At 37.8% G+C, this 461373-nt stretch carries 426 protein-coding genes, 25 tRNA genes, 9 rRNA genes, 11 pseudogenes and 9 riboswitches (2 of these 480 cut by a window edge); of the genes and pseudogenes, 376 read left to right on the top strand and 95 right to left on the bottom strand.

Going from position 1 to position 461373, the window contains the following annotated elements; all coding sequences use genetic code 11:
• The 5 genes from LO754_RS21730 to LO754_RS21710 all read left to right on the top strand — a co-directional run.
• On the top strand, nt 1-129 hold the final stretch of the coding sequence (locus tag LO754_RS21730; protein WP_025220749.1) for a DsbA family oxidoreductase. It extends 579 nt beyond the left edge of the window; the window shows 129 of its 708 coding nt (coding positions 580-708); its start codon lies off the left edge, out of view; its stop codon occupies nt 127-129.
• Between the two features lie 416 nt (nt 130-545).
• A complete protein-coding gene (locus LO754_RS21725; RefSeq protein WP_231785239.1) occupies nt 546-1400 on the top strand; it encodes a c-type cytochrome in 855 nt (284 codons plus the stop codon).
• Between the two features lie 377 nt (nt 1401-1777).
• A complete protein-coding gene (locus LO754_RS21720) occupies nt 1778-3763 on the top strand; it encodes an ABC1 kinase family protein (protein ID WP_024364579.1) in 1986 nt (661 codons plus the stop codon).
• 323 nt (nt 3764-4086) lie between these two features.
• Nucleotides 4087-5214 (top strand): C40 family peptidase, encoded by a 1128-nt coding sequence (locus LO754_RS21715; protein ID WP_029747435.1) that lies wholly within the window; start codon nt 4087-4089, stop codon nt 5212-5214.
• Nucleotides 5215-5486: 272 nt separating this feature from the next.
• On the top strand, nt 5487-9704 hold the full coding sequence (locus LO754_RS21710; protein WP_231785238.1) for an S-layer homology domain-containing protein: 4218 nt from the start codon (nt 5487-5489) through the stop codon (nt 9702-9704).
• Between the two features lie 160 nt (nt 9705-9864).
• Here LO754_RS21710 and ytvI read toward each other — a convergent pair whose 3' ends face one another.
• Entirely contained in the window at nt 9865-10923 is a 1059-nt protein-coding gene (ytvI, locus tag LO754_RS21705; protein WP_024364578.1) for a sporulation integral membrane protein YtvI, read from the bottom strand.
• A 94-nt stretch (nt 10924-11017) separates the two neighbouring features.
• Between ytvI and LO754_RS21700 the strand changes: the two genes are divergently transcribed.
• The 20 genes from LO754_RS21700 to LO754_RS21605 all read left to right on the top strand — a co-directional run bounded on the left by LO754_RS21700 (nt 11018) and on the right by LO754_RS21605 (nt 31818).
• A complete protein-coding gene (locus LO754_RS21700; RefSeq protein WP_024364577.1) occupies nt 11018-11566 on the top strand; it encodes a hypothetical protein in 549 nt (182 codons plus the stop codon).
• A 269-nt stretch (nt 11567-11835) separates the two neighbouring features.
• Nucleotides 11836-12381: a glutathione peroxidase gene (locus LO754_RS21695; protein WP_024364576.1), complete on the top strand. Its 546-nt coding sequence runs from the start codon at nt 11836-11838 to the stop codon at nt 12379-12381.
• A 154-nt stretch (nt 12382-12535) separates the two neighbouring features.
• Nucleotides 12536-12738, top strand: a riboswitch (cobalamin riboswitch).
• Between the two features lie 154 nt (nt 12739-12892).
• The gene (locus tag LO754_RS21690; protein ID WP_231785237.1) at nt 12893-13435 is read left to right on the top strand and encodes a hypothetical protein; all 543 of its coding nucleotides are present in this window, start codon (nt 12893-12895) and stop codon (nt 13433-13435) included.
• A gap of 1 nt (nt 13436) precedes the next feature.
• A complete protein-coding gene (locus LO754_RS21685; RefSeq protein ID WP_024364574.1) occupies nt 13437-14396 on the top strand; it encodes an ABC transporter substrate-binding protein in 960 nt (319 codons plus the stop codon).
• 566 nt (nt 14397-14962) lie between these two features.
• Nucleotides 14963-15730 (top strand): tyrosine-protein phosphatase, encoded by a 768-nt coding sequence (locus LO754_RS21680; RefSeq protein WP_024361399.1) that lies wholly within the window; start codon nt 14963-14965, stop codon nt 15728-15730.
• Between the two features lie 155 nt (nt 15731-15885).
• Nucleotides 15886-17253: an MATE family efflux transporter gene (locus LO754_RS21675; protein WP_231785236.1), complete on the top strand. Its 1368-nt coding sequence runs from the start codon at nt 15886-15888 to the stop codon at nt 17251-17253.
• Entirely contained in the window at nt 17253-18083 is an 831-nt protein-coding gene (locus LO754_RS21670; RefSeq protein ID WP_229387916.1) for a putative RNA methyltransferase, read from the top strand. The genes LO754_RS21675 and LO754_RS21670 overlap by 1 nt, the downstream gene beginning before the upstream one ends.
• A gap of 88 nt (nt 18084-18171) precedes the next feature.
• Entirely contained in the window at nt 18172-18780 is a 609-nt protein-coding gene (locus LO754_RS21665) for a lysophospholipid acyltransferase family protein (protein WP_024361396.1), read from the top strand.
• Between the two features lie 59 nt (nt 18781-18839).
• Nucleotides 18840-19304: a low molecular weight protein-tyrosine-phosphatase gene (locus LO754_RS21660; protein WP_108030812.1), complete on the top strand. Its 465-nt coding sequence runs from the start codon at nt 18840-18842 to the stop codon at nt 19302-19304.
• A gap of 220 nt (nt 19305-19524) precedes the next feature.
• The gene (locus LO754_RS21655; RefSeq protein ID WP_024361394.1) at nt 19525-20244 is read left to right on the top strand and encodes a YebC/PmpR family DNA-binding transcriptional regulator; all 720 of its coding nucleotides are present in this window, start codon (nt 19525-19527) and stop codon (nt 20242-20244) included.
• Between the two features lie 203 nt (nt 20245-20447).
• On the top strand, nt 20448-21743 hold the full coding sequence (locus LO754_RS21650; protein WP_435892044.1) for an arsenite/antimonite efflux transporter: 1296 nt from the start codon (nt 20448-20450) through the stop codon (nt 21741-21743).
• An 89-nt stretch (nt 21744-21832) separates the two neighbouring features.
• Nucleotides 21833-23584, top strand: a complete 1752-nt coding sequence (locus LO754_RS21645; protein WP_024361392.1) for a methyl-accepting chemotaxis protein — start codon at nt 21833-21835, stop codon at nt 23582-23584.
• A 215-nt stretch (nt 23585-23799) separates the two neighbouring features.
• Nucleotides 23800-25542 carry a methyl-accepting chemotaxis protein gene (locus LO754_RS21640; RefSeq protein ID WP_024361391.1) on the top strand — a complete coding sequence of 581 codons (1743 nt, stop codon included), beginning with the start codon at nt 23800-23802 and terminating at the stop codon, nt 25540-25542.
• A 371-nt stretch (nt 25543-25913) separates the two neighbouring features.
• Entirely contained in the window at nt 25914-26489 is a 576-nt protein-coding gene (locus LO754_RS21635) for a YdcF family protein (RefSeq protein WP_025220740.1), read from the top strand.
• 81 nt (nt 26490-26570) lie between these two features.
• Nucleotides 26571-28268: a M3 family oligoendopeptidase gene (locus LO754_RS21630; protein ID WP_231785235.1), complete on the top strand. Its 1698-nt coding sequence runs from the start codon at nt 26571-26573 to the stop codon at nt 28266-28268.
• A 340-nt stretch (nt 28269-28608) separates the two neighbouring features.
• Nucleotides 28609-29688: an AI-2E family transporter gene (locus LO754_RS21625; RefSeq protein WP_024361388.1), complete on the top strand. Its 1080-nt coding sequence runs from the start codon at nt 28609-28611 to the stop codon at nt 29686-29688.
• Nucleotides 29689-29702: 14 nt separating this feature from the next.
• Nucleotides 29703-30320, top strand: a complete 618-nt coding sequence (locus LO754_RS21620; RefSeq protein ID WP_024361387.1) for an NUDIX hydrolase — start codon at nt 29703-29705, stop codon at nt 30318-30320.
• A gap of 198 nt (nt 30321-30518) precedes the next feature.
• The gene (locus LO754_RS21615) at nt 30519-30983 is read left to right on the top strand and encodes a hypothetical protein (protein ID WP_025220739.1); all 465 of its coding nucleotides are present in this window, start codon (nt 30519-30521) and stop codon (nt 30981-30983) included.
• A 19-nt stretch (nt 30984-31002) separates the two neighbouring features.
• Nucleotides 31003-31194, top strand: a complete 192-nt coding sequence (locus LO754_RS21610; RefSeq protein ID WP_024361385.1) for a hypothetical protein — start codon at nt 31003-31005, stop codon at nt 31192-31194.
• 18 nt (nt 31195-31212) lie between these two features.
• Complete coding sequence (locus LO754_RS21605) at nt 31213-31818, top strand: alpha/beta hydrolase (protein ID WP_231785234.1); 606 nt, start codon at nt 31213-31215, stop codon at nt 31816-31818.
• Between the two features lie 55 nt (nt 31819-31873).
• Here LO754_RS21605 and LO754_RS21600 read toward each other — a convergent pair whose 3' ends face one another.
• The 3 genes from LO754_RS21600 to LO754_RS21590 form a co-directional block, all read right to left on the bottom strand.
• Entirely contained in the window at nt 31874-33982 is a 2109-nt protein-coding gene (locus LO754_RS21600) for an MMPL family transporter (RefSeq protein ID WP_231785233.1), read from the bottom strand.
• Between the two features lie 170 nt (nt 33983-34152).
• Nucleotides 34153-35169 carry an inorganic phosphate transporter gene (locus LO754_RS21595; protein ID WP_024361382.1) on the bottom strand — a complete coding sequence of 339 codons (1017 nt, stop codon included), beginning with the start codon at nt 35167-35169 and terminating at the stop codon, nt 34153-34155.
• Nucleotides 35170-35189: 20 nt separating this feature from the next.
• Nucleotides 35190-35714: a DUF47 family protein gene (locus LO754_RS21590; protein WP_231786369.1), complete on the bottom strand. Its 525-nt coding sequence runs from the start codon at nt 35712-35714 to the stop codon at nt 35190-35192.
• Between the two features lie 522 nt (nt 35715-36236).
• On the opposite strand from LO754_RS21590, the gene LO754_RS21585 reads away from it, so the two are divergent.
• A complete protein-coding gene (locus LO754_RS21585) occupies nt 36237-36923 on the top strand; it encodes an ABC transporter ATP-binding protein (protein WP_024361380.1) in 687 nt (228 codons plus the stop codon).
• 1 nt (nt 36924) lies between these two features.
• On the top strand, nt 36925-38244 hold the full coding sequence (locus tag LO754_RS21580) for an FtsX-like permease family protein (protein ID WP_231785232.1): 1320 nt from the start codon (nt 36925-36927) through the stop codon (nt 38242-38244).
• Between the two features lie 41 nt (nt 38245-38285).
• On the opposite strand, the pseudogene LO754_RS21575 reads toward LO754_RS21580, so the two are convergent.
• A pseudogene (locus LO754_RS21575) lies at nt 38286-39445 on the bottom strand (class I SAM-dependent methyltransferase).
• Between the two features lie 190 nt (nt 39446-39635).
• Here LO754_RS21575 and putP point away from each other — a divergent pair.
• The 12 genes from putP to LO754_RS21515 all read left to right on the top strand — a co-directional run bounded on the left by putP (nt 39636) and on the right by LO754_RS21515 (nt 53464).
• Entirely contained in the window at nt 39636-41123 is a 1488-nt protein-coding gene (gene putP / locus LO754_RS21570) for a sodium/proline symporter PutP (protein WP_231785231.1), read from the top strand.
• 272 nt (nt 41124-41395) lie between these two features.
• Entirely contained in the window at nt 41396-42682 is a 1287-nt protein-coding gene (gene hflX, locus LO754_RS21565) for a GTPase HflX (protein WP_024361376.1), read from the top strand.
• A 487-nt stretch (nt 42683-43169) separates the two neighbouring features.
• Complete coding sequence (locus LO754_RS21560) at nt 43170-44657, top strand: peptide MFS transporter (protein ID WP_024361375.1); 1488 nt, start codon at nt 43170-43172, stop codon at nt 44655-44657.
• A gap of 261 nt (nt 44658-44918) precedes the next feature.
• A complete protein-coding gene (locus LO754_RS21555; protein WP_024361374.1) occupies nt 44919-46046 on the top strand; it encodes a M20 peptidase aminoacylase family protein in 1128 nt (375 codons plus the stop codon).
• Nucleotides 46047-46061: 15 nt separating this feature from the next.
• Complete coding sequence (locus LO754_RS21550) at nt 46062-46886, top strand: GNAT family N-acetyltransferase (RefSeq protein ID WP_024361373.1); 825 nt, start codon at nt 46062-46064, stop codon at nt 46884-46886.
• A gap of 22 nt (nt 46887-46908) precedes the next feature.
• On the top strand, nt 46909-48018 hold the full coding sequence (gene menC / locus LO754_RS21545; RefSeq protein ID WP_024361372.1) for an o-succinylbenzoate synthase: 1110 nt from the start codon (nt 46909-46911) through the stop codon (nt 48016-48018).
• Between the two features lie 64 nt (nt 48019-48082).
• Complete coding sequence (locus LO754_RS21540) at nt 48083-49138, top strand: YkvI family membrane protein (RefSeq protein ID WP_024361371.1); 1056 nt, start codon at nt 48083-48085, stop codon at nt 49136-49138.
• A gap of 288 nt (nt 49139-49426) precedes the next feature.
• Nucleotides 49427-50377 (top strand): ABC transporter permease, encoded by a 951-nt coding sequence (locus LO754_RS21535; RefSeq protein ID WP_024361370.1) that lies wholly within the window; start codon nt 49427-49429, stop codon nt 50375-50377.
• Nucleotides 50370-51323 (top strand): iron chelate uptake ABC transporter family permease subunit, encoded by a 954-nt coding sequence (locus LO754_RS21530; protein WP_024361369.1) that lies wholly within the window; start codon nt 50370-50372, stop codon nt 51321-51323. The genes LO754_RS21535 and LO754_RS21530 overlap by 8 nt, the downstream gene beginning before the upstream one ends.
• Nucleotides 51320-52081, top strand: a complete 762-nt coding sequence (locus tag LO754_RS21525; RefSeq protein WP_024361368.1) for an iron ABC transporter ATP-binding protein — start codon at nt 51320-51322, stop codon at nt 52079-52081. Before LO754_RS21530 ends, LO754_RS21525 begins: the two co-directional genes overlap by 4 nt.
• Before the next feature lie 59 nt (nt 52082-52140).
• Nucleotides 52141-53148, top strand: a complete 1008-nt coding sequence (locus LO754_RS21520; RefSeq protein ID WP_231785230.1) for a siderophore ABC transporter substrate-binding protein — start codon at nt 52141-52143, stop codon at nt 53146-53148.
• Between the two features lies 1 nt (nt 53149).
• Nucleotides 53150-53464, top strand: coding sequence for an antibiotic biosynthesis monooxygenase family protein (locus LO754_RS21515; RefSeq protein WP_024361366.1), 315 nt, complete (start codon nt 53150-53152; stop codon nt 53462-53464).
• Nucleotides 53465-53619: 155 nt separating this feature from the next.
• Here the strand turns inward: LO754_RS21515 and LO754_RS21510 are convergent, their stop codons facing one another.
• Nucleotides 53620-54264, bottom strand: coding sequence for a hypothetical protein (locus LO754_RS21510; RefSeq protein WP_029747106.1), 645 nt, complete (start codon nt 54262-54264; stop codon nt 53620-53622).
• 366 nt (nt 54265-54630) lie between these two features.
• Here LO754_RS21510 and LO754_RS21505 point away from each other — a divergent pair, with 366 nt between their 5' ends.
• The 8 genes from LO754_RS21505 (at nt 54631) to zupT (ending at nt 61891) form a co-directional block, all read left to right on the top strand.
• On the top strand, nt 54631-55533 hold the full coding sequence (locus LO754_RS21505) for a polyprenyl synthetase family protein (RefSeq protein ID WP_024361364.1): 903 nt from the start codon (nt 54631-54633) through the stop codon (nt 55531-55533).
• 12 nt (nt 55534-55545) lie between these two features.
• The gene (gene comX, locus LO754_RS21500) at nt 55546-55704 is read left to right on the top strand and encodes a competence pheromone ComX (RefSeq protein ID WP_024361363.1); all 159 of its coding nucleotides are present in this window, start codon (nt 55546-55548) and stop codon (nt 55702-55704) included.
• Nucleotides 55705-55727: 23 nt separating this feature from the next.
• Complete coding sequence (locus tag LO754_RS21495; protein WP_231785229.1) at nt 55728-57995, top strand: ATP-binding protein; 2268 nt, start codon at nt 55728-55730, stop codon at nt 57993-57995.
• Nucleotides 57979-58593, top strand: a complete 615-nt coding sequence (locus tag LO754_RS21490; protein ID WP_229389892.1) for a response regulator — start codon at nt 57979-57981, stop codon at nt 58591-58593. The genes LO754_RS21495 and LO754_RS21490 overlap by 17 nt, the downstream gene beginning before the upstream one ends.
• Nucleotides 58594-59027: 434 nt before the next feature.
• Entirely contained in the window at nt 59028-59927 is a 900-nt protein-coding gene (locus LO754_RS21485; RefSeq protein WP_025220727.1) for a hypothetical protein, read from the top strand.
• A 37-nt stretch (nt 59928-59964) separates the two neighbouring features.
• Nucleotides 59965-60099: a hypothetical protein gene (locus LO754_RS23565; RefSeq protein WP_255313803.1), complete on the top strand. Its 135-nt coding sequence runs from the start codon at nt 59965-59967 to the stop codon at nt 60097-60099.
• Nucleotides 60100-60192: 93 nt separating this feature from the next.
• Entirely contained in the window at nt 60193-60807 is a 615-nt protein-coding gene (locus tag LO754_RS21480; RefSeq protein WP_024361359.1) for a phosphatase PAP2 family protein, read from the top strand.
• Nucleotides 60808-61081: 274 nt separating this feature from the next.
• A complete protein-coding gene (zupT, locus tag LO754_RS21475) occupies nt 61082-61891 on the top strand; it encodes a zinc transporter ZupT (protein WP_024361358.1) in 810 nt (269 codons plus the stop codon).
• A 49-nt stretch (nt 61892-61940) separates the two neighbouring features.
• Here zupT and LO754_RS21470 read toward each other — a convergent pair whose 3' ends face one another.
• Genes LO754_RS21470 through thrC form a run of 3 tightly spaced genes read right to left on the bottom strand, consistent with a single transcriptional unit; the run spans nt 61941 to nt 64601 of the window.
• On the bottom strand, nt 61941-62606 hold the full coding sequence (locus tag LO754_RS21470; protein ID WP_108030822.1) for a 2-hydroxy-3-keto-5-methylthiopentenyl-1-phosphate phosphatase: 666 nt from the start codon (nt 62604-62606) through the stop codon (nt 61941-61943).
• Nucleotides 62607-62658: 52 nt separating this feature from the next.
• On the bottom strand, nt 62659-63552 hold the full coding sequence (gene thrB / locus LO754_RS21465; protein WP_231785228.1) for a homoserine kinase: 894 nt from the start codon (nt 63550-63552) through the stop codon (nt 62659-62661).
• Nucleotides 63549-64601, bottom strand: coding sequence for a threonine synthase (thrC, locus tag LO754_RS21460; protein ID WP_024361355.1), 1053 nt, complete (start codon nt 64599-64601; stop codon nt 63549-63551). Before thrC ends, thrB begins: the two co-directional genes overlap by 4 nt.
• A 204-nt stretch (nt 64602-64805) precedes the next feature.
• Between thrC and LO754_RS21455 the strand changes: the two genes are divergently transcribed.
• Nucleotides 64806-66020: an MFS transporter gene (locus LO754_RS21455; RefSeq protein ID WP_305068874.1), complete on the top strand. Its 1215-nt coding sequence runs from the start codon at nt 64806-64808 to the stop codon at nt 66018-66020.
• A gap of 369 nt (nt 66021-66389) precedes the next feature.
• Nucleotides 66390-67256: a MurR/RpiR family transcriptional regulator gene (locus LO754_RS21450; RefSeq protein WP_024361353.1), complete on the top strand. Its 867-nt coding sequence runs from the start codon at nt 66390-66392 to the stop codon at nt 67254-67256.
• A 113-nt stretch (nt 67257-67369) separates the two neighbouring features.
• Here LO754_RS21450 and LO754_RS21445 read toward each other — a convergent pair whose 3' ends face one another.
• Nucleotides 67370-68173 (bottom strand): GNAT family N-acetyltransferase, encoded by an 804-nt coding sequence (locus LO754_RS21445; protein ID WP_024361352.1) that lies wholly within the window; start codon nt 68171-68173, stop codon nt 67370-67372.
• 330 nt (nt 68174-68503) lie between these two features.
• Between LO754_RS21445 and LO754_RS21440 the strand changes: the two genes are divergently transcribed.
• Nucleotides 68504-69430, top strand: a complete 927-nt coding sequence (locus tag LO754_RS21440; RefSeq protein WP_108030823.1) for a manganese-dependent inorganic pyrophosphatase — start codon at nt 68504-68506, stop codon at nt 69428-69430.
• A 149-nt stretch (nt 69431-69579) separates the two neighbouring features.
• Here LO754_RS21440 and LO754_RS21435 read toward each other — a convergent pair whose 3' ends face one another.
• Nucleotides 69580-70959 (bottom strand): FAD-dependent oxidoreductase, encoded by a 1380-nt coding sequence (locus LO754_RS21435; RefSeq protein WP_231785227.1) that lies wholly within the window; start codon nt 70957-70959, stop codon nt 69580-69582.
• 125 nt (nt 70960-71084) lie between these two features.
• Between LO754_RS21435 and LO754_RS21430 the strand changes: the two genes are divergently transcribed.
• From LO754_RS21430 to LO754_RS21420, 3 genes are all read left to right on the top strand, one after another.
• Nucleotides 71085-71792: a DsbA family oxidoreductase gene (locus LO754_RS21430; protein ID WP_231785226.1), complete on the top strand. Its 708-nt coding sequence runs from the start codon at nt 71085-71087 to the stop codon at nt 71790-71792.
• A 277-nt stretch (nt 71793-72069) separates the two neighbouring features.
• Nucleotides 72070-72696: an FMN-dependent NADH-azoreductase gene (locus tag LO754_RS21425; protein ID WP_231785225.1), complete on the top strand. Its 627-nt coding sequence runs from the start codon at nt 72070-72072 to the stop codon at nt 72694-72696.
• A 339-nt stretch (nt 72697-73035) separates the two neighbouring features.
• Nucleotides 73036-73242, top strand: a complete 207-nt coding sequence (locus LO754_RS21420) for a hypothetical protein (protein ID WP_024361347.1) — start codon at nt 73036-73038, stop codon at nt 73240-73242.
• Between the two features lie 193 nt (nt 73243-73435).
• Here LO754_RS21420 and LO754_RS21415 read toward each other — a convergent pair whose 3' ends face one another.
• Nucleotides 73436-73702, bottom strand: coding sequence for a DUF2500 domain-containing protein (locus LO754_RS21415; RefSeq protein WP_231785224.1), 267 nt, complete (start codon nt 73700-73702; stop codon nt 73436-73438).
• A 518-nt stretch (nt 73703-74220) separates the two neighbouring features.
• Here LO754_RS21415 and LO754_RS21410 point away from each other — a divergent pair.
• Nucleotides 74221-74913 carry a hypothetical protein gene (locus LO754_RS21410; RefSeq protein ID WP_231785223.1) on the top strand — a complete coding sequence of 231 codons (693 nt, stop codon included), beginning with the start codon at nt 74221-74223 and terminating at the stop codon, nt 74911-74913.
• Nucleotides 74914-75372: 459 nt separating this feature from the next.
• Here the strand turns inward: LO754_RS21410 and LO754_RS21405 are convergent, their stop codons facing one another.
• Nucleotides 75373-75501, bottom strand: a complete 129-nt coding sequence (locus LO754_RS21405; RefSeq protein ID WP_227665476.1) for a DUF5839 family protein — start codon at nt 75499-75501, stop codon at nt 75373-75375.
• Between the two features lie 667 nt (nt 75502-76168).
• Entirely contained in the window at nt 76169-77032 is an 864-nt protein-coding gene (locus LO754_RS21400) for a VOC family protein (RefSeq protein ID WP_231785222.1), read from the bottom strand.
• Between the two features lie 142 nt (nt 77033-77174).
• Here LO754_RS21400 and LO754_RS21395 point away from each other — a divergent pair, with 142 nt between their 5' ends.
• The 13 genes from LO754_RS21395 to LO754_RS21335 all read left to right on the top strand — a co-directional run bounded on the left by LO754_RS21395 (nt 77175) and on the right by LO754_RS21335 (nt 89382).
• A complete protein-coding gene (locus LO754_RS21395) occupies nt 77175-77480 on the top strand; it encodes a winged helix-turn-helix transcriptional regulator (protein ID WP_024361344.1) in 306 nt (101 codons plus the stop codon).
• 289 nt (nt 77481-77769) lie between these two features.
• Nucleotides 77770-78684: a UDP-N-acetylmuramate dehydrogenase gene (gene murB, locus LO754_RS21390; protein WP_024361343.1), complete on the top strand. Its 915-nt coding sequence runs from the start codon at nt 77770-77772 to the stop codon at nt 78682-78684.
• 55 nt (nt 78685-78739) lie between these two features.
• Nucleotides 78740-79495 (top strand): exodeoxyribonuclease III, encoded by a 756-nt coding sequence (locus LO754_RS21385; RefSeq protein ID WP_231785221.1) that lies wholly within the window; start codon nt 78740-78742, stop codon nt 79493-79495.
• 239 nt (nt 79496-79734) lie between these two features.
• The gene (locus LO754_RS21380) at nt 79735-82068 is read left to right on the top strand and encodes a penicillin acylase family protein (RefSeq protein WP_231786368.1); all 2334 of its coding nucleotides are present in this window, start codon (nt 79735-79737) and stop codon (nt 82066-82068) included.
• Nucleotides 82069-82256: 188 nt separating this feature from the next.
• Nucleotides 82257-82628, top strand: a complete 372-nt coding sequence (locus LO754_RS21375; RefSeq protein ID WP_024361340.1) for an ArsR/SmtB family transcription factor — start codon at nt 82257-82259, stop codon at nt 82626-82628.
• Nucleotides 82609-84732 carry a heavy metal translocating P-type ATPase gene (locus tag LO754_RS21370; protein ID WP_231785220.1) on the top strand — a complete coding sequence of 708 codons (2124 nt, stop codon included), beginning with the start codon at nt 82609-82611 and terminating at the stop codon, nt 84730-84732. The genes LO754_RS21375 and LO754_RS21370 overlap by 20 nt, the downstream gene beginning before the upstream one ends.
• Nucleotides 84733-84902: 170 nt before the next feature.
• On the top strand, nt 84903-85181 hold the full coding sequence (locus LO754_RS21365; protein WP_024361338.1) for a late competence development ComFB family protein: 279 nt from the start codon (nt 84903-84905) through the stop codon (nt 85179-85181).
• Nucleotides 85182-85321: 140 nt separating this feature from the next.
• The gene (gene mntR / locus LO754_RS21360; RefSeq protein WP_024361337.1) at nt 85322-85741 is read left to right on the top strand and encodes a transcriptional regulator MntR; all 420 of its coding nucleotides are present in this window, start codon (nt 85322-85324) and stop codon (nt 85739-85741) included.
• A gap of 140 nt (nt 85742-85881) precedes the next feature.
• The gene (locus tag LO754_RS21355; RefSeq protein ID WP_231785219.1) at nt 85882-86739 is read left to right on the top strand and encodes a CvfB family protein; all 858 of its coding nucleotides are present in this window, start codon (nt 85882-85884) and stop codon (nt 86737-86739) included.
• 137 nt (nt 86740-86876) lie between these two features.
• Nucleotides 86877-87806, top strand: coding sequence for a DUF1002 domain-containing protein (locus LO754_RS21350; protein WP_231785218.1), 930 nt, complete (start codon nt 86877-86879; stop codon nt 87804-87806).
• A gap of 132 nt (nt 87807-87938) precedes the next feature.
• Nucleotides 87939-88220, top strand: coding sequence for a GNAT family N-acetyltransferase (locus LO754_RS21345; RefSeq protein WP_025220714.1), 282 nt, complete (start codon nt 87939-87941; stop codon nt 88218-88220).
• A 328-nt stretch (nt 88221-88548) separates the two neighbouring features.
• The gene (locus LO754_RS21340; protein ID WP_024361333.1) at nt 88549-88998 is read left to right on the top strand and encodes a GNAT family N-acetyltransferase; all 450 of its coding nucleotides are present in this window, start codon (nt 88549-88551) and stop codon (nt 88996-88998) included.
• A gap of 69 nt (nt 88999-89067) precedes the next feature.
• Nucleotides 89068-89382 (top strand): hypothetical protein, encoded by a 315-nt coding sequence (locus tag LO754_RS21335; RefSeq protein ID WP_231785217.1) that lies wholly within the window; start codon nt 89068-89070, stop codon nt 89380-89382.
• A 240-nt stretch (nt 89383-89622) separates the two neighbouring features.
• Here the strand turns inward: LO754_RS21335 and LO754_RS21330 are convergent, their stop codons facing one another.
• The 3 genes from LO754_RS21330 to LO754_RS21320 all read right to left on the bottom strand — a co-directional run bounded on the left by LO754_RS21330 (nt 89623) and on the right by LO754_RS21320 (nt 93353).
• Nucleotides 89623-90774: an MFS transporter gene (locus LO754_RS21330; protein ID WP_231785216.1), complete on the bottom strand. Its 1152-nt coding sequence runs from the start codon at nt 90772-90774 to the stop codon at nt 89623-89625.
• Nucleotides 90775-90886: 112 nt separating this feature from the next.
• The gene (gene scpC, locus LO754_RS21325; protein ID WP_024361330.1) at nt 90887-92407 is read right to left on the bottom strand and encodes a succinyl-CoA:acetate CoA-transferase ScpC; all 1521 of its coding nucleotides are present in this window, start codon (nt 92405-92407) and stop codon (nt 90887-90889) included.
• Nucleotides 92408-92702: 295 nt separating this feature from the next.
• Nucleotides 92703-93353 carry a LytTR family DNA-binding domain-containing protein gene (locus tag LO754_RS21320; protein WP_024361329.1) on the bottom strand — a complete coding sequence of 217 codons (651 nt, stop codon included), beginning with the start codon at nt 93351-93353 and terminating at the stop codon, nt 92703-92705.
• A gap of 504 nt (nt 93354-93857) precedes the next feature.
• On the opposite strand from LO754_RS21320, the gene LO754_RS21315 reads away from it, so the two are divergent.
• From LO754_RS21315 to LO754_RS21300, 4 genes are all read left to right on the top strand, one after another.
• Entirely contained in the window at nt 93858-94652 is a 795-nt protein-coding gene (locus LO754_RS21315; protein WP_024361328.1) for a helix-turn-helix transcriptional regulator, read from the top strand.
• A 224-nt stretch (nt 94653-94876) separates the two neighbouring features.
• Complete coding sequence (gene yidC / locus LO754_RS21310) at nt 94877-95638, top strand: membrane protein insertase YidC (RefSeq protein ID WP_025220710.1); 762 nt, start codon at nt 94877-94879, stop codon at nt 95636-95638.
• 55 nt (nt 95639-95693) lie between these two features.
• Nucleotides 95694-95942, top strand: coding sequence for a hypothetical protein (locus tag LO754_RS21305; RefSeq protein WP_024361326.1), 249 nt, complete (start codon nt 95694-95696; stop codon nt 95940-95942).
• Between the two features lie 336 nt (nt 95943-96278).
• Nucleotides 96279-97046, top strand: coding sequence for a M15 family metallopeptidase (locus LO754_RS21300; protein ID WP_231785215.1), 768 nt, complete (start codon nt 96279-96281; stop codon nt 97044-97046).
• 331 nt (nt 97047-97377) lie between these two features.
• Here the strand turns inward: LO754_RS21300 and cls are convergent, their stop codons facing one another.
• The 3 genes from cls to LO754_RS21285 all read right to left on the bottom strand — a co-directional run bounded on the left by cls (nt 97378) and on the right by LO754_RS21285 (nt 101147).
• Nucleotides 97378-98835 carry a cardiolipin synthase gene (gene cls, locus LO754_RS21295; RefSeq protein WP_024361324.1) on the bottom strand — a complete coding sequence of 486 codons (1458 nt, stop codon included), beginning with the start codon at nt 98833-98835 and terminating at the stop codon, nt 97378-97380.
• A 259-nt stretch (nt 98836-99094) separates the two neighbouring features.
• Nucleotides 99095-99892 (bottom strand): YwqG family protein, encoded by a 798-nt coding sequence (locus LO754_RS21290; RefSeq protein ID WP_024361323.1) that lies wholly within the window; start codon nt 99890-99892, stop codon nt 99095-99097.
• A gap of 94 nt (nt 99893-99986) precedes the next feature.
• Complete coding sequence (locus LO754_RS21285) at nt 99987-101147, bottom strand: MFS transporter (protein ID WP_024361322.1); 1161 nt, start codon at nt 101145-101147, stop codon at nt 99987-99989.
• Between the two features lie 477 nt (nt 101148-101624).
• On the opposite strand from LO754_RS21285, the gene LO754_RS21280 reads away from it, so the two are divergent.
• Entirely contained in the window at nt 101625-101762 is a 138-nt protein-coding gene (locus LO754_RS21280) for an Lmo0850 family protein (protein WP_004232019.1), read from the top strand.
• Between the two features lie 79 nt (nt 101763-101841).
• Here the strand turns inward: LO754_RS21280 and LO754_RS21275 are convergent, their stop codons facing one another.
• The gene (locus tag LO754_RS21275) at nt 101842-103029 is read right to left on the bottom strand and encodes an FtsW/RodA/SpoVE family cell cycle protein (RefSeq protein WP_231785214.1); all 1188 of its coding nucleotides are present in this window, start codon (nt 103027-103029) and stop codon (nt 101842-101844) included.
• 171 nt (nt 103030-103200) lie between these two features.
• Between LO754_RS21275 and LO754_RS21270 the strand changes: the two genes are divergently transcribed.
• From LO754_RS21270 to LO754_RS21235, 8 genes and pseudogenes are all read left to right on the top strand, one after another.
• Nucleotides 103201-103953, top strand: coding sequence for a hypothetical protein (locus tag LO754_RS21270; RefSeq protein WP_029747104.1), 753 nt, complete (start codon nt 103201-103203; stop codon nt 103951-103953).
• Between the two features lie 202 nt (nt 103954-104155).
• A complete protein-coding gene (locus LO754_RS21265) occupies nt 104156-105235 on the top strand; it encodes a D-alanine--D-alanine ligase (protein ID WP_024361319.1) in 1080 nt (359 codons plus the stop codon).
• Nucleotides 105236-105246: 11 nt separating this feature from the next.
• Nucleotides 105247-106614, top strand: a complete 1368-nt coding sequence (locus LO754_RS21260) for a UDP-N-acetylmuramoyl-tripeptide--D-alanyl-D-alanine ligase (RefSeq protein WP_231785213.1) — start codon at nt 105247-105249, stop codon at nt 106612-106614.
• Between the two features lie 148 nt (nt 106615-106762).
• The gene (locus tag LO754_RS21255; protein WP_024361317.1) at nt 106763-107455 is read left to right on the top strand and encodes an alpha/beta hydrolase; all 693 of its coding nucleotides are present in this window, start codon (nt 106763-106765) and stop codon (nt 107453-107455) included.
• 346 nt (nt 107456-107801) lie between these two features.
• Nucleotides 107802-109346, top strand: a complete 1545-nt coding sequence (gene cshA / locus LO754_RS21250) for a degradosome RNA helicase CshA (protein WP_231785212.1) — start codon at nt 107802-107804, stop codon at nt 109344-109346.
• 289 nt (nt 109347-109635) lie between these two features.
• Nucleotides 109636-110110, top strand: a pseudogene (locus LO754_RS21245) (PH domain-containing protein).
• Nucleotides 110103-111575 carry a PH domain-containing protein gene (locus tag LO754_RS21240; protein WP_024361314.1) on the top strand — a complete coding sequence of 491 codons (1473 nt, stop codon included), beginning with the start codon at nt 110103-110105 and terminating at the stop codon, nt 111573-111575. Before LO754_RS21245 ends, LO754_RS21240 begins: the two are co-directional and overlap by 8 nt.
• Nucleotides 111576-111690: 115 nt before the next feature.
• Nucleotides 111691-112266, top strand: coding sequence for a GNAT family N-acetyltransferase (locus LO754_RS21235; protein WP_024361313.1), 576 nt, complete (start codon nt 111691-111693; stop codon nt 112264-112266).
• Between the two features lie 124 nt (nt 112267-112390).
• On the opposite strand, the gene LO754_RS21230 is transcribed toward LO754_RS21235, so the two are convergent.
• Complete coding sequence (locus LO754_RS21230; RefSeq protein ID WP_024361312.1) at nt 112391-113011, bottom strand: rhomboid family intramembrane serine protease; 621 nt, start codon at nt 113009-113011, stop codon at nt 112391-112393.
• A 64-nt stretch (nt 113012-113075) separates the two neighbouring features.
• Here LO754_RS21230 and acpS point away from each other — a divergent pair, with 64 nt between their 5' ends.
• From acpS to tsaD, 27 genes and pseudogenes are all read left to right on the top strand, one after another.
• Complete coding sequence (gene acpS / locus LO754_RS21225; protein ID WP_024361311.1) at nt 113076-113432, top strand: holo-ACP synthase; 357 nt, start codon at nt 113076-113078, stop codon at nt 113430-113432.
• Between the two features lie 88 nt (nt 113433-113520).
• Nucleotides 113521-114630 carry a LolA family protein gene (locus tag LO754_RS21220; protein ID WP_024361310.1) on the top strand — a complete coding sequence of 370 codons (1110 nt, stop codon included), beginning with the start codon at nt 113521-113523 and terminating at the stop codon, nt 114628-114630.
• Nucleotides 114631-114959: 329 nt separating this feature from the next.
• Nucleotides 114960-116081, top strand: coding sequence for an alanine racemase (gene alr / locus LO754_RS21215; RefSeq protein WP_024361309.1), 1122 nt, complete (start codon nt 114960-114962; stop codon nt 116079-116081).
• A gap of 466 nt (nt 116082-116547) precedes the next feature.
• On the top strand, nt 116548-116811 hold the full coding sequence (locus LO754_RS21210; protein ID WP_080653282.1) for a hypothetical protein: 264 nt from the start codon (nt 116548-116550) through the stop codon (nt 116809-116811).
• A gap of 4 nt (nt 116812-116815) precedes the next feature.
• A complete protein-coding gene (locus LO754_RS21205) occupies nt 116816-117166 on the top strand; it encodes a type II toxin-antitoxin system PemK/MazF family toxin (RefSeq protein WP_008177055.1) in 351 nt (116 codons plus the stop codon).
• A gap of 224 nt (nt 117167-117390) precedes the next feature.
• Nucleotides 117391-117735, top strand: coding sequence for an STAS domain-containing protein (locus LO754_RS21200; protein WP_231785211.1), 345 nt, complete (start codon nt 117391-117393; stop codon nt 117733-117735).
• Entirely contained in the window at nt 117722-118192 is a 471-nt protein-coding gene (rsbW, locus tag LO754_RS21195; RefSeq protein WP_231785210.1) for an anti-sigma B factor RsbW, read from the top strand. The genes LO754_RS21200 and rsbW overlap by 14 nt, the downstream gene beginning before the upstream one ends.
• Entirely contained in the window at nt 118170-118955 is a 786-nt protein-coding gene (gene sigB, locus LO754_RS21190; RefSeq protein WP_024361305.1) for an RNA polymerase sigma factor SigB, read from the top strand. The genes rsbW and sigB overlap by 23 nt, the downstream gene beginning before the upstream one ends.
• Before the next feature lie 152 nt (nt 118956-119107).
• Entirely contained in the window at nt 119108-121282 is a 2175-nt protein-coding gene (locus LO754_RS21185; RefSeq protein WP_305068873.1) for a Tex family protein, read from the top strand.
• A gap of 63 nt (nt 121283-121345) precedes the next feature.
• A pseudogene (locus LO754_RS21180) lies at nt 121346-121805 on the top strand (SprT family protein).
• Nucleotides 121806-121896: 91 nt separating this feature from the next.
• Nucleotides 121897-121973 (top strand) — tRNA-Asn (locus LO754_RS21175).
• 1 nt (nt 121974) lies between these two features.
• Nucleotides 121975-122046, top strand: a tRNA-Glu gene (locus LO754_RS21170).
• A 27-nt stretch (nt 122047-122073) separates the two neighbouring features.
• Nucleotides 122074-122149, top strand: a tRNA-Asp gene (locus LO754_RS21165).
• Nucleotides 122150-122154: 5 nt separating this feature from the next.
• Nucleotides 122155-122229 (top strand) — tRNA-Gln (locus tag LO754_RS21160).
• Nucleotides 122230-122244: 15 nt separating this feature from the next.
• A tRNA-Lys gene (locus tag LO754_RS21155) sits at nt 122245-122317 on the top strand.
• Nucleotides 122318-122387: 70 nt separating this feature from the next.
• Nucleotides 122388-122473: transfer RNA gene (locus tag LO754_RS21150), tRNA-Leu, on the top strand.
• 24 nt (nt 122474-122497) lie between these two features.
• Nucleotides 122498-122574: transfer RNA gene (locus LO754_RS21145), tRNA-Arg, on the top strand.
• 18 nt (nt 122575-122592) lie between these two features.
• Nucleotides 122593-122666, top strand: a tRNA-Gly gene (locus LO754_RS21140).
• 210 nt (nt 122667-122876) lie between these two features.
• A 16S ribosomal RNA gene (locus LO754_RS21135) occupies nt 122877-124418 on the top strand.
• Between the two features lie 304 nt (nt 124419-124722).
• Nucleotides 124723-127642 (top strand): 23S ribosomal RNA (locus LO754_RS21130).
• Between the two features lie 306 nt (nt 127643-127948).
• Nucleotides 127949-128064 (top strand): 5S ribosomal RNA (gene rrf, locus LO754_RS21125).
• The 16S, 23S and 5S rRNA genes sit together here with 9 tRNA genes alongside, the layout of an rRNA operon.
• A 137-nt stretch (nt 128065-128201) precedes the next feature.
• A tRNA-Asp gene (locus LO754_RS21120) sits at nt 128202-128277 on the top strand.
• A gap of 192 nt (nt 128278-128469) precedes the next feature.
• Nucleotides 128470-128799, top strand: coding sequence for a hypothetical protein (locus LO754_RS21115; RefSeq protein WP_024363923.1), 330 nt, complete (start codon nt 128470-128472; stop codon nt 128797-128799).
• A 112-nt stretch (nt 128800-128911) separates the two neighbouring features.
• On the top strand, nt 128912-129364 hold the full coding sequence (gene tsaE / locus LO754_RS21110; protein ID WP_231785209.1) for a tRNA (adenosine(37)-N6)-threonylcarbamoyltransferase complex ATPase subunit type 1 TsaE: 453 nt from the start codon (nt 128912-128914) through the stop codon (nt 129362-129364).
• The gene (gene tsaB / locus LO754_RS21105) at nt 129361-130071 is read left to right on the top strand and encodes a tRNA (adenosine(37)-N6)-threonylcarbamoyltransferase complex dimerization subunit type 1 TsaB (protein WP_024363925.1); all 711 of its coding nucleotides are present in this window, start codon (nt 129361-129363) and stop codon (nt 130069-130071) included. Before tsaE ends, tsaB begins: the two co-directional genes overlap by 4 nt.
• Nucleotides 130061-130513, top strand: coding sequence for a ribosomal protein S18-alanine N-acetyltransferase (gene rimI / locus LO754_RS21100; RefSeq protein WP_024363926.1), 453 nt, complete (start codon nt 130061-130063; stop codon nt 130511-130513). Before tsaB ends, rimI begins: the two co-directional genes overlap by 11 nt.
• Nucleotides 130513-131532, top strand: a complete 1020-nt coding sequence (gene tsaD / locus LO754_RS21095; protein ID WP_029747360.1) for a tRNA (adenosine(37)-N6)-threonylcarbamoyltransferase complex transferase subunit TsaD — start codon at nt 130513-130515, stop codon at nt 131530-131532. The genes rimI and tsaD overlap by 1 nt, the downstream gene beginning before the upstream one ends.
• Before the next feature lie 645 nt (nt 131533-132177).
• Here the strand turns inward: tsaD and LO754_RS21090 are convergent.
• Entirely contained in the window at nt 132178-134121 is a 1944-nt protein-coding gene (locus tag LO754_RS21090; protein WP_231785208.1) for an ABC transporter ATP-binding protein, read from the bottom strand.
• A 295-nt stretch (nt 134122-134416) separates the two neighbouring features.
• On the opposite strand from LO754_RS21090, the gene LO754_RS21085 reads away from it, so the two are divergent.
• From LO754_RS21085 to tatC, 3 genes are all read left to right on the top strand, one after another.
• The gene (locus LO754_RS21085) at nt 134417-135052 is read left to right on the top strand and encodes a redox-sensing transcriptional repressor Rex (RefSeq protein ID WP_024363929.1); all 636 of its coding nucleotides are present in this window, start codon (nt 134417-134419) and stop codon (nt 135050-135052) included.
• Nucleotides 135053-135168: 116 nt separating this feature from the next.
• Nucleotides 135169-135384: a twin-arginine translocase TatA/TatE family subunit gene (locus LO754_RS21080; protein ID WP_231785207.1), complete on the top strand. Its 216-nt coding sequence runs from the start codon at nt 135169-135171 to the stop codon at nt 135382-135384.
• A 20-nt stretch (nt 135385-135404) separates the two neighbouring features.
• Nucleotides 135405-136226, top strand: a complete 822-nt coding sequence (gene tatC, locus LO754_RS21075) for a twin-arginine translocase subunit TatC (protein WP_024363931.1) — start codon at nt 135405-135407, stop codon at nt 136224-136226.
• Between the two features lie 38 nt (nt 136227-136264).
• Here the strand turns inward: tatC and LO754_RS21070 are convergent, their stop codons facing one another.
• Nucleotides 136265-137029, bottom strand: a complete 765-nt coding sequence (locus LO754_RS21070; RefSeq protein ID WP_024363932.1) for a CPBP family intramembrane glutamic endopeptidase — start codon at nt 137027-137029, stop codon at nt 136265-136267.
• Between the two features lie 173 nt (nt 137030-137202).
• On the opposite strand from LO754_RS21070, the gene groES reads away from it, so the two are divergent.
• The 5 genes from groES (at nt 137203) to LO754_RS21045 (ending at nt 144379) form a co-directional block, all read left to right on the top strand.
• Nucleotides 137203-137487, top strand: coding sequence for a co-chaperone GroES (gene groES, locus LO754_RS21065; protein WP_024363933.1), 285 nt, complete (start codon nt 137203-137205; stop codon nt 137485-137487).
• Between the two features lie 56 nt (nt 137488-137543).
• The gene (gene groL, locus LO754_RS21060) at nt 137544-139178 is read left to right on the top strand and encodes a chaperonin GroEL (protein WP_231785206.1); all 1635 of its coding nucleotides are present in this window, start codon (nt 137544-137546) and stop codon (nt 139176-139178) included.
• A 269-nt stretch (nt 139179-139447) separates the two neighbouring features.
• Complete coding sequence (locus tag LO754_RS21055; RefSeq protein WP_024363935.1) at nt 139448-140134, top strand: response regulator transcription factor; 687 nt, start codon at nt 139448-139450, stop codon at nt 140132-140134.
• Nucleotides 140121-142172 carry a sensor histidine kinase gene (locus LO754_RS21050; protein ID WP_231785205.1) on the top strand — a complete coding sequence of 684 codons (2052 nt, stop codon included), beginning with the start codon at nt 140121-140123 and terminating at the stop codon, nt 142170-142172. Before LO754_RS21055 ends, LO754_RS21050 begins: the two co-directional genes overlap by 14 nt.
• A 728-nt stretch (nt 142173-142900) precedes the next feature.
• On the top strand, nt 142901-144379 hold the full coding sequence (locus tag LO754_RS21045) for an MDR family MFS transporter (RefSeq protein ID WP_024363937.1): 1479 nt from the start codon (nt 142901-142903) through the stop codon (nt 144377-144379).
• Nucleotides 144380-144556: 177 nt separating this feature from the next.
• Here LO754_RS21045 and LO754_RS21040 read toward each other — a convergent pair whose 3' ends face one another.
• The 4 genes from LO754_RS21040 to LO754_RS21025 form a co-directional block, all read right to left on the bottom strand.
• On the bottom strand, nt 144557-145312 hold the full coding sequence (locus tag LO754_RS21040) for a GNAT family N-acetyltransferase (RefSeq protein WP_231785204.1): 756 nt from the start codon (nt 145310-145312) through the stop codon (nt 144557-144559).
• Nucleotides 145313-145548: 236 nt separating this feature from the next.
• Nucleotides 145549-148725, bottom strand: coding sequence for a non-ribosomal peptide synthetase (locus LO754_RS21035; protein ID WP_231785203.1), 3177 nt, complete (start codon nt 148723-148725; stop codon nt 145549-145551).
• Between the two features lie 184 nt (nt 148726-148909).
• Entirely contained in the window at nt 148910-150658 is a 1749-nt protein-coding gene (locus LO754_RS21030) for a methyl-accepting chemotaxis protein (protein WP_024363940.1), read from the bottom strand.
• Nucleotides 150659-151161: 503 nt separating this feature from the next.
• Nucleotides 151162-151650, bottom strand: a complete 489-nt coding sequence (locus LO754_RS21025; protein WP_231785202.1) for a hypothetical protein — start codon at nt 151648-151650, stop codon at nt 151162-151164.
• Nucleotides 151651-151820: 170 nt separating this feature from the next.
• On the opposite strand from LO754_RS21025, the gene LO754_RS21020 reads away from it, so the two are divergent.
• The 14 genes from LO754_RS21020 to LO754_RS20955 all read left to right on the top strand — a co-directional run bounded on the left by LO754_RS21020 (nt 151821) and on the right by LO754_RS20955 (nt 165833).
• On the top strand, nt 151821-153158 hold the full coding sequence (locus LO754_RS21020) for an AAA family ATPase (RefSeq protein ID WP_231785201.1): 1338 nt from the start codon (nt 151821-151823) through the stop codon (nt 153156-153158).
• Nucleotides 153151-153885, top strand: coding sequence for a hypothetical protein (locus LO754_RS21015; protein ID WP_231785200.1), 735 nt, complete (start codon nt 153151-153153; stop codon nt 153883-153885). The genes LO754_RS21020 and LO754_RS21015 overlap by 8 nt, the downstream gene beginning before the upstream one ends.
• A gap of 328 nt (nt 153886-154213) precedes the next feature.
• Entirely contained in the window at nt 154214-154723 is a 510-nt protein-coding gene (locus LO754_RS21010; protein WP_231785199.1) for an RNA polymerase sigma factor, read from the top strand.
• Nucleotides 154723-155127 carry a hypothetical protein gene (locus tag LO754_RS21005; protein ID WP_024363945.1) on the top strand — a complete coding sequence of 135 codons (405 nt, stop codon included), beginning with the start codon at nt 154723-154725 and terminating at the stop codon, nt 155125-155127. Before LO754_RS21010 ends, LO754_RS21005 begins: the two co-directional genes overlap by 1 nt.
• 138 nt (nt 155128-155265) lie before the next feature.
• A complete protein-coding gene (locus LO754_RS21000; RefSeq protein WP_231785198.1) occupies nt 155266-155820 on the top strand; it encodes a hypothetical protein in 555 nt (184 codons plus the stop codon).
• Between the two features lie 191 nt (nt 155821-156011).
• Nucleotides 156012-157301: a glycoside hydrolase family 18 protein gene (locus LO754_RS20995; RefSeq protein ID WP_231786366.1), complete on the top strand. Its 1290-nt coding sequence runs from the start codon at nt 156012-156014 to the stop codon at nt 157299-157301.
• A 125-nt stretch (nt 157302-157426) separates the two neighbouring features.
• Complete coding sequence (locus tag LO754_RS20990) at nt 157427-159655, top strand: YcdB/YcdC domain-containing protein (protein WP_231785197.1); 2229 nt, start codon at nt 157427-157429, stop codon at nt 159653-159655.
• Nucleotides 159656-159788: 133 nt separating this feature from the next.
• A complete protein-coding gene (locus tag LO754_RS20985; RefSeq protein ID WP_024363949.1) occupies nt 159789-160256 on the top strand; it encodes a YusW family protein in 468 nt (155 codons plus the stop codon).
• A gap of 195 nt (nt 160257-160451) precedes the next feature.
• Complete coding sequence (locus LO754_RS20980; protein ID WP_024363950.1) at nt 160452-160886, top strand: MarR family winged helix-turn-helix transcriptional regulator; 435 nt, start codon at nt 160452-160454, stop codon at nt 160884-160886.
• A gap of 51 nt (nt 160887-160937) precedes the next feature.
• Complete coding sequence (locus LO754_RS20975; protein ID WP_231785196.1) at nt 160938-161921, top strand: ring-cleaving dioxygenase; 984 nt, start codon at nt 160938-160940, stop codon at nt 161919-161921.
• A 110-nt stretch (nt 161922-162031) separates the two neighbouring features.
• Nucleotides 162032-162649 (top strand): nitroreductase family protein, encoded by a 618-nt coding sequence (locus LO754_RS20970; RefSeq protein ID WP_024363952.1) that lies wholly within the window; start codon nt 162032-162034, stop codon nt 162647-162649.
• A gap of 63 nt (nt 162650-162712) precedes the next feature.
• Nucleotides 162713-163255 (top strand): NADPH-dependent FMN reductase, encoded by a 543-nt coding sequence (locus LO754_RS20965; RefSeq protein WP_024363953.1) that lies wholly within the window; start codon nt 162713-162715, stop codon nt 163253-163255.
• A gap of 514 nt (nt 163256-163769) precedes the next feature.
• On the top strand, nt 163770-165134 hold the full coding sequence (locus LO754_RS20960; RefSeq protein ID WP_029747361.1) for a sensor histidine kinase: 1365 nt from the start codon (nt 163770-163772) through the stop codon (nt 165132-165134).
• A gap of 6 nt (nt 165135-165140) precedes the next feature.
• On the top strand, nt 165141-165833 hold the full coding sequence (locus LO754_RS20955; RefSeq protein WP_024363954.1) for a response regulator transcription factor: 693 nt from the start codon (nt 165141-165143) through the stop codon (nt 165831-165833).
• Between the two features lie 95 nt (nt 165834-165928).
• On the opposite strand, the gene LO754_RS20950 is transcribed toward LO754_RS20955, so the two are convergent.
• Entirely contained in the window at nt 165929-166525 is a 597-nt protein-coding gene (locus tag LO754_RS20950; RefSeq protein WP_231785195.1) for a YdhK family protein, read from the bottom strand.
• A 152-nt stretch (nt 166526-166677) separates the two neighbouring features.
• A riboswitch (cobalamin riboswitch) is annotated at nt 166678-166871 on the top strand.
• A gap of 148 nt (nt 166872-167019) precedes the next feature.
• On the opposite strand from LO754_RS20950, the gene LO754_RS20945 reads away from it, so the two are divergent.
• From LO754_RS20945 to LO754_RS20925, 5 genes are all read left to right on the top strand, one after another.
• Complete coding sequence (locus tag LO754_RS20945) at nt 167020-168066, top strand: iron chelate uptake ABC transporter family permease subunit (protein ID WP_231785194.1); 1047 nt, start codon at nt 167020-167022, stop codon at nt 168064-168066.
• A gap of 5 nt (nt 168067-168071) precedes the next feature.
• Nucleotides 168072-168869, top strand: coding sequence for an ABC transporter ATP-binding protein (locus tag LO754_RS20940; RefSeq protein WP_231786365.1), 798 nt, complete (start codon nt 168072-168074; stop codon nt 168867-168869).
• Between the two features lie 86 nt (nt 168870-168955).
• Entirely contained in the window at nt 168956-169126 is a 171-nt protein-coding gene (locus tag LO754_RS20935) for a hypothetical protein (protein ID WP_172583029.1), read from the top strand.
• A 117-nt stretch (nt 169127-169243) separates the two neighbouring features.
• The gene (locus LO754_RS20930) at nt 169244-170365 is read left to right on the top strand and encodes an endonuclease Q family protein (protein ID WP_231786364.1); all 1122 of its coding nucleotides are present in this window, start codon (nt 169244-169246) and stop codon (nt 170363-170365) included.
• A 104-nt stretch (nt 170366-170469) separates the two neighbouring features.
• Complete coding sequence (locus tag LO754_RS20925; protein ID WP_231785193.1) at nt 170470-172089, top strand: S-layer homology domain-containing protein; 1620 nt, start codon at nt 170470-170472, stop codon at nt 172087-172089.
• A 259-nt stretch (nt 172090-172348) separates the two neighbouring features.
• Here LO754_RS20925 and LO754_RS20920 read toward each other — a convergent pair whose 3' ends face one another.
• Both LO754_RS20920 and LO754_RS20915 read right to left on the bottom strand, forming a co-directional pair.
• Entirely contained in the window at nt 172349-172636 is a 288-nt protein-coding gene (locus LO754_RS20920) for a DUF2653 family protein (RefSeq protein ID WP_231785192.1), read from the bottom strand.
• On the bottom strand, nt 172624-173100 hold the full coding sequence (locus tag LO754_RS20915; RefSeq protein WP_024363961.1) for a hypothetical protein: 477 nt from the start codon (nt 173098-173100) through the stop codon (nt 172624-172626). The genes LO754_RS20920 and LO754_RS20915 overlap by 13 nt, the downstream gene beginning before the upstream one ends.
• 185 nt (nt 173101-173285) lie before the next feature.
• On the opposite strand from LO754_RS20915, the gene LO754_RS20910 reads away from it, so the two are divergent.
• From LO754_RS20910 to LO754_RS20860, 11 genes are all read left to right on the top strand, one after another.
• A complete protein-coding gene (locus LO754_RS20910) occupies nt 173286-174299 on the top strand; it encodes a YdcF family protein (protein ID WP_024363962.1) in 1014 nt (337 codons plus the stop codon).
• Nucleotides 174300-174372: 73 nt separating this feature from the next.
• Entirely contained in the window at nt 174373-175659 is a 1287-nt protein-coding gene (locus tag LO754_RS20905; RefSeq protein WP_024363963.1) for an SEL1-like repeat protein, read from the top strand.
• 677 nt (nt 175660-176336) lie between these two features.
• Complete coding sequence (locus LO754_RS20900; RefSeq protein WP_231785191.1) at nt 176337-177626, top strand: globin-coupled sensor protein; 1290 nt, start codon at nt 176337-176339, stop codon at nt 177624-177626.
• A gap of 155 nt (nt 177627-177781) precedes the next feature.
• On the top strand, nt 177782-179176 hold the full coding sequence (gene hemG, locus LO754_RS20895) for a protoporphyrinogen oxidase (RefSeq protein ID WP_231785190.1): 1395 nt from the start codon (nt 177782-177784) through the stop codon (nt 179174-179176).
• Nucleotides 179177-179295: 119 nt separating this feature from the next.
• Nucleotides 179296-179395: riboswitch (SAM riboswitch) on the top strand.
• A gap of 89 nt (nt 179396-179484) precedes the next feature.
• Entirely contained in the window at nt 179485-181332 is a 1848-nt protein-coding gene (locus LO754_RS20890) for a bifunctional homocysteine S-methyltransferase/methylenetetrahydrofolate reductase (RefSeq protein WP_231785189.1), read from the top strand.
• A complete protein-coding gene (metH, locus tag LO754_RS20885) occupies nt 181325-184756 on the top strand; it encodes a methionine synthase (protein ID WP_025220675.1) in 3432 nt (1143 codons plus the stop codon). Before LO754_RS20890 ends, metH begins: the two co-directional genes overlap by 8 nt.
• A gap of 216 nt (nt 184757-184972) precedes the next feature.
• Entirely contained in the window at nt 184973-185473 is a 501-nt protein-coding gene (locus tag LO754_RS20880) for a GNAT family N-acetyltransferase (protein ID WP_025220674.1), read from the top strand.
• A gap of 193 nt (nt 185474-185666) precedes the next feature.
• Nucleotides 185667-186698, top strand: coding sequence for a Delta(5) desaturase DesA (desA, locus tag LO754_RS20875; RefSeq protein WP_024363969.1), 1032 nt, complete (start codon nt 185667-185669; stop codon nt 186696-186698).
• A gap of 147 nt (nt 186699-186845) precedes the next feature.
• Entirely contained in the window at nt 186846-187991 is a 1146-nt protein-coding gene (locus LO754_RS20870; protein ID WP_488209314.1) for a sensor histidine kinase, read from the top strand.
• A gap of 16 nt (nt 187992-188007) precedes the next feature.
• Entirely contained in the window at nt 188008-188613 is a 606-nt protein-coding gene (locus tag LO754_RS20865) for a response regulator transcription factor (RefSeq protein WP_103978022.1), read from the top strand.
• 85 nt (nt 188614-188698) lie between these two features.
• Nucleotides 188699-189415, top strand: coding sequence for a 3-ketoacyl-ACP reductase (locus tag LO754_RS20860; RefSeq protein ID WP_024363972.1), 717 nt, complete (start codon nt 188699-188701; stop codon nt 189413-189415).
• A 283-nt stretch (nt 189416-189698) separates the two neighbouring features.
• Here the strand turns inward: LO754_RS20860 and LO754_RS20855 are convergent, their stop codons facing one another.
• The 3 genes from LO754_RS20855 to LO754_RS20845 all read right to left on the bottom strand — a co-directional run bounded on the left by LO754_RS20855 (nt 189699) and on the right by LO754_RS20845 (nt 192229).
• A complete protein-coding gene (locus LO754_RS20855) occupies nt 189699-190673 on the bottom strand; it encodes a proline dehydrogenase family protein (protein ID WP_024363973.1) in 975 nt (324 codons plus the stop codon).
• A 75-nt stretch (nt 190674-190748) separates the two neighbouring features.
• Entirely contained in the window at nt 190749-191501 is a 753-nt protein-coding gene (locus tag LO754_RS20850) for an ABC transporter permease (RefSeq protein WP_024363974.1), read from the bottom strand.
• Nucleotides 191498-192229: an ABC transporter ATP-binding protein gene (locus LO754_RS20845; protein WP_231785187.1), complete on the bottom strand. Its 732-nt coding sequence runs from the start codon at nt 192227-192229 to the stop codon at nt 191498-191500. The genes LO754_RS20850 and LO754_RS20845 overlap by 4 nt, the downstream gene beginning before the upstream one ends.
• Nucleotides 192230-192348: 119 nt before the next feature.
• Here LO754_RS20845 and LO754_RS20840 point away from each other — a divergent pair, with 119 nt between their 5' ends.
• Entirely contained in the window at nt 192349-192849 is a 501-nt protein-coding gene (locus LO754_RS20840) for a methylated-DNA--[protein]-cysteine S-methyltransferase (protein WP_231785186.1), read from the top strand.
• Between the two features lie 93 nt (nt 192850-192942).
• On the opposite strand, the gene LO754_RS20835 is transcribed toward LO754_RS20840, so the two are convergent.
• Together LO754_RS20835 and LO754_RS20830 are read right to left on the bottom strand one after the other, a co-directional pair.
• Nucleotides 192943-194238 carry an ammonium transporter gene (locus LO754_RS20835; protein ID WP_024363977.1) on the bottom strand — a complete coding sequence of 432 codons (1296 nt, stop codon included), beginning with the start codon at nt 194236-194238 and terminating at the stop codon, nt 192943-192945.
• A 13-nt stretch (nt 194239-194251) separates the two neighbouring features.
• On the bottom strand, nt 194252-194593 hold the full coding sequence (locus LO754_RS20830) for a P-II family nitrogen regulator (RefSeq protein WP_231785185.1): 342 nt from the start codon (nt 194591-194593) through the stop codon (nt 194252-194254).
• 311 nt (nt 194594-194904) lie between these two features.
• On the opposite strand from LO754_RS20830, the gene LO754_RS20825 reads away from it, so the two are divergent.
• The 31 genes from LO754_RS20825 (at nt 194905) to purD (ending at nt 231264) form a co-directional block, all read left to right on the top strand.
• On the top strand, nt 194905-196374 hold the full coding sequence (locus LO754_RS20825) for a nicotinate phosphoribosyltransferase (protein WP_231785184.1): 1470 nt from the start codon (nt 194905-194907) through the stop codon (nt 196372-196374).
• A gap of 15 nt (nt 196375-196389) precedes the next feature.
• A complete protein-coding gene (gene nadE / locus LO754_RS20820; RefSeq protein ID WP_231785183.1) occupies nt 196390-197214 on the top strand; it encodes an NAD(+) synthase in 825 nt (274 codons plus the stop codon).
• Between the two features lie 155 nt (nt 197215-197369).
• Complete coding sequence (locus LO754_RS20815) at nt 197370-197690, top strand: hypothetical protein (RefSeq protein ID WP_024363981.1); 321 nt, start codon at nt 197370-197372, stop codon at nt 197688-197690.
• A 327-nt stretch (nt 197691-198017) separates the two neighbouring features.
• Nucleotides 198018-198662 (top strand): nitrous oxide reductase accessory protein NosL, encoded by a 645-nt coding sequence (locus LO754_RS20810; protein WP_231785182.1) that lies wholly within the window; start codon nt 198018-198020, stop codon nt 198660-198662.
• 60 nt (nt 198663-198722) lie between these two features.
• A complete protein-coding gene (locus LO754_RS20805; protein WP_231785181.1) occupies nt 198723-199991 on the top strand; it encodes a right-handed parallel beta-helix repeat-containing protein in 1269 nt (422 codons plus the stop codon).
• On the top strand, nt 199988-200440 hold the full coding sequence (locus LO754_RS20800) for a nitrous oxide reductase accessory protein NosL (protein ID WP_024363984.1): 453 nt from the start codon (nt 199988-199990) through the stop codon (nt 200438-200440). Before LO754_RS20805 ends, LO754_RS20800 begins: the two co-directional genes overlap by 4 nt.
• Entirely contained in the window at nt 200440-201249 is an 810-nt protein-coding gene (locus LO754_RS20795; RefSeq protein ID WP_227665474.1) for an ABC transporter permease, read from the top strand. The genes LO754_RS20800 and LO754_RS20795 overlap by 1 nt, the downstream gene beginning before the upstream one ends.
• Entirely contained in the window at nt 201249-201926 is a 678-nt protein-coding gene (locus LO754_RS20790) for an ABC transporter ATP-binding protein (RefSeq protein WP_231785180.1), read from the top strand. Before LO754_RS20795 ends, LO754_RS20790 begins: the two co-directional genes overlap by 1 nt.
• 217 nt (nt 201927-202143) lie before the next feature.
• Nucleotides 202144-203088: an AAA family ATPase gene (locus LO754_RS20785; protein ID WP_231785179.1), complete on the top strand. Its 945-nt coding sequence runs from the start codon at nt 202144-202146 to the stop codon at nt 203086-203088.
• Nucleotides 203085-204266, top strand: a complete 1182-nt coding sequence (locus LO754_RS20780) for a DUF58 domain-containing protein (RefSeq protein ID WP_231785178.1) — start codon at nt 203085-203087, stop codon at nt 204264-204266. Before LO754_RS20785 ends, LO754_RS20780 begins: the two co-directional genes overlap by 4 nt.
• Nucleotides 204263-206470 (top strand): transglutaminase TgpA family protein, encoded by a 2208-nt coding sequence (locus LO754_RS20775; RefSeq protein ID WP_024363989.1) that lies wholly within the window; start codon nt 204263-204265, stop codon nt 206468-206470. Before LO754_RS20780 ends, LO754_RS20775 begins: the two co-directional genes overlap by 4 nt.
• 35 nt (nt 206471-206505) lie before the next feature.
• Nucleotides 206506-206607, top strand: a riboswitch (purine riboswitch).
• Between the two features lie 154 nt (nt 206608-206761).
• Nucleotides 206762-208315, top strand: coding sequence for a glutamine-hydrolyzing GMP synthase (gene guaA / locus LO754_RS20770; RefSeq protein ID WP_024363990.1), 1554 nt, complete (start codon nt 206762-206764; stop codon nt 208313-208315).
• A gap of 193 nt (nt 208316-208508) precedes the next feature.
• Complete coding sequence (locus LO754_RS20765; protein WP_231785177.1) at nt 208509-209177, top strand: MOSC domain-containing protein; 669 nt, start codon at nt 208509-208511, stop codon at nt 209175-209177.
• Nucleotides 209178-209360: 183 nt separating this feature from the next.
• The gene (locus tag LO754_RS23825) at nt 209361-210026 is read left to right on the top strand and encodes a CPBP family glutamic-type intramembrane protease (protein ID WP_435892076.1); all 666 of its coding nucleotides are present in this window, start codon (nt 209361-209363) and stop codon (nt 210024-210026) included.
• A gap of 170 nt (nt 210027-210196) precedes the next feature.
• Nucleotides 210197-210298: riboswitch (purine riboswitch) on the top strand.
• A 130-nt stretch (nt 210299-210428) separates the two neighbouring features.
• Nucleotides 210429-211733, top strand: coding sequence for an NCS2 family permease (locus LO754_RS20760; protein WP_231785176.1), 1305 nt, complete (start codon nt 210429-210431; stop codon nt 211731-211733).
• Between the two features lie 410 nt (nt 211734-212143).
• Nucleotides 212144-213688 (top strand): 16S ribosomal RNA (locus tag LO754_RS20755).
• A gap of 365 nt (nt 213689-214053) precedes the next feature.
• Nucleotides 214054-216968: ribosomal RNA gene (locus LO754_RS20750) — 23S ribosomal RNA — on the top strand.
• A 66-nt stretch (nt 216969-217034) separates the two neighbouring features.
• Nucleotides 217035-217150: ribosomal RNA gene (gene rrf / locus LO754_RS20745) — 5S ribosomal RNA — on the top strand.
• 223 nt (nt 217151-217373) lie between these two features.
• A complete protein-coding gene (locus LO754_RS20740) occupies nt 217374-217568 on the top strand; it encodes an NETI motif-containing protein (RefSeq protein WP_024364453.1) in 195 nt (64 codons plus the stop codon).
• A 92-nt stretch (nt 217569-217660) separates the two neighbouring features.
• A riboswitch (purine riboswitch) is annotated at nt 217661-217759 on the top strand.
• A 212-nt stretch (nt 217760-217971) separates the two neighbouring features.
• Nucleotides 217972-218460: a 5-(carboxyamino)imidazole ribonucleotide mutase gene (gene purE / locus LO754_RS20735; RefSeq protein WP_024364454.1), complete on the top strand. Its 489-nt coding sequence runs from the start codon at nt 217972-217974 to the stop codon at nt 218458-218460.
• Entirely contained in the window at nt 218457-219581 is a 1125-nt protein-coding gene (gene purK, locus LO754_RS20730; RefSeq protein WP_024364455.1) for a 5-(carboxyamino)imidazole ribonucleotide synthase, read from the top strand. Before purE ends, purK begins: the two co-directional genes overlap by 4 nt.
• A gap of 13 nt (nt 219582-219594) precedes the next feature.
• Nucleotides 219595-220890 (top strand): adenylosuccinate lyase, encoded by a 1296-nt coding sequence (purB, locus tag LO754_RS20725; protein WP_231785175.1) that lies wholly within the window; start codon nt 219595-219597, stop codon nt 220888-220890.
• Nucleotides 220891-221018: 128 nt separating this feature from the next.
• On the top strand, nt 221019-221729 hold the full coding sequence (purC, locus tag LO754_RS20720) for a phosphoribosylaminoimidazolesuccinocarboxamide synthase (protein WP_024364457.1): 711 nt from the start codon (nt 221019-221021) through the stop codon (nt 221727-221729).
• A gap of 2 nt (nt 221730-221731) precedes the next feature.
• Nucleotides 221732-221980, top strand: a complete 249-nt coding sequence (purS, locus tag LO754_RS20715; protein ID WP_024364458.1) for a phosphoribosylformylglycinamidine synthase subunit PurS — start codon at nt 221732-221734, stop codon at nt 221978-221980.
• Between the two features lie 2 nt (nt 221981-221982).
• On the top strand, nt 221983-222666 hold the full coding sequence (gene purQ, locus LO754_RS20710; RefSeq protein WP_025220660.1) for a phosphoribosylformylglycinamidine synthase subunit PurQ: 684 nt from the start codon (nt 221983-221985) through the stop codon (nt 222664-222666).
• A complete protein-coding gene (purL, locus tag LO754_RS20705; RefSeq protein WP_231785174.1) occupies nt 222653-224887 on the top strand; it encodes a phosphoribosylformylglycinamidine synthase subunit PurL in 2235 nt (744 codons plus the stop codon). Before purQ ends, purL begins: the two co-directional genes overlap by 14 nt.
• Nucleotides 224863-226287, top strand: coding sequence for an amidophosphoribosyltransferase (gene purF / locus LO754_RS20700; RefSeq protein ID WP_024364461.1), 1425 nt, complete (start codon nt 224863-224865; stop codon nt 226285-226287). The genes purL and purF overlap by 25 nt, the downstream gene beginning before the upstream one ends.
• Before the next feature lie 188 nt (nt 226288-226475).
• Complete coding sequence (gene purM / locus LO754_RS20695; RefSeq protein ID WP_231785173.1) at nt 226476-227531, top strand: phosphoribosylformylglycinamidine cyclo-ligase; 1056 nt, start codon at nt 226476-226478, stop codon at nt 227529-227531.
• Complete coding sequence (purN, locus tag LO754_RS20690) at nt 227531-228100, top strand: phosphoribosylglycinamide formyltransferase (protein ID WP_024364463.1); 570 nt, start codon at nt 227531-227533, stop codon at nt 228098-228100. Before purM ends, purN begins: the two co-directional genes overlap by 1 nt.
• A 187-nt stretch (nt 228101-228287) precedes the next feature.
• Nucleotides 228288-229814: a bifunctional phosphoribosylaminoimidazolecarboxamide formyltransferase/IMP cyclohydrolase gene (gene purH / locus LO754_RS20685; protein WP_024364464.1), complete on the top strand. Its 1527-nt coding sequence runs from the start codon at nt 228288-228290 to the stop codon at nt 229812-229814.
• 193 nt (nt 229815-230007) lie between these two features.
• Nucleotides 230008-231264, top strand: coding sequence for a phosphoribosylamine--glycine ligase (gene purD / locus LO754_RS20680; protein ID WP_024364465.1), 1257 nt, complete (start codon nt 230008-230010; stop codon nt 231262-231264).
• 84 nt (nt 231265-231348) lie between these two features.
• Here the strand turns inward: purD and LO754_RS20675 are convergent, their stop codons facing one another.
• Nucleotides 231349-231792, bottom strand: a complete 444-nt coding sequence (locus tag LO754_RS20675; protein ID WP_025220655.1) for a YgaP-like transmembrane domain — start codon at nt 231790-231792, stop codon at nt 231349-231351.
• A gap of 311 nt (nt 231793-232103) precedes the next feature.
• Here LO754_RS20675 and LO754_RS20670 point away from each other — a divergent pair, with 311 nt between their 5' ends.
• From LO754_RS20670 to LO754_RS20590, 18 genes are all read left to right on the top strand, one after another.
• Nucleotides 232104-233825 (top strand): adenine deaminase C-terminal domain-containing protein, encoded by a 1722-nt coding sequence (locus LO754_RS20670; protein ID WP_229387820.1) that lies wholly within the window; start codon nt 232104-232106, stop codon nt 233823-233825.
• Nucleotides 233826-233911: 86 nt separating this feature from the next.
• Nucleotides 233912-234964 carry a DUF3048 domain-containing protein gene (locus tag LO754_RS20665; protein WP_231785172.1) on the top strand — a complete coding sequence of 351 codons (1053 nt, stop codon included), beginning with the start codon at nt 233912-233914 and terminating at the stop codon, nt 234962-234964.
• A 16-nt stretch (nt 234965-234980) separates the two neighbouring features.
• Nucleotides 234981-235301, top strand: coding sequence for a YerC/YecD family TrpR-related protein (locus tag LO754_RS20660; RefSeq protein ID WP_004225717.1), 321 nt, complete (start codon nt 234981-234983; stop codon nt 235299-235301).
• 109 nt (nt 235302-235410) lie between these two features.
• Nucleotides 235411-236100 (top strand): heptaprenylglyceryl phosphate synthase, encoded by a 690-nt coding sequence (gene pcrB / locus LO754_RS20655; RefSeq protein ID WP_024364469.1) that lies wholly within the window; start codon nt 235411-235413, stop codon nt 236098-236100.
• Between the two features lie 31 nt (nt 236101-236131).
• A complete protein-coding gene (pcrA, locus tag LO754_RS20650) occupies nt 236132-238384 on the top strand; it encodes a DNA helicase PcrA (protein ID WP_231785171.1) in 2253 nt (750 codons plus the stop codon).
• 14 nt (nt 238385-238398) lie between these two features.
• The gene (gene ligA / locus LO754_RS20645; protein WP_231785170.1) at nt 238399-240396 is read left to right on the top strand and encodes an NAD-dependent DNA ligase LigA; all 1998 of its coding nucleotides are present in this window, start codon (nt 238399-238401) and stop codon (nt 240394-240396) included.
• 131 nt (nt 240397-240527) lie between these two features.
• Nucleotides 240528-241664, top strand: coding sequence for a CamS family sex pheromone protein (locus tag LO754_RS20640; RefSeq protein WP_024364472.1), 1137 nt, complete (start codon nt 240528-240530; stop codon nt 241662-241664).
• 287 nt (nt 241665-241951) lie between these two features.
• The gene (gatC, locus tag LO754_RS20635) at nt 241952-242239 is read left to right on the top strand and encodes an Asp-tRNA(Asn)/Glu-tRNA(Gln) amidotransferase subunit GatC (protein WP_024364473.1); all 288 of its coding nucleotides are present in this window, start codon (nt 241952-241954) and stop codon (nt 242237-242239) included.
• Between the two features lie 24 nt (nt 242240-242263).
• Entirely contained in the window at nt 242264-243727 is a 1464-nt protein-coding gene (gatA, locus tag LO754_RS20630; RefSeq protein ID WP_024364474.1) for an Asp-tRNA(Asn)/Glu-tRNA(Gln) amidotransferase subunit GatA, read from the top strand.
• 1 nt (nt 243728) lies between these two features.
• Nucleotides 243729-245156 (top strand): Asp-tRNA(Asn)/Glu-tRNA(Gln) amidotransferase subunit GatB, encoded by a 1428-nt coding sequence (gene gatB / locus LO754_RS20625; protein ID WP_069509620.1) that lies wholly within the window; start codon nt 243729-243731, stop codon nt 245154-245156.
• Between the two features lie 167 nt (nt 245157-245323).
• Entirely contained in the window at nt 245324-245887 is a 564-nt protein-coding gene (locus tag LO754_RS20620) for a thioredoxin family protein (RefSeq protein ID WP_024364476.1), read from the top strand.
• A gap of 111 nt (nt 245888-245998) precedes the next feature.
• Nucleotides 245999-246913 carry a diacylglycerol kinase gene (locus tag LO754_RS20615; RefSeq protein ID WP_024364477.1) on the top strand — a complete coding sequence of 305 codons (915 nt, stop codon included), beginning with the start codon at nt 245999-246001 and terminating at the stop codon, nt 246911-246913.
• Nucleotides 246914-247088: 175 nt separating this feature from the next.
• The gene (gene tnpA / locus LO754_RS20610; protein WP_024364892.1) at nt 247089-247565 is read left to right on the top strand and encodes an IS200/IS605 family transposase; all 477 of its coding nucleotides are present in this window, start codon (nt 247089-247091) and stop codon (nt 247563-247565) included.
• A 419-nt stretch (nt 247566-247984) separates the two neighbouring features.
• Nucleotides 247985-249331, top strand: coding sequence for a cytochrome ubiquinol oxidase subunit I (locus LO754_RS20605; protein ID WP_024364478.1), 1347 nt, complete (start codon nt 247985-247987; stop codon nt 249329-249331).
• The gene (locus LO754_RS20600) at nt 249328-250353 is read left to right on the top strand and encodes a cytochrome d ubiquinol oxidase subunit II (RefSeq protein ID WP_231785169.1); all 1026 of its coding nucleotides are present in this window, start codon (nt 249328-249330) and stop codon (nt 250351-250353) included. The genes LO754_RS20605 and LO754_RS20600 overlap by 4 nt, the downstream gene beginning before the upstream one ends.
• A gap of 12 nt (nt 250354-250365) precedes the next feature.
• Nucleotides 250366-250488 (top strand): cytochrome bd oxidase small subunit CydS family protein, encoded by a 123-nt coding sequence (cydS, locus tag LO754_RS23560; protein WP_255313777.1) that lies wholly within the window; start codon nt 250366-250368, stop codon nt 250486-250488.
• A 107-nt stretch (nt 250489-250595) separates the two neighbouring features.
• Nucleotides 250596-251960: a 23S rRNA (uracil(1939)-C(5))-methyltransferase RlmD gene (gene rlmD / locus LO754_RS20595; RefSeq protein ID WP_231785168.1), complete on the top strand. Its 1365-nt coding sequence runs from the start codon at nt 250596-250598 to the stop codon at nt 251958-251960.
• A 628-nt stretch (nt 251961-252588) separates the two neighbouring features.
• Nucleotides 252589-253443 (top strand): malate synthase, encoded by an 855-nt coding sequence (locus tag LO754_RS20590; protein WP_231785167.1) that lies wholly within the window; start codon nt 252589-252591, stop codon nt 253441-253443.
• A gap of 205 nt (nt 253444-253648) precedes the next feature.
• Here LO754_RS20590 and LO754_RS20585 read toward each other — a convergent pair whose 3' ends face one another.
• On the bottom strand, nt 253649-254374 hold the full coding sequence (locus LO754_RS20585) for a FadR/GntR family transcriptional regulator (protein WP_108031135.1): 726 nt from the start codon (nt 254372-254374) through the stop codon (nt 253649-253651).
• Nucleotides 254375-254604: 230 nt separating this feature from the next.
• On the opposite strand from LO754_RS20585, the pseudogene LO754_RS20580 reads away from it, so the two are divergent.
• From LO754_RS20580 to LO754_RS20545, 8 genes and pseudogenes are all read left to right on the top strand, one after another.
• Nucleotides 254605-255993: pseudogene (locus tag LO754_RS20580) on the top strand (FAD-binding oxidoreductase).
• An 11-nt stretch (nt 255994-256004) separates the two neighbouring features.
• Nucleotides 256005-256988: a bile acid:sodium symporter family protein gene (locus LO754_RS20575; protein ID WP_108031134.1), complete on the top strand. Its 984-nt coding sequence runs from the start codon at nt 256005-256007 to the stop codon at nt 256986-256988.
• Nucleotides 256989-257360: 372 nt separating this feature from the next.
• Entirely contained in the window at nt 257361-259313 is a 1953-nt protein-coding gene (ltaS, locus tag LO754_RS20570; RefSeq protein WP_229387808.1) for a lipoteichoic acid synthase, read from the top strand.
• 321 nt (nt 259314-259634) lie between these two features.
• On the top strand, nt 259635-260588 hold the full coding sequence (locus LO754_RS20565; protein WP_029747424.1) for a tRNA dihydrouridine synthase: 954 nt from the start codon (nt 259635-259637) through the stop codon (nt 260586-260588).
• A gap of 182 nt (nt 260589-260770) precedes the next feature.
• Nucleotides 260771-260858, top strand: a riboswitch (cyclic di-GMP riboswitch).
• A 148-nt stretch (nt 260859-261006) separates the two neighbouring features.
• A complete protein-coding gene (locus tag LO754_RS20560; protein ID WP_024364486.1) occupies nt 261007-261381 on the top strand; it encodes a hypothetical protein in 375 nt (124 codons plus the stop codon).
• A 35-nt stretch (nt 261382-261416) separates the two neighbouring features.
• A complete protein-coding gene (locus tag LO754_RS20555) occupies nt 261417-262133 on the top strand; it encodes a hypothetical protein (protein ID WP_227665384.1) in 717 nt (238 codons plus the stop codon).
• 37 nt (nt 262134-262170) lie between these two features.
• Nucleotides 262171-263205: a methyl-accepting chemotaxis protein gene (locus tag LO754_RS20550; RefSeq protein ID WP_024364488.1), complete on the top strand. Its 1035-nt coding sequence runs from the start codon at nt 262171-262173 to the stop codon at nt 263203-263205.
• A gap of 94 nt (nt 263206-263299) precedes the next feature.
• Nucleotides 263300-264547 carry an MFS transporter gene (locus LO754_RS20545; RefSeq protein WP_231785166.1) on the top strand — a complete coding sequence of 416 codons (1248 nt, stop codon included), beginning with the start codon at nt 263300-263302 and terminating at the stop codon, nt 264545-264547.
• A gap of 402 nt (nt 264548-264949) precedes the next feature.
• Here LO754_RS20545 and LO754_RS20540 read toward each other — a convergent pair whose 3' ends face one another.
• Nucleotides 264950-265144, bottom strand: a complete 195-nt coding sequence (locus tag LO754_RS20540) for an alpha/beta-type small acid-soluble spore protein (RefSeq protein WP_029747426.1) — start codon at nt 265142-265144, stop codon at nt 264950-264952.
• 194 nt (nt 265145-265338) lie between these two features.
• Here LO754_RS20540 and LO754_RS20535 point away from each other — a divergent pair, with 194 nt between their 5' ends.
• The 6 genes from LO754_RS20535 (at nt 265339) to LO754_RS20510 (ending at nt 271558) form a co-directional block, all read left to right on the top strand.
• Nucleotides 265339-265836, top strand: coding sequence for a DUF1456 family protein (locus LO754_RS20535; RefSeq protein WP_231785165.1), 498 nt, complete (start codon nt 265339-265341; stop codon nt 265834-265836).
• A 233-nt stretch (nt 265837-266069) separates the two neighbouring features.
• Nucleotides 266070-266264 (top strand): hypothetical protein, encoded by a 195-nt coding sequence (locus LO754_RS20530; protein ID WP_024364491.1) that lies wholly within the window; start codon nt 266070-266072, stop codon nt 266262-266264.
• 225 nt (nt 266265-266489) lie between these two features.
• Nucleotides 266490-266575: riboswitch (cyclic di-GMP riboswitch) on the top strand.
• A gap of 107 nt (nt 266576-266682) precedes the next feature.
• Nucleotides 266683-268431, top strand: a complete 1749-nt coding sequence (locus tag LO754_RS20525; protein ID WP_229387804.1) for a methyl-accepting chemotaxis protein — start codon at nt 266683-266685, stop codon at nt 268429-268431.
• Nucleotides 268421-269173 (top strand): SDR family NAD(P)-dependent oxidoreductase, encoded by a 753-nt coding sequence (locus LO754_RS20520; protein WP_024364493.1) that lies wholly within the window; start codon nt 268421-268423, stop codon nt 269171-269173. Before LO754_RS20525 ends, LO754_RS20520 begins: the two co-directional genes overlap by 11 nt.
• Nucleotides 269174-269197: 24 nt before the next feature.
• Entirely contained in the window at nt 269198-270691 is a 1494-nt protein-coding gene (locus LO754_RS20515; protein ID WP_024364494.1) for a sodium:solute symporter family protein, read from the top strand.
• A 174-nt stretch (nt 270692-270865) separates the two neighbouring features.
• Entirely contained in the window at nt 270866-271558 is a 693-nt protein-coding gene (locus LO754_RS20510; RefSeq protein ID WP_231785164.1) for a hypothetical protein, read from the top strand.
• Nucleotides 271559-271630: 72 nt separating this feature from the next.
• Here LO754_RS20510 and LO754_RS20505 read toward each other — a convergent pair whose 3' ends face one another.
• Entirely contained in the window at nt 271631-273325 is a 1695-nt protein-coding gene (locus LO754_RS20505; protein ID WP_024364496.1) for a methyl-accepting chemotaxis protein, read from the bottom strand.
• Nucleotides 273326-273874: 549 nt separating this feature from the next.
• A complete protein-coding gene (locus tag LO754_RS20500; protein WP_435892043.1) occupies nt 273875-274870 on the bottom strand; it encodes a peptidoglycan DD-metalloendopeptidase family protein in 996 nt (331 codons plus the stop codon).
• A gap of 206 nt (nt 274871-275076) precedes the next feature.
• On the opposite strand from LO754_RS20500, the gene LO754_RS20495 reads away from it, so the two are divergent.
• The 3 genes and pseudogenes from LO754_RS20495 to LO754_RS20485 all read left to right on the top strand — a co-directional run bounded on the left by LO754_RS20495 (nt 275077) and on the right by LO754_RS20485 (nt 279747).
• Nucleotides 275077-276972, top strand: a complete 1896-nt coding sequence (locus tag LO754_RS20495; RefSeq protein WP_024364498.1) for a PrkA family serine protein kinase — start codon at nt 275077-275079, stop codon at nt 276970-276972.
• A gap of 158 nt (nt 276973-277130) precedes the next feature.
• Nucleotides 277131-278299 (top strand): annotated as a pseudogene (gene yhbH, locus LO754_RS20490) (sporulation protein YhbH).
• Between the two features lie 47 nt (nt 278300-278346).
• Nucleotides 278347-279747: a SpoVR family protein gene (locus tag LO754_RS20485; RefSeq protein WP_107896915.1), complete on the top strand. Its 1401-nt coding sequence runs from the start codon at nt 278347-278349 to the stop codon at nt 279745-279747.
• A 76-nt stretch (nt 279748-279823) separates the two neighbouring features.
• On the opposite strand, the gene LO754_RS20480 is transcribed toward LO754_RS20485, so the two are convergent.
• Nucleotides 279824-280270 (bottom strand): hypothetical protein, encoded by a 447-nt coding sequence (locus LO754_RS20480; protein ID WP_024364501.1) that lies wholly within the window; start codon nt 280268-280270, stop codon nt 279824-279826.
• A gap of 252 nt (nt 280271-280522) precedes the next feature.
• Here LO754_RS20480 and LO754_RS20475 point away from each other — a divergent pair.
• Nucleotides 280523-281405: pseudogene (locus LO754_RS20475) on the top strand (radical SAM/SPASM domain-containing protein).
• Between the two features lie 338 nt (nt 281406-281743).
• Here the strand turns inward: LO754_RS20475 and LO754_RS20470 are convergent.
• Nucleotides 281744-282133: a helix-turn-helix domain-containing protein gene (locus LO754_RS20470; RefSeq protein WP_024364503.1), complete on the bottom strand. Its 390-nt coding sequence runs from the start codon at nt 282131-282133 to the stop codon at nt 281744-281746.
• 212 nt (nt 282134-282345) lie between these two features.
• On the opposite strand from LO754_RS20470, the gene LO754_RS20465 reads away from it, so the two are divergent.
• Complete coding sequence (locus LO754_RS20465) at nt 282346-282981, top strand: restriction endonuclease subunit S domain-containing protein (protein WP_231785163.1); 636 nt, start codon at nt 282346-282348, stop codon at nt 282979-282981.
• An 82-nt stretch (nt 282982-283063) separates the two neighbouring features.
• On the opposite strand, the gene LO754_RS20460 is transcribed toward LO754_RS20465, so the two are convergent.
• Nucleotides 283064-284752, bottom strand: a complete 1689-nt coding sequence (locus tag LO754_RS20460; protein WP_407080992.1) for a ribonuclease J — start codon at nt 284750-284752, stop codon at nt 283064-283066.
• A 150-nt stretch (nt 284753-284902) separates the two neighbouring features.
• Here LO754_RS20460 and LO754_RS20455 point away from each other — a divergent pair, with 150 nt between their 5' ends.
• The 14 genes and pseudogenes from LO754_RS20455 to LO754_RS20380 all read left to right on the top strand — a co-directional run bounded on the left by LO754_RS20455 (nt 284903) and on the right by LO754_RS20380 (nt 299642).
• Nucleotides 284903-285127 (top strand): hypothetical protein, encoded by a 225-nt coding sequence (locus LO754_RS20455; RefSeq protein ID WP_229387790.1) that lies wholly within the window; start codon nt 284903-284905, stop codon nt 285125-285127.
• Between the two features lie 53 nt (nt 285128-285180).
• Entirely contained in the window at nt 285181-285390 is a 210-nt protein-coding gene (locus LO754_RS20450) for a hypothetical protein (protein WP_024364507.1), read from the top strand.
• A gap of 15 nt (nt 285391-285405) precedes the next feature.
• Entirely contained in the window at nt 285406-285606 is a 201-nt protein-coding gene (locus LO754_RS20445) for a hypothetical protein (protein ID WP_024364508.1), read from the top strand.
• 31 nt (nt 285607-285637) lie between these two features.
• A complete protein-coding gene (locus LO754_RS20440; RefSeq protein WP_080653392.1) occupies nt 285638-285874 on the top strand; it encodes a cysteine-rich CWC family protein in 237 nt (78 codons plus the stop codon).
• Between the two features lie 93 nt (nt 285875-285967).
• A complete protein-coding gene (locus LO754_RS20435; protein ID WP_024364510.1) occupies nt 285968-286540 on the top strand; it encodes a DUF305 domain-containing protein in 573 nt (190 codons plus the stop codon).
• A gap of 457 nt (nt 286541-286997) precedes the next feature.
• Nucleotides 286998-288494 (top strand): class I adenylate-forming enzyme family protein, encoded by a 1497-nt coding sequence (locus LO754_RS20430; RefSeq protein ID WP_081769928.1) that lies wholly within the window; start codon nt 286998-287000, stop codon nt 288492-288494.
• Nucleotides 288495-288697: 203 nt separating this feature from the next.
• Nucleotides 288698-289635, top strand: a pseudogene (locus LO754_RS20425) (C39 family peptidase).
• Nucleotides 289636-289722: 87 nt separating this feature from the next.
• A complete protein-coding gene (locus LO754_RS20410) occupies nt 289723-290952 on the top strand; it encodes an ATP-grasp domain-containing protein (RefSeq protein ID WP_231785161.1) in 1230 nt (409 codons plus the stop codon).
• Entirely contained in the window at nt 290949-291650 is a 702-nt protein-coding gene (gene cuyB / locus LO754_RS20405; protein ID WP_025220626.1) for a cysteate racemase, read from the top strand. Before LO754_RS20410 ends, cuyB begins: the two co-directional genes overlap by 4 nt.
• A 148-nt stretch (nt 291651-291798) precedes the next feature.
• Nucleotides 291799-292947 carry a DEAD/DEAH box helicase gene (locus LO754_RS20400; protein ID WP_231785160.1) on the top strand — a complete coding sequence of 383 codons (1149 nt, stop codon included), beginning with the start codon at nt 291799-291801 and terminating at the stop codon, nt 292945-292947.
• A gap of 1 nt (nt 292948) precedes the next feature.
• On the top strand, nt 292949-294178 hold the full coding sequence (locus LO754_RS20395; RefSeq protein ID WP_024364516.1) for an aminopeptidase: 1230 nt from the start codon (nt 292949-292951) through the stop codon (nt 294176-294178).
• Between the two features lie 32 nt (nt 294179-294210).
• A complete protein-coding gene (locus tag LO754_RS20390) occupies nt 294211-295143 on the top strand; it encodes an SGNH/GDSL hydrolase family protein (protein ID WP_231785159.1) in 933 nt (310 codons plus the stop codon).
• 264 nt (nt 295144-295407) lie between these two features.
• On the top strand, nt 295408-296565 hold the full coding sequence (locus LO754_RS20385) for an exonuclease SbcCD subunit D (RefSeq protein WP_024364518.1): 1158 nt from the start codon (nt 295408-295410) through the stop codon (nt 296563-296565).
• A complete protein-coding gene (locus LO754_RS20380) occupies nt 296562-299642 on the top strand; it encodes an AAA family ATPase (RefSeq protein ID WP_231785158.1) in 3081 nt (1026 codons plus the stop codon). The genes LO754_RS20385 and LO754_RS20380 overlap by 4 nt, the downstream gene beginning before the upstream one ends.
• Nucleotides 299643-299744: 102 nt before the next feature.
• Here LO754_RS20380 and LO754_RS23555 read toward each other — a convergent pair whose 3' ends face one another.
• Both LO754_RS23555 and LO754_RS20375 read right to left on the bottom strand, forming a co-directional pair.
• Nucleotides 299745-299867 (bottom strand): hypothetical protein, encoded by a 123-nt coding sequence (locus LO754_RS23555; RefSeq protein WP_255313776.1) that lies wholly within the window; start codon nt 299865-299867, stop codon nt 299745-299747.
• 28 nt (nt 299868-299895) lie between these two features.
• Nucleotides 299896-300228 (bottom strand): magnetosome magnetite crystal formation protein family, encoded by a 333-nt coding sequence (locus tag LO754_RS20375; RefSeq protein WP_029747430.1) that lies wholly within the window; start codon nt 300226-300228, stop codon nt 299896-299898.
• A gap of 126 nt (nt 300229-300354) precedes the next feature.
• Nucleotides 300355-300462: riboswitch (TPP riboswitch) on the top strand.
• Between the two features lie 125 nt (nt 300463-300587).
• Here LO754_RS20375 and thiT point away from each other — a divergent pair.
• Both thiT and map read left to right on the top strand, forming a co-directional pair.
• The gene (thiT, locus tag LO754_RS20370) at nt 300588-301148 is read left to right on the top strand and encodes an energy-coupled thiamine transporter ThiT (RefSeq protein WP_024364521.1); all 561 of its coding nucleotides are present in this window, start codon (nt 300588-300590) and stop codon (nt 301146-301148) included.
• Nucleotides 301149-301394: 246 nt separating this feature from the next.
• Entirely contained in the window at nt 301395-302150 is a 756-nt protein-coding gene (gene map, locus LO754_RS20365) for a type I methionyl aminopeptidase (RefSeq protein WP_024364522.1), read from the top strand.
• A 27-nt stretch (nt 302151-302177) separates the two neighbouring features.
• Here the strand turns inward: map and LO754_RS20360 are convergent, their stop codons facing one another.
• The gene (locus tag LO754_RS20360) at nt 302178-302891 is read right to left on the bottom strand and encodes a hypothetical protein (protein ID WP_024364523.1); all 714 of its coding nucleotides are present in this window, start codon (nt 302889-302891) and stop codon (nt 302178-302180) included.
• A 206-nt stretch (nt 302892-303097) separates the two neighbouring features.
• Between LO754_RS20360 and LO754_RS20355 the strand changes: the two genes are divergently transcribed.
• On the top strand, nt 303098-303925 hold the full coding sequence (locus LO754_RS20355) for a polyphosphate kinase 2 family protein (RefSeq protein ID WP_024364524.1): 828 nt from the start codon (nt 303098-303100) through the stop codon (nt 303923-303925).
• A gap of 113 nt (nt 303926-304038) precedes the next feature.
• Nucleotides 304039-304629 carry a GNAT family N-acetyltransferase gene (locus LO754_RS20350; protein WP_051147783.1) on the top strand — a complete coding sequence of 197 codons (591 nt, stop codon included), beginning with the start codon at nt 304039-304041 and terminating at the stop codon, nt 304627-304629.
• Nucleotides 304630-304931: 302 nt separating this feature from the next.
• Here LO754_RS20350 and LO754_RS20345 read toward each other — a convergent pair whose 3' ends face one another.
• The 4 genes from LO754_RS20345 to LO754_RS20335 all read right to left on the bottom strand — a co-directional run bounded on the left by LO754_RS20345 (nt 304932) and on the right by LO754_RS20335 (nt 308165).
• Nucleotides 304932-305681, bottom strand: coding sequence for a class I SAM-dependent methyltransferase (locus LO754_RS20345; RefSeq protein WP_024364526.1), 750 nt, complete (start codon nt 305679-305681; stop codon nt 304932-304934).
• 227 nt (nt 305682-305908) lie between these two features.
• Complete coding sequence (locus LO754_RS20340; protein WP_024364527.1) at nt 305909-306469, bottom strand: beta-class carbonic anhydrase; 561 nt, start codon at nt 306467-306469, stop codon at nt 305909-305911.
• A gap of 183 nt (nt 306470-306652) precedes the next feature.
• Nucleotides 306653-306787 carry a hypothetical protein gene (locus LO754_RS23550; protein WP_255313775.1) on the bottom strand — a complete coding sequence of 45 codons (135 nt, stop codon included), beginning with the start codon at nt 306785-306787 and terminating at the stop codon, nt 306653-306655.
• Between the two features lie 142 nt (nt 306788-306929).
• Nucleotides 306930-308165 (bottom strand): aminopeptidase, encoded by a 1236-nt coding sequence (locus LO754_RS20335; protein ID WP_231785157.1) that lies wholly within the window; start codon nt 308163-308165, stop codon nt 306930-306932.
• Between the two features lie 199 nt (nt 308166-308364).
• Between LO754_RS20335 and motA the strand changes: the two genes are divergently transcribed.
• Together motA and motB are read left to right on the top strand one after the other, a co-directional pair.
• A complete protein-coding gene (gene motA / locus LO754_RS20330) occupies nt 308365-309168 on the top strand; it encodes a flagellar motor stator protein MotA (RefSeq protein WP_024364529.1) in 804 nt (267 codons plus the stop codon).
• Nucleotides 309152-309928, top strand: a complete 777-nt coding sequence (gene motB, locus LO754_RS20325; RefSeq protein ID WP_024364530.1) for a flagellar motor protein MotB — start codon at nt 309152-309154, stop codon at nt 309926-309928. The genes motA and motB overlap by 17 nt, the downstream gene beginning before the upstream one ends.
• An 88-nt stretch (nt 309929-310016) precedes the next feature.
• On the opposite strand, the gene LO754_RS20320 is transcribed toward motB, so the two are convergent.
• The gene (locus LO754_RS20320) at nt 310017-310238 is read right to left on the bottom strand and encodes a DUF1128 domain-containing protein (protein ID WP_024364531.1); all 222 of its coding nucleotides are present in this window, start codon (nt 310236-310238) and stop codon (nt 310017-310019) included.
• A gap of 180 nt (nt 310239-310418) precedes the next feature.
• On the opposite strand from LO754_RS20320, the gene LO754_RS20315 reads away from it, so the two are divergent.
• On the top strand, nt 310419-310745 hold the full coding sequence (locus LO754_RS20315; protein WP_024364532.1) for a YtxH domain-containing protein: 327 nt from the start codon (nt 310419-310421) through the stop codon (nt 310743-310745).
• A 24-nt stretch (nt 310746-310769) separates the two neighbouring features.
• Nucleotides 310770-311693: a YihY/virulence factor BrkB family protein gene (locus LO754_RS20310; protein WP_024364533.1), complete on the top strand. Its 924-nt coding sequence runs from the start codon at nt 310770-310772 to the stop codon at nt 311691-311693.
• 348 nt (nt 311694-312041) lie between these two features.
• Here the strand turns inward: LO754_RS20310 and LO754_RS20305 are convergent, their stop codons facing one another.
• Nucleotides 312042-313946 carry a heavy metal translocating P-type ATPase gene (locus tag LO754_RS20305; protein ID WP_024364534.1) on the bottom strand — a complete coding sequence of 635 codons (1905 nt, stop codon included), beginning with the start codon at nt 313944-313946 and terminating at the stop codon, nt 312042-312044.
• Nucleotides 313947-314302: 356 nt separating this feature from the next.
• The gene (locus tag LO754_RS20300; protein ID WP_024364535.1) at nt 314303-315838 is read right to left on the bottom strand and encodes a fumarate hydratase; all 1536 of its coding nucleotides are present in this window, start codon (nt 315836-315838) and stop codon (nt 314303-314305) included.
• Between the two features lie 220 nt (nt 315839-316058).
• Between LO754_RS20300 and LO754_RS20295 the strand changes: the two genes are divergently transcribed.
• Entirely contained in the window at nt 316059-316859 is an 801-nt protein-coding gene (locus LO754_RS20295) for a YwqG family protein (RefSeq protein WP_231785156.1), read from the top strand.
• Nucleotides 316860-316903: 44 nt separating this feature from the next.
• Here the strand turns inward: LO754_RS20295 and LO754_RS20290 are convergent, their stop codons facing one another.
• On the bottom strand, nt 316904-317089 hold the full coding sequence (locus LO754_RS20290; protein WP_024364537.1) for an SE1561 family protein: 186 nt from the start codon (nt 317087-317089) through the stop codon (nt 316904-316906).
• 365 nt (nt 317090-317454) lie between these two features.
• Between LO754_RS20290 and LO754_RS20285 the strand changes: the two are divergent.
• Both LO754_RS20285 and LO754_RS20280 read left to right on the top strand, forming a co-directional pair.
• Nucleotides 317455-318631 (top strand): annotated as a pseudogene (locus LO754_RS20285) (MFS transporter).
• Nucleotides 318632-319062: 431 nt separating this feature from the next.
• On the top strand, nt 319063-319401 hold the full coding sequence (locus LO754_RS20280; RefSeq protein ID WP_231785155.1) for a hypothetical protein: 339 nt from the start codon (nt 319063-319065) through the stop codon (nt 319399-319401).
• Between the two features lie 567 nt (nt 319402-319968).
• On the opposite strand, the pseudogene LO754_RS20275 reads toward LO754_RS20280, so the two are convergent.
• The 5 genes and pseudogenes from LO754_RS20275 to LO754_RS20255 all read right to left on the bottom strand — a co-directional run bounded on the left by LO754_RS20275 (nt 319969) and on the right by LO754_RS20255 (nt 324858).
• Nucleotides 319969-320565 (bottom strand): annotated as a pseudogene (locus LO754_RS20275) (peroxiredoxin-like family protein).
• 187 nt (nt 320566-320752) lie between these two features.
• Nucleotides 320753-321439 (bottom strand): Crp/Fnr family transcriptional regulator, encoded by a 687-nt coding sequence (locus tag LO754_RS20270; RefSeq protein WP_024364542.1) that lies wholly within the window; start codon nt 321437-321439, stop codon nt 320753-320755.
• A 158-nt stretch (nt 321440-321597) separates the two neighbouring features.
• On the bottom strand, nt 321598-322986 hold the full coding sequence (rlmD, locus tag LO754_RS20265; RefSeq protein WP_231785154.1) for a 23S rRNA (uracil(1939)-C(5))-methyltransferase RlmD: 1389 nt from the start codon (nt 322984-322986) through the stop codon (nt 321598-321600).
• Between the two features lie 72 nt (nt 322987-323058).
• The gene (locus tag LO754_RS20260) at nt 323059-323877 is read right to left on the bottom strand and encodes a polysaccharide deacetylase family protein (protein WP_029747431.1); all 819 of its coding nucleotides are present in this window, start codon (nt 323875-323877) and stop codon (nt 323059-323061) included.
• 84 nt (nt 323878-323961) lie between these two features.
• Nucleotides 323962-324858 carry a TIGR01777 family oxidoreductase gene (locus LO754_RS20255; protein WP_024364544.1) on the bottom strand — a complete coding sequence of 299 codons (897 nt, stop codon included), beginning with the start codon at nt 324856-324858 and terminating at the stop codon, nt 323962-323964.
• 100 nt (nt 324859-324958) lie between these two features.
• Here LO754_RS20255 and recX point away from each other — a divergent pair, with 100 nt between their 5' ends.
• Genes recX through LO754_RS20240 form a run of 3 tightly spaced genes read left to right on the top strand, consistent with a single transcriptional unit; the run spans nt 324959 to nt 326355 of the window.
• A complete protein-coding gene (recX, locus tag LO754_RS20250) occupies nt 324959-325759 on the top strand; it encodes a recombination regulator RecX (RefSeq protein WP_231785153.1) in 801 nt (266 codons plus the stop codon).
• Entirely contained in the window at nt 325756-326085 is a 330-nt protein-coding gene (locus tag LO754_RS20245) for a YfhH family protein (RefSeq protein ID WP_024364546.1), read from the top strand. Before recX ends, LO754_RS20245 begins: the two co-directional genes overlap by 4 nt.
• The gene (locus tag LO754_RS20240) at nt 326086-326355 is read left to right on the top strand and encodes a YfhJ family protein (RefSeq protein ID WP_024364547.1); all 270 of its coding nucleotides are present in this window, start codon (nt 326086-326088) and stop codon (nt 326353-326355) included.
• An 80-nt stretch (nt 326356-326435) separates the two neighbouring features.
• Here the strand turns inward: LO754_RS20240 and LO754_RS20235 are convergent, their stop codons facing one another.
• The gene (locus LO754_RS20235) at nt 326436-327422 is read right to left on the bottom strand and encodes a metal-dependent hydrolase (RefSeq protein ID WP_024364548.1); all 987 of its coding nucleotides are present in this window, start codon (nt 327420-327422) and stop codon (nt 326436-326438) included.
• A gap of 234 nt (nt 327423-327656) precedes the next feature.
• Here LO754_RS20235 and mutY point away from each other — a divergent pair, with 234 nt between their 5' ends.
• From mutY to LO754_RS20145, 18 genes are all read left to right on the top strand, one after another.
• Nucleotides 327657-328688 (top strand): A/G-specific adenine glycosylase, encoded by a 1032-nt coding sequence (gene mutY, locus LO754_RS20230; protein ID WP_108031112.1) that lies wholly within the window; start codon nt 327657-327659, stop codon nt 328686-328688.
• A 79-nt stretch (nt 328689-328767) separates the two neighbouring features.
• Nucleotides 328768-328944 (top strand): gamma-type small acid-soluble spore protein, encoded by a 177-nt coding sequence (locus LO754_RS20225; RefSeq protein ID WP_080653394.1) that lies wholly within the window; start codon nt 328768-328770, stop codon nt 328942-328944.
• 296 nt (nt 328945-329240) lie between these two features.
• On the top strand, nt 329241-329792 hold the full coding sequence (gene ntdP, locus LO754_RS20220) for a nucleoside tri-diphosphate phosphatase (RefSeq protein WP_024364550.1): 552 nt from the start codon (nt 329241-329243) through the stop codon (nt 329790-329792).
• A 249-nt stretch (nt 329793-330041) separates the two neighbouring features.
• A complete protein-coding gene (locus LO754_RS20215; RefSeq protein WP_172583052.1) occupies nt 330042-331766 on the top strand; it encodes an ABC transporter ATP-binding protein in 1725 nt (574 codons plus the stop codon).
• 325 nt (nt 331767-332091) lie between these two features.
• Nucleotides 332092-333105 carry an ABC transporter ATP-binding protein gene (locus LO754_RS20210; RefSeq protein ID WP_231785152.1) on the top strand — a complete coding sequence of 338 codons (1014 nt, stop codon included), beginning with the start codon at nt 332092-332094 and terminating at the stop codon, nt 333103-333105.
• Nucleotides 333080-334060 (top strand): ABC transporter ATP-binding protein, encoded by a 981-nt coding sequence (locus LO754_RS20205; RefSeq protein ID WP_025220606.1) that lies wholly within the window; start codon nt 333080-333082, stop codon nt 334058-334060. Before LO754_RS20210 ends, LO754_RS20205 begins: the two co-directional genes overlap by 26 nt.
• Nucleotides 334061-334091: 31 nt before the next feature.
• Nucleotides 334092-335708 (top strand): ABC transporter substrate-binding protein, encoded by a 1617-nt coding sequence (locus tag LO754_RS20200; RefSeq protein ID WP_229387762.1) that lies wholly within the window; start codon nt 334092-334094, stop codon nt 335706-335708.
• A 246-nt stretch (nt 335709-335954) separates the two neighbouring features.
• The gene (locus tag LO754_RS20195) at nt 335955-336959 is read left to right on the top strand and encodes an ABC transporter permease (RefSeq protein ID WP_231785151.1); all 1005 of its coding nucleotides are present in this window, start codon (nt 335955-335957) and stop codon (nt 336957-336959) included.
• 15 nt (nt 336960-336974) lie between these two features.
• The gene (gene nikC / locus LO754_RS20190; RefSeq protein ID WP_231785150.1) at nt 336975-337868 is read left to right on the top strand and encodes a nickel transporter permease; all 894 of its coding nucleotides are present in this window, start codon (nt 336975-336977) and stop codon (nt 337866-337868) included.
• A gap of 369 nt (nt 337869-338237) precedes the next feature.
• Complete coding sequence (locus LO754_RS20185; protein WP_024364557.1) at nt 338238-338852, top strand: TerD family protein; 615 nt, start codon at nt 338238-338240, stop codon at nt 338850-338852.
• A gap of 31 nt (nt 338853-338883) precedes the next feature.
• A complete protein-coding gene (locus tag LO754_RS20180) occupies nt 338884-339465 on the top strand; it encodes a TerD family protein (RefSeq protein ID WP_024364558.1) in 582 nt (193 codons plus the stop codon).
• A 35-nt stretch (nt 339466-339500) separates the two neighbouring features.
• Nucleotides 339501-340076 carry a TerD family protein gene (locus tag LO754_RS20175; RefSeq protein ID WP_025220601.1) on the top strand — a complete coding sequence of 192 codons (576 nt, stop codon included), beginning with the start codon at nt 339501-339503 and terminating at the stop codon, nt 340074-340076.
• A gap of 145 nt (nt 340077-340221) precedes the next feature.
• Entirely contained in the window at nt 340222-341439 is a 1218-nt protein-coding gene (locus tag LO754_RS20170) for an HpcH/HpaI aldolase/citrate lyase family protein (protein ID WP_231785149.1), read from the top strand.
• A complete protein-coding gene (locus tag LO754_RS20165; protein ID WP_231785148.1) occupies nt 341396-342757 on the top strand; it encodes a phosphoribosyltransferase family protein in 1362 nt (453 codons plus the stop codon). The genes LO754_RS20170 and LO754_RS20165 overlap by 44 nt, the downstream gene beginning before the upstream one ends.
• Nucleotides 342757-343857, top strand: a complete 1101-nt coding sequence (locus LO754_RS20160) for a cysteine protease StiP family protein (protein WP_231785147.1) — start codon at nt 342757-342759, stop codon at nt 343855-343857. The genes LO754_RS20165 and LO754_RS20160 overlap by 1 nt, the downstream gene beginning before the upstream one ends.
• Before the next feature lie 12 nt (nt 343858-343869).
• Nucleotides 343870-344682, top strand: a complete 813-nt coding sequence (locus tag LO754_RS20155) for an HAD family hydrolase (protein ID WP_231785146.1) — start codon at nt 343870-343872, stop codon at nt 344680-344682.
• Between the two features lie 26 nt (nt 344683-344708).
• Nucleotides 344709-346340 carry a YceG family protein gene (locus tag LO754_RS20150; protein WP_231785145.1) on the top strand — a complete coding sequence of 544 codons (1632 nt, stop codon included), beginning with the start codon at nt 344709-344711 and terminating at the stop codon, nt 346338-346340.
• A 22-nt stretch (nt 346341-346362) separates the two neighbouring features.
• Complete coding sequence (locus LO754_RS20145; protein ID WP_108031106.1) at nt 346363-347391, top strand: toxic anion resistance protein; 1029 nt, start codon at nt 346363-346365, stop codon at nt 347389-347391.
• Nucleotides 347392-347509: 118 nt separating this feature from the next.
• Here the strand turns inward: LO754_RS20145 and LO754_RS20140 are convergent, their stop codons facing one another.
• Entirely contained in the window at nt 347510-348598 is a 1089-nt protein-coding gene (locus LO754_RS20140; RefSeq protein WP_025220594.1) for an FUSC family protein, read from the bottom strand.
• Between the two features lie 327 nt (nt 348599-348925).
• Complete coding sequence (locus LO754_RS20135; RefSeq protein ID WP_305068872.1) at nt 348926-350212, bottom strand: glutamate-1-semialdehyde 2,1-aminomutase; 1287 nt, start codon at nt 350210-350212, stop codon at nt 348926-348928.
• Between the two features lie 131 nt (nt 350213-350343).
• Between LO754_RS20135 and bcp the strand changes: the two genes are divergently transcribed.
• From bcp to LO754_RS20115, 4 genes are all read left to right on the top strand, one after another.
• Complete coding sequence (bcp, locus tag LO754_RS20130; protein ID WP_024364568.1) at nt 350344-350817, top strand: thioredoxin-dependent thiol peroxidase; 474 nt, start codon at nt 350344-350346, stop codon at nt 350815-350817.
• On the top strand, nt 350817-351761 hold the full coding sequence (locus LO754_RS20125; RefSeq protein ID WP_024364569.1) for a D-2-hydroxyacid dehydrogenase: 945 nt from the start codon (nt 350817-350819) through the stop codon (nt 351759-351761). Before bcp ends, LO754_RS20125 begins: the two co-directional genes overlap by 1 nt.
• A 115-nt stretch (nt 351762-351876) precedes the next feature.
• On the top strand, nt 351877-352320 hold the full coding sequence (gene perR / locus LO754_RS20120; protein ID WP_024364570.1) for a peroxide-responsive transcriptional repressor PerR: 444 nt from the start codon (nt 351877-351879) through the stop codon (nt 352318-352320).
• Nucleotides 352321-352551: 231 nt separating this feature from the next.
• Nucleotides 352552-352914, top strand: coding sequence for a hypothetical protein (locus tag LO754_RS20115; protein WP_024364571.1), 363 nt, complete (start codon nt 352552-352554; stop codon nt 352912-352914).
• Between the two features lie 58 nt (nt 352915-352972).
• On the opposite strand, the gene LO754_RS20110 is transcribed toward LO754_RS20115, so the two are convergent.
• Nucleotides 352973-353326: a YgzB family protein gene (locus LO754_RS20110; protein ID WP_024364572.1), complete on the bottom strand. Its 354-nt coding sequence runs from the start codon at nt 353324-353326 to the stop codon at nt 352973-352975.
• Nucleotides 353327-353476: 150 nt separating this feature from the next.
• On the opposite strand from LO754_RS20110, the gene LO754_RS20105 reads away from it, so the two are divergent.
• The 20 genes from LO754_RS20105 (at nt 353477) to LO754_RS20010 (ending at nt 361207) form a co-directional block, all read left to right on the top strand.
• Nucleotides 353477-354361, top strand: a complete 885-nt coding sequence (locus LO754_RS20105; protein ID WP_024364573.1) for a nucleotidyltransferase-like protein — start codon at nt 353477-353479, stop codon at nt 354359-354361.
• Nucleotides 354362-354711: 350 nt separating this feature from the next.
• Nucleotides 354712-356259: ribosomal RNA gene (locus tag LO754_RS20100) — 16S ribosomal RNA — on the top strand.
• 299 nt (nt 356260-356558) lie between these two features.
• A 23S ribosomal RNA gene (locus LO754_RS20095) occupies nt 356559-359476 on the top strand.
• Between the two features lie 115 nt (nt 359477-359591).
• Nucleotides 359592-359707: ribosomal RNA gene (gene rrf / locus LO754_RS20090) — 5S ribosomal RNA — on the top strand.
• 18 nt (nt 359708-359725) lie between these two features.
• A tRNA-Asn gene (locus LO754_RS20085) sits at nt 359726-359802 on the top strand.
• Nucleotides 359803-359807: 5 nt separating this feature from the next.
• Nucleotides 359808-359899, top strand: a tRNA-Ser gene (locus tag LO754_RS20080).
• Between the two features lie 24 nt (nt 359900-359923).
• Nucleotides 359924-359998, top strand: a tRNA-Glu gene (locus LO754_RS20075).
• Nucleotides 359999-360018: 20 nt separating this feature from the next.
• Nucleotides 360019-360094: transfer RNA gene (locus LO754_RS20070), tRNA-Val, on the top strand.
• A 28-nt stretch (nt 360095-360122) separates the two neighbouring features.
• A tRNA-Met gene (locus LO754_RS20065) sits at nt 360123-360197 on the top strand.
• A 5-nt stretch (nt 360198-360202) separates the two neighbouring features.
• Nucleotides 360203-360278 (top strand) — tRNA-Asp (locus LO754_RS20060).
• A gap of 19 nt (nt 360279-360297) precedes the next feature.
• Nucleotides 360298-360370, top strand: a tRNA-Phe gene (locus tag LO754_RS20055).
• A 12-nt stretch (nt 360371-360382) separates the two neighbouring features.
• Nucleotides 360383-360458, top strand: a tRNA-Thr gene (locus LO754_RS20050).
• A gap of 9 nt (nt 360459-360467) precedes the next feature.
• Nucleotides 360468-360551: transfer RNA gene (locus LO754_RS20045), tRNA-Tyr, on the top strand.
• A 10-nt stretch (nt 360552-360561) separates the two neighbouring features.
• Nucleotides 360562-360635, top strand: a tRNA-Trp gene (locus tag LO754_RS20040).
• A 12-nt stretch (nt 360636-360647) separates the two neighbouring features.
• Nucleotides 360648-360723, top strand: a tRNA-His gene (locus LO754_RS20035).
• Nucleotides 360724-360759: 36 nt separating this feature from the next.
• Nucleotides 360760-360835 (top strand) — tRNA-His (locus LO754_RS20030).
• 4 nt (nt 360836-360839) lie between these two features.
• Nucleotides 360840-360914 (top strand) — tRNA-Gln (locus tag LO754_RS20025).
• A gap of 5 nt (nt 360915-360919) precedes the next feature.
• A tRNA-Gly gene (locus LO754_RS20020) sits at nt 360920-360994 on the top strand.
• Between the two features lie 7 nt (nt 360995-361001).
• Nucleotides 361002-361075: transfer RNA gene (locus LO754_RS20015), tRNA-Cys, on the top strand.
• A gap of 51 nt (nt 361076-361126) precedes the next feature.
• Nucleotides 361127-361207, top strand: a tRNA-Leu gene (locus LO754_RS20010).
• Between the two features lie 149 nt (nt 361208-361356).
• Here the strand turns inward: LO754_RS20010 and LO754_RS20005 are convergent.
• Entirely contained in the window at nt 361357-362460 is a 1104-nt protein-coding gene (locus LO754_RS20005) for a tyrosine-type recombinase/integrase (RefSeq protein WP_231785144.1), read from the bottom strand.
• A 451-nt stretch (nt 362461-362911) separates the two neighbouring features.
• Nucleotides 362912-363295, bottom strand: coding sequence for a helix-turn-helix transcriptional regulator (locus tag LO754_RS20000; protein WP_231785143.1), 384 nt, complete (start codon nt 363293-363295; stop codon nt 362912-362914).
• A 142-nt stretch (nt 363296-363437) separates the two neighbouring features.
• On the opposite strand from LO754_RS20000, the gene LO754_RS19995 reads away from it, so the two are divergent.
• From LO754_RS19995 to LO754_RS19720, 56 genes are all read left to right on the top strand, one after another.
• Complete coding sequence (locus tag LO754_RS19995; RefSeq protein WP_231785142.1) at nt 363438-363605, top strand: hypothetical protein; 168 nt, start codon at nt 363438-363440, stop codon at nt 363603-363605.
• Nucleotides 363606-363625: 20 nt separating this feature from the next.
• Nucleotides 363626-363952, top strand: coding sequence for a DUF771 domain-containing protein (locus tag LO754_RS19990; RefSeq protein WP_231785141.1), 327 nt, complete (start codon nt 363626-363628; stop codon nt 363950-363952).
• A 281-nt stretch (nt 363953-364233) separates the two neighbouring features.
• The gene (locus LO754_RS19985) at nt 364234-364431 is read left to right on the top strand and encodes a hypothetical protein (RefSeq protein WP_231785140.1); all 198 of its coding nucleotides are present in this window, start codon (nt 364234-364236) and stop codon (nt 364429-364431) included.
• Nucleotides 364432-364451: 20 nt separating this feature from the next.
• The gene (locus tag LO754_RS19980; protein WP_231785139.1) at nt 364452-364811 is read left to right on the top strand and encodes a hypothetical protein; all 360 of its coding nucleotides are present in this window, start codon (nt 364452-364454) and stop codon (nt 364809-364811) included.
• 132 nt (nt 364812-364943) lie between these two features.
• The gene (locus tag LO754_RS19975; protein WP_231785138.1) at nt 364944-365099 is read left to right on the top strand and encodes a DUF6906 family protein; all 156 of its coding nucleotides are present in this window, start codon (nt 364944-364946) and stop codon (nt 365097-365099) included.
• Between the two features lie 287 nt (nt 365100-365386).
• Nucleotides 365387-366298, top strand: coding sequence for a rolling circle replication-associated protein (locus LO754_RS19970; RefSeq protein WP_231785137.1), 912 nt, complete (start codon nt 365387-365389; stop codon nt 366296-366298).
• Entirely contained in the window at nt 366295-367056 is a 762-nt protein-coding gene (locus LO754_RS19965) for a ParA family protein (RefSeq protein WP_231785136.1), read from the top strand. Before LO754_RS19970 ends, LO754_RS19965 begins: the two co-directional genes overlap by 4 nt.
• A gap of 35 nt (nt 367057-367091) precedes the next feature.
• A complete protein-coding gene (locus LO754_RS19960) occupies nt 367092-368063 on the top strand; it encodes a DUF3850 domain-containing protein (RefSeq protein ID WP_231785135.1) in 972 nt (323 codons plus the stop codon).
• A 27-nt stretch (nt 368064-368090) separates the two neighbouring features.
• On the top strand, nt 368091-368348 hold the full coding sequence (locus LO754_RS19955) for a hypothetical protein (protein WP_231785134.1): 258 nt from the start codon (nt 368091-368093) through the stop codon (nt 368346-368348).
• A gap of 31 nt (nt 368349-368379) precedes the next feature.
• A complete protein-coding gene (locus tag LO754_RS19950) occupies nt 368380-368919 on the top strand; it encodes a Holliday junction resolvase RecU (RefSeq protein WP_231785133.1) in 540 nt (179 codons plus the stop codon).
• Nucleotides 368919-369146 (top strand): hypothetical protein, encoded by a 228-nt coding sequence (locus LO754_RS19945; RefSeq protein WP_231785132.1) that lies wholly within the window; start codon nt 368919-368921, stop codon nt 369144-369146. Before LO754_RS19950 ends, LO754_RS19945 begins: the two co-directional genes overlap by 1 nt.
• The gene (locus LO754_RS19940; protein ID WP_231785131.1) at nt 369146-369460 is read left to right on the top strand and encodes a hypothetical protein; all 315 of its coding nucleotides are present in this window, start codon (nt 369146-369148) and stop codon (nt 369458-369460) included. The genes LO754_RS19945 and LO754_RS19940 overlap by 1 nt, the downstream gene beginning before the upstream one ends.
• Nucleotides 369461-369466: 6 nt before the next feature.
• A complete protein-coding gene (locus LO754_RS19935) occupies nt 369467-369757 on the top strand; it encodes a hypothetical protein (RefSeq protein WP_231785130.1) in 291 nt (96 codons plus the stop codon).
• A 39-nt stretch (nt 369758-369796) separates the two neighbouring features.
• Entirely contained in the window at nt 369797-369991 is a 195-nt protein-coding gene (locus tag LO754_RS19930) for a hypothetical protein (RefSeq protein WP_231785129.1), read from the top strand.
• Between the two features lie 12 nt (nt 369992-370003).
• The gene (locus LO754_RS19925) at nt 370004-370300 is read left to right on the top strand and encodes a hypothetical protein (protein WP_231785128.1); all 297 of its coding nucleotides are present in this window, start codon (nt 370004-370006) and stop codon (nt 370298-370300) included.
• A gap of 37 nt (nt 370301-370337) precedes the next feature.
• Nucleotides 370338-370586: a hypothetical protein gene (locus LO754_RS19920; RefSeq protein ID WP_231785127.1), complete on the top strand. Its 249-nt coding sequence runs from the start codon at nt 370338-370340 to the stop codon at nt 370584-370586.
• A 46-nt stretch (nt 370587-370632) separates the two neighbouring features.
• Nucleotides 370633-370917, top strand: coding sequence for a hypothetical protein (locus tag LO754_RS19915; RefSeq protein ID WP_231785126.1), 285 nt, complete (start codon nt 370633-370635; stop codon nt 370915-370917).
• 41 nt (nt 370918-370958) lie between these two features.
• The gene (locus LO754_RS23545; RefSeq protein ID WP_255702588.1) at nt 370959-371093 is read left to right on the top strand and encodes a hypothetical protein; all 135 of its coding nucleotides are present in this window, start codon (nt 370959-370961) and stop codon (nt 371091-371093) included.
• Between the two features lie 30 nt (nt 371094-371123).
• Nucleotides 371124-371321: a hypothetical protein gene (locus LO754_RS19910; protein ID WP_231785125.1), complete on the top strand. Its 198-nt coding sequence runs from the start codon at nt 371124-371126 to the stop codon at nt 371319-371321.
• 36 nt (nt 371322-371357) lie between these two features.
• A complete protein-coding gene (locus LO754_RS19905) occupies nt 371358-371828 on the top strand; it encodes a helix-turn-helix domain-containing protein (RefSeq protein ID WP_231785124.1) in 471 nt (156 codons plus the stop codon).
• 38 nt (nt 371829-371866) lie between these two features.
• Nucleotides 371867-372187, top strand: a complete 321-nt coding sequence (locus LO754_RS19900; protein WP_025220574.1) for a hypothetical protein — start codon at nt 371867-371869, stop codon at nt 372185-372187.
• An 88-nt stretch (nt 372188-372275) separates the two neighbouring features.
• A complete protein-coding gene (locus LO754_RS19895) occupies nt 372276-372557 on the top strand; it encodes a hypothetical protein (protein WP_231785123.1) in 282 nt (93 codons plus the stop codon).
• Between the two features lie 55 nt (nt 372558-372612).
• Nucleotides 372613-373197 carry a MazG nucleotide pyrophosphohydrolase domain-containing protein gene (locus LO754_RS19890; RefSeq protein ID WP_231785122.1) on the top strand — a complete coding sequence of 195 codons (585 nt, stop codon included), beginning with the start codon at nt 372613-372615 and terminating at the stop codon, nt 373195-373197.
• A 38-nt stretch (nt 373198-373235) separates the two neighbouring features.
• Entirely contained in the window at nt 373236-373625 is a 390-nt protein-coding gene (locus LO754_RS19885; RefSeq protein WP_231785121.1) for a hypothetical protein, read from the top strand.
• A 329-nt stretch (nt 373626-373954) separates the two neighbouring features.
• On the top strand, nt 373955-374164 hold the full coding sequence (locus LO754_RS19880; protein WP_231785120.1) for a hypothetical protein: 210 nt from the start codon (nt 373955-373957) through the stop codon (nt 374162-374164).
• Nucleotides 374165-374206: 42 nt separating this feature from the next.
• Nucleotides 374207-374533, top strand: a complete 327-nt coding sequence (locus LO754_RS19875) for a hypothetical protein (RefSeq protein ID WP_231785119.1) — start codon at nt 374207-374209, stop codon at nt 374531-374533.
• Between the two features lie 31 nt (nt 374534-374564).
• Complete coding sequence (locus LO754_RS19870; RefSeq protein ID WP_231785118.1) at nt 374565-375086, top strand: hypothetical protein; 522 nt, start codon at nt 374565-374567, stop codon at nt 375084-375086.
• A gap of 183 nt (nt 375087-375269) precedes the next feature.
• Complete coding sequence (locus LO754_RS19865; RefSeq protein WP_231785117.1) at nt 375270-375437, top strand: hypothetical protein; 168 nt, start codon at nt 375270-375272, stop codon at nt 375435-375437.
• Between the two features lie 51 nt (nt 375438-375488).
• Nucleotides 375489-375713, top strand: a complete 225-nt coding sequence (locus LO754_RS19860; RefSeq protein ID WP_231785116.1) for a hydrolase — start codon at nt 375489-375491, stop codon at nt 375711-375713.
• 17 nt (nt 375714-375730) lie between these two features.
• Nucleotides 375731-376387, top strand: a complete 657-nt coding sequence (locus tag LO754_RS19855; RefSeq protein ID WP_231785115.1) for a hypothetical protein — start codon at nt 375731-375733, stop codon at nt 376385-376387.
• Complete coding sequence (locus tag LO754_RS19850) at nt 376387-376680, top strand: HNH endonuclease (protein ID WP_231785114.1); 294 nt, start codon at nt 376387-376389, stop codon at nt 376678-376680. The genes LO754_RS19855 and LO754_RS19850 overlap by 1 nt, the downstream gene beginning before the upstream one ends.
• Nucleotides 376681-376756: 76 nt before the next feature.
• Nucleotides 376757-377110 carry a P27 family phage terminase small subunit gene (locus LO754_RS19845; protein ID WP_231785113.1) on the top strand — a complete coding sequence of 118 codons (354 nt, stop codon included), beginning with the start codon at nt 376757-376759 and terminating at the stop codon, nt 377108-377110.
• A gap of 22 nt (nt 377111-377132) precedes the next feature.
• Nucleotides 377133-378821 carry a terminase large subunit gene (locus tag LO754_RS19840; RefSeq protein ID WP_231786361.1) on the top strand — a complete coding sequence of 563 codons (1689 nt, stop codon included), beginning with the start codon at nt 377133-377135 and terminating at the stop codon, nt 378819-378821.
• Nucleotides 378822-378825: 4 nt separating this feature from the next.
• Nucleotides 378826-378996, top strand: a complete 171-nt coding sequence (locus tag LO754_RS19835; protein WP_231785112.1) for a hypothetical protein — start codon at nt 378826-378828, stop codon at nt 378994-378996.
• Nucleotides 378997-380193, top strand: a complete 1197-nt coding sequence (locus tag LO754_RS19830) for a phage portal protein (protein WP_231785111.1) — start codon at nt 378997-378999, stop codon at nt 380191-380193.
• Nucleotides 380186-380767, top strand: coding sequence for an HK97 family phage prohead protease (locus LO754_RS19825; RefSeq protein ID WP_025220560.1), 582 nt, complete (start codon nt 380186-380188; stop codon nt 380765-380767). The genes LO754_RS19830 and LO754_RS19825 overlap by 8 nt, the downstream gene beginning before the upstream one ends.
• Nucleotides 380764-382050 carry a phage major capsid protein gene (locus tag LO754_RS19820; RefSeq protein ID WP_231785110.1) on the top strand — a complete coding sequence of 429 codons (1287 nt, stop codon included), beginning with the start codon at nt 380764-380766 and terminating at the stop codon, nt 382048-382050. Before LO754_RS19825 ends, LO754_RS19820 begins: the two co-directional genes overlap by 4 nt.
• A gap of 19 nt (nt 382051-382069) precedes the next feature.
• A complete protein-coding gene (locus LO754_RS19815; protein WP_231785109.1) occupies nt 382070-382255 on the top strand; it encodes a hypothetical protein in 186 nt (61 codons plus the stop codon).
• Nucleotides 382255-382551 (top strand): hypothetical protein, encoded by a 297-nt coding sequence (locus LO754_RS19810; RefSeq protein WP_231786360.1) that lies wholly within the window; start codon nt 382255-382257, stop codon nt 382549-382551. Before LO754_RS19815 ends, LO754_RS19810 begins: the two co-directional genes overlap by 1 nt.
• A gap of 52 nt (nt 382552-382603) precedes the next feature.
• Nucleotides 382604-382882, top strand: a complete 279-nt coding sequence (locus LO754_RS19805; protein WP_231785108.1) for a hypothetical protein — start codon at nt 382604-382606, stop codon at nt 382880-382882.
• Nucleotides 382872-383237, top strand: a complete 366-nt coding sequence (locus LO754_RS19800) for an HK97 gp10 family phage protein (protein WP_231785107.1) — start codon at nt 382872-382874, stop codon at nt 383235-383237. The genes LO754_RS19805 and LO754_RS19800 overlap by 11 nt, the downstream gene beginning before the upstream one ends.
• Nucleotides 383234-383548: a hypothetical protein gene (locus tag LO754_RS19795; RefSeq protein WP_231785106.1), complete on the top strand. Its 315-nt coding sequence runs from the start codon at nt 383234-383236 to the stop codon at nt 383546-383548. Before LO754_RS19800 ends, LO754_RS19795 begins: the two co-directional genes overlap by 4 nt.
• Before the next feature lie 101 nt (nt 383549-383649).
• Nucleotides 383650-384258, top strand: coding sequence for a major tail protein (locus LO754_RS19790; protein WP_038510611.1), 609 nt, complete (start codon nt 383650-383652; stop codon nt 384256-384258).
• Nucleotides 384259-384272: 14 nt separating this feature from the next.
• A complete protein-coding gene (locus tag LO754_RS19785) occupies nt 384273-384626 on the top strand; it encodes a hypothetical protein (RefSeq protein WP_231785105.1) in 354 nt (117 codons plus the stop codon).
• Nucleotides 384627-384895: 269 nt separating this feature from the next.
• The gene (locus LO754_RS19775; RefSeq protein ID WP_231785104.1) at nt 384896-389395 is read left to right on the top strand and encodes a hypothetical protein; all 4500 of its coding nucleotides are present in this window, start codon (nt 384896-384898) and stop codon (nt 389393-389395) included.
• 14 nt (nt 389396-389409) lie between these two features.
• Nucleotides 389410-390285 carry a phage tail domain-containing protein gene (locus LO754_RS19770; RefSeq protein WP_231785103.1) on the top strand — a complete coding sequence of 292 codons (876 nt, stop codon included), beginning with the start codon at nt 389410-389412 and terminating at the stop codon, nt 390283-390285.
• Nucleotides 390286-390287: 2 nt separating this feature from the next.
• Entirely contained in the window at nt 390288-391385 is a 1098-nt protein-coding gene (locus LO754_RS19765) for a siphovirus ReqiPepy6 Gp37-like family protein (RefSeq protein ID WP_231785102.1), read from the top strand.
• A 2-nt stretch (nt 391386-391387) separates the two neighbouring features.
• Entirely contained in the window at nt 391388-391594 is a 207-nt protein-coding gene (locus LO754_RS19760) for a hypothetical protein (RefSeq protein WP_231785101.1), read from the top strand.
• Nucleotides 391587-392450, top strand: a complete 864-nt coding sequence (locus LO754_RS19755) for a hypothetical protein (protein ID WP_231785100.1) — start codon at nt 391587-391589, stop codon at nt 392448-392450. Before LO754_RS19760 ends, LO754_RS19755 begins: the two co-directional genes overlap by 8 nt.
• Complete coding sequence (locus tag LO754_RS19750) at nt 392450-393025, top strand: hypothetical protein (RefSeq protein ID WP_231785099.1); 576 nt, start codon at nt 392450-392452, stop codon at nt 393023-393025. Before LO754_RS19755 ends, LO754_RS19750 begins: the two co-directional genes overlap by 1 nt.
• 14 nt (nt 393026-393039) lie before the next feature.
• The gene (locus LO754_RS19745) at nt 393040-393270 is read left to right on the top strand and encodes a hypothetical protein (protein WP_231785098.1); all 231 of its coding nucleotides are present in this window, start codon (nt 393040-393042) and stop codon (nt 393268-393270) included.
• Between the two features lies 1 nt (nt 393271).
• The gene (locus LO754_RS19740; RefSeq protein WP_231785097.1) at nt 393272-393433 is read left to right on the top strand and encodes a hypothetical protein; all 162 of its coding nucleotides are present in this window, start codon (nt 393272-393274) and stop codon (nt 393431-393433) included.
• Between the two features lie 38 nt (nt 393434-393471).
• Nucleotides 393472-393657: a hypothetical protein gene (locus tag LO754_RS19735; protein ID WP_231785096.1), complete on the top strand. Its 186-nt coding sequence runs from the start codon at nt 393472-393474 to the stop codon at nt 393655-393657.
• Nucleotides 393658-393715: 58 nt separating this feature from the next.
• Nucleotides 393716-394003, top strand: coding sequence for a hypothetical protein (locus LO754_RS19730; protein ID WP_231785095.1), 288 nt, complete (start codon nt 393716-393718; stop codon nt 394001-394003).
• A complete protein-coding gene (locus LO754_RS19725) occupies nt 393993-394253 on the top strand; it encodes a phage holin (protein ID WP_231785094.1) in 261 nt (86 codons plus the stop codon). Before LO754_RS19730 ends, LO754_RS19725 begins: the two co-directional genes overlap by 11 nt.
• Nucleotides 394253-394993: an N-acetylmuramoyl-L-alanine amidase gene (locus tag LO754_RS19720; RefSeq protein WP_231785093.1), complete on the top strand. Its 741-nt coding sequence runs from the start codon at nt 394253-394255 to the stop codon at nt 394991-394993. Before LO754_RS19725 ends, LO754_RS19720 begins: the two co-directional genes overlap by 1 nt.
• Nucleotides 394994-395074: 81 nt before the next feature.
• Here the strand turns inward: LO754_RS19720 and LO754_RS19715 are convergent, their stop codons facing one another.
• The 3 genes from LO754_RS19715 to LO754_RS19705 form a co-directional block, all read right to left on the bottom strand.
• Nucleotides 395075-395707 (bottom strand): hypothetical protein, encoded by a 633-nt coding sequence (locus tag LO754_RS19715; RefSeq protein WP_231785092.1) that lies wholly within the window; start codon nt 395705-395707, stop codon nt 395075-395077.
• An 85-nt stretch (nt 395708-395792) separates the two neighbouring features.
• Nucleotides 395793-395960 (bottom strand): hypothetical protein, encoded by a 168-nt coding sequence (locus tag LO754_RS19710; protein ID WP_231785091.1) that lies wholly within the window; start codon nt 395958-395960, stop codon nt 395793-395795.
• Between the two features lie 750 nt (nt 395961-396710).
• A complete protein-coding gene (locus LO754_RS19705; RefSeq protein WP_024362347.1) occupies nt 396711-398006 on the bottom strand; it encodes a S8 family peptidase in 1296 nt (431 codons plus the stop codon).
• A 136-nt stretch (nt 398007-398142) separates the two neighbouring features.
• On the opposite strand from LO754_RS19705, the gene LO754_RS19700 reads away from it, so the two are divergent.
• Both LO754_RS19700 and LO754_RS19695 read left to right on the top strand, forming a co-directional pair.
• Nucleotides 398143-399363 (top strand): helix-turn-helix domain-containing protein, encoded by a 1221-nt coding sequence (locus LO754_RS19700; RefSeq protein ID WP_231785090.1) that lies wholly within the window; start codon nt 398143-398145, stop codon nt 399361-399363.
• A 920-nt stretch (nt 399364-400283) separates the two neighbouring features.
• Entirely contained in the window at nt 400284-401375 is a 1092-nt protein-coding gene (locus tag LO754_RS19695) for an S-layer homology domain-containing protein (RefSeq protein ID WP_231785089.1), read from the top strand.
• Between the two features lie 36 nt (nt 401376-401411).
• On the opposite strand, the gene LO754_RS19690 is transcribed toward LO754_RS19695, so the two are convergent.
• Nucleotides 401412-402155: an arylamine N-acetyltransferase gene (locus LO754_RS19690; protein WP_231785088.1), complete on the bottom strand. Its 744-nt coding sequence runs from the start codon at nt 402153-402155 to the stop codon at nt 401412-401414.
• A 196-nt stretch (nt 402156-402351) separates the two neighbouring features.
• On the opposite strand from LO754_RS19690, the gene nagB reads away from it, so the two are divergent.
• Nucleotides 402352-403065 carry a glucosamine-6-phosphate deaminase gene (nagB, locus tag LO754_RS19685; RefSeq protein WP_024362343.1) on the top strand — a complete coding sequence of 238 codons (714 nt, stop codon included), beginning with the start codon at nt 402352-402354 and terminating at the stop codon, nt 403063-403065.
• Between the two features lie 38 nt (nt 403066-403103).
• On the opposite strand, the gene LO754_RS19680 is transcribed toward nagB, so the two are convergent.
• On the bottom strand, nt 403104-403982 hold the full coding sequence (locus tag LO754_RS19680) for a DMT family transporter (RefSeq protein ID WP_231785087.1): 879 nt from the start codon (nt 403980-403982) through the stop codon (nt 403104-403106).
• A gap of 119 nt (nt 403983-404101) precedes the next feature.
• On the opposite strand from LO754_RS19680, the gene LO754_RS19675 reads away from it, so the two are divergent.
• Nucleotides 404102-405004: an LD-carboxypeptidase gene (locus LO754_RS19675; RefSeq protein ID WP_231785086.1), complete on the top strand. Its 903-nt coding sequence runs from the start codon at nt 404102-404104 to the stop codon at nt 405002-405004.
• Between the two features lie 134 nt (nt 405005-405138).
• Here the strand turns inward: LO754_RS19675 and LO754_RS19670 are convergent, their stop codons facing one another.
• The 3 genes from LO754_RS19670 to LO754_RS19660 form a co-directional block, all read right to left on the bottom strand.
• On the bottom strand, nt 405139-406713 hold the full coding sequence (locus LO754_RS19670; RefSeq protein WP_231785085.1) for a catalase: 1575 nt from the start codon (nt 406711-406713) through the stop codon (nt 405139-405141).
• Nucleotides 406714-406994: 281 nt separating this feature from the next.
• Nucleotides 406995-407504, bottom strand: coding sequence for a hypothetical protein (locus tag LO754_RS19665; RefSeq protein WP_024362339.1), 510 nt, complete (start codon nt 407502-407504; stop codon nt 406995-406997).
• A gap of 14 nt (nt 407505-407518) precedes the next feature.
• The gene (locus LO754_RS19660) at nt 407519-408208 is read right to left on the bottom strand and encodes a phenylalanine--tRNA ligase beta subunit-related protein (protein WP_231785084.1); all 690 of its coding nucleotides are present in this window, start codon (nt 408206-408208) and stop codon (nt 407519-407521) included.
• A 59-nt stretch (nt 408209-408267) separates the two neighbouring features.
• Between LO754_RS19660 and queG the strand changes: the two genes are divergently transcribed.
• Nucleotides 408268-409398, top strand: a complete 1131-nt coding sequence (queG, locus tag LO754_RS19655) for a tRNA epoxyqueuosine(34) reductase QueG (protein WP_024362337.1) — start codon at nt 408268-408270, stop codon at nt 409396-409398.
• Nucleotides 409399-409412: 14 nt separating this feature from the next.
• On the top strand, nt 409413-409886 hold the full coding sequence (gene trmL / locus LO754_RS19650; protein WP_231785083.1) for a tRNA (uridine(34)/cytosine(34)/5-carboxymethylaminomethyluridine(34)-2'-O)-methyltransferase TrmL: 474 nt from the start codon (nt 409413-409415) through the stop codon (nt 409884-409886).
• Between the two features lie 117 nt (nt 409887-410003).
• Here the strand turns inward: trmL and LO754_RS19645 are convergent, their stop codons facing one another.
• Both LO754_RS19645 and LO754_RS19640 read right to left on the bottom strand, forming a co-directional pair.
• Nucleotides 410004-411038 carry an LLM class flavin-dependent oxidoreductase gene (locus LO754_RS19645; RefSeq protein WP_025220534.1) on the bottom strand — a complete coding sequence of 345 codons (1035 nt, stop codon included), beginning with the start codon at nt 411036-411038 and terminating at the stop codon, nt 410004-410006.
• A gap of 12 nt (nt 411039-411050) precedes the next feature.
• On the bottom strand, nt 411051-411896 hold the full coding sequence (locus LO754_RS19640) for a VOC family protein (protein ID WP_231785082.1): 846 nt from the start codon (nt 411894-411896) through the stop codon (nt 411051-411053).
• Between the two features lie 426 nt (nt 411897-412322).
• Between LO754_RS19640 and LO754_RS19635 the strand changes: the two genes are divergently transcribed.
• From LO754_RS19635 to LO754_RS19630, 3 genes are all read left to right on the top strand, one after another.
• Nucleotides 412323-412493 carry a hypothetical protein gene (locus tag LO754_RS19635; protein WP_162832714.1) on the top strand — a complete coding sequence of 57 codons (171 nt, stop codon included), beginning with the start codon at nt 412323-412325 and terminating at the stop codon, nt 412491-412493.
• A gap of 79 nt (nt 412494-412572) precedes the next feature.
• On the top strand, nt 412573-412704 hold the full coding sequence (locus tag LO754_RS23540) for a hypothetical protein (RefSeq protein WP_255702587.1): 132 nt from the start codon (nt 412573-412575) through the stop codon (nt 412702-412704).
• A gap of 186 nt (nt 412705-412890) precedes the next feature.
• Nucleotides 412891-413721 (top strand): aldo/keto reductase, encoded by an 831-nt coding sequence (locus LO754_RS19630; protein ID WP_305068871.1) that lies wholly within the window; start codon nt 412891-412893, stop codon nt 413719-413721.
• A 49-nt stretch (nt 413722-413770) separates the two neighbouring features.
• Here LO754_RS19630 and LO754_RS19625 read toward each other — a convergent pair whose 3' ends face one another.
• The 3 genes from LO754_RS19625 to LO754_RS19615 all read right to left on the bottom strand — a co-directional run bounded on the left by LO754_RS19625 (nt 413771) and on the right by LO754_RS19615 (nt 417667).
• Nucleotides 413771-415945 carry a 5'-nucleotidase C-terminal domain-containing protein gene (locus LO754_RS19625; RefSeq protein ID WP_231785080.1) on the bottom strand — a complete coding sequence of 725 codons (2175 nt, stop codon included), beginning with the start codon at nt 415943-415945 and terminating at the stop codon, nt 413771-413773.
• A 256-nt stretch (nt 415946-416201) separates the two neighbouring features.
• Nucleotides 416202-417041, bottom strand: coding sequence for an RluA family pseudouridine synthase (locus LO754_RS19620; RefSeq protein WP_024362331.1), 840 nt, complete (start codon nt 417039-417041; stop codon nt 416202-416204).
• A gap of 203 nt (nt 417042-417244) precedes the next feature.
• On the bottom strand, nt 417245-417667 hold the full coding sequence (locus LO754_RS19615) for a disulfide oxidoreductase (protein WP_025220530.1): 423 nt from the start codon (nt 417665-417667) through the stop codon (nt 417245-417247).
• Between the two features lie 214 nt (nt 417668-417881).
• Here LO754_RS19615 and LO754_RS19610 point away from each other — a divergent pair, with 214 nt between their 5' ends.
• Nucleotides 417882-418997 (top strand): GAF domain-containing sensor histidine kinase, encoded by a 1116-nt coding sequence (locus LO754_RS19610; protein WP_024362329.1) that lies wholly within the window; start codon nt 417882-417884, stop codon nt 418995-418997.
• Between the two features lie 13 nt (nt 418998-419010).
• On the top strand, nt 419011-419658 hold the full coding sequence (locus tag LO754_RS19605) for a response regulator (protein WP_024362328.1): 648 nt from the start codon (nt 419011-419013) through the stop codon (nt 419656-419658).
• Between the two features lie 468 nt (nt 419659-420126).
• On the opposite strand, the gene LO754_RS19600 is transcribed toward LO754_RS19605, so the two are convergent.
• Entirely contained in the window at nt 420127-420885 is a 759-nt protein-coding gene (locus LO754_RS19600; protein ID WP_231785079.1) for a response regulator, read from the bottom strand.
• A 410-nt stretch (nt 420886-421295) separates the two neighbouring features.
• Between LO754_RS19600 and LO754_RS19595 the strand changes: the two genes are divergently transcribed.
• Both LO754_RS19595 and LO754_RS19590 read left to right on the top strand, forming a co-directional pair.
• Nucleotides 421296-422222, top strand: a complete 927-nt coding sequence (locus LO754_RS19595) for a helix-turn-helix transcriptional regulator (protein WP_024362326.1) — start codon at nt 421296-421298, stop codon at nt 422220-422222.
• Nucleotides 422223-422313: 91 nt separating this feature from the next.
• The gene (locus LO754_RS19590; RefSeq protein WP_231785078.1) at nt 422314-423060 is read left to right on the top strand and encodes an effector binding domain-containing protein; all 747 of its coding nucleotides are present in this window, start codon (nt 422314-422316) and stop codon (nt 423058-423060) included.
• Nucleotides 423061-423107: 47 nt separating this feature from the next.
• Here LO754_RS19590 and LO754_RS19585 read toward each other — a convergent pair whose 3' ends face one another.
• The 4 genes from LO754_RS19585 to LO754_RS19570 form a co-directional block, all read right to left on the bottom strand.
• The gene (locus LO754_RS19585; protein WP_024362324.1) at nt 423108-424016 is read right to left on the bottom strand and encodes a cation diffusion facilitator family transporter; all 909 of its coding nucleotides are present in this window, start codon (nt 424014-424016) and stop codon (nt 423108-423110) included.
• A gap of 74 nt (nt 424017-424090) precedes the next feature.
• Nucleotides 424091-425434 (bottom strand): hemolysin family protein, encoded by a 1344-nt coding sequence (locus tag LO754_RS19580; RefSeq protein ID WP_255313809.1) that lies wholly within the window; start codon nt 425432-425434, stop codon nt 424091-424093.
• A gap of 460 nt (nt 425435-425894) precedes the next feature.
• Nucleotides 425895-426305, bottom strand: a complete 411-nt coding sequence (locus tag LO754_RS19575; RefSeq protein WP_231785077.1) for a hypothetical protein — start codon at nt 426303-426305, stop codon at nt 425895-425897.
• 170 nt (nt 426306-426475) lie between these two features.
• Nucleotides 426476-426679 carry a YheE family protein gene (locus LO754_RS19570; protein WP_024362321.1) on the bottom strand — a complete coding sequence of 68 codons (204 nt, stop codon included), beginning with the start codon at nt 426677-426679 and terminating at the stop codon, nt 426476-426478.
• A gap of 221 nt (nt 426680-426900) precedes the next feature.
• Between LO754_RS19570 and LO754_RS19565 the strand changes: the two genes are divergently transcribed.
• The 3 genes from LO754_RS19565 to LO754_RS19555 all read left to right on the top strand — a co-directional run bounded on the left by LO754_RS19565 (nt 426901) and on the right by LO754_RS19555 (nt 429240).
• Nucleotides 426901-428043, top strand: coding sequence for a DUF445 family protein (locus tag LO754_RS19565; protein WP_231785076.1), 1143 nt, complete (start codon nt 426901-426903; stop codon nt 428041-428043).
• Between the two features lie 15 nt (nt 428044-428058).
• The gene (locus LO754_RS19560) at nt 428059-428403 is read left to right on the top strand and encodes a YlbF family regulator (RefSeq protein ID WP_024362319.1); all 345 of its coding nucleotides are present in this window, start codon (nt 428059-428061) and stop codon (nt 428401-428403) included.
• Nucleotides 428404-428577: 174 nt separating this feature from the next.
• Nucleotides 428578-429240 carry a ribonuclease H family protein gene (locus tag LO754_RS19555; RefSeq protein ID WP_231785075.1) on the top strand — a complete coding sequence of 221 codons (663 nt, stop codon included), beginning with the start codon at nt 428578-428580 and terminating at the stop codon, nt 429238-429240.
• A 147-nt stretch (nt 429241-429387) separates the two neighbouring features.
• On the opposite strand, the gene LO754_RS19550 is transcribed toward LO754_RS19555, so the two are convergent.
• Nucleotides 429388-429765, bottom strand: a complete 378-nt coding sequence (locus LO754_RS19550) for a hypothetical protein (RefSeq protein ID WP_229387698.1) — start codon at nt 429763-429765, stop codon at nt 429388-429390.
• Nucleotides 429766-429941: 176 nt separating this feature from the next.
• Between LO754_RS19550 and LO754_RS19545 the strand changes: the two genes are divergently transcribed.
• The 13 genes and pseudogenes from LO754_RS19545 (at nt 429942) to LO754_RS19485 (ending at nt 444306) form a co-directional block, all read left to right on the top strand.
• Nucleotides 429942-431447: a coproporphyrinogen III oxidase gene (locus tag LO754_RS19545; RefSeq protein ID WP_231785074.1), complete on the top strand. Its 1506-nt coding sequence runs from the start codon at nt 429942-429944 to the stop codon at nt 431445-431447.
• Between the two features lie 215 nt (nt 431448-431662).
• A complete protein-coding gene (locus LO754_RS19540) occupies nt 431663-432793 on the top strand; it encodes a glycerate kinase family protein (protein ID WP_231785073.1) in 1131 nt (376 codons plus the stop codon).
• Between the two features lie 141 nt (nt 432794-432934).
• Nucleotides 432935-433723, top strand: coding sequence for an HAD family hydrolase (locus LO754_RS19535; RefSeq protein ID WP_231785072.1), 789 nt, complete (start codon nt 432935-432937; stop codon nt 433721-433723).
• Between the two features lie 295 nt (nt 433724-434018).
• The gene (locus tag LO754_RS19530; RefSeq protein ID WP_231785071.1) at nt 434019-435803 is read left to right on the top strand and encodes a XylR N-terminal domain-containing protein; all 1785 of its coding nucleotides are present in this window, start codon (nt 434019-434021) and stop codon (nt 435801-435803) included.
• 170 nt (nt 435804-435973) lie between these two features.
• Nucleotides 435974-437512, top strand: coding sequence for a 4-hydroxyphenylacetate 3-hydroxylase N-terminal domain-containing protein (locus LO754_RS19525; RefSeq protein WP_024362312.1), 1539 nt, complete (start codon nt 435974-435976; stop codon nt 437510-437512).
• Nucleotides 437513-437532: 20 nt separating this feature from the next.
• Nucleotides 437533-438498, top strand: coding sequence for a catechol 2,3-dioxygenase (locus LO754_RS19520; protein ID WP_024362311.1), 966 nt, complete (start codon nt 437533-437535; stop codon nt 438496-438498).
• A gap of 105 nt (nt 438499-438603) precedes the next feature.
• Nucleotides 438604-439076: pseudogene (locus tag LO754_RS19515) on the top strand (flavin reductase family protein).
• 10 nt (nt 439077-439086) lie between these two features.
• On the top strand, nt 439087-439875 hold the full coding sequence (locus LO754_RS19510) for a fumarylacetoacetate hydrolase family protein (protein WP_231785070.1): 789 nt from the start codon (nt 439087-439089) through the stop codon (nt 439873-439875).
• Nucleotides 439876-439877: 2 nt separating this feature from the next.
• Nucleotides 439878-440762 (top strand): acetaldehyde dehydrogenase (acetylating), encoded by an 885-nt coding sequence (locus LO754_RS19505; RefSeq protein WP_231785069.1) that lies wholly within the window; start codon nt 439878-439880, stop codon nt 440760-440762.
• Nucleotides 440763-440777: 15 nt separating this feature from the next.
• Nucleotides 440778-441791: a 4-hydroxy-2-oxovalerate aldolase gene (gene dmpG / locus LO754_RS19500; protein ID WP_231786358.1), complete on the top strand. Its 1014-nt coding sequence runs from the start codon at nt 440778-440780 to the stop codon at nt 441789-441791.
• Between the two features lie 20 nt (nt 441792-441811).
• Entirely contained in the window at nt 441812-442603 is a 792-nt protein-coding gene (locus LO754_RS19495; RefSeq protein ID WP_231785068.1) for a fumarylacetoacetate hydrolase family protein, read from the top strand.
• A gap of 16 nt (nt 442604-442619) precedes the next feature.
• Nucleotides 442620-442817 carry a 2-hydroxymuconate tautomerase family protein gene (locus tag LO754_RS19490; protein ID WP_024362305.1) on the top strand — a complete coding sequence of 66 codons (198 nt, stop codon included), beginning with the start codon at nt 442620-442622 and terminating at the stop codon, nt 442815-442817.
• Nucleotides 442818-442830: 13 nt separating this feature from the next.
• Nucleotides 442831-444306 carry an aldehyde dehydrogenase gene (locus LO754_RS19485; protein ID WP_231785067.1) on the top strand — a complete coding sequence of 492 codons (1476 nt, stop codon included), beginning with the start codon at nt 442831-442833 and terminating at the stop codon, nt 444304-444306.
• A gap of 158 nt (nt 444307-444464) precedes the next feature.
• Here LO754_RS19485 and serA read toward each other — a convergent pair whose 3' ends face one another.
• Nucleotides 444465-446072 (bottom strand): phosphoglycerate dehydrogenase, encoded by a 1608-nt coding sequence (serA, locus tag LO754_RS19480; RefSeq protein WP_231785066.1) that lies wholly within the window; start codon nt 446070-446072, stop codon nt 444465-444467.
• An 807-nt stretch (nt 446073-446879) separates the two neighbouring features.
• Between serA and LO754_RS19475 the strand changes: the two are divergent.
• Nucleotides 446880-448539: pseudogene (locus LO754_RS19475) on the top strand (FAD-binding dehydrogenase).
• 75 nt (nt 448540-448614) lie between these two features.
• Here the strand turns inward: LO754_RS19475 and trhO are convergent.
• On the bottom strand, nt 448615-449577 hold the full coding sequence (gene trhO, locus LO754_RS19470) for an oxygen-dependent tRNA uridine(34) hydroxylase TrhO (RefSeq protein ID WP_231785065.1): 963 nt from the start codon (nt 449575-449577) through the stop codon (nt 448615-448617).
• A gap of 139 nt (nt 449578-449716) precedes the next feature.
• Here trhO and LO754_RS19465 point away from each other — a divergent pair, with 139 nt between their 5' ends.
• Entirely contained in the window at nt 449717-450499 is a 783-nt protein-coding gene (locus tag LO754_RS19465) for an enoyl-CoA hydratase (RefSeq protein WP_024362300.1), read from the top strand.
• A 251-nt stretch (nt 450500-450750) separates the two neighbouring features.
• Here the strand turns inward: LO754_RS19465 and LO754_RS19460 are convergent, their stop codons facing one another.
• Nucleotides 450751-450936 carry a YhzD family protein gene (locus LO754_RS19460; RefSeq protein ID WP_024362299.1) on the bottom strand — a complete coding sequence of 62 codons (186 nt, stop codon included), beginning with the start codon at nt 450934-450936 and terminating at the stop codon, nt 450751-450753.
• A gap of 289 nt (nt 450937-451225) precedes the next feature.
• Between LO754_RS19460 and LO754_RS19455 the strand changes: the two genes are divergently transcribed.
• From LO754_RS19455 to yhaM, 3 genes are read left to right on the top strand one after another with little or no spacing between them, the layout of a single operon-like run.
• On the top strand, nt 451226-452440 hold the full coding sequence (locus tag LO754_RS19455; RefSeq protein ID WP_231785064.1) for a DNA repair exonuclease: 1215 nt from the start codon (nt 451226-451228) through the stop codon (nt 452438-452440).
• Nucleotides 452441-452448: 8 nt separating this feature from the next.
• Nucleotides 452449-455337 carry an AAA family ATPase gene (locus LO754_RS19450; protein WP_231785063.1) on the top strand — a complete coding sequence of 963 codons (2889 nt, stop codon included), beginning with the start codon at nt 452449-452451 and terminating at the stop codon, nt 455335-455337.
• Nucleotides 455334-456272, top strand: coding sequence for a 3'-5' exoribonuclease YhaM (yhaM, locus tag LO754_RS19445; protein WP_231785062.1), 939 nt, complete (start codon nt 455334-455336; stop codon nt 456270-456272). Before LO754_RS19450 ends, yhaM begins: the two co-directional genes overlap by 4 nt.
• Nucleotides 456273-456338: 66 nt before the next feature.
• On the opposite strand, the gene LO754_RS19440 is transcribed toward yhaM, so the two are convergent.
• Nucleotides 456339-457295 carry a peptidylprolyl isomerase gene (locus tag LO754_RS19440; RefSeq protein WP_069514651.1) on the bottom strand — a complete coding sequence of 319 codons (957 nt, stop codon included), beginning with the start codon at nt 457293-457295 and terminating at the stop codon, nt 456339-456341.
• Nucleotides 457296-457438: 143 nt separating this feature from the next.
• Between LO754_RS19440 and LO754_RS19435 the strand changes: the two genes are divergently transcribed.
• Nucleotides 457439-457546, top strand: coding sequence for a YjcZ family sporulation protein (locus tag LO754_RS19435; RefSeq protein ID WP_080647610.1), 108 nt, complete (start codon nt 457439-457441; stop codon nt 457544-457546).
• A gap of 181 nt (nt 457547-457727) precedes the next feature.
• Here the strand turns inward: LO754_RS19435 and LO754_RS19430 are convergent, their stop codons facing one another.
• The 6 genes from LO754_RS19430 to LO754_RS19405 all read right to left on the bottom strand — a co-directional run bounded on the left by LO754_RS19430 (nt 457728) and on the right by LO754_RS19405 (nt 461100).
• A complete protein-coding gene (locus LO754_RS19430; RefSeq protein WP_010857338.1) occupies nt 457728-457913 on the bottom strand; it encodes a hypothetical protein in 186 nt (61 codons plus the stop codon).
• 70 nt (nt 457914-457983) lie between these two features.
• Nucleotides 457984-458529 (bottom strand): DUF3267 domain-containing protein, encoded by a 546-nt coding sequence (locus LO754_RS19425; protein WP_024362294.1) that lies wholly within the window; start codon nt 458527-458529, stop codon nt 457984-457986.
• A 121-nt stretch (nt 458530-458650) separates the two neighbouring features.
• On the bottom strand, nt 458651-459211 hold the full coding sequence (locus tag LO754_RS19420) for an HTH-type transcriptional regulator Hpr (RefSeq protein WP_029747195.1): 561 nt from the start codon (nt 459209-459211) through the stop codon (nt 458651-458653).
• 174 nt (nt 459212-459385) lie between these two features.
• The gene (locus tag LO754_RS19415; RefSeq protein WP_231785061.1) at nt 459386-459763 is read right to left on the bottom strand and encodes a YtxH domain-containing protein; all 378 of its coding nucleotides are present in this window, start codon (nt 459761-459763) and stop codon (nt 459386-459388) included.
• Between the two features lie 207 nt (nt 459764-459970).
• The gene (locus LO754_RS19410; RefSeq protein ID WP_024362291.1) at nt 459971-460507 is read right to left on the bottom strand and encodes a tryptophan transporter; all 537 of its coding nucleotides are present in this window, start codon (nt 460505-460507) and stop codon (nt 459971-459973) included.
• Nucleotides 460508-460686: 179 nt separating this feature from the next.
• Complete coding sequence (locus tag LO754_RS19405) at nt 460687-461100, bottom strand: HIT family protein (RefSeq protein ID WP_025220510.1); 414 nt, start codon at nt 461098-461100, stop codon at nt 460687-460689.
• Between the two features lie 104 nt (nt 461101-461204).
• Between LO754_RS19405 and LO754_RS19400 the strand changes: the two genes are divergently transcribed.
• On the top strand, nt 461205-461373 hold the 5' end (the start) of the coding sequence (locus LO754_RS19400; RefSeq protein ID WP_229387674.1) for an ABC transporter ATP-binding protein. 581 nt of this gene lie beyond the right edge of the window; 169 of the gene's 750 nt are visible here — the first part of the coding sequence; its start codon is at nt 461205-461207; its stop codon lies off the right edge, out of view.

Below are 461373 nucleotides of genomic sequence, written 5' to 3'. Positions count from 1 at the left end.
GGTGCTGAGCCGAATGAAGTATTCGTACGTACATTGCATCAAGCTGCGGAAATTGCTGGTATTAAACCTACTTTAAATATGGTTGGTAACGGTGATGCTTCTTGTGCGGATGGTGCATGTAAATTATAAGCATCATCATCATACGCTATTAAAAGAAAAAGTGTTAGATTGACTGAGGTCAATCTAACACTTTTTTGCTATGCCGAAGTTGTCCGCTACGGCGGCGCTTTCCGCTCAGCACAGTAAGCCACAACCCTCTGCTTGCGTTCTGAACAGGAGAGTCGCCTCTCCACTAGCGTTATTCCTACCGAACAATATGCTACAAAGCAAGCCGTTGGTTTTTTATTTAATCGTGTTAGCAGATAAAAGTGGAAACTACAAGGGTATTAAGCATTGTTTCTGTTGTTATAGTACAAATTTTTATGTATATTAATTCCATTTTTATCGGCTTTATGGTTCTAAAATTGCGAAGTGTGAGAAAAATCACATCCTGCCATATATTATCTTGCTAGAATAAAATTAACATACAAAGGGGGGTATTAGTGATGAAGAAAATGACAACTGGTATAGCAGGAACAATCTTAATAGCTGCTACTCTTTTTGTTGGAGCAGCCATTAGTGACAAAATATTAGGTGACGCCAATGGTGAGACGAACGAAGCGGCGGTTAAAACACAAATACCAACGACGGCAAATTCACAAAAAGTCGTTTACGCTCCGCCAAGTATCGAAGAAGTACCGGATGGACCGATGAAAGAAGCGATTTTATATGGTTATGAACTGGTAAGTAATACGCATGTTGCGGCAGATGAATACGTAGGAAATCAGCTATCTTGCACAAGCTGTCATGCAGGTGCAGGGTATGATGAACAAGCTTCTTCTCTAGTTGGTGTCACAGCTAACTATCCACAATATATTGCTCGTTCTGGAGGCATTGTAACGATTGAAGAGCGCATTAATGGTTGTATGGTGCGAAGTATGAACGGTAAAAAATTTGAAATGAATAGTGACGAGCTTGAAGCGATGGTAGCCTATTTTGCTTATATTTCACAAGGCGTGCCTGTTGGTGCAGAGCGTGAATGGGCTGGCACAAGTAATATGAAAAGCGTCCCTATTCCAGATGTAGCACATGGTGAAGAACTGTATGCGCAATCTTGTATTGCTTGTCACGCTGCTGATGGTTCTGGAACGGGTGCAACTACAGGTCCTGCATTATGGGGCGAAAATTCCTTTAATGATGGAGCGGGCATGGCACGTATGTCTAAAATGGCTGGCTACATTCAAAACAATATGCCAGTTGGAGCGGGTGGTACGTTATCAGATCAAGATGCTGCTGATTTAGCAGCTTACATTTTATCGCAAGATCGTCCAGAGTGGGCAACCACGATAAAGACTTACTAAAGGTGGTCGTCCTAACGACTTAATGAACAAAGAAAAACGCGAACAAGTGAAAAATGGCACAATTGATTGGGAGCAAGTGCTCTCTACGAACTAACAAGTGCCAGTCACTCAAACAATTTTGAAATTTAAAAATCCACGAAGACTTCTTTGGGAACACACGAGTTGTTGTGTCTTACAATGTACCCATGGAAAGCGGAGTGGATTTTTTCGCTGTAGGAGAGTACATACTAGATAAAAGGTGCTAATGGAATGACTTGAACTGATGAAGATATGTTTCTGTAAAACCTCTTGTTGTCGTTAGTGGCTAGTAAAGGAAAGTTCGTTCATGAATTTGTTATACTAGCAGTATTAGGAAAAACAGCGGGAGGTGGCACTTGTTGGTTTATTTGAAGTTACTAATTCAAATTATTTTTGTTGCAGGAATTATTTATTTTGTTAGCGGACGGTTAATAGGTTCTAATATAAATTTTGTACGCAGAGTGCTCTCTGTTGTTATTAGTGTTACGCTTACGTCCTTTGTATATTGGTATTCCTACTTACGCCATCGAGATTTTTTATCGGAAACGATGATGCAAACCGTTACGGAAGTAAGCACCCTTATTTGGATAGGTAGTATGCTCCTTATCTCCATGCTGCTCTACCTCGTTTTCGAACTTTTTGATCCGATTGGTATTAAAGGTGGAGAGCGCCGTCATGGGCAAAAATCAATTTTATTGAGATTGCGTAGCTACTGGCGTCAGCAGAAGCGATTACGTCAGGTGTTAAAAATTGCAGTGACGAATGGGATTGTCCAAACGATTAAATATGCGAGGCAACGAGAAAATGAAAAGGAGCTTGCCATTGCCTTAAGAACAACGTTAGAGCAATGCGGCGGGATTTTCGTCAAATTCGGGCAAGTACTATCTACGCGTAAAGAATTATTTTCTCCAATTATCATTGATGAGCTAGAACATCTACAGCAAAGTGTAAAACCTTTGCCGCATGAGCAGGTGACAAAGATTTTAGAAACTTCCTTGCCAAGGTCAGTAGATGATGTCTTTATTCACTTTCAAATGGAGCCATTAGCAGCAGCCTCTATTGGACAAGTACATAAGGCACGACTGAAAAATTACGAAGAAGTTGTGGTGAAGCTACTGCGTCCTGAGGTAAAGGGAATTATGCGTGATGACCTTGATATTTTAGAGGAATTTGCAAATTGGTTTTCCAACAAATCTACTTGGGCAGAGTCGTTAGGCTTTCGAGAATTAGCTGGTGGATTTGCTGATGGGTTAAGGGAAGAAATTCATTTAGATATCGAGGTACGTAATACACTACAGGTAACAAATGCTCTTGCTAAAAGCGATTATAAAGTGCGCATCCCTAAAATATATACAGAGTTTTGTGATGAAGACATTATTGTTATGGAATACGTTCGTGGTAAAAGTGTGGCGGAAGGGGCATCTGAATTTCGACGACTAAACATTGATCGTAGCCAATTTGCACGTACAATTTTGTATTCCTTTTTTGAACAAATGTTATTTTCAGGGATATTTCATGCCGATCCACATCCAGGGAACGTTTATATTGATGAGACCGATGGAGTCCCAATTCTGCTAGACTTCGGAGCGGTTGGACGTCTAGGTGCTACTCAGCAAGAAGGGTTAAAGCTATTTTTACTAGGTATTCAACAAAATGATTCAGGTATTTTATATGATGGCTTAATGCTACTCGTAGAAAATAAAGAACATGCGGAACGTGCTAGGGTGGAGCAGGCTATGGATCAAATCTTGCTGAAAATATCCTATGTTGATCGTATCCCTACCGAAGAACTAATTCATTCGTTATTTACAGTGGTACGGGATTTTGGTCTTGCGTTTTATCCTTCTGTTGGTTTGGCGCTTCGATCTTTAGTAACACTAGATGGAACATTGCGTGTAATTGATTCACAATTTGATATTTTTACAGAAGCGAAGGATTTTTCGGCATCTTATATGCGAGCTGCATTTTTAAGACCGTTTAAAGAACCTTTAGAAACAAAAGAGCGTATACAGGAAGAACTGTCCATGTTAATACCTACTTTACGAAAAATGCCAAGGCGTATCGATCAGCTAATTCAACGAGTAGAAAGTGGAAAAATTATATTGCATCATGATATTTTTTCAGATGACCACAATGCACGGTTCATTACTCAGCTATTTTCCCGTTTTGTCTTATTACTTGTCGGCATTACATTTGGAATCATTTCTGTTGCGTTGTTAGCCATTTCTCAATTTATACATGAGCCATATGCAGTGTATTTGAATACGGCTGCATATCTAGGGTTATTTCTATGTGCGATATTATTAGTACGGCTGTCCATTCAAGCTTTACGCTCAATGAAATAGTAGGTAGGGGATGATTCTCCTACCTTTTTTATATTACAAAAAGATTACAAAACACCAAGGTGAAATGGACTACTTGGAGATGAAAACGTCATTTTCTAGCTGTATATAAAGGTTTTGTAGAAAAATGTCGCGTTTTATACAATGTTACAATTATATTTCGAGTTTTACTTTACGATTAAAACGGTGAGAAATAGTATAAAAGTTACGGCATTAATGCTAAACTTTAAAAGGCTAATAAAAACATAAGAACTTAATTGAATCGTTCAAGTATTTACATAAGGAAATAAAGAGCGAAATTGATAGATGAAGGGAAATGAAGATTCATGGGTAAGCGCAATAAATGGCGTAAGTCGATGGTGCTAACATTAGCACTTGCAGGCGGCTTATTATTTAATACAGTACAACCGATTGAAGCACACGCTGAAGAAACGTCTCAGCAAATGATCGAGAAAAAAGCAAAAATCGATGCGGAAGTAAAAAAATTAGAGACAGAATTACAACAGCTACAACAAGAAATCGATGAAAAAGTGAAAGTATTTAACCAAGTACAAGCTGATATCAAAGAAGTAGATGCAGGTATTGCTGAAACTGAAAAACGTATTGAGCAACGTTCAGCTATTTTAAGTGAACGTATGGCGGCTTATCAAGCACAAGACAACACTGTAGGTGTCTATTTAAGCGTTGTGCTAGAAGCAAAGAGTTTTGCAGATTTAATGGACCGTGTCGTAGCGGTTAAAACATTAATGGATGCTGACCAAGAGCTAGTAAATCAACAAGAAGCAGACAAAGTGAAATTAGAACAACAAAAAGCAACATTAGATGAAAAACAAAAAGAGCTTCAAAAACAATTCCAAGAGCTTCAACAAAAGGAAAGCGAAATGGAAGTGAAAAAAGCTGAAAACCAAGCAAAATCACTTGCATTAAAGGCTCAAATTGCAACGAAACAAGAAGAAGAGCGTTTAGAAGCTGAACGTAAGGCTGCTGAAGAAGAAGCGGCTCGTTTACGTGCACTTCAATCAGCTACACCTGTTGTTCAAGTGAACAATAATGGTGGCAAACCACAGTCAATCGTCGTGGGGTCTGGTGCTGGTACAGCATCTTCAGGTGGTGCTATTTCAACTGCCAAGCAATTCCTAGGTCGTGCGTATGTTTGGGGTGGTAGTAACCCTACAACAGGCTTTGACTGTTCTGGTCTTGTACAATGGTCTTACAAGCAAGCTGGGGTATCATTACCTCGTACAGCATCACAACAATACTTAGCAACACAACGTATTTCAGCAAGTGAAGCTCGCGTTGGTGATTTAGTATTCTTTAGCTATGGTTCAGGCGTAGCACATGTTGGGATTTACCTTGGTAATAACACAATGATTGATGCGCAAAATAAAGGCGTAGTGATCGAATCACTTGATTGGTGGAACCAATATTTAGTAGGCTTCGGTCGTATTCAATAAGCTTATAAAAGTTAGACGAATGAAATAGCAAAAAAGTTAAATAAAAATATACAATAGCATCTATTATCGGATTATCACGATAATAGGTGCTATTTTTATTTGCAGTTAAGTCCTTTTAGTGATTTAAAATCGATTGATAATGAAAATAGTAATAGTTATTCCCTATAGAAATAATGCTAAAGTATCGTATTTGAGAGAAGTTTGAGAGTTACTATTGTTATGCTGATTACGGCATTCATTTTAGAAAAATAAAGAGGGAGAGGAGAAATAGAATGCAGAATAAGAAATTGATACATGTTGTTATTATTTTATTCATGCTACTTAGCTTGCTTCCAATAACACCAAAACAAGCAAAAGCAGCATCGTTAAAGCAAATATTTTTAGGACAACCACAAACGGTATTTTCGGGTACTCAGATTGCCTATGAAAGAAAAACAGTAGCTATTGGAAAAGATAGTGATGGTAAACTCCACATGGCAGGAATGTTGCGTACACAATCCCCTTTTACGATAAGTGATTTAAAAGGAGAACCGGTCTATCAATTACATACTGAAAGCCCGGAGATAAATGAATTTTATGGCACGGCACTGACTGATTTAGATGGTGATGGTAAACAAGATATTGTTTCAGCTGGACCAAATGGCGTTCAAGAAAGCCCTAATAATATTATTTTATGGAACCATGATAATCAAATATTAACGAAACAATCTACGTTTAATCTTTTTTCAAAAGCCTTTTATGGTACTAGTGTGCAAACGGGAGATGTCAATAATGATGGGAAAAATGATGTCATTTGGTTTACAACTGATAAAATATATGTCGGCATTAATAATAGTACACCAAATAATCCTTCATTCTCATTGATAGAGAATGTGGGTGTAGATAATCAATCGGGAGTTCAAAGTTGTTCTATGGGGGATTTTAATGGTGATCATAATTTAGACTATATTTGTTCGACAAATAATAAAAATCATAATGATTTATTTAAAATTGGACTAGGTAATGGCGATGGTACATTTCAGCTTGAAGCAGTACCTCAAAGATCGGATAGTATAGTCTCACTATATGTTGCTTCAGATGATTTAAATCAAGACGGAAAAGATGATTTTATATTAGCGAGAGGTAGTTTCCAATCGAATTCAATTGTAATATATGTAGGGCTTCGTAATAGTACGAATACAGGCTTTGATATAACGCTATTAAAACAAAGTGGATTTATCAATGGCTCAATAGCAATTGGTGATTTAAATAATGACGGCTACAAGGATTTTGCTCATACAACCAATGATGCAAATCAAACAAAATTAGATATTCACCTTAATAACGGGGCAGGTCAATTTAACAGTGCGCCTGATATTTCTAAAGATGGGGGACATATCAAGCAACTATTTATAGAAGATATGAATAATGATGGTGTTAATGATATTTTGACAGTTGGAACTAGTCAAGTTAGTTATTATCCAGTAAATCTATATAAAGAAGTTACTAATTTAGCGCTCGATCAAACGAATATAGCGCTTAAAGCAAATGCAACAAAACAGTTAACAGCTTTATTTACTCCTGCGGATGCAACATCTCAAGATGTAACGTGGGAATCTAGCGACTCCACGATTGCAGCAGTTGACCAAAATGGTTTGGTGACAGGGTTAGCAGAAGGTAGCGCTACCATTACGGTCACTTCAACAAAAGATGGCACAAAATTTGCAACATGTAATGTTTTAGTTGGCAATCCACCAACATTATCTAATTTAACTGTGAGTGAAGGAACACTAAGCCCTGCTTTTGCAGAAGACACAAATGACTATATCGTCCATGTAGATAATGCGGTAACTTCATTAAAGGTAACACCGACAGTGATGGATACTGCAGCTACAATAAAAGTACTAGATACAGATGTTACTAGTGAAAGTCCATCTGATGAGCTTTCACTTCAAGTTGGGAAAAATAGTATACCTGTCGTTGTGAAATCTATCGAGGGTATCGAAAATACGTATACTCTAACTGTAATCAGAAACGCAAGTAGCCCATTGGTTACAAGTGCTTCGACTACGGAACATAGCCAAACACAAAGCGGATTAGTTATTACATCAGAAGATGGAAATGCCGTTACACATCTAAAAATTAGTAATATTCAAGGTGGGGCATTATTCAAAAACGATGGTACAACAGTCATCCAAGATGGAGATTTTATTACCATTGCAGAAGGGAATAGTGGCTTAAAGTTCACGCCGACACAATATTTAAATTCAGTGGCAAATGATGTCTTTAGTTTTGATGTTGCTGCAGCACTTGATACAACAGATAGTGGCTTAAGTAATACGGCTCAAGCTACTATTACTGTGAGTGAAGTGAATGATGAACCAATCGCGACAGATGATACACTATCAGTGAAAGAAAATGCTAAAGCTAAAATCATCACGTTTGCTGAGCTGCTTGCTAATGATAAAGCAGGTCCAGAAAACGAAAACAATCAAAAGCTTAGCATGAAATCTGTTGATAATGCAGTAGGCGGAACGGTAACGATTGAAAATGATGAAATTAAGTTTGCCTTTGAAAAGGATTTTAAAGGTCAAGGGAGCTTTAACTATACAATTGTAGATGATGGTACAACTTCCGGATTAATTGATCCGAAAGAAGCAACAGGAAATGTCGTTTTTTCTGTACAAGAAAACCAAATACCTACTGTCAATGAACCGATTGCAAATCAACAAGGTATTGCAGGTGGCGATGTTATCTCCTTGGACTTGTCAAATACGTTTAAGGATTTAGATAATGATTCTTTGACATTATCCGCAACCTCAAATAAAGAAGCAATTGCAACAGTCTCAATCAAAGATAATAATTTAAAAATTAATCCATTATCAGCAGGCCAAGCTACTATTACTGTGACTGCTGAAGACGACTTTGGAGGCAAAGTTACAACTGATTTTGAAATAACGGTTGTACAACAATATACTGTTACCTTTGAAGTGAATGGCGGTAGTAAAGTGCAAGCGCAAAAAGTAAAAGTAGGAGCTGTCGCTACAAAACCAAGCGAAAATCCAACAAAAGCTGGATACACTTTTGGCGGTTGGTATATGGATCGTGAACTGACGAAGGTGTTTGATTTTACAAAAGGTATAGTAGGCAATACAACGGTCTATGCGAAGTGGGAAGTGATATCTAGTGGTGATGGTGGTTCTTCTAGTACTCCGTCAACGTCGGAACCTACTCCAAAGCCGACTCCTACAGAAGATGTAAAAGTACTTGTTAATGGTAAAGAAGAGGCCATTGGTAAAGCGACAAGCACACAGGTAGGAGATCAAAAAGTAATGACGGTAACGGTAGATTCTAAAAAGTTACAGGAAAAACTAGCGGCAGAAGGTAAAAAAGCAGTTGTGACTATTCCTGTAAACAAGGATGCTGATATCATTATTGGAGAATTAAATGCTCAAATGGTAAAAAATATGCAGAATGAGCAAGCATTAGTAGTTATTCAAACACCAACAGCTTCTTACACATTGCCAGCTTCACAAATCAATATAGATGCAATTTCTACAGAAATAGGAAAAGATATTTCACTTGAAGACATTAAAGTACAAATCGAAATTGCGAAGCCTACAAACGATATGGTGAAGTTTGTAGAAAATGTGGCACAACAAGGTAATTTCTCTTTAATGGTTGCACCTATTGAGTTTACTGTAAAAGCGGTAAGTACTATAAAAACGGTTGATATTACAAGCTTCAACGCTTATGTTCAACGAACAATAACGATACCAAAAGACGTGGAAGCAAGCAAAATTACAACGGCTATCGTCGTTAAACAAGACGGCACAGCACAACATGTACCGACAAAAGTGATACAAAAAGAAGGAAAGTACTATGCGGTTATTAATAGTTTAACAAATAGTACGTATGCTCTTGTTTGGAATCCTATTGAATTTACCGATGTGGCTAATCATTGGTCAAAAGAGGCTGTGAATAATCTTGGCTCTCGAATGATTATTAATGGAGTACGTGAGGGCATATTTGCACCTAATCAAGATATAACACGTGCACAATTTGCTGCTATTATAGTCCGTGCGCTCGGTTTAAAAACAGATGACCTTACTAGTCATTATGCAGATGTAACAACAGATGCATGGTATGCAAGCTATATCAATGCTGCAAGTGAATACAAGCTTATTCAAGGTTACAGCAATGGTCACTTTGGACCGAATGATAAAATTACACGTCAGCAAGCAATGACAATTTTAGCGCGTGCTTTGTTGTTAACCGATATAGATACAACGATTTCAGAGCAAGAAGCGGCAACTATTTTAGCAGCGTTTATAGATGAAGGACAAATTGCTGAATATGCTAAATCTCCTATTGCAGTTGCAGTAAAAACAGGTTTAGTAACAGGTAAGGCAAATAAAACAATCGCGCCAACTGCTAATATTTCGCGTGCAGAAGTAGCGGTAATAATCGAACGCTTCTTAAAGAAAGCAGAGCTTATTAATTCAAAGTAATAGACAATAATATAGGGCACTTCTATTTATCATGAATAGAATGTGCCCTGTGTTTATTTTTATTTGTCGTTGGATAGAGCCGTAAATCATAGCTTAGCGAGCTACTTACGTCTTGACGTCCACCATTTTTCAAGCAACTGTCCAATTTATTTCACATCTGCTAGATTTTAAAATTGATTTTAATAACCCCTGTTTCTTTTAATGCGAACAATAAGATGATAACAAATGGCCCTACAAGTAAGCCGATGATACCAAATAGTTGTAGACCGACAAACATCGCTATTAATGTTGGCAGAGGAGATAAACCAATATGTGCGCCCATTACTTTAGGCTCGACAGTTCGACGAATAATTAATAAAATAGCTGCAAGAACAAAGAGCTTAATGGCAATCGATGTATTCCCCATCAACAGGTGGTAAGTTCCCCAAGGCGCTAAAATAATAATGGAGCCGAGGAACGGGATAACATCAATAATCCAAATAATAAAAGTCATTGTTAGCGCAAATTTTGGTTGAATAAGGAGTAATCCAATAAATGTAACTCCGGCAATGATAAAGCTAACAAGAACTTGTGCCTTCATAAAACCGAAAAATGCATCTTTTAAACGATTCGTAATAATTTTTAATTTCTTTTCTGTTGATGGCTTTAAATATTTATAAGTTATCTGTTTTAATTTAGGTAAATCGAGCATAAATAAAAATAGAGCAATCATATAAACGAGAAGACTAATAAAGAGGCTTGGAATTTGTGAAAAGAAGGTCGTAACTTTGGTATAATTAAAGAAGTTTAAAAAAGATTCTTCAATTTTCTTAATAAAGTCGGTTGCCGTTTTTTGAAGTGAGGAACTCACTTCAGTAGGAAAGTCTTCTGTATATTTTGAAATATTCTCTTGCATATGCCCCCACATCTCAGATAGCTTAGAAATATAGTAAGGTGCTTGTTTGGAAATGGAAATTATTTGCGACATTAGTTGGGTAATAGTAAAGTAACAGATAATAGAAATAAAAATAACACTTACTATGTATATAAACGCAACAGCTATTTTCCGAGACATTTTCCATTTTCGTTTAAAAAACATGACAATGGGTTCCAATAAAAAAGCTGTAATACCCGCTAATAGTATGGGCACGGAAACTGGTATGATAAAATATGCAGCTACTAGTAGGCATATAATCGCTAGCGTTCGTATAATCAACTTTCGAGTTATAGATCTATTCATAAGCTCTCCTTTTTATCATTAATTTAAGTACAGTGTAACACAATAAAATTAAAATTTAAAAACGTTCTGAAAGTAATGAAGGTAGGGATAAATCATGGAAAAAGAGATTTTAGAGCTTTTTAGTAATTTAACAGAGCGTGACCGTGAAATTGAATACGAGTCTTATAGAAAATTGATGAAGATTGTGCAAGAACCAGTTGATTGGACATATGCAGTTTGGGAACAACTTGTTAAAGCCCTTACATATAATAATGGACATGCGCGTGCGCGTGCTGCACAGTTTTTATGTGCGTTAGCAGCAAAGAGTGATCCAGAAGAGCGTGTTCTTGATGATTTTCTAAAAATCTGGGCAGTGACGTATGATGAAAGTAAAGTAACAGCAAGACAGGCATTACAAGCAATCTGGCAAATTGGGCTTGCTGGACAGGTTCAAAGAGATTTAATTGTTTCTTATTTAGCGAAAAGGTTCCAAACTTGTATGGATGAAAAACAACCAACACTTATTCGTTATGATATAATTGTCTCTTTTAAGAAGTTATTTGATGCTACTAATGATCATAAACTATTGGATATTGCGATGAGATTAATTGAAGAAGAGCAAGATACTAAATGTAAAAAGAAATATAAAACAGCCATCCGTTAACATAGCGAGATGGCTATTTTTATGGCGAGCGAGTTATTTTGAAGAAAGAAAAGTTATTGTTATAATGAAAAAAACAGTATTTTTGATTCATATAAATATAGGTCTTATTTACTTATCTGGAATTTAGTATGCAATAGTTATTAAATTTCTAAAAGCGACAAAACCATTTGTTGAGGAATAAGCAACATAATTATTCACGCAATATACAGGGTGAGGGGTTATAGTTGGTCATTCTATATAAAAAATAGTAACTAGAAAGGGTCGAGATAATGGGTATTTATAATTATTTAGTAAAGAAGCCAAACGGTGAAATTTTATCAATGGAAACGTATCGTGGAAAGACGATGCTAATTGTCAACACAGCTAACCAATGTGATTTTACATATCAATTCGAAGATTTACAGAAAATGTATGATAAATATGGCGAGAATAATTTCGTTGTGCTTGGTTTCCCTTGTAATCAATTTGGAGAACAAAACCCAGAAGATGGAGCAAAGACGATTAAACTTTGTCAAATTAACTACGGGGTAACGTTCCCAATCTTTGAAATAGTTCAGGTAAATGGCGAAGGGACACATCCATTATTCAATTATTTAAAGCACGAAGTAGATTTTCGTGAATTCGGTAAAGCCAATATGCAGGAAAAGATGTTAGCGGAATCAATTATCCAAATCGCTCCTAGCTTTTTAGATGGGCGTAATATTCGCTGGAACTTTACGAAATTTTTAGTAGATAATCAAGGTAATATAGTGGAACGCTTCGAACCAACCGATTCCCAACTAGATATTGAGCAAGCAATTGAAAAAATTTTATAGCTAGCTCTTTTAGTCAGAATTATTAGGAAAGAATAACGAATAGCTGGTCACTATGTAGAAATAGTGCTAAGTACGGTGTGGATATATTCGATTATGCTTCAATCTCATAACTATTTTTTTAAATCCATATATGATAAACTGCTATTCAAGTGAATAATTCTTGCAGAATAATGGTGCTAATTTTAGCATAATCGGGAATTCGGTGTAAGACCGAAGCTGTTTCCGCAACTGTAAGTACAAAAATCATAATACATGCCACTGTCCAAAGACAACAGGATGGGAAGGCTTTATGAGCGCTACGAAATGAAGGTAGCTAATTGTACGAGCCAGGAGACCGACCGTTATTTAATGTATAAAAACTCTTCGGAAGCTAGGAGGATATACGGCAAATACATTAGCTGTCTTCGTTAGACAACACTATATATGCTATTTTCGTCGTTCCCTAGGGAGCGACGTTTTTTTATGCACATTTTAAGCAAAATCTGTTCATGAAAGAAAGAAGGGATTACAGATGAAAAAAGATGCGCGTTATTCTTGTTACCCGTTCATGTGTGAAAAAATATCTACAGTTGATTTTGAAATCCGTACAGATAGTTTAACAACGCATATCGGTGTAGCATTGGCTGCTGTAAAAGCCGAAGAAGTTGAAGTAGTCGGGGCAGATTTATTGACTATTTTGCCAATGGCATACCATGTCAATGGCTCGGTACGTGGCAAACTTGCGGTAACGGAAGAAGATTTGTCATGGCTCAGTGATCGGTATGATTTTTATGTAGGACATGTAAAGGAACAAATTCAAAATTTTGTTTTGCCACAAGGCACTGGGGCTGCAACTGCGCTTCACTTATGTCGGAGTGAGGCAAAAAAATCGTACCGTGTGCTACACAAAGTGTCAGAGGAAAGGGAAGTACCGGCCATTCTTTTCGATTACTTAGGATTACTAGCTAATGTATTTTTTGTTATGGCTGTTTACATGAATCAACAGGCTGGAATCGCTGAAATCCCGTTTATTAGCAAATCATATCCAATGAAGAAAAAGAAGGAGAATGAATAAAGTGAAAAAACTATTAAAATTCCAATGGCTTACTGTGTTAATGCTTGCGCTTGTATTGACAGGATGCGGCACAGCAGATAAAGCGAAAAATGACGATACATCTAAATCGGACCAACAAGTTGAGCAAAGTGGCTATAAAGTTAAGGATGATCGCGCTGTAGAAGTAGCATTTGATGCAGTACCGAAAACTGTTGTGTCATTACAACCAAGTAACACAGAAATTTTATTTGCACTAGGTGTTGGCGATAAAGTTGTCGGAGCTACAGAATATGATACGTACCCAGAAGAAGCAAAAAACATCGAACGTGTGTCAGATTCAGTGACATTTAATAGCGAACGAATTGTAGCCTTAAAGCCAGATGTTGTCATTGCGTACTCTACAGGAAATGAAGAGACACTAGATGCACTAAAAGGTCTTGAAGATGCAGGTGTAAAAGTATTTGTTATTCAATCAGCTGCATCATTTGAAGATGTTTATGGAGATATTCAACAACTTGCTGAAGTGATGGGTGTACAAGATAAAGGCGAGCAATTAAACAAAGAGATTAAAGCGAAAATTGCTGATGTTCAAGCAAAAGTAAAAAGTGTAGAAACACCAAAAAATGTTTACTTAGAAATTAGCCCAAAACCTGATATTTATACAACAGCAGCCGGTACTTTCCAACAGGAAATTTTAAATGCTGCAAATGTCAACAATGTATTTGGTGACCAAACAGGATGGGTAAAGGTTGCAGAGGAAGATGTTATTGCGAAAAATCCTCAAGTTATTTTAACAACTGTCAACTATGTAAAAGACCCAGTAGGGGAAATTCTAGGACGTGATGGATGGAATACGATTACAGCTATTCAAGATAAAGCAGTAAATGCTATTGATACAGATATTTCAAATCGTCCAGGACCTCGTATCGGGGAAGCTGTTGAGATGGTTGCAAAAGCTGTATATCCTGAGTTATTTAAATAAGGATAAACGGTAAAAACCTTTCATAATAGCTTAGGCAAAAGAGAAAAGAGGCTGGGACATAACCTTAAAATTCTAAATAGAGGTACATTGGTTTTGATAAATTTTTGCTAAGAAAATATATAGAACATATTTACTATTATTTCTTTTGCAATGAATAATAAATTAGAAGGGTTCCCTAGTTGTTGGTAGCGGAGGTGGTGACTCTAGCGGGAAAAGAACATTATGTTAGACGCAACAGACCCCGCGTAGCGAGGGTTGCGGCTTACGGTGTGCCCGCAGAAAGCACCGCCGAAGCGGACAATACCGGCGCAGCAAAAAAGTGTTAGATTGACTGTCATCAATCTAACACTTTTTCTCTTTTTTCCATTATTTGTTTTTGCTATGCCGTTGTTGCCTGCTGGCATTTCTTCCTTTGTAGAAAGTATTTGCCTTAGCGGACAATAGCGTTATTCATGTTTTAAAATAAATATAGTTGAATAAATAAGGCATTGGATAATTGGTATTATCTTTGTTTGTTCTATAAAATAGAAGTAGAAATGATTGCTAACATAAGGGAGGCGTAGTGGATGACACAGTTTGACATGAAAGTTATTCCGTTTGAGGCAGTCTTGAATTTCCGCGACATGGGTGGCTATAAGACTAGGGATGGTCGTATCGTAAAGAATGGCTTGCTATATCGTTCAGCTGCACTTGGTAAGATGACACAAGCGGATAAGGTGCGCTTTGAAACATTAGGGGTAAAAACAATTTTTGATTACCGAGATGAACACGAGGCACGAAATAACCCTAATCCAACATTCAAGGATGCAAAGTATATTCAAATTCCTGCAAAGGGAAATCATGCGTTTGAGATGCCAACAAATACTGGTGGTCACAATTTTTATAAAGTTGTAAGTCCTGAGATGTTTCGAGATTTTTATGCACAAATGCCATTTAACAATGTATCATTTAAAAAATTAATGGCAACAATCCAAAATCCAGATAATCTAGGTCTAGTTCATCATTGTGCAGTAGGCAAAGATCGAACAGGTATTGGAGGAGCTCTTATTTTGCTAGCATTAGATGTGCCAGAGGAAACCATTATGCAAGACTATTTAGAAACAAATATTTACTTACGCCCAATGGTAGAACGCATGGCACAGGCAATCCAAGATACTTTTAATGATCATGAATTACAGCAGTTTCACGCACTAATGTCAGCTCGCGAGGATTATTTGCAAGCCGCCTTTGATGCTATGGATAGTAAATACGGTTCAAAAAACGTATTTTTAGAGCAAGAATTTGGCTTAACAACAGAAAAACGACAGCAATTACAAGAATATTGCTTATGTTAATAAGACACCCTTTCACGCCATGCAGTGAGAGGGATTTTTTTGTAGCTATTCAATTATTTTTGTATTACCTATCCTATACAACAAGCCAATCTGTGATAAGATACAATAGATTTTTATGTAATGGATAGAGAGAAGTGAAGTAGTTGGGACATGCGATGAGAGAGAAACATTCGACCGACCAGTTTAGTTTATTTCATTTAACATGGCCGATCTTTTTGGAAGTTTTTTTATTTATGTTAATGGGATTAGCCGATACATTGATGTTAAGTGCTTTGTCGGATAATGCAGTTTCAGGTGTTGGTGCTGCCAATCAATATATTCATATTGCGATATTAATACTTGAAGTGGTGGGCAATGGTGCTGCAATTGTTGTATCGCAATATTTAGGTTCGAAACGCTATTTAGAGGCTACAAAAATTTCGGCATTAGCAGTTACGATGAACGTAATTGTTGGGCTTATTATGAGTATGATTTTTTTCTTCGGCTCAAGCCATTTAATGACGATGATGAATTTAAAGGGCGATGTTTTGCAATATGCGCAAAGCTATTTAGTCATTATAGGTAGTTTTATTTTTTTACAGGCTATTATTAATGCGTTAGCAGCCATTATTCGTGTCCATGGTTGGACGAAACAGACCATGTACGTTTCGCTTGGAATGAATGTTATTCATGTCCTCTTAAATTACGGATTAATCTTTGGAAATTTTGGACTGCCACAATTAGGTGTTAAGGGCGCTGCGATTTCCTCCATTATTAGCAGGGGACTAGCGGTACTTGTTTTTTCGTGGCTGTTGTATCAGGTGATGGAGATCCGTGTGAAGATAGAATACTATTTCACCTATTCAAAAGAATATGTCCGAAAAATTTTAAATATCGGTTTACCATCTGCTTTTGAGCAAGTGCTCTACCAATTTTGCCAAATTGTCTTCCTTTATTACGCAACCTATATAGGTGCTGAGACGCTTGCAGCAAGGCAATATGCCATGAATATTTCAATGTTTACATATTTATTTGCAGTTGCAATCGGTACAGGGACGGCGATTATTATAGGTCGATATGTGGGGGCAGGTAAAAAAGATGAGGCCTATAATCAATTATGGGTAAGCGTGCGCTCAGCTTTTATTTTCACGATACTTATGGTGAGTGTTGTTACAATTTTCCGTACGCAGTTCATGAGCCTATTTACAGATAATCCAGAGATTATCGCAATCGGCGGATCTGTTTTAGCATTAAGTATATTGTTAGAAACAGGTCGTACAATGAATATCGTCGTTATTAATTCATTACGTGCTTCAGGTGATGCAAGGTTTCCTGTTAAAATCGGATTTTTATCAATGGTATGTATGAGTTTGCCACTTGGCTACTTATTTGTATTTGTTTTAGATTGGGGATTAGTAGGAATTTGGTTAGCTATTTCAGCAGATGAATGGATGCGTGCTATTATCGTATACTTTAGGTGGAAAAGTAGAAAATGGGAGCGTTTTGCCATTGTTTCGCCAACAGAAAAAAGGAGGGAAATATAATGGGGGCCATTTCTAAACGAGCTGCAGGAGCGGCATTAATAAATGCAAATATTGAGCTATTTGCTTGTCCAATTTGTCAGGAGTCCATGCAAGTGTATGAGCAAGGGAGGTTGATATGTACAGCAAACCATTCTTTTGATATCGCCAAGCAAGGCTATGTCAATATGCTAACGCATGGAGCAACCTCTAAATATAGCAAGGATCTTTTTGAATCCCGTAAAAAGATAATTGATAGTGGGTTGTACGATCCTCTAGAGGAGAAAATAGCAGAATTAATAGGACAAGCAAAAACGGTGCTGGATACCGGCTGTGGAGAGGGTTCGCATTTAGCTCGCATACTGTCTGAAAGAGATAGTATCGGTGTAGGCATTGATATTGCAAAAGAGGGAATCCTTGCTGCTGCTCGCCATTACCCAGAGCAAATTTGGTGTGTAGGAGATTTAGCGAAAAGTCCCTTTGCTAAGCATAGCTTTGATGTCATATTAAATATTTTGTCCCCAGCAAATTATGAAGAATTTAAACGGCTACTTACAACTGGAGGGTGCGTTGTAAAAGTGGTTCCGCAAAGTGGTTATTTGCAACAATTACGAGCGCAGCTTTACGCTGATTCGACTAAAGAAACGTACTCCAATGAGCAAACGGTCGAACGCTTTCGTGAATGTTTTACAAAGGTTACAGTAGAACGCATTACTTATACGGTTCCACTTGCTGCAATGCTTGTACCAGCATTGCTTGAAATGACGCCAATGGGCTGGCATAAAGCACAGCAAACAGCAGTGGACGTCAGTGAAATAACGATTGATGTTGATATCTTAATCGGTCAGGTCTAAATTAGAGCGATTTGACTTGGACAATTGCGGTATACAGCACTTTTCGATTACAATAGTAATAACTATTGAATAAGGTAGGAATAAAACAGTGTATAAATTTACGGCAAATCTTGTCAAATTAATATTAAAATTAACAGGTTCAAAGGCTCGTGTATATGATGCGCATAACTTACCGAAGGAAGGTGGGTTTATTATTGCGTGTACACATACAGGCTATGTGGATATATTAAATTTAGGTGTTGCGGTCATGCCTCGTGAAATTCACTTTATGGCGAAAAAGCAATTGTTTGATATCAAAGGGCTAGGATGGCTTATTAATCATTTAAATGCCTTTCCTGTTGATCGTGATAATCCCGGGCCAAGTGTAATCAAAATTCCCTCACAGTTGCTGAAAGAGGGGAAAATTGTTGGGATTTTCCCATCAGGTACTCGTAATTCAGAAGGAACAGATTTAAAGCAGGGTGCTATCACGATAGCACAACTGTCCAAAACTCAAATCGTTCCAGCCGCTTACGTTGGAGCGCGAAATGCTGGCGATGTCTTTAAACGAGGAAAGGGTTATCTTATCTATGGAGAGCCGTTTTATGTGACAGGTAAAGGAAAAGAAGGTCGTGAGGAATTTACACACCATCTTGAACATGAGTTAATTGCGTTAACAGAAGAATTGAATAAACGCATTGCAGCAGATAAAAAATAATACAGGAAGCACTCAGAATCTCGTTGATTTTGGGTGCTTTGTCGTAGGAGGTATTTTTCATGATTCATGTACTTTTTGTTTGCCTAGGGAATATTTGTCGCTCGCCAATGGCTGAGGCAGTCATGCGAGATTTAATAGAAAAAGCACAGTTGACCGACAAAATTGACGTAGATTCCGCTGCAACAAGCTCATGGCATATCGGTGAGCCACCCCACCGTGGAACACAAGACAAGTTACGAGAATATGGTATAGCGACAAAGGGAATGCAAGGAAGACAGCTACAAAAACATGATTTTGATCAATTTGATTATATTGTAGGAATGGATGAAAATAATGTACGTAATATTTTTACGATGCTAGGTAATCCAGATTCACCGAAGATTTTTCGTTTTTTAGATTTAACGGACCATCAAATGGATGTACCTGATCCATACTATACAGGTGATTTTCAGGAAACTTATGATCTAGTATTAGAGGGCTGTCAGGCATTATTAGAAAAAATTAAGTTTGACAACAAGTTATAGGCACTAGCTTCACGGTTATTTTTGCCTTAAAATGGTAAATATTATGTAATTTCCCCATGTGAAAAGATTACCTTAAACATTGGCATATCTAGCTTTGAAGGCATCAATATGTTATTATTTGCAGAGTAAAGATACGAAAAGTATTTAAATACCATTTGCAGATGTGTAAATGTGCATCTATGATTTTTATAAACTTTATTTTTGAAAGAGAGTGGAAACAATGGGTCGTAAGTGGAACAATATTAAAGAAAAGAAGGCGTCAAAAGACCAAAGCACAAGTCGTGTTAATGCAAAATTCGGTCGCGAAATTTATGTAGCAGCAAAATCAGGCGAACCAGATCCTGAATCAAATCGCGCTCTTAAAGTTGTTCTTGAACGTGCTAAAACTTACAGTGTTCCTAAACATATTATTGAAAAAGCGATCGAAAAAGCAAAAGGTGGCGGTGACGAAAACTTCGACGAATTACGCTACGAAGGTTTTGGACCGGCTGGCACAATGCTAATCGTGGATGCTTTAACAAACAATGTGAACCGTACTGCATCTGATGTACGTGCAGCATTTGGTAAAAACAACGGTAACATGGGTGTAAGTGGTTCTGTTGCGTATATGTTTGATTCAACAGCAGTTATTGGTTTAGAAGGTAAGACAGCAGATGAAGTACTTGAAATTTTAATGGAAGCAGATGTCGATGCTCGTGATATTCTTGAAGAAGAAGATACTGTTATCGTTTATGCTGAGCCAGATCAATTCTTTGCTGCACAAGAAGCGCTGAAGGCGGCAGGTGTTCAAGAATTTACCGTTGCAGAGCTTTCAATGCTTCCTCAAACAGAAGTGACATTAACAGGTGACGATATAGCAAAATTTGAAAAACTAATTGATGCTTTAGAAGATTTAGATGATGTACAAAACGTTTACCATAACGCAGATTTAGGTGAATAGTTTTTATTATCAGTCAGGCCTGTAGCAAACCTTTGCTACTGGTTTTTACTTGCTCCCGCAAAAAGCCTTCCAACTCTAAAAGAGTTTCGTCGCATAAAGATTAAGAACCAGTGGATAACATAGTTTTTAGAAAATGCTTTTTGCGTAGGTTCGGAAAATGGGCACAGATAAGCAAATGTGGAAATTTATTAAGGAGGAGAATTGTGCAAACCTTATTAGCAATCGTTATTTTTTTAGTGACGTTATTTTTAGTCATTGTGCAACCACGTAAATTATCTATTGGCTGGTCTGCCTGTATTGGTGCAGCATTTGCCTTAATGCTGGGCGTTGTAACATGGCATGATGTTGTGGCGGTAACTGACATTGTGTGGAATGCTACATTATCATTTATAGGCATTATTATTATTTCTCTGATTTTGGATGAAATCGGATTTTTTGAATGGGCTGCATTACATATGGCACGACTTGCAAGAGGTAGTGGCATTCGTTTATTCATCTATATAGGTTGCTTAGGAGCGATTGTTTCAGCACTATTTGCGAACGATGGTGCAGCATTGATATTAACGCCAATCGTATTAGCGATGGTAAGAAAGTTAAACTTAACAGAGCAAAAGGTTTTTCCGTTTATTATTGCAAGTGGATTTATAGCAGATACAACATCATTACCACTGGTGATTAGTAATTTAACAAATATTGTATCAGCGGATTTTTTTGATATTGGCTTTATAGAATATGCGGTGCATATGGTAGTGCCGAATATCGTTTCTTTAATAGCTAGTATACTCGTGCTATATGTTTTTTTCAGAAAGGCTATTCCGAAGCAGTACTCGATGGAGGCGGTGGTTCAACCAACTATTGCCATTCGAGATAAAAAATTATTCCACATTTCTTGGTACGTTATAGCAATATTATTAATTGGGTTTTTATTTAGTGAATATTTTATTATTCCAGTGTCATTTATTTTATGTAGTGTTGCGATAATTTTTTTATGGTTGGCACAGAGAAGTAAAAATATTGATACGCAGAGGGTTATGAAAGGTGCTCCGTGGAGTATAGTGTTCTTTTCAATAGGAATGTACGTAGTCGTTTATGGTTTGAAAAATGTAGGGCTTACGGGGTTGTTAGCCGATGTGTTAGAACATGCCGTTCAGCAAGGCTTATTTGTAGCGACACTAACGATGGGATTTGTAGCAGCCATTTTGTCAGCCGTTATGAATAATTTGCCGACGGTGATGATAGATGCTTTAGCTATTGCTGAAACAAGTGCGACAGGAACAATCAAAGCAGGACTTATTTATGCTAATGTAATAGGCACAAACCTAGGGCCTAAAATAACACCGATTGGTTCCTTAGCTACATTGTTATGGCTTCATATATTGGCGCAAAAAGGCATTAAAATCAGTTGGGGTCAGTACTTTAAGATAGGTATTATCCTAACGATCCCGACACTGCTTGTTACATTACTCGCATTATGCGCTTGGCTAGCAATAATATTATAGTATTAAAGTCAAAATAGTTGAAAAAATAAATTTTTAGGTAATAATTAGTTATTATACTAGCAAAATGAAGAAGGAAAGTGTGCCAAAATATGAGCAGAGCAAATAAGTTAAGTAATAAAATTATTTTAATTTCATTAATGACATTAGTCGCTTTATTAATTGGTTTTATCGTCACGACGATTTACACAGCAAAATCATCTGTTAATAAAACAATGGGGTCACAGGCAGTAGCGGTAGCAGAAAACATTGCAAAACAGTTAAATGCGGATGATTATATTGAGCTTTCGAAAAAACCATCGGAGTCTAAACTTTACTGGGAGCTAAGAGAGCAATTAAACGATTTACGAGAAAAAAATGGCGTGCTTTATGCTTATACATTTGCGGTACCAACGGAAGATCAGAAAGTAAGATTTTTAGTTGATGGTATGCCTAAAGATGACCAAGAAAATGCAGGTGCTATCAATTCGGAATCATCTTCTACTTACTATAAGGATCTTGAAAAAGTAATGGCTACAGGTAGCTATTATTCCGCAATATTACATAGTAGTGACTTTGGAGATTATTTATCGGGTACGGTGCCATTAAAAGATGAATCCGGTACGATTGTTGCCTTTGTTGGTGTAGATATTGATGCAACACAAGTAAGTGGCGTAACGAATACGGTATTAACTTCAGTTTTACCAGCCCTTATTGCGATTATGTTCGTATTAACGGTGGTTGGAATGGTCATCATGTATCGTTATATTAACCGTTCATTAAAACCACTCAGTTCTTTAGGGGAAGCAGCTGAATACTTTGCACGTGGTGATATTGTTCAAGCAACGGAAGCAGTCGAGAAACTACAGTTTAAAGGTAAAAATGAAATTGCCGTTTTCGCCAATGCTTTTAAGGAATCGCTGATAAAATTAAAAGACACTTTCCAAACGATTCAACTTCGCACGGTTGCTTTACGAGAGGTTGTTGGCAAAATAGATGCTACTTCACAGCAGGTTGAAGCATCAAACTCAAAAATTGCAGACCGTATTATTGAAATTGCGGCAGGTAGTGAACAGCACCAGCAAAACAATAATGAGGTTTTGTTAACAATGAATGAAATGTCCATTGGCATCCAACGTTTAGCTGATACAACTTCTGAAATCGCTGAGTCTTCCAGTGCAATGACGGGATTAGTAGAGTCCAATGTAAACCATTCTCAAGAGGTTATTTCGCAAATCCAAAATGTTGAATCTTCTGTGTTGCGTACAGCAGGACATGTTGAAGAGATGGGCAATAAATTCCGTTCAATTGAAGATATGGTGCTAGTCATTACCAATATTGCCGATCAAACAAACCTACTTGCATTAAATGCTGCTATTGAAGCGGCGAGAGCTGGGGAAGCTGGAAAAGGCTTTGCAGTAGTAGCAGATGAAGTACGTAAGTTGGCTGAAATGTCTAAGACTTCTGCTGATGATATTCAAAAACATTTAGTAAGCTTTAAAGATATTACGGACCGTGCTCTTTCTGAAATGGCACAAAGTACGGAAGATGTGCAGGCGGGGAATGAAGCGGTGCAACAAATTGGTACAAGCCTTTCACAAATTTTACAATCGGTTGCAATGGTTAACAATAAAATTCAAGATGACTCTGCAGTAATCGAAGAAATGTCAGCCGGTTCAGAAGAAATCTTAGCGACGATAGAGCAAATGCAAAATATTGCGCAGCAAAGTGCCTTAGGTACGAAAGAAGTTGCAACTGCTTCAGATTTACAGGTGGCAATGGTTTCAGAATTAAATGAAGTAGTAGAAATTTTGGAACGCACATCTAAAGAGGTAATTGAAGCGATTAATACATTTAAATTATAAAGAATATCAAAAAACTATTTTTCTACGCATTGTATCCCTGTAGAAAGATAGTTTTTTTTCTGTGCGAAAAAATGTGTATATTAGCATATTTAAACGAAAAGGTGAGTATTCTACACATTTATTGTGAAATACATATTGTGTAAACTATAAAACCATTCCATAATATAGATTAATATTAATGCTTTAAATGAACGAAGTAAAAAGGGGTGTAAAGCATGAAATTTTTACGTTCAATACAGGGGAAATTAATTATCGTTTCAATGGCATTACTAATAGTGCCGAGCTTAATCATTGGTATAGTCAGTTATGGGAAAGCAAAGGATGGTATGGAAGGTTTAGGCGAACAAGTTATTCAAAATAGTGTTGAGTCTACTTTACAATTAATCGAACTTGCAAATGAAAGTGTAGAAAAAGGTGACATCCCTTTGGAGGTTGCGCAGGAAAGAGTACGAGAAGCGCTGCTTGGTCCAAAGGATAGTGAGGGAAAACGACCAATTAATTATCCTGGTAATCTAGGAGAGTATGGTTATATCTATGTTTTAGACGACAAAGGAACATTAACTACACATCCTACTCGCGAAGGGGATAACTTGTGGGATGATCAAGATAGCAGTGGAAAGTATTTTATTCGTGATGTAACCGAGCGAGCATTACAAGGCGGTGGCTTTACGGAATATGAGTTTACACTTCCAGGTCAGGACGTATTAGCGGATAAAATCATCTACTCTGCAAAAGATCCACATTGGGGATGGATTGTCGCATCTGGTACATATATGCAAGATTTTAATAAGGAAGCTAATTCATTGTTATTGGTTATTGGTCTAACATTATTGGGTGCCATTATTATTGGTACCGTCATTGTAATTTTTGTGTCTAGACATTTGGCTTTACCAGTTAAAAACTTATCGAAGCGTGTCCATGAAGTGGCACAAGGTAATTTAACCGTTGAAATTGAAAACCTACAACGATCAGATGAAATTGGTCAATTGAATACTGGTTTTAATGATATGGTAGATCAATTAAAGACACTAATTACAGATGTTGAGGAGGCCATTGTCGAAATTCAATCGACTTCGTCCAATTTAACAGCCGTTGCAGAGGAAACAAATGCTTACGGTGATGAAATTGTCAAAGCGATTAATGAGGTATCAAGAGGGGCAGTGAAACAAGCATCAGACGCAGAGGATACAAATCGTACAGCGATTGCATTTGCACAGCAAATTGTAGAGCTACATGATAAAAATGAATTAATGTTGGATGCTTCTCAAAAAATGAAGCAGTCCAATGAAGAAGGGCTTGTGAATTTAAACAGTTTGAAACACAAATCACAAGAATCTTCTGCGCTTATTAACAGTGTTCAAACAGTGTTCAATAGCTTAATTGTTAAAGTAAGAGAAATTGAAGGTATTGTGGGCACAATCAATGAAATTTCCGATCAAACGAATCTTCTTGCATTAAATGCATCGATTGAAGCGGCGCGTGCTGGTGAGCATGGCAAAGGCTTTGCTGTAGTAGCGGAGGAAGTACGTAAGCTAGCAGATCAAACATCTGTTGCAACAGATTTGGTACGCACGACGTTACGAGGTATTGAAAGTGAAACGAACTTAGTAAATGATGAGATGCAAAAAACAAATATCATTGTCCGTGAGCAAAATAATTCAGTTAGTATGATGGAATCTTCATTTAATGAGATAGAAGCGTCTGTCGGAGAGATTATAGTAAATATTGGAGAGATGACGGCGGGCGTAGAATATTTAAATAGCTCTAAGGAAGATATTATGCAATCGATTGAAAGTATCGCGCTGATTAGTGAGAAAAATGCAGCTTCCTCAGAAGAAGTCACAGCATCAGTTGACGAGCAACAGAGAGCTATTCAGCTTATTAGCGAATCATCTAATGATTTAACAGACGAAATTTCAGCATTACAGGAATCTATTCAACGTTTTACAATAAGATAACCATTTAGAGGCTGGGACATAACTAAAAAAATTAAAGAAACGAGGAAAGCTGTTCATAAATTTTTGCTATATGGAGAACTAGCTAACTTAGCTATTCTTGCTTTTGCAATAAATAAAAATTTAGTAGGGTTCACTAGTAGTTAGTAGCGGAGGCGGTGACTCCTGCGGGACGCACGCAGCGTAAGACGCTGGCATTCCGCGCGTTAGCTAGGGTTGCGGCTTACGTGTGCTGAGCGGAAAGCACGGCCTAAGCGGACAACGGCGCAGCAAAAAAGGTGTTAGATTGATGGCAGTCAATCTAACACCTTTTCTCTTTTGTACAAGCATCTTTTTTATAGGCAAGACGTTGTTAGTATAAAGGGGTGTTGCATATGAAAAGGTGGATAGTGGGAGGCATCATAATTGTTGTTTGTATAGGTAGTGCTCTTTATATATGGTTAGGACAAGAAATGAAACGAGGCACACAGCCAGTTGCAGATGGAACAGCACCATATGTTATCGTGCTTGGAGCAAAAGTAAAGCCAGGTGGTGTGTTATCACTATCTTTAAAAAGTAGATTGGAAGAGGCTGTAACCTATCTCAATCAATACCCGCATGTTAAGGTAATCGTCTCGGGTGGACAGGGAACAGATGAGGATAGAACAGAGGCATCAGCAATGTTTACCTACCTAGAAGACAATGGCATTGAAGCTGAACGAATTTTAATGGAAGAGCAATCCACATCGACATATGAAAACTTATTATTTTCAAAAGAATTACTACCAGCAGGGACAAAGCAAATTACGATTGTCTCGAATGATTTCCATTTACAACGAGCGAAGTATTTAGCGAATAAGCTTGATTTAGAGGCAGATGTCGTTGTTGCCAAAACCCCAAAATCTGTGGAAGCGAAGTTAACACTACGGGAAAGAGCTGCATTATTAAAAACATATATCATTGGTCATTAATGATATATTTACTTTCTTTCCATTATATATTTGGCATATAATAGAAATATAATGAGTAAACGACAGAAAGAGGGTACTTCTATGACAACGTTTAAAGATTATGTATACAGCCGTCCGAACGTGGAGGCGATGAAAGAGCAACAGTTAGCTTTAATCGAGCAATTTAAAGAAGCACAATCGGTTGAGGCACAAAGCGAACTAATTGAAAAATTAAATGAACTGAGTAATGAATATGCGACAATGGCAAACCTCGTCTACATTCGAGCATCGATTGATACCCACGATTCATTTTACCAAGAAGAACGTGATTATTTTGATGAAGTAGGCCCTGAGCTTGAAGAAATTACAACCGAATATTATAAAGCATTAGTCGCTTCACCATTCCGCGAGCAGTTAGAAGAAAAATGGGGGCAACAGTTATTTGATTTAGCATCCTATCAAATTAAAGGATTTTCACCTAAAGTCATTGATTTAATGCAAAAGGAGAACAAACTAGTATCAGAATATAATAAACTAGTTGCTTCAGCACAGATTGACTTTAACGGTGAAACATTAACGCTAGCACAGCTAGGACCTTATACAGAATCGACAGATCGAGCAATGCGTAAGGCTGCTACAGAAGCTCGTTTTGGCTTTTTTGCTGAGCATGAAGCGGAATTTGATCGCTTATATGATGAGCTAGTTAAAGTGCGTCATGAAATTGCTGTAAAATTAGGCTATAAAAATTATGTAGAGCTTGGCTATATCCGTATGAACCGAATTGATTATAATGCTGAAATGGTCAAGAAATTCCGTGACCAAGTACGTGATTTAATCGTGCCAGTTGCAACAAAACTATTTGAGCGTCAAGCAAAGCGAATTGGGATTTCAGACTTAAAATTTTATGATGAAGCTTTAAACTTCTTAACAGGTAATGCTACGCCAAAGGGTGATGCAAATTGGATAGTGGCAAACGGTAAAAAAATGTATGAAGAACTATCTCCTGAAACGGGTGAATTTTTCAACTTTATGATTGACCATGACCTAATGGATTTAGTTGCGAAAAAGGGGAAAGAAAGTGGCGGCTATTGTACGTTTATTGAAAATTATCATTCGCCGTTTATTTTCTCGAACTTTAACGGTACATCAGGTGATATTGATGTGTTAACACATGAGGCTGGACATGCCTTCCAAGTATTCTCAAGCCGTGATATTGGCATCCCAGAATATTTATGGCCAACATATGAATCATGCGAAATCCATTCAATGAGTATGGAGTTTTTCACATGGCCTTGGATGGAATTATTCTTCAAAGAAGACACCGAGAAATATAAATTTACACATTTAAGCAGTGGCTTATTATTTCTTCCTTACGGTGTTGCTGTTGATGAATTCCAACATGTTATTTACGAAAACCCAGAGATGACACCTGCTGAGCGTAAAGCTGCATGGAAAAAAATCGAGCAAACCTATTTACCACACCGTGACTATGATGGTAATAGCTATTTAGAGTCAGGTGGTATATGGCAACGTCAGGCACATATTTATGCAAGCCCGTTCTATTATATCGACTACACGTTAGCACAAATTTGTGCGTTCCAATTCTGGAAACGTTCACGTGAAGAGTTTGACGCAGCATGGAAGGATTATATCCATTTATGTGGCTTAGGCGGTTCCATGTCATTTACAAAGCTTGTGAAGGAAGCGGGCTTAATTTCTCCGTTTGAGGATGGCTGTGTAGAATCAGTAATCGGTGTGATTGAGGACTACTTAAATTCAGTGGATGATACAAAGTTGTAGATGTTAGATAGAAACTGTGCAGAGCTAATATAGTGGCTCTATAAGAAATTAGCAAGTGTTAGATTGATTGCAATCAATCTAACACTTTTTTGCTACGCCGTTATTGTCCGCGTCTTACGCTGTGTGCGTTCTCGCGGGAGTCACCTCCTTCGCTACCAACAACTAGTGAACCCTTCTAATTTTTTATTTATTGCAAAAGCAAGAATATGTTTTCTATAAAAATTGTCCAAGATAAGTTGTTTTTTTGCTTGTTATCTATGTAATCGATACTAGGATACTTGCGAAATGGTTAATATATAAGTAGTATTTTCAGTAACTGTGATAAAAGGAAGTGAAGAAAGTGACGAGGAAGGTATGGTTCCAGGTAGGTATAGGGATTTTACTAGTTTTACTAATACTTAAATATTTTATAGAGATTCATTGGATTTTCACACCGCTTGCTATGATTTTAAAAGCGATTTTTGTGCCGTTACTACTTGGGGGTGTGTTGTATTATGTGACCGAGCCAATTCAACGTTTTTTAGAAAAGCGTAGATGGCCAAGGTGGTCGAGTATTTTAACAATTGTCGTTGGACTGATTGCCATAGTGGTCGGTTTTGGTTGGATTATTGGTAATCCGATTGCTACCCAGCTTAATAATCTGGCAAAAAATGCACCGATGATTAGTTCAAGCATTCAAGAGGCCGCTGATTATGTATTCAAAAATAAAGATAATTTCCCACCACAATTAAAAGATTTTATTGATTATCTTGCTAATTCTGTACAGGACATTGCGGTGGTAGCAAGTAAATGGCTTGTATCATTTATCCAATCACTGGTGTCAGTTTCTTTACTAGCGATTTTAATTCCATTTTTCTTCATTTTTATGTTGAAGGACCATGAGAAATTTGCGCCTTCCATTTATAAATATTTTACTGGTGAGCGTCGTGAATGGATTAAAAAGACATTAAGTGAGATAGATGATGTATTACGTAGCTATATTCAAGGGCAACTACAAATCAGTTTTTTACTAGCACTTATTATGTATGTTGGGTATTTAATAATTGGCTTAGAGTATTCATTATTGCTTGTGATTTTTGCCTTCTTTATGAATATGATTCCGTTTATTGGACCGTGGATTGCTCTTGCACCAGCAGTTATTGTAGCCGTAATTCAAGATCCGATGCTTGTTGTGTGGGTAAGCGTCGTTACACTTATTGCACAGCAGATTGATAGTAACTTTATTACACCGAATGTTATGGGGAAATCGCTTGATATCCATCCGTTAACAGTTATTACGATTATTTTAGCAGCCGGTAATATAGCAGGCTTTATTGGGATTATTATTGCCGTACCATTCTATGCGGTACTAAAGGTAATTGTTTCGAATATTTATGATGAACGAAATGCGATAAAGAAAAAGGCTACGAAGTCAGTATAGGGGTCGAATAAAAAGTGGAACAAGAAATTGTTAAAGTTTTTAATGAGCAGCATGAACAAATTGGAACGGCAACACGAGCAGAAGTACATGAGAAGGGCTTGTGGCATGAGACATTTCACTGCTGGCTTGTCAACGAGAACTATATTTATTTCCAAATCCGTAGTGGGCAAAAGAAGGATTATCCAGGGCTGCTAGATATAACAGCAGCAGGGCATTTACTAGCAGTTGAGACAGTGGAAGCAGGCATCCGCGAAGTAAAAGAAGAATTAGGGTTAACAATTAATATTCAAGACATCGTCAAAATGGGGATGACATCTTGTAGCATCGTATCTGAAAATATGATAGATAATGAATTTTGTCATGTCTATTTGTACCCGTTTGAAGATAATTGGGATGCATTTGAGCTACAATATGAGGAAGTTTCGGGTGTTGTTCGAGCACAGCTTGATGAAGCGGAAGCATTCTTTTTAGGGAAAACTGGCACGCTAAATATTGAGGGGTATGAATATTTCCCTGATGGGCAACGAGCTCGACTCGTGCGTCCTGTCAGTACAGCACAATTTGTGCCGTATCGTGAGCTGTATGTGGCGGATGTTATTGGCTTTGCCAAAAGTGCAATGTACAATCGATAGTAAAGTCACCAGCCATGAATAACGATTAGAAAATGGTCATCGGTATGTATGGCATATAGCATGATGTATGCTTTACGCTCATAAAGATAACTTCGAAATGAATTGAAGTTATGTTTATGAGCATTTTATGTCTATCTGTTAATTTATGTAGAAAATAAGCTATACTTGTATTTACAATGAAAGAAAAGGAGCATATATATGCTAACATTTGAACAAAAACAAGCGATAATTGAATCGTTTTCCGAATTAACGAAAAAAGAAATTTCGATGAAACGAGTGAATTATCATTATATGGACAGTTTGTTTGAAAAGACGATTGTCGTAGAAAAATTGCACCCAAATGGCAATGGTTTTGTCTTTGTAGGAGATTTATTGCGCTACGAAAATGAAGCAAATGATAAAGGACTAGTCAATATTCGCGATTATGATGAGCACCAGTTGCGTGCCATTATTGAAGATGCCATTACTTATTTAGGTGAGGAACAAGAAGCGGAAGAACCTATTATTGAAACTTGGCGTAATCGTGAAGGCGATCAATTAGAGCTTGCGTTTGAGCAACGTTCTTGGAATGTTTATCATCGAGAAAATTTAGAAGAAGCCTTTGGCACATATGATGCTGCAAAAGAATACTTACTAGAAGAAGGCTTTCGTAAAAAGAACTAAGTAATATGGGGGAAACGACATGAGTGGTAAAAAATTGGTAGGTATTGTAATTGTTGTTTTAGTCATTGCATGTTTATTTTCAGTTTTTACGATTCAAAATTTTTATAAAAATAATCAAGAACAGCCAAATAGTGAGAATCGTGAAATAAATAAGTCAAAAAGTTTGAATTTAATATTACCACAGGCTACAATTATCTCGAATTCAAGATAATTGAAAGGTGATGGGTTTATGCAACATTTATTTCATAAAGGTACAGATGAAACCAAGCCAACCTTATTGTTATTACATGGTACAGGTGGGGATGAGCATTCTTTAATCAGTCTTGCAAAGGAAATTGATCCAACAGCCAATATTTTAAGTGTACGAGGTAATGTATTAGAAAACGGTATGCCTCGTTTTTTCCGTCGCTTAGCTGAAGGTGTTTTTGATATAGAAGATTTAATCTTCCGTACACAAGAATTACAAAGCTTTTTGGTAACAGCAGCAGAGGAGTATGGTTTTGATCGTACGCGCATTGTAGCGATTGGTTATTCAAATGGGGCAAACATTGCTGCAAGTTTATTATTCCACTTTGAAGATGCATTGGCAGGGGCAATTTTGCATCATCCAATGGTGCCAAGACGTGGCATCGAACTACCTGCGCTTTCTAATATTCCGGTATTTATAGCAGCAGGAACCAATGATCCGATGTGTACTGCACAAGAATCAGAAGATTTGGAGTCGCTGTTATCGAAAGCGGGTGCTCATGTAACGACAGCATGGTTTAACTACGGACATCAGCTCACAATGCCGGAAGTAGAAGCGGCAAGAGCGTGGTATCAACAAAATTTTTAAACGTAAAATCCGAGAACAATGTAACTATATGTTCTCGGATTTTTTGTGTGTATCATTACTTTTTCTTAGCAAATGGTAGCCACCAGTTCCAATCACCAAATAGCTTCATAAGGCTCGGTACCAGCATAAGGCGAATAATGGTCGCGTCAATCGCGATGGCAATCGCAATACCAACACCGATTTGCTTTACAGGCATGACATCAGTAAAAGCAAATGCCCCTGTAATAACAATCATAATAAGTGCAGCAGATGTAATGATACGGCTAGTAGATGTTAGCCCATCCACTGTTGCACGTGTATTATCTGCACCTTTTTGATATTCTTCCTGTATGCGAGAGATTAAAAATACTTCATAGTCCATACTTAAACCGAAGACAAGGCAAAATACGATAACTGGAATAATAAGGACGATTGTTCCAGCCTCTATTCCAAAATGCCCATATTGGAAAATATAAACCAGTATGCCGAACGCTGAAGATAACCCGATTATATTCATAATGATTGCCTTGAGAGGAATTAAAATGGAACGGAAGGCAAGCATTAAAATAAAGAACGTTGACACGATAATGATTGAAACCGCAAATATTATTTTACTAGCAATTTCATCAAAAATTTCTTGATTAAATTTCCCTTGTCCACCTAGTTTGAAGTCAACATTTAAATCCTTGTCCATCCACGTTCTGGCGAATTGTTGTGCAGCGGAGGACGAACCAGCTACATTTAATGTAATCGGAATAAATAGCTGTGTATCCTTTGAAAAGGTATTAATGATTGGTTTTAATTGTTCTGCCACTTGTGGCGTTTTCAAGGAAGCTGTTAATTCCTCTGGTGATTTCATTTGGGCTGCTGTATAAATCGTTGAGACTTCATCAACGAGCGGATCGTTAAGCAGTTTTTCTTGTATATCAAAAAGTAGCTTGCGTCCTTGCTCGTTCTCCCAGCCATCTTGGCGTTCAGCAAGTAAATACAAAACGGATGTATCACCAAGCCCAAACGTTTCATCCAATTTATCGTAAGCTGCTCGGGCATCGTATTTGGGTGGTAAAGAATCTACTTGAGGTATAGCAAGTTTAATATCCTTTAACGGAATCATCCCGATACCAAGTAACAATAAAGCAACAATAACAATGGATACAGGTCGCTTCATAACAAAGCCGGCAAAACTGTGCCAACGATTCGTGCCACCTGGCTTTACACGTAATATGCGCCATTTATTTAGGCGATCTCCTAACACCATCATTGTCGCAGGTAATAAAGTGAGACCTGAAAGCACGGCGAACAATACGACAATTGTGCCACCTAAGGCAATATTGCGGAAGATTTCTACATCAATGACAATCATGGCACCAAGACCAATCATGACACAAACAGCAGAAAAAATAATAGAACGACCGGCTGTTTGGATAGCAATTTGTATAGCTTCGGCAATGCTAGAATGGTTACGCTCTTCACGATAGCGATTAATAAATAGCAGAGCGAAATCAATACTAAGGGCAAGTCCAAGCATTGGTACAATATTTAACACAAAAATGGATAAATTAACGCTACCACTTAGTAACGTCAACAGCCCGAATGCTGTGACAACGGTAACAACTCCGATTAAAATTGGTAAAATCGCAGCTACAACAGTACCAAAAGCAAGTAATAGCACAACAATAGCGATTGGTAAACCAATTGCTTCAGCGGATGCTAAGTCCTTTTGGCTGGCTTCATTAATATCCTCCGAAATCACAGGGCCACCTGTCACACTGATACCTTCTTCTTCAACTAAAGCACGAACCTCTTTGACGATAGCAGGCAAATTATCAATGTTATTTTTAAAATGTACCATGGCATAGGAAATGCCATTCTTTTGTAAAGTAGAATCATCCAATGGTGACTGAATGGAATGGACTTCTTCAATGTCCTCTAGCTTTTGTAGAGTGTTTTCGATTTTTTGATTGCTTGTTTGATCAAAAACAACCATGATTGTTTCTGCAGGTAAGTCGAATGTTTTGGCTAGTTCATTTGTGACATAGGTATGATCAGCTTCAACAAAAAAGCCATCTCCATGCAGTTTGCTAGGAAGCTGTATAGCAAACACAGCCATTGTGATAAAAATAACAATCCAAATGGCAACGATAGCTTTCGCATGTGCAGTGATAAAAGCCGAAAAATTTTTCATAACGATAAAGCATCCCCCTTTTAAACTAGTGTAAAGGATGTGTCACTTTTTGTCGTGTGACAAAGTAGAAAATCCTGCTCGCAGTAAATGGCGTGAGAATTGTATGAGAATTGTGTGAGTGCCTGTCACCAAAAAACGGCACTTTCTGGGAGCAGAGAGTGCCGTGAATTCTAAAAGAATAAAGATAATATAAAGTATATAACGGATGCCATTACAGCTGATATTGGCATTGTAATAATCCAAGTGGTTACAATTTTTCGTGCCATTCCCCAGTTAACACCACGAACTCGTTGTGCTGAACCAACACCCATGATGGATGAAGAAATAACGTGTGTTGTGGATACTGGTAAGTGTACTAATGTCGCACCGAAAATAACAGTAGCAGAAGCTAAGTCAGCTGCAACGCCATTTACAGGACGGATTTTCATAATTTTACCGCCGACCGTTTTAATAATTTTATAGCCACCAATAGAAGTACCAAGACCCATAGCGGTTGCAGCCGCTGCTCGAATCCAAAAAGGAATTTCATCTCCGGTATGCAAGCCACCTGCAATTAACGCCATAGTCATAATACCCATTGCTTTTTGGGCATCATTTGTACCGTGCGTAAACGATTGGATAGCCGCTGTAAAAATTTGCATTGTCCGGAAGCCTTTATTCGTACGATATAAATTTAAGTTTTTAAACCATAGTTTAAACAGCGTCATCATAAGAAAGCCGGCACAAATTGCAATGAGTGGTGACAATACTAATGCCATAATGATTTTTGTAAAACCGCCATAATTAAGGACGCTAAAGCCTGCAGAAGCAACTGCTGCGCCGGCAATTGAACCGATTAATGTATGTGAAGAACTTGATGGGATACCAAAGTACCAAGTAAGTAGGTTCCATATAATAGCTGAAATTAATGCGGCTAATATAACGACAGAACCAGTTGTATCTCCTTCAAAAGCATTTAAAGAGAATGGATCGACAATATCTTTTGTTAGCGCTTTTGCGACACCCACGAAAGTAATAGCACCGATAAAGTTCATCGTCGCTGCCATAATAATGGCAACACGTGGGGGTAATGCTCTTGTGGAAACCGAAGTTGCGATAGCATTTGCTGTATCATGGAAACCATTAATAAAGTCAAATGTTAGGGCAAAGATGACGACCAATACGGTTAGTATAATGATTGTATTCATTGTATTTGACCCACTCCTAGTTACGCGTTACGCATGATAATTGTTTCCATTGTGTTGGCAACGTTTTGACAATAATCAGCGATATCCTCAAGTTGTTCATAAATATCTTTAAACTTAATGATGCGGATTGGATCTTTTTCATTTAAAAATAATTGCTTAATAGAAGTTCTTTGTACTTCGTCGCATTCACGCTCATAGTCTTTTATTAGAATGGCATGTGGGCGCATGCCAATAAGATTCTTTTTCTTTAACTCTTCAGTTGCTTTAACAATTTCGTCGGCACTTTTAGAAATATAGCCTAAGAAAATGCGCATTGATTCGTCAACTTCTGTTAAGGAGAACATTTCGAAGTGGGCGATACAATGCTCCGTACCATCTAACACATCGTCCATACGAATAGCGAATTCTAAAATATCTTCTCGTTCGATCGGTGTCATAAATGATTTGTTTAGCATTACGATTAGTTCATGAATGAGTTTATCGCCAGCTGTTTCGTAATTTTTCATTGTAATGCTAATCTCTTTTAAGTCAGCTACACTTGTTATACGAAAATCATTTGCGTAATGTACGGCCTATCTCATATTTTCAGCAATTTTATGCAATGCTACAAAGAAAGGGTCTTGTTTTTTTGAGTTAAGCATGTAAATAGAATCCTCCTGGATATAGATAAAATAAACGACCTTTAAACTTTACTATCATAACAAAATCTTACGTTTATCTACATAAAATTTATCTTTCCTACACGAAACTTTACAATCCTGTAATATACATTTTGTTCACAAATATTAAGTGTTAGGGTGTGTTTGTTTATATTAATACAGTATAAATGCCTATATAACAAAGAATTTATTAATTTTAAAAATCTGTTTAGTACAGAGGTACCTCTTTTGAAGACCTCATTTTCACAAGCGATTGATTTTGAATTGTAAAGGAATTGTAAAGATAGATATCTTAACATTTCTTAGTGTTCCCTATTTTCTTAAGAATATCTTCATTTTTATCCTTCGTTAATATTAAGAATTGTTTTCTACAATAGAGAAGTAAGAGAAAGGGGCGTCAAGTCAAAAATGATTCAAGTCGAGAACTTACAACATACATTTTTAATTGGGAAAAAGGGTAAGGAAAAACATGTACCTGTATTAAAGGGCGTAAATTTTGAAGTGAAAAAAGGAGAGATTGTCGCAATTGTGGGCAAGAGTGGCTCTGGAAAATCAACATTGCTACAAATTTTAGCCGGGTTTATGAAAGCTGAACAAGGCTCTATTCGTGTGAATGGGCAACAGACAGAGAAACTCACTGAAACAGAAAGTGCAGCGTTTCGTTTGCGCCAGTTCGGATTTATCTTTCAAAACTTTCAACTTATGCCGGGTTTAACTGCATTTGAAAATATAGAGTTACCTTTGAAATTACAAGGTGCAAGCAAAGCTATTCGTAAAGAAAAAGTGAAAAAATTAATGGACAAAGTCGGATTATCGGCAGTAGCCGACCATTACCCAAATGAATTATCAGGCGGTCAGCAACAACGTGTAAGTATTGCAAGAGCGTTGATTACCAATCCTCCTATTTTGCTAGCGGACGAGCCAACAGGGAGTCTAGACTCTGAAACAGAGCAGGATATTTTACTCCTTATTCAAAGTTTAAATCGTGAGCTAGGCTTAACATTTGTCATTATTACGCACGATGAAGAAGTGGCAACAATTGCTCATCGTCGTTTCCGTATGTATGACGGTGAGCTTGTGAAGGAGGATGAATAACATGATATGGAAAGACCAATTGGATTTTGTTATCCAACATATTAAGAAAAATAAATTACGCGTATTTATGACCGTGCTGGCTGCAACAATGGGTTGTGCATTTTTAATTGTCCTTGCATCCGTAGGGTTTGGGCTACAGGATTCAATTCGTAACGAGATACTATCAGATGAAAATATAACTAAAATTCAAGTATATGATGGCTCACAATTTACAGAGCAACAGAAAGATGAAATCAAGTCTATCGAGCATGTTAAAACAGTACTTGAAACGAGTACAGTTAATGCAAGTGCGCACTCATATTTTGAAGATCGTGATACAAATTCAAGTCTAGTTATAACGACTATGTCAGATTTTAAAAGTGTAACTGGGAAACTTGCAAAAGGGAAGTTCCCAACAAAGCCAAATGAGATTATTGTAGGATACCATTTTGCTCAAACATTATTAAATGATGCAGAACGAGATGTCATTAAAGAAAAAAACAAAAAGGCTGAAATAGAAGGCACATACTATGATGGTAGTGAAGAAGGATATAAAAAATCTTTAATTGGTAAAGAAATTGAATTATCTTTAGCTTCCAATTCCAATGGAGCTTCTGAAACTGAAAAGGTGAAATATACAATAGTTGGTGTGACAAAAAAACCTTCTTATGATTGGATGATTGACAATACAGTCTATGTGGATTCAGCGCAAAAAGCAGCGATAGGAAGTACCCTTGCAGCATTAGATAAAGTAGCAGTAGATGAAGTATTTAATACGGAATTCAATATTTATGCGGATAGTCTAGAAAATGTTAAGCCTATTTTAGAAAAGTTAAAAGACAAGGGCTATAGCGTGTTCTCTGTGACGGAGCAATTGGATCAAATGGATGTATTTTTCCTTGTGTTGAAAATTGGTTTAATTTTTGTTGGGACAATTGCAGTGTTAATCGCCTCTATTGGGATATTCAATACGATGACAATGGCGGTTACAGAGCGTACACGTGAAATTGGGGTATTGAAGGCAATTGGCGCTAGTCCAAAGTTGATTCAACGACTCTTTTTAATGGAAAGCACATTTATTGGTATTTTAGGTACCGTTATTGCAGTTATTATTTCATATGTCATTAGCTTTACAGCAAATGCAGTTTTACCGTTAATTTTAAAAGCGGCGACAGGTGAAGATGCTTTTAGTTCATCAGATATTACATTTTCACTTATCCCATGGCAACTTGTTATCATTGCGTCTGCCATCAGTATTGGTGTGGCGATGATTTCAGGCTACCGACCAGCTCGTAAAGCAACGAAGATAGATGTTATTCAAGCATTACGACAAGAGTTATAAAAAGAACCCGAGGCACATAATGCGCCTCGGGTTTTCATAATTTACAAATAAGATGTTAGTTCATTTGCTAAAAATGGCTTTGCATTCAACAGGGTTACAAAGGCATCATACTTAGCGCGTTGTTGTGCGCTCGGCTTTTTGCCAGTATAATAAGCGCGAATTAGAATGTTTTTTGGTGTGTTCTCCATATCAATAAATTCCAACAACTGTGCTTCATAACCAACAAGTGATAAAATCTCAGCGCGAATGGAATCAGTCGCGAGAGCTGCAAAACGTTCGCGGACAAGGCCGTGCTGTAACATGACATCGAGTGCCGGTGTATCAAGTTGACGGTTTAGCTCATGTTGACAACAAGGGACACTTAATATGACACTTGCGCCCCATTTCACTGCGCGTGATAATGCCATATCTGTTGCAACATCACACGCGTGTAGAGTTACGACCATGTCTACATTCGATTCATCGTTATAATCATTAATATCCCCAACTAAAAATTCAAGTTGCTCGTAGCCTAAATCTTGTGCAATACGAGAGCATTCCTCGATTACCTCTTTTTTTAAATCTAAGCCAGTAACGCGAATATCCAACCCTTTTTCAATTTTTAAGTAATGATACAAGGCAAACGTCAAATAGGATTTTCCTGAACCAAAATCTAAAATACGGACTTGGCGATTTTTTGGTAAATAGGCTAAGGCATCGTCGATAAATTCAATGAAGCGATTAATTTGCTTGAATTTATCGTATTTTTGTTTTTTACTTTTCCTTCTTCGCTTTGTACACCTAAACGAATTAAAAAAGGATAAGGCGTGGACTCATCAAGTAAATAGTTTTTCTTACGATTATGTGATAAGTTTACTTGCTTCGGAGTAGCGGCTTTATCTGATTTCCATAAAACTTTATTTTTTTTCGATAGTTGCACGTGTACTTTTTCTTCTTTAAAGTCGATATGTGCTTGACGGAAGTCAGCAAAGAATAGTTCAAGTTTAGGCGGGAAATCGGCTAATAGGACATTCTCATGTTTTAAAATACGCTCATATTGGTATTCAATTTGTATATGATAAGCTTCTTTCAACATGATGGGCTTTAGTTTTATACGCTTTATTTCATTAGATTTCATTCGTGGTTGACTAATTGTAGCTGCAACGAGTTGTTGTTGGGAAATTTGGTCTAGAAGCAGTGTTTTCATTTCTTCAAATGTCATTTGTTTCGCCTTCTTTGTTGTGTAATAGATGGCATTAGTGTAACACAATTTTCTTCACGTTGTTTTTCATTTCAAATAATCGGTAAATCGAATATTCAGAAAATGGATTTTTGTTTTTGAACATTTTACGGTATATTAATAGTGAAAAGTATTCTATGCTACAAAATAATGTTCAAAAGGAGGAATGCTTATGTCAGATAATACTTATCAGCTAATCGCTATTATCATTTATATGATTGTCATGCTCGGAATCGGGTGGTATGCATTCGTTAAAACTTCAAATTTAACAGATTATATGCTAGGCGGTCGATCCTTAGGGCTTGCTGTTACAGCGTTGAGTGCAGGTGCGGCAGATATGTCAGGTTGGCTTTTAATGGGGCTTCCGGGGGCAATTTATGCTTCAGGACTTGTTGAAGCATGGATCGCCATCGGGTTAACAATAGGAGCTTATTTGAATTGGATGTTTGTCGCACCAAGATTACGGGTTTATACGCAAGTTTCAAATGACTCAATTACAATACCGAGTTATTTAGATAATCGCTTACGTGATCATACAAGATTAATCAGAATTGCTTCAGGACTCATTATTCTATTGTTTTTCACATTCTATGTTTCCTCAGGTATGGTAGCTGGCGGTAAGTTTTTTGACAGCTCATTTGGCTACGAATATCATACAGGTTTATTGATTGTATCAGGTGTAGTTGTTGCTTATACATTGTTTGGTGGTTTTCTAGCGGTGAGTTATACGGACTTTTTACAAGGTCTTATTATGTTTTTAGCACTGATTACAGTACCTTTATTTGGGCTATTTTTAACGGGTGGTCTTAGTGAAACAGTAGAATCCATTAAAACGGTAAACCCAGAACATTTAAGTTTATTACCAGCATCAGCGACAGCTGCAGCGATTATTTCATCGCTTGCATGGGGGTTAGGATACTTTGGGCAACCACATATAATCGTGCGTTTTATGGCGATTAGTTCTGTAAAGGAAACGAAACAGGCTCGTCGCATCGGTATTGGTTGGATGATTTTAAGTCTTATTGGTGCCCTTGCAACTGCATTAGTAGGTGTAGCGTACTATCAACAAAATGCAGGGGAATTAAAAGACGCTGAAACGGTCTTTATTGTACTTGGTCAAATTTTATTCCATCCATTTATCGCGGGTATTATGTTGGCTGCTATTCTAGCTGCAATTATGAGTACCATTTCATCGCAATTAATTGTCACTTCTTCAGCTCTCGTTGAAGATATTTACAAGGCGTTATTTAATAAAACAGCAAACGATAAACATTATGTGTTTATTGGGCGTATGGCAGTTTTAGTAGTAGCCGTAATTGCAGCAATATTAGCTTGGAACCCTGAAAATTCCATTTTAAATTTAGTAGGGTTTGCTTGGGCTGGCTTCGGGGCTGCGTTCGGTCCAATTATTTTACTATCATTATATTGGAAGAAATTGACGAATTATGGAGCGCTCAGTGGAATGGTGACGGGTGCGGCAACAGCCTTTATATGGGGTAAAATAAAGCTGCTTTCAACTACTTTATACGAAATCGTGCCAGGATTCCTTGTTTGTTTAATAGTAGCCGTTGTTGTAAGTATGGTGACTTATAAGAGAAATGCAGAAATCGAGGAAGAATTCGATCGTACTGAAACATTGTTAAAAAAAGAGCGAGGATAAGTTGATAAGAGTAAGCTAAAGTTAGTTTACTTATTTCTAATTAAACATAGTTTATCTACATTAAAGCATGCGCCCAATTTTCTAGTCTAGGGCGCATTTGTTTTTTTATAATGAGCAGACTATTTTTGATGATTCGACGTTGAAGTATGTGTATAAATAACGCTGCGGTGGAAGGAATCTTTGCCGACTAAAAGACACAGTTTAGGGTATTATATGGTAAGATGAAGAAAATTTGTTGTAGCAACACCAAGGCGTTGGTGGGAGGATTGTGAATGGATAAATTGAAAGAAGTAGATGTATTGTTAGAAAAGGCCATATTAGTTGGTGTTAATTTACGTAATGATAAGCATTTTGAGTATTCGATGGAGGAGCTTACAAATTTAGCTGAAGCTTTAAATGTGGAAGTGGTAGGTATCGTCACGCAAAATTTAGAGCGAGTCACACCATCTCATTATGTCGGGACAGGTAAAATCGAAGAGATAAAAAGTTTTTATGAAGAAGCACAAGCTAATCTTGTGATTTTTAATGATGAATTATCACCTTCACAAATCCGTAATTTAGAGCGCGATTTAGAGACGAAAGTCATTGATCGGACGATGTTAATTTTAGATATTTTTGGACGCCGTGCCAAAACACGTGAAGCACAAATGCAAGTTGAGCTGGCGCAACTTCAATATATGCTTCCACGTTTAGTCGGTTTACATGCTTCCCTAAGCCGACAAGGTGGTGGTACTGGTGGCGGTTTTAAAAACCGTGGAGCAGGTGAGACCAAACTTGAGTTAGATCGACGAAAAATTGAAGATCAAATTTCTAAAATAAAAAAAGAACTCGAGCAAGTAAAGGAGCAACGAGAAACCCAACGAAAACAAAGAAGAAAAAATGCTGTACCTGTTGTATCCATTGTGGGCTATACGAATGCTGGTAAATCAACGATTATGAACCAGCTCCTTGCTAAAATTGGACAAGAGGATCATAAACAAGTATTTGAGAAGGATATGCTATTTGCTACACTCGAAACGTCTGTCCGTTATATTGAATTACACGATAAGAAATCTTTTTTATTAACAGATACAGTTGGCTTTGTTAGTAAGTTACCGCATCATCTAGTAAAAGCGTTTCGTTCTACATTAGAAGAAGCGCGGGATGCAGATTTATTGCTCCATGTTGTGGATGTTTCAAATGCAGAACATGGCTTTATGATGGATGTTACAAATGAAACGTTAAAGGCGGTTGGAGTGGAAGGAATCCCTACTATTTATGTATATAATAAAGCGGACTTAGCAAATGTGCCGTACCCTGTTATCAGTGGGGACAATATTTGGATTTCTGCTAAGCAAGGCAATGGTTTAGATGAACTTTTACAAATTATACGTCAGCATATTTTTTCCGATTATGTAACTTGTAAAATGCTTATTCCATATGAGCAAGGAAATATTGTTTCTTATTTAAATGAAAATGCGACGATTTATGAAACGGCATATGAAGAAGCGGGCACATTATTAAAGCTTGAAGTAAAAGAAGCCGATTATGCAAAATATCAACATTTTGTTGTTAAATAACATAGAGTTAAAATATAAGTAAGCCAACACGTAGCTAGAAAAGTTGCCTAGCTTATTTCTATGGAAATGACACATATAACAGAATAAAGCTTGTGCGTTCAGATAAGGTCGCCATGTACCTTGTGATAACTCACAGTAATTGGAAAAAATGGGCTTTGAAAAAATTACAATCAATGGTGACTCTCGCCATTGATTTTTTTATTTGCAATAAATAAATTATTTTCTGATTATATAGTATTTTAAAATATTATATTTATATTTTATTTTTTTGATAAAGCAAAAAGTGCGAAAACGTAGATATTTCAATATATTTAAGAAAATATCAACTAATCAATCTGAATATAGAGAAAACTGATAAATTTTCAACATTTTTTAAAACTCTTGATAAAGTGATAAAAACGCTTTAGTATGATGAAACATAGTTTTTTATCCTTACTAATGGGTAATAATATTTTTAAGGAATAATAAAATGGGAGAGGATATTGTTATGTCTACTAAAGATGAAATTGTAAAATCCGTCCCTCAAAATGGTTTTGTCGGACACCCTAAGGGGCTCTTTACATTATTTTTCACAGAATTTTGGGAACGTTTTTCATACTACGGGATGCGAGCGATTCTAATTTTCTTCATGTATTATGAATTAAATGAAGGTGGATTAGGTCTTGATCGCGGTACAGCGAACTCCATTATGGCCATATATGGTTCCCTTGTTTATATGTCGGGTATTATTGGTGGCTGGATAGCCGATCGACTTTTAGGTACACGTAAAACGATTTTTTATGGTGGCGTATTAATTATGATTGGTCACTTCCTGCTAGCATTCCCTGGCGGTGTGACAATGTTATTTGCGTCGATGGCGTTTATTGTTATCGGTACTGGTTTATTAAAACCGAATGTCTCAAGTATTGTAGGGGATATTTATGCTGAAACAGATAGTCGTCGTGATGCAGGATTCTCGATTTTCTATATGGGCATTAATATGGGTGCATTCATTGCGCCGTTTATTGTCGGAACAATTGGACAAAAGTATAGCTTCCATTTAGGCTTTAGTTTAGCAGCCGTTGGTATGTTAATTGGTTTAATTGTTTTTAAAGTAACAGAGAAAAAATATCTAGGATTAGCGGGCTTACAAGTAAATAACCCGTTAAAACCAGAAGAACGTAAAAAAGTCTTTACACAAATTGCTATTGTAGCGCTAGTTATTCTTGTCTTAGGTGGTATCGGCATTAAAACTGGTGTACTAACAATGAATGTCTTTAGTTTACTTATTACTATACTTGGTGTACTTATTCCAACAGCTTTCTTTATTTATATGTACCGCAGTGAGAAAACAACGAAAGATGAGAAATCTCGTCTTCTGGCATACATTCCGCTGTTTTTAGCGGCAGTTATGTTTTGGGCTATTCAAGAGCAAGGTGCAACAATCCTTGCGACGTATGCAGATGAGCGTACACAATTAAATCTTGGTGGCTTCCAGTTGGAATCATCTTGGTTCCAATCATTAAATCCTTTATTTGTTATTACATTATCACCACTATTTGCGATGTTATGGCTAAAATGGGGCGATAAGCAACCATCCACACCACGTAAATTTTCTTATTCACTATTTTTTGCAGGACTATCATTTTTAGTGATGATGATTCCAGCACATCTATCTGGTGGACAAGCTTTAGTTAGTCCGTTGTGGTTAGTATTATCATTCTTTTTAGTAGTAGTTGGGGAATTATTATTATCTCCTGTAGGTCTGTCTGCAACAACGAAATTAGCTCCACAAGCTTTTGCTGCACAAACAATGTCACTGTGGTTTTTAACTAGTGCTGCGGCTCAAGCAATTAACGCTCAACTTGTTAAGGTATATGAGGTTGTAAGTGAATTCACATATTTCGGATTTTTAGGATCATTGTCAATTCTTATTGGCATACTCTTATTAGTACTTTCACCGATTATTTCTAAAGCGATGCGAGGCATTAATTAGTTGAATATGCTGGGATAATAGAGAAAAGTGTTAGATTGACTGCCATCAATCTAGCACTTTTTTGTTATGGCGTTGTTGTCCGCTACGGTGGTGCTTTCCGCGGGCACATCGTTAGTTGTTACAAAACTAAAAGGCATTACTACGCATCTTTTTTGTCTTTTGTGTAGTCTATTAGCTAGAAGATAATTTAATTTTCTGTAGAATAGGACTATTTTTCGTTATAATAATCTTACTAGTAACAATTTTAAGGGGTTGGTTGTCATGAAAGAAGCATTGGATCGTTTGAGGCCAAGATTAATGGAGATTTTCACGTATTTACATGCACACCCAGAAATAAGCTGGAAAGAGGTAGAGACAACAAATTATATTGTTGATCTGTTGACGCGTGAAGGATTTTCCCCACAACGCTTTAAAAATTGTACAGGGCTTTATGTTGATATCGGCAAGGGAAATCCAAAAGTGGGCTTACGTACGGATATAGATGCATTATGGCAAGAAGTAGATGGTGAGTTTAGAGCGAATCATTCCTGTGGGCATGATGGTCATATGACAATGGCAATTGGTGCACTCTTACTTTTGAAAGAGCAATCTCAGTTATTAAAAGGAACAGTACGTGTTATTTTTCAGCCAGCTGAAGAAAAAGGAACGGGCGCACTAGCTGTTCTAAAAGAAGGTATTATTGATGATTTAGATTATTTATTTGGTGTCCATTTAAGACCTGTCCATGAGCTTGAAGATGGTACATACTGTGCAGCGTTGTATCACGGCGCATCCCGTTTACTTGAAGGGGAAATTATAGGTGAGGACGCCCATGCAGCAAGACCGCATCTTGGTGTTAATGCAATTGAAGTTGGGGCAACGATAATAGAGGATTTACGCACTATTCATACAGATCCAATGGTGCCTGTCTCTATTAAGATGACAAAATTTCAAGCTGGAGGAGATTCGGGCAATATTATTCCGGGAAGAGCTGCCTTTACAATTGATATCAGGGCACAACGTAACGATGTCATGGAGACACTCGCTTTAGGTGTCAAGCGTGTAATCGATTCTTCAAAAATATTGCATAAAGTGCAAATTGAATTACAGACAGTTGCTAATATTGTTGCTGCTGAGGTAGATACGACGGCTCAATATATTATGGAGCAAGCTATTGTAAAGGCTGCTGGCCTGTCTAATTTGCGTAAGCCTGTACATACCCCAGGAGGAGAGGATTTTCACCATTATGCGGTGCAACGTCCGCACTTAAAATCAACTATGCTTGGTCTAGGTTGCGGATTAACACCAGGGTTACATCATCCAAAAATGAAATTTAAACAGGCAAGACTTGTAACAGGAGTGGAAATTCTTACAAACGCTGTATTAGGAGCATTAAAACTAGAACCATAAAGGAGGCATCAGAACATGTTAAAAAACGTTGTTATTAAAAAAATGATGACACCTGCGGAGATTGCTGAGGTGCAATACTTAAATGCTGAAATTTGGGGGAGTCAAGCAATTCCATCGCATCAAATGTTAGCGGCTGTACAAAACGGTGGATTATTGCTTGGTGCTTTTCTTGAAAGTCGGCTAATTGGTTTTAATTACTGCTTTGTAGGCTATTTGGACGAAAAAATGTATTTACACTCACACATGATTGGTGTTGAAAAAACATATCGTGAACAAGGTGTAGGAGAACTATTGAAGCATGCTCAACAAGAGTATGCACGAGAGAATGGATTTCAACTAGTTCGTTGGTTAATTGATCCATTAGAAGCGCGCTTAGCAAATTTATCGTTTTTAAAGCTTAGTGCTTTTAGTGATCAGTATGAGGTAGATTATTACGGGCCACTACAAGACGATTTTAATGATGGACTACCTTCGGACAGGATTGCAGTCGAATGGTGGATTGAGCGCAATCATGCAGACGATAGTTTAGATGAGCTAGAAGAAGTGGCAGAACAAATAACATCGTGGACGTTGACAGTCGACGGATTGCCTGTGCTCGATAAAGAGGGTGAATTCGATAGTAAGCAACAATTTTATAAGGATGCTTATTTAGTACCAATCCCACAGCATCTGCAAAAGATGAAAATAGAGAGTCCTAAATTAGCAGAAGATTGGCGTTATAAGATGCGTACCATTTTAACAACCTTTTTTGAGCAAGAATATGCAATCGTTCGTGTGAAAAAGCATAAAGAATATGTTCATTTTTATCTGTTGGTCAGACGCTCTTTATTGGCTTTATAATGATGGATAAGGAGTGACGTTTGTGAGAATAGAAGAGATTACAATTAGACATTTAAAAATGCCAATGAAAGCACCGTTCACAACGAGCTTTGGTACTGTTGCTGAAAAAGAGCTATTGCTTTTAGAGGTGAAGGATGCAAGTGGCACGATTGGATGGGGTGAGACAGTTGCTTTTGTAGCACCGTGGTATACAGAGGAAACACTAAAAACGACGTGGCATATGTTAGAGGACTTTTTAATGCCCGCTTTGCTACATAAAGACATTGCACATCCGGATGAGGTTAGTGCCTTGTTCGCCACTATTCGGCGTAATGGTATGGCTAAAGCCTCGATTGAAGGTGCAGTGTGGGACATTTATGCTCAGCAAACAAAGCAATCTCTTGCACATGCATTAGGTGGAAGCAAGGACCTTATTGATGTAGGCATTAGTGTAGGTATTCAATCTAGTACGGATAAGCTATTAGAGCTAATAAAGGTCTATGAGGAAAAAGGCTATAAACGGGTAAAAGTAAAAATAAAACCGGGCTACGATGTCGAAGTCATTCGTGCTATTCGTGCTGCATTTCCTAATCTGCCTTTAATGGCGGATGCAAACTCAGCGTATACATTAAATGACATTGAAGTGTTACAACAGTTGGATGCATTTAATCTGCTAATGATTGAGCAACCACTTGCAGCAGACGATATTATCGACCATGCCAAGCTTCAAAAACAGTTGAAAACACCAATCTGCTTAGATGAAAGCATTACATCATTAGAGGATGCAAGGAAAGCAATTGAGCTAGGTAGCTGCGGTGTAATTAATATTAAAATTGGACGTGTAGGCGGCATAACAGAAGCCAAAAAAATACATGACTATTGCCAACAACATGCTATTCCTGTTTGGTGTGGGGGCATGTTAGAAGCGGGAATCGGACGAGCACATAATATCGCTTTAACAGCGCTTTCTAATTTTGTTCTACCGGGTGATACCGCAGGTTCTAGCCATTATTGGTACGAGGATATTGTAACACCCGAAATCGTAGTGGAAGATGGGCATATTCGTGTGCCACAGAGCATCGGAATTGGCTATCAGCCGAATTTAGAAATTATTGATAAATTAACAATTAGCAAAAAAGTCTATAAAGGGTAATAGGGCTTGGCTTATTTTCCATCATGATTGTTAGTATTGCATAAATAGTCGAGGAGAGAAGTGATTGAAAAAGAGCTTACAAATCGGCGGTGCTTATGTAGGAATTATCGTCGGTGCGGGGTTTGCATCAGGACAAGAAATCATTCAGTATTTCACGAGTTATGGCAATAAGGGGATTTTAGGTGCTCTTTTAGCGACACTATGGTTTGCCTTTGTGGGAATGTGTACAGCACAAATTAGTTCGAGGTTGCAGACAACGTCCCATAAGGATTTGATTTATCAAATTTCAGGTAATACGATTGGTTTTTTAATGGACTTTGTTCTATCGCTATTTTTGTTTGGTGTATCAGTTATTATGTTTGCTGGTGCTGGCGCTACGTTTGAGCAAATGTTTGGACTACCCGTATGGCTGGGGAGCATTTGTATGATTGCCCTCACCATGATGACAGTAATGATGAATGTAAAAAGCATTATTAATATTATTGCAATTGCAACGCCTTATTTATTAGCTGTTGTTACGATTATTGCAGTCTATTCAATAGCTACGATGGATTTATCGTTTGCGGAGCAAGCAACAATAGCAGAACAGCAATTACAAACATCCTCTAAAAGCTGGTGGGTAACGGCGTTGCTGTATATGTCTTTTAATATCGGCGTATGCTTCTCCCTCCTTACAGTGATGTGTGGCGCAATCCGTAATGAACGAATTGCAGGTATGGGTGGCATTATTGGGGGACTGTTGTTAGGCGCGCTCATTCTACTTATTCATTTTTCTCTTCTAGCTAAAATGAACGTTATTGTCGGGTTGGATATTCCAATGTTAGCATTGGCGAATGAAATTCATCCAATCGTAGGTTTATTAATGTCATTTTCATTATTAGGGATGATTTACAATACGGCGGTAGGGATGTTTTATTCGTTTACGGTACGATTTTTTAAACCAACAAAGCCTAGCTTTAAAGTTGCTGTAATTTTTATGGGTGGTTTAGGATTTTTGGCAAGCTTAGTGGGCTTTACGACACTTGTATCAAAATTATATGCAGTGATGGGCTATGTAGGATTTATTTTGGTGGGGTCTATTATTTTTGCGTGGTTACGAGGCATAAGACGAGTAGTGTAAATAAAAGGTAATTGAGAAGGATAAGCTATGCCATTCTCAATTACCTTTTTATTTTGGAAGAACTTGCGGGTTGGGGAGCGCGTTGAAATGCATCAAAAAATAAGTCGTTTAGCCAATATTATTGTTGAAAAATCAAAGTTTTCAAGTATTTCCAACTAAAACGAGAACAATTCTCAATAGTTGGTTGACTGATAATAGAAAGATGCTTATAATGAGAATCGTGAGTAATGATAATCATTTTCATCCGATAATTAATTACAAGCAAAAATGAATCTACCGGGGATTACAATGAAAATAAGATATCTTTTAACAGCAACTGTTGTGTTGTCTATTGTGTCGCTATTTATTGGTGTAGTAAATATTAAACCAAGTGACTTATTAGACTTCGGTTCAGAAGAAACTAGACTATTTATTATTAGTCGTGTACCAAGACTTGTAGCAATTTTGCTAGCAGGTGCAGGTATGAGTATTGCTGGTTTAATTATGCAAAGCTTAAGTAGGAATAAGTTCGTGTCACCAACTACAGCAGGAACTTTAGATGCTACGAAATTAGGTGTCCTAATTTCAATGATGTTTTTTACAAATGTCACGTACTTCCAAAAAATTTCCTTCGCTTTCATATTTGCTTTAGCCGGCACATTATTGTTTATGCAAATATTAAATCGAATAAAGTTTAAAGATGCGATTTTTATACCGCTTATTGGCTTAATGTTCGGAAATATTCTTTCGTCGATTACGACATTCTTTGCGTATAAGGCAGATATAATTCAAAACATTACTGCATGGTTACAAGGAGATTTCTCTTTAATAATGAAAGGTCGTTATGAGCTTTTATACATAAGTGTACCTGTTCTAATTTTAGCTTACATTTATGCGAATCGTTTCACAGTGGCTGGAATGGGTGAAGATTTTGCAAAAAATCTTGGTCTTTCCTATAAATTCGTTGTGAATTTAGGTCTAGTGTTAGTAGCACTCGTAACAACTACGGTGGTATTAACTGTTGGTATGATTCCTTTCCTTGGATTAATTATTCCAAATATCATATCGCTATTCAAAGGGGATAACCTTGCAAAGACATTACCACATACAGCATTACTCGGAATGTCATTCCTATTATTATGTGATATTTTAGGACGCGTCTTGATTTTCCCTTACGAAATTCCGATTAGTATGACGGTCGGCGTCATCGGAAGTGCCATCTTCCTATTTATGTTGTTTAGGGGGAGAGCATATGCGTAACCGTACCAAAATGTTGATATTACTAGGATTAGCAGTAATTGCTATGTTACTGTATGTCTTTTATGAACTAAATGGGAACTATCATTATGCGTTCCCTCGTCGCCTCATTAAAGTGGTGGCGATGGCATTAACGGGAATTGCCATTGCGTATTCCACAGTGGTATTCCAAACGATTACACATAATCGGATATTAACACCAAGTGTTATGGGACTTGATGCGTTATATATGATGGTGCAAACAATTATTTATTACTTCTTTGGCTCTATGTCCATATTCGTTATTAATGCGCAATATAATTTCATGTTAGCTGTTACAGCTATGGTAATTTTTGCACTTATTTTCTATCGGGTATTGTTCAAAGAAGGGAAACGACCGATTTACTTCCTACTGCTAGTCGGAATGATTGTCGGAACGTTTTTAGGAAGTGTCACAACATTCTTCCAAGTATTAATTGATCCTAATGAGTTCTTAAGTTTACAAAGTAAAATGTTCGCCAGCTTTAATAATGTGAATTCAGATTTAGTATGGTTAGCAGGTTTTGTGATTGTCGGAACTTTTATATACGGATGGCGCCATATGAGCCAACTCGATGTGATGTCCCTTGGTCGTGATACAGCGATAAACTTAGGAGTACCTTATGATAAGCTTGTACAGCGCATGCTTATTCTATCTTCTATATTAATTGCCGTTTCTACAGCTCTTGTTGGGCCTATAACATTCTTTGGCTTAATCGTAGCGAATTTATCGTATCAGTTTTTCAAGACGTACAAGCACTCTGTGTTAATCGCAGGCTCTTGTGTGATGAGTATTGTTGCTTTAGTCGGTGGACAGTGGATGGTCGAGCGTATTTTTAACTTCGATACAACACTTAGCGTCATTATAAACTTTGTAGGTGGTGTGTACTTCATCTACTTATTATTGAAGGAAAGTAGGTCAGCAGGATGATCCAAGTAAAAGAGATTTCTAAGTTTTTTGGGAAAAAGCCGGTCATTCAAGATGTTAGTGTAGACGTTGCACCAGGAAAAATTACGTCTTTTATCGGACCAAATGGTGCAGGTAAATCAACATTGCTTTCAATGGTAAGCCGTTTACTGAATGCAGACACTGGAGAAGTACTACTGGATAAATCGGATGTGCGTCGCTGGAAATCCGATGACTTTGCAAAGCGCGTATCGATTTTAAAGCAATCAAACTACATGAATGTACGTCTAACAATACGCGAACTTGTATCATTTGGTCGTTTTCCTTATTCAAAAGGGAACCTAAAACCAGAGGATGAGCAAAAAATAGATGAGGCAATACAATATATGAATTTAGACGATATTCAGCATAACTACTTGGATGAATTATCGGGTGGTCAGCGTCAACGGGCATTTATTGCAATGGTCATTGCGCAGGACACCGACTATATTCTATTAGATGAGCCACTTAACAATTTGGACATGAAGCATTCCGTGCAAATCATGAAAATATTGCGTAAGTTGGTCGATGAGTTAGGAAAAACAGTTGTCATTGTTTTACATGATATTAACTTTGCATCTGTCTATTCTGATCATATCGTCGCTTTAAAAAATGGACGTGTTGTAAAAGATGGTCCAACGAATGACATTATTAACTCAGATGCATTAAAGGAAATCTATGATATGGATATCCCTGTTCAAGAGCAGAATGGCTGTCGCATTTGTGTCTATTTTAACTCATAGTAATAATAGATAGTCCTACCTATCTAAAAATATAAAAACAATTAAAGGAGCATTTCACAATGAAAAATTGGAAATTACTTACTGTGCTAATGGCAATGATGATTTTAATATTAGCTGCTTGTAGTTCGAAAGAAGAATCAAAAGAAGACGATAAAGGTTCAACAGATAATAAACCTGCTGAAGAGCAAAATGAAGCTGCTTCTGCTTACCCAATCACAATCCCAGGTAGTACAATGGGCGAAAATACATTTGAAGAAGTAACACTTAAAGAACAACCAAAAAATATTGTTGTATTTGACTATGGTTTCCTTGATACGTTAGATGCTTTAGGCGTTGACGTTGCAGGTGTGCCACAACAATCAGTACCTAGTTATTTAAGCAAATATGCTGACACTACGTATGTAAACGTTGGTTCTTTAAAAGAGCCTGATTTTGAAGCAATTTCTTCTATGAGCCCAGACATTATTTTTATTTCTGGTCGTCAAGCGGCTGCTTACGAAGAATTATCTAAAATTGCACCAACTGTATTCGTTGGTGTAGATAACGCGAAATTCATGGAATCATTTAAAACAAACACTGAATTAGCTGGTAAAATTTTCGGTAAAGAGAAAGAAGCTGCTGATGCATTTGCTGCATATGAAGCGAAAGTAGAAGAGATCAAAGCAAAAACTGCTTCATCTGAAGACAAAGCTTTAATCGTTTTAGGTAGTGAAGGTTCATTATCTGCATATGGTCCTGGTTCACGTTTTGGTGTTATTCATGATGTATTTGGTGTAAAAGCTGTTGATGACACAATTAAAGTTGATACACATGGTGATAACGTAAGCTTTGAGTACGTACGTGAGAAAAACCCAGATATGTTATTCGTAGTTGACCGTGATGCGGCAGTTAACCCTGAAGGTGAGTCTGGTACAAAAGCTGCTATTGAAAATGAAATCGTTAGTGCTACTAACGCTGCTAAGAACGGTAAAATTTTCTATCTAAATCCAGAATATTGGTACCTATCAGGTGGCGGTTTATTATCAGAAACTGCAAAAGCTGACGATATTTTAAAGGCGTTTAACTAATATGTTTGTTCAAATTAAGCGTATGGTCGTTACAGAAGGCAATGCCAATAAGGTTGTAGAGCGTTTTGGAGCTAAAAAGGATGGTCCATCACTACTTGAACAGCAACCAGGTTTTATCGATAAGCAAGTCCTTGTAAAAAAAGTACGTCGTGGCGATGAAGAAGTGCTTATTATGGTTCGTTGGGAATCAGAAGAAGCATGGAAAAATTGGGAGAAGAGCCCTGAGCATATTGCTGGTCATAAAGCAAATGCAGGTAAGCCTAAACCTGACTTTATCATTGAAAGCGGACAAGATGTTTACTATGTAAAAGGTTAATAAGAATGGGAGGTGTCACAAGTAATTTGTGGCACCTCTTTTTGCTTTTTAAGATATAGCAATATATGTGAAGAAGTAGGGAAGAAAAGGATGGTAGGCAAGAGGGTGACTCTGTTTGTGTCACACCTCACCTCGCCATGAATGAAGGTTGTACTTTAATGTTTAATAGAAGTTTTATTCCAGCTATTGAAGGCTGAAGTAATATTAAAAGAAATACCGCTCTCATTAATGCATAATCCAGTAAAATTAGTCGGACAGTAATAATAAGCTTCACTTGCCTTAGTAACAGAATCGAAAGTCTTTGTAGAGGCAATATAATCTGTATTTGTAACATCAGTTGGTAAGTCTGCATTGTTAACGGTATTACTGCCGATGCTATGGTGATTAAGAGATTGTATTTGCTTCCCTCGGGCATACATAATGCTGCAATGAGGAGCTTTATAAATCATCGGGGTATGAAGATTCAAACCAGAAGTTAAAGGACTCACTAAAGACAATAATAATAAATCGTCATCGGACACTTTTACAATCTTATATTGCGCCATATAGGCATCCATTTTTTGCTGAAAAGTATCTTCAAAACCAGATGTATCACAAATGGAGTTAGATAGAGTAGATTTAAGTTTGTATGCTGCTAAAGTTTCTTGATAAGCTCGTTGCTCTGCTTGAATAATTAGTTGTTCAATAGATTGTTGTTCGTGTGAAGGCTTTTTAATAGTGATTTCTTCTGCCGCTACATAAATCGTGCAGGAAAAAGTTTCTGTAAGTATTAGTATAGTGTTATTTACTCCATTAGCCATTTCAATCACTCCTAATTTGGAGAATTTTAAAATTAACATAAGGCAAAAACTCCAGATTGTGTCACATATATTACAGATGAATTTTACCTACCTTAAGCGTAACATCTGTCAGGACGCCATTTCAATGGTCAGTTAACGCCAAAAAATGGCGGTCACTAGTATTATCCCGCCATTTTTTATACTACTTTTTAGCAAAAAACTGGCGTGCTATTTGAAAATACCGCCATTATTTGGCGGTATATATGTTTTTATTATCAGTGATAGGTAGAAAAGGTGAATACTAATTCATTTAACTCGTAAATGATAGAATTAATTACCAAAAATATATATAATATTGAATAATATAATTAAGGAGGAAGAGGGCTATTGAAGGATATAGATGGACGCATTAATGAATCTTTAGACATAATTATTGAAAATGATGCAATGCTTGGTGATGAATTAAAAACAATGCTTAAAAGCTTTAAAGAAGAAAAAGTAGTTACAGGCTATTCGTTTGGCAAACTATGTTTTTGGCATTATGAAGCATTTGTAGATTGTTTGAATGATGATATTTATAAAGTCGCTGCAGCTATTGAACTTCTAATATTGTCCTATGATATTATTGATGATTTACAGGATAAGGATTCTGATTATATTTGGAGCAAAACACCCGAACTTGCATTAAATGTTGCATTAGCCATGCTCGTTATGTCATCTAAGACTATACATAGCACTACTTTTGAACACAAAAATATGGCCCTTCGATTATTACAAGAATATGCTTTGCGAAGTATTAGTGGCCAGCAGTTAGATGTACTCAATGATTGTCGAGATGAGCAATCATATTTACAAATGATTGACCAAAAATCAGGTTCCCTAACAGCGATGAGTTGTGTTATTGGTGAAGTACTTGCCAAAGGAGAAATGACTGCTGAAATAGAAGAATACGGAAAATATATAGGTATTATTCAACAAATAAAAAATGATATTCAAGGTTTAAAAACATGGGGACCTAAGAATGATCTTATAAATAAAAAATATTCGTTACCAATTATTTATCTAATGTCACAAAATAATAGTGTTTCAAAATATGTGATAAACTATTATAATAAAGATATAGTTACATTTTTGGATAAAAATGCTATAGAAAATGAGCTGAAAAATGGTGGCGCAATACGCTATGCCATTACGATGAAGAACCTCTATAAGCTAAAAGCATTGAATAATCTCGAAAATGTTGCTATAAACAAAGTAGGTAAAGAATACCTAATAAAACTAATGAGATGAGGAGAGATTTTTATGATTAATGTAATTCAGTATCTAGAACAAAACCCTGCACTAGTATCACTGTTAAAAGAACAGAAAGTCGCATTAATTGGTTTTTCAGCAACTGAACAACAGGCTATACTTGACTCATTCGAAGAAGAACTATGCCTACAACAAACAATTTGGAACTAAATATAATTATACGAAAATGGTTTATGCTTGCTATAAGTGTTTACATTCTGCTAGGTTTCTACCTACTATATGTTACTTATAGCAAGCCTTATTTGGGTATAGATATAAAAGAAATAAATGGAAACTGGGTAGTGGAAAAATCATATGGACCATTATTGACTGGGCAAAGAATCTCTGCGAACGATATTATTTTAAACATAGATAATGTTCCAATTGACGCTATTCCTTATGTCAAAGATGATTTTGTTATTAGGGCAGCAAATATGTTAACTATTTTAAAGCCTGATGGTCAAATTATGGATGTTGAGGTAAGTAGTTTAGATTTTACTGACCACTTTTATTTTGTATTGGTAATCCCAGCGTGTTATTATTTTTTAACATTTTTTATTGTCCTTTATTTGTATTGTAAACAAAAAAACACCTCGCTATTAAGATTGCTTATTTTATTTATGCTATCGGTCTCTATAGCCTATCTTAGTAGCGGTGCATCTGGCAGTCTAAACAGTATAGGTATTATCGTCAATCGAGGGAGTATGCTATTATGTTTAGTATTGTTTTTACATTTTTTGAGAAATTATTTTATTTTTTTAAAGGCAAATTGGATACTTTCTAACAATATTAAATTATTTTATCTACTACCGATTATAGCCATGCTATTTGGCTACATTGGTATTATTTATTATGACTTGCATGATTTCCTTTCAAATATTGTTTTAACTGTTTTCTTAATTTTCCTTATTACTATACTTGGCATTTTATTGCTAAGCTATTTTAAATATAAATCACCTCAGTTGAAAATTTTGTTAAATGGCGTAATGATTCCTTTTCTTCCATTCTTGTTTCTTTATGCAATTCCACTTATATTATTTAATCGATATATTCTTTCCGCTGAAATCAGTGCTTTATTTTTATTGTTGATTCCATTTAGCTTTATTTTTACTCAACTAGCGGAACGATTATTTGATATTGAATATCACATTACAAGACTTCGGTACTATGTAATATTCTCTTTAATATTTACTTTGTGGTTTGCTTTTGGTTTGTATTGGATCGCTGGGAAATTTTTAACGATGACTGTGATATCAGGTATTTCATTGTTTACTTTTTTATCGTTGGTTGTTCTTTTCTACATAAAAGAGAAGGTCGATTATCGCAAGCGTAAAATATTGTTTTCTACTAAAGGTGATTATATACATCAGTTATATATTGCTGTAGATAGAATCGGCAAAACGATTAAATTAGATGAGCTTCTAGAAAGGTTTGCACAAGAGGTTTCACTGCACCTTGAGCTTGAGCATGTATTTGTATTAACCTATGACTATGACACAAATCAATTTACTTCAATGGTTGAGGGAAAGATTCCTATAAATCCTATGTTAATGGAAGATTTAAGATTAGGAGAAATACGGAAACTTGACAAAGTCTATCTAGCTTTCCTCCATCAAGATGCTCATTACAAAAGAGCCTTAGTATTGGGGCATAATAATTCAATTCATTTAAAAGAAGAAGAGCTACTATGGCTCGAGTTGCTCCTGTTATATGTAAATAATTTTATAGAAAATACAAAAATGGTGGAAGAACTGTTAGAGGAACTAAAGCATATGAAGCAAGCAGATGATGGTCAATTACCTTGGCTAAACAAACTACTGTGGTTAAGGTTTGAAGAGGAAAAATATCAATTAGCTCAAGAATTGCATGATACGAACTTACAAGAGCAACTCCATATTGCTCGAGAAATAGATGTCTTAATAAATGCAAAAGATACAGTAGAAATCCAACAAAAACTTGTAAAGATTCATCAACAAATGGTTACATCTTTACACGATTTAAGAGCTTATTGTGAAAATTTGAAACCCCCGCTATTAGACACACTAGGGCTAAATGCAGCCTTAGAAAAACTCATTCGAAAAGTAACAGAAAGAGCTAGTTTTTTGTTAATCTATACAATCGATCGCCTCTATCTAGAGGATGAGCGAATGAACTTAATGATTTACCGTCTATTTCAAGAATTACTCAACAATGCTATGAAACATTCCTATGCGACAACAGTTGAAATTCATCTTAAGGAAATGGACAATGGATTTGAAATCATTTATCAGGATGATGGGGTAGGCTGTAATGTAAATGATATTATAGTGGCAGAATCGATGGGGATTCGTGGTATGCAAGAGCGTGTAAAAGCCTTTAATGGACACTTTTACATGGATACCCATATTAATAAAGGGATGTCTATTAGAATTACAGTAAAAGAAGGAAGTGACACACTTGATAACGATGCTCATAGTGGATGATCACCCAATTGTGTTAGAGGGAACAAAAAATCTATTTAAAGAAAATGAAGATATTTTAGTGGATACAGAAAGTGATGCAACTTCTGTCATTCCAAAAATTAAAAACAAGCCATATGATATTTATCTTATTGATATCAATATGCCTTTAGAAAATGGCATTCATTTAGCTCGAAATATTAAAGCTCTTCAGGTGGATGCGTCGATTATCCTTTATACAGGGGATGATATTACGGATTATTATCCACTCATTTTGGAAAGAAAGATCGAGGGGATTTTAGCGAAGACAGCATCTAAAGAGCAAATATTACGGACGGTTCGAGCCATTGCCAATGGTGAAATTGTGTTACCAAAAAATTTCTTAGATTTTCTTGATAATCGCTTTAAACTGCAGGATGCAAAGCTCGATATACATTTAAATGAAAAAGAAAAGAAAATTTTAAGATTGATTGCTAAAGGGCATACAAATAAAGCAATAGCAATCGAGTTAAATATTCCTCAGCGAACAACTGAAAGATATTTAACACAGTTATTTTCCCTACTCAATGTAGATTCACGTACAGAAGCAGTAAACCTTGCAGAACGAATGAATTTACTCTAGTTTTAGAATGTGGTACAATATATAAAATTATTGTTATATTTTACTATAAAAGGGTATTTTAGGTGAATATCAAGAGGAATTGCCTATAATTAGAATAATTTTCTGTATTTATAATTCTAAATACCTATTATGTGTATTAAACACCGCCATTTTTTGGCGGTGTTTTTGTATTACCGCCAAATCACGCCAAAAAATCTAGCGAAGTCCGCCAAAAAAGTGGCGTAAACACAACATTGAAATGGTGGTATAAGTACTGGTACGCTTAACTTAATCGTGGTTAAGTTTATTTGCCATAGTGCGTAATAGTGTAAGTGTATGGTTCATTAATTAATAAATTACTAATTTGTTTATATAGTAGAAAGTGGATTTTTTTGTAATGTTACTAGCTAGACAGCATATTCAAGATAAAACTTTAATAAAGGTAGGCGTATAATTTGAAAGTAGAACTTGAAAATTTAATCTCTATAGATGAATCTAATAAAGATCAAGTCATTAAAGTTTATAATCGCTATGGTATTTTGGTAGGTGCGCCTGAAATCAGAAAAAGAAATTTGAAGGCATCTTTTAATCCTATTTTTACTTTAAATGAAGATGTGACGTATGAGCAGGTGGCAGCATTATATAAATCATTGGAACATGAATTAGGGATTGTCTCTATTGGAGAACGTTTTTACTTTGATTTTTCGGAGAGCGAATATGAACAAGCGCCATTATTTACTTTAAATTCTACGGGGAATTCCCCAGAGATGTTTGTAGATGATAAAGGGACTTTATTTTCTATCAGTACGTATTGTAAGCAGTGTGGTCTAATGGAAAAAGAGCAACTCTCACCATTAGTCATTGATACTTCGCAAATGAAAGATCGTCATTTAGTCCATGTAAGTGGGTACTGGGTAGCTTCCGAAGAATTAGTGGCACTAATGAAGCAAGCTAAAATTGAGGGCTATGAACTATTGGAAGTAATGCATAGCGGATCAGAAGTTGGAAAACAGCCTGCATATCAAATAATCCCAACACAGATAATGCCTGGATGTAGCGCTGAAAGAATTAAACTGTATTTTGCTACTGAACAACCACCTTGCAAATGTGGGTTAAGCGGTGTCATTAATGGTCCTGATATTTATGATCGTAACGATATAATAACTTTAAGTGGTGATGTATTTTATTCGTCTGAATGGAGTCATGATGGCAGATATCTGTACAGAAAAACACTATTTAGTAGAAAGTTCAGGGAGTTAATTATTAATAATCGTATTTCTAGAGAAGTTAGAGGAGAAAAAGATCAAAACTTTGGACCGAAAGATTGGTTATTTGACCCAGTATTATTAAAATAGTCTGAAGAATGAAATATCAGAGGGTTGGAGAGTGCTGATGTTGTTTAGAAAAATACTACCTATAATAGCTATTTTATTTATTGTTGCATTAGCACTTTCAAATTACTTCAATAAATCGGATGAAGCATCTATTCGACTAGCTCGTGATATTAAGTGTTTACTGATGCTATAAATGCCGAAATATATGAATATACTCCTCTATTTCACGTAATTATGGTATGATGTGAAAAAACAATTCGTGAATGTATTTTGAGGTGAAATTTTGATAAAAAAATGGGCATTTCCATTAGCAATAGTAACGCTAATCGCTTTTTTTATGTTGCGGTTAACATATCAGGGTGAGACAATTTTTAATTTTGATACAAAAGTGGCAGACATATTATTTGGTAATCCGTTTATCGAAGCTTTTCATTATATCGGTGAGCCGAGTTTTGTCATTACCGTTGCGCTTATATTAATGGTGTATTTAGCATGGAGGGTAAAAAATTACCGAGGCATGCTATTTGTTTTGTTAACATTTGCAGGAGGTAATGTACTGAATCAATTGCTAAAAAAATGGATTCAACGACCTCGACCAGAAATAGAAGATCAATTAACATCGTTTAGTTTTCCATCAGGACATGCTATGTCAGGCATTTTGTATTTGTTTACCGTTGCTTATTTGTTATCTGAAAATAACAGCAAAGCACGTCAAATACAGCTTTGGGTAGGGGCAATTGCACTGACAATACTTATTGGTCTATCACGTATAGCAGGTGCGCGCCATTTTGCTTCTGATGTACTAGCTGGCTGGTGCGTCGGTTACACATGGTTTATCATTTGTGTACTTTGGTATGAGCGACGTAAACGATTATATAAAAAGAATACTATAAAACAATAGTACTAATGTGAGCAGTACCCTTCAAAGGGTGCTGCTCTTTTTAGTAGTGCTAGTCGAATGACGTGCCTATGAGAAGTGAAGTGGATTTTTACGTAATAGAATAGCGTAATATGGCGTGTGCTTTTGCGGACAGTCCTTTATTGGGACTACTTCCTTTATATGAGAAAATTATTAAGTTTTTGTATAGAATATTTACCTAGTAAAAAAGAATTGCTTCTAGGAAACTTTTAAGCTAAGATGAGTACAATAAGAAAAAGAGAAAAGGAAGAAGGACTTGGAAGGATCAATATTATTCGCCTTAGGGTTAACCCTTTTTGCTGGACTTGCAACAGGAGTAGGGAGCTTAATAGCATTTTTTACATCACGCACAAATACAAAATTTTTATCGATAGCCCTTGGATTTTCCGCTGGTGTTATGATCTATGTATCACTTGTGGAAATATTCGTAAAAGCAAAAGATGCTTTAACGAATGCTTTAGGTACAACTAACGGTTATTGGTTGACGATAGCAGGTTTCTTTGGCGGAATGTTATTTATTGCATTGATTGATAAATTTATTCCAAAATCGACTAATCCCCATGAGGTTAAGCTTGTTGAAGATGTTAATGCCGTAAAACCACAGGTAGATGAAAACCATCTGATGAAGATGGGGGTTTTCACTGCTCTTGCCATTGGGATTCATAATTTCCCTGAAGGTATTGCGACGTTTATGTCCGCAATAAACGATCCGAATGTTGGTATTGCTATTGCAATTGCTGTAGCCATTCATAATATACCAGAGGGAATTGCTGTATCAGTACCTATTTTTTTTGCTACAGGCAATCGTAGAAAAGCGTTTAAACTATCTTTTTTATCAGGGTTAGCAGAGCCTGTTGGTGCGCTAGTAGCATATTTGCTATTAATGCCTTTTTTAACAGACGTCATGTTTGGGATTGTATTTGCCGGTGTTGCCGGAATTATGGTCTTTATATCATTAGATGAGCTACTCCCCGCTGCACAGCGCTACGATGAAACACATTTATCGATGTATGGATTAGTTGCAGGAATGGCTGTAATGGCTATTAGTCTAGTATTATTAGCATAATTAAATGAAAAAGGAATCTAGTCAATGGATATCGGCTAGATTCCTTTTTTTATACTTCTATTAATTTTTTTACTGTTTCCAAGCAATCATAAAAAGTGTTAAATGGCTCATAAGGAACTTGTAAATCTTTACAGTGGTCAAGTAACTGTTCTCTAGCTAATACTAAATCCGCTTGTTTAGCAGCTTCAAAATCAGAGATAGAGTCACCAATAACAATTTTGAAATGATCGGGCTGTGTCACTTTACGCATGACAGTTGGTTTACAGCAACCGCAACTTTGAGTTGTAAACTTTGCACATTGTGCATCGCAGCTATTTGGATAAACAATAGTAATCTGCTCTCCAGAAAAGTCAGCACTATTGCAATAAACCCCTGAAAATGGACCAAACTTTTCAAGCATTGGTTGTATGAAAAAATCGACCCCTCCGCTGACAATATAAAATGGAATATTGTGTTCCTGTGCATAATGAACGAATTCTCTAAAGCCTTCACGAATTACAGCGGTCTCCAGTAAATATTGAATGATGTCATCTTTTTGGTTAGTCGATAATAGTTCAAACATAGCTGTAATGCCGTCTTTAAAGCTTATTGTTTGGGCCATCATCGCCTTCGCAATTTTTTCAGATTGTTCAGGGACAAAATGCGTCATAAGTGAGACGATATTATCTGTTTCGGTTATAGTACCGTCAAAGTCGCAAAATATAATTGGTTTCAAGTTACAGCCTCCTTCAAGAAAAAACGCCTACTTTGAAGTAGACGTTGTAAATTTATATTACTTGTACACCATGCTCATCGGCTTTCGTTAGAATGATATGATGTTCTGGGAATTTTGCTTGCATTGTTGCAACAAAGCCTTCGGCAATAGCAGTAGGGATGATGGAAATTAGTGTTGGACCAGCTCCACTTAATGCTGTACCATAAGCACCATTTGCTTTTGCAGCTTCTTTAATCTCCGCATATTGTGGTATTAATGTTGAACGGAAAGGCTCATGGAACAAATCAGCTTCCATATAGTGACCAGCACGTTCAAAATCTCGAACCATTAACGATGCAGCTAGCATATTTGCATTTGCAGAAGCACGTACTGCATAAGCCCGATCAAATTGTTTTGGTAAGACCGAGCGTGACTCACTCGTTTTCAACTCCACATCAGGGACATAAACAACAAATGAAGCATTGATATCATTGACATGGAAAGTATCTACAATACCGTTTTCATCCATTGAAGATATAGTCAAGCCTCCAAGTACTGAGGCAGTAGCATTATCAGGATGCCCTTCAATCTGAGAAGATAGATTTAACTTGTCTTGCACAGTTAACTTCAAATCGCATAATTGGTTGGCTAGTTCAATACCTGCAACAATAACGGCTGCACTACTGCCCAAACCACGAGCTAAAGGAAGTTCGCTTGCCATTTCAACACGGCAAGTAGGTAAATTCTTCTTATACTGATCAGCGATTTTTTTGGCAATAATGTATAGTAAATGTTGCTCAAGCTCAAATTCACTAGGACCGTTGTCATCGAGATGTATAATCTCCCAACTATCCTGTAGGGAAACATCTAATTTCAAGTAAAGAGACAAGCCGAGTCCAATAGAATCAAAGCCAGAGTATAAATTGGCTGTGCTCCCAGGAACGGTGATTTGCCACTTTTTACTCATAGTACGCCCTCGATATATTTGCGGATTTCTTCTTCATCATTTTTTAGAGCAACAACGTCTACTGTTGAAACGTTCATTGCCGTGTCAGGATCTTTTAAGCCGTTACCAGTAAAGACTGTCACGACTTTTGAGCCTTTGACAATTTTACCGTTTTCAACAGATTTAATAACACCTGCTAATGATGCAGCTGAACCAGGCTCAACAAAAATGCCTTCCGTTCCTGCAATCAGCTTATAAGCTGCTAAAATTTCTTCGTCTGTTACAGAGTCAATAATGCCGCCAGACTCATCTCGTGCTGCTTCAGCATACTGCCAGCTAGCAGGGTTACCGATACGGATAGCTGTTGCAACTGTTTCTGGGTTAGCGATTGGTTCACCTTTTACAATTGCTGCGGCACCTTCTGCTTCAAAGCCGTACATTTTTGGTAAACCTGAAGCTTTGACATCATTATATTCTTTAAAGCCTTTCCAGTAAGCAGTAATATTTCCTGCGTTACCTACTGGAATGCATAAATAGTCTGGAGCAGATCCTAAAGCATCTACAATTTCAAAAGAAGCTGTTTTTTGCCCTTCAATGCGATATGGGTTAACTGAGTTAACAAGTGCTACAGGTGTTGTTTCACTCACTTGACGCACGATGTTTAATGCATCATCGAAATTACCATCAATTTCAATAATTTTTGCACCATACATTGTCGCTTGTGCTAATTTACCAAGGGCTACTTTCCCTTTAGGAATCACAACAATAGATTGGATACCTGCACGTGTTGCATAAGCTGCAGCAGCCGCTGAAGTATTGCCTGTTGAGGCACAAATAACACATTTACTACCGTCTTCAATAGCCTTGGCTACGGCAAATACCATACCACGATCTTTGAAAGAACCAGTTGGATTTGCACCTTCTATTTTACCATACAGCTCAATACCAAGCTGTTTAGAAAGATTAACTAAATGTATAAGAGGCGTATTGCCTTCGTTTAATGTTAGAGCAGGTGTATTTTCTGTTACGGGTAAAAATTGTTTATATTCTTCAATAAGGCCTTTCCACATAACGTAACGATCTCCTTTTGTTCTTATAGAAAGAACAGTTGTTTTTGTATAAGAGACATTTTAACGCAAATGACCATCTATTTTCAATAGCAATTAATAAATTGTCTAAACAATTCGGTCATTTGAATTTTACTTGTCACTTTCTTGAAACAACTGTATAGTAAACTCGTAATGTAAAGTCAAGTGTAAAGACAGGTGGTTAAGATGACAACAATTAAGCAAGAACAATCTATATCACGTAACAAGCTTTTGGGTGTAGCAGGTGTTGGCTGGCTCTTTGATGCAATGGACGTCGGTATTTTATCTTTCGTTATTACAGCGCTCGCGGTAGATTGGGATTTAACTAAAAGTCAGATGGGTTGGATTGGCAGTGTTAATTCTATAGGAATGGCAGTTGGCGCACTCATCTTTGGTATTTTTGCAGATAAAGTCGGTCGTAAGCAAGTGTTCATGTGGACGCTTATATTATTTTCTGTGGCAAGTGGTCTTTCGGCATTTACAACAACTTTAATCGCATTTATGGCATTACGCTTTTTAGTAGGGATGGGGCTCGGTGGAGAGCTACCGGTAGCATCTACTCTTGTTTCTGAAAGTGTGGAGGCAAAGGAACGTGGAAGAGTAGTGGTATTACTAGAGAGCTTTTGGGCAGCAGGCTGGCTTATTGCCGCACTGATTTCTTATTTTGTTATCCCGACATGGGGCTGGCGTGTCGCTTTGTTGTTAACAGCAATTCCAGCAGTGTACGCTATATACCTGCGTTGGCATTTACCCGATTCACCACAGTTTACTGCGAAGGCTGAATCTAAAAAACGTAGCATTTTTCTCAACATACGTGATGTATGGTCGAAAAAATATGCCCGTTCGACACTTATGCTATGGGTGCTATGGTTTACAGTAGTATTCTCGTATTACGGTATGTTTTTATGGTTACCGAGTGTAATGGTCGGAAAAGGTTTTGATATGATTACTAGCTTTAAGTATGTGTTGATTATGACTTTAGCTCAGCTTCCGGGTTACTTTACAGCGGCATGGTTTATTGAAAAATTTGGACGCAAATTTGTACTTGTTTCCTATTTAATTGGAACCGCTGTAAGTGCTTTCATTTTTGGTAATGCAGAAACAATGGCGGTGCTATTAACATCTGGGATGCTATTATCATTCTTTAATTTAGGCGCGTGGGGTGCACTCTATGCTTATACACCAGAACAGTACCCAGCCGTTATTCGTGGTACAGGTGCAGGAATGGCTGCCGCAGTTGGACGAATTGGCGGTATTTTTGGTCCATTATTGGTAGGATCATTACTAACAGCAGGCTATGATATCGGTTTTATTTTTGCAATTTTTTGTGGTGCTATCATTATAGGGGTTATTGGTGTCATATTTTTAGGCACAGAAACGAAACAAATGGAACTGGAATAGTAAACATAAGGAAAGTCTTGGGTTCAATTTGAATCCAAGACTTTTTTAAAATCTGCTTTATTAAATACATAAAAATTATGTTTTATTTATTTTTATGCACTTGTTTCTAAAATATGTTAAAATTTCAATTCGTAGATTACTTGTTATCCAACTACTAAGTTGATAAAGATACTTTGGATATGATAAATATAGAGATTTTATGTCATTTTATTATGAACTAGTGCGTTAGTGTGTTAATACATTAAAGATTTTTCTGAAAAGTCATTGTATTCAAATTGCAATCATGATACTGTATTTTTAATCGAATTTAGAGTCAGTAGGGAATAATCTCCATTCGTGATAATTTCTTTGAAAGAAAGGTTGTTAGGAATGAGTATAAATGAAAATATAAAGAAAAGATTTGTAAGACTGTCAAAAGGACAACGTAAAGTTGCGCAATTTGTTATGAGTAATCCAACGGTTGTTATTGCTAATGGGGCAGCTGAAGTAGGTAGACAGGCAAATGTTAGTGAATCAACCGTTATTCGTTTTTGTTATGCGATGGATTTGTCAGGTTATGTGGAGCTACAAGAAGAGATTAGAAGTTATTTAAACTCACAACATGAAAGTGTTCCTCTTCAACCAGCACATACGGCGAGCAAGCAAAGAACTTCAAGCTTTGCTAAAATCATGCAACGTGATATGCAAAACATACAAGATACAATACATCTTGTGAACGATAAGGTGCTTCAAAAAAGCTCTAAATGGATGCATGAAGCAGATACAGTTTATATTTTAGGTACAAGACAAGCAGCCTCTATTGCTAATTGGTTATCGTATACGTTGAAAACTTTACGACCAAATGTAAAGCAACTACGTACAGATTCAGATGATCTCGTTCAACAAATCAACAGCATGAGCGAACGTACTACGTTAATTGTTTTTTCATGTGATAAACATTCCAATGATGTGAAAACGATTGTTGAAATAGCGAAAATGAAAAAAGTGAAAATTATTGCTATTACCGGATCGGCGTTGTCACCAATAAGAGACTATGCAAGTGCCCTATTTGCATTAGGTTTAAAAAATCAATCCTCTTTAGATATGGTACCTGTTCTATTTTCATTTATGCATGCTCTTATTGAGGAAATGGTTAGTCATGATAAAGAGCGATACACTCAATATCAACAATCATATGAACAAGTAGAAAATAACTTATTATTTTTAGATGTAGCAAGAGAAAAGCAAGTATTTTAATCAAGTATAGCGTATAGATGGAGTAATAGGCTCATCTATACGTTTTTGGTTCTAAGGTCTAGAAAAGTAAAAAGATGTCCAACTAAAATATTAGACATCCTTGAAAAAACAATTTATAAAATTTTACTTAAACTATATTCAGCCTTGAATGTATCATTCAGTTTAATAGCATTAACGCGAGTTCCTTCGTGTTCAAAGCCTAGTTTTTTAAATAGCTGTAATGCGGCATCATTATGCTCCATAACGGATAATTCGAGGCGAGAGATATTTCTTTGGTTAGCCCAGTCTTCCACTGCCTTCATAAGTGCTGAGCCAATCCCTTTTCGTTGGTGTTCTTCTTTCACGGCCAAGTGGACTGAGGCAACATGTTTGGCTTTAGAGTGCTTATAACCATGAATTACTGCATAACCTGCAAACGTGCCATTTAAAATGCAAAGCAAAATTGTGCGGTTTTTTAATTGCTTCCAATAAGCTAGGTTTTTTCTAAGTTGTTGTACAGTTAGCTCTAACTCATTTTCAACATTATACAAAAATTCAGTTTGTTGAAGGATTTCTTCTTGTAAAAGAATAAATGCTCTAGCATCTGATGCTTCAATCGCTCGGATTATGTACGCAGAAGTATTTTCGTTATTTTCAGAAATATGATCCGTCGATATTTTCTCCTGTGTGCGAGAAAATGTGACACTTGTGCCTAATTTGACATCTATGACATAATAACCTGCATTTGTCCAAGATAAAAAATGCGTAAGAGGAGGCTTTGTTTTTTTCCACCAGCTCTTATTTAAATAAGCAGCATTGGGTAAGGCTTGTCCCATAATGTTTTCTAATGCGCTAAAGGATAAAGTAATTTCACTTTGCGAAGCCACGTCAAAATAGCTTGCCAAAGGAATATACTTTTTTTCCATCTTCTTTGTCATCACAATCCCCATTCCTGTAATTCCTAAAAATTTTGACTACATGATAATAGCATAAAATTATCGTTTCTTGTATAAAAATCACAACTATCTATCTATCTAAAATAAGGAAATTTATGTTTAACAAAGGAAATCAAAAAAATCCATGGTAAAAAATAGATAAACTATTAAATGGAGTGAAATACTTTTATTATAGTATAGTGTAGCGTTAATGAACAACAACATAGTTTTCAAAAAGAGCGTATGATGAAAGTTATACTTTATATCATGTTCTTTCATAAATTATGTTAAAATAAATGAAAATGTAGAAGTCATTTAGGAGGAAAAGTATTAATGAGCAACGTTTTAGTTTTCGGACATAAAAATCCTGATACAGATACAATTACATCTGCAATTGTATACGCATATTTAAAGCAACAAATAGGAGTAGAAGCTGAAGCAGTACGTCTGGGCGAATTAAATAATGAAACAAAATATGCACTAGACAAATTTGGCTTTGAGGCACCGCGTGTTATTTCTTCTGTAGTAGGGGAAGCGGAAAAGGTTATTCTTGTAGACCATAATGAATTCCAACAATCGGCTGATGGCATTGAGGAAGTACAAATTACAGAGGTAATTGATCACCATCGTATTGCAAACTTCCAAACAGCTGACCCATTGTATTACCGTGCTGAACCAGTTGGTTGTACAGCGACTATTTTAAATAAAATCTTTAAAGAAAATGATGTTGTAATACCAGCAAATATTGCAGGGTTAATGTTATCAGCTATTATTTCTGACACATTACTGTTCAAATCACCAACTTGTACACAACAGGATGTCAAGGCTGCGGAGGAACTTGCAAAAATCGCAGGTGTTGATGCTGCGGACTATGGACTAGCAATGTTAAAAGCAGGCGCTGACCTTTCAGATAAATCTTTAGAGGATCTTTTATCTTTAGATGCAAAAGAGTTCCAGTTTGGTGAATATAAATCTGTCGTTGCCCAAGTGAATGCTGTTGATATTAACGATGTGCTTGGACGACAAGAAGAATTAGAAATTCTTTTAAATAAAAATGTTGCTGACAATGGTTTAGATCTATTCTTCTTCGTTGTAACAGACATTTTAAACAATGATTCAACAGCTGTTGCAATTGGACAAGTAGCAGAAGCGGCAGCAAAAGCATTTGGTGCAGAGCTGACAAACAACCGTGTTGTTTTACCAGGTGTTGTATCTCGTAAAAAACAAATCGTTCCAGTATTAACGGATGCATTAAAATAAAATAGCGTATTGTCCAAACTCAAGAACGAGGTTGAGACAAATAGAAAAAGTGTTAGATTGAATGCCATCAATCTAACACTTTTTTGCTATGCCATTGATGTCTGCGTCTTGCGTTTTGTGCGTTCACGCTATCATCAACTAGTGCCTTATTAATCCAGTTTTAGTGGTTGAACTGCTGGACCTTCTAACACTTCTCCTTGGGCATTAAAACGGGAGCCATGACAGGGGCAATCCCATGTTTCATCCGCTTCATTCCACTTTGTTTTACAGCCTAAATGCGTACAAGTCGGAGCATTTCCATTTTTAATATAACCTGTGACCAGTTCCTTTGCCACGAAGCCTCCGACTTTCAGCATTTGCATAAACTGCGCACCAAATTTTGTACGTGCAGGCGAATAAAGCGTACTTGCATCGTTGTTCTTCGCAGTACCTGTAATAAGTGAAGACAGTAAATCCCCAGCGACGAATGAATTTGAAATCCCCCATTTGCGATATCCTGTTGCGATAAAGACATTTGGTAAGGACTGCGTAATTTTTCCGACATAAGGTACCATGTCGGGTGTTTCGATATCTTGAGCCGACCATCTATAAAGTGGCTCCTGCCCAAAGTGTACTTTCATTTCATTTTGAATAGCATCGTAAAAGGGCTTCGTATTGGTCGTTTCACCTGCGATATGATTAGCCCCACCGAGAAGTAAATAGTGCTCATCGTTTATAGTAGTCGTTCGAATAGAACGTGAAGGAAAATCAACTGATAGATACTGCCCTTGGTACGTTTCCGTTATTTTACTGGCAACCATATAAGATCGGTTATTTGAAAGCTTTAGGAGTTGTAATCCTTTGAAGGCTTCAATTGGGTAATGCGTGCACAAAACAAGCTTATTATATTGAACCGATATATTTTTTTCGGTATGTAAGTCATTTTGTGCTATCCGTAATTGCTGGACACGTGTGTTTGCATATAGTTTCGCGCCCATTGATAATGCCTCTTTTATAAGAAAGTTACTTACAATTACAGGGTTTATTTGAGCTTGCTGTGATACGCTAAGTGCCTTTGTAATAGGGAAAGGGAGCTCTGTTTCAGAAGTAATCTTTGCCTTTACATTTAATACTTTATAGGCATTCCACTCTTTTAATAATTGTGAGTAGCCTTCTTTTGTTTGACAATACAGGTATGAGTCAACTGGCCGAATGGACTCTTTAGGAAGGAATTGTAATGCTTTCTCTACAGCATGTTGATTTAAATGATAGTAGAGTCTAGCATCGTTTACAGAAAGCTTTTCGAGAAGATTTGCGTAGACTAAGCCATGCTGTGCAGTTAGTTTACCTGTTGAATGACCAGTCGTACCATGACTAAGCTTTGAATTGGCATCTAGTAGTACAACATCGACACCTGCTTTTGCTAATACATAAGCGGTATATAGTCCAGTCAATCCTCCTCCAATAATACAAACATCACATTTAGTCGAAGCTGTTAAAGATGGCAAGGAAACCGAGTCGGTTGTTGCAAGCCAAAGAGATTGTGTCATACATAACCCTCACAGTGTTTTTACGTTCAGTATGGAGATAGCTTTGAAAATTTATGCAATGAAGCATAAAAATTGCTCGAAGAGAGCATGTGTCGTTACAATGTAGCAAAAGGAGCGTGTTTTTTATGAAAATCGAAATTTGGTCAGATTATGTTTGTCCTTTTTGCTACATTGGCAAAAAACAATTGGAAAAGGCAATTCAGGATACAGGGTTTGAGGGCCTAGTGGAGCTTGTTTATAAAAGCTATCAACTTGACCCGACAACACCAGCGGATACGAATGAGTCTATCTACGAATCTTTGTCTCAGAAATATAGTATGACATTAGAAAAAGCGAAAGAAATGACACAAGGTGTGGCAGCTCGCGCAAAAGAAGTAGGCTTACATTATAATTTTGATCAGATGATGGCAGAAAACACATTAAAAGCACATCGACTTGTGAAATGGGCTGAACAACAGGGTGACGCTAGTGAATTAGTTGAAGCGCTGTTACATGGCTATTTTATCGATGGAAAGCGCATTAGTCATGATGAGGTATTAGTGGCAATCGCAGAACAAGTTGGTTTCAAGCGTGAGGATATTGAAAAGGTTCTTGCTAGTGATGAATTTAAAGGTGATGTGGAAGTAGATATACAGGAAGGGCTTCAGCTTGGTGTACGAGGTGTTCCATTCTTTGTGCTAAATCGTAAATACGGTATTTCAGGAGCACAACCGCAAGAGGTGTTTGAAAATACTTTGCGTAAAGTAGCGGAGGAAGAAGGCTTACAACCAGGGTTAAAGATGGAAGGCTCTGGAGATGCAGGCGTTTGTACAGATGATAGTTGTCAGATCTAACTTGCTTCTGTAACCTTTATAAATGTTGAATTGACACAACCAAGTTAAAGGGCTCCGGCTGATGTTCCAGATTTGAAAGAGGAGCGATTCGAGCAAGTTCGAAAAAAATTGGACGCAATTACGCCTAGGCGTAATTGCGTTTGTGCATTTTACTCACAATGATTCAGTCAAAAGTCTGAGGCTCCTAACGTTGACTTTTTATCGGAATTTTTTTATTATAAGGATATATCTTGAATTCGAGATATTAATTTAGGAAACTCAAGGGAGAAATTATATAATGAACGTATTAGTAGTAAAAGCTAACAACCGCCCAGACGGAATTTCAACAAAAATGTACGACACTTTCATGGAAAACGTACAAAATGTAAACGTAACAACATTCGATGTATTTGCTGAAGATATGCCATACTTCGGTCAAGATCTTTTCAATGCATTCGGTAAAGTTCAAAACGGTGAAGAATTATCTGACATTGAATCTCGTCTTTTAGCTGCAAAACAAAAAGCGATGGATGCACTAACTGCAGCAGATGTAGTTGTATTTGCTTTCCCATTATGGAACTTAACAATTCCAGCGACATTACAAACTTTCATTGACTATGTATATCAAGCTGGTTTCACGTTTAAATATGATGAAAACGGTCAATTAGTTAGCCTAATGACTGATAAAAAAGCTGTAATCTTAAATGCTCGTGGTGGTTACTATTCTGCACCAGAAGCACAACCTATGGAAATGTCTGTGAACTACATTAAAAATGTAGTAGGTGGCGTATTCGGTATGGAAATTATTGAAGAAGTTATTATTGAAGGTCATAATGCTTCACAAGATAAAGCAGAAGAGATTATTGCAAACAGTATAGAAGCAGTTAAAAAAGTAGCAAAATCTCTACAGACTGTAACTGCGTAAGTAATTTATTATAGTGGTTATTAAAAAATGCCAAAATGCTGATTGAAAAGCATTTTGGCATTTTCCTGTTAGTGAAGTGTTCTATTTTAAAACCTCGTATAAATACTTCTTGTCTTCGTTTGTTAAAGGCGGGTCCTCAGATTTAGCTTCAACATTTAAAAAAGATAGACTCAAGAATACTAAGAGTGTAAGAAAAGAACAAAATAAAGTTTTCTTACTTTAGTATATTTTTACATCCTTTTTTCGGTAATTTACTATAAGAATATCGAAAAAATGATATTTTATAAAGGTTTTCGTTGTAGAATTTAGTAGAAAACACTATTTGTAGGAGGTCTAATTATGGAATTACTTCTTGCTTTTTTTTTCTTCAATTCTATTTATTTAATGCCGATTTATGGAATGATATTTTGTTTGAGCCTTGTTAACCTTTTAAAGAAACTTAGTAAAGGTCAAACAAATATTTCGAAAGAACAAATTTTTTTAACAATCTCATTTATAATAATTATTTGGAGTATAAGTGGAGTAACGGCACTATCGTTATCTTAAAATAGTGGAACAACAGATTATGGACAGAAGGAAACAGGCGGTAGTCAATCCAAAAAGGGACTTCAGATGAAAACATACCAATCCTATCTGCTGGTGCTCCTTTCATAGCAATATTGACTATCTTGGTGATACAGAAGGCGGTTTCGGTAAATATTTTTAAAAAATAATGCTGCATATCAAAAGGAGAGCACGATTATTCATCGTAGCTCTCCCTTTTTTGGCGTTCAAATGCTTTGAAGCGAGTACCTTGGAACGGTAGTATGTCAAAGTCATGTTCAGCTAGCTGTCCATAGTTCCGACCATCGAGCTTTAACTCTAAACGTTCCCCACTTTGAACTTCAAATGTTACATAGTAGGAGGTGTGAGCACTAGTATTACCTGAACCGCCCCGTGTGTCTGTCCTTTTTGCAACAATTTTTGATGGTACTGTTAATTCAGGTGAATTATTATTTTTGCCCATTGTCTAATGGCGTTAAGTATAACGAAGGCAAATGTACCGAAGACCATGAAAAAAATTAAGGAAATAATTTAAGGAAAACGAATAGTGGTTGTCGTGTCATTGATGTGCAGCATGCTAATTTTGAAAGTATTCTAAGTAGTATTTACCGTCTAACTGCGTATGAAATGGCAACCTAAAAAGGACTTTAAACATCAAAGTAAACATCAGAATTTGGCTCAAAACGCTGTTATATCAACGTCGAATGTAGAGTTGTCTCACGCGCGATTAGAAGTGATTATGTATCAATTATTAGATGCAGCAATTTCAGCGAGCAGTCAATACATCAAAACGAATCGTCTAGCGTTGTAAAGTACAGATAAAGAAAGCGTATTTTGCAAAAGAACGATTATAGACCTCCTACAAATAGTGTTTTCTACTAATATTCTGTAACAAAATCTTTACAAAATATTATTACTTTTTTAATATTCTCATGTTACCTTATTAAAAAATAAGATGATTCAATAAAAAGGGAGGTAGTAATGATGAGAAAGATTTGGTCTTTAATTATTGCGACAACTTTGATATGCACTGTATTTGGATCACTTAATATTGCTAAAGCAGAAACAAATTTCATGGATAACAAAATTCCAGATAATGAAATTGAGTTTCTGACAGGAATCACTCTAGATGGTTATAACTATATTGAACTTTCGGAACCCGTAACAGAAAACTATGATGGAGTTTACGAAGTATTAATTGGATACTACATAGAAGAGAACTTAGATGGAATCAAAACACTCGACAATTATAGAGAATATGACACGTATTTAGTTTATGATCAGGGTATAACTCAAAGCTGGTCTTGGTTATCAAGACCATATTTTATTATGAGTATTGCAAGAGGCATGTCTTATAAAAGTTCAACAGAAGTATCAGCTACTATTTCAGGCACATTTAGTAGTGATATTCCGAGTAAGGCTTTACCAAAAGTTAAATCTTCTTTCGGTTTCAGTGCATCGGGCAGCAAAAAAATAACTGAAGAAATTGTTTTATCGGGTCCTGGCGCAGGTTATTCTAGTAGAGATTTTTACTATAAGCAAGGAAGACACATACATAGATTAAAAATTGTACAAGAACGCAGATCCAATTGGGATGGTGTGTTATGGACTAAAACATACTACGGTAGTGTAGGAAAACCAGCTATAAAATATTATTCAGTTGATAGAAAGTAGGTTCTTAAAGTGATTCAACAGATCGTTAAATGGTTTTTGCTTACTATACTAATAATTTCATCGATCAGTTTTATAATTATTCTTCAATCAAATTATATAGCGGCTGAATTAACCGCTCGTTCGATTCCAATAGCTATTGTAGTAGGTTTGTCTTCATTAGCTGTTGCTATCATGTTTCGAAAATAATATTTACTAGAGTGGCGACAAACTAATTTTCAAGTAGAAAATGAGTAAGGTCTGACACTCTTTTATATTCTTAAAAGCATTTCTTAATGTAAAACACCTCAAGAAACACGGATATTAAAGAGTTTTTAAAATGACCGTTCAATGGCTGTATATTTGATTCAAACCAAAGAAGTAGACAAAGTCAATTTTTTGGACTTTGTTTACATAAGAAATGAACCCCTATCAAAACAAAAAGAGAACGGCTTTTGCTACTCTCAATCTTTTTTTATTTACTTAATTTTTTACTGGCGCTTTTTCCAAAACCCCTATAATTCTTTTATATCGTTTTCCTGTGTCTTTTAATTCTTCCCGAAAAACTTCTGCTACTAAAAAGGGTAACTTTACTTTTCCAACAACAACAATATCACCAGGTTAAAAATTCACGTAAATGTTTAGGGGATATGCCACGTATATTTCTTTGGATATAATTTCAATGCCTCTGATATGAAATCCCGAAAGTGTATTATTCTCCATCTACATTCTCTCCAATCATCAACTTTTATTGATTTTCCTAACGCATGTGCTGATTATACGAACCATTTGACGATTACTTCTATTGATCACATGAAGGCAATCATATTTTGAGATACTTTTTTATACTTCATTCAACGATTAAAACCTTGTGTCATTGCTTTCAAACGCTTATCCAATGTTTCACCATCAAATACGTTTTGTACAAGCTAGCTTTCAGTTTTTGACGAATCATTATATAAAAAGCGCTACTCTTTTTTTTCGTGAAATGGGTGCATTTCACGTAGAAAAGTAATAGTATTATTAGTTAACTAATATATTATCAACTATTAGGAGAGTGAATAGTATGTTAGAGCTTACAAAAAACGGCAAATATTTCTGAGCTTATTGCAAGTAAAAAGTCGTTAAAAGAGCTTAGGAAACTTTTAAATACACGTGATACATCCATACGAGAAGTATTTAATTCATTAGGGTACTTCTATCGCAACATGACGCCAATTTTCCTAATCAAGATATGACTTTTAATGAAAATCTTTCGTTTTATTATAATTTGAAATCATTAACGAACGTAGAAAATCATTGCATCTTCATTGTTATCTACAACTACTAACTGTTCATTTTCAAATGTATAGGGGATTTGTTTGTCATTCAAATTAGCCAGTAGCTTCTGTAATTCATCTTGTGAAGAAAGAGATAATGTATAGCTAAGTAAACCCGTTGTTTTTTTTGCTGGTACGGGTGCACCGACACCTTGCCAGATGTTTACCGCGATATGATGGTGGTAACCTCCAGCAGACATGAATAGTGCGCTATCATGGAAGTTAGTCATAATATCAAAACCAAGTGCATCTATATAGAAGTAAGTTGTTGCGTCATTAATATTGCTCACATTTAAATGCATATGACCTAATACAGTTCCTTTAGGGAAACCTGTCCAAGGACGCTGATGGTCATATAATGCCATCACACCTTCTATATCAACAGCCTCTGTTCCGGTTATAAGTCCACCATGACCATCATTTAGCCATTCAGCACGAGGGCGATCATGATAGATTTCTATACCGTTACCTTCTGGATCATTTAAGTAAAATGCTTCTGAATAAATATGATCACCAGCCCCTGTTATAGGTATACCTGTATTCAACAAGTTGCCAATCACATAAGCTAAGTCTTCTCGAGAAGGAACTAAAATAGCAAAGTGGAATAGACCAGTCGTACGAGGTGGACGAATCTTCACCCCTTCCTCTGTTGACAATACTAAAATAGGTTTTGTATTGCCTGGAATAGAAAATGTCACTTGTGTTGGCGTGCTTTGAAGTACTTGAAGCCCTAGTTTTTTATAGAAATTAGTCATTGTCTCTAATGACTGTACAAGTAAATGTAAATGCTCTAACTCTAATTGTGCATCAATTTTATAGGTCATTGTCAATAAATCCTCCATTTTTAAGTTACTTTTTGTAATTAAATATAAAATAGTAAACATGTTACGTCAAGTAAATAAGTTACTTTAAATTTACTTTTGCTAAATTAATCGTTACAATAGAATACATAAGAGGTGAAAAAATATGAATGAGACAACTTTATGTCCTCGTTTAGCTAAGGCAATGGATTTAATCGGAAAACGCTGGACTGGGCTAATTTTATATCAATTATTAGACGGATCACAGCGCTTTAATGAGATTGAATCGGCATTGCCTGTAAGTGGTCGTTTATTATCTGAACGTTTAAAGGAACTTGAAAAAGAGGGGCTTGTTGAACGAAAAGTATATTCAGAGGTGCCTGTACGTGTAGAATATTCTTTAACAGAAAAAGGTCGAGCATTAGAAGGTGCTATTCGAAATATTGAGTCATGGGCAACTAACTGGCTATAGTAATGGCAAGATTATTTGCGAAGTTAATTTTTGTGCAGTGATATCAGTGTGAAAGTGTCATAAGATGAAGCCCCATCCTATGAAAGTCATATCTTTCGTAGATGATTTTATTGAAATAATCGGGTAGCTAGAAGGTTCTGGATATACTGATTTGTGCAGCGTATAACTAACTAGGACATGATGCTGCCCGAAAATGCGCAAAAAATACCCTTCATTTTACTTGTCAAATCGAGGTTCTAAATCCATACTAGTGTAGAGTAAGAAGGACGGTAGAAAGGAATTAGCTCTCATGACAAAAGAACAATGGGCTGTGGATTTAGCACAAAACATAAATCCAGCCAATATTAAGCTAGATGAATCATTACAGCAATATACAATGACAAAATTAGGTGGTAAAGCGGATGTTTTTGTTCTCCCTGAAACAGAGGAAGAAGCAATTGCAGTTATTCGCTATGCACATATAAATAATATTCCATTATTGATGTTAGGAAATGGATCCAACATGGTTGTCCGAGATGGAGGCATGCGTGGGATTGTTGTGACATTTTCACATTTAGATAAAATTCAAATTACCGGTGATCATGTTTATGCCCAAAGCGGCGCACTTATTAAGGACGTATCAAAGCTAGCAGCTGCTTCATCTCTAACAGGTTTTGAATTTGCTTGTGGCATCCCTGGCTCGATTGGTGGAGCGATGGCGATGAATGCAGGCGCTTATGGTGGCGAAATAAAGGATATTATTATTTCTTCTAAAGTACTAACTAAAGAGGGAGATATTTTAATACTATCAAAAGAAGAGCTTGAATTAGGTTACCGTCAAAGTAGCATTGCCAAAAAAGGTTATTATGTACTGTCTTCAGAGTTCCAACTAGCTCAAGGTGTACAGGAAGAAATTGATGCTAAGATTGCCGATTTAACGTTTCAGCGTGAATCAAAGCAACCATTAGAGTACCCTTCAGCAGGCAGTGTTTTTAAACGCCCGCCAGGACACTTTGCAGGCAAGCTTATTCAGGATAGCGGTCTACAAGGTAAAGGGGTCGGTGATGCAGAAGTGTCCACAAAACATGCCGGCTTCATTGTTAATAAAGGAAATGCTACAGCTTCTGACTATATCGCAACGATTGAAATGGTACAACGAGTGGTAAAAGAAAAGTTCGGTATTGATTTAGAAACAGAAGTGAAAATTGTCGGTGACGACTTATAAAAAAATGTCGCTCTTCGCTAATGGCGAAGGGCGTTTTTTTGAGGAGTGTGAACAAATGAAATTTATTTCGTGGAATGTTAATGGTATACGTGCTTGTTTAGGGAAAGGTTTTTTAGATTTTTTTAATAGTATGGATGCGGATTTTTTCTGTATTCAAGAAACAAAATGCCAAGCAGGGCAGGTTGCACTAGCACTCGAAGGATATGAGCAATATTGGAATTACGCGCAAAAGAAAGGCTATTCAGGTACAGCGATTTTTACAAAGCATACACCGCTTGCTGTGCACTACGGTGTGGGGGAGGATGAATCGCAGGATGAGGGGCGAATTATTACATTGGAGTATGACAACTTTTATGTAGTAAATGTTTATACACCAAATGCTCAACGCGATTTAGCAAGATTACCGCTGCGACTAGAATGGGAGGAACGATTAGCGCTGTATTTAAAAGAACTTGATGCCAAAAAGCCAATTATTTATGGCGGTGATTTAAATGTCGCCCATGCTGAGATTGATTTGAAAAATGCCAAATCGAATATGGGCAATTCAGGATTTACATATGAGGAACGTGCTAAAATGTCTGAGTTATTAGCAAGTGGCTTTGTTGATTCTTTCCGTTATAAGCATCCTGAAGTGACTGATCATTATACTTGGTGGTCTTATATGAATAAAGTCCGTGAACGAAATATCGGATGGCGCATTGACTATTTTATTGTATCAGCGCGTTTAAAGGACCAAATTGAAGTAGCTACTATGCATCCGCATATAATGGGTAGTGATCATTGCCCAATCGAGCTTCAACTAACTATTTAATTGTTTGTGTGCCTGACACCGTATGTCTACACCGTATGTCTAAAAAGACATACGGTTTTTTACTGTTGCCCAAAAGATTCCTTTGTAATCGTATGTAGAAAAAAGATGTGTAATACAGCAAAATTCGCTAAAAAATGAGGTTATTCAGATGGGAGGAAAGGATTTGATACGGCAAATAAAGAATATATTGCATAAGAGGGGGTTGTAAGGTGAGAAAGTTTAAGTGGAAAAAGTGGTTAATGATAATCGCTAGTGTGTTGGCAGTAGTCGCCATAACATCTTTCATTGTCTTTACGTGGTTTATGAATAAGTCAAAACCGATTATTGATGGAGAGCTCACTGTTAACATGCTTGATGAAGATGTGACGGTGACAAGGGATGACAAAGGAGTTCCACATATATTTGCCGAGACAGATGCAGATTTATATCGTGCTCAAGGCTATGTACAGGCACAGGATCGGCTGTTTCAAATGGATTTAGCACGTAGGCAGGCAAGTGGCCGCCTGTCAGAAATTATTGGTGAGGCAACGATTAATACAGATAAGCATTTCCGTACCTTTAGTTTACGAAATGCGGCTGAAAAATCATTGGCAGCGTATGATGCCGAAAGCAAGCAAGTGCTTGAATGGTTTGCAGAGGGAGTGAACACCTTTATTGAACAGGCAAAGAGCACGAATACGTTAAGTTATGAATTTGCGTTACTAGGTTACGAGCCAGAAGAATGGTCGGTTGTAGACTCTTTAACCATCGGAAAATATATGGCATACGATTTAGGGGGCAATTGGAATACACTCGCCTTCCGACATTGGGCTTTACAAAACTTCGATGAAGAAAAGGCGAAGGAGTTATTTATTACGTATCCTGAAAATGCTTCATCGATTATAGAAGCAAATAAAGAAAATCCTGTTTCAGTGGCAGGGCAATTTAATCCTGCATTATTGCCAAATGAATTTAATGGCAGTAATAACTGGGTTGTATCTGGCGATAAAACGAAATCAGGTAAGCCAATACTAGCGGATGATCCGCATTTGGGGTTAAGTACACCATCTATTTGGTATCAAATGCATTTACAATCGCCAGAGCAAAATGTAAGCGGTGTTATATTTGCAGGCATTCCAGGAATTATTTTAGGTCATAACGATGAAATTGCATGGGGTGTAACGAATGTAGGCTCTGATGTACAAGATTTATATATTGAAATGCCAAATCCAGATAATCCAACACAATTCCGTTATGACGGTGAGTGGGAACAAGCTGAGGTGCGCAAAGAACCGATAAAGGTAAAGGATGGCGAAACGGTAGATTTTGAAGTCCTTGTTACACGGCATGGCCCAATTATGACAGACCTAGTATTTAAAGAAACGGAGCCTTCTGCCCAGTTTTCAATGCAGTGGACAGCTCTACAACCAACCGCTGAATTACGAGCAGTGCTCGGTTTTAATAAGTCTTCCTCTTGGCATGAGTTTGAGCAAGCATTAGAAGATTTTAAAGCACCTGCTCAAAATTTTGTTTTTGCATCTAAGGATGGCACAATCGCTTATAAAGCTAATGGGCAAATTCCATTGAGAAAGCAAGGGGATGGACAATTACCTGTGCCGGGTGATTCAAGTGACTATGGTTGGGAAGGCTTTATTCCGTGGGATGAGTTACCGACTGTTGTCAATCCAGAGGAGGGCTTTATTGCTACTGCCAATAATGAGGTGATTGGTGAGGAATATCCGTATCATATTACGGATTTTTGGGCGCAGCCATATCGCTTTGAACGAATTAAGGAAGTGCTTGAGGCCAATGATTCATTAACGGTTAAAGATATGATGAACTTACAAATGGATCAACATAATTTATATGCTCGCGAATTTTTACCGAATTTATTAGCATCCATCAAAACGATGGATAAGGATAAAAAATATGCAGAGATCATGGCGTTATTAGAAGATTGGAATATGGTGGATGCAAAAGAGTTGGGAGCCCCGTTAGTCTTTCATACGTTAATGGTACAAATACAAGAGGTATTGTTTAAGGAACAGATGCCAGAGGATATGTATAACATGATGTACGGGAAATTCAATATTACGGATCAACTTCTGCGTAAAGCATACGCAGGTGAGAAAAGTATTTGGATAGAAGAGCAAGGTGGTGTTGATGCCACAGTCTTTGAGGCGTTTGAGCGTACTGTTGGAAAAATTGAGGGACAGTTCGGAAAAAATGTGTCGAAGTGGCAATGGGGTGACTTTCACCAATTAACGTTTGATCACACATTAGGTAGTGCTTCACCGATATTTGCCGCATACTTTAATGCGAAGAAGGTGCCAATTGGTGGCTCGAAGGTGACGGTGCAGGCTGCTGATAATGATTTAGCTGGCAACGTAAATCATGGAGCGTCGTGGCGTTTTGTTGCGGATGTCGGTAATTTGAACTCAGCTTTCCATATCGTCGGACCAGGTCAAAGCGGTCATGCGAAATCGGACTGGTATCAAGATCAGGTGATGGACTGGGCAAATGGAGATTATCACGAAACCTTTGTTAACAAGGAAGCGATTAAAGGTAAAACAGTAGTATTAAAGGCACAATAAAAACCCAGCGCAAGCTTTTCTTGCGCTGTTTTTTTGTGCCAGTCACCCAAACAATTCTAACAATTCAAAATATAATCAAATACTATTTTCGTGATAGTAATCATATACATTCAAATGCACATTTGAATATGATGGAATAATATGCTATATTTAAAACAATCAAACGAGTATTTGAATGAGGTGAGGAAATGGCAAAAGAGGTCTGTGAAGTGACGCATGTTAATGAGCAAGCGGTGACAAGGGTTCAACAGCAAATGCCTGATTTATCAGGTGTAGCGAAATTTTTAAAGGCATTATCTGATGAAACAAGACTTAAAATAGCGTATGCCTTAACTGTAGAGAATGAATTATGTGTTTGTGATGTGGCGACAATAATTGGGTCATCTGTAGCGACTGCATCACACCATTTACGTTATTTAAAAGATCATAGTTTAGCGAAATCGCATCGTAAGGGAAAGCAAATGTATTACGCTTTAGCTGACGAACACGTATACCAAATTGTAACGATTGCTTATGAACATGCGAAAGAAGGGATTACTAATGGCAGTAACACCGATTAAGCAAGAATACCGATTGCAAAACTTGTCCTGTGCTAGTTGTGCAGCTAAATTCGAAAAAAATGTAAAAGCGATACCTGACGTACAAGATGCACAAGTCAATTTTGGAGCTTCTAAAATCACGATTGTAGGAGCAGTTAGCGTCAATCAAATTGAAGAAGCAGGAGCATTTGACGGCATTAAAGTTTCACAATCTACGGCTAAAGCAAGTGAAGCAACAATTCCTTTTTATAAGAAGACCGAGAACATATTAGCTAGCGTATCCCTGCTATTCGTTATAGTTGGCTATCTATTATCTTCTGTTCGTGGCGAAGAAGACTTGTTTACGATTGCTATGTTTATCATTGCGATTATTGTTGGAGGCGTAAAGATATTTAAAGCAGGCTTACGCAATCTTGCACGATTTGAGTTTGATATGAAGACGCTTATGACTATAGCAATAATTGGTGCTGCGATTATTGGGGAGTGGGAAGAAGCGGCTGTTGTTGTCTTTTTATTTGCAGTTAGTGAAGCACTTGAAGCGTATTCAATGGATAAGGCACGGCAATCAATTCGTCAATTGATGGATATTGCTCCGCCAACTGCCACGATTAAACGAGCGCATGGCGAGCATTACCATGAGATGGAATTAGCAACGGACCAGATTGAAATTGGCGATATTTTAGTCGTGAAACCAGGTCAAAAAATCGCAATGGATGGTATTGTGCTCGCTGGGCTGTCAGCAGTCAATCAGGCTGCTATTACAGGAGAATCGATTCCAGTCAACAAATCAGTAGGTGACGAGGTATTTGCGGGAACGTTAAATGAAGAAGGTGCATTAGAAGTACGTGTAACGAAACGTGTAGAGGATACAACGATTGCGAAAATAATTCATTTAGTAGAAGAAGCGCAAGCTGAAAAGGCACCTTCGCAACAATTTGTCGATCGTTTTGCGAAATACTATACACCAATCATTATGCTTGTAGCGTTGCTTGTAGCGATTATGCCACCTTTATTTGTAGGGGATTGGCAACACTGGATTTACCAAGGATTAGCAGTGCTTGTGGTTGGTTGTCCTTGTGCGCTTGTTGTTTCTACTCCAGTAGCAATCGTAACCGCTATTGGGAATGCTGCAAGACAAGGCGTTCTAATAAAAGGTGGTATTCATTTAGAGCAACTAGGCCATATAGATGCTATTGCCTTTGATAAAACAGGTACCTTAACAAAGGGCACACCTGCCGTAACAGATATTTACACACCTACGGAAATGTTAGAGGAAGATGTATTACAACTGGTGGCTGCTGTTGAAAAACAATCGCAACATCCATTAGCTAAAGCTATTTTAAAGGCATTACATGACAAACAACTTCCAGAGCTTATACCTACAGATTTTCAATCCGTAACAGGTAAGGGTGCTTATGCAACAGTGAATGGTCAAAAGGTTTATGTCGGTAGTATGAATTGGATTACAACATTAGCTCCAGTTGATGAAATAATGAAAGAACAGGTTCAAAAACTGCAAAAACAGGGTAAGACCGTAGTAGCGGCTGTTCGAGATGGGCACTTTATTGGCATCATAGCAATTGCCGATCAATTACGTACTGAAAGTAAAGAAGTACTGCAAAAGTTAAGTGCTTTAAAGGTGAAACATACTGTGATGCTAACGGGTGATGCAAAATCAACTGCCGAAGCAATTGCCATTACTTTAAGTATGAGTGATGTGCGAGCAGGCTTACTGCCCGCCGAAAAATTATCTGCTATTAAAGACTTACGCACGCAGTACGGAGCAGTTGCGATGGTCGGGGATGGTGTTAATGATGCGCCAGCATTAGCTTCCGCCAATGTAGGTATCGCTATGGGTGGTGCGGGTACAGATGCTGCGTTAGAGACAGCTGATATTGCATTAATGGGCGATGATTTAACAAAACTACCTTATACAATGGCATTAAGCAGAAAAACATTACGAATTATTAAAGAAAATATTATTTTTGCACTAGCCTTAAAATTAATTGCCTTATTGCTCGTGATTCCAGGATGGTTAACATTATGGATTGCCATTTTTGCCGATATGGGCGCAACATTACTCGTTGTCTTTAATTCTTTAAGGCTTATAAAACAAAAGAAATAATAGGTATAATGACGTGATTGGTGTAATTTTGTAGGTAAATAATCGTTGCAATGTATATTTATAATTGTTGTATAGATGCTACTAGCGATTCTTGAAAAGGGCTAAATTTCACGCTATTATTAATTGTGTAAAAATGTAACAATACATTATAAATGAGGCGAAAGTTTTATATGTCAGAACCTATTTTAGTAAATGTTACAGAGGAAATTGTGCGTGGTTTAGTAAGTTTTCTACTGCGAGGACCAGAATACCAAACATTTTGTAAATGTCAAATCTGTGAATTTCAAACAGTGGCTTATGCATTAAATGCATTGCCTAGTAAGTATGTTACATCTAAGGAAGAGCGAGATGAAGCATTTAAAGCCATGAATACTCCTGAGAATATTGAACTGATTAACAGAGAAATTATTCGTGCATTACATGTGGTAAATAAGCATCCTCGACATTAGATAGAGCCCACTTCTACATTGAAGTAGGCTCTATTTATGTTTCAAGGAAGTGTTTATCTTGGTTATGTATTTTCAGTTAACTTTTAAGGCAAGCTTGTAGTAAACTAAAGAGTAAGAATAGGAAAGAGAGGGAATTAGATATGCCAACACCTAGTATGGAGGACCATATCGAACAAATATATTTATTGATTGCTAATAAAGGATATGCTCGTGTGTCTGACATTGCTGAAGCATTATCTGTTCTTCCTTCTTCTGTTACTAAGATGGTTCAAAAATTAGATAAAGATGGTTATTTAGTTTATGAAAAATATCGTGGGCTTACATTGACGCCAAGAGGAGAAAAACTTGGGAAACGTCTTGTGCAGCGACATGAACTGCTAGAGCAATTTTTGCGAATCATTGGCGTAGATGAAGAGCGTATTTACAATGATGTAGAAGGAATTGAGCATCATTTGAGTTGGAATTCAATTGATCGTATTGCAGATCTTGTGCAGGTAATGGAAGAAAATCCAGATATCGCAAAAAAACTAGAAGCATCTAGAACACAACACAATCTATAGAGGGAATAGCTTATTCATAAGGATGTAAGCAGCATTTTGAGACGATCTCTACGTTTCGTTGTGTGATACCCGCGCAAAGTGATGATTGTATGCGGAGCTTATATATTTGCGAAATTGATGGTAAAAGAAAGGAAGACATTATGAACGAATTAAAATCAGGTGAAGTTGTTACTTTAACTGTATTAGAGCAACAAGCATCGAAATGGGTCTTAACAAATGGGGTAGTTGAACTGCCATTAAATGCTTCAGAAGTTACAGAACCATTAGTTATTGGGGATCGTATTGAAGTATTTTTATTTGCGGATCGCCGTGGTGATTTAGCTGCCACGACTGCTATTCCGGCATTTGCCCAAGGCGAATACGGCTGGGCACGTGTTCTTCGTGTTGTAGAGCGCGAAGGTGCTTTTGTTGATATTGGTACTTCACGAGAAGTGCTGGTTAAAGCGGAGGACCTACCTGCGATAAAAGAAGTATGGCCAGAGCCAGGTGACCATTTATATATGACATTGCGAACAGATCGCAATGGAGATTTATTTGGTCGTTTAGTAACAGAAGAAAAGATTTCAGAGTTATACGAAGGTGCATTTGATGATATGCATAATAAAAATATTACTGCCCGTCCTTATCGTTTATTGCCAGTAGGATCATTTTTACTAGGTGTAGAAAAACCATATCGTATTTTCGTCCATGAATCAGAACGCTATGCAGAACCACGCCTTGGACAAGATGTTGAAGTACGTATTATTGATGTTAAAGAAGATGGCTCGATGAATGGCTCTTTATTACCTCGTAAACATGAACGTATCACAGGAGACGCACAGCGCATTTTAAGCTATTTACAGGATGTTGGTGGTAAAATGCCATTTAGCGATAAATCTTCGCCGGATGAAATTAAAGAAATGTTTAATATGAGTAAAGCGTCATTTAAACGTGCACTCGGTACACTTATGAAGGCTGGTAAAGTGAAACAACAAGATGGCTGGACAGAAGAAATTTAACTTGTAGCTTTTATAAATACTAAGGAAATGACGAGAGATAAGCAAAGAAACCTTCTCGTCATTTTTTCGTACTAATAACTGTATGATGACATACATTATACAGGCTAAATGATTTCTAGCGAAAGGGGTCACACAAATTGAAAAAAATATGGGGGAAAATGCTGGTAGCTACGATGCTAGTATTTGGTGTGCTGGCACCAACAACTGGATTTGCAGCAGACAATACCACACCTGACAATGCGACACCAAATGCAATAGATGAAAAACTAGGTGTACCAATTGTGGTGTATGGTGCAAACCTATCCGAAGCGGAAAAAGATTCTGTAAAAAAATCGTTAAAAGTAAATGAAAATCCTGAAGTTGAGGAAATAACAGTATCAGGGAATGACTTAGCTAAATACATTAAAGATAGTAATGCAAGCTCACGTATGTATTCTTCTGCCAAAATTACACGTAAAGATGCCGGTAAAGGATTAGTTATTGAAATCGTCACACCATCAAATATTACACAAGTAACGTCAGAGATGTATGCAAATGCAATGCTGACTGCGGGAATTGAGGATGCGACCGTGCAAGTAGCCGCTCCAAAGGCTGTAACAGGTCATTCTGCGCTTGTTGGTATTTATAAGGCCTATGAGGTAACAACGGGCAAAACGTTAGATATAGAGCGTACGGACGTTGCCAATGAAGAACTATCAGTTGCCACTACAATTGCTGATTCTGCAGGAGTTGATGATGCCAAGGTAGCGGAGTTACTAACAGAAATCAAAAAGCAAATTGCTGAATTAAAGCCAGCAACGCGTGAAGACGTGGAAAAAATCGTCCAAGAGCAGCTAGGTAAATTAGAGATTAATTTAAGTGAACAAGATCGTCAGTTACTAGTTGATTTGATGGACAAAATTAGTAAACTAGATATTGATTTTAGTAAATGGTCCGAGCAATTAGATGATATTAGTAATACAATACAAGAAAAATTTGGCTCGCTGATGGAAGATGAAGGCTTCTGGACGAGTGTGAAAAATTTCTTTGCAGATTTAAAAGATACAGTTTCAACATGGTTTAACTAATTGAAAAGCTCTCTGCCTCTTGATGGCAGCAGAGCTTTTTTAATCTGTCCGAACTGTTAAACGAAACGTCGTCTACTATTTTTGTAAAAATGCAAAAAGCTATGGTACTATGAAAAAAAGGAGTGGTGAGAAATGGAATTCCAATTACAAAAAGTAGCGGAAAACAAACTAGCTTTTGTTTATAAGCAAGATGGGGAACAGTTAGCGGAAATTACATGGAAACAAGAAGGTCAAGTAATGGTCATGGATCACACTTATGTATCAGATAAGCTCCGTGGGCAAGGCGTTGCCAAAAAATTATTAGATCGTGCAGCAGATTATGCCCGTGAAAATAATTACAAAATGGTGGCTGTTTGTTCATATGTAGTTGCAGCATTTGAAAAATCTGATGCTTATGACGATGTAAAACAATAAAAATAAAGCAATCTGCTAAATAGCCTAGAGCTACTATGCGGATTGCTTTTTAGGTTTTAAAATAGAACTTTTCCATCTTCGCCATTATAGAAAAACAATACTGTAAATAAGGAATGTTAAAAAGCCTGCGCCACCTACTAAAGAAGCCATGTCTACCCAATCATAAACTAAATCTAAATCTTTCATAAAGAACATCCTCCTATCGTTTGTACTATTTCATTAATTCCCTCATATTGTCAGTGCTAATCATAAAAAAGTACAAAATAATAAAGAAATACGTAAAAATATTCGAATTATGCGATAATATCGACTAGGAGAGTGATTGTGAATGTCTTGGAAAATACAGACGTACGATGAATTAACGACGGAAGAACTGTATAAAATAATTCAGCTAAGAGTAAATGTTTTTATTGTTGAACAACAAACCTGTTATGAGGATTTGGATAACCATGATCAAAACTCTATACATTTATCATATGTTGAAAATGGAAAATTATGCGCCTATGCTCGTATATTACCCCCAGGTGAAAAATTTACAATGGCATCTATTGGTCGCGTAATCACAAGTCAGGAAATGCGGGGTACTGGACTTGGTAAAGATATGATTCGCTTAGCACTAGAGATAATTGAAGACAGATGGTCAGGTTCAGAAGTATTTATTCAGGCACAGGAATATTTAAAAAAGTTTTATAGTTCTTTTGGCTTTCAACAAGTTTCTGCGTCGTATATTTACGATAGCCTGCCACATATAGATATGCTATACCAAGCGAAAAAATAATGTTTAGTCCTCTAAGAATAGGGAAAAGCTATAGTATAAGGACAGTTTCTATATTTTTAGGAGGGATTTATGATGGCAAAGAATAAAGGGACAGGTGTTGTGCTTGCGGGATTAGCAGGATTTGCAGCATCTTATTTAAGCAAAAAAGAGAACCGTGATAAAGCAATGGATATGTTTAACAGTATGAAAGCTAAGCTAGGATCTTTCATGAATACATCGAATGTGAATATGGATGATCGAGTTGCGGAGCGTATCACAGCCGAAGTAGCAACTGAAGCAGGTACAGCACCTACAAAGCTAGCTTCCAATGAAATGGTTTCTGAAGGTGGAGGACATACAGGCGTTCATTTCTACAATGAAGAAATACAAGAAAAAGAAAAGTAAGGTGCCAGGCACTCAAACAATTTTAAAGTAAAAAACCACGAAGATTCCAGCGAGAACGCACGCGAAGTAAGCCGCAACAAGCCGCGCGTTAGCGAGAGTTGCGGCTTACGGTGTGCCCGCCGGAAAGCGAAGTGGATTTTTACGCTTCAAAAGATAGCACAATGCAAAGTGCCAGTATTAGTTAGAAGAAATAGTCCTGCTACTATACGTTTTTAAAAAATAGGAAGTCCGATACTCTACTTAAAGTGATGTATAGGACTGCCTCTTTTTATGTGGCATAAGTGTTACACCAGCAAAGGTGATTAAGACAATGCCTGTAAAGATAAACCCGCTGACTACACCAAGTGATAACCATCCAAGCAATGAGGAGCCTAGTACTACTCCCAATGAGAAAAATGCATAAAAATAGCCGTATGCTTTCCCGCGGATTTCAACTGTCGTAGAATCAATTAATAGTGAATTCACAGATGGGAATAACAAACCGAAGCCAATACCGTAACAAACCATCGCTATATAAAGGAAAGTACTCGAATCAGCCTGACTAATCAGTATTTGACTGACACCCATTAAACCGATACCGAGGGATAATGTTTTTATCGGAGCTACTTTATCAAAAATACGATTTGTCGGCAATATAAAGACAAGGACAGCGACAATACCGAATGCACTCATTAATGTACCACTTAAGCGTGAGTCGAAGCCTAAAGTTTGGACTTTTAAAGGCAGTAAATAAGCAATCACACCTTGGGAAAACATTAAAAAGAATGCTCCTGAAAATGCCTTTAACGTACCTATATTATGGAAGAATACACTTATTGGGATATAAGTTTTAGAAGATGTTTTGTCCTTTTTGACATGATTAGCATGTAGTAAAAAGAAAGAAAGGATACCTAACAGTAGCATAAAACTTGCAGTGATATTAAAGACAAAAGGTACACTCGTACGACTTGCTAAAATACCACTAAATGCTGGGCAAACGATAGCCGCAATACCTACAAATGCACCTGAAATGGCACTACCTTTGCCCCGCTTTTCTTGATCGGTGGCATTAGCTAGAAATGTAAAGGCCGCAGGAACAATAAAGCCGGCAACCAATCCATGTATAAAACGAACGATGAGGAGGGCAAGCGGTGCATCTACTAAATTATATAATGTTAATGATAGGCCCGTTGTCAGCAGACCGACAATTAAAATAACAAAGGGTCCTTTACGATCGGTTAAAAAACCCGAAATAATATTCCCGAATGTATTAGAAAGAGAATACATACCAACTGCAAGTCCGGTTAAAAAGGCAGAGGCACCGAGTGATTCTGCATATGTACTCATAACAGGAAGCTGAGTAAATAGGTCAAAAAATGAAAAGAATATAATTAAATAGATAAATTTCTTCATAACTCCTCCGACTACTTATTACGACATAGTGGGTTTATTATACCATTTTCGACAAAAAAAGAACGCCTAATAAGTTTAAAACAACTTATTAGGCGTTCTAGAATTGCTACTATTAAGCTTTAGCAATTTCTTTTTTCATTGTTTTGTTTTTAGCAAGGTTTACGTGCCAAGAAAGAGCCTCTTCTAAAATATGAGGTGTTTGTTGGTTACCTGTTGCTTCTACAGCACGGTTGTAGTAATCCCATAATTGCTCTTTGTAATCAGGGTGTGCACAGTTCTCGATAATTAAAGGTACACGTTCTTTTGGTGCAAGACCACGTAAATCAGCAATACCTTGCTCAGTAACGATTACGTCAACATCGTGTTCTGTATGGTCTACGTGAGAAACCATTGGTACGATTGACGAAATTGCGCCACCTTTTGCATAAGATTTTGTTACAAAAATACCAAGACGAGCGTTACGAGCGAAGTCACCAGAACCGCCGATTCCGTTCATCATTTTTGTACCTGAAACGTGAGTAGAGTTTACGTTACCATAGATATCTAACTCAAGCGCAGTGTTGATTGAGATTAAGCCCAAACGACGGATAAGCTCTGGGTGGTTAGAAATTTCTTGTGGACGTAAGCATAATTTATCTGCATAGTGTTCCATGTTGCCGAATACACGTTTTTGTAGTTCTTCTGAAAGTGTGATAGAAGCTGCAGAAGCGAAATCTACTTTACCAGCATCAATTAAATTAAATACTGCATCTTGTAGTACTTCAGAGTAAACAAATAAGTGTTCGAATTCTGAATCAGCAAAACCGTCAAGTACAGCGTTGGCAACAGAACCTACACCAGATTGAATTGGTGCTAAAGTATTTGTTAAGCGACCAGCTTTGATTTCAGAACGGAAGAAATCAAGTAAAATGTTAGCCATTGTTTGAGTTTCTTCATCTGGAGGCACGATCATTGAAGGTGCATCTGGCTCTTCAGAAATAACAATTGCTTTAATTTTAGCAGGGTCTACTTTAATACCAATCTCACCAAGACGTTGGTTTGGTTTTGTCATTGGAATGACATCACGTTTACCTTGTTCACCAGGAACATAAATATCGTGGATACCGATTAATGATTCTGGGTGAGAAATATTTAATTCAATAATAATATTTTCAGCGTATTGAGCGAAGATTGGTGAGTTACCAACTGAAGTAGTTGGGATAATATAGCCATCTTCAGTAATTGCAGCTGCTTCAATAATTGCATATTTAATTGGTCCGATAATACCTTGACGAACTAACTCAGCGTTGTGAGAAAGGTGAGCATCAACGTACATTACGTTACCAGCGTTGATTTGATTACGAATACCAGCGTCAGCTTGGAATGGTCCGCGTTTACGGATAACGCCAGCTTCAGCTAAATACTTATCTACTTCTGGTCCTAAAGAAGCACCAGTATATACATCAATTTGGAATTTTTCGTTTTTAGCACGTTCCACTAATGCCATAGGAACAACTTTTGCATCCCCAGCACGAGTGAATCCGCTCATACCTACTACATCACCGTCAGAAAGAAGTGCTGCAGCTACATCAGCAGATACGACTTTGCTTTCAAGCTCCTTATTACCTAAGCGTTTTTGAATGATTGCATCCATTAAAAAATCCTCCCCTAAATTTGATGGAAACCGATAACAAAACTAGAAAAAACGTGTAAGAATTTTCTGTTTATTTAGTTGTAGTATGACTCCAACCATTTGATTAATACTATCACCAATTTGTCACAAAAACTTTATAAATAGCATTAAATTAAGTAAACAAAGGAAAATCGAGCGGAAGAACGCTTTTTCGACAGAGAAAACGTTTTAATCTAGCGCTATGTATTATCTAAGCGGTAAATCAAAAAAGTACAGCAAGCCCTCCTTAAGAGGATACTTGCTGTACTAGGGATACTTAGAAGCCTAAAGAACGACGGAAATAACTTGCGTAGCGTTGACTAACCGGAATACGCGTTCCGTCTTTCATAATTAATAAGAAAGTTGAATGTGAATCTGGTTGAATTTCATCAATATAATCGATGTTTACAATGTATGAACGGTGGCATCTAATAAATGAGTCTGGCGCTAAAAATAGCTCTAAATCACTTAAGTTTAAACGGTGATAACCTTCGCGCCCCATTGTTTTAACAAATGTTTTACGTAACTGTGTTTCAAGATAAATCACTTGATCATGTTTAATCGGATACCAACAGTCATCGATTTTAATCGTGATGTAGTTTGTTAAAAATGCTGATGGCTTTTGTGGGAAGATAGCGGTAATGGCACCTTTTGTTTCGCCTTCTTCCATTAAAGGAATACTCATGCCATAGTAAGCAACACCAAATACATCAGGTTCGATATAGGTGCTGATTTTTTGCCCATAGCTTAAAGCTTTGTGTGCAGCTGAGCCTTCTTTGATAGGGTCACCCGGCTTAATTTTTAGATCAACCTTTTTGCTCGGTTGGTAGTACAAGTATTCATTTGTATCAGAAATTGCGATTGAAGTATTCTCAGGGAAAAACTCCTTAATAATCTCCATGATTTCTTCTATTTGCTTTGGATCCACTATTAGCACCTCATTTTAACTTTTAAAAATAGTATTATCATCTATTTTACTACATATTCGTATAAATTATATAGAGAAGATTTCGGAATAAAATAGAGATATGTCGATTGCTACATTAAAAAGATGAAAATTGACTTACATAAAATTCAAGGTATTATAATTAATTACTAATTATTTTTAATATGTATATGGTAAAATTTAAATGTCTATTAATAAGTTTACAAGGTTTCTACGGTATTTATATGATAAATTAGAACTAGGACGATGTATAAAATGTGGTTGAAAGGAAATCGCAAAATATGGTAAAATTCACTGTAAAGTATATTTTTTTTAATACTGGTGTTTAAGTTAGGTTATTTTTAAGCTATATTCAATATATAATTGTGTAATAGGACTCAATTCATATGATAAATAAGTAAATACTTTTTTCTTATTTTGAATTTGTAATTTGATGTCAAATATTGTAATGTAATTCGTGCACTCTGAGGAAAGATGGGGAAGATTATGCAACTACATCAACATTCTATGTCAGAAACGATATCAAAAAGATACTTCCAAGAAATCGATAATATTAATCAATACATCGGTGTAGAAGAATTTTTTAATATTGAGTCAAAATTAATATTTGAAATTTACCATTTAGAATCTGCAAAGGCTAAAAAATCTTTGCATGAATTAATTGATATTCTTTCTATACGTTTTGGCAAGCAGGTCATTAAAATAGTGCGAGGTTATTTTTCCGTTTTGTCGTCGATTGTTGCTCGTAAATTGCTAGACAATCAAGTACCTTCGAAGAAAGCCTTTGCTTTTAATATTGCTTGTAATGATATGATTGAAAATCAGATGAAAGACGCAGAATTTTTGCAATTTGCTGATGATTTAATTGATTTCTTTGTGTATTTTATCGCAGATAGAAAGCAACCGACTTTCCGTCATCAGACAGTCAATAAAGTGATTATGTATATCAATGATGAGTTAGAGAACGATTTAACAGTGGAGAGTATCGCGAATAACTTCCATATTAGTACTAGTCACTTGTCGCGTATTTTCAGAGAACATGTGGGCATTACATTGGTAGAGTATTTAAATGTTCGTCGCGTAGAGGAATCCCAATATTACCTACGACATACGAATAAAAGTATTACATCCATTTCAGACCAATTCCATTTTTGTAATCAGAGCTACTTCACACGTATTTTTAAGAAATACACAGGGGTAACACCTAAACATTTCCGTGATGAGCTGCATCATGAATTTTACCGTTTTGAAATGAACGAGACGGAGATGCAAAACGCTTAATATTGTGGGACAATAAATGGCACTCAATGAATAAGAACCATACTGTAAGATGCGATTGTATTAGCGATGCTAAAGCGCGCATCTTTTTTATGTGAACAAACTACCATTATGTCACGCTTCCGTTAACGCCTAAGCGTATTTGATAAGTAGCGCTTGCTATTTGATAAAGGTAGTCTTAATAAGGTATACTTCACATTAGTTGAAAAATAATAGTAGGTGGAAAAATGAAAAATTTGAAGCTATTATCAATGCTTGGGCTTGTTGTTTTTGTATTAAGTGGCTGTAAAGCAGTTGAGAACAAAGAGGGCTTTTTCTATAGTGTTTTTGTAAAACCTATGGAATTTTTACTGGAGTTTTTCGGAAATGATATTTTTTCAGGTAGCTATGGTTTAGCAATCATCGCTATCACGGTTCTTATCCGTTTAGTCTTAATGCCGATTATGTTGAAAAACTATCGTCAGCAACAACTGATGAAAACGAAAATGGATGCCTTCAAACCTGAAATGGAAGCTGTTCAGAAAAAAATGAAGGAAGCAAAGACAAAAGAAGAACAAATGCAATATCAGCAAGAGATGATGGCATTGTACCAAAAACATGGTGTCAATCCTTTAAATATGGGTTGTTTACCAATGTTAATTCAAATGCCAATCATTATGGGTCTTTACTTCTCAATTTTATATTCTGCCGATGTGAAATCACATATGTTCTTATGGTTTAGCTTAGGTTCACCAGACATTGTGATGACAATAATTGCGGGGATTGTTTATTTGGTACAAGCACGAGTTTCTTTATGGACCGTACCAGAGCAACAAAAAAAGCAAATGAAGATGTTTATTTACATTTCGCCAATTATGATTGTCTTTATTTCTATGTCTTCTATGGCAGCACTACCGCTTTACTGGTCTGTCAGCGGTGCATTACTAATTCTTCAAACGTATATTGGTCGAAAATATTATTCGGAGCATCCCGAAAAAGCAGAATCATAAATGAATGAATGTCGAGGCGCGTTGTAGCCTCGATTTTTTTTAGGAGGAAAACAGCATGAATACAAAATGGGTATCTTCAATTTTAGTTGCAATATTTAGTATTGCGGCTATTGTATGCATTATTATCGGCAATTTTAATTTAGCGGTGCTAGCAATGACAATAATGTTTGCTTTGTCAAATGGCTTTAGAGCGAAGAGTTTTAAGGAGCAAGGATATGTTAAAGAGGCGAAATGGATGAAGTATATGGCAATCTTTTTCTCTATTGCTTCCATTGCGGTACTTATTATTATTTTTACAGAATAAGTGGAAATGCTACACTTAAAAATGTGAACAGTGATAAAATAAAACTATCAAAATATAGTGTATTAACTTGCTTTGGCAGTAGCCTTGCCTAATACGGAAAGTGCTATGTATGTACTGCAAACGATTAGGGCAAACCTTGCTGAAACAAGTTAAATACCTGGTGGTTGTCAAAGATGTAAAAGAACTGTCGAGCCGTTTTGAAAAAATCTTAAAGACATTCCGCCGAGGTGTAATTGATTAAAGGTCTTAGGGTTGCTCAAACTCCCATTGAAACGACCTGATTTTGAAATCTCGTTTTGTTTAGCAACCCTGTATCTACACAAAAGGGGCAAAGAAATGAAAAAAAATCGACTACCACTTATTATTGGCGCTATTATTTCAGCGGCACTGATCGTATCTATTTTTATAGTGATTTACTATAAGAATAATCAAGTCAATGTAGCGTCAGATGAAGAACAACCAGTAGCAGAACAAGGCAAAAAAGACAATCCTACAAAAGAGCAACCAAAAACACCCGAAGTAACTGAACCACAAGAGCAGCCAGACGAAAATGGCTATTACCCAAATCAAGCAATGCCGACAGAGCCTACTTATATTGATGGTATTTTACTGGCTAATAAAAAATATCCACTACCATCCACATTTGCACCAGGTGAAAATCCAGAGGCACGTCAAGCGTTAAATAAGATGTTAGCCCAAGCTAAACAACAGGGCTTTAACTTAGTCGCGTTTAGTGGATATCGTTCTTATGAATATCAAACAACATTATACAATAATTATGTTAAGCGCGATGGTCAAGCTGCAGCAGATCGCTATAGTGCACGCCCAGGTTTTTCCGAGCACCAAACAGGCCTATCGTTTGATATTGGGGAAGTCGGCAAAGAAGATTTATGGTTGACTGAGGAGTTTGGTGAAACACCTGCTGGGAAATGGCTATTTGAGCATGCTGCAGAATATGGTTTCATTTTACGATTCCCTCAAAATAAAGAACATTTAACAGGCTATATGTATGAATCTTGGCATTATCGATATGTTGGAATTGACATTGCTAAGAAAATGAAAGAACAGAATGTTACGTTAGAAGAGTATTTAGGGGCTGAATAAACAAAGAGCTTGGAGACAAAACTTCAAGCGATAACGTACGCAGCGTTACGGTGTGTAATGGGGAAGTAACCACTGTAGCGAACCATAGCAAAAAGTGGCTGGGACATAAGAGAAAAAGTGTTAGATTGAACCTAATCAATCTAACACTTTTTTGCTATGCTGTTGTCCGCTACGACGGTGCTTTCCGCTCAGCACAGTAAGCCGCAACCCTCTGCTTGCGCGCGTATGCCCGCGTCTTACATTATGTGCTGTTCTGAGCTGGAGTCACCGCCTTCGCTACCAACAACTAGTGAACACTTCTAATTTTTTAAATTGCAGAACGAATGGGTTGTTATAATATCGGTGTTAATAAGCGAGAAATAGATTCTTTAAACTTTATCATGCTGGAACGATTTTGATACATTTCCCAAGTTAATTCTGTGCTATCTAAAATGTCCTTTTCAAATAGCTCAGCTAATTGATGAGAAATTTTAGAATCGTAAATAAAGGCATTTACTTCGAAGTTTAAACTAAAACTTCGAACATCGATATTTGCAGTTCCTACTGTAGATGCTTCATCGTCAATAATAATAGCTTTAGCATGAATAAATCCTTTTTCATAAATATAAACCTTTGCTCCTGCACGTAATAATTGGCCCACGTAAGAGTATGTTGCCCAATAAACAAACATATGGTCCGGCTTGTTAGGAATCATAATACGTACGTCAATGCCTGATAAAGTAGCAATTTTTATGGCATCTAAAAAACTAATATCAGGAATAAAATAAGGCGTTTGAATATAAATATATCTCTTGGCCATATTAATCAGCTTTAAATAGCCGATTTTTATTTGTTCCCAATCAGAGTCCGGTCCACTGGAAACGATTTGTAAACCGACATCACCTTTTTTCGGGATAGCAGGGAAGTAACGGTCGGAATAACCCATCTTTTGCTGTGCACATGCTTGATTCCAATCTAATAAAAAGCGTGTTTGCAATGGGTGGACAGCGCTTCCTTCAATACGTAAATGTGTATCTCTCCAATAGCCAAATTTCTTTTGAAGTCCAAGGTATTCATCTCCTACATTAAAGCCCCCGATATACCCAATACGACCGTCAATTACTCCTATTTTGCGGTGATTTCTAAAGTTGAGGCGAGGGTTAAGCAGTGGGAATATGGAAGGGAAAAATACTTCTACTTCACCACCTGCTTCAAGAAGTTCCTTGAAATGTCTCCTTTTTACATTACGAGAGCCCATCTCATCATATAAGAGCCTTACTTTGACTCCTTGTTTTGCCTTTTTAATCATTGCGTCAATAAGACGAGTACCCAAATTATCTAAGCGGAAGATGTAATATTGAATATGGATATGATCTTTAGCTGCTTCGATGTCTTTTAATAGCTGTTCAAATTTGTCTGCACCATCGTCAAAAATAGCAAGGTGATTGTCTTGTGTTAATACCGCATTATTCGTTTTTAAATGCATATAAATCATTTCTTTATAATTTTCGGCATTTTCAATACGAAACTCAAACGTATTATCTCGAATGGTGTCTATTTGATAGCTAATCAGATTATCAATCCCAATATCTTTGCGCCCTTCCCAACGAAACAAATGTTTCCTGCGCAGTTGTCTGCCAAGTAGTAAATATAAAATAAATCCAGCTAATGGCAAGAAAAATAGGACAAGAATCCATGCCCATGTAGAACTAGCATCTTTACGCTCTAAAAATATAATTGTCATCGCAGATAAGATATTTACGAATAAAATTAAAGGTACTAGATATTCTACATCTGTAAAAATGCTCATTCCTGCACCCCTTTACTATATTTCACATTATATCTAGTATAGCTTACTTCACAGGTGGAAAGAAAGGACAGTAAGTGATTTGTTATCATCAAAAAAATTCCCCCCTAAAAAAAGTAGGGACAATGCCTTTGCGTTTTGCGACTTTGAGGGCATAGCTAGCAAACAGTAATCGAAATTAGGCAAGCCCCATCACAAAAAAATAGTGCTGGGGCTTGCTCATTTTGTATTCAGTTTCAAGGCAAGAGGTAAATCAGTTAGCTTATACATAATGTTCCCATTGAAATAGTATATCGCTAAAATCTTGTTGAAGAAGCTTATCACGATTGATAAAGAATTTCCCTACGCCACTATCCGCCCACATAATACCGAACTCATCATTGGAATCTATTTGTAGTAAAAGTACATCATACCGTTGTAGCAGATGAGATTCGTGCCGAATGTCTTCCTCTAAAAAATATGCGTATCCGCCTATTTTAGCGCCAGCTCCTAAAAAATGCTGTAAGTAGATTTCGTGCAAATTAACATCATGGTTTAGGGTACATATTAGACTCGGTAAATAGTGTACAGCTCGATAATCTAAAGCTGAGACAGGTTCCTGTGTAAAGTGGAATTGTAGCGATAACTCTTCTTTAATAGGAAACCAATCATCTGTGGTCACAGCAGGTTTTTCTTGTGTTGGCATTGCTGTTTTTGTTTCTAACGTTGGGTAAAATCGTACTTTATAGAACTGTTGAAAAATGTCTTCCTTATAATGTGCCGCATTGGCAAAAATATTAGATGAAATAAAAAATTGTAAAATACCTTGAGTAGGAAAATCTTGTATTGTTGGTATTTCTGCAAAATTTATTTGAGCTAATAAACGCATCGCTTCACCAGTAATGTCCTTTGGAACTGTTTGATAATAAGGTAAATAAGGTTCACCGGCGAATTTACTTTCTGTTATTGTAGTTGAACGTTTACATGGCGATATAGTGATTGCCGCCAGTAGCGAATCTTCAATTTCAGACCGTAATGGTTCAAGCTCTCTAGGAAGAGAAAAATTGATTGTTTTATTCATGCAGTATCCTCCGAGTTTACGCTTTCAAACATGGATGTCATATAAGTTTAACAAATACATCTGTTTCTATTAGTTACGACATATAGTACGAAAATTATTCAAGCCTTAAAGTTTTATTTGAAGCCTTATAAATAAAGATTAAAATAATCGAGATAATTGCGATAGCTGCAGCAATATAGTAGCCAAGATTAGATTGCATCGTAAATAACCATGTGAAAAATAGAGGCCCGAGAATACGCCCTAAATTATCCATAGAGTAGGAAAGACCTGCTGCTGTCCCATATTGGCCTCCAGATTCTTTGGAGGATAATGACACGACACATGTTCTTGCAAGGGCATTTCCGGCTGTAAAGATACAAAGTGCAAAACCTGCCATTAATAGATTGCCTGTTAAAGTAAATAAAAGCATACCGATTGCTGTAATGATTTGAGCTCCAATGAGCCAAGATGTTTCTGTGCCATTTTTAATGCGACGAACTACGCCACCTTGTATGGCTGCATCTACAAAGCCACTAAACATAAATAAATAACCGATTTGCAAAGGTGTTATTTGTATACGGTCAATTTGAAAAAGCTGGAATGTTGCTTCTACTCCTGCCAGCATAAAAGTCACTAAGAACGAGAACATAAATAAATAACGAACACGGTATTGAAGCATTTTGCCAACACCTTTTGGGACAATTGCTCTTTTTGTTACATCTTTTCGTTTTTCTGGTTCTTTTAAGACGAAAGTTGCATAAATAAATAATAGTGCGATTAAAGCTGCTGATGCGATAAATGGCAATTGCAAGCTATAATTACCTAACATGCCGCCAATTGCAGGACCGAAGATAAAACCTAGACCAATGGACATGCCCATGAAACCCATGTACTTATTACGATCTTCCTCGCTCGACATGTCACCAATAAAACCTGTTACAGCTGTATACAACGCACCTGAGAATAAGCCACCCACGATACGTGATACGTATAACATTGTTAAATGATCAATGAACATCGAAAAAATAATGAAACTGAGACTAAACCCTACCAATCCTGTTAAAATGAGTTGCTTACGACCGACTTTATCAGAAAGCTTTCCCCAAAGTGGTGCGGTAAAAAAACTTGCAAGAGAATACACTGTCAGTAAACCGCCTACATGGATGTTTTGCCAATCGTTTTGTACGATGACCTCTGGTAGGACAGGAATAATAATTCCAAAGCCTAGGTAGACGAGAAACTGTACTGACATTAAGAGTAAAATTGGTTTTATCATTTAATTTCCTGCTTTCTTACAATATTTCAGTATGTATATTCTACCTCTCTTGTTCTTGCTATTACAAGGGTGCGGTAGGAGAAGCATTTGAAACCAAGACAAGGATTGATTTAGTTTATGTTCAGTTATTATTTTGCGTAACCGTTCATCCACAATAGTTATTCCTTCTTTCACTCCCTCTTTTGGTAGAAGCTTGTTCCTGCTGGCTGGTCAAAAATAATGAAGAACAACGAATAGAATTGATTTGATGAGTTAATAATGTATTTATCAAATTCTATTCTATAGTGTATTTTGTTTGCCTAAAAAAGTGACATTTAAACATAATTTACATTGTAACAAAATTGAAAAATATTAAAGGCGAGTTAAATGGTATGATAGATACAGATAAACTCGTCTGACATCTAACACTTAGAAAAAATGAAACTTTTTTGGAAATAAAACGTTATATAAAATCGAGAAAAGATTGAGGTGGAATGTATGACGAAGGAAGTAGATTTGAAAAAGATTGTTTCGAATTTATCGAAGTTGGGTGTGACAGCTACTGTAACAAAGTCTCGACTTGAACTTTTAAAAGTGCTCACACCACCAACGCAAACTCCGCAAGTTCAAGCTTAACTCGTTTTACAAAAAAGAATGGATAGTTCTCTTTCGAAAGTAGAGAGGCTATCCATTCTTTTTTTATTATTTAAATTTCTTAATCCTCTTCATCGTACGTTGTAAACATGTAAGTACGATAATGGAAACGCATGCTAAAGACTAGCCCGATGGCCAAGGCATTGCCCATTAAAGAACTTCCCCCATAACTTATGAATGGAAGTGGAATACCTGTAATCGGTAGTAGCTGTATTGTCATACCAATGTTTTCGAATACATGGAACGTAATCATCGCGATAATACCTGCACAAACATAAGTTGAAAAAGGGTCTTTCAATAATAATGTTGTTTTAGTTAAATGATAGATTAACAAAAAGAAAATACAGATTACTATACTTGCACCGATAAAACCCCATTCCTCACCGATGACGGTGAAGATGAAGTCCGTATGATTTTCGGCTACGTATACTTCGCGCCCACGGAAGCCTTTACCGAAGATTTCACCAGACCCAATAGCGTTTAAGGAAGTAATCAAATGGTAACCATCACTCGATGAATAGGAGTATGGATCTAGCCAAGAGTAAATTCTGGCAAACTGGTACGCTTTAAATCCAAATGTTTTCTCTAAAAATTCCTGCATGTAAAGTGCCATCCACAGGAGGCTTCCCCCGACGACAGCACCACCTAAAAAAGTAGGTAATAAAATTTTCCAAGAGATACCTGCTACAATAACGAGTGCAGCAGTAATTGCAAAGAAAACAAGTGCTGAACCAAGGTCAGGCTGTTTCATAATAATACCAAGTGGTATAATCAACGTTAAAGCGATTTTACCTAGTAAAATGAAGTCAGACTTAATGGATCTTAAAGAGTAGACTTCATGATGCTTACTAATAAGGCGGGCAAGCGCTAAAATGTAAAAAGTTTTCATAAATTCGGAGGGCTGGATATTACCAAGTGGTGTATGGAACCAGCTTTTAGCACCATTCACAGGCTCACCAATTTGGCCTATACCTTCCGGCATGAAAATAAGCAAAACTAAAAGAGCAATTCCAGCTCCGTACATATACCAAGCCATTTTTTTATATTGATCAGGCTCGAAAAACATAATGACACCGATAATAAATGCACCAATTACATACCATCTTAGTTGCAAAGGTACGTAATTAATACCATATTGTCCGGAAGTTTGAGCGGATGCAATTGCTAATAAACTAATGACAAGAAAAGTGAAAAGTATAAAAGCGAGCGTCCAGTCAAAACGGTTCACGAAATTTCGTTTATTTTCCATAAAAGCCACCTAAAATAAAATAGTTTAAAATCTGCGCACAGACGCATGTCGAACATTAACATTATAACGCAAAAAACAATTTTACGCCTGAGTATATTGTTGTGACGACAAATAGCATAAAATGTTTCAAAAAATGATGTTTAGTTTTATAATAAAGTGAAGAATGGGGTGATGGATGTGGCTAAGAAATTAAAGTCAGCTGAAGATTTTATGTATCATATATATGTTCATATGAATGATGTCGATAAATTTGTTATATTTAGCGGGCTTAAATTCTCGCAATTCGTGGCTGCTTTAGATCCACTGCATCACTTACTTTTACTAAAGCATTCCTATGAAGACGGATCATTTAATATGCATACACAGTTTGATTATATAGCAGATGAGGAAGTTCCTCGTTTTGTAAAAAAAGCTACGGAGTCGAAAGAATTGTGTTGGGTAGATTTTATGGATGAAAAGAGGCTGGATCAGCTGACACCGATGGAACAGGGAGAACTGCTTTACATAAGTCATAAAAAAGAACCGATTACTTCGCCATTTTTTAATAAATTGCAAAATCGGTTTGTGTATTGTTCTTCGGATGTAGAGAAAATGACGAAAATTTATTTTCGCCATTTAAGTGATTCAGATTTGCTCGTCGCTAATGTGTTTAATACGTTAATACGTGAAAAAGAACGAAGCACAGGTTTTTGGCGCCGTAAAGTAAAATCGAGTATTCCTTCTCTTACGCCGGAATTTTTGCGTGCGTATCGCTCCTTTGCTAAAGAGGGCGCATTGTTGTCACTGTATCGCATTGAGAAGCCGAAAGCCGCATATGGTATAGAAATACGTAACCTGTCAGATTATTCCTTTCCAGATGAGGTCTGGGATGATTTAAATACAATTTTGAAAAACGAGCACGATGAATTGATTCATATTATTTAACTATATAGCAGGTATTTCACCAGCTATAAAGGAATGGAACTCAAGAAAGTGATAGTCAGTCATTTTACTTGGGTGACCAACTTTTGAATGAATAAGGCACTCAAATCTCACCGTCCAAATTACGGTGAGATTTTTATGTCATTTGTCAAGCCGTTTCGTGATAAACTAATAATACTCAAGAAGTATGTGGAGGGCACAAAAAATGAAAAAAAGAATCGGTTTATTATACGGCGGAAAGTCAGCGGAGCATGAGGTGTCATTGTCGACGGCGTGCGCAGTCACTGGAGCTTTGAATTTCGAGGAGTATGAGATATATCCGATTTACATTACACCAGATGGGGAATGGCGACGCGGTGAGCGTTTAGAAAAACCCGCAAATTCGATTGAAGAATTGCAATTTGGTGATGATGCCATTATTTTAGAAAATAATATTACAGCGTTTTTAATTGATAAAAACGGGGCAGCGGTCCAATTTGATGTTATTTTCCCTTTACTGCATGGAACAAACGGGGAAGATGGAACTGTACAGGGTTTACTGGAAGTGTTGAATCTTCCGTATGTCGGTAATGGTGTGTTGGCATCATCTGCAGGTATGGATAAAGTGATTATGAAACAGTTGTTTGAAATTGCGGGCTTACCACAAGTGCCATATACGTACTTCATTCGCAGTGAATGGACGAAAGAGCAAGATGCTATTTTAACGCGTTGTGAACAGAAATTGTCTTGGCCAATGTTTGTAAAGCCAGCAAATTTAGGCTCAAGTGTTGGTATTAGTAAAGCTTCGAACCGTGAGGAACTGATTCAAGCAATTGAGGTAGCATTGCAATTCGACCGTAAAATTGTGGTAGAGCAAGGTATTGTAGCACGTGAAATTGAATTAGCTGTACTGGGCAATGATTTTCCAGAAGTATCTGTACCAGGTGAAATTAAGCCTATGACGGAGTTCTATGATTATGATTCAAAATATAAGGATGGTTCAACAGCATTAATAATTCCTGCTGAACTACCTACAGAAGTTGTGACTAGTTTAAAAGAGCACGCAAAAAGTGCGTTTAAGATTTTAGATGGAAGTGGTTTAGTACGTGCTGATTTCTTTGTCACGGCAGATCATGCCATTTATATTAACGAAGTAAATACAATGCCAGGTTTTACACCTGTTAGTATGTATCCGCTTCTTTGGCAACATACAAACGTAAGTTATCCAGAGCTTATTAATCGACTGATTGCGCTAGCACTTGAGCGCTTTGAAGAAAAACAACAGCTTCACTATAAAAAAGACTGAGTGGGATTATTGTGAAAAAGACATTAAAGGAATTAGCAGCATGGTTAAATGATGAGGTGCCAGCTTTCGGAGATACGATTGTATCTGGTATATCGATTGATACAAGAACAATCTGCCAAGGGGATTTATTTGTGCCATTCCGTGGTGAACAGGCAAATGGTCATAAGTTTGTACAACAAGCTTTTGAAAAAGGAGCGGGTGCTTCGCTTTGGCAAAAAGATGAACCTAACCCGCCCAAAAATGTTCCGTTACTATTTGTGGATGATTCAGAGTTGGCGTTACAGCAAATGGCACGTGCTTATCGTAACGAGCATAAGGCGACCTTTATTGGTATTACAGGATCGAATGGTAAAACATCCACAAAGGATATTTTAGCGGGCACGCTAGCACCGTTTTTTAAAGTACAAAAAACAATTGGTAATTTTAATAATCAACTAGGCTTACCAATTACGATTTTACAGCTCCAAGAGGATACAGAAGTTGCTGTACTTGAAATGGGCATGAGTGGATTTGGGGAAATTGAGTTTTTAACAAAGTTAGCTCGTCCTCATATAACGGTAATTACCAATATCGGTGAGGCACATATGCAAGACCTAGGCTCGCGTGCCGGTATTGCAAAGGCGAAGTTTGAAATTATACAAGGTATGCAAGAGGATGGCGTACTCTTTTATGATGGTGATGAGCCATTATTAAATGAGCTTGTTGCAAAAGAACAAAATTTAAATGCACAGGCGTTTGGTTTAGAACCAGGCGATTTGTTATATGCTGATAATATTGAAGCAACTGCAAGTGGAAGTAGCTTTACAACACATGGTGCTATTGAAGGGGATTTCTTTATTTCTGTTCTTGGGAAGCATCAGGTGAAAAACACTTTAATTGCCATGCTTATCGCGCAAAAACTAGGTTTAACGGATGAGCAAATCCGTACATCTTTAAAAGACGTAACGTTAACAGATATGCGTATGCAGCAAATACAAGGAAATCAAGGTGCATTATTTATTAATGATGCTTACAATGCTGCACCTACGTCGGTAAAGGCGGCGATTCAGTTTATAGCCACTACAACTATTCGCCCTGAAAAGTGGCTTGTCTTAGGTGATATGCTGGAACTAGGGGATAATGAAAAAAGCTTCCATGAAGAGTTATCATTAGCAATTCATGAAGGTGAAATTGACTATGTGTGCTTGTACGGCTCGCGTATGGCTTTCTTGTATGAGGTGTTGAAAGAACGTTTCGACGCTGACCATTTATTATACGACAAGGATGATTTTGCGCCTATCATTGCAAAGCTTCAACAGGCAACAGAGAAATCCATTGTTTTATTAAAAGGCTCACGTGGGATGAAACTAGAAACAATTTTGCAATCATTTACTTCATGATTTGCGGTTGTTGACATAATGAATTGTTACTTGGGGTAAAAATCCGCTCTGGTTTACAGATGCGCTGATTTTTACCCTTTATTAAAAAAATTGGAAAGCATTTTGTATGCTATTGCTAGTAAAACAGCCACTTTTTGAGGTGAGGGTAATGACGATAGGGGTATTATGTATTCATGGATTTTCGGGTGGTGCTTATGAGGTAGAGCCGTTTACCGTTTATTTACAAGCCAATACAGATTGGCTAATCGAGACGCCTACCTTATCAGGGCATGGAGAAGAACTAAAGATGAAAGGCTTTACCGCACAGCATTGGTTAATGGATGCGGAGTTAGCTTTTCGAGCGCTATCGAAAAAAGTGGATGAAGTGATTGTCGTTGGTTTTTCTATGGGTGGCATTATTGCGTTATATTTAGCGAAACGTTATAAGGTGAAGAAGCTTGTACTGCTTAGTGCTGCAGCTAAATACATTAGCCCTAAGCAGCTTGTTAAAGATTTTAAAATGTTAGCAACTGAAGCGTATCATCGCAACCTTTCGAATAATGAGTTGTTTTTGAGATATCGTCATAAGTTCAACAACGTCCCCTTAGCAGCTACGATTGAATTCATGAAACTTGTCCAAAAGGTAGCGCCGTACTATCAGGACATTAAAATTCCAGTGTATATTGTACAAGGGAAATTAGACGGAATTGTGCCCTATCATACCGCTCAATTTTTGTTTGATCAGCTTGCTTCAACAAATAAAAAGTTGTATTTTTCTAACAATGGCAAACACCATATTTGTCATTGTGAAGATTGTTTTGATTGGTTTACGAAGGTTTTAGCGTTTTTAAAGGATAAGTAAATAGTCAGATTATTACGACTCATGCGTTATCGTTGCATACGTTTGATTCCCGTGATAGACTAGTGTAAGCAATGGATACATTTTGTGCGAAGACTCTTCATAATTTGGTTGAAGAGTACTTTTTTTTGAACATAACGGTTTTATTCTAAGTGAATAATTACGCAGAATCGAACCGCTCGGTAAAGACCGGGCTTTCCTTTTCATATAAGAGCTCTACTTGAAACATTTGTAGAGAGAATTTTTAAGTAACGGAAACGTTCCACAACACAGGCTCGAATTTGCCGACAACTTCATCTGAAAATGTAACCATTTGTCAACTTAAAAGGAAAAAAGGAGATTGAGAAGTTTGACAAATTTTTCAGAATTAAATATTAGTGAATCTACACTACGTTCAGTAAAACGTATGGGATTCGAAGAAGCAACACCAATCCAAGAGGGTACTATTCGTTTTGCCATTGAAGGTCGCGATGTATTAGGTCAAGCGCAAACTGGTACAGGTAAAACTGCCGCTTTTGGTATTCCACTTATCGAGAAAATCGATCCTAAAAACCCTAATATCCAAGCATTAGTAATTGCTCCAACTCGTGAATTAGCGATTCAAGTTTCAGAAGAACTATATAAAGTCGGTTACGACAAGCGTGTGAAATTATTATCAGTTTACGGTGGTCAAGAAATCGGACGTCAAATTCGTGCACTGAAAAATAAACCACAAATTATTGTTGGTACACCAGGTCGTATTTTAGACCATATTAATCGTCGTACTTTAAAACTAGAAGATGTTCAAACACTTGTACTGGACGAAGCAGATGAAATGTTAAACATGGGCTTCATCGATGATATAAATTCAATTTTAGAAAACGTACCTGCTGAGCGCCAAACATTATTATTCTCAGCAACAATGCCACCAGCAATCCGTAAAATCGCTGAGACATTTATGCGTGACCCTGAAATTGTAAAAATTAAAGCAAAAGAATTAACAGTGGATAACATTGATCAATACTTTGTGAAAGCTGCTGAGCGCGAAAAATTCGATGTTTTATCTCGTCTATTAAACGTTCACCAACCAGAATTAGCGATTATCTTTGGACGTACAAAACGCCGTGTTGATGAGCTAGCACAAGCTTTATCAATCCGAGGATATCTTGCTGAAGGAATTCATGGTGATTTAAGCCAAGCAAAACGTATTTCAGTTTTACGTCAATTTAAAGAAAATAAAATTGATATCCTTGTTGCAACAGATGTAGCAGCTCGTGGTCTAGATATTTCAGGCGTTACACACGTGTATAACTTTGATATTCCTCAAGATCCTGAGTCTTACGTTCACCGTATTGGTCGTACTGGCCTTGCCGGAAAATCAGGTCTTGCAGTAACATTTGTAACACCTCGTGAAATGGGCTATTTACGTATTGTTGAAGAAACAACGAAAAAACGTATGACACCACTTCGTCCGCCAACAAATGACGAAGCTTTAGTAGGTCAACAACGTTTAGCTATTGAGACACTTGAAGGTCTTATTGCTAATAATAACTTAGGTGATTATCGTACATTAGCTACAGAAGTACTTGAAAACCATGATGCAATCGATGTAGTAGCAGCTGCATTACGCTCATTAACAAAAGAGCCGGATGATACGCCTGTTACAATTACAGAAGAGCGTCCATTACCAATGCGCCGTGAGCGTTCTGGTGGTGGCGGTGGTGGCCGCGGAGGCGATCGTAATAGCCGTAACAGAAGCGGTGGTGGTCGTAGCTTTGGCGGTAACCGTCGTGAAGGTAGTGGTGGCGATCGTCGCAACAGTGGTGGCCGTCGTGAAGGTGGTCGCCGTGAGGGCGGAGCTCGTCGTGAAGGTGGACAAGGTCGTTCACGTGCACCACGTCGCCATGAAGACTAATTAACTTTCAAACCTTACAGTCAAATTGACTGTAAGGTTTTTTATATTTATAGTTAAATTAATTTATTCGAAATTTTTGGAAGGAAAAGTAAGTATGCGAGATTTCTAAACGGAACGTTGCGACGAAAGCGGCTTATTATAAGCATTAAACTATAGCGCCGTATAATAAAAAGGCGATATACTAGATGTTTAGATGGCGGTTAATTATGATGAAAAGGCTATGGATTTATTTGAAACAAATTAGTATTTGCGTACGTATACATAGGTAATGAAAAGAGGAGGAACAATTTTGAGAGCTGAACCAATTCATCAAATTTCCCGAAAAGGGTTAACAGTATGGCGATTATATGGTGTGTTACAAACATTGCTGTTGTTAGTCATTGCAGCATTGGTTTGTTATGGCACTTATTATTATGAATTCATTTATTTATTTTATCGCGATTGCTGTTGTTCTATTAAGTGCATTTTTTTCTGCGTATTTATTCCCGAAAATTCGATGGGAACGCTGGAGATACGAAGTGCGCGAACATGAAATTGAAGTCCAACATGGCTTGTTTGTTGTCAAACGCACATTAATACCAATGGTACGTGTGCAACATGTTGACACGACACAAGGCCCCATTTTAAAAAGATACAGCCTAGGTAATATTTCAATTTCTACAGCCGCCACGGTACATACAATTCCAGCACTGGTCATGGATGAAGCAGATGGACTTCGTGCGCGTATTTCGGAATTAGCAAGGGTGGCGGAAGATGATGTCTAACGAATTGTATCGTTTACACCCTGTATCGGCGATTATCTCTAGTGTCAAAGCACTAAAGAGTATGATCTTACCTGTAGCCATTATCATTATTAGTAATGGCTTTAACTTTTCCTTGAACTTCCGCAGTGAATATTTTTTTGAAACCGTATTACTGTTTGGCGTGTGGGGGGTAGGGGCAGTACTAGCGCTTGTCGGTGGTATTGTAAAGTGGCGTACCTTTGTTTACTGGTTTGAGGATGGTGAACTCAGAGTAAAGTACGGGTTATTCGTCAAAAAGAAGCGTTATATTCCATTTGAGCGCATTCAAAGTTTAAATTACCATGAAGGTATTTTTCATCGGATATTTGGCCTAGTCAAGGTGCAAGTTGAGACAGCAGGCAATAAAGGTGGCAAGCCAGAGGTAGAATTAACAGCTATTCAAAAAATAGCGGCTGATGTTATTGAAGAAGAAATGCGTCGAGCAAAAACACAAATCGCGCAACCACTTGGCGAGGAACTAGCACATGGACAAATAGAAGAAGTGATGGTGCCTGTTATTTATCGTATGTCGATGCGGGATTTACTTGTATTAGCAACGACTTCTGGTGGAATTGGCGTTGTCCTATCAGGTGTTGCAGCGGTCATCTCTCAGTTTTCGGATATTATCCCGTATGAAGAGGTCTTTCATGAAGTGGCAGATATTGTGAAGATTGGCGCATTCTTAGTTGCTTTAATGATCATGTTTGTGTTAATTATTGCGTGGCTACTATCGGTTGTTATAACACTTGTGAATTATTACGATTATACGGTTCGTATTGAAGATGAAAAGTTAATGATTACTAAAGGGTTACTGGAGAAGAAAAGAATTACATTACCATTAAATCGTATACAGGCAATCCGTATAGTTGAAAACCCTTTGCGTCAAATATTTGGTTTTGCTACGGTTGTAGTAGAAAGTGCAGGGGGAAATGGTGAAAAGGGTGGAGATAAGAAAATTGCATTGTTCCCACTGATTAAAAAACAACATTGTGTACAGACGCTAGAACAACTTTTCCCTGAAATGAATTGGCATCCTGAATTTATAAAGGCTCCGAAACGTGCACGTCCATTTTTTTATCGCATTGATTTCATTTGGCTCGTACCGATAATAGGGGCAAGCAGTTATTTCTTATATCCTTACGGGTTATTAGCATTCTTATTAATACCATTAATCATATTCCTTGGTATTTGGCAACATCGAACAGCAGGCTACATGATTGACGGCAAGCAATTGACAATGCAATATCGGATCTTTAGTCGCATTACATTGTTTATGGAGAAAAAACGTATACAATCTATGGAAAGTAGTCAAACGTATTTCCAAAAGCGTAAACAAGTCATGTCGATAAAAGCGACGGTAATGTCAGGAATGGCTGGTATGACAGGTAATGTACCTAGCCTAGAACAACAAGATGCTGAAACTATATTAACTTGGTATGAACATTAAATAGAAAATGATTAGCTAATCTTTGCATAAAAATGTAAAGATTAGCTTTTTTTATATACAAATCTAGAAAAAATGCGTTTATAATAGAATAAATTGACAAAAAGGGGTGGATTTGATGTTTCGATACAGCATAAATGAGCACACCTATTTAAAAATGTTAGATTTAAATGATGTAGAGGAGTTATTTGCGCTAACAGACCGTTCAAGAGAGACTTTACGTGAGTGGTTACCCTTTGTAGACAATGTCAAGACGGTCAAAGATACAGAACAATTTGTTCGAAATGCAATGCAACAATATGCTGACCATAATGGGATACAGGCTGGAATTTATTATGATGGTAAGCTAGCGGGGGTCATTGGTTATCATCAAGTGAATTGGCAACATAAGTGGACAAGTATTGGCTATTGGTTAGGGAATGAGTTTGTTGGCAATGGGCTTGTGACAAATTCGATGAGGGCATTTATTGATTTTGCTTTCGAATATCTAAAGTTAAATCGCATTGAAGTCCGCGTTGCAGTGGGGAATATACGTAGTCGGACAATTCCTAAAGTGCTAGGATTCAATGAAGAAGGGCGTTTAAGAGATGCTGAATGGCTATACGATCATTATGTAGATCAGGTTGTCTATGGGCTAACCGCAGTAGAATGGAAAAAAATAAAAATGGCGAAAGAGGCTACTGTTGTACTATAATTTCAACGATAGCATGTCAATGACCTTAGAAAAAATGGAATGTTAGGGATGTTAAGCTATAAAAAAGAGGAACAGCCCGCAGTGATTAACACCTCACTGATGGGGTAGCTCCTCTTTTTACAAGCTATTTTCCTGCCATTCTTTGTTTGCGCCAACTTAGAATTCTTGTAGGATGTAGGTAAATAAGTCCGAGTAGGAATCCAGTCACTAAGCCACCTAAATGGGCATAAACATTTACATTAGACTGTAAGAAAGTCATGATGACACTGATGACGATAATCGGCAAAATAAGCTTACGAAGCATTGGCATTGTACGACGCGTGTAGTAGACAAGTGCACCAAACGCACCGAAGATACCAAAAATTGCGCCGCTTGCGCCAAGGCTGGCATAACTACTGTCATTAAGCATAAAGGTTGCCATGTTCCCTACGATACCCGATAATAAATAAATCGTAATGAAGCGTGCTTTACCTGCAATTTTCTCAAGTTCTGGCCCAAATAAAAACAGGGAGAACATATTAAAGAGCACATGCATAAAGTTCGCATGTAAGAACATCGCAGAGAAAATCCGCCACCATTCACCGCTTTGTATAAGGAAATTGACTTGAATCCCATAGTTCCACAGCAGTTCTCCTATGACTGGAAGAAGTGTTAATACATAAAGAATAAGATTCACTGCTATTAGTGTTGAAACAACAGGATAATAACTTGTATATTGCTTAAAATTTTCTGTTCTACTAAACATAGCTCCACCTCAATTTACAATTATTATACATGGCTTTTTGGAAATAAGAAAAGGAGAAGTTCATATGATTAAAGGAATTGGTCTCGATATTGTAGAAACTGAGCGTATTGTGAAAGCAATGACACGCACAGATAAATTTATGGACCGCATTTTATCAGTTAACGAACGTGCACTATTTACAGCGCATTCTGAATCTCGCAAAATAGAATTTTTAGCAGGGCGATTTGCGGCAAAAGAGGCCTTTTCAAAAGCGCTAGGTACCGGAATAGGGAAAGATTGTGCGCTACAAGATGTTGAAATATTAAGAGGGGAAGCGGGTAACCCTGTTTTATATTTTAAAGGAGAGCTTGTAAAGGGCTTTGTTAGTATTACACATTCTAAGCAATATGCAGCCGCGCAAGTAATATTACTTATGGAATAAAATATATTGCCTTTTCATCAAATGACATAACTGACAAATATGGTTCATATATTGTCGTAGTGGATTTGAAAGAAGAAAGGGTGAAAGCGTGGGCAACCGTTTAGTTACTTGGCTCGTCTTAATTTGTGCGATATTACTTCTGTCGGCGTGTGGTACAGCCTCACAGGAAAAAGTGTTGAAGAAAGTTAATGGTAAGTGGTCAGAGACGAATGGTTATGAGTTAGACGCTAAGATGGAGATTAAATCAGGTGGAGAACCTAGAACATATGATGTTACCGTGTGGCATACTAAACCTGATTTCTATCGAGTGGAAGTAGTGGAAAGTGGGAAAGATGTATCGCAAATGATTGTGCGTAATGCTGATGGAGTTTTTGTGGTTACACCAACATTAAACAAAATGTACAAATTCCAAAGCGATTGGCCAAAGAAAAATAGTCAGGCGTATTTAATCGGAGCATTAGCAGAAGATTTAGCTGAAGATAAAAATTTAGTCATGAAAGAAGAGGACAAAGCATATATATTTGAAGCGGCTACTAGAAATAGTTATAAAAATAGTATGCCTCACCAAGTTATAACGGTAGATAAGAAAACGATGCTTCCTACATCTGTAGTGATTATGAATGATGTCAAAGAAGAGCAAATTCGTATTACATTTAATAATATTAAGCTAGGTGTACAACATGCTGCGAAAGAGTATGCTGTTGAACAATTTACTGAAACAGAAGATTCAAAAGGCGAACAAGCTGCACCTGCAAACAAAGATGCAAAAGATGATAAAGATGCAAAAGGTGAAACGGATGCTAAAGGTCAAGCAGATGCAAATGGTGAAAAAGAAGCAGTCGGTGCAGAGGTTGAATATCAAGAATTCCAAACGCATTATCCAGTTGTGAATTTTGAAAACACGAAAATGACAAATGAAAAAGCCATTAGTGATAGTGGTATGGAACGAGTTATTTTAACGTTTGAAGGGGATAAAGCGTTTACAGTTATGCAGCAACCAGTTATGAAAGAGTCCTCTATGTTACCAGTTACTTCGCCAGGTGATCCTGTTGACTTAGGATTTACAATTGGCGCGATTACAGATACGTCCATTAGCTGGGAAAAAGATGGCGTCGCATTCTTTGTAGCTTCTAGTAAATTAACACGTGAAGAAATGGTGGAAGTTGCGACTTCCATGACGATAAGTAGTATGAAGTAATTTTTCTAGCTACAGCTTTCTGAAAAGAGAGCTGTAGCTTATTAGGCAATAAAAGAACTTTTTATTTCTAGCAGTTTATGTATAGTAATGTGAAACAGTGGAGATTAATGATCTATAGAAGTATGTTGCATGTTCTACAAAAAGATAAGCTAGTTTTAATAGGAATAAAAAGGGAAAAATTAACATGCTGTCGAATTTATATAATGACATGCACAAGTAGATCATCAATGTATTATCCAAATGGCGGACAAGTAGTATGCTAGAATTTAATGTTATATGGAATTATTCCTATACATAACGGTTTAATAACTAAAAAAGAGGGTATTCTAATGGAGACACAGCAGTATTTTAGACCAACCAAAGCAATTGTAGATTTACAAGCAATCCAACAAAATATAAAAAATTTAAAAGATCTACTCCAACCAAATGTACAAATTATCGCAGTCGTAAAAGCTAATGCCTATGGACATGGGGATATTGCAGTTGCTAAAGCAGCTTTGGAAGCGGGTGCAACAATGCTTGCCGTGGCTACACCAGATGAAGCATTACATATTCGAGCACATTTCGAAGAACCAGACATACTAATATTAGGGGCCTCGCCAGTATCGTTTGCATCCTATGCAGCACAACAACGCATTACGCTTACGGTATTTTCAAGTGAATGGGTACAGCAAGTTGCAACAATGGTAGCAGGGGAAGAAAACCCTTTACAACTACATATTAAGGTAGATAGTGGAATGGGCAGAATTGGTATACGCACCGAAAGCGAATTGTTAGCGCTATACCATACCATCCATTCAACAGATAATGTAGAATTGGATGGCATTTTTACTCATTTTGCAACAGCTGATGAGGAAGACACAGCCTATTTCGATAGCCAAGTAGCGTTATTTGAAAAGCTCATTGCTATATTGCCTGACAAACCTAGACTAGTACATGCATCCAATACAGCAACGGCTTTGGTAAAGGATAATCGTTTACAATATGATGCTGTACGTTATGGTATTTCAATGTATGGTTTAGCACCATCATCTTATGTAGAGGGGATTTTACCATTTCCATTGAAGCCTGCCTTTTCACTTGAGAGTGAGCTTGTCCATGTCAAACAGTTAAAAGCAGGAGATTCAGTAGGTTACGGAGCAACATTCATTGCACAAACAGATATGTGGATTGGGACAATTCCAGTAGGTTATGCAGATGGGGTAATTCGTAAATTAGCAGGACAAGAGGTACTAATAGACGGACAAAGAATGCCTATAGTTGGACGAATTTGCATGGACCAATGTATGGTTGCGCTACCAAAAGCATATGCTATAGGTAAGGAAGTAACGCTCATTGGTCGTCAAGGGCAAGATGAGATTTCAATAGATGAATGGGCAACAAAGCTAGAAACGATTAATTATGAAGTACCATGCATTATTACAGCAAGAGTTCCTCGTATTTACATTTAACTTTGTTTAACCAAGTAGCCCTTCTCTTCATAAAATAAGAGTGAATAGTAATTATTCAATTTTGGTCAAGTTAAATAAGGAGTATGACAAATTTTAGAGGAGTCTTTTATGTAGGCTTATAAAATATGGGTGGAACGCGTAATTTATTACAAGTAGTTTTTTAATGAAAATAATTTTTCAATACATGTAGACAAATTGGGTTAGCGAATTTTTGTCGAAATTAATCTGTCAATGGGAAAGCCAATTCTGTTCGGATTAGTGGATTATGTATAGTGAAATTAAGTAACAAGGCACCAAGTCAATATGACGGATGGTACCAGCACATACTTTCGAAAACCTACAAAATTTTACAACTTGTCCTTCAAATTGTCAGATATTTTGTCATTTCATGTCTTTTCAACAATATCTTTCAATGGTAGAATGGGTAGTAATGAAAAAGTGTATGGTTCCGTTGGAGGTGCTTGCTGTGTACGAGAAAAAGTTAAGAGAAGCTACAATTGCTATTCAAGATAGACTGATTCTACAAACAAAGGAAGTAATTGAAGGTGAATCTTTTGTGCGTATTTTGTCGCGCAAAAATTTAATGCAGGAGCAACCAAATCAAATACGGGAAGCTATGATGAAAGGATATGTTGAGATGTCTCATATTAACCTGATGATTGCAAGTGAATGCTTGCACGCGGAATATGAAGCACAACATACAGTGGAGCGTCTCGTTAGCGGGGGATGACACTTTGAATGTAAAACGTGGTGACGTTTTTTTTGCAGATTTATCGCCGGTAGTTGGATCCGAACAAGGTGGCACTAGGCCGGTATTAATAATTCAAAATGATATTGGAAATCGATTTAGTCCGACTGTCATCATCGCGGCAATTACTGCACAGATTCAAAAAGCAAAATTACCGACACATGTTGAAATAAATGCTGAAAAGTACGGTTTTGAACGTGATTCGGTCATTTTGCTTGAGCAAGTGCGTACAATTGATAAGTCTAGATTGACTGATCGTATTACGCAGCTAGATCATGCAGTAATGGAAAAAGTGGATGGAGCATTGATGATTAGTTTGGGGCTTGTTAAATTTTGATATACATATGTGTATAGAGCATCAGGGATTTTATTTATCCTGATGTTTTTTTAATTTTTTTCATTACAAGCATTATTGCCTTTTAAGTTTGTAGAAAATTGTCGTTGGTTTTTTGTAACTCAAAAAAATAAAATTTATGCGAAGAAAAAAAGTTAATCATGTTTAACATCCGATAGATGCGGGTAAAGAAGAAAAGTCTAATAAATATGGTGGAGGTGGGCTGTATGGACATGGTAGTAAATTTTAAAAAAGATGGCACAAAATTATATGGTTATGTTGAAGGTGAAATTGATACATTTACAGCTTCTGGTCTGCGTGAGGAACTAGAGGCGGTTAAGATTACAGAAGGTATGGAGATTAAATTAGATTTATCGAAAGTGAATTATATGGATAGTACGGGTCTTGGTATTTTAGTAGCTTTTTATAAAAGAGCTTTACGTGAAGAAGGTAAAGTTAAAATTGTAGGCCTATATAAACGGTTACAAAGATTATTTGAAATTACTGGCTTAAGTGAACTGATGGATATTGAAACTGATAAGAAGGTGGAATTAAGTAATGAAGGAATTTGATTATATTGAGATAAGGGTTCCTGCAAAGCCGCAGTTTGTCAGTGTTATTCGTTTAACGGTTTCTGGATTAGCTAACCGCATAGGGTTTAGCTACGATGATATTGAAGATTTGAAAATTGCCGTTAGTGAAGCGGTGACAAATGTTGTGCACCATGCGTATAAAGATGTTGAAGAAGGCGAAATTGTCATAGGTTGTGCGCTCTATGAAAACAAGTTGGAAATGATGATTGCAGACTATGGGAATAGTTTTAACTTTGAAGAGATTAAAACGAAAATTGGGCCTAATCATCCGGGAGACAGTATTGCGGGGCTAAGAGAGGGCGGTTTAGGGCTTTATTTAATGGAAACTTTAATGGATGAGGTGATGATTAATAACGATGGTGGCGTAACTGTCTTCATGACAAAGTACGTCGCTAGGGAGCAGGTGGAAAAAAATGTCGAAAGAATCACTACATAAATCTTCTACTAAGGAAGATGTATTAAAGTGGATAGAATTGTACCAAGCAACAGAAGATGAAGAAGCTCAAACCAATTTGGTTATTCATTATCGTAATTTAGTAGAGTCCATTGCGCGAAAATATTCATATGGTAAATCTTATTACGATGATATTGTGCAAGTTGGAATGCTCGGGTTACTAGGTGCAATAAGACGTTTTGATGCTACATTTGGTCGCAGTTTTGAGGCCTTTGCAGTACCTACTATTATTGGGGAGATTAAACGATTCTTACGCGATAAAACGTGGGATGTTCATGTACCGAGACGAATTAAAGAAATTGGACCACGTATTAAAACGACTGTAGAATCGTTAACGATAGAGTTCCAACGTTCACCTTCCGTTAAAGAAATTGCAGAGCGTTTAGAGGTACCGGAGGAAGAAGTTTTAGAGGCAATGGAGATGAGCCGAAGCTACCAAGCACTGTCAATGGATCATTCAATAGAATCAGATAATGACGGAAGTACTGTCACGTTATCTGATATTATGGGTAAAGAAGATATAGGTTATGAAATGACCAACAGAAGAATGATTGTTGCAGATGCAATGGAAGTTTTGAATGAGCGAGAAAAACAAATTATTCAGCTTACTTATTTAGAGCAACTGAGCCAAAAAGAAGCGGGAGAACTATTAGGTATTTCTCAAATGCATGTTTCGAGAATTCAAAGAAAAGCAATTAAGAAATTACAGGAGGTCATTCTTGCAAGTGGAAGTGTGCCACTGTAATACCTTTCATTAGGGCGTTTATTACTAGAGGGTTTCATAATCCAATAGCAATAGCGCCTTTTATTTTTGGCTGTCCTTCTTGGTGGATGGACTATCTTTGGTTTTTTATTGAAGTGTAGTGGTAAAATGAAAAGAAAAAAGGTAGTGATAATGTGGAACAAAAACAAATGTACCAGCTTATTGCAAAGGATGTAGCAATTAAACCAAATCAAGCAGAGGCAGTAATAAAATTACTGGATGAAGGTAACACCGTCCCGTTTATTGCGCGCTATCGAAAAGAAGCTACTGGCTCTTTGGATGAGGTACAAATAAAAGCTGTAGAAGATCGTTATCATTACATACAGCAACTTGAACAACGTAAAGAAGAGGTTCTTCGTTTAATTCAAGAACAAGATAAGCTTACGCCAGAGCTGGAACAAGCCATCCAAGTGGCGACGGTATTACAACGTGTTGAAGATTTATATCGCCCATATAAGCAAAAACGACGTACGAAAGCGACTATCGCAAAGGAAAAAGGGTTGGAGCCTCTAGCTGATCTCCTGCTAGAGTATCGTAGTGAAGCGTTAGTCCAATTAGCTCAAGATTTTGTTGATATGGAGAATGTTGCAACAGTGGAAGATGCAATTGCTGGAGCACGTGACATTTTAGCAGAGCGCTTTGCTGATGATGCAAGTATACGGCAGAAAATCCGTACTTTTTCTTGGAAAGAGGGCATGCTGACTACCGCTTTAAAAAATGCGGAACTAGATGAAAAAAAGGTTTTTGAAATGTATTACGAATATGAAGAGCCTGTCAACCGCATTGTTCCTCATCGTATTTTAGCTGTCAATCGTGGGGAGAAGGAGGATGTCTTAAAGGTTGCTATCCAAGTACCGATAGATCGAGTACTGATGATTATGTGGAAAGAGTGGATACCAGCAACAGGTTTCTCACCTGCCATTGCAGAGGTGAAACTTGCAATAGAGGATTCCTATAAACGATTAATTCAACCATCGATTGAGAGAGAGTTACGTAATGAATTAACGGAAAAAGCAGAGGCGCAAGCGATTCATATTTTCTCGGAAAATCTCCGCAATCTTTTACTACAGCCACCGTTAAAAGGTAAGTATGTACTAGGGGTGGATCCTGCCTATCGTACGGGTTGTAAATTAGCTGTTGTTGATGAGACGGGTAAAATGCTAGAAGTTACGGCGATTTACCCACATCCGCCAAAGCCAGATGTAGCAAAATCAAAAGCAGTTGTGAAAGAGATTTTAGCGAAATATCCTATTACAATCATTGCGATTGGTAATGGGACAGCCTCGCGCGAAACTGAGCAATTTATTGCCGATGTTTTAAGTGAAGTGAATACAGATGTGGCCTATATTATTGTCAACGAAGCCGGTGCATCCGTATATTCAGCGTCGGAGGTTGCGCGTGCTGAGTTTCCTGATTTGCAAGTAGAGCAACGGAGCGCGGTGTCCATTGCACGACGTTTGCAGGACCCATTGTCGGAATTAGTAAAAATTGAGCCAAAGGCAGTAGGTGTTGGGCAATATCAGCATGATGTTTCTCAAAAGAAATTATCAGAGTCATTAACATTTATAGTAGAAACAGCGGTCAACCAAGTCGGTGTCGATGTCAATACAGCATCAGCCTCTTTATTGCAATATGTTTCAGGGTTATCGAAAACCGTTGCCGAAAACATTGTAAAAGTACGAGAAGAAAATGGGCAATTCACAACTCGTGCGCAACTGAAGAAAATTCCTCGCCTCGGTGCAAAAACGTATGAGCAAGCAATAGGGTTTTTACGTGTGCCTGAAGCGAAAAATCCATTCGATGCGACAGGTATTCACCCAGAAAGCTACAATATTGCAGAGCAAATTTTAGAAGCGGCTCACATAAATAAAAAAGAACTAGGAACACAAAAGGCAGAGGAAGCAATTGCAGCACTTAATGTTCAAGCGTTAAGCGAAAGTCTAGGGATTGGCGTTGTTACTGTTCAGGATATTGTAGATACTTTAATGAAACCAAGCCGTGACCCGCGTGATGCTTTCCCACAACCATTACTTAAAACGGATGTTTTAAAAATGGAAGATTTACAAGTAGGAATGGAATTACAAGGTACTGTACGGAATGTCGTCGATTTTGGTGCATTCGTTGATATTGGTGTAAAACAAGATGGGCTTGTGCATATTTCCAAGTTGCAAAAAAAACGTATTAAACATCCATTAGAGGTTGTGGCATTAGGTGATATTGTCACAGTATGGGTGGAACAAATAGAGGTAAACAAAGGCCTTATTTCATTAACGATGCTTCCTCCAGAAAAACAAATGGTTGAAGTGTAATAATTTCTTACCACACTGTCTATACTGCGCAGTGTGGTATTCTTATTGTTAGAGGTGATGAAATTGAACAATGAGGAACTGCAACAGCTTGTAAGTCGAATTTCATTAGAAAGTTTTCATAAACCCTTTATGCATCGTGCATACTTTAATCCAAGGCTGCGTACAACAGGTGGGCGTTATCTTTTGCAATCCCACCATATTGAAATCAATCCAAAGGCGTTTGAAATATATGGTGTTAGAGAGGTAGAGGGGATCATTCTTCATGAATTATGTCATTACCACTTGCACCTTGAAGGAAGGGGCTATCAACATCGTGATAAAGATTTTCGAGCGTTGTTAAAAAGTGAATGCCCCTCGATTTTGTTCAGCGTTGCAAATACCTAAATCTCGTAGCAAAAAACAGCGTCCTCACTATACATATGAATGTATACAATGTCACCAAAGGTATGTTAGAAAAATTAGATTCAATGTGAACAGATACTGTTGTGGCAAGTGTTCAGGGCAATTAATGATAGTTGAGTAAAAAAAATTTTAAAAAAGGGTTGACGTTTATTCAGCTAATCCCTATAATAGTAAAAGTCGACAAGATAAAGCCGACAACACAATATGATTATTCCGAAGTAGCTCAGTTGGTAGTAGCACCTGACTGTTAATCAGGTTGTCGCAGGTTCGAGTCCTGCCTTCGGAGCCATGGCCCCTTGGTCAAGCGGTTAAGACACCGCCCTTTCACGGCGGTAACACGGGTTCGAATCCCGTAGGGGTCATTTTCATAAATAGATAATTGTAACATTGGTCCCGTGGTGTAGCGGTTAACATGCCTGCCTGTCACGCAGGAGATCGCCGGTTCGATCCCGGTCGGGACCGCCACTTATTGGGGTATAGCCAAGCGGTAAGGCAACGGATTTTGATTCCGTCATGCCTAGGTTCGAATCCTAGTACCCCAGCCATTCATTTCTTAATATGAGCCATTAGCTCAGTTGGTAGAGCATCTGACTTTTAATCAGAGGGTCGAAGGTTCGAGTCCTTCATGGCTCATCTTTTTTAAGAAAAAGGTTGAAAATTCGAATTATCATTGTATAATAAGAAGGTTCCTATTTTTTTGAATGCGGTCGTGGCGGAACGGCAGACGCGCTAGGTTGAGGGCCTAGTGGGGGCAACCCCGTGGAGGTTCAAGTCCTCTCGGCCGCACCAAGTCAGTTCAGTTATTTAACACATGCGCCCGTAGCTCAATTGGATAGAGCGTCTGACTACGGATCAGAAGGTTGTGGGTTCGACTCCTGCCGGGCGCGCCATAATACATTTTAATAATTGCGGGTGTAGTTTAATGGTAAAACCTCAGCCTTCCAAGCTGATGTCGTGAGTTCGATTCTCATCACCCGCTCCAAAAATATTTAAAAAAATTGTTGACATCATTAACGTAAAATGTTAAGATGTAAAAGTCGCTGAAACAAACGGCAACAAAATGAACCTTGAAAACTGAACAAGCAAAACGTAATCAATATAGTTTTTACTAGCTAACTTTGTTAGTGAACGAAACAAAATTTTGGACATCAAAATTGATGCCAGCAAAACAATTTGAGCTAATCAAATTTCTTTTATGGAGAGTTTGATCCTGGCTCAGGACGAACGCTGGCGGCGTGCCTAATACATGCAAGTCGAGCGAACAGAGAAGGAGCTTGCTCCTTTGACGTTAGCGGCGGACGGGTGAGTAACACGTGGGCAACCTACCCTATAGTTTGGGATAACTCCGGGAAACCGGGGCTAATACCGAATAATCTTTTGTCCCTCATGGGACAATACTGAAAGACGGCATCTCGCTGTCGCTATAGGATACCGCGGCGCATTAGCTAGTTGGTGAGGTAACGGCTCACCAAGGCAACGATGCGTAGCCGACCTGAGAGGGGTCACCACACTGGGACTGAGACACCCAGACTCCTACGGGAGGCAGCAGTAGGGAATCTTCCACAATGGGCGAAAGCCTGATGGAGCAACGCCGCGTGAGTGAAGAAGGATTTCGGTTCGTAAAACTCTGTTGTAAGGGAAGAACAAGTACAGTAGTAACTGGCTGTACCTTGACGGTACCTTATTAGAAAGCCACGGCTAACTACGTGCCAGCAGCCGCGGTAATACGTAGGTGGCAAGCGTTGTCCGGAATTATTGGGCGTAAAGCGCGCGCAGGTGGTTTCTTAAGTCTGATGTGAAAGCCCACGGCTCAACCGTGGAGGGTCATTGGAAACTGGGAGACTTGAGTGCAGAAGAGGATAGTGGAATTCCAAGTGTAGCGGTGAAATGCGTAGAGATTTGGAGGAACACCAGTGGCGAAGGCGACTATCTGGTCTGTAACTGACACTGAGGCGCGAAAGCGTGGGGAGCAAACAGGATTAGATACCCTGGTAGTCCACGCCGTAAACGATGAGTGCTAAGTGTTAGGGGGTTTCCGCCCCTTAGTGCTGCAGCTAACGCATTAAGCACTCCGCCTGGGGAGTACGGTCGCAAGACTGAAACTCAAAGGAATTGACGGGGTACCGCACAAGCGGTGGAGCATGTGGTTTAATTCGAAGCAACGCGAAGAACCTTACCAGGTCTTGACATCCCGTTGACCACTGTAGAGATATGGTTTTCCCTTCGGGGACAACGGTGACAGGTGGTGCATGGTTGTCGTCAGCTCGTGTCGTGAGATGTTGGGTTAAGTCCCGCAACGAGCGCAACCCTTGATCTTAGTTGCCATCATTTAGTTGGGCACTCTAAGGTGACTGCCGGTGACAAACCGGAGGAAGGTGGGGATGACGTCAAATCATCATGCCCCTTATGACCTGGGCTACACACGTGCTACAATGGACGATACAAACGGTTGCCAACTCGCGAGAGGGAGCTAATCCGATAAAGTCGTTCTCAGTTCGGATTGTAGGCTGCAACTCGCCTACATGAAGCCGGAATCGCTAGTAATCGCGGATCAGCATGCCGCGGTGAATACGTTCCCGCCTTGTACACACCGCCCGTCACACCACGAGAGTTTGTAACACCCGAAGTCGGTGAGGTAACCTTTTGGAGCCAGCCGCCGAAGGTGGGATAGATGATTGGGGTGAAGTCGTAACAAGGTAGCCGTATCGGAAGGTGCGGCTGGATCACCTCCTTTCTAAGGATATTTTCGGAATACAAACCTTGGGTTTGTAAGATTACGTTTTGCGTTCAGTTTTGAAGGTTCATCATTACGATGAAATACTTCAAAACTTGTTCTTTGAAAACTGGATAAAACGACATTGAAATTGTAACAAACACATTTATTTTTTAAGTTTTTTATAGGCTTAATAACGAAATAGGGTTTCAAGACACAAGCAGTTCTAGGAAGCGAACGAGTGAATGAAGGAGCGTACTTACGTACGTGACTGATTGAACGAGAGAAGCTGACAACGAAATGCGCAGTTGATTGGAAGCCGATAGGTTAAGTTATTAAGGGCGCACGGCGAATGCCTTGGCACTAGGAGCCGAAGAAGGACGGCACTAACACCGATATGCTTCGGGGAGCTGTAAGTGAGCTTTGATCCGGAGATTTCCGAATGGGGGAACCCACTACGTTTAATCGCGTAGTATCTTGACGTGAATACATAGCGTCTTGAAGGCAGACCCAGGGAACTGAAACATCTAAGTACCTGGAGGAAGAGAAAGAAAAATCGATTCCCTGAGTAGCGGCGAGCGAAACGGGAAGAGCCCAAACCAAGAGGCTTGCCTCTTGGGGTTGTAGGACACTCTATACGGAGTTACAAAGGAATGAGTTAGATGAAGCGACTTGGAAAGGTCCGCCAGAGCAGGTAAAAGCCCTGTAGTCGAAAGTTCGTTCCCTCCAGAGTGGATCCTGAGTACGGCGGAACACGTGAAATTCCGTCGGAATCCGGGAGGACCATCTCCCAAGGCTAAATACTACCTAGTGACCGATAGTGAACCAGTACCGTGAGGGAAAGGTGAAAAGCACCCCGGAAGGGGAGTGAAAGAGATCCTGAAACCGTGTGCCTACAAGTAGTTAGAGCCCGTTAATGGGTGATAGCGTGCCTTTTGTAGAATGAACCGGCGAGTTACGATTACGTGCGAGGTTAAGCTTTAGAAGGCGGAGCCGCAGCGAAAGCGAGTCTGAATAGGGCGAATTAGTACGTGGTCGTAGACCCGAAACCAGGTGATCTACCCATGTCCAGGGTGAAGGTGAGGTAACACTTACTGGAGGCCGAACCCACGCACGTTGAAAAGTGCGGGGATGAGGTGTGGGTAGCGGAGAAATTCCAATCGAACTTGGAGATAGCTGGTTCTCTCCGAAATAGCTTTAGGGCTAGCCTCGTGATGAGAATACTGGAGGTAGAGCACTGTTTGGACTAGGTCATCCCGGTTTACCGAATTCAGACAAACTCCGAATGCCAGATATTTATACACGGGAGTCAGACTGCGAGTGATAAGATCCGTAGTCAAAAGGGAAACAGCCCAGACCACCAGCTAAGGTCCCAAAGTAATCGTTAAGTGGAAAAGGATGTGGCGTTGCACAGACAACCAGGATGTTGGCTTAGAAGCAGCCATCATTTAAAGAGTGCGTAATAGCTCACTGGTCGAGTGACGCTGCGCCGAAAATGTATCGGGGCTAAACGATTCACCGAAGCTGTGGATTGACATCTACGATGTCAGTGGTAGGAGAGCGTTCTAAGTGCGTTGAAGTCAGACCGGAAGGACTGGTGGAGCGCTTAGAAGTGAGAATGCCGGTATGAGTAGCGAAAGACGGGTGAGAATCCCGTCCACCGTATGACTAAGGTTTCCTGAGGAAGGCTCGTCCGCTCAGGGTTAGTCGGGACCTAAGCCGATACCGATAGGCGTAGGCGATGGACAACAGGTTGATATTCCTGTACCACCTCCTCACCGTTTGAGAAATGGGGGACGCAGTAGGATAGGGTAAGCGCGCCGTTGGTTGTGCGCGTCCAATCAGTAAGGCGTGTGTGTAGGCAAATCCGCACACTGTAACGTTGAGCTGTGATGGCGAGTCCGTATGGACGAAGTTCCTGATTTCACACTGCCAAGAAAAGCCTCTATCGAGGTGAGAGGTGCCCGTACCGCAAACCGACACAGGTAGTCGAGGAGAGAATCCTAAGGTGTGCGAGAGAACTCTCGTTAAGGAACTCGGCAAAATGACCCCGTAACTTCGGGAGAAGGGGTGCTCTTGAGCGTGCAAGCGCATGAGAGCCGCAGTGAATAGGCCAGGCGACTGTTTAGCAAAAACACAGGTCTCTGCAAAACCGTAAGGTGACGTATAGGGGCTGACGCCTGCCCGGTGCTGGAAGGTTAAGAGGAGTGGTTAGCGCAAGCGAAGCTGCGAATTGAAGCCCCAGTAAACGGCGGCCGTAACTATAACGGTCCTAAGGTAGCGAAATTCCTTGTCGGGTAAGTTCCGACCCGCACGAAAGGCGTAACGATCTGGGCACTGTCTCAACGAGAGACTCGGTGAAATTATAGTACCTGTGAAGATGCAGGTTACCCGCGACAGGACGGAAAGACCCCGTGGAGCTTTACTGTAGCCTGATATTGAATTTTGGTACAACTTGTACAGGATAGGTAGGAGCCAGAGATCTCGGAGCGCCAGCTTCGAAGGAGGCGTCGGTGGGATACTACCCTGGTTGTATTGAAATTCTAACCCATGCCCCTTAGCGGGGCAGGAGACAGTGTCAGGCGGACAGTTTGACTGGGGCGGTCGCCTCCTAAAAGGTAACGGAGGCGCCCAAAGGTTCCCTCAGAATGGTTGGAAATCATTCGTAGAGTGTAAAGGCACAAGGGAGCTTGACTGCGAGACCTACAAGTCGAGCAGGGTCGAAAGACGGGCTTAGTGATCCGGTGGTTCCGCATGGAAGAGTATCGCTCAACGGATAAAAGCTACCCCGGGGATAACAGGCTTATCTCCCCCAAGAGTCCACATCGACGGGGAGGTTTGGCACCTCGATGTCGGCTCATCGCATCCTGGGGCTGTAGTCGGTCCCAAGGGTTGGGCTGTTCGCCCATTAAAGCGGTACGCGAGCTGGGTTCAGAACGTCGTGAGACAGTTCGGTCCCTATCCGTCGTGGGCGTAGGAAATTTGAGAGGAGCTGTCCTTAGTACGAGAGGACCGGGATGGACACACCGCTGGTGTACCAGTTGTCTTGCCAAAGGCATCGCTGGGTAGCTATGTGTGGACGGGATAAGTGCTGAAAGCATCTAAGCATGAAGCCCCCTCAAGATGAGATTTCCCATTACGCAAGTAAGTAAGATCCCTCAAAGACGATGAGGTAGATAGGTTCGAGGTGGAAGTGTGGTGACACATGGAGCTGACGAATACTAATCGATCGAGGACTTAACCAAAAAGTTTGAAACATTCAATGCACCGTTTATCCAGTTTTGAAAGAACAACCTTTCATAAAAGGGTTTCAAGATACGAGTAGTTCGCGGAAGCGATTGAGAGAAGGAAGGAGCGTACGTCTGTACGTGACTGACTGAACGAATGAAGCTGACAAAGAAATACGATGTATATTGAAAGCCGTGAGAGCTTCAAGACACAAGTAGAACAAGGAAGCAAATGAGTGATTGAAGGAGCGTACCTTTGTACGTGACTGATTGAACGAGAGAAGCTGACGCAGTAATACGCCGTGTATTGGAGGTCGAATATAGTCTAGTGATGATGGCAAAGAGGTCACACCCGTTCCCATACCGAACACGGAAGTTAAGCTCTTTAGCGCCGATGGTAGTTGGGGGCTTCCCCCTGTGAGAGTAGGACGTCGCTAGGCAATTCAAACAGTTAGCCTTGTGCTGGCTGTTTTTTTATTGCCAGATTAGAGGTATTCTTTACTATTTTTTAATAAGTAAATAAAAATAGTATTGTAATTTTATATTTTTTGTGTTATATTTATAAATGTCTTAAAGAGGTCCCGTGGTGTAGCGGTTAACATGCCTGCCTGTCACGCAGGAGATCGCCGGTTCGATCCCGGTCGGGACCGCCATTTATATGAAATTACAGTTCTTATGATTTTTATTAATCATAAGGGCTTTTTTATTTGAGTGCGTATGAAATCGCCAATAAAACAATGGAATCGCCAATAGCTTCATGAAAATAGAGGATACTAAAAGATATGCACTAAATCGTTGTCCAGTGCATATGTATAGACAGTATGAGTTTTTGCAAGGACGGAGGTATGTCCATAGCTTTTCGTTTCGGTATCTATTGGTTAATCTTTATACTTAAGGTTGCTTGTGGAGTACCCATTATTGATATTGAGGAATCAAATTCATATCATTGGCAAAAAAATATGAATGAACATGAATTTGCGCAACTGAAACAAGGTATGACGTATATGGATGTAGTTAAAATTGCTGGTGGGGACGCTAGTGAGATGATTGAAAGTAATTATTATCGTTGGAATGATGAAATCCTTATGACACAAGCCTACATAATTCAATTTAAAGATGATAAATTAGTAAATAAAGAGGTTATTGCTGTAAAGGGATATTCAACAAGAGAGTAGACACGTCTTCAATCAGAAGGACGTGTTTATTTTTTTGAAATTCACTGGATGCTTTGAACATTTGCTTGTGTTTCGGTAAACTAGAAGTAATGAGCTAGGAGAGGACATAGAGATGATATTTGAAAAAATAATGAATTCACTAGAGGATACAGAACGCTTTGCCATTAAGTTAGCAAATTTACTGATGGCTCAAGATACAATTACATTAGAAGGGGATTTAGGGGCTGGGAAAACCACATTTACAAAGGCATTAGCAAAAGGGCTAGGAGTAACAAGAACGGTTAATAGCCCTACTTTTACTATTGTAAAACAATATGAGGGACGTTTACCTTTTAATCATTTAGATGTATATCGCTTGGCAGAAAGCGATGAGGACCTTGGCTGGGATGAGCTATTTTACGGTGATGCGGTATCTGTTGTTGAGTGGGCCCATCTAATTGAACAGGATTTACCAAAGGAACGTTTAGGAATTAAAATATATCGTATTGGTGAAAACGAAAGACGATTTGTGTTAATGCCTTATGGAAAGAGATACGAGGCACTATGTGAGGAGCTAATGAGATGATTTGGTTGGGAATTGAAACAGCTAATGCGCCACTTTCTGTTGCAGTTGTAAAGGACGGAAAAGTGATGGCCGAGGTTGTACAAAATATAAAATTAACGCATTCTGCAGGAGCCATGCCAGCAATTGAAACGATACTAGCAAATGTAGGTGTAAAGCCAAATGAACTAGATGCAATTGCTGTATCAGAAGGACCTGGATCTTATACAGGCGTGCGCATTGGTGTAACGCTTGCTAAAACATTAGCGTGGACGCTTCAAAAGCCATTAGTCGGTGTTTCAAGCTTAAAAGTTTTAGCAGCAAATGCAGCACTTTTTGATGGACTAATTTGTCCTATCTTTGATGCACGTCGGGGCAATGTATATACTGCTGTTTATAAAGGAACAAAACTGGATGTGGTTATAGAAGACTATCATGATCATATAGAGGCACTGTTAACACGTTTGGAAGCTTTAAACGCGCCTATACTATTTGTAGGGGCTGATGTCGATGTATTTTGGGATAAAATTGTTGAAGTTCTTGGAGTAAACGCGTGTCGTGCAGCTCTTCATGAGGACTTGCCACGAGCTAGTGCAGCCATTCTTTTAGCGAGCGCAGAAGAGCTACCGAGTATCGAGGCAGTTCACCATTTTACTCCGCAATATAAACGCATTGCTGAGGCTGAAGCGAATTGGTTAAAGGAGCAAAAGGAGAAGACACATGAGCAGTAATATCGTATATCGTAAAATGGTGTCAGAGGATGTTCCAGCGGTATATGCGATTGAGCTTGCTACATTTCCTACACCATGGACATTGGATTCTTTTTACTATGAGATGCATGAAAATCAATATGCACACTATGTTTTAGCAGTAGATGAAAACAATACTATAATTGGTTTTTGTGGCATGTGGATGGTTATAGATGCGGCGCAAATAACCAATGTGGCTGTTTTAGAGACGGCTCGTGGACAAGGAATCGGAGAAGGCTTAATGCGGGAAGCGATGCGTATTGCACGTGAGCATGGAATGGACGTGATGAGCCTAGAGGTACGTGAAACCAATACTGTGGCGCAAAACCTTTACCGCAAGCTAGCATTTCAAGATGGTGGCATACGCAAAGGATACTATACAGATAACGGGGAGGATGCCCTAGTCATGTGGGTGAATTTATAATGGAAAATCGAGTTATATTAGCAATTGAATCGAGCTGTGATGAAACAGCAGCCGCGATTATTCGTAATGGTTCTGAAATTGTTTCAAATGTGGTAGCTTCACAAATTGAAAGCCATAAGCGATTTGGTGGTGTTGTACCAGAAATTGCATCACGCCATCATGTCGAACAAATTACTATTGTTATTGAAGAGGCGCTAAAACAAGCGAATATGAAGCCCTCTGACTTAGATGCAGTAGCTGTTACAGAAGGACCTGGTCTTGTAGGAGCACTTTTAATTGGCATTAATGCTGCAAAGGCGTTTGCCTTTGCCAATAATATACCGATTTTAGGTGTGCATCATATTGCTGGACATATTTATGCTAACGCACTTGTTCAACCGATGGAATTTCCACTTCTAGCCCTTGTTGTGTCAGGGGGACATACAGAGCTTGTTTATATGAAAGAGCATGGTTCGTTTGAAGTGATTGGCGAAACACGAGATGATGCAGCAGGTGAAGCATACGACAAAGTTGCACGCGTGCTAGGCTTACCATATCCTGGAGGTCCTCGTATAGATCAGTTAGCACATGAAGGGCAAGAAGCCGTTGCTTTTCCTCGTGTATGGCTTGAAGAAGGCTCGTATGATTTTAGCTTTAGTGGCTTAAAATCGGCAGTTATTAACTATAAGCACAATATGGATCAACGTGGTGAAGAAATATCACCAACTGCAGTTGCAAAGGGCTTTCAGGAAAGTGTAGTGGAAGTTCTAACAGCTAAAACATTGCGTGCAGCGCGGGAGTATAATGTTAAACAAGTCATTGCAGCTGGTGGAGTAGCTGCGAATAAAGGACTGCGCACATCCCTTGAAACGGTTTTTGCAAAAGAGGGAATTCCATTTTTTGTACCGCCATTGAAATTGTGTACAGACAATGCAGCAATGATTGGAGCAGCCGCAACACCAATGTTTGAAGCTGGTATTCGTGGAAATATGATGATGAATGGTCGCCCAGGTATGGAATTAAAATCGTGGGTTGACTAAGAGATTGAAAAGAGGAGGCTCAAGTTATTCGGGCATCCTCTTTTTTTACGTATAAAATCTTGAATATTGTAAGAAAATATATACTTATAATAGAAAAAGAATAGTTGACAAATTTTTCAGAAAATTATCCACAGAACGTGTGAAAAAAACATGTGAAAAAACTGCGAACATTCGTACTTATGCACAAAATGTGGATAACTTGTGCATAAGTTGTGATTATTCTATATATAGTAGCGTATTTTACACAAAACTATGTGGATTAAATAATTTGAAATTGTGGACAGTGTGGAAAAGTCTGTTGATATGTTGATATTACTAGTTTTATAGTGTGAATAAAGTTGTGGGCATTTTTTGTCGAAAAATAGCACTTGACCAATATATATGAAAAATAAAGGCGAGTAAAGAAAAAAGCCATATGACAAGCATATGGCTAAAGGTGCCAGGTACTAAAACAATTCTGAAAATTATGAGGGGAAATCCACGACAGAACGTAAGACGAAGGCATTCCATGCGATAGCGAGGGTTGCGGCTTACGTGTGTGCCCGCGGAAAGCGAAGTGGATTTTTAAGATTTAGGAGCTTATATTATGCAAGGTATTTATGTTTAGTGCCAAGTACTTAAAAGATTATACAGTTGCTATACGATTTACAAAATAATATTTTCTAATTCTTCATTTAGCTCAAGCCATTCCATTTCAATGACTTCGTGCTGTTCTTTAACAGTAGCTAACTCATTTTGTAGTTGTATAATTTTCTCATGGTCTGTGAAAATTTCAGAATCGCAAAGTGCTTCTTCTAAACGAGCAATTTCTACTGAAGCCTTCTGCATGTTGACTTCTAGCTCTTCAATAGTTCTTCTAATTTGGCGTTCACGCTTTTTTGCCTCTTTATCAATTGTTGAAGTAGAGGTCTTTTCAGATGCTGTTGATTGTAGTTGTGACTGAGAAGCTGCTTTCATTTGAGCAATTTCGTAAAGCTCCTGTTTTTTCTCAAGATAATAATCATAATCACCTAAATACTCAAAAGAACCTTCTCCAGATAGCTCAACAACTTTGGTAGCAATTCGGTTAATGAAATAACGGTCATGTGATACGAAAAGGAGCGTTCCAGGATAATCAATTAGGGCATTTTCTAGCACCTCTTTACTATCCAAATCTAAATGGTTGGTAGGCTCATCGAGAATTAAGAAATTCGCTTTTTGCATCATTAACTTTGCCAATGCCAGTCGAGCTTTCTCACCACCAGATAAAGAGTTTACCGTTTTATCCACATCTTCGCCGCTGAATAAAAAGCGACCAAGTACAGTGCGAATATCTTTTTCATTCATTAATGGCCATTCATCCCATAGTTCCTTTAAAACGCTCTTGTTGCTAGATAGTTTCGCCTGTTCTTGATCGTAATAGCCAATTTGCACATTAGTACCATAGCGGATTTCCCCTGCAAGTGGGGACAAATCTTTTACTATGGTTTTTAATAATGTGGATTTGCCCACACCGTTTGGTCCGACTAATGCGATGCGGTCTTCACGAAAAGTTCGTAGTGTTATGCCGCTAGAAATTTGCTTGTCACCGTAGCCAACAGCTAAGGCATCAATAGAAAGTACATCATTTCCACTTTGCCGTTCAATTGTAAAACCGAAGCTAGCGGACTTTTCATCTCCTTCAGGGGAGTCCATCCATTCTGTGCGTTCAAGCATTTTGCGTCGGCTCTGTGCCATTTTGGTCGTCGAGGCACGGGCAATATTTTTTTGAATAAAATCCTCTAGCTTGGCTTTCTCATCTTGTTGGCGTTCAAACATTTTCATATCGCGCTCATAGTTTTTTGCTTTCTCATCTAAATAGGCACTATAGTTGCCTGTATATTTTGTGACGCGATGGCGAGATACTTCATAGACGATAGAAACAACTTGATCTAAGAAATAACGGTCATGGGAAACAATTAAAATAGCGCCTTCATAGCCTTTTAAATAATTCTCTAACCAAGATAGCGTTTCAATATCTAAATGGTTGGTAGGCTCATCGAGAATTAATAAATCGGGCTTGCTTAGTAGCAGCTTAGCAAGAGCTAGACGAGTTCGCTGGCCCCTTGACAAGGAGCTTATTGGTTTTTCATAATCCTCTGGGTAAAATTGCATTCCATGAAGAACAGAGCGTGTATCAGACTCGTACTGATAGCCACCTGCATCTTTAAAATCATGTTGTAATTGGTCATATTCGGACATTATCTTTGTATACATGTCAGAGTTATCGTAAACGGCTGGATTAGCCATTTGTTGTTCAAGGGAACGTAATGCTTTTTCTTGTGAAAGAAGCGGTTCGAAAATTGTCATCATTTCGTCCCAAATTGACAACGTAGAATTTAGTCCAGCATGTTGTTCCAAATAGCCGACTTGTACACCTTTTGGAATGATAATATCGCCAGCATCATATGACAATTGACCAGCAATGATTTTTAGTAAAGTGGATTTACCAGCACCGTTACGTCCTACTAATGCGACACGATCACGATGTTGAACTTCTAGTTTTACGCCACTTAAAATTTCATCGGCAATAAAGGATTTATATAGTTGATTGACTTGTAATACAATCATTCTTGACACCTCAATTCATTCTTAGTGTAAATGATGAGGGATTTGCTTGCAATGTCAGTGCTTTACTTATTCCAAGCTGTCATGTAAGATTGAAACGATTTCTCTTTAGTTAGTGGCGTAAAAAACGCCGTTAACTAAAGGGAAATCCACCAGTGGATGTCACAGATTACCGCATAAGCTTGGAAAATATCTGGACGCAATTACACAGTGATGTAATTGATTTGTATAAGCATGTTTCAAAAGAATATTCAAATGCACTTCTGTGGATTTGATGTGTTTATAAGGAGGAAAAAGTTTGAAACAAGAAGTGAAAATTCCACAAGCCACAACTAAAAGACTTCCTCTTTACTATCGATTTATCCAAAACTTTGCGCAAGAAGGAATGGAACGTATTTCATCGAAGGAATTGAGCGAAGCGATGAAAATCGACTCTGCAACGATTCGTCGTGATTTCTCTTATTTTGGTGCGCTTGGGAAAAAGGGATATGGCTACGATGTACAACATCTATTGACATTTTTTAGTCAAACACTAGATCAGCATGAAACAACAAAAGTAGCATTAATCGGTGTGGGGAACTTAGGTAATGCCTTTTTAAAGTATAATTTCCAGAAAAATCATAATACGCACATTGTGGTGGCATTTGATTCGAAGGCGCCTAAGGAAGGGAAAATGATCAGCAATATTCCTGTGTATCATCCCGATTTACTAGAAGAAAAGTATGCTGAATACGGGGCAGACCTAGCTATTTTAACAGTATCTTCACGCTCTGCTCAGAAGATGGCGGATCGCTTAGCTGCAATGGACGCAAAAGGTATTTTAAACTTTACACCAGAGCGAATTACTGTACCCGATTCTATGAAATTATTAACAATAGATTTATCAGTTGAATTGCAAGCGCTTATTTATTTAATAAGAAATAGCGATAAATAAGTGCATTCACAATTTTGTAAACAGTTACAATTGATGGCGTTCAAACTATCTAAATAAATTCGCCAAACCTAAAAATTTAAGTTAAAATGATATATATATAAGAGGAGGTGGCTGTAATGGTTGTGCACTTAAGTGCTATTACACCAGTTAGTATAGTTATTATCGGTGTGGTTGCAATTTTAATTTTCGGACCAAAGAAATTACCAGAGCTAGGTAAAGCTATGGGTTCTACACTTCGCGAATTTAAAAATGCAACAAAAGGTCTAGCTGATGACGATGATGATGCAAAAAAGAAAGTAATTGAACATAAAGAAAATGATAACGTTAAGTAAGTTAAGGATGTCAATTTAATATGAATCCAAGAGAATTAACTGTTACAGAGCATTTAGTAGAACTAAGGAAACGGCTCTTTATTTGTGCTGTTTTCTTTGTTATTGCACTTATTGTTGGCTTTTATCTAGCTGAACCAATTATTAAATATATTCAATATAGTAAAGAAGCAGAGCAACTAACTTTAAACGCGTTTAATGTGACCGATCCTCTTGTTATTTACCTACAAGTGACGGTTTTTGTAGCGTTCGTTTTAAGTTCACCATTGCTTCTTCATCAAATTTGGTTGTTTATCACACCAGGTTTACATGAGACAGAACGTAAGGCTACTTTAAAATATATTCCTTATTCGTTTATTCTATTTATAGCAGGTGCATCATTTTCTTATTTTGTGTTGTTCCCATATGTTATGCATTTTATGATGGGCTTATCTGCGGATTTAGAAATCAAACAAACAATAGGAATTAACGCATATTTTTCATTTTTGTTTCGCCTAGTTATGCCTTTCGGAATCGTTTTTCAGTTACCTGTTGTAACGTTATTTTTAGCACGTTTAGGTATATTAAATCCTGAATTAATGGTGAAGTTCAGAAAATATGCATATTTCGTGTTAGTTGTGATAGCGGTATTCCTTGCACCACCCGACTTTATTTCAAATGTTATTGTAGCAATTCCGCTATTTGTAATTTATGAGATTAGTATTATTATAGCGCGCAGGGGCTATCGTAAATTTTTACAAGCTGAAGCAATGCAGTTAGAGGAAGAACGGATAGCAGCAGAACGTGAGCAAGTGGAGCGTTTGTTGGCTGAGCAAAAACGACAAATAGAAGAAATGAATGACTAATTTAAAAAGCTGGATGTGATGATCACATCCAGCTTTTTTTATTGCATTTTTTGCAGTTCTTGTAAAAACTTTTGCAACGGTTCAGCGTTTAATTGGATAAGCGTTACAAAGCCATTTAGCATAATGTGCGCGATAATTGATGTCCATATCCGTTTTGTTTTGTGGTATAGGAAAGCAAAGATTAAACCACAAATGGTATACAACAGGATGTGTGAAAAATCAAAATGAATCAGTGCGAAGAAAATAGCACTAACAATGGCCGCCACCCAGAAATTCGTCGTTTGAACAAGTGAGCCGAAAATAACGCGACGGAAGACAAATTCCTCTAAAATGGGACCAAAGACAACAATCGCTAAAATGGCAATGGGTGCACCTTTAGCTATCGCTACGATATCAGCAGTGTTTTGTGAGCCACCCTCGATTCCAAAAACAGCCATTTCAATAGCCGCTCCAATCATTTGACCGAAGAATACAAGGAAGAAACCTAAAACGCCCCACATAATTGTAAGCGGGATAGACTCTTTTTTACCTTGATAGACATCCCAAAACGTTTTATCGCGAGTGGTTAAAATTAAACTTATAATCAATGCAATCGCAAAACTGAGTGCGATATACCAGCCTTGTGTGATAGGAGCTGCTTGTTCGTGAGATAAGCCTGTTGTATTCATCACGAATTGATGGAACGGTAAAAGCAACCATCTACCTGATACTTGCATGATAATGTAAACGATTAAAACGTAAAGAGCAGTTTTTTTATGCTGAACGCTTTTTAGAGAATTATTCACAGTCAAAATCCTTTCCATTCATAAGCTTCCTTTCTATTGTAGAGGAATATGGAAAGAAAACAAAATTTTTCGAAGTTCTCGCTTGCAAAAAAAGAATTGATTGATTATCATAATAAATGTATTAGCACTCGTTGATATAGAGTGCTAATAAACTTTCAACTAATATTTAAATTAATAGGAGGTTGTTTTACTTGTTAAGACCACTAGGAGATCGTATTGTCATCGAACTAATCGAGGTAGAAGAAAAATCTGCATTTGGGATTGTACTACCAGACTCTGCAAAAGAAAAACCGCAAGAAGGTAAAGTAGTAGCAGTTGGGACAGGTCGTGTTTTAGAAAACGGACAACGTGTAGAGCTTGACGTTAAAGTTGACGACCACATTATTTTCTCTAAATACGCAGGTACAGAAGTTAAATATGAAGGCAATGAATACTTAATCTTACGCGAAAGCGATATTCTTGCAATTATTGGATAATTATTATTATATGAATCAAGCTTAACGAATATTCCATTTCAGGAGGGTAAATTCAAATGGCAAAAGACATTAAATTCTCAGAAGAAGCTCGTTCATTAATGCTTCAAGGTGTAGATAAATTAGCAAACGCAGTGAAAGTGACATTAGGTCCTAAAGGTCGTAATGTCGTGTTAGAAAAAAAATTCGGCTCACCATTAATTACAAATGATGGTGTAACAATTGCAAAAGAAATTGAACTTGAAAATCCATACGAAAACATGGGTGCAAAATTAGTAGCAGAAGTTGCTTCTAAAACAAATGAAATTGCTGGTGATGGTACAACGACTGCAACAGTTCTTGCTCAAGCCATTATCCGTGAAGGTTTGAAAAACGTAACAGCTGGTGCAAACCCTGTTGGCATCCGTAAAGGGATTGACAAAGCGGTAGCAGCAGCGCTGACAGAATTACACAGCATTTCTCGTCCGGTAAGCAACAAAGAAGAGATTGCACAAGTTGCGGCAATTTCAGCGGCAGACGACGAAGTAGGCAAACTAATTGCAGAAGCAATGGAACGTGTTGGTAATGATGGTGTTATTACAATCGAAGAATCTAAAGGTTTCACAACGGAGTTAGATGTAGTGGAAGGTATGCAATTCGATCGTGGTTATGCATCACACTATATGGTAACAGATACAGATAAAATGGAAGCCGTTCTTGAGAACCCATACATTTTAATTACAGATAAGAAAATTACAAATATCCAAGAAGTTTTACCACTATTAGAACAAGTGGTACAACAAGGTCGTCCACTTTTAATGATCGCAGAAGACGTTGAAGGTGAAGCTCTTGCAACGCTTGTTGTAAACAAACTACGCGGTACATTCAACGCTGTAGCAGTAAAAGCGCCAGGTTTCGGTGACCGTCGTAAAGCAATGCTAGAAGATATTGCAATCTTAACAGGTGGTCAAGTAATTACAGAAGAATTAGGTTTAGACCTTAAAACAGCTGATATTACATCACTAGGCCTTGCAGCGAAAGTTGTTGTCACAAAAGACAACACAACAATCGTAGAAGGTGTTGGCGGCGCAGATGCAATCGAAAGTCGCGTAGGCCAAATCCGTGCACAACTTGCTGAAACAACTTCAGAGTTCGATAAAGAAAAATTACAAGAGCGCTTAGCGAAATTAGCTGGTGGTGTAGCAGTGATTAAAGTTGGTGCTGCAACAGAAACAGAACTAAAAGAGCGTAAACTTCGCATTGAAGATGCACTGAACTCAACACGTGCAGCAGTTGAAGAAGGTATTGTATCAGGTGGTGGTACTGCACTTCTAAACGTCTATGCAGCAGTTGAAAAAGCAGCTGACGCATTTGACGGCGATGTAGCAACTGGTGTAAAAATCGTACTTCGTGCGTTAGAAGAGCCAGTTCGTCAAATCGCAAACAATGCTGGTCTTGAAGGTTCTATCATTGTAGACCGTTTAAAACGCGAAGAAATCGGTGTTGGTTTCAACGCAGCAACAGGCGAATGGGTAAACATGATGGAAGCAGGCGTAGTAGACCCAGCAAAAGTAACACGTTCAGCACTACAAAACGCAGCTTCTGTAGCAGCTTTATTCTTAACAACAGAAGCGGTTGTAGCAGATATTCCAGAACCAGCAGCACCAGGCATGCCTGATATGGGCGGTATGGGTGGCATGGGCGGCATGATGTAATAAGCCGTCAGCCCCTTGCTAGAAGGGTTTGTAATAGGTGAAATGCTAGGATTTTAACGAAGCCTCTCATAAGTTCATGGAACTTGTGAGAGGCTTCTTTTTTTGTATGTCCATGAAAACAGTTCTGGACAATGATCGTACATAGGAAACAATAAGAAAATCTTAAGAATTGGTGCATGAGTTTGTTAAGATTTAGTTAGTATTATATTTTTATACGAATCCAATAGGAGTGATTACAGGAACCTAAAGAGATGGAGGATTGAATGTAGTTGAACATTTTGATTTGTGATGATGATAAAGAAATTGTAAGGGCAATAAGCGTTTATTTAGAAAATGAGGGATATAAAGTTTTTAAAGCGTACAATGGTGTGGAGGCAATTGATCTTATTCAAGAGCAAGTAATTCACCTAATTATTATGGATATTATGATGCCAAAAATGGATGGCATTACGGCGACCATGAAGATTCGGCAAGATAATATGATTCCATTAATTATGCTTTCTGCTAAGTCGGAGGATTATGATAAAATACTCGGATTAAATATTGGTGCAGATGATTATATGGCAAAGCCGTTTAATCCATTAGAACTGGTCGCTCGAGTGAAATCACAGTTAAGAAGGTATACGGCATTTGGCAGTCTGGAAGTAAGTAGCCATATTTTCCAAACGGGTGGTCTTATGATTGATGATGAAAAGAAAGTCATTACGGTTGATAAACAAGCTGTTCATTTGACCCCAGTACAGTATAAAATTTTAAAGCTACTTACAGCCAATACTGGAAGAGTATTTACCATTGAAGAGATTTATGAAAAGGTGTGGAATGAAAGCGCCGTTAACCCAGAAAATACGGTGGCAGTCCATATTCGGAAAATTCGAGAAAAAATTGAAATTAATCCGAAAGAGCCGAAGTATTTAAAAGTTGTGTGGGGAGTTGGGTATAAAGTTGAGAAATATTAGTCATGCACTGATTACAAAAGTGATTGTGTTTCTAATTGCTATCGCTTGTTTAACGGGTACAGCGAAGGCTATTATGGGCATGGAATTAAATGATGTTTATCTTAGTAATATCAATGAAGATAATTACTTTGAAAGTCAAGTATTCGCTGATGAAAGTTATAGTGTTATCAGCTCCTTAGCACAATTAATCGGACAATATAAAAGTGAAGAATATATTTTAAGTGGTAAGGCACTAACAAATGAAGACATAACTGCAATCGAAGAAGAACTATATAATAATTTTCAGTATTCATCCAAGTATAATCCGAATTTGACTGAATTGGAATATAGACGCATATATCAAGAAGAATATGCGGATGAATTGAACAGTAAAAAAGAAGAAAGCATGAGACAACAAGTACGGGTTTTTTATCGTTTACTCAACACTTTAGAAGCATCTGAAGGAATCGTCTATTATGCAAGTGACGGTAAACATATCTTCTCCAATAGTGAACTAAATAAAAAAGAACAATTTACATCATTTGGCGCATATATGCTAGTTGATGATTATCAACAGAAGCTGTATCCAAAAGAAGTAGGAAAAAGTAAGTATGTAGATTATGTTACACAAGAAGTGGAGCAGTTAAATCCACAAACAGACGTTATTTATGTGGCGTTTGAAGAATCTTTCTTACAGCAAAAAATGCAGGAATGGCAAAAAGATAAAGCGATTGCCAAACGTTTACTGAATGAGTTTATGTTCTATCTAGCAGGATTTATTGTATCTTTTGTTTATTTAATAATTGTTATTGGCAGAACGTCATTCAAAGATAAAGAACTGCATTTACATGTTATGGACAAATTATATAATGATTTAAATATTGTAATCGTCGTATGTTTAATCTCTATGTGGATGGCTATGATTATTGAAGTGTTACGCAAGATGAACTTGCTTCTGACGGTGCCTATTTTTATAATTGCTTTGTTACTAGTCTTATCACTCGTGAAGCATATTAAAAATCGAACATTATTGCAGCACACACTTATCTATCAAATTATTAAAAAATGTTTTATTGTGGTGAAAAACATATTTGATAATGGGAGTACAGCGGTAAAAATTGTGTTACTTGTTATCGGCTATCCTTTAATAGTAGTGGCTACATTTTTTATGTTTCCTATTACACTAGGCGTAGCAGCCTGGTTGGCAATGAAAAAGGTGAAATCGTTTAATCGCATTAAAGAGGGCGTAGAGCAGATTAAAAATGGTGACCTTCATCATCGAATTGAAGTAGATGGAAAAGGGGAGTTTAGCCAACTTGCCATGAATATTAATAGCATTACCGATGGTTTAAAAAAGTCGGTGGATAGTGAAATCAAGAGTGAGCGTTTAAAAACAGAGCTTATTACGAATGTTTCGCACGATATCAGAACGCCATTAACGTCTATTATTACGTATGTCGATTTATTAAGAATCGAAAAAGACCCGGAATTAATTGCTGAATATATTGATGTATTAGATCAAAAATCGAAAAGGCTCAAGCTTTTAACGGACGACTTGTTTGAAGCGGCTAAAGCGTCAAGTGGCAGTATGCCTGTTCAATTAGAACGAATTGATATCGTTTCGTTACTAAAACAAGGCATAGGAGAGATGGATGAGAAAATCGAAGCAGCATCCTTAGATTTTAAGTTAGCCCACCCAACAGAAAAAGTCTATGTGAAGGCTGATGGTAAACTTCTATGGCGCGCCATTGAAAACTTATTTTCGAATATTTTTAAATACGCACTGCCTGCATCTAGAGTATATATTGATGTTGAAGATTTAGGTAATGAACTACAAGTAACATTTAAAAATATTTCAGCGTATGAATTAAATATTTCAGTCGATGAGCTTATGGAACGTTTTACACGCGGAGATGAATCTAGATCGAGTCAAGGTAGTGGATTAGGGTTATCGATAGCTGAAAGCCTTATTCAAATCCAAGATGGAAAGTTCTTCGTTCAAGTAGATGGCGATTTATTTAAGGCGATGATTTACCTACCAAAATTTCAAAATGAATAAAATAGTGAAGGAATAGGATGCATAAAGTGTGTCCTATTCTTTTGCAGTTGTTGTCCAACGACTATTGAAATAATTTTTTCTTGTTCTTGAAATCTTTGACTTCTGCAAATAAGTTCGTTATAATTCGTGATGTATTATAAAATGCGTAAAGGAGGACTATTAAATATGACACTACGATTCCCAACTTTGAACCAATAATTGAATATGGTCAAAGGCTCTGTTTGTGTATGCAGAGTAAACGGAATTAGTCTGTCTTGTTTTAATATACCTCATTTCATATTTGTGAAAATACAATTCCATCATTTTATGAATCTTTCCCATATATCACACTTCGAAATATAGGAACGATTGTTTAATCGATGGAAAAATATGCAATGTTAGAAAGGCGACTTTGTTCAACCTTTCTTTTATTTTTGTCTAATTACACCTTTTTTGATGGTATCAAAAGTAGGTGTTTTATGCCCTCTGGCTAACTTCATAAAAATAGGACGGTTTTTTCCCTTTACTTTTGAGATCACAGGCAGATGTTTGTGATCTTTTTGTTTTCTATAGTGGGTATTATGAAAAGCTCTGACGCTAAACAAGGTGGTGAATTCCCCAATGGTATATGAACTAGGAAGGATTGGGTAGGATTTGTTTGGAATATACAAATTTTTAAGCATAGGTTACTTATCATAATGAAATCTATGAAGCATTTTTTAATATGACTATTCGTAAGGAGTAAATAAATGAATCAAAATCAAACGGTGAAATATGAATTCCTATCACAGGACCCCAATGTTAAAACATTACCCATCATGTTGTCGTTAATTATCGGTGCGTTCTTTGCTGTTTTAAACGAAACATTGTTAAACATTGCCTTAACTACATTAATGCATGAATTCCATATTACCTTGCCAACCGTTCAATGGATGGCAACAGGGTTTATGCTTGTCATGGGTATAGTCATTCCAGTCTCTGCATTGATGTTGCAGTGGTTTACAACAAGGCAATTATTTCTTGGTGTGATGGTCACGTTCACAATTGGAACGATTATTTGTGCTATTGCACCTAGTTTTCCAGTTTTATTAGTAGGGCGTTTAATACAAGCGATTGGAACAGGGTTGTTAATGCCCATTATATTTAATGTGTTTCTTTTGTTATATCCACCAGAAAAGCGCGGGAAAGTTATGGGTATTGTAGGTCTAACGTTTACGTTTGCACCGGCAATTGGACCAACTTTATCTGGGGTGATCGTAGAATATTTAGGTTGGCGCTATCTATTTATTATTGTTATTCCTTTTGCCATATTTTCAATTGTTTTTGCCTTTAAGTATTTAACAAATGTTTCGGAAGTTACAAAACCTAAAATTGATTTTCTATCATTGCTTTTTTCAACGATTGGGTTTGGAGCAATTATTTACGGGTTTAGTGCTGCTGGTGAAAAAGGTTTCCTTAGTTCTAGCGTTTATCTGACGATTATCATTGGAGTCATAGGTGTTGTCTTGTTCTCGTTAAGGCAATTTAAGCTGAAAGAGCCTGTTATGGATTTACGGGTATTCAAATATCCAATGTATACACACGCTGTATTTATGTTTGTCATTATTATTATGGCGATGTTTGCATCAGAAATTATATTACCTATATTTATGCAGGGACCATTAGCTTTGACGGCTGCAACAGCGGGGCTCGTATTACTACCAGGGAGTTTACTCAATGGGCTCATGTCGCCAATTATGGGGCAGATGTTCGATAAATTTGGACCACGTGTATTGATGATTCCAGCAACACTTGTTTTAAGTGGTACCGTATTTACTTTGAGCAGGTTAACGGCTGAAACATCGATTTGGATAATTGTAGTATGCTATATTTTATTAATGCTAAGTGTCTCGGCTATTATGATGCCAGCACAGACAAATGGTTTAAACCAACTGCCTAAATCTTTATATCCACATGGAACGGCAGTGATGACTACTTTACAGCCTGTTGTAGGCGCTATTGGTGTTGCTGTTTTTATTAGTATTATGAATGCCAAACAAAATCATTTTTTACAAAAGGCAACAAATCCGAGTGATCCGTCTACAATTAGCCAAGCAATGGTAGCTGGTGTGGAACTTGTTTATCTTATTGCCTTTATTATCACGATAGTAGCGATTATTTTAGCATTTACTGTTTATCGTGCGGTGCCTAAAGAAATAGTTGAAACACACTCTGAAACGAAATCTTAGCATAATATCGGTTGAATACTGCCCAATACTATAGTTAACGTTAAAAATAAAAGCTTCTCATCAGTTGCATCAACTTTTGAGAAGCTTTTTATTTACGCTAATTAAAGAAAAAACGGTAATCTAGCAATCGCTTTTCTAGTTTGTTGTGATGCTGAAGTATCGTTTAAAGACAGCTAGTTATTGACCTTCAACCTTTAAAACTTCATATTGGAAACCCCGATAAATGTAATGTTGTTTTTGATACATGTCTCTCGGTGTATCTTCACCATCTGCTACTAAAATAACGGTTTTTTGCTGAAAATTTTGCATTACATATTGCTGAAGTTGTGTACCTATTCCTTTCCGTTGATAAGCCTCTAGTACAAATAAATTATCAATTTCAACTGTCATATCTTCTTCAATTAGCTCTGTAGAACCAACTGCGATGCCTTCATAATAAGCAAGGAGTTGATGTTTCTTCGAATCGTGAAAACGGTGTTTGAGTAAAGCTTGTTTTTCAGTGGCAAAAGTTTCACCATATCTTAAATCTTCTTTGTACTGCAGTGTTAAAAATGCCTCTAAATTGTCGTCAGTCACAGGTCGAACTTCAACATGCTCATTTACCTTTGCAGGGAAATGGCTAGGTTCAATTGTATATAACTCTAAAAATCCAATATCATAGTTTTCATCCGTTAAATAACTGTGAATAGTGCTCGGAATTTTTTCGTTAGACGGGAAAATAAATTTTAAATGTCGCTGATTATGTTGTTGGTGATAGGAGCGTAGTAAATGCTCCATTTTCTTAAATGTCGTTAATGCAGGCATTGTTTTAAATAAAATAAAATTACTATCATAACGGCTCAGCATTTCTGGATAATGCACATGCCGATACATTTCGTCTTCATAAATGATATGGCCAATTTTTTCTATATGCTCAAAAGTAATATCGTTCATTGTAAATCTCCTTATTATGCATGACTTGAAAAAGGGTAACGATTGAAACTTTATTGCTATTAGTGTGAATACTATGGCACTTGATAGCAATGGAATTCTAAATGATGCACATCTTCGCTCCAAGGCGATAAGTAACTGACATCTAAAAAAGACAAAGGGCATCAAGAGAGTGACATCTTGATGCCTTTTGACGTACGCTTCAGCCAAGGAATAGCAGCGGAATGTTTATTAAATTCCTACATTATCGTACTTGTAACAGGCGTTGGCTCAGGGAAATAACCTAATTGAATGCCATAGCCAATCATTGTACGGATAAAGGCTGGATTAGGCTCTGCGCATGTAATATCCGTATGCTTTAAAAAGTCCTGTGTTTTATCACTATTCATTCTAAATGGTGAATCGCTTGGGCCATCACCGTCAAGCTGTGCAATGGCTAATGATAAATAATCTTGTAGTTCTTCTGGATGCTCCGAGTGTAATAGCCAATCTTCATATTCTTTCGCCGTAACAATTTCTAACGCATAGCCCATATCTTTGATAGCCTCAACAAAATCGAGATAAAGTAACGGTACCGGGTTACATAGATGGAATATGTGCCCATTTGATTTTGGCTGACGGGCTAGTGCTACAAGTGCTTGGCTTGCATAATTAATTGGCGTAAAATCGACATGCCAATGAGCTGACGGGGTTTTTCCTAAGTAAAGCATTGATTTTACCAGACGATAAAATGCATTATCATCTATATTGCGTTGGAATTTCCCTGTCTGTGAATGACATGTTAAATTGCCAACACGATAAATTGAGACAGGAATACTATCATTCACTGCATTTCTAACGAGATTTTCAGCATCTAACTTACTTTGGTTATAGACATTTGAAAGTGCAACATTGTAATCGAAATCACCAAGTGCTTGTTTGTCTCCCCATTGTGTTGCCGCAAGCTCCTCAGGGATACCTATTGTTGAAACATAATGGAAATGTACACCCATTTTACATTTAGCAAGCTCCAGCAAGTATCTAGTGCCTTGCACATTGACATCGTTAAAATGACTTGCTGCTCCGAAATGTCTTACATCTGCACCGCAATGAATTATAGCGTCGATTTTTTCAGTAAGAAGCGCGTGGTCTTTAGCAGATAAATCAAGTTTTGCCTTACTTAAATCGCCTTGGATGACCGTCACTCGTTTTTGCAGCATCGGGATAATAGCATGTCCAAAATAAAATAACATGCTATCTTTTAATTTTTCATCAGGCGTTGTCTGTGCACTTTGTCGAATTAAACAATAAACATGTGCGTTCGTATTCATTAAAAGCTCATATAACACATGACTACCTAAATAACCTGTTGCACCAGTTAACAGTACCGTTTTCATCGCTAAAGGTGTGACATTGTGAGCAGTAATAAGACGGCTTGGTTCCATTAAATCTTTCCGTACTAAATCAGTTTTTGGCTGGGATACCTCATTTGTTTCAGGTTGATAAGTACTAATATAATAATCTAATTCAGCAATCGTATGGTATTGGAAAAAGTCTTGAATTTTTAAAAATGGAATATGTTTTTTCACTTGTACTAAAATCTCAAGTATTTTTAAAGAATGTCCACCGATATGAAAGAAGTTATCGTGAATGCCGACACGTTCAACATCTAGCACTTGCTCCCAAGCACTGGCTAGTAGCTGCTGTATTGTATTTTCAGGCGCATCATAATGACTTGGTAGCGGTGTTGTTACCTCCAGGGCAGCTAATTGCTTTCGATCAATTTTGCCAGTAGGAGATAATGGCATTTCCTGCACTTCAAGTAAACGTTCAGGCACCATATAGTCTGGTAAAAGATCTGCTAAATAATGTCGAAGTGCTTCCTGTTCCACCTTCATACCACCGAATACCGTGTAATAGGCAAACAAGCTATTATTGCCATCGTCCTTTTTTTTGGCAAGGATTACAGCCTCTTGGATGTTAGGGTGATTACTTAACACCGTTTCAATTTCCCCAAGCTCAATGCGGAAACCGCGCACTTTGATTTGAGAATCTTTGCGTCCTACAAATTCAATTACGCCACTTGGCAATAAACGAGCTAAATCACCTGTTCGATACATCAACTTCCCAGATTTAGTGGACAAATGTGGGACAAACGCTTCAGCAGTTTTTTCAGGCTGATTTAAATAGCCAGCAGCTAGTCCTGCGCCAGCAATATAAAGTTCACCTGCTTCATTGGCAGGGCATAGCTGACCGTAGGTATTAATAATATACATCTCATAATTGGCAATCGGTCTGCCAATTGGAATACTAGCATGATGTTCGATAATTGTATCCGGTACTTTGTAATACGAGGATAGCACGGTACATTCTGTCGGTCCATATACATTGATGATTGCAGTAGTCGTGCCGAATTTTTCACGCCACTTTTGTATAACCGCAGGCATAAGGGCTTCCCCACCTACAGACAAATATTTAAGAGATGATAATTGATATTGGTAATCGCTGGAGAGATGCGTTGCAAGCTGCGTAAAGAATGCATTTGGAATAGTGGCTGTTGTCACTTTTTCCCTTGCAATCATCTCAGCGAATGCTTCAATCGATATGCGTTCCATACTTGTAAGCATATGTAATCGAGCGCCAGAAAAGAAAGCAGTAAATGTTTCCGTGACGGATGGATCAAAACTATAGGAGATAAATTGCGAAAAAACATCATTTTTACTTGCTTGGTAGATTCTTTGATTATCAGTAATTAAGTTAATCACAGATTCATGCTTTAGCATGACGCCTTTTGGCTTGCCTGTCGAGCCAGATGTATAAATAATATAGGCTAAATCGGCAGGGCTGAGATCAATGTAAACATTGTCTTTTGGGAATGTGATTTCCATGCGATTCAGTGTAAACACTGTACGACATTGAAAATCGTTATGTAATAAATTAGTAAGTAACGCTGTATGTTCTTCTTTTATTAATATGAATGGTGCTCCTGAATCATTTAAAAGGTATTGACAGCGTTCTTTTGGATAGCTCGGATCTATTGGAACGTAAATACCTCCTGCTTTTAGGACGCCAAGTAAACTGATAACAGTATCCTGACTACGTTCCATAACAATAGCTACTTTGTCGCCCTTTTGGAGACCATTGTCTAGTAACATATGAGCAACTTGATTGGAGCGTTCATTGAGCTGACGATAGGTGATCCGACCACCATTAAAAGACAGGGCAATTCTTTCTGCGAATCGTTCCGCTGATTGATAAAATACACTAGGGATTGTTTGATCTTTCGCATAAAAGGCTTTTGTTTGATTTAAAACTTGATATAATACTTTATCTTCCTCTGTTAACAGTTGTGTACAATTGGATGGTAACGTCTGTTGTTCTTGGGTGTTTGTTTGATAATGTGCTGTAAATAAATCAAGGTCTCGTTTTAATTTCAATCATAACAACTCCTATTTTTGAAAGTAGGGGATTGTTCCCCTTTAGTGCAATTAGAAGTAACTTTATTATTGATAGGATTAGACATTGCTATTTTTTCTTATTAAACAGCCTTGCCGATGTTTTTGCATCGACAAGGTTGTGGGATTACTTGCTCTTTGTTTATTTTCAGTGCTTTCATTACATCTATTTTACAATAAATGTATTTACAACAGTTAATAATTCACCTGATAAATCAGATAATACTTGTGCTTCTTCTGAAACTCTTTGCACGGTATTTAGCTGACTAGCGGATGTTTCGGCTACTGCTCTTGTATTGTCTCGAGAACTTACTGAGAAGTGTTCCATATCTTGAACAGCTGAAGTAACTTCTTCCATACCTGCTGCCATTTCTTCAATCGTTGCTGATAATTCTTGAATTTGCCCTGTAACATGGTGAATTGAAGTTAAAATTTGGCTAAATGATTTTTCGGAATCATTAATCATAATTAAGCCATTATCCACTTCTTCTACAGCATGTATCATGACCTTTACAGATTCATTTGTATCTTGTTGAATACGAGTAATGAGCGTAGAAATTTCTCTTGCCGAAGCTTCTGATTGTTCGGCTAGCTTCCGCACTTCATCGGCAACAACAGCAAAGCCACTTCCTGCTTCGCCTGCGCGAGCAGCTTCAATCGCAGCATTTAATGCAAGCAGATTTGTTTGGGAAGCGATACCTGTGATAATGCCGACGATTTCTTCGATTTTGCCGGAATGTTCACCAAGCATTTTTACAGATGATGCGGAATGATTAACTGCCTTACTAATAGCATTCATCTGGGCTACAGATTTGCTTGTTGAATCATTACCTTTTTCAGCTTCTTCCGATGCTAAAATAGAAGATTCAGAAATTTGATTGGATGTCATAGCAATGCGTTGAATACCAATACTCATTTCCTCAATTGTAATAGAACTTTCTTTAGCTTTTTGCACTTGTATATCAGCACCACTAGCAATTTCTTGCATTGACGAAGCTACATTATTGTATGAATCTGTTGCTTCTTGCATATTGCTTGATAAAACTTGTGCAGAGTTTGAAACACGTGAAGAAACATTTGTTGCACTTTTAATAACAGTTTTTAAGCTGTCAATCATAACATTGAAATTAGTTGTTAGTACGCCAATTTCATCATTTGAGTGAACAGGTAACGCTTCAAGCTCTAGGTTACCTTCCGCAACTTTTTTAGATTGTAAAGATAGCTGTTGGATAGGTGTTAGCTTCTTTCTTAATAGTGTATAAACCACGATAGAAGAACCAATTAGGAATAGTACAGTTATTAACAGAATCCATAATGCTTCTGATAATGCTTTAGCATTTACCATAGATACATCATAATCAATGGCGTAAGCAGCTACAACGGAACCATCTTTATCTAAAATCGGCGTAAGACCTGTTTTATAGCTTCCAAACTCATCTTTATAAATATCTGTAGCTGTTGCTTCTTTTGTTTCAAACACTTCTTTTATTCTTGCAAGAAAATCTGGGGAAAGTCCCATGGCAACCATGTCTTGGTTATACTCTGCACCTACTTCAAGTACGCTTGTGGAAAGAACCGGTGCGTTAATATTTTCACCATCTACTGTAATAAGAAAGAGATTGGTAATAATGTCTGATTCCTCGTTAATGGCATCCATTTCCTTCGTTAAATGTAGGACATCATTATTGTCAGCATTTGGGCTTTCTAGTACGGATTTTAATGTCTTTTGGTCTATTGTCTTAGACAAAATCATCCCTTTATCATAGAGCGATTGGTCCATATCTTTTAAATTACTGTTTTTCACTATATAATAGGCAAATCCCGTAGTAACTAGCCCAAATAATAGTAAAATACTAACCATGATGACGGTTAATTTCTTGCTAATCGACATTTGCTGTTTCTTATTTTTCTTCATATCTCTTCCTCCTAAAATTGTATACAAGACATATTTCAAGCGAAAAAGGGACTACTGATAATACGAAAGTCAAATGTAATGGGAATAGTACAATGTTACAATTGACTGTTATGATATTCAAATATATGGAATTACCTTATACTTTTTATCATTATTTCTTTGATTGTAAAATAATCCATTCATCCCCTAACATTAATCAACTATACTGCCAAAAAATACGATTCACAACCCAAAAATCCTCCTATTTAAAGTGTGAAATTTCGGTGAGCGAAATAATATATAGTGTTTTTATATCAATGTTTTCGGGTGGTTATGCACATAATTAACAGAAAATATAATAATAATAGTATATTTTGTTTCTGGGACTAGCTGCTAAAATAAAGTGTTTATTATTCTGGACAAATATTATAACCAACATAAGCGAAAAAATTGTTGGTGGTCATTGTTATGTAAAATTAAAGGCTTTCCATTTGTTCATTGCTGAACTGATGGAAAGCCCTTTTTTATCTTGGATTACCAAATATGCCAGGTAAAATATCAGAAATACCTGGAGGTGTCAAACGAGGGAATCCTGGTAATTGCCCGCCTGGAAATGGCTGCGGTGGATATGGACGTGGTGGATATGGTTGCGGCGGATGCGGATATGGTGGATACGGTTGCGGTGGGTACGGTTGTGGCGGATGTGGACGAGGAGGAGGATATGGTGGCGGGTAAGGGGATGGATAAGGAGGTGGATAAGGAGGTGGATAAGGTGGCGGATAAGGTGGCGGATATGAGCCAGGAGGCAAACCTGTCCCTGCTGCGGCAATTTGATTAACATCAACTGTAATAATTTGTCCAGAATCTAGCTGAATTTCTGCAGTTCTTCCGTCTTTTCCAAATGTTCGAATTAAAGTACCAGAATAAGTACCAGTAGGGAGTGTAACCCATATTTTCATTCCAGGTCGGAATTGCTGATTAAAATCTTCAGGGGCTAATCTTGGATAGACCAATAGAACACACCTTTCTTCATGTTTCTTTTCTAACATATGTCCCATATTATCTTTGTCATAGGCATATGGCATAAGACGAATTAGAAAGTATAGGCATTATCGCACTATTTGTTATAAAATATATCAATTTTAATTATAATAGGAAGAAATGACTGAAAAGGATGTTTGAAATGGCAATTATCAAAATGAAAAAAATAAAGATACAAAATTTAAGAAATGTACGCAATGGTGAGCTCACAATAGCGGTGAATTTTGCTTCGCTTATGACAGCGAATGTAGTGGGGGTATATGGGCAGAATGGTTCAGGGAAAACAACCATTGTCGATGCATTTAGTTTGTTGAAGACCATTATTTCTGGGTGGATTGCTGAAGTGAAATTGCCATCACAAGATAAACGATTAATTATGGCAGGGGAAAAAACTGCTAGTCTGGATTTTGAATTTCTAGTGGACAATCAATTCGGCACATTTTTTGTCAACTATTCCGTAACATTGCAAGAAGATGAAAAACGACTGTTCATAATTGCGGAACGCTTGACTTACAGGGAAGATGAAAAAGGAAAACGCTCAAAAGTGTTAGTAAGTGTTGCAGATGAGGATGTTCAAATTCGAAAAAGCTCTTTACGAGATATGAGTGAAAAGATCCGTATAAAGACGCTTGTTGTTCAACAATTAGCACGAAAACAATATATGTCTTTTGTCTTCCATAAGGATTTAAAGCCGTTGCTACAAGAAAAGCTATCAGATTTAGAAATGGAATTGCTTCATAATATAGCAGTCGACTTTAATCGGGACTTACATGTTATTAATAACCAAAATATTGCACCTTTATTTGAAGAGCGTATTATGCCTTTTAGTATTCATTTAGAAAAAACGCGGGGCTCGATTCCTTATGATTTGAAAGGACCAGCATTATTGCCAGAGAATGCTTTCAATGTGTTATGTGAAGTCATAGAGCAAAGCAACCAAGTACTATCGACCATTATTCCAGGGCTAACGATTAAAATTCACGTTATTACAGAGCAATTATTAGATAACGGTGAAAAAGGCATACGTTTTGAGTTTTTATCCAAACGGGGTGAGCGGGAATTACCGTTACGAACTGAATCGGAAGGAATATTGAAAATCATTGCTGTGCTTAGCGTTTTAATAGCTGTTTATAATAATCCGACTGCATGCGTCGTAATCGATGAATTAGATTCGGGTGTATTTGAATATTTGTTAGGTGAGTTGTTAACAGTGATTGATGAGGGCGGAAAAGGACAGCTTATTTTCACGTCCCATAATTTACGTGTGTTAGAGGTGCTTGCCATTAAAAATTTATGGTTTACAACAACAAATGAGGATGATCGATATATGCAGCTAAAGGGCATTAAAGAGGTCAATAATGCGCGAGATGTCTATTTGCGTGCGATACAGCTTGGCGGACAGGATGAGGAAGTGTATAAAGAAACGAAAACGTTCAAAATAAAACGTGCTTTTAGAAAAGCTGGTGTGCAACATGACTAGAAAAGTACTATTAGTTATTGTTGAAGGTCAAACGGAGCAAATCATTTTAGAAGATTTTTTGGATGAACATTTTTCTGATTCGACGATTCGCTTTGATGTACAGCGAGAGGATATTTTGACGAAGTGGGATGCAAAAAAGAGAATCCCCAACATTAAAAATAGTGTTAGCCGAGTCATTTATAACTATCTTGAAAAGTATAAGTTTTTAGCAAAAGATTTAACGGCGGTCATTCATATTACAGATGCAGATGGTTGTTTTATCGCCCCAGAGTTTGTCAAAATCAAATCAGATATGGAGCAAAATTTATTTTACACAGAGGATGCCATTTTAGTAAAAACAGAGAGGCGTAAAGAGCAAATCGAACAGCGTAATGAAATGAAAGCGAATAACGTAAAGATTTTGCTTGCCAATGACCATTTTAGTATTAATCGTTTAAAAGTACCGTATCAACTTTTTTATTTTGCTACAAATTTAGAGCATGTGTTATGGGATGAGCGCAATGAAGTTGCAACAGAAAAAGTGCAGAAAGCAGATGAATTTATGGACAATTTATCGGGCTCTATTAAAGAATATCTTGTGGAGTTTTTGCCCGTTGATGGAACACTAACTTATAGGGAAAAGATGAAAGAAAGCTGGGCGCACTTAACGAAGGGTTGTAACTCATTGCAACGAGGTACAAATGTGCCGTTATTATTTGACATGATTACGTCCAATGTAGGTGACTAATGGACAAAAAGGCTGGGACATAACTAAAGAAAATTAAGGAACAGAGGAAAGGTGTTCGTAAATTTTTGCTATTATGGGAACTTTGCTACTTGCAAAAAAATAGAAGTGTTTCACTAGTTGTTGGTAGCGGAGGTGGTGACTCCTGCGGAAAGCACCGCCGAAGCGGACAACAACGGCGTAGAGAAAAAGTGTTAGATTGATGGCAGTCAATCTAACACTTTTTCTCTTTTGTCCCACCCTTTTTCAATGAGCTAAAATTTTTATAAAATGTGTAACAAATATTGGATACTAACGACTTATTAAGGAATGTAGAAAGCGGGGTGAAGTATTGCATAAAAATCAATTACAGATTGAGCAACTATATGATGCCTATCATCGTGATGTCTACCATTTTGCGCTTTATTATACAAATAGCAAACAAGAAGCGGAAGATATTACGCAAGAAACTTTTTTAAAAGTACTTAAACAATTACATCACTTAAAGGATGGGGAGAAGGTAAAAACGTGGATTTTAACGATTGCACGGAATACAGCAGTAGATATACATAGAAAACAAAAGATTAAGCGTTTATTAACAGAGAAACTAACTAAACAGCCTATTTTAACAGAAGGCATAGAACCTCCTACTGTAGTTGAAAAAAACGAGCAATGGCAAATTGTACAGCAAGCATTAATGACATTAAAGTCACATGATCGAACAATCATTATATGTCGTATGTTAAAGGATTACACAATTCAAGAAACAGCAGCTATTCTTGGTATTTCAGAAGTGAAGGTACGCGTTGACTTTCATCGTGCAATGGCAAGACTTCGTAAAAAAGTAGGGAGGAGAAATTGATGGAAGATCGTGAGTTATTTGATACATTAAAAAATCGTCCCGATATTGAGCCAGAGCAAGCATTTTCAAGTAGCCTACGTCGAGAGTTAGAAAACAATCCAAAATTAAAAACAAAAAAATTAACTGTTGCACCACTTCTCACAATCCCTATGACAATAGCTATTTTTGTTTTTTTATGGATGATTACTACAGGTCAAACGTTAGAAATAAGAAGTGCGGCATCACCTATTATCAGTCAAGAGAAAACAATGGTGTTTACTGGAGGGTTGTTTGTATTACTCTCCCTAGTGTTATTTATTATTTTTGTGTTTAGCAAGGGTTATACAAAAGGGAAACTGGTCTTTATAACATTTGCCTTGTCATTGTGTGTATGGGTGGGGAACCTAGTATACGCTAATTGGTAGCGTGTAGCTGAACCGATTGTAGTACCGTCTCAACGTGATACTTATGTATCCACTGCTAGTAGATTTTTAGATAGAGACAGTGAAGTATTACTACCACTTTTCATTCGAGATATAGAACTTTGCGGGAGGGGAACGTTGATGAAAGATCCTTACAATAATTTATATAATGGGTTATGTTTTATTTTTTTAGACTTAAAATTTTTTGGACTACCTGACATTTTTCCTGATTTCTTTGGTTATATGTTTTTTGCTTATGGCATTCATTTATTGCCGTCAATTCGTAAATTGAAGTATTGGACGAGGAACTTTGCGATGGTTTTAACTGTATTGTCCTTTGTTGTGGAACTGGACCAATGGACGGGGACATTGCTGTTAGGACAAATCGGAGTACAGTTGCTGCAATTTTTATTGATACTTTTCATGTATTTTCTATTTCAACTGTTATTGCATATTCATGAAAATAAAGCTTTCGAGGCGAAAACATTTAGAACATATCAAATATATATGACGCTTATGCTATGTGGTTTTGTTATACACTCATTTGCTATTAACTTAGATGCCAATTTGCAAGAGGTGGCGCTTACTATAAGTATTCTACTACAGCTTATAGCTTTTATACTGTTCGTCTTTTATTGCCGTTCAGGTAGTAAATACTTTAAAAGCAAACAACAAAGTAATGTCCAATCATTTTAATAAATTGTTTGAGTGCCTGGCACTTCATGCTATTTACTTAATTGCTTGCCGGAAGAATTCAGAATTGTTTGAGTGCCTGGCACTAAATGGATTGCCCTACAAAGGTGCTTGCTTCTAGGTGACATGTTTTCTTGTTTTATATCATAAGCTTTATAGCTATGGTTTCATTACGTAAAAAGGAGGCAAATCGCATTCAAATACATGTTGTGCGGGCAGGGGAGTCCTTATATGGCATTGCACAGGCATATGGTACAACCGTTCAAAGTATAGTAGATGCCAACCAAATCCCAGATCCCAATCGATTAGTTGTTGGGCAAGCGCTCGTCATTCCAATCGTAGGGAGCTTTTATTATGTGCAGCCTGGGGACAGTTTATGGTCAATAGGGCAACGCTTCGGCATTAATTATTTAACGCTTGCTCAGGTCAATGGCATTCATCCAAACCAGATTTTATCAGTTGGTTTGCGTCTTTATATTCCGCCAGCACCGAAAACAAAAGCAGAGACTTTGGCATATTTAGAGCCAAGAGGAACAGCGGTAAGTGAGGCGCTATTAAGCCAAACTAGAGAAGCATCGCCATATTTAACGTATCTTGCGTTATTTAGCTATGAGGCGCAGAGGGATGGGACACTAAAGAAGCCACCAACAAATGGTGTGACTGAAATTGCAAATGATACAGGTGCATCTCTGGCTATGGTTGTATCTAACTTGGAGAACTTCCAATTTAGCGGAGAACTAGCAAGAGATATATTCCAAAGTACTGCTGTGCAAGATGTACTTTTTGACAATATTCTTAATGAAGCGAAGCGCGTAGGAAGCATCAAAGATATTCATTTTGATTTTGAGAACTTACCAGCCGATCAACGAGAAGCGTATAACAATTTTTTAAGACGAGCAGTGAAGCGGTTCCATGCCGAGGGATATACGGTGTCGACAGCACTAGCACCGAAAACAAGTGCTAATCAGCGAGGTCCTTGGATTGAGGCACATGATTACAAAGCGCATGGGGAGATTGTGGACTTTGTATTGCTGATGACCTATGAGTGGGGCTATTCTGCGGGTCCACCAATGGCTGTTTCACCTATTAGGGAAGTGGAGGCTGTTGTGAAGTATGCTGTATCGGAAATGCCAGCAAGTAAAATTTTGCTCGGGCAAAATCTATATGGCTACGATTGGACATTGCCGTTTGTACAAGGGGGTCCGTATGCAGAGGCTGTAAGTCCGCAGAGGGCTATTGAGATTGCGAAAAAATATAATGCAGCGATTCAGTATGATTGGAATGCACAAGCACCTTTCTTTGACTATTACGACGAGCAAGGAAGAGCGCATGTAGTCTGGTTTGAAGATGCGCGATCGATTCAAGCGAAATTCAATTTAATTAAGCAGTACAAGCTTAGGGGTATAGGCTATTGGAAATTAGGACTACCGTTCCCGCAAAATTGGCTATTGATAGGTTCGAATTTTGATGTGGTGAAAAAATGACAATGATAGGGATAAGGATATACCCAATCTATTGCTCACCTAATTGGAAATAATCTGTAAATACTATTCCCTAATTTGGTAATATATTATATAATTATGGTAAATTGTAATTTAGGAGGGATATTTTGGGTAAATTTAAAAAGTTAGGAATTATCTTAACGTCTACTGCATTTTCTGTCGGGGTTCTTTCTCCAATGGCACAAGCTTCTGCTAATGTTAAGGATGCTCCAGAGAGAATTGAGATTCAAGTAGCCTCTACTGAAACAAAAGTAACAAAAAGTACACTTATTAAAAAATTACGTGAGCTTTTCCCAGAAAAGTTCAATTTTTTAACAGAAAATGATTTCCATACTGGAAGTGGCCATTATTATAACGATGATAAAACTGTTCGTTATGAATTGAGCTTCCATAAAACGGTGAATGGAAAAGATATCTATGGTAGCATCACATTTAAGGGCGATAATTTAGAACTTGAACACTTCTATTACCAGCCAGCGAATGTTGCAGATGCGCTCTATCCTGCAAAATATTCAAAAGAAGATGCACAAAAAATTGCTCAGGATTTCTTAAAGAAATTCCCGAATACAGCAAATTATAAGTTGCAAGAAGATGAATATGATTATATTAATGATTATAACTTCACTCGTCCATTATCAGAACCAATTACTTATTCCTATACGTATGCACCAACACAAAACGGTGTAGCAATAAGTGACCATTTCATTTCTATCGGCGTGCTTGCTAATGGAGAAGTTGTACAAGTATATCGCAACTCAGATGTATCTTCTAAAGCAACGTTCGATAGTATAGAAAAGAAAAAGAGTGAGCAAGATGTGCTTGCACAAATTCGTGAGAACTTTGATGTTGAGCTACGTTATTATGTAGACTATAATTTCCAATCTGAAAAACGCAATGTCAAACTAGTGTATGTGCCAACATCAAGCTTCTCTGGTGTAAATGCATTAACTGGTCAATGGCAAACAGCGAATGGTTTCGTATCGCAAGCACCAAAAGCAAAAGGTGTTGAAAAGCTTTCTTCAGAACAACTTGCCCCAAGAAAAAGCGGTATGAAACTTGATGAAGTTGAGGAATTTGCAAAGTCCTTCTTAAAAGTGGACCCTGATAAGGCGAAGTTGCAAATTGAGCTGATTGATGAAAGAGAAAATGAAAACGGTGAAACACTCTACTCTGTAAACTATATGTATAATTATGATAGAGGTGGCACTGGTGCGTCACTTGAAATTAACAAGGCAACTGGTGAAATTACTCAATTCTATGATGTACGTAGAGATTTCATGGTAACAGATAAAAATGCAGAAACAATTACTAAAGATGCTGCGATGGCAAAAGCAATCGACTACTTAAAAGAGTGGGCTCCGTCTTATATTCATAACTATGCAAAACCTTTAGATGATTTTGCTTATGATAGTTATGGTAAGCAATATAGCTTCTCCTTCCCACGCGTAGTCAATGGAATTGCTGTTGTTGGTGATGAAATTTATGTAAGCATCGGATCAGACGGTTCATTGCGCTCACTATCAATTAACCAACAGAAAATTGATAACTGGCCGTCTGTAAGTAAGGCTGTACCAGCAGATAAAGTGAAGGAAACATTTAGTAATGCATTAAAGTTAAAACTGCAGTACGCGAAGCAGGACAAAGAGGATAATAACCACTATGATTTAGTGTATGCACCGACTTATGAAGGTAGCCTTTTCAATCAAATTGATGCAACAACTGGCAAATGGGTGAATAGTGTGGGCGATTCAAATAGTAAACCACAAATTTCGCACCCAACGGCTGGACAGGAACTAAATTACTTATTAGCTCAAAATGTGTTGGAAGTAAAAGATCCAGCAAGTTTTAATGCTGATACATCTGTGACAAAAGGTGAGGCATTGAAAATTATGCTTAAATCATTAACTTATGGATATTTCGGACCATATGGAAATGAAGATGAAGCGCCTCAATCCTTTAGTAATATTGATGCGAAACATCCGTTATACGGAGTGGTTGAGCAAGCTGTAAGAATTGGTGTATTACAACCTGCAAATGAATTTGCTGTTGATGCGAAATTGACTCGTCAGGAACTTGCAGAATGGTATATCCGTGTATTACGTTTAGAAAGTGCTGCTAAGCATAGCGATATTTACAAATTAAACTTCGCAGATGCAAGCACTATCGACCCAGCGTATACAGGATATGTTGCATTAGCAAGCGCAATGGGGTTAATTGATGCACAGCAAAATAACTTTAATGCAACTGCAGAAGTAAGTTATGCTGATTTAGCTGTGTCGACACTTCGCTTAGCTCGTGCTATTCATGAAAATAATGCTAGTCGTAATTTCTACTAGGACAATTTGAATGAATTCTTCCATCTGTTTAGGATGGAGGAAAAGGGTATCTCTTGACTTGAAGAGATACCTTTTTGCCGTTTAATTGGAGCAGTTTTAGGGAAGAATAAATGTAAGAAAAGGAGTGAAGATAATGCGAATTTATAAAAATTTATTAGTATTCTCATTAGCGACAGGTTTACTTTATGGCTGTAACAAAGATGAGGTAAAAGACGTACCTGCAAATGCTCCAACTGAGCAAAATACGAATCAACAAGCTGGTGAAAATGTCACTGACCAAGTGCCTTTTAACTTTTTGGAATTTGCATTGGATGTCGATTATTCGCCAACAGAATCTTATGAGATTGAATATGAAAATAAGAAGAACGGTTTAGAAGTTAAATTGAAAGATGACCGCAACAATGAAAGAATACAAGGTGATGAGGCGTATACGAAGGTTGAACCATTATTGAAGCAACTAACTTTTGATTCAACAACACCGAATGATGAAGTAATTGAGCAGGTTATTAAAGTATTTAATATTAAAGATGATTACCAATCCATTGAGGTAGAAGTGGAGTTTGCGGATGGAACAGAAAAAGAGTTTAAACGGTTGAAGTAGTAGCTGTGCCTTATACAGTAATATGTATAGGGCTTTTTCTACGATTTGCAACGCCTTTGTAGAAATCAATTTAAGTCCATTTTAAATGCCAGAGGAGGGTTTTAAGATAAAAGGATTGCTAGCAGGATTTTTTTATGATATTATTATCTCGAATTAAAGATATTTAATTTCGAGGTAAATAGGAGAGTGCATCTTATGAAGGAAGAAAATCGTTATTTAAAAGCTTTTACGATTATGTTCCGTGCTTATCAATCTGTCCAGGATGCAGCCAAAAAAGATTTGCTTCAATATGATTTAAACCAAACTGAATTTGGGGTACTAGATTTTTTATATCACAATGGCGAACAGCCTATTCAAGTAATTGGTAAGAAAATTTTAGTTGCAAGTAGTAGTATTACGTATGTTATTGATAAGCTGGAGCAAAAAGATTATGTTTGTCGACGAGCTTGTGCTAATGATCGTCGTGTTACGTATGCAGTGTTAACAGATGAGGGACAGGTTTTAATGGATAGAATTTTTCCGCTCCATGAACAGAAGATAAATGAAATTTTTCAAATATTGGACCAGCAGGAGTTGGAAATAATGAATATGGCTTTAAAAAAGGTCGGTCTTAATGCCATTAATAAATAAAAAATTTTACACATATATCTCGATTTCGAGATAAATAGGAGGCTTTTAATTATGATTCATTTAAAAGGGATTCACCATGTAACAGCGATCACAAGTAGTGCTGAAGAAAATTATAAATTTTTCACGTATGTACTCGGAATGCGTCTAGTAAAAAAAACAGTCAATCAGGACGATATACAAACATATCACCTATTTTTTGCAGATGATAAGGGTAGTGCAGGTACAGATATGACATTCTTTGACTTCCCGAACATACCAAAAGGTGTACATGGAACAAATGAGATTTCCAAAACATCATTTCGAGTACCAACGGATGCAGCATTAGTTTATTGGGTAAAGCGCTTTGATCGCTTAAATATCAAACATACAGGCATTAAAGAACAGTTTGGTAAGCAAACCGTATCGTTTGTTGATTTTGACGATCAACAGTATCAACTGATATCTGACGAAAACAATAAAGGTGTTGCCGCAGGTACACCTTGGAAAGATGGTCCAATCCCGCTTGAATATGCCATTACAGGATTAGGGACAATATTTGTACGTGTTGCGAATTTTACTTATTTTAAAGAAATGTTAGAAAAAGTAATGCTTTTCACAGAAATAGCAGCAGAAGGAGACTTCCATTTATTTGAGGTAGGAGAGGGAGGGAACGGTGCGCAAATCATTGTAGAATATAACACCATCTTACCTGTAGCTCGTCAAGGGTTTGGTACAGTGCACCATGCAGCATTCCGTGTAGCAGATCGAGCTGTTCTAGATGAATGGACAGAACGTTTAGAAAGCTTTGGCTTCAGTACGTCTGGTTACGTTAACCGTCACTTCTTTGAATCGCTCTATGCACGTGTAGCACCTCAAATTTTATTTGAATGGGCGACAGATGGACCTGGCTTTATGGGAGATGAACCTTATGAAACATTGGGAGAAAAATTATCATTACCACCTTTCCTAGAGCCTAAGCGCGCACAAATTGAAGAACTTGTTCGTCCAATTGATACTGTTAGAAGTACGATACCATTTGAGAAAGAATATGAATAATAACTTTCCCTTGTACAATATGCAAATTGGAAAGTAAATGCTAGTTAGGTCTTTGATTATGACTGTAGACAGTACTACCGAAGCAAAATGAATGACTGGAGGACGTCAGAATGGAGTTTACAAAGTTAATTGATAAACGTCGATCGGCAAATAATTTTATAGAGGGAATTACAATGACGGAGGAGGATATCCGTCCCATTTTAGAAGATGTTAAGCTTGCACCTTCAGCATTCAACTTGCAACACGCGGAATATATTGTTGTGTTAAATCAAGAATTAAAAGAAAAAGTACGTGAGGCTGCATATGGTCAATATAAAGTACATTCAGCGTCCGGTGTTATCCTAGTATTAGGAGATAAAGAAGCTTACAAGCAAACGGCTCATATTAGTCAAGGTATGGTTGATTTAGGTATGATTACAAACTGTGAGCTTGACAATCTTATAGACGATAATACAAAGTTTTACGAAGAACGTGGCGAAGTGTTTATGAAGGAAGATGCAATTCGTAATGCATCACTTTCGGCTATGCTCTTTATGTTAGCAGCTAAAAATCGTGGCTGGGATACATGTCCGATGATTGGCTTTGATCAACAACAAATGCGTGCACTATTCAATGTGCCAGCAACACATGAAATTGTACTAATGATGACAATCGGTAAGGAAAAGGAAAGTAGTAAGGGTTTAAGAGGGTATCGTAAACCTGTTGAAGAGTTTACTACCTATTATTAATGCAGTATAAAATATAAATGCTCAACCAATATTAAAAATAGTAACCACTTAGGAGGAAATATCGTGAAAGTAGTAGCAATCGTAGGTAGTATCCGTAAAGAATCTTATAATATGCAATTAGCAAAGTTTATGCAAAAACGTTATACAGAAAAGTTTGAACTAGAGGTATTAAGCTTACGAGATTTACCAATGTACGATCAAGATATTGAAAATGAAGCACCACAAACTGTCTTAGATTTCAAAGCAAAAGTAAAAGCGGCAGACGCGGTCCTATGGATAACACCAGAATATAACGGAACGGTGCCAGGGGTGATGGTAAACGCTATAGATTGGCTATCACGAGTGGATAAAGTAATGATTGGTAAACCATCCTTTATGATGGGAGCATCTATGGGGAACTTAGGAACGGTTAAAGCGCAATTACATTTACGTGATATTTTATTCTCACCTGGCATTAATTCACCATTGCTAAGTGGTAATGATGTTTATATTGGCGCTGTCCACACAAAATTTGATGCAGAAGGTAATTTAACAGATGAGGGGACTGTCAAATTCCTTGATTCAGTAATTGAAAACTTCTTAGATTGGGTTAAAAATTATATTTAATAAAAAAGAATGCGGCTGGGACAAAAGAGAAGAAGTGTTAGATTGACTGCCATCAATCTAACACTTTTTTGCTATGCCGTTGTTGCCCGCGTCTTACATTATGTGCTGTTCTGAGCTGGAGTCACCGCCTTCGCTACCAACAACTAGTGAACACTTCTAATTTTTTTAATTGCAAAAGCAAGAATAGCTAAGGTCTCCATATAGCAAAAAATTATGAACACCTTTCGTCTGTTTCTTAAATTTTTTTAGTTATGTCCCTGCCCCATTCTTTTTTTAGGGTTGTTGGCATTGTACGGGCTCTAAAGAGTCATGCTTTTCCAGCAGGAATCGAGGAAAACGTACCTCCTATATCTTTCTAATATAGGGCTCATTCTTATTTGCATTAAGTACTACATAGGGTGAAAAATCAATGAGCATGTAGTTTTTATTTTATACTATTTAATAGAAGTATCTTTCTTCTGCATAAAATCTTCACACTTACACGTTATCATTTTGAAATATAGGTGGTTACAGGATGAAAAAACTTTCACTAAAGCTTGGCATTATCTTTTTTATCACATTGTTTTGCATCGAAACATTTATGATGTTATTTTTGCATCTTTCTTTGACGAATTCGAGAGTTGATGAAGAACTAACAAACTTGCAGACAACGGGTAATTCGCATCGAAAGATATTGGAGCAAAATTTCGAAAAGGAAACGTTATCACATATAGTATTAATGGAATCCCGAGATAATACGGACGTTGTGATTGCAGATCGTGCTGGCAAAATTTTAGCTACTTCTTCGCCGCACCTTGATATAAAAGCATATTTACAGAGGCTTGGAGCAAGTGTACCTTATGATGGTCAGGTGCTAGAGAACAATTGGCAAGATGAAAAGTATATAGCGACCGTTAGTCCAATTCAAAAACAGCAAAAGACCATTGGCTATGTTTTTATGTTCCAAAATACAGATTCTATCCATGCCTTAATGGAGCGATTAAATAAACACTTCCTAATTGTTGGGCTTGTGTCGGGATTGGTGACCATTGTAGTGATTATTGTGTTATCTAGAAAGCTTGCTCGTCCATTAATTGAAATGAAAGAAGCAACATTAAAAATGAGTAAAGGGGACTTTACAGTAGCCCTTTCAACGAATGGTCAAGATGAATTAAGTGATCTTGCGAATGCTATTCAACTATTATCTAATGACTTAAATCATTTACGAGAGGAAAGAAAGGAATTTTTATCGAGTATTGCTCATGAGCTGCGAACACCGATTACATTTATAAAAGGTTATACAGATATTCTTTATAAACGAGATTTATCGGAACGAGATCGTCAAAAGTATTTACGTATTATTATTGAGGAAACGAATCGATTATCAAGGTTAATAAAAGACTTATTTGATTTAGCAAAAATGGATGAAAATGCATTTGTTATAAACAAAGAATGTCTTCATATGGATGACTTTGTGGCAAGTATTGAGGCAAAGTTAAGACCTGCTTTCCATGAAAAACAAATTGACCTTTTTGTGCAATGTGAAGCGGGACTAACTTTATTGGCTGATACAATAAGGTTGGAGCAAATTTTTTTGAATTTGTTAAATAATGCGCTGACTTATTGTTCCTCAGGAGATTCGACTTTCTTACAAGTGGAAAGAAACAATCATTTCGTATCAATTATTATAAAAGATACCGGAAAAGGAATTCCGCAGAAGGATTTACCTTATATTTTTGAACGTTTTTATAGGGTTGATAAATCTCGTACGCGTGCCAATGGCGGTTTAGGATTAGGACTTGCCATTGTAAAGGAGCTCGTTCATGCACATGGAGGGGAAATTACCGTTGTTAGTGAGGAAAACAAAGGGACTACTTTTAAATTATTGTTTAAGGAGTAGGAACAAATGAAAACATTATTATTAATTGACGATGAACCAAGGATGTTAGAGTTACTTACCCTTTATCTTGAACCTTCTTTTCATTGTATTGCTAGGTCGTCTGTAAGAGATGCTTTAGAATATTTAGAAGAACATCATATAGATTTAGTGCTGTTAGATATTATGATGCCTGATATGGATGGCTGGCAAGTATGTCAGGAAATAAGGAAGTTTTGGGACGTACCAGTTATTATGCTTACGGCAAAAGGGGAACAGGCTGATATTATAAAAGGGCTAAATCTTGGAGCTGACGACTATATTTTAAAGCCTTTCGATGAGGAAGAATTGTTAGCGCGTATACAGGCTGTTTTAAGAAGAACAAAGGCTGAAGAAATCGTTATTAATTTCGAAGGGCTACGCTTAAATAAAGAATCTTTTGAGTTATCTTTTCACCAAGAGATGATTTCTTTAACGCCAAAAGAATTTTTGATGTTAGCGTTATTTCTTGATTATCAAAATAAAGTTTTCTCTAGAGAGCATTTAATCAACACTGTATGGGGATATAATGTAGCAATTGAAGACCGAACGATTGATTCACATGTCCGCAATTTACGGGATAAGCTTCGAAAAAGTGGCTTTCCAGTGGATGATTATTTACAGACAGTGTGGGGAATCGGCTATAAATGGCATAAAAGCGGTGACAAAAAGGTTTTAGAATGAGGCTGGGACATAACTAAAAAAATTTAAGGAACAGAGAAAAGGTGTTAGATTGACTGCCATCAATCTAACACCTTTTCTCTTTTGTCCCAACCTCATTATTTTGTCGCTAGCTCGCTATCAGTCACCCATTTATGATTTTTCATTTCTTCACCAGTAGTTGTTAAAGCAAAATCGACCATATAGACAGTCGTTTGTACGGCATCATCAATGCGTACAGTCGCATTTTCCATGCCTGTCATATGGGTAGCATCAGTTTTTACTTCTGATCCTGGTGATAAAGGTGCTTCACCTGGGTCGATTAATTCCTCATGAATCACCCATTTATGATTTTCAATTGTCTTACCACCAGTAGTAGGCTCAAATGAAATAATGTATGCTGTCGTATCGTAAGCGCCGACAATTGTCGCTTCGGCTCCTGTCATTCCTGACATATGGCAATCTGTAAGAATAGCCTTACTGCCGACAGGGAACTTTGGATTTTCGGCTGTTTTTAAAGTGGCTGGAACTTCACCAGAGCTTGAATGATTCATCATGGAATGATCCATTTCATCCCCATGATCCATCTCTTCGCCGTGCTCTGTTTTGTCGCTTTGAGCAGATTCTGACTTCGCTGTATTATCAGCACAAGCTGAAAGTATTAGTAAAGCAATTGCTGCTACTAACATTAGGAGCCGATTTTTATTTAATACCATATGAATTTCCTCCTTCGATTTGGATGTGTCTTTAATGTAGCAAGTAAATGTGCAGAAATGATGGATTTAGTTTGAAATGAGGAAAGATAGATTCCTAAATGAAGGAAATAATAGACTACGATAATGATGTATGATAGAATCGTCATAATTTTAAAATTTCAGATACTAATGGTGTGACGCTTGTAAACACGAGCATCACTTAAAAGGGAAGTCGGTGTAAATCCGACGCTGTCCCGCAACTGTAACGAGGAGTTCTATGATAGTGTAGCCACTGTTTTTAAATGGGAAGGCAATCGTAGATACGATGAATCGAAGCCAGGAGACCTGCCAGTTAGTTCATACCTGTAATGCCCACGAGGATGCAAGCAATTACGGACAATTGATGGATATTTCTCCTAATTTGTTTAGCTAAGGGTATTTCTATGCATGTATGCGTAGAATGCCCTTTTTTATTGCTTCGTCTTTATCATGATTGATAAGGAGTTCATAACCAAATGAATAAAAAATTTATGTTATTTTCTTTGACCCTTTTTCTAGTGCTCATTACGTCTATGACAGTGGCCATTATGATTGGGTCTGTGTCAGTTACGCCGTTACATGTATGGAAGGTAATTCTTTCGAAAGTGCCATTATTCCCTCATGTTATAGAGGCGGATTGGAGTCGTTCGCAAGAGATTATTATATGGCAAATCCGTGTTCCTCGTGTGATCCTGGCGGCTGTTGTTGGTGCAGGCTTAGCGGTTGCTGGTGCTGCTGTTCAAGCACTAGTCCGTAATTCGATAGCCGATCCGTATATTTTAGGTATTTCTTCGGGAGCAACAGTGGGCGCAACGGCTGTCATTATTTTAGGGGCGTTTTCATTTTTAGGTATCTACGCCCTTTCAGTCTCTGCTTTTTTAGGCTCTTTTATGGCAATTGTCTTAGTATTTTTGTTGTCGCGTGTAGGAGGACGTATTTCGATTTTTCGCCTTTTACTAGCGGGGATGGCGGTGTCCTTTATCTTATCTGCCACTTCGAATTTTATGTTAATGATGTCTAAGGAAGAGGGCGGGATTAAAGCCGTTATGTATTGGATGTTAGGCAGTCTCGCAGGAGCAAAATGGAGTAATTTATTTATTCCAGTCATTGTCTTTTTTATCGTATTTGGGTTGTTGTGGCTATACTATCGAAATCTGAATTTATTACTACTTGGGGAAGAAGCAGCCGTCACGTTAGGGGTAAATCTTCAACAGTTTCGCATACAGCTAATAGTACTCGTATCTTTACTGACAGGTGTGCTCGTTGCAGTAAGTGGGTCCATCGGGTTTGTTGGTTTAATTATTCCGCATATCGTACGCTTGTTAGTTGGCTCTAATTATAAACATGTTATCCCCATAAGTGCATTGTTAGGGGGAATTTTTCTAGTTTGGGCTGATGCGTTAGCGCGTGTATTAATAGCCCCAGAAGAAATGCCGATTGGTATTATTACTGCTTTTTGTGGGGGACCATTTTTCATTTGGCTACTACGTCGAAACAATTATTCATTTGGTGAAGGGGATTAAAGGTGATGACATTAGAAGCAAAGGAAGTATCATTCTCCATTCATGATCAGTGCATATTAGAGAAAGTAAGCATTCAAATAAAAGCAAAGCAGTTTGTTGGGTTGATTGGCTCTAATGGTAGCGGAAAGTCTACACTATTAAAAAATATGTATCGTTTATTAAAGCCAGAAAGCGGTACAGTGTTATTAAATGAGCAAGATATATTTAAGCAATCAAGTAAAATCATCGCAAAGAAATTAGCAGTTGTCAGTCAAGAAACGCCTGTGTTGTTCGACTTTCAAGTAAAAGATTTAGTGAGTATGGGAAGAACACCACATAAAAAACTTTTTGAGATGGACAATAAGGAAGACTTTAATATTGTAAAAGAAGCCTTGTCTCAAACAGGTATTGCCCATTTAGAAACACGTAGTTTTAGTTCCCTTTCTGGAGGGGAAAAAAAGAGAGTGATGGTTGCGCGTGCACTTGCACAGCAAGCACAGATACTTATTTTAGATGAGCCGACAAATCATTTAGATATCCACCATCAATTACAACTAATGGATTTAATTCAAACACTGCATTTGACGGTTGTCGCCGCCTTACATGATTTAAATATGGCCGCGATGTACTGCGACTACATTTATGTTTTACAACAAGGTCGTATCGTTCAATATGGTACGCCAGAAGAAGTGTTAACACCTAAGCTGCTGGATGATGTTTTTGGAGTATGCGCCGACATTCAAACACATCCACTAACAGGCAAACCATATTTAACCTATTTAAGTGCCAGTCACTCAAACAATTTTCGAACAATTTCCACATAACACTGCTTAAAGAAATTATCCAATTGCCCTTTGTATAGTTGTGAGATATTCGGGGAACGTTATTTTTGAAAGGATGCGTGATGAATATGGAAGAAGTAAAATTTGCACAATTAGATCACACACAGCTTGAAAAAATTAATGAACTCGAAAAGAAAATTGGCGTTACATTGGTTGCATATGATTCAGCAGCAATGCCAAACCAAGGTTCAGGTTCGTACGAGACTGATAAAGGCGCTCATCAAAACCATCCATCCTAATGCTTGAAAATACCTTGCAGCAATGTAAGGTTTTTTCATTTTATAATAAAACAAAAGGAGATGTGTACATTGTTTCATGACTATTATGCAGATTTACATATTCATATTGGACGAACAATGAGTGGGCGCGCAGTGAAAATTACTGGGAGTAAAACGTTAACATTAGCACGGATTTTAGAGATGGCTAGTGCCAAAAAAGGGCTTGATATTATCGGCATTATTGATTGTCATTCACCAGAAGTCATTGCTGAAATGAATATAATGATACAACAAGGCAAACTAAAGGAGTTATCGCAAGGTGGACTCCGATTTCAAGAAACAACGCTTATTCCAGGTTCTGAAATCGAAATATATGATAGCTCCTGCCATGGACCAATTCATGTGCTAGCTTATTTCCCTACTATTCAAGTGATGGAGAATTTTTCGAATTGGATGAGCCAGTATATGAAAAACATCCATTTAAGTTCACAGCGTATTTATTGTGAAGGCCAAACTGTACAACAAAAAGTGCGGGAATTAGGGGGGCTTTTTATTCCAGCACATGTTTTTACGCCATTTAAAAGTTTATTTGGAAAAGGTGTTCATATAAGCTTAACAGAAGTATTCAATCCACAGCTTATAGATGCTATAGAGCTTGGTTTAAGTTCTGATTCCAATATGGTCAAAAACATAAAAGAACTTCAAGCCTATACATTTGTTACAAACTCTGATGCACATTCGCTTGGGAAAATGGCTCGTGAATATCAAAAACTAAAATTAATGGCGGCTAATTTTAGCGAATTAAAGATGGCGCTTCATGAACAGGATGGGCGGGCAGTAGTGGCGAATTATGGGTTAAATCCATTGCTCGGCAAATATTATCAAACTGTTTGTGCTAATTGTGGTAATCAGCTAAGTGCAGACGATACGCTTTGTACATCTTGTGCAAGCTCGAAAATTATTAAAGGTGTTGCGACACGTATTAAGGAACTATCAGAGCCGTATGTTGATGAACGTGAAAGACCACCTTACATCCATCAAGTACCACTTGATTTTATACCAGGTTTAGGTCCGAAAATGATGGAAAGATTATTACATGCATTTGGGACTGAAATGACGATTTTACACCGTATCACGACCGAGCAACTCGAGGAAATTGTGCCACAGAAAATAGCTACGATGATTGATTTAGCGAGAACGGGACAATTACATATTGAGGTTGGTGGTGGAGGTGTCTATGGAAAGGTACAGCATAAATAGAGCAGGAAAAGAATGCTAGCCAAAGTATTTACAATATAATGCACCCACTTTTATCCTTAATCTAGTAAACTAGTAATTAGTAGATGAGCAGGAGGAGTGGGTATATGCAATTTTCAAAAAAATTTCGTTTTTTAGCTGCTAGCATGCTAGCTTTACAATTAACAATACCTGTAGGTGCAAGTGCGGAAAAGAAAGAAGATCATATAGCGCCAAGCTGGGTTGTACAGGCTGATTACATAGCGCTAGGCGATTCATTAGCACATGGTATGAATGAAGTCGGAGCCATTGGCTTAGGCTATACAGATTTTGTAGCACAGGCATTACAACAAGAAGGTTTACTTACATCCTATAATAAAGGGTTTGCCTATTCGGGGTATACAACTAAAAATGTGTTAAAAGACTTACAAGATGATGTAGAAAAGCCAGTGACGGGGTTTGGTTATACAAATGATCGTGCAAAGCTTAGAGCTTCAATTCAAGAGGCAGAGCTGATTACGTTAACTGCTGGTGCTAATGATTTATTGCCAATTCTAAAACAATCGTCAACAACTGGTATTGATACAGCCGCCATTATAAAGGCATCTCAAGAAGCTATAAATAATATAGCGGCAATACTCAAGGAAATAAAGAAGTTAAATCCACAGGTACAAATTTACGTGATGGGCTATTATAATTCTTTCCCTTATTATAGCGAAGACTTGCAAACACAGTTTAAAATGCTTTTAGGTATCATGAATGCTTCTATTAAAACAACTGCTGAGAAAGCAGGTGCAATATTTGTGCCAACATATGACGTAGTGGCGAAAGATGTACCTAACTTTTTGCCAAATCCAGAAAACATTCATTTAAGTGAAGCAGGTTATTTAGCAGTAGCAAAGCAGGCATTTTTACCAGCTATTAAAGCAAGTTCACTATGGGATGCTTCTTCAGCAATCCAAGTCAATGTTAATAGTAGTACAGAGGCAAATGTAAAATGGCTAGCGGCAACTGATAATGAAGGGGTTACGAACTATCATGTGTATTTGAATAATACACTCTACTCTACAGTCGATGCCAATCAAACAGCTATAACGCTCGATAGTTTAGTAGATAATACTACTTATACTGTTGCCATAAAAGCGATAGATGCGGCAGGGAATGAAAGTGTACAAAGTCCAACTGCAACTTTTACAACAGGCAGTAAAGTGCAATTTTTAGATATAGAAAATCATTGGGCAAAGGAGTTCATTCAAAAAGCGGCTGCAAGAGGCATGATGAAGGGCTATGCTGATGGTACTTTTAGACCTGAACAAGATATTACACGCGCACAAGCAGCAGCGATGCTTGTTAGAAGCTTAGGTTTAACAACAACTAGCAAAGCGCCTTTCACAGATATAGCGAGCTACGATGCCGAAACACAGTCAGAAATTGCTGCTGCTTATGCACATGGTCTTGTGAAGGGGGCGGATGGCAAGTTTAATCCAAGCCAGCCTATTACGCGCGCGCAATTAGCATTAATGATAAATCGTGCTTATGAAAAACAGTTTAACCAAACATATGTTGTGAAAAATCAAACACCGTTTACCGATATAACTAGCTACAATGATGAAACGAAAAATGCCATCACAATGCTGTATGAGCTTGGTATTGTTGCAGGAAGTGAAGGAAGATTTTCTCCTGAAGCCCCAACAAAGAGAAGCCATGCTGCTAAAATATTAGTGAACTTTAGTGAACGTTTGAAATAAACCTTCTTTAGGAACTTCTTGAAAGCGAATCTGTCAGAGGTCATTACGGTTAAGCTAACTATTAAAAAGCCGTTCAATAAATCCACTAAGAAGATTTATTGAACGGCTATTTGTTTTAATAGTGAGTAGAGGTACTCTACTTCAATAAGTCAGGGATGAGTGTTAAATCAACGCTGAACTATGAGTGGTCTTTCAGTAGATGTCACAGACTAATGCTTAAATAATCTGGACAAACTCAACAGACCTAATGGATTTTAAACTATGATAGTTTGGCAATAATGCCTTCTTCATCATCTAAAATTAGCTCAATACCAGTTGAGAAAGGATCGCCGTGTAGGACGTCTTTAATCCATACACGTAATGCGCCAATCATAGCAGCGGTATTCAATACTTCGATTTTACCGTTTGTTTCGACTTCCGCGCCGAAGCCTGTCTCATCTTCGTACGTTAGCTCAACAAGTACGTCTTCAGGGCGAACATTTAGATGGTAAGCCTGTGAAAGACAAATTGCATTGATAATATCTTGCTCGTTAATTATTTGTGCCATTGTGTAGCTTCCTGTTCTTTACGCTTTTTGTCTTTAAACATATTGATAATTTTCACGACAAGCATCACAATTACAGCAATAGCAGCGATATTAATTAATAAACCTAAAATATTACCAAGCATACCTAAACTACTAAATAGACTACCGAATAGTAAACCTGCTAAACCACCTAGCATTAAGCCCTTCATAAGGCCGCCAGAGAAAAAGCCACCTTTTTTTGCAGTAGTTGAATCTGTTTTGTTTGTAGACGTAGTATTATTTTTATTTGTTGTAGCATTATTTTGGTCTTTAGAATTATCCTGAGATTTTTGGATATTTGAGCTATTGTTGTTGTTTGAGAAGCCTTTTTTACCTGACTTATATGATTTCGCTTCTGCAGTTGGTGTGTCTGATATTAATAGTGTTGCGCCAACTGATGCAAACATTAGTGTCGCTGCAAAAAGAGCAGCAAGAATTTTTTTCATTACTTACATTCCTCCAAAATAATTTTTTGTTTTATCATAAAATAGTTCTTAATAGTAATTTTACATGAACTATAGTGAAAAATAAAATATTCACTACCTGTAATTTAGGAAATTTGCAATATATGAACAAGTAGTGTCAGCATACTGCTGAATGGGAATAGAAAGGAAGGAAAGGAGTAAATGCAGTGCTTCCAACAATGACATTATTAATTTCAATATTTTTAATGCTGTATATTACAGAAAAAAGACGCTTTATTAACGCTGTCGTTTTAGGCTTAATAGGGTTGAATGTATTTGTAGGTATGACAACACGTTATGATTTATTTATTAACGAACAAGGTATTGTGTCCAAAATGGGTATCATGACGTTGTTCGGTATTATACCAGGTATCATGTTAATACTATCCATTGCGATGTTTTTCAATAGTAAAATCCTGCTTGAAAAAGAAGGGCGAAGATTTCGAAATGTATTACTAGCTGTGTTTGGCTTGGCTTTCTTTGCAATGATGATTGGCTATGTTTTCGTATTCTTTACGAATATTGAAAATCCTCTTTGGCATATTCTTTTCTTTTATGCGTTTTTGATTTTTGCTTATACAGTATTTTTATATACAAGTGTGATGGTCTACGCTATCATTTATCATTTTGCACCGATAACATATGAACCTGATTATATTCTTGTGCTGGGATCTGGCCTAATTGGTGATAAAGTTCCTCCTCTATTAGCAAGCCGTTTAGATGAGGCAGTCAAGCAATATAAAAAATATGGAGAGCGACCTTTTATTATCGTCTCGGGTGGGCAAGGGCGCGATGAACAAGTTTCAGAAGCGTTTGCGATGGAAACATATATGATAGATAAACATCAAATACCGAATCGGAAAATATTGATGGAAGATCGGTCGACAAATACAGAGCAAAATATGGCGTTCTCTAAAGCGATCATGGATGCGCACGCGCAAGGGAAAAAGTACCGTTCACTTTTTGTTACGAATAATTTTCATGTATTTCGAGCGAGTATTTATGCAAGAAGGGCAAAGCTTGATGCACAAGGTGTAGGCTCTAAAACGGCGTTATATTATATACCTAACGCTTTTACTCGTGAATTTATCGGTTTGTTAGAAATGTATAAATGGGGACATATAACGCTCTTTTTCGTCATTACGTTATTTGTAGGACTAATGTTAAGAGCATATGTGTAACCATTCTTGAACTGCCTTCCATATAATAATAGCAAGGCAGTTTTTTTACATAGTGTGCAAGGGGGGAAATGAAATGTACGGGCAATTTTTAGCAAAGCAAAATAAGGAGCGAACGGAGTCCTTACAACAATCAACAAATATACAGAATACATGGTTTGCACAAAACCTCACTTTACTCATATTGGATGAAGTACAACTGACAACCTTGCAAAAGATGCTCTATCAAGTTATTCAGGGATTGCTAAGAAAAAAACATCAGCGACACTTACAAATAGTACATCCTGAGCAAACACAAACAGTGCAAGACAATGTACTAACGCTGTTAGCAGAATATGATGATGTATTGCGTGAGGCAATCCCACTCCCGATATATATTTTAATATGGCAAATTACTTCCTTAGAGAAGTTAGCGTATACAACGGAGGTTGTTGATGATGTCCTCGATGTCCTGGAATGGTATTTTACACATCAGGACGAAACAGTTGCTGTTTTTGAAGAAGAAGATTTAGACCATGAAGAAATCATCGATTTATACAAAGCTGCGATTGAAGAACAAGATGCAGATGCCCAATTTGAACTTGGAGAATATTATAGTGCAAATGAGGATACATTTTTCCAACCGAAAAAGTCGATTAAGTGGTTTGAATTAGCGGCAAAACAAGATAATGCGAATGCCCAATATGCTCTTGGTAACTATTATTTTGAAGGAATTGGTGTAGAAGAGAGTTATGATCGTGCTTTTAAGTTATACGAAGCTGCAGCGCAACAAGGGCATGCAGATGCGGCAAATAATTTAGCGGATATGTATTTGAATGGTGAGAGTGTACCAGAAAATATGTCACTTGCTAAACATTGGTTCGAGATTGCTGCCGCACAAGGGGTGGCAGAGGCAATGTTTACATTAGGTCTTATGCATGAACAAGGGTTAGGTGTTGCAATAGATGAAGAGAAAGCATTTGCCTTTTATAAAAATTCGGCTGAGGCAGGCTATGTTGAAGCGCAATACAGACTAGGTGGGATTTATTTAGAAGGTCACTTAGGGCAAGCGCGGGATATAAATCGTGGTTTATATTGGTTTGAAAGAGCGGCTGAACAATATCATGTAGATGCATTTTATGATTTGGGCTTTATTTGGAGCAAGGGTTTAACGGGGATTCGTAATATTGAAAAAGGTATTCATTGGTTCAAGCAAGCCTCACTCCAAGGAGACCCTGAAGCAAAATTGCAGCTTGGTCATATTTATAACAAAGGTGAGGGAATACCACGTAATATTAAAGAAGCGAAAAAATGGTATGGGCTTGCGGCAGAAGCAGGTATAGAAGAAGCAACCGTTTTACTAGAAGAATTAGAAGAACTTTAAATTTGAAATTTTATGATATTGAAATTTACCCGTAACGGTTAGCTGTGAACTAGGCGTTGCGGTTTTTTATTGTGGTGGATGAGCAAATAGTGATCATACATCTATACATAGAAAAATGATATGAGAGAGAATTCGTTTTTACAGGAGTAGACTGTTAATAGAATGGTTATTTTATGCTATTTATTAACAAAATTTACAATGGTTAATTATATTCATTTTTAAATAAAAAAACAGGATAAAGGACTCTTAATAAATGGCCGAAGGGGAGATATTGAAATTACAGATACTTAATATTACATGTAGTGTTGCAGAGGGAATACGTAAATTCTAATAAATACTGTAGAAATAGCTACTGAAAAAAATTATGATAGCGTTTTATTGCAATTTAACAGTTGAAGACCATTTAGTTTACGTTTAAACTGTATGCTGTTTAATGGTAAAATATAGGATATAATAAATTGACAATTATATTAAAAATGTATAATGTATATGAGTGATTTTAATAATGAAAAATAATGAATTACTGCTTATTATGATGTTATTTTGTTATATTATTTTCTTGTAAATTTATTAATGGTTGTGGTATCTTTTCATAGATTTGTCAATATATTTGGGTAAACGGAAATGGGATTTTTGCTCAGCTTTTCAAAAGAACACGTAATGAAAGAGGGAAAAGTGTGATTTTTCAAAAACAGAAAAAGGCAATGACGTTAGATTTACAGCAATACTCGGTGACAATGGATGTTCCGAACTCTCGAACACTGGTTAAGCAAATTGAAATGCTAAATTTGACAAAAGAAGATTTACAATATTTAAAAGCTTTTAAACCATTTGTTGAGGACAACATAAATCACATCGTTGACCGGTTTTATGAAATGATTGGAACTGAGCATAGTTTAGTAGATATTATTAATAAACATAGTTCTGTGGATAAATTGAAGGTCACATTGCGTCGTCATATTATTGAAATGTTTAACGGTACAATTGATGAGGAATTTTATAAAAGACGAGTAAATATCGCCAAAGTGCATGTACATATCGGACTGAGAACACAATGGTATATTTGTGCTTTCCAAGATTTAACCATGTCATTTATTGATTTAGTTGAAGAACATGTAGTGCATCCGAAAGACCAATTGAATACAATACGAGCAATTTCTAAAATTTCTAATTTCGAGCAGCAACTTGTATTAGAAGCGTTCGAAAGTACAATTGAGCAACTGAAGGAAAACGTTGAACGTGAGAAAGAAGCAGTTGAGAAAAAAATTGTGGAATCGTCAGAAGGATTAGCGACCATTTCACAAGAAACAAATGCCTCCTTCCATCTATTAAATAATCAATCACATGAAATTAAGCAATTGGCAAAAAAATCGCTTCAGGTGAGTACGTTAGCAGAAAGTCAAGCAATAGAAGGTCGCGAATGCTTACAACATCAATCTCAAAATATGTGTAATATTATTCAGTCAGTGGATGATATTACGGATAATATTAAACAATTAACGGATATGTCGAAAGAAATGGAAGCGATTATGAATGTTGTAACGAACATTGCCAACCAAACAAATCTGCTTGCTTTAAATGCAGCTATTGAAGCAGCCCGCGCTGGAGAGGCGGGGAAAGGCTTTAGTGTTGTGGCAGAGGAAGTACGTAAATTATCTAGTCAGACGAAAGAATCTGTTACATCCGTTGCAAAATTATTAGAAAAAACGACAGAGCGAACGTCTAAACTGGCATATTCGCTTAGTAATATTCAGGCAGAGGTTGCTTCAGGTGAGGAGAACATGGCTCAAACTGAAGGACAGTTTAATAAAATTTTAGATGCAATGACAGAAGCTAAGTGTCAAAATGACCTTATGGAAAAAGAGGTTCAGGCCTTAGTTCAGGTCCTTCATGAGCTTGGGCTAGCATTTAATGAAGTAACAAATTCAGCTGACAAATTAGCAAATGTCGCACAAAACTTAAACTAGGTGAACTTTCGGTGTCAGGCACTCAAACAATTTCGAATTGTTTGAGTGCCTGACACTTTATAGTGTTGCTAAATTTGTAATGGGTTGAACGTTATTGTTTGTGAAAAAAGTTTATACTAATAAGGAGAGAAATAACGAATTAGGGGCGATACTTTATGAAAACAATAGTTGTATTAGGTGGCGGCATTACTGGTTTATGTACGATGCATTATTTACAACGCCAAGTATTGCAAAAAAACATAGATGTCAAACTAGTGCTTGTTGAGAAAAATCCCTACTTAGGTGGTAAGTTACATTCCGCTTATGAGCAAGGATTCATTATGGAAACGGGTGCTGACTCGATTGTGGCTCGTCATAAAGGGGTCATGGAGTTGGTGCAGGAGCTTAATTTCGAACAGGAGCTAGTGTACAACGAAACAGGGGTATCTTATATCTATACAAATGACGAATTACATGCGATCCCTGCTGATTCAACATTCGGTATTCCAATGAGTTTAGCGTCTCTTGAAGCGAGTACACTAGTATCAGAAGCAGGTAAACAACAGGCATTACAAGATTTAACAATGCCGAATAAAGGCTTTACTAAGGACAGCTCAATCGGTGAGTTTTTAACATATTACTTAGGGGAAGAACTTGTACAAAATCAAATTGCACCAGTATTAGCTGGGGTATATTCGGGTGACCTCCATCAACTGTCGATAGCATCTACCTTACCGTACATAATCGACTATAAAAATGAGTACGGTAGTATTATTAAAGGTTTTGAGGCAAATCGCGAACAATTTGTAAAAGCTTCCAACAAAAAGTTTATTTCGTTTAAACAGGGCTTATCATCACTTATCCATCGTCTTGAAGAAACGTTAACAAATGTAGAAATTATTAAAGGCGTAGCGACAACCAATGTAAAAAAACATGAAGAACATTATACAATTACATTAGCAGATGGAAGCATGTTTGAGGCTGAGCACGTAGTATTAGCACTGCCAAATGAAGCCGTACAAAGCTTATTACAGGACCCATCATTGGATCGCTATTTTAAAGAATTTACTACAGCCTCTGCCATCACCATTTACCTAGGCTTTGATGTACCAGACGCAGTGCTACCGGCAGATGGGACAGGCTTTATTGTGTCACATAACTCGAATGTACAATGCAATGCCGCAACATGGACAAGCCGAAAATGGAAACATACATCTGCTAATAGCAAATTGCTCGTGCGCCTCTTTTATAAGAGCATTAACCCTGCGTATGAAACATTACGTATGATGACAGATGAAGAATTGACAGCTGTAGCATTAGAAGATGTAAAGAAAAGTTTAGGCATTGATGAAAAACCAATGGTTGTAAATGTAGCCAAGTGGATCGATCAAATGCCAAAATACGATTTGGCACATCATGAGGCGTTGAAAGGCTTAACAGTGGAGCTTGCAGAACGGTATCCCAACTTATCGATAGCAGGTTGCTCATATTTCGGCGTAGGTATTGGTGCTTGTATTCAAAATGGTAAAAAAATAGGCGAAGCGCTTGCGGAAAAACTAGTATCACGGTGAAGTTAAAGCTAAAATAATATTTTTTTCGTGAGAAATCTTCTTTGTTAAGTGAAATAGTCTTGACTCTATCGCCTGTAAACGATATGATTCTTTTAATTATTTGAAAAATTCATACTATATTCTTATCAAGAGAAGCCGAGGGACTGGCCCTATGAAGCTTCAGCAACCAACTTATGTCAGGTGCTAAATCCAGAAGACCTTATTGGTCGAAGATGAGAAGGAACAACAATTGCGATTCGTTAAAGCCTTCTTTTTGTAAAAGAAGGCTTTTTATATTTTGGATACAAGGAAAGAGAGGGCTACGATTTATGGGATTGCTAGAAAAGTTAAAAACACATGTGCTTACTGCGGATGGAGCCATTGGTACAGTATTATATGGCTACGGCTTAGAGTACTGTCATGAGGAAATGAATGTACAAAGACCGGAGTTAATTGAAAAAATTCATAGAGAATATATAGCCGCTGGTGCAGATGTCATTCAGACCAATACTTACGGTGCAAATGCGATTAAATTAGCACGTTACGGCTTAGAATCACGAGTGCAACAATTTAATGAAGCGGCAATCACGATTGCAAAACGAGCGGCAGCTGATGGCGGGCAATTTGTTTTAGGGACAATTGGGGGCATCCGTGGCATCCGTAAAAGTGATGCTACATTAGAGGAAATATTATTGACTGTTGAAGAACAAGCAAATGTGTTACTTGCAGGCAATCCTGATGGTCTTTTACTTGAAACGTATTATGATTTTGAAGAGTTAAGTGCAACGTTAAATATGTTACGCGGCAAAACAGAGCTACCAATTATTGCACAAGTATCCATGCATGAGCCGGGTGTGTTGCAAAATGGAATGACGTTAAATCAAGCATTACATGAGTTACAAGCTCTTGGTGCAGATGTAGTAGGCGTCAATTGTCGTTTAGGTCCCCATCATACAATTCAAGCATTTGAAGGTGTGGAGCTTCCTGATAAAGCATTTATGTCAGCATATCCAAATGCGTCACTACTAGATTTAGAGGATGGGCGTGTCGTTTATGAGTCAGAAGCTGATTATTTTGGCCGAGCGGCAGTTGCATTGCGTGACCAAGGTGTTCGTTTAATCGGTGGATGTTGTGGTACGACACCTAAGCATATAGCAGCTGCGAAGAAATATTTAGAAGAGTTAACGCCGGTTGAAGCAAAGTATACGAAACCTGAAAAAGTAGAGATTGTGCGGGAAGCGGAACCTGCGACATATGAACCGCTACATGAAAAGGTGAAGCGCGAACGTTCGGTTATCGTAGAGTTAGACACTCCGAGACATCTAGAAATTGACGGTTTTATTCAAGGGGCAAAAAAATTATATGAAGCAGGTGCAGATGTCGTGATGATGGCTGATAATTCGCTTGCGTCTCCCCGCATTAGTAATGTCGCTATGGGTGCGTTATTAAAGGAGACACATGGTGTACGACCGTTGACGCATATTACGTGCCGTGACCGTAACTTAATTGGTCTACAGTCCCATTTAATGGGCTTAAATGCACTTGGCATTCATGATATTTTAGCGGTTACTGGAGATCCAACAAAGGTAGGAGACTTCCCAGGTGCCACAAGTGTTTATGATGTTTCATCCATGGAGCTTATTCAATTAATTAAACAGTTGAATGAGGGGATATCATTTTCCGGTAAGCCACTTCGTAAGAAAGCAAATTTTTCTGTTGCGGCAGCATTTAACCCCAATGTTCGTGTATTAGATCGTGCAGTAACACGCTTAGAGAAAAAGATTGAACATGGTGCGGATTATTTTATTTCTCAACCTGTTTATACAAAAGAAAAAATTGTGGAAATTTATGAAGCAACAAAGCATTTAGACGCCCCAATTTATATTGGGATTATGCCAGTAACGAGCTATAAGAGCGCCGAGTTTTTACATCATGAAGTACCAGGGATTAAATTATCAGACGATGCACTATCACGTATGAAGGCGTGTGGTGAAGATAAAGAACGTTCAACATTAGAAGGGATTGCAATTGCCAAAGAGTTAGTAGAAGTAGCGGCAGAATATTTTAATGGTATTTATTTAATTACACCGTTTTTACGCTATGATATGACGCTTGAATTAATGAAATTTATCGGACAATTGGATGAACAGAAAAAAGGAGTAAGTATAGATGGCTAAGCACTTGATTGAAGAGCAACTAGAGAAACGAATTTTAATTCTGGATGGCGCAATGGGTACAATGCTTCAAAATGAAAACTTATCAGCAGAAGATTTTGGTGGTGAGGAGCTTGATGGATGTAACGAGAATCTTGTATTAACTAGACCCGATGTGCTTGAAAAGGTTCATCGAAAATATTTAGAAGCTGGTGCGGATATCATTTGCACAAATACGTTTGGCGGTACACCTCTCGTATTAAATGAATATAATCTTGGGGCTAAGGCGGAAGAGATTAATAAACGTGCTGTGGAAATTGCACGCAAAGTAGTGGATGAATTTTCTACTTCAGAATGGCCACGTTTCGTTGCCGGAGCGATGGGCCCAACGACGAAAACATTATCAGTCACTGGCGGTATTACCTTTGATGAACTAGAAGAAAACTTTTATGTACAGGCAAAGGCTCTAATTGAAGCAGGTTCAGATGTACTGCTACTTGAAACGAGTCAAGATATGCTCAATGTAAAAGCGGGGACACTAGGGGTGTCACGTGCGTTTAAAGAGACGGGCAAAGAATTACCGGTGATGATATCCGGCACGATTGAACCGATGGGTACAACATTAGCAGGGCAAACAATCGATGCTTTTTACATATCAATCGAACATATTAAGCCGCTTTCAGTCGGTTTAAACTGTGCAACTGGTCCAGAATTTATGACCGACCATATTCGTTCACTAGCAGAGCTTTCTACTGGCTATATTAGCTGTTATCCGAATGCAGGTTTACCGGATGAGGAAGGTTGCTATCATGAATCACCCGAATCCCTATCACAAAAATTAAAAGGTTTTGCGGAAAAAGGCTGGCTGAATATTGTCGGTGGTTGTTGTGGGACAACACCAGCCCATATTGCAGCAATTAGAGAAGTACTGAAGGATGCAAAGCCACGTCAATTGCCTGAAGCTACACATGGTCATGTCGTATCGGGTATTGAACCTTTAGTGTACGATGATTCAATGCGTCCATTATTTATTGGGGAACGAACAAATGTTATTGGCTCTCGAAAATTTAAAAATTTAATTATTGATGGTAAATATGAGGAAGCGGCAGAAATTGCACGTGCGCAAGTGAAAAATGGTGCACATGTTATCGATATTTGTTTAGCGAACCCTGACCGAGATGAATTGGCGGATATGCGTGGATTTATGCAGGAAGTTGTGAAAAAGGTTAAGGTTCCACTGGTTATCGACTCCACAGATGAAAAAGTAATTGAGGAAGCATTGAAATTTTCTCAAGGGAAAGCCATCATTAACTCTATTAACCTAGAGGATGGAGAAGAGCGTTTTGACGCCGTAATGCCATTAGTGAAAAAATATGGTGCTTCTTTAGTTGTCGGTACGATTGATGAGCAGGGGATGGCAGTAGATCGTCATCGTAAATTAGAAATTGCTGAGCGTTCTTATCAATTATTAACGGAGAAATGGGGCTTGGCTCCTGAAGATATTATTTTTGACCCGTTAATGTTCCCGGTCGGTACTGGAGATGAACAATATATTGGATCAGCACTTGAAACAATTGAGGGCATACGTCTTATCAAAGAAAAAATGCCACGTACGTTAACGGTACTCGGTGTCAGTAATATTTCTTTCGGCTTACCACCAGTGGGTCGTGAAGTTCTGAACGCTGTTTATTTATATCACTGTACACAGGCGGGCTTGGATTACGCGATTGTAAATACAGAGAAATTAGAGCGTTATGCATCGATTCCTGAAGCGGAAATTAAGCTAGCAAATGATTTATTGTTTAATACAAATGATGAAACATTAGCGGTTTTCACTGATTTTTATCGTGATAAAAAGAAAGAGAAAACAGAAGCGGATATTCCGAAAACGGTGGAAGGGCGCTTAGCTTACTATATTTTAGAAGGAACAAAAGAGGGGCTTATTGAAGACTTAGATGCCGCTCGTGAAATTTTTGAGGCGCCGCTTGATATTATTAATGGGCCGCTGATGGAAGGGATGGCTGAGGTTGGTCGTTTATTCAACGATAATCAGCTTATCGTCGCAGAAGTATTACAATCAGCGGGGGTTATGAAGGCTGCTGTAGCACATCTTGAACAATTTATGGAAAAAAATGAGGACAGTTCTGGTAAAGGTAAAATGGTGCTCGCTACTGTAAAAGGTGATGTGCATGATATCGGTAAAAACCTAGTAGATATTATTTTAAGTAATAATGGCTACAAAGTCGTTGATTTAGGTATTAAAGTAACGCCAGCTCAGTTAATTGAAGCGATTCGTAAAGAGAAGCCTGATTTCATCGGACTATCTGGCTTACTCGTTAAATCTGCTCAGCAGATGGTGATCACTGCGCAAGACTTTAAGGCTGCTGGTATTGATGTGCCGATACTAGTAGGAGGGGCGGCGTTGTCTCGACGCTTTACTGAAACGAAAATTGCTAATGAATATGAAGGACCTGTCATTTACTCAAAAGATGCGATGCAAGGGCTAGAGCAAGTGAATCTGTTAATGGGTAGTGAGACGCGAGAAAACTTTTTAGCTGAAATAGCAGAGTCCCGCCAAAAACGATTAGAAGCAGATGAAAAACGTGCAGCACGACCTGCTAAAGAAATTACAGTGAAGCCTGTACGTACTGTGAAAGATGCACCGGTGTTCCTGCCAGCGGATGTTCGCCGTCATGTGAAAAAGGAGTACTCGGTGTCGCATCTATATCCATATGTCAATATGCGAACATTACTAGGGCATCACTTAGGGCTAAAAGGACAAGTTCAACAATTACTAGATGCAGGGGATACGCGAGCAACAGAATTAAAAGCATTGGTGGATGATTATTTACAAAGTGATATATTGAAACCTTCAGGCTTGTATCAATTCTTCCCAGCACAAGCTGATGGAGATGATGTCATCGTTTATGATCCTGCCGATAGTAAAACGGAAATTGAACGCTTTACATTCCCTCGCCAACAGGTGGAGCCATTTATGTGTTTAGCAGATTTCTTGAAAACAGTAGAAAGTGGAGAAATGGACTATATTGCATTGATGGTTGTCACAGCTGGTCAAGGTGTAATGGCGACAGCTCGTCAATTAAAAGAAGAAGGGAAGTTCCTTGAAAGTCATGCCCTTCAATCAACTGCTCTTGAGCTTGCTGAGGGCTTTGCGGAACGTATGCACCAAGAAATTCGTGATCAATGGGGCTTCCCAGACAATACAGATTTCACGATGCGAGACCGTTTTGCTGCGAAATATCAAGGGCAACGTTTCTCATTTGGCTATCCTGCATGCCCAAACTTGGAGGACCAAGAAAAATTATTTGGTTTGCTCAAGCCAGAAGATATAGGGGTTCATTTGACAGAAGGCTTTATGATGGAGCCAGAAGCTTCCGTATCAGCAATAGTTTTCGCGCATCCAGATGCGAGATATTTTAACGTGTAATTTTGCTAAAAATGCTTTATCTTTATGAAGAACACTTTAACGGTCAACGATTAAAGTACATGTGAGCGACGGATATTACTGATTGTGAACGGATGTTATCCAAACCTGTTCACAATCTGTGTTTCCTTTGTGGCTTGTCGAATGAACTATTGTGCAATACATACCCTGCTGTTATCGGTGGGGTTCTATTTCTTTTTAGGTGAGGACGTGAACTGGATGATTCGATTTATGGAAGAAAAAGATTTACCTGAGGTTTTAGCTATTTATAACGATGTTATTTTAACAAGTAAAGCTGTATATAGGTATGAAATACAATCGTTAGATGAGAAAAAGCAATGGTTTCTTGAGCACCAAGCAGCCGGTAACCCGTTGTTAGTTTTTGAGGAAGATGGAGTAGTGGCGGGTTTTGCAAATTACAGTCAGTTCCGCCCTTATCCAGGTTATAAGCATACGATGGAGCATTCGGTATACGTACACAAGGACCATTATCAGAAAGGCATTGCCAGTAAGTTAATGCATCAATTGATTGATATCGCAGAGAAACAGGGTGTGAAGACTTTAGTTGCCGGTATCGATGGCGAAAATATTGGCAGTATTAAGGCGCACGAGAAGCTAGGCTTTGAATATGCAGGAACAATTAAAAATGCGGGATACAAATTTGGAGAATGGTTGGATTTAGTATTTTATCAACTACATTTAACGGGACCTAAAAAGTAAAAAGGCAGCGCTAATAAAGTAACAACAGCATCGCTAACGTGTTGAAATAACCTTAGCGGAGAGCGGAATTTTAAAGCGCTGGCTTTTGAGTATGACAAATGTCATATGCTTTTTATGATGTTTGCGTCTGTTGCTCGCTATACTCTTGTTTTATGATGATATCATAAGCAAAAGGAAACGAGGGAAAAAAGGAATGGCAACAGATAAAGAAAAAACGAAAAAGTTGCGCCAAGATGTAGCACCATTTGCGAAATCAGACACAGGTAAAAGTGTTTTTCAAATGGTTAACACAATAGCGCCGTTGATCGTCCTATGGATTGCTGGTTATATGTTGGTTGATATTTCGCCATGGTTAACTGCAGGTTTAAGTGTTATTGCTGCTGGTTTTGTCGTAAGAACATTTATTATTTTCCATGATTGTACCCACGGTTCATTTTTCAAAAGCAAAAAGGCAAACGACTGGGTTGGCTTATTAACTGGGGTACTAACATCGTTCCCTTATGAAAAATGGAAACGTGAGCATACAATTCACCATGCAACAAGCTCGAACTTAGATAAGCGCGGTATTGGTGATATTGATATGATGACAGTAGAAGAATATTTACAATCTTCTAAAGGTCAACGATTATGGTATCGTTTTTATCGTAATCCACTTGTAATGTTCGGCTTAGGTCCTTTATATATGGTATTAGTTTTAAATCGTTTTAACCGAAAAGATGCGAAGCAAAAAGAGCGTATGAATACGCATTTAACAAATATTATTATTGCCGGCATTTGTGCAGGGCTCATTTACACTATGGGTTGGCAAGCATTTTTATTAGTGCAGGGTGTTACTTTATTTATCGCAGGTGCATTAGGAATTTGGTTATTCTATATCCAACATACGTACGAAGATTCTTATTTCGAGCATGACACTGATTGGGATTATGTGAAAGCAGCGGTAGAAGGTAGTTCATACTACAAATTACCGAAATTATTACAATGGATAACAGGTAATATCGGCTTCCACCATGTACACCATTTAGCTCCGCGTGTACCGAACTATAATCTTGAAAAAGCGCATAAAGAAACGCCACCATTACACACGGCTACTACAATTACGTTACGTACAAGCTTAGAATCGTTACGCTATAAATTATACGATGAAGAACTTGGCAAATTTGTCTCTTTTAAAGAAGTCAATGAAATCATAAAACGAAAAACGAAAGGCAGTATCGCTGCTTAGTCGTAAACAGCCATCTCTTCTTAGGAGGTGGCTGTTTTACATAGTAAGGATAGGCTCGTAGGCAAGCCACTGTATGGCAATGGACGGGCGCAAATATGCTTTTCTTGATATAATATAGGGAAAAGTAGGAAAGAGCGTGAGATTATGATGAGGAAACGGCATAGTATCATTCCGAATAGTCCTATGCTCAGCGTTTATTTATGGATTATTTTTTGTTTTCTCCCGTTTTTCTTTATATTTAGAAAATCATCGTATATTGAAATATCAATAGGCATTACTTTTTTAATGCTCTATTTTATTTTTTACCGATTTTCTGTGAACGCTAAAAACGGGCTTGTTTATATGTGGATTAGCTTTGAGATGGTCATTAATATTACGTTGACTATTTTGTTCGGCTATGTGTATTTATCGATTTTTACAGCCTTTTTCATTGGAAATATCCGTAGACCGGTTGGCTTTTACATAATGTATGGCATCCATATTGGTTTTACTGTGATATCTACAGGATTTGGTTTCTTTGTTGAGCTACATTTATTTTTATCACAGCTTCCATTTGTTGTTTTAACGATTTTGGCAGTGGTGCTTCTACCGTTAACAATTTATTCGAAAAACAAGCGTGAAAATTTAGAAGGGCAATTAGAAACTGCAAATGAACGTATTGCCGAATTAATTGTTTTTGAGGAACGGCAACGTATAGCAAGAGACTTACATGATACGCTCGGTCAAAAATTATCCATGATTGGCTTAAAAAGCGATTTAGCATCTAGACTTATTGCACGGGATCCTCAGCAAGCATTAATCGAGATAAAAGATATTCGTCAAACAGCTAGTATTGCTTTAAAAGAGGTTCGAGAATTAGTATCGGATATGCGGACAAATAAATTTGAAGATGAGCTTATGCGTATATCTCAAATTTTAAAAGCGGCAGAAATGGAATTTGTTTTTGAGGGGGATGTGGACTCCTTACGTGTCCCACCACTTGTAGAGAATGTGTTGTCCATGTGTTTGAAGGAAGCCGTAACGAATATTGTGAAACATAGCGGCGCAACCAAATGTGAAATAGCCTTCCACCAAAACTTTAAAGAAGTACATTTGATTGTTCGCGATAATGGACAAGGCATTACGAAAAAACAGGCATTGAAAACAGGTAACGGCTTAAAAGGGATGCGCGAACGATTAGAGTTTATTAATGGCACATTTAAAATAGAAAGTGAAAATGGCACTACTTTAACGGTATCGATTCCAGTGACCATTACACATCAAAAGGTTGCAGAAAATCTGAAGAACCTATAGAAAAGAGGGTTATGACATGATACGAATTGTAATCGCTGAAGATCAGGGGATGCTGTTAGGCGCACTTCGTTCCTTACTTAGTATGGAGGAAGATATGGAAGTTGTCGGTTTAGCCAAAAATGGTGAGGAAGCATTGGCGCTTGTAGCAGAGCACCAGCCGGATATTTGTATTATGGATATTGAAATGCCGGTGAAAACTGGGCTTGATGCGGCTGAAGAATTACATGGTTCTGACTGTAAAGTTATTATATTAACAACCTTTGCAAGACCTGGCTACTTTGAACGAGCAAGAAAAGCAGGTGTACGAGGTTACTTACTAAAGGACAGTCCTATCGAAGAATTGGTTAGTGCCATTCGAACAATTGTCGATGGCAAACGCATTTACGCACCCGAGCTGGTTGACTTTGTCTATGAGGATGATAGTGAGAATCCGTTAACTGAGCGCGAAAGTCAAGTGTTGACACTTGTGGCAGAAGGTAAAACGACGAAGGAAATTGCGGCTGAGTTATTTTTATCGGCAGGAACAGTACGTAACTATATTTCCACCATTTTAGAGAAGCTTCATGTGGGCAATCGGATTGAAGCGATTGCACGCTTTAAGGAAAAAGGATGGAATAAATAAGTCTTCTGAATGTACTTTTCAAGGATGAATAGGTATGCTAAACAACAGAGATTTTTCTATCACTACTTATAAGGGAGCAAGATATATGCAAACGATTACTGGTAAAACAGCTTTAATAACTGGTGCGGGTCGTGGTATTGGCCGTGCAACAGCCATCGCCTTTGCGAAAGAGGGCATTAATGTTGGGCTTGTGGGACGCACATTAGAAAATTTACAACAGGTTGCTGACTTATTAAAGGCGTATGATGTCAAGGTGGCATTAGCTACAGCGGATGTAGCTAATTTGCAATCAATCACAACAGCAGTAGAAAGTATTCGTGCTGAGTTAGGGCCTATCGATATTTTAGTAAATAATGCGGGTATTTCAAAATTCGGTAAGTTTTTAGAGCTTTCACCTGAAGATTGGACGAATATTGTAGATGTAAATGTCAAAGGTGTATATTACACAACACGTGCCGTCCTACCTGAAATGATTGAGCGTTCTTCCGGAGATATTATTAATATTTCATCTACCGCTGGTCAAAAGGGTGCTCCTATTACGAGTGCGTATAGTGCTTCGAAAGCGGCTGTTATTGGTATGAGTGAATCGCTGATGTTAGAAGTTCGCAAACATAACATTCGTGTTGTGACATTAACGCCAAGCACGGTTGCAACGGATATGGCAGTGGAATTACAATTAACTGATGGTAACCCAGAAAAGGTTATGCAAGCGGAAGATTTAGCAGACTTAATGGTCGCTCAATTAAAATTACATCCACGTGTTGTGTTAAAACATGCAGGTCTTTGGTCAACAAATCCTTAAAAAGTAGTTGCCCATCAGAAAAAGAGAAAAAGTGTTGGATTGATTACCATCAATTCAACACTTTTTTGCTATGCCGTTGATGTCCGCTACGGCGGACGCTTTCCGCGGGCACACACGTAAGCCGCAACCCTCGCTAACGCGCGGAATGCCCGCGTCTTACGCTGCGTGCGTTCCCGCAGGAGTCGCCACCTCCGCTACCATCAACTAGTATTATCTGCTAAGTTTTATTTAAGGCAAAAGAAATAGATATGTTCTTTTTCATAATAATTAGTAATAATTTAAATTACTTTTTACGCTTTGTTAAACGTCCAAGTACGAATGCACCAGCTGCTACTGCAAGAACGGTATTCGTTTTTTTCGTAAATACTTGTTTCGTAACAAGGTTAAGGTTTTGCGGACGTTCCGCTAAACGACGCATAAAGTAACCGTACCAATCTTCGCCGAATGGTACATAGACACAGAAGTTATAGCCTTCTTTCGCAAGCTCTTTTTGCATATCTGTGCGGAAGCCGTACAGCATTTGGAATTCAAATTTTTCGAGTGGAATATTATTGTCTGCAACAAAGCGTTTAACATGTGCAATCACGTTATGGTCATGTGTTGCAATCGATGTAAATTTGCCATGTAATAAATGATATTCAATTAATTCGATAAAGTTTAAATCGATATCTAACTTATCTTGGAAGGCTACATCAGCAGGCTCTTTATATGCACCCTTTACGATACGTAAGCGGTAGTTTTTAAATTTTTCAATATCGTCTTTTGCACGATAAAAGTATGATTGGATAACCGTTCCAACATTGTTAAATGTTTTTGATAGCTCTTCCACCATATCAAATGATGTTTGTAGACGACCGTAATTTTCCATATCAAAGTTAACAAAAATATCATAAGCTGCTGCTTTTTCTACGATCTCATATAGATTGTCATAGCAAAAATCAACATCAATGTCTAAACCTAATTGAGATGGCTTTAACGAAATATGCGCATCCACACCATTTTCATGAATGGCTTCAATGACAGCGAGGATTTGTTCCTTAGCTTTTGTCGCTTCTTCTTCATTCGCAACAAATTCCCCTAGATTATCAACCGTGCAAGAGATATTATGTGCGTTTAAATCTTTGATGCTTGCAATTGTTTCTTCTATATTAGTACCAGCTACCACACTTTGGGCACCTAACTTTAAGCCGTATTTTTTAGCAGCACTATTTAATAGTTGGTTTTCAGATAATTGGATGAAAAAATCGCGTAATAACATGGGTCATTCTCCTCACTGCATTTTTCTTACTAGTATAACATATTTATAGTAATTGTCATGATATCACGAAAACAATTATTCAACTTCCAACAATTGTAACCTTTCGTTAAAAAGCGCAGGATAGCTTAAAAAACCTATCATTATGCTCGATAATGTTGCGGTTGTTAAAAGGGCAAAAATAATTAACAATTGAAATTGTACGGCTTGTATAGGGTCTGCACCGCCAATAATTTGACCACTCATCATACCTGGTAATTGAACAAGCCCAATCGTTTTTTGACTTTCGATGGTAGGGATCATGCTCGCTTTAATCGCATTGATTAGTTGGCGATGAATTGCTTGTTTTGGTGTACCTCCTAGCGATAAAATGAGTTCAATTTCATTTTCGTGACTTGTAATTTCCGCAGTAAAGCGATTTAAAAATAAAATAGATAGTACCATGGAGTTGCCAATTAGCATTCCGCTAATAGGAATAATATACTGTGCAGTTGTAGGAACAATGTTGAAACCGAGTAAAACTCCTTGTGTGACAATTTCCACCATTACAAGCGTAAACACTATTTTCCACGTAATACCCTTAATACCTTTTCCTTTTTTTCGGGCATTTAAAGTGGCAGCCACAATCATCAATGCCACCATTAGAAAAATATATATAATACTCCCTTCATCAAAGACAAAATTTAAAATATAGCCGACTGCAAGCAATTGAATAATTGAGCGAATCGTTGCAATAATTGTGTCTTTTTCAAGCCCTAGCTTAAATGTCTTTGATAGTACTAGCGGGATTAAAACAAAAATCAATGTTAGCGAAAGTGAAGTATAAGTCATGCGTTTACCCCCTGTATAAATTCAGCGACTCTTGGGTTAGTAGGGGCTTTCAATAACGAGCTTTCACCTGTTTCAATCAGCTCTCCATCCATCATGACCCATGTGTTATGGCCGATCGTGAGCGCTTGCTGTAAATTGTGGGTAATCCAGATAATCGTAACATTATAGTTTTTATTTAATGATATGATAAGTGCTTCAATATCCTGTACAGATTGACGGTCCAATGCGGAAGTAATCTCATCTAACAATAATATAGAAGATTGATTAATGAGAGTACGTGCAATGGATACCTTTTGACGTTGTCCACCAGATAATTCATTAGTAGCGCGGTGTAAAAAGCTGGCATCGAGCCCGACATCTAGTAAATATTGAATGGCATCTTGTTGTGTGAGCTTTTTTCCTTGTAAAGCGAGTGGAAGAGCCAAATTGTCAAATACAGTTCCAGCAATCATAGGTGCTGCTTGAAGAGCAATTCCGACATGTTTTCTTAATGTAGTTGGTTCATAGGTAGTGATTGTTTGATTGTCAATGAATATAAGCCCGTCAGTTGGTGATAATAGTCCGTTACACATTTTTAATAAGGTCGTTTTACCAGCGCCAGATGGGCCAACGAGCGTTGTAATTTTGCCTTTAGGAAATGAACCGGTAATGGACTTTAAAATAGCCTTATCCTTTACTAAAAAGCTCACTTGTTGAAGATGGATAGCGGGCTCGTATATCGTAGTCATGTAGTTGAAACTCCTTTATGCTTATAGGTAAAATAACTGTAGCATGAAATATTTGTTAACTACAGTTATTTTACCTTTTTGCAGTATACTTCTAATCATCATGTGTAAGGAGAATTTTAATGACTATTTTATATGTAGATACACTAACATTCGCACAAGGCAAGATGTATATGATTGCGGCGAATGAAGGGCTTGTCTATCTTGGCACACCCAATACCGCATTTGATGAGGTGGAAAAGTGGGCTCAAAAGCACTTTAAAGGCTACAGTTTTGAAGAAAACAGTGAAAAGCTTAAGCCTTATGTTAAGCAATTCACAGCCTATTTTAATCGAGAGCTGACTGAATTTAATTTACCAATGCATGTGAAAGGAACAGCATTTCAACTAGCTGTCTGGGATGCACTCAAAGAACTTCCTTATGGAACAACCACAACATATGCTGCTATTGCAGAGCGAATAGGCAATCCAAAGGCTGTGAGGGCTGTTGGAAGTGCAATTGGTGCGAACCCGATATTAGCGATTATTCCGTGCCACCGTGTAATTGGGAAGAACGGTAAGCTAACAGGCTTTCGCAGTGGGTTAACGATGAAACAGTTCTTACTTGATTTAGAGAGAGAATAAATATAACAAAAAAGAAACTGCTAAAGATCCGCGCAAATTGATACGGATAGCTAACAGTTTCTAGTGCCTTTTAATGGATAACGTATCTAATTTTTAGACATGTTTTTCGGTCACGTTTGTTTGTGTTTTGCCGATGTGAGTTAAACGTTGAGCAAATGTTTCGCCTTGTATAGCGGAGCTTTTAAAAATCTCTTGGTATTCATAAGCAGGTGTACCATGTTCGATCACATCTAGACCTGTAATCTCTTCTTCTGCTGATACACGTAAAGGGACAAATGCTTTAATGATGTATAAGCCTGCTGTGACAGTAACGCTAACCCAAGCAATTGTAGCAATCACACCTATAGCCTGAATACCTAGTAAGCTAATGCCACCACCGTAGAACAGACCTTGACCACCAACATCAAATAGCCCAACTGCAAGTGTACCCCAAATACCACAAATACCGTGGACAGCAATTGCACCTACAGGATCATCTACTTTTAACTTCCATTCAATAAAACGGACACCTTCTACTAATAATGGTGCTGCGATTAAACCAATAATAAGTGAACCAACAATGCTGACGTTTGCGGCACCAGCTGTAATGCCTACTAGACCTGCTAATGCACCGTTGAGAGTTAGTGAGCCATCAATATGACCGTAGCGGAATTTAGTATAGAATGCAGTGGCAACAACGCCAGCTGCTGCTGCGAAAAATGTATTAGCAATTACTTTTGGAACAAGTGCAGGGTCTGCTGCTAACGTAGAGGCACCATTAAAGCCGAACCAACCGAACCAAAGTAAGAACACACCTAATGCGCCGATAGGAATACTATGACCAGTAATAACGTTAACACGTCCGTTTTCGTATTTACCTAGACGTGGTCCAACCATGATGGCTGCTATAAACGCAGCTACTGCACCAGTTAAATGGACAACAGTAGAACCAGCAAAATCGATAAAACCGAGGTCAGTTAACCAACCTTGACCGCTCCACACCCAATGACCTACTACAGGATAAACAAGTATTGTCATTAGTATGATAACACCGATATAAGCAAAAATATTTGTACGTTCTGCTACTGCACCCGATAAGATAGTCGCACCTGTGGCAGCAAACATTGTTTGGAAAATAAAGAAGGAGAGGTCATCTACACCGTTTAAAGCGAAACCACTTGTTCCGAAGAAGCCTCCTGCTGTGTCGCCGAACATAATGGCATATCCACATAGGAAATAAACAATCCCACCAAGCGAAATGGTTAAGAAATTTTTCATAATAATGTTAACTGCATTTTTAGAACGAGTAAAACCTGCCTCGACCATTGCAAAACCTGCGTGCATAAAGAATACTAAAATTGTCCCAAGCATAATCCAAACTAAATTTACAGATAATAGTACGTCATCCATAACTATCTCCCCCTTATTCTACAGCAATTGATCCGACTTCTTTAGTACGGATACGAATTGCCTGTTCTACTGGATAAATGAAAATTTTTCCGTCGCCAACTTTACCAGTTGCAGCATCGCGTAATAAAACTTCCACAATAGCATCAACTTTTTCATCATCGATGATCATTTCTAATTTCAATTTTGGTAAAAACTCAATTTCATAGGCATTGCCTCGAAACAAACCTGTATGACCTAATTGACGACCGCAGCCAGCGATTTCAGAAATACTTAAACCTGCAATGCCTACTTTTGCAAGTCCGTCTCGTACAGCCCCAAAAACTTCCGGACGAATAATGGCATCTATTTTTTTCACTCACAACAGCTCCTTGCGTAAATTTAATTTACATATTATAGCGAGTAGATAAATGGTGCAATGTTTTTTTTGATTAGCATGTTAGGTTATATTACATGGTATATTTCGTCTTTCGTAGTAGTTTACTAAAAAGCTATTTATAAAAGGAATGTAAGCGGTACTAAAATTTGTGTCAGAAATGTGAACAGTTCAAAATTTTCTGACTATATATGTTAGGAAACATAACATGGAAACAGAAAAGTGTAAAACGCAAGATTTTGGGTATATAGTGTATACTAGGACTAATTATGAAAGTGGAAGAAGGGATTCCTATGAGATCGAACTATGCTGACGATAGCTTAGCGCTACACACGGACTTGTATCAAATTAATATGGCAGAGTCTTATTGGGCTGATGGCATACATAATAGAAAAGCGATTTTTGAATTATATTTTAGAAAATTACCATTTGGAAATGGCTTTGCCGTATTTGCTGGACTGGAACGCATGCTTGAGTATTTGCGAGATTTTCGCTTTAGTGAGTCAGATATCGCGTATTTACGTGAAGAGGTTGGATATAAAGAAGACTTCATTGACTATTTAAAAAATATTCGCTTTACAGGCGATATGTATTCAATGGTGGAAGGGGAGCTCGTTTTTGCCAATGAGCCAATTGTACGTATTGAGGCACCTTTAGTTGAAGCACAACTAATCGAGACGGCTCTATTGAATATTGTCAATTATCAAACACTAATTGCCACTAAAGCAAGTCGTATTAAGCAAATCGTTAAAGATGAAATGGCAATGGAGTTTGGTACACGTCGAGCGCAAGAAATGGATGCGGCTATCTGGGGAACTCGTGCAGCCTTTATAGGAGGGTTTGCTTCAACTAGTAATGTGCGTGCAGGAAAACTATTTAACATTCCGGTAGCTGGTACTCATGCTCATGCACTTGTACAGGCTTATAAAAATGATTATGATGCATTCCACGCCTATGCGAAACGTCATCGCAACTGCGTATTTTTAGTGGACACCTATAACACGCTGAAATCTGGAGTGCCGAATGCGATAAAAGTGGCAAAAGAACTTGGCGATAAAATTAATTTCATTGGTATTCGTTTAGATAGTGGGGATATTGCTTTCTTGTCAAAAGAAGCACGTCGTATGTTAGATGAAGCAGGCTTCCATGATGCCAAAATTGTTGTCTCCAATGATTTAGATGAATATACAATTTTAAACTTGAAAGCTCAAGGTGCCCGCGTAGATATGTGGGGAATTGGTACAAAATTAATTACAGCTTACGATCAGCCAGCATTAGGGGCTGTCTATAAAATGGTCGCTATAGAAAATGAGGAAGGTCAGCTAGAGGATACGATTAAAATTTCTGCTAATGCTGAAAAAGTTTCAACTCCTGGCTTAAAAAGTGTTTATCGTATTATTGACCGTAAAAACGGTAAAGCAGAGGGTGATTACATTACGATGTATGACGAAGACCCTCAATCCGAAGAGCGAATAAAGATGTTCCACCCTGTGCATACATTCGTATCAAAATTTGTCACGAATTTTGAGGCGAAAAACTTGCATCAGCATGTGATTAATAAAGGGGACGTAATTTATGACAATCCAACGTTAGAAGAGATGCGTAATTATGCAGCTGACAATTTAGAACTGCTGTGGGATGAATATAAACGTGCCATGAATCCAGAGGAATATCCAGTCGATTTAAGCCAAAAATGCTGGGATAATAAAATGCGAAATATTGAAGAAGTACGAGAAATGGTCGATCGAATTGTAAAAGACTAAGGAGTGGAAGATGTTATGGCATTACAACAGCAAATTATTACCGAATTAAAAGTTTTGCCAACAATTGATGCACAGGAAGAAATTCGTAAATCCATTGATTTTTTGAAGGCATATGCACGAAAATATAGCTTTGTTAAAGGGTTTGTACTTGGTATATCAGGTGGTCAAGACTCTACTTTAACCGGTAAATTAGCTCAACTAGCAGTTAATGAGTTAAATGAGGAAGCAGGCGAGCAGAAGTATTCATTTTGGGCAGTGCGTTTACCATATGGTATTCAAAAGGATGAACAAGACTGTCAGGACGCTATTGATTTTATTAAGCCTACGACTACCTACACGGTCAATATTAAGGAAGCGGTTGATGCAAGTGTTCGTGCTCTAGCTGATGCTGGAGTTGTGCTTAGTGATTTTGTAAAAGGGAATGAAAAAGCACGGGAGCGCATGAAAGTACAATTCTCTATCGCTGCTATGAATAGTGCTGTTGTGTTAGGAACAGACCACGCTGCGGAGGCAATTACAGGTTTCTTTACAAAATATGGTGACGGCGGAGCCGATTTAATGCCTATTTTTCGTCTGAATAAGCGTCAGGGGAAACAATTATTAGCGGCACTTGATTGTCCAGCGCATCTGTATTTAAAAGTTCCGACTGCTGACTTAGAAGAACATCGTCCATCATTGCCTGATGAAGTGGCACTTGGAGTAACTTATGAGCAAATTGATGATTATTTAGAAGGGAAGCAAATTCCTGACGATGCTCGTGAACGATTAGAGCAACATTATTTACGCTCTCAACATAAACGCCATATGCCAATTACAATTTTTGATGATTTTTGGAAGTAATGCTTATGAGAATAGAGTTGTTCAAAAGTGATAGATACTTTTTGAATAATTCTATTCTTTTTTTATATATTTGGTTCTGTTTGCTTAATTTTTTGCATATAATGTCGATATAAATACCTATAAAGTAAGTAAAATGAAAAGGAGGGTAACTAATTATGAGGACTTCTAGAGTAAATGCGACGACAGGTAGCACTTTTCGTAATGAACAACAGTATTTACATGCTGGTGATATTAGTCATAACTTTAGCCACCATACACAGCAACAATTTAAAAAAAGTTTGCAAAAAAATAAAGAGAAAAAGCAATCAAGTAATAAGAGGCCTATGCAGCAACAACGCCATAATCAACTAGAATCTATTTTTGCGGAAAGCGGAGGCTCTGTTCAAATTCACAATGAACTAAATGAAACAGCTGGAAAATTGAGCCGTCTAAGTAAGCTAAAGAAGCGCCACAATAGTTACCGTACCTCTATATAGCAAAATCAAGTTCGAGAATATAGTTGTTGATTGTGGCGACTCTACTAAAGAACGCACAACCAATCGCTAGTAAAAGTCAGAGAATCAAAGACCCGCCCGTAGCGGACAACAACGGCAAGTGTTAGATTGATTGCAGTCAATCTAACACTTTTTCTCTTTTGTCCTCGCTTTTTTAATCGTTTTAGTTTGTACGAGAATACTTTGACTTCAAGACGTTCGCAAAGTAGTCATATAGATTTTTCCGAATCTTCACAGAGGTTTTCATCTTATTTCACATCTTATCTGTAAAATACTAGGTAGTAACAGAAAAGAATTGGGGGAGCAATAGTGAAAAAATTATGGTTACCAGTACTAGCTACGTTACTAATATTGACAGCGTGTGGTACTGAAAAGGCAGAAGTGAAGGAAGAAAAAGCGAATTCAGAAGTTGCATCGAAAGAGTCTGAAGTGAAAGATGAATCAGTGCAAGTTGCTTCTTTAGTAGATTCACGATTACAAGAACCACAAGAAGATACAGTTTGCGAAATGTGTAATATGAAGGTTTATATGAAAGACCATGAAATGGGTGTATTTTCTGCTCAAGCGATTAAAGCAGATGGTACAATTGCGTTTTATGATGACATTGGCTGTTTAGTCAATGCAGAGGTTGCGAATAACGAGAAAAATGATAAGTATGTACGTGATTATAATACAAAAGATTGGGCGAAGGTCGAAGATGTCACAATCGTTAAAACAGATTTAAAATCACCAATGAACTGGGGATATATCTATTTCATTAACAAAGCTGATGCAGATAAGTATTTAGCTGAAAATCCAAAAGCGCATGTAGAAGAATTACAAAAAATTAAAGACGATGCATTAGAGCGCCGTAAAAAGAAAATGCAAGAAAACGCTGAAAAGGAAGCTAATGGAGAATCAGATAAAATGAATATGGAAGAGATGAATCATGAAAGTGATGACCATAATCATTAATACAGAAGGGCTAGGGGAATTTCCTCTAGTCTTTTCTTACTGAACTTGGAGGTACTAAAGGTGAAAAAAATAGGATGTGTCTTATTGTTTTTGCTATGTATAAGTTCGACTGCCTATGCAAAATTTGATATACAGGAGGCAATCGACAGAGCGGAACCTGGTGCCGTCATCAACATTCCAGCAGGTTATTATAAAGGAAATTTGATCGTGACAAAAAACATTACATTGCGTGGAGAAAAAGGCACAGAGATTGCAGCCGTTGGGGAAAAACCAGCAATTCGTATTGAAGGTGCAGACGCAGTAATGATTGACAATATGACGCTATCGGGAAAAAAGGGAATTGTTGCTAGTGAGGTGGAAGGTCTTGCGCTACGACAATTGAAAATTAACGACGTGCATAGTGCTGTGCATATTCAACACGGCGAAAATGTACACATCCAACATGTTGAAATAGTTGGCACACAGGCGCATTATTCAAAAAAAGGTAATGGTATTGCTATTTATCAAAGCGAGAAGATAGTGGTTGAAGATAGTAATATTAAACATGTGCAAGATGGTATTTACGTAGAAGAGGTTGACGGCATTGTTGTGCAACGTAATACGGTAGAGAATAGCCGTTATGGTACGCATTTTATGTATACTGAAAATGCCAAGGCTCTAAACAATACGTATGCGAGCAATGTAACAGGATTGATGGTGATGATGACTAGCGGTATTACGATTAAGGACAATGTAGTCATCCATCATAACGATATGAATGGCAGCGGAGCATTGCTATATGATGTGCAGCGTGCAGACCTTGCTTTTAATACGATGAAGAACAATCGAACGGCCATTGCATTACAAAAAAGTGCAGAGGTTCAAATTATGCATAATAATTTTCAAATGAATCAAACGGCCATTGAAGGGACAAAGGTAGATGACCAAACAGTTGTGTACAATAATCAGTTTACTGGCAATATATTAACAGCTCGCTCCGATCAACAAGGCATTCAATTATCGAGTAATTATTATGATGATTATGTTGGAACGGATTTAAAAAATGATGGTACTGGCGATGTTCCATATGTCGCTGTATCTAGCTTTGGACAATGGATGGTCCGACAGCCAGTGTATCAATATTTTGTAGAGTCACCAAGCGTTGTTTTACTAACTTCCCTCGATCAGCAAATCAATAAAAGCGCGAGGACGGTGCTTGTTGATGAAACGCCGAAACTGATGAAAGACCAAAGTGTAAAAAAAGTAGATATGGATATAGCACAGTTTTTGCTAGGTCTATTTTTTATTTTAAGTAGTGTATGGCTATGGAAAAGAGGTTTGATGGAATGAAAAAGTGGATACTAATAATTTGCGTTAGTTGTTTACTGGCTGTAGGGTGTAGTGAAAAAACGTTTAAACCACGTGACATTGTCAATGAAACCGATGTTTGTAAAGTTTGTAACATGTCAATTGTGCATAACGAGTATGCCGGACAAATTGCCTTGAAAAATGGTGACTATGAAATGTTTGATGATATTGGGTGTTTAATTGAGTATATTGCGGCAAATGGAGACGAAGAAGTTGGCGCTGCATTCATTAAGGATGCAAAAGAGAATAAATGGATTGATGTTTCGAAGGCGACGTTTGTCTACAACAAAGATTATTGGACGCCGATGAATTATGGTGTACTTGCTTTCGAAACACAAGAAGCTGCGCAATCTTGGATGGCTACTGAAGGTAAGGGACAAGTGCTTACTTATGAGGATTTAAGCGATTTTAATTGGGGGATTCATCAGTGATGTACAGCATGCTCATCAAACTTGAATTGAAACAAATGTTGCGCAGTCGGTGGATGCAATTAGTTGGCTTACTCTTCACTTTTGTTTTTACATCGATTATTGTTATCCAGCAAATGGCACTGCCTGATGTAGAAGGTTTTACTCGTCAAACAGCTTCTTTTTTAAATGTCCTTTTGTTTTTATTGCCTCTATTTATTTTGACAATTGGCAGTATGAGCATTGCTGGTGATATAGAAACAGGGTGGTTTTCTTTATTAAAAACCTATCCGATGACGCGTAAACAATATATTTTTGGAAAGTATTTAGCTACTGTTATTGCCTTTTTATTAATCGTGATGGTAGCGTTTGGTGTTGTTTTAGCACTTGGCGGATTACTTGGTGGCGTACGTTTGCCGTTTATTTTTATAAGTCTGACATTATTATGCATTGCTATTTTTACTTCCTTAGCGTTAGCTATTGGGGCGGTAGCGAAAACGAGATTATTTGCGCTATCACTGTCGTTAGTTTTATGGTCATTTTTCTTATTGCTTCTGTCGTATGCCTTAATGGCAATTGGCACAGTAGTTGCAGGGCATATTTTACAAAAGCTAACGATTATTGTTATGCATATTAATCCTGTAGAATGGTTGCGCTTTGGTTACTTTATATTTACAAAACAGGCCAGCGTACTTGGTCCATCTTTTTATAATGTGACAGCATTTTATGCATCACCATTGGGCTATGTGGTATATGGATTGGTAACATGTTTGTGGGTAGCTTTACCGCTTGCCTTTACTGCAAGGAGACTAAAGAAGGGGGAGAAGCGGTAGTGTTACTAGAGGCGAATCATCTATTAAATGTCTATAAAAATAATAGGGGACTTAAAGATGTATCCTTTACTGTGCAGAAAGGGCGTATTTTAGCGTTAGCAGGTGGCAATGGAGCGGGGAAAAGTACGCTTATTCGCCTGTTAACTGGACAGGAGAAACCAATGTCAGGGGAGCTAAAATGGCAGGAGAGTCAAGCGATTCGTTATATGCCAGATGATGTAGATTTTCCCTCAATGTTAACGGCAGCAGAAGTATTGCAATTACTGTCCTCTTTGAAAAGAATAGCTAAAAAAGAGCAAGAGCAAGTATTGAAACGCGTTGGCTTGTGGGACGTTAGAAAGCAAAGGGTTCAACAGTTTTCGAAGGGAATGCGGCAACGGTTAAATCTTGCACAAAGTTTACTAGGTGCGGGGTCGCTCCTTATTTTAGATGAACCAACGAATGGACTTGACCCATTTTGGATTGCAGAGTTGAAAAAAATGATGCTTGAACAAAAGGAAATGGGCAATACAGTGATATTTTCTACACATTTACTAGGATTTGTAGAGGAAGTAGCAGACGATGTGTTAGTGTTACATGAAGGAAATATATTACTTTCAGGAGACTTAAATGCAATATTGAGGAATGAAAATGTTTCAACATTAGAGAGTTTATGGTTAAAAAAATTAAATCTGTAACATTTATGTAAATGACGTTATACTATTAGGTAGGTTTGTTTGATAAGAAACATCAAACAAACCTCTTTTTATAGAGGCAATAACATGTTTGTTAATTTATCATTTTAACTGGATAATGGCACATTAATTGTGTTACGAAACAGTTTTCGATATGCTTGAACTAAATTATCGTGCAATTCAAATAATTGGTTAGCGAAAATGGGAGGTTTTTTGTTTTATGAATTTACAAATCCAAATGGTATTAGAAAATATAGAGAAAGTAATGATAGGAAAGAGAGAGGTAGCGGAACTTAGCATTGTAGCCTTACTTGCAAGGGGGCACGTATTACTTGAGGATGTGCCAGGAGTTGGTAAGACTATGATGGTACGTGCGCTTGCTAAATCTTTCGATGCCCAATTCAAACGAATTCAATTTACTCCCGATTTACTGCCCTCCGACGTTGTAGGCGTTTCTATCTATAACCCAAAAACAATGGAATTTGAATTTCGTGCAGGACCGATTATGGGCGATGTAGTTTTGGCTGATGAAATTAATAGAACGTCACCGAAAACACAATCTACTTTACTTGAAGCGATGGAGGAAGCATCTGTTACAATTGATGGTAATACACTTATGATTAATCAGCCATTTTTCGTTATGGCGACGCAAAATCCTATCGAACACGAGGGTACCTATCCATTACCAGAGGCACAGCTTGATCGCTTTTTACTAAAAATAAAAATGGGTTATCCAACGAGAGGGCAAGAAGTAGAAATACTGCGTCGTGCTGAAAATGGCAAGTCTATTGAAAAAATTGAAGCTGTGCTTTCGGTGGCACAATTAATTGAATTACAGCAACTTGTGCAAGGCGTTTATGTGGAAGACTCCGTTAAAAACTATATGGTTGAACTGGCTTCTCAAACAAGAGAGAATAACTACGTTTATTTAGGGGTTAGTCCTCGTGCGACAATTGCTTTGATGAAGGCGTCTCAGGCATATGCATTTATGAAAGGGCGAAGCTATGTAATACCGGACGATGTCCAATATTTAGCGCCCTATGTCTTTAGCCACAGATTAGTGCTCAAGCCAGATGCGCGTTATGATGATGTAACAGCAGAAGAAATTATTGAACGTATTATTGCGAAAACGCCTGTGCCGACGAAGAGGTTAGCAGAGCAATGAAGAAATGGCGAGCCCTTTTTGAAAAAAGTAAACATTTTCTATTAGTGAGCTTTCTGATACTTATTACGTTTTGTTATGCTATGTTTCAAGGTGGATTTGTCAGCTGGTTTGTCTTTTTTACGGTAAGTCCATTTTTGTTGTACGCTTTTATCTTCCAACTTGTGAGGGAGGAGATATACAGTGTAGAGCGTAAAATTGACCCTTCTCATGTAGAAAGCGGACAATCAGTTCAAGTGACAATAAGTGTAGAAAGAAAAACGCGTTTTCCATTTGCGTATATGCTGATGGAAGAACTTGTTGGTAGCGAGATGCTAGTGCAGTCAAAGGTGCAAGAGAAAGACGCCATAAAATTTGTAGGTTTTAAAAAAACGTTTACATGGCGTTACACACTTGAAAGCTTGTCACGTGGTGAGCATCGTTATTTAGGTGCGCAAATCATCTTCCATGATTTTTTCGGATGGGCAAAGAAGCGCATTTTGGTAGAAAAAGAACAAATCGTTCTAGTTTATCCGAGAGTGCATGATATGAAATATGCTACATTACAAACAAAATTAGATGTTGGGTCCATGATGACCCCTTATTCAATTGTGAAGGACACATCAATGGCTATTGGTTTACGCGAATACGTACCAGGTGACCGCTTTTCGTGGATTCATTGGAAGTCATTTGCAAAAACACAAACACTTCAGTCAAAGGAATTTGAAGATCGTCAATCACAGGAATTGATGTTAATGCTCGATGTAGGTTCTTCTCCGTTATTTGAAGAGAAGGTGGAGTTGGTCGCTTCAATGCTTAGTGCGATTGTACGAGGGCGTGGGGATATTTCCTTTGTTTCAACAGGTGTAAAAACAAAAGTGTTTTCTTCTATCCAAGGTGAAAAGCAACTAGATCGAGTGATGCATCATTTAGCTTGTGTCAAACCTGTTGAAAATGCAAAATATCAATTGCGTGATACCCAAGTCCTTCAGCGTGTGGCAACGCTTCTATATGTTACGAGCGATATATCAGATGAATTACTACATACTTTAGGTAATACGGTGAAAAGTTGTATTTGTTTTGTAGTATCTCAAGAGACACAGGCACGTTCTGATGTAACAAAGCGTTATAAACATATTCAAGTCGTACATGTAAACCCAACAGATTATTACCACTTGTTCACGGAGGTGATGAAGCCGTGAAAAAATCACTAGAAAATTTTATTGAGCTAGCTTTCGCGTACGTCATTATTTTCTTTATATTACGTGAGTGGCTAACACCAGTTATGCAATTAACAAATACAGGTTTAAGTCAGTTGTTTCTAGTTTTTATCGGCTTAGCACTAGTGCTTTCTTTATTTAAAGTTCGACCGTTATTGTCCGGACTTATAAAGTTAGGTTATATTACATGGTTTGTGATATTTGTTTATAGCGAGAATCCGTTTTTTTCAGGACACACCATTCCGTTTTTAGTGAATGAAGTGACGTGGAACATGGTGAACATTTTTTCAGGGAATTTTGGACAAGTATCAGATGCATTTAGAACAGTATTGTTTTTAGCATTGATTTGGATGTTAATTTATTTAATTCACCATTGGATTACAGTGCATCATAATATTTTCTACTTCTTCGTATTAACCGTATTTTTCATCGCGACACTTGATACGTTTAGCGAATATAATGGAAAGCTCGCTATTATTAAAGTAATTGTGCTTGGTCTAATTATGACGGGTGTACTTTTTATTAAACGTTTAAGACTTCAGCTCGATGCACCGAGTGATATGCTTAGAAAGTGGAAAATTGTTTTACCAATGCTTATTTCGGTGGCACTTGTCAGTATGGTGGCATTCTATTTACCAAAAGCAGGACCGACATGGGCTGATCCAGTACCGTTTATCAAAAGCGTTACAGGGCAAGATGGTGTAGGAGATGGACAAAGAACAGTTGGTTATAGTGATGATGACAGTAAGTTAGGTGGGCCTTATAAAGGAGATAATACATTAATTTTTACGGCAACCTCACGTGATCGCCATTATTGGCGTATCGATACTAAAGATACGTATACATCGAAAGGCTGGGTGTTATCAGGTGAATATATGGGGGAAGCTGTTTTTGAAAACGATACCCCAATTTATACATCCTTGCAGGTTGGGCCACGAGAAAATGAACGGCAAATTCAAATGGATATGGCTGTCCCTATGCCATTTTTAATTCAAACATATGGCATGTTATCCGTTTCGGCAGAGGACCCTACCTTGTATATCCAAGATGGACAAACTGAAAAAATAGTAACAAAACAACCGAGTGGTGAATTGGTGACGACGGATAATGGTAGTAATAAATTACTGTCAAATTATACGATCACTTATAGTGAGCCAAACTATAGTTTGCAACAGCTTCAAATGTCTGAACCAGCTATGTTAGAAACATTAGATCCTTCTTATAATCGTTTTTTACAATTACCTGACACACTTCCGCAGCGTGTACAAGATTTAACGCTCGATATAACGCGTGATAAAGCCTCTGTATACGAAAAAATAAAGGCAGTGGAAGGCTATTTTTCAAAGGGAAACTATAGATACGATAAAAAAGCAGCAGCTATTCCTGCTGAAAAACAAGATTATGTAGATCAATTTTTATTCGATACAAAAGTAGGTTACTGTGATAACTTTTCTACATCCATGGTTGTTATGCTTCGTTCTATCGGCATTCCCGCTCGCTGGGTGAAAGGTTTTGCACCAGGTGATGCAGGGGCGTTATCAAATGGTCTGCGTGAATATAAAGTGACGAATGACAATGCCCACTCTTGGGTAGAGGCATATGTTCCAGGTACAGGGTGGATAGAGTTTGAACCGACAATTGGCTTTTCTGGTACAGTGAATATTGATTATGATTTACAGCAAAATCAACCTCAGCAAGAAGAAGTACTACAACCAGAAGAAAAACCAGCGCAACAGCAAAAGAAAGAGCAACCAACAGAGCAAACAGCTAACAATTCAGCTTTTAGCTTAGACCGTGTATGGGCTTGGGTAAAATCGTTAAAATATGTTTGGTTCACGCTAATGGCTTTACTCATTATTATTGGTGTGGCTTTATTTGTACAACGAAAAACATGGATTCCTAAAATGCAGGTGCGTGTCTATCGCAAAAAAGAAGCGGATTGGTCAAGTTTTGATGCTTCCTATCAAGCATTAACGAAACAGTTAGGGCGCATTGGTTTAAAACGAAAACATGACGAAACATTGCGAGCGTTTGCTGAGCGGGTAGATGCATCGTTAGAGACAGAAGAGATGCAAAAGTTAACGGCCGTATACGAGCAACATATTTATGGCAAGAATGCACAAGATGTTGACTTCGTTAAACTGCGGGAAAGTTGGGAATATTTAATCAATCGCACAATCGGTTGATTTTAATGGGTACAAAGAGTAAAATGAAAAAAATTATATATGATTAGGATGGCTTTCATATAAGTTCGAAAATAGGGTTCGGATGTTTCTACGAAATCACCGTAAATGATTTCTCTATGAAGGTGAATGTTTTGGCTAGGTGAGAAGTTTTATACATCACTTTTCTTTGTTACGCATTCCCCTTTATATATCAAGAGCTTATGGACGCGTAGGAAGTTTTTTTACTTTCATACGCGTTTTTCTTTGAACATATGAAAACGTCCTTTAAAAATAGAAGAAGAGGTGGAAATATTGTCAGCAAGCCCTTTATTAAAAGAGCAAGAAAAAATCGTCGTTCTAGACTTCGGTAGCCAATTTAACCAATTAATTACGCGTCGTATCCGTGAATTTGGTGTTTTCAGTGAATTACACCCACATACGATTACAGCAGATGAAATTAAAGACATGAATGCAGCAGGTATTATCTTTTCAGGTGGTCCTAACTCTGTTTATGATGACAATGCATTCCATGTAGATCCAGCTATTTTCGAATTAGGTTTACCAATCCTAGGTATTTGCTATGGTATGCAATTAATGGCGCATACGCAAGGCGGTAAAGTAGAAGGCGCTGAAACACGTGAATACGGTAAAGCGGAAGTTCAAGTAACGGCTGCTAATAAATTATTCGGTGATTTACCAACAGAACAAATCGTCTGGATGAGTCATGGCGACCACGTAACAGAAGTTCCTGCTGGCTTTGAAATCATTGCAACAAGTGCATCTTGTCCAATCGCTGCTATGGCAAACGCAGAACGTAAACTATATGCAGTACAATTCCACCCAGAAGTTCGTCACTCTGTATATGGTAATGATTTACTACGTCAATTCGTATTCGATATTTGTGGCGCTAAAGGCGATTGGTCAATGGCAAACTTTATCGAAATCGAAATTGCTAAAATTCGCGAAATCGTTGGCGATAAAAAAGTATTATGTGCACTTTCAGGTGGGGTAGACTCTTCTGTTGTTGCAGTACTTATTCATAAAGCAATCGGTGACCAATTGACTTGTATGTTCGTAGACCACAACCTAAACCGTAAAGGTGAAGTTGAACAGGTGATGAAAACTTTCACAGAAGATTTCGATATGAACCTAATTAAAATCGATGCACGTCAACGCTTCATGGACAAACTTGCGGGTGTATCTGATCCAGAGAAAAAACGTAAAATTATCGGTAACGAATTTATTTACGTATTCGATGAAGAAGCTTCAAAATTAGAAGGTATGGATTTCCTTGCACAAGGAACGTTATACACAGACATTATTGAATCTGGTACGTCGACTGCGCAAACAATCAAATCGCACCATAATGTAGGCGGTCTTCCAGAAGACATGCAGTTCAAATTAATTGAACCATTAAAAACATTATTCAAAGACGAAGTTCGTGCACTTGGCTTAGAACTTGGTCTAGATGAGAAAATTGTTTGGCGTCAACCATTCCCAGGTCCTGGTTTAGGTATTCGTGTACTTGGTGAAGTAACAGAAGAAAAACTTGAAATTGTTCGTGAATCTGATTTCATCTTACGTGAAGAAATCGCAAAAGCTGGTCTTGATCGTGACATTTGGCAATACTTCACGGTATTACCTGATATTCGTTCAGTAGGTGTAATGGGCGATGCTCGTACGTATGACTACGCAATCGGTATCCGTGCTGTAACGTCTATCGACGGTATGACTTCTGACTGGGCACGTATCCCTTGGGACGTACTAGAGAAAATCTCTGTACGTTTAGTAAACGAAGTAAAACACGTAAACCGCGTGCTGTATGATATTACATCGAAGCCACCAGCAACGATTGAGTGGGAATAATCACTAATAGCAAGAGTCCTAAATGCCCTGATAACACAGGGGTTTAGGGCTTTTTTTTGTTGCGTGGGGATGACGAGTGTAACATGAAGATAGACCATAAACCATTGTAGAATGGGTGAAATTGCTGGAAAAGTGTTGGATGTAGTAAACTAAGTTTATGAAATACGTTGGCTTTTAATTGAGGGGGATGAAAATGGAGAAAAGTATTGCGACGATTCACACATTAGCTGTTGGTATGCCAAAAGAATTGAACTATAGCAACGGGCGATCAATGATAACAGGAATTGAAAAACAAGAAGTACAAGAAGTTTATTTGGGAAAGAGTGGTTTTGAGGGAGATGATGTAGCAGATAAAAAACATCATGGTGGGCCTAATCGTGCTGTTTGTTTATATCCTGCAGAGCATTACATACAATGGGAGCAAGAACTAGGTAAAAAATTGCCGACTGCAACATTCGGTGAGAATTTAACGGTAACGAACATGTTGGAAGCGGATGTTTGTATAGGAGATACTTATAAAATTGGCAATGCTGTTATTCAAATTACGCAAGGGCGTATTCCGTGTAGCACGATTGATAGATATGCAAATGCAGATATATTGCTCAAACGTTTAATTGAAACGGGGTATACGGGCTACCTTGCACGTGTGCTAATCGAGGGAACAATCAGTGCAAATTCAACGATTGAATTGATTGAAAGACATCCTGCAGGTATATCTGTTTTATATTGCAACGAAGTCTATTATAAAAACAATGATGTAGGTGCGATGAAGAAAATTCAAGCGGTGGATGCGTTAGCGTTAGATTGGCAACAAAAGTTAGAAAAAAAGATTCAGTCATTGCAGAGTCGAGTAGGGAAGTAAAGCACAAAAGTATCAGAACCCCCTTTAGCTTTTAGGCTATAGGGGGGTTCTTATTTATGTAAGGAATTTCAATGGTTAGCTTACGATCAAATGAATTGCATCCTAAATAGCATGTTATTACAATAAAATCGTCTAAAACGATAATTGTTTGTGTAGTAATGAGTAGTGAAAAAATTGAAAGGAATGGAGATAATGTTACGAAAATATAAGTATAGTGTGATTTTATTTAGTTACATATCACTGGTGCTTGTATTGCCAAAGCTTTTTAATTCGCCCGCTAATCAGACTGAATTAAATACTTTCTTATTACTATTTTGTCTTGCGCATGGAATGGTTTGTATCATAGCCTTTATATCATTACGTAGCCAAGTAATTCTTGGTTTGAAAGATATTCGAAACAAACCTTTAAAATTTATTCAATTGTTTATTGTTGGATTGTTGTTACTATATCTAGGTGTAATGTTTATAGATCCACTAGTTGATTCTTTTGCTAACTCGTCAAATCAATCTAGCGTCAATCATGTTTTGCAGATAGCACAAGGTATAATGCTATTTGTCTTTTTGTTTCCAGTCGTTTTGCTAGGACCGGTGAATGAGGAGATAATATTTAGGGAAATCATCCTGAAAAAGTTAAAGACAAAGATAGGGGTTTATTTCTCGATTGGAATTTCAAGTTTCTTATTTGGCCTTTTACATGTACATAGTTTTTCAGAAATTGTTCAAGTGATACCTTACTTTTACTCTGGGCTCGTCTTTGGCGTCATTTATTACAAATCGAATTTTAATATCGTGTATTCAATAACCCTCCATATCTTTAACAATTGTATTGCGATGCTCTTTGCACTTTAGTGCTAACACTAAAAAAGAACGTATAGAAAAAGAGTTCTTTTTCTTTATTTTTCTATGTTTTTTCCAAAAACTGAACATTAATTCCGTATTTTATACGAACTTTCGTATTTTTTTTATAAGAAATGTTCGGAAATGGGGTTGAAATCTAAAAAACGAAATGATATATTACGATTGTAAATTAAATAAGTCGTCGTATAATGTCGGGGATAAGGCCCGTGAGTTTCTACCAAGTTACCGTAAATAACTTGACTACGATTTTAGTTTTATACGAATGTATAGTAACTAATTTATTTCACACATTATAAGTGCTGAAATGTATCGTAGACATGCGACTAGTAGAGTAGTCAGCGTGTCTTTTTTGTTTTCGGTATTGAAGACGACAATACGGAGGATCTTTAAAAAATGAAAAAATATTTCATGTTCGATGAATTAGGTACTAGTTATCGCCGCGAAATAATTGGTGGTATTACAACATTCCTTGCCATGGCTTATATTTTAGCAGTTAACCCAGGCATTCTGGAAAATGCAGGGATGGATAAAGGTGCTGTATTCGTAGCAACAGCATTAGCAGCAGCAGTCGGTTCTTTGATTATGGGTATTTTCGCTAAATTCCCAATCTCATTAGCTCCAGGTATGGGATTGAATGCATTCTTTGCTTTCACTGTAGTAGGAGCATATGGTATTCCTTGGCAAACTGGGTTAACAGGTGTGTTTTTCTCAGGGATTATTTTTATTATCCTTTCACTTACAGGTATTCGTGAAACAGTTATTAATGCAATTCCAGCACAACTTAAATATGCAGTATCAGCTGGTATTGGTTTATTTATTACATTCGTAGGGTTACAAGGAGCGGGTATCGTTGTAGATAGTCCAGCAACTTTAGTAACATTAGGTGCATTTACAGGTTCCACTCTTTTAGCAGTGTTTGGTATTATTATTTCTGTCATTCTTATCTTAAAATTCCGCAGCGTCGGTATTTTCTTAGGAATGGTTATTACAGCGGTCGTTGGTATGATGACAGGTGTCATTGCACCGCCTGTATCGGTTGTATCAGCAATTCCAAGTGTAGATTCAACTTTTATGGTTGCACTTGACCCAATTTTCCATGACTTTGGTTCTTTATTAAATGTTAAATTTTTAGTCGTAGTACTAACATTTTTATTCGTTGACTTTTTCGATACAGCAGGTACATTAATGGCTGTTGCTACTCAAGCTGGCCTATTAAAAGATGATAAATTACCACGCGCAAGCCGTGCGCTTATGGCGGATGCATTAGCTACAACAATTGGTTCTTTATTCGGAACTTCAACAACTACTGCATATGTAGAATCAACTTCAGGTGTAGCAGCAGGTGCTCGTTCAGGTTTTGCTGCAGTTGTTACAGCGGTGCTATTCATAATCGCGCTATTCTTCTCGCCATTACTTGCTGTTGTTACTTCAGCGGTAACAGCACCAGCACTTGTTATCGTAGGTGTGTTAATGGTTTCATCATTGCGTTTAATTGAATGGGATAAATTCGAAATTGCAGTTCCAGCGTTCTTCACAGTATTAATGATGCCACTTGGTTATTCAATTGCAACAGGGATTGCAATTGGTTTCGTATTCTATCCTGTAACAATGCTTTTAGCAGGTCGTAAAAAAGAAATTCACCCAATGATGTACGGATTGTTCTTTGTCTTCCTTGCATACTTTATCTGGGTTCGATAATGTAAAGACGAAAAAGCTCCTCTTTGTGAAAACGAAGAGGAGCTTTTTATTCGAAATTGTTTGAGAGCCTGACACTTAATATACTATAGAAGAAACTACTAGTTATTATTGACTGAATAGTTTTATTTCAATTAAACACTTGCAAACTATGTTACGAGATGTTATATTTAAACACGTTGTTACGAAACATGTGAACAACACACTGCAAGAAAATAATAGTTGACATCATATTGAATGTATGTTAAATTATAAAAAGTTACTTACTAGTAACTAACAAAATGAACCTTGAAAACTGAACAAGCAAAACGTAATCAATATAGTTTTTACTAGCTAACTTTGTTAGTGAACGAAACAAAATTTTGGACATCAAAATTGATGCCAGCAAAACAATTTGAGCTAATCAAATTTCTTTTATGGAGAGTTTGATCCTGGCTCAGGACGAACGCTGGCGGCGTGCCTAATACATGCAAGTCGAGCGAACAGAGAAGGAGCTTGCTCCTTTGACGTTAGCGGCGGACGGGTGAGTAACACGTGGGCAACCTACCCTATAGTTTGGGATAACTCCGGGAAACCGGGGCTAATACCGAATAATCTATTGTCCCTCATGGGACAATACTGAAAGACGGTTTCGGCTGTCGCTATAGGATGGCCGCGGCGCATTAGCTAGTTGGTGAGGTAACGGCTCACCAAGGCAACGATGCGTAGCCGACCTGAGAGGGTGATCTACCACACTGGGACTGAGACACTACCAGACTCCTACGGGAGGCAGCAGTAGGGAATCTTCCACAATGGGCGAAAGCCTGATGGAGCAACGCCGCGTGAGTGAAGAAGGATTTCGGTTCGTAAAACTCTGTTGTAAGGGAAGAACAAGTACAGTAGTAACTGGCTGTACCTTGACGGTACCTTATTAGAAAGCCACGGCTAACTACGTGCCAGCAGCCGCGGTAATACGTAGGTGGCAAGCGTTGTCCGGAATTATTGGGCGTAAAGCGCGCGCAGGTGGTTTCTTAAGTCTGATGTGAAAGCCCACGGCTCAACCGTGGAGGGTCATTGGAAACTGGGAGACTTGAGTGCAGAAGAGGATAGTGGAATTCCAAGTGTAGCGGTGAAATGCGTAGAGATTTGGAGGAACACCAGTGGCGAAGGCGACTATCTGGTCTGTAACTGACACTGAGGCGCGAAAGCGTGGGGAGCAAACAGGATTAGATACCCTGGTAGTCCACGCCGTAAACGATGAGTGCTAAGTGTTAGGGGTTTCCGCCCCTTAGTGCTGCAGCTAACGCATTAAGCACTCCGCCTGGGGAGTACGGTCGCAAGACTGAAACTCAAAGGAATTGACGGGTACCGCACAAGCGGTGGAGCATGTGGTTTAATTCGAAGCAACGCGAAGAACCTTACCAGGTCTTGACATCCCGTTGACCACTGTAGAGATATGGTTTTCCCTTCGGGGACAACGGTGACAGGTGGTGCATGGTTGTCGTCAGCTCGTGTCGTGAGATGTTGGGTTAAGTCCCGCAACGAGCGCAACCCTTGATTTTAGTTGCCATCATTTAGTTGGGCACTCTAAGGTGACTGCCGGTGACAAACCGGAGGAAGGTGGGGATGACGTCAAATCATCATGCCCCTTATGACCTGGGCTACACACGTGCTACAATGGACGATACAAACGGTTGCCAACTCGCGAGAGGGAGCTAATCCGATAAAGTCGTTCTCAGTTCGGATTGTAGGCTGCAACTCGCCTACATGAAGCCGGAATCGCTAGTAATCGCGGATCAGCATGCCGCGGTGAATACGTTCCCGGCCTTGTACACACCGCCCGTCACACCACGAGAGTTTGTAACACCCGAAGTCGGTGAGGTAACCTTTGGAGCCAGCCGCCGAAGGTGGGATAGATGATTGGGGTGAAGTCGTAACAAGGTAGCCGTATCGGAAGGTGCGGCTGGATCACCTCCTTTCTAAGGATATTTTCGGAATACAAACCTTGGGTTTGTAAGATTACGTTTTGCGTTCAGTTTTGAAGGTTCATCATTACGATGAAATACTTCAAAAGTGTGCTCCTGTCGCTACGCTTTCGTCGCAAATTTGCGAAGAAGTAGAAACAGGTAGTGAATTTGTTCTTTGAAAACTGGATAAAACGACATTGAAATTGTAACAAACACATTTATTTTTTTAAGTTTTTTATAGGCTTAATAACAAATGAAGGTTTCGAGATACGAGTAAGACAAAGAAGCGATTGAGTGAGAGAAGGAGCGTACCTCTGTACGTGACTGACCGAACGAATGAAGCTGACGCTGGATTACGATGTATATCGGAAGCTGCAGGTTAAGTTATTAAGGGCGCACGGCGAATGCCTTGGCACTAGGAGCCGAAGAAGGACGGCACTAACACCGATATGCTTCGGGGAGCTGTAAGTGAGCTTTGATCCGGAGATTTCCGAATGGGGGAACCCACTACGTTTAATCGCGTAGTATCTTGACGTGAATACATAGCGTCTTGAAGGCAGACCCAGGGAACTGAAACATCTAAGTACCTGGAGGAAGAGAAAGAAAAATCGATTCCCTGAGTAGCGGCGAGCGAAACGGGAAGAGCCCAAACCAAGAGGCTTGCCTCTTGGGGTTGTAGGACACTCTATACGGAGTTACAAAGGAATGAGTTAGATGAAGCGACTTGGAAAGGTCCGCCATAGCAGGTAAAAGCCCTGTAGTCGAAAGTTCATTCCCTCCAGAGTGGATCCTGAGTACGGCGGAACACGTGAAATTCCGTCGGAATCCGGGAGGACCATCTCCCAAGGCTAAATACTACCTAGTGACCGATAGTGAACCAGTACCGTGAGGGAAAGGTGAAAAGCACCCCGGAAGGGGAGTGAAAGAGATCCTGAAACCGTGTGCCTACAAGTAGTTAGAGCCCGTTAATGGGTGATAGCGTGCCTTTTGTAGAATGAACCGGCGAGTTACGATTACGTGCGAGGTTAAGCTTTAGAAGGCGGAGCCGCAGCGAAAGCGAGTCTGAATAGGGCGAATTAGTACGTGGTCGTAGACCCGAAACCAGGTGATCTACCCATGTCCAGGGTGAAGGTGAGGTAACACTTACTGGAGGCCGAACCCACGCACGTTGAAAAGTGCGGGGATGAGGTGTGGGTAGCGGAGAAATTCCAATCGAACTTGGAGATAGCTGGTTCTCTCCGAAATAGCTTTAGGGCTAGCCTCGTGATGAGAATACTGGAGGTAGAGCACTGTTTGGACTAGGGCCATCCCGGTTTACCGAATTCAGACAAACTCCGAATGCCAGATATTTATACACGGGAGTCAGACTGCGAGTGATAAGATCCGTAGTCAAAAGGGAAACAGCCCAGACCACCAGCTAAGGTCCCAAAGTAATCGTTAAGTGGAAAAGGATGTGGCGTTGCACAGACAACCAGGATGTTGGCTTAGAAGCAGCCATCATTTAAAGAGTGCGTAATAGCTCACTGGTCGAGTGACGCTGCGCCGAAAATGTATCGGGGCTAAACGATTCACCGAAGCTGTGGATTGACATCTACGATGTCAGTGGTAGGAGAGCGTTCTAAGTGCGTTGAAGTCAGACCGGAAGGACTGGTGGAGCGCTTAGAAGTGAGAATGCCGGTATGAGTAGCGAAAGACGGGTGAGAATCCCGTCCACCGTATGACTAAGGTTTCCTGAGGAAGGCTCGTCCGCTCAGGGTTAGTCGGGACCTAAGCCGAGGCCGATAGGCGTAGGCGATGGACAACAGGTTGATATTCCTGTACCACCTCCTCACCGTTTGAGAAATGGGGGACGCAGTAGGATAGGGTAAGCGCGCCGTTGGTTGTGCGCGTCCAAGCAGTAAGGCGTGTGTGTAGGCAAATCCGCACACTGTAACGTTGAGCTGTGATGGCGAGTCCGTATGGACGAAGTTCCTGATTTCACACTGCCAAGAAAAGCCTCTATCGAGGTGAGAGGTGCCCGTACCGCAAACCGACACAGGTAGTCGAGGAGAGAATCCTAAGGTGTGCGAGAGAACTCTCGTTAAGGAACTCGGCAAAATGACCCCGTAACTTCGGGAGAAGGGGTGCTCTTGAGCGTGCAAGCGCATGAGAGCCGCAGTGAATAGGCCCAGGCGACTGTTTAGCAAAAACACAGGTCTCTGCAAAACCGTAAGGTGACGTATAGGGGCTGACGCCTGCCCGGTGCTGGAAGGTTAAGAGGAGTGGTTAGCGCAAGCGAAGCTGCGAATTGAAGCCCCAGTAAACCGTAACTATAACGGTCCTAAGGTAGCGAAATTCCTTGTCGGGTAAGTTCCGACCCGCACGAAAGGCGTAACGATCTGGGCACTGTCTCAACGAGAGACTCGGTGAAATTATAGTACCTGTGAAGATGCAGGTTACCCGCGACAGGACGGAAAGACCCCGTGGAGCTTTACTGTAGCCTGATATTGAATTTTGGTACAACTTGTACAGGATAGGTAGGAGCCAGAGATCTCGGAGCGCCAGCTTCGAAGGAGGCGTCGGTGGGATACTACCCTGGTTGTATTGAAATTCTAACCCATGCCCCTTAGCGGGGCAGGAGACAGTGTCAGGCGGACAGTTTGACTGGGGCGGTCGCCTCCTAAAAGGTAACGGAGGCGCCCAAAGGTTCCCTCAGAATGGTTGGAAATCATTCGTAGAGTGTAAAGGCACAAGGGAGCTTGACTGCGAGACCTACAAGTCGAGCAGGGTCGAAAGACGGGCTTAGTGATCCGGTGGTTCCGCATGGAAGGCCATCGCTCAACGGATAAAAGCTACCCCGGGGATAACAGGCTTATCTCCCCAAGAGTCCACATCGACGGGGAGGTTTGGCACCTCGATGTCGGCTCATCGCATCCTGGGGCTGTAGTCGGTCCCAAGGGTTGGGCTGTTCGCCCATTAAAGCGGTACGCGAGCTGGGTTCAGAACGTCGTGAGACAGTTCGGTCCCTATCCGTCGTGGGCGTAGGAAATTTGAGAGGAGCTGTCCTTAGTACGAGAGGACCGGGATGGACACACCGCTGGTGTACCAGTTGTCTTGCCAAAGGCATCGCTGGGTAGCTATGTGTGGACGGGATAAGTGCTGAAAGCATCTAAGCATGAAGCCCCCTCAAGATGAGATTTCCCATTACGCAAGTAAGTAAGATCCCTCAAAGACGATGAGGTAGATAGGTTCGAGGTGGAAGTGTGGTGACACATGGAGCTGACGAATACTAATCGATCGAGGACTTAACCAAAAAGTTTGAAACATTCAATGAACCGTTTATCCAGTTTTGAAAGAACAATCTTTCAATTAAATACTGTCTAGTGATGATGGCAAAGAGGTCACACCCGTTCCCATACCGAACACGGAAGTTAAGCTCTTTAGCGCCGATGGTAGTTGGGGGCTTCCCCCTGTGAGAGTAGGACGTCGCTAGGCAAGTTTAAAAGCCAAGGATATATTCCTTGGCTTTTTTTGTTTTTTGCATAATGTTTTGTGTGAAGGTACAGGATATACGATTGAGAAGCTTGAAATAGGGATATAAAACGCTACTATGATTATGAATTGTTACAATTTCGTGCATTCTTGAAGTGCCATATCGGGTATAATGGATTACAAGTAAGGAAGAATAATCATGACATGGATTGGAAGGAAGAACAGTTTGGGCAAAAAGCAAATTTGGTATGAAGTAGAAGAAAATGAAACAATCGAACAATGTTTAGAGAGAATGCGTCAAGATGGATATATGGCGATGGGACGGAAGGAAGAGCCTATTTTTCATCTAGTAAATGGCGAACCAACGTATTTACGTCAAAAAATACAATTTAAAGCGATGTTATGTCAAGATTCTGACTAAATATGACTTAAAACCGAACGATATTTAGTGGTGAAAATAAAATGTTCGCATTTTTGCATTGACGATAGTGTTTTCACTTGTTAAAATGTGATAAGGAAAACAATTAAATCCCTCATATATGCTAGAGAATTGGCTCTAGTGTCTCTACCCGGCACCGTAAATGCTGGACTATGCGGGAAAGCAACTTTTGGCATGTTACGGGAAGGTGTGTGTACAGATGTCTAAATCTGCATATTCTTTTCATAATAAGTCCTCAAGTAAGCTGCTTTCACGTGTATGGTAGAGAGTAGCTTATTTGAGGATTTTCTTTGTTCAAAAAGTAAAGAAATGCAGTGACTATTGAATAATAGAGGCTTGCACAATAATCGATCATTTTTCTATCGTTTAAAAGGAGCGACAATTCATGAATCCGAAAATCGGTGTCATTATGGGTAGTTCAAGTGACTGGGAAACTATGAAACATGCGTGTGATATTTTAGATGAATTACAAGTACCGTACGAGAAAAAAGTAGTATCAGCACATCGTACGCCTGATTTAATGTTTGAGTACGCTGAAGCAGCACGTGGGCGAGGTATTCAAGTGATTATTGCAGGTGCTGGAGGTGCAGCACATTTACCAGGTATGGTAGCAGCTAAAACAACATTACCTGTTATTGGCGTGCCAGTACAATCTCGTGCACTTAATGGTCTTGATTCACTGTTATCAATTGTACAAATGCCAGGTGGTGTACCTGTAGCAACTGTGGCAATCGGAAAAGCAGGTGCAACAAATGCAGGCTTGCTTGCAGCGCAAATTTTGTCGACAACAGACATAGAGCTTGCTAATAAACTAGATGCTAGACGCGAGGCGACGAAGCAACAAGTATTGGAAAGCACAGGTGACTTAGTGTGACGAAAATTATTTATCCAGGACAAACGATAGGTATTATCGGAGGAGGACAGCTTGGCCGTATGATGGCACTTGCTGCAAAGGAAGCAGGATTTAAAATAGCTGTTCTTGAGCCGACAATGGATTCACCATGTGGACAGGTTGCAGATATCCGAATTGTGGCACCTTATGATGATGAAGCTGCATTAGAGGAACTTGCAGAAGTCAGTGACGTTATTACGTATGAGTTTGAAAATATCGATTACGATGGTTTAAAACGATTAACTCAAATGGCTTACGTACCACAAGGAGCTGAATTAGTACGCATTACACAAAACCGCGTGACTGAGAAGGAAGCAATTGTGAAAGCTGGCTGTCCAGTAGCTCCTTATATAGTAGCTAATACATACGAGGAATTGGTCGCGAGTATTGACAAGATCAGTTATCCGTGTATCGTAAAAACTGCAAGAGGTGGCTATGATGGCAAAGGGCAGCAGCTTCTAAATTCAGCAGCGGATTTACCATTAGCAGAAGGGCTTTTCGCTCATTCACAATGTATTGCTGAAGGGTTTGTACCTTTTGTGAAAGAAGTATCAGTTATTGTACAGCGAAACGGTGACGGAGAATTATATTGTCAGCCTGTTGGTGAAAATATTCATGTTCATCATATTTTACACGAAACAATTGTACCTGCTCGTATCGAAAAGATGACAGCACAGTCTGCTGAGCAAGAGGCTATAAAAATAGCTGATTACTTAAATTTAGTAGGGACGCTGGCGGTAGAAATGTTCGTTTTAGAAAACGGCGAAATTATTATTAATGAACTAGCACCGAGACCACATAATTCTGGTCACTATTCAATAGAGGCATGTAATATATCACAATTCCATCAGCATATCCGTGCTATTTGTGGTTGGCCATTGCGCAAACCGCAACTTTGGGCACCATCAATAATGGTGAATGTATTAGGGCAGCATGTTATGCCACTTAGTAACTCAATTGCAAAATATCCTGAATGGTCATTGCATCTTTATGGGAAAGCTGAAGCTAAGGTGAACCGTAAGATGGGCCACGTAACGATTATGACAAAAGATTTAGAAGCAACATTACAACAAATCGAAAGTTCTGGCATTTGGTCAGAATAGAAGGAGATACGCAATGATTGAACGTTACACAAGACCCGAGATGGGCGCAATTTGGACAGAACAAAATAAATACCAAGCTTGGTTAGAGGTTGAAATTTTAGCATGTGAAGCTTGGGCGGAGATTGGCGATATTCCAAAAGAAGATGTAGCTAAAATTCGTGAAAATGCTTCATTTGATGTAAATCGTATTTTAGAAATTGAGAAAGAAACGCGTCATGACGTAGTGGCATTTACACGTGCTGTATCTGAAACACTTGGCGAAGAGCGTAAATGGGTGCACTACGGTTTAACTTCAACAGACGTGGTTGACACAGCCCTTTCTTATTTGATTAAACAAGCGAATGATATTTTACGAAAAGATATTGTGAATTTTATTGATATTATTGCAGCAAAAGCGAAAGAGCATAAACATACAGTTATGATGGGTCGTACACATGGTGTACATGCTGAACCAACAACGTTCGGTTTAAAATTAGGCTTATGGTATGAAGAAATGAAACGTAACTTAGAACGCTTTGAAGCAGCTGCTCAAGTGATTGAAACAGGTAAAATGTCTGGTGCAGTTGGCACATATGCAAATATCGATCCACGCGTTGAACAATACGTATGTGACAAATTAGGGCTCGCAGCATCACCTATTTCTACACAAACATTACAGCGTGACCGCCATGCACAATATTTAGGCGCTCTTGCATTAATTGCAACATCAATTGAAAAATTCGCAACTGAAATTCGTGGATTGCAAAAATCAGAAACACGAGAAGTAGAGGAATCCTTTGCAAAAGGACAAAAAGGTTCATCTGCTATGCCGCATAAACGCAATCCAATCGGCTCTGAAAACATGGTTGGTATGTCACGTTTAATGCGTGGTTACATGGTAACAGCTTACGAAAACGTAGCATTATGGCATGAGCGTGATATTTCACATTCATCTGCGGAACGAGTTATTTTACCGGATGCAACGATTACACTGAACTATATGTTAAATCGCTTCGGTAACATCGTGAAAAATTTAACAGTATTCCCTGAAAACATGAAACGTAATATGGGTCGTACATTTGGACTGATTTACTCACAAAGAATTTTATTAGCACTAATCGATAAAGGGTTAGTACGTGAGGAAGCGTATGATACAGTTCAACCATTAGCGATGCAGGCGTGGGACGAGCAAGTGCAATTCCGTACGTTAGTTGATGCAAGTGAAAAAATCACTTCTTATTTAACGAAGGAAGAGTTAGATCATTGCTTTGATTACAACTACCACTTACAGCATGTAGATATGATTTTTGAACGTCTTGGACTTAACTAACAGTATTGAATCGATAGACAGTTAGTGCCACGACGGATGTTACGGGTTTTGAATCATACTTCAAGATTCAAAATCCATAACATCAATACGTCGAGGCGTATTTCATAATAATCTGGGGGAATGACGAAATGACGAAAGACCAACTTTTGTATGAAGGTAAAGCAAAAAAATTATATGCAACAGAAGATCCTACAATACTTTTAGTTGAATATAAGGATAGTGCAACAGCATTTAACGGTGAGAAAAAAGAGGAAATTGACGGGAAAGGCGTTTTAAATAATCGCATTACTTCATTAATTTTCGAAAAATTAAAAGCTAACGGAATTGCGTCACATTTCGTAAAACAATTGTCTGCTACAGAACAACTAGTGAAAAAGGTTGAAATCATTCCAATTGAAGTTGTTGTTCGTAACATAGCTGCAGGTAGCTTAGCAAAACGCCTTGGTTTAGAAGAAGGCACACCATTAAAACGCTCAATCGTAGAATTCTATTACAAGGATGATGCATTAGGCGATCCATTTATCACAACGGAGCATATTGATGTACTTGACCTTGCAACACCAGAAGAAGTAACAGCGATGTATGACGGTGCATTAGCTGTGAACAAAGTACTCCAACCAATTTTTGCTGATGTGGATGTCACGCTAATTGACTTTAAACTTGAATTTGGCCGTGATACGAACGGAGATGTATTATTGGCAGATGAAATCTCACCAGATACATGCAGACTTTGGGATACAAAAACAAAGCAAAAGTTGGACAAAGATGTCTTTCGTCGAGACCTTGGTAATTTAACTGAAGTATACACTATTATTCTTTCTAGACTCGGAGGCAAATAACAATGAAAAAAGTTAAAATTTACGTAACATTACGTGAGAGTATTCTAGATCCACAAGGTTCAGCAGTACAAGGTTCTTTAGCGAAAATGGGCTACGGTGAAGTAGAAGATTTACGTATCGGTAAATATCTTGAACTAACTGTCGGAGATTCTGCGCGCGATATTGATACTCTAGTAAAAGAAATGTGTGAAAAAGTTTTAACAAATGTAGTAATTGAGGACTACCGTTACGAAGTCGAGGAGGCTAACTAATCATGAAATTCGCAGTACTCGTATTCCCTGGGTCAAACTGTGACATCGATATGTATCATGCGATTAAAGACGAACTAGGTGAAGAAGTAGAATATGTATGGCACGCAGAAACAGATTTAAGTGGCTTTGACGGTATTCTAGTACCAGGCGGCTTCTCTTATGGTGACTATTTACGTTGTGGCGCTATGGCAAACCAATCCAATATTATGGCAGAAGTAAAAAAAGCAGCAGATGCGGGTAAGCCAGTCTTGGGTGTTTGTAACGGGTTCCAAATTCTAACAGAAGCAGGCTTATTACCAGGTGCTTTACTACGTAATAAAAACCTAAAATTCATGTGTCGTACAATACAGCTTAAAGTTGAAAACAACAATACATTATTCACAAATCAATATGAGCAAGGTCAAGTAATCAATATTCCAATCGCACACGGTGAAGGTAACTATTATTGTGACGAGGAAACATTACAAAAACTAAAAGATAACAATCAAATTGTGTTCACATACTCAGGAGAAAATCCAAACGGTTCTTTAGAAGATATCGCAGGGATTATTAACGAGCGCGGAAATGTATTAGGAATGATGCCTCACCCAGAACGAGCTGTCGATGCACTTGTGGGCGGAGCCGATGGTCTAGCAGTATTCAAATCAATTGTGAAGCAGTGGAGGGAAAATCATGTCAACAACTAAGTTTGAGCCAACAGCACAGCAAATTAAAGATGAAAAGCTATACGCTGGAATGGGGATGTCAGACGAAGAATTTGCAATGGTAGAAGGTATTCTAGGTCGCCTACCAAACTGGACAGAGACAGGTCTTTTCTCAGTAATGTGGTCTGAACACTGCTCATATAAAAATTCAAAACCAGTATTACGTAAATTCCCAACAAAAGGGACACAAGTATTACAAGGTCCTGGTGAAGGTGCAGGGATTGTAGATATTGGTGATGAGCAAGCCGTTGTATTTAAAATGGAATCACATAACCACCCTTCGGCAATCGAGCCGTATCAAGGTGCAGCAACAGGTGTTGGCGGTATTATTCGCGATGTATTCTCAATGGGTGCACGTCCAATTGCGATGCTAAACTCATTACGCTTCGGAGAGTTAAAATCAGCACGTGGTAAATATTTATTCGAAGAAGTAGTTGCTGGTATTGCTGGCTATGGTAACTGTATCGGGATTCCAACTGTTGGTGGCGAAATTCAATTCGACCCTTGCTACGAAGGTAATCCATTAGTAAATGCAATGTGTGTTGGGCTAATTGATCACAAGGATATTCAACGTGGTATTGCTGCGGGTGTAGGAAATACAGTGATGTACGTAGGAGCAAAAACAGGTCGTGATGGTATCCATGGAGCGACGTTTGCCTCTGAAGAATTAACAGAGGAATCAGAAAATCAACGTCCAGCTGTGCAAGTAGGTGACCCATTTATGGAAAAACTACTACTTGAAGCTTGTTTAGAAGTTGTAAAATCTGATGCGCTAGTTGGTATTCAAGATATGGGTGCTGCGGGTCTTACTTCATCTTCAGCAGAGATGGCTTCTAAAGCTGGATCTGGTGTAGAAATGAACCTAGATTTAGTACCACAACGTGAAACAGGTATGACTGCATATGAGATGATGTTATCTGAATCTCAAGAACGTATGTTATTAGTTGTGAAAAAAGGTCGCGAAGATGAAATTAAAGCGATTTTCGATAAATATGATTTAGATGCAGTAGCAATTGGTGTTGTAACAGATGATAAAATGTTGCGTTTACTGCACAAAGGTGAAGTTGTGGCAAATGTACCAGCAGATGCATTAGCAGAAGATGCGCCAGTTTATCATAAGCCATCTGCTGAGCCTGCATACTACGCACAGTTCCAAGCAATGGACAATGCAGAACCAGTTGTAACAGATTATAAAGAAACGTTAAACGCATTGTTACAAGCACCTACGATTGCTTCAAAAGAATGGGTTTACGATCAATACGATTATCAAGTTCGTACATCAACAGTTGTAGCACCTGGTTCAGATGCTGCAGTTATCCGTGTACGTGGCACAAATAAAGGTCTTGCGATGACTACAGACTGTAACTCTCGCTATATTTACCTTGATCCTGAAGTGGGCGGCGCGATTGCAGTAGCAGAAGCAGCGCGTAATATTGTCGCAACGGGTGGTACACCACTTGCTATTACAGACTGCTTAAACTTTGGTAATCCAGAGAAACCAGAAATTTTCTGGCAAATTGAAAAATCTGCCGATGGTATTTCAGCAGCATGTACTGCACTCAATGCACCAGTAATCGGTGGTAACGTTTCTTTATACAATGAACGTTCCGGCGAAGCCGTTTATCCAACACCAACAATCGGTATGGTAGGTCTAATCGAAGACTTAGCACATGTAACAACGCAAGATGTGAAAGCAGCTGGCGATGTAGTATTTGTTATCGGTGAAACGAATACTGAATTTGGTGGTTCAGAACTTCAAAAATTATTAAATAACGGTGTCATCTCAGGAAAAGCACCTGCTATTAACCTAGAAGTAGAAGCAGCTCGTCAACAAGCATTGTTGAAAGCAATTAAAGCTGGACTTGTACAATCTGCACATGACGTAGCAGAGGGTGGTCTTGCTGTAGCACTTGCAGAAACGACATTTGGTGCACAAGGCTTAGGCATTGATGTAACACTAACAGGCTCTGCAACAACGGCTTTATTCAGTGAAACACAATCCCGTTTCGTTGTAACAGTCAAAGAAGAAAATGCAACTGCATTTGTAGAAACTGTAAAAGATGCACAAAAAATCGGTGTCGTAACAAACGATGCGCTTGTTAAAATCAACGGTGACAACGGTGTGCTTGTAGAAGGTACAGTGGAGGAATTCCGTTCTAGTTGGAAAGGAGCAATCCCATGCTTGCTGAACTCAGAGGCTTAAACGAAGAATGTGGGGTGTTTGGTATTTGGGGTAACCCAAATCCAGCACACCTTAGTTATTACGGGCTTCATGCTCTTCAACACCGTGGACAAGAAGGTGCTGGTATCGTCGTTTCTGACGGTCTACACCTGCGCGCGGTGAAAGGCGAAGGATTAGTAAATGATGTTTTCAACGAAGAGAAATTAAAAGCAGTGGACGGAAAAGCGGCAATTGCCCATGTTCGTTATACGACTGCTGGCGGTGGCGGAATCGAAAATGTACAGCCATTACTATTTCATTCATCAACAGGTAGCCTTTCAATTGCTCATAACGGTAACTTAGTCAATGCGACACACTTAAAACAGTATTTAGAGCGTCAAGGTAGTATTTTCCACTCTAGCTCAGATACAGAAGTGTTAGCGCATCTTATTAAGAAAAGCTCGCATTCACCATTCCGAGCAAAGGTGAAAAATGCCCTTTCGTTATTAAAGGGAGCGTATTCATTCTTAATTATGACCAAAGATGAAATGCTTGTTGCACGTGATCCACATGGTCTACGTCCTCTATCTCTTGGAAAACTAGGAGACGGTTGGGTTGTTGCTTCTGAAACTTGTGCTTTTGATTTAATAGGAGCAGAGTTTATACGTTCTGTGGAACCAGGGGAATTATTAATAATAAACGATGAAGGTGTAAAATCAGATCGTTTTGCAGATATGGAAAATCGCGCAATGTGTGCGATGGAGTATGTATACTTAGCACGTCCTGATTCCGATATTGATGGCATTAATGTGCATATGGCACGTAAACGTATGGGGAAACAACTCGCACGTGAATGCGCACATATTGAAGCGGATGTCGTAACTGGTGTACCTGACTCAAGTATTTCAGCAGCAATTGGCTTTGCTGAAGAAAGCGGTATTCCATATGAGCTAGGGTTAATAAAAAATCGTTATGTTGGTCGTACATTTATTCAACCGACCCAAGAATTGCGTGAACGTGGTGTAAAAATGAAGCTGTCACCTGTTGTGCAAGTTGTCAAAGGGAAACGCGTTGTAATGGTGGATGATTCAATTGTTCGTGGTACAACATCACGCCGTATTGTCAAAATGCTAAAGGATGCAGGTGCAGCAGAGGTGCATGTTGTGATTTCTTCTCCACCAATGACGGATCCTTGTTATTACGGTATTGATACTTCAACACATGAAGAGTTGATTGCTTCGAGCCATAGTGTGGATGAAATAAGAGACGCAATTGGTGCTGATTCACTAACATTCCTTTCAGTTGAAGGCATGGTCGAAACGATTGCACGTCCATTTGAGGATGAAAATAAAGGTCTTTGCTTAGCATGTTTTACAAGCAAATACCCAACAGAAATTTTCCCAGATACAATCTTACCACACGAAAAAGAACTGTTACGCTAAGTGTATGTTAATCAATAAAGCCTTGTTGGAGTACCCACATTCAAACGATGTTGGGTATCCTCTAAAGGTGAAAATGACATTGAGTTAGGATTGATATTCCCAGCATGATGTTGAACATAATTTTGTACGATTCTCTATATGTAAAAGTTAGGGATTTGTGCTGAATTAATTTAAAGGAGGATCTCTGCATGTCAAAAGCATATGAACAAGCAGGTGTAAATATTGAAGCGGGCTACGAAGCTGTTAAACGAATGAAGTCTCACGTTGAACGTACGAATCGACTAGGTGTGATGGGTACATTTGGAGGCTTTGGTGGTATGTTTGACTTGTCAGAACTAAATCTTAAAGAACCTGTTTTAATTTCAGGGACAGATGGTGTTGGGACAAAATTAAAATTAGCTTTCATGGTAGACAAGCACGATACAATTGGCGTGGACTGTGTTGCTATGTGTGTAAACGATATTGTAGCGCAAGGTGCAGAACCACTTTACTTTTTAGATTACGTGGCACTTGGTAAAGCAGAACCAGCGAAAATTGAACAAATCGTCAAAGGTGTTGCAGATGGCTGTGTGCAATCTGGTGCTGCTTTAATCGGTGGTGAGACTGCGGAAATGCCAGGTCTTTATGAAGAAGATGAGTATGATTTAGCAGGATTTGCTGTAGGCGCTTGTGAAAAATCAGCAATCGTAACAGGTGAAAAAATTGTTGAAGGTGATGTGCTTATTGGATTAGCGTCAAGCGGCGTCCATTCGAACGGCTATTCATTAGTGCGTAAAATCGTGTTTGCTGACAACGGCTATGCAGTGGATGCAGTTGTTGAAGGCTTCGAAGACTTAGGCTCAATTGGTGAAGCACTGTTAGTCCCAACTAAATTATATGCAAAACCAGTTCTTGCAACATTAAAAGCGGCTGATGTGCATGGTTGTGCACATGTAACGGGTGGCGGTTTCTATGAGAACTTACCACGTATGATGCCAGAAGGCTTAGCAACAGAAATTGACCTAGGTTCTTGGCCGGTTCTTCGTATTTTCGAATTTTTAAAAGAAAAAGGTCAGCTTGAAGATAAAGATTTATATAATGTCTTCAATATGGGCATTGGTTTCGTATTGGCTGTACCAGCAGCAGAAGCAGATAAAGTTATTGCTACAGCAGAAGCGAATGGTGAAAAAGCATACAAAATCGGTCGCGTTGTGAAAGGCGAGGGCGTTGTATTTAACGGCTCACATGATGGGAGCTTAGTGTAATGATTGCACCAGTAAAAATTGCCGTCTTTGCTTCAGGGAGCGGCAGTAATTTCCAAGCGATTCAAGAAGCGATTGAACGTGGCGAACTACATGCTAAAGTGGAGCTTGTTGTGACAGATAAGCCTGCTGCATTTGTTGTGACGCGTGCAGAAAAATTTGGTATCCCCGTCCTAGCTTTAAATCCAAAAGAATTTGCATCGAAAGCAGACTACGAAACGGCGATTATTGAAGCCTTACGTGAATGTGGTGTGCAGTGGATTGTACTTGCAGGGTATATGCGTTTAATTAGCGAAGTATTATTGGCGGCATATCCACAGCGTATTGTGAATATCCACCCTTCACTGTTACCATCCTTCCCAGGCAAAGATGCTATTGGACAAGCAATTGCACATGGTGTGAAAGTGACGGGTGTTACGGTGCATTTTGTAGATGAAGGCATGGATACAGGGCCTATTATTGCACAAGCTGCAGTTGCTGTTATTGAAGGTGATCGTGAGGCAACTGAAATGGCCATTCATCAGCAAGAGCATGTGTTATATACAAAAGCATTACAACAATTATTAAAGTAATGGATTGGTAGGTAGTTAGGTTTGGCTCATTGTAACAGGAAACGCTAATTGTTCCTGTAAGATTCGCTCAAATCATGATGAACTCCGCTCAAGTAGAACGAGTCGTTCAATAAGCACCTAACGCCGCTAAATCAAGATGGATAGATAATTCGTGGCTTTACACGAGACAAATTAGGAGGATTTCGTTGTGACAAAACGTGCATTAATCAGTGTTTCCAATAAAGATGGTATTTTAGAATTTGCCAAAGAATTAGTGGCATTAGGTTATGAAATTTTATCAACTGGTGGTACAAAAAAAATGTTACAGGACAATAATGTCGCAGTAACAGCAGTGGATGAAGTAACAAAATTCCCAGAAATTTTAGATGGGCGTGTAAAAACTTTAAATCCAATGATCCACGGTGGACTATTAGGGAAATTCGATGATGCTTCTCATCAAGCGCAAATGAATGAGCATGGAATTGAACCAATTGAAATTGTTTGTGTTAATCTTTATCCGTTTGTTGAAACAATTTCAAAGCCTAATGTAACATGGGATGATGCCATCGAAAATATCGATATTGGTGGTCCAACAATGCTACGTTCAGCAGCTAAAAATCATCAATATGTAACAGTCATTGTAGATAGCAATGACTATGCAACTGTATTAGAAGAATTGAAAGCAACTGGTGCTACAACGATTGAAACACGTCGTAAGCTAGCAGCAAAGGTTTTCCGTCACACAGCAGCGTATGATTCTTATATTTCAAATCACTTAACAGAGGAAGCGTTCCCTGAAAGCCTAACGCTTACTTATGAATTAAAGCAAAACTTACGTTACGGTGAAAATCCTCATCAAAAAGCCGCGTTTTATCAAAAACGTCTTGGTTCGGATTTCTCATTAGCTTATGCTACGCAATTACACGGAAAAGAATTATCATACAATAACATTCAAGATGGTAATGCCGCACTTCAAATCGTGAAAGAATTTGAAATGCCTGCAGCAGTTGCTGTGAAGCATATGAATCCATGTGGTGTTGGTACAGGTGTAACGCTAGAAGAAGCTTTTGACAAAGCATATGCAGCCGATCCTACATCTATTTTCGGTGGAATTATTGCATTGAACATGGAAGTAGATGCGGCAACGGCAGAAAAGTTAAGCCATATTTTCTTAGAGATTATTATTGCGCCATCTTTCACGCAAGAAGCATTAGATATTCTTACACAAAAGAAAAATATTCGCTTATTAACAATTCCATTTGAGCAAGCTAAAAAAGATCAATTTAATGTTGTCTCTGTTGAAGGTGGCTTACTTGTACAAGAGCCAGACAGCTATGGCTTTGGTGATGCAGACATTAAAGTAGTGACAGATAGAGAGCCTACTGACAAAGAATGGGAAGCATTACAACTTGGCTGGGCTGTAGTTAAACATGTGAAATCAAATGCAATCGTTGTAACAGATTCTCAAATGACATTAGGTGTTGGCGCTGGTCAAATGAACCGTGTAGGTGCTGCGAAAATCGCTTTCGAACAAGCGGGTGATAAAGCAAAAGGTGCTGCTTTAGCATCTGACGCATTCTTCCCTATGAGTGATACAGTAGAAGCAGCTCATGCGGCAGGAATTACAGCCATTATTCAACCAGGTGGCTCTATTAAAGACCAAGATTCGATTGATAAAGCAAATGAGTACGGCATTGCAATGGTGTTTACAGGCGTACGTCACTTCAAGCATTAATCATCGCTATATAAAAATATACAATTAATAAAGGGTTTGTCCTAATAAGGAAAATAGTATACTGGGAGCGTTTCTAGTATACTATTTTTTCTATAAAAGCATATAAATGCTCTAACTCACATGAGGTTCGAAGGATTTACTTAGAGCAGCTTATTAGACAGCTCTTACTCTTAAAGAGGAGGATACACTAATTATGAACGTATTAGTTATAGGAAGTGGCGGTCGTGAGCATGCAATTGCCAAACAATTTAGCATTTCTCCGTCCGTAAAAAAAGTATTCGTAGCGCCAGGTAATGATGGGATGCGAGAAGATGTTGAAGTTGTTGCGATTGACACAATGGATTTTGCAGGACTTGCACAATTTGCTAAAGAAAACGAAGTAGATTTAACATTTGTTGGTCCAGAGCAACCACTTGCAGAAGGGATTGTCGATTTCTTTACGCAACGTGGTTTACGCGTATTTGGTCCAACGAAGGCAGCAGCGCAAATTGAAAGCAGTAAATCATATGCCAAAGATATTATGAATAAATATCATATTCCTACCGCTGCACATGCAACATTTACAGAATCAGAAAAAGCGATTGACTATATTAAAGCCCAAGGTGCACCAATTGTTATTAAGGCAGATGGCTTAGCGGCTGGTAAAGGTGTAGTAGTAGCTATGACAGAAGAAGAAGCGATTGATGCCGTACAGGATATGATCGGGAATCAGCGTTTCGGTGAGTCTTCATCTCGTGTAGTGATTGAAGAATTCCTTGATGGTGAAGAATTCTCCTTTATGTCTTTTGTACATAAAGGACAAATTTATCCAATGGTGATTGCACAAGACCATAAACGGGCTTATGACGGCGATAAAGGACCAAACACAGGTGGCATGGGTGCATATTCTCCTGTCCCACAAATATCGCAGGATGTAGTGGATGTCGCCTATCGAACAGTAGTTGAGCCGACTGTTAAAGGAATGGAAGCAGATGGGGTATCATTTACGGGTATTTTGTATGCGGGTCTAATTTTAACAAAAACGGGTCCTAAAGTAATCGAATTCAATGCGCGCTTTGGTGATCCAGAAACGCAGGTCGTCCTTCCACGCATGCAATCCGATTTCGGTGCCTTTATGAACGCATTAATGGAGGAAAAACCATTTGATTTGCAATGGTCAAATGAAGCGATGTTAGGCGTTGTTATTGCTGCTGAAGGATATCCTGGTGATGTGGAGAAAGGAAATGCGTTACCGAACTTAGAAACACTTTCAGCTTCACATGCAGTCTACCATGCAGGTACGAAGTTTGTAGATGGAAAATATGTAGGGAATGGTGGGCGTGTTTTACTTGTCGCGGCAAAAGCATCTACCTTACAAGAAGCACAAGAAAAAGTTTATGCTGGCATTGCCACAGTTGAATGGAACAACTTCTTCTATCGCAAAGATATTGGCTGGCGTACATTTAAATAACATTTACAAATATTTTTCATAGACTTTTCATTTCTCTAAAAAGTAAGGAGCCGTCTCAAATTTGTATTGAGACGGCTTCTTTGACTAAGAAGGATTTTGTGCTTTTGTTGTAGAATTTTTACTGTCCGAGGAATGTTGGTTTGAAGTGCTGGTGTCAGATGAGTTAGAAGCACTTGCAGTTATATCTGACGAATTACCAGTAATCGCAGAGGAGAAATCCTTCATTAGCTTACCAATCTGTTCAGAGGACATTGGATTTTGTTCAGAAGACATAGAATTTTGCCCACTGAACATACTTTGCATAGAGGTGTTCATGGCAGTTTCCACATTTGTGTTTAACATTGCCTTTGCAGGACAATATTTAAAAATACCCTCAGCCATTTTCATTGCCCCTAATGCGATCATCAGTCGACTTTTCAAACAGTTAGGATTTCTTGAAACTTTAGCGATACCAAATGCCGTCATACTTGTGCCAAGGGCAAAACGGCAAAAGGCATTTTTATCACTAAGATTTGCTTGTTGCATCATATCATTTCCTCCTTTAGTCATAGTGGAAAAAATAAAGCGGGGTGCACTTTGCTTTATGAAAGTGCTGTGTTACGATTGAAACAAGATGATTGCATAAAGCATTATTTTGCTTCATGTTGCAGATAATCTGAAATGAAGATGTACATGGCTCGGTTTTTGAAAGGCGTCAACTTGTGAGTCCTATTCAAAATGCGAACGCCAATACATCCATATGCACAATGAATGCAAAAGCGTTTATGCAGTAGTAGTATGTGAATTCAAATAGGAATTACACAATGAAATTTTACGCAAATTAGGAAGGAGCGATTTACATGGATCCAGTATGGAAAATTACGGAATTGCGTCAGCATTTAGCTGTTATAGATGGCAAAAAATCGCCTAATATTGTCTTAAAAAATGCACGTTATTTACATAGCATGCTGAAACAATGGGTGATAGGGAATATTTGGATTGCAGGAGACCGTATCGTGTATGCGGGAGAAAAAATGCCTCCAGTAATAGATGAAACAGAAATAGTGGATTGTTCGGATAAAACGATTGTACCTGGCTACATTGAACCACATGTTCATCCGTTCCAGTTGTATCATCCTCAATCCTTTGCTGATTTTTGTGGGCAACTTGGGACTACAGCTTTTATATCGGATAATTTAAGCTTCGTCTTATCTTTAGAAAACAAGAAAGCGTTTTCAATATTAGATGACTTAAAGAAATTACCGTTTTCGTTTTATTGGTGGACGCGCTTTGATTCACAAACAGAAATGGAGCAAGAGGAAGAAATTTTTTCAAACACTTCGATTTTAGAATGGTTAGAACGTGACGATGTATTGTTAGGTGGAGAGCTAACGGGCTGGCCTCGTTTACTGCATGGTGATGATTTAATGCTTTATCGCATGCAAATGGCGAAAGGATATGGTAAAAAGATTGAAGGTCATTTTCCAGGTGCATCAGAGCGCACTTTAGCGCGGATGAAATTACTTGGTGCAGATGGAGACCACGAAGCCATGACGGTGGAAGAAGTAGAACGTCGTATTATGCAAGGATTTGCCGTAACGCTTCGTCATTCTTCAATTCGTCCAGATTTACCAAATCTATTGAAAGGAATCGTAGAAAAACAACTACCGATATTCGACCATTTAATGATGACAACGGATGGCTCAACACCATCATTCCATCAGGATGGTGTGATGGATAAATGTATTCAAGTCGCATTAGATGCAGGGGTTTCACCAATCGATGCTTACCAAATGGCATCCTATAATGTTGCGCGTTATTACAATATGTCGAACTTACATGGTTTTATTGCGACGGGACGCTTTGCCTCACTAAATATTCTACAAGATGAATATCATCCAATACCGGAAAGTGTACTATCAAAAGGTGTTTGGTTAAAGCGTGATGGAGAACGGGTGCATCGTTTTGCTGACATAGATTATTCAGCAATTCCTTCTTTTGATTTGGACTTTTCGCTAACCTCTCATGATTTCCAATTTTCAATGCCATTTGGAATTGAATTAGTAAATGACGTTATAACGAAACCTTATAATTCATTGATTACACGAGAAGGGCAGCTTGCAAACCATGATGAAAGTTATTTAATGCTGATTAATCGAAGTGGTAACTGGCATGTTAATACGATGATTAAAGGTTTTGCCACAAACGTTCAAGGTTTTGCCTCCTCCTATTCAAATACTGGGGATATTTTGCTTATCGGCAAAAATAAAGACGATATGCAAAAGGCATTTGAAGAGATGAAGGCAATGCGTGGAGGCATTGTGCTTGTAGAAAAGGGAGAGGTCGTAGCATCTGTTCCGTTAACTATCGGTGGTATTCTGTATCAAGGGAATATGGAGGAACTGACAGTGAAGGAGCTTGATTTAAAACAAGCATTGGCAGAACGTGGCTATCGTTTAGGAGATGCCATTTATACTTTGCTATTTTTACAATCTACGCATTTGCCGTATATTCGAATAACACCAAAAGGGATTTTTGATGTCCTGAAGAATAAATTATTATTACCAGCAGTAATGCGGTAGTTAAAGTAGTACAATTTATATAGCGCCAGAGCACCAGCAAATAGACATTACATCAGAGCGGCATTGACTAAAGGAGAGTAATGCAAGTGTTAAAATCAAAAAAACTACTAGTTGGCTTAGCATTAAGCGCCTTGTTCATCGGTGGATGTTCAAAAGATGCATCTGAATCAGATGAGGAAGCAACGAAAGTAGATGACAAGCCAGCTATTGAAGAGCCTGCAAAGCAAGAGACATTTGTGGCACCGTTAACAGGAGAGAGTGTTGAAGAAGAAGTAACACAGCGTCCAATTATAGTGACCATTAATAATCATCCTGCCGCGCGCCCTCAATCAGGTTTGGCATCCGCAGATATTATTTATGAAATGCTAGCTGAAGGTGACGTTACGCGTTTACTAGCAGTCTATCAAAGTGATTTACCAGAAAACATTGGCTCAGTACGAAGTGCACGTTCATATTTTGTAGATATGGCAAAAGGTCTTGGGGCATTTTATGTCGCACATGGCTACAGCCCAGAGGCAAAAGCGATGCTTAGCAATAATGTTGTGGATAATATAAATGGTATGAATTACGATGGTACACTGTTTAAACGCTCGAATGATCGCGTAGCTCCACATAACTCTTATATTACCTCTGAAAATATATTAAAAGGTGCTGAAAAAGTAGGCGCTTCAATGAATTACAGTGAAAAAGTGCATCAGGCTTTTTATGAACCCGATGAACGTGGTAAAATAGGCGTTGAAACAAGTCAAGTTGACATTAACTATGGGAATAGTAATTATTTCCACAATACGTATGTGTACGATCATCAAACGAATCGTTATGGACGACAATCGGCAGGCGTGGAAACGAAAGATATGTTGACAGGCGAAGCATTAACATTTGCAAATGTGTTATTTTTTGAAATGAATCACCAAACAATTGATAATGTGGGTCGTCAAGATATTGATTTAACCTCTGGTGGAAATGCGTATGTATTGCAAAATGGTTATTTAAGAGAAGTAAAATGGGCTAATATCGATGGATTACCAATGGCTGTCGAAGAATCTGGTGACCTTGTAAAGCTAGTTCCAGGAAAGTCATGGGTTCATTTCGTACCAGCTTCACCAGGGTTACAAGCAATGGTGAAAACGCAGCCTTAAGAGGGAGGAAAACTGTATGCAAATCGAAAAAATTCGAGGGCATCAAACAGATCAGTTATTTAAAGCAGTACTAGAACTGAAGGACATTGAAGAATGCTATAAATTTTTTGATGATTTATGTACGATTAGTGAAATTCAATCACTAGCACAACGCTTTGAGGTAGCACATTTATTACGTTTAAAGAAAACCTATGAATCCATTAAAAAGGAGACAGGGGCAAGTACCGCAACAATTTCTCGTGTACGTCGCTGCTTTGATTATGGTAACGATACATATGATGAAATGTTAGGTCGTTTGTATCCAGATGAAAAGCCGTTTCAAGCACCAAAAGAATAGTAGGTAAGAGGCTGGGTAGAGTTTCTGCTCAGTCTTTTATATTTTTTTGTAGAGAGCCATAAGCTATACTTGTAAACGAATAGATAGAAAATGATAGGTGGTAAAATAGATGGATTATTTAGAGTGGAGACATGTGTTCAAGTTAGACCCAGCAAAGGACATATCGGATGAAGCACTAGAAAAAATTTGTGAATCTGGAACGGATGTTATTTTGGTCGGCGGCACAGATGGCGTAACATTAGATGGCGTATTAGATTTGCTTGTCCGTGTGCGTCGCTTTGAAGTACCAATAGCGCTGGAAATTTCAACAATTGATGCAGTAACGCCTGGCTATGACTATTATTTTATTCCAACGGTGTTAAATAGTGATGACCCGAAATGGATTAAAAATTTACACCATGAGGCTATTAAAGAATATGGTGATATTATGGTTTGGGATGAGTTAGTAGCTGAAGGGTATTGTATTTTAAATCCAAATTGTAAAGTTGCAGAAGTAACACAAGCGAATACCGATTTATCGACGGATGATGTAGTGGCCTATGCACGAATGGCAGAAAACTTCTTTAAACTGCCTGTATTTTATTTAGAATATAGTGGAGAATATGGCGATATTGCAATAGTACGTGCGGTGAAAAATGAATTGCAAAATACAAAGCTCTTTTACGGTGGTGGCATAACTTCTTCTAAGCAAGCTGCTGAAATGGCACAAGTTGCTGATACTGTAGTTGTGGGAAATATTATATATGAGGATTTAAAAGCTGCACTTTCGACTGTTAAGGCTGTAAAAAATGCGATATAATTAAGAACAAATGTTTGTAAGGCGGTGCGAAATGGAGCATTTAACAAAAAACTTATTAGTAGGTATGAACCCCGAACAGGAAAAAGCAGTAAAAACAACTGAAGGGACATTGCTAATTATGGCAGGCGCTGGTTCGGGCAAAACGAGAGTACTAACACATCGTATTGCGTACTTAATCATAGAAAAAGAAGTATACCCATCAAAGATTTTAGCGATTACGTTCACGAATAAGGCTGCTCGTGAAATGAGAGAGCGGATAGATGGCATTCTCGGAAATGGAACGGGCGACAGCATGTGGGTATCAACATTTCACTCGATGTGCGTACGCATTTTGCGCCGTAATATCGAGCAACTAGGTATTTCACGCAACTTCTCGATTTTAGATTCGACAGATCAGCTATCAGTTATTAAAAATGTTTTAAAAGATGAAAATATTGACCCTAAGCGTTTTGAACCACGTGCTATTTTAAATGCGATTAGTTCAGCAAAAAATGAATGCATAACTGCAGATGAATATGCATCGCAAATCAATGAACATAATCCGTATGAAAAAACGGTTGCCCTTGTTTATAAAGGCTATGAAAAAAGATTACGACGCAATCAGTCACTAGATTTTGATGATTTAATCATGACAACGATTACCTTATTTAAACGAGTACCTGAAGTATTAGAATACTATCAAAATAAATTTCAATATATTCATGTTGACGAATATCAAGATACTAATAAATCGCAATATTTATTAGTGCAATTACTTGCGAAAAAATTTAAAAATATTTGTGTCGTAGGGGATTCCGACCAATCCATTTATCGTTGGCGAGGCGCTGATATTGGCAATATTTTATCGTTCGAAAAAGATTATCCAAATGCTAAGGTCATTATGTTAGAGCAAAATTATCGCTCTACAAAGCGCATCCTCCAAGCGGCAAATGACGTCATTCAAAATAATACAAGCCGTTATCCGAAAGAGCTGCGCACAGAAAATGCACATGGTGAAAAAATTGCTTTATATAAGGCATATAATGAGCAGGAAGAAGCGCAGTTTGTCGTGCAAACAATCCAACAGCTTATGGAGAAGGAAAATCGTTCATTTGATGATTTCGCCATCTTATACCGTACAAATGCACAGTCTCGTGTGATGGAAGAAGTGCTTGTGAAGTCCAATATGGCGTATCAAATTGTGGGTGGTACAAAATTCTATGACCGTAAAGAAATAAAGGATTTATTGGCGTATTTACGTCTAATCGCCAACAATGACGATGATTTATCGCTTGCGCGTATTATCAACGAACCGAAGCGTAGTATTGGTGCTACCTCATTTGAAAAAATGGCACGCTATGCAATTGATCAGGATCGCTCCATTTTTGATGCGATGAATGATCTAATCTTTATGGGACTAACAGGAAAAGCTGCTGCTTCAGCAGAACATTTTTATGCAATGATTAAAGGTTTTACAGAAATGCAAAATTACTTATCTGTGACGGAAATCGTGGAACAAGTAATTGAGAAATCAGGCTATCGTGCGATGTTACAAAACGAAAAGTCTATTGAAGCGGAAAGTCGTTTAGAAAATATTGAGGAATTTTTATCTGTAACAAAAGCGTTTGAAGAACGCAGTGAAGATAAGAGCTTAATTGCCTTCTTGACGGACTTAGCTCTTATTGCCGATATCGATGCGCTTGACAAGGAAGATGCATCAAAAGGCAATATTATTTTAATGACGATGCATGCTGCAAAAGGATTAGAATTCCCTGTCGTTTTCATTATTGGCATGGAAGAAAATATTTTCCCTCACTCTCGTTCTTTAGACGACAACGATGAAATGGAAGAGGAACGACGACTGGCATATGTTGGCATTACACGGGCAGAGGAACGGTTGTATTTAACATGTGCACAATCGCGTACAATTTTTGGTCGTTCAAGCTTTAACAATGCTTCCCGTTTCTTACGTGAAATTTCAGAGGACATTTTAGAGTCAATTTCCAAAGGTGGTTCAAAACCTGAAGTACCATTTGCATCAAGTAATCGCTCGTCTAGTGGGTATTCAAAACGCACACTTGGCGCGCACCAGCATACACAACCAGCAACTGCACGCCTGCAAGCAACTGGAGGCGACCAATTCGGTTGGAAGGCTGGGGATAAAGCGATTCATAAAAAATGGGGAACAGGTATGGTTGTTAGCGTAAAAGGTGAAGGTGATAGTACAGAACTTGATATCGCATTTCCACAACCAATCGGTATTAAGCGACTATTGGCGCAATTTGCACCTATTGAAAAAGCGTAAGCGGAGGAACTTAAATGAATGAAATTGAACAGCGCATAGCGGAGTTAAATAAATTATTGCATGAATATGGGCATGCGTATTACGTGCTAGATAACCCTCTAGTTGCAGATAGTGTATATGACCAACTATTACATGAACTCATTGCATTAGAAGAGGCAAATCCTTCACTTATTTATCCTGATTCACCAACACAACGTGTAGGCGGTGCAATCGTAGAAGGATTTAAGAAAGTGACGCATGATTATCCGATGCTAAGTCTGTCAAACGCATTTAATGAAGCGGACTTACAAGAGTTTGACCGTAAAATTCGTCAAGCAATCGGCGATCACTTTTCTTATGTTTGCGAATTAAAAATAGATGGTCTTGCTATTTCATTAAAATATGAGAATGGTGTTTTTGTACAAGGAGCTACACGCGGTGATGGCGTTGTAGGAGAAGATATAACAGCGAATTTAAAAACGATTCGTGCTGTGCCACTGCGCTTAAAAGAACCAATTACGATTGAAGTACGTGGCGAAGCCTATATGCCTAAAAAATCATTTGAAAAATTGAATGCCCAGCGAGCAGAAAATGGCGAAGAATTATTTGCAAATCCTCGCAATGCCGCTGCAGGTTCATTGCGTCAATTAGATCCTAAAATTGCCGCAAGTCGTCAATTATCAACCTTTATCTATGCAATTGGTGGAGATGGTGAGGCATACGGAATTGATGGACATGGCGAAATGCTAGATTATTTAGAAGGAATCGGCTTCCCTTCAAATAAGGAGCGTCAACGTTGCGCGTCCATTGAGGAAGTAGTGTCCTTTATTGAATATTGGACAGAAAACAGACCGAATTTAGCCTATGAAATTGATGGTATTGTTATCAAAGTCGACCGTTTTGCACAGCAGGATGAACTCGGCTATACGGCAAAAAGTCCAAGATGGGCAATTGCTTACAAATTCCCCGCTGAAGAAGTTGTCACAACATTACTTGATATTGATTTAACAGTAGGGCGCACTGGCGTTGTCACACCAACTGCGATTTTAGCACCGGTACTGGTAGCTGGAACTACAGTGCAACGCGCCTCTCTACACAATGAAGATTTAATTCGCGAGAAGGATATTCGCATTGGAGATACCGTCATTATCCGAAAAGCTGGTGATATTATTCCTCAAGTAGTCGGGGTATTATTAGAGCAACGTCCAGAAGATTCAACTCCTTACGAAATGCCGCCAAATTGCCCGGTATGTGATAGTGAGCTGATTCGAATTGAGGGGGAGGTTGCCTTACGCTGTGTGAATCCAGCTTGTTTTGCCCAAATTGCAGAGAGCATCAAGTACTTTGTCTCCCGTAACGCCATGAATATTGATGGGCTTGGAGAGAAGGTTGTCGAGCAACTGTTGCGCGCTGATTTAATTCATGATGTATCCGATTTATATCAGTTAACAGTGGAGCAATTAGTAGAGTTGGAACGAATGGGTGAGAAATCAGCTACCAACCTAGTGAAAGCTATTCAAGCATCTAAGGACAATTCGATGGAACGTCTATTGATTGGGTTAGGAATACGACATGTTGGAGAGAAGGCAGCGAAAATCGTGTCAGAGGAATTTGAGACGATGGAGGCGGTGATGGCTGCATCTGAAGAACAACTTGTTGCGATTCATGAAATTGGCGATAAAATGGCCTCGTCGCTCGTTGAGTATTTTGCTAATGAAGATGCCCGTGCTGTTATTAAACGACTTGCTGAAGCGGGTGTCAATATGACATATAAAGGCAAAAAGGTGGAAGTAATCGTAGGAGCCAATCCATTTGCAGGGAAAACAATCGTATTAACTGGTAAACTTGAGCAATTGACACGGAACGATGCAAAGGCGAAAATAGAAGAGTTAGGTGGAATTGTCACAGGCAGTGTTAGTAAGAAAACAGACCTTGTTATTGCTGGTTCGGATGCAGGTTCCAAACTAACGAAAGCACAACAACTAGGCATTGAAATTTGGAACGAAGATGACCTAATTGAGCAACTGACTTAACATCATTTAAAGTAAAGTTTCATAACGCAAGGAAACAGTAAAGCATGAAGAATATTTGCGCCCGAAAATTAGTGGCTTCAAATATAATTTGTCCAAGACGAATCTGATTTTAGTAAAGGGGTACTAACATAATGAAGTCATTTCGACTCATTCCAGCAATTGTAGCTGCTGCAATGCTAGTCGGCTGTGTGCCTTCGAATAAGAAGGAGACAGAGCTTACACAGGAAACGCAACAGGAAAAAGCGGAAACAACGATTATTCCTAGTCTACAGATTGATGAATCTTTTTATAAAACACTCATTCCATATAAAGAAAGTGCAAGCCGTGGATTAGTTGTTTCGAATATTTACACGAAGTATGATATGAAGGAAGTTGAAACAGGGTTAATGCGTCTTTCTCAAAATGAGTTTGACACAGAAAATTATTACTTCCAAGAAGGGCAATATTTAGCTGAAAGCACAGTAAGCTCCTGGTTAGCGCGTAGTTCACAAACGGAGGATGGTTTAAATCCTCCGACAACAGACGCTATGACGCCAGAAGAACGTGCAACAAAAGCACCTGTTTATTTAGCCCATATTGTCGAGCAAAACTACTTAAAGAAAACGGATGATAACAAAGTAAAACTAGGTGGTATTTCAATCGGGCTTGCTTTGAATTCTATTTATTATTATCAGAAAGAACAATATGGGGAGTATTACGAGGAGCCTATTCCGGAGTCTGCTCTTATTGAACAAGGCAAAAAGATGGCGGCTGAAATCGTTTCCCGTATGCGTACACGTGATGAACTAAAAGATGTACCAATTGTCGTTGGGCTATTTAAACAGCGAGCGCGCAATGAAATAATTCCAGGTACGTATTTTACTTATGGTGTTGCCAAAGAAGGGCAAAATGATATTGGCGATTGGCAGGCGCTAGATGAAGAATATGTGATGTTCCCTACAGATGACACACATGATGCTTATCGAGATGTAAGTAATAATTTTAAAAACTTCAAACAAGATGTTGATAAATATTTTTCTAACTATACGAGTGTCATCGGCACTGGCTTCTATCAAAATAAAAAAATACAAAAGCTCTCAATTGAAATTCCAATCCAATTTTTCGGCACGGCTGAAATTATTGGTTTCACACAATATTTGACGGGCGTCCTTATCAATCAATTTGATAATATTAATGTCGAAGTGAGCATTACATCGGTTAATGGTCCAGAAGCTTTAATTATGAAAGAAGCGAATGATAAAGACCCATATGTACACGTGTATGAGTAAACAATAGTCAGCCTTGTGCTGGCTATTTTTTAATGAAATGAGAACAAGGCATAGTATGCGAATAAGCCTCAAAGTACGGAAATCCGCTATGGATGATGTTGTCCATTTCAACAATAGCAGACATCATAAGACAACACTTTGTCATAGTAGTGAAAGTTTCTATATTTTTGGTGAAAGTTGTGATTTTTAGTAGGAAAAATGTTATGATAATGGGCATGGTTAACTTTATTCAACCCTATTGTTATCGATAAAAACAATGAATTGGATAGTATTCGGAGGTGTGAACAATGGCAAAATTAACAAAAGAAGAGGTTAAGCACGTTGCGAATTTAGCACGTCTTGCAATTACAGAAGAAGAAGCGGAAAAATTTGCTGAGCAACTTGGGAAAATTACTGACTTTGCAGAGCAGTTAAACGAGTTAGATACTACAAATGTTGAACCAACAACACACGTTTTACCATTAGTAAACGTAATGCGTGAAGACGTGGCAACTAAAGGTTTAGACCGCGATGTAATGATGTTAAATGTAAAAGAACAAGAAGATGGTCAAGTAAAAGTACCAGCTATCATGTAATACTAAAACATAGGAGGATTCCTCATGACGTTATTTGAACGTTCAGCAAAGGAGCTACAAGCTGATATTAAAGCTGGTAAGCTAACAATCGCTGACTTAACAAAAGAAGCATATGAACGAGTGGCAAAGCTTGACGGCGATGTACAAGCTTTCCTTGCTTCAAACGAAGAAAAAGCAACTGCACAAGCAGCTGAAATGGACAAAGTACCATTTGAAAAACGTGGACCACTTTTTGGTCTTCCTATTGGCGTGAAAGACAATATCGTAACAGAAGGCTTAGAAACAACATGTGCTTCTAAAATTCTTGAAGGATTTATGCCAATATACGATGCAACTGTTGTAAATAAGCTACGCGAAGCTGGCATGATTACAATCGGAAAATTAAACATGGATGAGTTTGCAATGGGTTCTTCAAATGAAAACTCATACTATAAAACAACAAAAAATCCATGGAACTTGAACCACGTACCAGGTGGCTCATCAGGTGCATCTGCAGCAGCAGTAGCAGCAGGAGAAGTGCCATTTTCACTTGGTTCAGATACAGGTGGCTCAATCCGCCAACCTGCAGCATATTGCGGTGTCGTAGGGATGAAACCTACATATGGTCGTGTATCTCGTTTTGGACTTGTAGCATTTGCTTCTTCGTTAGACCAAATCGGACCAATTACACGTAATGTTGAAGACAATGCGCTTCTATTAGAAGCTATTTCAGGCTTAGACCCTAACGATTCAACTTCAGCAAATGTAGAAGTACCAAACTTCGCAGCAGCACTAACTGGCGATGTGAAAGGCTTACGTATTGCTGTACCAAAAGAATTTTTAGGTGAAGGTGTTGGCGAAGCAGCACGTCAATCCGTACTGGATGCATTAGAAGTACTAAAAGGCTTAGGTGCAACAGTAGAAGAAGTATCACTTCCTCATTCTAAATATGCACTTGCAGCTTACTATATCCTATCTTCTTCTGAAGCTTCATCAAACCTTTCTCGTTTCGATGGGATCCGTTACGGCTTCCGTGCTGAAAACGTGACGAATTTAATGGACCTTTACAAAGAAACACGTGCGCAAGGCTTTGGTGATGAAGTAAAACGTCGTATCATGCTAGGAACATATTCTCTTAGCGCAGGTACTTATGACGCTTACTACAAAAAAGCGCAACAAGCACGTACACTTATCAAAGCAGACTACGACAAAGTATTCGAAGACTTTGATGTAATCATTGGACCTACTGCACCAACACCAGCATTTAAAATTGGTGAAAATGTAGATGATCCGATGACGATGTATGCTAACGATATTTTAACAATTCCTATGAACTTAGCAGGTGTGCCAGCCATTTCAATTCCATGTGGTTTTGAAAATGGTTTACCATTAGGCTTGCAAATTATCGGTAAATACTTCGATGAAGCAACAATTTACCGAGTAGCGCATGCGTTCGAGCAAGCTACTGCGTTCCATAAAGAAGTTCCTCAAATTTGGGAGGGAAAATAACATGAACTTTGAAACAGTCATTGGTTTAGAAGTACACGTTGAGTTAAAAACAAACTCAAAAATCTTCTCGCCAGCGCCAGCTCACTTCGGTGCTGAACCAAATACAAACACAACAGTAATCGACCTAGGCTACCCTGGTGTCCTACCTGTCTTAAATAAAAACGTTGTAGATTTCGCAATGCGTGCAGCACTTGCATTAAACATGGAAATCGAACAAGAAACAAAATTTGACCGTAAAAACTACTTCTATCCAGATAATCCGAAAGCTTATCAAATTTCACAATTCGATAAGCCAATCGGTAAAAACGGTTGGATTGATATTGAAGTAGATGGTTATACAAAACGTATCGGTATTACACGTCTTCATATGGAAGAAGATGCTGGTAAACTAACGCATGCTGGTGACCACTCACTTGTGGACTTTAACCGTCAAGGGACGCCACTTGTAGAAATCGTGTCTGAGCCAGATATTCGCACAGCAAATGAAGCGTATGCCTACCTTGAAAAATTAAAATCCATTATCCAATATACAGATGTTTCAGACTGTAAAATGGAAGAAGGTTCACTGCGCTGTGATGCCAACATTTCGATTCGCCCATATGGTCAAGAGGAATTCGGTACAAAAACAGAGCTTAAAAACCTGAACTCATTCAACTACGTACGTCGTGGGATTGAGCACGAAGAGTTACGCCAAGCGGACGTATTACTTTCAGGTGGCGTGATTGATCAAGAAACGCGTCGCTTTGATGAAAAAACAGGTAAAACAATTTTAATGCGCGTGAAAGAAGGAACAGATGATTATCGTTACTTCCCAGAGCCTGACTTGGTGCGTCTGTCAATCGACGATGAATGGTTAGAGCGCGTTAAATCAGAAATTCCTGAACTGCCAGATGCTCGTAAAAAACGCTATGTTGAAGAATTAGGCTTAACACCTTATGACGCGGGCGTGCTTGTTATTTCTAAAGAAATTTCGGATTTCTTTGAAGCGATGGTAGCTGATGGTGCAGATGCAAAACTTTCAGCTAACTGGTTAATGGGCGATGTTTCAGCTTATTTAAATGCTGAACAAAAAGATTTAAAAGATACAGCATTAACACCAGAAAACCTTGCTGGTATGGTGAAGTTAATTACGGACGGTACAATTTCTTCTAAAATCGGTAAAAAAGTATTTGCTGAATTAGTAGAAAATGGTGGTTCAGCTAATGACATCGTAAAAGCAAAAGGTTTAGTTCAAATTTCAGATGAGAGTGCCTTATTAGCAATTGTTACAGAAGTATTAGATAACAATGCACAATCAATCGAGGACTTTAAAAATGGTAAGGATCGTGCAATTGGCTTCTTAGTCGGTCAAATTATGAAAGCGACAAAAGGACAAGCGAACCCACCAATGGTTAATAAATTATTACAACAAGAAATTGCTAAACGCTAATTTTTTGCTATTACAACGAGTCAAGAAAGTGTCTTCACTTTCTTGGCTTTTTAAATGTAAAGACTGTACATACTAACAAAAAGTAGCACTTAATAGTTGTCTAAAAAGAGTATTCATAGCAAAATATAGAATAGAAACAATCACATCACTTAAAAAGGGGATAGTATATGAAAACTGAGCAACAATATTTTGAAGAAGCCATTTCAATTCAACAATATATGGATCAGATGACGACGCTAAAAGAAGATAGCTTTCTAATTTATGATGGTTTTGAAGTGCCAACAAACGATGGTTTTGTAACGTTACTGAAGGACAAGCAACCTAAAATTTTAACCATTACAGAAGATTGGTGCGGCGATGCAATGCTAAATAATCCAATTATTCGCCGTGTTGCTGAAGCAGCTGGATTAGATATGCGTACAGTTTTCCGTGATGCAGATACAGATTTAATCGACCGTTATTTAACAAATGGTGGACGCGCGATTCCAATGTATATTTTATTAAATGAGTCGGGACAAGTGATAGGTAAATGGGGACCACGTGCGCCAGAGTTACAGGATATTGTTGTGAACAAAAGAGCGACGTTGCCAGATAAAGAAGACCCGAATTTTGAGGAAGCACAAAAATCGCTTTACGCTGAAATTCGTGAAGACAATATTACCAACAAAACAAATTGGACTTATGTATATGAAGATTTCAGAAAACATGTAACAGCAGCATTACAAAAATAAAACACTTTGTTAGCGCCAGAGGTGTTTGCACTGGCGTAGTAATAGTAGTGCAACATTTCAACGAAAAATTCGTTGAAAGTATTAGAATCTTATGAAGCAGGAAGGTATGTTATGAAACGAGCAAGAATCATTTATAATCCTACATCTGGGCGAGAAGTGTTTAAAAAGCATCTACCAGAAGTATTGGAGAAACTAGAGGTAGCAGGCTATGAGACATCTTGTCACGCAACAACTTGTGAAGGTGATGCAATAGAGGCAGCAAAAAATGCAGTAGAACGTGGATTTGATATTATCATAGCAGTTGGTGGCGATGGGACGTTAAATGAAGTTGTTTCTGGTGTAGGCCAATTCGAAAAACGTCCGAAAATTGGTCTAATTCCTATGGGGACAACGAACGATTTTGCACGTGCTGTCCATATACCACGAAATATTGATGAAGCCGTTGATATTATTATTAAAGGCGATACCTTACCAGTTGATGTTGGATTGTTAAATGGAGAACGCTATTTCATCAATATTGCTGCTGGAGGACGTATTACTGAGCTAACGTACGAAGTACCTAGCAAAATGAAAACAATGCTTGGACAGCTTGCCTACTATTTAAAAGCAGTTGAAATGATTCCATCTATTAAGGCATCACATATGCGTATTGAATATGATGGTGAAGTATTCGATGGCGATGCCATGATGTTTTTATGTGGCTTAACGAATTCAGTAGGAGGCTTTGAAAAGCTTGCACCAGATGCGAGCATAAACGATGGCTACTTCACATTAATAGTATTAAAAAAAGTAAGCTTGCCAGAATTTATTCAACTTGCAGCAATGGCTTTACGAGGCGAGCATTTAAAGGATGATCGCGTTATTTATAAAAAAGCAAGTGTCGTAAAAGTAACGACGGATAGTGAAGTTCATTTAAATCTAGATGGTGAATATGGTGGAGATGCGCCTGCGACTTTTGAAAACTTAAAACGCCATATTGAAATTTTTGTACCAATTGAAGATATTCGTGAGGAAGACCGTATTTAGATTAACAAAAAGCGTAAATTTTATTTTATAAATTTACGCTTTTTTTATTGTATTTTTTGAAAACCCCTTGCTATGCGAGGGGTTCTAAAGAGCTTCTAGCTATGGACAAGAAAAATCCCCAGCCGTACAATAAATTCAGGTCTGGTCAACCGACTTCGTACGAAAGGGGATCCAAATGGATAATAAAAGTTTAGCACACACAACATGGAATTGTAAGTATCACATCGTCTTTGCGCCAAAATATAGAAGGCAGATTATTTATGGACAAATTAAAGTAGATGTAGGTAGAATTCTTCGCCAGTTATGTGAAAGAAAAGGAGTAGAAATTATAGAAGCAACAGCCTGTCCTGATCATATTCATATGTTGGTAAGTATTCCACCAAAATTAAGTGTTTCATCGTTTGTGGGTTATTTGAAAGGGAAAAGTAGTTTAATGATATTCGACCGACATGCGAACCTGAAATACAAATATGGAAACAGGAAGTTTTGGTGTCGCGGATATTATGTAGATACAGTAGGAAGAAACAGAAAAATCATTCAGGAATATATAAAAAATCAATTACAAGAGGATATTCTTGAGGATCAAATGAGCATGAAAGAATTCATTGATCCATTTACAGGAGAAGAAATAAAAGCAAAAAAGCGAAAATGATAAAACCACTTTAGTGGTAGCGTGAAAACGGAGTGCGGTTGGCGGACCTTTCAGTGTGTCTTTAGACATGGTACTAGTACCCCAGCGTTTCACGCGTAGAGCAAACCACCAGTTAGACTGGTGGTTCTGATTTTATTTCCATATAATGAAGGGTTGTGAACGAATTAAGAAAAATGTTTGGCAAATGTGCGTATATTACTTGAACAAAATTTGAAACCTTTATAATAGTAGAAATATCGGACCATTATAAAGGTTTTTTCGTTGGAATAGTGGAAAATATGGGTATGGGAAAGGGAAAGGAAGTGGTGCAGTTGTATAAGTCACAGGAAAAAAAGCTTATTTGGTTAAGTTTTGGTGTTGCAATTATCATGCTACTTTCCATACTTGGAAGAATATTTGGAAGTTAGGAGGGCAATGAGATGATTAATGAATCAGCAGTCTTTTGGAGTCGTGCGTTAACGGAGCTTACGTTATCATTCCACATCATTTATGCAACGATTGGTGTCGGTGTGCCGTTAATGATCATGATTGCACAATGGACTGGATATAAAAAGAATGATGAACATTATATTTTGATGGCGCGACGTTGGGCACGGGGTTTCGTCATTACCGTTGCTGTAGGAGTCGTAACAGGAACAGCTATTGGATTGCAATTATCGTTACTATGGCCGAATTTTATGCAACTTGCAGGGCAAACGATAGCATTACCGCTCTTTATGGAAACCTTTGCATTTTTCTTTGAAGCCATTTTCTTAGGAATTTATTTATATACATGGGATCGCTTTGATAGCCAGAAAAAGCATATGTTACTCCTAATACCTGTTGCAGTTGGTGCATCCATGTCAGCTGTCTTTATCACAATGGTAAATGCCTTTATGAACGCACCTCAAGGCTTTGATATTGTGGACGGACAGCTTGTAAATATTCAACCATTTCTAGCAATGTTTAACCCGGCTATGCCAACAAAAGTTGCGCATGTTCTCGTTACAGCCTATATGACATCAGCATTCGTCTTGGCAGCCATTGCAGGTTACCGTATGCTCAAAGGCTCAGATCATGTTTACCATAAAAAGTCTCTATTTTTACTGATGAAAATCGGTTTAGTTTCATCAATTGCAGCAGCAATTATAGGCGATTTCTCAGGTAAATACTTAGCGGAATACCAACCAGAAAAATTAGCAGCGGCTGAATGGCATTTTGAAACAACAGATAAAGCTTCATTGGTTTTATTCGGTGTATTGGATGGCGAGGAAGTTAAGTATGCCATCAAGGTTCCTTATGCTTTAAGTATACTAGCACGCAATAATCCAAATGCAGAAGTTATTGGTTTAGATCAATATGCGGAGGAAGACAGACCACCACTTTATATACACTATCTTTTTAATATTATGGTCTTTATCGGCATGTTTATGGTATTAGTGTCTTTCCTTTACGTAGTAGGGAAACCACGAGGTTGGCGCTTTATTCATGCACGATGGTTTAGATGGATTATTGTAGCAGGTGCTCCACTGTCAATTATTGCGATTGAAGCCGGTTGGTGGCTTGCGGAAGTTGGACGTCAACCGTGGATATTATACGGTATTATGCGCACACCAGAAGGCGCTACAACGAGCGATCATGTAGATTTAATGATGCTGTTATTCACAGGTGTGTATACTGTACTTGGAATAGGAAGTACAGTCGTATTAGTTCGTATGTTTAAAAAGAATCCGATTGAACGTGAAATTGAAGATCGGCATACAGAAAAGGGCGGTGACATCATATGACATTAGAAGTGCTAGGAATTTCAGTTTTATGGATATTCCTTTTCGGTTATGTGATGGTGGCATCTATTGATTTTGGGGCAGGATTTTTCAATGCTTACAGTTTACTTATTGGAAAAAATCATGTCATAACTAATATTATTAAGCGTTATTTATCGCCTGTATGGGAAGTAACAAATGTCTTTTTAGTATTTTTCTTTGTAGGGATTGTAGGATTCTTTCCACAAACCGCCTTCTATTATGGAACGATTTTGCTTGTCCCAGTCAGCATTTCTTTAGTGTTGTTGGCAATTCGAGGGTCGTATTATGCATTTGAGGCGTACGGGGCACGCGGACATATTGGATACACGCTGACATATGGCGTATCAGGTTTATTGATTCCAGCTTCGCTCTCTGTTGTCTTTGCTATTGCAGGTGGCGGTTATGTAGACATTGTGGAAGGGCAACCTGTATTGAATTATTGGACATTATATACAAGTACATTTGCTTGGAGTATTGTCGTATTAAGTATAGCGGCTGTTCTTTATATATCTGCAGTATTTTTAACGTGGTATGCACATAAAGCAACTGATGTAGAGGCTACAAATTTAATGCGAAAATACGCCCTTATTTGGGCAGCACCTTTAATGATTAGTGCACTTGGTATTATGTATGAGATGAAATCCATTAACCCTGAAAGCTATCAGCATATGGTTAATTTATGGTGGATGTTTGCTATTTCTGCCGTATTATTTATCATTACAGTGATATTACTATGGATGCGAAAAAATTACGGTCTTGCAGTAGGATTATTAATCGCTCAGTTCGCGGTAGCATTTTTCGCCTATGGCATCGCACAATATCCATATTTACTGTATCCGTATTTAACAATTTACGATAGCTTCACAAGCACGCAAATGGTCATTGCATTAGTCATCGTCTTTATTTTGGGATTATGCTTACTTCTGCCTTCGCTTTATTTATTGTTGAAATTATTCCTATTCAACAAAAATTACGTGACAGGAAAAGAAGACCATCATGCATAGGGGGATATAGGTATGGAAAAAATCGAAATATTTTATGCGCCGTTTATAGTCGTCATTATTAGTATCATCATTATGTTTTGGTGGGCACCAAAGGATGATTATGTAAGAAAAAATAAGAAAGAGAGTCGCGAATAGCGGCTCTTTTTTAGCAAAATTAGCACAACCTGATAAATTCAAGCCTTGTTCTTTTTTCCTCCGCTATCACATGCTACAATAAGGAGATTGAAATGGAGGATGTACGAATGTCAGCACCCGTAAAAAAGAATGACCAACTTACAGTTTATATAGAAGATTTAACACATGATGGCAATGGTGTCGCAAAAGTCGAAGGCTATCCATTATTTATCCAAGGGGCTTTACCGAATGAAACAGCAGAAGTCCATGTTTTAAAAACATTAAAAAATTATGGCTTTGCAAAAGTCTTGGATATTTTAAAGCCTTCACCTGATCGAGTAGAAGCACCTTGTGATTATTTCAAGCAATGTGGGGGCTGTCAGTTACAGCACTTATCGTATGAAGGTCAGTTAAAGTGGAAGGAAAATATGGTGCGTAATGTTATGCAACGTCTAGGCAAAATCGACGCACCCGTTTTACCAGTGAAAGGGATGGAGGAACCATGGCAATATCGTAATAAGGCCAAAATTCCATTTTCCACAAATGACGCTGGTCAAGTGATTGCTGGTTTTTACAAAACAAAATCCCATACCATTGTCGATATGGATCGCTGTCTCATTCAAACGGGCGAGGCAGATGCAATTCTTTCTGGTCTAAAAAAAGAATTAACAGCTATCGGCATGCAACCATATAATGAGGCATCACATGAAGGCATGCTACGTCACGTCGTAATCCGTACAGCACGTGCAACAGGTGAGGTCATGGTTGTACTTGTGACGAAAAAGAAAAAATTCCCGCAAAAAGATGCCGCTGTAGCGAGCATACTAAAGCTAGTACCAAATGTTACATCCATTATGCAAAACATCAATAGCGATAAAACAAACGTTATTTTTGGTGATGAAACGATTAACCTTTGGGGCAAAGACGTCATTATTGACGCTATCGGCGATGTCCGCTTTGAAATTTCAGCACGTTCTTTCTATCAGGTAAATCCACAGCAAACCGAAGTGCTTTACAAGCAAGCGCTTGACTATGCTGATTTACAAGGACATGAACGTGTCATTGATGCCTATTGCGGCATCGGTACCATCTCTTTATTCCTAGCACAAAAAGCAAAAGCGGTGATGGGTGTTGAAATTGTACCCCAAGCTATTGAAGATGCAAAACGCAATGCAGAGCTAAACGGCTTTACCAATACGTACTTCGAGGCAGGCCCAGCAGAGGAAGTCATTCCACGCTGGTATAAGGAAGGCAAGGAAGCGGATGTCCTAGTTGTCGACCCACCACGTAAAGGATGCGACGAAGCCCTTTTACAAACGATTTTAGAGCAGCGTCCTAAACGCGTAGTATACGTATCATGTAACCCAGCCACACTCGCACGCGACCTACGCATCTTGGAAGATGGCGGATACAAAACACAAGAAATACAACCAGTTGATATGTTCCCGCACTCTACACATTGTGAGGCTGTTGCGTGGTTGGCGTTAGTTTAATATACAAGGGACACATATATTATTGATTGATTCGAAAAATTTAACAGCATTCCTATAAAACTTGAAAAAGTAGATATTTTCAATACAGACCTTGATTTTGCAAATAACTTTTGCGAAATTGGGGTCTTTTTTATATGGAACTTAATTGGGAAATGTGAATGTTCAGCCTATAGGATTAGTACATAGATTTCCTCCCATTCTTTCTAGGAAAGGAACTACTTATATGATTTATTTTATGAAGATTTCCTATGCTTAACACCGGAAATCAGTTGCATTTTATAGGGGCTTTTCAGAAGCTTTGTGACTTTTTATAAGGCTCTAATTTCATGAGGATTTAGAGAATAATTTTTAATTTTACCTCATAATAAAATATGTTGTCAACAATAAGTTTGTGATTTTTATAAAAAATGTTATAATAGTCTTATAATTGTTTTTTTAAATCGTATTTCGAATTCCGCTGATCTTTTTTGCAGATAGAATTTGGATACGTTTTTTTAATATCCCTTATTAAGACGAAGAAAAAAATTAAAACAGTTATGTGGGCTTTTTGAGGTAGGTAGTTGAATTAAATAATTAATTGACTATCTAATAGTAACCGAGGTTTTATTCCATAAGGAGGACTAGAATAATGAATCTAATTAATAAAAAAGTTACACATAAGCGTTTTGGCATGGGTAGTATCGTTAAACATAATGAGTCCATTATTGAAATACATTTTGCAACAGAAAATAAAATGTTTGTTTTTCCTGATGTATTTGGAAAGTACTTAAAATTACATGATAAAAGTGATGCTCAGTTAATTGAAAAAATAATACAAAAAAAGGAAATTGAACGTAAGGAAGAAGAAATGAGGAAGGAAGAAGAAGAAAAACTGCAACGAAGAAACCAAAAACTTCGCTTAGAACACGAAAAACTGATGAAACATCATAAACTGCATCCAGAATCTCAAATGGTTTTTAAATGTGACACAGAAGAACAGACTAGTTCTTTGTTAGAGTGGAAGGTTTTTTCAGGCGCTATAAAAAGTGGTAATAACAAAGGAAAGCCAAACAAACCTAACCGCATGCACCAAAATAGCGCTGTCCTATTAACAGCATTAGATTCCGGCATGTCAGAAAAAGACAGACGTATTTTAGGTGTTTATATGGTGAATGAAGATTTTATCGGTAAGCTGTGTGAAGATGGGAATATTCCGGCTCATTCAAAATACAGACTCCAACTTACAGAACAGGAATCGAATCAGCTACTTTTTTGGAAATATTATATAGATAAAAAATACCCTAACAAAATGACATGGAATACAGGTAAATACCGTTATTTTGATAATTTATGGATGGCTCAAATTTTACTTGATATCGTTTCATTGAAAAGTGAACCAACAGAACGAGAACTTGCACAACAATTTTTAAAACATTTTTGTAAAATGAATCAGATAACAGCTCATGATTTACCAAAGCCGAATGGGGCATTATTGCGTATTTAGACGTTATCCCAAAGATAATAAGAATGACAGGGAACTGACATGTTTTTATACAATCTTTTATCAAAAACGAATTCTTATTAATGGGATTCGTTTTTTTTTGTATGAAATATAAATAAGATCTACTGATTTATGTATTTTTAGTTTTTGTCAAAAAAGCCAAGGATTTAATATCAATCCGTGGCTTTTTTTATTGAGTAGATGCAGTTTATTTATGTTGTTCGCCAATATGATTGAAAAGGGAGGCGGTCAATTCTCTTCGGATTTGCTTAATATGCTTTTCCATTAGTTGTTTGGCTTGCGTGGCATCACCGGCTGCGATGGCCAAGTAAATTTCTTTATGTTCATCTATAGTTTCTTGCGTACGGTCTAAGTCTTTCAAGCGCTGTGTTCGGGTCACACGGATTGTATCTTGCATATGTTCGCTAAGGGTTTGAAATAATTGTGAGAAGATTGAATTATGAGCAGCGAGAACGATATTAATATGGAAGCTTAAATCAGCTTGAATGCCTAGTTCCACGTCATTTTTTACTTGATTCATCATTTCCAATGCTTGCCCAATTCGTTCTAAGTCTTCAGAAGTGGCTCGTTGTGAAGCTAAAAAGGCACATTCTACTTCAAGTGTTTGGCGAAGCTCTAGCATTTCATAAATAAGTTTTTTTTCTGTTTTTAAAATGGTAGAGGAAAGCTCTTGTCCTAATGAATGGCATTCAGGTGATTTCAGAAAACTGCCACTGCCTTGTTTAATGTCTATAATTCCTTTTATTTCAAGCTTTCGCAGTGCCTCTCTAACCGATGTTCGACTTACATTAAAGCGACTCGCTAATTCTCTTTCCGTCGGTAGTTTTTCTCCAGGCTGTAATTCTCCATTTAAAAAATATTCCTGTATTTGATCTACAATAACTTGATAAGCTTTTTTCTTTGGTTGCAGCATTTCCTATGTCCTTCCCCTCAATTACATAGTAAAAGTATAAACGCTTTAATCATACAGAATTCCCACCTCGTTAGCAATGAAAGAAAATTATTAATTATTGATATTTTCTGAATATTAAGTATAATAAAAATGGTTGGACCAATTATAATATTTATGAAGATTGGTATAACCTATTCATTTATCATTCATGATTTTGGGAAAATGGGAGAAAAAAAGGGGAGAATAAAATGATGGCAAGTGTAACAAATGAACAATTGGTGAGCGCGCTACAAGGTGTTCTGTCAGAAAGCCAAGTAACGATCAATCAAACAATTTTAGAACAACATAGTAGTGATGAATCTTATCATCAAGCTAGTTTGCCGGATATCGTTGTGTTTCCAACAACAACTGAACAAGTGAGTCACATACTAACTATTGCAAATCAATATAAAGTTCCAATTGTCCCATTTGGCAGAGGAACAAGCTTGGAAGGACATGTAATTCCTTATGAACAAGGGATTACCATTGATTTTTCAGACATGAACAACATAGTAGAAGTGAGGGAGAAGGACTTTCTCGTAAAAGTTCAACCAGGGGTAACGCGTTCGCAGTTAAATAAAGAGTTAAAAAAATACGGTTTGTTTTTTTCAGTGGACCCTGGGGCAGATGCAACACTAGGTGGAATGGCCGCGACAAATGCGAGTGGCACAACGTCTGTTAAATATGGAGTAATGCGCGATCAAGTTCGAGATTTAGAAGTTGTGCTGTCAGATGGTACGGTTATTCATACCGGTAATTTAGCGGAAAAATCTTCATCTGGCTTTCATTTGAACGGTCTTTTTGTAGGGTCTGAAGGAACGCTCGGTTGCTTTACGGAATTGACGCTAAAAGTTTATGGACTTCCTGAATATGTAATGGCTGCTCGAGCATCTTTCAAAACAGTCAATGATGCAGTCGAAGCAGTCGTTAGTATTTTACAGGCCTGAATTCCAATCGCAAGAGTCGAACTGGTTGATGAACCTTCTATGAAACAAGTGAACTTGCATAGTAAAACAGCTTATGAGGAGCAACCAACGTTATTTTTAGAGTTTCATGGAAATGAAGATGGTTTAAAGCAAGACGTTGATTTTATGAAAGAAATTGTAGCAGAGCATAATTGTCAAAATATAGTTTTTGAGACTGACAATGCAGCGCGAAATCAGCTATGGGAAGCTCGCCATAATTTAGCTTACGCCTATGTCCATGGACATCCAGGAAAAAAACTGATGGTGACAGATGTTTGTTTGCCGATTTCTGAGTTAGCAGGGGCTATTGAACATGCGAGAAAAACACTGAATATGTTTGCCCTTACAGGGGGGATTGTTGGACATGTCGGTGATGGCAATTTCCATGTTCTTTTAATGATTGATATGCAGGATGCTAATGACATAGCAAAGGCGGATGAATTTAATGAATTAATTGTTATGTATGCGCTTGAACGAGGGGGAACTTGTACAGGAGAGCATGGTGTCGGTATAGGGAAACAGAAATACCAAGAGAAAGAACATGGGAAAGCACTGCTTGTGATGGAAAAGATTAAACAAGCGCTTGATCCGGATGCACTGTTGAATCCAAATAAAATATTAAAAATAAAGAAATAGGGAGTGGGAATATGAAAATATTAGAAGCGATTAGTACGATAGCTGGAAAATACTTTGCGCTATGGGTCATCTGCATAGCTGTTATTGCTTTTATCATTCCCGACCCATTTTTACTATTTGGGGGCTATATTACAATATTGCTCGGCATCGTTATGTTTGGTATGGGACTAACGTTGAAAGCGGTTGATTTCAAATTAATTTTAACGAATCCAGTGCCCGTTATTATTGGTGTTTGTGCTCAATATCTTATTATGCCGCTGACTGCTTTTTCCATTGCCTATATCATGAACTTACCCGCAGAATTAGCGGCAGGGCTTGTTCTTCTCGGTTCAGTTCCAGGGGGTACTGCTTCGAACGTCATGGTGTATTTAGCGAAGGGCAATGTCCCATTATCCATTACGATGACTTCCTTTTCAACGTTATTAGCGCCAATTGCCACACCATTCATACTTCTATTACTTGCAGGTAAATGGATGCCGGTCGATCCAATGGCAATGTTTACTTCTATTATTCAAGTGATTATTTTGCCGATTATTTTGGGGATTGTTATTCGGAAATTTGCCCCACAGATTGTAGAAAAGAGCATTAACGTCATTCCTCTTATCTCAGTAGTGGCTATTATCATTATTGTCTCTGCAGTTGTTGCTGGCAATGTTGATAGCATAGCATCGGCAGGATTTATTATTTTTACGGCAGTAATGCTTCATAATGCATTTGGACTGCTGCTTGGCTATTTAACCGCGCTACTATTAGGACTTGATGAAAGTAATCGGAGAGCGATTTCCATTGAAGTGGGGATGCAAAACTCTGGTCTTGGGGTAGCATTAGCCACTGCCCATTTTGGTCCGTTAGCTGCCTTACCGAGTGTTCTTGGTGCTGTGTGGCATAATATTTCCGGTCCAATTCTTGCTACTTATTGGTCGAAAAAAACGGAAAACATTGAACATCAGCTTAGTGAAAAAATACAAGAAAGCAACGTCGAAACACAAGTATAAGAGATGGTAGACGTTATCAATATAATAAGACAAGAACGAATTCCAATTTTGCTGGAATTCGTTCTTCTTTTTGCTCGTTATAGGTATGTTACGATCGATTTCTTTTAGGATAAATCTTTTCACAAATAAATGTATTGTCAAAGGTTAGTAAAACTAATGTTTGTAGGATGTTTTTATGGCAAGCATAGCAGCAGTAGTGAGAAACGAAACTTATTCTCTTGCAATATCGTCTACAACTTGACAGAAGTGCGAAAACGGGAGTATTATACATTAGCTACCGAAAAAAAGCTATAGTGAAGTAATAATTTTCCGAAATTTATACGAACAATCTAACATTAGATTTCTATTAATAAGTAATAGGTAGGTGCAGAAATGAAAAGTCTAATAAGTAAAAAAAGTGACTTATTAAACAGTTTTTTAGGGATATATATAGTAGCTGTAGTCATGTTATGGATGAAAACATACATCACGCAAACAGCACAATTTGATTTAGGTGTAGAAGGAGCACTTCAACATTTCCTTTTACTCTTAAATCCACTAGGTTCAGCAATGCTATTTTTAGGGATTGCTTTTTTAATTAGAGGAAAGAAAAGATATACATTACTGCTTGTTATTTACACGCTGATGTCAATTCTTTTATATGCTAATGTAGTGTATTACAGATTTTTTAGTGATTTTATTACATTACCGACCATTTTCCAAACGCAAAACTTTGGCGATTTAGGTGGTAGTATTCTTTCATTATTAAAACCTTATGATATTTTGTTCTTTGTGGATGTCGTTGTCATGTTTTATTTACGATTCTCAAGCAAAGTTCCAAAAGAAACAAAATCATTTGGATATAAAAAAGCAATGACGATTATTGCTTTTGCATTAATCGTATCAGTTGTCAATTTAGGATTAGCTGAGGCTAGTCGCCCTCAACTATTAACGCGAGGGTTTGATAGAAACTATATTGTGAAATATTTAGGTATGTATAACTATACGATTTATGACTCAGTAGAAACGATGAAAGCTTCCTCACAAAGAGCGTTGGCTGATAGTAGTGATATTACCGAAGTAATTAACTATACAAAATCGAACTACGCTAATCCGAATGCAAAATATTTTGGTGCAGCAAAAGGAATGAACGTAATTTATTTACACTTAGAATCATTCCAAAACTTCCTAATCGACTATAAATTAAACGGTCAAGAAGTTACACCATTTTTAAATTCATTAGCAAAAGATAATCATACATTGTATTTCGATAATTTCTTCCATCAAACAGGTCAAGGTAAAACGTCTGATGCAGAATTTATGTTAGAAAACTCTTTATTCGGATTACCACAAGGTTCTGCCTATATTACAAAAGCACAAAATACGTATCAAGCAGCACCAAGTATTTTAAAAGATTATGGTTATACATCGGCTGTCTTCCACGGTAACAACGGAAGCTTCTGGAACCGAAATGTTATATATAAATCATTTGGATTTGATAAGTTTTATGATGCAAGTTATTATGACACAGCCTCTTCAGATAACATGGCTGAATATGGTTTGTTAGATAAACCGTTCTTTGAACAATCGCAAAGCTTTTTAAATTCTTTACCACAACCGTTTTATACTAAATTAATTACGGTAGGGAACCATTATCCATATAAAATGAATCAAGACTTAGTAACAATCGATAAAGCGAATACAGGCGATGCAAGTGTAGATAATTATTTCCAAACAGCACGCTATGCCGACGAAGCAATTGAACAAATGTTTAATCAACTAAAAGAATCAGGTTTATATGATAATTCAATGATTGTTCTTTATGGTGACCATTATGGTATTTCAGACAATCATAATGCAGCAATGGAACAAGTTTTGGGGAAAGAAATTACACCATATGAAAGTGCTAATTTACAACGTGTCCCATTATTTATTCATGTTCCAGGTATGCAAGGTGGTATCAACCATACGTATGGTGGTCAAACAGACTTGCTTCCAACACTTTTACATTTACTAGGAATTGATACGCAAAACTTTATTCAATTCGGTTCAGACTTATTATCAGATGAGCATAATGAAATTGTGCCATTTAGAAATGGCGATTTTGTGAGTCCAGAGATTTATTCAATTAATGAAAAATTTTATGATAATAAAACTGGATTACTACTAGATGATAGTCAACTAGAGGCAGCACAAGCTATTAAAAAAGAAGTAGATTTTAAATTAGGCTTATCTGACAAAGTAGTGAATGGTGATTTACTGCGATTTTATAAACCAACAGGTTATACGCCAGTAGATCCTTCAAAGTACAATTACAACAAAGATGACAGTATAGAAGCTAAATAATAATTAGTAGGCAGTTCAAGATGATGAGTTTGATATCACGAAGTTTATGATATTGTACCGTTAGCTAGGACTGCCTTTTCGCTTTTTAACACGAGCTGCTAGTGCATAGTATTTCCTGATTTTAGAAGTTAGAAATCTAATTAAAGTAGGAACTGTATGAAGATAAATAACAAAAGCTAGGTTATACTATAATAATGACTTTATTGCTGAAACTAGCATTACGGTGTTAAGGACGATTCGTTTTTAGAAGTAGAAGCAATGAAGTTTTAGGGGATAAGTGAATAACCGAATATCCTATAATGAGAGGGTTTGAAGTAAAATATGACGAATAATTTTTGGCGGGATTTACCGCGACCATTTTTTGTACTTGCTCCAATGGAAGATGTGACGGATGTTGTGTTTCGTCATGTCGTAAGTAAAGCAGGTAGACCAGATGTATTTTTTACCGAGTTTACAAATTCAGATAGCTATTGTCATCCAGAGGGTCAGAAAAGTGTGCGAGGACGTTTGCTTTTTACTGAAGATGAACAGCCTATGGTTGCTCATATATGGGGAGATAATCCTGAATATTTTAGACAAATGAGTATTGGTATGGCGGAGCTTGGTTTTAAAGGTGTTGATATTAATATGGGCTGTCCTGTACCGAATGTGGCTTCACGAGGCAAGGGAAGCGGTCTTATTTTACGTCCTGATGTTGCTGCGGAACTTATTCAAGCAGCGAAAGCGGGTGGACTGCCTGTCAGTGTGAAAACAAGACTTGGCTTCACAGAAGTGGATGAGTGGCAGGAATGGCTTACACATATTTTAAAACAAGATATCGCCAACTTATCAATCCATCTGCGTACGAGAAAAGAAATGAGCCAAGTAGAAGCACACTGGGAGCTAATTCCGGAAATTAAAAAATTACGAGATCAAATTGCGCCAAATACGCTATTAACAATCAATGGAGACATCCCTGACCGTGCAACAGGTATGAAGCTAGTTGAACAATATGGTGTGGATGGCGTGATGATTGGACGAGGTATTTTTAAAAACCCATTTGCTTTTGAAAAAGAGCCAAAGGAACATAGTAGTAAAGAATATCTTGATCTTTTAAGATTACAGCTTGATCTTCAAGATCAATATGCTGAGGAGCTACCACGCTCAGTTACTGCGCTGCATCGCTTTTTCAAAATCTATGTTAAAGGATTCCGCGGGGCAAGTGAATTAAGAAATCAGTTAATGAATACAAAGACAACGGATGAAGTACGCGAATTGCTCAATCAATTTGAATAGGTGCCAGTCACTCAAACAATTCTAAATTGTTTGAGTGACTGGCACGTACTACATTCTTACTACGTAGTATCTTAATATTACTTATATTTACCTAATATTCTTTAGATAATACTACTAGTGTCGACAAAAATTGACATGTAATTTATAATGTAAAATTGTAATAATGTTAGTATTATTTTAAGAAAATGAAAAGGCAAACTTACTGAAAGGTAAGGACGCAAAGCTACGAGTCTAAAATCCTATTGGGATTATGATAGTCGGGTTGCCAAAATAATAAACGATTATTTGGCTATCCTTAATTTTTATAATAAGGGTAGTTTTTATTTTCCTAAAAGGAGACAAATTAAAGAACTATAGCGTTAATAAAGTCTTGTTAGTATAGGATAGTAAAAAAACTATATGAAAAAGGAGATTAAAAATGTTAGTCGTTGATAAACCGAAATATAATATGGCGATTTATGAAGCAAAAAAAGAAGTACACGTTCAAGTTCATGGGTTTATTAAAACAGAGCTTGTAGAGGAATATATAAAAGATTTGGAAGAGACTGTGGCGAAAGTACCAAAAAAATCCTATACCTTTGTAGTTGATGCAACGTATCAATCACCTGTTCCATCTAAAGTTTCAGCGGAACTAGGGCAAACATTAATGTTTTACGCATCACTTGGCTTCAAAGATATCTATATTGTCAATCCAGCCTCTAAAATTGCCTATGTGCAAGTGAGAAATGCTTTAGAGGGAGTGAATTTCCCAGGAACAGTAGTTGACAATGTATCACAATTAGCAACACGATAGTTTTTAAATCACTAGAAGCATATTTGGAGGAATTTATGATGCCAACATTACAAGATGTATATACATATGAAATCATTACAAAAGACCAACCAGACTTAATTGAAAAAGCGGCAACATGTTTAGCAAAAACATTTGTTGGAGTAGATGTAGCCGGTAAATGGGTGCAAGAACCGATAATCGGGTACTCCTTAAAATTACCTTATGATGATTTCTACCAATTCACGAAAGAATACATTGAAGACAATGTGCATCAAGGATACTGTGTTGTTGCGCTCGATGCAGAGCGTAATGTAGTAGGCGCTTTAGTTGGAGATACAAACGCACTGGAAATACATGAAGGTCCTATTTTTAGTGGCACGTTTTCTGATATGAATATAGTGATGGATGTATTAGAGGATATCGATGTTCGTTTCTTAAATGACTATAAACAACGTTATGGAAAAGAAATGGAAGATAATGAAGTGCTGCATTTATTTTTATTAGGTGTCATCGCTGAGCACAATCGCCATGAAATTGTACAAACGTTAGGTGATATTTTAGTTCAAAAAGCATCTGAAGAAGGGTTAAGACTGGTGTTAGCTGAAGCAACAAATCCGAAGTCAATGAGCTTGTTACAGAAGTATCATGGATTTGAAAAGTATGTAAATGTTGAAGGGGATTTCATTGTTCATAAATACGAAAGCAATGAGCATTTAAACGATATCCCAGCGACTGTAGCTGATGGAATTTATATTATTGTAAAAGAGTTATAAAACATCATAGGTAGAGAGAATAGGAGATTTTTATATCATGGATGCTATTATGCTAGTGATTATAGTATTTTTATTATGCACGTCCTTGTATTTTGCTTACCGATATTTTTCGCTTAAACGTCAGGCTGATAGTCAGAGTGAAGTGACAAACGGGGCAGAGGAATTATCTGCAAGTCAATTAAAAGAGCAATTTCATCTATACGAAAAAAATATAAATGAAAAAGGTCAAAATCTTGTTGAACATGGAGAGTATGCAGCGGAGAAGGCTGATATCGTTAGAGCAGCCATTGATGAGGTAGGAAAAGGGTTAAAAAAACAATTAGTAGCTACTGAGGAAAGTTCAACTTCGATTGAAGACATCACAGTGGCTATCGAAGAACTGTCTATAAGATCAAACCAAATTTCAGAACAATCGAATACGACGTTAGAATTGACGCAAGAAGGTAACGAAAAGCTCAAAGATTCGATGGTGAAAATGGAGCAATTTGATCAAACGATTAATACAACTTTTGATGCAATCAATATTCTTGGAGAAAAATCACATGAGATTGGCAAGATTGTCAAAGTAATTACAGGGATTTCAGAGCAAATCAATTTATTAGCATTGAACGCAGCTATTGAAGCAGCTCGTGCAGGTGAACATGGAAAAGGGTTTGCTGTCGTTGCGGATGAAGTTCGTAAATTAGCAGAACAATCGCAACAGTCCGCTGCTGAAGTATCGAATATCGTAAAAAATATTCAAGAAGAGACGGATCGAGTGGTTACATCCATGAAGCAAGGAACGGAAGAGTTTGCACAAACGAATACTACCATTTTAGAAATTGGTACGATGTTCGAAAGAATTGTAGAAACGACAAAAATTATTGCTGAAAATAATGCCAATTCATCTGCAAGTACAGAAGAATTATCTTCAAGCTCTCAGCAAATCATGGTGGCAATGAGAGACATTTCGTTCATCTCACGTGAATCTGTGGAAATGTTTGAGGAGCTAGTTGAAATTAGCGATGACGAATTAAGTACAATGGATAAATTAGTGCAAGAAGCAGGCAACCTTGTCAGCTTAAAAATATAGAGAAATCGGTGCCAGACACTAAAACAATTCAAAATGTTTTAGTGTCTGGCACTCTTTCATATATTCTAGTAAAAGCTAATAGGGGTAGATATCCATGGACAAACAAAATAGCAAATACAGATGGGTAGTATTTGTTGTTGTATTGTTTACTTATTTGTTAATGGCAAGTCAACGCACAGCGCCAGGATTAATTACAGACCAATTAATGAGCGATTTTCAGGTCACGGCAGCAACGATTGGCTTATTAACAAGTATCCAATTTTTTGTATATACAAGCTTACAAGTACCAATGGGGATTTTGGCTGATCGTTACGGCCTAAATGCTTTTTTAATTTTAGGGGCGACACTTACAGGGATCGGTACAATCATTTATAGTCTTAGTACACATGCACCTATGCTATTTTTTTCGAGAATACTGACTGGAGTAGGGGATGCAACAATTTGGGTTAATATGGTGCTTATTTTGGCACAATGGTTTCATCGCAAGGAGTTTGTACGTTTAATTGGTCTGGCAGGTATGACTGGAAGTCTAGGGTTTTTATTGGCGACAGTCCCCTTCTCCACGTGGATTGATTTACTAGGTTGGAGGATGGCTTTTTGTAGCGCAGGACTACTATTAACCCTGTGTACTCTAGTCCTTTATTTTGTACTTGTAAAAAAGCCTAAAACACGCTTTATCAACGAGCAAATTTTTGTAACCGATGAAGAACAACGTGATAAAACATCCGTATTACTGAAAAGAATATTTACCAATCCCCAAGCATGGGCTCTATTTTTTTGTCATTTTGGTGTAGTAGGAGGTTATGTAGGATTTATCAGTTCCTGGGCTGTACCATACGGAATGAGTTTATATGAAATGACACGTTCGGATGCAAGCCAATTGATTATGGTTGGTCTTATTGGGGCACTAATCGGAGCTCCTCTAACTAGTTGGCTGGCTAGCAGGCTAGATACGATTAAAAGGCCTTATATTGTCGTGCATAGTATTGTTTTACTTAGTTGGTTTACGTTTCTTATATGCAATGGACATCCAGCTTTTTTCTTGCTGTTGGTACTATTTTTTATCATCGGCTTTGGGTATGGAGCAAGTGCATTAACATTTGCGGCTGTACGGCAATCATTCCCTTTACACGAAGCTGGTGTAGTTTCGGGATTTGCCAATACAGGAGGCTTTTTAAGTGCCGTTTTGTTGCCCATTATTTTTGGTTATTTATTAGATCATTTTCAATCTGTTTCAGGTTATGTAGATGATGGCTACTACTATGGTTTTATAGTGCCAGTTCTTTTCTCTATCATTGGTTTGTTTGGTGTGCTGTATTTTAAGGAAAAGCGTAGTATCTAAAGGTGTGGAATTGAAAATGAGAGCCACAATCTAAAAATAAAAGTTTATAAATTGTGTTTATCGGAAAAAATGAAATTACTGTGAATGAATAGAAAGCTCTAGTTGTTAAATTTATTATACTAATAGAGCAGTTTAGTTGAAGAAATAGAAGTAGAAGGGTATTTTAAATAGGTAAACTAAAGTGGAAATATAGCGGTACTATATTGGTAAATTTTTTGTTCCACTTTATGTATGGAAGGAGTATTAGTGTTTTGGGAATAACAAGTATGGTCGGATACGTAATTATAGGTGCATTACTTATTCTTTTATTAGTATTCATCTTCGTCATGATAAAAGGGGCAAGAAAGTAAGTGCCAGGTACTAAAACAATTCTGAATTGTTTTAGTGCCTGGCACCTTTTATTTATTTTTGTCTTTTTTCAGCCATTTCTACAAGTCGTTTCGTGATTTCTCCACCTACGGAACCGTTCGCGCGAGAAGAAGCATCTGGCCCAAGTTGTACGCCGAATTCTTGTGCGATTTCATATTTCATTTGATTAACAGCTTCTTGTACACCAGGAACTTGAAGTTTATTGGAACTTCGATTTTTATTAGCCATTTTTCTCACCTCCTTGTGCTATTAGAATGGTCGGCAGTTTGATTTTCATACATTTAAAAACAAGGAAATGTGCAATCTACATACTATAGGCGAGGAATAATTGCAAAGCTAGCTAAAAATACAATTTACTCTGTTATAATAAAGCCTGGCTCTTATAAATTCAGATTTTGCAAGGAAATCAAGGAGGTTTTGCTATGACGAATAATGATATTTTGATTCGTTTACGATATGCACTAGATATTAAAAATACGGATATGGTAGAAATTTTTAAGCTTGGTGGCATGAAATACACTAAAGAGGATGTATTAAACATGCTTATCAAAATTAAAGAAGATGAAGAAGATATCCCAGAGAATTACATTAAATGTAATAACAAAATGGTAGAGGCATTTTTAAATGGTTTAATTACTTTTAAACGTGGCCCTCAACAATCAAAACAAGGTCAACAGGAAGGGACACCACCGGTTACAGGGAAAGAAAGCCCAAATAATATGCTTTTGAAAAAAGTGAAAATTGCAATGGCTTTAACAACGGAAGATATGCTTGATATTTTATATGAAGGTGGCGTAACAGTATCGAAAGGTGAGTTAGGTGCGATTTTAAGAAATCCTAGTCATCGTAATTACAAAGAATGTGGCGATCGCTTTGTGAGAAACTTTTTAAAAGGTTTAACATATAAATATAGAGATTAAGTATTAAATTGTTAAAGCGAATTGTGGTCGGATGCTTACCTACAGTAAGCGTCCCGCCTTTGTTTGTATTGGATGAAGTACATAATAACAATAAAAGCAATAAAAAATAAATTGTAAAATCACCATTATTTTCTTTGAACAGTTGATAAATGTGACGGAATTTTGTACAATGAAATTGACACAAAGTTGTCACAAAGGGAAAAGAAATGTTCATGAATAGAGGGGTGCTTTTTATGATATTTTTTGATTTTATTTTAATTGCTATTTCTTGCATTAGTATTCCATTAATAGTTGCTGTTATGTTAGACATTTTTTATGCAGAACGTAAAAAAGTTCGTTTTTCATTACGCCGTACTTCTGTATGGTATATGTGCGTTTTTGCATTATCCTTTATTCCAGCTGTCTTACTCGTAACACAACTTGCATAATTGAATAAACATTTAGGGGTAAGTGTTTATCAGAAATTTAAGCAGCAATAACGTATGTTTACGTTGTCGCTGCTTATTTTTTGTCAGGACTTTTTACAATAAAGAAGAATATTTTTACATAGTAATTATTTCATTGTTTGTACATAAGTAGTAAAATAAGAGCATGGACTAAATAGTAATTTTGGAAGCTGTATTGATTATTTTTTACTATTATGTTAATTTGAGGAGAAATAAGGGCAAATCTACTGAAAGGTAGAGACGCAAAGCTACAGGTCTAAGGCAGATAACGCTATGATGGCTGGGTTGCAAAAGATTAGTAGTTATTGGGATTTATTATTTTTTTATCTTTAATAACCTATTTCTTTTGAAATAGGTTATTTTTTTTTGACCTATAAAATATAAAGAGGAGGAATTATCTATGCAATTTTTAAAAAATGTTTCATTGAAAAACAAATTATTACTTACAGTTTCAATTATTGTTTTAATGTTGATTTCTATCGTTACAACGCAAAGTATTAGTGAGCTTAACAAAAGAATGAATGTAGATTTGGAACAAGAGTTAAAAAGTGTTGGTATATTGACAGCTATGAATCTCGATAGTGATCAGATAAAACATTTATTAACTGAAAAAGGGGAAAGTAATCCCGATTTTAAAAATCTCCAAAAACAGCTAGATATGATTCAGGAAGAACAGGGGATAATGAGCTGGAGTTATATTTGGGATATGAAAGATAAAGGTGTTAATCCGATAGGGTATACATCCAACTTGAATGAGGTTTATGAAGCTGGTGAGATTTTCGAAGATTTAGCAGATGAACATGTAGCAACAGCTAAGCGTGCAATTGACAGTAATCAGTCTGAAGTGACGAACGTATTCGAAGATCAATTTGGTGCTTGGAGAACAGTATTTACCCCTATTAAAGATGATAATGGCAAAATGATCGCCTTATTAGGTATTGATTATTCCGCAGATTACATAAATACAATCATTAAAACAAGTATGACAAAACAAATTGCAATTGCAGTTGTTGGTTTGATTATTTTACTAATTTTACTTTACATAATTATCGATCGACTATTAAAACCTCTTAAGAAAGTAGTCGATGTTGCAAATCAAGTGGCAAATGGTGAATTGCAACAAGTTGAATTAGAAATTACAAAAGATGAAATAGGGAACTTATCGCAATCTATTCAAACGATGGTTACCAATTTGCAACATATTATTTTAAATATTAGAAATACATCTAATCATGTTTCTTCTGCTGCAAGTCAGTTAACTGTCAATGCAGGAGAGTCGTTTAACAGTTCTACCGATATTGCAAAGGATATGAAACGTATAAATGAGAATGCGGAAGCATCTATGGTGATGACAGAAGAAACTGCTGCAGCTATGGAAGAAACAGCAACAGGTATTCAACAAATAGCTGACTCAGCAAATACTGCTGCCGAATCATCTATAGCAGCATCTCTTGCTTCTGAACGTGGAGATAAAGTCGTGCAACAAGTTATATCCCAAATGGAGCTAATTAATGGTTCAGTAGAACAAATTGGCAAAACCATTAATGGCTTACATGTTAATACGAATAAAATTAGCGATATTGTGAGTCTTATTACAGCAATTGCGGATCAAACTAACTTACTTGCTTTAAATGCAGCTATTGAAGCAGCAAGAGCAGGAGAACATGGTAAAGGTTTTGCAGTGGTAGCAGATGAAGTGAGAAGGTTGGCAGAGCAATCCTCGCAATCAGCAACAGAAATATACAATCTAATTAGTACGATTCAATCCGATTCAAATGCTTCCATTGTCGTGATGGAAAAAGGAAAAGCAGATGTAAAAGCAGGTATGGAATATACAGATGAAGTAGGGGAAATCTTTAAAGAAATTCTTACATCATCGGAAGAAGTCGCTAGTCAAATTCGTGAAATTTCAGCAGCCTCTCAGCAAATTTCTGCTTCGTCAGAGGAAGTTGCAGCGTCTGTCAATAACATTAAACAATCAGCGGAGCTTTCATCAGAGTTTTCATCTAATGTGTCAAAAGCGACACAGGAGCAATTAACGACGATGCAAGAAGTGAAAGAGGCTTCTTCTTCTTTAGGAATAACAGCACAAGAATTACAAGCACTTGTAGCAAAATTCAAATTGGAGAATGATGAAAATGGAAAATAATTTAGCACAAAAAAATGTTCTGATTACTGGTTCTAGTAAGGGCATCGGAAAAGCAATTGCACTTGCATTCGCAAAACAAGGTGCCAATGTATTGATTAACTATATTGGTGACGATCATGAAGCAGAAGAAGTGCGAGCACAGGCTGAAAAGCTAGGTGTACGAGCTTATAAATACCGTGCTGATGTATCAGACTCTCATCAAGTACAGGACATGTTCCGATACATGGATAGTCATCTCGGGCAGATTGATATTCTTGTAAATAATGCAGGATTTGCACAAGCTTCTAGCGTGCTAGATTTAACAGACGAACAATGGGACAGAATGATTAAAGTACATCTTTATGGATGTTTTTATAATTGCCGAGAAGCAGCGAAACGAATGAAAGAACGAAACAAAGGCAAGATTATTAATATTTCTTCAGATATTGGTAGTCTAGGTTGTGAAGAGTTTACGCATTACTCAGCTGCAAAAGGCGGCATTAATGCATTTACGAAAGCTTTGGCAAGAGAATTAGCGCCCAACATCTTAGTAAACGCTGTAGCTCCTAGTGGGACACTCACAGATATCCTACAAGAATTTGGAGAGAACTATATTGAAGAGGAATCTGCAAAGTATCCATTAAAACGCTTGGCACAACCTGAGGAAATCGCAAAAAGTGTACTTTTTTTAGCCTCTGACAACGCTGATTTCTATACAGGTCAGATTTTAACGCCTAATGGTGGAGTAGTGATGAACGGATAATGTAAGAACTAAGGAGCAATAAAAATGTTGAATATTTTAATCTTTAGCGTGTACTTAATTTTTATTTATTATATTGGTTATAAGGGGTATAAACGCGTTAATACGGCAGAAGATTTAATCGTAGCCGGATGGAGCATGCCTCTCTCAGTTGTGACGGGAAGTTTAATTGCGGCTTTATTAGCCGCTCCGTTCTTTTTTGCAGCTGTCGGTTCTGGTTATACGAGTGGCGGCTTTGAGGGATCAGCGACGATGGGTGGTTTAGGGACCTGTATGATTCTTGGTGCGCTTATATGGACCAAACCGCTTAGAAGATTAAAAGGATGGACATTAGCAGACTACTATGGCTTAAGATATGGTAGTAAAAAGTTAGGAGCTTACACAGGGATTGTAATGGCTATCGCCTTTGGAATCTTTAATGCAGCAGCTTTAACGGTTGGTGGAACGTATATTATCCAGCAATTGCTACAAATAGATTTTGTTCCAGCAGCATTATTATTTGTATCGTTAACAGCACTGTATTCTGTAATTGGCGGTTTATGGGCTGTAGCCTACACAGAAATCGTACAAGGTGCGCTAGCAGTAGCTGGTATTTTAGGTATTACCATTTTTGTGTTTATTTATTATCCTGATGTGACGTTTAATCCGGAGTGGTGGAATATAAGTGAATTGTTTAATAAGGCAGGAGCTGAATTTTGGACGTTATATCTTGTATTAGCGCTTGGTGATATCCCTGCTGTTGACTTAGGTCAAAGGGTAGCCGCCGCGAAAAGTCCAAAAGTAGCACAACGCAGTATGATTATAGCTGGTATCGTTATTATAGCGATTAGTTGGATTCCTGGCATGTTAGGTGAAGCCTTTAAAACAATTTATCCTAATAGCACAAATCCAGAAACGTTAATGCTAGCCTTTGCACAAGGATACTTTCCTCCTCTTTTAGCTGCAATCTTTTTAACAGCAATGGCAGCGATGGGAATGTCGACTGTTGCCGCATGTTATGTTGCAACTTCTGGTATTATCACAAAGAATATTTATTTAGACTTTATTAATCGTAATCCTAATCCTAAAAATTTATTGAGATTTTCAAGACTTGTGATTTTAAGCAGTGCAGTATTAGGCTTAATCTTGGCTGTTAGCTTTCAAAAAGTAATTGATTTAGCTTACTTAGCTTGGGACGTAATATTCGTGACGATTTTTTGGCCAATTGTCTTAGGTCCATTTTGGAAGCGGGTCAGTACGCCAGCTGTCTGGGCAAGTATATCGGTCGGGCTGATCTATTATATAATCACAACACTAACTTTTGTACCTAGTTTATCCATACAGTCTGAAGGCTTTATAGGTTTAATAAACGAATTATGGCAGGCACCTGTTTTCTCTGGAGTAGTCATTTCAGGTATAACGATAGTGATTGTCAGTTTGCTTGTGCCACCTTCACAACATGTGCTAGATATGCATAAAATTGAAAAAGATAAAACATTAGATAATGTAGGCAGTAAGGACGAGCTAGTGAAACAACAATAAGCTCTGTGTTAGCTTAAAAAGACTTGTTCAACAACACGAAACACTTGAGGATACCAGTGTTTCGTGTTTTTTTATTATCCAAAAATGAAGCATGAAAAGAGAGATAGCTGAATAAGATTTCTACTATAGAGATGTATTTTCCCTATCTATTATTTTGTTGAAAGTGGGATAATAATGAAAACAATCTTTCTAGTATTGTTAGGTACGATATATTTGTTTTTAGCAATGGCAATGGATGCTGAATTCATAAAAAAATTGTACTTTTTAATTGGCATAACCTTAGTCATCATTGGCGTAATACGTTTTATTAAATGGAAATATCATACTTTTAGAATAATGGCGGAGCGTAAAAGTGCAAGTGAAGAAGAGTTAAAGAATATCCCTCATACCCATGGCATCATTGCAAGTGATGCTTTACATGCATTATTACTGAATGAGCAATCCAAAACACTTATACTGGCAGTTAAAGAAGATTGGGAAGCAGAAGTAGTAAAGAAAGAAGTCCGTTTTAATGAAATTTATGAGGTAGCGATTGTAGAGGACGGTCATATTGTGGCAAGAACTAGTAATGGTTTGTTTAGTGACTCTTTACTAGCGGGGGACCATCATGTTTTAGTAGAAGAAGCGGAGATTGAGGAAGAAGCATGTGAGGAACAGGAAGTGTTCCACTTAGCTTTAAAAATGGTGGTAGACAATCTAAGCGAACCAATTATAGAGTATATCTTTTTAGAACAAGAGGATGGCATTTCAATAGAAGATGATACGTATATCGAAGCAATGGCGTTGTGTGAACAATGGTATCAAAAGGTCAGTATTATTATCAAGCACTATGAATTAGAGCGAGTACCTATCCGACATTGGCAATAATCCTATACTAGATGTCATCTAGCCTAATAAAAAAAGCTATCACGAAGACATTCGGATAGCTTTTTCCTTGTATTAAAGTGTGAATTTTTGTAGTTGTGTGTTTAGCTCTTCAGCCATTTCAGCTAATTGATTGGCACTCTTTGAAATTTCATCCATTGTTGCAGCTGTTTCTTCAACAGTGGCCGTTGTTTGCTCAACACCAGCAGCGGATTCTTGTGAAATAGAAGCCATTTCATCAATCGAGCCATTAATCGCTTCGGAATGTTGGGAAATTTTTGTTAAGTTATTTGAAATCACATTAATATTGTTATTCATATCCTCGATCGCTTGAGAAATTTGATCGAATGTATGATTCGTTTGATTTAATTGTGCTGTTCCTTTTTTTACTTCTTCATAACCAGATTGAAGGGAATTTGTGACATTGCCTGTTTCGCTTTGAATGCGATGAACGATTGTTGAAATATCTGTCACAGAGAATTGTACTTGTTCTGCCAGCTTACGCACTTCATCGGCAACTACTGCAAAGCCTTTGCCATGTTCTCCTGCACGTGCCGCTTCGATGGCAGCATTTAAAGCAAGCAAATTCGTTTGGTTAGAAATTTCATCGATTACAGAAACCAATTTTGAAATTTCAGCAGACTGTTCGTTTAAACCTTCTACCTTTTTTACGGAATCTAACACAATGTCATTAATAGTTGCCATTTGTTGTGTAGATTGAACCATTAATGTTTTCCCTGTGTTTGTTAAATCATGTACTTGCCCCGAATGCTCTTTCAACTCAATGCCTTCTTGCGTTGTTTCATAAATATGGCGTTGGAACGTTGTCATAGTTTCAGCTAAATCGCTAGCTGTAGAGGCTTGTGTTTCTGTTCCAGTCGCAAGCTCTTGCATGGTATAGGAAATTTGTTCCGTACCTGTCTGAACTTCATTAGAAGATTGCGCTAATTCCTCACTGCTTGCAGCTACTGTTTCAGATACATTATGAATAGAGCTAATCGTATCTTTTAATTTTTCATTCAGGTCATTGGCAGAAAGCATTAAGTGACCAATCTCATCTTGACGGGTAACGGAAAACTTTTCATTGCGTAAATTCCCATCAGCTAATTCCCTCATATGATGGGAAACTACAGAGATCGGTTTAGAAATTCTACTTGCCGTAAAAATAGCGATAAGAATTCCTATAACTGATAAGATAATACTTACAATGACCCCAACGGTATTATTGCTTGAACTAGTTGATACGACATCGTTGCCGACCTTCGTAATGGCTTCGGCGCGTTTATCAGCTACTTCTTCATAGCCTGTGCGCACTTCAGTTACAAGATGATTGATAGCTGTTAAATTTTCTAACGCTAATTGTTTATCACCTTGCTTATATACTTCAAATACTTCACTATTTACTCGGTTGCTCCATTCACGAGCCATTTCTACGAGTTTTTCCCGTTCGGGCGTATTTTCATACTTTTCGACGATAAGGTTATTATCTTCAGCAATTTTACGGTATTCATTAAACGTCTCTATGTATTTTTCATCACCGGATACAACATAACTTAAGGCGGCAGATAATCGGACGCTCGTAGACATTGCTAGATTTTTACTTGCAGTTAACACAATTAAATCTTCTTCAACGAGGACTTTAGCCTGTTTCTCCATGTTTGTATTAGAAAAATAAGTATACGTAGTAAAACAAGCAAATAATACTAATAACATAATAAATGTACTTAATAAACGTGCTTTAATTGTTTTAAATTGAAATAAACGATTCATTTTTTCCATCCTTTAGCTTTTTCTTTAAAACTTATCCTACTCTATTTATTCTATTACTAATTGAAAAGAAAAGTAGAATTTTTTTGTTGAAAATACTAAAAAAGGTTTTTTGGCATAATTTAATTCATATTTTTCAAATATTTTTGTCTGTTTGCTAAAGGTGTGTATCTAATTACCTATTGTCATGGTGTTTTTAGAAAAAATAAATTTGACAATACTATACAATTTTTCGTAATTTCTATAGAGGATATCAAAAAACTGCAAGAGGCTGGGATAAAAGAGAAAAAGTGTTAGATGAACCTAATCAATCTAACACTTTTTTGCTATGCCGTTGTTGCCCGCTACGGCGGTGCTTTCCGCTCAGCACCGTAAGCCGCAACCCGCGTCTTACATTGTGTGCTGTTCTGAGCAGGATTCACCGCCTCCGCTACCAACAACTAGTGAATTTAATTTATTGTAAAAGCAAGAATAGCTATTGTCCCAGCCTCTTGCCTTGTCTTAAGAGGTATCCATCTAATTTCGCTGTGAATGGAGCAGTTGCCTAGTTCTTTACTGCTTATCTTTTTTTGCTTGACGTTCCCATTGTAATAAAGATGGATATGGATCAAATGCCCATTCTGTTCGACCATTAAATTTGTAAATGCCGTAATGAAGATGTGGAGGGAATTTTCCAGATGTGCCTTCTTTTCCATAACCCGAGCTGCCTACATAACCGAGTACTTGCCCTGGTTCTACAACATCTCCAACCTTTATGTCCTTATGATAGCTCCCAAGATGGGCATAATAGTGATAAGAATTATGGTTATCGCGAATGCCAATTCGCCAACCTCCGAATTGATTCCAGCCTTTGACTTCGACTACACCATAGGAAGTGGACAGTACAGGTGTCCCGTAGCCAGCAAAAATGTCAGTTCCCTCGTGGATTCGTCTGCCTCCCCAACCTCTATTATCACCCCAAGTACCTCTATAGCTGTAATCGGAGCGTGTTGGAATCGGGAATGTATGGGCATCCAGCTCAGTCGTTTTAAAATGTCTATACAAAGTGGAAATCGTGACGATTTGATTAACGGCTTCTTCACTTCTGTAGTATTCCCATAAAGCAAGTTTAAAGTCTTCATCTGTAGAACCAAATTGACTTATATAACTGGCCATAGAGAAGATCACATCTACATCATCTGAAGGGCTTGCAATACCATCACCGTTGCCATCCAGTCCCATTCCACCAAAATAACTGATTGTTTCAGGTATCGTATCTTCCTTGACAGGATTTAATGCACCTGACCAATATTCATCAGAAAATTGAATGGCGATGAAGCCATCTCGTTTCGGGATATCTTTACGAACGGATTGAAGATTGCGCTCATATTGATCGATAGCCGCTAAAAAGTGCCATGGAATTAGTAATTCATCGAATTGTACGTAATAGGACATACGTTGCTGTAAAATTTCTTCATTACTCGGTCCTTCATTTGCCAGTGTAACCGTTGGGGGAAAATAACTCCACAGCAGCATACATGCCAGAAGGAAAATTAAATAACGATTCAAAATTGGACCTCCTTTCTACAGATTAGAATAACCGAAATTTTATATTTCATAAGTCCACTTTAAATGCAGTAAATCCCTTTTATGTAGCGAGAAAAAAACTTGAACAATAAGAAGAAACTAATTCAATGAAAAAGTAATGGGTATCATAATGTATCTAACTTCATACTATGTTATAAATCAAGCCCTGAAAGAATGGAGGGAAGGCTATCAATATTTTAGATAAAGTGAAGAGCTATCGCGAAGAAGAAAATCGACTGAAGTGGGAAGGTACATTTGCAGATTATTTACGCATCATAAAGGAAAGACCTGAAGTTGCTCAAACAGCCCATTCTCGCGTCTACAATATGATTAAAAGCGCAGGTGTAGAGGAACGCGATGGGCAAAAGATGTATCAATTTTTCGGAAAAGAAATTTTTGGGCTTGAATCAGCAATTGAAAGACTGGTGGAGGAATATTTCCATCCGGCAGCAAGAAGATTAGATGTTAGAAAACGGATTTTATTATTGATGGGGCCTGTAAGTGGAGGAAAGTCAACGATCGTAACATTGTTAAAGCGAGGACTTGAACAATTCTCGCGCACGGAAGAGGGAGCAGTTTATGCAATTAAGGGATGTCCAATGCATGAGGACCCTCTGCATTTAATTCCACATCATTTACGTAATGACTTTTTTGAAGAGTATGGAATACGAATTGAGGGCAGCTTATCGCCTTTAAATACGATGCGTCTTGAAAAAGAATACGAAGGACGTATTGAAAATGTCATTATTGAGCGTATCACTTTTTCTGAAGACAAACGTGTGGGCATAGGAACCTTCACACCTTCTGACCCAAAATCTCAAGATATTGCAGATTTAACGGGGAGCATTGATTTCTCGACTATTGGCGTATTTGGCTCAGAGTCGGACCCTCGTGCTTATCGCTTTGATGGAGAGTTAAATAAGGCGAACCGAGGAATGATGGAATTCCAAGAAATGTTGAAATTAGACGAAAAGTTTTTATGGAATCTGTTGTCACTGACGCAGGAAGGGAATTTTAAGGCAGGAAGATTCGCTTTAATAAGTGCCGATGAATTAATTGTTGCCCATACAAATGAAACGGAATATCGTTCCTTTATTTCGAACAAAAAGAACGAAGCGTTACATTCCCGTATTATTGTTATGCCAATTCCATATAACCTAAAAGTGAGCGAGGAAGAACACATTTATGAAAAAATGATTAATGAAAGTGATATGGCTCATGTTCATATTGCACCACATGCATTGAAGGCCGCAGCAATCTTTTCGGTCCTAACAAGGCTAGAAGTTCCGAAAAAACAAGGTGTGGATCTTATTAAAAAAATGCGCTTGTACGACGGAGAAAATGTGGAGGGATTTAATTCCGTTGACTTAGAGGAACTGAAAAAAGAGTTTCCTAACGAAGGCATGAACGGTATTGATCCACGGTATATTATTAACCGTATTTCATCAGCAATCATTCGCAAAGAAATACCATCTATTAATGCATTGGATGTGTTGCGAGCACTGAAAGATGGTCTTGATCAGCATGCTTCTATATCTCAAGAAGATCGAGAAAAATATATGAACTATATTGCTGTTGCAAGAAGAGAGTACGATGAAATTGCGAAAAATGAAGTGCAAAAAGCGTTTGTCTACTCGTACGAAGAATCTGCCAAAACATTAATGAATAATTATCTCGATAATGTAGAGGCATTTTGTAATAAAAACAAAATATTTGATCGCTTAACTGGCGAAGAAATGAATCCAGATGAAAAACTAATGCGTTCCATTGAAGAGCAAATTGGCATTTCTGAAAATGCGAAAAAAGCGTTCCGTGAGGAAATATTAATTCGCATTTCAGCTTACGCAAGAAATGGCAAGCGTTTTGACTATAATTCTCATGAGAGATTACGAGAAGCAATCCAAAAGAAACTGTTTGCTGATTTGAAAGACATCGTGAAAATTACAACGTCTTCCAAAATGCCTGATGAGTCACAACTGAAGAAAATCAATGAAGTTGTAGCAAGGCTTGTTGATGAGCATGGCTATAACACAACATCGGCGAATGAATTATTACAATATGTAGGTAGTTTGTTAAACCGTTAACCAATGCCAGTGACAATTATGCAGGGGCGTAATGAATCGTCGGAATAGGAGTGTCCCATTTTTTAGGGCACTCCTTTTATTTCTCTAAAAAAGTTTAAGAAAGCTGACTGCTAGCATAGGATAGAAAAAGCGAATTTGATAGATGGGTGAGGATAAAAATGACTGAAAACGAAAATAAGCGATTTGTCATCTCTCAGGAAAATTGGTCCCTCCATCGTAAAGGGCACCAAGACCAACAACGTCATATGGAAAAAGTTAAAGATGCGATAAAAAACAATTTACCCGATTTAGTAAGTGAGGAAAGTATTGTTATGTCAAATGGCCAAGAGGTTATCAAAATACCTATACGCTCCCTCGATGAATATAAAATTCGATATAACTATGATAATTCAAAGCATGTCGGTCAAGGACAAGGTGATAGTAGTGTGGGGGATGTTGTCGCACGCGACGGTAGCAAGAGCAATCAAGGCAATGGCAATGGAAAAGAAGCTGGTGACAAGCCTGGTCAAGATTATTATGAAGCAGAAGTCAGCATGGAAGAAGTTCAAAATGTGTTGTTTAAAGAGCTAGAACTCCCTAATTTACAGCAAAAGAAAAAGCAGATATTAAAACCGAAAAAATCGAATTCAATGATATAAGGAAAAAAGGGCTTATGGGCAATGTTGATAAGAAGCGTACCATTTTAAATGCTATCAAACGCAATGCCATGGAAGGGAATGCTCAAATTACGCCCATTCATAACGATGATTTACGCTTTAAAACATGGGATGAAGTAGAGAGGCCTAAATCGAAGGCAGTTGTGCTTGCAATGATGGATACAAGTGGTTCCATGGGCACTTTTGAAAAATATTGTGCAAGAAGCTTTTTCTTTTGGATGACGAGATTTTTACGTTCGAAATATGAGACAGTGGAAATTGAATTTATTGCACATCATACAGAGGCAAAAGTGGTGACAGAAGAAGAATTTTTCACAAAGGGAGAAAGTGGCGGAACGATTTGTTCATCTGCGTATATAAAAGCGTTAGAGTTAATACGCGATAAATATAACCCAAGCCGTTACAATATTTACCCAGTTCATTTTTCGGATGGCGAGAACATTTCGATGGACAATGAGAAATGTTTAAAACTAGTGAGTGAATTGATGGAAGTATCGAGTATGTTTGGCTATGGAGAAGTAAATCAGCATAATCGTTTCTCGACGCTAATGTATACGTATAAAAAAATTGATGATCCAAAATTTAGGTATCATATTTTAAAGAAAAAAGGCGATGTCTACGATGCCTTAAAAAGCTTTTTCCAAAAAACTGAATTGCAAAATGAAAATTAAATTGGAAGGTGTTAAGCCATTCATTTCCGAAAGGAGGAGGCTGAAAAATGGAGAAGGAGCTTCACCGTGCGATTGATGAAATAACAGAGATTGCAACAGGATTTGGTTTAGATTTTTTCCCGATGCGTTATGAAATATGTCCTGCAGATATTATTTATACATTTGGCGCATATGGTATGCCTACTCGTTTTTCCCACTGGAGCTTTGGAAAGCAATTTCATAAGATGAAGCTGCAATATGATTTGGGATTAAGTCAAATTTATGAGCTCGTTATTAACTCCAATCCCTGCTATGCATTTTTACTTGATACGAATTCACTTACACAAAATAAGCTAATTATTGCGCATGTATTAGCACACTGTGACTTCTTTAAAAACAATGTGCGATTTTCAAATACAAGACGCGATATGGTTGAGAGTATGACAGCGACAGCAGAACGTATTGCCAGTTATGAAAGAGAATATGGCAAAGAAGAGGTGGAACAGTTTTTAGATGCAATTTTAGCCATTCAAGAACATATCGACCCTTCCTTATTAAGGCCAAAGCTGTCATCCGAAGATGAGGAACAAGATGAAGAAGACGTGATTACTTCCAAATCACCGTACGATGATCTTTGGAATTTAGATACGAAAGAAAAAGAGCAGAGACCTGTACGTAGAAAAATTAAACAGTTTCCATTAAAACCGGAAAAAGATTTATTACTGTTTATTGAGGAGCATAGTCGGGAGCTTGAGGACTGGCAGCGAGATATTTTAACGATGATGCGTGAGGAAATGCTATATTTTTGGCCGCAATTAGAAACCAAAATAATGAACGAAGGATGGGCTTCTTATTGGCATCAACGCATTATGCGTGAACTGAATTTAACAACAGTGGAGACAATTGAATATGCCAAATTAAACGCAGGTGTTGTGCAACCATCAAAAACATCGATTAATCCTTATTATTTAGGTTTGAAAATATTTGAGGATATTGAAAAACGCTATAATAACCCAAGTGAAGAGATGCGCAGATTAGGCGTTCTACCGAACACGGGGCGTGAAAAGATGTTTGAGGTGCGAGAAATTGAATCGGATATTTCCTTTATTCGCAACTATTTAACAAAGGATTTAGCAAAGCAAGAGGATTTGTATTTGTTTCAAAAAAAGGGCAATGAATATCGTATAACAGATAAAGATCATGAAATGGTGCGGGACCAGCTTGTATCGATGCGCGTCAATGGAGGATTCCCATATATCGTTGTGAAAAATGGCGATTACCTACGAAATGGTGAATTATATTTGGTTCATGGTTATGAAGGAATGGAACTAGATCCACATTATTTAGAAAATGTCTTGCCGTATATTTATCAATTGTGGGGGCGTCCTGTGCATTTAGAGACGTATGTTGATGGAAAGCCCATGCTTTATTCGTATGATGGTACAAAAAATTATAAGCGTTCTGTTTAAAGCAAAGCTTCTATCAGGTAGGATGAAACAACCTACAGATAGAAGTTTTACTTTTTTAGGCAATGAATTTGAATTTTTATTCATTGTGGTCGCTGTTAGATGGTTCTTCTTCAGGTACTGTATCTAGTAGTCCTTCTTCAACATCTTGAGACTGACTAGCGTGCGAATGGATATCACTATCGATAACTAAACTATCCCGTACCTTGATACCTTGTTGTCCACCAGCCTCATCGTTATCATCTCCAGCAATTCCACTTCTGCCATTACCATCCGCAAATTGAGAATTAAGATTTCTTGTTTGACTGTGATTTAGCGCGTTTTGTCCACCTTGGTTGGCATTTGTTCCAACATCTTTATTAATTTGACCGCCACCTTCAGCCCTTTGTTCAAAGTGGTTTTCGGTATTGCCAATATTAAATGTAATATTTATTGTGATGTTATTTTTCGCTTGTTTATTAGAACTTTCTCTTTCAGGTTCCTCCGAGTGATTCGAATGTTTTGGAGAATTATAAAAACCTGTCATAGTTTCCACTCCTTTCTTTTAAGTATTATTATTAAAGTATTAAATTATTAAAAGTTTACTTGTACGTGTAGCCTTATATTGACAGAGAATATGAAGAAAATTATTTGTTGCCATGTGTGAAAGTAGTAAAAAGTCATGATAGAAACATTACATTTAGAGTATCCAACATGAATTTCTGCGCGCTATCACGAAAATTTGTTAAAATGAATAAGATTATATGAATATCTATGGAACTGGAACGGTGAATAAACGTTGAAAACATTTAAAAAGGTTTATATAGAAATAACAAGTGTTTGTAATTTAGCTTGTAGTTTCTGCCCGCCAACTGAGCGTGCTAAGGGACTTATTAAAGTTGAACAATTTAATAAAATATTGGATGAAATACGCCCACATACGAAATACATTTACTTGCATGTAAAGGGTGAACCACTTTTACATCCACGTATTCATCAGCTTTTGGATGCGGCTCATGACAAGGGCTTTAAGGTCAATATTACAACGAATGGTACGCTGATTAAAAAAAATCGCGAAAAGCTATTAGGTAAGCCTGCATTACGCCAAATCAATTTTTCATTACACAGCTTTGATGGGCATGAGGGTTCTGAAAATCGTGAAAAATATTTAGGGGATATTTTAGAATTTGTGCGTGAAGCAAGCAAATTTAATACGATTATTTCGTATCGTTTGTGGAATTTACAACAGGATCATGTTACAGATTTTAGCAAGAAGAAACCGTGAGACGCTTGAAATTATAGAAAATGAATATAATCTCGATTTTCGAATCGAAGAAAAAGTACAGCCTGGTAAGGGTGTAAAAATTGCGAATAATATTTATTTAAATCAAGACCATGAATTTAGATGGTCAAGTCTACTTGCTCCAGAGGATGAAGGGAAAGGCTTTTGCCATGCGTTACGCAGCCAAGCGGCTATTCTTGTAGATGGCACTGTTGTTCCTTGCTGTCTTGATGGAGAAGGTGTTATTAACTTAGGCAATGTTCATGAGCAATCCTTTAGTGAAATTGTAGAAGGTGAGCGTGCCAATAATATAGTAGAAGGCTTTTCAAGACGAGAAGCGGTCGAAGAGCTATGTAGAAAATGTGGCTATCGACAGAAGTTTGGGATGGAAGGAGAATAGGGGAGGGATTAGAGTACTGTGACCGTTGCTGTCCGCTACTGACGGTAGTTTTCCGCGGGCACGACTTGAGCTAATTTTTGCTGCTCGTGCTGTTCATGCTGGAGTGTCGCGCCTTCCAATCCACTTCGCTTTCCGCGGGCACGACGTAAGCCGCAACCCTCGCTAACGCGCGGAATGCCAGCGTCTTACGTTCTGTGCGTTCCCGCAGGAGTCTACGTGGATTTTTACTTAGTAAAATTGTGTGAGTGACTGGCACCCTATATGCTCCCGCACGTAGCGGAAATCAATCAACACTTTAAATCTTGGCAACCCGCGTTTACAGTCAAACAGCTCTAATGTTATTCAACATTAGAGCTGTTTTTCTTTGTTTGCGCATCGATGGTATTTAGAAAATCTCTTGTGATGCGTACTACATATTTTACTTCGTCTAAATTGCGCTCTCTTAATAATGAGCGATGAATGTCGAGCATAAGATTTTTCTCTTCAATATCAGTAACACCCGATAATCGTTGGAAATTAAAGAGTTCTTCAGGTGCAATATCTAACGCCTTCATAAGCATTTCCAATGTACTTAACGTAATATTAGATTGCCCATGCTCAATATTTGAAATGCGACCTTTACTAAAACCTAACTTCCCCGTTCTCTCTGCAACTTCTTCTTGACTAAGCCCTTTGGAAACTCTAATGATACGGAGTTGTTCACCTACTAGCTTTAAAAAGTCTGACATATCATTCACCTCTATGTAAAAAGCTAGTGAAAAACAATGAGAATGCATATACCATTAAAATTATACAATGTAGATAATATTACATTAAAATGGTACAATAATCACTATATGAATGCTAAGTGAGAAAATATCTACCATTTGATTCACTGAAATCAGGATTTAACAATTATTTATGTGAGGATGGCATATTGTGAAGAATGGAGGATCTAAACGTGTTGAAGCGTTATAGACTAGATGAAATAGCTCTTATTGTTGCTAGTTTAACAACACCTCATATTCCAAATTTCTCAAAAGTAGATCAACCACTTATTACCGCAGAAAATTTAAAATGGTTGTCTCTTGGCGAAGATATTCGTCGATTCTCTCAATTGGATAGTGCGATAAATCAATGGAAATGGGCGAAGGTTCCCGCAAAAACAATTGTATTTGAAAAAAATAGCCTAGATGGTGCTAACAAGCATATATTTCAATGTGAAAGTGTTGCGTATATAGCACATGACGTAGTCGCGATTATTCCAAATGAGTCCATTATTTTAAGCGATTATTTATACTATTTTTTTAGTTGGTATCAACCAAATACAGACTGGAGACAGTTGCATCATATTCTAATAGATATACCTTCACTTGACATGCAAACGAGCATTGTCAAACTATTAAAAACAAGTCAACAACTATTGAAAAATAAAAAATCCTTACTAACTGCTGTAGAGGAGTTACCACTGCATATACGTAATATTGCGCAGCAAACAGAACAACATACTAGACAGTTAAATTACGGCTTTGACCAACTTCAAATGTATTATAATTGCACACTGCATAAAATTTTTACTGGAGAGCTATTTCGGTGAAACAATAAATCCTGATTGGCAAATAAAATACAAAGTCGGTGTAATCATTAAAGGAGTGAAGCTTACACCGACTTTTAAATAGTTAAATTTCAATAATAATAGGCAAAATCATTGGTTTACGTTTCGTTTGTGAAAAAAGATATTGGCCGACAGCCTTTTTAATTTCTCGTTTTAAAACAAACAGTTGCTGCTTGCTTTCCTCTTGTAATTCACTAATGGTTGCTTTTACGAGGACATTTACTTTGAGGAGAAGATCCTCTGATTCTTTCGCATAAACAAATCCCCGTGAAATGGTATCAGGTTCTAAAATAATCGACCCATCTGCTTTACTAAGCGTTAATACGATAACGAGCATCCCATCCTCTGATAGTTGTTTACGGTCACGTAATACAATTCCTTCAACTTCTCCAATACCAATGCCATCTACATACGTATCGCCAGATGGAATTTTTCGCGTTTGCCTCGCTTTAGCATTTTCAATATCGACAACGTCTCCGTTTTTGATAATAAAGGTATGCCCTCTTTTGACACCAACAGATTCTGCTAGCAAACGGTGTTGGTGTAACATGCGAAATTCACCATGAATCGGAATAAAAAACTTCGGTTTCATTAATGTCAGCATTAGTTTTAAATCTTCTTGATAACCATGTCCAGAAACATGCATGCCAGTGTTACTGGATGAACCATAAATCACCTTAGCCCCAAGCTGAAATAAATTATCGACAATTCGAGAAACACCTTTTTCATTTCCTGGTATGGGAGAGGCGGCTAAAATAACAGTATCCTCTGGTAAAATCTTTACTTCTCGATGGTTGCCACTAGCTAAACGGGCAAGAGCTGCTAATGGTTCCCCTTGACTACCTGTACATAAAACAACGACGTCTTCTGGTGGGAGGTACTTTACTTCACGGGCATCTATTAACAAATCTTCCGGGATTGTTAAATATCCACGCTCTAAAGCGACATCTACAACATTTACCATGCTGCGACCTAATAGTGCTAGTTTACGATTCGTTACGATTGTGGCATCTACAATTTGTTGAATACGATTCACATTGGAGGCAAAGGTAGAAATAATAACTTTGCGTTCAGCATGTAGAAAGGCTTCTTCAATATGATGACCTACCAGTTTTTCTGATGGTGTTAAGCCCGGTCTTTCAGCATTGGTACTTTCAGAAATCAATACTAGTACACCTTGTGTACCAACCTCAGCCATCTTATGAATATCTGCAAATTGATTATTTACAGGTGTTAAATCAAACTTGAAATCACCCGTGTGTACAACATTTCCTTCGGGAGTTTGAAAAACGATTCCTAGACAGTCAGGTATACTATGATTTGTTCTGAAAAAACTAACGTCAATCTGACCGAAATGTAAAGCTGAATCAGAACCAATCTCAATTAATTCCGTCTCTCTTAAAAGTTTATGTTCTTTTAGTTTTAGTTCAATTAAGCCTAATGTAAAGCGAGTACCATAAATAGGAACATTTATTTTTTTTAAGAGGTATGGAATGCCACCTATATGATCTTCGTGTCCATGAGTAACAATCAATCCTTTTATTTTTTCTTTATGCTCCTGTAAATAAGTGATATCTGGAATGATTAAATCAATACCAAGTAGGCTTTCATCCGGAAACTTCGCACCGCAATCGACAATTAACAAATCGTCAGCGTATTGTATAACATACATGTTTTTACCGATTTCGTTGATGCCACCGAGAGCAAAAATAGATAATGCATTTTTTGTTACAGTCAATGTGATTACCTCCATATAAACGTATTACGATAATTTTTAGTATTGCTTAAGTCTCCAATCTTATACTTTTGTAGGTATTCAAACTCGTCAGTAAAAGCTGACAGACAGAGGATGACGCATTCGAGATTGGATATGATAAGTGCATGAATGAAGGAGTTGTTTATAATGAAAGAATTTAAAATAACCTATTTCTTTGATGAGCTGCATTATGTAAGACGATTTATCCATATAGAGTCACAGGAAAAAGCGCAACAATTGGTTGAAAGTGAGCGCGATCAATATATTACCTTTACGGATAGCAGAGGGATTTATCATGAATTGCATACAAGGGATGTTCGGGTCATTCAAATTTCCGAATATCATCGTGTAGATAAAACAGTCAAAATGTAGAACACATAATCTTTGCATGTTTACACACATTAATGGAAAAGGAGTGAGAAAACATGGACAAAGAAAATGTGCCACATGAGAAGAGAATATTTATGAATTTATCAAGTAAGGACAAGCCAGATATGGTTGATTCGGATACAATTAGCATTTTTGACTTGCATGAAGATATGCAAACGGTTGATATTATCCCAATTGAAGAACTCAATAAAAGAGTAAAGAGAGAGGGAGACGAACTGATTGAAATGCAGCCTGATGAATTATAGGAAGGATGGGTTTACTTGCATAATATAAATGAAGAACAGCTTACGGTGTCCGGTACAAATATTAGTGATGTAAAACGTAAAAATGCTCAAGCGGGTTTATCTTATAACGAAGTAAAAGAGAGATTAGCTAAAAACGGTGGGTTTGGTACTGCCATATATAGTGATACAAACAGTGAAGAAGTAAAGGCGGAAATAAATCAATCTATGCGTAAGTAATGATAATAAAGGGAGTGCGAACAAAAAATGTATGTCGCACTCCTTTTCTTGTACAGTACAATGGAATGGAAAGGAGTGTGTTGAAGTGCAATATGAAGAACAGCGTTGCCCAATATGTGGGAAAGAAAATCATTGTGGAGTAGTAGAAGGTCAAAAGACATGCTGGTGTATGACGGAAAAATTCCCAGAAGGTATCATAAAGGCAATCTCTGAGGAACCTAAAAAGTGCATTTGTCAAAATTGTTTACATACATATAAAGAGATATAGATAATCCTTGGCATTATTACCGATTTTGGTGGTACAAATGTCTATCACACAACAACCTATTTGGCATACATTACTCTGAAAGGAGTGTGTCTAATGACCAAACCAATTCCACTTAGTAATGTAACACAGGCATATTTAGAGGAAAACAAAAGAATAATCAACAAGATGATGCAAGGGATGACGTATGTCACGATAACATGTAGCATATCCGAAAACTTCATCAAACAAATTATTCCATATCAAGTAGCCGCTATTAAAATGTCCGAAAATGTTTTGCAATATACAACGAATATCCCCGTTCAAAATTTCGCATTAGAAGTGATCAAAACGCATACTGAAATAGTAGATAGTTTAGAAGCAATACAAAACAGATGCTGTATCGTCCAAAATTCAGAATATGAATTATATGAATATATGTGTACATTTAAAGATATTGCTGAAACAATGTTCCAAGCATTATGCTCACCACCAACTTCTAATAGCATCAATGTAAATTATCTACAAGATATGATTGTTCACCATCAAGCAGGTGTACGACTCGCCCAAAATGTTTTAAGATTCTGCATATGCCAAGAGTTAATACCAATACTTCAATGCATGATTCAAACACTATGTTGTCAAATTGATGAAATGCAAAAATTACTTGATGGGCTACAAGATTGTTAAAAATTAAAACGCTAAAATTGTTCGCAATTTTAGCGTTTTAAAATATTATAAATTTCTAAAATAAACTAGAAAAGAAATTTTTCGCAGTATTGGCAATTGGCTTCGATATAATCAATAGCTTTAGTTATAGCCGCTATTCCACTAGTGAAAACTTCCATTACTAGTCAACTGCAAATAGATTCCTTTTTGATTTAATTTCAGTAGACGTTTTTCGCAAAGCAATGAAAGCACTTGTTGTTTCTATCTAGTTCTAAACAAACGAAAAAATAATACGTCGAAGAATATTCTGTGACATCACTTACATATTTTGAATGTGTAGAAAATTGCTTCAACGTTACCAGCTTGTTAAAATAGTTTATGTAATCTAAATTTTCTGAATTTTGTTAGTATAATTTTCTTTTATTACTTGTAAGGGAATGGACAAGATTAGTAACGAAAAATAATGAGGGGGTTTATGATGACGATGTTTATGACGGATATTTTACAACATTATGCTACACAGCAACCAGATGCTATTGCGACAATTTATGCCCAACAAAAAGTAACGTATAGTGAGTTTTATAAGCATACAGAAAGATTTGCTGCGTATTTGCAACAACAGGGCTTTGAAAAAGACGATGTCATTGCATTATATACACTTAATTCTGATTTATTTTTAATTGCTTACATGGGTATTCAGTTAGCCGGTTTTGTTGTAATGCCTATTAATACGAAGTTAGCAGCACGGGAAGTAGACTTTATTGTCAAACACTCTGAAGCAAAAGGGCTTATTTATGATGAGCGCATAGCCGAAGTATTAGCAGATGTTAGCTATTCATTTCAACATATAATCGGTTTAAAGGAAATGAAAGAGGTTATCGAAAACTGTCAGGGACAAAGAACAATTACCCCATTACATGCGAATGATACGGCAGTTGTTATGTATACGTCCGGTACGACAGGCAAGCCGAAAGGTGTCATGCTAACGCATCAAAATATAGCATCGACGGCGGCTATTTGGTCAGCATCAATGACTATGACAGCTCAAGATAGGATGTTTATTTGTACGCCATTGTTTCATTGTGCGGGACTGCATGTATTTGCGATGCCGATGTTTTATAAAGGTGGAACCGTAATGATAGAGGAAAGCTTTTCACCTATAAATACATTAGAGCAACTTGCTAAAACGCAGGCGACAATATTCTTTGGTGTCCCTTCCATGTATACAATCCTATTAAATACACCTGCATTTAAGAATCATAGCTTTAACGATTTACGTCTATTATGTTATGGGGCGGCTCCGATGCCATATGAACTTGTCAAGCAAGTGAAAGAGGCATTACCGAATGTAAACGTGCAAAATTTATATGGACAAACTGAAAATTCACCGGCTGCTACATCACTGTTAGACGCTGATGCATTAACGAAAATCGGTTCAGTCGGCAAACCGTTAGCACAGACAGAAGTTCGTGTAGTAGATAGTTTGGGAGAAACTGTACCAGCAGGCGAGGTTGGAGAAATTTGCGTGAGAGGGCCACAGGTGATGAAAGGGTATTTACGCAATGAGGAAGAAACGGCTCGAACAATTCGAGATGGCTGGCTCTATTCAGGTGATTTAGGAAGGTTCGATGAAGAAGGTTACTTATATATAGTGGATCGTAAAAAAGATATGATTATTCGTGGTGGGGAAAATATTTATCCAATTGAAATTGAAGAAGTTTTATATCAACTGCCAGAAATTTTAGAAGCAGCAGTTGTCGGTTTACCACATGAAGTATACGGTGAAGTACCAAAAGCCTTTGTTGTATTAAAGGAAGGAAAGGTGTTAGAGGAGGCTACGATTTTAGCGTATTGTCAAACACAGCTTGCCAAATATAAAGTACCTTTTGACATTGAATTTTTAGCGCAGCTTCCGCGCAATGCATCGGGAAAGGTGTTAAAACATACACTACGACCTAAAATAGCAACTACTTAAAGTAGCAGTAAGTGCACTAGTTTTGTCTAATCATTGAAAAGTAGCAGGATAAAATATGAACACCTACTAAATTAGCGTATAATGAGACTACGACAAATAGTAAAAATAGTATAGAAGATTGACTAATTCTTCGAAAGATAGGAGCGGAATTTGTCTTGTGGAGGGATTATAAACGTCTTTTAATCGTAGGGATTTTGATTATCATGCTACTTTCTGGTTGTAATCAATTTACAAAGCAGAGTCGACCTAAAAATGAATTAACAGTTTTGACGGTAGAATTTAATAGTGGTGCACCGATTCCTAATTTATATATAAAACTGACAGATGTGGAGTCTGGTAAGAAAATCGAAGAAGCGATGGGCTCTGATGAGGGAGAAGCAACTTTTACAAACCTTGTAGAAGGTAAGGAATATACGATTACTGCAACAACGCTCAATAACGTTGGTGACAATGATGGCTATACGACAATCGAAAAATTCACGTATGACGTGACCAAGCCCTATTACCGATTGCCAGCACATTCATCTAGAGCAGAACAGGAGCTAGCAGTTCCAGTCATTATGCAAAAGCCAGAACTTCCCCAAGGTTGTGAAATTACCTCACTAACAGCTGTTTTAAATTATTATGGTATGGATGTGACCAAGCTTGAAATGGCTGATACCTATTTGCCTAAACAGAATATTTATACAGCAGGTGGCCAGCGATATGGGCCTAATCCAGCTGTTGCCTACGCAGGAAATCCGCGTGATAAGGTCAATGGTATGTATGTCTTTGCTGCACCAATTGTGAAAGCGGCAGAAGCGGCGATTGCAGATAAGCAATCCAACTTGCGGGTAACGAATATGAGTGGTGCATCACAAAGTGATATTTTAGAGCTTGTTGAGGAGGGGTACCGGTTGTTGTATGGGTAACGCTTGATTTATCGACACCTAAAACAACTGGCAATAAAGGATGGGTTTATGAAGGAGAAACGTTGAAACGTGATGCGTACATAAATTTACATGCTGTCGTATTAACCGGTTATTCAAATAAACAAGTTGTCGTAATGGATCCATTGCAGGGCAATGTTTCATACAATGTAGATGAATTTTTTAAGAGCTATCAGGAGCTAAATATGCAAGCGGTAGCGGTTCATAAATAATGTTTTGAGGAGTGCTATAGAGCGCAGCTTGGATTGCACAAAAGTATGTTACACTAATAAATAAAAAGCTAAAGTGAGTTGAGTAGCATGGCCATTGAGCACACTTTTTTACCAGTTTTATTAGGCGATGAAATGAATGCTTACGGCATGGCACGAGCATTTTACGAGTCCTATGGCGTTAAACCACTTGCATTAAATCATACGAATATGGAAAAAATTCACCAAAGTGATTTATTAACTTTTCGTGAAGTACCAAGATTACATATTGAAGAGCGCTTTGTTGTTGCTTTACAAGCCATTGCAGAAGAATTTTCCGAAAAGAAGTTATTGCTTTTAGCCTGTGATGAGTTTTACGTAAAGAAAATCGTGCAGCATAAAGAGGAGCTATGTGATGATTATGTAATTCCCTATGTCGATGCACCGCTTGCCAATCAATTATTAACACGAGAAAGCATGTATCAGTTGTGCGAACAGTATGGTTTCCATTATCCTGATATGCATGTATGTACGGTAAATGATTACGAGGAATTGAAGACACTTGATTATCCAGTTGTCATTAAGCCAATGAATATGACGAAATACGCAAGTTGTATTTTTCCTGGTAAGAAAAAGGTATATATTGCACAAAATGAAGAAGAAAAAGATGCTATTTTCCAAGCAATCTATAAGGAGTCAGCATATCGCGATGACTTAATGGTTCAGCAATATATTCCAGGCGAAGATGCTAATATGCGTGTTGTGAATGCTTATGTTGGACAAGATCACAAAGTCAAGCTACTATCTGTAGGGAACCCCATTTTAGAAGAGCATTCACCAGATGGTATTGGGCGTTATGTCGCCATTATGACCACTTACGACAAAGAACTAATGGAGTGTGTGAAAACATTTCTAGAGGCGCTAAAATTTCAAGGCTTTGCTACATTCGATATGAAATTTGATGAACGTGATGGGTTGTACAAATTGTTAAGTATAGAATTACATAATGAACTATCGAATTATTATGTGACAGCAAGCGGCTATAATTTAATGCAGTATGTAGCGGATGATTTTATTCGAGGGAGTAAACAACAGCTTACATATGTGCAGAACAAGCACCTCTGGACGATTGTGCCAAATGGTGTATTATTTAAATACGTATTAAATGAAAAGCTTGTGATGGAAGCAAAGAGTTTAATTCGCCAAGGTTTAGCAACGGATTCTATTTTTAATTATAAAGATATGAATGCGAAACGTTGGTTAAATGTAACGCTTGAAAACTTAAGCTTTTTTCGCAAATATAAGAAATATTTTAACAACAAAGGTCTGTCTAACTCATGAAAAAACAAACTCTAGGTATAATTGGTGGCGTTGGTCCACTTGCAACAATGTTTATTGGCGAAATGATTGTAAGACGTACAAAGGCAACAAAAGATCAGGAGCATGTCCATACTATTATTGACAATGATACAAATATTCCAGATCGAACGGCTTTTATTTTGGATAATACAAAGGAAAACCCTGTTCCAGTATTAGTTGAGGATGCAAAAAAACTAGCTTCTGTTGGAGCGAATTTAATTGCGATTCCGTGTAATACGGCGCATACCTTTTATGATGAATTAGCGCAAGGCTCTCCAGTTCCTGTGTTGCATATGATTCGTGAAACGGCGAAACGTGCGCATGATTTAGGGGCAAAGCGCGTTGGTATTTTAGCGACAACCGGTACGTTAACTTCAGGTATGTATCAAAGCGCTTTAGAGGAATATGGTATTACACCAGTTATACCAGATAATCCTATGAAAGAAAAAGTGATGTCAATCATTTACGATTATGTGAAAGCTGGCAAAGATGTAACAAAAGAAGATTGGCTGCCTATCGAAGAGGCAATGTTGGCTTTAAATTGTGATCGTATCGTACTAGGATGTACAGAGTTATCTATCGTCAATCGAGATTTAAAATTATGTGATAAATATATAGATTCATTAATCGTTTTAGCGGAATGTGCTATTGTAGCATGTGGTTATGAATTAGTGGATTAACATGTGGCTCACCTGTTGAAAAAGGGTGAGCCTTTTCCATACAGGTCTTACATCAAAATAACGCGAACAATCTATTTAGCAGGAAAATGCTTGTGCACAGTTAGTGTGTTAAACTAGTGTCAAGCAGGATAATAAGGTGGGAATTAACATGTCAGTAATTAATTTATTAAAAGAAGAATTGCAAGCAAAATGGAACTTTGAAGAAGCAATGAAAATTCAAGAAGAAATGATTCCAGCAATGCTTGAAGGCAAAGATATTGTAGCAGAATCACCGACAGGATCAGGTAAGACATTGGCCTATATGTTGCCATTACTAAATAAAGTAAATGGGGCGAAAAAGCAAACACAGGGACTGATTGTTGCGCCGTCTCAAGAATTAGCAATGCAAATTGTCGAGGTTATCCGTGAATGGATTGCAGGTACTGATATTACAGTACAACAACTAATTGGTGGAGCAAACTCTGCAAGACAAATCGAGAAGTTAAAGAAGAAACCGACAATCGTAGTTGGTACACCAGGTCGCCTAAACGAATTAGTGCGTTCAGGGAAATTAAAGTTAAAAGAAATTGAAACAGTTATTTTAGATGAATGTGATCAGCTATTGAGCCGCGAGTATCGCGTTGTCGTAAAATCATTTATCGAAGGTGCGGCTTACGGGCGCCAAGTAGTTGTGGTTTCTGCGACAATTACGGAGGAAATTGAATTAGTCGCTAGCCGCATGATGTTTGAACCTTTACGTTTCAAAATTAAACCTGAAGATATGGTGAAGGTTGGCAAAGTTGTCCATTCATTTGTGAAAGTAGAAGAACGTGATAAAACGGACTTATTACGTAGAATGGCGCATACAGAAGGGTTACGTGCGCTTGCTTTTGTCAATAATATCGATCAATTATTAATGAAAGAAACGAAGTTACAATATCGTTCAGCGCCAATTGTTACTTTACATTCTGACATGAAAAAAGAAGAGCGTAAAAAAGCATTAGATGCATTTCGTAAAGGAGAAGCGCGTATTTTAATCGCCACTGATATAGCTGCACGTGGTTTAGATATTGCCGGTTTAACACATGTTATTCATGTCGATGTACCACGTACAATTGAACAGTATTTGCATCGTTCAGGCCGTACTGGTCGAGCGGGAGCAGATGGTGAAGTCCTTACGTTGTTATCATACAACGATGAAAAAACATATAAAAAGTGGACGCGTGAAGTTCCTGGCAAACCTGTGCAAAAAATATGGCACGATGGCAAGCTAGTAGAAGGTAATTCAAAAACAATTGGACAAAAGCGAGGGAAATAATATGACATTTGAAGAAAAATTACAAGCATATGCCGAACTTGCGGTGAAGGTTGGTGTTAATATTCAACCTGGGCAATACTTATTAGTTAATACTTCGGTGGAAGCAATAGACTTTGCGCGTTTAGTAGTGAAAGAGGCATACAAGGCTGGTGCTGGTCGTGTTCATGTGAATTTTTCAGATGATGAAATGGATCGCGCTTATTTCGAGCATGCGTCTGATGAAGAATTTAATCGTTTCCCCGAATGGGTTGTTAAAATGCGTGATGAGTTAATCGAACGCAAAGGGGCATTATTATGGATTGATGCCGCAGATCCAGACAAATTAACGGGTATTTCAGCTGAGCGATTAGCCACACACCAAAAAGTATCAGGTGCTGCATTGAAAAACTATCGCAATGCCGTGATGAAGGATTTAATCGCTTGGTCGATTGTAGCTGTACCATCAGCCAAATGGGCAGGAAAAGTATTCCCGAGTTTAGACGTGGAAAAACAAGTACCTGCGCTATGGGAAGCAATCTTTAAAACGGTGCATATTGGTGAAGGCAATGCGGTTGAAAACTGGCGTACACATGTTGCAAACTTAGAATCACGAGCTGCATTATTAAATAATAAAAAATATGCAAAACTACATTACACTGCACCAGGCACAGATTTAACGATTGCTTTAGCACCACAGCATAAGTGGTTAACGGGTGGGAGCAGAACACCTGAAGGTACTGTATTTATCGCTAATATGCCGACGGAAGAAGTGTATACCTTACCAATGAAACAAGGTGTCGAGGGGTATGTAAGCAATACCAAGCCATTAGTATACCAAGGCAATATTATTGATGGCTTTAAGCTTACCTTTGAAGAAGGAAAAATTATTGATGCACAAGCGCAAGTTGGGCATGATTTATTGCAAGAGTTAATCGCTGTCGATGAAGGATCTTGTTATTTAGGAGAAGTTGCACTTGTCCCACATGAATCCCCAATTTCAGCTTCAGAGATCTTATATTTTAATACATTATTTGATGAAAATGCATCCAACCATTTAGCGATTGGTGAAGCGTATCCAACTTGTTTAGAAGGTGGAAGAGATTTAGAAAATGGTCAACTTGAAGCATTAGGTGCCAATATTTCAGTAACACATGAGGACTTTATGATTGGTAGCGGCGACATGGATATTGACGGTATTTTACCAGATGGCACTGTGGAGCCAATTTTCCGTAAAGGTAGCTGGGCTTTTTAATAGATTAACGACATTTATTGTGAGGTGAGCAGATGAAACGACTAATAAGCCTAGTAAGTATAACTGTACTTTCGTTAACACTTGGTGTTTCATCTGCCTTTGCACGTGGTGAAAATTATGTAGCACTTGGAGATTCCTTAGCGGCAGGTCAAACACCGTATCAGGAAATTGATGCAGGTTATAGCGATTTGGTTGCGATGCGATTAGGAATGATTGGGCAATTGAATCACTATACAAAGCAGCTCGCTTTTCCTGGTTTCACAACGGCAGATGTTTTAGAGCGTGTTAAGTCTGAAGAAGCAAGCGCGCTACTAGCCAATGCAACGCTAATTACTATTTCCGCAGGTGCCAATGATTTACTACGTCTTGTGCAGGTTAACCCATCAGCTGGTACGTTAACATTTTCACAGCTTCAAGTAGATTTTGCGTTAAATAGTGCGCGAAAAAATATGGCGGATTTATTAGCTGAGTTGAAATTACGTGCACCCAATGCCAAAGTCTATGTCATGGGCTATTATTTTGCCTATCCCACTGTACATGCAACACAAAAAGAGGGAACGAATGCACAGCTCTTAAAGTTAAATACGATTTTAGAACAACAAGCTGAGCAGGCAGGGATGACTTATGTTAATGTCTACGATGCTTTTGGCTTGCAAGCTACTCACTACTTGCCAAATATAGCAGATGTCCATCCTAATTTTGAAGGATATCGTCAAATGGCAAATGCCTTTTTAAAATCGTATAGCGGTAGTGATGGCTTAGCTATTTCTACTACAGAGTTGCCTAAGCCGAACCCCATGACATTTCAGGAAATAATGGAGAAACAAGCAGAGTCCAACGAAAAACCTGTAGCGGAACAACAAGAGAAAGTCGCAACCGTCAGAAGCCTTCAAGGTTTTATTGGCTATGCTACTTTTATAGAAAAGGTCAAAGCCAATCAATCCATACAGCCACAACGAATTTAAGTGGAAAAACACCAAGAACAAAAGTATGCTAAGTACATAAATTGCCACCTATTAGGAGCAATTTAAACAACTTAGCATACTTTTTTAGTGCCACTGTTTGTGTGCCTTGTGCGGGTGCCAGTCACCCAAACGATTCTGAATTTAACGGGTGTCTGGCACCGAAACAATTCTGAATTTAACGAGTGCCAGTCACCCAAAAAGGAATATAGTTGCATGCATGATAAAATAAAAGAAAAGCAAAACAAAACAGGAGGTGCATAGACAATGAAAATATTCCATACAGCCGATTGGCATTTAGGAAAACTTGTACAAGGTATCTATATGACCGAGGATCAGCGTTATATTTTACAGCAATTTTTGCAAGCGATTGAAGAAGAACAACCTGATGCAATTATTGTAGCAGGCGATTTATATGATCGTTCAATGCCACCTGTAGAGGCCGTTAACTTATTAAACGATGTTTTCGCAGAAATTGTACTTGAAAAGAAAATTCCGGTGTTAGCAGTTGCCGGAAATCATGACAGTGCAGGACGATTAAATTTTGGTAGTCGTCTTATGCGAGATAGTGGGTTACATATCGTAGGGCAATTCACAAAAGAACATTCACCAATCGTTCTAACAGATGAATTCGGTGAGGTGCATTTTCACCTAGTGCCATATGCAGAACCAGCCTCCGTACGCACTATTTTAGAAGATGATACGATTCAGTCACATCAAGATGCAATGCAAAAAATCATCGCACATATTCAACAAACGATGGATACAACAAAGCGGCATATTTTTATTGGACATGCTTTTGTGACGAAATATGGCTTTGAAGAAGATAATACAAGTGATTCGGAACGGCCGCTATCCATCGGTGGGTCAGATTGCGTGGACGCTGCCCTATTTGAACATTTCAACTATACGGCACTCGGCCATTTGCATAAAGCTCACTTTGTACTGAATAACACAATCCGTTATGCAGGTTCACCGTTGAAATATTCGTTGTCGGAACATTTGCATGAGAAAGGCTTTTTAATTGTAGAGCTAGATGCTAATGGACATGTAGAGGTTAACAAACGCAAGCTTGTGCCAAGACGTGATCTACGAGTGGTGGAAGGCTTCATGGATGATTTATTACAACTACCACCATGTGATGATTATGTCTTTGTACGATTAACAGACACGACACCTGTAGCCTCACCGATGGAGCGAATCCGTACTGTTTTTCCACATGCAATGCATATTGAACGTAAAGCATCACGAATACAAGTAGCCCAAGAAATACAAGCTGTTGAAACGGAAAAAGTAGAGGATATTGACTTGTTTCGTGGATTTTATGCAGATGTTTTGGGCGATCAACCTGATCCAGAAACCGAGCGTTTGTTTTTAGAGATGCTACAAGAATTATTAGATGAGGAACGGGAGGCAGTGCGATGAAACCACTCAAGTTAACGATTACTGCTTTCGGTCCATATAAACATACAGAAGTGATTGATTTCCAACAGCTTGGAGAGTACCGTTTATTTGCTATTTCAGGCAAAACAGGCGCTGGGAAAACAACGATTTTTGATGCGATTTGTTATGCGTTGTATGGTGCAGGAAGTGGTGAAGATCGTCAGGATACAGCTATGCTTCGGAGTGGCTTTGCTGCGGATGATGTTTACACCGCAGTAGAATTGGTATTTGAAATGCGCGGTAAAGTGTATCACATTTTACGCCAACCAGGTCATATTAAAGCAAAAAATAAAAGTGTCACTGGAAGAAAAGTTGAATTAGCAGAAATAAAGGATGGTAAATTTGACTTTAGTATAGTGGAGAAGCAGCAAACAAATGAAGTAGATAAAAAACTGCTTGAAATTATAGGGCTAACAAAAGATCAGTTTAGTCAAATTGTGATGTTGCCCCAGGGGGAATTTCGCAAATTATTAACTTCTGATTCCTCCAATAAAGAAGTCATTTTACGTAAAATTTTTAAAACAGATCGTTTTAATGCAATGACCAAAAAACTAGATATCAAAAGAAAAGAAGCAGAAAAGGATGTCGAGCGTGCCCAGCAATTGAAAGAACATTTACTTGGACAAATTGCAGGTGCATTACCACAACGGTCATCAACACTATTTATTTGTATAAGCAATAATACGGATAATATGCATCAACTAAAAAATGCCCTTGAAGAAGAGCAATTCTTTTATAATGCTAGTATCCAAACGGAACAGGTTCGCTATGAAGAAGCCTATGCGCATCATCAAAAGGAACAAGAATATTACAGTATGGCGAAAGCGCTGAACGAGCAGTTCGAACAACAGGAGCAACGACAAGCCCATTTGCAAATGCTGTTACAACAACAACATTTATATACAGCGAAGGAACAGGAAATACAATTAGCTGAACAAGCGGAGCGTCTTCTTACTTTTGAACAACAGTGTGTAGAATTACGGACAGAACAAAATCATAAGGAACAACTTTATCAGCAAGCGACAATAAATCATCAAAACGCTTTAGCACAACTAGCAATAGCCCAGCAATTATTTTCAGAGGAAGAAGCGAAAGAACCAGTGCGTCAGCAAATATTGCAACAAGAAATGCAGCTATTAGCGCTGTTACCAAAGTTTGAGGCATTTGAGCATAATCAGCAACAACTAGAAATAACGCAACAACTTGTTGATAATGCTAAACGTGCAGTAGCAGATAATCTAAACATTTTAGAAAAAGAGCAAACCCAACTTCAAGAGTTAACAACAACCATTGAGCAATATGAAAAACAAATGGAGCCCTATGCGGGTTATTTAGAACAACTTCCTAAGCTTAAAGAACAAGTCACATTATTAGCTCAATTGGAAAAATATGAGCAAGCGAGTGAGCTAGCTGAGCAAGCGTTTCAAAGGGCGCAACAGCTCTATCAAGAAAGTAATAAAGCGCTACAGACTAAGGAACAACAATGGATTACCAGTCAGGCAAGTATTTTAGCAGCCAAGTTAAAAGATGGCGATGCTTGTCCAGTTTGTGGCAGTACAACACACCAATTAACACATAGTGAGCCACTAGCAGTCGTGGATGAAGTGGAGCTGGAAACAATCCGCGCGACAGCTCATGCAAATGAGAGAAATTATTACGAAAAAGAAGCAACAGTCAAAACAACAAAGCAATTGCTTCAAGAGGTGGCTGAACAGGTAGAAGCTAGCCATATATCACTAGCTGATCGAGTAGATCTTACAACTTCATTACAATTCATTGAGCAACAAGTTACTGTTTTAAAAATCGTTAACGATCAACTATCTATCGCACGGACTAAGCTAAAAGAGCAACTGGCAAGAAATGAACAATTACAACACAAACAAGTCCAGTTAGAGCACTATTTTGCCGAGCAGTCGAAAGAATTAATTAAACAGCAAGCAATTGTAGAAGAACAACAAAAGTACATTCCTGAACATGTAAAGTCATTGCAACAATTAAAGCAAACAATGGAAGATATAAAATCGCAAAAGAATGCATTACAAGCAGCATGGAACGCGAGCCAGCATAATCTACAAGCAACAAAAGAAGCGTCACATAAAGCAGCTATAGCAGAAGAACTGGCAAAAAAAGCCTATGAGGAATTGCAAAACAAACTGAATGAAAAACGAGAACAATTTGTCACAAGCATGAACAATGTAGGTTTTACAACATATGAAGCATATGCGGCGGCAAAGCGAAGTGTTGTACAAATCGAGGAATTACGTAAAGCGTGCCGGGATTACGCTTTACAACAGCACTCTTTACAGCAACAAATCTTAGATGGAGCACAACATCTTGAAGGAAAAGAGAAGCAAAATTTAACGATATTAGAAGACAAGCTTGAGATGCTGCGAGCTACATCTGAAGAAGCATTTAAAATATTGCAACAGACGAAAAATTATGCAACAGCATGTGCTGACTTTATTGTTAAAGTTGATGAAACGGCGAGGGAAATGCGGATACTCGAAAAAGAAGCTGGCCGTGTAAAAGAACTTTACACCGTGTTGAATGGTCAAAATCCCAAGAAATTGTCATTTGAGCGTTATATTCAAATCAATTATTTAGATAAGATTACAGCAGCAGCCAATCTTCGTTTATTCCATTTATCAAATGGACAGTTTGAATTGCGGCGCTCTGATCGCTTGGAGAAGCATGCCAAGCAAAGTGGGTTAGGGTTAGATGTGTATGATGCTTATACGGACCAATTAAGAGATGTAAAAACATTATCTGGTGGGGAGAAGTTTAATGCATCATTAAGTCTTGCATTAGGTATGGCAGATGTTATTCAAAGCTTCCAAGGAAATATTCAGATTGAAACGATGTTTATCGACGAGGGCTTTGGTTCTTTAGATGAGGAAGCGTTAAATAAAGCAATTGATACGTTAATTGATTTACAAGATTCAGGAAGAATGATTGGTGTTATTTCACATGTAGCCGAGTTAAAAGCCGCAATGCCAGCCGTTTTACATGTTGAAAAAACGTTAAGTGGGCATAGTACAACACACTTTGAAGTAAAGTAGTGCCAGTCACCCAAACAATTCTAAATAAAACCCACTTGCACTGTGTGGTGTAAGTGGGTTTTGTGTGCCAGTCACTCAAACAATTAAAAGAAGTCAGTGCACCTATTTTCTGCGTGTTGATACGTAAGGTGTTGTCCCTTTTTTTGCAGCAACTACTTTTTTGACAATAGGAATGACAATAGGTGCAAATTTTATAGCGGTTTTCACTACTTTTGATACTTTCATGAATACGACATCTCCTTAGTACTAAATTTTAACGTATAACTCGTACAGCTTGCACAATATTCCAAATAACAATACCTAATGATACGAGTAAATAAATTGCAAATGAAGCAAACCAAATGATAATGAATGTATTCCCATTTGAAGAAGGATCAAACGTGTTCAATGACATTGAAGAAAATATAGAGATAGCAAAGAAAATGATACCCAAGACTAACGGAATCAAGTGAGAAATAAGTGCTCGAATGGAATGTCTTTTGACTTCACTATCTTTTGAAACAAAGTAAACGACTAATGGAACGACAAATGGTGCAATAAAAACACTGAGATAACTAAACGCAGATAAAACTTTTTGATTCTCCATAATTGTTCCTCCCTTTTTAATATTTACGCATAGAAAGCGTAAAAGTTTCAAAAAAATAATTGAGGAAAAGGTTGTAATACCAAAGGTGTTTGCGTACAATGAGGGTGTTCAATAAAAATGAGATGTAACGACCACAAGGGGAGCTGATGATGTCAGCTGAGACTGGGCACGTAATGCCTTTACTCTTTGAACCTGTAAGTTAACACTTGCGTAGGGATGTGGATAGAAACCGACACTTTTACGATGTGAGGCTCTGTCCTGGCATCGTTTTTTTATGCCGGATTGAGGTGCACATCCAAATAATTGTTTTCTATTCCTGCTCTTGTATCCTACATCGGAACAAAGGAGAGAATAATAGTATGGACAAAAAAAGATTACTCATGCTGGTGGAGATTGCAATTTTTGCAGCGGTAGGGCTTGTGCTCGATCAAGTTTCTTTTAAAGTATGGGCACAAGGTGGCTCGGTAAGTTTAGTCATGATACCAATTATTTTAATGGCATTTCGTTGGGGTCTTTTGTCAGGGCTTACAACAGGTCTATTAATTGGTGTGCTACAAACAATGTTTGGTGCTTATATTGTGCATTGGCTTCAAGGATTACTAGATTATGGGGTAGCCTTTACTGTAGTAGGTTTAGCGGCAATCGTTCGTGAACCTGTATTAAAAGCCGCAACAGCACTCAACAAAAAGAAAATGGCTCTGTACATAGTGATGGGAACAGTGTTAGCTGGTTTTTTACGCTATCTTGCACACACGATTGCAGGTGCAGTATTCTTTGCGGAGTATGCGGGCGATCAAAATGCATGGATTTATTCAATTATTTATAATGGAACATATATGCTACCAGCAACTATTTTAACAGCTATTGTCGGTGTTCTATTATTTACAGCAGCGCCACAATTAATGCAACGAAAATTATAAATGAATGGAAATAGTATGCTAAGAATCACTTAGTATACTATTTTTTTTATATCGAGAACAATCAGTTTAAATGAACTGTAGAGAAAGGCTGTTTTAATGTCTAAAGACTTTTAAAATCGTCTGTTTTTTCTATGAGTAGCACTTATGAAATTCTATTGGCATAGAATAATTAAAGCTTTTGGCGTTATGCACATAAAAAGTTATGTTATATTAAAGAGTAGATATTAGATGAAAGGGACGTTAAAAATGATTGTAAAAACCCAAGAAGAAATTGAAGCCTTTAAAAAAATTGGTCGCATTTGTGCGGAAATTCGTGAGGCGATGAAAGCAGCTACAAAACCTGGTGTGACAACACTTGAATTAGATGAAATTGCAGGACGCATGTTTGCTGAAGCAGGAGCTATTTCAGGTCCTAAGGGAGAGTATGATTTCCCAGGCTACACTTGTATTAGTGTCAATGAAGAAGTTGCCCATGGTATTCCAGGACAACGTATTATTAAAGAGGGAGATATTGTTAATATTGATGTATCTGGCTCTTTAAATGGTTACTTTGCAGATACAGGTATTTCTTTTGTAGTAGGCGAAGGTTATGAGGATAAAGAAAAACTTTGCCGCGTAGCAAAAAGCGCTTTTGATCGTGCAATGACAAAAGTAAAAGCTGGTTCGAAATTAAACCAAATTGGGAAAGCGGTAGAGCGTGAGGCTTATGCCAATGACTTAACAGTTATTATGAACTTAACGGGTCATGGATTAGGTCGTTCATTGCATGATGAACCAAACCACATTTTAAACTATTATGATGCGTGGGATTCAACAATTATGAAAGAAGGCATGGTGTTAGCTGTAGAGCCATTTATTTCAGCAAAAGCAGAGCATATCGTTGAAGCTGGTGATGGCTGGACATTTATCACGCCTGATAAATCTTTAGTTGCCCAAATTGAGCATTCGATTATTGTAACAAAAGACAAACCAATCATTTTAACTTCATTAGATGAGCAATAAGACGAAATAAAAAACCTGCTTACCGATTTATTTTTGGTAAGCAGGTTTTTTTTTGACGAATAGAATACCAACAACAAGTACCCCACATAAAAATAAGGCTGCTGTCGTCACAAGCAACTCGTCAAGATGATTATGAAATGCAATGCCAACGAATGCCCAAATGAAAACGCTAGGATAGACAATATCAAAATGATGATAACGTATATGTAAGGCAATCACGACACCAATTGTCAGTAAAATAACTGCCCAAAGTGGATTGCTAAGACCAAAGCCATTCCATTCATAAGAAGTTAACGTAAAACTCGTATTTGTCATCAATAAAAATGTAGACCAAGCAAAGTAAAGTGAAATCGGAAGGCGGCCAGATAATGCATTATTGGAATGTGAGTACGTATTGTAAAGGAAAAATAAGTATAGTACTAACATTACTGTACAGATGAAAAATACTATGAATAATTCATAATGCCAAAATAAAATAGAAATCGCTTGTAAAATACATACATTGCTAAAGAGAACAGTCTGTTTTATAGTTGTCTTTTTAAAATTCATAACTAACCAATAAGCGAGCAAAATGTAAATGACTATCCATATCATATAACTAATATTAATAGGTGCAAACATTACGGGAAAACGATTTGAGATTTCTAACGAAGATTGACCATTTATTTTTATAAAATAGGATGAAAAGGTTAGGATGAGTGAGACAATATACGTTATTGTCATTAAAATAAACTTAGGCAAGGTTTCCTCTCCCTTCGTGTTAAATTGTATAGGGAAAAGACAAATAAGTATAGGACTGTCACAGAATATCTATTTTATTATAGCGGAAAATCCTTACAATGTATCAAGTGAATTTGTTGAAATTATCTACAATTTACCATTTGGATATGCATCCAAATACTTCTTTAGTACAATAGAAATATCCAATTTGAAGGAGTGGAATTTTAATGACCCAAAATCTAAAAAATCTTGACCTATCGATTGAACTAGATAAAAAAATGTATAAAAAGAAATTAAAAGTACTCCAATATGAAATGTTAAATGCACAGCAATTTTTACTAAATAATAAAATCGGACTTATTCTAGTATTTGAAGGAATGGATGCTGCTGGTAAGGGAGGCGCCATTAAACGTCTTATTGAACGGGTAGACCCTAGGGGTTACGTTGTTCATCCAATTTCAGCACCACAGCCTCACGAATTACGCTATAACTACTTGCAACGTTTTTGGAGAAAATTACCGCAGCATGGTCAGATTGCCATTTTCGACCGCTCTTGGTATGGACGAGTGCTAGTAGAGCGTATCGAAGGATTTGCAAATAAGGAAGAATGGTCTCGCGCGTATGAGGAGATTAACAACTTTGAGAAGATTTTAACGGCTGGAGACTACATTGTTATAAAATTCTGGTTACATGTGTCAGACGAAGAGCAATTGAAGCGCTTTAATGAGCGTGCGCAAGATCCATATAAATCATGGAAGTTAACAGATGAGGACTGGAGAAATCGCGAAAAAACACCAGAATATATCGCAGCAGCGAATGATATGTTTGAAAAAACAGACAAGAAAAATGCGCCATGGGTTTTGGTAGCAGGAAACGATAAAAAACATGCACGTGTACAAGTGCTACAAGAAACGCTTGCACATATTGAACGCGAGGCGCAAAAGCGTGGTTTACATTTAACAAATGTTTTAGACAAGTCCCAATTAGAGGATGCAGAATCATCTAGTATGGAACTGTTAGAAATCCAATCAAAAGAACAAGTGAAAAATAAATAAATAATATGATTGATGCTGTGATAACAAGACAGGAGCTGTTTTGGTTGTAGCAGCATCTTTTTTTACATACAATGAACATGTACTGACAATTATCGGAAGGCTTGTGGAGAGAAATGGTGCTAAAAATTTGGAATTTATTAAGGAAAAAGGGTGGAAATGTGGTCTCGATTCAGGGGGAGAAATGCTACGTTCGCACATTCCAAGAAAAAGATGCACAAAGTTTAACGGGTCTTGTAAGTCGAAACAAATATTTTTGGTCTACATATGAACCGTTACAGCGACCTGAATACTATACAGTTGATGCACAGTATAAAAAAATTCAAGAAAGTTTATATTTAATGAGCTCAAAGAGAGAATTTACTTTCGGCATATATGAGCAAGGTACAAATAATTTAATAGGTCACATCGCGTTGTATGCTATCAAACGTTTACCGTATTCAAGTGCCTTTGTTGGTTATGCGATGGATGAAATCTATATAGGAAAAGGAATTGTAACAGAAGCAGTAGAATTGGTTGTACAATTTGCCTTTGAACAAATAGGGCTACATCGTGTGGAGGCGTATGTATCGACTGAAAATAACGCTTCGATTCGGGTGTTGGAGAAATCAGGATTTCAACGAGAAGGCTTATTAAGAAAATTATTGTATATCAATGGACAATGGGTAGATCATTATATGTATGCTCGCCTAGAGCCATCATCATGAATACACAACGAGTTATAATAAAGTGCAAAAAGTGTTAGATGACTGCTATCAATCTAACACTTTTTTGCTGCGCCATTGTTGTCCGCTTCGGCTGTGCTTTCCGCTCAGCACAGTAACCCACAACCCTCTGCTTGCGCGCAGAATGCCCTCGTCTTACGCAGTGTGCGTTCTGGGCAGGAGTCACCGCCTATGCTACCAACAATTAATGCTTACTTCTAATTAAAGAATGAATAGCTAAGGTTTCGTTAATTGTACTAACACCTTTGTTACATTATCATTTTTTAGAACCTAAACTAGCAAAATCATTTAACAGCTTCAAAGGTGATGGTTTGATTTCGGTCTGTAGGATATTGCTTATAACAATAATCCGATGAAATAACGATATCTTTAAAGCCAATTTGCATTAAAAGCCTTTTAAATTCTTGAATTCCATACCATTTTAAGGTAAAAATTTCAAATTCGCTTTCGATACATTTGCCTTCTTTCCATTTATCATAACGATGGTGGGTAGTTGTCGTTTGTTCAATATAATTGATTGCAGATTGTGTTATTTGCAATGTAATCAATTCATCTTGCTTATTTGTAAACGTTCGATATTGAGAGCTACCTTCATGAAAATCTGGTTGCAAAAATATATCGACTATCAATCTTCCATTTGGTTCTAAATGATGATAAAAATTAGATAGACTAGTCATAGCTTTTTCATCATCAGTAATTAATAAAAATGTTCCAGTAGGGATAATGATTGCTTCATAAAGTTGATCTGATTGGAATGTCTCCATATTTGCTTGATAAATAGTTGCTTCTTTCTGTGCCTTTTTTAGATTGCCTCGACAGTAGTCTAACATTTCCTCGGATAAATCAAAGCCTTCAATAGCAAAACCTTGTTCAAGTAAAGGAATTAAAATACGTCCTGTTCCAACAGCTGGTTCTAATATTTTTCCTTTGACATGCTGAAGTCTGTCGCTATAATATTCGACATCACCGAATGATGTGCCGATTGGTTTATCTAGGTTATAAACTTCTGCTGAAATCGAATGATAAGTATACATATTGTCCTCCAATTATTGTTTACTTTTTATAGTATTATTACATAAATTTACCTAATTATTGTGTGAAACGCAAGATATGTTCAATAAAAGGAATGTCTACTACATTATTTACAGCGATATAATTTGCGAAAGCATTAAAAAATGTGTCTATCATTCGATACGATAGACACATTTTTAATTATATAGAAAGCTTTTCTGCCAAAAACGATGCCTTTGGCGTTAACGTTTTATTTACTACCGTCGTCAATTAAATCAAGGCGACCAGTATTTGGATCAATAACTAAACCGTGAACAGGCACACTATCAACCATTAACGGGTGATTACGAATTGTATCGACACTTTTCTTCACGCTAGTCGCGACATCACCGAAACCGCGTAAGAAATCTTTTAAATCAATACCAGAGTACTCCATCATCTTAATGGTTTCTTCTTTAATACCTCGGTCTACCATTTGGTTAAGCATTGCATCTGGATCAACTGCGCTCATACCACAGTCATAATGCCCAACTACATACACCTCATCAGCTTGCAGTCCATAAACCGCAACGAGTAAACTACGCATTACTGCACCGAATGGGTGACTTACTAAAGCACCAGCACTTTTTACAATTTTTACATCGCCGTTTCTTAAGTTCATCGCTTTAGGTAATAGCTCTACAAGGCGAGTGTCCATACAAGATAAGACAACGATGCGCTTATCTGGGTACTTCGTTGTAATAAAAGGCTCATATTTTTTTTCTTGAACGAAATCTTCATTAAACTGTAAAATATCTTTTAACATTGTCATGAAAGTTTGCTCCCTTCCCTAATGAAATATTTTAGAGCAAAAATGTAAATATGCAAATAATAATGACAATATTCGCGCAATTTTTATGAAAAAAAAAGAAGTTTGGTAAATTATTTAGCGAATCTACTATGACATATTTATAAACGAAAAAAACAGCTACATAAAGTAGCTGTTTTTATATGATTAATATTTTTCTTTTGGTTGTGGATCTACAGTTACAGAAGATTTGCTATCTAAACCAACTTGTAGATAGTGGATAAAGAATCCCATAGAAATTAATAGTACGGCTGAAAAGCCAAGTACAGTTGTAATGAACATTATAAAAGCTCCTCTCTACTTAAATAATCTACTATATGAACTACTCTAATTATACAATAGGTTGCTAGGAAAATGTAAGGATAATTTATGACATCCATAAGATACCTAGCCTAGAATAATAGTAATAGGACTGACTATTTACTTAAAAGGCCCAGTTGCCATTGCGGAAAATTGGTTCGATTTGACCATCAACAGCAATGCCGTCAATATCCATATTAGCACAGCCAATCATAAAGTCAACATGCGTTAAACTTTGATTTAGACCGTGAGACAGCAAATCTTTTGCTGACATTTCTTTACCACCTTCTATACAAAAGGAATAGGCATTGCCTATAGCTAAATGATTAGAGGCATTTTCATCGAATAATGTATTGTAAAATAATAATCCGGATTGTGAGATAGGCGATTGGTGGGGAACAAGTGCTATTTCCCCAAGATACTGTGCACCTTCGTCTGTTGCAACAAGGGATGCTAATATATCTTGTCCTTGCTGTGCTTGTATATCGACAATACGACCATCTTTAAATGTTAATGTAAACTGATTGATAATATTTCCACTATAGCTTAAAGGTTTTGTACTTGAGACAAAGCCATTGACACCTGTTTTGAGTGGGGCTGTAAAAACTTCTTCTGTTGGCATATTTGCCATAAATGCATTGCCATATATATTGACACTACTGCCACCTGTCCAAATATGCTTCTTTGGTAGCTCAATCGTTAAATCTGTTCCCGGAGCTTGATAGCGCAAGAACTTGAATTGTTTCTTATTTAGATAGTCGGCTTTGTTATGTAACTGTTCGTCGTGAGTTTTCCAAGCATTGACCGGTTCATCTTGGTCTGTGCGTGTAGCAGCAAAGATTGCTTCCCATAATGCTTCTACTTGCTGTTCTTCTGGTAGTTGAGGGAATACTTTGGCTGCCCATTGTTTAGAAGGAGCAGCAATAACTGTCCAGCTAAATTTATCTGCTCGCATCATAGTATAGTAGTTAGCGAGTGCTTGACCTGAGGCTTTTTGGAAAGTCATAATTTTTTCATGATCGATATCCTTTAAAAGGTCTGGGCTTTGTGAAACGATGCTTAAAAAGGCAGCACCTTGTTCTGCAAGCCATTCACGCTCTTGAATTTTCCATGGAGGATAAAAATCAAATGAGTCTTTTGGAGCTTTTTCATAACGTGTGCGCACAAGTCGATCATCTGATAAATCAACAAAAACCTGTTTTGCACCATTTTCATAAGCAATTTTAGTAATTATTTCAGCTAATTTTAAGTTATCGGTCGAACAACTCACATAAAGGAATTGATTTTTCTGGATATTTACTCCTATTTTCACGGCTAATTCGGCATATCTTAGTAATTTTGTGTCAAATGATAATAACAAATTCTTAACTCCTTTCGATAAAAGACAATTTCGTGTATTATTCTTAATTCAATATAATCAAATATGGTCGAAATGTGAATAAAAAGCATTTATTTCATCGAAAAATTAGTGAAATACATTTATACTATATAATATGTTTATTTAAAATATGGAAAATAGGACGAAAATAAGTAAGTATAGAAGATTTGGAGGTTCTAAAATGGATTTATCGTCAGTAGTAGGGATAATTTTAGCGTTTATCGCACTGTTAACAGGGATGGTGTTAAAGGGTGTAAACTTAAGTGCCTTTTACAATCCAGCGGCTATTTTAATTATCATCTTCGGTACAATATCAGCTGTAACAATTGCCTTTCCTATGAAGGAACTAAAGCGGGTACCAAAGCTATTTAAAATTCTTTTTAAAGAAACAAAATTAGCAGATGATATTGAAATTATTAAGATGTTTTCACAATGGGCTGATTTAGCACGTCGTGAAGGATTGTTAGCCTTAGAAAGTAAGGCTTCAGAAATTGAAGATCCATTTTTAAAAAATGGTCTTACATTAGCAATCGATGGTCAAAACGCCGATTATATCCGTGATGTATTAACGGAAGAAGTAGAAGCGATGGAAGACCGACATACAAGTGGTGCAGCCATTTTTACACAAGCAGGTACATATGCTCCGACATTAGGGGTACTCGGTGCGGTAGTAGGGTTAATCGCAGCGTTAGCAGATATGAATGATATTGATAAGTTAGGACATGCCATATCGGCTGCATTCATGGCAACATTATTAGGTATCTTTACAGGTTACGTACTATGGCATCCATTTGCCAACAAGTTAAAACGTAAATCAGCAGTTGAAGTAAAGCAAAAACGTATGATGATTGAAGGCATTCTTTCTGTATTAGAAGGGGAAGCGCCACGTGTTATTGAACAAAAATTATCTTCTTATTTAACGATGGAAGAGCGTCGTCAAATTTCGGGTGAAAGCGGGGCGGGCGGCCTTGGCAAAGAAAGCTAAGAAAAAAAAGCATGAAGAACATGTTGATGAGTCTTGGTTAGTACCATATGCTGATATTTTAACGTTATTATTGGCGTTATTTATCGTACTTTTTGCATCTAGTTCAGTTGACCAAGAAAAATTAGATCGTATGTCGGCAGTGTTTAATCAAGTATTTGATGGTGGGACGAGCTTCTTAGAACAACCATCTCCAATGCAAACACCAAATGCAAATAATGATCAAACACCACAACAGCCACAGCAAAACTCAGCGTATTTAAAGGATCAACAGGATTTAGCTGAAATTAAAGATAGTGTCGATAATTTTATTGCAGTCAATGAGATGGAAGGTCAATTCGCAACGGAAATGACAGATGAAGGTTTACTTGTTACTATTCGCGATAGCATTTTGTTTGATCCAGGACGAGCTACTATTAAACCTGAGTATAATAAAATTGCTAGTGAACTTGCAGGCGTATTAGTGTCTGACCCAGCACGTAGTATTGTCATTACTGGTCATACAGATAACGTACCGCAAACAGGTCCTGAGTTTGCTTCAAACTGGGAATTATCGGTAATGCGAGCAGTGAACTTTTTAAAAATTTTAGTGGATAGTAATTCAAAACTTGATCCGGTTTATTTTAGTGCAAAAGGATATGGTGAATATAAAGCCATTGCACCGAATAATACGGCTGAAGGGCGCGCGAAAAATCGTCGTGTGGAAGTATTAATTCAACCACTTGTTGCTGAAGATGGCTCTGCTGCGAAAAATACGCAGTAGTCAAAAGAAAAAGCTATTAGCAAATGACTTAAAGGTCCTTGCTAATAGCTTTTTTAATGTAGAGAGGTAAAGTTACAGGGCATTGCTATTATTTGCGTAAAGAGCCCAATTCAGCAACGATAGCCTGCATTTCACTAGGGCTAAATGTGTCACGTTTCATAACCATTTCGTATAGATAGACTAAATCTTCATAATTTGCTTCATCAAAATTCTCTGATTTCATGGCATCTACATTGACCATGCGAAGCTTATCTTTCATTTGATCGACCATATAAATAACGTTTTCTTTTGACGATATAGATAAATCCATTCAATTAACCTACCTTTCATAATCCTAGCCAATATCATTTCATTGAATAAAAAAAATGTCAACACTGTAATTGGGCGTTGCTTTAAAAATAGACTGTAATTGGGTAGAATAAGGGCAGTAAGCTGTTTAATTATAAGAAAATAGGGAATAAACATTACACAAGCAGGGGGTATATAAAATATGGGACAAAGTAAATTATTAGCATCCATCGTCGTAGGTGCTGCTGTAGGTGCTGCATTAAGCATGTTTGATCGTACTACACGAGAGAAAACGGTCGCTACTACTAAAAAAATGAAGGAAGCAGTATCCTATTACGCATCGCATCGTAATGAACTACAAGATTTAATTGAGGAAAAGGTAATCGCAGCTAAAGTACTTTGTGATAGCGTATCAGAAAATGTCAATACAATAGCTGAGAAAGTCGATGAATTTAAAGAATTACCTTCCACTATTCAAGGCATGATTAGCGATACAAAAACAGCCTTTACCTCACCAGAAAAAGAATAGGCTGTAGTTCAAGGAGGGAATTAAATGGAAAAGAAAAAGGCATCCATACGTTCTTCATTTGCGGAAGTAAAAGCATTTTTTTCGCCAAATGAAGATATGGTAGATGTGATGACATCGAAAGGCTTTATCCAAGATTTAATGCTTCGCATACAACGCGTTGAAATATCGGCGCTTGGGGCGCAACTTGCTTATTTCTTTTTGCTATCTTTCTTCCCCCTACTCATTTTCCTTGTAACGCTATTGCCGTATTTAAATTTAGAAACAACGCAAGTGTATTCGTTTTTAGTTAATTTAATGCCTGATGAAGTATACAGGTTGATTGAAAGTACATTAAATGAAGTGCTAACGAACCGTAATAGCAGCCTATTATCAATTGGGGTACTTGGAACGATCTGGTCTGCGTCAAAAGGAATCAATGCGTTATTAAGAGCTTTAAATAAAGCGTACGATACCGAAAATAGGGTGAGCTTTATAGATCGAGGGCTCTCTCTTGTATTTACTTTAGCTTTAGTAATTGTAATAGCAGTGGCACTTTTATTACCTGTTTTTGGACAGCAAATTGGTCATTTTTTATTTTCAATCGTTAGTATTGAAGATGAGTTTGAATCCCTTTGGCGCAATATTCGCTGGTCGATGCCACCATTACTTATATTTGTAGTGTTGATGGCAATTTACTGGTTAGTACCGAATACGACACCTCGATTGAAATTAATGGGTGTTTGGCCAGGCGCAATGTTTTCGACGCTCGCATGGTTGCTTGTGACATATGGTTTTTCTTTCTATATTAGTAATTTTGGAAACTATTCTGCTACATATGGTAGTATTGGTGGCGTTATTATATTAATGTTGTGGCTGTATTTTACAGGGATGATTTTAATTTTTGGTGGTGTCTTAAATGCCACGATGCAAAAGAGAGCATTGCTTAAAGCGGAAGGTGCTATTAAATAATGAAAGGGTGGTCTCAGTTTGAGATCACCCTTCAGCATTTGTACATTTAACTACTGATAATTTTCGTTACGGGAGGACTTTTTTCGTGTATAGAGTTCTGCTTCTATAGCGTAAAAATCCACTACGCTTTCCGCGGGCACAGTGTAAGCCGCAACCCTCGCTATCGCGCGGTCTGTTGCGTCTTACAACTCGTGCTGTTCCCGCAGGAGTCTACGTGGATTAATTCGTAAAATGCATAGTAAATTGTGTGAGTGACTGGCACTTTTTCTGCGGAAAGGGAGCGCCTGGAACGGAAATCGACGGTTTATCGACACTTTAAAAGGTGGTCTCGGTATGAGACCACCTTTTTTATACATTTTTATTAAGCATTCGTAAGCCGTTTAAAATAACGAGAATTGTACTGCCTTCATGACCGATAACACCTAGTGGTAAATCGACAACTTGTAAAAAGTTAGAGGCAATCAATAAAACAATGATACCGATAGAGAAGAAGATATTTTGTTTCACGATTCGTTGCATTTTGCGAGAAAGACGAACCGCATAGGCAATTTTAGATAAATCATTTTTCATTAATACGACATCTGCTGTTTCTAAGGCAACATCTGTCCCTTCTCCCATTGCAATACCAGTAGTGGCTGTTGCTAATGCTGGTGCGTCATTGATACCGTCACCAACCATCCCTACGTATTTATGTTGATCGAGGAGGCGTTTCATTTCCGTCACTTTTGTTTCAGGAAGACATTCTGCCACATATTCAGTAACGCCTGCCTCTTTTGCGATCACTTTAGCCGTTTTCTCATTATCGCCAGTAAGCATAATGACATCAATTCCTAATTCTTTTAACAATGCGACAGCTTTTTTTGCTTCATCACGAACAGTATCTTTTAACGCAGCAAGTGCGACAATACCTTCTTTGTCACGTATGAAGATTACTGTTTTACCTTCAGCAGAAAGCTTTGATAATGCGTTATTTGCGAAGGTGTTAGCTTCTTCACTTCCAACAAAATCTGGTTTACCTATTAGATACTCTGTTCCATTGACAAAGCCTTTCATGCCCCAACCAGGGATATCTTCAATCGTTGCTTGTGCAAACTGAGATATGTGTTGTGCTTTAGCATAGGTAGTAATCGCTTGTGCTAATGGATGGTTTGACTGTGCTTCAATACCCGCAAGAATAGCTAATGTTTCTTCTTGATTTAAGCCATCACGTACGATGAAGTCTGTTACGACTGGTTTACCTTGTGTTAAAGTTCCTGTTTTATCGACCGCTAATGCACGTAACGCACTTAAATGCTCGAGGTGTAAGCCACCTTTAAATAGTATCCCGTTTTTCGCGCCATTCGAAATAGCTGCTAATGTGGCAGGCATAATGGATGCAACTAGTGCACATGGAGATGCCACTACTAAAAGTACCATTGCTCGATAAAACGTAGTCGTCCAGTCCCAACCGATTAAAAAGTGAGGAAGGAACATCATAAGTGCAACAGATAGTAACACTAATTTTACATAAGTACCTTCAAATTTTTCGATAAATTGCTGTGAAGGTGATTTTTCACTTTGAGCATTTTGCACAAGCATAATAATTTTTTGGAATAATGTTTCGGAATTCGGTTTTGTCATTTCCATAGTAATCGCGCCATTTAAATTAACTGTCCCTGCAAATACTTCGTCACCTTCAAACTTGGCAATCGGTAATGGCTCACCACTAATAGCAGATTCATCGATAGAAGACTGTCCTTTAAAGATAATACCGTCCGCTGGGACACGTTCACCAGGTTTAATCAGTAAATGGTCTCCAATTTTTAGTGTTGAGACAGCGACTTTCATCGGTTCAAAACCGCCACGTACTAACCAAGCTTCCTCAGGTTGTAAATTCATGAGAGCAGAAATTTCGCGATGACTTTTGTTCATTGCATATGTTTCTAAAGCGCCACTGACAGCAAAGATAAAAATAAGGATGGCTCCCTCTGTCCAATAGCCAATCGCTGCTGAGCCGATCGCAGCTAAAATCATTAGTAACTCTACATTTAATTTTTTTTCTTTTATTGTTTCTTCGATGCCTTCTTTTGCTTTTGCAAATCCTCCAACACAAAAAGCAACAATATATAAAAGAACTGAAGCCGTTGTTTGATCATTTGTATCTAAACGCCATGCAAGCAAAATAAATAAACCAGCCATGATAGCAGCAATTAGTTCTGCATGCACTTTGATATTCTCAATTAAACCAACATTTTCTCGATTAGAGTACTCCATCTAAATCCCCCCTGATAATGAAAATCAATATCAAAAACCTTATAAATTAAAGAAAAACAAGCGTTTCTGTAGTTGATAACCACTTTCATTCAAGTCCTTCTTAATTTAGAATTATTATAACAAAGCTGTTTGGAAAAAGAAAGGAATAAATTTAAAATAGAATAAAAAGTCCTTTGAAATATTTGGTTTAGAGGAGTTGCAAATCAATATACTGATAAAATAGTGAGCTTGTTCAAGAAAAAAGAGGGGTTTATATAGCGAAGAAAAAGACACAGTATATTCACTAGGAATATTCTGTGCCTTTATATTTTGTGTTCGTTAAAGGTAAATCTTTTCGTTAAAAATATGCTATTGGCTTAGAAAACTCTTTCTGCATGTAGGGCAAGTTTTTCTAGAGAAGATTTATCTACATCAGCGTGAAGCGAGTTACCGTGAGAGTCCATTGTTACTACGGCTGTGAACCCTTCAACGTTTAAATGCCACATAGCTTCTGGAATACCGAATTCCATTAAGTCTACACCATCTACACCTTTAATGCAGTCTGCGTAGTATTGAGCAGCGCCACCGATTGCATTTAAGTAAACCCCACCGTGTTCACCTAAAGCAGCAAGTGTTTTTGGACCCATACCGCCTTTACCAATTACAGCACGGATACCAAATTTTTTCATGATATCGCCTTGATATGGCTCCTCACGGATAGAAGTAGTTGGGCCAGCAGCTTTCACTGTCCAGTTACCTTCTTCATCTTTAGCCATTACAGGGCCACAGTGATAAATAACTTGTCCGTTCAGATCAACTGGTGCATCATGACTCATTAAGTGATGGTGAATTGCATCGCGACCAGTGTACATACGACCAGTAATAGATACAACGTCACCTACTTTAAGTGAACGAATTTGTTCTTCTGTAATAGGTGCAGTTAGTTCTACAACATTTGTAGAAGTTTCTTCTGTTGTTGCAGCAACTTCATCTTTAAATGTAATTTTTTCGCCTTCTTGATAGTGCCAGTTAATGATTTCGCCAGTTTCTGGATTAATATCAACTGCCATACGACGGTAAGCCCAGCAGTTATAGGCTACTGATACGTAGAATGATGCAGGAATACGGTGCATAACGCCAATTTTACAACCAAGTAAAGTTGCTTCACCGCCGAAGCCCATTGTTCCAATACCGAAAGTGTTAGCAGTTTTTACAACATATTCTTCTAATTTTGCAAGATCAGGATTTGCATTCGTATCTTCCACATGACGGAATAATTGCTCTTTTGCTAAATCATAACCAGAAGAGCGGTCGCCACCGATACCTACGCCGATGAAGCCTGCAGAACAGCCTTGACCTTGAGCTTGATATACAGAGTGTAGAATACATTTACGGATACCGTCTAAGTCACGACCAGCACGACCAAGACCTTCTAACTCACATGGTAAGCTGTATTGGATGTTTTTATTTTCACAGCCGCCACCTTTAAGAATTAGTTTAATCGTAATATAGTCTTTTTCCCATTGCTCGAATTTCATAACTGGTAGTCCATCACCAAGGTTGTTGCCACTGTTTGCGCCAGTTAAAGAATCAACAGCATTTGGACGTAATTTTGCATCGGCTGTTGTATCGTTAATTGCTTTTTTGATTGCTTCTTTAATCTCTAATTGGTTTACACCTACAGGAGTGTAGATTTTAAATGTTGGTAGACCAGTATCTTGGCAGATTGGTGATACATTGTCTTCTGCCATAATAATATTATTAGAGATTGTTTCCAAACTCATTGCTGCACGAGTGCCTGCATTTTCAGCTTCTTTAGCTTTTTTAATGGCACGACGTACGTCTTTTGGTAAGTTTGTTGACGTTTCTGTAATTAAATCATATAGACTTTTCTCCAAAGTTTGAAGATTCATTTTGGTATTGCCCCCCATAGAAAATTTAATTATTTCCACGAACCATTATACTCTTTTCCACTAATGAAAAAAAGAGTGCATGTAATTGTAGTAGGAATTAGCGAATAACTATAGAATTCTAATGTTTCGTAATTTGCCATTAAATGTTTAAAGAGAGTAATTGCTTATTAGGAACGTTTGTTCTATAATGGAATTAACTTTAATTCAAGGAGGATATTTCATGTCAGAAACAAATTCGTTGAAGTTACCAAAGGAAGTTGAACCATATCGAAATATAATAGAAGGAACAATGAGTCCTGTTGTTGTAATGGAAGCGCATGAAAAGGAAACGACTTTATTTGCAAGTAAATTAGCAGGGAATCCATATTTTCCACTGACTATGGAATATCCTAAAAACGAGGAACAGCAACCATTAAAGCTTTTAGCACAAATTAATTTTGCGGATGTTCCTAAGCACGTGCCTCATTTACCAGAGCAGGGGATATTGCAGTTCTATATTGATGGTTATGATGATGTCTTAGGGATGGATTTCGATAATGGGAAAAATCAAGCGGGTTTTCGCGTTATTTTCCACGATACAATCATCGATGATGAATCGCAACTTGTGCAAGACTTCTCATTTATCGAAAATGAGGATGAAGAAATGTATTTTCCTGTAGAGAAAGAACTGGCATTAAGCTTTAAAGCAAAATTTGAACCTTTATCAATGGGTGATTTTCGAAGCGAGGAAAAGTACGCAAGTCTCTTAGCGGTTATTGAAGAAAACGAAGAATTAGCAGATGTATTGTATGATGTATTATCTGGAGCTGGGCATAAAATAGGGGGATATCCTTTCTTTACACAGGATGACCCTAGATCTTATGGCGATTATAACGATTCAACAACGTTGTTATTGCAAATAGATAGTGAAGGAGATCATATACTGTGGGGAGATTGCGGTGTTGGCAATTTCTTTATTACAGAAGAAGAGCTTAAAAATAAAGATTTTAGTCAGGTTGTTTATAATTGGGATTGTCATTAAAAAGCAAGCGGGCAAATTATTTGCTCGCTTGCTTTTGCGTGTCATTATTGTTCACGAGCGTTGAATTGCTCCATTTTCTCTTCTAAATCATCCATCATTTGAATTAGACGATCAATATCCTGTAATTCAGTCGTTTCTGGGTCGATGGCATCTAATACTTCTAAAAACATTTCAAGACGTTCTTTTAAGTAAGTTACTTGTTGCTCTTTATCAGTGATTGGCTTTGACATACATACACCTCATTTCGTCCCTTACATCGTAGCTGATTTAGGACTAAATTTCAATGCTTAGGTAAACACCTAGGACTTAGAGATTATTTTGAAAAATTAATAGACAGAATATTTACAATATTGATGTTGTATGTTAAAGTTGTTTTAAGAAATAGTAAAGGAGCTGATGGTACTAAACGGTGAACTCTAACTCGAAAAGGAGGGAGTTTAAACAAGTAATCGGCAAATAAAAAGCCGAAAATCGTGTTTATACAATTGAATGGAGATAAGTGTTAGTTAAGCCTTAGCGTAAAATCACATGTGGTGAGCGCTAAGGCTTTTTGGTATGCTGTTATGTGGAAGATGACTTGATGTTGGAGGAAAAAATGACTTACTTCTCAGATTACAGCAAAAAAAGGTTTGCAATCCTAGTGTTAATTGTATCTATATCAGGATTTTCACAAGGAATGCTACTGCCACTTATTTCTATTATTTTTGAACGTGACGGTGTATCCTCTGCATTAAATGGTTTAAATGCGACAGGTCTATACATAGGAACTTTATTAATCTCGCCGTTTATCGAACAACCTTTACGAAGATGGGGCTACAAACCAATTATTTTAATAGGTGGTGCACTTGTATTTGTCTCACTCCTTGTATTTCCTTTATGGAAAAGTGTTACATTTTGGTTCGTGTTGCGTTTGCTGATAGGTGTAGGCGATCATGCGCTACATTATGCAACTCAAACATGGATTACAAGCACAGCCGATCATAAAAGTTTAGGTAAAGGTATGGCTATTTATGGTTTGTCTTTTAGTACGGGCTTTGCGGTAATTAATGGTAAAGCTTATACAGATTGCTGAACCATTGCCTTTTATTGTGTCGTCGATTATGTGCTTATTTGCATGGTCATTTGTATTTTTATTACGCAACGAGAAGCCAGAGCGTCTAACTGGTGATATGAATGCAAGAGGATGGAAGCGCTATAAGGTGGCTATTGTATTTGGGTGGATTGCATTTTTAGGCCTTTTTGTTTACGGTTTTTTAGAATCGTCGTTAAATGCTTTATTTCCAGTATACGCCTTGCGTAAAGGCTTTGATGTTGATATCATTCCCATTATTTTATCAGTCTTTACTTTTGGAGGTATTTTAACGCAAGTTCCTCTTGGCGCACTGGGCGATAAAATTGGACGGCGAAATATCTTGATGACTGGAGCATTTGGGGGAGCTATCCTTTTTAGTGTGGCTAGTTTTTTAGAGCATTCACCATTAGCGGTAGCAATCGTATTTTTCTTCGCAGGTACATTGGTCGGTTCGATGTTTTCTCTTGGAATTACTTACATGGCGGATTTAACGCCGAAAGAACTGTTACCGACTGGCAACTTACTTTGTGGAATTGCCTTAAGTATCGGTAGTTTAACAGGACCGTTTTTAGGCGGGGTTTATTTAGAGTTTGTAAAAAATTATAGCTTCCTTTTACTTGTGTCGTTGCTCTTACTAACTGTGGCAATCGTTTTACTTGTATTCGGGAAACATAAAAATAAGCGACCAGTGACGGTTTAATGTCATAGTCGCTTTTATATGCAAAAATAAAAGAGCGGGGCTCATCTCCCGCTCATAAAACAAAAAACGCCCAGCAAATCCGTGCTGTAATGGCGTTTTTCGGTGTGACACGGATGTTTAAGTCCATGCCACGTAGGTTTGGCACCTAACAATATATTATACAGATAAGCTATTATAAAAGCAATGAGATAGTTGATAGATATATAAGGAATTAAATGGAATTCCCGCATAATGGGGGGGAATCCATTTGATCAATAGTGATACCCGCGAAATGGTGTGGAGTACCCGCGAAGTGGAGCGAAATATCCGCGAAATTAGAGTGAATACCCGCGGAGTGAAGTGAAATACCCGCGAAAGCAGAGTGAATACCCGCGGAATGGGGTGAAATATCCGCGAAAGCGAGAATTAATTAAGAATAAGGAGGAGATTCCTTGAAAATTATGCGTAACTCAGACCTTTTAAGTGACAGTGAGATAATGGATTTATTAGATGGTTCTCAAAGGACGATTAAATCTTTTAACAAAGAAGAACTTACAGAAACAGCTAGGGCTATATTAAGAGAATCGTTAGAAAAATCCATAGAAATATATAAACAAAATAAAGATTTTGGAAGTGTTGAAACCTTTAGCAATATATTGTGTAATTTTGAGAGCTTAAAATTTTATTTAGAGTTTGATTATGAAAATGCTATTGCATATTCTTTTGAATGTAATAAAGAGACTGAGCATTATGCTTTAAAAGATAGTGGTTTTTTTACCTTGTTAAAATAAAAAGAAACTCTAAAAGTAAAAATAATGCTAACAATTTTGATATTTTACATAGTAGAGAGTAAAAAATACGACAATCTAGGAAAACTGCATGATAAGTTTTTTTCCAGCGTTGATTTCTGAAGAGGATTAGGAACCTAGAGGAGAGATTATCTATACAAGAGGCAGTCTACACCTACCTTCTGAAGTTGTAGTTTTAAGGAGTGAAATCATTTTTGTATACGGGAAAGGAGAGTTGATTCTCTGGTGGGAGACTTGAATTCTGCACAAGAAGCTCTTTTTCTTATTTAAAATAAAAGAGCATCTCAAAAAACTTTGAGACGCTCTAACTGTTTATTTTCTTAACGCAAGCTTTGCAATACACTCAACTTGCAGTGTTTTTACAACATAGATTTAAGCTATGATAAAAACGTCCAATCTATAGTAATATTAACGCTGGAAACGATTATTTTATTGATTAGTTGGCGACTATCAATCGCTTTTGGTCCGTCTCCTCATTATTCCAAACGAATGTGGCTAACTGAGAGACTGTTTTCTATCTCATCATAATTTTTTAATTCGAAGATGCTGCTAAAGTGATTGGAGAATATGCATCACCTTACTAGGTTCTATGCGTTTTTTATAGTCTGCTTCGGCGCTAGCAAAACGGATAATGCCTGCTTTATCAATTACATAAGTAGCTGGTACTGGAAGTTCCCAAGAATGATCACCATTAAATGTTTCGAGTGAAATATCAAGCGATCTGTAGATAGGATATACATACTCAGGTAATTTAAATTTAAGATTATATTGTTCTGCTGTTTTATTGTGCAAGTCGCTTAAAACATGAAAATTTAATTCGTTCTTTTCTTGTACAGATGCAGAATAGTTTGGAGTTTGAGGACTAACTGCAATCAATTAAATTGCCTTAATGTCATCATTCATTCGCTGGTATGCTTTCAACTCAAGGTTACAGAATGGACACCATGTACCGCGGTAAAATATCAGAACAACAGGCCCTTTCAAAAGTTCTTCAGACAAAGTTATCTTTTGACCTGTAGAATCCACTAAAGTGAAGTCAGGCGCTTTTACTCCAGCTCTTAAACCCCTACCGGAATCAGATGTACGTAAATCCTGAATCGATTTTTCGAATGCATCCAGCACTTCCTTTGGGAGCACCTTTTCCATATGTGTAGCTGCTATTTCTAAATCTCTTTGCAATTTTTGAAATGGCGTGTTTTCCATTATGTCATCTCCGTATCGTATTATATTTTGTATGTAGTTATACGATACATCTTTTTCTAGAAGGAAGATGTAATGTTGTTTACAACTCATTTTGAAAATCTCTATGCTACTTGATACGCTCCAGCATTTTTCAGTCTAAGAAATGTTTCTCTCCAAAAGCTTTCCGATGGATATAGATTGTTTTAAATCCTGTCTTAATGACTTCTTCTTTAACAAGTTCTTGTAAAACCACAGTTACAGCTTCTCTAGTTGCACCAACTAAATTGGCGATTTCTTGATGCGAAAGAGGAAAATCTATTTTGTAATACTCATTATCACCCGTAAGTCCAAACTGATCAGATAGTTTAATAAGCGCATATAAAACTTTGTCATGTAGTTTCCCAAGAGCTAGATTTTGCGTTAACTGACTCATACCGATAACTCGATTACTAAGTACTTTTAACAATGTCATCATAAATTGAGGCCTCTGAATTAAAAAATTTTCAAATCTTTCCTTATTCATTAAACATATATGGCTTTCCTCTATCGTTTCAATAAAATTCTCTCGGGTACCAAATGATATGATATCCATTTCCCCAAATACATTACCTTCGTTGAGTATATCCGAAGTAAATTGCTTACCTTGAGCATTTACCTTATACAGGCGCAACTTCCCCTTTTTAACAAAGTAAAGCCCCTCCGAAAAAGTTTCTGGTGTTTGAATAAAAGTGTTTTTCGGAAAAGTCGTTATTAAAGTTAATTGTTCCATTTCTATTAAATCTTCCATCGAGAGCGAATTAAGCAGATTAAATTGCGATAAGTATTGAATGTTATCCATTTTTCCTCCTTATAATTGCATGGGCTCTACAAGACTATAACACATGAAATCAATCGACAATCGTGACAGTACTCAGCTTAAGCAGAACTGTAAAAAAAAACGCAGTCTACAAAATGTAGACTACGCTTAATCAAGATCAACAAAATTTTAAAAGTATATCATTTTCGATGTTCCGCTTTAAGAACCAAGGAGCAAATGCACTCCACTTGGGCAGTTTGTGCGAACATGTCAACGGGCTGAATATATTCCACATCATAAAGTTTTGATAATTCCTGTAAATCTTTAGCCAGTGTAGAGGGGTTACAAGAAGTATAGACAAAACGTTTTGGCTTTAGTTTTAGAACAGTGCGAATAAATTCTGGAGCAAGGCCTATGCGCGGCGGATCGACAGTAATCACATCCGGCGTAAAGCCTTCTTTGCGCCATTTCGCTAAAACACTTTCGGCAGTGCCCACCGCGTATTTCGTATGTTTAAAACCATGTTTGCGTGCATTAGTTCGAGCATCTTGAATGCTTTCTGGAATAACATCCATACCACGAACTTCTTTTGCTTGATCAGCAAGCCATAAACCAATTGTTCCTACACCACAGTAAGCATCAACAACCGTTTCTTTACCTGTTAATGCCGCTGCTTTTTTAATTTCATTGTATAAATGTACGGTTTGCGTTGGATTCAATTGAAAGAACGCGCGAGCCGAAAGGTCAAATGCTAATTCCCCAAGTTCCTCATGAATTGTTTCCTTGCCGTCTAGTACAATCGTTTCATCACCGAAAATTAGTGAAGTTTTTTCACGATTAATATTTTGTGCAATTGATACAATACTTGGGTCGATTTTTTTAATGCGTGTTATAAGCTCAGCAAGGTGGGGAATTTCTTTGCGTGTCGTTACAAGCACGACTTGCGTTTCACCTGTACGAATCCCCGTACGTACAACAATCGTACGCACTAAACCATCGAGCGTACGACCATCGTAAATTGTAATATTTAATTTTTGTAAAATTTTACGTGTTGCTACTGTAATTTTCGATGTGATTGGATGTTGTACAAGACAATCATTAATATTCAGTAGCTTGTTGCTGCCTTCAGTAAAAAGACCTGCATAAACACGTTTGCCTTCTTTGCGTACTTGGAACTGGCTTTTATTGCGATAATGCCATGGGTTATCCATACCCAGTGTATGGCGAACTTCTACAGATGCAGCTAACGGCTTAGCATAGCGTTCTAAAGCTTGCATCACAATATCGCGTTTTTCAAGAAGTTGTTTTTCATATGTCATATGTTGAAGTTGACAACCGCCGCATTCATTGTAAACAGGGCAAGGTGCTTCCTGACGATACGGCGATGCTTTGCGAATCGCCAGTATGTCAGCCTCTGCGAAATTTCGTTGTGTTTTTGTGACTTGGGCAGTAATTTCTTCTCCTGGTATAGCGCCTTTTACGAAGACAACGTTGCGTTTATAAAAGCCCACGCCTTCGCCATTTATACCAAGTCTCTTTATCGTTAATGGGAATTTTTGTCCCACTTCCATCGTTGTTTGTTGCGTCAAGCGATCCACGTCCTTTAACTTTGTACAGCACGTAGTTACTTATAACATGCTGATATCATCTCCCCATTATAACTAAGGAGTGGACGATTGCATAGTGACAGGGAAATCTTCATACTCCAATACTAAATCATCGAGCGATAAAAATGTATAGCCTTGCTTTTTCGCTTCGGCAATAAATAAAGGAAGTGCTTCTGCATTATCTTGCGCTACGGTATGCATTAAAATGACTGCACCAGGGTGAAGTTGTTCCATCAATGCATTATACGCATAATCTGCTCCACGACGTTCATCCTTTAGCCAATCTTTAAAAGCGACAGACCAGAAAATATGACGGTAGCCTTCAGCATTGCCGACTTCCAACAACTTCGCATTAAAAATGCCTTCTGGTGGGCGGGCATATGTTGTACGGTCAATACCGGTTAATTCACGTAATTTCCCATCAAATTTACGCCATTCTGCACGCATACCATCTCTTGTTAACCTAGCCATATTGGGATGACCATAGGAATGGTTGCCGATAGTATGACCATCTTGTACCATACGTTTAACAAGGTCACTAGCACTTTCTAAATAATGACCGGTTAAGAAGAAAGTTGCTGGCGCTTTTTCTTTTTCTAACGTATCCAATATACTTTCAGTAAAGCCATTTTCGTATCCATTATCGAATGTTAAGTAAACAACTTTTTTATCGGGTTTTCCTTTATAAATTGCTCCATATTGGTCGAGTAGCTTGTCAAGTTGTGCTCCTGCTTGTGCTGGTTCGCCATTCTGTGCTTTTTTAATGCCCCAATGATATTCATCTGAGCCTGAAGCAAAGTATGGATTAAAGCTAATTGCTGCGGCAATAATAAATGTAGCAATTACCGCACCTACAATATGTTGTTTCCACATAAAAAACGCATCCTTTCCTTTTCGTTTAGGATGCGTTACTTTTTAAAATTTATCCTACTTCAAGTCGCACTTTGCACACGGATTTTATAATAAATTTTCAAGTGCTTCTTGTAAATGTGGGAATTGAAATTCGAAGTTGTGCGCTTGTAAAACTGTTGGTAATACATGCTGGCCTTCTAAGACAAGCATACTTTGTTCGCCAAGAGCTAAACGCATGGCAAAACTCGGGACTGGCAACCAATGACGGCGATTCATTACCTGTGCGATAGTTTGTCCGAATTCCTTCATGCGTGTAGCATAAGGAGCTGTGACATTAAATGGTCCGCTGATGGACGCATTTGTAATTGCAAAATAAAGGGCACGTGCCACATCCTCGATATGGACCCATGATAGCCATTGCTCACCCGAACCAATCGTTCCGCCTATATGCAATTTATAAGGCAATAGCATGGAAGGCAACGCGCCATTGTCACGACCTAAAATAACGCCAAAGCGTGCGAGTGCTACACGAACGCCTAGTTTTTCAGCTCGCAAAGCATGGCGTTCCCAATCATGAACGGTCCATCCTAAAAAATCAGTTGCATAATCCTTAAAATTTTCACTATAGGTTGTCGCTATGGAAGGTGGATAAATGCCAACTGCACTGGCATTTACAAGTACTTCAGGCGTTTTATCTAGTTCCTCTATAATCCGAACGATTTCTAATGTAGCATCCATCCGACTCGTATAAATCGCCTTCTTTTGTTTTTTTGTCCAACGGCCGTCATTTAGTGATACACCAGCCAAATTAACGAATGCATCAATATTGTCTAATTCTTTTTCTGGTCGTGCGCCATCTTGTAGCCATTGGACATAATGAATGCCATTTTCGTATTTAGAATTGCTGCGTGACAACACAAATAGTTCATGGCCTTGCTCTTGTAACAATTTGGTTAGCGCTTTCCCAACAAAACCAGTACCGCCCGCAATAACGATTTTCATACGAACCCCTCCTTTTTCCAAATAGATGTAACTCAACTATACACAAAGATAGAAAAAAAGAAAAAGATGTTATAATGTTTAGGCAAAGGAGTGGTTTCATATGCGTGTTATTACAAAAATTGCACGTCAAAAAAACAATCCAGAACGTTATAATATATATTTGAACGAGGAATACGCTTTCCCAGTAGATGAGGCAATTCTCATACAATTTGGTTTGACAAAAGGGAAGGTACTCGAAGAATTTGATATTCAGGAAATTGCCTATGAAGATGAAATTCGTAAGGCGTTTAATAAAGGGCTGAATTATTTATCCTATCAAATGCGAAGTGAGCATGAGGTGAAGAAAAAGTTAAGCTCACTAGAGTTCGGCGAAGCAGTCATATTAGAAGCTATCCAAAAGTTAAAATCATATGGCTTTTTAAATGATGAATCTTATTCAAAAGCATTGCTAAACACCAAAAAAGCTACCATGAAAAAACCGCGAGCTATTCGACAAGATCTTATGAAAAAGGGAATCGATAAAAGTTTGCAAGATGAAGTACTGGAAACATTTAGCCATGAGGAACAAGTAAAGCTTGCCACACAGCTTGCTGAAAAAGTAATTCGTTCTGAAAAAAAGAAAACACCATCGCAAATAAAGGCCAAAATTCAAGATTTTTTAATGCGAAAAGGGTATTCATTTACTATTGTAGATGAAGTACTTGGACAGATAGAAATCGAACAAGCAGAAGATGAATGGCAGGCATTGCTTGATGCACAAGGCGAAAAAGTTTGGAAAAAGTATGCCGCGAAGTATACTGGTTATGAATTAAAAATGAAAACGAAGCAGGCGCTTTATCAAAAGGGATTTCCTGTAGAAATTATAGATCGTTTTATTGAAGAGAAGGAGAATGAAGAATGAATGACAAAAACTATGCTGCAATGACAGAGCATGAATTACGTGAAGAAGTAGCTAAGCTTAAAGAAAAGGCTCGCAAAGCGGAACAACTAGGCATACTCAATGAATTTGCAGTTTACGAACGTAAAGCTTTAATGGCAGCAGCTTATTTAGTCGATTTAGATACGATTGTTCCAGGGGAAATGTACCGCATTGATGGCTCTGATAACAACTTTTTCCAAGTGGATTATTTAAAAGGACGATTTGCTTGGGGGCATCGTCTTGGCGGCGATAAGTATCAGGAAGCCTTACCCGTTTCTATATTATCACCAATAAAGGTGGGCAAGTAAATGCAAGAAAAAATTGACAAACTAACAACAGAATTACTGGCAAAAAACCCTGAAATGTCTGTAGGTCGTGCGCGAGTTTGGGTGGAGCTTCTTTGGAGTGATTTTGAATCCTCGTCTGCCAAAGCGGGCTACAATTACCGAGGAGCTGACTATACTGAAACGTTAGTGCGCCAATTAATCGTTAGCTATGGTGATAAGCTTCATCTATTTGCAGGGCGCAATCCTAAATACGCTCATTTACTGGATACAAGTGACGATATCGTACAATAAATCGAAAACGGAAGTTAAAAAGAAATAAAGCCGGTGTTCCTTAGTAGGATACCCCGGCTTTATTAGCTTTGTTAGACTCTTTAATTGCTAGCGCCAATTTGTAATTTCTTCTGAAGTTTATCTTCGGTGAAAATCCAACCAGTGTAAGAGGTAATGATTTCATCGGCATCGTTTAAATGAGCGACTGCAACGAAAGGATAGCGATTGTCACTACGGTAACGAAGATCAATTAACCTTACTTCTGTTAAGCCGTTTTCAAGCTCTGAAATTTCCCATCGATATAATGGTGAGAATGACACAAAGGCATCGAGATTCGGGTCTTTCATAGCAGCTTCAACAGTCGGTGTTTTCGGTAATGGTTTGATTTCAAATTTATCGTAAATATTAACTGTTCGCCCATACGCACGGCCAACATAGTAATGCGTTTTAGATTTTGCAGCGATGCGCCAGTGAAAAAATCGCATTGTAGGAGCTACAATAACATAATCTTCATCCTGTATGGTATTATGAACGGCTCTTTTAACCGCTTTTTGCACAGCAAATCGTAAAATATAATAGACGATAATAATGCCATACATGACGCTAAATGTCCAAACTGGATTTGCCCCAAATGCCCATAGTAATATACCAAGGCAATGGAGAGTGAATATTATCGGATCGAATGTATTAATAACACCAAGTGCAACCCATTTTCTAGAGAATGGACGAATGGCCTGTGTTCCATATGCATTAAAAATATCAACGAAAACGTGAATGGCTACTGCAAGAAATGTCCAAAGCCATAAATGCAACACATTCGCGTCTTGAATAATTAGTGATAGCACGATTGTAATTAAAATTGGCCAGATGACTACAGCTGGAATTGAATGGGTGATACCGCGATGATGTCGAATATAAATCGCATTATTGCGAAGCTTTAAGACCGTATCAACATCAGGTGCTTGTGAGCCGATAATGGTACCAGCCATAACGGCGGTAAAGGTCATTGAATGATTTGCAACTACTGGGTCAGCTAAAGCGAGACCTCCGAGTGCTATGCCCATAACGAAATGTGTACCTGAATCCAAAATTATCCACTCCTAGCATGCGTGAAAAAGGCGTACAATGCATACATGTATATTTCAATATTGGTATCGTATTGCTTTATACAGTTTACCTTTCTATCGCTAAGTATTCATTCACATAATACGGTAAATGATACCGTATTAAAAATACGTTTTTGTCATATTATGCGAATTAGCTTTTCTTAATTGTATACCCTTTTTATCATAAATTAAATCGTAAAAACACGGGAGGTCACTGTGAATTATCCATATGTAACAGAATTTCGACAATCTTTAGTCGAATGGTTCGAAAAAGAAAAACGAGATTTACCATGGAGGCATACAAAGGACCCTTATAAAATTTGGGTGTCTGAGGTCATGCTACAGCAAACACGAGTTGACACAGTAATTCCTTATTATAATCGCTTTATGGAAAGCTTTCCAACGCTAGAATTATTAGCAGAGGCTCCACAGGAATATTTATTAAAGCATTGGGAAGGCCTCGGTTATTACTCACGAGCACGGAATTTACAAGCAGGTGTGCGTGAGGTATTAGAAAGTTACGGGGGAATTGTACCTGATAACCGGCATGAAATTTCAAAACTAAAAGGAATTGGTCCTTATACTGCAGGAGCTATATTAAGTATTGCCTATAATAAGCCCGAGCATGCAGTTGATGGTAATGTTATGCGTGTTTTAAGTCGTGTCCTTAATATCCATGATGATATTGCACTTCCAAAAACAAAGAAGATTTTTGAAGCGGCTGTTGAAGAACTAATTGATCCTGAAAATGCATCTTCTTTTAACCAAGGCTTAATGGAACTTGGGGCGCTTATTTGTTCCCCAACTTCACCAAAGTGCTTATTATGTCCCGTCCGAGAATACTGTACAGCTTTTAACGAGGGTGAACCCGAAAATCTGCCTATTAAATCTAAAAAAGTAAAGATGAAGCATATTTCATATGATGTCTTTGTTTGTGAGGATGAAGATGGACGGATATTGATGGAACAGCGTCCAGAAGAAGGATTACTCGCGAATATGTGGCAGTTTCCAATGGTGGAACAAGAAGATGATTCTTTGATAAAATTTGCTCACCATCATGAATTAAATGTCCAAGCACACCAGCCAATTTTAACATTTAAGCATATCTTCTCTCATTTAACTTGGCATGTGAATGCTTATTATATGAAGAGTAAAACAGCTGAGAAGGGTGAATGGCTGACACGTGAGCAAATAGAATTATTACCGATGCCTGTACCTATGCTGAAGATATGGCAAGCGATTAAATAGTGGAAATGAAAATTTAAAAAATAAGAGCATAAAAGTAATCACCTCTGTACACAATAATTAGCGTGGAGGTGAATGACTGATGAAGAAAAATCAAAACAACAACCAACAAGCAAATAAAAACATGCAACGCCAAAGTGAAGAGTTTGGTTATGAAACAGACTTCAACGAAGTGCAAAAGCAAAATGCTAAAGCTGAGCAGAATAAAGCTCAAGCTTCAGGCAAATACGCTAAGAATAACCAAAACGCGAGCGAGTAATCTCTCACTTTGTAACTGCATAATTGCATTTACCTTCTAAGGGGCTGTCTAACAATCGAAAAGATGAAAAGGACAGCCCTTTTCTATATCTTGTGACACGTATAATATAGAAAGATAAAAAATTCCTGAGGTTTTTGTTATGATGGAAATTGCTATTAATTTACGAAAATTTGTACATAAATAACATGACACAGTGAAATTTGTAGTTTTCAACTACACCTTTCGCGTACAGATTGCTATAATATACTAGAGACTGCTAGATTTAGGTAGCATAGACGAAAAGGTGGGCTTCAAAAATGGCAATACCGGTAGAAGGAGAAACGATACAAATACATAGTTATAAGCACAACGGCCGCATCCACCGTGTTTGGCAAGAAACAATGGTTTTAAAAGGAACGAAAAACATTATAATCGGTGCGAATGAACGAACACTTGTGACAGAATCCGATGGTCGTACGTGGCTAACGAGAGAGCCTTCTATTTGTTATTTCCATGCGGAGCACTGGTTCAACATCATCTGCATGCTGCGTGAGGACGGTGTGTATTATTATTGTAATCTAAGCTCACCATTTGTTTTCGATAATAATGCCATTAAATATATTGACTACGATTTAGATATTAAGGTTTTTCCGGATATGTCGTATACCCTTTTAGATGAAGATGAATATGAACAACATCGACAGGAAATGTCTTACCCAGATGTAATCGATAAAATTTTAAAGCGCAATGTCGAAAAATTAATTAGCTGGATACAACAAAAAAGAGGGCCTTTTGCACCTGATTTTATCGATGCATGGACGAATCGTTATAAGTTTCAGCTCGATATGCAAGCAGATGATTGTCAGTAACACCTATTAGTTTAACTAATGGGTGTTTTTTTTCATGTAAAGGGTATTTTATAAAGAGAGGCTTCAATGAAAGTGAAAAATAGTTAGCACAAAAGTTTTACTAACTGTACTTCATGCTAAATATTGCTATAATACGTAAGGGCATTCAATATTGAATGTCTGTTTCTTTTTGAATGTATAGAAAGCCATTTAAGCAGAAATGGGTTTCAAATAAGGAAGTGAAGATAATTGGGTAGCGTAAAGCGTTATATGCGTTTTGTAAAACCATACACATGGGAAATACTTTTAACCGTATTCATTGGTATTGTGAAATTTGCGATTCCGTTATTTATTCCATTGCTTATAAAAATAGTACTTGATGATATTATTGGTGCTGATGATTTAACGGATACAGAAAAAACAAAGGAATTGTTTTATTGGCTAGGTGGAACAATTATTGTATTTTTCGTGATACGACCACCAATAGAATACTACCGTCAATACTTTGCACAGCATGTGAGTAATAAGGTACTTTTTGATATCCGAAAAGAAATTTATGCCCATCTACAGCGACTAAGCCTGAAGTATTACGCAAATACAAGAGCTGGCGAGGTCATTTCACGTGTTATTAATGATGTGGAACAAACGAAAAACTTTGTTATGACTGGTTTAATGAATGTTTGGCTTGATTTTGCAACAATTGTCATTGCGGTCGGTATTATGCTAGCAATGGATGTCAAACTGACGCTTGTTGCACTAATTGCATTCCCATTCTATGCAATTAGTGTAAAGTTCTTCTTTGGTAAACTACGAACTTTAACACGTAACCGTTCACAGGCACTTGCAGGTGTGCAAAGTTATTTACATGAGCGAGTGGCTGGGATGAGTATTATTAAAAGCTTTACGCTAGAAAAGCATGAACAACAACTATTCGATGAAGCCAATGGCGAGTTTTTTGAAAAAGCGCTAGATCATACGAGATGGAATGCCAAGTCCTTTGCAGTAGTCAATACAATTACGGACGTGGCACCATTGCTTGTTATTGCTTATGCCGGCTATCAAGTGATTAATGGCTCATTATCGCTTGGAACAATGGTTGCTTTTATCGCTTATATTGAGCGACTCTATGGACCGCTTCGTCGTTTAGTAAGTTCATCCACAACGTTAACACAATCTATTGCTTCGATGGATCGTATGTTTGAACTAATGGATGAGCCTTATGAGGTAAAAAACAAGGAAAATGCCCTTCCATTACCTCGAGCTACAGGTGAAGTGCGATTTGAAAATGTAGCCTTTCAATATGAAGTGGATGGTTCGCCAATTTTAAAAAATATGAACTTTACCATAAAACCAGGGGAGACGGTTGCATTTGTAGGAATGAGTGGTGGTGGGAAATCTACTATTATTAGTTTAATCCCCCGTTTTTATGATGCGACAGCTGGAGCGGTTTTTGTAGATGGACATAATGTTAAAGATGTCACAATCCATTCATTGCGCTCACAAATTGGTATTGTGCTTCAAGATAATATTCTCTTTAGTGATTCAGTTAAGGAAAATATTTTGATGGGGAAACCAGGTGCGTCTGATGAGGAAGTAATGGCGGCTGCAAAAGCAGCTAATGCACATGACTTTATTATGAACTTACCAAATGGTTATAACACAAAGGTAGGAGAGCGAGGCGTAAAATTATCGGGTGGTCAAAAGCAACGAGTGGCCATTGCCCGTGTATTTTTAAAAAACCCACCGATTTTAATTTTAGATGAAGCGACATCAGCGCTAGATTTGGAAAGTGAAGCACTTATTCAAGAATCATTAGATGCCCTTGTGCATGATCGCACAACGATTATTATAGCGCACCGACTTTCAACCATTACACATGCTGATAATATTTTTGTTATTGAGCATGGACAATTAATAGAAGAAGGTAATCATGAACAACTAATGAAGAAGCAAGGCACTTACTATAATTTATTCCAAGTACAACATTTAGATTAAGTATCACACAATATACGAATGCCGATGATTTGCACCGTAGGGGGTTTTAAGTCCCAAATTATTTGCGTGCCTGGCACAAAAAAAGCCTTCCATTGTTAATAAAATGGAAGGCTTTTTTTGTGGAAATTTATCGATTTAACAGAAGTTTTTGGAGGAGGGGAAGAAAAATGTAGAAAATATATGTAATTTGCAGAATAATAATGATTGAAAGAGAGAAATATTTTAGTTAGAATTATCTGAAAATAGAGAATTTAGTGATAGTTAGTATATAATATTCAATAAAATTGTATTTTTTGAAAATATTGGTGAGGTGGGGCGGTTGAACATGCGAAAAAAGCTGTTAGAAGTAAAAGGGTTACAAACAACGTTTTTCACAGATGATGGACAGATTCCTGCCGTTGATGATATTGATTTTTCAGTCCATGAAGGAGAAATTTTAGGGATTGTAGGGGAATCGGGTAGTGGGAAAAGTGTCACATCTTTGTCCATTATGGGATTGATCCCTTCACCACCAGGAAAAATTACTGGTGGACAAGTACTGTTTGAAGGCAAAAATTTAGCGAAATTAACGGATAAGCAAATGCAAAGAGTACGTGGTAAGGATGTGGCGATGATTTTTCAAGAGCCTATGACTTCCTTAAATCCTTTATTTACAATTGGCGAGCAATTAAAAGAAGCAATTTTAATCCATAATCCCAAGTGGTCGAAAAAGAAGGCTTTTGCGCGGGCGGTAGAAATTATGAAACTAGTAGGATTACCACGTGTAGAGGAACTACTGAAAGATTATCCTCATCAACTATCTGGAGGGATGCGCCAACGAGTGATGATTGCCATGGCATTGGTCTGTGACCCGAAGGTGCTGATTGCCGATGAGCCGACGACTGCCCTCGATGTGACGATTCAGGCACAAATTTTGCAACTGATGAAAGATTTGAACAAGCGTATGAATACGGCTGTCTTATTAATTACGCACGATTTAGGGGTCGTAGCAGAAACTTGCGAACGCGTTATTGTTATGTACGCAGGGCAAATTGTTGAAGAAGCACCTATTCAAGATATTTTTAAAAATCCTAAGCATCCTTATACACAAGGACTTATTAAATCTGTACCAGATATGCGTTACAAAAAAGATAGCCTTTACTCAATACCTGGCAGTGTACCTAGGCCAGGCACGATAAAAGATGGCTGTCGTTTTGCAGCACGCTGTGAATTTGCAATGGAACGTTGCCTACAACAAACACCACCTTTATATGAAGAGACAGAGCAACATAGAGCAAGGTGCTTTTTACTGGAAGAACAGGAGGTGATTCAATATGTCGAAAGTGCTATTGAAAGTTGAAGGGTTAAAAAAATACTTTCCAATTCGCAAAGGATTCTTGAATACGCAAGTTGGCGATGTAAAAGCTGTGGACAATGTATCCTTTGAAGTATTCGAAGGGGAAACATTAGGTATTGTGGGCGAATCAGGATGTGGTAAGTCAACGACAGGTCGCCTTTTAATGCGCTTGCTCGAACCGACCGCAGGGAACATTGAATTCGGTGGCAAAATGCTTTCTTCCTTATCGAATAGTGAAATGCGGAAAGCACGAAGGGATATCCAAATGATTTTCCAAGACCCCTATGCTTCACTTAATCCACGCCATTCGATTGGCAAGATTTTAGAGGAGCCACTCATTGTGCATGGAATGGGCAATTCAAAAGAACGCAAGCAGAAAGTAATTGAGCTGCTTAAAATTGTTGGCTTAAATGAATATCATGTAAAACGCTATCCTCATCAATTTAGTGGAGGACAGAGACAACGCATTGGCATTGCGCGAGCGCTGATGACCAACCCGCGTTTAATTATTGCGGACGAACCTGTTTCTGCGTTAGATGTATCAATTCAGGCTCAAGTTTTAAACCTAATGCAATCTTTGCAAAAGGAACTAAAGCTTACCTATATTTTTATCTCACATGACTTAGGTGTTGTACGCCATATTAGTAATCGTGTTGGGGTTATGTATTTAGGCAAATTAGTAGAGTTGACCGCAAGTGAAAATTTATATGCAGAGCCGCTCCACCCATATACGCAGGCATTATTATCTTCTGTTCCTGTGCCTGATCCAACTTTTGAACGTGAGCAGCTTATTATATCTGGAGATATTCCGAGTGCATCCAATCCGCCGAGTGGTTGTGCATTCCATACAAGGTGTCCGTTTAAGAAGGCACAATGCTCAAGCGTTGTACCGAACATGCAAGAAGTGAAGCCGGGTCATTATGTTGCTTGTCATCTTTATGATGCGATTCAACATTGAATGATATAAAAAAGTTTTAGGGGGAAAATAGATGAAGAAAAAGAAGCTTTGGTCTTTGGGCGTAATGCTAATCCTTGTTCTCTCGACAATCTTAGCTGCGTGTAGTTCTGGCTCTGATGGCAAGGATACAGGTTCGAAGGATACGTCAACTGGCGGAGATTCAGCTAGCAGCGGTGAAAAAACATTAGTATATGGTCGAGGTGGCGACTCCACAGCTCTTGACCCTGCAACAGTAACAGAAGGTGAATCTTTTAAAGTAACAGTGAATATCTATGAAACACTTATTAATTTTGGAGAACAAGATGTTACTTTAAAGCCTGGTTTAGCAAAATCATGGAAAGCTTCAGAAGATGGCTTAACTTACACATTCCAGCTTGAAGAAGGTGTAAAGTTCCACGACGGTTCAGATTTTAATGCAGAAGCGGTTGCAAAAAACTTTGAGCGCTGGAAAGCTGGTGCAGATAAGTTCCCATACTTTATGTCTCAATTTACGATGGGCGGGGAGCAAATCATTGAATCCATTACACCAGAAGGCGATTATACAGTTGTCTTTAAGTTGAAACAACCACAAGCACCATTCTTGAAAAATTTAGCGATGTCGCCATTTGCCATTGCTTCTCCAAAAGCATTTGAAGCGAATGACGATGCACTAATTGATAAACCAGTTGGAACAGGTCCATTCAAATTTGTAAATTGGACACGTAATGATTCTATTACAATTGAGAAAAATACTGATTATCGTATTGCAGGGTTACCAAAATTAGATAAAGTAATTTTCCGTTCTATCCCTGATAATTCAGCACGCTTAAATGCACTAAATAATGGTGAAGTAGATGTAGTAGATGGCTTAAGCCCATCAGATAAAGGATCGATTGAAACAAATGGCGATTTACAATTAATCGAACGTCCATCTATGAACGTAGGCTACCTTGGATTAACAGTAACACGTCCACCTTTCGATAACGTTAAAGTTCGTCAAGCTGTGAACTATGCCATTGATAAGCAAGCGTTAGTAGATGCGTTCTACGAAGGTTTAGCTGAGCCTGCTAAAAATCCAATGCCACCAGTTATTGCTGGCTACAATGATGATATTACAGGCTATGCTTATGACCCTGAAAAAGCAAAAGCATTGCTAAAAGAAGCAGGCTATGACGGTAAAGAAATTGAGCTATGGGCAATGCCAGTACCACGTCCGTATATGCCAGATGGTCAAAAAATTGCAGAAGCGATTCAAAAGAATTTAGCTGATGTCGGAATTCCATCTAAAATCGTCTCATTCGAATGGGCTACGTATTTAGAAAAAGCTCAAAATGGTGAAGCGGATGCGTTCTTACTTGGTTGGACAGGTGATAACGGCGATGCTGATAACTTTATTTACACATTATTAGACGCTGATAATATCGGTTCAAACAACTACACATTCTACGACAACCCTGAGTTACACAAATTATTAGTTGCTGCACAAACAGAAGTGAATGAAGACAAACGTAATGAGCTTTACAAACAAGCGCAAGTAATTATTTCTGAGGATGCACCTTGGGTTCCACTAGCACACTCTATTCCTATCTTAGCTGCAAGTACAAAAGTGACAAATTACTTTGCACATCCAACAGGTTCTGATCGTTTAGAAGCAGTAGATATGAATTAAACAATAAAGAAATAAAAATTGTCGCTACTCATAGTGACGTAACAAGATTTTTACAGCTTTGGACTTTGTCTAGAGTTGTAAAAACGGGTTGTGACTATGTTTGTCGCAACCCGTTTTTCTGTCTGACAGACAAACCATCTAAACGTCTATCGTTTGTTGAAAGCTGTCCCTTTCTACAGTATGTGTATAGACTTCATGCTTTTCGCAGCAAAAGTATAATTAGAAAATTACAGAGAGGTGAAGAAAATGCTTCACTATATGGGAAGACGTTTATTTCAATTAATCCCAGTTTTGCTTGGAATGACTTTTATCGTCTTTATGCTCATTCGTCTAATTCCTGGTAATCCTGCACAAGTTATTTTAGGTCAGCAGGCGACGAAAGAGGCGGTTGAGGCATTAAACGCAAGTTTAGGATTAGATAAACCATGGTATACGCAATATTTTGGCTATTTGGGGGGGATTTTTCAGGGCGATTTAGGCGTGTCTTTGCGTACAAAGTTACCTGTGTCACAAGAGATTTTTCCTTATTTAGCGGCAACAGCAGAATTAGCGATATTTGCAATGATTATAGCAGTCATTATTGGTGTCAATGCAGGTATTATTTCAGCTTGGTTCCAAAATTCATGGTTTGATTATACCGCTATGGTTGTTGCGTTAATTGGTGTATCTGTTCCGGTGTTTTGGTTAGGTTTAATGGAACAATGGGCATTTAGCATTCAGCTTGGTTGGTTGCCTACATCTGGACGTAATGATGTACGAGACCCGATAACCGCAATTACGCATTTTTATTTGCTGGATACACTGATGCAAGGCAGATTTGATCAATTTACAGAAGTGTTAAAGCGGTTAATCTTACCAGGGGTGGCGCTTGCTACGATTCCTATGGCGATTATTGCAAGGATTACCCGTTCGTCTATGCTTGAGGTCATGCGCTCTGATTATGTTCGAACAGCGAGAGCAAAAGGACAAAAAATGTTTATCGTCGTTTACAAACATGCATTGAAAAATGCCGTTATTCCAGTGTTAACAGTTATTGGTTTACAAACAGGGTTGCTACTAGGTGGTGCCATTTTAACAGAAACCATTTTCAGTTGGCATGGCATTGGTCGTTATATTTATGATGCAATCGGATTCCGAGACTATCCAGTTATACAATCGGGTATTTTAGTTGTTGCTTTTATTTTCATTATGATTAATTTAATTGTCGATCTACTTTACACTGTGATAGATCCACGCATTAAATACAAATAGGAGGGAGATGCGATAATGACTGGTGCGATAGATATAAAAAAAGAAGCAATGGCAAGTCAAGAGCGAGCGGCAGGGCCTTGGAGAGAGGGCTGGCGCAGCTTTAAAAAAAGCAAAATCTCCCTTGTTGGTGCTGGTATTGTCATATTTTTTATTGTCCTTGCTGTTTTTGGCTCTTCCATTGCGCCACAAGGAATCAATGAACAGGACTTATCGAAACGATTATTGGCGCCTTCCAGTGCACATTGGTTTGGAACAGATGACTTTGGACGAGATATATTCTCTAGAATTATTCATGGTGCCCGTATTTCGTTAAGAATTGGTTTTTTTGCTGTAATTCTTTCAGTTATTGTAGGGAGCTTACTTGGAATTCTTGCAGGGTATTATGGCAAGTGGGTTGATACGATTATTTCTCGCATTTTTGATATTATGTTGGCGTTTCCTAGTATTTTATTAGCAATTGCTGTAGTGGCTGTACTTGGGCCATCATTACAAAATGCATTAATTGCCATTGCGATTATTAATGTACCAAACTTTGGGCGCTTAATTCGGTCAAAAGTGTTGAGTGTAAAAGAAGAAGAATATATCGTAGCTGCCAAAGCGATAGGGATGCGTGATTCACGTATTTTATTCTCACATATTTTACCCAATTCGATGACACCGATTATTGTGCAGGGGACACTTGCCATTGCGACGGCGATTATTGAAGCGGCTGCTCTAGGTTTCCTCGGATTAGGGGCACAGGCACCAGCACCTGAATGGGGAAAAATGCTAGCTGACGCGCGTATCTACTTACTAAAAGCACCATGGACGATGATTTTCCCAGGGTTAGCTATAATGCTTACGGTATTAGGGTTTAATTTAATGGGAGATGGTCTACGGGATGCGCTCGATCCGAAAATGAAAAGCTAATATGGTAAAGAGCCTTCTACTGAAAAGCTAGAAGGTTTTTATTTGGTAAAAAAGGGAGAATATAAAAATCTACTTTCATGTGGAGCCATTATTTGAATTTTATGTAATATTATTTTAGACTTAATGTATGTTGATACATACTTTTTGACGTAATAGCTATAAATTGAAAAATTTAAAGCAGTGTATTGGACAGTTGATTAAGGAAATGGATCGGACAATTACAATATGTAGCGAAAAGTTATTCGACTTCCGCAAGAAAGCAGTAACTGAACGTTTCTATTATTGGAGTTGCTAAAACATGTTAATCAACATATTTAAAATACTATTCACGGTTTTTTAGCAAGTATGCAAATTAAGGAGGGCTTTAACATGGGGATTAATTTACAAAAGGGACAGCGTGTAGATTTAACAAAAGGCAATGCTGGTTTAAATAAAATTAAAGTAGGCTTAGGATGGGATCCAGTAGGCCAAACAAAAAGTGGTGGCTTATTAGGTGGCTTATTTTCTAGTGGTAGATCAGGAGGCAGAGATGTTGACTGTGATTCATCAGTTTTAATGTTGCAAGATGATCGTATACTGGCAGGAGATGACGTCGTTTACTTCGGGAAATTATCAAGTAAATGCGGATCAGTTAAGCATTCTGGCGATAATTTAACAGGTGACGGTGCAGGTGATGATGAGGTCATTACAGTGGAGTTAGGAGCTGTGCCTGCACAATACAATAAATTAGTATTTGTTGTAAACATCTATGATGCAGCTGGTCGTAATCAACATTTCGGTATGATTCAAAATGCGTATATTCGCGTGTACGATGACAAGACAGGCAATGAATTAATTCGCTATAATTTAAGTGATGATTATTCGAATTTAACAACACTAGTTTGTGGTGAAATTTATCGTCACGGTAACGAATGGAAATTTGCCGCTATTGGTAACGGTACAAATGATGTAAAACTTGGTGATGTAGTTCGAAGATATCAATAATTATAAATTATAAATTTGAGGAGGAATACAAATGGGTATTTCATTACAAAAAGGTCAAAAAGTTGATTTAACAAAAACAAATCCAGGATTATCAAATGTTATTGTAGGTTTAGGCTGGGATACGAATAAATACGATGGTGGACATGATTTTGATTTAGACTCTTCTATTTTTTTACTTGCTGATACAGGGAAAGTAGCAGACCAAAATGATTTTGTCTTCTACAACAATACTATCGGTGGTAATGGTTCTGTTGAGCACTCTGGCGATAACTTAACAGGGGTTGGTGAAGGGGATGACGAAATCGTTAAAGTTTCGTTAAAAGAAGTACCTGCCCATGTGCAACGTCTAGCATTCACCGTTACAATCCATGATGCAGAAGCACGTAGCCAAAACTTTGGTATGGTATCGAATGCATTTATCCGCATTATTAATGCTGCGACGAATGAAGAAATCGTGCGCTATGATTTAGGTGAAGACTTTAGTATTGAAACAGCTGTTGTTGTCGGAGAACTATACCGTCACAATGGTGAATGGAAATTCAACGCAGTAGGTGCTGGATACCAAGGTGGTTTAGCGGCACTTTGTAATGATTATGGTTTAAACGTAAACTAACTTTTAACTTTATATGAGAAAGGGAGTTTCTTCTAATGGGTATTCAGTTAAGTAAAGGACAACGCATTGATTTAATGAAGCAAGACCCAGGCTTAAATAATGTAGGTATTGGTTTAGGTTGGGATGTTAAACAATTCGATGGAGGAAATGACTTTGACTTAGATGCATCTGTGTTTTTGTTAGATGCATCGGGAAAATGCCGTAATGAACAAGACTTTATTTTCTATAATAATTTAACAAGTCCAGACAAATCTGTTCAGCATATGGGTGATAACCGTACTGGTGTAGGTGATGGTGACGATGAAAAAATTCTTGTTAATTTAAAACAAGTGTCTCCTCAAATCGAAAAAATTGTTGTAACCGTGACAATTTATGATGCGGAAGGTCGCCGTCAAAACTTTGGACAAGTACTAAACGCTTATGTTCGATTAACGAACGAAGAATCCGGTTCAGAAGTACTTCGTTATGATTTAGGTGAAGATTTCAGCATAGAGACAGCGGTCGTATTTTGTGAGCTTTACCGACATAATGGCGAGTGGAAATTTGCTGCTGTTGGCTCTGGCTATCAAGGTGGTTTAGCTGCATTAATCAATGCTTATGGACTGCAATAATTAAAGTGCCGTTTATAACTAGATGGTTACGATTATGAATTGAATAGAGAAAGCGACGTAATGGAAGGCACTGTATTAGTCTGTATAAAACAGGTTGATGCAGTGTCTTTTTTACAAAATCATTCTTGAATGGGGAGAGAATTGGATGCAATATTTTGCAACAGAAGCGGAGACGATTTTTTATCAACAACCACACAAATTTACGAAATTAGATTCACCTGATATTTTGTCCTATGCATTAGGTGCAACACTATATATGCCTGCGTCTATGCCTAACATTATTGACATGGTACAATCGCAAAAATATCAAGAGTTAAAGTCACTTGTTATCGATTTAGAAGATGCGGTTGGGGATGCAGAGCTAACAAGCTGTGAAGAAAAAATTATAGAAGATATCAGTTCGCTTTATACATTGTATCTTCAAAAGGATATATTACTTGAAGATTTACCGCTTCTATTTATTCGTGTGCGTAGTGTTGAGCAATTTAAGCTTTTAACCTCTAAATTAGGAAAGCGTCAAGAAGTGATTACAGGCTATGTGTTTCCTAAATTTACAGCAGTACAAGGGAGAGCTTATTTTGAAATACTAGAGCAAACAATCGCACAGCATCAACTAACGTTATATGGGATGCCGATTTTAGAAAGTCATGACATTTTATATAAGGAGTCTCGCATAACAGCATTATTTGCGATTAAAGACGTACTTCGTCAATACAGAAAACGTGTACTAAATGTCCGTATTGGTGCGACCGATTTTTGTGGGATTTACGGAATTCGACGTAGAGTAGACGCAACCATTTACGATATTGCTGTTATTCGAGATTGCATTGCGGATATCGTCAATGTACTTGGGCGTGAAGAAGATGACTTTGTTATTTCCGGACCAGTTTGGGAGTATTTCAGCAATGAGCGTGTATTAAAGCCAACGCTAAGAGCCACTCCGTTCAGTGAACAAGGAGCGTTGTTTGCCCGTAAGGCACTACTCGATGATTATTTAGATGGCCTAATGAAGGAAGTACTATTAGATCAACAAAATGGTATTTTGGGTAAAACGATTATTCATCCTAGCCATATTCGAATTGTTCATGCCTTGTATGTTGTTTCATATGAGGAGTATTTAGATGCCATCAGCATTGTTGAAAATAATAATGGGCAAAAGGGTGTTTTAAAAAGCCATTATGCCAATAAAATGAATGAAATGAAGCCACATATGAGATGGGCGCAGAAAATTTTACGCCAAGCATATATTTATGGTGTATACAATGAATCTGCAAATTTTGCCTCTCTTTTATTGAACACAACAGTAGGGGGAACGACGGATGACGAAGCTCGACAACAAGTTGAACATTATTCAGGATTATAAAATCGCAATAGAGATGACTGACAATCCTTATGATTTTGCTATAACAGATTTATTTAAAATGGCGACACGTATTAATAAAAAGAGACAGTTTTTATTTGTTAGTACAGTTCTTGGTAAGCATTTAGCAGTCCAGCCACAAGTACCGATACTGACAGGGGCTTTACTAGCTATGATGTATTATGAGCGATTGACAGGAAAAGAGCCTTTGTTAGTACAGTCTGTTGTACAGGCTATGCAAAATAGAGATAATGTGCAAGAGATTTTGCAGCAAGTGGAGGAACTAGGATTGGAACTAGCAGAAGACGTGCTATTTATTGGCTTTGCTGAAACAGCAACAGCGTTAGGGCATGCAGTATTTAATGTTTTTAAGTCTAATGCTACGTATATTCATACGACACGTGAACTAGTGCCAGAGCTTGAACCATTTGTGACATTTGAAGAAGAACATTCACATGCCACAAGTCATCGAGTATATTGCGAACAACCAGAAAAATTGCTACAAGCAAAACAGATTGTGCTTATTGATGATGAAATAACGACGGGCAATACAGTAGTAAATATTATCGAAACCTTGCAACGAAAATTCCCTCATGTCCAACGCTACTCGGTATTATCAATTTTAGATTGGCGTTCATCTAAACAACGAGCAATGTTTGCTCAGCTAGAAGCGCAATGGGGGATAACAATAGATTTTGTAGCTATTATGTCTGGGCACTTTACTTGTGAGGGTACACCGCTTTTAACGAGCAACCAAGTAGCAGCAACATTACCGCAAACAGCTGACATAGCTTTGCTTTCAGTGGACGAGGTAGTCGAACAAAAGCAGTACCATTCAATCGCTGAAAATGGCGTTATCAATAGAGCGCCATACATGTTAGCGACAGGTCGATTCACGATAACAGCCGAGCAGCATGTTGCGCAAAAGAAAACATTGCAAGCCATCGCGGCTCAATTACGAGCACTTCGTACAGGTGGTCCAGCACTTGTCATTGGAACAGGTGAATTTATGTATGTGCCAATGCAAATAGCGACTGGTTTAGGACAGGAAGTATATTTTCAATCAACAACACGTAGTCCCATTTATTGTGCAGATGACCCTTCCTACACAATTACTGATAAAATAGCTTTCGAAAGTCCAGAAAATAATGGTGTCGAAAATTACTTATACAACTTACATAGTCATCCGTATTCGGAACTTTTTTTAGTCATAGAACGTATAGCCAATCAAGAGGTCGTTGCAAAGACAGTGCAAGCATTGAAGGCAGTGAGTAACGCAAATATTTACGTTTTTTGTATGCACGACTGGAGGACTATATAATGCATGAAATAAAACAACCAGATAAAATGGGAAGCTATTCTTCAGAAGATGTTGTGTTTTTGCTACGAGATATTAGTAACATAAGCTTAGAAATAGATAATGAACAGCGGGAACGACTTATTCAATCGGGGACACATTATTCAGAAATGTTGCCTGTAGAATATCTTCCTTCCGAAGCGTACATGACGTTGTTTTATCAAACATTGGAAGACTATGCAGAACGCATTGCACTAGCTGTTGGTGTGGTGGCACAGCAAATTGTAGCACGTCAAGGTTTAGAGCATTTAGTGCTTGTTAGTCTAGCAAGAGCAGGAACGCCAATAGGTATTTTAATTAAACGATATATAAAAATGCATTATAACGTCAGCGTTCCGCATTATACGATATCGATTCTTCGTGGTCGTGGTATTGATGAGACTGCTATTCGATATATATTTACTCAGCACCCACATGCGCGCATTCAATTTATTGATGGTTGGACAGGGAAAGGGGCCATAACAAGGGAATTACAACAAGCGTGCGCAAGCTATAATGAACAAAATATTCAACAACTGGATGCTACATTAGCGGTGCTTGCTGATCCTGGACATTGTGCAGCCATTTATGGCACGCGAGCAGATTTCTTAATACCTTCCGCATGTTTAAATTCAACGGTTTCAGGGTTAGTGAGCCGTACGGTATGGAATGAGCAGTTTATGGATGGCACTGATTTTCATGGGGCGAAATATTATAAAGAACTACAAGATGCCGACGTATCCAATTTCTATATAGACCGTATCAGTGCCCATTTTACACAAGTACAGAAGGATGTAGGGCAACAACTTTGTGAGAGAACATCATCTGCTATTACATGGCAAGGAATGGAGTCGGTTGTGGCTATTCAACAACAGTATGGCATTACCAATCATCATCTTGTAAAACCAGGCGTGGGCGAAACAACGCGCGTCTTACTTCGAAGAGTTCCGTGGAAAATTTTAGTTAACCCAACATATGTACAGGAATTGGCGCACATTTTACTGTTAGCCAAAGAAAAAAATGTTCAAATTGAAGAATATCCACAAATGTCCTATGCATGCTGTGGTTTAATAAAAGAAGTGTAGAGGAGAGAAGACATGCTACTATTTACATCAGATTTAGATCGTACGCTTATTTACTCCCAGCGCATGATGGAGAAATTCCCATCGAAAACAGCACCGATTATAGCCGAACGAAAAGAGGGAGTGGGACTTAGTATGATGACGGAAGTTACGATGTCATTATTGCAGCAAGTCCACCAACAAACTTTATTCGTACCAGTTACAACGCGAGCAGTGCATCAATATGAACGTATCCATGTTATAAAAGAATTGCGTCCTACTTTTGCAATTACGAGCAATGGCGGTACAATAATAGAACAAGGACATCCTAATAAGGAATGGTCGAAAATATTACGTAAACGAATAGAAGATTCCTCTATTCCAAAGGCGGATTTGCTACGTAAATTTAATAGCTACCAATCAGATGAATGGCTTCAACAATCGTTTTATGTTGATGAGCTATTTTATGTCCATTATGTCGATGTCAATATTATACAGGATGTCGAAGTGCAAGCAATGATTCAAGAGTTTGCAGTCCATGGTTGGCACGTCTTGCTGCAAGGAAGAAAATTATATTTTTTGCCAAAAGTGCTTACAAAAGAAGCTGCAATCTCGTATTTGAAGGAGCATTGTACATATAATATGCACGTGGCGGCAGGCGATTCCATAATGGATTACGGCATGCTCGCTATTGCTGATAAAGGCTATACACCAAACCACGGCGATTTAAAAGTCAAACAACCACAAATACTAAAGAACACAATGTATTCACCTTATAACGGTGAAGCTTTTACGAAATATTTACTCGAAGATGTTTTACAATTGGCCAATAAGCAACCAATTGTGTAAGTATGATGTAAGGAGGTGACGCTTGTATGCAAACAGTCACAATTGAATCTGTTTTAGAAAGAGATTCTTATGATTGGCTACAAGCCTTCCAAGATTCAGCGAACGTGCGAACAGTTTATGAGGTGACACCACAACAAATCCGTTTTAGTCGTATCGCTGTTCGTATATTGGGCGTACCGATTGAAGAAGATGATTATTTTAATTCCTTATATACAATGTCCCAAAATCCCAATGTTCATATATTAAGTGAAGAATTAAATAAACATATTGAGCAAAAGGATTTTCAAGCATTGCAAACGATTTTAGAGCAACATCAGCAATCCCCTAAAGGCTTGTCTATAAATCGATTGATTGCCATGATGTATGGTCATCAACTCATTCCTAAGCACGATGATGCTTCAATGAATCGCCATTTACAGCTAGTGACGATGCGTGTAGTGGAACGCTTTCAAGAGCAGCAATCACTCGGTTTACTTGCCAATGATTTCCGACGCTTTTTAATAGATATGGTCAAGTGGCTAAAAAATCATTGGATTCAGTGGACAAAAACGATGAAGCCGACAGATGATTTTCCTAAGGTTGTTTGGTATGGTGAGACAACAATGAGTCAGCGCTATTTTCTTCTATTACTAATGGAGCTGGGCTGTGATGTGTTAATCTTCCATCCATCAGCGATTGATGAGTTTGCAACAGTAGATCCTACTGATGCATTTTCTGTTTCGTACGCCTACGTAAGTCAAACAGCGTTACAGCCCTTTCCTGATAAATTACGAGAACGTCAAGCAACTGTTGGCTATAGTTCTAGCCAACATTACGAGCATTTAATGCATGACCATCAATCGGGTGTTTATCGACCTTGGCAATTTAAAGATCATATGCCACAATCATTAACATTACGCATGACCTATGATGATATTTTTATTTATGCTAACGAAAAGGCAATGGTTCGTCCGAAATTTGAGGCTCTCCGAGATAAAGTAATTATTCCCGTTATTTTCGCCAAAATTAGCGGTGTTTCTAGTAGACGTGAAGAGTACTGGGCCAATATGCATCAGTTGCTAGCTAGCCCGCAAACTGTTTTTGTACAGGAATTTCCGTATGCTAAAACGAGCAGAGCGAATTTCCATTTTCACTATAAACATTGTTTAGTAAATGGTGAGCTATCTACGGAGCGCATCTTGCAAAGTGATTGGTGGCAATATGGGGAGTTAACACTGGAGTTACAACAAGCCATTGCTCATACGATTAAAACTTCTTGTGAACAGCCATTGCTTAAACTACAACCTAATGAGTCGCCCTATGATTTGCAATTATTTTTATTTAAGCAAATGACGATGATTCCAAAGGAAATATTGCGCCTGTTACAAAGCTTTGACTATGCACAGGAAGTACCAAAGTTGGTGCTCTATCAAGCACCTCAGCAACCGACATTGACCCGCGAAGATATTGCATTATTTGCATTTTTAAATCGCTTTGGTGTGGATATTATTTTCTACAATCCAACAGGAAAGCTTGATTTAGAAAAGCATTTGCTAGAGGATACGTTTGATGGGCATCGTTTAGAGCATATGGTGTTTGACTTACAATTTGAAGAGCCAAAGCAGCAAAAGTCAAAACCGGATAAAATGATTAAAAAATTGTTTAACCGTTTCTTCTGACTGCTTGGAAAGGAGGAACTTGATGTCAAATAGCGCAATAACTATAGAACGATTGACAGCTGAAACCGCAGATCTTACAAAACATCAGCTGTGTCAAAGTCCAGAAGTTCAGCATATTGCCAATCATATTAATGTGAAAAATAAAATAGAACTAACAGAGCTTGGTAAAGAGCCTGCCATTAAGCTTTCGCGATTCTCTGATCAAATATTAAAAACAATTGCCCATTCAAAAGTAAATGAATCGAATGACTTATTAAAGCAGCTTGAAGCCTTGATGGATCAATTCGATAAAAAAGAAGTGATGGAGCAACAAAGTTTCTTTAGCAAACTGTTTAAACGAGCACCAAGGAATAAAGAAGATTTGTATGCAAAATATAATCGTCTTGGTAGAGATATCGAAAAAATCCATTATCAATTTGTTCTAATGGAAGATGCATTGGCGAATGATAATCGGATGCTTGCTCGTTTATATAACGAAAATTTGACATACTATTTGGAGCTTGAAAAATATATTATAGCAGCAGAAATGAAGCTAGATGAAATCAAGACAACATTAATGCCGATGTATGAAAAACAAAGTGAAGCAGGAAATCAAATCGCTAAAATGGAGCTTACAACGTTACAAGCGATTGCTGAAACACTTGCCCAAAAAATTGATGAGCTTGAGAAATCGCGTATGGTAGCTATTTTAGGGGCAACACAAATGGATATGCTACGCAATGGCAATAGCGCATTAATGGAGCAAATAAACGGAGCTTTTGTCACGACCATTCCTGTATTTAAGATGGGGATTATGAATGCAGTAAATGAAAAACGCCAACAGCTACAAGATAAATCGGCAGCCGCTTTTGAAAAACGTATGAAACAGTATGGTGAAACAAACAGCAATGCTGTTGCGCAGAGTATAATGCATGCCCAACAAAATGAGCCGACGCTGACGCTCGAAGAAATGTGGGAGACAATCATTACTGGTATTGCAAGTTACCGTCAACTACGCGCCGAACAAACAACAAAGCGCCAACAAATAGAGCAGCAACTAACTAAAGCTTAACAATAATTGTGTGAGTGACTGGCACTTAGCAAAAAGCCGCAACCTCCGCTGTCACGCGGATTGTTGCGGCTTTTATTTGCGTTGTTCGGGGGAATTGTGTGAGTGACTGGCACTTAAATTAAATAAATTCTTCTTCGATTTCTAAGTTGATTTCTTCACCATGATGGCTTTGGTATGACACAATGAGCGTATCCAAATGTTCTAAGTTTTCTTCGTAATCTAGAATACGCGATAAAATATAAAGGAGATGATAGCTAGAAAATTCCGTATCTCCTTCTGCGTGTGCATAGGTTATTTGATTGATGAAAATTTCCATTAACTGATTGCGCTGAATGTAGTCGATATGCTTACTCCATTCTGAATGCTCAGGCTTTAATTTCCCTGTATATTTCAGTAACAGTTGCTCATGGTAGGTAAGCAGGAAGTCCAGTCGTTCTTGAATCATTAAATGAAATTGAGTCGGCAGTTGTGCCAATTCATTTTCATGCTTATGCAGCCGTTGTAACAATTCTAAACTTTTTTTAGAAGTTGTAATCATTTGGCGATAGACAACTAATTTCCGTGCTTTAACAAATTTTTTATTTTTAAAGTAATTGCGTTCTTCCTTAAAAAAATCATAGAGTGTGTCCACACGCAGCATACGGTCTTTAAATTTGCTTAAAGCAGTTTTAGTAGACGTGTGTTCAGAGGCTTGACGAACAGCTAAACGCGTCCAACGGATAATGTCATCCTGTAAAAAGTAAATTTTGCGGAAAAGTTTTACTTCGTATTTAGGTGGCAAAAACACAAGGTTGACGACAAATGCTGCTAAAACCCCAACTAAAATGGTAAGAAAGCGGATAAGACCGAAAGTCAGAAAGTCATCGCCTTGAATTTCCATAATAGCTACAACAGATACAAGTGCTAAGGAAAGAGACTTTTCAAGCTTGAACTTTAACATTATGCCGATTGCTGTAATGACTGCAATGCCAACAGCCACAACGTGATGGCCGAAAAGTAAACCGAAAATAACTGCAATGGAAGCTCCTATAACGTTGGCTTGAACTTGCTCAACAATCGTTTGATAGGAGCGATAAATTGACGGTTGAATGGCAAAGATTGCTGCGATTCCAGCAAAAACTGGAGACGGTAATTGCAGGAGCTCAGCAACAAATAACGCAAAGACAATAGCTACACCAGTTTTAAATACACGGGCACCTAATTTCATAAAAAAATCGATGTCCTTTCTGTCTAAAATTTTTAACTTGCTTCAGCAGCAGTTCACCACTTCAATAACAGTGGACAATCATGTTTATACACTGGCTTCAGTAAATTTAAACATCTACTCAATCAAGTTAAAGACCCCGCGGATGTCACAGATTTTTACTTGAGCTTTTCGGGATAGACTCAAAAAACTGGACGTATTTACACCGAGGGTAATGGGTAATGAATGCTTCTTTACATTATAGAAGGAAGTTTCTATAAAATACATAGATTTGTATAACAGGATAAAAAAAAGACGACGCTCAATTGAGTGTCGCCTTTTTTGTTTCTATTAAAGCTGTGAAAATGCATAGTCGACAGCTTCGATTGTTTCACGAATATCTGCTTCTGTATGCTCTGTAGTTAAAAACCATGCTTCATATTTTGATGGAGCAAGGTTAATACCTTGGTTAAGCATTAATTTAAAGAATTGACCGAAAATTTCTCCGTCACTGCTTTCTGCTTGCTCATAGTTTTCAACTTTTACATCTGTAAAGTAAATTGTTAGTGCACCTTTTAGACGATTTAAAGTAATTGTGACACCGTGTTTTTTGGCTGCAGTTAAAATACCATCTTCTAAAATAGCACCAAGACGATCCATTTCATCGTAAATACCTGGAGTTGCTAATACTTCTAGGCATGCTATACCAGCTTGCATCGATGCTGGATTTCCTGCCATTGTCCCTGCTTGATATGCTGGTCCAAGTGGGGCAACGGTATCCATAATTTCTTTGCGACCACCGTATGCACCGATAGGTAAACCACCACCAATGACTTTTCCTAATGCAGTAAGGTCAGGCGTTAATCCAAGTAGTGTTTGTGCGCCACCGTAATGGAAACGGAATGCAGTAATTACCTCGTCATAAATCGTCAGTGCTCCTTTTTCTTTGGCTGTAGCGTGCACTAACTCCAAAAATCCAGTGTTTGGTTCCACAATACCGAAGTTACCGACAATGGGCTCTATTAAAATAGCAGCGATTTCATCGCCCCATGCATCCATCGCTTCAGTAAAAGCTTGTGGATTATTAAATGGTACAGTAATCACTTCTTCAGCAGTCGCAGTCGTTACACCTGCTGAGTCTGGTGTGCCTAATGTAGCTGGGCCAGAACCTGCAGCTACTAATACTAAATCAAAGTGACCGTGGTAACAGCCAGCGAATTTCATAATTTTTGTACGGCCAGTATAAGCACGAGCAACACGAATCGTTGTCATGACCGCTTCTGTACCAGAGTTATTAAAACGTACTTTATCCATTGAAGGAATAGCTTCTTTTAGCATTTTTGCGAAAGTTACTTCATATTCAGTTGGTGTCCCAAATAATGTACCGTTTTCAGCAGCATGAGAAATTGCTTTCGCAATATGCGGATGTCCATGCCCTGTAACAATTGGACCGTATGCGGCTAAATAGTCGATATAACGGTTGCCGTCAACATCCCAGAAATAAGCTCCTTTTCCTCGGGCCATTGCAACAGGGGAGCCACCACCTACTGCTTTATAAGAACGAGAAGGGCTGTTCACACCACCAACGATATGCAAAAGCGCTTCTTCGTGTACTGCTTCTGATTTTGAGTGATTCATTAATATTGCCTCCTAAGTCATTATACTTAATCTATTGTAGACCTATCAGTGTAAGAAATCCAAAGAAAATAAGGGATATGACTTGATTTGTGACTTAGAGTAAAATAAGACATGCAAAGGAGGAGTTTAATATGACTTTAGTAGAAGGACAGAAAGCACCGGATTTTTCACTTGTTAATGACAAGGGGGAGCAAGTGCAATTAGCAGATTTCAGAGGCAAATATGTTATTTTGTATTTTTATCCGAAAGATATGACACCAGGTTGTACGACAGAGGCTTGTGATTTCCGTGATAAGCACGATGACTTTAGTCAGTTGAATGCAGTTGTATTAGGTGTGAGCCCTGATGATGCTCAAAAGCATACGAAATTTATTGATAAGCATGGGTTGCCATTTTCTCTTTTAGTGGATGAGGATCACGCTGTGGCTGAGGCTTATGGTGTATGGGTCTTGAAAAAAATGTATGGACGTGAATATATGGGAATTGAACGTTCTACTTTTTTAATTGATACGGAAGGTAAGCTTGTAAAGGTATGGCGCAAAGTGCGTGTGAAAAATCATATTGAAGAAGTTTACGCTTTTTTAGCCAAGCAGGAGGAGCAGTAATGAGAATCTATTTTACGTTTGAGCCAAGACCAGATTTACGTAAACCGTTAGTAGAGGAATTCCCACAATGTGATTTTGTATTTGAAAATGGTTTATCTACGGATGAATTACAAAAAGCAGACGTACTGGTTACATATGGTGAAGATTTAAACGATGCCAATATACAGTATGCTACCAAACTAAAGTGGATTTTTGTTGCTTCGGCAGGTGTAGAGAAAATGCCAGCACAAGCCATTATGGATCGGGATATTTTAGTATCTAATGTGCGAGGGATTCATAAAACACCGATGGCCGAGTCAATACTTGCTCATATTTTAGCCATTAAGCGTGCATTGCCATGGATGTATGAGCAACAAAAGAAAAGTGAATGGTCGAAAAAAGGAAAGCAAACGGAATTACGAGATAGTACAGCACTTATTTTAGGACCGGGTGCCATTGGATCGGAAGTAGGTCGGTTACTACAAGCGTTTGGGGTAACAACAATAGGCTGTAACCGTTCGGGCAATGCAGCACCTTATATGGATGAGATGGTAAATTTCGCTAAGTTAACAGAAGCTTTGCCTAAGGCGGATATCGTACTTTCTGTCTTACCGAAAACACCAGATACTACGCACTTATTGAAGGATGAGCATTTTAATGCAATGAAAAACGATGCCATTTTCATGAATTTTGGTCGTGGAAATTTAGTAGATGAGAAAGTTCTTATTCGTGCTATTGAAGCGGGTGAGATTGGTTATGCCGTATTAGATGTGTTTGAAGAAGAACCACTTAGTGCAAACAATCCTTTATGGTCATACTCCAATGTAATTGTTTCACCACATGTTTCAAGTCATTCTTCACGTTATGTAGAGCGTAGCTTAGCTATTTTTAAGCCAAGTTTGACGAAATGGTTGGATGGAGATACCGCTTTAGAAAATGTTATGGATTTGTCGAGGGGTTATTAAATTGTAATTTAATTTAGATGACGCATAGGCGAATGTTGACAGATGTTAGCTTAATTCGATACACTAATTGTAACAATTATAAATTAATAATACTTATGAAAAGGGGTGCATGACGATGTCTATACCGCATTTACAGGATGCACTTGACACGTTAAAAACAACTGGTGTACGCATTACTCCTCAGCGTCATGCTATTTTAGAATATTTAATTCAATCGATGACACATCCAACTGCCGATGAAATTTATAAAGCACTTGAAGGGAAATTTCCGAATATGAGTGTAGCAACTGTCTACAATAATTTACGAGTTTTCCGGGAAGTAGGATTAGTGAAAGAGTTGACGTATGGGGATGCTTCTAGCCGTTTTGATTTTGTGACCAACGATCACTATCATATGATTTGTGAATGCTGTGGTAAGATTGTCGATTTCCATTACCCAGGTTTAGATGAAATCGAACACTTTGCTTCTCAAGTAACAGACTTTGATGTGCATTCACACCGTCTAGAAATATACGGCACATGTCCAGCTTGTAAAGATGTTGAAGCGAAAGTACAGTAAATTTCTTGTGGTCTTTGGGTTTTAATAAGGTTAAGAGTGAATAATTTAAAGAGGCAAGTGGGCGTTTTGCTCGCTTGCTTTTTATTGTGGAGTGGCGAAAATTGCTTTAAAAAGCCCAAATATTCACGATATTAATAGCGTGATGAAAATTGACAAGGTGTTGATGGTTCAAAAAACTGCTGTGTTGATATAGCAACTTTGTATTAACAGTAACTAGAGAGGAGGGATTGAATGAATGTACAATTAGGGAGTAGTAATTACTTTAGTACATTGAAAAAAGAAGAGCGTTTATCGGAGGATTTATTTTTAGTAAAGAAAAGAAAAGCAACATATGAAATAAGAAAAGAGGATGGTTATATACGTCATATAGTCACGAAAGAAAATGGGGAAAAGGTCGTTGTAAGAGAAGTGAAAATATCAAAGCAAGAAGAAAAAGAACATTCTTTTGGTGACATAAACGATATGATTGCACAAAAATTAGTAGACCAAATGATAAAATCATTCGATGACAGACAGAACCAACAAAAATTTTTAAAAACAGGCATAGCTGGTTTAAAAGAAAAACAAATTACTAAATATATAGTGAGTATATAATTGGTAGCGGTGATTAACCTAAATTACAACAATAACAAAAAATCCTAGCTCTTGAGGACTAGGATTTTTTTGCTTTGTTATTATAAGATTGGTCGAACTCTTTTCCTTCAAGTGTAGGATCAAGAGTTAACGGTTCATTGCAGTACATGCACATATCAACTCGACCTAAAACTTTCGTATGCTTATGACAATTTGGGCATTCTACTTGAACGGCTCTTGTAGAGAGAAGGCCAATCCAAGCATAGACAACTGTACTACCAATAATACATAGTAAACCAAGTGTCATGAAGATTAAGACAAGGATGGGATTGTTTTTAAAGAATATCCCCCCATACATAACAACAAAGCCGATAAAAATAAGTGCTAATGCGAATGAACGGATTTTATTAATTTTACTTTTGTAAGGTTTCATACAATATCTTGCCTCCCAATCTAAAATCTACTATAACATATAAGAACGAAGTATTTTAGCTTTGAGTAGGAGTCAAAGAAGGAATAGTTTTAGAGTATGTCGAAATTTTAACGAAATAAAGGTCTTACAATAAATAGAGGAGGGCTGAACATGGAGCAAGTATTGCGTCCTATATATCAAGAACGCGCGAGTCAGTCTAATACATTAGGTGTTATTTTAATGGAGAAACGTGAAGAGCAAAGTAATGTTACTGACACATTTGATACGGTATTACTAATTATCGTGAAAGAAGCGGATCAGCCTGTTTATACAAAGCACTACCTATATGAGGGAAATAAGGTAGCCTTACATACTGTTACAGAAAAATTGTTACGGAAGTGGTTACTAATCGGCTCTAATAAGAAAGTCGTTGATTGGATTTTCTTTGGGAGAGTGTTGTTTGATCGCAATGAGTTCCTTCATAAACTAAAAATTGAACTGCAAGAGTTTCCGTTTAGTGGTCGGAAAATTAAAACGGGTATTCAATTCTCAAAGTTAATTCGTCGTTACTTAGAAGGAAAAGAATATTTTGATAAGGGTAGTTACCTAGATGCATACAATCATGTAGTAGATTCCTTGCATCATTTAGGGCGATTGTCCATTATAGATAGTGGGTTGTATCCAGAAGTTACGGTGTGGGCACAAGTGAAAAAAATTGAACCAGCCATTTACAAGCTTTACGAAGAACTTGTTATGAGCAGTGAACCAATTGAAAAGCGTTTAGAGCTTCTATTTTTAGCAAGTGAGTTTTTGATTCATTCACGTACACATGACGGAGCGCAACATATATTAGAAGTAATGCAAACAAAAGAGTCATGGACTATACAGGAATTACATGATCACCAAGAGCTTGTAAACTATTCCGTTGACTTAGAAGTATTCGTAGAATATTTAGTGGGGAAAGGCTACATTCTAATTGACCCTGTCGTTGCAAAAAGTGAAATGATATTTCATCGACATTATAAGGTGAATAAAGAGTCTATAGAATTTGAATAAACCTTGTAGTATGCTAGTAATCGAGGTATAAAAATGTACCTCGATATTTTTTTTAAAAAAGTGTTGACGTTTAATATAATGATATTGTATTATATTAATTGTCGCTAAGACGTAACAGAAACACTCGGAAAAATCAGTGAAAAAACTTTTAAAAAGTTGTTGACACAAATTGAGTGAGATGTTAATATAAAGAAGTCGCTGAAAAACGACGAAACAAAATGAACCTTGAAAACTGAACAAGCAAAACGTAATCAATATAGTTTTTATTAGCTAACTTCGTTAGTGAACGAAACAAAATTTTGGACATCAAAATTGATGCCAGCAAAACAATTTGAGCTAATCAAATTTCTTTTATGGAGAGTTTGATCCTGGCTCAGGACGAACGCTGGCGGCGTGCCTAATACATGCAAGTCGAGCGAACAGAGAAGGAGCTTGCTCCTTTGACGTTAGCGGCGGACGGGTGAGTAACACGTGGGCAACCTACCCTATAGTTTGGGATAACTCCGGGAAACCGGGGCTAATACCGAATAATCTCTTGTCCCTCATGGGACAATACTGAAAGACGGTTTCGGCTGTCGCTATAGGATGGGCGCGGCGCATTAGCTAGTTGGTGAGGTAACGGCTCACCAAGGCAACGATGCGTAGCCGACCTGAGAGGGTGATCGGCCACACTGGGACTGAGACACGGCCCAGACTCCTACGGGAGGCAGCAGTAGGGAATCTTCCACAATGGGCGAAAGCCTGATGGAGCAACGCCGCGTGAGTGAAGAAGGATTTCGGTTCGTAAAACTCTGTTGTAAGGGAAGAACAAGTACAGTAGTAACTGGCTGTACCTTGACGGTACCTTATTAGAAAGCCACGGCTAACTACGTGCCAGCAGCCGCGGTAATACGTAGGTGGCAAGCGTTGTCCGGAATTATTGGGCGTAAAGCGCGCGCAGGTGGTTTCTTAAGTCTGATGTGAAAGCCCACGGCTCAACCGTGGAGGGTCATTGGAAACTGGGAGACTTGAGTGCAGAAGAGGATAGTGGAATTCCAAGTGTAGCGGTGAAATGCGTAGAGATTTGGAGGAACACCAGTGGCGAAGGCGACTATCTGGTCTGTAACTGACACTGAGGCGCGAAAGCGTGGGGAGCAAACAGGATTAGATACCCTGGTAGTCCACGCCGTAAACGATGAGTGCTAAGTGTTAGGGGTTTCCGCCCCTTAGTGCTGCAGCTAACGCATTAAGCACTCCGCCTGGGGAGTACGGTCGCAAGACTGAAACTCAAAGGAATTGACGGGTACCCACAAGCGGTGGAGCATGTGGTTTAATTCGAAGCAACGCGAAGAACCTTACCAGGTCTTGACATCCCGTTGACCACTGTAGAGATATGGTTTCCCTTCGGGGACAACGGTGACAGGTGGTGCATGGTTGTCGTCAGCTCGTGTCGTGAGATGTTGGGTTAAGTCCCGCAACGAGCGCAACCCTTGATCTTAGTTGCCATCATTTAGTTGGGCACTCTAAGGTGACTGCCGGTGACAAACCGGAGGAAGGTGGGGATGACGTCAAATCATCATGCCCCTTATGACCTGGGCTACACACGTGCTACAATGGACGATACAAACGGTTGCCAACTCGCGAGAGGGAGCTAATCCGATAAAGTCGTTCTCAGTTCGGATTGTAGGCTGCAACTCGCCTACATGAAGCCGGAATCGCTAGTAATCGCGGATCAGCATGCCGCGGTGAATACGTTCCCGGCATCCTTGTACACACCGCCCGTCACACCACGAGAGTTTGTAACACCCGAAGTCGGTGAGGTAACCTTTTGGAGCCAGCCGCCGAAGGTGGGATAGATGATTGGGGTGAAGTCGTAACAAGGTAGCCGTATCGGAAGGTGCGGCTGGATCACCTCCTTTCTAAGGATATTTTCGGAATACAAACCTCGGGTTTGTAAGATTACGTTTTGCGTTCAGTTTTGAAGGTTCATCATTACGATGAAATACTTCAAAACTTGTTCTTTGAAAACTGGATAAAACGACATTGAAATTGTAACAAACACATTTATTTTTAAGTTTTTTATAGGCTTAATAACAAATGAAGGTTTCGAGATACGAGTAAGACAAAGAAGCGATTGAGTGAGAGGAGCGTACCTCTGTACGTGACTGACCGAACGAATGAAGCTGACGCTGGATTACGATGTATATCGGAAGCTGCAGGTTAAGTTATTAAGGGCGCACGGCGAATGCCTTGGCACTAGGAGCCGAAGAAGGACGGCACTAACACCGATATGCTTCGGGGAGCTGTAAGTGAGCTTTGATCCGGAGATTTCCGAATGGGGAACCCACTACGTTTAATCGCGTAGTATCTTGACGTGAATACATAGCGTCTTGAAGGCAGACCCAGGGAACTGAAACATCTAAGTACCTGGAGGAAGAGAAAGAAAAATCGATTCCCTGAGTAGCGGCGAGCGAAACGGGAAGAGCCCAAACCAAGAGGCTTGCCTCTTGGGGTTGTAGGACACTCTATACGGAGTTACAAAGGAATGAGTTAGATGAAGCGACTTGGAAAGGTCCGCCAGAGCAGGTAAAAGCCCTGTAGTCGAAAGTTCGTTCCCTCCAGAGTGGATCCTGAGTACGGCGGAACACGTGAAATTCCGTCGGAATCCGGGAGGACCATCTCCCAAGGCTAAATACTACCTAGTGACCGATAGTGAACCAGTACCGTGAGGGAAAGGTGAAAAGCACCCCGGAAGGGGAGTGAAAGAGATCCTGAAACCGTGTGCCTACAAGTAGTTAGAGCCCGTTAATGGGTGATAGCGTGCCTTTTGTAGAATGAACCGGCGAGTTACGATTACGTGCGAGGTTAAGCTTTAGAAGGCGGAGCCGCAGCGAAAGCGAGTCTGAATAGGGCGAATTAGTACGTGGTCGTAGACCCGAAACCAGGTGATCTACCCATGTCCAGGGTGAAGGTGAGGTAACACTTACTGGAGGCCGAACCCACGCACGTTGAAAAGTGCGGGGATGAGGTGTGGGTAGCGGAGAAATTCCAATCGAACTTGGAGATAGCTGGTTCTCTCCGAAATAGCTTTAGGGCTAGCCTCGTGATGAGAATACTGGAGGTAGAGCACTGTTTGGACTAGGGGCATCCCGGTTTACCGAATTCAGACAAACTCCGAATGCCAGATATTTATACACGGGAGTCAGACTGCGAGTGATAAGATCCGTAGTCAAAAGGAAACAGCCCAGACCACCAGCTAAGGTCCCAAAGTAATCGTTAAGTGGAAAAGGATGTGGCGTTGCACAGACAACCAGGATGTTGGCTTAGAAGCAGCCATCATTTAAAGAGTGCGTAATAGCTCACTGGTCGAGTGACGCTGCGCCGAAAATGTATCGGGGCTAAACGATTCACCGAAGCTGTGGATTGACATCTACGATGTCAGTGGTAGGAGAGCGTTCTAAGTGCGTTGAAGTCAGACCGGAAGGACTGGTGGAGCGCTTAGAAGTGAGAATGCCGGTATGAGTAGCGAAAGACGGGTGAGAATCCCGTCCACCGTATGACTAAGGTTTCCTGAGGAAGGCTCGTCCGCTCAGGGTTAGTCGGGACCTAAGCCGAGTAGATAGGCGTAGGCGATGGACAACAGGTTGATATTCCTGTACCACCTCCTCACCGTTTGAGAAATGGGGGACGCAGTAGGATAGGGTAAGCGCGCCGTTGGTTGTGCGCGTCCAAGCAGTAAGGCGTGTGTGTAGGCAAATCCGCACACTGTAACGTTGAGCTGTGATGGCGAGTCCGTATGGACGAAGTTCCTGATTTCACACTGCCAAGAAAAGCCTCTATCGAGGTGAGAGGTGCCCGTACCGCAAACCGACACAGGTAGTCGAGGAGAGAATCCTAAGGTGTGCGAGAGAACTCTCGTTAAGGAACTCGGCAAAATGACCCCGTAACTTCGGGAGAAGGGGTGCTCTTGAGCGTGCAAGCGCATGAGAGCCGCAGTGAATAGGCCCAGGCGACTGTTTAGCAAAAACACAGGTCTCTGCAAAACCGTAAGGTGACGTATAGGGGCTGACGCCTGCCCGGTGCTGGAAGGTTAAGAGGAGTGGTTAGCGCAAGCGAAGCTGCGAATTGAAGCCCCAGTAAACGGCGGCGTAACTATAACGGTCCTAAGGTAGCGAAATTCCTTGTCGGGTAAGTTCCGACCCGCACGAAAGGCGTAACGATCTGGGCACTGTCTCAACGAGAGACTCGGTGAAATTATAGTACCTGTGAAGATGCAGGTTACCCGCGACAGGACGGAAAGACCCCGTGGAGCTTTACTGTAGCCTGATATTGAATTTTGGTACAACTTGTACAGGATAGGTAGGAGCCAGAGATCTCGGAGCGCCAGCTTCGAAGGAGGCGTCGGTGGGATACTACCCTGGTTGTATTGAAATTCTAACCCATGCCCCTTAGCGGGGCAGGAGACAGTGTCAGGCGGACAGTTTGACTGGGGCGGTCGCCTCCTAAAAGGTAACGGAGGCGCCCAAAGGTTCCCTCAGAATGGTTGGAAATCATTCGTAGAGTGTAAAGGCACAAGGGAGCTTGACTGCGAGACCTACAAGTCGAGCAGGGTCGAAAGACGGGCTTAGTGATCCGGTGGTTCCGCATGGAAGAGTATCGCTCAACGGATAAAAGCTACCCCGGGGATAACAGGCTTATCTCCCCAAGAGTCCACATCGACGGGGAGGTTTGGCACCTCGATGTCGGCTCATCGCATCCTGGGGCTGTAGTCGGTCCCAAGGGTTGGGCTGTTCGCCCATTAAAGCGGTACGCGAGCTGGGTTCAGAACGTCGTGAGACAGTTCGGTCCCTATCCGTCGTGGGCGTAGGAAATTTGAGAGGAGCTGTCCTTAGTACGAGAGGACCGGGATGGACACACCGCTGGTGTACCAGTTGTCTTGCCAAAGGCATCGCTGGGTAGCTATGTGTGGACGGGATAAGTGCTGAAAGCATCTAAGCATGAAGCCCCCCTCAAGATGAGATTTCCCATTACGCAAGTAAGTAAGATCCCTCAAAGACGATGAGGTAGATAGGTTCGAGGTGGAAGTGTGGTGACACATGGAGCTGACGAATACTAATCGATCGAGGACTTAACCAAAAAGTTTGAAACATTCAATGAACCGTTTATCCAGTTTTGAAAGAATAAAAAAGTATTTCTTAAATACTTGTAATTATAATGATATATGTTATAATAGGTAATGTCTTTCAAATAGTCTAGTGATGATGGCAAAGAGGTCACACCCGTTCCCATACCGAACACGGAAGTTAAGCTCTTTAGCGCCGATGGTAGTTGGGGGCTTCCCCCTGTGAGAGTAGGACGTCGCTAGGCTATACATACTAAAATTATTCCGAAGTAGCTCAGTTGGTAGTAGCACCTGACTGTTAATCAGGTTGTCGCAGGTTCGAGTCCTGCCTTCGGAGCCATTCTTGGAGAGTTGTCCGAGTGGCCGAAGGAGCACGATTGGAAATCGTGTAGGCGGTTAACACTGTCTCAAGGGTTCAAATCCCTTACTCTCCGCCAGCACTTTAGGATTTCAATCATAAAGGCCCCTAGGTCAAGCGGTTAAGACACCGCCCTTTCACGGCGGTAACACGGGTTCGAATCCCGTAGGGGTCACCATTTATAACGAATACCCAGATGGAGGATTAGCTCAGCTGGGAGAGCATCTGCCTTACAAGCAGAGGGTCGGCGGTTCGAGCCCGTCATCCTCCACCATTTTTAAAAAAAATCAAAATAGTATTATCGCGGGGTGGAGCAGTGGTAGCTCGTCGGGCTCATAACCCGAAGGTCACAGGTTCAAATCCTGTCTCCGCAACCAAAAATGGTCCCGTGGTGTAGCGGTTAACATGCCTGCCTGTCACGCAGGAGATCGCCGGTTCGATCCCGGTCGGGACCGCCATTTTTAAAATAATAAATATGGGTCAGTAGCTCAGTTGGTAGAGCATTAGATTGAAGCTCTAAGTGTCGGCGGTTCGATTCCGTCCTGACCCATCATGTTTTTTTGCCGGTTTAGCTCAGCAGGTAGAGCAACTGACTTGTAATCAGTAGGTCGTGGGTTCGATTCCTATAGCCGGCACCATGTTTTCCCGGAGGGGTAGCGAAGTGGCTAAACGCGGCGGACTGTAAATCCGCTCCTTAGGGTTCGGCGGTTCGAATCCGTCCCCCTCCACCAGTTTTTTTATAGGGGCATAGTTCAACGGTAGAATAGAGGTCTCCAAAACCTTTGGTGTGGGTTCGATTCCTACTGCCCCTGCCAATTAATTTTATGGCGATTGTGGCGAAGTGGTTAACGCACCGGATTGTGGTTCCGGCATTCGTGGGTTCGATTCCCATCAGTCGCCCCATTTACTATAAAATTAAAATACAACTATAAAGCAATGGCGATTGTGGCGAAGTGGTTAACGCACCGGATTGTGGTTCCGGCATTCGTGGGTTCGATTCCCATCAGTCGCCCCATTGTTGGGGTATAGCCAAGCGGTAAGGCAACGGATTTTGATTCCGTCATGCCTAGGTTCGAATCCTAGTACCCCAGCCATTTATGCGGAAGTAGTTCAGTGGTAGAACACCACCTTGCCAAGGTGGGGGTCGCGAGTTCGAACCTCGTCTTCCGCTCCAATAATATGGCGGCATAGCCAAGTGGTAAGGCACAGGTCTGCAACACCTTTATCACCGGTTCAAATCCGGTTGCCGCCTCCATATTTTTTTCTTAATCGGATACTCCGATTTTTTTTATCTCTAAAGTATTATGCCGGTGTGGCGGAATTGGCAGACGCGCACGACTCAAAATCGTGTTCCTTTGGAGTGTCGGTTCGACCCCGACCACCGGTATCAGTAAGCTCGGATACGCTAAAATTTGAGTTTGAGAAAAAAGCTTGAAACCTTGATAAATCAATGGTTTCGGGCTTTTTTTATGTTTTTGAGGTGGGTTACGGAAGACTTCGTTTTGAAATTTTTATGCACAAGAAATGCACAAGTATTTATTGTGCCATCTTCTCGAAAATACTGATTGTGTTTTTCTCATCTTCTTCACGCAGCTCTTTTATAACATGGGCATAGTCCCTCATAGTAGTTTGTATATCCCCATGTCCTAATCTTTCGGATACATAATAAATTGATGATTTTTTATAGAGTGATACGCTGGCATGTGTATGTCGTAGTCCATGTACCGTAATAGTGTTTGTTATACCTAAATCTTGCAAAGTGTTTCGTAGCAGTTTATTTGCGGTTCCATTTGCAATTACTTTATATTTTGATTGAGCACTAAAGAAAACTAATCGGTGGATATTTGTCGGTAATTTATCAAATAACCTTTCGAAGGCTTTCATTGTCTCTGCATCCATTTTTATTTTACGAACAGATTGGGGGTTTTTAGTGGGACCAAAACCTTCTTGCATTTTACTTAAGTAACCCCAAGTTTTATCAATGTTCAAAGTGTTATTTTCGAAATCAAAGTCTTTGCGTGTTAATCCAACCAATTCTCCGAAGCGTAGCCCAGAAGTTAGACCAAGCAACAAAAGGTAATATCCTAATCCGCGTTCTAGTCGTTTGTATAATTCTTTCAGCAATAATTCGCTTTCGGCAAAATTCAAATGTTTTTCACTATCCTTTTTAGCTGGTACAGAACCTGTCAAAACAGCTTTACGAGTGAACTCAATTCGGATAACGTTTTCTTCAACAGCATCATATACACAAGCTTTGATATGGGAGTGTACTTTTTCAACAGTTTCTTTAGAACGAGTTGATCCATAATTATTTAAAAAATCTTGATAGTCATGACGTGTAATGTCTTTCATTAGTGTTTCTTCAAAATATATTTTAATTGCCTCAAGTGTATATTCATAATGAGTCAGTGTACTTTTGGTAACGATATTCATCTTGTAACGCTTGTACCAAGTCTCGAAGTAGTCAGCAAAAGTAATTGATTCTGTAATAGGCTTAATACCTTTGTTCAAAGCAGACTCGGCTTCGGAAGCAGCTATTTGAGCTTCTTTTTTGGTTTTAAAACCACCTTTCCGATATTGCTTTTGGTTGTGGTAAAAACAGTATTGCCACGCTTTTCCACGTTTAGTGTAACTAGCCATTAATAACCCTCCAATTCTAAATTTCTTTGATTATAGCAAAATTAATATATATTAATGCATTATGGAATAAAATAACTTTTTACAAAAAAATCTAAAATTCAACAAGAAACGACATTTATTTTTTTCTTTTAGTCGGAGAAATTGTATGATGAGGAAATCATTTCTTCATATGTCGAAGCCCGTCTAACGATATTTTTATGAAAAAAAGAACTATGCATATATAATTTAAATAACAACAAAAATGTCGAATGTTGTAAGTAATACCATGTATAATTTTACATAATTCTTCATTAAGAACAGAACTTTAGTTCTTATACAATTAATCTAAGAGGTGGTACATATGAAAAAAAAGTTAATTGAATTAATTGAAAATCAAGATGATAAAAGATTAATACGTCTTTTGTATCACTTAGTAAAAGCCGCCATTAAAAAAAGTAGCTTCTAAAAAGAGCTACTTTTTTACTGTTTTTTTATCCTCTAATAATCTATTGACAAGTTGATAGACGAAATCTAAGTCTCTATCATCTAATTCTATGGATTTTGTTATTATATCTTTTATCTGTTCGTTTTCTGTTACAAGTAATTCTCCTAATAATTCTGCGAATCTATCTTCTTCAGTGATAGCTATGTACATATCACCTTCACCTGTCTTCAACCAAACTTCGTTGATACTGAATAATTTACATAAATGGTGTATGAAAACATCATTAGGTACTACTTTGTCAGTTTCGTATTTCGAAAGAGCACCTAGTGTGCTGCCAAGTTTATTTGCAAATTCAGTTTGGTTCAAATCAAGTTGTTTTCGAATATCTTTAAGCCTTTTTCCTAGAGACATAATAATCACCACCTTCCTAAATAAGATATTACATTATAAGTTTTTAGCTTACAAGCCAAAAAAATATATACTTATAGCTTGCAAGCTAAAAATATATATGTTATTTTTATCTCACAAGCTAATTTGGTGTGGGGGTGAGAAGATGGAAACTAATAATATGAAATTAGATCGTATTGAAAAAATGACAAAGTTAGTTGCTAAGTTACATCTACTTGATGACAAAGAATTAAGTTATGTAGCAGGAAACGTGGCAGGTTTAGTATTTTCTAAAAAAAGTAGAGAAAAGGAAAATTCTAAAAGTGTATCTTAATTCAAACGAGGTGATAAGAAATGCAACAACAGTTACAGGTAAATTTAACAGTGCCAATACCAGATGGATATGTACTAATTAATAAAGTTGAGTTGGAAGAATTACAGCGCCAAGAGTTAAGTGGAGTCTACTGGACTATGAAAAATTTAGAGGAGCGCGTTAATAAGAAACAGGATTGGATTAAAGAGAATATTCTTTACCCATCGAAGTTTCGTAAAATACTAGATTCTGAAAATGGTGGATTTGTTTATTATCCTAAAAGCGTTGGAGAGAAGTGGATGTTTCATGCCTGCCAGATGACGAAATTTCTAGATAATAATTTCAATAAAATTTTTGGAAGTAAATAAATGCATATTGTACAAAAAGCAAAAAGACATTTGCGAGTGCAATGCTCGCTCATGTCAAGCAGTTTGTAATAGTAAGGGTTGGTTAGCCTAGTCCTCTAAAGTAGAGAATTTACAAGCTGCTTGATGTGAAGTCATTACATAAAGAACATCATAAGAAATTTCACATACATAAAAAACTCAATAGAGCGCTGTGATACCGAGCCGATGACGGTATAACTATTCTGACTTATAGCTGATATGACGGTAGCAACGTCAAAACACATGTAAGTGAGGTGAGAGAGGTGGACGAAATGATAGTCTTGGAGGAAAAAATCCAAAAGCACCAAACATTTTACGAGGTTAAGTACAAAAAGTATAAAGCGATGGATATTGCTGATCCTCGTTTACTCAATCGTTTATATCGCTTAATGAATTTCAACAAAATGATTATGCGCTTATATATGCAACGTCGCTTTTTTAGCATTGGTTTAAATAATTAAAAAGAAGTGGAGGGAAAACGATGTTAGGTGAATTGCAAACAGCATACGGACAAGCTTTGAAAAATCTAGTGTTCGTAGATTTTGTTAACAAAAAAACTATATGTACAGGTGGAATAGATGCTTTGGAATTGGAGCATTCGAAGGAAAGTGCTTGTTGCAGAGATATGATAACAGCTATTAATTTACATTTTCGGAAAGGTGATTTCGATTTAGTGAAAGAGCGGATAGACGTTCTGACAGATAGAGTCGATTATACGAAGACTTTAGAAGATCATTTAAAAGAACAGCGTCGAAACAAATTATTTGATATTGCTAATCAATTAAAAAAGCAAGGGAAAATCGGAGAGGTTGTGCATTTTAGTGCAAATCAGAGTCTATGACATAAAAAAACTGCTTAATCGTTGGAGCGACTAAACAGCACTTTAAACCTAGGAAATTTATCTTATCGACATTATATCAAGAAGCGGAATGTGTGTCTAGTACACTCAACAAATAAAAAAGGGGGAAATTTTGTGAAACAAGGTCGCAATTTAACAAGACAGCAAAAAAACTATATAGCAAGTTTTCGTTTGAATCCTAATAACTGGCTTATAAGTAAAAAGGAAGCTGATAGATGGTTGATTATTCATCGAGAAACAGGTCGATCTCGAACTATTCCAGCACCATAAACAAGCTTCCTAATTGAAAAAAAGCACGACAAAAAAGAAAAGCCTTTGTGGGAAGTCACAAGGGCTTTTATAAAGACCAATAAAAAAAGCCGTATCAACTCTGAACAGTTAAAACGGCTCGTTTGACTATTGCCAAACTCCTTATTGCTAGTATAGCAACCTTCATGGCAAACAGTCAATTAGCGTCCTTGTATGGAGTATTAAATTTACGACCACACAGAAGTACAAGTGGAGTAAATCTAACAAACATACTAGGGGCTGTAGATTATTGATTGGAGGATAGAAACATGAAGAGTGCACCGTTTAATGCGCTAAATAAACGAATTGACATTGAAGACTATGAAGACATATTCACAATAGATGAAGACACAACAGAGGATCGTATAGAAAGATTACGGGATAAGAATATAGTTAAATGTCGCAGAAAGACAATTAAGAGCGGAAATATACTTGAATGTGAAATCTATCCTATTCGTTCTGATATGGGTAAGTGGGAGCGCGGAAAAAAGAAGCAAGATGGCAGAAGTAGAATGGCGCAAAAGAATTTGAATATGAAAAATGCTGTAAAGCACTTTATAAGATTAGTGAATAGAAACTTCACTTCTGAAGATATTTTTATGCATCTTACGTATGACAATTTTAATTTGCCTGAAAGTTACGAGCAAGCAAAAAAAGATGTAACAAATTATATACGTCGTATCAAACGTTATATGCAAAAGATGGGATTAGGAGAGCTTAAATACATCTATGTTATAGAGTTTGCTGATGCAGAAGGGAAAAAGGTAAGGGTACATGCCCACATCATCATGAATTTCAACAATCGCACTATAGCAGAGGAATTATGGGCTAAGGGGCGTGCTAATTCGCGACAGTTGCAACCGAATGAAAGTGGATTAAAAGGAATTGCTAAATACATGATGAAGCAACAGCGCAAAGACAGCACAAAGCGCTATACACCTTCACGCAATTTAAAACAACCAACAATTACTGTAGCTGATAGCAAAGTAACGAGAAAACGTGCAGAACGTATTGCGCTGGAACAAAATACTGCTCATGAAATATTTGAAAAAATGTATCCTGGTTATCAATTTAATGAAATCAAAGTGAAGTATAGTCCTTTTGTTTCGGGTGTCTATATTTACGTAGAGATGATACGAATTGATAATCCAGTACAAACAAAAAGGAGACTAGATATATGAGAGTAATCAGCATTATTAATCTAAAAGGCGGGGTATCTAAAACAGTTTCAGCTATCAATATAGCTTATACGCTAGTGAAATTGCATGGGAAGCGTGTATTACTCATTGATAACGACAAGCAGGGCAACACATCTAAATTTTTCGGGCTATATGATCCTGAAAGCAAGTGTGGATTATCAGAGTTATTAACAATCAGGGATTTAGATGTGGATAACGTTATTCAGCAAACTAATTATGAGGGGCTAGATATTATCACCGCCAATATGAATTTGCTACGTGCTAATAAGGAAATCTTGATGGATGTATCACGTCCACAGCAAACACGACTTCGTAACAAGCTAGAGTCTGTAAAAGAGCGCTATGACTACGTGATTATTGATAATGCACCAGATATTAATATGACAGTGGTGAATGCATTAGTAGCATCTGACGATGTGTTAGTGCCCATTAAAATAGATCAATTTAGTTTTGATGGATTAGAACAAATCATAGAGCAGATTGAAGATGTAAGTGAGTTCAATAATGATATTCGTTTTGCTGGATGCTTTGTCACAATGTATCAGCGTAACAATGTGAATCAACAAGGGGCTGAATTATTAGAAAAGCAGGGTTATCCAATGTTTTCAACACGTATTAGAAAGACTGTAAAAGTAGATGAAATGACGTTCGTTGGAAAGCCGTTATTAGAATATGCGAAGCGGTCAACAGCTTGTGTGGATTATATAGCGCTAGTAAAAGAATATCTAGAATTGTGTTAGTTTCGGGCACATTTTCAAAGAAAGGAGCGGAGTAAATGTCGAAATTCAATCTATCACAGCTTATGAACACGGAATCAAAGAAGCAAATTGTGGCATTTAAGATTGAGCACATACCATTGGATAACATACTGCCATCGCCAAAAAATAACTACAGTGTGGATGATGTTTCAGAGCTTAAATCGAGTATTGAACTATTGGGACTTCAACAAAACTTAGTGGTGCGTATAAAAGATGATGGGGCATACGAGCTAATTAGCGGTCATAGACGCTTAAAGGCTATGCAAGAGCTACGCAATGAGGGAAACAAAGATTTCGAAAAAGCGCCTTGCAAAATTGTTAAATCGACAGACGACATCCAAGCAGAATTACAACTCATACTAGCAAACTCAACCACTCGTGTGTTAACAGATGCTGAAAAAACAAAACAGGCAGCACGATTACATGAACTGTTACAAGAGTTACAAAATAGTGGTAATCAACTAAAGGGGCGCAAACGCGAGATTGTAGCGCAACTTATGGGCGTGTCATCGTCCCAAGTGCAACGGATGGACAGCATTAACAAAAAATTAGCTCCTGAACTAAAAGAAGCATTTAGTGAAGGGGAAATAAATATCACTGCTGCCTATGAAATGTCGAGGTTGCCAGAAGAAACGCAAAAAGAGGTTGCCCAAGAATACAGAGAGGGTAAACCGCTAACGCCGTCCGTAGCAAAAGAAAAGCGACGGGAAATCATTGAGTCAGAGCAAAAAGAAAAGCCGATGACGCATGAACTAGATAGCTATCCTGAACAGTTTGAGGCGATATTGCAAGGCTTGAAAACTTTTATGTGTGGTTTCAATAATCAGAGTTTTCGAGTGGGCGATAAATTGAAAATTAATGAATTTAATCCTGAAACAATCTTGTACACTGGCAGATTTGTAGAGGTTAGAATCATTTACCTGCAAGAAGGGGGAGAAAATGACATCCCCGAAGATTACGTGATTATGAGCATTAAAAAAATTAGATAAAAGCAATTTCGAAAGGAGGAGAAGCGGTTGGAAAGTAGCTTACGCCAGTTAAGTCTGTTTGATGATTATTCACAATCGTCTCGTGCATTTTTTAGAGTGCATGAGACGGTGAAAGTCATTGAAGTAAAGAATAATCCTGAAATCTATGAATATCGCAAACATTATTTTGGTTATGTGATAGGTAAAAAGGGAGTTGTCCAGAAAGTAGATGGTCATTCCGTGTTAGTTCGTATCGGGGATGAATCCATACTCTTTGATGCACAGGAGCTAGAGTGGATTGCGTAAAAATGCAAATTTATAAGGGGGCATAAACAGAATGAGAACACAGAAACGACAATATTCAAGAAGCCATGCCAATAGAGGGCAACTTTTCGAAAATTTAATTGATATGACAAATAATCAATACCGCAATAACAATTTTGCAGATATCCGCAAAGTACCTTCGCCTGTGAAAATATTAAAAGTCACTGGGAATAAGGTGGATGGAAAATTAGAAAGTGCTACATGGGTAGATTATAGCGGTATTTACCGAGGGCAAGCTATTATCTTTGATGCTAAGGAAACAAAACAAAAAAGATTCCCATTGAACAATTTAACTGACAATCAATATAGGTTACTTCGTTCATGGCATTACATGGGGGCAAAAGCGTTTTTATTAGTTTGCTTTAGGATTGAAGGTAAAAACGAACCAGAGATTTATTATCTCAAATTTGAACAATTAGAAACTGCTTGGACAGCTCAAAATAATGGCGGTGCTAAATCAATTCCACTTCAATTTTTCCGAGATCACTGTACTCGAATTAAATCAGGAATATATACAGTCCATTACTTGGAAGCGGTAGGGGGTGCTTCTTGATGACTGAACCTTATTGGAATGCTAAACATGGTGAATACATCAAATGCCCTGTAGAGGGATGTAAACACTTCGGAATTATCATAACAAAAGCTCATTGTCGTGTTGAACATCAAATGAGTCGTGAAGAAGTGCGTCAGAAGTACGGTTTACCTAAATCTTTTTCATTTTCAAAGTCTAATAGAAAACAAGTAGAGGATAGAAGACACGTTGATGAGGAGGAGTATTGATGCTGGAGATAAGAAAAAAACAAATGGTCACAACAAGAAAGAAGCATGAATGTTACGGGTGCGTAGAAGAAATCGAAAAAGGCAAAAGTGCAGTTTATGTTTCCGCTAAAGAAGATGAAAAACATATACAGTTTCATCTACATGAAGAATGCAACAAAACAATTGCAAAAGATAAATGGTTTTCTGGAAGCGGTCTTTATCGTGGTTGTATCAAAGAAGCAGTGAAAAATTCCGAGGAATTGAAATCAATCAATATTTCATCGTTGGATGATTTGCCATTTGTTTTAGGACAACAAAAGGGTTTGGGAGGATGAATGTACATGAAAATGGTTGTATCTAAAGAGCAATATGAGCAGGTACGTCAAGTAGAGAAAATGTTAGGAGTAAAGATTGCATTAGCGCCAGAAGAACATCAGTTACGTGTAGTTGATTGTTTAAATGGTCAGTGGGGCATCTATCAAATAAAACGCTGTTATAAAAGTGCGACGAAATACTTTGCTGAATTGAAATTAATTGAGCCTGCTACAACAGAGCAAGAAGCGATTATGAAGTTTTTGGCAATACAGCAAAAAAAGGCGAAAGAAGGGAAATTAAAAGTAGTGATTTATTGATTGGAGGTATCGGCATAAACGTCGCAGGGAGGTGAAAGCGTGTTACAAACTGTTATTACTTACGAAAAAACTACTTTAAAAGTCATTTCAGCAATGCAAATAAACACGATAATTTCAGAAGCAAACATTTTAAAAATGCAAAATTATGAAGTTTTAATTACTTCAAAAAACAATGTTATTCATTTAGACGAACGTAATCAAATGTACTTAAAAAGAGAATACGTAAAAATATAGGGGGCTAATAAAATGCAAAGCGTAATTTTCGACATGACAGAAGAATCAGTGAAAAAGGTAGCAGGGCAAATTAAAGAAAGTTCGCCTGACAGTATGCTAGTTTTAGCACCACCGTCTGGAAACTTTTCAGTACACGCACCAAGTAAAACAGGTAAACACAAAGGGTATCATCGTATCAAATTAGAGGTATGGATTCCAGAGGATGCGATTAAAGGCGAAGATGCATTGCATGATTTCGGATTAGTAACTTTACTACGTGTACCTAAATCAAGAGTGCAGCCGCATTTAATTCGTAATGCTGATGAATGAATATTGAAAAGATATTGCGCAAAAAGGAGAAAGGATATTGAATAAAATAACTTGCCCTCATTGCAATTATAAAGGTGGCTTTTATGTAAAGGAAACGGTAAGGGGTTCAACTGTAGTCTACTTTAATGAAAATGGAGATTATGCAGAAGATCAAATGGAAATGTATAGCCATTTAAAACATAGTGGAGGAAAAATAGCTTATTGCATTCAATGTGATAAACGAATAGGAAAGAGTGAAAATCTGATTTCAGGTAAAGAGGAAGAATGTAGAAAAACACTCTTTTAAGTGACCTAGTGCATAAAAAAATGTACAGAAAGGATAGTGACAGAAAATGAAAAACGCTTCTGTAACGATTAACTACGAGAGTTTCCAATCTATTAAGGAAAAGGCAGATAAATATGATGAGGCGATTCGAGAAAAAGAAGATATTTTAAGTGAGAATGACGAGTTCATCGAAATGTTATGCGGTTGTCTTGAAAAAGCAAACGAACAAAAAGTTTCTGCAAATAAGCAATATTTCATTGCCCAAGGTATTAAAGCGATCTGTAAACGTTTTGATATGGATTTAAAGGATGAATATGGTGAGCTAGATGAAGGTAAAGAACCTAAAAAATAAAAATATTCGTGTTTGAAAGGAAATGTAAAGCAGGTGGCACATTGAAAATAGACACGTTTTATTATGCCTTTGCAACTATGTTGTTATCTCTTATCCGTAAAGAAAAAGTTCGTAAAACAGAATTAAAAAAGGAAATCAATCGAATTATAGATGCCATCTACAAAGAATTTACTTAAAAGATATTGTGTAGGAGTGGTGTGAATATTATGTGTGAAAAAGTTTGCTGGACTTGCGGACACTTTGCTTTTGGTTGCTTTGTAACAGGTGAATACAACAATACAGTTAAAGTAGATGACACATGCGATAAATGGTGTCAAGAAGGTACACAAGGCACAGTGACAGATTATGGATATGATGATGGGAAAAATGAAGAGTGGCTAAAAAATGATATGTCTAATCTTTAATCGAAAGAATATGTCCAATAGAAAGGGAGAATGGAAATGGCTATTGGGGATAAAATGAAAGTTCTAAGGGAGAGTAAAGGCTGGACGCAAAAGTATACTGCTGAAAAAATGGGTGTTTCCCCACAGATGTACAATAACTACGAAAACAATAAAACTAATCCATCTTTAGAAATTTTAAAGCGTGTATGTAATTTATATAATGTCAATTTAAATACTTTGGATGATGAAAATTCTCAAAAAGTATTTACAGGAGGAAAAACCATTATGGAAGAATCATTTAGGCATTATCAAGTAATTGAAACAAAAGATATGAGCGCAGAACAGTTACAAGAAGCTTTAAATAAGGCAACAAATGATTTTCCAGAAAAGCAGATTGACTATGTGATTGGCACGAAAATCATTTTAGGATATGAGTCTTTTTTAAATGCTCGTGGTAGAGCAGAAGCAAGGTTGCAAGCACCATCAAAGAAAAGCTTGAATGCAATGAGTAACGACAGCGTTTATTAATTAATTGGAAGATTATATTCAGTAAAGGAGTCCAAAAAATGAACATTGAAGCGATACATCAAAATGCAGAGATTATAAGCTCATCTGTATGTGGTAGGCACTTCAATCGTGTTGTAATAACTTATGATGAATTTGCGTTTTTGACAGAATTAACAGGTGTAGATAATCCGTATAAGGGTTATGGGGATGACTTTATAGAGATGGATTATCACGGTGAATTTATACCATTAATTGAAAATGCACGTGAGGTAGCTTTTCAAAGAGAAGAACAAAAGCTTATTGAGCAAGAAGAAATAACAGCATGGAAAGCAGTAAATTGCTTATTCGATGATGAAGAAGAAAATTACTATCACGGTTAAAATATCAAATTTTTATAGGGTTATCAGCTGACAATTGCAATATTTTTACTAAATTATAGAAAGACATTATACAAGGGGGGTGAAGGTAATGGCTAAAAAATTTAAGTGTCATTACTGTAGAAATCCAATAACTGAAAAGTCACCAAGTAATCACAATTGCGGTTGTCGTACTCGTCCAGCACCAACAAGTGTGTCAGTTGGCCTTGTATTGGCTCATGATGAATATAAGAAAGCAGTAAAAGAAATTGCCCATTTAACTATTCATCATGAAAAAATGAGCGAACAAGACATGAGAAAAACGTTATCAGAGGTAGCGAAAACAGTTAAAGATGGGATTGTAAATGGTGAATTTTATAAAATGACTTACTGAACACTTTGAAGATTTCATTCAAAAACAAACAAATAAAAATTCGGAGGTAACAAGTATGCAATCAATTGATAAACAAGCAATTTTAGACGTTTTAAACAGTTTAGAGGTTATTGAACAAGAGGGTGGGGAAAGTGCTTATTTGCTAGTTAAAAATAATGTAGAAAATCATAAAAAGTTAAATGCTGTAGGTGTTCCAAGTAAAACTATTAATAATTACGGTGATAAAGAAACGTTTTGTATTCTCGCATTAGCATTAAGTGAAGGTTATGCAGATCATTACAATGCTTTTAAAGGTGGTTTAGTTTTAGAGCCAGAGAATTGTATAGAAATTGAAACAAGTAGTGCAAGTGGAATTAATGATTTATGTAAACAAGCCTATGAAACGGCAGTTTCTAAAGGTTGGCACGATCAACCAAGAGAAACGGGTACATTGTTAGCATTAATACACAGTGAAGTAAGCGAAGCACTAGAAGCGGATCGTAAGGGAGATACAGAAAATTTCACAGAAGAATTAGCCGATGTATGTATCCGTATTTTTGATTTATGCGGTTCAAGAAATATTAATCTGGAACAAGCGATTATTAAGAAAATGGAGCGTAATAAAGGTCGTTCATATAAACATGGTGGAAAAGCCTACTGAACAGCATTTGAGTAAAGTGTGTAGGGAGGATGAAATAGATGGACAAGAAAGAACGTTTAGAAGCTATTAATAACTTAATTAATTTTATTTCTGAACGAGGTCGCAAGTTTTTCTTTTGTGAAAGAAATAGAGTAACAGCGAATCCACAAACAGCATATATGAAGCTTAAAAATGAGAGAGTGTACTTTGTGGATGCTTACACGAGTAAGGAAGTTTATGCGTACGGCGGATTTACACATCAAGGGTTTTCACATGGTGGAACTTTGTGGTCGCTAGTTTGTGATTTCAGTCAGTTTATACGTACTGGTAAATCCAGTAATGGCAAACATGGTTACGGAGGATTGTATAGCGGTGACTGGGGGCATAGTGATGAAATTCAACAAGAAATTATTAACTATGCAAAAGAAATCGGTTATTTGAAAAATTAATTACTAAACACTTTGAAAGAAAATAAGTAGGAGTGATTATTATACCTAATTTTAGATTTCATAGAGGTTCGCTTGAAGAAAGTCTAAAGACAGAGGTTGGAGTCGAGAATATTAAATTGCTTCATGAAATGATTTGTAGTGAATTGCAAGATTACTCAATTGCTGAAACGGCAATAATTGTCGAATTTTATGGATATGACCATAGAATCGGCAAAGAACTATATTCGGTAAAAATTTATGGTATTGGGATAGTAGGGTTTTTAGATTCTGAATTTATTAGTAAACATTATTAGGGATAAATAAGAACATAAAAAGGGGAAGTATAAGCAATGAAAAAACAAAAATCATTCATTTTACTAATTACAATTATTACAGCTATATTAGCTGGATGCGGGAATTTAAAAGAAAGTGAAATTTATTACGATGGGCAGTTACGACCTATTAGTCAAGTTGAGGAAATTATTGCTGATAAATTAGAAGTTGAAAATCCGGAATTTGATTTAGAAGTAAATGTTTACGAAGAATCAGAGGACGAGTAGTTAATAGCACGATATGAAGAATTTGAAAAGGAGAGGTTAGTGATGAATGAACAAGCATTTGAAAAAACATTAGTAAAGTACGAAAATCAGATTCGTGAAGCATCTATACATGCTTGTGTGGATGTAGAAGAATTTAAAGAAGGTTTAAGAATTTTTGCAAAAGCGGTAGGTGTCATTGTAGATAATGCTATGAAATTTTGGAACGAGTTAAAAGAATGGGTGATAAATCGTCATCTAGATTTAGAAAGAATAGAAAAGGAGAGTAGAAAAAAGAGACTGTTATATAAATTGAACTTTGATAGACCGAAAATCAAAAGCCAAGTAATTGATAGGAAACCTCAACGCCTCATAAAAAAAGTCATTTATTGAGGAAAGAGAAATAATAATTGGGGGTGTGCTAATGAGTGGTATTGCACAAGATCAAATAACAGCAATAGCAGAGGTAGCCATTGCGAAGTTTAATGAGCTTCAACAAGAAGAGAAAACTAAAAAACAAGACAGACGACTTTTTAATACAAGAATATTGTTAAAGAATTACCGTCATTTAAAAGTGTACTGTAACGAAATGAAAGAAAGCATGAACTTAGAAGATGGGGAGCAAGAGGAAATAATTACGCCTGATAAAGAATACCTTACGCTGGAGTCCATAAAAAGAAGTGAAGCTCGTACACTTGCTATGATGCGGTTCATTGATAATATGATTAAAGTTTATGAAATGGATTGCAAACACTTGGGAGCAGAAGCGGTGCGAAGGTATGAAACGCTATTGCATTTTTATATAAATGACGAAAGAAAGACTTATGCTGAAATTGCGAAGCTGCATAATGTACATGAACGTACAGCGCAAAGAGACTTGAAAGAGGCAGTTTATGCTATGTCCGTGCTTTTTTTCGGTACAGATGGATTGCGGTTACAGTTATAGTCGTGTCGTAAAGTTGTCGTTTTAAATGCTTTTTAAATATTATATAGTGTAAATGTAGAGTAATTGGATTTACTTTACATCAATAGTCTTCCAACTAAATAGACGTTTGCGAAATCGTCAACACTACAGAGTCACATCTAACAAGGTGTGGCTTTTTATTATGCCTAAAGGAAGGTGATTCAAATGGATGAAGAAATAATTATAAAACCAATTGAACAGTTTCTCGAATTAATTAAAGGTACTGAATATGAAGAACAAGCCTTGCGAATGAAAAGAGAAATTGAAGATGCAATTAATGAGTATAATCTTGACCAAAGGGCAGCAGGAGAAAGGGAAGATTATTATTCATAACTAGATGATTAGTGGCTTGTTATTAAGAATATGCATTGTGGAGGGATGAAAGTGGTCTCTTTAAAAGATAAAGTTGAAACTTTGGGATTATTAGATGTTGATACAGACCCGACAATCATAGCCGAGTTATATCAACTGTATCAACATGATTCTAAAAAGAAATTTAAATACTTTAAGCGATATGGCGATTCAGTAATGTATTACAGTGAAGATTATTTAGAGCAAACATCTATTGAACAATTGCAGTTGAAAGATGTATGTAATCAGATTTATTAATTGTGGAGGGATGAACGATGAAGATAACAGAAGAAATGATTCCACTAATTGAAAAAGCATTAGGCTTTAAATTATATGATTGGCAACGCGCTTATCTATTAGAAGAACAACATTCAAAGCCTAAAGAAAGAGCGTCGGGAAGAACGACAGCTTACATCGTTAAACTGTTATTAACCAATCATGAGCCTATAGATATTAAGTTTCATGCCATGAGATACAAAGACCATCAAGGCGTTCACTACACAGATTTCTTCCGTAATTTTATGAGAGAGATAGACGAGAAGCTAACTAATGTTGGATTGCCTACTTGTACGGTTAAACCGAAGTCGAATAACAGAACTATTGAAATAGAAATAGATGCAGATACTTCTAAATTACAATTAAAGCTACGAGCAATAGCGAAGTATGTAGGTGCATTAGCTGATGAGTTAGATGCAATTGATAATGTGTGGCAATGTGACTGTGGTTCGCTCGATTATTCAGACCATACTTATCCTAGCGGATCGTTAGTTACAAGGGTTTGTGATAAGTGCAAAGAATCGTGTATTGTTCCGAACGATAATGAACTACCAACACAATTAAAAGGTACAACAATATCAATTGTAAATCCAAATAACAAAAGCGTAGAGGATATTGTAAATACTTTGAAGGAACAAATAAAAGGTAACGACTAATGAACTTCTACAAATCAAAAGCATGGCGAAGTAAACGGAAAAAAGTTTTAAGGCGTGACGATTATGAATGCCAAGAGTGTAAACGGTACGGTAAAAATCGAACTGCAACAACTGTACACCATTGCAATCCATTAGAAGAACGACCTGACTTGCGGTTAACGACTTGGAATCTTTTGTCTTTATGCGGTACGTGTCATGATAAAATGCATGATCGTGTTAATGACAAGTTAACTGATTTAGGAGAATATTGGCGTGAAAAGGTATCCCCCCCACTTCAAAATGTAAAAGTTTAACACGGGAGGACCGAGGAGGAGGACCTTTTCCAATAGAGCGAAGTTTTGAAAAAATTTTTTTGAGGAGGTGAAAGGCATGTCGAAAGTGCCAAGCAAAGAAACAATTAAGCGAAGGACAATCAAAGATATGAAAGACCTTGGAGTCCACAAACCTCAATATAATCGCCTGATTGACGCATATTCGGATATTGTTCATCAATACTTAATTTTGACTGAAAAGTTCGAAGAAGAAGGATATGAATATGAAAGTTATACGGCTGCTGGTGGTGCAAAAAAATCGCCAATTGTTGCAACCTTGGAATCACTTAGGAAAGATATTCTCGCATACTCTGATCGGCTATGCCTGAATCCAAAATCAAATGATACAAGTGGCAATACTCCTAAAAAGAAAAAGGGATTAGCAGAGGTTTTAAGTAGTCTTGGCGGCTAAACATAAGAACTTTAATCTTGTAATGGAGTATGCGAAATCAATAGTGGAAGGGAGAAAGTTAGCAAATAAAGAGCAAATACAGGGTTGTGAAAGGTTTTTAAGGGATTTAGAAAATCCAGATTACGAGTTCCGCCCAAAAGATGCAGAGTTTGTTATTGGAATTATTGAAAAGACATTTGTACATGCGCAAGGGGAGATGTTGGATGGTACACCATTAAGAGGAAAGCCTTTTTTATTAGAGCCTTTTCATAAATATCAAGTTTATAACCTGTTAGGATTTTTTCATAAAGATACTGATATTAGGCGTTTCAAAGAAGCTTTTATTTACATTCCTCGAAAAAATATTAAAACGTCATTTGCTGCTGCATTAGCATGGGCGTTAGGTTTATTAAATAGGAGATCAGGTTCAAAAGTGTATATTGTTGCTGCTGCTTTAAAGCAAGCCCTTGAAAGTTTCAATTTTATAAATTTCAACCTTGGTCAAATGGGTGAAAAAGAAAATTTCCGAGTTATAGATAATAATCAGGAACATTCTATTTCAGGTGATCTTGGAGACGGTTCGCTTTTTATACAGGCGTTAGCTGCTAATCCTGATAAACAGGACTCATTGAACTGTAATATTGGTATTGCGGATGAAATGCACGCTTATAAAACTCCTAAACAATATAACATCATTAAAGAAGCAATGAAGGCATACACCAACAAGCTGATGATTGGAATTACAACAGCAGGTGATAATATGTCTTCATTTTGTTATCAGCGTTTACAGTATTGTAAGAAAATATTAGATGGAACAGTAGTGGACGAGCAATATTTTGTATTTATAGCAAAAGCGGACGAAGATGAAAAAGGCAATGTGGATTATACGAATCCTATTGAACATGAAAAGGCTAATCCTGCTTATGGGGTGTCCATTCGCCCGCAGGATATGTTAAGTGATGCATTGCAGGCTCAAAATGATCCTCAACAACGAAAAGATTTCTTGGCAAAATCCTTAAACATATATACATCTGCTATTAAAGCGTACTTCAATATTGATGAATTTAAGACATCGGATAAAAAATATAAATGGACTATTGAAGAATTGGCTAAGTTACCTATCACTTGGTATGGGGGCGCAGACTTATCCAAGATGCACGACCTTACAGCAGGAGCATTATACGGAAATTATCAAGGTGTCGATATAACAATCACTCATGCATGGTTTCCGATTGTAGCAGCAACAGCGAAAGCGGAGGAAGATGGGATTCCTTTGTTTGGATGGAAAGATGATGGTTGGCTAACTATGTGTAATACTGCAACGGTTAATCATTCTGATATTGTGAATTGGTTTATTAAGATGAAAAAGAAGGGCTTTAAAATCAAAAAAGTAGGATTTGACCGCAAATTTAGTCGTGAATTCTTTTTAGCTATGAAGCAAGCAGGGTTTAAAGTTATAGATCAACCACAATACTTTTATAAAAAATCAGAAGGTTTTAGACGAATTGAAAAGAAAGCAAAAGATGGTCATTTTTATTACTTACACTCCCAAGCTTTCGAATACTGTACTCAAAATGTTGCTGCTATAGAAAAGACTGATGATATGATTCAATACGAAAAAGTTATGGAAACTCAACGTATTGATATATTTGATGCTACAGTTTTTGCTTCAATTCAGATGCTAGAAGATATGACAAAATCGGCAGATGTATCGGCTTGGTTAGGAGGATAATTAGTTGGGTTTAATACAAGATAATATTTTAGAAATCATGTTGCTTATCGGAGTTGTATTTCTTGCGATAGGTTTTTTTATGCTCTCTATTCCTGTTGGCTTTATCGTAACAGGTGCATTACTTTACGGTACGAGTATAATTTTGGTTCGTCTGGGAAAGGAGAGGATTGAGTAAATGGGTTTTTTATTTACGAGAAGTGAAAGGAAAATCAGAGCAGAAACAAATGAAAGTCCAATAGGTTTATTTATGTCAGGTCAAGATTCATCTTTATTAGTCAATGGTTATACAAAGCTTTCGGACAATCCAGAAGTGCAAACAGCAGTCCATAAAATAGCTAATTTAGTTTCTACAATGACAATTCACTTAATGGAGAATACGGATGATGGGGATGTAAGAATTAAGAATGCTTTGTCAAGAAAGCTTGATATAAATCCTTATTCTTTGATGACAAGAAAAACGTGGGTGTACAACATTATTTATTCGATGTTACTTGATGGTAGAGGGAATAGTGTTGTTTATCCTATTGTTGAAGATGGAATGATTTCGGAACTAATACCATTACAACCATCGAAAGTAAATTTATTAGAAACTAATAATGGGTACTCAATCCGTTACGGATCTAGAGTCTTCAACTATGATGAAGTTCTTCATTTTGTTTATAATCCTGATCCAGAATATCCGTGGAAGGGAAAGGGGCTACAAGTAGTCCTGAAAGACTTAGTACACAATTTGAAACAAGCAGCTCATACAAAGAAGAACTTTATGAGTGATAAATGGAAACCTCCGTTAATCATTGCTGTGGATGCTTTAACAGAAGAATTATCAAGTGATGATGGTAGAGAAAAAATTCTTAAAAAGTACGTGTCCGATACGGACACAGGTATGCCTTGGGTAATTCCTGCTGATTTAGTGAAAGTGGAACAAATTAAACCTTTGACTTTAAATGATTTAGCAATTAACGAAGCAGTTGAATTGGATAAAAAGACTGTTGCTGGACTCATAGGAGTGCCAGCTTTTTTCATGGGGATTGGACAATTTAATAAAGATGAATATAACAATTTTATTGATACAACTATCCTTCCAATTGCGAAAGGAATCGAACAAGTGTTAACAAAGGGGCTTTTATATCAGCCAAATTGGTATTTTAAACTTAATCCTCACAGTTTATATGCGTACTCAATTACAGAAATTGCAGCAGTTTACAGTGATTTATATGTAAAAGGGTTATCTCCGGGTAACGAAGTACGCGATAAAGTGGGACTATCACCTATGAATGGCTTAAATGAACTTGTAATGCTTGAAAACTACATTCCAGCAGACACGATAGGACTTCAAAAGAAATTAATACAAGGTGGTGATAAGAATGAATAAGGAACGTGGGAATGTAATTCAAATTAGGAGTGCAGTAAGTGAGTTGCAAACTCGTAATGAGCAAGAAAATGAGTACATTATAGAGGGCTATTTTGCTGTCTTTGGAAAAGAAACGGAACTTTGGAAGGGTGCTTTTGAAGTAATAGCACCAACAGCATTTGATGATACCTTAAGCAATGATATTAGAGCGTTAATTAATCATGATTCTGCACTTGTACTTGGTCGAAATAAATCAGGAACACTGGAATTAAAAATAGATTCTAGGGGACTGTGGGGAAAAATTCGTCTGAACCCTAAAGATACAGATGCAATGAATTTATATGAACGTGTAAAGCGCGGTGATGTAGATCAATGTTCATTTGGTTTCAACATCATAGATGAATCTACAGAGTGGTTTGATGATGGAAAAGTTAAATGGACAATTAATAAGGCTGATTTACATGAAGTTTCAGTAGTTACATTTCCAGCTTATGAAGAAACAAGTGTGCAAGCTAGACATGCTCAATTTGAGCAAATGAAAGAGCGGAAATTTGAACAAAGAAAACAAGAATTGAAGGCGAGGCTACAAAGATGACTTTAAAACAATTAATGGTTAGTAAGAAAATTGAACAACGTAAATCAACATTAGTAGATTTGATGTTGCGTGAAGAAGAATTTCAAAATCGAAGTGCAGAGCTAGTTGCAGCGTTGGAAGAAGCAAAAACTGATGAAGAAATTTCGACCGTGGAATCTGAAATTAACAAGCTGGACAGTGATAAAGAAGAAGTTGCTAGTAAAAAATCTGTTTTAGAAGATGAAATAAAAACACTTGAAACGGAATTAGAGCAGTTAAATTCAAATGCTCCTACCAATCAACAACGTTCTATGCAATTACAAAATCAAACAAGAGGTGAAGAAAACATGAATCGTTTACAAGTTCGTGAATTATTAAAAACAGGCGAATACTACGAGCGTAGTGAGGTAAAGGAGTTTTACGATCAGTTTAAAAACCTCCGTGCCGTAACAGGTGGAGAATTAACTATTCCAGAAGTAGTAGTGAATCGAATTATGGACATAATGGGTGATTTCACAACACTTTATCCACTTGTCGATAAAATCACTGTAAAAGGTACAACTCGTATTTTGGTGGATACAGATACAACAGCAGCGACTTGGATTGAACAAAAAGCAGCTATTCCAACTGGTGACGTAGGAACAGTTACGGCTATTGACTTTGATGGTTTCAAAGTGGGTAAAGTAACATTTGTAGATAATTATTTATTGAATGATTCAATTATTAATCTGGATGACTATGTAACAAAGAAAATTGCTCGTGCCATCGCAAAGGCTTTAGATATTGCGATTGTAAAAGGTGAGGGCGCAGCGAATAAACAACCAACTGGTATTGTACCTTCTCTAAAAACAGAACATAAAGTAGAAGTTAAAGCGGATGCAAATTTGGTTAAAAATACTGTCAAACAAATTGGGTTAATTGATACTGGTGAAGATACTGTAGGGGAAATTGCTGCTGTAATGAAACGCTCGACTTATTATAATCGTTTCCTTGAATTTTCAATTCAGGTGAATGCGGAAGGTAATGTTGTTGGTAAATTACCTAACTTAAAGCAACCTGATTTATTAGGTTTGCCAGTTGTATTTAACAATGGTGTGGAAGTGGATCAAGTCCTTTTTGGTGAATATGATAAATACACTCTAATTGAACGTGAATCTATTACTATCGACAATTCGGAACATGTTAAATTTGTCGAAGATCAAACTGCTTTTCGTGGAAAAGGACGTTACGATGGGAAGCCAACTAATGTAGATGCGTTTGTATTAGTTACTATCAAAGATGTTGAAGGAGTAGCAGGAGCGTAATTATGAAAGGGTGATATAAGTGGCAAAATATAAAGTTATTTATATGTTTCGTGACTTGAAAGACAATGACCATATTTATAAAGTAGATGATAAATATCCACGTAAAGGGCGTGTAACAAAGGCACGTATTGATGAATTGTCTTCAACTGATAATAAAATTGGCATACCACTAATTGAAGAAATAAGTGAGGACGGTGAGGAGTGATGGAAGAAACCTTACTTGCTAACTGTTTGCAATTATTGAAGTTAGATTTAAGTATTACACATAATTTGCGTGATACCTATTTTATTAACATTTTGAAAACAGCTAAGAAGGAAATAGAAAAAATGGGCGTTAATATGGCTGAATCTACTAGTGTAGAAGATACTCAACTCATTGTGGATTATGCTGTATGGAACTACAGAAAACGTCAAGAAGACGTAGGGCTTCCTAGAAATTTGAAATTCCGCATTCATAACCGTGTTATTCAAAAGGCTGGTGCAAGTGATGCCGAGCCTTAAACAATCTGTACAAAATGGTCAACACATATCAAAAGACGATGTGTGTTTTTTAATGTCCTCAACTATTATTCTTGATGAAATGCTTCAAGAAATAGAAACCACTTTACCAGAGTTGGTATACTGTGTGCCTGTAAGTATTGGTCAACGCGAATTTTCCGTCACAATGCAAGTAGGATTAAAAGCGCAATTAACTTTAATCATCGACCATGATGAATATGATGGCGAAAAAGAAGTTGAATATAATCGTGTGAAGTATTCAATATATCGGACATTTGTACGTAATGACGGTGATATTGAGCTGTATTGCGAGGTGCGTAAAGGTGTCAATTGACGTTGGAGCGTTGGCTGCTGAAATAAATCGCACTCTTGCATTATATGCTCGTCAAACAGAAGAAAAAATAGATGTTATTTCAGAAAAAGTAGCAAGTGACGGTGTAGAGTTGTTGAAAGCTGGTTCGCCAAAATCACCTATGGGCGGTGATTATGCAGCAAGTTGGGATTATAAAAAAGTTGGTAAAAAGTTTATCATTAACAATAAGAAACATTATAGGTTAACGCATTTACTTGAAAAGGGACATGCAAAGGTGAATGGTGGTAGGGTTGGGGCAAGAGTTCATATTGCGCCAGTGGAGGATAAATTGATAAATGAATTTAAGGGAGAATTACAAAGGGGGTTAAGTGAATGACTCTAAATGAATTAGCTCATAAATTAAATTCTTTGTATCCTACTCGCTATTCTCATTTCACAAGTATCCAAGAACCACCATTCATTTGCTATTTAGATGAAGGGTCTAATAATTTTTATGCTGACAATAAAGTATTTGTAGAAGGAACGCTTGTAAATATTGAGTTATATACAAAATCAAAAGATTTTACGGCAGAAAAGAAAATAAAAGAGATGTTAAACGAAAATGAAATACCATACGAACAAACCCCTACCGTTTTTATTGAATCGGAAGGGGTCTTTCAATGTGTATTTTCAGTTACATTAATTTAAAAAATCGGAGTGTGAAAAGTATGTATAACGTATTAAATGGTAAAAAAATCACGCAAAATTCGAATGATAAAATTACTATTCCGTTTCATTGGAAACCAATCATGGATTTAGATATCCAGTTCTTTGCAGAAAATAAAGTTGAATTTGGATTAAGTAATGTTCACTATGCACCGTATACCGAGGGTACTAATAATGAGATTATTTTTGAAACACCAATTCCAATTCCGGGTGCAGTAAGCATTACTTCTGAACCAATTGGTGAGGCAACGAAATTCTTCGCTGATAACATGGTCTACTATGTTGTTAATAGTAACCAAGGATATGAGGCTACATTGAGTATTGCACTTATTCCACAGCAATTTGCAATTGACGCATTAGGAGAGGAACTTGATTCAACAGATGGGGTATTAAATGAATTGGCGAATGCCCAAGGTAAACCGTTTGCGCTTTTATTCCAGTTCGAAGGAGATCAAAAGGCAACTCGTCATGTTTTATACAATTGTACTGCTAATCGTCCAAGTATCAGTGGTAATACAAAAGAAGAAGGTACAGAAGTATCACCAAACGAATTAACGCTTACTGCATCGCCTATAAAAATTGGTGAAAAATTGATGGTAAAAACAAAGACAACATCAACAACTAAAGAAGAAATATACAGTAATTGGTTCAAAAAGGTATACCAAAAAATTGCAACTGTTGAGGGCGCGTAAGAGGAGGATAACCAATGGAAATTACATTACCTATTGATGGGAAAGAAGTACCTTTTAAATCAAATGGCGCGGTTGCAAAGCGTTATATGATGCAATTTCAACGTGATTTGTTAAAAGATATTCTAAGTATGGGTGTTGCAGAAAAGAGCTTTGATGATATGAGTCAAAGTGAAAAAATCCAATGGATTCGTGAACATGTTGATTTCAATATGTTTTTCGATATTGCTTGGGTTTTTGCTAAAACGGCAAATAATGAAATTCATGAACCTATGAAATGGTTAGAATCATTTGATGAGTTCCCGATTTTGGATATCATTGAACCGTTACAAATGTTACTTGAAAAGACGATTGCTTCTAAAAAAAAATAACAAGTAGCAATGCTGTTGAATCAAGTCGCCCAATTAGCACAGAGCAATTTTTAGTGTTATGTCGAGAATGTAACCTTTCGCATGATGATTTGGAAACAATGACTTTTGGTATGTGTTTAGATTACATTGATGAGTATTTAGAAACTAAAAATCCAAATAAAAAAGAAGCGAAAGTTCGCAAAGCAACACAAGCAGATTTCGATTCATTCTAGCACTTACCTTTTGGTAGGTGCTTTTTATTTTTAGAAGGTAGGGGGTAGGTGGAATGAATGTCTAGTGGTCGAATACAAGGGATTACAATAGAAATTGGTGGAGATACAAGAGGGCTGACGGATGCTTTAAAAGATGTTAATAAGGAAAGTAATAAAGTTGCTAGTGAGTTAAAAGAAGTTGAACGTGCTTTGAAATTCGATCCAGGGAATGCTGAATTAATCGCTCAAAAACAGCAGCTTTTAGCAGAGCAAATACAAAAAACTAGTGAAAAACTAGATGTTTTAAAAACTGCTCAATCACAAGTAGAAGCTCAATTTAGAAGCGGTGAAATAGGAGTAGAACAGTACAGGGCATTTCAACGTGAATTAGCAACTACTGAAGCAAAGATGCAACGTTACAATGCTCAAATAGATAGCACTGCTGTTGAACAAAGTCGATTGGCGCGTGCTACAGGAGAGTTATCGGCTTTTTTTGAAGCAACGGGTACAGATATTAACCAATTCGCTGACTTATTGGGCACACGTTTAACAAATGCAATTAGAGATGGTTCTGCCACTACGGATCAAATGAATCGTGCTTTACGTATAATGGGACAACATGCATTAGGTGCTGGCGTTGATATTGACCAAATGAGAGATGCGCTAAGGAGAGCAGCCGAAGGAGCTGATTTAAGTGGAGTTCGACAAGACTTAGCAAGAATCACTCAAGAAGCTAATCAAGCGGAGGAAGCTGTCAATGGATTTGGTCAAGAATTATCAGGAGTGGTTGCAGGACTAGCAGCGGGCGGAGGAATTGCGGGAGTTATAGAAAAAGCATTAGATGTTTCTAGTTTGAATACTCAAATTGAAATGTCTATGAACCTGAACGAAGCCGATACTAAAGCAGTTAGGCAGACAATTATGGAAACGACAGCTGCGATTGGTGATGAGGAGGCAGCATACGAGGGTGTACGAAGACAATTAGCTCTTAATAAAGACGCTTCTATCGAAACTAATCAGGAAATCATAAAAGGCGCTGCTGCTATTTCACATGCCTATAAAGAAATTGATTTTAAAGAGTTGATTCAAGAATCACATGAAATAGGTAAAGAACTCGGTATCTCGCAAAAAGAAGCTTTAGGTCTTGTTAACGGTTTATTAGATGTTGGATTTCCGCCAGAACAATTAGACATCATTTCAGAGTATGGAAGTCAACTTGTCATGGCTGGTTACAATGCTGAACAAGTGCAAGCAATAATGGCATCGGGTGTTGCCACTGGTACATGGAATATTGATATACTTTTGGACGGTTTAAAAGAGGGAAGAATTGTAGCCGCTGAATTCGGTCAGGGTATCGACAAATCTATGCAGGATGCTATTAAAGGTACTAATATCAGTGAACAACAATTAGTTAAATGGGGTCAAGCAGTAGCTTCGGGCGGTCAAAATGGTGTGAAAGCCATGCAAGAAATGAATCAAGCCTTGTCATTAATTGATGATGATACCAAACGAAATGAACTTGGTGTGAAAATGTACGGTACGCTTTGGGAGGAACAAGGAAGCAAGGTTTCGCAAACAATTCAGGGTATGAATGAACATATCAGGACGGCAGCGCAAAACACCGAAGCATTAAATGGTGATGTTTCAACATTAGAATCAGACCCAGCTTATCAATTAGCGGTAGCGATGGGGAGTATTAAAGAAGCGTTAGAGCCTGTATTGGCTAGTATTGCGGATTTTGTTGGCAAAATAGCTGAATGGGTAAGTAATAATGCAACATTAACAGCAGCAATTGTTGCAATAGTTGCCACGATTGCAATTCTTGCAGGTGCGTTTATGGCTTTAATGCCAGCGGTAGGCGGGCTTGTAACTGCATGGCCAGCTTTAGTAGCTGCAATAGGGACTATTTCTGGACCAATTGTTCTAATTGTTGCTGCGATAGCAGGTCTTGGAATCGCGCTTGTGGCTGCATACAAAAATTCTGAAACATTTAGAGAAAATGTGAATAGTGTATTTCAGGCGATAAGGGATGTTGCAGTCACTGTATTTGAAACAGTGGCTTCTTTTATTGGTGAAAAAGTAGCTCAAATAAAGCAATTTTGGAGTGAGAATGGCACTCAAATTTTACAAGCTGTACAAAATGTCTTTAATGGCATAAAGGCTGTAATAGAGTTTGTCATGCCAGCGGTTAAATTTATAGTCGAAACTGTATGGAATGCCATTAAACAGGTCATTGATGGTGCATTGAATGTCATAATGGGGGCTATAAAAGTTTTTAGCGGGCTGTTCACAGGGGATTTCTCAAAAATGTGGGAAGGCGTAAAGCAGATTTTTAAAGGAGCTATTGATGTAGTCGTTGGCTGGATGACATTAAGCTTCTTTGGTGGAATTAAAACAATCGTTATGAACTTGGCTAAAACGGGTGTAAATCTGTTAAAAGGCATGTGGGATAACATTGTTAGCTTCTTTACTTCAATGGGCACAAAAGCATCAACCACTGTATCGAATTTTTCTACATCTGTTATTAACTTCTTTAAAAATTTGGTTACTAATTCAGTTAGTACTATTTCCAACATGGTTAATTCTGTCGTAAATTTTGTGAAGAACTTAGCTACTAATTTCGTGAACATCATTTCAACTATGAAAACAAATGTTTTAAATAAGATGAACGAAATCAAAGATGGACTCATTACTAAAATTAAATCATTGCCTGAACAATTTACGTCAATTGGTAAAGATATTATTAACGGTCTCATTAAAGGTATTTCTGCCATGACTGCAAATGCGATTGAATCCATTACTGGAGTTGTGGACGGTGTAGTAAGTAAAGCAAAGAGTTTGCTTGGTATCCATTCACCTTCAAAGGTTTTTGAGCAAATTGGTTTATGGACAGGCGACGGTCTTGTAAACGGCTTAGATGGTTCACAATCTAAGGTACAAAAATCAATTGAAGAATTAGGCGGAATATTAATTGACGTTGCTGAAAATAATTTAGATGAAGAAAAGAAAATTACCACAGCATCAAAAGAAGAAATCGCTAAAATTGAAAAGCGCGCTACAGAAAATATCGAAAAAATACAACGCGATGCAGCTAAAAAGAAAAGAAAATTAACTGCGGATGAAAACTTGAAAATCGAACGCATAAAAGAAGATAGTGCAAAAAAAGTTGCTGATATTGAGAGCAAAGCTACTAAACAAAAAGTAGAGTTAATTACAAAAAATCAAAAAGAAATGTTAGAAGAAATTAAATTATATATTAGCGACAAACAATCGCTTGAAGAAATGAGTCTAGAACAAGAAGCTGCACTTTGGGAAAAATCAATTGCACTTTTCGATGAAGGTACGAAAGAACGTGTAGAAGCCCAAAAAGCCTATAAAAAAGCTGTGGAAGACATTAACAAAAAAGAGTTGGAAAATGTTAAACAAAATATAGCTGATAAAAAATCTTTGGAGGAACTGTCTTTAGTAGAAGAAGCGAAAATTTGGGAAAAAACCATTGGCTTGTTTGATGAAGGTAGTAAAGAACGAATAGAGGCACAAAAGGAGTACCGAAAAGCATTAGAAGCAGTGAACAAAGAAATAGTCTCTATTAACAAAGATTATCAATCACAGATGAAGCAAATAAACGATGATCTATTAAAAGAAGAAGATAGATTAAACAAAGAGTACAAGACAGCTTTTGATAATCGTGTATCCACACTTATGTCATATGCAGGTACATTTGATGCTTTCAAAGTTGATCTAAATCGTACAGGTCTTGAACTAATGTCTAATTTACAAGGACAGGTTGATGGCTTTAAACAATGGCAAGATGAATTTACAAAGTTATCAAGTCGTGGCGTTAATAAAGAATTACTAGAAGAACTTTCATCATTAGGTGTAAAAGCTTTGCCAGAACTTGTGGCTTTGAACCAATTAACTGATGAACAATTAACCCAATATAGCGCACTTTATCAAGAGAAATCACAACTTGCAAGAGAACAAGCGGAGAAAGAGTTATTAGGAATGAAAACTGATACTCAAACGAAAATTGATGAAATGCGAAAGGCAGCTAATGATGAATTGTCAAAATTGAATAACGAATGGCAAGCTAAAATCAAAGCTGTTACACAAGGGACTAAATCAGAGCTTTCATCCTTAAAGCAAATTGGTGTAGATGCAGGGAATGGGCTTTTAGAAGGTCTTTCATCCACATCTGGAGCTTTATATGCTAAAGCACAAGAAATTGCAGATAACATTGCAAAAACAATCGCTGCTGCATTAGATATTCATTCACCTTCAAGGGTAACAATGGGCTTTGGTGTTAATATCAATGAAGGTCTAATTAAGGGCATGGAAAAGTCTAGTGGTAGATTGCAACGTGCTATGAATAATGTTTATGGTTCACTTGCAAGCAGTGCTGAAAAGTCTGTATCAAATAAAACAGCTTTAGTTCAAGCGAATACGCCATCCACAACAACGAATACAAAAACAGAAAACCATTATCATATGAGTTTTACAAGTCCAAAAGCACTTGATCCATACGAGTCAGCAAGAATGGCTAAAAACGCATTAAAAGAAATGGGATTACAGTTTTAAAAGGGGGCTAGGGCATGATTGAGTCTTTCCAAAGGCGAGAGAAACTAATTTTTGATAATCATCAAGGGCAGACATTCGAATTATCAGTGTCTAGCCCTTTTTATTTAGACGGTGCAGATGGACTAGAAGTATTAGAAAATGAATTTTATAACGTAAAAAATTATAACGAGGATGGAACTAATATAAAGGGTTCTAGCGTAAGAGAAAGAAACATTGTGATTAATGGCCGTATTCGATTAGATAAAGACATTAACAGAACGAAGATTATTCGTTTTTTTAATCCGAAACATCAATTTACACTGAAATATACCAATGGAGATATTGTTCGCTATATTGATTGCAAAGTTGAAAAGACACCTATAGTCAGTAGGCATGACATTCCTGAATTTATGATTTCATTTTTATGCCCGAATCCTTGGTGGTACACAGAAGAACAAAAGTATGAGATTGCTATGTGGGTGGCTGCCTTTGAATTTGAGCTTGAAATTGATGCGGAAGGAGACGGTATTGAAATGGGCTATCGAGAGCCGAATAACGTAGTCAACGTTTTCAACGATAGCGATACAGCATCCCCTTTACGTATTCAATTTAAAGCCATTGGAAGTGTAGTTGATCCGTACATTGAAGTAGTAGATACGGGGAGAATTGTAAAAATAGAAGCTACCTTAAAAGGTGGAGATGTTGTTACCGTTAATACAAGGCGTGGAAATGAGTACGCCATTCTTGAACGTAACGGGCAACAGATTAATTACTTCAATTACCTTTCACATGACTCCGATATTCAATTAAGTGTAGATGTTGGCGATAACTTGATTCGCTATGATGCTGCTGAATTTGTATCTAATTTAGAGGTGTCAATTTACTTTACGCCTCAATTCGTGGGGGTGTAACGATGCTTTATGTATACAATGAAAATTTTGAACGCTTAGGATACATTGGCAAATTTTCTTATTTGTTGTGGAGAAAAAAATACGGACTAGGTAGTGAGGCAGAATTACATGTAGATGTAACTCCTGAAAACATTGAGCAGCTAAAAAAGGGCAACATTATTTTTCGTCAAGATGATAATGAGGCTATGTATATTTACTATCGGAAATTTGATGACAGTAATGGTGTAGACCAGTTAGTTATTAAATGTTTCTCACTTACAAGGTGGACAGACCGCCGCGTCCTGTGGAAGCAATACGATTATAATCACACACCAGAGGTCATTATGCGACAACTCATAGAAGACACAATGATTAATACATTTGATCGTGCCCGTAAAATTCCAAACTTAGAACTAGGTCAGTTAAAAAATATAGGTCAAGCAATTCAACGACAGTTTTCATATAAGCAAGTTTATGAAATATGTGAAAACTTGTGTATGACATATGATATTGGGATGCGCTGTTTATTCGATGGAAGAACACTCAAATATGATTTTTACGAAGGTACGGACAGAACGATTAATCAAAGTTTAAATCCTCGTATCATCTTATCGAAGAATCGTAGTAACTTGCTTAAAAGAACATACGAGGATGCAGACAACGACTTTAAAAACACAGTACTAATTGCTGGTGCAGGAGAAGGTACAGAACGTAAAACAGCAACAATTGGTACGTCAAATAGTGGTTTAAATCGCCGTGAATTATTTATTGACGCACGCGAAATTTCGGACACAAGAGATGTTGACGGTGAACAAGTACTTATTCCAGATGATGAATACATGAATCTTCTTATCGCAAAGGGCGAAGAAAAGAAAGCGGAATACACAGAGTTCATAGGCTTTGATTGCGAATTAGATGTGACCAAAGAAAATACAAAATACAACGAAGATTTCTTCTTAGGTGATTTAGTCACGATTAAAGATGATGATTTAGGGATTTTAATGAATAGCCGTGTGATGCAAGCAGATGAAGTATTTCAGGCAGATGGTAAATCCATCTATGTGACGGTTGGTAAATCAGTACCTACACTTCCACAGGCTATAAAAAGGATGGTGAAGTAGTAATGATGAATTTCAAACTTCATAAATTTGAAATAATCGGTGTTGAAGGTGAAGCTCATGTTCATTTCATAATTGAAAGAAAAGGTGAACTACTTGAAAATACTGTGCCGTTATTAAAACAAAATAAAGAAGATGTATTATTCCTTAAATCAATCTATCCGCTGATAACTTCGAAATTAACACAACAAGAAGGTGAAATAAATGATTAAATTTGGGATGATGAACTCTATAAACGGAGATAGAAAATATAAAGCGGAAGATTTTGCCCAGTATTTTGCTACGTTTATTGGTAATGGTATTTTCGTTAAACCTTCTGATTGTTTGCAGGTAATGGCTGTTTCTAATACCATGAAAGTTATTATCAGACCAGGTAAAGCGTGGGTTAACGGATATTATTTAATTAATGATGAGGATTATAGTTTATCACTATCTGTTAGTGATACATCGCTCAACCGCATTGACCGTATTGTTATAAGATTAGATTTCCTCCAAAGAAAGATGAGTGTGGAAGTCAAGAAAGGAACACTATCTGCATCCCCAGTTGCGCCAACTTTAAAACGTGATGCAGATGCTTATGAATTAGCTTTAGCTGATATTTATATTGCTAAAGGAGCATTAACAATTACACAAGCTTCTATTACAGATACACGATTAAATAATAGCCTTTGCGGTATGATGCATGCAGTTGTAAATCAAGTAGACACAACTACAATCTTTAATCAATACCAATCATGGTTTAATAGCTATAGTGTCACTAAGGCAAATGAATTTGCAGAATGGCAGACCAATGTAACAACAGCCTTAGAAGCTTGGATTGATGCACAAGAAAAAGATTTTATAGACTGGAGACGTGCGGAAGAAGCACTATTTCTTGCTTGGTTTGAAACTATAAAAGGTAAATTAAGTGAGGATTCAGCAGGGAATTTATATAACATGATTGAGGAACACAAAAATGCGCGTTTACCACATTTTGAAATTGATGTAGTGACAGGTAAAAAATATGCAACAGGTTGGATTATCGAAGATGGAAAACTTTATTTCGAAGCAGAAGAGGTGAATAGCTAATGAAATGGCAAGTGGCGACAGAGCCAACACAATTAGAGATAAAAACAAATGTGGAGAATGTAAATACAAATGTAACAAGTGTTAAGAATGACGTTGCTATAGTTAAAACAAATGTGGCAACAGTAAACACTAATGTAAATACACTAAACACTAATGTAGGTACTCCTACTTCCACTGCTAGCAATGGTACAAGCGCAAATGTTCATGCAAAATTAAACTGGATGATTTCTAATGAATCTACTATGAATTCTAAAGTTTTAACTAAGCCTGTGTTGAAAGTCACTGGTACTGAAGCTAGTTTCAGTTCTTCAATTTTAACGGCTGCTAACGGTTTGCTACGACCTTATACAGGATCAGCAAATTTGTATTTATCAGTTACAGGAAGTGGTAGATTATTATATGTATTAAATTCCACAGAGAACTACGCTTGCCTTATCACTATTGACGGAAAGTGTTTTGCGTTAGACAGTAACGGGTTATTAGATATACCATTTTCGACTAGTTTAAGAATCGAACACGGTGGTTCAAGTCCATCGTATGCACCAAGGTTGATATATTACGAACTAAATATGTAGGGGGGTGATAAAGCATGATACTTAGAGAATATGAAGAAAATGGATTTAAAATAACTGAATACACAAGGGATGGCGAAACGGTATCTGCTAGAGTTGAAGAAAAGATTTTATCAGAGGATGAAATGTTACCTGTAGAGCCTGTCGAAATTAAACCTCAACCAACATTAGAAGAAATGCAGGCTCAAACATTATTAAACACTGAATACCTAGTATCTCGTAGTGAGCTAGGATTGGGAGGAAACTAAAATGACAGTATTTGAATTATGTATGTTTTTGATTAAGCGTAAACGTTATGAGCAGGATACTATGCAGAATAAAGTGAATGTTTTTTATGCTAATAACCAATTGAAAGATGATGAATACACACAGCTATTAACAGAAATTGACACACAGCAAACGCAAGCATAAGCTTAGCGTTATTTTTATTGTCAAAAAGAGGTGATACCATGACGAAAGATGAATTATTTGAAATTAACGGTCTTGATAGTGATTTAGGTAATGCATTTTACGAATTAGATAAAATTACGAAAACTAAATATGTTGCGCTGCAAAGTAATGAACACTTTAAAAATATTTTAAAGGCGATTGATACGCTAGACGAAGAACTTAAATATTTCCAAAAATTTATTTGATTTTTTTCCTTTCACAGGTGAGTATGAAGGGGTTTAAATTGGTGAAAGTAGGTGTTTTATGAATATTGAAATGTCATTGCTTTTTGGAGCGATTGGAACTATCTTAGGTGTGCTTGGGGCTATTATAACGATGAAAAGGGAAAGTAGAAATCAAGGAGCATCAGAAGCCAGTATTACTTCAAAGGTTGATTATATTGCTCGTGGTGTAGATGATATAAAACTTGATTTTAAAGACCAAGCGCGAAAAATTGAATCGCAAAACGAGCGTTTAATTCGAGTGGAAGAATCCACGAAATCAGCACATAAGCGATTAAACAAAATGGAGGGCATTACAGATGAAGATTAATTGGAAAGTTCGTTTACAGCATAAACAATTTTGGGTGTCATTAATTGCATTGTTACTTGTGCTCGCTAATCAAATAGCGGGCATTTTTAATGTGGATATTACGATTTACAATAGTCAAATTACCTCTATTTCAGAGACTGTATTAAGTATTTTAGGATTGCTTGGTATTATCATTGATCCAACAACAAGCGGAGTTTCTGATAGTGAGAGAGCAATGAATTATGACAAGCCAAAGGATGGTGTACAGTAATGGTAACAATACGTAAAAAGCTAGTATCTGATGCACAGGCAGCTAAAGTTACAAATGGTAAAGGAAATACTAAAAGAAAAGTAGTTATACATGGTACTGACAATTATCGAACAGGTGCTGATGCTGATGCCCATGCTCGCTTACAAGCGAATGGTAACAGTCGCTCTGCTTCATGGCATTGGCAAGTAGATGATAAAGAAGCGGTGCAATCCTTTGAACATACATGGAAATGCTGGGCTGCTGGAACAGCAAAAGGCAATACAGAGGGTATACATGTAGAAATGTGTGTGAATAGTGATGGCAACTATAGAAAAACAGTGGAAAATACCGCAGAGTTAGTTGCTAAGATATTAAAAGATGAGGGACTTGCTATTACTGATGTTGTTCAGCACAATTATTACAGTGGTAAAAACTGTCCTCGTGAAATCCGTGCAGGTAATGTTACTTGGGCTGTCTTCTTACAAATGGTTAAAAAAGCTGGTGCTGTGAAACAACCAAAACCAATTACAGACAACAATAAGTATCGTATTTTAACAGGCACATACAGTACTTTGCAGGCTGCTGAAAATGCTTTGGATGTGTTAAAACATCGTTTCGGGTGGGTGGCTTATATTGAGCAAGATGATTCGAAATGGCGTATTAAATCAGGAACGTTTACGGGCATGGATGCTGCACAAGCTGGAGCAAATAAAATTAAAGTTGCTAAACTTGCAAAAGTTGCAAACATTATAGCTGCATAACAGTAAAGCCCAGCGCTCAATTAATTTTGAGTCTGGGCTTTTTTTGTTTATTAATCTTGCGATTCCTTTTCACGTAAATTGTTATTTATTAAATGCTGGGTGCATATAATAGTTAAAGGCTATGTCAGGTATGTTTTGATAGTTGAAATTTTCATAATTAATTTTATCTAATGTTTCACGATTGACAAATATACGCATAACTTCTAGTGATTCAGTATTACCATAAGTATCAACCATAGGGAACTTCCATATAATTGCGACTTGCTTAATTTCATCAATAGAATGTACAGCCTCTAAAGCTTTTACTGTGTCTATCCACATGCCTTCTTTGGTTGATTTTGCTGATAGATTTTCATCAGCATTTAATGTAACTTTTAAAAGATTAGCATCTCCTTCGATAGATACTATTCGCTTTTCTTTATTGTTAGTTTTAGCTTTAATTGCATCAACAATTGCACTTTCAGTTTTTTCAGTTAAACTTTGTTCTTTAACCTCTTTTTCTTCCTTATCCTTCGACTCTGTAGTTACAGGTACTTCTTCTTTTTGTTTTTCTGCTTTTTCTTTTTCATCCTCTCCACCAAAACAAGCACCAATTAAACCTCCAAGAATAGTAAAAAGTATGAGGAAGGTTAAACAACCTTTTAGACAACCTCCTTTTTTAGGAGTTTCAGTGTTTTCTTTTTTTACTTCAATTTTCTCTTTTCCTTCGGACATATTGAAATCTCTCCTCTCATTTCCATTTTAGGTAAATTGGAGTAATTTGTATATAAAAAAACAGACAACCAAATTAGTTATCTGTTTAAAATAATTTTTTAATTGTTCGTTTTAAAGATGGTTTGCGCTTTTTCTTAATTAATGGCTTAGGTTTCTTAATCTTTATAGGTTTAAATCCAATAGCTTCATACATTGCTTTTTTAGCTTGTTTCTTTAGTTGACGTTTCTTTTTACTAATTAGTTGTTTAAACATGGTTAGCCCTCCTAATAGATGATTAACAAACAGGGAATACAATAACAAATAGATAAAATCAAAAGGATTCACAAGTAAGTATACGCTTTTAAAGAATACCATGTGCAATAAAAAGTAAGACTATTAATTGATATTAAAAAATAGCCTTACAATGCACAAAAAATAAAAATGCACAATTTATGCACAAGGTTGTGCATAAATGCTGATTTATCAATACTTATGGGGTATATATTTACCCCGACCACCGGTATCATCACGTACATATACGTTACGTTTAGTAAGATTAGAAAGCTCACAAACCTTGATAGAAAAGGGTTTGTGAGCTTTTTACATTTATTGGGTTACGATAGGAAACGATAAGAATCGAAATCTTTTTACACATACTTTAAACACAGGCAGGTTCATTTTACACAAGCTGCAATCCGAGAAAATGTGATTGATAAATGAGAGCAAACTAAAAAAGCTCATGTTTGAAAAATAAACATGGGCTTTTTTAATTGGATTTAATTTGTACATTGTGAGGTGTTAATTGTTATTCTCCTGATACATTTCTGTAAAAGTATCGATTGCCAATTGATCGTTCTCTTCAATTGTTTCTTTTAAATGATGTGCATAAGTTCAAGCGAAGCTATAATACTACTTGGAGGAGGTAATAGGGTACTGGTGAATACGTTTAAAACCAAGAAAATAGTAATACAAACCAAAGCGATGGTTTGTATTACTAATGTTAGTATGCTTCACCTTTTAAAATTATTGAACGCGAGCAAATCCAAATCCTGAAGCGTAGTCATCACCTATAGCAGCTCCATAACCACCTTTAATATCTACTGATTGTGCTCTTGCTTGTAAGTTAGAACGTAGTTGCGTGTTAGACAATGACGGATTTTCAGCCCAAATTTTTGCTGCTAAACCAGAGACATGAGGAGTAGCCATTGATGTGCCGCTAATTGTATTATAACCGCCATTATACCATGTAGAATAAACGGATGAGCCAGGAGCTGAGATTTCAATATCACCTTCCTGGATTACATAATCTCCAGCTGTAGATATATAACCACGTGAAGAGTAATCAGCTACACGATAAGTCCCATTTTGTTGTACATTTTCTAAAGCTGCAACGGCGATTGCATTTGGTAATGCCCCCGGATAACCAATTGTTCCTTGCGCATAGCCTGAATTACCAGCTGCAGCTACTATTAGAACTCCTTTACTATATGCGTAATTGACAGCACTTGAAATGAGGCTATTATTCGCTGAAGAACCTAGAGACATACTAATAATAGTTTTGGTACCAGTAGCAGTTGCTTGATCTGCTGCATGTCGAATAGCAGCAGCAATATCATCTGAGTATCCAGAGCCGCTATCTAATAACACTTTGTAAGCCCAAAGGTCAGCATTTGGAGCTACACCGTAAACGCCTGCTTGATCGCTTCCACCATCAGCTAAGGCCGTACCAGCAACATGTGTACCATGTCCGTTTCTGTCTGTACAGCTGTTGTTAATGGGTGTTGTCGCACCTGTAAAGTCTTTACATTGCTCTACGTTATTGACAAGGTCAGGATGAGAAGTATTTACACCCGTATCGAGTACAGCAATATTAATGTCACTTCCTCCAGTTGTAGATGTTAAAGTATCATTGTTATAAATTGCTTTAATTCCCCAAGGTATTTGTTGAGAAGCTCTTAAAGAAGTTACCAAATCCAGAGTTTCATTTTCTACCATACTATCGTCTTCCAAACCTATCGTATCTAATGTAACGATAGGAACTTTTGTAACTGTGAAATTTTTATTCTTCTGTAATGCTTCGAATTGTTTTTCATTCATATCAGTTGAAAATCCGTTCTCTGTTAATTCCCAACGAACAGAATATTGATTTTTTAATGTTGATTTTTCTGATTTTTTGTTTGTCTCAACATAAACACGGAATTTCTCCTGACCACCGTCGTTTCCTGAGCTATCTTCGCTATTCATCGCTGTTGCGTACACCGGATTTATTACTGATCCTGCAATCAAAAGACTTAGCAACGTACTTTTCATTTTTTTCATTCATTCCATCCCCTTTTCAAATGTAAATTATAGTATTACAATTTGAATCTACCATAATTTAGGTTTTTTGATTATTGGGAAAATTATGATTATAATAAATGTAAAATATAGTCATTCTATACGGGAGGTTATGAAAATGAAGATAGGTTCATTAATTAAGTACTATCGTACAAAGCTAGGAATGACACAGAATTCAGTGGCGATGGGGATTTGCTCGATTCCTCATTTAAGTAAAATTGAGAATAATAATAAAGAAGCAAATAGCGAGACAATACGTCTACTGCTAGAACGATTAAATATTAGTATTCACGATGTAGAGAATAACGAACAAAATATTATTTGTCTATTAAATGATTTACAAAAACATATAAATTACCTAGAGAATGAGAAAGTAAAAGAGACAATGAGCAGATTAAAAGAATATGAAGAAATAATAGGTTTTACAGAATCTATTTATTTATATGAACTTTATAAGTTACGTTATTATGTGTTTGTTAAAGAGCATAAATTAGCAGACAATCAATTAAGATGGCTAAATGCCCACCTACAAAATTTTTCCCAACATGAAAGGTATTTACATTCATATTATTATGCATTAGTTTTAATTACAAAAGGTAAATATGAGGAAGCAGCTAAAGAACTAACTCAAATACTTCAAATACATCCAGAACTAGGATCACTAGAAGGAGAGTTTTACTATCATTTCGCTTTAATAAAAGGGCGGTTAGAAGAACCAAGCCAAGCAATTATTTATGGGAAAAAAGCTCTTCAATTCTATAAGGACCAATTTAATTTTAAAAGAATTGTTTATACATTAATGTCTCTGGCACTCAATTACTCTCGAGGAAAAGTGTTTCATGAAGCAATCGAAATCTATGAACATTTAGTGAGAAATGTGGAGCTATTACAGCAACAGCAACTATTACCTGCTATATATCACAATTTGGGGGATTTGTACCAAATGAGATGGGAATATGAAAATGCATTAATTTACTTTGAAAAAAGCGCTTCTTTAATGTCAAAGAACTGTGATCATTATCTGCTTTGCTTATATAATTTAGGTGTTACACAATTTCGCTTAGAACAAACGGAAAAAAGTATAAAAACCTTTACTATTCTAAAGGAAGAAGCAAAAAATAAGAAAAAAATAAGTTTTAATTTATTTGCTACTTTTTATTTATATTTGCTAGGAGAAGAAAAAAAGAAAGCAATGGATTTTTTAGAAGGGAGGTTAATTCCATTTACAGCAGATAATGAAGAATTAAAAGAATTGCACCAACAATTTTCTAATTTATTGGGAGAGTATTATCGACAAGAAAAGCAGTTTGAGAAAGCTATGCAATTTATTGAAATCTAAAGGAGAGTGTGAATATGAAGAAAAATGTTGGATTATCAATCTTAATACTGAGTGCTGCAGTAATAATTATATCTGTTCCAATTCATCCACCAGTTTTATAAAAGGCAAGAGTGGTAGAAGGTAGTGGCTCTATCTTATGATTGAGGAACAGTGTTTTTTAAACTCGAAATGTGAGGCACTTCACAACCAAAAAATTGCCATTTTCTTGGATAAGAAAACGTAGTAGCATGTACTTTGCTAGGCTTTATATTGAGCCTCAGCGGGCATAATTCTCGCATTAAAGATTTAGCAACCGGGATTAAACGCCAATTGCGTTAGGGCTAAAAAATTGCATATGTATTAAGGTTCTCATTAATTTGAGAACTCTTTTTTGTTTTATAAGGAATGGTCTTATTACAAGAGGTAGTTAAACATCAAGGGGGATTATAAGAATTAAATGCAACCCATATTGAAATGGTGTGAAAAATTACAAGATTAGCGGATATTGCAAATCCATATTTTTTCATTTTACTCCGAAACAAGAATTTCGTTTTATGGTATAATATATTTCAAATGTTTATTTAGGTATATTATGTATAAAAAAGATATTTCTACTAACTGCTTGTGGAAGTAGTTTCGTAGAAGGCGAATAGGGAATGGCGTTGATGAAGTAAATAAACTCTCTTACTAATAAGGGAAACTAGAGTGATAATTTGCTAGGCTTTGATTTATACAACTCTAAAACTTAAATGACCTATTAACACCCCTTGCAACGTATTGCAGGGGCGTTTTGCTATGTACACAATTAGAAGTGTAAATGTATAAAGACTTGGGTATATGGACACTAATGCAAGGCAACTCTTCAAAACAGCTTTTAGTTAATATTTATTTTACTTGATGAATAGGATAACAAGGATGGAAGTAAATATAGGGGGAATAGTATGAAAAAAATAAGTAAGATGTTGATTGTAGTTTTAATTTTAGGGTTACTCCAAATTCAGCCTGTTTATGCAGCTGGTTTTAAAGATGTATCATCGGACAATACGTTAAGTACGGAAATAGATTATTTAGTAGAGCGTGGGATTATTAAAGGGTATCCTAATGGTACTTTTAAGCCAAATGAGTATGTCACAAGGGCACAGGTAGCTGTTATGATAACACGTGCGTTAGCCTTAAAAACAACGAATGTAAAAAATCCGAAGTATCAAGATGTACCGACATCTCATATTTACTATAAGGAGATTGCTGCGACACAAAATGCTGGAATATTTGATGCAGCTAAAAAGTTTAATCCAAACGGTACGTTGACGAGAGCAGATATGGCTATTGTTTTACAACGAGCTTTTAAATTAAAGGGAACGACGAGCCCATATTATTTTACAGATGTTACAGAAAAGACACCGGGCTATAAAGAAATTTTAGCGGTAGTGAACAATAATATTACGAGCGGTTATCAAGATGGCTCATTTAAACCAAAATTGCCATTAACAAGAGCCCATTTTTCAGCATTCGTAGCTCGTGCATTAACTCTTTCAAATCCAAATTTATTAAAGGACCCTGCCTATACCTATACTTATGCCTATTATTCACCTGATGATGGTCTAAGATATACATTAAATTATCAATATAGTCATAATGATAATAAAAATGATGTTTGGACAATGACGAATATGACTAATAATAAGCCGTTTTATGATGAATTATTATATTATGATGGCTCAGTATATGCGCAAGCAATCGCTCAGGAGTATAGCTCACATTACGATTTTTATATAGGGCTCCCACTAAGAATAGGCGTGATAGTTCATGAAGACGATGAACGTCCTGTAAACGGCAATCGCATTACCGTCCAAACGACGGATGGAACAGTTCGAGCAGGTGGTGTTAACTATAAAAATGTAGCAATATTAGAAGAAAGCTTTAAATATATTGATGTAGTGAAGACATATTATTTTGTAGATGGTATTGGCTTAGTTAAGGAACTTCACAATGGGGAAGTTGTTTATGAGTTACTAAAACGAACAGCAAATTAAAGATTGAAAAGGATGCATTGAAAAATGCATCCTTTTTTAAGTAAGCGATATATGAAAAAAACGTTTAAGGGCATGTAGCCATTCTTTATCGGTATGTGTTGTATAAGTTGTTAATGATTGCCCTTCGTATATACGAAATTCATTATTGAACATCGTATGTCGACCAGTAGGGGTGCGAATCATGGCGATTTTATTCTTTTGTTGAGAAAGACGTGGTGCAAAATTGGCATCGTTCCCGTTATCTGTGAAGTTGTACAGTAGGCGCCAATTGTGTGATGTTTGCTCATACAGCATCCAACCGTACGTGTCATGCCATTCAATTTTGTAAAGCTCATTGCCCTCGCGATGTTCGTGATGCGCAATTAAAGGTACTGGTTTACACGGAGCTAAAGCACCTACGCCTACGTCCGAGATATAAGTTATGCCGTCAAATTGAACGAGAAGTAGCTGGTGCATGGGAACTTCTTCAATCGGTGTACTATCATCCGTATTACGCCAAAATTGCGCATAGCGATTTGTTACAGAAAAACCGAGCTCTCGTAGTAGCCAGCTATATAGAATGTTAAGTTCAAAGCAATTGCCTCCGCGTTGTTGAACAATAATTTTTTGAAAAATATCTGGGATAGCAAAGGAAATGTCACGTTTCAAAGCAACATCTAAATTTTCATAGGGAATGGTATGTAGATGTTTCGTTTGTAATTGACCAAGTAGCTTTAAAGACGGCTCTAAAGATCCTTGAAATTGAATGAATTTTAAATATTGTTGAATTTGAGCATTCATAAAATCGCCTCACTTCCTTATTAATTAACATAACCGAAATAGCACTAGAATACACGTGAAAAATAGAGAAAGAAAATAATAGAAATAGAGCTAAATAACTTGTAAAATTAATATATTCACTACTAGTTCGTAATGAATTTCCCATTTTTAGTTAAAAATAACGTTTCTAAAGGTAGGTATATAAATGAAGAATGAAATAAAATGGATTGAAGTAAATTCATATGATGAAATGAGTAACGTAGCTGCACATATTTTTACTGAGCAATTACAAGCAAAACCAGCTAGCATACTAGGGCTTGCAACAGGGGGTTCACCAGTTGGGATGTATAAGGAATTAGTTAAGCGTCAACAAGCTGGTGATATTTCTTTCAAGGAAGTTACAACATTTAATCTAGATGAATATGTGGGCTTAGAACAAAATAGCCCAGCAAGCTACTGGACGTTCATGCATGAAAATTTATTTAATCATGTGGATATTAACGAAGAAAAGATACATTTACCAAACGGCAAGGCGACTGATTTAGAAGCCGAGTGTGTGGCATATGATGCGCAAATTGCCGAAGCAGGTGGTATCGATTTACAGTTGCTTGGAATAGGGGTTAATGGACATATAGGTTTTAATGAGCCTGGTACATCATTTGATTCACTGACAAATATTGTAGAGCTGACAGAATCAACACGAACTGAAAACGCTATTTATTTTGACAATCCAGAAGCTGTGCCTACTCATGCTATTACAATGGGTATACAATCTATCATGAATGCAAGGGCGATTGTGCTCATCGCATTTGGTGAAAAAAAATTAGAAGCAATTGAAAAATTAAAAGGTGGAGAAGTGACTGAAGCTTTCCCAGCTAGCAGATTATTAAATCATCCAAATGTAACGATAATTTACGGCGGTACAAAATAAAATAAGCGTAGACTCCTTTTTTGAAGTCTACGCTTATTTTATTTTTTACTTGATAATAAGACGCCTGCAACGACGGCAAGACCGCCGATAATTTGAAAAATATGTAGTTGCTCATCTAAAAAAAGCACGGCAAAAATAGAGGCAAAGACCGGAATAAAGTTTAAATAAATTCCTGCTTTATTCGCGCCAAGTTGTACGACCCCATGATTCCAGCATAGAAATGCTACAATAGAAGCAAAAATACCTACATATAGAATAGCGGCAATCGTTGACCAGTGCCAGTGTATAGCGTTGGGCATTGTTGTGATTTCGTATAGGTAAAATGGCAAGAGTATGATAGCACCAATAAAGATTGTGACAAGAAATGTTGACTGTCCTGGTAAACGACCCGCGTAATGTTTTACAAGAAGGGAATAAATACTCCAACAGAAAACGGCGACGACAACAATTAAGTCCCCTTTATTGAACGTAAAATCGACTAAGCTTGCAAACGAACCCCCTGAAATAATAAAAAGGACACCACTCAGTGATAGTGCAGTTCCAAGAATTTGGAATGACGAGAGTTTTTCCTTCAAAAAAATAAAGGATAGTATGTAAATCATGATGGGTGTCGAAGAATTCATCAACGATGCATTGATCGAAGTTGTATAGTGGAGAGCTATATAGACGAGCGTATTAAAAGCTGCCACACCAGTAAAGGCTAGTATAAGGACAATTTTCCAATGTTCTTTAAGCATGTGCCACTCTCGTTTTACGCTACGATAAGCAATCGGTAAAAATACGATAAAGGCGACACACCAACGAAGAAAAGCCAATGTAAGGGGTGGGATATTGCCACTCACGGCTCGGCCAATGACAAAATTACCACCCCATAGAACGGTAGCAAGTAATAATAACGCATATGGTGGGATTTTCATGAAGCGATAACTCCTTTTAATTTAAAATACTAATGTCAATTATAGGCATTAAGGGAGTGAATAATCAATGCTACATGTACCCATATGCTAGAATGAGAGAAAGAATAGGAGGAAGTAAAGTGATAAGTACAGTAGCACATTTAAAAAAAGGGGATACAGTTGGCATTGTATGTTTGTCCAGTCTAGTTGAGCCAGAGAAATTAGGAAATGCTTTAGCCTTTTTAGATGAGCTGGGTCTCCGCTATAAAATAGGGGATACGATAACGGCAAAACATGACTATTTAGCAGGTAGTGATGACGTAAGACTTGCAGACTTTCATGCTATGGTTCAAGATCCTGACGTAAAGTCCATCTTTTGCGTAAAGGGTGGCTATGGCTCTGCTCGTATTGCTGGAAAGATTGATTATGAGTTGCTAGCGGAAAATCCAAAAATTTTCTGGGGCTTTTCTGATCTTACCTATTTGCATTGTGCTATTAATGAGTATGCAAATATTGTGACGTTTCATGGACCGATGCTAATGGCTGCCAATAACATGGATGAGTTATCGAAGAAAATGTTTTTACAGCTGTTTTCTCCGATTGAAATACAGTATACAGAGGCTATTTCTCCATTAACTGTAGTTGCCCCTGGTTTTGCACGTGGACCAATTATTGGTGGTAATTTACGCCGTATAGTCAGCACTTTAGGCACAAAATTTGAGGTTCGGACTGAAGGCAGAATATTATTAATAGAAGATATTGCAGAAACAATTCCACGTATTGATTCGATGTTGCAACAGTTAAAACAAGCTAGAAAGCTGGAACAATTAGCGGGGGTAGTAATTGGTTCCTTTACAGAAACAGGAGCAAGTGATGAGGCTCTTCTAATGTTAATGCAAGAATATTTTGGTGATTTAGAAATACCTGTTGTAGCTGGTTTTAAAATAGGGCACGAAACGACGAATATTGCCATCCCATTAGGGGTCGATGCCATTTTAGATGCACAAGAAAAAGTGCTTCGAATTTTACCAGGCGTCTATTAAATATTTGAATTGATAGAATTGTGTGAATTGTGTGGGTGACTGGCACTCGAGCAATATGAAAGCCGCAACTCTCGCTACACGCGATTTGTTGCGGCTAATGTTTTGCGTAAAATTGTGTGGGTGACTGGCACTTCTTAGTAAGGTTCGGCATCGTGGCCTTTATCGACTGCGTCTTTTGGTGCATTATCACCGTTAATGTTACCAAGAGGCTTTGCAGACGAAGCGTTTTGCTGCGCCTTTTGTAAACCTTCTTTTAGTAAGCGTCCATATTCCTCATCTGCTTCAGCAGCCAATGCGATCATCGCCTCTTGGATAGCTGTATTACATGCGGATAAATCCCGAATTAAATTTGCTAGTAGTTCGTCACGTTCCCATTGTTCAAAATTACGATAAGTTTCACCAGCTTGCTTCGTATTACTTTGGCGATCAATGGATTCGCGCACTAAATTACCTTCAATATATGGTGTGTATTCCTTCGCCGTTTGGGTAGCTTCTTTTAAACCATTTAACATTGATGGCTCATAATTAATATGTGGATTTTGTCCTGGTGCTAAATCTCGTTTATACATCATTTGCCCACCGTTTTGGTTGGTCGCCACTCGTTTTTTCGGCGCATTGATTGGTAATTGTAAATAGTTGGCGCCCACTCGATGACGTTGCGTATCAGAATAAGAGAAAGTACGCCCTTGGAGCATTTTATCGTCTGAGAAATCCAATCCATCAACGAGGACACCTGTGCCGAAAGTTGCTTGTTCTACCTCGGCAAAATAGTCTTCAGGGTTTTTATTTAACACCATTTTTCCGACTGGATACCAAGGAAACTTGTCATACGGCCATAGCTTCGTATCATCCAGTGGGTCAAAATCAAGCTCAGGATGAGGGCCATCCTCCATTATTTGTACATTTAACTCCCATTCAGGATAATCTCCACGTTTAATAGCATCATATAAGTCTTGTGTAGCATGGTTGAAATTCTTTTGTTGAATTTCTTCTGCTTCTTTTTGTGTTAAGTTTTTAATGCCTTGTAATGGCTCCCAATGGTACTTCACAAGGACTGCTTTGCCCTCACTATTTACCCATTTATACGTATTGACACCAGAACCTTGCATCATGCGATAGTTGGCAGGGATGCCCCAAGGTGAATAAATAAAAGTGACCATATGGAAGGATTCTGGAGAACTTGCACAGAAATCAAAGAAGCGCTCGACGTCTTGAATATTTGTAATAGGATCTGGCTTAAAAGCATGAATCATATCTGGAAATTTCATGGCATCACGGATAAAGAAGATTTTTAGATTGTTGCCAACTAAATCCCAGTTTCCGTCTTCTGTATAAAACTTGACAGCAAAGCCGCGTGGATCACGTAATGTTTCCGGTGAATGTCCACCATGAATAACCGTAGAGAAGCGGACGAAAACAGGTGTTTGTTTGCCTTTATCCTGAAATACTTTTGCTCTTGTATAGTTAGAAATAGGCTCATCTCCAACAACTCCATATGTTTCGAAGTAGCCATGTGCTCCAGCCCCACGAGCATGTACAACACGTTCAGGAACTCTTTCTCGGTCAAAGTGGCTTATTTTTTCAAGGAAATCATAATTTTCAAGAGTTGCTGGCCCTCGATTACCGACTGTTCGTAAATTTTGATTGTTGGTAACCGGATGACCTTGGCGATTGGTTAATGTATCATCTTTTTCATGAGAATGGTTCATTACTATTGCTCCTTCCAATTGTACTAAACAAAGTTTGTCCAATTGATTAGCAAAATAGACATAAAAAAACTCTCCTACACACAAGGTGTAAGAGAGTTTCGGATGGCGTTTTCCAATTCATCTGATTGAGTTTTTTCATGCCATTGCCAATAGTTGGTGATAGGTCATCGGTCATAAAGTAACTGGTCACATGTCATTGGTTGATCTAAGTTGTAAGTCTACATTAAAGTAGTTTTGAAAACAGCACATCCGACTCGGTTTGGAGTCTCACCGCCCCGAGTTTAGAAATAGCGAGAATCGTCAAATTGTATTTCAACGCTATAGTTTTTGGCATTAATCAAATTAGAGAGCTTATGTGCATCCTTTTCTAGTTGAAGTGAACGTTCACGGTATGCATCTGGCTCGAACATAGCAATTTCATATAACATTGTACCTTCACCATAGCCCATACGTACAGTTTCTTTTTCATGTGTGCCCAAGTGTTTACAAAGTTCAGCTTCAGCGCGAAGTTGTGAAGCCAGTTCAATTGCCTCTACAAGTGCAAGTTGCTCACCTTTAAAGTCTACTTTGTTCTGAATATTCGCCTCATAGACAAGTCGATCTAATGTGCGTATATCAAGGCGTACTTGTGCTAGCTCACTTTCAATAACAGCCATTGCACGATTACTCGTTTTAGGAGCTTGTCCTTTTTCAACAGTGACAAAAGAACTGCGATGTAATTCATTAATAAGTTCTTGAACCTTCTTTGCTAAAATGCTTTTTAGTTTAACTGCTTCTGCAAGATTAATCATGAAAACACTTCCTTTTATAGTGTAGTAGATGGTGTTGCATTCGTTAAAAGGGCAATTTGATAGTCTCCACCATGAATTTGGTTGAACATTTTTCCCGCAGAGGCAAGAAGCTTTTGCGCATCCTCAGTTGCAAGGGAAGGGCGAAGGTAGAAAATATGGAGCGCTTCAGTTGTTGCCTCAGAGACAGCTGTACGTTGTGAATCAACGAATGGTGAACCAAAAGGCCCTTCCTCGTCTCGACTAAAGAGAATATGATTGAGCGTATTGAAGCGCCCATTTAACCCTTCGTAGCCCGTTTCTTCATTGCCAAGTGCAATTTCTATGTTTCCTTTAAGGTGTGCTATATCATAAATGCCAACTGGAATTTCATATTGTAGGGAGAAAAAATTATTTAAATCGACACCAGAATGCAACGGTGTTAAATAGTTTTGCTTACTTACTCGACGCATTAAGCTTTCAGCCGAGTGACGATAACGGTTCGGATCAGCGCCAAGTTGTTTCCAAAGTTGTCGCCATTCTGCAATACCTTCACGTTCAGTTACAGGTTGATCTTGCATTTCTAAATAGAGGTTTTCCTGATATAATTGCAGGCGACCTTTAATCATTTGGGGCGATTCTGCTACGACAATTTTGGTATAATGAATAATGCCGATTTTCAGCTCTGGAAGTTGCGTTAACAACGATGGATTAAATGAGACTTCCATAAAAAATCACCTACTTTATTTGTTTCTATTATTATATCATGTAAGGAGTTGGAAATAAAATGAACATACATGACCTACAACGAGAGTTTGTGGCGTATGCAATGTCCATTGGCGTTGATAAGATTGGCTTCACAACGGCAGCTCCCTTTACAGAATTAAAAAATAGACTGCGTCGCCAGCAGGAGCTTGGTTTCCAATCAGGTTTTGAAGAGAGCGATATTGAAAAACGTACGGAGCCACTTCAATTATTAGAAGGTGCAGAAAGTATTGTTGCTATAGCTGTCGCATACCCTTCGAAGATGAAGGACGCACCTACTGGTAAAAAGGGTGCTCGACGTGGGATATTTTGCAGAGCTTCTTGGGGCGTCGATTACCATACAGCATTACGACAGCGTTTAGCATTATTAAAAGCTTGGCTGGAAGAGCGAGTGAGCAATGTCCGTATTGAATCAATGGTTGATACAGGTGCGCTTGTAGATAGGGCGGTGGCGGAGCGTGCAGGTATTGGCTGGAGCGGGAAAAACTGCTCGATTATAACACCAGAGTTTGGTTCATATGTTTATTTGGGCGAGTTAGTGACAAATATTCCATTTGCACCGGACAAGCCAATGGAGGACGAGTGTGGCGAGTGCCGTTTATGTTTGGATGTTTGTCCAACAGGTGCGTTAATCGAAGGGGGACAACTCAATTCACAGCGTTGCATTGCCTTTTTAACGCAAACGAAAGGTTACCTCCCAGATGAATTTCGCTCACATATAGGAAACCGGCTATATGGCTGTGATACTTGTCAAACAGTCTGTCCAAAAAATAAAGGCAAAATCAATTGGATACATGAGGAATTTAAACCCGATCCAGAGCTTGCAAAACCCTTATTAACACCACTTTTAACGATTTCTAATCGGGAATTTAAAACAAAGTTTGGTCATGTTTCAGGCTCATGGCGTGGGAAAAAGCCCATTCAACGCAATGCTATATTGGCGCTAGCGCATTTTAAAGAGGAAGCGGCAGTACCTGATTTAATCGAGCTTCTCGAAAAAGATGAGCGACCCGTTATTCGAGGGACAGCAGCGTGGGCATTGGGGAAGATTGGTGGAGAGCAGGCGGAAAACGCTTTACTCGCTGCGCAGGATCAAGAACAAGATGAGGAAGTCCTCGTGGAAATAAACAAAGGTTTACAATTTTTTAGCTAAGGAAGTGTTTCGTTATGCCATTGCATATCGTCTTATATCAACCAGAAATACCAGCAAATACAGGCAATATTGCACGTACTTGTGCTGGTACGAATACCTCACTCCATTTAATACGGCCGCTTGGCTTTTCAACCGACGATAAAATGCTAAAACGTGCTGGCTTGGATTATTGGCATAGTGTCAACGTGGTGTACCACGATTCCCTTAAGGATTTTTTAGAAGCATCAAAAAATGGGGATGTCTATTTAATTGAAACGTATAGTGAAGAACCGTTTACTACGCATGATTTTAGTGACAAAGATCGGGATATTTACTTTATGTTTGGAAAAGAAACGACAGGCTTGCCAAAGGATTTTGCCTATGAGCGCAAAGAAATGTGTTTACGTATTCCACAAAGTGAGCATGTGCGTTCACTAAATTTATCGAATACAGCTGCAATCGTTATTTACGAGGCTCTACGACAACAGGGCTACCCAGGTTTACACTAATAACAAGCGAAGGACAAAAAAGCGTTCGATTCATTCGAACGCTTTTTGTTATGCCGTTGATGCCCCGTTTTGCATGGAAATTGTGTAAGTGCCTGGCACCACTTTTAGGCACCACTTTTACTCTTTGAGTGCTTTATTGACTGCTGGCATAATATGAGTGCCAAGTAGCTCAATAGATTTCGCTACCTGCTTGAATGGTACTGCGCCAATATCAAGCTGTGCCATAAAACGTGAATGACCGAAAATTTCATGCTGCATTAATATTTTTTCAATAATTTCATTTGGACTACCAACAAATAGCGCATTCTGACCAGCTGTCATATTGTCAAAGCCTTCTTTAGATAAATGATAGCGCATACCACGTTGTGCATTAACATAGTGCCAATAATTTGAGTAATGTGGATAAAATTCATCCTTAGCCTGCGCTAAATTTTCAGCAAAGTATGCGTGCCCTGAAACAGTGATTTTTGCTTTATTCTCATCGTGTCCTGCTGTGAGCAATGCTTCGCGGTAAACATCAACTAAATGTTTGAATCGTCTTGGATCCCCGCCTAAAATGGCTAAGTTTAGGCCTACGCCATAACGACCCGCACGACTAGCACTTTCAGGCGTTCCACCCACACCGATATGAATGGGGATTTCACGACTAGCACGTGGTGCAATGTCAGCATGTTGAAGCGGTTTGCGATAGCTGCCACTCCACGTTACACGCTCTTCACGGTTTAACTTTAACAGTAAAGCTAAATGTTCCTCAAATAGTGCATCATAATCATCTACATCATAACCAAACAACGGGAACGATTCGATAAATGCACCGCGTCCAGCAACAATTTCTGCACGACCATTTGACAGTAAATCTAGTGTTGCAAAATCTTCGTATAGTCGCACTGGATCGACCGTACTAAGTACAGTCGTCGTACTTATTAATTGAATGTTTTTTGTCCGCTGGGAAAGTGCAGATAATACGACTGGTACGGCTGAAACAGCATAATCTAAACGATGATGTTCTCCCACACCAAATACGTGAAGACCGGCTTCATCTGCAAGCTGACCGTATTGCATTACTTCATCGAGGCGTTCTTTAGCAGTTGGCATATAGCCATTCACCGGATTTTGACCGATATCTGCCAATGTGTAAATACCAAATTCCATGAGAAAGCCTCCTTAAAATTTCAGTAAAATAACATTACCAGCAGGATCTTCTGTTTGGAAACCACCATCAATAGCAGTAACAGGCGCTCCTAATTGTTGCAAGTTTGCTTTTAATGTATTTGCCTGCTCTTCATTATCTAGACGCAGTGTAAAAGATTTTAGACCAATTTGATTTTCTCCAAGCTTTGGTGCCCCTTCAGAATACCAAGTATTTAAACCGATATGATGGTGATAACGTCCAGTAGAAATAAATAATGCTTGCTCACCATAACGAGTGACAATGTCAAAGCCCAAGCCCTTTGTATAGAACGTTTCGGCTGCAACTAAGCTTGAAACCGATAAATGAATATGTCCCATAACCGTATTAGCAGGTAAACCATGCCATAGTCCATCAGCTTCTGCCAATATAGAAGGAATATTAAGCGGCTCAGTTACCATATGCACTTGGTCTGAGCGCCAAGTCCAGTCACTTTCAGGACGATCTACATAAATTTCAATACCATTTTCATCTGGATCACGTAAATAAAGTGCTTCACTTACATCGTGATCAGAGGCACCAAAGTAAACACCTGATTGACGGAAATGCGTAATGATATTAGCTAAATCACGGCGTGTAGGTAATAGTAGCGCAAAGTGATAAAGACCGCTTGTTGAGCTCGTTTTTTGTTCAATTGTTGCCAGTTGAACAATTGTAAGCAGTGCTGTTTTACCGTCAGCGGTTAAGGTAGCTCGATTCGCTTCTTGCTGTAAAACTTTAAAGCCAATAATGTCTTGATAGTATGTTAATGATCGTTGTAAATCACTTACTTTAACTTCAACATTTGTGACATATGTGTTCGGTTTTTCATGAAAATGCATGGTAGTATTCCTCCAATATTTTAGTTATGATTGATTATCAAGTTACTTATTGTAAGTAAGTATATTTTATAAAGTGGAGGAAGTCAAGTAGTTAAATTGGTCGAAAAAAAGAAGTAACCGCAATGGCTACTTCTTTAAAATAAGAAAATCACTAAGTATTAAAATATACTTAGTGATTTTCTTGGAGTATTATTTGTCCGCTTTGTAGTCGCCTTCGTACCCAGCAGTGAAAATAGCAGCTAGGAAAGCAACAGTTACACCAATAATTAATAATAACTTCATGGAAGAACCCTCCTCATGTTTATAAGCAATCTCTTTTTAGTATAGCCTATCTATTATAAAAATGAAACGACCTTGCTGAATAAAATATGTCAGAAATGGTTCAGACTTTAATATTTCGGGAAAACTATAATAGAGGTGATAAAAATGGAAAAGAAGGTTCCCAATATAGAAAATGGGACAATGGCTAGAAATTTTAAAGAGTTGCAAGATCTCGGTAAACAAATGGAGCATTTACGAGACGGTCTTGAACTTGCCGAAGATGAACGCATTGCAGATCCAATTCAAGTAGATGATGAACCCGAAGACAAACAATAGGTGTAATATGGAATTTGATGTCTGCTTGAGTAAGCGGGTGAGGTGAGTTACCCGCGAAAAAGAGGTAAATACCCGCGGAATGAGAGGGAATATCCGCGAAGCAGAGGTAAATACCCGCGGAATGGGAGAGAATACCCGCGAAGCAGAGGTAAATCCCGCGATTGAAGTGAGTCCCCACGATAGAGGTGAGTTACCAGCGAAAAAGAGGTAAATACCCGCGAAGTAGAGGTAAATATCCGCGGAATGGGAGAGAATACCCGCGAAGCAGGAGTAAATCCCTCGGAATGAGAACAATCCTTGCGCACAGCAGAAAGAATTCGATAACAGAAACGAATGGTATTATTTTTAATCCAATTTTTTGTATAATGAAACTAGGAAAAGAAAGGGGCTGATGTTTTTGAATATACAATCAACAAAAACGTTAACAAATGGTATTGAAATGCCTCGCTTTGGTCTAGGCGTATACAAAATGACTGAACGTGATGAAACATTACAGGCGATTGATAAGGCATTAAAAGTGGGTTATCGTGCAATTGATACTGCTTCGTTATATGGTAATGAGGTGGAAGTGGGTGAGGCGATTCGTTATTCAGGCATTAAGCGCGAGGATATTTTTGTCACAACAAAGGTTTGGAATACGGACCAAGGTTATGATGCAACGCTACGTGCCTTTGAAGTGTCACTAAAAAATTTAAATATGGATTATTTAGATCTATATTTAACGCATTGGGCAGTGCCTGAAACATTTGAAGAAACATACAGAGCTATTGAGCGTTTGTATGACGAGAAGTTAATACGAGCAACAGGTGTGTCGAATCACCATGAACATCATTTACAAAAACTATTATCAAAAGCCAATATCGCGCCAATGGTCAATCAGGTTGAATTACACCCATACTTACAACAAGAGGCATTAAAGGCATTTTGTGCAGAGCATGGAATTGCAGTCACAGCATGGTCACCACTAGGGCGTGGGGGTGTGCTTGATAATCCTACTATTCTTGAAATCGCTCAAGAATTAGGGAAGTCAGCTGCACAAGTCGTGCTTCGTTGGCATTTACAAAAGGACACGTTAATTATTCCAAAATCCGTGACACCAAGTCGTATTGAGGAAAATGCACAAATATACGATTTTGAATTAACGCAGGATCAGATGGATCAAATGACAACATTAAATCGCAATCATCGTTTTGGCCAAGATCCAGATAATTTCAAATTTAATTTTTAACTATAGAAAATCCCGCTATCAAACTAGTTGAAGCGGGATTTTATTGATGTTATTTCGATTCTTTTACATAAGGAATGTAGTTTGATAGCATTTTTGCCATATGTGCACGTGTCGCGTTGTTACTTGGCATGAATTTGCCATTTGAACCGCTAGCAATCTTTAAATCTTGCATAAGCGCGATAGCATTTTGTGTTTCTTCATTATATTTAGAAATATCGTTGAAATCAGCCGTTAAACCAGTTTTTGCATCATGTTGTAAGTTATAGGCACGTGCAAACATTAATGCAAGTTGAGAGCGTGTTACTTTTGCAGTAGGGTTGAACTTGCCATTTTGACCTTGTACAATGCCAGCTTCTGCAAGTGCTGTAATCTCTTTTTGAGTCGCTGCTTCTAAACTAGTAATATCAGAGAATGTTGTTGCACCTTTTGCTTCTAGCTTTAAGACACGCGCAATAAATGATGCAGCTTGTGCACGAGTTAAGTTTGCATTCGGCGAATATGTTGTTGCCGATGTACCTTGTGTTAAATCACGATAGTAAAGATCACGCACGTAACCTTCTGTTTCAGAACCTTTAGCAATATCCGTAAATGGAATTGTCGCGATAATGCGTCCTTCCACTTTAGCGTCTACTGTTTTAAGTGAATTTAAGTGATCGATGAACATTTCAAAGTCTACTGTACCAGGTTCACTTACACGGCCTTCTGCATAAGCTTTTGCAAGTGTTTCGTAGCCATCGCCACCTTTAGCAGTGAACGTATTTGTAGCACCTTTATAGTAAGCTGCTTTATCAAGTTCTTTACCGTTTAGTTTAATGGATTGAACACGTTTGCCAGCAGGTGCTTTTCCATCAAATTCTACTTCTAGACCAGAGAAGTGTAGGAAGCCACCTGATTCTTTCGGGAACTCTTTTACGCTATGTTCAGCAATTTCATAGAGTTCAGCACCTGTTAATTTTACGATACCAAGTGCATTACCGAAAGGCATTACCGTCATTACTTCACCAACAGTGATATCTCCTGCATCAATGCTCGCACGGATACCGCCACCATTTTGGAATGCGAATTGTACTTCTGGATCAATTTTTTTAGCGCCAGCTAGCATACCATCCGCAATAACGTTGCCTAGATTTGTTTCACCAGCACGAACGCCCCAAAGTCCACGTTTGCCATCAAGTACTGAAACAGCTGTATTGCCTGTTGATTGTTGCTTAACTGCTGCAATTTTTTCAGTATAAGGCGCTAATAGTTTTGTTGCATCAGCATCTGCCGCTACAGGATTTTCTTTATTATTTAAAGCATGTAATTGGCCGTAGTATTCAACAACAGCACCGTTATCGTCAAACGTTAAATCTAGCTCACCTAAGTTTTCACTATATTGTCCTGTTTGAACAATAATTGTCGGATTTTTAAATGAAGTATCTGCTTTCACAGCTTTATCTAATTTTGTATGTGTATGTCCACCTACAATGACATCGATACCTTCTACTGCTGATGCTAGTAGTTTATCATTATCCCAATCAGCAGAATCGTCATAGCCTATATGAGTAAGCGCAACAATTTTATTGACGCCTTGTTTTTCAAATTCAGCTACTGCTTTTTTTGCAGAGTCGATATAGTTTGCAAATTGTACGTTTGCTACGCTTGAAATAGATGGCGTTTCCTCTGTCGTTAAACCGAAAATACCAACTTTTTCACCGTCAATATCTTTAATTATGCCGTTATAGATTTTACCGTTTTGGAAGTCTTTTGTTACTGTTTGGAATTGTAAGCCATCAAATAATGGGTCTTTTGAGAAGTCGAGGTTGCCTCCAAGTAATGGGAATTCAGCACCTTTAACAAATTTTGCAAGAGCAGCATGACCTTCTGGGCTTGACCCTAAATCGAACTCATGGTTACCAAATGTCATCGCATCGTAACCCATTAGGTTCATTAACTTCATTTCTACTTCTCCAGTAAATTCGTTGAAGTAAAGCGTACCAGTTAATGCGTCACCTGCATCTAATAGAAGTGAATTTGGATTTGCTGCACGTAACTCTTTAATTTTTGTTGTACGTTGCGGAGCATATTCAGCGTGCGAATGTGTATCATTGGAATGTAAAATTGTTAAATTAAAGCCTTCCTTTGTAGCAGCTGGTGCTGTTTCTGCTGCATGTGCCACAAAGCCTGGTGAAGCTAGTAAACTGGCAGCTAGAGTTGTTGCTGCAATACTTTTAACCCATTTCATATAATGAATTCCTCCCTCATGTATATGTCAGATGACTGACAATTTACTCTATTCTAACATGAAAGAAATCCATCGTCATTACCAATATTGGAAAAATCAATATTAAAATTATTGTAAAAAATAGGTGAAGTAATTATTAATTCATAAATTCATATTCTAATTTGAAATAAATATTAAAAATGGATATTTTTATTTTTGGAACTTTTCCATAAAAAATAGCACAAACCTTGAGCAGGTTTGTACTACGATGAGGTTGCTATGATTCGTCTTTCACTAAAATGAGCTTATTTAAAAATGGGTGTTCAAATTCTAATTGGATAGCATGTAGTTCATAGTCACCACTTGCCGTTTCACGTGCACCGTACATTGTATCGCCAATAATAGGATGACCGATATGCGCCAAATGTACACGAATTTGATGTGTACGACCTGTTTCTAGTACAAGGTGGACAACACAAGAATGTTTATAGCGTGCTACAACTTCATAGTGTGTGACGGCATGTTGACCTGTCTTTGAAACGACGCGTCGTGTTGGGTGATGACGATCTTTCCCAATAGATTCAGCAATCGTACCAGATGTGGAGCGAAGATTGCCTTGTACCTCGGCAGCATACGTACGAATAATCGTCTTTTCTTCAATCATCCGATCAAAAATGGATTTGGCTAAAGGATGTTTTGCAACTAATAACAAACCTTCAGTGCCCTTATCTAGACGATGTACATGTTCTGCATAGTGAAGGCCTTGCTCTTTCATATGAGCCATTACATGGTTCATACAAGTATGTGTATCGTAGTCATCATTTGGATGGGTGGACATACCCTTTGGTTTAGAGACAATTAAACAGTGATCATCTTCATAAACAACGTCAATTGCACAAACAGGTGTTGGTTTATAGTTAGAAGCTGGGATTGGGAATGTAAATTTTAACATGGTTCCTGCTGGAAGTGGCTCCTTCCAAAGTAAGGGCTCGCCATCTATTGTTGTGACAGCCTTTGCCATACGTAATTCATGTACTAGCTTTTTTCCCAGTCGCCAATGATTTCGCAAAAGCTCCTCAACTGTGATATTACTGTCTTTTATTTCATATTGAAACATCGATTTTCCTCCGTGGAATAGGGTCTATTTAGATACCCTTGTTTTTGATACAAAAAAATCCGCTCCATTTCCGCAGGTGATTCACACGAAACAAATGTTAAAGCCGCTAGATAATCTAGCTTGAATCGCAGTCCCGCAGGCATAGCGCGAATTTTCTTATGTTGTTCTGTCTTTTAAACAATATACTTACATGAAAGAGAGCTTTACTTTGCTTTAGAAGCCTTTAGTAAATAGAAGCTAGCTCCTGCAATTAAAATAAATGCAGTTAGGGCCAGAAACGGGATTGTAATGAACCCAAGCCAGTTTATGTATTGACCTGTACAAGATACGGCACCACAAGATGGGGCAGATGCAGCTAAAAAGCTTAGTTTCTGAATACCATAATGATAAAGTGATACTGTACCCCCCATTATAGCAAAGACGGCTGTTGTTACCGCAATACGTGTATTTTTTTGAATAAGGGCTATAGTAGTCATGATTACAATTGGATACATAAATATACGTTGAATCCAACACATTTTACAAGGCTCGTAATGACGAATTTCAGAAAAATATAAAGAACCGAGTGTTGCAACGACGGACACTATCCAAATAAATAATAAACTATTTTCCTCTTTTTTAGACATATCAAAACTCCCTTTATTATAACGCTGTACTTGTTAAGATTATATGTGTTTTGAATTTAGAAGTAAAATGTTTCAATTATAACCAGCCAATACGCTCATAGCATTCCAAAATCTGTTGGAAATTCAGTCTAAAGTATGAATGGCTCAGGCAGACACCTGCGACTTGGAAATGTTATCATTACTAGTAGTAATGCCAATAAAAAGAGGTGTTTTTGTGAGAGAGAACGAGCACTCCAATATTAGTATTTTAAAGGAAATTGCTGAGTTATTGAACGAAGAAACAGAAATCGTCACAACATTAAAAGGCGCACTAGTAAAGTTTTTAAATGGTACAAATTTTGAAACAGGCTGGATATTCTTTATTGACGAGAAGGGACGATCAGAGCTCGTTGTCCATGAAAATTTACCAGAGGCACTTGAATATAAAAATTGTCACTATTTAAAAAAGGGAGGTTGTTGGTGTGTCTCCCGCTATCGCAATGAAGAGTTAAAAAAGGCTTCGAACATTATTGAATGTCAACGTATCGAAAGTGCAATTGCTGCGAATGTTGGCGATCACGATGGCATCACACATCATGCAACAGTACCACTTCAATCGGGGCAGGAACGTTTTGGTGTCTTGAATGTAGCGTCCAAAAATACAGTGCGTTTTTCAGAGGAGGAACTTGCTTTACTTGAATCAGTTGCCTTTCAAATGGGCTCGGCTATTAAACGGATATTATTGACAAAGCAAGAGCAGGAAATGGCACTTGTGAAAGAACGTAACCGATTAGCACGTGACTTACATGATTCTGTCAACCAGCTATTATTTTCCGTGACATTAACGGCGAGGGCTGGCATTGAAATGAGTAACGATAGCGAAGTAAAGGAAACGTTTAAGGAAATTCAACATTTAACACAAGATGCTTTAACTGAAATGCGTGCACTAATATGGCAGCTACGACCAAAAGGCTTGGAAAATGGGTTATTAGAAGCGATAAAAGTGTATGCAGAAATGCTTGGCTTAAAGCTTCATGTTACCGTATCGGGCGTACTACAATTTCCATCTCGTATTGAAGAAACATTATTTCGTGTGGCACAAGAGGCACTTAATAATGTTCGTCGCCACGCTGGAGTACTTGAGGCGGCACTTTATATTACTGTTACAGCTACGGATATATTATTAGTTATTCGTGATGAGGGACGAGGCTTTGTGATTGATCATGATACTAAGCTTCTATCTATGGGCTTACAATCGATAAAGGATCGGGCTAAATCGGTAGGAGGTACTGCTGACTGGGTAAGCGAAATTGGCAAGGGAACTGAACTGCTAATTCGTTTACCGTATTGAGGGGGGAACGACAATGATTCGTGTACTAATTGCAGATGACCATCATGTAGTCCGACGAGGATTATTATTTTTTTTAAAGACACAGAAAGATATTGAAGTGGTAGGGGAAGCGAAAAATGGTGTGGAAGCGGTCGCACTTGCTGAAAGTATACAGCCGGATATTATATTAATGGATTTAGTAATGCCAGAAATGGATGGTATTCAAGCAACAAAACGTATAAAAGCTAAGTTTCCACAAATTGAAATTTTAATGTTGACGAGTTTTTCTGACCGAGATCATGTTGTACCAGCTATGGAAGCTGGAGCGGCAGGATATCAGCTAAAGGATATTGAACCCGATGAATTAGTATTATCAATTCGTCGCATTATGCAAGGGGAACATACTTTGCACCCTGAAGCAACATCGACGCTTGAAATGGATCGACAACAATCAGAAAATGCACTACATGTGTTAAATCCACTAACCCCGCGTGAGCAAGATGTACTTGCTGAACTTACGAAGGGAAAAAGCAATCGAGAAATTGCATCATCTTTATTCGTTACGGAAAAAACAGTGAAAACACATATTTCAAATATTTTTACGAAACTACAAGTACAAGATCGGACGCAGGCTGCGCTATATGCAGTAAAGCATGGATTGACAGAGGGCAGTGGTCAGTAGAATAACCCGAAATGGGACAAAAGCGAAAAAGTGTTAGATTGATTAAAGGCAATCTAACACTTTTTGTTATGTGCATTTTGCAAAGATTCACCATGTCGTTCGTATAAGTTTATTGATTATGACTAAATAATTTGTTCGACATTTCTTGTAATGTAGTACTCGGCGTAAGTAAAGTCTTCATTTAATTTTTGTTCGTAGGTTAAAAAAACAGAGTGAGCCTGTTTTTGCATTCCTGCATCAATCAACAGTTTTAAGTATTGTTCGATTTTATAATCATTATAAGGGTCGAACTCTAATAAACGATTCAGATAATCTATGGTACTTCTGTTTCATTCATTATGCTAATTTGAAAGCCTTTTTCCAATAACTCTATGTAGGATTTAGTTAGCTTATCTCTGTCTGCAGTAGCCCATTCATAATCATCAAAAATGAGTAGCCCATCTTTATAAATGGCAAGGCATTGATTGATTAATGACAGAGGGGGCAATCTAACTTCTTGAAATCACTAAAATAATCTTGGAAGTCATATAAATCACACATGATATTCGGTTTTTCAAAAACATAATACTTATTTGAAAATATAATACAATTGGAATATCCCATATTATTTAACGTTTTCCTTAAATAGGATAAGGCTGTATGCAAATTCGATTTTGCGCGAACATAATCTAAATTTGGCCAAAGAATTTCAATGAGAACATCCCGATGAATGGGCATGTTTGGATGTAATATGAAATAAGCAAATAATTCCTTTGTTTTTTCTGTTTTGAAGGAAACGAGACTATTGTTGCTATAGGTAGCGAATTGATTAAAGCATTGGACGTTTAACGTAGTATTAGAAGTTTGATGTACCAACTGTTGCATAGAAAATTCATGTTCAATACGTGATACGGTTTTTTCTAATCGTGCTAGGCTAATCGGTTTAAGTAAATAATCAAGTCCTCCAATTTCATATGCTTGTATGGCAAAATCTGAATACGAAGTAATAAAGATAACAATTACATGTGGTCGATTGCTTTTGATAATATCAGCAACTTCAAGCCCATTCAGTTCATCAAGCTTTATTTCTAAAAATATGACTTCAAAGTCCAGTGATGGAAGGCTATTTAAAAATAGCTTTACACTAGTGAAGGTTTTAGTAACCTCTATTTGTTGAAAGTTTTGTAGCTTATTTTGAAAATAGTGTAAAGCTAGAGGTTCTTTGTCTATTAAAACGGCTCGAATCACATCAAAATCTCCTTTATACAATTAAATTGAAAACCATTAAACTCTAGTTCATTGTTTTTGAAAAGGTCTCCCCCTTATTAGAGGATAGAAGTTTTTTATGTACTGTTAAGAGAATTGAAATAATTGTATAAGCGTTTATAATTAAACTATTTTGAAAAAATAAAAATATAATAGTTAAACTAGAAATTTGATTGAAGGGTTAAAGTTTGTTTTTTTTTCTTATTTTATAAAACCTTTTTAATGCTTGTATTATGTAATAGCCGTTATTATAGTACATTTGACTTAAAGAAAACTCAAAAGGTACTTAAAAAATACTTAAAAATAATAGGATATAAGTAATTGAAAATTACTTTGTTGTGGAAAAGTAGTGTGTGATTTAAAAAAATGTACAAAGTTGAGGGATTGAAGAAATGAAAGTAGATCGTTTACTCACGATGACAATGATTTTAATTAATCGTAAAAAAGTAAAAGCACAGGAATTAGCCGAGTTATTTGACGTATCTGTTCGAACCATTTATCGGGATGTCGAAACCCTGAGCTGTGCGGGGGTTCCAATCTTAAGCCAACAAGGGGTTAATGGCGGAATAAGTTTAATGGAAGGCTATCGAATGGATAAACAAGTATTAACAAAAGAAGAGCTAACCTCTCTTTCAATTGCTCTTAAAAGTGCTTTAACCTCCTATGAGGATGCCCATGCTAAAGCTGTTTTAGAAAAGTTAACAGGCGTAGCAGATGAGCAAGTAAAACAATCAATTGATCATTTTTTTATTGACCTTAGTCCATGGGGACAAAATATACTATTAAAAGAACAAATCACATTATTGAAAAATGCAATCGAGAGCGAGCGTTGTGTAAGCTTCTTGTATTCGACTACGTATGGTACGATGACCAATCGAATAATAGAGCCGCACACTTTAGTCCAAAAAGGCAAGATGTGGTATATTTACGGCTATTGCACATTAAGAAACGGTTTTCGGCTATTCAAAATATCAAGAATGAAACAAATGAAAGAGGAGCAACGCAGCTTTGAACGAAAGGAAGTACATTTATCTGACCTTCCGTGGGATAAAGCATGGCAACAACCAGAAAATTTAGTAGAACTCACACTGTCATTTGATGCACAGATTTTAACATTGATTGAAGAAACATTTGGGGTGGAACAGATAGATTATGAAAGGTCCATCGTGCATGTTGCATTGCCGGAAGATGAATGGCTCTATGGCTTTTTGCTGAGCTTTGGTAATCGAATAAAGCTTCTTGACCCACCTTATTTAGTTGATATCGTGCAAAAACGGGCACAAGAAATAGTCGAAATATATACAGCAAACAATAGGTAAAATCATTTTTGTCCATTCAATAGATGACATACAGATGTCAAGTTTGCTTTGTTATAGTAATAACAAATTAAACGAAGGGTGGACGTAAACTATGCAAAGTTATTGCCAAAGCTGTGGGATGCCATTAGTGCATGAAAAATTATTTGGAACAGAAAAAGAGGGGCAAGTTTGTCGGGACTATTGCACATATTGTTACGAATTAGGAGCGTTTAAACAGCCGAATGTAACGATCCATGAAATGATTGACATATGTGTACCTCATTTAAAGGAAGAAGGGATGGCAGAAGAAGAAGCACGACAAATGTTAGCTTCCTTTTTACCACGTTTAAAAAGATGGAGAACAGATACTGGAAAACAACCTGTGATGAAAGAAAAACAAAGCTTTCATATCGCTGGGATTTCAGCAAAAACGAATAATGCGAACGAAATCACAGCACAAGCGAAAATACCACAATTATGGACCACTTATTACCAGCAAGATATTGCAGGCCAACTACCAAGTCCACAAAATAATGTCGGCATGTATGGGTTGTATTCAGATTACGAAACAGATGTGAACGGAGAATATACACTCACGCTTGGAGTGGAGGTATCGGCTGACGTTGAAGTTCCAACAGGTATGGTCATAAAAACAATTCCCGCATCAAAATATTTAGTGTTCACTTCAGAAAAAGGGCTAATGCCTGATATTGTAATACAGGCTTGGCAAGATATTTGGGCTTGGTTTGCCAATACTACGGAAGTAGAACGAACGTATAGTGGAGACTTTGAATTGTATGATGAACGATGTGTCCAGCCTCATGAGGCACAGGTGGATATTTATATTGCAATTAAGTAAATACAATAAAAGCGAGTGACATAATACAACAAAGCCAGTACCTACCATCAAATGGTAGGTGACTGGCTTTTGCTTGTTGGAGGTAGTTCTTCGATATGTGGTTCAATATGCACAAGCACCTGACAAAAGCGGTTTTCGCGCATAATGGTATGTTCAATTTCCTCTGTAATACGATGACTTTCAAAGACGTTTAAATAAGGATCGACAGTCACTGTTACATCGATAAAGTACATATTCCCATGCGCACGCCCTTTGAAATCTAAAAGCTCAATAACGCCACTAACATTGCGAATTAATACCGATAATGTCTCGACTTCATCAATATCGAAGGCATCAGTAAGACTTTGAACCGCTTCCCAAAATATTTCTACAGCAGTTTTAATTATTAGAAAAGCTACAACAAGGGCTGTTAATGTATCAATAATCGGAAAGCCAAAAATTGCTCCGAATATCCCGATGGCTGTGCCGATACTGACCAGCGCATCCGAGCGATTATCATAGGCAGCAGCTTTTACAGCCGCACTTCGTATTTTTTTTGCCAGTGCTAAATTATAACGATAGACAACATACATGACGGCTGCACTTCCGATTGCCACAAATGCTGTTAACAAAGATGGTGTTGTGCCAGATGGCTCCCATAGTCCTTGTAAAGAAGCAATTAAAACTTGTAAGCCGACGATTAGCATAATAAATGAGGCAACGAGTGACGCAACAGTTTCAGCTCGTAAATGACCATATTGGTGATTTGAATCTGGTGGTCTTTGAGCAATGCGTAAGCCGATTAAAACGGCAATGGATGCGATGATATCCGTTGTATTGTTTAATCCATCTGCTTTTAAAGCTTCTGATGTTCCGATATAGCCAATTGTTAGTTTTACTGAGCTCAGTATTAAGTAAGTGGCAATTGATAGCCAAGCTCCTTTTTCCCCTTGACGTAAATTTGTATAGAGCTCCATTTTGTTTCCTCCTCGCAAAACTTTCGGGCATTATAAAACGACCCCCTTATATGAAAGGGAGTCGTTTTGCATTTTTATTTATCGTCTTTCGATTCTTCGATTTCATTTGTTAAATCAAGTTCAGGTAATTTCAGAACTTCTAAGTATAATATGTGGTGACCATCTAATTCTTTTGCTGTAAATTCATAACCTTGCTCTTCAATGCTATCACCTTCGATTGCATCAAAACGCTTTGTCATGAACCAACCACCAATCGTATCGATATCATCATCTTCTATGTCAGTACCTAGCATATCATTGACATTTTCTAGTAGCATTTTTGCATCTAAAATAAAATGATTTTCTGCAATTTCCTGTACTTCTGGAATTTCATCTTCATCAAACTCATCTTGAATATCCCCGACAATTTCCTCGATAATATCTTCAATGGTTACAAGACCTGATGTACCACCATACTCATCCATTAAAATAGCCATATGAATACGTTCACGTTGAATCTTGAGTAACAATCCGTTAATTTGCGTAGTTTCCATCACGCGAATAATCGGTTGCATATAGTCAATTACTAGTTTATCGCCATTTGCAGGATCTTTAATATAAGCAGTTAATAAGTGCTTCATATTCACTAATCCAATAATATGGTCTTTATCCCCGTCGATAATTGGATAACGAGTATATTGCTCCACACCCATTAAATCAAATACTTCTTTAATCGTAAGTTCTTTCTCAATTCCGACGATTTCAGTACGTGGCACCATGATTTCTTTTGCAAGACGATCTGAGAACTCGAAGATACTGTTAACATATTCATATTCTGCGTTATTAATTTCTCCACCTTTTAAACTATCTGACAAAATCATGCGCAATTCTTCTTCAGTATGTGCAACTTCTGATTCTGACATCATTTTAAGACCGAATAGACCTGTTAAACCACGTGCAGAGCCATTCAATAATTTAATGATTGGATAAGTAATGTTGTGGAATAAAATTAATGCACCAGAAAAGTGTAATGTTACAAATTCTGCTTTTTGGATGGCTAAAGTTTTTGGCGCCAATTCCCCAATAACTACATGCATAAACGTTACGATTGAGAATGCAAGTATAAATGAAAGGATAGATGTTATGCTACCGCTCAGATTTAGAAACTCGAACACTGGATGTAAAATGATTTCAAATGTAGGCTCACCTAGCCAACCCAGTCCAAGTGCTGTAATGGTAATACCTAATTGACATGCAGATAAGTATTCGTCTAAATCCGATACAACACGTTTTGCATTTTTCGCTTTTTTATGTCCTTCTGCGAGTAATTGATCGATGCGGGTAGTTCTCACTTTTACGATTGCAAATTCAGTTGCAACGAAAAATCCTGTCATTATAATTAGTAGGGCGAATGCCGCCAACCTAATGGTTATTTCCAATATGTCTCCGTCCAAATAATTCCTTTGTCCCCGCCCAAATGAGGGAAGTAAACAAAGTGTACACCTCCTATGATTTAAAAAATTGTTGGATGTTTTAATCATAAGTTATTTGTAACTAAAACACAAATATTGACAACGACTTTTTTATACTATTTTAAGATGGATTTGCTAATAAAGAAAACGGATACTTTCAGATGACAAATGATTGAAAATCAATAGGCATTATGCTAACTTTAAATGGAGCAAGGATAGTTTGTTTAGAGAAAGAAGCATTTGCATCTCATATAAAACGACACGTCAAAAATCTCAAGAGAGCTTTACTTGCGGATTTTTTTAAATGAATTATTTTAATATGCAACAAAAAAAGGTTGTCTCATATGAGGCAACCTTTTTTGCGCGAACGAGAAGCACATAAATGGATACTTTTGTAATATGTATTTCTAAATAGGGCAATCATTTTTTACTGTTGGAAGCGCAACTTTAGACAAGCCTTTTCCACATCATGAACAGATTCTTTTAAAGGGATCGCGTCTAAGTATGTGGAGATGGTGATAGGAGCCTTTTCGGTTAGTCCTTGTTGTATTAGGACATAATGTTTCCCATTGTAAGATAAGTATAGATGTTTAATGGAACGTTTTCCTAGTGCACTAGGAGATTCGAAAATAGCTTTTAGCTGGCTACAATACTCACTGTAAAAATTACTACTATATCCAGATAGTGCTTCGAATTTTTTACTATCGATTGAACTGGACTCATCGACTAACTCGAAAATTTTTGCGGAAAATTCCGAAAAAAGTTCCTTTACTTTAGCACGAATTAACGCTTTTGAATTATAGTTATTTAAGTCATCAGAAAGTGCGACTTTACTCATTGAAATAGCCTCCTGCATATAAAACATTTAGAATTAAATTCATTTATTAAATGTATAAGAAAAATACAGGAATATCAATATAAACAGACACTTTTCGTATAATAGCAGTGGTTTTAATAGTAAAAATTAGGCGTTTTTAATTATGCAAAGGCAAAAAAATATTGGTTTTTTTAGTCATAAATATGGAAGAGCATTAACTCATGAATCATTTTTTTAACATCTTCTTCATGTGGAGGAATAGGACCAATCCATTGGATGACGCCATCCTTTAAATATTCTGCCGCGTAACGTTCACGTTGATAGAAAAAGGAAATGGCCCATCCAGGAAGCTGTGTATTTTCAAATAAAGGTTTAAAGCTAAAATGCTGAATCATATACAAACCCCATTTCTAATGATATGTATTTAATATTATTCAAGGATAGTGGTAATATTGCAACTAAACAATATCGGATGATGTTTTGATAGGAACAATTATGCTTTGTCGTAATAAAATGGAGGGTATTTCTTTCGTTGGATTTCATTGCTCTGCTATAATGAGTGCAATAGGCGACAAATTACGCCAAATGTGAATACGATTGAAATGAGAGGATGCTAATGGACAATTTTTTAGTGACATTATTATTTATGGCAATTATCGGCGCCGCAATCGGTGGTATAACAAATCATCTAGCGATTAAAATGCTTTTTCGACCGCACGAAGCAATTTATATTAAAAATTGGCGCGTACCATTTACACCGGGTCTTATTCCAAAAAGACGTGATGAACTAGCGAAACAATTAGGTCTTACAGTTGTAAATTATTTATTAACACCTGAGACGTTTAGAAAGAAATTTTTCTCTAAAGATATTCAAGATAAAGTTGAACAATTTGCACAAGTAAAAGTTGAAGAGACATTTTTCACGAACGATAAAACCATTCAGGACTGGCTAGATTTAGCTGGCTTCTCTGATATGCCTGCCACTATTGAACAAAAAGTTGAACGAATAGTAGCGGGACAATTTGAATCAGTAAAGAATACATTATCCACGAGATCAATTCGTACACTGTTATCGGAGGACATCCAAAATACGATTGATGCTAAAATTCCATTAGCAGTGGGACATATTTTAGAGAAGGGTGAGGAGTATTTTTTATCACCCGCAGGCGAGATGACGATAAAAGCAATGATTGATGACTTTTTATCGTCAAAAGGGTCACTTGGCGGTATGATTAATATGTTTTTAGGGGATTCCTCCTCACTTGTCGGAAAAGTACAACGCGAGCTTGTAAAGTTTTTACAAGCCCCAGGGACAACATCGCTGCTGACAAACATTTTTACACAAGAATGGGAAAAGTTAAAAGACCGACCGGCTATGGATTATTTAGGGGATATTGACTTTGAACCGATATTGGCAAATTTACAAAGCTATGTAAAAGATCAATTAGCAGTAGCAGAACGCTTACAGCATCCTATTTCTTATTATTGGCCAACAGGTAGTTCTTGGATGAGGGAAACGGTAATACCTCAAGTAATTGATAAAGCATTTGTTAGAGCGGAAGATAAATTAGAAGATGTACTAAAACGTTTAAATTTACAAGAAGTAGTTCGTGAACAAGTGGATTCGTTCCCAGTATCGAAACTAGAAGAGCTTGTACTTGGTATTTCCAAGCGTGAATTTAAAATGATTACAGTGCTAGGCGCAGTTCTTGGTGGTTTAATTGGTATTGTGCAAGGTTTAATTGTTTACTTGATTTAGAAAGGGGAAATAAGAATGGTTAATATTTATAATGAAATTAATGCTTTGGAGGCTACTTTCCGTAAAACAGAGGAATTTAAAGCATTGGAAGCAGCAGTCGCTGTAGTGAAGGCAGATGAAGATGCGATAAAGTTATTCCAAAACTTCCGTAAAATTCAGGTGGATTTACAGAAGAAACAAATGGCTGGTGAGGATTTACAAGAAGATGAACTGATTTATGCACAAAAAACTGCTCAGCTTGCGCAACAAAATGAGAAAATTGTAGCGATGCTTGAGGCAGAGATGAAGCTAAGTGGTGTAATCGAAGAAGTAAATCGCATTTTAGTAAAACCGATACAGTCGTTGTATGAAGGTATGTAAGTAAGTCAAAAACTATAGTAGCTGAAAATAGTTGTCGATAGACTGTTACATGTTGCGACGAATAAATAAACGGTTATTTGCACATATAACAAAGTAAGTAGGAAAACGTGTCTCGGCTATTCGAGACACGTTTTCACTTTAGTTAACCGTAGCTTATATTATGGAGGGATTGTCATGCATGTTTTAATTGAATGGGCTTATAAAACACCAAAGGGTGCGGGAACAGTATTAAGGTCAGAGGAAATGCCGGCAGCACAAGCTTTATTGTTGGCAGAAGATATGGAACGTACTGGACGTGTCAAATCACTACAATTTATTGACCGACAGAATACGAACTGGTCTATCAAGGAGCTCAAGGCTTATTTAAAAGAAGTTGAAACAGAACCTCATAACATTACTGTTTATTTTGATGGAGGCTTTGACCGTGCAACGAGACAATCTGGTCTTGGTTGTGCCATTTATTATGAGCAAAATGGTAAGCCATATAGGTTAAGAAAAAATGCATTTTCTGCTGAACTGAAATCAAATAATGATACTGAATATGCCGCGCTATATTTAGGTTTAGTAGAGCTTGAATTATTAAATGCTCATCATCTACCGATACAGATTGTAGGTGATTCGCAAGTAGTTATTAATCAGCTAACTGGCGAGTGGCCAGCTTTGGAAAAGGATTTGTCAGATTGGGCGGATAAGATCGATGCAAAACTAAGCGAGCTTGGCCTACAAGCAAACTATCAACTAATTTCCAGAAAAGAAAATACTGAAGCGGACAGATTGGCTACACAAGCATTAAACGGTATTGATATTACAGGGTTGAGTGAAATGATAAAGGAATAATACACGAACGTGAGGTGTCAAACTAATGATAGCTCCTAAGACTGAAGATAAGGTCAAAGAAATTTGAAATTGTCTTCAGTCTTTTTATTGACCATACATATTAGATTTCGTGGGGTTTTGCGGTAGGAGTCTCTGTGCTTACTTGTCCTATACGAGCTGTTTATTTGTTATATACTTCGGATACTTTTTGGCGAATTGCTGTAAAGTTTGCTTGAAAGGAAATGTATGCATAAAGTTATGAGCTAAACGTAATTCATCAGAATAGAGAAGGGTATGGCGAAAATGTTGTTGAATAAAGTTTCGGGCGTGTTTATAATGCTCGTTGATAGAGATAGCCCCGTACATTTCTTGTTGATTGATAAGATAAATCAAATCACAAAGAACTTTTTGCCCACGATATTTCAGTAATATGGTTACATACAAAGTCTTTTCATCACAGCGTTGTAAATCAAAATGATGGAAAGCTACTTCTAAATGCTCAATGAAGTTAGAAACAGGAGAATACTTGCCTTTAACTAAAACCACTATCAACACCACCTTTTTTAAATTATAAGTAATATTATTTTATATGTCTATCATTAGACGGAATATTCTGTCATTGTGGTAGTTTTGCTTATCATGAATAAAATTTGTTAAACTATTGAGGCAATCCATTTATTGAACAGAGTACACTGGAATATTGAAAGAAGAGAGCGAAAACGATGAAAATTATTCAAATAGATCAAAAGTATCCTGAAGATTGGATTCGCGTTTTAAATCATATTGCGAATTTATTTTTTGAGGATTCGAAGTTGAGTACAAATGCACAAGAAGCGGAGATGTCAGTTGCATTCACTTACCGCGTTGATGCTAATTTTACTGTCTATACAAGCGCGGTATTAGAGGTTGATGATAAACGCTATACAAATGATTACCATATTGAATATGCGACAGAAGCTGTTGGACGTGAGCAAAATATTCGTATGAAACGTGCATTATCGCATGTATTTTTAGATGTGCTTGAGCAACATACGGGGATGCATCAACAATGGGGTATTTTAACAGGTGTCCGTCCTACAAAGCTCTATCACAAATTCCGTAAAGCTGGTATGGATGACGCAGCGATTGCAGAAGTGTTAATTCATGATTTTCGATTGTCAGAGGAAAAGGTAGCATTGTTGAAAAACATTGTTGAACGACAGTTAGTTACAATTCCTGACTTAGACCATATCGGGAAAGAGATTAGCGTTTATATTGGCATTCCGTTCTGCCCAACCAAATGCGCTTATTGTACCTTCCCGGCTTATGCAATTGGTAGTAACCGTAAGCAAGGGCGTGTGACCACGTTTTTAGATGGACTACACATCGAATTACGTGAAATGGGTAAATGGCTGACAGAAAATAACATGAAAATAACTTCTATTTATTGGGGCGGGGGTACACCCACTTCAATCGAAGCACATGAAATGGATGCATTATATCAAACGATGTATGACTCTTTCCCACATCCTGAAACGATTCGTGAGGTAACAGTTGAAGCCGGTCGTCCGGATACGATTACACCAGAAAAATTAGCTGTTTTAAAAAAATGGGGCATTGATCGAATTAGTGTTAATCCGCAGTCTTATACAGATGAAACACTAAAGGCAATTGGACGTCATCATACGGTACAAGAAACGGTTGATAAGTTTTGGTTAGCACGTGAATCCGGTATGAATAATATTAATATGGATTTAATTATTGGCTTGCCGAATGAAGGGACAGAGGAGTTCCGACATTCTTTAGAGGAATCAGCAAAAATGCAACCAGAGTCGTTAACTGTGCACACGCTATCCTTTAAACGTGCTTCAGAAATGACGCGTAATAAAGATAAATATAAAGTAGCTGATCGTGATACGGTAGCAGAAATGATGCAGATGGCACAAGTGTGGACGAAGGAAAATGATTATGTTCCCTATTATCTATACCGTCAAAAAAATATTTTAGGTAATTTAGAAAATGTAGGCTATAGTAAAGCAGGCGAAGAAAGCATTTATAATATTGTCATTATGGAGGAAGTGCAGACGATTTTAGGGATTGGCTGTGGAGCATCTTCTAAATTTGTTCACCCTGAGACAGGGAAGATTACACAGTTCCATAATCCAAAAGATCCGGCGGCTTATATTATGACGTTTGAAGAAGCCATAGGTAAAAAAATCGAGCTATTAAATGATTTATATCATGCATAAAGAGCAAAGTGTTAGATTGATTGTGAGAATCTAACACTTTTGCTGTTTTAATGTCTACGAATCGCCATAAAGGCAGGGCGAATCGCCGCACAACCTTCCTCTAGCTTTTGAATTTATTGTCATTATACTAATTTGTAAGCGCTTAACATTTAGTATTCTATAGGATTGTCTGACTGCTAACAACGAGGTAAATATGAACAGAGTGGGGGTATAAGATGAAAGTCATTATTTGTCCAGATTCTTATAAAGGTACTTTATCTGCATTTGAGGTTGCAAAGGCAATGCAGGCAGGGGTCTTGGATGTAGATCAAGCAATTGAGACAGTTATTTTACCAGTAGCGGATGGAGGAGAGGGTACATTAGAATCACTTATTGCTTCAACGGGCGGGAGATATATTTCAGCAAGTGTACTTGATCCGCTTGGCAGAATGATTAAAGCAAACTATGGAGTGCTTGGGGATGAAGAAACCTGTGTTATTGAGATGGCACAAGCTTCAGGTATTATGCTGTTGCAGGATAGCGAAAAAAATCCTGAGCTAGCATCAACGTATGGCACAGGGCAGTTAATTAAGGCTGCACTGGATAAAGGTTTTCGTCAGTTTATTATCGGTATTGGTGGCAGTGCAACAAACGATGCTGGTATCGGTCTATTACAGGCACTTGGGCTGCAATTTAGGAAAGGTGATGGTTCATCCATTGCTAATGGCGTGTCGGGATTACTAGATTTAGCATCCATTGATAGTAGTCAACTCGATGTACGATTATCTGAGGCAACATTTACTATTGCCTGTGATGTGGATAATCCTTTGATTGGAGAGCGCGGAGCTACAGCAATTTTTGGTCCGCAAAAGGGTGTAAAAGAGCATGAAATTGCTTTATTCGATGAGTGTTTAAAACGATTTGCAGATATTGTGGAAAGACAATTTCACATTCGTTTACACGATTATAAAGGAGCTGGTGCGGCAGGAGGCGTTGGTGGCGCATTAATGGCCTTTTTAAATGGCACTTTCCAAGCAGGCATAGATATTGTGTTAGAGGCAGTACAGTTAAAAAGGCATTTGATAGGCGCTCAAATAGTTATTACTGGTGAGGGCAAATCGGATCGTCAAACATTACATGGAAAGGCGCCATTGGGGGTAGCGCTAGCTGCAAAATCAACAAATGCTCATGTTGTGCTATTGTCTGGTGCTGTTGATGAAAAGGATAAGCCTGCTTTGCTTGAGTTTTTTACCGTTGTGGAATCACTAGTAGATGAATCCACTACTGTTGTGCAGGCAATGCAAGAACCATATCGTTTCATTCGCATGAAAACAAAACAACTAGTAGCGCATTACGTGAAAAATTGAGTGCCAGTCACGCAAACAATTATGATGTTTGTAGGAGCGAGAACTTGCTCAAAAAGCTATGCTAACTATTTTGAAAATATGCTAAAATAAGCGATATGAATGCTTTTTGTTCAAGTAGAAAAGAAGCTAGGAGCTGACACTATGTCAATTAATACAATTATTTTTGATTTGGATGATACGTTGTTATGGGACAAAAAATCTGTTAAAACAGCTTTTGAAAAAACATGTGAATATGCAGCGACAATACATAATGTGGATTCAGCAGCATTAGAGGAAGCCGTACGCAAAGAAGCACGTGCACTTTATGAAGGCTACGAAACATATGATTATACAGTATTAATCGGTATTAACCCTTTTGAAGGGCTTTGGGGAACATTTGATGACCCTACTGATTCTTTTCAAAAAATGAAAAAACTTGTGCCAGGTTATCGTACTGAAGCATGGACAAAGGGTTTAGCGGCACTTGGTATTGACGATGCAAAGTTAGGTGCTGAACTAGGAGAACGCTTTGTAGCCGAACGCAAAGTTTCACCTTTTTTATATGAAGATACTTTTACCGTTTTAGATGAGCTAAAAGGCAAATATCAACTGATATTACTAACGAACGGTGCACCAAGTTTACAAAATTTAAAACTTGAAATTACACCTGAAATCGCACCGTACTTCGACCATATCATTATTTCTGGTGATTTTGGTAAAGGAAAACCAGATGCCTCTATTTTTGAGCATGTGATGGAAACGGCGGGCATTACTGCTAGCGATGCTATTATGGTTGGCGATAACTTAAATACGGATATTTTAGGCTCTTCTCGCGTGGGTATGCGCAATGTCTGGATTAACCGTGAAAACAACAAACTAACTGGGAATGTAACACCAACTTTTGAGGTAGATTCGTTAACAGCCTTATTAAAGCTTGTACAAGAGCTTTAATATCTTTACTATTTTTTAAGTACTGATTCTTAAATGGTCAGTACTTTTTTTATGCAAACATATTGATGTCTAGTAATTTAAATTGTCTGAAAACTAAAAATATACTATGATTGTTAGTAAACTTAAACACTTTAAATCTTCGAATTATCGATCTGGCAACGCTTTTGTGCTCTTCTTTGTTTAATGTCAAGAAAACGCTTACTTATTCGTCTGGGAAATCGTAGTAGTAAGGGAAGATGTGTAGACAGTAAAAACATGATGGGAGAAAACAGCATGTTTATGGGGGTGCCTATTCATGAAAGCAAATCGTTTAGTGTTTGAAAATGCTATAGATATTAATCCACGCTCAGGCATAATAAAATTCAATGGGAATCGAATGATTTTAAAGTCAGCTGAAGCGCTTGGCTTTTTTAGACGTGACATTATTCAAACTTTGAATATGGAGCGTGCAAAAGGTTTTTTATTACGATATGGCTGGGCGTGTGGCTACAGTGCTGGTGGCTCTATCGAGAAAATGTACAACTGGAAAGAATTAAAAGAGTTAATTAGGGCTGGTGCTGCCATTCATACATTAGAGGGCGTTGTCAGTGTACAAATTGATGTATTGGAAATAACTAATGATAAGTTCGAAATGGAAGGGAAATGGTTTCATTCTTACGAGGCAGAGGAACATGTCCGCCATTTTGGTTTTAGTGATGAAAGTGTTTGTTGGACATTAATCGGTTATGTAGCAGGCTTTTTAGCCAAAACGTATCCAAAAGAGATTGTCGTTTTTGAGGAAAAATGCCGGGGGAAATGTGATGATTATTGTAAATTTGTTGTACGGACAAAGGAGCACGCTACTGAAGAACAGTTGGAAATATTACGATACTTTCAAGATACTTCGTTAGCTGATGAATTAGATAATACATTTAATGAGTTAAAAAGTCTCAATAATTCCATTGTGCATTCAGACACTATTCATAAACAAATGACACATGCAATGCTTGAAGGATATACATTAAACCAGCTGTTATACCTGTTAAGTGATGCGTTACAATGCAGTGTAACTGTGGAACGAAGATACTTAATGAAACCAATTGGTTACTATTTTATGCATGAGGACGATGAACGTCTTTATATAGAAGCGAGTCGTAAGAAAAAAGAGTTTCGCCATGAATATGATATTATGACGATGAAAAAACAATTGGGTACATTGGTAATTTTAAGTCACAAAGCATTAACACGTGAACAGGAAATGATTATTGAACGCGCTGTAACGGTTTTTTCGATTTATTTATATACACAAATACAAATCGCACAATCGCAGTGGAAGAAAAAATCGGATTTTTTAGATGAAGTTATGAGTCAACAATCTCCCTCTGAGGAGCTTATTAAAAAAGCACGAAATATTTTTTATTTTGATCCGAGTAAAAATAATCGTGTTATCGTTATAACAATGGAACAGGAAGAACCCGAAATAGTGCATAGCTTTTTAGCTACTGAGTATTTAAATGTGGAGTGCTTTATTAAAAACCAGGAAGTACTGCTTATTCTTGAAGATTGCAAGAAAGATGTTCAATATATGTCGAATTTCCTTAGTAGTTTATCGAAAAGGGTAATGGAGCGCTTTAAGCAAGCAACTTTCCAAATTGGCGTAGGAAAAAATGCAGAGAAGTTAGAAGAAATCGGGAATAGCTATAACGATGCGAAATTAATATGCCAATTTTTACGTTACGCAGCCCCACAACAGACACAAGCGGTCATTTATGAAAACTTCCAGCATATTATGTTATTTTTAAAAACGACAAATCCAAGAGAGCTTTTACAGTTTTATAAAGAGGTACTTGGTCAGTTATTGGAATATGATGAGCAAAATCATGCAACACTTGTCCATACGTTAGAAGTCTTTCTAAACCATAGCGGTAACGTCAATCAAACTGCAAAAGCTTTGAATCTATCAATCCCTGGTTTTCGTTATCGTATGGAAAAAATTGAATCATTATTGCAGGAAGACATGCGTACAGGGGATGGTCGTTTTCGCTGTCATTTAGCGTTAAAAATTTATTATGCAATTAAAACTTTAGAAAATGAAAAATGAGAAAAGTCAGCGATTTTGCTGACTTTTTCTAGTTTATACGAAAATTTCTTTCAAATTTTAAAGAAAAGAAAGAGAAGACTATACTTTTTGTTAATTATCAAAAAATTCAAAAAGTATTAAATTGAAATAGACATGTCAAACAAGAAAAAAGATTTGTAGGAGGGAAGGGAATGGTTGTTCAACAAAGTACGAAGCCATTGACAGGGCAGGAATATTTAGAAAGTTTAAAGGATGGTCGGGAAATTTGGTTACATGGTGAACGTGTGAAGGATGTCACGACACATCCAGCTTTTCGAAATTCAGCACGATCGATTTCACGTTTATATGATGCCATGCATGACCCGCAATACAAAGATATTTTAACTTGTGAAACGGATACGGGGAGCGGGGGGTATACACATAAGTACTTCCGAGCAGCACGGAGCGCAGATGATTTAATTCAAGGGCGAGACGCAATTGTTGCTTGGGCAAAACTCACTTATGGACAAATGGGACGCACACCAGATTATAAAGCATCCTTCCTTGCAACACTCGGAGGAAATCCCGAATACTATTCACCTTTTCAAGAAAATGCAAAGCGTTGGTATAAAGAGTCACAAGAGCGCAATTGGTTTTTCAATCATGCCATTGTCAATCCACCAGTGGATCGCCATAAAGACGTGCATGAAGTCGGCGATGTATTTATTCAAGTAGAGCGTGAAACGGATAAGGGCTTAATCGTTAGTGGTTCGAAAATGGTGGCTACTGGCTCTGCAATCACAAACTACAATTTCGTTGGTACGTATGGTTTACCTATCAAAGATAAAAAATTTGCGGTGGTTTTTATTGCACCTATGGATGCTCCAGGAGTGAAGCTTATAAGCCGTGCTTCATATGAAATGACGTCAGCGATTATGGGAAGTCCGTTCGATTACCCATTAAGTAGTCGCTTCGATGAAAATGACGCCGTACTTGTATTCGAACAAGCGCTTATTCCATGGGAAAATATTTTAATTTATGAAGATATGCAGAAGACGACTTCATTCTTTGTAGAAAGCGGTTTCATTAATCGTTTTACGTTCCAAGGTGTCACGCGCTTAGCGGTGAAATTAGATTTTATTATTGGTGTCTTGCTAAAGGCATTAAAGACAGCAGGTACGGATCAATTCCGAGGTGTCCAAGTGCATATAGGCGAGATTATGGCGTGGCGTCATATGTTCTGGTCATTAAGTGATGCGATGGCGCTGAATCCAGAGAAAAAAGAGAATGGTATTGTCATTCCAAATTTAAATGGTGGATTAGCCTATCGTGTATTTTTACAGGAAGGCTGGCCTAAGATTAAAGGCATTATACAGCAAATCGTAGCAGGAAATTTAATTGTACAGCCTTCCAGTGCAAGGGACTTTTTAAATGAGGAATTCCGTCCAACATTGGATAAGCTTTATCGTGGTTCAAATGGTATTGAGGCTCTTGAAAAAATTAAAACAATCAAGCTACTGTGGGATGCGATTGGTACAGAATTCGGTGGTCGAAGTGAGCTATATGAACGGAATTACGCTGGAAACCATGAAGACATAAGGTTACAAACGTTGTTTGGTGCACAGGGAAGCGGGAAAACAGACGAGTTTATCGCTTTTGCAGAGCAATGTATGGCTGATTATGATTTAACCGGTTGGACAGACCCAACTTGGGTAAATCCGGATGATGTGAATTACTTTACAAATAAATAAAAAATCAGGGGGAATGATGGATGACAAATTTTGATGTAGCACAATTAGCGCACGTGGAGCTTTTTACACCAAAACCAGAGGAATCTTTAAAATTTTTCACCGATTATATGGGGCTACAAATTACAGCGCGTGAAGGGCAATCGGTTTATTTACGAGGGTACGAGGATTTTTATCATCACACATTAAAGTTAACAGAAGGTAAAGAAGCTGGTCTTGGCCATTCGGCATGGCGTGCAAGTTCACCTGAAGCGTTAGAACGACGGGTTGCATCGTTAGAGAAAAGCGGCTATGGAAAAGGTTGGATCGATGGCGATTTAGGGCATGGTCGTGCTTATCAATTTGTTACACCTGATGGTCATAAACAAGAAATTTTGTGGGAAGTAGATTATTTCCAGCCAGCGGAAGATCAAAAAACATTATTAAAAAGCCGTCCACAAAAAAGGCCATTAATGGGTGTCCCTGCCCGCCGTTTAGATCATATCAATTTAATGTGTAGAGATGTAGCAAAAAATCGTGAATTTATGTCTGAACATTTAGGCTTTAAGCTACGTGAACAAATTGTCTTAAATAATAACGAAGAAATTGGTGCGTGGATGAGTGTGAGCCCATTAGTACATGAAGTGGCATTAATGAACGATCAAACTGGTAATAGTGGTCGCTTCCATCATATTGCGTTTTGGTATGGCTATCCACAGCATTTAATGGATACAGCGGATATTTTCGTAGAAAACGGAATTCAAATAGAAGCGGGCCCTGGAAAACATGGTGTAAGCCAAGCGTATTTCATGTATGTAATGGAGCCTGGTGGAAACCGAGTAGAATTATTTGGTGACTCTGGTTATCTCATTTTTGACCCTGACTGGAAGCCAATCACTTGGCGCGAAAATGAGTTAGATGAGGCGATTATTTGGTATGGCTCACCTCTACCTAATGAGTATTTCTTATATGGCACACCTGATCGTGCAGTGAAAGTTCCAGTGAAATAAATAGATGAGTAATAATGGTGATTAATAAATAGCGTGCCTAAATAGCTGTCTTAACTACTACTTTTTAGTATTTGAGACAGCACTAATTGATGAGGAGGTTATGTAATGGATGATCGTCTGTTTAGAAATGCAATGGGGAAATTTGCAACAGGTGTAACTGTCATTACAACAAATGTGAATGGCACTATTCATGGCATGACGGCAAATGCGTTCATGTCTGTTTCACTTAATCCAAAACTAGTAGTGATCTCGATCGGGGAGAAGGCTTCAATGCTTGAGCATATCAAGCAAAGTGGTACATTTACAGTCAATATTTTATCAGCACAACAGCAAGAATTGTCTATGTTATTTGCCGGCCAACTAAAAGAAAAGCGCGAGGTCCAATTCAGTGATTTACAAGAACAATTGAGGGTGCGCTTGCACAAATAAGCTGTGAAGTAGCGAGCATATATGTTGAAGGCGACCACACTTTATTTATCGGCAGTGTAAAGGACATTCAGCTAGAAGAAGGAGAGCCCTTACTATTTTTCAATGGAAGATACGGCTCACTTGCAGTGGAAACAACAATGCAGGCTTAGGAGGTTGACAATGGATAGACAACTTTATGCAAAGAAGTTATTAGAAGCAGAAGAAGCAAAGCGACCTATTGCCCCATTAACGTCCACTGTACCAGATATTACTGTCGATGACGCTTATACAATTCAATTACTTCAAATTGCAGCAAAGCAACAAATGGGCAAACACATTATCGGTAAAAAAATAGGTTTAACAAGCAAGGCGATGCAACAACAATTTCAAGTAACAGAACCAGACTACGGTCATATTTTATCGGATATGGTTGAGGTGGACGGTGCAACCATTTCTCTTAATCATTTTATTCAGCCGAAGTTGGAATTTGAAATAGCATTTATCTTGAAGAAGGATTTATATGGGCCTTCTATTACGGAGATGGATGTTATCGAAGCGACAGATTATATTGTGCCAGCTTTAGAAATTATTGATAGTCGTATTACCGATTGGAAAATTAATTTTGAAGATACAGTAGCAGATAATGGTTCTTCCGCAATGGTCATTATTGGCGGCACACCAACAAAATTGACCGAGGTAGATTTACCGCATATTGGTATGAATGTTTATCGCAATGGCGAGCTTTTTGATAGTGCAGCAGCGGCTGCTGTAATGGGAAATCCACTACGGGCAGTAGCATGGCTTGCTAACAAGCTAAGTAAATACCATATTGGCTTGCAAGCAGGGGAAATAGTTTTAGCAGGCGCATTAACATCAGCCGTAACGATAGAAGATGGAGATAGTTTTACAGCGGAGTTTGCTCATCTTGGTGCTGTTTCCGCCAAGTTTAAAAGAAAGGAGGAGAAATAAAAGTGGTCAAATTGAAAGTTGCCATTCTAGGCTCTGGAAATATTGGGACAGATTTAATGTACAAAATTGAGCGCAGTGAGGATTTAACGATGAGTGTAATGGTGGGAATAGACCCTACATCGGATGGCATTCAGCGTGCAAAGGATCGTGGCTATCATACCATTACAAATGGCATTGCAGGCTTAGTTGCACGTCCAGAGCTCTTCGATATTGTGTTTGATGCAACAACTGCTAATGCCCATAGTGCGCACAGTGAACAAGTACTGGCACTTGGCAAAAAGATAGTCGATTTAACACCGGCGGCTATTGGTCCATTTGTTGTACCGTGTGCAAACTTGGAAAAGTACGTGGCAGTTGACAATGTCAATATGGTGACTTGTGGGGGGCAAGCGACGATTCCCATTGTGTATGCCATTAATCAAGTGGTGGATGTTACGTATGCAGAAATTGTGGCAACAGTGGCGAGTAAAAGTGCAGGGCCTGGCACACGCGCTAACATTGATGAATTTACACGCACAACAGCTAAGGCGCTAGAGGAAGTAGGCGGTGCAAACAAAGGGAAAGCCATTATTATTTTAAATCCCGCAGAGCCGCCAATTATGATGCGTGACACCGTACATGTATTAGTGAATGAAGGTGGCAAGGAAGAAGAAATTACAAAGGCTATTGAAGAGATTGTGAGCGCTGTACAACAATATGTACCGGGTTATCGCATGACGAGTGCGCCTATTTTTGATGGTCAACAAATATCAGTTTTTCTGGAAGTTGAGGGGGCGGGAGACTTTTTCCCACCGTATTCAGGAAATCTCGATATTATGACGGCGGCAGCAGTGCAAGTCGGAAATCAAATGGCTAGGTTGCAACATGGAACAGTCAAGTCGAACTAATTGGAGGTGAGGATGATGACAAAACAACTAACCATTTTAGATGTGACATTGAGGGATGGTAGTCATTCAATGCGTCATGCATTTACGGAGCAGCAAGTGCGAGATGTTGCAAGAGGTTTAGGAGAAGCAAAAGTGAAATACTTTGAGGTTTCCCATGGGGATGGATTAGGTGGTTCCTCTTTGCAATACGGTTTTTCGAAAGTGGATGAACTGAAGTTAATAGCTGCGGCAAAAGAAGAATGTGGTGATGCTTCGATTTCAGTTTTAATATTACCTGGAATTGGTCTAAAGGAAGATTTGAAAAATGCTGTGAAGGCGGGCGCTACTATGGCGCGAGTTGCAACGCATGTTACCGAGGCCAATGTTGCTAGTCAACATATTTATTTAAGTCGAGAATTAGGATTGAAAACAGTCGGCTTTTTAATGATGGCACATATGGCTCCGACGTCAGTAATAGTGGAGCAGGCGAAATTATTTGAAAGTTATGGAGCTGAAATTATCTATGTGACAGATTCAGCAGGTGCCATGCTTCCTCATGAGGTGAAAGAGCGGGTAGCTGCGCTAAAATCGCATGTTTCTTGCGAAATTGGCTTCCATGCCCATAATAATTTATCACTCGCTATGGCAAATACGATGGCTGCAGTCGAAGCAGGTGCTACGTATGTGGATGGTAGTTTACGCTGTTTAGGTGCCGGTAGTGGAAATGCTCAAACAGAAGTGATGGTAGCGGTTTTCAATCGTTTAGGCTATGAAACAGGCATTGATTTATATCGAACAATCGACGTTGCCAATGAAGTAGTAGCACCATTTATGCCACGATCACAGGAAATAACAGGGTCTAGCTTAATGATGGGCTATGCAGGCGTTTACTCAAGCTTTTTACTCTTCACTCAAGAAGCAGCGAAAAAATATAACGTAGATGAACGCGAAATTTTAGTAGAACTTGGCAAAATGAAAGCAGTAGGTGGTCAGGAAGATTTAATAGCAGAGATTGCACGTAACTTAGCAGTTGTTAAGCAGTCAGTATAAAGGGAATGGAGGAACGAGCGATGATGAAAACCGATACGCTAGATCAAATTGCATATGCGTTGTATTTAGCAGAGCGGGATGTGTATGAGGTTACGAAGTTTGCCGAGCGCTATCCAGAATTAACCGTTGAAACAGCTTATGATATTCAAGACAAACTTATTGAACTAAAGTGCAAACATGAGCAAACATCCATCTCGGGACTTAAGCTCGGTTTAACAAGCAAAGCTAAACAGCAAATGATGGGAGTGCATGAGCCTACTTATGGCGTGTTATTAGCGAATATGGCGGTCAATGCCCAACATCCAATATCATTAAAATCACTTATTCACCCCAAAATTGAGCCAGAGATTGCCTTTGTGTTTAAGCAAGATTTAGTCGGCTCAGTAGTGACTGTCTCGCACGTACTGACAGCAACTGCGTATGTTGCACCTGCCATGGAAATAATTGATAGTCGCTATTTAAACTTCCATTTTACATTACCGGATGTAATCGCTGATAATTCCTCTTCCTCTCGCTACATAGTGGGTTCGCAAAAATATGCAGTGAATGAAGTGGATCTGGTTAATATGGGCTGTATTTTTACACAAAATGATGAAATGATTGCGACGAGTACAGCAGGTTCCGTTATGGGGCATCCAGCAAGAGCCATTGCATGGATGGCGAATAAATTAATTGCCCGTGGTCAGCATATTCGAGCAGGGGATATTGTACTTAGTGGCGCACTAACTGGTTCTGCTACAATGCATGCAGGAGATAGTTTTACTGTCAGTTTTGATGGAATGGAATCATTATCTGTTCAAGTGGAGCGATAGATAAGGAGGAGTCGAGATGCCATTTATTCAAGTAACGTTTATTGAGGGGCGAACGAAAGAACAGAAGGAACTATTAATAGAAGAACTAAGTAAAACCGTTTCTTCGGTACTCGAGGCACCACTGGAAACGGTTCGTGTATGTTTAAATGAAATCCCAAGTTCTCATTGGGGGATTGCAGGAAAGTCCATCCAACGTCGACAAAATGAAGAGTAAGGAGTGGTCTATCATGGCAAATACACAAACGAAATTGAAGGAAGTTAAACTATTCATAAATGGAGAATATGTAGAATCTTCTTCTCAAACATTGTTCGAGGTGAAGAATCCAGCGACTCAGGAAATTATTGCAAAAGTTCACGAAGCTAGTTTTGAAGATGTGGATCGTGCTTGTGAAGCTGCACGTCAAGCTTTTGAAGAAGGTCCTTGGCGAACGATGCCACTATCGGAACGTTGTGCAAAAATTCGACGGATGGCAGAAATCATCATCGAACGCAAAGAAGAGTTAGCACGCTTAGAAGCATTAGACGTAGGGAAGCCTTACCAAGTAGCATTAGAGCGTGAAATCCCACGGGCAGCAGAAAATTTAAAGTTTTTTGCGGATTTTATGGAACAGCAAGGTGGTGAGGTATATCCAATGGATGATGCGTATTTAAATTATACACGTTATGAGCCAGTTGGAGTGGCTGCATTAATTACACCATGGAATTTACCATTTATGCTGACAACATGGAAGCTTGGGCCATGTTTAGCTTCAGGGAATACGGCAGTTATTAAACCAGCAGAAATTACTCCACTAACCGTATCGTTACTTGGGGAGATAGCACAACAGGCTGGCATACCAGATGGGGTCGTTAATGTCGTGCATGGTTTTGGTGTTCAGTCGGCAGGAGAATTTATGACGACACATCCTGAAGTTGATTTAATTTCTTTTACGGGGGAAACAACAACAGGGAAAGCTATAATGAAAAATGGTGCAGATTCATTAAAAAAGGTATCGTTTGAATTAGGTGGAAAGGCAGCTAATATTATTTTTGAAGATGCCAATTTAGATAAGGCCATTCCTGTCTCCATTCAGGCAGCATTTATGAATTCGGGTCAAGTATGCTTAGCAGGATCACGTATTTTAGTGCAGCGTACTATTTTAGATGAATTCCTCACACGCTTTAAAGAAGCGGCTGCAGCATTAGTTGTTGGCGACCCGCAAGATGCTAAAACAAATATGGGACCAGTCGTAAGTCAAGCCCATTACAACAAAGTAACTAGCTATTTAAGCATCGCTGAATATGAAAACTCTACGCTTATTTATGGTGGCAAACGTCCTGAATTACCAGCACATTTAAGTACTGGATATTACCTACAACCGACTATATATTTGCAGGAAAATGCTCAAGCACGTATTTGCCAAGAGGAAATTTTCGGGCCAATCGTGACGATTATTCCATTTGACACAGAAGCGGAAGCATTAGCGATTGCAAATGGCACAGAATATGGATTGAATGCAGTGGTCTGGACGGAAAATTTACAGCGTGCACATCGTATTTCACATGATGTACGGGCGGGAACAATTTGGGTCAATTGCTGGTTTGTACGCGACTTACGTGCCCCGTTTGGCGGCTTTAAAAAGAGCGGCGTAGGGCGTGAAGGTGGTCACCATAGTCTAGAATTTTTCACCGAAGCAAAAAATATTTGTATTGCGTTAAAATAATACTTAAACAAAAAGTAAGGCAGACAACAACGGCATAGCCAAAAGTGTTAGATTATCTAACACTTTTTCTTTTTGTCCCAGCTTGTTAAAATAAACTCCGTTTTTCATGAATAAGAAAAAGCAGAGAGTAATCACTCTCTGCTTGCTTATGTTAATGATTAAAGGTCAATTGCTTTTACTTCGTCGATGTTTTCAAGTTGTGCAACGAATTTTAAATCTTCTTCTGTCACTACATTATCGATCGTTAGCATCATAACAGCTGTTCCGCCAACTTCAGCGCGTCCCACTTGCATCGTAGCGATGTTGATGTCTTTTTCAGCTAGTTTCGTTGCCACACGTCCAATTGCACCTGGTTTATCTGTGTTTTTAATGTAAAGAAGGTGTCCTTCTGGTACAACGTCTACTACATAGTTTTCTACTTTTACAATACGTGCGCCAAGGTCATTTAGTAATGTACCAGCTACTGTATGTGTTTCATTTGCTGTTTTTACTTCAATCGTAATTAAGCTTGTGAAGCCTTTAGCAGTAGTTGTTTTATGTTCGTTAATTTTCATGCCGATACGTTCAGATAAGTAGCGAGCATTAACGTCATTGACATGGTTGCCGTGGTTTTTAGCTAGTAATCCTTTTAATGCATTAGAAGTTAAAGGACGTACGTCGTAATTTGCTACTTCACCAGCATAAGATAAGTTAATCTCTTTTACAGGCTCTACTGTAACTTGTGATAAGAATGAACCAAGTTTTTCAGCTAATTCAAAGAAAGGTTCTACTTGTGCAAGAAGTTCTTTTGGAATTGAAGGCATATTAACTGGGTTTGTTACTGTACCTGTTTTGTAGAATTTAATAATGTCATTAGAAACGTCAACGGCTACAGATTCTTGCGCCTCAATTGTAGATGCACCTAAGTGAGGTGTTGCAATCACTTGTGGTAAAGTTAGTAATTTATGATCAGTCGCTGGTTCAGAAACGAATACGTCTAGTGCTGCACCTGCTACTTTGCCTTCTACAATCGCATCATATAAATCGTCTTCATTGATGATACCACCACGTGCACAGTTAATGATACGTACGCCATCTTTCATCATAGCGAATTTTTCTTTGTTAATAAGGTTACGTGTTTCAGGAAGTAATGGTGTGTGTACTGTAATGAAATCAGCAGCAGCACAAATTTCTTCTACAGTAGATTTTGTTACACCTAATTCATTTGCACGTTCATCAGTTAAGAATGGATCGTACGCCATAATATTCATACGTTGCCCTTTTGCACGGTAAGCTACTTCTACACCGATACGACCGAAGCCAACAACACCTAATGTTTTATTTTTAAGCTCAACCCCAACATATGATTTACGGTCCCATTTACCGTTTTTCAGTGTGTTGAAAGCTTGTGGAATGTGACGAGCAAGAGAAGTCATCATGGCGATTGTATGTTCAGCTGCAGAGTTTGTGTTACCATCTGGAGCATTGACTACGATAATACCATGCTCTGTTGCAGCAGCTAGGTCAATGTTGTCAACACCTACACCAGCACGTCCAATTAATTTTAAATTTTTTGCAGCTTCGATTACTTCACGTGTCACAGTAGTTTGAGAACGCACAAGTAATACGTCAATATCAGCGATTTTTGCAATTAACTCCTCTGGTGCTAGCCCAGTATCAATAATAACGTTTAAGTTTAAATCTTTTTCTTGGCGTAGTGGGAAAATACCATCTTCACTTAGTGGGTCAGCGATAAATACGTTAATAGTTTTTGTTGCAGTTGTCATTTGTAATTAGCTCCTTTTAAATAAAATTATTAGTGGTGTCTCTATGTGACAGTCCGGATTTTGTAATATTGCGGCATCTTACAGCATGCAAACAATCTCCTTTCTTTATTCGAAACAATATAAAAGCCCTCCACGCCTTACAAACACAGGTATTGTGTCGTAAGGGGCGAAAGGCTGAATAAATATAGGTTCGCGGTACCACCCTTAATCACTGAACGAAAGGATTTCGTTGCAGTCTTAGCTATATGCGTAACGTGCATGTGACGGATAGGCTTACTTTGACAGTTTCGGCTTATCTATTCGGGAGTGGAACTATATCGTAGAAATCACTGATTTACACCAACCATCAGCTCTCTTTGGATTTTCTTTCGACTAGCGTGTCTCCGTCGTTATATTTTTGTGTGATTAAATTTGATAACATCATAATCCTTATTGTTCACCTTTGTCAACAATAAATCGAAAAAAGATTAAAATTCCTCACTTCAAAAGTCTGAAAAATACCTAAAAACGAACTATATTAACTTTTTAATTTAATAACGTTTTTTGTAGAGGACAATGTAAGCGCTAACGAATCTGTCAAGACAGGTGACATGGGGATTTCTAGAGAATGAAATGATAAAAAAACAATAAATAATTATTGGAATATAATAGATTATTTCCAATAAACTTTCTTTATTTTGATGCGGAAGGCGAACAATTTTGTGCTGAAACATTTTTTGCAAAGTAATAATAAGTTAGAAGGTAAAGCAACAACAAGAGAAGAATGTATGTAAAGAAAGCTGGATTTAGATTTTAGGGGGTGTGGGTATGAAATACGATGTAGCGATTGTTGGTGCTGGACTGGCTGGACTTGTTGCCGCCTGTGAATTAATAGATGCGAAGAAGCGTGTACTGTTAGTGGATCAGGAGCCTGAAAATTCGATGGGGGGACAGGCATTTTGGTCTTTTGGTGGCATCTTTTTAGTAAATTCACCAGAGCAAAAGAGGCTTGGCATTAAGGATAGTAAAGAGCTTGCATGGCAGGATTGGCTAGGGACTGCTGGTTTTGACCGATTGCAAGATGAGGATGCATGGGCTTACAAATGGGCACGAGCGTATGTAGATTTTGCTGCCGGAGAAAAATACGCTTGGCTTAAATCGTTCGGAATAAAGTTTTTCCCTGTTGTTGGTTGGGCTGAACGTGGGGGCTCATTAGCAGGTGGTCACGGTAATTCAGTTCCGCGTTTTCATATTGTCTGGGGAACAGGCCTAGGGATTGTAAAGCCATTTGCCGATAAAGTGAAAAAAGCGATTATGGATGGCTTGGTAGATTTTAAGCCGAGGCACCGTGTTGATGAATTTATACAAAAAGACGACAAAATTGCAGGAATAAGTGGCACAATTTTAGCAGAAAGCTTTGCCCAACGTGGAGAGCAAAGCTCGCGTCTTGGCATTGGTGCATTTTCCTATGAAGCAGATGCGGTTATTGTTGCAAGTGGTGGTATTGGTGCCAATATTGACTTAGTGCGCAAAAATTGGCCATCTCGACTTGGGGCACCACCAAAAAATATGGTATGTGGTGTACCAGCGTATGTAGACGGCGAATGCTAGAAATTACTGAACATGTAGGTAATGTATCGTTAATCGTGATCGTATGTGGCATTATACAGAGGGATTGAAAAATTGGGATCCAATTTGCCCAATCACGGTATTCGTATTTTACCATACCTTCCTCCTTGTGGTTTGATGCCGAGGAAATCGCTTTGGGACACCCAACTTTCCAGGGTTTGATACATTAAGTACATTAGAGGCTATTCAAAAAACAGGTTATGATTATTCATGGTTTATTTTAACGGAGAAAATTATTGAAAAGGAGTTTGCTTTATCGGGTTCAGAGCAAAATCCAGATTTAACAAATAGAAGCATCCCGCAGTTGCTGAAACGTATATTGCCTGGTCCACCTGCGCCGATTCAAGCATTCAAAAATCATGGTGAGGATTTTGTTATAGCGAACGATTTAAAGCAACTCGTCGATGGTATGAATAAGCTTGCAGGTAATGACTTGCTTGATTTTATAAAAATTAAGGAACAAATTCTAGCACGAGATCGCGAAATGGATAATAAATTTACGAAGGATGTCCAAGTGAATGCCATTTACGGAGCGAGAAATTATATTGGTGATAAGGTCGTGCGCGTTGCAAAGCCTCATAAAATGTTGGATACAAAAAATTGGCCATTAATTGCGGTGCGCTTAAATATTTTAACCCGTAAAACATTAGGGGGATTACAAACCAATTTAGATGGGGCTGTAATTGGTATGGACGGTCAACCAATGCCAGGGTTATTTGCAGCTGGAGAAGTGAGTGGTTTCGGTGGCGGTGGGGTACACGGATACCGCGCGTTGGAAGGCACATTTGTTGGCGGATGTTTATTCACTGGACGGCAAGTAGGACGATATTTAGCCCGTGCCAGTCACTCAAACAATTAGGGTATCTGCGGGAAGCACGAAATGTAAGCCGCTTGCGGCTTACAACGTGCCCGCAGTGCCAGTCACTCAAACAATTTAACGTTGAACTTGTGCAATTTTTGCGATTTGTTCTTCCACTTGCTCTTTTGTCCAGCCATTTTCTTCAACAAAGAAATTACGTTTTGCGCGTCGGCAATCATCTGAACAGCTGCGCATATAAAATGCCTCATGCTTTTCCTCGCATAGCATTAATTTATGACATTCCGGATTCGCGCAATTTGTATAACGCTCTGTTGGCTCTCCTGTAAAATAGTCTTTGCCAACAATCACATGCTCTACTTGATTAATCGGCACACTGCGACGGCGGTCAAAAACAAACATCTGTCCATCCCATAATTGTCCCTGAACTTCAGGGTCTTTAGCATACGTGGCAATGCCGCCATGTAATTGACCGACACTTTCACCGTAGCCCTCACGCTTTAACCAACCAGAGAACTTTTCGCAGCGAATGCCGCCTGTGCAATAAGTTAAAATATCTTTACCAGCAAAATCCTCTTTATGTTCCTCCATCCAAGCAGGAAGATCACGGAAGTTTTCGATATCTGGACGCACAGCATGACGGAAATGTCCTAAATCATATTCATAATCATTTCGGGCATCGATAATAACGGTATTATCTGCCTGCATACGCGTCATAAATTCCTTAGGTGTTAAATAATCGCCCGTTATTTCTAATGGGTTAATATCCTGTTCTAGCCCTAGGTGGACAATCTCTTTACGAGGACGTACATGCATTTTTTTAAAGGTATGTCCTTCTGCTTCATCGATTTTCCACATAATATCTTTAAAACGAGGATCTGCCTTCATATGATTCATATAGCGTTCAGTTTGCTCAACCGTACCAGATACTGTCCCGTTAATGCCCTCTAATCCTACTAAAATACGACCGAGTAAACCAAGTTCTTTACAGAATGCTAAATGCTCTGCTGCAAATGCTACAGGATCCTCGATAGCAACATATTTATAATAAAGTAATACACGAAAGTCCTTTTGTGTCACAAAAATACCCACCTTTAATTTCATTATTCGACATTAAATATAGCATAACAACAGCTATTTTGCGTAGAACAGAAGGAGTTTTCCAAAAAAAGACGAATAGTACATAGTGAATGACTATTCATATTTGGGGGTGTGGGACATGGAATTTTCAACAATTACATTAGAAAAATTAGAGCGTCGTGCAACATTAACACTCAATCGACCACAAGCTATGAATGCAATGGATGATGTGATGATGCGTGAATTAGCGGAGTGCTTTGAAGCATTACAGCAAGAACAGGAAATACAGGTATTAGTTATTCGCGGGGAAGGTAAAGTTTTTTCTGCGGGTGGAGATATTAAAGCAATGCTTGATCCTAATAAGCCGTTAAATATTGATGAGGCAATGGGCTATTTAACTCGTATTGTTAAGGCTTATTACCAACTACCAATGATTGTAATAGCAGCAGTTCATGGTGCTTCAGCGGGGTTAGGATTTAGTTTAACACTTGGTGCAGATATTATCGTTGCTTGTGAAAATAGCAAGCTGGCAATGAACTTTATCGGGATTGGCTTAATACCAGATGGTGGGGGTCATTTCTTTATGAAGGAAAGAATTGGTACCGTAAAGGCAAAACAAATGATTTGGGAAGGAAAAGTGCTAACAGCCGAGGAAGCACATAGCGTAGGCTTAATTGATTATGTTGCACCTGAAGGGTCGGTTTTTGCAGTGGCTGATCAGTTAGTAGGAAAGATGCTTGCTTCACCAATTGCGTCAATGATTATGACAAAAAGAATTTTGCATAGTCAGAATATGCCTCAATTAGAGAGCATTTTAGCGATGGAAGCTCAAGGGCAATCAGCTATGCGAAAAACGGCAGATCATTTAGAAGGCATTCATGCATTTGTTGAAAAAAGAACACCTGTCTTTGTAGGACAATAAGGCATTCCTGTAATTGAGGTATAGGTCACAGCTTAGCAAAGAACAGGCTGGATAAAAGTACGATTGATGTTTGATAACAATAGACTATACAACGTAAGCCCCGCCACGAACATTTCTGTAGCGAGACAACGAGATTCCGTTGCATGCATGATGCAAAAGAGAATGCTCGATGCTCGACCACAAAAAGCGAAGTGGCGGGGCTTACCTATTTTCAAAGATATAGCTAATTACAATGTGACATGCGTCATCAATTAAACATGGAATAATATTAATTTTCCAGAAGAGTTAACAAGGCGATGTGTTTTTTCCGCAACTCCCTTTTCTTCGATTTGCTGTTGACCGTTTACTTTTGCAGCTTCATCGTTTTCAAATGTCCAAGTTTCATCATACAAAGTTTCACCAGTTTTCTCAAAAGCTGTAAAACGATAATTATTCATACACAAACCCCACCCTTTACTAAATTATATCTCTATTATACATAGAAGAAATATAAACTTCACGGTATATCTAGCGAATATTTCGATAATTTACGAAAATTGTGGAAAATTTAGTACAACCTTAAGAAGAGCTGTAACATGAATTCGTTTCTCATATTGTAGGAAGTATGATAAAATAGAACAAATATTCGCTTTTGATTCATCCTTTCTGTAGATAGGCACAAATCTACAAAAAAAATTAAAATCTAGACTTAATGATGAGATTCAATTTATTTATAGAGGTGATTAGATGTCCGCAATTCGTTTTTTCCATATGGCAGATTTACATTTAGATAGTCCTTTTAAAGGCTTATTTGGATTACCTGACAGTAATCTTAAGAAAATTAGAGCAAGTACCTTTGAAGCATTTGATAAAATTATTCATAGGGCAATCGAAGAAAGACCAGATTTCTTGCTGATTGTTGGGGATATTTATGATGGAGAAAATCGTAGCTTACAGGCACAAAGACGTTTTCAAACAGCAATGGAAACACTTTTTGAGCATAACATCCCCGTTATTGTCAGCTATGGCAATCACGATCATTTACATGGTTCTTGGACACGCTTTGCCTTGCCAAGCAATGTCTACGAGTTACCAGCAGATACGAGTGTTGTGCAATTAAAAATTCGTGGTCAGCAGGTCAATATTTATGGCTTCAGCTATGGTCAGCGTCATGTAAAAGAAGCGATGATCCATCATTATCCAGTTGCGCAGGATCAGCATGCAATCCATATAGGTATGTTGCATGGCAGTGAAGCCAGTGATTCAACGCATGCGGTTTATGCACCATTTAAAAAAGAACAACTTCTTGCAAAAGGATATCATTATTGGGCGCTTGGCCATATTCATAAACGACAGTTATTACACAAAGAACCACCTATTGTTTATCCAGGCAATATTCAAAGCCGCCATCGTAATGAACAAGGTGTAAAAGGATTTTACGATGTAACCTTGTCACAAACCACAGCTAATTTAACATTTGTACCAACTTCTGCTGTTGTTTATAACGTCGTGGAAGTGGATTGTACAAATGTAATGCATGCTAACGAGTTACTGCAAAAATGCGAGGAGGCTATCGCCAACAATCGCTTGGAATATGGTGCATCAGTTATTGACTTGCACTTGCACCATATAGAGGATGAAGCTGAAACATTATTTGAACATGCCACGATAGATGAATGGCTAGAAACTATTCGGGAAGCAGAGGATGGCATTGAACCGATGGGGTGGGTGCAAAAACTATTTATCCACAAAAGTATAGCTTCTTCTGAATCGACAGCTATAACACAATCGGTCATAAGCGTTATGGATCAATGGGACATTACGGAGTGGAAGGATATTTTAAAGGATTTGTACCAACATGCGAGTGGTGCGAGATTTGTTGAACCTTTAACGGAACGAGAAATTGAGCATTTGAAGCTTGAGGCGCAGGCGTTATTAGCGGATGAAATTCAAAGGGTGTGAGAACTTTGTTGACGATACAGAAAATCCACATTTACGGCTTTGGTAAACATGAAAATATCACCATTTCCCTCCAAGATGGTGTGACCATTTTTTACGGTATGAATGAAGCTGGGAAAACGACAATCCAACAATTTATATTGCAGATGCTTTTTGGTTTTCCAACAAAGCAGCAAAGCCAGCGGAAATATGAGCCGAAGACATCACCGAAATTTGGCGGTCAGTTGACCATTCAACATCCAATATATGGTCAGTGTACAATTGAACGTGTAAAAGGAAAGGCAACTGGCGATGTCACAGTTTATACAGAAGATGGTACAAAGGGGCATGAGGAACTGTTAGCGAAGCTTTTGTATGGCTATTCACGCGCATCATTCGAAGCTATTTTTTCATTTTCCATTCATGAACTACAAGGCATCGAAAAAATGTCGGAGGATGAACTGACGCATTTATTGCTCGCATCGGGAACGACCGGTATTCACCAACTATCTGCACTTGAAAAGAAATTAGACAAAGATGCTGGCGAACTTTTTAAAAAATCTGGGAAGCTACCACTTATTAATCAAAAGATTGAACATTTAAAGCAGCTTGAAAAGACGATTAAAAAAGAACAGGCGACCATTCAGACCTTTGAAGCTAAGTCGCTCAAATTACAGCATCTCGAACACCAGTTAAAGGAATTATACAACCAGCAAAAAACATTGCAACATGAATGGCAACAACTTACTATCATGAAACAAGCGCTGCCACTTATTGAACAGCAAGATAAGCTACAGCAGTCACTGAATAGCAATGCACCTGTTCAATTCCCTCCAGAAGGGATTAGACGCTATGAACAGTTAAAAGATCGATTAACGCATGAAACGTTGCAACTGACGCAACTAGAGGACCAATATCAAGCTCTACAAAGTAAGCTACAATTGACTGCGGATGAACAGACCATTGAAGAAATGACAAGGCTGATGCATAAAGAAGCAACGTGGAATCAGCTTGTTGTTAAAGAACAGAACTTAAAGGACGAGCTATTTGTCTTACAGCAAGACATCGAAGCCCAGTTTCGTTTATTAGGTGTGCAAGAAAATGAAGCGCAAGCAATACTTCTTGAGGGAACTGTATCTTTACAACAAGAGGAACAATTTCAACGACACTTGACCGTATTAAGTACAACAGAAGAAGAGTTAAAGTTTTATTTACAATCATTGGAGCAAATACATGAGGAATTAGATAGCATTACTAGACAGAAAAAGCAGCTTCAGCAGGAGGCATTAACTGCTGAGGAAGAACATATTTTAGCACAGTGGCCCCAGAAAAAAAGGCGCTTGGAACAATTACGACATGTTCCGTTACAACGCTCGAAACCGAAGCAACCGATACTTTTTATCTATCTCGTGTTAGCTTTAAGTATTGTGGCAGTTGTTTATGGTGTTGTTGAAAAGAATTGGGCGGTCATTGTGATTGGAGCCATCTTAGGGTTATTATTCTTATTGTTTTTAAAACATGTTAAACAAGTGGAAGAAGAGCCGCTGGAGCGTAATAGCCACTTATTAAAAGAACTAGAGCAAGAAGAACACTTAGTTCAACAGTTGCTTGCGAAAAAACAGCGTCTTGAAGATCGGTGGATAGTAGCTAATGAACAACAGGGCGACAAAGAACGCCAATATGCACAGCTCGAACATAAAATTCAACAAGCTGAACAAACAAGCGCTGAAGCAAATCAAATGCTGGAAAACTTTTTGCGGCGTTTTCGTTTAGAAGGAAATGTGCCAAGGACTTTATTGCCGGAGTTGTTTATGCGCATTCGCACTGTACAGGAAATGGACGTAAAGCAAAGGAGCACATTCAAGCTTTTGCATGGAATACAAAATGAAAAAAACGAGCTTTATGAAGCGATACAGCAAGTTTTAAAAAATGAATATAGTGAGCAGGAAATTTTTATGCATCTGCGTGCAAGCTATTTAGCGATTCAGCAGGCACAACAACAAATGTTGCAAACAACAGAACAAGTTGCCCAGCTACTATCAAAAAAGCAAGAGGTACAATCACTTTTGCAAAACTATGAATCACAAATCGCACAGTTATTTACTAGCGCAAACGTCAATTCAGAACACGCTTTTTATGAGATGTTTGAGCACTTTCAGCAGCAACAAAAGCTACAGGCACAATTACAAACAATTCAAAATCAGTTGGCTTCTTTAGAAATACAGCAGCAAGAGCGTTTGCTAAATGGGGCACAACTTTACGAAAAAATACACGCATTAGAGGAAGAGCGTAATGCCCTTCAAGTAACAATTGATCAATGTCTAGAAGAACGAGCTACATTGCAGATTGAAAAAGAACAATTGCTCAATGATGAAAAATATGGACTATTGCTGCAACAATTTGAGCAAGAAAAAGCACTATTGCAACAACTGATAGAACAATGGGCTAGTAAAAAAATGTTGGCAACCGCAATTCATGAAACATTATTCCGCCTACGTGAGGAGAAATTGCCACATGTCCTTACGCAAGTAAATGCTATTTTCCACTCCTTAACAGCTGGTCGTTACGATAAGCTCTTTATTCATGAAGAAGGCTATTTCGAAGCACAAGCTGTTTCTGGATTACGCTATCATGTGGCAGAATTATCACAAGCCACAAAGGAGCAAGCTTATATTTCTCTGCGAATGGCACTTGCGAAAACCCTTGCAACTTCAGCACCATTCCCGTTTATTATGGATGATCCTTTTGTCCATTTTGATCGAAACCGTACAAACAAAATGGTACAATTAATGAAAGAAGTAGGATATGAACGTCAAATTTTATATTTTACTTGCCATGAAGGGATGCTCGAACTTTGGCAAAAAGAACAAATTGTCGATCTAGGAGCACTAGCAAATGAAAGGGGAGTGACGTCCACATGAAAGGTATTACGACGCTCCAAGTAGGAGAATCAGTTGATCAATTTTTATTAATTAAACAGTCGACAAAAGGGGTTACCACTGTAGGTAAGCCATTTATGTCACTATTACTACAAGATAAAAGTGGAGATATTGAGGCGAAACTATGGGACACAAACGAAGAGCATGAAAAAATGTATCATGCAGAGGCGATTGTCCATGTAGGTGGAGAAATTCACGACTATCGCGGGAAAAATCAATTACGTATTAAAACGATTCGTGTGGCAAAACCAGAGGAGGGAATTGCAGTAAATGATTTAGTTCCTTCTGCAGCTACTCCAAAAGAACAGCTTTACGAAGAATTAACGCAATTTTTCTTCGATATTAAAAATCCGAATATTTCTCGTATTACACGTGCAGCTATTAAAAAGCACCAGGATGCTATTTTAGTATATCCAGCAGCAACAAAAAACCATCATGATTATGCTTCTGGCTTGCTGGATCATATGGTATCGATGCTGAGACTAGGAAGAGCAATTGCTGATTTGTATCCAACGTTAAATCGTGATTTGTTATACGCGGGCATTATTTTACACGATATAGGTAAAGTTGTTGAATTATCTGGACCTGTGGCAACAATGTACACAGTGGAAGGGAATTTACTTGGTCATATTACCATTATGGTCAATGAAATAGCTAAAATCGCAAGTGAGCTTGGAATCGAAGGCGAAGAAGTGATGCTTTTACAACATTTAGTACTTTCACATCACGGGAAAGAAGAATGGGGCAGTCCGAAAAAACCGATGATTCAAGAAGCGGAAATCTTACATTATATTGATAACATTGATGCAAAAATGAATATGCTTACGCGAGCATTGGGTAAAACGGCTCCTGGAGAATTTACAGAGCGACTATTCCCACTCGATAATCGTTCGTTTTACAAGCCAAGTATTCAGTAAACAATAAGGAAATAAAAAGGGTTACGCTTTATCAGCGTAACCCTTTTTTCTATCGCCAAGCCACGATTATTTAGATTCTTTATCTGTAGATTCGTCTTTGCTTTTTTCTTCAGCTTTTTTAGCTGCTTCTTCAGCCGCTTTTGCTTGTTCTTCAGATGTTGTTGTAAATGATTGTAATGCATCTTTTAATTCTTTATCAGAAGTTTTAAAGTCTGCATCTTTTGCCATTTTTGCAACAATGTCTTTTAGCAATGTTTGAGCTTCACCAGATTGTGTTAATTTGTTAATCATTGTTGTACGAATTTTATCTTCTTCGTCTTTAAATGAGCCAACACCTTTTACATCGCGTTTTTCCGTAATTTCAATTACGTGATAGCCGTAGCTTGATTTAACTGGTTCGCTTAATGTATTTAATGGAAGTGCATAAGCAGCATCGTTGAACTCATCCACCATAGAGCCAACAGTAAACCAACCTAGCTCGCCGCCTTTAGCTGCAGAACCAGTATCAGTTGAGTATTCTTTTGCAACATCAGCAAAAGATGCGCCACCTTTAATTTTCTCAATAGCTTCTTTCGCAGTTTTTTCATCTGCTACAAGAATATGACGACCATTTAATTCTGTTTTCATTTGTTCATAATATTTTTTTACGTCTTCTTCTTTAATCGCTTTGTCTTTTAAAGCTTTTTCTTGGAGCAGTTGTACACGTAAAGAATCTTTAAAGCCTTGTTCAGTTAAGCCGTTCTCAGCAAGCGCTTGTGCAAAGCTATCACCAAATTGTGATGCCGTTGCGTCGTATTGTTCTTTAATTTCTTTATCAGTCACTTCATATTTGTCGGCTAATACTTTTTCTGTCACCATCTGTTGTAATACATAAGAGCCTGTTAAAGTCTTTGCTTTGTCGTTAAAATCAGATACTGAAATATCGCCTACTTTAGATGTAACTAACGCTTTATCAGCTCCACTACAAGCACCAAGAGCTAAAATTGAGGCTGCTAATGTTAAAGATAATACAGTCTTTTTCATATGGATATTCTCTCCTTACTTTCGTTTCGTCCATTTTTTACTATAACATAAACGTTTTAAAAACAAAATGGTTCCCCCTTGAGTATAGCCTAAATTTCAAATTTCAAAGCGCATAGGATATAGAAAAGAAAGGGGGTGAAGTTATGAGCAACGGAGGATACGGTGGTGGCGGTGGCTACGGCTCAGGCTTTGCTTTATTAGTTGTGTTATTTATTTTATTAATTATTGTTGGTGCAGCGTTCCTATACTAATTAATAAAAAGCCGAAAAGCTAAGGATATGTTTTTCCTTAGCTTTTCTTAGCAATATCTAGGCATTCGCACCGCACGCTTGGGTCGAGGCCAAAAGAATTTTGGCGTCACTTAAAACCAATAGCTGTTTCAATGTTTTAAAAATAAAGACCCGCGTGCGGACGGGCGCGGATGCGGCTTCATTAGACTGCAAATAAAATTTCAACATAAAATGATACAAGTAAAATTGTAATAAGTATATTGATAGTTCGGAATATCTTTGGTTGGTTTTCTTCGGGAATTTCACGTCGCATGCACAATGCGTATGTCATGCGGTTAATTTGAAATAAATAGAATACCGAGAATAGAACTACAATCATTAATAGCAAGTCTATTCCTCCCCTCTTTCAGTATTATTAGCATATCAAAAAACTTCAATAAAACACAAGTACAAGCGAATCAATGAATCGTAGGTGGTACTAAAATTTCATAGCCCTTCGGTGTTTCTTCGATTTGGGCATCTTTAGGTGAATTTAATAAATATTTCACGTAAAGAATATCAATTAAACATAAACTGCAATGATACGCTAAAAGTAATGTTCCGTAATGTGTATAGGCAGGTAATAGCCATGTACCGATAACGATACTTGTATTTAACACAATAAAGGGTGCAAGCAATGCAAAAATATATCTAGTTTTTGATAAGGGCTCTCGAATACGCATGTGTAGTACAGGAATAACATAAAATTGGGTACGGATCCGTAATTTGAGATGCTGGCGTAAGTCAAATAATGCGAGAAAGTGAATATATTTATGGATAGGGTAAAGAGCAAGTACAGCAACCACGAATAGCCAGAATAAATGGTCAGTATAGTACTCATCATTGAATAAATTAAATGTCACATAGGACACTGAAAAGACAGATAGAAAGACGATTACAGCCATCATGATGATACGTGTCGTGCCATAATGATGTTCGAGGTTTAAAATTTTCCAGCAATGCATGTTTAATATCAACTCCATAATAGGGAAGGGTCCTATTTAATGTAAATTGATTTCTAACAGAATGCAAGAGAAAGGAGGTATTTCAGAAATGTTTCTGAAACGCCTCCTTTTTAACATACATTTATCCTTTTACAGTTGAACGTTCTTCTAACGTGTCAAAGGAATCACGGAAGTGTTGAAATGAGCGTTCAAAAATATCGATAAAGTCTTCACCATAAATATTACGAATAACAGCCATCACATCTAAAAATTCCGGGAAGCGACCATATAAGTCTTTTAAAGCTAACGAGCCCTCAAGTACAGAATGATATGTGTTATGATAATTGCTATTCATTTCAATAATAAGGTCTGTCCCTGTTTCAGTGAGCTCTACATAAGTATTACGTTTGTCATCATCACGTTTCGAAAACTTTAGTAATCCACGTTCTTCTAGTTTTTTAGAGAAGTTAAAAGCGGTTGAAACGTGCATTACGCCAAATTTTGCTACATCTGAAATGGAAGCCCCTTTTAAATGATAGGAAATCCACAGTATATGGTGCTCGTTAATGTTTAGATCATAAGGTTTAATCCACTGCTGCCAATCTTTTTCAACTGCTTTCCATAAGGCCTTTGATAACTGTGCAATTCTTTGACTGTAAAGCATCGCTTCTTTTTGCGTGTATAATTCCTCTGACAAAGCCATCACCTGCTGCTTTCTTTAACGTTTTAAAATTATTATAGCAATAAAGAAAAAAAGTTTAAAGTTAGAAAAATTAAAAAATTGAAAAGTGGTTAAAAAATAATATTTTGATGATTATTTTTGGTAAAAAAACGTGATTTTATTTCGGTTTATGAAACTTTATGCCTGTACTTTTTCTTATGGTTTTTTCTTTTTGTCAGTAAATTGTGCAATGTTTTTCTCGATTTCGTTAATTGAATTCTGTAATGCTTCTATTTCTTGTTGTAAATTATTCTTTGTCGGTTCGATTTCTTGTGAGAAAGTAGTAATCGACTGTTTTAGATCATTTATTATTTGTGGTATATTATTTTTCGCTTCATTTGTTAATGTGCTAACGGATTGTTTCACGTTGTTAACTTGATATTTTACATCTTGAAGCTTTTCTTTTGCACTATCTGTGTTGGACAGTAAAGTAGTGCGTAATTGTTGGCCTGATTGAGGTGTTGAAAAAAGGACCGCAATTGCCCCACCAATAATGCCTGTTGTTAATCCAAGTAAAAATGGTCTTGCTTTCATAATTAAGTACCCTCATTTCTATATTTGTTATCTTTCCCTCTATTAAACCATGAAATCTATAGAATCAAAAAGAAAAAAGAAGCTAAACGAGTGATTTTGCTTCACAGTTTAGCTTCTTCCCTTATATTTAGCCTTAAAACGTCTTACGTTCGGACCTGTCTTCATTGTTCTTTTAAAAAGTGTAGCAACAAGAACTATCTGCTGCTGTTATAGAGCTTGTGAAATTGCCGTGTTGAATTTAGAGCGTTTCACTAATTTTGCAACGATTGGATAGATAATCACAAAGGCTACAACGTTAAATGCAACAGCTGGTATGACAACACCAACAAATAACATTGTGAATGTTGCGCCAACGTTTGCGTTAAACACAAAGAGGGCAACGGATAAAAAGACTGTACCTGATAAAATGGTACCTAACCCAACTAAAATAGCTGATACAGCAAAATGACTCACGACTTTTTTCAGCACGACCAGTATTGCTAAAAACGCAAATCCAGTAACTGCTTTATCAATAATATTTGGGATAAAGCCTGCTGGGAAAGTTGTAAACAAACCGGATAGTACCCCTGTTGACAAGGAAAGTAAAAACGTTTCTTTTATTGTAGGGAACAATAAAATACCGATAAACATCATTGTTAACATGAAGTCAGGTTTCATGCCATTAACCATACCTGGTGTGACCACATAAAGGGCAGCACCGACACCAACTAAGAGTGCCATTAACACTAAATTTTTTGTATTCATTTCTAATCTCTCCTCAACTATGCTAATCTAGTTGTTTCCTAACGTGTCCTCTTGACCGTTAGCGAAACTTATTAGTGATTGTACGCTAAAATTGTTCGTTTGACAATAGCGTTCCATGTCTAATTGTAACCAGCATTCATGTATGCAAATTGTTTGCGTGCCTGGCACCAAAGAATGCACTAAAGATTCGCTTTAATGTTGTCGGCTACTTCTGTCAATTGCTCTGGCGTATATTTTTGTGTTTGCCAAATTAAGCCTAAGCCTTCTTTTTCGTCATAACGCGGAATAAAATGTAAGTGGTAGTGGAAAACAGTTTGTCCAGCTGCTGCACCATTGTTATTAATAGTATTCATGCCAATTGGGTTAAATGCTGCTTTAATGGCATTGGCTAGCTTAGGTGCGACCGCATATAAATTACGCGCTACATCTTCAGGCATTTCAAATAGGTCTTGGCAGTGCTGTTTAGGTATTAATAAAGTATGACCTTTTGCAACAGGTGCAATGTCCGTGAATGCATAGACATGTTCATCTTCATATACTTTTGTGCTTGGAATTGTTCCATCAATGATTTTGCAAAATAGGCAATCGCTCATTCGTAAAATCCCCCTTATTTAATATGTAAGTTTATTCTATCATACTCATAACTGAATCATTTGCTAATTTTTGATAAAATAATAACTAGAAGAGGAGTGAGGGTATGTCGGTATTAGAAGTGCAACATGTGACAGGTGGTTATACGAAAAAGCCTGTGATTAGAGATTTGTCATTTACAATAGGTAAAGGAGAACTTGTCGGGCTAATAGGTTTAAATGGTGCAGGTAAAAGTACGACCATTAAACATATCATAGGTACAATGCTCCCAAAGG

The sequence above is a fragment of the Lysinibacillus sp. GJ-1 genome, assembly GCF_021166035.1.
In the GTDB taxonomy this organism is placed as follows: domain Bacteria; phylum Bacillota; class Bacilli; order Bacillales_A; family Planococcaceae; genus Lysinibacillus; species Lysinibacillus sphaericus.
This window is presented reverse-complemented; position numbering and strand designations above follow the sequence as displayed.

Excerpts from the sequence above, each read along its gene's own strand:
- LO754_RS21345 (WP_025220714.1), top strand. The coding sequence starts at position 87,939 with ATGGAATTCCAATTACAAAAAGTAGCGGAAAACAAACTAGCTTTTGTT.
- bcp (WP_024364568.1), top strand. The coding sequence starts at position 350,344 with ATGACTTTAGTAGAAGGACAGAAAGCACCGGATTTTTCACTTGTTAAT.
- LO754_RS21265 (WP_024361319.1), top strand. The coding sequence starts at position 104,156 with ATGAAAAAAAGAATCGGTTTATTATACGGCGGAAAGTCAGCGGAGCAT.
- LO754_RS20210 (WP_231785152.1), top strand. The coding sequence starts at position 332,092 with ATGCGAAAAAAGCTGTTAGAAGTAAAAGGGTTACAAACAACGTTTTTC.
- LO754_RS20305 (WP_024364534.1), bottom strand. The coding sequence starts at position 313,946 with ATGGAGTACTCTAATCGAGAAAATGTTGGTTTAATTGAGAATATCAAA.
- queG (WP_024362337.1), top strand. The coding sequence starts at position 408,268 with ATGAACATACATGACCTACAACGAGAGTTTGTGGCGTATGCAATGTCC.
- LO754_RS20390 (WP_231785159.1), top strand. The coding sequence starts at position 294,211 with ATGAAACGACTAATAAGCCTAGTAAGTATAACTGTACTTTCGTTAACA.
- LO754_RS19625 (WP_231785080.1), bottom strand. The coding sequence starts at position 415,945 with ATGAAATGGGTTAAAAGTATTGCAGCAACAACTCTAGCTGCCAGTTTA.
- LO754_RS20860 (WP_024363972.1), top strand. The coding sequence starts at position 188,699 with ATGCAAACGATTACTGGTAAAACAGCTTTAATAACTGGTGCGGGTCGT.
- LO754_RS19670 (WP_231785085.1), bottom strand. The coding sequence starts at position 406,713 with ATGAACCATTCTCATGAAAAAGATGATACATTAACCAATCGCCAAGGT.
- LO754_RS21555 (WP_024361374.1), top strand. The coding sequence starts at position 44,919 with ATGAAAGAAGCATTGGATCGTTTGAGGCCAAGATTAATGGAGATTTTC.
- LO754_RS21615 (WP_025220739.1), top strand. The coding sequence starts at position 30,519 with ATGCTAACATTTGAACAAAAACAAGCGATAATTGAATCGTTTTCCGAA.
- LO754_RS21675 (WP_231785236.1), top strand. The coding sequence starts at position 15,886 with ATGAGAGAGAAACATTCGACCGACCAGTTTAGTTTATTTCATTTAACA.
- cydS (WP_255313777.1), top strand. The coding sequence starts at position 250,366 with ATGGAAAAAATCGAAATATTTTATGCGCCGTTTATAGTCGTCATTATT.
- LO754_RS21455 (WP_305068874.1), top strand. The coding sequence starts at position 64,806 with ATGACAACAATTAAGCAAGAACAATCTATATCACGTAACAAGCTTTTG.
- LO754_RS20525 (WP_229387804.1), top strand. The coding sequence starts at position 266,683 with ATGCAATTTTTAAAAAATGTTTCATTGAAAAACAAATTATTACTTACA.
- LO754_RS19730 (WP_231785095.1), top strand. The coding sequence starts at position 393,716 with ATGAATATTGAAATGTCATTGCTTTTTGGAGCGATTGGAACTATCTTA.
- LO754_RS19460 (WP_024362299.1), bottom strand. The coding sequence starts at position 450,936 with ATGAATAATTATCGTTTTACAGCTTTTGAGAAAACTGGTGAAACTTTG.
- LO754_RS19900 (WP_025220574.1), top strand. The coding sequence starts at position 371,867 with ATGAACATTGAAGCGATACATCAAAATGCAGAGATTATAAGCTCATCT.
- LO754_RS21330 (WP_231785216.1), bottom strand. The coding sequence starts at position 90,774 with ATGAAGAAATTTATCTATTTAATTATATTCTTTTCATTTTTTGACCTA.
- LO754_RS19640 (WP_231785082.1), bottom strand. The coding sequence starts at position 411,896 with ATGCATTTTCATGAAAAACCGAACACATATGTCACAAATGTTGAAGTT.
- LO754_RS19855 (WP_231785115.1), top strand. The coding sequence starts at position 375,731 with ATGAAGATAACAGAAGAAATGATTCCACTAATTGAAAAAGCATTAGGC.
- LO754_RS20510 (WP_231785164.1), top strand. The coding sequence starts at position 270,866 with ATGAAAACAATCTTTCTAGTATTGTTAGGTACGATATATTTGTTTTTA.
- LO754_RS20175 (WP_025220601.1), top strand. The coding sequence starts at position 339,501 with ATGGGTATTCAGTTAAGTAAAGGACAACGCATTGATTTAATGAAGCAA.
- LO754_RS21670 (WP_229387916.1), top strand. The coding sequence starts at position 17,253 with ATGGGGGCCATTTCTAAACGAGCTGCAGGAGCGGCATTAATAAATGCA.
- LO754_RS19895 (WP_231785123.1), top strand. The coding sequence starts at position 372,276 with ATGGCTAAAAAATTTAAGTGTCATTACTGTAGAAATCCAATAACTGAA.
- LO754_RS21020 (WP_231785201.1), top strand. The coding sequence starts at position 151,821 with ATGGCAATTATCAAAATGAAAAAAATAAAGATACAAAATTTAAGAAAT.
- LO754_RS21695 (WP_024364576.1), top strand. The coding sequence starts at position 11,836 with ATGGGTATTTATAATTATTTAGTAAAGAAGCCAAACGGTGAAATTTTA.
- LO754_RS20845 (WP_231785187.1), bottom strand. The coding sequence starts at position 192,229 with ATGACTACGATATACGAGCCCGCTATCCATCTTCAACAAGTGAGCTTT.
- LO754_RS19595 (WP_024362326.1), top strand. The coding sequence starts at position 421,296 with ATGAAAGTAGATCGTTTACTCACGATGACAATGATTTTAATTAATCGT.
- LO754_RS20270 (WP_024364542.1), bottom strand. The coding sequence starts at position 321,439 with ATGGATAACATTCAATACTTATCGCAATTTAATCTGCTTAATTCGCTC.
- LO754_RS20840 (WP_231785186.1), top strand. The coding sequence starts at position 192,349 with ATGACTATTTTATATGTAGATACACTAACATTCGCACAAGGCAAGATG.
- LO754_RS20555 (WP_227665384.1), top strand. The coding sequence starts at position 261,417 with ATGATGCCAACATTACAAGATGTATATACATATGAAATCATTACAAAA.
- LO754_RS20160 (WP_231785147.1), top strand. The coding sequence starts at position 342,757 with ATGCATGAAATAAAACAACCAGATAAAATGGGAAGCTATTCTTCAGAA.
- sigB (WP_024361305.1), top strand. The coding sequence starts at position 118,170 with ATGTCGAAAGAATCACTACATAAATCTTCTACTAAGGAAGATGTATTA.
- LO754_RS21435 (WP_231785227.1), bottom strand. The coding sequence starts at position 70,959 with ATGACACAATCTCTTTGGCTTGCAACAACCGACTCGGTTTCCTTGCCA.
- LO754_RS20550 (WP_024364488.1), top strand. The coding sequence starts at position 262,171 with ATGGATGCTATTATGCTAGTGATTATAGTATTTTTATTATGCACGTCC.
- LO754_RS21290 (WP_024361323.1), bottom strand. The coding sequence starts at position 99,892 with ATGAATAAAACAATCAATTTTTCTCTTCCTAGAGAGCTTGAACCATTA.
- LO754_RS19530 (WP_231785071.1), top strand. The coding sequence starts at position 434,019 with ATGAAAGCAAATCGTTTAGTGTTTGAAAATGCTATAGATATTAATCCA.
- LO754_RS21515 (WP_024361366.1), top strand. The coding sequence starts at position 53,150 with ATGTTTGTTCAAATTAAGCGTATGGTCGTTACAGAAGGCAATGCCAAT.
- LO754_RS21690 (WP_231785237.1), top strand. The coding sequence starts at position 12,893 with ATGAAAAAAGATGCGCGTTATTCTTGTTACCCGTTCATGTGTGAAAAA.
- mntR (WP_024361337.1), top strand. The coding sequence starts at position 85,322 with ATGCCAACACCTAGTATGGAGGACCATATCGAACAAATATATTTATTG.
- trmL (WP_231785083.1), top strand. The coding sequence starts at position 409,413 with ATGCCATTGCATATCGTCTTATATCAACCAGAAATACCAGCAAATACA.
- LO754_RS19660 (WP_231785084.1), bottom strand. The coding sequence starts at position 408,208 with ATGGAAGTCTCATTTAATCCATCGTTGTTAACGCAACTTCCAGAGCTG.
- thrC (WP_024361355.1), bottom strand. The coding sequence starts at position 64,601 with ATGTGGAAAGGCCTTATTGAAGAATATAAACAATTTTTACCCGTAACA.
- LO754_RS19910 (WP_231785125.1), top strand. The coding sequence starts at position 371,124 with ATGTGTGAAAAAGTTTGCTGGACTTGCGGACACTTTGCTTTTGGTTGC.
- LO754_RS19705 (WP_024362347.1), bottom strand. The coding sequence starts at position 398,006 with ATGAAAAAAATGAAAAGTACGTTGCTAAGTCTTTTGATTGCAGGATCA.
- LO754_RS20350 (WP_051147783.1), top strand. The coding sequence starts at position 304,039 with ATGGTGCTAAAAATTTGGAATTTATTAAGGAAAAAGGGTGGAAATGTG.
- LO754_RS19845 (WP_231785113.1), top strand. The coding sequence starts at position 376,757 with ATGTCGAAAGTGCCAAGCAAAGAAACAATTAAGCGAAGGACAATCAAA.
- LO754_RS20945 (WP_231785194.1), top strand. The coding sequence starts at position 167,020 with ATGAATAAAAAATTTATGTTATTTTCTTTGACCCTTTTTCTAGTGCTC.
- murB (WP_024361343.1), top strand. The coding sequence starts at position 77,770 with ATGACAAAAGAACAATGGGCTGTGGATTTAGCACAAAACATAAATCCA.
- LO754_RS19560 (WP_024362319.1), top strand. The coding sequence starts at position 428,059 with ATGGTTAATATTTATAATGAAATTAATGCTTTGGAGGCTACTTTCCGT.
- LO754_RS19745 (WP_231785098.1), top strand. The coding sequence starts at position 393,040 with ATGATACTTAGAGAATATGAAGAAAATGGATTTAAAATAACTGAATAC.
- LO754_RS19510 (WP_231785070.1), top strand. The coding sequence starts at position 439,087 with ATGGATAGACAACTTTATGCAAAGAAGTTATTAGAAGCAGAAGAAGCA.
- LO754_RS20385 (WP_024364518.1), top strand. The coding sequence starts at position 295,408 with ATGAAAATATTCCATACAGCCGATTGGCATTTAGGAAAACTTGTACAA.
- LO754_RS21425 (WP_231785225.1), top strand. The coding sequence starts at position 72,070 with ATGAACGTATTAGTAGTAAAAGCTAACAACCGCCCAGACGGAATTTCA.
- LO754_RS21410 (WP_231785223.1), top strand. The coding sequence starts at position 74,221 with ATGATGAGAAAGATTTGGTCTTTAATTATTGCGACAACTTTGATATGC.
- LO754_RS20140 (WP_025220594.1), bottom strand. The coding sequence starts at position 348,598 with ATGAAATTAGGTGCCCGTGTATTTAAAACTGGTGTAGCTATTGTCTTT.
- LO754_RS19965 (WP_231785136.1), top strand. The coding sequence starts at position 366,295 with ATGAGAGTAATCAGCATTATTAATCTAAAAGGCGGGGTATCTAAAACA.
- LO754_RS21520 (WP_231785230.1), top strand. The coding sequence starts at position 52,141 with ATGAAAAATTGGAAATTACTTACTGTGCTAATGGCAATGATGATTTTA.
- LO754_RS19540 (WP_231785073.1), top strand. The coding sequence starts at position 431,663 with ATGAAAGTCATTATTTGTCCAGATTCTTATAAAGGTACTTTATCTGCA.
- scpC (WP_024361330.1), bottom strand. The coding sequence starts at position 92,407 with ATGGATGCAATCATTCAAAAACGCTTAGGTAATAAGGAGCTTGAAAGC.
- LO754_RS19555 (WP_231785075.1), top strand. The coding sequence starts at position 428,578 with ATGCATGTTTTAATTGAATGGGCTTATAAAACACCAAAGGGTGCGGGA.
- LO754_RS21450 (WP_024361353.1), top strand. The coding sequence starts at position 66,390 with ATGAGTATAAATGAAAATATAAAGAAAAGATTTGTAAGACTGTCAAAA.
- LO754_RS21655 (WP_024361394.1), top strand. The coding sequence starts at position 19,525 with ATGGGTCGTAAGTGGAACAATATTAAAGAAAAGAAGGCGTCAAAAGAC.
- LO754_RS20300 (WP_024364535.1), bottom strand. The coding sequence starts at position 315,838 with ATGAATCTTCAAACTTTGGAGAAAAGTCTATATGATTTAATTACAGAA.
- putP (WP_231785231.1), top strand. The coding sequence starts at position 39,636 with ATGTCAGATAATACTTATCAGCTAATCGCTATTATCATTTATATGATT.
- ytvI (WP_024364578.1), bottom strand. The coding sequence starts at position 10,923 with ATGAATAGATCTATAACTCGAAAGTTGATTATACGAACGCTAGCGATT.
- LO754_RS20515 (WP_024364494.1), top strand. The coding sequence starts at position 269,198 with ATGTTGAATATTTTAATCTTTAGCGTGTACTTAATTTTTATTTATTAT.
- metH (WP_025220675.1), top strand. The coding sequence starts at position 181,325 with ATGGCTAAGCACTTGATTGAAGAGCAACTAGAGAAACGAATTTTAATT.
- LO754_RS21560 (WP_024361375.1), top strand. The coding sequence starts at position 43,170 with ATGTCTACTAAAGATGAAATTGTAAAATCCGTCCCTCAAAATGGTTTT.
- LO754_RS21725 (WP_231785239.1), top strand. The coding sequence starts at position 546 with ATGAAGAAAATGACAACTGGTATAGCAGGAACAATCTTAATAGCTGCT.
- LO754_RS21275 (WP_231785214.1), bottom strand. The coding sequence starts at position 103,029 with ATGGAAAATAAACGAAATTTCGTGAACCGTTTTGACTGGACGCTCGCT.
- LO754_RS19665 (WP_024362339.1), bottom strand. The coding sequence starts at position 407,504 with ATGATTAATCTTGCAGAAGCAGTTAAACTAAAAAGCATTTTAGCAAAG.
- LO754_RS19795 (WP_231785106.1), top strand. The coding sequence starts at position 383,234 with ATGACTCTAAATGAATTAGCTCATAAATTAAATTCTTTGTATCCTACT.
- LO754_RS23550 (WP_255313775.1), bottom strand. The coding sequence starts at position 306,787 with ATGTTCATTACAACTGTACTTGGCTTTTCAGCCGTACTATTAATTTCT.
- LO754_RS19690 (WP_231785088.1), bottom strand. The coding sequence starts at position 402,155 with ATGAATGCTCAAATTCAACAATATTTAAAATTCATTCAATTTCAAGGA.
- LO754_RS20505 (WP_024364496.1), bottom strand. The coding sequence starts at position 273,325 with ATGAATCGTTTATTTCAATTTAAAACAATTAAAGCACGTTTATTAAGT.
- LO754_RS21680 (WP_024361399.1), top strand. The coding sequence starts at position 14,963 with ATGACACAGTTTGACATGAAAGTTATTCCGTTTGAGGCAGTCTTGAAT.
- LO754_RS21355 (WP_231785219.1), top strand. The coding sequence starts at position 85,882 with ATGAACGAATTAAAATCAGGTGAAGTTGTTACTTTAACTGTATTAGAG.
- LO754_RS19905 (WP_231785124.1), top strand. The coding sequence starts at position 371,358 with ATGGCTATTGGGGATAAAATGAAAGTTCTAAGGGAGAGTAAAGGCTGG.
- dmpG (WP_231786358.1), top strand. The coding sequence starts at position 440,778 with ATGACAAAACAACTAACCATTTTAGATGTGACATTGAGGGATGGTAGT.
- LO754_RS20395 (WP_024364516.1), top strand. The coding sequence starts at position 292,949 with ATGACATTTGAAGAAAAATTACAAGCATATGCCGAACTTGCGGTGAAG.
- LO754_RS20430 (WP_081769928.1), top strand. The coding sequence starts at position 286,998 with ATGACGATGTTTATGACGGATATTTTACAACATTATGCTACACAGCAA.
- gatB (WP_069509620.1), top strand. The coding sequence starts at position 243,729 with ATGAACTTTGAAACAGTCATTGGTTTAGAAGTACACGTTGAGTTAAAA.
- LO754_RS20575 (WP_108031134.1), top strand. The coding sequence starts at position 256,005 with ATGAAAATATTAGAAGCGATTAGTACGATAGCTGGAAAATACTTTGCG.
- LO754_RS20200 (WP_229387762.1), top strand. The coding sequence starts at position 334,092 with ATGAAGAAAAAGAAGCTTTGGTCTTTGGGCGTAATGCTAATCCTTGTT.
- LO754_RS20855 (WP_024363973.1), bottom strand. The coding sequence starts at position 190,673 with ATGTTATTACGCGATTTTTTCATCCAATTATCTGAAAACCAACTATTA.
- LO754_RS19715 (WP_231785092.1), bottom strand. The coding sequence starts at position 395,707 with ATGTCCGAAGGAAAAGAGAAAATTGAAGTAAAAAAAGAAAACACTGAA.
- LO754_RS19420 (WP_029747195.1), bottom strand. The coding sequence starts at position 459,211 with ATGGCTTTGTCAGAGGAATTATACACGCAAAAAGAAGCGATGCTTTAC.
- LO754_RS19435 (WP_080647610.1), top strand. The coding sequence starts at position 457,439 with ATGAGCAACGGAGGATACGGTGGTGGCGGTGGCTACGGCTCAGGCTTT.
- LO754_RS21595 (WP_024361382.1), bottom strand. The coding sequence starts at position 35,169 with ATGAATACAATCATTATACTAACCGTATTGGTCGTCATCTTTGCCCTA.
- thiT (WP_024364521.1), top strand. The coding sequence starts at position 300,588 with ATGGACAAAAAAAGATTACTCATGCTGGTGGAGATTGCAATTTTTGCA.
- LO754_RS20255 (WP_024364544.1), bottom strand. The coding sequence starts at position 324,858 with ATGAAAATCGTTATTGCGGGCGGTACTGGTTTTGTTGGGAAAGCGCTA.
- LO754_RS20520 (WP_024364493.1), top strand. The coding sequence starts at position 268,421 with ATGGAAAATAATTTAGCACAAAAAAATGTTCTGATTACTGGTTCTAGT.
- LO754_RS20660 (WP_004225717.1), top strand. The coding sequence starts at position 234,981 with ATGCAAATCGAAAAAATTCGAGGGCATCAAACAGATCAGTTATTTAAA.
- LO754_RS20980 (WP_024363950.1), top strand. The coding sequence starts at position 160,452 with ATGAAGGAAGAAAATCGTTATTTAAAAGCTTTTACGATTATGTTCCGT.
- LO754_RS19880 (WP_231785120.1), top strand. The coding sequence starts at position 373,955 with ATGAAAAAACAAAAATCATTCATTTTACTAATTACAATTATTACAGCT.
- LO754_RS20795 (WP_227665474.1), top strand. The coding sequence starts at position 200,440 with ATGTACAGCATGCTCATCAAACTTGAATTGAAACAAATGTTGCGCAGT.
- LO754_RS20530 (WP_024364491.1), top strand. The coding sequence starts at position 266,070 with ATGATATTTTTTGATTTTATTTTAATTGCTATTTCTTGCATTAGTATT.
- LO754_RS19740 (WP_231785097.1), top strand. The coding sequence starts at position 393,272 with ATGACAGTATTTGAATTATGTATGTTTTTGATTAAGCGTAAACGTTAT.
- LO754_RS20295 (WP_231785156.1), top strand. The coding sequence starts at position 316,059 with ATGTCAGAAACAAATTCGTTGAAGTTACCAAAGGAAGTTGAACCATAT.
- purE (WP_024364454.1), top strand. The coding sequence starts at position 217,972 with ATGAATCCGAAAATCGGTGTCATTATGGGTAGTTCAAGTGACTGGGAA.
- LO754_RS20225 (WP_080653394.1), top strand. The coding sequence starts at position 328,768 with ATGAAGAAAAATCAAAACAACAACCAACAAGCAAATAAAAACATGCAA.
- LO754_RS20825 (WP_231785184.1), top strand. The coding sequence starts at position 194,905 with ATGAGATCGAACTATGCTGACGATAGCTTAGCGCTACACACGGACTTG.
- LO754_RS19525 (WP_024362312.1), top strand. The coding sequence starts at position 435,974 with ATGGTTGTTCAACAAAGTACGAAGCCATTGACAGGGCAGGAATATTTA.
- LO754_RS20345 (WP_024364526.1), bottom strand. The coding sequence starts at position 305,681 with ATGTATACTTATCATTCGATTTCAGCAGAAGTTTATAACCTAGATAAA.
- pcrB (WP_024364469.1), top strand. The coding sequence starts at position 235,411 with ATGGATTATTTAGAGTGGAGACATGTGTTCAAGTTAGACCCAGCAAAG.
- LO754_RS21315 (WP_024361328.1), top strand. The coding sequence starts at position 93,858 with ATGCAACTACATCAACATTCTATGTCAGAAACGATATCAAAAAGATAC.
- LO754_RS19645 (WP_025220534.1), bottom strand. The coding sequence starts at position 411,038 with ATGGAATTTGGTATTTACACATTGGCAGATATCGGTCAAAATCCGGTG.
- LO754_RS21440 (WP_108030823.1), top strand. The coding sequence starts at position 68,504 with ATGAGCAACGTTTTAGTTTTCGGACATAAAAATCCTGATACAGATACA.
- LO754_RS19585 (WP_024362324.1), bottom strand. The coding sequence starts at position 424,016 with ATGGAGCTCTATACAAATTTACGTCAAGGGGAAAAAGGAGCTTGGCTA.
- LO754_RS21080 (WP_231785207.1), top strand. The coding sequence starts at position 135,169 with ATGGTTGTGCACTTAAGTGCTATTACACCAGTTAGTATAGTTATTATC.
- LO754_RS20470 (WP_024364503.1), bottom strand. The coding sequence starts at position 282,133 with ATGTCAGACTTTTTAAAGCTAGTAGGTGAACAACTCCGTATCATTAGA.
- LO754_RS20545 (WP_231785166.1), top strand. The coding sequence starts at position 263,300 with ATGGACAAACAAAATAGCAAATACAGATGGGTAGTATTTGTTGTTGTA.
- LO754_RS20815 (WP_024363981.1), top strand. The coding sequence starts at position 197,370 with ATGAGGACTTCTAGAGTAAATGCGACGACAGGTAGCACTTTTCGTAAT.
- LO754_RS21030 (WP_024363940.1), bottom strand. The coding sequence starts at position 150,658 with ATGAAGAAAAATAAGAAACAGCAAATGTCGATTAGCAAGAAATTAACC.
- LO754_RS19720 (WP_231785093.1), top strand. The coding sequence starts at position 394,253 with ATGGTAACAATACGTAAAAAGCTAGTATCTGATGCACAGGCAGCTAAA.
- tsaD (WP_029747360.1), top strand. The coding sequence starts at position 130,513 with ATGGAAAATCGAGTTATATTAGCAATTGAATCGAGCTGTGATGAAACA.
- LO754_RS19870 (WP_231785118.1), top strand. The coding sequence starts at position 374,565 with ATGAGTGGTATTGCACAAGATCAAATAACAGCAATAGCAGAGGTAGCC.
- LO754_RS19885 (WP_231785121.1), top strand. The coding sequence starts at position 373,236 with ATGGACAAGAAAGAACGTTTAGAAGCTATTAATAACTTAATTAATTTT.
- LO754_RS20205 (WP_025220606.1), top strand. The coding sequence starts at position 333,080 with ATGTCGAAAGTGCTATTGAAAGTTGAAGGGTTAAAAAAATACTTTCCA.
- LO754_RS19415 (WP_231785061.1), bottom strand. The coding sequence starts at position 459,763 with ATGAAAGCAAGACCATTTTTACTTGGATTAACAACAGGCATTATTGGT.
- LO754_RS20310 (WP_024364533.1), top strand. The coding sequence starts at position 310,770 with ATGGAAAAGAAAAAGGCATCCATACGTTCTTCATTTGCGGAAGTAAAA.
- purL (WP_231785174.1), top strand. The coding sequence starts at position 222,653 with ATGTCAACAACTAAGTTTGAGCCAACAGCACAGCAAATTAAAGATGAA.
- LO754_RS21380 (WP_231786368.1), top strand. The coding sequence starts at position 79,735 with ATGATAATCGCTAGTGTGTTGGCAGTAGTCGCCATAACATCTTTCATT.
- LO754_RS20355 (WP_024364524.1), top strand. The coding sequence starts at position 303,098 with ATGACCCAAAATCTAAAAAATCTTGACCTATCGATTGAACTAGATAAA.
- LO754_RS20150 (WP_231785145.1), top strand. The coding sequence starts at position 344,709 with ATGCAAACAGTCACAATTGAATCTGTTTTAGAAAGAGATTCTTATGAT.
- LO754_RS20260 (WP_029747431.1), bottom strand. The coding sequence starts at position 323,877 with ATGTGGAAACAACATATTGTAGGTGCGGTAATTGCTACATTTATTATT.
- LO754_RS21635 (WP_025220740.1), top strand. The coding sequence starts at position 25,914 with ATGAAAAGGTGGATAGTGGGAGGCATCATAATTGTTGTTTGTATAGGT.
- cuyB (WP_025220626.1), top strand. The coding sequence starts at position 290,949 with ATGAAAAAACAAACTCTAGGTATAATTGGTGGCGTTGGTCCACTTGCA.
- LO754_RS21445 (WP_024361352.1), bottom strand. The coding sequence starts at position 68,173 with ATGACAAAGAAGATGGAAAAAAAGTATATTCCTTTGGCAAGCTATTTT.
- LO754_RS21340 (WP_024361333.1), top strand. The coding sequence starts at position 88,549 with ATGTCTTGGAAAATACAGACGTACGATGAATTAACGACGGAAGAACTG.
- LO754_RS21415 (WP_231785224.1), bottom strand. The coding sequence starts at position 73,702 with ATGGGCAAAAATAATAATTCACCTGAATTAACAGTACCATCAAAAATT.
- LO754_RS19725 (WP_231785094.1), top strand. The coding sequence starts at position 393,993 with ATGAAGATTAATTGGAAAGTTCGTTTACAGCATAAACAATTTTGGGTG.
- LO754_RS21660 (WP_108030812.1), top strand. The coding sequence starts at position 18,840 with ATGATTCATGTACTTTTTGTTTGCCTAGGGAATATTTGTCGCTCGCCA.
- LO754_RS20565 (WP_029747424.1), top strand. The coding sequence starts at position 259,635 with ATGACGAATAATTTTTGGCGGGATTTACCGCGACCATTTTTTGTACTT.
- purB (WP_231785175.1), top strand. The coding sequence starts at position 219,595 with ATGATTGAACGTTACACAAGACCCGAGATGGGCGCAATTTGGACAGAA.
- LO754_RS20240 (WP_024364547.1), top strand. The coding sequence starts at position 326,086 with ATGCAAGAAAAAATTGACAAACTAACAACAGAATTACTGGCAAAAAAC.
- hflX (WP_024361376.1), top strand. The coding sequence starts at position 41,396 with ATGGATAAATTGAAAGAAGTAGATGTATTGTTAGAAAAGGCCATATTA.
- LO754_RS20170 (WP_231785149.1), top strand. The coding sequence starts at position 340,222 with ATGCAATATTTTGCAACAGAAGCGGAGACGATTTTTTATCAACAACCA.
- LO754_RS21535 (WP_024361370.1), top strand. The coding sequence starts at position 49,427 with ATGAAAATAAGATATCTTTTAACAGCAACTGTTGTGTTGTCTATTGTG.
- LO754_RS21490 (WP_229389892.1), top strand. The coding sequence starts at position 57,979 with ATGCTCATAGTGGATGATCACCCAATTGTGTTAGAGGGAACAAAAAAT.
- LO754_RS20110 (WP_024364572.1), bottom strand. The coding sequence starts at position 353,326 with ATGAAACCTTACAAAAGTAAAATTAATAAAATCCGTTCATTCGCATTA.
- nikC (WP_231785150.1), top strand. The coding sequence starts at position 336,975 with ATGACTGGTGCGATAGATATAAAAAAAGAAGCAATGGCAAGTCAAGAG.
- LO754_RS19695 (WP_231785089.1), top strand. The coding sequence starts at position 400,284 with ATGAAAAAAATAAGTAAGATGTTGATTGTAGTTTTAATTTTAGGGTTA.
- LO754_RS19565 (WP_231785076.1), top strand. The coding sequence starts at position 426,901 with ATGGACAATTTTTTAGTGACATTATTATTTATGGCAATTATCGGCGCC.
- LO754_RS21630 (WP_231785235.1), top strand. The coding sequence starts at position 26,571 with ATGACAACGTTTAAAGATTATGTATACAGCCGTCCGAACGTGGAGGCG.
- LO754_RS20865 (WP_103978022.1), top strand. The coding sequence starts at position 188,008 with ATGATACGAATTGTAATCGCTGAAGATCAGGGGATGCTGTTAGGCGCA.
- LO754_RS19785 (WP_231785105.1), top strand. The coding sequence starts at position 384,273 with ATGGAAATTACATTACCTATTGATGGGAAAGAAGTACCTTTTAAATCA.
- LO754_RS21530 (WP_024361369.1), top strand. The coding sequence starts at position 50,370 with ATGCGTAACCGTACCAAAATGTTGATATTACTAGGATTAGCAGTAATT.
- LO754_RS20640 (WP_024364472.1), top strand. The coding sequence starts at position 240,528 with ATGAAGTCATTTCGACTCATTCCAGCAATTGTAGCTGCTGCAATGCTA.
- LO754_RS21285 (WP_024361322.1), bottom strand. The coding sequence starts at position 101,147 with ATGATAAAACCAATTTTACTCTTAATGTCAGTACAGTTTCTCGTCTAC.
- LO754_RS21400 (WP_231785222.1), bottom strand. The coding sequence starts at position 77,032 with ATGACCTATAAAATTGATGCACAATTAGAGTTAGAGCATTTACATTTA.
- LO754_RS19410 (WP_024362291.1), bottom strand. The coding sequence starts at position 460,507 with ATGAATACAAAAAATTTAGTGTTAATGGCACTCTTAGTTGGTGTCGGT.
- LO754_RS20760 (WP_231785176.1), top strand. The coding sequence starts at position 210,429 with ATGAAAAAATATTTCATGTTCGATGAATTAGGTACTAGTTATCGCCGC.
- hemG (WP_231785190.1), top strand. The coding sequence starts at position 177,782 with ATGAAAACAATAGTTGTATTAGGTGGCGGCATTACTGGTTTATGTACG.
- LO754_RS20940 (WP_231786365.1), top strand. The coding sequence starts at position 168,072 with ATGACATTAGAAGCAAAGGAAGTATCATTCTCCATTCATGATCAGTGC.
- LO754_RS21090 (WP_231785208.1), bottom strand. The coding sequence starts at position 134,121 with ATGATTGTATTACAAGTCAATCAACTATATAAATCCTTTATTGCCGAT.
- nadE (WP_231785183.1), top strand. The coding sequence starts at position 196,390 with ATGGCATTACAACAGCAAATTATTACCGAATTAAAAGTTTTGCCAACA.
- LO754_RS19710 (WP_231785091.1), bottom strand. The coding sequence starts at position 395,960 with ATGTTTAAACAACTAATTAGTAAAAAGAAACGTCAACTAAAGAAACAA.
- LO754_RS19495 (WP_231785068.1), top strand. The coding sequence starts at position 441,812 with ATGATGAAAACCGATACGCTAGATCAAATTGCATATGCGTTGTATTTA.
- LO754_RS19995 (WP_231785142.1), top strand. The coding sequence starts at position 363,438 with ATGGAAACTAATAATATGAAATTAGATCGTATTGAAAAAATGACAAAG.
- yhaM (WP_231785062.1), top strand. The coding sequence starts at position 455,334 with ATGAAAGGTATTACGACGCTCCAAGTAGGAGAATCAGTTGATCAATTT.
- LO754_RS21645 (WP_024361392.1), top strand. The coding sequence starts at position 21,833 with ATGAGCAGAGCAAATAAGTTAAGTAATAAAATTATTTTAATTTCATTA.
- LO754_RS20880 (WP_025220674.1), top strand. The coding sequence starts at position 184,973 with ATGATTCGATTTATGGAAGAAAAAGATTTACCTGAGGTTTTAGCTATT.
- LO754_RS20975 (WP_231785196.1), top strand. The coding sequence starts at position 160,938 with ATGATTCATTTAAAAGGGATTCACCATGTAACAGCGATCACAAGTAGT.
- rimI (WP_024363926.1), top strand. The coding sequence starts at position 130,061 with ATGAGCAGTAATATCGTATATCGTAAAATGGTGTCAGAGGATGTTCCA.
- LO754_RS20785 (WP_231785179.1), top strand. The coding sequence starts at position 202,144 with ATGAATTTACAAATCCAAATGGTATTAGAAAATATAGAGAAAGTAATG.
- LO754_RS21605 (WP_231785234.1), top strand. The coding sequence starts at position 31,213 with ATGCAACATTTATTTCATAAAGGTACAGATGAAACCAAGCCAACCTTA.
- LO754_RS21375 (WP_024361340.1), top strand. The coding sequence starts at position 82,257 with ATGGCAAAAGAGGTCTGTGAAGTGACGCATGTTAATGAGCAAGCGGTG.
- LO754_RS19490 (WP_024362305.1), top strand. The coding sequence starts at position 442,620 with ATGCCATTTATTCAAGTAACGTTTATTGAGGGGCGAACGAAAGAACAG.
- LO754_RS23555 (WP_255313776.1), bottom strand. The coding sequence starts at position 299,867 with ATGAAAGTATCAAAAGTAGTGAAAACCGCTATAAAATTTGCACCTATT.
- map (WP_024364522.1), top strand. The coding sequence starts at position 301,395 with ATGATTGTAAAAACCCAAGAAGAAATTGAAGCCTTTAAAAAAATTGGT.
- LO754_RS20605 (WP_024364478.1), top strand. The coding sequence starts at position 247,985 with ATGATTAATGAATCAGCAGTCTTTTGGAGTCGTGCGTTAACGGAGCTT.
- LO754_RS20005 (WP_231785144.1), bottom strand. The coding sequence starts at position 362,460 with ATGGCTAGTTACACTAAACGTGGAAAAGCGTGGCAATACTGTTTTTAC.
- LO754_RS19865 (WP_231785117.1), top strand. The coding sequence starts at position 375,270 with ATGGATGAAGAAATAATTATAAAACCAATTGAACAGTTTCTCGAATTA.
- LO754_RS21525 (WP_024361368.1), top strand. The coding sequence starts at position 51,320 with ATGATCCAAGTAAAAGAGATTTCTAAGTTTTTTGGGAAAAAGCCGGTC.
- LO754_RS19945 (WP_231785132.1), top strand. The coding sequence starts at position 368,919 with ATGACTGAACCTTATTGGAATGCTAAACATGGTGAATACATCAAATGC.
- LO754_RS19680 (WP_231785087.1), bottom strand. The coding sequence starts at position 403,982 with ATGAAAATCCCACCATATGCGTTATTATTACTTGCTACCGTTCTATGG.
- purQ (WP_025220660.1), top strand. The coding sequence starts at position 221,983 with ATGAAATTCGCAGTACTCGTATTCCCTGGGTCAAACTGTGACATCGAT.
- LO754_RS19990 (WP_231785141.1), top strand. The coding sequence starts at position 363,626 with ATGCAACAACAGTTACAGGTAAATTTAACAGTGCCAATACCAGATGGA.
- LO754_RS20485 (WP_107896915.1), top strand. The coding sequence starts at position 278,347 with ATGGAGAAGGAGCTTCACCGTGCGATTGATGAAATAACAGAGATTGCA.
- LO754_RS20560 (WP_024364486.1), top strand. The coding sequence starts at position 261,007 with ATGTTAGTCGTTGATAAACCGAAATATAATATGGCGATTTATGAAGCA.
- LO754_RS19840 (WP_231786361.1), top strand. The coding sequence starts at position 377,133 with ATGGAGTATGCGAAATCAATAGTGGAAGGGAGAAAGTTAGCAAATAAA.
- gatA (WP_024364474.1), top strand. The coding sequence starts at position 242,264 with ATGACGTTATTTGAACGTTCAGCAAAGGAGCTACAAGCTGATATTAAA.
- LO754_RS20590 (WP_231785167.1), top strand. The coding sequence starts at position 252,589 with ATGAATCTAATTAATAAAAAAGTTACACATAAGCGTTTTGGCATGGGT.
- LO754_RS20540 (WP_029747426.1), bottom strand. The coding sequence starts at position 265,144 with ATGGCTAATAAAAATCGAAGTTCCAATAAACTTCAAGTTCCTGGTGTA.
- LO754_RS20835 (WP_024363977.1), bottom strand. The coding sequence starts at position 194,238 with ATGGATGACGTACTATTATCTGTAAATTTAGTTTGGATTATGCTTGGG.
- LO754_RS21715 (WP_029747435.1), top strand. The coding sequence starts at position 4,087 with ATGGGTAAGCGCAATAAATGGCGTAAGTCGATGGTGCTAACATTAGCA.
- LO754_RS19635 (WP_162832714.1), top strand. The coding sequence starts at position 412,323 with ATGGAAAAGAAGGTTCCCAATATAGAAAATGGGACAATGGCTAGAAAT.
- tatC (WP_024363931.1), top strand. The coding sequence starts at position 135,405 with ATGAATCCAAGAGAATTAACTGTTACAGAGCATTTAGTAGAACTAAGG.
- LO754_RS19620 (WP_024362331.1), bottom strand. The coding sequence starts at position 417,041 with ATGTTTCAATATGAAATAAAAGACAGTAATATCACAGTTGAGGAGCTT.
- LO754_RS20440 (WP_080653392.1), top strand. The coding sequence starts at position 285,638 with ATGTCGCACTCCTTTTCTTGTACAGTACAATGGAATGGAAAGGAGTGT.
- tsaB (WP_024363925.1), top strand. The coding sequence starts at position 129,361 with ATGATTTGGTTGGGAATTGAAACAGCTAATGCGCCACTTTCTGTTGCA.
- purS (WP_024364458.1), top strand. The coding sequence starts at position 221,732 with ATGAAAAAAGTTAAAATTTACGTAACATTACGTGAGAGTATTCTAGAT.
- LO754_RS21305 (WP_024361326.1), top strand. The coding sequence starts at position 95,694 with ATGAATACAAAATGGGTATCTTCAATTTTAGTTGCAATATTTAGTATT.
- alr (WP_024361309.1), top strand. The coding sequence starts at position 114,960 with ATGGAGACACAGCAGTATTTTAGACCAACCAAAGCAATTGTAGATTTA.
- acpS (WP_024361311.1), top strand. The coding sequence starts at position 113,076 with ATGATTAAAGGAATTGGTCTCGATATTGTAGAAACTGAGCGTATTGTG.
- LO754_RS20215 (WP_172583052.1), top strand. The coding sequence starts at position 330,042 with ATGCGTTTTGTAAAACCATACACATGGGAAATACTTTTAACCGTATTC.
- LO754_RS19770 (WP_231785103.1), top strand. The coding sequence starts at position 389,410 with ATGATTGAGTCTTTCCAAAGGCGAGAGAAACTAATTTTTGATAATCAT.
- LO754_RS20290 (WP_024364537.1), bottom strand. The coding sequence starts at position 317,089 with ATGTCAAAGCCAATCACTGATAAAGAGCAACAAGTAACTTACTTAAAA.
- LO754_RS20955 (WP_024363954.1), top strand. The coding sequence starts at position 165,141 with ATGAAAACATTATTATTAATTGACGATGAACCAAGGATGTTAGAGTTA.
- LO754_RS21370 (WP_231785220.1), top strand. The coding sequence starts at position 82,609 with ATGGCAGTAACACCGATTAAGCAAGAATACCGATTGCAAAACTTGTCC.
- tnpA (WP_024364892.1), top strand. The coding sequence starts at position 247,089 with ATGGATAATAAAAGTTTAGCACACACAACATGGAATTGTAAGTATCAC.
- LO754_RS19590 (WP_231785078.1), top strand. The coding sequence starts at position 422,314 with ATGCAAAGTTATTGCCAAAGCTGTGGGATGCCATTAGTGCATGAAAAA.
- LO754_RS21385 (WP_231785221.1), top strand. The coding sequence starts at position 78,740 with ATGAAATTTATTTCGTGGAATGTTAATGGTATACGTGCTTGTTTAGGG.
- recX (WP_231785153.1), top strand. The coding sequence starts at position 324,959 with ATGCGTGTTATTACAAAAATTGCACGTCAAAAAAACAATCCAGAACGT.
- desA (WP_024363969.1), top strand. The coding sequence starts at position 185,667 with ATGGCAACAGATAAAGAAAAAACGAAAAAGTTGCGCCAAGATGTAGCA.
- LO754_RS20195 (WP_231785151.1), top strand. The coding sequence starts at position 335,955 with ATGCTTCACTATATGGGAAGACGTTTATTTCAATTAATCCCAGTTTTG.
- LO754_RS20375 (WP_029747430.1), bottom strand. The coding sequence starts at position 300,228 with ATGGAGAATCAAAAAGTTTTATCTGCGTTTAGTTATCTCAGTGTTTTT.
- LO754_RS21580 (WP_231785232.1), top strand. The coding sequence starts at position 36,925 with ATGATATGGAAAGACCAATTGGATTTTGTTATCCAACATATTAAGAAA.
- LO754_RS19820 (WP_231785110.1), top strand. The coding sequence starts at position 380,764 with ATGACTTTAAAACAATTAATGGTTAGTAAGAAAATTGAACAACGTAAA.
- LO754_RS21495 (WP_231785229.1), top strand. The coding sequence starts at position 55,728 with ATGCTTGCTATAAGTGTTTACATTCTGCTAGGTTTCTACCTACTATAT.
- LO754_RS20145 (WP_108031106.1), top strand. The coding sequence starts at position 346,363 with ATGTCAAATAGCGCAATAACTATAGAACGATTGACAGCTGAAACCGCA.
- LO754_RS21335 (WP_231785217.1), top strand. The coding sequence starts at position 89,068 with ATGATGGCAAAGAATAAAGGGACAGGTGTTGTGCTTGCGGGATTAGCA.
- tsaE (WP_231785209.1), top strand. The coding sequence starts at position 128,912 with ATGATATTTGAAAAAATAATGAATTCACTAGAGGATACAGAACGCTTT.
- LO754_RS20600 (WP_231785169.1), top strand. The coding sequence starts at position 249,328 with ATGACATTAGAAGTGCTAGGAATTTCAGTTTTATGGATATTCCTTTTC.
- LO754_RS21300 (WP_231785215.1), top strand. The coding sequence starts at position 96,279 with ATGAAAAAAAATCGACTACCACTTATTATTGGCGCTATTATTTCAGCG.
- LO754_RS20410 (WP_231785161.1), top strand. The coding sequence starts at position 289,723 with ATGGCCATTGAGCACACTTTTTTACCAGTTTTATTAGGCGATGAAATG.
- LO754_RS21640 (WP_024361391.1), top strand. The coding sequence starts at position 23,800 with ATGAAATTTTTACGTTCAATACAGGGGAAATTAATTATCGTTTCAATG.
- LO754_RS21045 (WP_024363937.1), top strand. The coding sequence starts at position 142,901 with ATGAATCAAAATCAAACGGTGAAATATGAATTCCTATCACAGGACCCC.
- LO754_RS21710 (WP_231785238.1), top strand. The coding sequence starts at position 5,487 with ATGCAGAATAAGAAATTGATACATGTTGTTATTATTTTATTCATGCTA.
- LO754_RS21270 (WP_029747104.1), top strand. The coding sequence starts at position 103,201 with ATGGATGTGGCTAAGAAATTAAAGTCAGCTGAAGATTTTATGTATCAT.
- thrB (WP_231785228.1), bottom strand. The coding sequence starts at position 63,552 with ATGAGTAAAAAGTGGCAAATCACCGTTCCTGGGAGCACAGCCAATTTA.
- LO754_RS19875 (WP_231785119.1), top strand. The coding sequence starts at position 374,207 with ATGAATGAACAAGCATTTGAAAAAACATTAGTAAAGTACGAAAATCAG.
- LO754_RS21600 (WP_231785233.1), bottom strand. The coding sequence starts at position 33,982 with ATGAAAAATTTTTCGGCTTTTATCACTGCACATGCGAAAGCTATCGTT.
- LO754_RS20185 (WP_024364557.1), top strand. The coding sequence starts at position 338,238 with ATGGGGATTAATTTACAAAAGGGACAGCGTGTAGATTTAACAAAAGGC.
- LO754_RS20935 (WP_172583029.1), top strand. The coding sequence starts at position 168,956 with ATGGAAGAAGTAAAATTTGCACAATTAGATCACACACAGCTTGAAAAA.
- LO754_RS20920 (WP_231785192.1), bottom strand. The coding sequence starts at position 172,636 with ATGGCACAAATAATTAACGAGCAAGATATTATCAATGCAATTTGTCTT.
- LO754_RS20125 (WP_024364569.1), top strand. The coding sequence starts at position 350,817 with ATGAGAATCTATTTTACGTTTGAGCCAAGACCAGATTTACGTAAACCG.
- LO754_RS19465 (WP_024362300.1), top strand. The coding sequence starts at position 449,717 with ATGGAATTTTCAACAATTACATTAGAAAAATTAGAGCGTCGTGCAACA.
- pcrA (WP_231785171.1), top strand. The coding sequence starts at position 236,132 with ATGGAGCATTTAACAAAAAACTTATTAGTAGGTATGAACCCCGAACAG.
- LO754_RS20985 (WP_024363949.1), top strand. The coding sequence starts at position 159,789 with ATGCGAATTTATAAAAATTTATTAGTATTCTCATTAGCGACAGGTTTA.
- LO754_RS19755 (WP_231785100.1), top strand. The coding sequence starts at position 391,587 with ATGATTAAATTTGGGATGATGAACTCTATAAACGGAGATAGAAAATAT.
- LO754_RS19960 (WP_231785135.1), top strand. The coding sequence starts at position 367,092 with ATGTCGAAATTCAATCTATCACAGCTTATGAACACGGAATCAAAGAAG.
- motA (WP_024364529.1), top strand. The coding sequence starts at position 308,365 with ATGGATTTATCGTCAGTAGTAGGGATAATTTTAGCGTTTATCGCACTG.
- LO754_RS19935 (WP_231785130.1), top strand. The coding sequence starts at position 369,467 with ATGAAAATGGTTGTATCTAAAGAGCAATATGAGCAGGTACGTCAAGTA.
- LO754_RS20135 (WP_305068872.1), bottom strand. The coding sequence starts at position 350,212 with ATGAATCACTCAAAATCAGAAGCAGTACACGAAGAAGCGCTTTTGCAT.
- LO754_RS21000 (WP_231785198.1), top strand. The coding sequence starts at position 155,266 with ATGAAAGATCCTTACAATAATTTATATAATGGGTTATGTTTTATTTTT.
- purM (WP_231785173.1), top strand. The coding sequence starts at position 226,476 with ATGTCAAAAGCATATGAACAAGCAGGTGTAAATATTGAAGCGGGCTAC.
- LO754_RS20950 (WP_231785195.1), bottom strand. The coding sequence starts at position 166,525 with ATGGTATTAAATAAAAATCGGCTCCTAATGTTAGTAGCAGCAATTGCT.
- LO754_RS21420 (WP_024361347.1), top strand. The coding sequence starts at position 73,036 with ATGGAATTACTTCTTGCTTTTTTTTTCTTCAATTCTATTTATTTAATG.
- LO754_RS19925 (WP_231785128.1), top strand. The coding sequence starts at position 370,004 with ATGCAAAGCGTAATTTTCGACATGACAGAAGAATCAGTGAAAAAGGTA.
- LO754_RS23565 (WP_255313803.1), top strand. The coding sequence starts at position 59,965 with ATGTTGTTTAGAAAAATACTACCTATAATAGCTATTTTATTTATTGTT.
- LO754_RS20870 (WP_488209314.1), top strand. The coding sequence starts at position 186,846 with ATGAGGAAACGGCATAGTATCATTCCGAATAGTCCTATGCTCAGCGTT.
- LO754_RS20450 (WP_024364507.1), top strand. The coding sequence starts at position 285,181 with ATGGACAAAGAAAATGTGCCACATGAGAAGAGAATATTTATGAATTTA.
- LO754_RS23825 (WP_435892076.1), top strand. The coding sequence starts at position 209,361 with ATGGAGATAATGTTACGAAAATATAAGTATAGTGTGATTTTATTTAGT.
- LO754_RS19405 (WP_025220510.1), bottom strand. The coding sequence starts at position 461,100 with ATGAGCGATTGCCTATTTTGCAAAATCATTGATGGAACAATTCCAAGC.
- LO754_RS19810 (WP_231786360.1), top strand. The coding sequence starts at position 382,255 with ATGGAAGAAACCTTACTTGCTAACTGTTTGCAATTATTGAAGTTAGAT.
- LO754_RS21395 (WP_024361344.1), top strand. The coding sequence starts at position 77,175 with ATGAATGAGACAACTTTATGTCCTCGTTTAGCTAAGGCAATGGATTTA.
- LO754_RS20670 (WP_229387820.1), top strand. The coding sequence starts at position 232,104 with ATGGATCCAGTATGGAAAATTACGGAATTGCGTCAGCATTTAGCTGTT.
- LO754_RS20480 (WP_024364501.1), bottom strand. The coding sequence starts at position 280,270 with ATGACAGGTTTTTATAATTCTCCAAAACATTCGAATCACTCGGAGGAA.
- LO754_RS19615 (WP_025220530.1), bottom strand. The coding sequence starts at position 417,667 with ATGTCTAAAAAAGAGGAAAATAGTTTATTATTTATTTGGATAGTGTCC.
- LO754_RS21585 (WP_024361380.1), top strand. The coding sequence starts at position 36,237 with ATGATTCAAGTCGAGAACTTACAACATACATTTTTAATTGGGAAAAAG.
- LO754_RS19455 (WP_231785064.1), top strand. The coding sequence starts at position 451,226 with ATGTCCGCAATTCGTTTTTTCCATATGGCAGATTTACATTTAGATAGT.
- LO754_RS19915 (WP_231785126.1), top strand. The coding sequence starts at position 370,633 with ATGAAAAACGCTTCTGTAACGATTAACTACGAGAGTTTCCAATCTATT.
- LO754_RS20165 (WP_231785148.1), top strand. The coding sequence starts at position 341,396 with ATGACGAAGCTCGACAACAAGTTGAACATTATTCAGGATTATAAAATC.
- ntdP (WP_024364550.1), top strand. The coding sequence starts at position 329,241 with ATGGCAATACCGGTAGAAGGAGAAACGATACAAATACATAGTTATAAG.
- LO754_RS20455 (WP_229387790.1), top strand. The coding sequence starts at position 284,903 with ATGAAAGAATTTAAAATAACCTATTTCTTTGATGAGCTGCATTATGTA.
- gatC (WP_024364473.1), top strand. The coding sequence starts at position 241,952 with ATGGCAAAATTAACAAAAGAAGAGGTTAAGCACGTTGCGAATTTAGCA.
- LO754_RS20850 (WP_024363974.1), bottom strand. The coding sequence starts at position 191,501 with ATGACTTATACTTCACTTTCGCTAACATTGATTTTTGTTTTAATCCCG.
- LO754_RS19735 (WP_231785096.1), top strand. The coding sequence starts at position 393,472 with ATGACGAAAGATGAATTATTTGAAATTAACGGTCTTGATAGTGATTTA.
- LO754_RS20930 (WP_231786364.1), top strand. The coding sequence starts at position 169,244 with ATGAGTGGGCGCGCAGTGAAAATTACTGGGAGTAAAACGTTAACATTA.
- LO754_RS19545 (WP_231785074.1), top strand. The coding sequence starts at position 429,942 with ATGAAAATTATTCAAATAGATCAAAAGTATCCTGAAGATTGGATTCGC.
- perR (WP_024364570.1), top strand. The coding sequence starts at position 351,877 with ATGTCTATACCGCATTTACAGGATGCACTTGACACGTTAAAAACAACT.
- comX (WP_024361363.1), top strand. The coding sequence starts at position 55,546 with ATGATTAATGTAATTCAGTATCTAGAACAAAACCCTGCACTAGTATCA.
- LO754_RS20615 (WP_024364477.1), top strand. The coding sequence starts at position 245,999 with ATGAAACGAGCAAGAATCATTTATAATCCTACATCTGGGCGAGAAGTG.
- LO754_RS20675 (WP_025220655.1), bottom strand. The coding sequence starts at position 231,792 with ATGATGCAACAAGCAAATCTTAGTGATAAAAATGCCTTTTGCCGTTTT.
- LO754_RS19605 (WP_024362328.1), top strand. The coding sequence starts at position 419,011 with ATGATTCGTGTACTAATTGCAGATGACCATCATGTAGTCCGACGAGGA.
- LO754_RS20800 (WP_024363984.1), top strand. The coding sequence starts at position 199,988 with ATGAAAAAGTGGATACTAATAATTTGCGTTAGTTGTTTACTGGCTGTA.
- LO754_RS20890 (WP_231785189.1), top strand. The coding sequence starts at position 179,485 with ATGGGATTGCTAGAAAAGTTAAAAACACATGTGCTTACTGCGGATGGA.
- LO754_RS19940 (WP_231785131.1), top strand. The coding sequence starts at position 369,146 with ATGCTGGAGATAAGAAAAAAACAAATGGTCACAACAAGAAAGAAGCAT.
- LO754_RS20970 (WP_024363952.1), top strand. The coding sequence starts at position 162,032 with ATGGAGTTTACAAAGTTAATTGATAAACGTCGATCGGCAAATAATTTT.
- LO754_RS20460 (WP_407080992.1), bottom strand. The coding sequence starts at position 284,752 with ATGGAGGTAATCACATTGACTGTAACAAAAAATGCATTATCTATTTTT.
- LO754_RS19790 (WP_038510611.1), top strand. The coding sequence starts at position 383,650 with ATGGATTTAGATATCCAGTTCTTTGCAGAAAATAAAGTTGAATTTGGA.
- LO754_RS21240 (WP_024361314.1), top strand. The coding sequence starts at position 110,103 with ATGTCTAACGAATTGTATCGTTTACACCCTGTATCGGCGATTATCTCT.
- LO754_RS19980 (WP_231785139.1), top strand. The coding sequence starts at position 364,452 with ATGTTAGGTGAATTGCAAACAGCATACGGACAAGCTTTGAAAAATCTA.
- LO754_RS19520 (WP_024362311.1), top strand. The coding sequence starts at position 437,533 with ATGACAAATTTTGATGTAGCACAATTAGCGCACGTGGAGCTTTTTACA.
- LO754_RS19750 (WP_231785099.1), top strand. The coding sequence starts at position 392,450 with ATGAAATGGCAAGTGGCGACAGAGCCAACACAATTAGAGATAAAAACA.
- groL (WP_231785206.1), top strand. The coding sequence starts at position 137,544 with ATGGCAAAAGACATTAAATTCTCAGAAGAAGCTCGTTCATTAATGCTT.
- LO754_RS19970 (WP_231785137.1), top strand. The coding sequence starts at position 365,387 with ATGAAGAGTGCACCGTTTAATGCGCTAAATAAACGAATTGACATTGAA.
- LO754_RS21230 (WP_024361312.1), bottom strand. The coding sequence starts at position 113,011 with ATGTTTAGTAGAACAGAAAATTTTAAGCAATATACAAGTTATTATCCT.
- LO754_RS20000 (WP_231785143.1), bottom strand. The coding sequence starts at position 363,295 with ATGTCTCTAGGAAAAAGGCTTAAAGATATTCGAAAACAACTTGATTTG.
- LO754_RS20585 (WP_108031135.1), bottom strand. The coding sequence starts at position 254,374 with ATGCTGCAACCAAAGAAAAAAGCTTATCAAGTTATTGTAGATCAAATA.
- LO754_RS19825 (WP_025220560.1), top strand. The coding sequence starts at position 380,186 with ATGAATAAGGAACGTGGGAATGTAATTCAAATTAGGAGTGCAGTAAGT.
- LO754_RS21255 (WP_024361317.1), top strand. The coding sequence starts at position 106,763 with ATGACGATAGGGGTATTATGTATTCATGGATTTTCGGGTGGTGCTTAT.
- LO754_RS21115 (WP_024363923.1), top strand. The coding sequence starts at position 128,470 with ATGTCCATAGCTTTTCGTTTCGGTATCTATTGGTTAATCTTTATACTT.
- LO754_RS19440 (WP_069514651.1), bottom strand. The coding sequence starts at position 457,295 with ATGAAAAAGACTGTATTATCTTTAACATTAGCAGCCTCAATTTTAGCT.
- LO754_RS19805 (WP_231785108.1), top strand. The coding sequence starts at position 382,604 with ATGTCCTCAACTATTATTCTTGATGAAATGCTTCAAGAAATAGAAACC.
- LO754_RS21040 (WP_231785204.1), bottom strand. The coding sequence starts at position 145,312 with ATGAACGATATTACTTTTGAGCATATAGAAAAAATTGGCCATATCATT.
- LO754_RS20380 (WP_231785158.1), top strand. The coding sequence starts at position 296,562 with ATGAAACCACTCAAGTTAACGATTACTGCTTTCGGTCCATATAAACAT.
- LO754_RS21070 (WP_024363932.1), bottom strand. The coding sequence starts at position 137,029 with ATGGAAAGGATTTTGACTGTGAATAATTCTCTAAAAAGCGTTCAGCAT.
- rsbW (WP_231785210.1), top strand. The coding sequence starts at position 117,722 with ATGAAGGAATTTGATTATATTGAGATAAGGGTTCCTGCAAAGCCGCAG.
- purC (WP_024364457.1), top strand. The coding sequence starts at position 221,019 with ATGACGAAAGACCAACTTTTGTATGAAGGTAAAGCAAAAAAATTATAT.
- LO754_RS20620 (WP_024364476.1), top strand. The coding sequence starts at position 245,324 with ATGAAAACTGAGCAACAATATTTTGAAGAAGCCATTTCAATTCAACAA.
- LO754_RS23540 (WP_255702587.1), top strand. The coding sequence starts at position 412,573 with ATGAGAGGGAATATCCGCGAAGCAGAGGTAAATACCCGCGGAATGGGA.
- LO754_RS19575 (WP_231785077.1), bottom strand. The coding sequence starts at position 426,305 with ATGAGTAAAGTCGCACTTTCTGATGACTTAAATAACTATAATTCAAAA.
- LO754_RS20105 (WP_024364573.1), top strand. The coding sequence starts at position 353,477 with ATGGAGCAAGTATTGCGTCCTATATATCAAGAACGCGCGAGTCAGTCT.
- LO754_RS20915 (WP_024363961.1), bottom strand. The coding sequence starts at position 173,100 with ATGAAAAAAATTCTTGCTGCTCTTTTTGCAGCGACACTAATGTTTGCA.
- purD (WP_024364465.1), top strand. The coding sequence starts at position 230,008 with ATGAACGTATTAGTTATAGGAAGTGGCGGTCGTGAGCATGCAATTGCC.
- LO754_RS20905 (WP_024363963.1), top strand. The coding sequence starts at position 174,373 with ATGTACGGGCAATTTTTAGCAAAGCAAAATAAGGAGCGAACGGAGTCC.
- LO754_RS20180 (WP_024364558.1), top strand. The coding sequence starts at position 338,884 with ATGGGTATTTCATTACAAAAAGGTCAAAAAGTTGATTTAACAAAAACA.
- LO754_RS21235 (WP_024361313.1), top strand. The coding sequence starts at position 111,691 with ATGTTTCGATACAGCATAAATGAGCACACCTATTTAAAAATGTTAGAT.
- LO754_RS21280 (WP_004232019.1), top strand. The coding sequence starts at position 101,625 with ATGACGAAGGAAGTAGATTTGAAAAAGATTGTTTCGAATTTATCGAAG.
- ltaS (WP_229387808.1), top strand. The coding sequence starts at position 257,361 with ATGAAAAGTCTAATAAGTAAAAAAAGTGACTTATTAAACAGTTTTTTA.
- LO754_RS19700 (WP_231785090.1), top strand. The coding sequence starts at position 398,143 with ATGAAGATAGGTTCATTAATTAAGTACTATCGTACAAAGCTAGGAATG.
- purN (WP_024364463.1), top strand. The coding sequence starts at position 227,531 with ATGATTGCACCAGTAAAAATTGCCGTCTTTGCTTCAGGGAGCGGCAGT.
- LO754_RS20780 (WP_231785178.1), top strand. The coding sequence starts at position 203,085 with ATGAAGAAATGGCGAGCCCTTTTTGAAAAAAGTAAACATTTTCTATTA.
- LO754_RS21430 (WP_231785226.1), top strand. The coding sequence starts at position 71,085 with ATGAAAATCGAAATTTGGTCAGATTATGTTTGTCCTTTTTGCTACATT.
- LO754_RS20245 (WP_024364546.1), top strand. The coding sequence starts at position 325,756 with ATGAATGACAAAAACTATGCTGCAATGACAGAGCATGAATTACGTGAA.
- LO754_RS19535 (WP_231785072.1), top strand. The coding sequence starts at position 432,935 with ATGTCAATTAATACAATTATTTTTGATTTGGATGATACGTTGTTATGG.
- LO754_RS20315 (WP_024364532.1), top strand. The coding sequence starts at position 310,419 with ATGGGACAAAGTAAATTATTAGCATCCATCGTCGTAGGTGCTGCTGTA.
- LO754_RS20765 (WP_231785177.1), top strand. The coding sequence starts at position 208,509 with ATGGAGAAAAGTATTGCGACGATTCACACATTAGCTGTTGGTATGCCA.
- LO754_RS19890 (WP_231785122.1), top strand. The coding sequence starts at position 372,613 with ATGCAATCAATTGATAAACAAGCAATTTTAGACGTTTTAAACAGTTTA.
- yidC (WP_025220710.1), top strand. The coding sequence starts at position 94,877 with ATGAAAAATTTGAAGCTATTATCAATGCTTGGGCTTGTTGTTTTTGTA.
- LO754_RS21200 (WP_231785211.1), top strand. The coding sequence starts at position 117,391 with ATGGACATGGTAGTAAATTTTAAAAAAGATGGCACAAAATTATATGGT.
- LO754_RS20115 (WP_024364571.1), top strand. The coding sequence starts at position 352,552 with ATGAATGTACAATTAGGGAGTAGTAATTACTTTAGTACATTGAAAAAA.
- serA (WP_231785066.1), bottom strand. The coding sequence starts at position 446,072 with ATGACAACTGCAACAAAAACTATTAACGTATTTATCGCTGACCCACTA.
- LO754_RS20155 (WP_231785146.1), top strand. The coding sequence starts at position 343,870 with ATGCTACTATTTACATCAGATTTAGATCGTACGCTTATTTACTCCCAG.
- LO754_RS20400 (WP_231785160.1), top strand. The coding sequence starts at position 291,799 with ATGTCAGTAATTAATTTATTAAAAGAAGAATTGCAAGCAAAATGGAAC.
- LO754_RS20960 (WP_029747361.1), top strand. The coding sequence starts at position 163,770 with ATGAAAAAACTTTCACTAAAGCTTGGCATTATCTTTTTTATCACATTG.
- LO754_RS19425 (WP_024362294.1), bottom strand. The coding sequence starts at position 458,529 with ATGCATTGCTGGAAAATTTTAAACCTCGAACATCATTATGGCACGACA.
- LO754_RS19485 (WP_231785067.1), top strand. The coding sequence starts at position 442,831 with ATGGCAAATACACAAACGAAATTGAAGGAAGTTAAACTATTCATAAAT.
- LO754_RS21005 (WP_024363945.1), top strand. The coding sequence starts at position 154,723 with ATGGAAGATCGTGAGTTATTTGATACATTAAAAAATCGTCCCGATATT.
- LO754_RS21015 (WP_231785200.1), top strand. The coding sequence starts at position 153,151 with ATGACTAGAAAAGTACTATTAGTTATTGTTGAAGGTCAAACGGAGCAA.
- LO754_RS19765 (WP_231785102.1), top strand. The coding sequence starts at position 390,288 with ATGCTTTATGTATACAATGAAAATTTTGAACGCTTAGGATACATTGGC.
- LO754_RS21365 (WP_024361338.1), top strand. The coding sequence starts at position 84,903 with ATGTCAGAACCTATTTTAGTAAATGTTACAGAGGAAATTGTGCGTGGT.
- LO754_RS20535 (WP_231785165.1), top strand. The coding sequence starts at position 265,339 with ATGACGAATAATGATATTTTGATTCGTTTACGATATGCACTAGATATT.
- LO754_RS21510 (WP_029747106.1), bottom strand. The coding sequence starts at position 54,264 with ATGGCTAATGGAGTAAATAACACTATACTAATACTTACAGAAACTTTT.
- LO754_RS20925 (WP_231785193.1), top strand. The coding sequence starts at position 170,470 with ATGCAATTTTCAAAAAAATTTCGTTTTTTAGCTGCTAGCATGCTAGCT.
- LO754_RS19760 (WP_231785101.1), top strand. The coding sequence starts at position 391,388 with ATGATGAATTTCAAACTTCATAAATTTGAAATAATCGGTGTTGAAGGT.
- purF (WP_024364461.1), top strand. The coding sequence starts at position 224,863 with ATGCTTGCTGAACTCAGAGGCTTAAACGAAGAATGTGGGGTGTTTGGT.
- ligA (WP_231785170.1), top strand. The coding sequence starts at position 238,399 with ATGAATGAAATTGAACAGCGCATAGCGGAGTTAAATAAATTATTGCAT.
- cls (WP_024361324.1), bottom strand. The coding sequence starts at position 98,835 with ATGAGCATTTTTACAGATGTAGAATATCTAGTACCTTTAATTTTATTC.
- LO754_RS20320 (WP_024364531.1), bottom strand. The coding sequence starts at position 310,238 with ATGGATTTATCTATATCGTCAAAAGAAAACGTTATTTATATGGTCGAT.
- LO754_RS21700 (WP_024364577.1), top strand. The coding sequence starts at position 11,018 with ATGGAAAAAGAGATTTTAGAGCTTTTTAGTAATTTAACAGAGCGTGAC.
- rlmD (WP_231785168.1), top strand. The coding sequence starts at position 250,596 with ATGTCAGCACCCGTAAAAAAGAATGACCAACTTACAGTTTATATAGAA.
- LO754_RS19850 (WP_231785114.1), top strand. The coding sequence starts at position 376,387 with ATGAACTTCTACAAATCAAAAGCATGGCGAAGTAAACGGAAAAAAGTT.
- LO754_RS20435 (WP_024364510.1), top strand. The coding sequence starts at position 285,968 with ATGACCAAACCAATTCCACTTAGTAATGTAACACAGGCATATTTAGAG.
- LO754_RS19830 (WP_231785111.1), top strand. The coding sequence starts at position 378,997 with ATGGGTTTTTTATTTACGAGAAGTGAAAGGAAAATCAGAGCAGAAACA.
- LO754_RS19570 (WP_024362321.1), bottom strand. The coding sequence starts at position 426,679 with ATGATTCAGCATTTTAGCTTTAAACCTTTATTTGAAAATACACAGCTT.
- LO754_RS19950 (WP_231785133.1), top strand. The coding sequence starts at position 368,380 with ATGAGAACACAGAAACGACAATATTCAAGAAGCCATGCCAATAGAGGG.
- LO754_RS21610 (WP_024361385.1), top strand. The coding sequence starts at position 31,003 with ATGAGTGGTAAAAAATTGGTAGGTATTGTAATTGTTGTTTTAGTCATT.
- LO754_RS21550 (WP_024361373.1), top strand. The coding sequence starts at position 46,062 with ATGTTAAAAAACGTTGTTATTAAAAAAATGATGACACCTGCGGAGATT.
- LO754_RS20340 (WP_024364527.1), bottom strand. The coding sequence starts at position 306,469 with ATGACAATGTTAAAAGATATTTTACAGTTTAATGAAGATTTCGTTCAA.
- LO754_RS19775 (WP_231785104.1), top strand. The coding sequence starts at position 384,896 with ATGTCTAGTGGTCGAATACAAGGGATTACAATAGAAATTGGTGGAGAT.